The sequence below is a fragment of the Microbacterium sp. IEGM 1404 genome, assembly GCF_030056775.1.
In the GTDB taxonomy this organism is placed as follows: domain Bacteria; phylum Actinomycetota; class Actinomycetes; order Actinomycetales; family Microbacteriaceae; genus Microbacterium.
The window spans coordinates 56,462-502,941 of the sequence record NZ_JASHKP010000001.1 but is presented as its reverse complement, the minus strand read 5'-3'; the positions used below and the strand labels follow the sequence as shown (position 1 = coordinate 502,941).

General features: G+C 70.9%; 458 protein-coding genes, 7 tRNA genes, 3 pseudogenes and 2 riboswitches (1 of these 470 cut by a window edge). Of the genes and pseudogenes, 172 read left to right on the top strand and 296 right to left on the bottom strand.

The window, feature by feature from the left end:
• The 4 genes in view from QM517_RS02620 to QM517_RS02605 are tightly spaced (at most 59 nt apart) and all read left to right on the top strand, a layout consistent with a single transcriptional unit that may run on beyond the window.
• Positions 1-1,639, top strand: the 3' portion of a protein-coding gene (locus QM517_RS02620; RefSeq protein ID WP_283284992.1) for a gamma-glutamyltransferase family protein. Its footprint begins 143 nt before the window's first position; the window shows 1,639 of its 1,782 coding nt (coding positions 144-1,782); its start codon lies beyond the left edge, outside the window; the stop codon is at positions 1,637-1,639.
• Positions 1,640-1,695: 56 nt separating this feature from the next.
• Positions 1,696-2,055, top strand: a complete 360-nt coding sequence (locus QM517_RS02615; protein ID WP_283284991.1) for a hypothetical protein — start codon at positions 1,696-1,698, stop codon at positions 2,053-2,055.
• The gene (locus tag QM517_RS02610) at positions 2,052-3,776 is read left to right on the top strand and encodes a hypothetical protein (RefSeq protein WP_283284990.1); all 1,725 of its coding nucleotides are present in this window, start codon (positions 2,052-2,054) and stop codon (positions 3,774-3,776) included. Before QM517_RS02615 ends, QM517_RS02610 begins: the two co-directional genes overlap by 4 nt.
• Before the next feature lie 59 nt (positions 3,777-3,835).
• A complete protein-coding gene (locus QM517_RS02605; protein WP_283284989.1) occupies positions 3,836-4,252 on the top strand; it encodes a hypothetical protein in 417 nt (138 codons plus the stop codon).
• On the opposite strand, the gene QM517_RS02600 is transcribed toward QM517_RS02605, so the two are convergent.
• On the bottom strand, positions 4,249-4,926 hold the full coding sequence (locus tag QM517_RS02600; RefSeq protein WP_283284987.1) for an alpha/beta hydrolase family protein: 678 nt from the start codon (positions 4,924-4,926) through the stop codon (positions 4,249-4,251). The two genes, QM517_RS02605 and QM517_RS02600, sit on opposite strands and share 4 nt — an antisense overlap.
• Complete coding sequence (locus QM517_RS02595; protein WP_283284985.1) at positions 4,923-5,666, bottom strand: general stress protein; 744 nt, start codon at positions 5,664-5,666, stop codon at positions 4,923-4,925. The genes QM517_RS02600 and QM517_RS02595 overlap by 4 nt, the downstream gene beginning before the upstream one ends.
• A gap of 71 nt (positions 5,667-5,737) precedes the next feature.
• Between QM517_RS02595 and QM517_RS02590 the strand changes: the two genes are divergently transcribed.
• From QM517_RS02590 to QM517_RS02580, 3 genes are read left to right on the top strand one after another with little or no spacing between them, the layout of a single operon-like run.
• On the top strand, positions 5,738-7,057 hold the full coding sequence (locus tag QM517_RS02590) for a magnesium transporter MgtE N-terminal domain-containing protein (protein WP_077051779.1): 1,320 nt from the start codon (positions 5,738-5,740) through the stop codon (positions 7,055-7,057).
• Positions 7,057-7,590: a DUF1003 domain-containing protein gene (locus tag QM517_RS02585; protein ID WP_283284983.1), complete on the top strand. Its 534-nt coding sequence runs from the start codon at positions 7,057-7,059 to the stop codon at positions 7,588-7,590. Before QM517_RS02590 ends, QM517_RS02585 begins: the two co-directional genes overlap by 1 nt.
• Positions 7,587-8,738 (top strand): Mrp/NBP35 family ATP-binding protein, encoded by a 1,152-nt coding sequence (locus QM517_RS02580; protein WP_283284981.1) that lies wholly within the window; start codon positions 7,587-7,589, stop codon positions 8,736-8,738. Before QM517_RS02585 ends, QM517_RS02580 begins: the two co-directional genes overlap by 4 nt.
• A 3-nt stretch (positions 8,739-8,741) precedes the next feature.
• On the opposite strand, the gene QM517_RS02575 is transcribed toward QM517_RS02580, so the two are convergent.
• Positions 8,742-9,125 (bottom strand): Sec-independent protein translocase TatB, encoded by a 384-nt coding sequence (locus tag QM517_RS02575; RefSeq protein WP_160897416.1) that lies wholly within the window; start codon positions 9,123-9,125, stop codon positions 8,742-8,744.
• Positions 9,126-9,196: 71 nt separating this feature from the next.
• Between QM517_RS02575 and QM517_RS02570 the strand changes: the two genes are divergently transcribed.
• Entirely contained in the window at positions 9,197-9,835 is a 639-nt protein-coding gene (locus tag QM517_RS02570; RefSeq protein ID WP_077051783.1) for an O-methyltransferase, read from the top strand.
• A 75-nt stretch (positions 9,836-9,910) separates the two neighbouring features.
• Here QM517_RS02570 and QM517_RS02565 read toward each other — a convergent pair whose 3' ends face one another.
• The 3 genes from QM517_RS02565 to dapE form a co-directional block, all read right to left on the bottom strand.
• Positions 9,911-10,084, bottom strand: coding sequence for a DUF3117 domain-containing protein (locus QM517_RS02565; RefSeq protein WP_076490128.1), 174 nt, complete (start codon positions 10,082-10,084; stop codon positions 9,911-9,913).
• Positions 10,085-10,179: 95 nt separating this feature from the next.
• Positions 10,180-11,403 (bottom strand): hypothetical protein, encoded by a 1,224-nt coding sequence (locus QM517_RS02560; RefSeq protein WP_283284974.1) that lies wholly within the window; start codon positions 11,401-11,403, stop codon positions 10,180-10,182.
• Positions 11,400-12,476: a succinyl-diaminopimelate desuccinylase gene (gene dapE / locus QM517_RS02555; RefSeq protein ID WP_283284972.1), complete on the bottom strand. Its 1,077-nt coding sequence runs from the start codon at positions 12,474-12,476 to the stop codon at positions 11,400-11,402. Before dapE ends, QM517_RS02560 begins: the two co-directional genes overlap by 4 nt.
• A gap of 40 nt (positions 12,477-12,516) precedes the next feature.
• Here dapE and dapD point away from each other — a divergent pair, with 40 nt between their 5' ends.
• A complete protein-coding gene (dapD, locus tag QM517_RS02550) occupies positions 12,517-13,431 on the top strand; it encodes a 2,3,4,5-tetrahydropyridine-2,6-dicarboxylate N-succinyltransferase (RefSeq protein ID WP_077051786.1) in 915 nt (304 codons plus the stop codon).
• Between the two features lie 12 nt (positions 13,432-13,443).
• On the opposite strand, the gene ddaH is transcribed toward dapD, so the two are convergent.
• From ddaH to QM517_RS02515, 7 genes are all read right to left on the bottom strand, one after another.
• A complete protein-coding gene (ddaH, locus tag QM517_RS02545; protein WP_283284971.1) occupies positions 13,444-14,205 on the bottom strand; it encodes a dimethylargininase in 762 nt (253 codons plus the stop codon).
• A 197-nt stretch (positions 14,206-14,402) separates the two neighbouring features.
• Positions 14,403-15,728: a citrate synthase gene (locus QM517_RS02540; RefSeq protein ID WP_175627614.1), complete on the bottom strand. Its 1,326-nt coding sequence runs from the start codon at positions 15,726-15,728 to the stop codon at positions 14,403-14,405.
• A gap of 172 nt (positions 15,729-15,900) precedes the next feature.
• A complete protein-coding gene (gene dapC / locus QM517_RS02535) occupies positions 15,901-17,004 on the bottom strand; it encodes a succinyldiaminopimelate transaminase (protein WP_283284968.1) in 1,104 nt (367 codons plus the stop codon).
• 3 nt (positions 17,005-17,007) lie between these two features.
• Positions 17,008-17,328 (bottom strand): ferredoxin, encoded by a 321-nt coding sequence (fdxA, locus tag QM517_RS02530; RefSeq protein WP_022878250.1) that lies wholly within the window; start codon positions 17,326-17,328, stop codon positions 17,008-17,010.
• A 51-nt stretch (positions 17,329-17,379) separates the two neighbouring features.
• A complete protein-coding gene (locus tag QM517_RS02525; RefSeq protein ID WP_077051789.1) occupies positions 17,380-17,775 on the bottom strand; it encodes a histidinol dehydrogenase in 396 nt (131 codons plus the stop codon).
• 21 nt (positions 17,776-17,796) lie between these two features.
• Positions 17,797-18,111 (bottom strand): AzlD domain-containing protein, encoded by a 315-nt coding sequence (locus tag QM517_RS02520; protein ID WP_283284964.1) that lies wholly within the window; start codon positions 18,109-18,111, stop codon positions 17,797-17,799.
• Positions 18,108-18,827 (bottom strand): AzlC family ABC transporter permease, encoded by a 720-nt coding sequence (locus QM517_RS02515; RefSeq protein ID WP_283284961.1) that lies wholly within the window; start codon positions 18,825-18,827, stop codon positions 18,108-18,110. The genes QM517_RS02520 and QM517_RS02515 overlap by 4 nt, the downstream gene beginning before the upstream one ends.
• A gap of 64 nt (positions 18,828-18,891) precedes the next feature.
• On the opposite strand from QM517_RS02515, the gene QM517_RS02510 reads away from it, so the two are divergent.
• Both QM517_RS02510 and QM517_RS02505 read left to right on the top strand, forming a co-directional pair.
• On the top strand, positions 18,892-19,446 hold the full coding sequence (locus QM517_RS02510) for a helix-turn-helix domain-containing protein (protein WP_283284960.1): 555 nt from the start codon (positions 18,892-18,894) through the stop codon (positions 19,444-19,446).
• Positions 19,447-19,604: 158 nt separating this feature from the next.
• A complete protein-coding gene (locus QM517_RS02505) occupies positions 19,605-19,958 on the top strand; it encodes a DUF2200 domain-containing protein (protein WP_077051793.1) in 354 nt (117 codons plus the stop codon).
• A gap of 9 nt (positions 19,959-19,967) precedes the next feature.
• Here the strand turns inward: QM517_RS02505 and typA are convergent, their stop codons facing one another.
• Both typA and QM517_RS02495 read right to left on the bottom strand, forming a co-directional pair.
• Positions 19,968-21,881 carry a translational GTPase TypA gene (typA, locus tag QM517_RS02500; RefSeq protein WP_077051794.1) on the bottom strand — a complete coding sequence of 638 codons (1,914 nt, stop codon included), beginning with the start codon at positions 21,879-21,881 and terminating at the stop codon, positions 19,968-19,970.
• 158 nt (positions 21,882-22,039) lie between these two features.
• Positions 22,040-23,794 (bottom strand): dipeptide ABC transporter ATP-binding protein, encoded by a 1,755-nt coding sequence (locus QM517_RS02495; protein WP_283284958.1) that lies wholly within the window; start codon positions 23,792-23,794, stop codon positions 22,040-22,042.
• Between the two features lie 62 nt (positions 23,795-23,856).
• Here QM517_RS02495 and QM517_RS02490 point away from each other — a divergent pair, with 62 nt between their 5' ends.
• Positions 23,857-24,459: a PH domain-containing protein gene (locus tag QM517_RS02490; RefSeq protein ID WP_283284956.1), complete on the top strand. Its 603-nt coding sequence runs from the start codon at positions 23,857-23,859 to the stop codon at positions 24,457-24,459.
• Positions 24,460-24,479: 20 nt separating this feature from the next.
• Here the strand turns inward: QM517_RS02490 and QM517_RS02485 are convergent, their stop codons facing one another.
• The 3 genes from QM517_RS02485 to QM517_RS02475 form a co-directional block, all read right to left on the bottom strand.
• Positions 24,480-25,529, bottom strand: a complete 1,050-nt coding sequence (locus QM517_RS02485; protein ID WP_283284954.1) for an ABC transporter permease — start codon at positions 25,527-25,529, stop codon at positions 24,480-24,482.
• A gap of 31 nt (positions 25,530-25,560) precedes the next feature.
• On the bottom strand, positions 25,561-27,105 hold the full coding sequence (locus tag QM517_RS02480) for an ABC transporter permease (protein WP_077051798.1): 1,545 nt from the start codon (positions 27,103-27,105) through the stop codon (positions 25,561-25,563).
• A 154-nt stretch (positions 27,106-27,259) separates the two neighbouring features.
• Positions 27,260-29,053 (bottom strand): ABC transporter family substrate-binding protein, encoded by a 1,794-nt coding sequence (locus tag QM517_RS02475; RefSeq protein WP_283284951.1) that lies wholly within the window; start codon positions 29,051-29,053, stop codon positions 27,260-27,262.
• A 162-nt stretch (positions 29,054-29,215) separates the two neighbouring features.
• On the opposite strand from QM517_RS02475, the gene QM517_RS02470 reads away from it, so the two are divergent.
• On the top strand, positions 29,216-30,046 hold the full coding sequence (locus QM517_RS02470) for a CPBP family intramembrane glutamic endopeptidase (protein ID WP_283284949.1): 831 nt from the start codon (positions 29,216-29,218) through the stop codon (positions 30,044-30,046).
• A gap of 16 nt (positions 30,047-30,062) precedes the next feature.
• On the opposite strand, the gene QM517_RS02465 is transcribed toward QM517_RS02470, so the two are convergent.
• The gene (locus tag QM517_RS02465; RefSeq protein WP_283284947.1) at positions 30,063-31,799 is read right to left on the bottom strand and encodes an ABC transporter substrate-binding protein; all 1,737 of its coding nucleotides are present in this window, start codon (positions 31,797-31,799) and stop codon (positions 30,063-30,065) included.
• Between the two features lie 280 nt (positions 31,800-32,079).
• Here QM517_RS02465 and QM517_RS02460 point away from each other — a divergent pair, with 280 nt between their 5' ends.
• Positions 32,080-33,036, top strand: coding sequence for a hypothetical protein (locus QM517_RS02460; protein WP_283284945.1), 957 nt, complete (start codon positions 32,080-32,082; stop codon positions 33,034-33,036).
• Between the two features lie 121 nt (positions 33,037-33,157).
• Here the strand turns inward: QM517_RS02460 and gcvP are convergent, their stop codons facing one another.
• The 4 genes from gcvP to QM517_RS02440 all read right to left on the bottom strand — a co-directional run bounded on the left by gcvP (position 33,158) and on the right by QM517_RS02440 (position 39,088).
• On the bottom strand, positions 33,158-36,037 hold the full coding sequence (gene gcvP / locus QM517_RS02455) for an aminomethyl-transferring glycine dehydrogenase (protein WP_283284944.1): 2,880 nt from the start codon (positions 36,035-36,037) through the stop codon (positions 33,158-33,160).
• Positions 36,034-36,408: a glycine cleavage system protein GcvH gene (gene gcvH, locus QM517_RS02450; protein WP_077051803.1), complete on the bottom strand. Its 375-nt coding sequence runs from the start codon at positions 36,406-36,408 to the stop codon at positions 36,034-36,036. Before gcvH ends, gcvP begins: the two co-directional genes overlap by 4 nt.
• Positions 36,405-37,592: a glycine cleavage system aminomethyltransferase GcvT gene (locus tag QM517_RS02445; RefSeq protein ID WP_283284942.1), complete on the bottom strand. Its 1,188-nt coding sequence runs from the start codon at positions 37,590-37,592 to the stop codon at positions 36,405-36,407. The genes gcvH and QM517_RS02445 overlap by 4 nt, the downstream gene beginning before the upstream one ends.
• A 47-nt stretch (positions 37,593-37,639) precedes the next feature.
• Positions 37,640-37,750, bottom strand: a riboswitch (glycine riboswitch).
• Positions 37,751-37,845, bottom strand: a riboswitch (glycine riboswitch).
• A gap of 67 nt (positions 37,846-37,912) precedes the next feature.
• Positions 37,913-39,088, bottom strand: coding sequence for a MarP family serine protease (locus QM517_RS02440; protein ID WP_283284940.1), 1,176 nt, complete (start codon positions 39,086-39,088; stop codon positions 37,913-37,915).
• A gap of 106 nt (positions 39,089-39,194) precedes the next feature.
• Here QM517_RS02440 and QM517_RS02435 point away from each other — a divergent pair, with 106 nt between their 5' ends.
• The 6 genes from QM517_RS02435 to QM517_RS02410 are packed head-to-tail and all read left to right on the top strand — an operon-like array spanning position 39,195 to position 45,636.
• Complete coding sequence (locus tag QM517_RS02435; RefSeq protein WP_283284938.1) at positions 39,195-39,917, top strand: NUDIX hydrolase; 723 nt, start codon at positions 39,195-39,197, stop codon at positions 39,915-39,917.
• Positions 39,918-39,928: 11 nt separating this feature from the next.
• Entirely contained in the window at positions 39,929-41,260 is a 1,332-nt protein-coding gene (gene nadA / locus QM517_RS02430; RefSeq protein WP_283284936.1) for a quinolinate synthase NadA, read from the top strand.
• The gene (nadB, locus tag QM517_RS02425) at positions 41,257-42,765 is read left to right on the top strand and encodes an L-aspartate oxidase (RefSeq protein ID WP_283284934.1); all 1,509 of its coding nucleotides are present in this window, start codon (positions 41,257-41,259) and stop codon (positions 42,763-42,765) included. Before nadA ends, nadB begins: the two co-directional genes overlap by 4 nt.
• Positions 42,759-43,616, top strand: a complete 858-nt coding sequence (nadC, locus tag QM517_RS02420) for a carboxylating nicotinate-nucleotide diphosphorylase (RefSeq protein ID WP_283284932.1) — start codon at positions 42,759-42,761, stop codon at positions 43,614-43,616. Before nadB ends, nadC begins: the two co-directional genes overlap by 7 nt.
• Positions 43,613-44,743, top strand: coding sequence for a cysteine desulfurase family protein (locus QM517_RS02415; protein WP_283284930.1), 1,131 nt, complete (start codon positions 43,613-43,615; stop codon positions 44,741-44,743). Before nadC ends, QM517_RS02415 begins: the two co-directional genes overlap by 4 nt.
• The gene (locus QM517_RS02410; RefSeq protein WP_283284928.1) at positions 44,740-45,636 is read left to right on the top strand and encodes a glycosyltransferase family 2 protein; all 897 of its coding nucleotides are present in this window, start codon (positions 44,740-44,742) and stop codon (positions 45,634-45,636) included. The genes QM517_RS02415 and QM517_RS02410 overlap by 4 nt, the downstream gene beginning before the upstream one ends.
• A gap of 214 nt (positions 45,637-45,850) precedes the next feature.
• Here the strand turns inward: QM517_RS02410 and QM517_RS02405 are convergent, their stop codons facing one another.
• A complete protein-coding gene (locus tag QM517_RS02405) occupies positions 45,851-47,788 on the bottom strand; it encodes an ABC transporter ATP-binding protein (protein WP_303655365.1) in 1,938 nt (645 codons plus the stop codon).
• Between the two features lie 200 nt (positions 47,789-47,988).
• Here QM517_RS02405 and QM517_RS02400 point away from each other — a divergent pair, with 200 nt between their 5' ends.
• The gene (locus QM517_RS02400; RefSeq protein ID WP_283284924.1) at positions 47,989-49,479 is read left to right on the top strand and encodes an MDR family MFS transporter; all 1,491 of its coding nucleotides are present in this window, start codon (positions 47,989-47,991) and stop codon (positions 49,477-49,479) included.
• A gap of 37 nt (positions 49,480-49,516) precedes the next feature.
• Here the strand turns inward: QM517_RS02400 and QM517_RS02395 are convergent, their stop codons facing one another.
• Positions 49,517-49,648: a hypothetical protein gene (locus QM517_RS02395; RefSeq protein WP_272918309.1), complete on the bottom strand. Its 132-nt coding sequence runs from the start codon at positions 49,646-49,648 to the stop codon at positions 49,517-49,519.
• Positions 49,649-49,798: 150 nt separating this feature from the next.
• On the opposite strand from QM517_RS02395, the gene QM517_RS02390 reads away from it, so the two are divergent.
• Complete coding sequence (locus QM517_RS02390; RefSeq protein WP_283284922.1) at positions 49,799-50,347, top strand: type 1 glutamine amidotransferase domain-containing protein; 549 nt, start codon at positions 49,799-49,801, stop codon at positions 50,345-50,347.
• Between the two features lie 50 nt (positions 50,348-50,397).
• Here the strand turns inward: QM517_RS02390 and QM517_RS02385 are convergent, their stop codons facing one another.
• Together QM517_RS02385 and QM517_RS02380 are read right to left on the bottom strand one after the other, a co-directional pair.
• Positions 50,398-51,216: a DNA-formamidopyrimidine glycosylase family protein gene (locus QM517_RS02385; protein WP_283284920.1), complete on the bottom strand. Its 819-nt coding sequence runs from the start codon at positions 51,214-51,216 to the stop codon at positions 50,398-50,400.
• A gap of 12 nt (positions 51,217-51,228) precedes the next feature.
• Positions 51,229-52,635: a flotillin family protein gene (locus QM517_RS02380; RefSeq protein ID WP_283284917.1), complete on the bottom strand. Its 1,407-nt coding sequence runs from the start codon at positions 52,633-52,635 to the stop codon at positions 51,229-51,231.
• 175 nt (positions 52,636-52,810) lie between these two features.
• Between QM517_RS02380 and QM517_RS02375 the strand changes: the two genes are divergently transcribed.
• A complete protein-coding gene (locus QM517_RS02375) occupies positions 52,811-53,218 on the top strand; it encodes a hypothetical protein (RefSeq protein WP_283284915.1) in 408 nt (135 codons plus the stop codon).
• 53 nt (positions 53,219-53,271) lie between these two features.
• On the opposite strand, the gene QM517_RS02370 is transcribed toward QM517_RS02375, so the two are convergent.
• From QM517_RS02370 to QM517_RS02355, 4 genes are all read right to left on the bottom strand, one after another.
• Entirely contained in the window at positions 53,272-54,240 is a 969-nt protein-coding gene (locus QM517_RS02370; protein ID WP_283284913.1) for an aldose 1-epimerase family protein, read from the bottom strand.
• 77 nt (positions 54,241-54,317) lie between these two features.
• Positions 54,318-54,488: a CsbD family protein gene (locus tag QM517_RS02365; RefSeq protein WP_077051818.1), complete on the bottom strand. Its 171-nt coding sequence runs from the start codon at positions 54,486-54,488 to the stop codon at positions 54,318-54,320.
• A 108-nt stretch (positions 54,489-54,596) separates the two neighbouring features.
• Positions 54,597-55,310: an anti-sigma factor gene (locus QM517_RS02360; RefSeq protein WP_077051819.1), complete on the bottom strand. Its 714-nt coding sequence runs from the start codon at positions 55,308-55,310 to the stop codon at positions 54,597-54,599.
• Positions 55,294-55,857, bottom strand: coding sequence for an RNA polymerase sigma factor (locus QM517_RS02355; RefSeq protein ID WP_278102009.1), 564 nt, complete (start codon positions 55,855-55,857; stop codon positions 55,294-55,296). Before QM517_RS02355 ends, QM517_RS02360 begins: the two co-directional genes overlap by 17 nt.
• A gap of 171 nt (positions 55,858-56,028) precedes the next feature.
• Between QM517_RS02355 and QM517_RS02350 the strand changes: the two genes are divergently transcribed.
• Genes QM517_RS02350 through QM517_RS02340 form a run of 3 tightly spaced genes read left to right on the top strand, consistent with a single transcriptional unit; the run spans position 56,029 to position 58,780 of the window.
• Entirely contained in the window at positions 56,029-56,739 is a 711-nt protein-coding gene (locus QM517_RS02350) for a CHRD domain-containing protein (RefSeq protein WP_077052656.1), read from the top strand.
• Positions 56,736-57,392 (top strand): class F sortase, encoded by a 657-nt coding sequence (locus QM517_RS02345; protein ID WP_283284909.1) that lies wholly within the window; start codon positions 56,736-56,738, stop codon positions 57,390-57,392. Before QM517_RS02350 ends, QM517_RS02345 begins: the two co-directional genes overlap by 4 nt.
• A gap of 56 nt (positions 57,393-57,448) precedes the next feature.
• Positions 57,449-58,780, top strand: coding sequence for a D-alanyl-D-alanine carboxypeptidase family protein (locus QM517_RS02340; protein WP_283284906.1), 1,332 nt, complete (start codon positions 57,449-57,451; stop codon positions 58,778-58,780).
• Positions 58,781-58,804: 24 nt separating this feature from the next.
• Here the strand turns inward: QM517_RS02340 and QM517_RS02335 are convergent, their stop codons facing one another.
• Positions 58,805-60,124 carry an MFS transporter gene (locus QM517_RS02335; RefSeq protein WP_283284904.1) on the bottom strand — a complete coding sequence of 440 codons (1,320 nt, stop codon included), beginning with the start codon at positions 60,122-60,124 and terminating at the stop codon, positions 58,805-58,807.
• 83 nt (positions 60,125-60,207) lie between these two features.
• Positions 60,208-60,489 (bottom strand): hypothetical protein, encoded by a 282-nt coding sequence (locus tag QM517_RS02330; RefSeq protein WP_283284903.1) that lies wholly within the window; start codon positions 60,487-60,489, stop codon positions 60,208-60,210.
• Positions 60,490-60,595: 106 nt separating this feature from the next.
• On the opposite strand from QM517_RS02330, the gene QM517_RS02325 reads away from it, so the two are divergent.
• Positions 60,596-60,844, top strand: a complete 249-nt coding sequence (locus QM517_RS02325; protein ID WP_077051824.1) for a type II toxin-antitoxin system Phd/YefM family antitoxin — start codon at positions 60,596-60,598, stop codon at positions 60,842-60,844.
• Positions 60,841-61,107 carry a Txe/YoeB family addiction module toxin gene (locus QM517_RS02320; RefSeq protein WP_283284901.1) on the top strand — a complete coding sequence of 89 codons (267 nt, stop codon included), beginning with the start codon at positions 60,841-60,843 and terminating at the stop codon, positions 61,105-61,107. Before QM517_RS02325 ends, QM517_RS02320 begins: the two co-directional genes overlap by 4 nt.
• A gap of 30 nt (positions 61,108-61,137) precedes the next feature.
• Here QM517_RS02320 and ychF read toward each other — a convergent pair whose 3' ends face one another.
• On the bottom strand, positions 61,138-62,214 hold the full coding sequence (gene ychF / locus QM517_RS02315; RefSeq protein WP_283284899.1) for a redox-regulated ATPase YchF: 1,077 nt from the start codon (positions 62,212-62,214) through the stop codon (positions 61,138-61,140).
• A gap of 9 nt (positions 62,215-62,223) precedes the next feature.
• Positions 62,224-62,454 (bottom strand): DUF3263 domain-containing protein, encoded by a 231-nt coding sequence (locus QM517_RS02310; RefSeq protein ID WP_283284898.1) that lies wholly within the window; start codon positions 62,452-62,454, stop codon positions 62,224-62,226.
• Positions 62,455-62,534: 80 nt separating this feature from the next.
• Between QM517_RS02310 and QM517_RS02305 the strand changes: the two genes are divergently transcribed.
• A complete protein-coding gene (locus QM517_RS02305; protein WP_283284896.1) occupies positions 62,535-62,819 on the top strand; it encodes a hypothetical protein in 285 nt (94 codons plus the stop codon).
• A gap of 61 nt (positions 62,820-62,880) precedes the next feature.
• On the opposite strand, the gene QM517_RS02300 is transcribed toward QM517_RS02305, so the two are convergent.
• From QM517_RS02300 to QM517_RS02260, 9 genes are all read right to left on the bottom strand, one after another.
• A complete protein-coding gene (locus tag QM517_RS02300) occupies positions 62,881-63,033 on the bottom strand; it encodes a hypothetical protein (protein ID WP_283284894.1) in 153 nt (50 codons plus the stop codon).
• A 1-nt stretch (position 63,034) separates the two neighbouring features.
• Complete coding sequence (locus QM517_RS02295) at positions 63,035-63,730, bottom strand: hypothetical protein (protein ID WP_283284893.1); 696 nt, start codon at positions 63,728-63,730, stop codon at positions 63,035-63,037.
• A 3-nt stretch (positions 63,731-63,733) separates the two neighbouring features.
• Positions 63,734-65,308, bottom strand: coding sequence for a sialate O-acetylesterase (locus QM517_RS02290; RefSeq protein ID WP_283284892.1), 1,575 nt, complete (start codon positions 65,306-65,308; stop codon positions 63,734-63,736).
• A gap of 5 nt (positions 65,309-65,313) precedes the next feature.
• Positions 65,314-65,817, bottom strand: coding sequence for a hypothetical protein (locus QM517_RS02285; RefSeq protein ID WP_283284890.1), 504 nt, complete (start codon positions 65,815-65,817; stop codon positions 65,314-65,316).
• A 108-nt stretch (positions 65,818-65,925) separates the two neighbouring features.
• Complete coding sequence (locus QM517_RS18565; protein ID WP_283284888.1) at positions 65,926-66,459, bottom strand: holin; 534 nt, start codon at positions 66,457-66,459, stop codon at positions 65,926-65,928.
• Between the two features lie 46 nt (positions 66,460-66,505).
• Positions 66,506-66,862 carry a hypothetical protein gene (locus tag QM517_RS02275; RefSeq protein ID WP_283284886.1) on the bottom strand — a complete coding sequence of 119 codons (357 nt, stop codon included), beginning with the start codon at positions 66,860-66,862 and terminating at the stop codon, positions 66,506-66,508.
• A gap of 1 nt (position 66,863) precedes the next feature.
• The gene (locus tag QM517_RS02270) at positions 66,864-67,295 is read right to left on the bottom strand and encodes a hypothetical protein (RefSeq protein ID WP_283284883.1); all 432 of its coding nucleotides are present in this window, start codon (positions 67,293-67,295) and stop codon (positions 66,864-66,866) included.
• Complete coding sequence (locus QM517_RS02265; protein ID WP_283284881.1) at positions 67,292-67,447, bottom strand: hypothetical protein; 156 nt, start codon at positions 67,445-67,447, stop codon at positions 67,292-67,294. The genes QM517_RS02270 and QM517_RS02265 overlap by 4 nt, the downstream gene beginning before the upstream one ends.
• The gene (locus QM517_RS02260; RefSeq protein ID WP_283284880.1) at positions 67,444-69,057 is read right to left on the bottom strand and encodes a peptidoglycan recognition protein family protein; all 1,614 of its coding nucleotides are present in this window, start codon (positions 69,055-69,057) and stop codon (positions 67,444-67,446) included. The genes QM517_RS02265 and QM517_RS02260 overlap by 4 nt, the downstream gene beginning before the upstream one ends.
• Positions 69,058-69,143: 86 nt before the next feature.
• Here QM517_RS02260 and QM517_RS02255 point away from each other — a divergent pair, with 86 nt between their 5' ends.
• Both QM517_RS02255 and QM517_RS02250 read left to right on the top strand, forming a co-directional pair.
• Positions 69,144-69,302: a hypothetical protein gene (locus tag QM517_RS02255; RefSeq protein WP_283284878.1), complete on the top strand. Its 159-nt coding sequence runs from the start codon at positions 69,144-69,146 to the stop codon at positions 69,300-69,302.
• Complete coding sequence (locus QM517_RS02250; protein ID WP_283284876.1) at positions 69,299-69,715, top strand: DUF732 domain-containing protein; 417 nt, start codon at positions 69,299-69,301, stop codon at positions 69,713-69,715. Before QM517_RS02255 ends, QM517_RS02250 begins: the two co-directional genes overlap by 4 nt.
• Here QM517_RS02250 and QM517_RS02245 read toward each other — a convergent pair.
• The 22 genes from QM517_RS02245 to QM517_RS02140 form a co-directional block, all read right to left on the bottom strand.
• Positions 69,712-70,920: a M23 family metallopeptidase gene (locus QM517_RS02245; protein WP_283284875.1), complete on the bottom strand. Its 1,209-nt coding sequence runs from the start codon at positions 70,918-70,920 to the stop codon at positions 69,712-69,714. The genes QM517_RS02250 and QM517_RS02245 overlap by 4 nt on opposite strands.
• Complete coding sequence (locus QM517_RS02240; RefSeq protein WP_283284874.1) at positions 70,907-71,986, bottom strand: hypothetical protein; 1,080 nt, start codon at positions 71,984-71,986, stop codon at positions 70,907-70,909. Before QM517_RS02240 ends, QM517_RS02245 begins: the two co-directional genes overlap by 14 nt.
• Positions 71,987-71,995: 9 nt before the next feature.
• Positions 71,996-72,766 (bottom strand): phage tail domain-containing protein, encoded by a 771-nt coding sequence (locus tag QM517_RS02235; protein ID WP_283284872.1) that lies wholly within the window; start codon positions 72,764-72,766, stop codon positions 71,996-71,998.
• Positions 72,767-76,237, bottom strand: a complete 3,471-nt coding sequence (locus tag QM517_RS02230) for a tape measure protein (RefSeq protein ID WP_283284870.1) — start codon at positions 76,235-76,237, stop codon at positions 72,767-72,769.
• Positions 76,238-76,253: 16 nt separating this feature from the next.
• Entirely contained in the window at positions 76,254-76,616 is a 363-nt protein-coding gene (locus QM517_RS02225; protein ID WP_283284867.1) for a hypothetical protein, read from the bottom strand.
• The gene (locus QM517_RS02220) at positions 76,613-77,020 is read right to left on the bottom strand and encodes a hypothetical protein (RefSeq protein ID WP_283284865.1); all 408 of its coding nucleotides are present in this window, start codon (positions 77,018-77,020) and stop codon (positions 76,613-76,615) included. The genes QM517_RS02225 and QM517_RS02220 overlap by 4 nt, the downstream gene beginning before the upstream one ends.
• A gap of 84 nt (positions 77,021-77,104) precedes the next feature.
• Positions 77,105-77,683, bottom strand: coding sequence for a hypothetical protein (locus tag QM517_RS02215; protein WP_283284864.1), 579 nt, complete (start codon positions 77,681-77,683; stop codon positions 77,105-77,107).
• Complete coding sequence (locus tag QM517_RS02210; RefSeq protein ID WP_283284862.1) at positions 77,680-78,222, bottom strand: hypothetical protein; 543 nt, start codon at positions 78,220-78,222, stop codon at positions 77,680-77,682. Before QM517_RS02210 ends, QM517_RS02215 begins: the two co-directional genes overlap by 4 nt.
• Positions 78,219-78,512, bottom strand: a complete 294-nt coding sequence (locus QM517_RS02205) for a hypothetical protein (protein WP_283284860.1) — start codon at positions 78,510-78,512, stop codon at positions 78,219-78,221. The genes QM517_RS02210 and QM517_RS02205 overlap by 4 nt, the downstream gene beginning before the upstream one ends.
• Before the next feature lie 16 nt (positions 78,513-78,528).
• Positions 78,529-78,876, bottom strand: coding sequence for a head-tail adaptor protein (locus QM517_RS02200; protein ID WP_283284858.1), 348 nt, complete (start codon positions 78,874-78,876; stop codon positions 78,529-78,531).
• Complete coding sequence (locus QM517_RS02195; RefSeq protein WP_283284856.1) at positions 78,873-79,232, bottom strand: hypothetical protein; 360 nt, start codon at positions 79,230-79,232, stop codon at positions 78,873-78,875. Before QM517_RS02195 ends, QM517_RS02200 begins: the two co-directional genes overlap by 4 nt.
• Positions 79,233-79,252: 20 nt before the next feature.
• Positions 79,253-79,615 carry a hypothetical protein gene (locus tag QM517_RS02190; RefSeq protein WP_283284854.1) on the bottom strand — a complete coding sequence of 121 codons (363 nt, stop codon included), beginning with the start codon at positions 79,613-79,615 and terminating at the stop codon, positions 79,253-79,255.
• Positions 79,615-80,532 (bottom strand): phage major capsid protein, encoded by a 918-nt coding sequence (locus QM517_RS02185; RefSeq protein WP_283284852.1) that lies wholly within the window; start codon positions 80,530-80,532, stop codon positions 79,615-79,617. Before QM517_RS02185 ends, QM517_RS02190 begins: the two co-directional genes overlap by 1 nt.
• 11 nt (positions 80,533-80,543) lie before the next feature.
• The gene (locus QM517_RS02180; RefSeq protein WP_283284851.1) at positions 80,544-80,909 is read right to left on the bottom strand and encodes a DUF2190 family protein; all 366 of its coding nucleotides are present in this window, start codon (positions 80,907-80,909) and stop codon (positions 80,544-80,546) included.
• 1 nt (position 80,910) lies between these two features.
• Positions 80,911-82,161, bottom strand: coding sequence for a head maturation protease, ClpP-related (locus tag QM517_RS02175; protein WP_283284850.1), 1,251 nt, complete (start codon positions 82,159-82,161; stop codon positions 80,911-80,913).
• On the bottom strand, positions 82,158-83,450 hold the full coding sequence (locus QM517_RS02170) for a phage portal protein family protein (protein WP_283284848.1): 1,293 nt from the start codon (positions 83,448-83,450) through the stop codon (positions 82,158-82,160). The genes QM517_RS02175 and QM517_RS02170 overlap by 4 nt, the downstream gene beginning before the upstream one ends.
• A 13-nt stretch (positions 83,451-83,463) precedes the next feature.
• Positions 83,464-85,056, bottom strand: coding sequence for a hypothetical protein (locus QM517_RS02165; RefSeq protein WP_283284846.1), 1,593 nt, complete (start codon positions 85,054-85,056; stop codon positions 83,464-83,466).
• A complete protein-coding gene (locus QM517_RS02160; RefSeq protein ID WP_283284844.1) occupies positions 84,986-85,420 on the bottom strand; it encodes a hypothetical protein in 435 nt (144 codons plus the stop codon). The genes QM517_RS02165 and QM517_RS02160 overlap by 71 nt, the downstream gene beginning before the upstream one ends.
• Positions 85,421-85,550: 130 nt before the next feature.
• Positions 85,551-85,739, bottom strand: a complete 189-nt coding sequence (locus QM517_RS02155; protein ID WP_283284843.1) for a hypothetical protein — start codon at positions 85,737-85,739, stop codon at positions 85,551-85,553.
• On the bottom strand, positions 85,736-85,966 hold the full coding sequence (locus QM517_RS02150) for a hypothetical protein (RefSeq protein ID WP_283284842.1): 231 nt from the start codon (positions 85,964-85,966) through the stop codon (positions 85,736-85,738). The genes QM517_RS02155 and QM517_RS02150 overlap by 4 nt, the downstream gene beginning before the upstream one ends.
• 2 nt (positions 85,967-85,968) lie before the next feature.
• Positions 85,969-86,322, bottom strand: a complete 354-nt coding sequence (locus QM517_RS02145) for a hypothetical protein (RefSeq protein ID WP_283284840.1) — start codon at positions 86,320-86,322, stop codon at positions 85,969-85,971.
• A 19-nt stretch (positions 86,323-86,341) separates the two neighbouring features.
• Positions 86,342-86,647, bottom strand: coding sequence for a hypothetical protein (locus QM517_RS02140; protein WP_283284837.1), 306 nt, complete (start codon positions 86,645-86,647; stop codon positions 86,342-86,344).
• 58 nt (positions 86,648-86,705) lie between these two features.
• Here QM517_RS02140 and QM517_RS02135 point away from each other — a divergent pair, with 58 nt between their 5' ends.
• Entirely contained in the window at positions 86,706-86,912 is a 207-nt protein-coding gene (locus tag QM517_RS02135) for a hypothetical protein (protein ID WP_283284835.1), read from the top strand.
• Between the two features lie 391 nt (positions 86,913-87,303).
• Here QM517_RS02135 and QM517_RS02130 read toward each other — a convergent pair whose 3' ends face one another.
• The 3 genes from QM517_RS02130 to QM517_RS02120 are packed head-to-tail and all read right to left on the bottom strand — an operon-like array spanning position 87,304 to position 88,198.
• Complete coding sequence (locus QM517_RS02130) at positions 87,304-87,633, bottom strand: hypothetical protein (protein WP_283284833.1); 330 nt, start codon at positions 87,631-87,633, stop codon at positions 87,304-87,306.
• Positions 87,630-87,905: a hypothetical protein gene (locus QM517_RS02125; RefSeq protein ID WP_283284832.1), complete on the bottom strand. Its 276-nt coding sequence runs from the start codon at positions 87,903-87,905 to the stop codon at positions 87,630-87,632. Before QM517_RS02125 ends, QM517_RS02130 begins: the two co-directional genes overlap by 4 nt.
• A complete protein-coding gene (locus QM517_RS02120) occupies positions 87,902-88,198 on the bottom strand; it encodes a hypothetical protein (RefSeq protein WP_283284830.1) in 297 nt (98 codons plus the stop codon). Before QM517_RS02120 ends, QM517_RS02125 begins: the two co-directional genes overlap by 4 nt.
• 54 nt (positions 88,199-88,252) lie before the next feature.
• Here QM517_RS02120 and QM517_RS02115 point away from each other — a divergent pair, with 54 nt between their 5' ends.
• A complete protein-coding gene (locus QM517_RS02115) occupies positions 88,253-88,459 on the top strand; it encodes a hypothetical protein (protein ID WP_283284827.1) in 207 nt (68 codons plus the stop codon).
• A 73-nt stretch (positions 88,460-88,532) separates the two neighbouring features.
• Here QM517_RS02115 and QM517_RS02110 read toward each other — a convergent pair whose 3' ends face one another.
• From QM517_RS02110 to QM517_RS01985, 26 genes are all read right to left on the bottom strand, one after another.
• Positions 88,533-88,859: a DUF4031 domain-containing protein gene (locus tag QM517_RS02110; RefSeq protein ID WP_283284824.1), complete on the bottom strand. Its 327-nt coding sequence runs from the start codon at positions 88,857-88,859 to the stop codon at positions 88,533-88,535.
• On the bottom strand, positions 88,856-89,761 hold the full coding sequence (locus QM517_RS02105; protein WP_283284822.1) for a hypothetical protein: 906 nt from the start codon (positions 89,759-89,761) through the stop codon (positions 88,856-88,858). The genes QM517_RS02110 and QM517_RS02105 overlap by 4 nt, the downstream gene beginning before the upstream one ends.
• Positions 89,758-89,988, bottom strand: coding sequence for a hypothetical protein (locus QM517_RS02100; protein WP_283284820.1), 231 nt, complete (start codon positions 89,986-89,988; stop codon positions 89,758-89,760). The genes QM517_RS02105 and QM517_RS02100 overlap by 4 nt, the downstream gene beginning before the upstream one ends.
• Complete coding sequence (locus QM517_RS02095) at positions 89,966-90,454, bottom strand: single-stranded DNA-binding protein (protein ID WP_283284818.1); 489 nt, start codon at positions 90,452-90,454, stop codon at positions 89,966-89,968. Before QM517_RS02095 ends, QM517_RS02100 begins: the two co-directional genes overlap by 23 nt.
• Complete coding sequence (locus QM517_RS02090) at positions 90,454-90,753, bottom strand: hypothetical protein (RefSeq protein ID WP_283284815.1); 300 nt, start codon at positions 90,751-90,753, stop codon at positions 90,454-90,456. Before QM517_RS02090 ends, QM517_RS02095 begins: the two co-directional genes overlap by 1 nt.
• Positions 90,750-91,058: a hypothetical protein gene (locus tag QM517_RS02085; protein ID WP_283284812.1), complete on the bottom strand. Its 309-nt coding sequence runs from the start codon at positions 91,056-91,058 to the stop codon at positions 90,750-90,752. The genes QM517_RS02090 and QM517_RS02085 overlap by 4 nt, the downstream gene beginning before the upstream one ends.
• Entirely contained in the window at positions 91,042-91,656 is a 615-nt protein-coding gene (locus tag QM517_RS02080) for a hypothetical protein (RefSeq protein ID WP_283284809.1), read from the bottom strand. The genes QM517_RS02085 and QM517_RS02080 overlap by 17 nt, the downstream gene beginning before the upstream one ends.
• Positions 91,657-91,992: 336 nt before the next feature.
• Entirely contained in the window at positions 91,993-92,145 is a 153-nt protein-coding gene (locus tag QM517_RS02075) for a hypothetical protein (RefSeq protein WP_283284806.1), read from the bottom strand.
• Positions 92,142-92,624: an XF1762 family protein gene (locus QM517_RS02070; protein ID WP_283284804.1), complete on the bottom strand. Its 483-nt coding sequence runs from the start codon at positions 92,622-92,624 to the stop codon at positions 92,142-92,144. Before QM517_RS02070 ends, QM517_RS02075 begins: the two co-directional genes overlap by 4 nt.
• The gene (locus QM517_RS02065) at positions 92,621-94,093 is read right to left on the bottom strand and encodes a DNA cytosine methyltransferase (RefSeq protein ID WP_283284801.1); all 1,473 of its coding nucleotides are present in this window, start codon (positions 94,091-94,093) and stop codon (positions 92,621-92,623) included. Before QM517_RS02065 ends, QM517_RS02070 begins: the two co-directional genes overlap by 4 nt.
• A complete protein-coding gene (locus tag QM517_RS02060) occupies positions 94,090-94,407 on the bottom strand; it encodes an HNH endonuclease (RefSeq protein ID WP_283284799.1) in 318 nt (105 codons plus the stop codon). The genes QM517_RS02065 and QM517_RS02060 overlap by 4 nt, the downstream gene beginning before the upstream one ends.
• Positions 94,404-94,568, bottom strand: a complete 165-nt coding sequence (locus QM517_RS02055) for a hypothetical protein (protein WP_283284798.1) — start codon at positions 94,566-94,568, stop codon at positions 94,404-94,406. The genes QM517_RS02060 and QM517_RS02055 overlap by 4 nt, the downstream gene beginning before the upstream one ends.
• Positions 94,565-96,067 carry a DNA methyltransferase gene (locus QM517_RS02050; protein ID WP_283284796.1) on the bottom strand — a complete coding sequence of 501 codons (1,503 nt, stop codon included), beginning with the start codon at positions 96,065-96,067 and terminating at the stop codon, positions 94,565-94,567. Before QM517_RS02050 ends, QM517_RS02055 begins: the two co-directional genes overlap by 4 nt.
• Positions 96,064-96,270, bottom strand: coding sequence for a hypothetical protein (locus tag QM517_RS02045; RefSeq protein WP_283284794.1), 207 nt, complete (start codon positions 96,268-96,270; stop codon positions 96,064-96,066). The genes QM517_RS02050 and QM517_RS02045 overlap by 4 nt, the downstream gene beginning before the upstream one ends.
• Positions 96,267-96,740, bottom strand: coding sequence for a hypothetical protein (locus QM517_RS02040; RefSeq protein ID WP_283284792.1), 474 nt, complete (start codon positions 96,738-96,740; stop codon positions 96,267-96,269). Before QM517_RS02040 ends, QM517_RS02045 begins: the two co-directional genes overlap by 4 nt.
• Positions 96,737-97,435, bottom strand: a complete 699-nt coding sequence (locus QM517_RS02035; protein WP_283284790.1) for a hypothetical protein — start codon at positions 97,433-97,435, stop codon at positions 96,737-96,739. Before QM517_RS02035 ends, QM517_RS02040 begins: the two co-directional genes overlap by 4 nt.
• Positions 97,436-97,437: 2 nt before the next feature.
• Positions 97,438-98,397, bottom strand: coding sequence for a hypothetical protein (locus QM517_RS02030; protein ID WP_283284789.1), 960 nt, complete (start codon positions 98,395-98,397; stop codon positions 97,438-97,440).
• Complete coding sequence (locus tag QM517_RS02025; protein WP_283284788.1) at positions 98,394-98,612, bottom strand: hypothetical protein; 219 nt, start codon at positions 98,610-98,612, stop codon at positions 98,394-98,396. Before QM517_RS02025 ends, QM517_RS02030 begins: the two co-directional genes overlap by 4 nt.
• A gap of 86 nt (positions 98,613-98,698) precedes the next feature.
• Complete coding sequence (locus QM517_RS02020; RefSeq protein WP_283284786.1) at positions 98,699-99,559, bottom strand: DUF2303 family protein; 861 nt, start codon at positions 99,557-99,559, stop codon at positions 98,699-98,701.
• Positions 99,556-99,948, bottom strand: a complete 393-nt coding sequence (locus QM517_RS02015) for a hypothetical protein (protein WP_283284784.1) — start codon at positions 99,946-99,948, stop codon at positions 99,556-99,558. The genes QM517_RS02020 and QM517_RS02015 overlap by 4 nt, the downstream gene beginning before the upstream one ends.
• A gap of 136 nt (positions 99,949-100,084) precedes the next feature.
• Positions 100,085-100,543 (bottom strand): hypothetical protein, encoded by a 459-nt coding sequence (locus QM517_RS02010; protein ID WP_283284783.1) that lies wholly within the window; start codon positions 100,541-100,543, stop codon positions 100,085-100,087.
• Between the two features lie 36 nt (positions 100,544-100,579).
• Positions 100,580-100,912 (bottom strand): hypothetical protein, encoded by a 333-nt coding sequence (locus QM517_RS02005; protein WP_283284782.1) that lies wholly within the window; start codon positions 100,910-100,912, stop codon positions 100,580-100,582.
• Positions 100,913-100,923: 11 nt separating this feature from the next.
• Positions 100,924-101,208 carry a hypothetical protein gene (locus QM517_RS02000; RefSeq protein WP_283284781.1) on the bottom strand — a complete coding sequence of 95 codons (285 nt, stop codon included), beginning with the start codon at positions 101,206-101,208 and terminating at the stop codon, positions 100,924-100,926.
• Complete coding sequence (locus tag QM517_RS01995) at positions 101,205-101,951, bottom strand: phage antirepressor KilAC domain-containing protein (RefSeq protein WP_283284780.1); 747 nt, start codon at positions 101,949-101,951, stop codon at positions 101,205-101,207. The genes QM517_RS02000 and QM517_RS01995 overlap by 4 nt, the downstream gene beginning before the upstream one ends.
• The gene (locus QM517_RS01990; RefSeq protein WP_283284778.1) at positions 101,948-102,088 is read right to left on the bottom strand and encodes a hypothetical protein; all 141 of its coding nucleotides are present in this window, start codon (positions 102,086-102,088) and stop codon (positions 101,948-101,950) included. Before QM517_RS01990 ends, QM517_RS01995 begins: the two co-directional genes overlap by 4 nt.
• The gene (locus QM517_RS01985; RefSeq protein WP_283284776.1) at positions 102,085-102,339 is read right to left on the bottom strand and encodes a helix-turn-helix domain-containing protein; all 255 of its coding nucleotides are present in this window, start codon (positions 102,337-102,339) and stop codon (positions 102,085-102,087) included. The genes QM517_RS01990 and QM517_RS01985 overlap by 4 nt, the downstream gene beginning before the upstream one ends.
• A gap of 85 nt (positions 102,340-102,424) precedes the next feature.
• Between QM517_RS01985 and QM517_RS01980 the strand changes: the two genes are divergently transcribed.
• From QM517_RS01980 to QM517_RS01970, 3 genes are read left to right on the top strand one after another with little or no spacing between them, the layout of a single operon-like run.
• Positions 102,425-102,838 (top strand): hypothetical protein, encoded by a 414-nt coding sequence (locus QM517_RS01980; RefSeq protein WP_283284774.1) that lies wholly within the window; start codon positions 102,425-102,427, stop codon positions 102,836-102,838.
• 20 nt (positions 102,839-102,858) lie between these two features.
• Positions 102,859-103,359 carry an ImmA/IrrE family metallo-endopeptidase gene (locus QM517_RS01975; protein ID WP_283284772.1) on the top strand — a complete coding sequence of 167 codons (501 nt, stop codon included), beginning with the start codon at positions 102,859-102,861 and terminating at the stop codon, positions 103,357-103,359.
• Positions 103,360-103,409: 50 nt separating this feature from the next.
• A complete protein-coding gene (locus tag QM517_RS01970) occupies positions 103,410-104,792 on the top strand; it encodes a recombinase family protein (protein ID WP_283284770.1) in 1,383 nt (460 codons plus the stop codon).
• Positions 104,793-104,867: 75 nt separating this feature from the next.
• Here QM517_RS01970 and QM517_RS01965 read toward each other — a convergent pair whose 3' ends face one another.
• Positions 104,868-105,617 carry a class I SAM-dependent methyltransferase gene (locus QM517_RS01965; RefSeq protein ID WP_160897418.1) on the bottom strand — a complete coding sequence of 250 codons (750 nt, stop codon included), beginning with the start codon at positions 105,615-105,617 and terminating at the stop codon, positions 104,868-104,870.
• A 174-nt stretch (positions 105,618-105,791) separates the two neighbouring features.
• Here QM517_RS01965 and QM517_RS01960 point away from each other — a divergent pair, with 174 nt between their 5' ends.
• Both QM517_RS01960 and QM517_RS01955 read left to right on the top strand, forming a co-directional pair.
• The gene (locus QM517_RS01960; protein ID WP_077051828.1) at positions 105,792-106,388 is read left to right on the top strand and encodes a 3'-5' exonuclease; all 597 of its coding nucleotides are present in this window, start codon (positions 105,792-105,794) and stop codon (positions 106,386-106,388) included.
• A gap of 50 nt (positions 106,389-106,438) precedes the next feature.
• On the top strand, positions 106,439-107,761 hold the full coding sequence (locus tag QM517_RS01955; RefSeq protein ID WP_283284767.1) for a DNA recombination protein RmuC: 1,323 nt from the start codon (positions 106,439-106,441) through the stop codon (positions 107,759-107,761).
• A gap of 10 nt (positions 107,762-107,771) precedes the next feature.
• On the opposite strand, the gene QM517_RS01950 is transcribed toward QM517_RS01955, so the two are convergent.
• Both QM517_RS01950 and glpX read right to left on the bottom strand, forming a co-directional pair.
• Positions 107,772-107,981 (bottom strand): UDP-N-acetylmuramyl pentapeptide phosphotransferase, encoded by a 210-nt coding sequence (locus QM517_RS01950; protein WP_077051830.1) that lies wholly within the window; start codon positions 107,979-107,981, stop codon positions 107,772-107,774.
• A 291-nt stretch (positions 107,982-108,272) separates the two neighbouring features.
• On the bottom strand, positions 108,273-109,262 hold the full coding sequence (gene glpX, locus QM517_RS01945) for a class II fructose-bisphosphatase (RefSeq protein WP_077051831.1): 990 nt from the start codon (positions 109,260-109,262) through the stop codon (positions 108,273-108,275).
• A 180-nt stretch (positions 109,263-109,442) separates the two neighbouring features.
• Here glpX and fbaA point away from each other — a divergent pair, with 180 nt between their 5' ends.
• The gene (fbaA, locus tag QM517_RS01940; protein WP_283284765.1) at positions 109,443-110,471 is read left to right on the top strand and encodes a class II fructose-bisphosphate aldolase; all 1,029 of its coding nucleotides are present in this window, start codon (positions 109,443-109,445) and stop codon (positions 110,469-110,471) included.
• A gap of 150 nt (positions 110,472-110,621) precedes the next feature.
• On the opposite strand, the gene QM517_RS01935 is transcribed toward fbaA, so the two are convergent.
• Genes QM517_RS01935 through QM517_RS01915 form a run of 5 tightly spaced genes read right to left on the bottom strand, consistent with a single transcriptional unit; the run spans position 110,622 to position 114,018 of the window.
• Positions 110,622-111,167, bottom strand: a complete 546-nt coding sequence (locus QM517_RS01935) for an MOSC domain-containing protein (protein WP_077051833.1) — start codon at positions 111,165-111,167, stop codon at positions 110,622-110,624.
• Between the two features lie 9 nt (positions 111,168-111,176).
• Positions 111,177-111,887 (bottom strand): anti-sigma factor family protein, encoded by a 711-nt coding sequence (locus QM517_RS01930; RefSeq protein ID WP_077051834.1) that lies wholly within the window; start codon positions 111,885-111,887, stop codon positions 111,177-111,179.
• On the bottom strand, positions 111,884-112,387 hold the full coding sequence (locus tag QM517_RS01925; RefSeq protein WP_077051835.1) for a sigma-70 family RNA polymerase sigma factor: 504 nt from the start codon (positions 112,385-112,387) through the stop codon (positions 111,884-111,886). The genes QM517_RS01930 and QM517_RS01925 overlap by 4 nt, the downstream gene beginning before the upstream one ends.
• A 54-nt stretch (positions 112,388-112,441) precedes the next feature.
• The gene (locus QM517_RS01920; protein ID WP_278102028.1) at positions 112,442-112,981 is read right to left on the bottom strand and encodes a DUF6264 family protein; all 540 of its coding nucleotides are present in this window, start codon (positions 112,979-112,981) and stop codon (positions 112,442-112,444) included.
• A complete protein-coding gene (locus QM517_RS01915) occupies positions 112,978-114,018 on the bottom strand; it encodes a 4-hydroxy-3-methylbut-2-enyl diphosphate reductase (protein WP_303655357.1) in 1,041 nt (346 codons plus the stop codon). The genes QM517_RS01920 and QM517_RS01915 overlap by 4 nt, the downstream gene beginning before the upstream one ends.
• Positions 114,019-114,107: 89 nt before the next feature.
• Between QM517_RS01915 and xseA the strand changes: the two genes are divergently transcribed.
• The 7 genes from xseA to QM517_RS01880 are packed head-to-tail and all read left to right on the top strand — an operon-like array spanning position 114,108 to position 120,486.
• A complete protein-coding gene (gene xseA / locus QM517_RS01910) occupies positions 114,108-115,421 on the top strand; it encodes an exodeoxyribonuclease VII large subunit (protein ID WP_077051837.1) in 1,314 nt (437 codons plus the stop codon).
• Between the two features lies 1 nt (position 115,422).
• Positions 115,423-115,662, top strand: a complete 240-nt coding sequence (locus QM517_RS01905; protein WP_036328293.1) for an exodeoxyribonuclease VII small subunit — start codon at positions 115,423-115,425, stop codon at positions 115,660-115,662.
• On the top strand, positions 115,662-116,294 hold the full coding sequence (locus tag QM517_RS01900; RefSeq protein ID WP_283284761.1) for a DUF4245 family protein: 633 nt from the start codon (positions 115,662-115,664) through the stop codon (positions 116,292-116,294). Before QM517_RS01905 ends, QM517_RS01900 begins: the two co-directional genes overlap by 1 nt.
• 35 nt (positions 116,295-116,329) lie before the next feature.
• Positions 116,330-116,950, top strand: a complete 621-nt coding sequence (locus QM517_RS01895) for a carbonic anhydrase (protein ID WP_139340761.1) — start codon at positions 116,330-116,332, stop codon at positions 116,948-116,950.
• 32 nt (positions 116,951-116,982) lie between these two features.
• Positions 116,983-118,377, top strand: a complete 1,395-nt coding sequence (locus tag QM517_RS01890; protein ID WP_077051841.1) for a class II fumarate hydratase — start codon at positions 116,983-116,985, stop codon at positions 118,375-118,377.
• Between the two features lie 40 nt (positions 118,378-118,417).
• Entirely contained in the window at positions 118,418-119,833 is a 1,416-nt protein-coding gene (locus QM517_RS01885; protein ID WP_283284758.1) for a sensor histidine kinase, read from the top strand.
• Positions 119,830-120,486, top strand: a complete 657-nt coding sequence (locus QM517_RS01880) for a response regulator transcription factor (protein WP_283284756.1) — start codon at positions 119,830-119,832, stop codon at positions 120,484-120,486. Before QM517_RS01885 ends, QM517_RS01880 begins: the two co-directional genes overlap by 4 nt.
• Positions 120,487-120,778: 292 nt before the next feature.
• On the opposite strand, the gene QM517_RS01875 is transcribed toward QM517_RS01880, so the two are convergent.
• Positions 120,779-122,146, bottom strand: a complete 1,368-nt coding sequence (locus QM517_RS01875) for a PhoH family protein (protein WP_374114648.1) — start codon at positions 122,144-122,146, stop codon at positions 120,779-120,781.
• A gap of 185 nt (positions 122,147-122,331) precedes the next feature.
• On the bottom strand, positions 122,332-123,105 hold the full coding sequence (locus tag QM517_RS01870; RefSeq protein WP_077052659.1) for an isoprenyl transferase: 774 nt from the start codon (positions 123,103-123,105) through the stop codon (positions 122,332-122,334).
• Between the two features lie 157 nt (positions 123,106-123,262).
• Between QM517_RS01870 and trhA the strand changes: the two genes are divergently transcribed.
• Entirely contained in the window at positions 123,263-123,955 is a 693-nt protein-coding gene (gene trhA / locus QM517_RS01865; protein WP_077051845.1) for a PAQR family membrane homeostasis protein TrhA, read from the top strand.
• Positions 123,956-123,984: 29 nt separating this feature from the next.
• Here trhA and QM517_RS01860 read toward each other — a convergent pair whose 3' ends face one another.
• Complete coding sequence (locus tag QM517_RS01860; RefSeq protein ID WP_077051846.1) at positions 123,985-124,260, bottom strand: hypothetical protein; 276 nt, start codon at positions 124,258-124,260, stop codon at positions 123,985-123,987.
• Between the two features lie 63 nt (positions 124,261-124,323).
• On the opposite strand from QM517_RS01860, the gene QM517_RS01855 reads away from it, so the two are divergent.
• The gene (locus tag QM517_RS01855; protein ID WP_278102035.1) at positions 124,324-124,719 is read left to right on the top strand and encodes a DUF4307 domain-containing protein; all 396 of its coding nucleotides are present in this window, start codon (positions 124,324-124,326) and stop codon (positions 124,717-124,719) included.
• Between the two features lie 111 nt (positions 124,720-124,830).
• Positions 124,831-125,322 (top strand): transcription elongation factor GreA, encoded by a 492-nt coding sequence (gene greA / locus QM517_RS01850; RefSeq protein WP_077051848.1) that lies wholly within the window; start codon positions 124,831-124,833, stop codon positions 125,320-125,322.
• Between the two features lie 80 nt (positions 125,323-125,402).
• Here the strand turns inward: greA and ilvA are convergent, their stop codons facing one another.
• Both ilvA and QM517_RS01840 read right to left on the bottom strand, forming a co-directional pair.
• On the bottom strand, positions 125,403-126,632 hold the full coding sequence (ilvA, locus tag QM517_RS01845) for a threonine ammonia-lyase (protein WP_077051849.1): 1,230 nt from the start codon (positions 126,630-126,632) through the stop codon (positions 125,403-125,405).
• A complete protein-coding gene (locus QM517_RS01840; RefSeq protein ID WP_283284751.1) occupies positions 126,629-127,819 on the bottom strand; it encodes an AI-2E family transporter in 1,191 nt (396 codons plus the stop codon). The genes ilvA and QM517_RS01840 overlap by 4 nt, the downstream gene beginning before the upstream one ends.
• Positions 127,820-127,890: 71 nt before the next feature.
• Here QM517_RS01840 and QM517_RS01835 point away from each other — a divergent pair, with 71 nt between their 5' ends.
• Positions 127,891-129,150: a winged helix-turn-helix domain-containing protein gene (locus QM517_RS01835; RefSeq protein WP_283284749.1), complete on the top strand. Its 1,260-nt coding sequence runs from the start codon at positions 127,891-127,893 to the stop codon at positions 129,148-129,150.
• 22 nt (positions 129,151-129,172) lie between these two features.
• Here QM517_RS01835 and QM517_RS01830 read toward each other — a convergent pair whose 3' ends face one another.
• From QM517_RS01830 to QM517_RS01780, 11 genes are all read right to left on the bottom strand, one after another.
• A complete protein-coding gene (locus tag QM517_RS01830; protein ID WP_283284747.1) occupies positions 129,173-129,742 on the bottom strand; it encodes a LemA family protein in 570 nt (189 codons plus the stop codon).
• Between the two features lie 132 nt (positions 129,743-129,874).
• A tRNA-Leu gene (locus tag QM517_RS01825) sits at positions 129,875-129,948 on the bottom strand.
• Positions 129,949-130,037: 89 nt separating this feature from the next.
• On the bottom strand, positions 130,038-131,423 hold the full coding sequence (locus tag QM517_RS01820) for an NAD(P)/FAD-dependent oxidoreductase (protein ID WP_308208883.1): 1,386 nt from the start codon (positions 131,421-131,423) through the stop codon (positions 130,038-130,040).
• A gap of 8 nt (positions 131,424-131,431) precedes the next feature.
• Positions 131,432-132,742 (bottom strand): S8 family serine peptidase, encoded by a 1,311-nt coding sequence (locus QM517_RS01815; protein WP_283284743.1) that lies wholly within the window; start codon positions 132,740-132,742, stop codon positions 131,432-131,434.
• Positions 132,739-133,257 (bottom strand): DUF501 domain-containing protein, encoded by a 519-nt coding sequence (locus QM517_RS01810; protein ID WP_283284740.1) that lies wholly within the window; start codon positions 133,255-133,257, stop codon positions 132,739-132,741. The genes QM517_RS01815 and QM517_RS01810 overlap by 4 nt, the downstream gene beginning before the upstream one ends.
• A gap of 51 nt (positions 133,258-133,308) precedes the next feature.
• Positions 133,309-133,917, bottom strand: a complete 609-nt coding sequence (locus QM517_RS01805; RefSeq protein ID WP_283284739.1) for an FtsB family cell division protein — start codon at positions 133,915-133,917, stop codon at positions 133,309-133,311.
• 172 nt (positions 133,918-134,089) lie between these two features.
• A complete protein-coding gene (eno, locus tag QM517_RS01800) occupies positions 134,090-135,370 on the bottom strand; it encodes a phosphopyruvate hydratase (protein WP_077051855.1) in 1,281 nt (426 codons plus the stop codon).
• 61 nt (positions 135,371-135,431) lie between these two features.
• Positions 135,432-136,139 (bottom strand): O-methyltransferase, encoded by a 708-nt coding sequence (locus QM517_RS01795; RefSeq protein WP_283284736.1) that lies wholly within the window; start codon positions 136,137-136,139, stop codon positions 135,432-135,434.
• A gap of 31 nt (positions 136,140-136,170) precedes the next feature.
• A complete protein-coding gene (locus tag QM517_RS01790) occupies positions 136,171-136,983 on the bottom strand; it encodes a cytochrome c oxidase assembly protein (protein WP_283284734.1) in 813 nt (270 codons plus the stop codon).
• 88 nt (positions 136,984-137,071) lie between these two features.
• On the bottom strand, positions 137,072-137,881 hold the full coding sequence (locus QM517_RS01785) for an SGNH/GDSL hydrolase family protein (protein ID WP_283284732.1): 810 nt from the start codon (positions 137,879-137,881) through the stop codon (positions 137,072-137,074).
• Positions 137,882-137,933: 52 nt separating this feature from the next.
• A complete protein-coding gene (locus QM517_RS01780) occupies positions 137,934-139,376 on the bottom strand; it encodes an MFS transporter (RefSeq protein ID WP_283284730.1) in 1,443 nt (480 codons plus the stop codon).
• A gap of 124 nt (positions 139,377-139,500) precedes the next feature.
• Between QM517_RS01780 and QM517_RS01775 the strand changes: the two genes are divergently transcribed.
• A complete protein-coding gene (locus tag QM517_RS01775; protein ID WP_283284728.1) occupies positions 139,501-140,358 on the top strand; it encodes a helix-turn-helix transcriptional regulator in 858 nt (285 codons plus the stop codon).
• Positions 140,359-140,373: 15 nt separating this feature from the next.
• Here the strand turns inward: QM517_RS01775 and hisS are convergent, their stop codons facing one another.
• Both hisS and QM517_RS01765 read right to left on the bottom strand, forming a co-directional pair.
• Complete coding sequence (gene hisS, locus QM517_RS01770; RefSeq protein WP_303655353.1) at positions 140,374-141,621, bottom strand: histidine--tRNA ligase; 1,248 nt, start codon at positions 141,619-141,621, stop codon at positions 140,374-140,376.
• A 169-nt stretch (positions 141,622-141,790) separates the two neighbouring features.
• Complete coding sequence (locus QM517_RS01765; protein WP_303655352.1) at positions 141,791-142,381, bottom strand: MazG family protein; 591 nt, start codon at positions 142,379-142,381, stop codon at positions 141,791-141,793.
• 320 nt (positions 142,382-142,701) lie between these two features.
• On the opposite strand from QM517_RS01765, the gene QM517_RS01760 reads away from it, so the two are divergent.
• Positions 142,702-145,374: a phosphoenolpyruvate carboxylase gene (locus tag QM517_RS01760; protein ID WP_283284722.1), complete on the top strand. Its 2,673-nt coding sequence runs from the start codon at positions 142,702-142,704 to the stop codon at positions 145,372-145,374.
• 66 nt (positions 145,375-145,440) lie between these two features.
• Here QM517_RS01760 and QM517_RS01755 read toward each other — a convergent pair whose 3' ends face one another.
• From QM517_RS01755 to QM517_RS01745, 3 genes are all read right to left on the bottom strand, one after another.
• Positions 145,441-146,040 carry a gamma carbonic anhydrase family protein gene (locus tag QM517_RS01755; protein WP_283284721.1) on the bottom strand — a complete coding sequence of 200 codons (600 nt, stop codon included), beginning with the start codon at positions 146,038-146,040 and terminating at the stop codon, positions 145,441-145,443.
• A 61-nt stretch (positions 146,041-146,101) separates the two neighbouring features.
• Entirely contained in the window at positions 146,102-146,317 is a 216-nt protein-coding gene (locus tag QM517_RS01750) for a helix-turn-helix transcriptional regulator (RefSeq protein ID WP_077051863.1), read from the bottom strand.
• Positions 146,317-146,781 (bottom strand): hypothetical protein, encoded by a 465-nt coding sequence (locus tag QM517_RS01745; RefSeq protein ID WP_283284719.1) that lies wholly within the window; start codon positions 146,779-146,781, stop codon positions 146,317-146,319. Before QM517_RS01745 ends, QM517_RS01750 begins: the two co-directional genes overlap by 1 nt.
• A gap of 58 nt (positions 146,782-146,839) precedes the next feature.
• Here QM517_RS01745 and QM517_RS01740 point away from each other — a divergent pair, with 58 nt between their 5' ends.
• Positions 146,840-147,793 (top strand): NAD(P)-dependent alcohol dehydrogenase, encoded by a 954-nt coding sequence (locus tag QM517_RS01740; RefSeq protein ID WP_283284717.1) that lies wholly within the window; start codon positions 146,840-146,842, stop codon positions 147,791-147,793.
• A 16-nt stretch (positions 147,794-147,809) separates the two neighbouring features.
• On the opposite strand, the gene mfd is transcribed toward QM517_RS01740, so the two are convergent.
• The gene (mfd, locus tag QM517_RS01735; protein WP_283284716.1) at positions 147,810-151,397 is read right to left on the bottom strand and encodes a transcription-repair coupling factor; all 3,588 of its coding nucleotides are present in this window, start codon (positions 151,395-151,397) and stop codon (positions 147,810-147,812) included.
• 99 nt (positions 151,398-151,496) lie between these two features.
• On the opposite strand from mfd, the gene QM517_RS01730 reads away from it, so the two are divergent.
• The 3 genes from QM517_RS01730 (at position 151,497) to QM517_RS01720 (ending at position 153,188) form a co-directional block, all read left to right on the top strand.
• The gene (locus QM517_RS01730) at positions 151,497-151,967 is read left to right on the top strand and encodes a hypothetical protein (protein ID WP_283284714.1); all 471 of its coding nucleotides are present in this window, start codon (positions 151,497-151,499) and stop codon (positions 151,965-151,967) included.
• Between the two features lie 292 nt (positions 151,968-152,259).
• Complete coding sequence (locus tag QM517_RS01725) at positions 152,260-152,601, top strand: hypothetical protein (RefSeq protein ID WP_283284713.1); 342 nt, start codon at positions 152,260-152,262, stop codon at positions 152,599-152,601.
• Positions 152,602-152,861: 260 nt separating this feature from the next.
• Positions 152,862-153,188 carry a hypothetical protein gene (locus QM517_RS01720; RefSeq protein WP_283284711.1) on the top strand — a complete coding sequence of 109 codons (327 nt, stop codon included), beginning with the start codon at positions 152,862-152,864 and terminating at the stop codon, positions 153,186-153,188.
• Between the two features lie 36 nt (positions 153,189-153,224).
• Here QM517_RS01720 and pth read toward each other — a convergent pair whose 3' ends face one another.
• The gene (gene pth, locus QM517_RS01715) at positions 153,225-153,806 is read right to left on the bottom strand and encodes an aminoacyl-tRNA hydrolase (protein WP_283284710.1); all 582 of its coding nucleotides are present in this window, start codon (positions 153,804-153,806) and stop codon (positions 153,225-153,227) included.
• A 105-nt stretch (positions 153,807-153,911) separates the two neighbouring features.
• Positions 153,912-154,550, bottom strand: a complete 639-nt coding sequence (locus QM517_RS01710; protein WP_077051869.1) for a 50S ribosomal protein L25/general stress protein Ctc — start codon at positions 154,548-154,550, stop codon at positions 153,912-153,914.
• A 291-nt stretch (positions 154,551-154,841) separates the two neighbouring features.
• Here QM517_RS01710 and QM517_RS01705 point away from each other — a divergent pair, with 291 nt between their 5' ends.
• The gene (locus QM517_RS01705) at positions 154,842-154,967 is read left to right on the top strand and encodes a hypothetical protein (RefSeq protein WP_272918310.1); all 126 of its coding nucleotides are present in this window, start codon (positions 154,842-154,844) and stop codon (positions 154,965-154,967) included.
• A 63-nt stretch (positions 154,968-155,030) separates the two neighbouring features.
• On the opposite strand, the gene QM517_RS01700 is transcribed toward QM517_RS01705, so the two are convergent.
• Genes QM517_RS01700 through QM517_RS01690 form a run of 3 tightly spaced genes read right to left on the bottom strand, consistent with a single transcriptional unit; the run spans position 155,031 to position 158,214 of the window.
• Complete coding sequence (locus tag QM517_RS01700; RefSeq protein ID WP_283284706.1) at positions 155,031-156,032, bottom strand: zinc-binding dehydrogenase; 1,002 nt, start codon at positions 156,030-156,032, stop codon at positions 155,031-155,033.
• Between the two features lie 17 nt (positions 156,033-156,049).
• Positions 156,050-156,829: an SDR family oxidoreductase gene (locus tag QM517_RS01695; RefSeq protein WP_077051871.1), complete on the bottom strand. Its 780-nt coding sequence runs from the start codon at positions 156,827-156,829 to the stop codon at positions 156,050-156,052.
• Positions 156,826-158,214 carry a GntP family permease gene (locus QM517_RS01690; RefSeq protein ID WP_077051872.1) on the bottom strand — a complete coding sequence of 463 codons (1,389 nt, stop codon included), beginning with the start codon at positions 158,212-158,214 and terminating at the stop codon, positions 156,826-156,828. The genes QM517_RS01695 and QM517_RS01690 overlap by 4 nt, the downstream gene beginning before the upstream one ends.
• A 139-nt stretch (positions 158,215-158,353) precedes the next feature.
• On the opposite strand from QM517_RS01690, the gene QM517_RS01685 reads away from it, so the two are divergent.
• The 7 genes from QM517_RS01685 (at position 158,354) to QM517_RS01655 (ending at position 164,253) form a co-directional block, all read left to right on the top strand.
• Positions 158,354-159,049 (top strand): FadR/GntR family transcriptional regulator, encoded by a 696-nt coding sequence (locus QM517_RS01685; protein ID WP_283284702.1) that lies wholly within the window; start codon positions 158,354-158,356, stop codon positions 159,047-159,049.
• Positions 159,050-159,076: 27 nt separating this feature from the next.
• Positions 159,077-159,595, top strand: a complete 519-nt coding sequence (locus tag QM517_RS01680) for a gluconokinase (RefSeq protein ID WP_283284701.1) — start codon at positions 159,077-159,079, stop codon at positions 159,593-159,595.
• An 85-nt stretch (positions 159,596-159,680) separates the two neighbouring features.
• Positions 159,681-161,285, top strand: coding sequence for an NADP-dependent phosphogluconate dehydrogenase (gene gndA, locus QM517_RS01675; protein WP_077051875.1), 1,605 nt, complete (start codon positions 159,681-159,683; stop codon positions 161,283-161,285).
• A gap of 29 nt (positions 161,286-161,314) precedes the next feature.
• Positions 161,315-161,743, top strand: a complete 429-nt coding sequence (locus tag QM517_RS01670) for a VanZ family protein (RefSeq protein ID WP_283284697.1) — start codon at positions 161,315-161,317, stop codon at positions 161,741-161,743.
• Between the two features lie 22 nt (positions 161,744-161,765).
• On the top strand, positions 161,766-162,500 hold the full coding sequence (locus QM517_RS01665; protein ID WP_077051876.1) for a response regulator transcription factor: 735 nt from the start codon (positions 161,766-161,768) through the stop codon (positions 162,498-162,500).
• A gap of 44 nt (positions 162,501-162,544) precedes the next feature.
• On the top strand, positions 162,545-163,990 hold the full coding sequence (locus tag QM517_RS01660; protein ID WP_303655349.1) for a sensor histidine kinase: 1,446 nt from the start codon (positions 162,545-162,547) through the stop codon (positions 163,988-163,990).
• Positions 163,991-164,043: 53 nt separating this feature from the next.
• Positions 164,044-164,253, top strand: coding sequence for a hypothetical protein (locus QM517_RS01655; protein WP_283284692.1), 210 nt, complete (start codon positions 164,044-164,046; stop codon positions 164,251-164,253).
• 42 nt (positions 164,254-164,295) lie between these two features.
• Here QM517_RS01655 and QM517_RS01650 read toward each other — a convergent pair whose 3' ends face one another.
• The 6 genes from QM517_RS01650 to QM517_RS01625 form a co-directional block, all read right to left on the bottom strand.
• A complete protein-coding gene (locus QM517_RS01650) occupies positions 164,296-165,849 on the bottom strand; it encodes an FAD-dependent oxidoreductase (RefSeq protein ID WP_283284691.1) in 1,554 nt (517 codons plus the stop codon).
• The gene (locus QM517_RS01645) at positions 165,849-166,724 is read right to left on the bottom strand and encodes an FAD:protein FMN transferase (RefSeq protein WP_283284689.1); all 876 of its coding nucleotides are present in this window, start codon (positions 166,722-166,724) and stop codon (positions 165,849-165,851) included. The genes QM517_RS01650 and QM517_RS01645 overlap by 1 nt, the downstream gene beginning before the upstream one ends.
• 4 nt (positions 166,725-166,728) lie before the next feature.
• On the bottom strand, positions 166,729-167,232 hold the full coding sequence (locus QM517_RS01640; RefSeq protein ID WP_278102070.1) for a hypothetical protein: 504 nt from the start codon (positions 167,230-167,232) through the stop codon (positions 166,729-166,731).
• 111 nt (positions 167,233-167,343) lie between these two features.
• On the bottom strand, positions 167,344-168,378 hold the full coding sequence (locus tag QM517_RS01635) for a ribose-phosphate diphosphokinase (RefSeq protein WP_076493865.1): 1,035 nt from the start codon (positions 168,376-168,378) through the stop codon (positions 167,344-167,346).
• On the bottom strand, positions 168,368-169,816 hold the full coding sequence (gene glmU / locus QM517_RS01630) for a bifunctional UDP-N-acetylglucosamine diphosphorylase/glucosamine-1-phosphate N-acetyltransferase GlmU (RefSeq protein ID WP_283284685.1): 1,449 nt from the start codon (positions 169,814-169,816) through the stop codon (positions 168,368-168,370). Before glmU ends, QM517_RS01635 begins: the two co-directional genes overlap by 11 nt.
• Position 169,817: 1 nt before the next feature.
• Positions 169,818-169,889: transfer RNA gene (locus tag QM517_RS01625), tRNA-Gln, on the bottom strand.
• A gap of 68 nt (positions 169,890-169,957) precedes the next feature.
• Here QM517_RS01625 and QM517_RS01620 point away from each other — a divergent pair.
• Positions 169,958-170,455, top strand: a complete 498-nt coding sequence (locus tag QM517_RS01620) for a MarR family winged helix-turn-helix transcriptional regulator (protein ID WP_077051882.1) — start codon at positions 169,958-169,960, stop codon at positions 170,453-170,455.
• Positions 170,452-170,964 (top strand): hypothetical protein, encoded by a 513-nt coding sequence (locus QM517_RS01615; protein WP_278102073.1) that lies wholly within the window; start codon positions 170,452-170,454, stop codon positions 170,962-170,964. The genes QM517_RS01620 and QM517_RS01615 overlap by 4 nt, the downstream gene beginning before the upstream one ends.
• Before the next feature lie 42 nt (positions 170,965-171,006).
• Here the strand turns inward: QM517_RS01615 and QM517_RS01610 are convergent, their stop codons facing one another.
• From QM517_RS01610 to QM517_RS01580, 7 genes are all read right to left on the bottom strand, one after another.
• Positions 171,007-172,797: an ABC-F family ATP-binding cassette domain-containing protein gene (locus tag QM517_RS01610; RefSeq protein WP_283284680.1), complete on the bottom strand. Its 1,791-nt coding sequence runs from the start codon at positions 172,795-172,797 to the stop codon at positions 171,007-171,009.
• A gap of 195 nt (positions 172,798-172,992) precedes the next feature.
• A complete protein-coding gene (locus QM517_RS01605) occupies positions 172,993-173,907 on the bottom strand; it encodes an ABC transporter substrate-binding protein (RefSeq protein WP_077051885.1) in 915 nt (304 codons plus the stop codon).
• A 35-nt stretch (positions 173,908-173,942) separates the two neighbouring features.
• Positions 173,943-174,704 carry an ABC transporter permease gene (locus tag QM517_RS01600; protein WP_077051886.1) on the bottom strand — a complete coding sequence of 254 codons (762 nt, stop codon included), beginning with the start codon at positions 174,702-174,704 and terminating at the stop codon, positions 173,943-173,945.
• Entirely contained in the window at positions 174,701-175,381 is a 681-nt protein-coding gene (locus QM517_RS01595) for an ABC transporter permease (RefSeq protein WP_077051887.1), read from the bottom strand. Before QM517_RS01595 ends, QM517_RS01600 begins: the two co-directional genes overlap by 4 nt.
• On the bottom strand, positions 175,378-176,202 hold the full coding sequence (locus QM517_RS01590) for an ABC transporter ATP-binding protein (RefSeq protein ID WP_077051888.1): 825 nt from the start codon (positions 176,200-176,202) through the stop codon (positions 175,378-175,380). The genes QM517_RS01595 and QM517_RS01590 overlap by 4 nt, the downstream gene beginning before the upstream one ends.
• Before the next feature lie 13 nt (positions 176,203-176,215).
• On the bottom strand, positions 176,216-176,518 hold the full coding sequence (locus QM517_RS01585) for a DUF427 domain-containing protein (protein ID WP_077051889.1): 303 nt from the start codon (positions 176,516-176,518) through the stop codon (positions 176,216-176,218).
• A gap of 136 nt (positions 176,519-176,654) precedes the next feature.
• A complete protein-coding gene (locus QM517_RS01580; RefSeq protein ID WP_077051890.1) occupies positions 176,655-177,587 on the bottom strand; it encodes a 4-(cytidine 5'-diphospho)-2-C-methyl-D-erythritol kinase in 933 nt (310 codons plus the stop codon).
• Positions 177,588-177,830: 243 nt separating this feature from the next.
• On the opposite strand from QM517_RS01580, the gene QM517_RS01575 reads away from it, so the two are divergent.
• A complete protein-coding gene (locus QM517_RS01575) occupies positions 177,831-179,414 on the top strand; it encodes a stealth family protein (protein WP_077051891.1) in 1,584 nt (527 codons plus the stop codon).
• On the opposite strand, the gene QM517_RS01570 is transcribed toward QM517_RS01575, so the two are convergent.
• Together QM517_RS01570 and rsmA are read right to left on the bottom strand one after the other, a co-directional pair.
• Positions 179,365-180,300, bottom strand: coding sequence for a phosphodiesterase (locus QM517_RS01570; RefSeq protein ID WP_077051892.1), 936 nt, complete (start codon positions 180,298-180,300; stop codon positions 179,365-179,367). The two genes, QM517_RS01575 and QM517_RS01570, sit on opposite strands and share 50 nt — an antisense overlap.
• 214 nt (positions 180,301-180,514) lie before the next feature.
• A complete protein-coding gene (gene rsmA / locus QM517_RS01565; protein ID WP_278102080.1) occupies positions 180,515-181,354 on the bottom strand; it encodes a 16S rRNA (adenine(1518)-N(6)/adenine(1519)-N(6))-dimethyltransferase RsmA in 840 nt (279 codons plus the stop codon).
• Positions 181,355-181,421: 67 nt separating this feature from the next.
• Between rsmA and QM517_RS01560 the strand changes: the two genes are divergently transcribed.
• Complete coding sequence (locus QM517_RS01560; protein ID WP_308208868.1) at positions 181,422-182,876, top strand: sugar porter family MFS transporter; 1,455 nt, start codon at positions 181,422-181,424, stop codon at positions 182,874-182,876.
• Positions 182,877-182,933: 57 nt separating this feature from the next.
• Here the strand turns inward: QM517_RS01560 and QM517_RS01555 are convergent, their stop codons facing one another.
• Genes QM517_RS01555 through rsmI form a run of 3 tightly spaced genes read right to left on the bottom strand, consistent with a single transcriptional unit; the run spans position 182,934 to position 186,289 of the window.
• Positions 182,934-183,851, bottom strand: a complete 918-nt coding sequence (locus tag QM517_RS01555) for a TatD family hydrolase (protein ID WP_283284672.1) — start codon at positions 183,849-183,851, stop codon at positions 182,934-182,936.
• Entirely contained in the window at positions 183,848-185,422 is a 1,575-nt protein-coding gene (gene metG, locus QM517_RS01550) for a methionine--tRNA ligase (RefSeq protein WP_283284670.1), read from the bottom strand. Before metG ends, QM517_RS01555 begins: the two co-directional genes overlap by 4 nt.
• A gap of 48 nt (positions 185,423-185,470) precedes the next feature.
• The gene (gene rsmI / locus QM517_RS01545) at positions 185,471-186,289 is read right to left on the bottom strand and encodes a 16S rRNA (cytidine(1402)-2'-O)-methyltransferase (RefSeq protein ID WP_077051897.1); all 819 of its coding nucleotides are present in this window, start codon (positions 186,287-186,289) and stop codon (positions 185,471-185,473) included.
• A 23-nt stretch (positions 186,290-186,312) separates the two neighbouring features.
• Here rsmI and QM517_RS01540 point away from each other — a divergent pair, with 23 nt between their 5' ends.
• Positions 186,313-187,875 carry a phospholipid carrier-dependent glycosyltransferase gene (locus QM517_RS01540; RefSeq protein ID WP_283284667.1) on the top strand — a complete coding sequence of 521 codons (1,563 nt, stop codon included), beginning with the start codon at positions 186,313-186,315 and terminating at the stop codon, positions 187,873-187,875.
• Positions 187,876-187,877: 2 nt separating this feature from the next.
• Positions 187,878-188,639, top strand: coding sequence for an AAA family ATPase (locus QM517_RS01535; protein ID WP_283284665.1), 762 nt, complete (start codon positions 187,878-187,880; stop codon positions 188,637-188,639).
• Between the two features lie 3 nt (positions 188,640-188,642).
• Here QM517_RS01535 and QM517_RS01530 read toward each other — a convergent pair whose 3' ends face one another.
• The 4 genes from QM517_RS01530 to QM517_RS01515 are packed head-to-tail and all read right to left on the bottom strand — an operon-like array spanning position 188,643 to position 193,893.
• A complete protein-coding gene (locus QM517_RS01530; protein WP_238592383.1) occupies positions 188,643-189,734 on the bottom strand; it encodes a zinc-binding metallopeptidase family protein in 1,092 nt (363 codons plus the stop codon).
• 47 nt (positions 189,735-189,781) lie between these two features.
• Positions 189,782-191,599: a thioredoxin domain-containing protein gene (locus QM517_RS01525; protein ID WP_283285786.1), complete on the bottom strand. Its 1,818-nt coding sequence runs from the start codon at positions 191,597-191,599 to the stop codon at positions 189,782-189,784.
• Between the two features lie 12 nt (positions 191,600-191,611).
• A complete protein-coding gene (locus QM517_RS01520; protein ID WP_283284662.1) occupies positions 191,612-192,448 on the bottom strand; it encodes an aldo/keto reductase in 837 nt (278 codons plus the stop codon).
• Between the two features lie 50 nt (positions 192,449-192,498).
• Positions 192,499-193,893 carry an aminotransferase class I/II-fold pyridoxal phosphate-dependent enzyme gene (locus QM517_RS01515; protein ID WP_283284660.1) on the bottom strand — a complete coding sequence of 465 codons (1,395 nt, stop codon included), beginning with the start codon at positions 193,891-193,893 and terminating at the stop codon, positions 192,499-192,501.
• A gap of 104 nt (positions 193,894-193,997) precedes the next feature.
• Here QM517_RS01515 and QM517_RS01510 point away from each other — a divergent pair, with 104 nt between their 5' ends.
• The 8 genes from QM517_RS01510 (at position 193,998) to QM517_RS01475 (ending at position 202,436) form a co-directional block, all read left to right on the top strand.
• Positions 193,998-194,846: a nitrilase-related carbon-nitrogen hydrolase gene (locus QM517_RS01510; RefSeq protein ID WP_077051902.1), complete on the top strand. Its 849-nt coding sequence runs from the start codon at positions 193,998-194,000 to the stop codon at positions 194,844-194,846.
• Position 194,847: 1 nt separating this feature from the next.
• Positions 194,848-196,284, top strand: coding sequence for a dihydropyrimidinase (gene hydA, locus QM517_RS01505; protein ID WP_283284658.1), 1,437 nt, complete (start codon positions 194,848-194,850; stop codon positions 196,282-196,284).
• A gap of 11 nt (positions 196,285-196,295) precedes the next feature.
• Positions 196,296-197,324, top strand: coding sequence for a TIGR03842 family LLM class F420-dependent oxidoreductase (locus tag QM517_RS01500; protein ID WP_283284655.1), 1,029 nt, complete (start codon positions 196,296-196,298; stop codon positions 197,322-197,324).
• Positions 197,321-198,298 (top strand): ABC transporter permease, encoded by a 978-nt coding sequence (locus QM517_RS01495; protein ID WP_083735136.1) that lies wholly within the window; start codon positions 197,321-197,323, stop codon positions 198,296-198,298. The genes QM517_RS01500 and QM517_RS01495 overlap by 4 nt, the downstream gene beginning before the upstream one ends.
• Positions 198,295-199,086, top strand: coding sequence for an ABC transporter ATP-binding protein (locus QM517_RS01490; RefSeq protein WP_283284652.1), 792 nt, complete (start codon positions 198,295-198,297; stop codon positions 199,084-199,086). Before QM517_RS01495 ends, QM517_RS01490 begins: the two co-directional genes overlap by 4 nt.
• Complete coding sequence (locus QM517_RS01485) at positions 199,083-199,865, top strand: ABC transporter permease (RefSeq protein ID WP_077051906.1); 783 nt, start codon at positions 199,083-199,085, stop codon at positions 199,863-199,865. The genes QM517_RS01490 and QM517_RS01485 overlap by 4 nt, the downstream gene beginning before the upstream one ends.
• Positions 199,866-199,945: 80 nt before the next feature.
• Positions 199,946-201,118, top strand: a complete 1,173-nt coding sequence (locus QM517_RS01480; RefSeq protein ID WP_278102094.1) for an ABC transporter substrate-binding protein — start codon at positions 199,946-199,948, stop codon at positions 201,116-201,118.
• A 76-nt stretch (positions 201,119-201,194) separates the two neighbouring features.
• The gene (locus QM517_RS01475) at positions 201,195-202,436 is read left to right on the top strand and encodes an LCP family protein (RefSeq protein ID WP_283284649.1); all 1,242 of its coding nucleotides are present in this window, start codon (positions 201,195-201,197) and stop codon (positions 202,434-202,436) included.
• A gap of 7 nt (positions 202,437-202,443) precedes the next feature.
• Here QM517_RS01475 and QM517_RS01470 read toward each other — a convergent pair whose 3' ends face one another.
• Positions 202,444-203,190, bottom strand: coding sequence for a MerR family transcriptional regulator (locus QM517_RS01470; protein WP_283284647.1), 747 nt, complete (start codon positions 203,188-203,190; stop codon positions 202,444-202,446).
• A gap of 70 nt (positions 203,191-203,260) precedes the next feature.
• Here QM517_RS01470 and QM517_RS01465 point away from each other — a divergent pair, with 70 nt between their 5' ends.
• Together QM517_RS01465 and QM517_RS01460 are read left to right on the top strand one after the other, a co-directional pair.
• Entirely contained in the window at positions 203,261-204,433 is a 1,173-nt protein-coding gene (locus QM517_RS01465) for a glycoside hydrolase family 3 N-terminal domain-containing protein (RefSeq protein ID WP_374114644.1), read from the top strand.
• 157 nt (positions 204,434-204,590) lie between these two features.
• Positions 204,591-208,784 (top strand): DUF3418 domain-containing protein, encoded by a 4,194-nt coding sequence (locus QM517_RS01460; RefSeq protein WP_283284645.1) that lies wholly within the window; start codon positions 204,591-204,593, stop codon positions 208,782-208,784.
• 64 nt (positions 208,785-208,848) lie between these two features.
• On the opposite strand, the gene QM517_RS01455 is transcribed toward QM517_RS01460, so the two are convergent.
• Complete coding sequence (locus QM517_RS01455; RefSeq protein WP_283284643.1) at positions 208,849-209,343, bottom strand: MarR family winged helix-turn-helix transcriptional regulator; 495 nt, start codon at positions 209,341-209,343, stop codon at positions 208,849-208,851.
• A gap of 40 nt (positions 209,344-209,383) precedes the next feature.
• Here QM517_RS01455 and QM517_RS01450 point away from each other — a divergent pair, with 40 nt between their 5' ends.
• Complete coding sequence (locus tag QM517_RS01450; protein ID WP_283284642.1) at positions 209,384-210,307, top strand: DMT family transporter; 924 nt, start codon at positions 209,384-209,386, stop codon at positions 210,305-210,307.
• A gap of 5 nt (positions 210,308-210,312) precedes the next feature.
• Here QM517_RS01450 and QM517_RS01445 read toward each other — a convergent pair whose 3' ends face one another.
• From QM517_RS01445 to QM517_RS01420, 6 genes are all read right to left on the bottom strand, one after another.
• A complete protein-coding gene (locus QM517_RS01445; RefSeq protein WP_283284640.1) occupies positions 210,313-211,146 on the bottom strand; it encodes a hypothetical protein in 834 nt (277 codons plus the stop codon).
• Entirely contained in the window at positions 211,143-211,808 is a 666-nt protein-coding gene (locus QM517_RS01440) for a LuxR C-terminal-related transcriptional regulator (protein ID WP_077051915.1), read from the bottom strand. The genes QM517_RS01445 and QM517_RS01440 overlap by 4 nt, the downstream gene beginning before the upstream one ends.
• Entirely contained in the window at positions 211,796-213,103 is a 1,308-nt protein-coding gene (locus QM517_RS01435; RefSeq protein WP_283284638.1) for a sensor histidine kinase, read from the bottom strand. Before QM517_RS01435 ends, QM517_RS01440 begins: the two co-directional genes overlap by 13 nt.
• A gap of 63 nt (positions 213,104-213,166) precedes the next feature.
• Entirely contained in the window at positions 213,167-214,267 is a 1,101-nt protein-coding gene (locus tag QM517_RS01430) for a substrate-binding domain-containing protein (RefSeq protein WP_283284636.1), read from the bottom strand.
• 44 nt (positions 214,268-214,311) lie between these two features.
• Positions 214,312-215,478 (bottom strand): sensor histidine kinase, encoded by a 1,167-nt coding sequence (locus tag QM517_RS01425; RefSeq protein WP_283284634.1) that lies wholly within the window; start codon positions 215,476-215,478, stop codon positions 214,312-214,314.
• Positions 215,459-216,163, bottom strand: a complete 705-nt coding sequence (locus tag QM517_RS01420; protein ID WP_077051917.1) for a response regulator transcription factor — start codon at positions 216,161-216,163, stop codon at positions 215,459-215,461. The genes QM517_RS01425 and QM517_RS01420 overlap by 20 nt, the downstream gene beginning before the upstream one ends.
• Positions 216,164-216,312: 149 nt before the next feature.
• Between QM517_RS01420 and QM517_RS01415 the strand changes: the two genes are divergently transcribed.
• Positions 216,313-216,759: a DM13 domain-containing protein gene (locus QM517_RS01415; RefSeq protein ID WP_077051918.1), complete on the top strand. Its 447-nt coding sequence runs from the start codon at positions 216,313-216,315 to the stop codon at positions 216,757-216,759.
• Entirely contained in the window at positions 216,756-217,229 is a 474-nt protein-coding gene (locus QM517_RS01410) for a hypothetical protein (RefSeq protein WP_283284630.1), read from the top strand. The genes QM517_RS01415 and QM517_RS01410 overlap by 4 nt, the downstream gene beginning before the upstream one ends.
• 50 nt (positions 217,230-217,279) lie before the next feature.
• Here QM517_RS01410 and mmsB read toward each other — a convergent pair whose 3' ends face one another.
• From mmsB to QM517_RS01385, 5 genes are all read right to left on the bottom strand, one after another.
• Positions 217,280-218,542: a multiple monosaccharide ABC transporter permease gene (mmsB, locus tag QM517_RS01405; protein WP_237488627.1), complete on the bottom strand. Its 1,263-nt coding sequence runs from the start codon at positions 218,540-218,542 to the stop codon at positions 217,280-217,282.
• Positions 218,529-220,055 carry a multiple monosaccharide ABC transporter ATP-binding protein gene (mmsA, locus tag QM517_RS01400; RefSeq protein ID WP_283285784.1) on the bottom strand — a complete coding sequence of 509 codons (1,527 nt, stop codon included), beginning with the start codon at positions 220,053-220,055 and terminating at the stop codon, positions 218,529-218,531. Before mmsA ends, mmsB begins: the two co-directional genes overlap by 14 nt.
• A gap of 142 nt (positions 220,056-220,197) precedes the next feature.
• Positions 220,198-221,301: a multiple monosaccharide ABC transporter substrate-binding protein gene (gene chvE / locus QM517_RS01395; protein ID WP_077052674.1), complete on the bottom strand. Its 1,104-nt coding sequence runs from the start codon at positions 221,299-221,301 to the stop codon at positions 220,198-220,200.
• 312 nt (positions 221,302-221,613) lie between these two features.
• The gene (locus QM517_RS01390) at positions 221,614-222,648 is read right to left on the bottom strand and encodes a LacI family DNA-binding transcriptional regulator (protein WP_077051920.1); all 1,035 of its coding nucleotides are present in this window, start codon (positions 222,646-222,648) and stop codon (positions 221,614-221,616) included.
• A gap of 130 nt (positions 222,649-222,778) precedes the next feature.
• Complete coding sequence (locus QM517_RS01385) at positions 222,779-224,101, bottom strand: M20/M25/M40 family metallo-hydrolase (protein WP_283284624.1); 1,323 nt, start codon at positions 224,099-224,101, stop codon at positions 222,779-222,781.
• Positions 224,102-224,193: 92 nt separating this feature from the next.
• Here QM517_RS01385 and QM517_RS01380 point away from each other — a divergent pair, with 92 nt between their 5' ends.
• Entirely contained in the window at positions 224,194-225,177 is a 984-nt protein-coding gene (locus QM517_RS01380) for a Gfo/Idh/MocA family protein (protein WP_283284622.1), read from the top strand.
• 42 nt (positions 225,178-225,219) lie between these two features.
• The gene (locus QM517_RS01375) at positions 225,220-226,083 is read left to right on the top strand and encodes an NYN domain-containing protein (RefSeq protein WP_077051923.1); all 864 of its coding nucleotides are present in this window, start codon (positions 225,220-225,222) and stop codon (positions 226,081-226,083) included.
• 48 nt (positions 226,084-226,131) lie between these two features.
• Here the strand turns inward: QM517_RS01375 and QM517_RS01370 are convergent, their stop codons facing one another.
• A complete protein-coding gene (locus tag QM517_RS01370) occupies positions 226,132-226,758 on the bottom strand; it encodes a hypothetical protein (RefSeq protein WP_283284619.1) in 627 nt (208 codons plus the stop codon).
• Between the two features lie 4 nt (positions 226,759-226,762).
• A complete protein-coding gene (locus QM517_RS01365) occupies positions 226,763-228,367 on the bottom strand; it encodes an ATP-dependent DNA ligase (protein ID WP_283284617.1) in 1,605 nt (534 codons plus the stop codon).
• Positions 228,368-228,548: 181 nt separating this feature from the next.
• Between QM517_RS01365 and QM517_RS01360 the strand changes: the two genes are divergently transcribed.
• Complete coding sequence (locus tag QM517_RS01360) at positions 228,549-230,192, top strand: RecQ family ATP-dependent DNA helicase (protein ID WP_283284615.1); 1,644 nt, start codon at positions 228,549-228,551, stop codon at positions 230,190-230,192.
• 107 nt (positions 230,193-230,299) lie between these two features.
• Here the strand turns inward: QM517_RS01360 and QM517_RS01355 are convergent, their stop codons facing one another.
• The 6 genes from QM517_RS01355 to QM517_RS01330 form a co-directional block, all read right to left on the bottom strand.
• Positions 230,300-230,704 carry a DoxX family protein gene (locus QM517_RS01355; protein WP_283284613.1) on the bottom strand — a complete coding sequence of 135 codons (405 nt, stop codon included), beginning with the start codon at positions 230,702-230,704 and terminating at the stop codon, positions 230,300-230,302.
• A 42-nt stretch (positions 230,705-230,746) separates the two neighbouring features.
• Positions 230,747-231,355, bottom strand: coding sequence for a DUF1349 domain-containing protein (locus QM517_RS01350; protein ID WP_283284611.1), 609 nt, complete (start codon positions 231,353-231,355; stop codon positions 230,747-230,749).
• Positions 231,352-232,137 (bottom strand): LLM class flavin-dependent oxidoreductase, encoded by a 786-nt coding sequence (locus QM517_RS01345; protein ID WP_283284610.1) that lies wholly within the window; start codon positions 232,135-232,137, stop codon positions 231,352-231,354. The genes QM517_RS01350 and QM517_RS01345 overlap by 4 nt, the downstream gene beginning before the upstream one ends.
• Complete coding sequence (locus tag QM517_RS01340) at positions 232,134-233,015, bottom strand: LLM class flavin-dependent oxidoreductase (RefSeq protein ID WP_283284608.1); 882 nt, start codon at positions 233,013-233,015, stop codon at positions 232,134-232,136. Before QM517_RS01340 ends, QM517_RS01345 begins: the two co-directional genes overlap by 4 nt.
• A gap of 194 nt (positions 233,016-233,209) precedes the next feature.
• Positions 233,210-235,738 carry an ATP-dependent Clp protease ATP-binding subunit gene (locus tag QM517_RS01335; RefSeq protein WP_303655286.1) on the bottom strand — a complete coding sequence of 843 codons (2,529 nt, stop codon included), beginning with the start codon at positions 235,736-235,738 and terminating at the stop codon, positions 233,210-233,212.
• Positions 235,739-235,845: 107 nt separating this feature from the next.
• A complete protein-coding gene (locus QM517_RS01330; RefSeq protein WP_283284606.1) occupies positions 235,846-236,679 on the bottom strand; it encodes a hypothetical protein in 834 nt (277 codons plus the stop codon).
• 57 nt (positions 236,680-236,736) lie between these two features.
• On the opposite strand from QM517_RS01330, the gene QM517_RS01325 reads away from it, so the two are divergent.
• The 3 genes from QM517_RS01325 (at position 236,737) to QM517_RS01315 (ending at position 238,797) form a co-directional block, all read left to right on the top strand.
• Entirely contained in the window at positions 236,737-237,501 is a 765-nt protein-coding gene (locus QM517_RS01325) for an EI24 domain-containing protein (protein WP_283284605.1), read from the top strand.
• A gap of 25 nt (positions 237,502-237,526) precedes the next feature.
• Positions 237,527-237,676: a hypothetical protein gene (locus QM517_RS01320; RefSeq protein ID WP_175627619.1), complete on the top strand. Its 150-nt coding sequence runs from the start codon at positions 237,527-237,529 to the stop codon at positions 237,674-237,676.
• 74 nt (positions 237,677-237,750) lie between these two features.
• Positions 237,751-238,797, top strand: a complete 1,047-nt coding sequence (locus tag QM517_RS01315; RefSeq protein ID WP_303655343.1) for a class I SAM-dependent methyltransferase — start codon at positions 237,751-237,753, stop codon at positions 238,795-238,797.
• A gap of 249 nt (positions 238,798-239,046) precedes the next feature.
• Here QM517_RS01315 and QM517_RS01310 read toward each other — a convergent pair whose 3' ends face one another.
• Entirely contained in the window at positions 239,047-239,511 is a 465-nt protein-coding gene (locus tag QM517_RS01310; RefSeq protein ID WP_077051934.1) for a DUF3817 domain-containing protein, read from the bottom strand.
• A 283-nt stretch (positions 239,512-239,794) separates the two neighbouring features.
• Between QM517_RS01310 and QM517_RS18560 the strand changes: the two genes are divergently transcribed.
• From QM517_RS18560 to QM517_RS01290, 4 genes are all read left to right on the top strand, one after another.
• Positions 239,795-240,817, top strand: a complete 1,023-nt coding sequence (locus tag QM517_RS18560; protein ID WP_283284599.1) for an FUSC family protein — start codon at positions 239,795-239,797, stop codon at positions 240,815-240,817.
• Between the two features lie 17 nt (positions 240,818-240,834).
• Entirely contained in the window at positions 240,835-241,680 is an 846-nt protein-coding gene (locus tag QM517_RS01300; RefSeq protein ID WP_283284597.1) for a ribokinase, read from the top strand.
• Positions 241,677-242,603 (top strand): nucleoside hydrolase, encoded by a 927-nt coding sequence (locus tag QM517_RS01295; protein WP_283284596.1) that lies wholly within the window; start codon positions 241,677-241,679, stop codon positions 242,601-242,603. The genes QM517_RS01300 and QM517_RS01295 overlap by 4 nt, the downstream gene beginning before the upstream one ends.
• 73 nt (positions 242,604-242,676) lie before the next feature.
• Complete coding sequence (locus tag QM517_RS01290; RefSeq protein ID WP_077051938.1) at positions 242,677-242,853, top strand: YegP family protein; 177 nt, start codon at positions 242,677-242,679, stop codon at positions 242,851-242,853.
• 61 nt (positions 242,854-242,914) lie between these two features.
• Here QM517_RS01290 and nrdF read toward each other — a convergent pair whose 3' ends face one another.
• Genes nrdF through nrdH form a run of 4 tightly spaced genes read right to left on the bottom strand, consistent with a single transcriptional unit; the run spans position 242,915 to position 246,759 of the window.
• Positions 242,915-243,889 carry a class 1b ribonucleoside-diphosphate reductase subunit beta gene (nrdF, locus tag QM517_RS01285; protein ID WP_283284593.1) on the bottom strand — a complete coding sequence of 325 codons (975 nt, stop codon included), beginning with the start codon at positions 243,887-243,889 and terminating at the stop codon, positions 242,915-242,917.
• 32 nt (positions 243,890-243,921) lie between these two features.
• Entirely contained in the window at positions 243,922-246,054 is a 2,133-nt protein-coding gene (gene nrdE / locus QM517_RS01280) for a class 1b ribonucleoside-diphosphate reductase subunit alpha (RefSeq protein WP_374114661.1), read from the bottom strand.
• Positions 246,055-246,065: 11 nt separating this feature from the next.
• Positions 246,066-246,500, bottom strand: a complete 435-nt coding sequence (gene nrdI / locus QM517_RS01275; protein ID WP_077051941.1) for a class Ib ribonucleoside-diphosphate reductase assembly flavoprotein NrdI — start codon at positions 246,498-246,500, stop codon at positions 246,066-246,068.
• 25 nt (positions 246,501-246,525) lie between these two features.
• On the bottom strand, positions 246,526-246,759 hold the full coding sequence (nrdH, locus tag QM517_RS01270; protein ID WP_022878810.1) for a glutaredoxin-like protein NrdH: 234 nt from the start codon (positions 246,757-246,759) through the stop codon (positions 246,526-246,528).
• A gap of 385 nt (positions 246,760-247,144) precedes the next feature.
• Between nrdH and QM517_RS01265 the strand changes: the two genes are divergently transcribed.
• The gene (locus tag QM517_RS01265) at positions 247,145-248,350 is read left to right on the top strand and encodes an MFS transporter (RefSeq protein ID WP_283284587.1); all 1,206 of its coding nucleotides are present in this window, start codon (positions 247,145-247,147) and stop codon (positions 248,348-248,350) included.
• 66 nt (positions 248,351-248,416) lie between these two features.
• On the opposite strand, the gene QM517_RS01260 is transcribed toward QM517_RS01265, so the two are convergent.
• Positions 248,417-248,821 (bottom strand): pilus assembly protein CpaE, encoded by a 405-nt coding sequence (locus QM517_RS01260; protein WP_278102129.1) that lies wholly within the window; start codon positions 248,819-248,821, stop codon positions 248,417-248,419.
• Positions 248,822-248,887: 66 nt separating this feature from the next.
• Here QM517_RS01260 and QM517_RS01255 point away from each other — a divergent pair, with 66 nt between their 5' ends.
• From QM517_RS01255 to QM517_RS01235, 5 genes are all read left to right on the top strand, one after another.
• Complete coding sequence (locus QM517_RS01255; RefSeq protein ID WP_283284585.1) at positions 248,888-249,640, top strand: alpha/beta fold hydrolase; 753 nt, start codon at positions 248,888-248,890, stop codon at positions 249,638-249,640.
• Positions 249,641-249,685: 45 nt separating this feature from the next.
• Positions 249,686-250,849 carry an acyl-CoA dehydrogenase family protein gene (locus QM517_RS01250; RefSeq protein ID WP_283284583.1) on the top strand — a complete coding sequence of 388 codons (1,164 nt, stop codon included), beginning with the start codon at positions 249,686-249,688 and terminating at the stop codon, positions 250,847-250,849.
• Positions 250,849-252,123: a DUF445 domain-containing protein gene (locus QM517_RS01245; protein WP_077051946.1), complete on the top strand. Its 1,275-nt coding sequence runs from the start codon at positions 250,849-250,851 to the stop codon at positions 252,121-252,123. Before QM517_RS01250 ends, QM517_RS01245 begins: the two co-directional genes overlap by 1 nt.
• A 60-nt stretch (positions 252,124-252,183) precedes the next feature.
• Entirely contained in the window at positions 252,184-252,534 is a 351-nt protein-coding gene (locus QM517_RS01240) for a gamma-glutamylcyclotransferase family protein (protein WP_278102133.1), read from the top strand.
• A gap of 145 nt (positions 252,535-252,679) precedes the next feature.
• Positions 252,680-253,144 carry a SixA phosphatase family protein gene (locus tag QM517_RS01235; protein ID WP_283284580.1) on the top strand — a complete coding sequence of 155 codons (465 nt, stop codon included), beginning with the start codon at positions 252,680-252,682 and terminating at the stop codon, positions 253,142-253,144.
• 15 nt (positions 253,145-253,159) lie between these two features.
• On the opposite strand, the gene QM517_RS01230 is transcribed toward QM517_RS01235, so the two are convergent.
• Positions 253,160-253,726 carry a TetR family transcriptional regulator gene (locus QM517_RS01230; RefSeq protein WP_283284578.1) on the bottom strand — a complete coding sequence of 189 codons (567 nt, stop codon included), beginning with the start codon at positions 253,724-253,726 and terminating at the stop codon, positions 253,160-253,162.
• A 74-nt stretch (positions 253,727-253,800) separates the two neighbouring features.
• On the opposite strand from QM517_RS01230, the gene QM517_RS01225 reads away from it, so the two are divergent.
• Positions 253,801-254,559 carry an SDR family NAD(P)-dependent oxidoreductase gene (locus QM517_RS01225; protein WP_283284577.1) on the top strand — a complete coding sequence of 253 codons (759 nt, stop codon included), beginning with the start codon at positions 253,801-253,803 and terminating at the stop codon, positions 254,557-254,559.
• 149 nt (positions 254,560-254,708) lie between these two features.
• Here the strand turns inward: QM517_RS01225 and QM517_RS01220 are convergent, their stop codons facing one another.
• Positions 254,709-255,713, bottom strand: a complete 1,005-nt coding sequence (locus QM517_RS01220) for a LacI family DNA-binding transcriptional regulator (protein WP_283284575.1) — start codon at positions 255,711-255,713, stop codon at positions 254,709-254,711.
• Positions 255,714-255,877: 164 nt separating this feature from the next.
• Here QM517_RS01220 and QM517_RS01215 point away from each other — a divergent pair, with 164 nt between their 5' ends.
• From QM517_RS01215 to QM517_RS01200, 4 genes are all read left to right on the top strand, one after another.
• On the top strand, positions 255,878-257,113 hold the full coding sequence (locus QM517_RS01215) for a sugar ABC transporter substrate-binding protein (protein WP_283284572.1): 1,236 nt from the start codon (positions 255,878-255,880) through the stop codon (positions 257,111-257,113).
• Positions 257,114-257,125: 12 nt separating this feature from the next.
• Positions 257,126-258,235 carry a carbohydrate ABC transporter permease gene (locus tag QM517_RS01210; protein ID WP_283284570.1) on the top strand — a complete coding sequence of 370 codons (1,110 nt, stop codon included), beginning with the start codon at positions 257,126-257,128 and terminating at the stop codon, positions 258,233-258,235.
• Between the two features lie 80 nt (positions 258,236-258,315).
• Positions 258,316-259,149 (top strand): carbohydrate ABC transporter permease, encoded by an 834-nt coding sequence (locus tag QM517_RS01205; protein ID WP_237488686.1) that lies wholly within the window; start codon positions 258,316-258,318, stop codon positions 259,147-259,149.
• A complete protein-coding gene (locus tag QM517_RS01200) occupies positions 259,146-261,104 on the top strand; it encodes a glycogen debranching N-terminal domain-containing protein (protein WP_283284568.1) in 1,959 nt (652 codons plus the stop codon). Before QM517_RS01205 ends, QM517_RS01200 begins: the two co-directional genes overlap by 4 nt.
• 118 nt (positions 261,105-261,222) lie before the next feature.
• Here QM517_RS01200 and QM517_RS01195 read toward each other — a convergent pair whose 3' ends face one another.
• A complete protein-coding gene (locus tag QM517_RS01195; RefSeq protein ID WP_283284566.1) occupies positions 261,223-261,699 on the bottom strand; it encodes a YbaK/EbsC family protein in 477 nt (158 codons plus the stop codon).
• Positions 261,700-261,817: 118 nt separating this feature from the next.
• Here QM517_RS01195 and QM517_RS01190 point away from each other — a divergent pair, with 118 nt between their 5' ends.
• Positions 261,818-262,891 (top strand): Glu/Leu/Phe/Val dehydrogenase family protein, encoded by a 1,074-nt coding sequence (locus tag QM517_RS01190; RefSeq protein WP_283284564.1) that lies wholly within the window; start codon positions 261,818-261,820, stop codon positions 262,889-262,891.
• A gap of 60 nt (positions 262,892-262,951) precedes the next feature.
• On the opposite strand, the gene QM517_RS01185 is transcribed toward QM517_RS01190, so the two are convergent.
• The 3 genes from QM517_RS01185 to QM517_RS01175 form a co-directional block, all read right to left on the bottom strand.
• Positions 262,952-263,290, bottom strand: a complete 339-nt coding sequence (locus tag QM517_RS01185) for a histone-like nucleoid-structuring protein Lsr2 (protein ID WP_077051958.1) — start codon at positions 263,288-263,290, stop codon at positions 262,952-262,954.
• An 82-nt stretch (positions 263,291-263,372) separates the two neighbouring features.
• The gene (locus QM517_RS01180) at positions 263,373-264,089 is read right to left on the bottom strand and encodes an acetolactate decarboxylase (protein WP_283284561.1); all 717 of its coding nucleotides are present in this window, start codon (positions 264,087-264,089) and stop codon (positions 263,373-263,375) included.
• 52 nt (positions 264,090-264,141) lie between these two features.
• Entirely contained in the window at positions 264,142-264,489 is a 348-nt protein-coding gene (locus tag QM517_RS01175) for a histone-like nucleoid-structuring protein Lsr2 (protein ID WP_077051960.1), read from the bottom strand.
• Between the two features lie 160 nt (positions 264,490-264,649).
• On the opposite strand from QM517_RS01175, the gene QM517_RS01170 reads away from it, so the two are divergent.
• The gene (locus QM517_RS01170; protein WP_077051961.1) at positions 264,650-266,149 is read left to right on the top strand and encodes an amino acid permease; all 1,500 of its coding nucleotides are present in this window, start codon (positions 264,650-264,652) and stop codon (positions 266,147-266,149) included.
• Positions 266,150-266,201: 52 nt separating this feature from the next.
• Here the strand turns inward: QM517_RS01170 and QM517_RS01165 are convergent, their stop codons facing one another.
• A complete protein-coding gene (locus QM517_RS01165) occupies positions 266,202-267,047 on the bottom strand; it encodes an MmyB family transcriptional regulator (RefSeq protein ID WP_283284559.1) in 846 nt (281 codons plus the stop codon).
• Positions 267,048-267,148: 101 nt separating this feature from the next.
• Between QM517_RS01165 and QM517_RS01160 the strand changes: the two genes are divergently transcribed.
• The 6 genes from QM517_RS01160 to QM517_RS18555 all read left to right on the top strand — a co-directional run bounded on the left by QM517_RS01160 (position 267,149) and on the right by QM517_RS18555 (position 273,138).
• Positions 267,149-267,907, top strand: coding sequence for an SDR family oxidoreductase (locus QM517_RS01160; RefSeq protein ID WP_278102148.1), 759 nt, complete (start codon positions 267,149-267,151; stop codon positions 267,905-267,907).
• Positions 267,908-267,991: 84 nt separating this feature from the next.
• Positions 267,992-269,041 carry an efflux RND transporter periplasmic adaptor subunit gene (locus QM517_RS01155; protein WP_283284557.1) on the top strand — a complete coding sequence of 350 codons (1,050 nt, stop codon included), beginning with the start codon at positions 267,992-267,994 and terminating at the stop codon, positions 269,039-269,041.
• A complete protein-coding gene (locus QM517_RS01150; protein WP_283284555.1) occupies positions 269,038-269,826 on the top strand; it encodes an ABC transporter ATP-binding protein in 789 nt (262 codons plus the stop codon). The genes QM517_RS01155 and QM517_RS01150 overlap by 4 nt, the downstream gene beginning before the upstream one ends.
• On the top strand, positions 269,826-271,112 hold the full coding sequence (locus tag QM517_RS01145) for an ABC transporter permease (protein ID WP_283284553.1): 1,287 nt from the start codon (positions 269,826-269,828) through the stop codon (positions 271,110-271,112). The genes QM517_RS01150 and QM517_RS01145 overlap by 1 nt, the downstream gene beginning before the upstream one ends.
• Before the next feature lie 251 nt (positions 271,113-271,363).
• Positions 271,364-272,056, top strand: coding sequence for a hypothetical protein (locus QM517_RS01140; RefSeq protein WP_283284550.1), 693 nt, complete (start codon positions 271,364-271,366; stop codon positions 272,054-272,056).
• A gap of 152 nt (positions 272,057-272,208) precedes the next feature.
• Entirely contained in the window at positions 272,209-273,138 is a 930-nt protein-coding gene (locus QM517_RS18555) for a CPBP family intramembrane glutamic endopeptidase (protein ID WP_283284549.1), read from the top strand.
• A 69-nt stretch (positions 273,139-273,207) separates the two neighbouring features.
• On the opposite strand, the gene QM517_RS01130 is transcribed toward QM517_RS18555, so the two are convergent.
• Complete coding sequence (locus tag QM517_RS01130; RefSeq protein WP_283284547.1) at positions 273,208-273,864, bottom strand: FMN-dependent NADH-azoreductase; 657 nt, start codon at positions 273,862-273,864, stop codon at positions 273,208-273,210.
• Positions 273,865-273,942: 78 nt separating this feature from the next.
• Between QM517_RS01130 and QM517_RS01125 the strand changes: the two genes are divergently transcribed.
• Positions 273,943-274,284: a winged helix-turn-helix transcriptional regulator gene (locus tag QM517_RS01125; protein WP_077051968.1), complete on the top strand. Its 342-nt coding sequence runs from the start codon at positions 273,943-273,945 to the stop codon at positions 274,282-274,284.
• A gap of 59 nt (positions 274,285-274,343) precedes the next feature.
• Here QM517_RS01125 and QM517_RS01120 read toward each other — a convergent pair.
• The 4 genes from QM517_RS01120 to galU all read right to left on the bottom strand — a co-directional run bounded on the left by QM517_RS01120 (position 274,344) and on the right by galU (position 277,136).
• A tRNA-Ala gene (locus QM517_RS01120) sits at positions 274,344-274,416 on the bottom strand.
• 78 nt (positions 274,417-274,494) lie between these two features.
• The gene (locus QM517_RS01115) at positions 274,495-275,541 is read right to left on the bottom strand and encodes a hypothetical protein (RefSeq protein ID WP_283284544.1); all 1,047 of its coding nucleotides are present in this window, start codon (positions 275,539-275,541) and stop codon (positions 274,495-274,497) included.
• A gap of 66 nt (positions 275,542-275,607) precedes the next feature.
• Positions 275,608-276,231 (bottom strand): GNAT family N-acetyltransferase, encoded by a 624-nt coding sequence (locus QM517_RS01110; protein WP_077051970.1) that lies wholly within the window; start codon positions 276,229-276,231, stop codon positions 275,608-275,610.
• A 14-nt stretch (positions 276,232-276,245) separates the two neighbouring features.
• Positions 276,246-277,136, bottom strand: a complete 891-nt coding sequence (gene galU, locus QM517_RS01105) for a UTP--glucose-1-phosphate uridylyltransferase GalU (protein WP_077051971.1) — start codon at positions 277,134-277,136, stop codon at positions 276,246-276,248.
• Positions 277,137-277,202: 66 nt separating this feature from the next.
• On the opposite strand from galU, the gene QM517_RS01100 reads away from it, so the two are divergent.
• The 3 genes from QM517_RS01100 to mscL are packed head-to-tail and all read left to right on the top strand — an operon-like array spanning position 277,203 to position 278,554.
• The gene (locus QM517_RS01100) at positions 277,203-277,799 is read left to right on the top strand and encodes a 5-formyltetrahydrofolate cyclo-ligase (RefSeq protein ID WP_283284541.1); all 597 of its coding nucleotides are present in this window, start codon (positions 277,203-277,205) and stop codon (positions 277,797-277,799) included.
• 18 nt (positions 277,800-277,817) lie between these two features.
• Positions 277,818-278,096 carry an FmdB family zinc ribbon protein gene (locus tag QM517_RS01095; protein ID WP_077051973.1) on the top strand — a complete coding sequence of 93 codons (279 nt, stop codon included), beginning with the start codon at positions 277,818-277,820 and terminating at the stop codon, positions 278,094-278,096.
• 41 nt (positions 278,097-278,137) lie between these two features.
• On the top strand, positions 278,138-278,554 hold the full coding sequence (mscL, locus tag QM517_RS01090) for a large conductance mechanosensitive channel protein MscL (protein ID WP_077051974.1): 417 nt from the start codon (positions 278,138-278,140) through the stop codon (positions 278,552-278,554).
• Positions 278,555-278,697: 143 nt separating this feature from the next.
• On the opposite strand, the gene QM517_RS01085 is transcribed toward mscL, so the two are convergent.
• Positions 278,698-278,940: a hypothetical protein gene (locus tag QM517_RS01085; RefSeq protein ID WP_283284538.1), complete on the bottom strand. Its 243-nt coding sequence runs from the start codon at positions 278,938-278,940 to the stop codon at positions 278,698-278,700.
• A 5-nt stretch (positions 278,941-278,945) separates the two neighbouring features.
• Positions 278,946-282,653, bottom strand: a complete 3,708-nt coding sequence (locus QM517_RS01080; RefSeq protein WP_283284536.1) for a hypothetical protein — start codon at positions 282,651-282,653, stop codon at positions 278,946-278,948.
• Positions 282,654-282,853: 200 nt separating this feature from the next.
• Here QM517_RS01080 and QM517_RS01075 point away from each other — a divergent pair, with 200 nt between their 5' ends.
• Positions 282,854-283,381, top strand: a complete 528-nt coding sequence (locus tag QM517_RS01075) for a methylated-DNA--[protein]-cysteine S-methyltransferase (RefSeq protein WP_283284534.1) — start codon at positions 282,854-282,856, stop codon at positions 283,379-283,381.
• Between the two features lie 245 nt (positions 283,382-283,626).
• Here QM517_RS01075 and QM517_RS01070 read toward each other — a convergent pair whose 3' ends face one another.
• Positions 283,627-285,243 carry a solute symporter family protein gene (locus tag QM517_RS01070; protein WP_278102160.1) on the bottom strand — a complete coding sequence of 539 codons (1,617 nt, stop codon included), beginning with the start codon at positions 285,241-285,243 and terminating at the stop codon, positions 283,627-283,629.
• On the bottom strand, positions 285,240-285,590 hold the full coding sequence (locus QM517_RS01065; protein ID WP_283284531.1) for a DUF485 domain-containing protein: 351 nt from the start codon (positions 285,588-285,590) through the stop codon (positions 285,240-285,242). The genes QM517_RS01070 and QM517_RS01065 overlap by 4 nt, the downstream gene beginning before the upstream one ends.
• 139 nt (positions 285,591-285,729) lie before the next feature.
• Here QM517_RS01065 and QM517_RS01060 point away from each other — a divergent pair, with 139 nt between their 5' ends.
• Together QM517_RS01060 and QM517_RS01055 are read left to right on the top strand one after the other, a co-directional pair.
• A complete protein-coding gene (locus QM517_RS01060) occupies positions 285,730-286,581 on the top strand; it encodes a helix-turn-helix transcriptional regulator (protein ID WP_283284529.1) in 852 nt (283 codons plus the stop codon).
• Positions 286,582-286,704: 123 nt separating this feature from the next.
• Complete coding sequence (locus tag QM517_RS01055) at positions 286,705-286,989, top strand: Fe-S cluster assembly protein HesB (protein WP_077051979.1); 285 nt, start codon at positions 286,705-286,707, stop codon at positions 286,987-286,989.
• Positions 286,990-287,093: 104 nt separating this feature from the next.
• Here the strand turns inward: QM517_RS01055 and QM517_RS01050 are convergent.
• Positions 287,094-287,169: transfer RNA gene (locus tag QM517_RS01050), tRNA-Arg, on the bottom strand.
• Between the two features lie 16 nt (positions 287,170-287,185).
• On the bottom strand, positions 287,186-287,920 hold the full coding sequence (locus QM517_RS01045) for an NRDE family protein (protein ID WP_283284528.1): 735 nt from the start codon (positions 287,918-287,920) through the stop codon (positions 287,186-287,188).
• 94 nt (positions 287,921-288,014) lie between these two features.
• Here QM517_RS01045 and coaBC point away from each other — a divergent pair, with 94 nt between their 5' ends.
• On the top strand, positions 288,015-289,217 hold the full coding sequence (coaBC, locus tag QM517_RS01040) for a bifunctional phosphopantothenoylcysteine decarboxylase/phosphopantothenate--cysteine ligase CoaBC (protein ID WP_283284526.1): 1,203 nt from the start codon (positions 288,015-288,017) through the stop codon (positions 289,215-289,217).
• Between the two features lie 122 nt (positions 289,218-289,339).
• On the opposite strand, the gene QM517_RS01035 is transcribed toward coaBC, so the two are convergent.
• The 9 genes from QM517_RS01035 to QM517_RS00995 all read right to left on the bottom strand — a co-directional run bounded on the left by QM517_RS01035 (position 289,340) and on the right by QM517_RS00995 (position 300,390).
• On the bottom strand, positions 289,340-290,005 hold the full coding sequence (locus QM517_RS01035; protein ID WP_283284525.1) for a peroxiredoxin-like family protein: 666 nt from the start codon (positions 290,003-290,005) through the stop codon (positions 289,340-289,342).
• Positions 290,006-290,184: 179 nt separating this feature from the next.
• Complete coding sequence (locus QM517_RS01030; RefSeq protein WP_283284523.1) at positions 290,185-291,189, bottom strand: DUF2510 domain-containing protein; 1,005 nt, start codon at positions 291,187-291,189, stop codon at positions 290,185-290,187.
• 64 nt (positions 291,190-291,253) lie between these two features.
• Positions 291,254-294,688: an error-prone DNA polymerase gene (locus QM517_RS01025; protein ID WP_283284521.1), complete on the bottom strand. Its 3,435-nt coding sequence runs from the start codon at positions 294,686-294,688 to the stop codon at positions 291,254-291,256.
• Positions 294,689-294,730: 42 nt separating this feature from the next.
• Complete coding sequence (locus QM517_RS01020; protein WP_303655334.1) at positions 294,731-296,275, bottom strand: DNA polymerase Y family protein; 1,545 nt, start codon at positions 296,273-296,275, stop codon at positions 294,731-294,733.
• Positions 296,275-297,003 (bottom strand): hypothetical protein, encoded by a 729-nt coding sequence (locus tag QM517_RS01015; protein WP_238592386.1) that lies wholly within the window; start codon positions 297,001-297,003, stop codon positions 296,275-296,277. The genes QM517_RS01020 and QM517_RS01015 overlap by 1 nt, the downstream gene beginning before the upstream one ends.
• 84 nt (positions 297,004-297,087) lie before the next feature.
• Entirely contained in the window at positions 297,088-297,645 is a 558-nt protein-coding gene (locus tag QM517_RS01010) for a cysteine hydrolase family protein (RefSeq protein ID WP_283284519.1), read from the bottom strand.
• Between the two features lie 57 nt (positions 297,646-297,702).
• On the bottom strand, positions 297,703-298,200 hold the full coding sequence (locus QM517_RS01005) for an HNH endonuclease (protein ID WP_077051985.1): 498 nt from the start codon (positions 298,198-298,200) through the stop codon (positions 297,703-297,705).
• Positions 298,201-298,541: 341 nt separating this feature from the next.
• Positions 298,542-299,333, bottom strand: a complete 792-nt coding sequence (locus QM517_RS01000; RefSeq protein ID WP_283284516.1) for a M23 family metallopeptidase — start codon at positions 299,331-299,333, stop codon at positions 298,542-298,544.
• Positions 299,334-299,691: 358 nt separating this feature from the next.
• Positions 299,692-300,390, bottom strand: a complete 699-nt coding sequence (locus tag QM517_RS00995) for a metal-dependent transcriptional regulator (protein ID WP_077051987.1) — start codon at positions 300,388-300,390, stop codon at positions 299,692-299,694.
• A gap of 96 nt (positions 300,391-300,486) precedes the next feature.
• Between QM517_RS00995 and serC the strand changes: the two genes are divergently transcribed.
• A complete protein-coding gene (serC, locus tag QM517_RS00990; RefSeq protein WP_283284514.1) occupies positions 300,487-301,608 on the top strand; it encodes a phosphoserine transaminase in 1,122 nt (373 codons plus the stop codon).
• Positions 301,609-301,772: 164 nt separating this feature from the next.
• On the opposite strand, the gene QM517_RS00985 is transcribed toward serC, so the two are convergent.
• Together QM517_RS00985 and QM517_RS00980 are read right to left on the bottom strand one after the other, a co-directional pair.
• Complete coding sequence (locus tag QM517_RS00985) at positions 301,773-302,414, bottom strand: DUF3027 domain-containing protein (RefSeq protein WP_283284512.1); 642 nt, start codon at positions 302,412-302,414, stop codon at positions 301,773-301,775.
• Positions 302,398-302,781 carry a cold-shock protein gene (locus tag QM517_RS00980; protein ID WP_077051990.1) on the bottom strand — a complete coding sequence of 128 codons (384 nt, stop codon included), beginning with the start codon at positions 302,779-302,781 and terminating at the stop codon, positions 302,398-302,400. Before QM517_RS00980 ends, QM517_RS00985 begins: the two co-directional genes overlap by 17 nt.
• 107 nt (positions 302,782-302,888) lie before the next feature.
• On the opposite strand from QM517_RS00980, the gene QM517_RS00975 reads away from it, so the two are divergent.
• The 5 genes from QM517_RS00975 to QM517_RS00955 all read left to right on the top strand — a co-directional run bounded on the left by QM517_RS00975 (position 302,889) and on the right by QM517_RS00955 (position 309,141).
• Positions 302,889-303,158, top strand: a complete 270-nt coding sequence (locus tag QM517_RS00975; protein WP_077051991.1) for a multidrug ABC transporter ATPase — start codon at positions 302,889-302,891, stop codon at positions 303,156-303,158.
• Between the two features lies 1 nt (position 303,159).
• Positions 303,160-304,881 (top strand): helicase-associated domain-containing protein, encoded by a 1,722-nt coding sequence (locus QM517_RS00970; protein WP_283284509.1) that lies wholly within the window; start codon positions 303,160-303,162, stop codon positions 304,879-304,881.
• Between the two features lie 47 nt (positions 304,882-304,928).
• Positions 304,929-306,578, top strand: a complete 1,650-nt coding sequence (locus tag QM517_RS00965) for a DNA repair helicase XPB (protein WP_077051993.1) — start codon at positions 304,929-304,931, stop codon at positions 306,576-306,578.
• A gap of 69 nt (positions 306,579-306,647) precedes the next feature.
• Positions 306,648-307,340, top strand: a complete 693-nt coding sequence (locus tag QM517_RS00960) for a response regulator transcription factor (protein ID WP_077051994.1) — start codon at positions 306,648-306,650, stop codon at positions 307,338-307,340.
• A gap of 88 nt (positions 307,341-307,428) precedes the next feature.
• Positions 307,429-309,141, top strand: a complete 1,713-nt coding sequence (locus QM517_RS00955; protein WP_238592387.1) for a sensor histidine kinase — start codon at positions 307,429-307,431, stop codon at positions 309,139-309,141.
• Positions 309,142-309,398: 257 nt separating this feature from the next.
• On the opposite strand, the gene groL is transcribed toward QM517_RS00955, so the two are convergent.
• The 5 genes from groL to QM517_RS00930 form a co-directional block, all read right to left on the bottom strand.
• Positions 309,399-311,018, bottom strand: a complete 1,620-nt coding sequence (gene groL, locus QM517_RS00950) for a chaperonin GroEL (RefSeq protein ID WP_077051996.1) — start codon at positions 311,016-311,018, stop codon at positions 309,399-309,401.
• Between the two features lie 176 nt (positions 311,019-311,194).
• The gene (locus QM517_RS00945; protein WP_022877418.1) at positions 311,195-311,398 is read right to left on the bottom strand and encodes a cold-shock protein; all 204 of its coding nucleotides are present in this window, start codon (positions 311,396-311,398) and stop codon (positions 311,195-311,197) included.
• A 134-nt stretch (positions 311,399-311,532) separates the two neighbouring features.
• On the bottom strand, positions 311,533-312,114 hold the full coding sequence (locus QM517_RS00940) for a LytR C-terminal domain-containing protein (RefSeq protein WP_077051997.1): 582 nt from the start codon (positions 312,112-312,114) through the stop codon (positions 311,533-311,535).
• 35 nt (positions 312,115-312,149) lie between these two features.
• The gene (locus tag QM517_RS00935) at positions 312,150-312,404 is read right to left on the bottom strand and encodes a DUF3263 domain-containing protein (RefSeq protein WP_077051998.1); all 255 of its coding nucleotides are present in this window, start codon (positions 312,402-312,404) and stop codon (positions 312,150-312,152) included.
• 9 nt (positions 312,405-312,413) lie between these two features.
• Positions 312,414-313,406, bottom strand: a complete 993-nt coding sequence (locus tag QM517_RS00930; RefSeq protein WP_283284500.1) for a DUF2332 domain-containing protein — start codon at positions 313,404-313,406, stop codon at positions 312,414-312,416.
• A gap of 72 nt (positions 313,407-313,478) precedes the next feature.
• Between QM517_RS00930 and msrB the strand changes: the two genes are divergently transcribed.
• Together msrB and QM517_RS00920 are read left to right on the top strand one after the other, a co-directional pair.
• Positions 313,479-313,886: a peptide-methionine (R)-S-oxide reductase MsrB gene (gene msrB, locus QM517_RS00925; RefSeq protein WP_077052000.1), complete on the top strand. Its 408-nt coding sequence runs from the start codon at positions 313,479-313,481 to the stop codon at positions 313,884-313,886.
• On the top strand, positions 313,883-314,452 hold the full coding sequence (locus QM517_RS00920; RefSeq protein ID WP_077052001.1) for a nitroreductase family protein: 570 nt from the start codon (positions 313,883-313,885) through the stop codon (positions 314,450-314,452). Before msrB ends, QM517_RS00920 begins: the two co-directional genes overlap by 4 nt.
• A 21-nt stretch (positions 314,453-314,473) precedes the next feature.
• Here the strand turns inward: QM517_RS00920 and QM517_RS00915 are convergent, their stop codons facing one another.
• On the bottom strand, positions 314,474-315,418 hold the full coding sequence (locus QM517_RS00915) for a DMT family transporter (RefSeq protein WP_283284496.1): 945 nt from the start codon (positions 315,416-315,418) through the stop codon (positions 314,474-314,476).
• 85 nt (positions 315,419-315,503) lie between these two features.
• On the opposite strand from QM517_RS00915, the gene QM517_RS00910 reads away from it, so the two are divergent.
• Positions 315,504-317,411 carry an amylosucrase gene (locus tag QM517_RS00910; protein WP_374114642.1) on the top strand — a complete coding sequence of 636 codons (1,908 nt, stop codon included), beginning with the start codon at positions 315,504-315,506 and terminating at the stop codon, positions 317,409-317,411.
• A 110-nt stretch (positions 317,412-317,521) separates the two neighbouring features.
• A complete protein-coding gene (locus tag QM517_RS00905) occupies positions 317,522-319,531 on the top strand; it encodes an acyltransferase family protein (protein ID WP_283284493.1) in 2,010 nt (669 codons plus the stop codon).
• A gap of 12 nt (positions 319,532-319,543) precedes the next feature.
• Here the strand turns inward: QM517_RS00905 and QM517_RS00900 are convergent, their stop codons facing one another.
• Both QM517_RS00900 and QM517_RS00895 read right to left on the bottom strand, forming a co-directional pair.
• Complete coding sequence (locus QM517_RS00900; protein WP_283284491.1) at positions 319,544-319,675, bottom strand: hypothetical protein; 132 nt, start codon at positions 319,673-319,675, stop codon at positions 319,544-319,546.
• A 300-nt stretch (positions 319,676-319,975) separates the two neighbouring features.
• The gene (locus QM517_RS00895; RefSeq protein WP_283284489.1) at positions 319,976-320,749 is read right to left on the bottom strand and encodes a hypothetical protein; all 774 of its coding nucleotides are present in this window, start codon (positions 320,747-320,749) and stop codon (positions 319,976-319,978) included.
• Positions 320,750-321,575: 826 nt separating this feature from the next.
• Here QM517_RS00895 and QM517_RS18775 point away from each other — a divergent pair.
• Entirely contained in the window at positions 321,576-321,938 is a 363-nt protein-coding gene (locus QM517_RS18775; RefSeq protein ID WP_374114641.1) for an integrase core domain-containing protein, read from the top strand.
• A gap of 889 nt (positions 321,939-322,827) precedes the next feature.
• On the opposite strand, the gene QM517_RS00885 is transcribed toward QM517_RS18775, so the two are convergent.
• A tRNA-Thr gene (locus QM517_RS00885) sits at positions 322,828-322,900 on the bottom strand.
• A gap of 44 nt (positions 322,901-322,944) precedes the next feature.
• Positions 322,945-323,904: a DsbA family protein gene (locus tag QM517_RS00880; protein ID WP_077052057.1), complete on the bottom strand. Its 960-nt coding sequence runs from the start codon at positions 323,902-323,904 to the stop codon at positions 322,945-322,947.
• Positions 323,905-324,117: 213 nt separating this feature from the next.
• Here QM517_RS00880 and QM517_RS00875 point away from each other — a divergent pair, with 213 nt between their 5' ends.
• Positions 324,118-325,221: an ABC transporter ATP-binding protein gene (locus tag QM517_RS00875; protein WP_077052058.1), complete on the top strand. Its 1,104-nt coding sequence runs from the start codon at positions 324,118-324,120 to the stop codon at positions 325,219-325,221.
• 71 nt (positions 325,222-325,292) lie between these two features.
• A complete protein-coding gene (locus QM517_RS00870) occupies positions 325,293-326,615 on the top strand; it encodes a DUF4032 domain-containing protein (RefSeq protein ID WP_077052059.1) in 1,323 nt (440 codons plus the stop codon).
• Positions 326,616-326,669: 54 nt separating this feature from the next.
• On the opposite strand, the gene QM517_RS00865 is transcribed toward QM517_RS00870, so the two are convergent.
• The 3 genes from QM517_RS00865 to QM517_RS00855 form a co-directional block, all read right to left on the bottom strand.
• Positions 326,670-327,311: an NAD(P)-dependent oxidoreductase gene (locus tag QM517_RS00865; protein WP_283284486.1), complete on the bottom strand. Its 642-nt coding sequence runs from the start codon at positions 327,309-327,311 to the stop codon at positions 326,670-326,672.
• Between the two features lie 103 nt (positions 327,312-327,414).
• Entirely contained in the window at positions 327,415-328,737 is a 1,323-nt protein-coding gene (locus QM517_RS00860; protein ID WP_283284485.1) for a 2-oxo acid dehydrogenase subunit E2, read from the bottom strand.
• The gene (locus QM517_RS00855) at positions 328,737-330,926 is read right to left on the bottom strand and encodes an alpha-ketoacid dehydrogenase subunit alpha/beta (RefSeq protein ID WP_283284483.1); all 2,190 of its coding nucleotides are present in this window, start codon (positions 330,924-330,926) and stop codon (positions 328,737-328,739) included. The genes QM517_RS00860 and QM517_RS00855 overlap by 1 nt, the downstream gene beginning before the upstream one ends.
• A gap of 149 nt (positions 330,927-331,075) precedes the next feature.
• Between QM517_RS00855 and QM517_RS00850 the strand changes: the two genes are divergently transcribed.
• Both QM517_RS00850 and QM517_RS18550 read left to right on the top strand, forming a co-directional pair.
• Entirely contained in the window at positions 331,076-331,600 is a 525-nt protein-coding gene (locus QM517_RS00850; RefSeq protein WP_283284481.1) for a VOC family protein, read from the top strand.
• The gene (locus QM517_RS18550) at positions 331,597-332,280 is read left to right on the top strand and encodes a GntR family transcriptional regulator (RefSeq protein WP_283284480.1); all 684 of its coding nucleotides are present in this window, start codon (positions 331,597-331,599) and stop codon (positions 332,278-332,280) included. Before QM517_RS00850 ends, QM517_RS18550 begins: the two co-directional genes overlap by 4 nt.
• Here QM517_RS18550 and QM517_RS00840 read toward each other — a convergent pair.
• The 8 genes from QM517_RS00840 to QM517_RS00805 all read right to left on the bottom strand — a co-directional run bounded on the left by QM517_RS00840 (position 332,273) and on the right by QM517_RS00805 (position 343,082).
• The gene (locus tag QM517_RS00840) at positions 332,273-332,977 is read right to left on the bottom strand and encodes an SDR family oxidoreductase (RefSeq protein WP_283284479.1); all 705 of its coding nucleotides are present in this window, start codon (positions 332,975-332,977) and stop codon (positions 332,273-332,275) included. The two genes, QM517_RS18550 and QM517_RS00840, sit on opposite strands and share 8 nt — an antisense overlap.
• A complete protein-coding gene (locus QM517_RS00835; RefSeq protein ID WP_283284477.1) occupies positions 332,974-333,879 on the bottom strand; it encodes an NAD(P)-dependent oxidoreductase in 906 nt (301 codons plus the stop codon). Before QM517_RS00835 ends, QM517_RS00840 begins: the two co-directional genes overlap by 4 nt.
• On the bottom strand, positions 333,879-335,261 hold the full coding sequence (locus tag QM517_RS00830) for a M24 family metallopeptidase (RefSeq protein WP_063256363.1): 1,383 nt from the start codon (positions 335,259-335,261) through the stop codon (positions 333,879-333,881). Before QM517_RS00830 ends, QM517_RS00835 begins: the two co-directional genes overlap by 1 nt.
• A 54-nt stretch (positions 335,262-335,315) precedes the next feature.
• On the bottom strand, positions 335,316-337,826 hold the full coding sequence (locus QM517_RS00825) for an ATP-binding cassette domain-containing protein (RefSeq protein WP_283284473.1): 2,511 nt from the start codon (positions 337,824-337,826) through the stop codon (positions 335,316-335,318).
• The gene (locus QM517_RS00820; protein ID WP_283284471.1) at positions 337,826-339,007 is read right to left on the bottom strand and encodes a substrate-binding domain-containing protein; all 1,182 of its coding nucleotides are present in this window, start codon (positions 339,005-339,007) and stop codon (positions 337,826-337,828) included. Before QM517_RS00820 ends, QM517_RS00825 begins: the two co-directional genes overlap by 1 nt.
• Positions 339,008-339,112: 105 nt before the next feature.
• On the bottom strand, positions 339,113-340,138 hold the full coding sequence (locus QM517_RS00815) for an ABC transporter permease (protein ID WP_278102193.1): 1,026 nt from the start codon (positions 340,136-340,138) through the stop codon (positions 339,113-339,115).
• The gene (locus QM517_RS00810; RefSeq protein WP_283284469.1) at positions 340,135-341,514 is read right to left on the bottom strand and encodes an amidohydrolase family protein; all 1,380 of its coding nucleotides are present in this window, start codon (positions 341,512-341,514) and stop codon (positions 340,135-340,137) included. The genes QM517_RS00815 and QM517_RS00810 overlap by 4 nt, the downstream gene beginning before the upstream one ends.
• A gap of 134 nt (positions 341,515-341,648) precedes the next feature.
• Positions 341,649-343,082, bottom strand: coding sequence for an amidohydrolase family protein (locus tag QM517_RS00805; RefSeq protein ID WP_283284468.1), 1,434 nt, complete (start codon positions 343,080-343,082; stop codon positions 341,649-341,651).
• 127 nt (positions 343,083-343,209) lie between these two features.
• On the opposite strand from QM517_RS00805, the gene QM517_RS00800 reads away from it, so the two are divergent.
• Entirely contained in the window at positions 343,210-344,250 is a 1,041-nt protein-coding gene (locus tag QM517_RS00800; protein WP_077052071.1) for a ketopantoate reductase family protein, read from the top strand.
• A 119-nt stretch (positions 344,251-344,369) separates the two neighbouring features.
• Entirely contained in the window at positions 344,370-345,062 is a 693-nt protein-coding gene (locus tag QM517_RS00795; RefSeq protein WP_283284465.1) for a helix-turn-helix domain-containing protein, read from the top strand.
• Between the two features lie 22 nt (positions 345,063-345,084).
• Here QM517_RS00795 and QM517_RS00790 read toward each other — a convergent pair whose 3' ends face one another.
• Genes QM517_RS00790 through QM517_RS00780 form a run of 3 tightly spaced genes read right to left on the bottom strand, consistent with a single transcriptional unit; the run spans position 345,085 to position 347,942 of the window.
• Complete coding sequence (locus QM517_RS00790) at positions 345,085-346,149, bottom strand: zinc-dependent alcohol dehydrogenase (protein WP_283285781.1); 1,065 nt, start codon at positions 346,147-346,149, stop codon at positions 345,085-345,087.
• A 5-nt stretch (positions 346,150-346,154) separates the two neighbouring features.
• Positions 346,155-346,466, bottom strand: coding sequence for a Dabb family protein (locus QM517_RS00785; RefSeq protein ID WP_283284463.1), 312 nt, complete (start codon positions 346,464-346,466; stop codon positions 346,155-346,157).
• 9 nt (positions 346,467-346,475) lie between these two features.
• Positions 346,476-347,942: an amidohydrolase family protein gene (locus QM517_RS00780; RefSeq protein ID WP_278102198.1), complete on the bottom strand. Its 1,467-nt coding sequence runs from the start codon at positions 347,940-347,942 to the stop codon at positions 346,476-346,478.
• A 144-nt stretch (positions 347,943-348,086) separates the two neighbouring features.
• Here QM517_RS00780 and QM517_RS00775 point away from each other — a divergent pair, with 144 nt between their 5' ends.
• The gene (locus QM517_RS00775; protein WP_283284460.1) at positions 348,087-349,091 is read left to right on the top strand and encodes a ketopantoate reductase family protein; all 1,005 of its coding nucleotides are present in this window, start codon (positions 348,087-348,089) and stop codon (positions 349,089-349,091) included.
• A gap of 4 nt (positions 349,092-349,095) precedes the next feature.
• Here QM517_RS00775 and rlmB read toward each other — a convergent pair whose 3' ends face one another.
• A complete protein-coding gene (gene rlmB, locus QM517_RS00770) occupies positions 349,096-350,094 on the bottom strand; it encodes a 23S rRNA (guanosine(2251)-2'-O)-methyltransferase RlmB (protein WP_077052076.1) in 999 nt (332 codons plus the stop codon).
• On the bottom strand, positions 350,087-351,478 hold the full coding sequence (gene cysS, locus QM517_RS00765) for a cysteine--tRNA ligase (RefSeq protein WP_283284459.1): 1,392 nt from the start codon (positions 351,476-351,478) through the stop codon (positions 350,087-350,089). Before cysS ends, rlmB begins: the two co-directional genes overlap by 8 nt.
• Positions 351,479-351,546: 68 nt before the next feature.
• Between cysS and QM517_RS00760 the strand changes: the two genes are divergently transcribed.
• Positions 351,547-352,008: a GNAT family N-acetyltransferase gene (locus QM517_RS00760; RefSeq protein WP_283284457.1), complete on the top strand. Its 462-nt coding sequence runs from the start codon at positions 351,547-351,549 to the stop codon at positions 352,006-352,008.
• On the opposite strand, the gene QM517_RS18230 is transcribed toward QM517_RS00760, so the two are convergent.
• On the bottom strand, positions 352,005-353,222 hold the full coding sequence (locus QM517_RS18230; protein WP_077052079.1) for a bifunctional 2-C-methyl-D-erythritol 4-phosphate cytidylyltransferase/2-C-methyl-D-erythritol 2,4-cyclodiphosphate synthase: 1,218 nt from the start codon (positions 353,220-353,222) through the stop codon (positions 352,005-352,007). The two genes, QM517_RS00760 and QM517_RS18230, sit on opposite strands and share 4 nt — an antisense overlap.
• A 41-nt stretch (positions 353,223-353,263) precedes the next feature.
• Positions 353,264-353,746, bottom strand: coding sequence for a CarD family transcriptional regulator (locus tag QM517_RS00745; RefSeq protein ID WP_056229249.1), 483 nt, complete (start codon positions 353,744-353,746; stop codon positions 353,264-353,266).
• Between the two features lie 183 nt (positions 353,747-353,929).
• Here QM517_RS00745 and QM517_RS00740 point away from each other — a divergent pair, with 183 nt between their 5' ends.
• Positions 353,930-354,481, top strand: a complete 552-nt coding sequence (locus tag QM517_RS00740; protein ID WP_283284450.1) for a hypothetical protein — start codon at positions 353,930-353,932, stop codon at positions 354,479-354,481.
• A 58-nt stretch (positions 354,482-354,539) separates the two neighbouring features.
• Here the strand turns inward: QM517_RS00740 and QM517_RS00735 are convergent, their stop codons facing one another.
• Both QM517_RS00735 and QM517_RS00730 read right to left on the bottom strand, forming a co-directional pair.
• A complete protein-coding gene (locus QM517_RS00735) occupies positions 354,540-355,223 on the bottom strand; it encodes a response regulator transcription factor (protein ID WP_077052081.1) in 684 nt (227 codons plus the stop codon).
• On the bottom strand, positions 355,220-356,437 hold the full coding sequence (locus tag QM517_RS00730) for a sensor histidine kinase (protein WP_283284448.1): 1,218 nt from the start codon (positions 356,435-356,437) through the stop codon (positions 355,220-355,222). Before QM517_RS00730 ends, QM517_RS00735 begins: the two co-directional genes overlap by 4 nt.
• A gap of 171 nt (positions 356,438-356,608) precedes the next feature.
• Between QM517_RS00730 and phoU the strand changes: the two genes are divergently transcribed.
• Positions 356,609-357,283 (top strand): phosphate signaling complex protein PhoU, encoded by a 675-nt coding sequence (gene phoU, locus QM517_RS00725; RefSeq protein ID WP_278102203.1) that lies wholly within the window; start codon positions 356,609-356,611, stop codon positions 357,281-357,283.
• Between the two features lie 64 nt (positions 357,284-357,347).
• Here phoU and QM517_RS00720 read toward each other — a convergent pair whose 3' ends face one another.
• A complete protein-coding gene (locus tag QM517_RS00720) occupies positions 357,348-358,094 on the bottom strand; it encodes a phosphoglyceromutase (RefSeq protein WP_077052084.1) in 747 nt (248 codons plus the stop codon).
• Between the two features lie 59 nt (positions 358,095-358,153).
• On the opposite strand from QM517_RS00720, the gene QM517_RS00715 reads away from it, so the two are divergent.
• Positions 358,154-358,942 carry a class I SAM-dependent methyltransferase gene (locus tag QM517_RS00715; RefSeq protein ID WP_283284445.1) on the top strand — a complete coding sequence of 263 codons (789 nt, stop codon included), beginning with the start codon at positions 358,154-358,156 and terminating at the stop codon, positions 358,940-358,942.
• Between the two features lies 1 nt (position 358,943).
• Here the strand turns inward: QM517_RS00715 and QM517_RS00710 are convergent, their stop codons facing one another.
• The 4 genes from QM517_RS00710 to QM517_RS00695 form a co-directional block, all read right to left on the bottom strand.
• On the bottom strand, positions 358,944-360,053 hold the full coding sequence (locus tag QM517_RS00710; RefSeq protein ID WP_283284444.1) for an FUSC family protein: 1,110 nt from the start codon (positions 360,051-360,053) through the stop codon (positions 358,944-358,946).
• Entirely contained in the window at positions 360,050-361,153 is a 1,104-nt protein-coding gene (ygfZ, locus tag QM517_RS00705) for a CAF17-like 4Fe-4S cluster assembly/insertion protein YgfZ (protein ID WP_283284442.1), read from the bottom strand. The genes QM517_RS00710 and ygfZ overlap by 4 nt, the downstream gene beginning before the upstream one ends.
• Positions 361,153-361,752: an FABP family protein gene (locus tag QM517_RS00700; RefSeq protein WP_283284440.1), complete on the bottom strand. Its 600-nt coding sequence runs from the start codon at positions 361,750-361,752 to the stop codon at positions 361,153-361,155. The genes ygfZ and QM517_RS00700 overlap by 1 nt, the downstream gene beginning before the upstream one ends.
• A 134-nt stretch (positions 361,753-361,886) precedes the next feature.
• Positions 361,887-362,177 carry a hypothetical protein gene (locus QM517_RS00695; RefSeq protein ID WP_077052088.1) on the bottom strand — a complete coding sequence of 97 codons (291 nt, stop codon included), beginning with the start codon at positions 362,175-362,177 and terminating at the stop codon, positions 361,887-361,889.
• A 145-nt stretch (positions 362,178-362,322) separates the two neighbouring features.
• On the opposite strand from QM517_RS00695, the gene QM517_RS00690 reads away from it, so the two are divergent.
• The 4 genes from QM517_RS00690 to QM517_RS00675 are packed head-to-tail and all read left to right on the top strand — an operon-like array spanning position 362,323 to position 366,689.
• Positions 362,323-363,015 (top strand): response regulator transcription factor, encoded by a 693-nt coding sequence (locus QM517_RS00690; RefSeq protein ID WP_076494173.1) that lies wholly within the window; start codon positions 362,323-362,325, stop codon positions 363,013-363,015.
• Between the two features lie 55 nt (positions 363,016-363,070).
• Positions 363,071-365,239, top strand: a complete 2,169-nt coding sequence (locus QM517_RS00685) for an RNA degradosome polyphosphate kinase (protein ID WP_283284436.1) — start codon at positions 363,071-363,073, stop codon at positions 365,237-365,239.
• Positions 365,236-366,174 (top strand): NUDIX hydrolase, encoded by a 939-nt coding sequence (locus QM517_RS00680; protein ID WP_283284434.1) that lies wholly within the window; start codon positions 365,236-365,238, stop codon positions 366,172-366,174. Before QM517_RS00685 ends, QM517_RS00680 begins: the two co-directional genes overlap by 4 nt.
• Complete coding sequence (locus tag QM517_RS00675; RefSeq protein ID WP_283284432.1) at positions 366,171-366,689, top strand: hypothetical protein; 519 nt, start codon at positions 366,171-366,173, stop codon at positions 366,687-366,689. The genes QM517_RS00680 and QM517_RS00675 overlap by 4 nt, the downstream gene beginning before the upstream one ends.
• A 72-nt stretch (positions 366,690-366,761) precedes the next feature.
• Here the strand turns inward: QM517_RS00675 and QM517_RS00670 are convergent, their stop codons facing one another.
• Positions 366,762-368,060 carry a M1 family metallopeptidase gene (locus QM517_RS00670; RefSeq protein WP_283284430.1) on the bottom strand — a complete coding sequence of 433 codons (1,299 nt, stop codon included), beginning with the start codon at positions 368,058-368,060 and terminating at the stop codon, positions 366,762-366,764.
• Entirely contained in the window at positions 368,057-371,995 is a 3,939-nt protein-coding gene (locus QM517_RS00665; RefSeq protein ID WP_283284428.1) for a Pls/PosA family non-ribosomal peptide synthetase, read from the bottom strand. Before QM517_RS00665 ends, QM517_RS00670 begins: the two co-directional genes overlap by 4 nt.
• A gap of 158 nt (positions 371,996-372,153) precedes the next feature.
• Here QM517_RS00665 and QM517_RS00660 point away from each other — a divergent pair, with 158 nt between their 5' ends.
• The 4 genes from QM517_RS00660 (at position 372,154) to pstB (ending at position 376,335) form a co-directional block, all read left to right on the top strand.
• Positions 372,154-373,275: a phosphate ABC transporter substrate-binding protein PstS gene (locus tag QM517_RS00660; protein WP_077052093.1), complete on the top strand. Its 1,122-nt coding sequence runs from the start codon at positions 372,154-372,156 to the stop codon at positions 373,273-373,275.
• 162 nt (positions 373,276-373,437) lie between these two features.
• On the top strand, positions 373,438-374,439 hold the full coding sequence (pstC, locus tag QM517_RS00655) for a phosphate ABC transporter permease subunit PstC (protein WP_077052094.1): 1,002 nt from the start codon (positions 373,438-373,440) through the stop codon (positions 374,437-374,439).
• Positions 374,436-375,539 carry a phosphate ABC transporter permease PstA gene (pstA, locus tag QM517_RS00650; RefSeq protein ID WP_283284425.1) on the top strand — a complete coding sequence of 368 codons (1,104 nt, stop codon included), beginning with the start codon at positions 374,436-374,438 and terminating at the stop codon, positions 375,537-375,539. The genes pstC and pstA overlap by 4 nt, the downstream gene beginning before the upstream one ends.
• A gap of 16 nt (positions 375,540-375,555) precedes the next feature.
• Positions 375,556-376,335, top strand: coding sequence for a phosphate ABC transporter ATP-binding protein PstB (gene pstB / locus QM517_RS00645; RefSeq protein WP_077052096.1), 780 nt, complete (start codon positions 375,556-375,558; stop codon positions 376,333-376,335).
• A gap of 57 nt (positions 376,336-376,392) precedes the next feature.
• On the opposite strand, the gene QM517_RS00640 is transcribed toward pstB, so the two are convergent.
• The 4 genes from QM517_RS00640 to sigK form a co-directional block, all read right to left on the bottom strand.
• Entirely contained in the window at positions 376,393-377,277 is an 885-nt protein-coding gene (locus QM517_RS00640; protein WP_283284423.1) for an aminodeoxychorismate lyase, read from the bottom strand.
• A gap of 271 nt (positions 377,278-377,548) precedes the next feature.
• Positions 377,549-378,187, bottom strand: coding sequence for a DNA-directed RNA polymerase subunit beta (locus QM517_RS00635; RefSeq protein WP_283284421.1), 639 nt, complete (start codon positions 378,185-378,187; stop codon positions 377,549-377,551).
• A 52-nt stretch (positions 378,188-378,239) separates the two neighbouring features.
• Positions 378,240-379,046 (bottom strand): anti-sigma factor, encoded by an 807-nt coding sequence (locus QM517_RS00630; protein ID WP_283284419.1) that lies wholly within the window; start codon positions 379,044-379,046, stop codon positions 378,240-378,242.
• Positions 379,043-379,645, bottom strand: a complete 603-nt coding sequence (gene sigK, locus QM517_RS00625; protein WP_175627645.1) for an ECF RNA polymerase sigma factor SigK — start codon at positions 379,643-379,645, stop codon at positions 379,043-379,045. The genes QM517_RS00630 and sigK overlap by 4 nt, the downstream gene beginning before the upstream one ends.
• A gap of 323 nt (positions 379,646-379,968) precedes the next feature.
• On the opposite strand from sigK, the gene QM517_RS00620 reads away from it, so the two are divergent.
• The gene (locus QM517_RS00620) at positions 379,969-380,637 is read left to right on the top strand and encodes a fasciclin domain-containing protein (RefSeq protein WP_077052100.1); all 669 of its coding nucleotides are present in this window, start codon (positions 379,969-379,971) and stop codon (positions 380,635-380,637) included.
• A gap of 93 nt (positions 380,638-380,730) precedes the next feature.
• Here the strand turns inward: QM517_RS00620 and QM517_RS00615 are convergent, their stop codons facing one another.
• On the bottom strand, positions 380,731-381,780 hold the full coding sequence (locus QM517_RS00615; RefSeq protein WP_283284415.1) for an ABC transporter substrate-binding protein: 1,050 nt from the start codon (positions 381,778-381,780) through the stop codon (positions 380,731-380,733).
• A 23-nt stretch (positions 381,781-381,803) separates the two neighbouring features.
• On the opposite strand from QM517_RS00615, the gene QM517_RS00610 reads away from it, so the two are divergent.
• The 7 genes from QM517_RS00610 to panB all read left to right on the top strand — a co-directional run bounded on the left by QM517_RS00610 (position 381,804) and on the right by panB (position 387,681).
• Positions 381,804-382,853, top strand: a complete 1,050-nt coding sequence (locus tag QM517_RS00610) for a FecCD family ABC transporter permease (RefSeq protein ID WP_283284413.1) — start codon at positions 381,804-381,806, stop codon at positions 382,851-382,853.
• On the top strand, positions 382,850-383,857 hold the full coding sequence (locus QM517_RS00605; protein ID WP_283284411.1) for a FecCD family ABC transporter permease: 1,008 nt from the start codon (positions 382,850-382,852) through the stop codon (positions 383,855-383,857). Before QM517_RS00610 ends, QM517_RS00605 begins: the two co-directional genes overlap by 4 nt.
• An 85-nt stretch (positions 383,858-383,942) precedes the next feature.
• Positions 383,943-384,018: transfer RNA gene (locus QM517_RS00600), tRNA-Lys, on the top strand.
• Positions 384,019-384,072: 54 nt separating this feature from the next.
• Positions 384,073-385,083, top strand: a complete 1,011-nt coding sequence (rhuM, locus tag QM517_RS00595; RefSeq protein ID WP_283284409.1) for a RhuM family protein — start codon at positions 384,073-384,075, stop codon at positions 385,081-385,083.
• Between the two features lie 131 nt (positions 385,084-385,214).
• Complete coding sequence (locus QM517_RS00590; RefSeq protein ID WP_283284407.1) at positions 385,215-385,934, top strand: DUF2520 domain-containing protein; 720 nt, start codon at positions 385,215-385,217, stop codon at positions 385,932-385,934.
• Positions 385,931-386,821 carry a pantoate--beta-alanine ligase gene (gene panC, locus QM517_RS00585; protein WP_283284406.1) on the top strand — a complete coding sequence of 297 codons (891 nt, stop codon included), beginning with the start codon at positions 385,931-385,933 and terminating at the stop codon, positions 386,819-386,821. The genes QM517_RS00590 and panC overlap by 4 nt, the downstream gene beginning before the upstream one ends.
• Positions 386,818-387,681 (top strand): 3-methyl-2-oxobutanoate hydroxymethyltransferase, encoded by an 864-nt coding sequence (gene panB, locus QM517_RS00580; RefSeq protein WP_283284404.1) that lies wholly within the window; start codon positions 386,818-386,820, stop codon positions 387,679-387,681. The genes panC and panB overlap by 4 nt, the downstream gene beginning before the upstream one ends.
• 51 nt (positions 387,682-387,732) lie before the next feature.
• Here the strand turns inward: panB and QM517_RS18770 are convergent.
• Positions 387,733-388,098: pseudogene (locus QM517_RS18770) on the bottom strand (VOC family protein); the annotation flags it as partial.
• A gap of 186 nt (positions 388,099-388,284) precedes the next feature.
• On the opposite strand from QM517_RS18770, the gene QM517_RS00570 reads away from it, so the two are divergent.
• The 4 genes from QM517_RS00570 to QM517_RS00555 are packed head-to-tail and all read left to right on the top strand — an operon-like array spanning position 388,285 to position 390,910.
• Positions 388,285-389,271: a dioxygenase family protein gene (locus tag QM517_RS00570; RefSeq protein WP_283284402.1), complete on the top strand. Its 987-nt coding sequence runs from the start codon at positions 388,285-388,287 to the stop codon at positions 389,269-389,271.
• A 28-nt stretch (positions 389,272-389,299) separates the two neighbouring features.
• Entirely contained in the window at positions 389,300-389,539 is a 240-nt protein-coding gene (locus QM517_RS00565) for a twin-arginine translocase TatA/TatE family subunit (RefSeq protein ID WP_283284400.1), read from the top strand.
• Positions 389,536-390,303, top strand: a complete 768-nt coding sequence (gene tatC / locus QM517_RS00560) for a twin-arginine translocase subunit TatC (RefSeq protein ID WP_283284398.1) — start codon at positions 389,536-389,538, stop codon at positions 390,301-390,303. The genes QM517_RS00565 and tatC overlap by 4 nt, the downstream gene beginning before the upstream one ends.
• Before the next feature lie 4 nt (positions 390,304-390,307).
• Positions 390,308-390,910, top strand: coding sequence for a preprotein translocase (locus QM517_RS00555; RefSeq protein WP_283284395.1), 603 nt, complete (start codon positions 390,308-390,310; stop codon positions 390,908-390,910).
• Between the two features lie 150 nt (positions 390,911-391,060).
• Here QM517_RS00555 and QM517_RS00550 read toward each other — a convergent pair whose 3' ends face one another.
• The 13 genes and pseudogenes from QM517_RS00550 to QM517_RS00485 form a co-directional block, all read right to left on the bottom strand.
• Positions 391,061-392,449 carry a glycosyltransferase gene (locus QM517_RS00550; RefSeq protein ID WP_283284393.1) on the bottom strand — a complete coding sequence of 463 codons (1,389 nt, stop codon included), beginning with the start codon at positions 392,447-392,449 and terminating at the stop codon, positions 391,061-391,063.
• Between the two features lie 148 nt (positions 392,450-392,597).
• Positions 392,598-394,175 (bottom strand): carbohydrate-binding domain-containing protein, encoded by a 1,578-nt coding sequence (locus tag QM517_RS00545; protein ID WP_283284391.1) that lies wholly within the window; start codon positions 394,173-394,175, stop codon positions 392,598-392,600.
• Entirely contained in the window at positions 394,160-395,005 is an 846-nt protein-coding gene (locus tag QM517_RS00540; protein WP_283284389.1) for a polyphosphate polymerase domain-containing protein, read from the bottom strand. The genes QM517_RS00545 and QM517_RS00540 overlap by 16 nt, the downstream gene beginning before the upstream one ends.
• On the bottom strand, positions 395,002-395,655 hold the full coding sequence (locus QM517_RS00535; RefSeq protein ID WP_283284387.1) for a DUF4956 domain-containing protein: 654 nt from the start codon (positions 395,653-395,655) through the stop codon (positions 395,002-395,004). The genes QM517_RS00540 and QM517_RS00535 overlap by 4 nt, the downstream gene beginning before the upstream one ends.
• The gene (locus tag QM517_RS00530) at positions 395,652-396,782 is read right to left on the bottom strand and encodes a GtrA family protein (RefSeq protein ID WP_283284385.1); all 1,131 of its coding nucleotides are present in this window, start codon (positions 396,780-396,782) and stop codon (positions 395,652-395,654) included. The genes QM517_RS00535 and QM517_RS00530 overlap by 4 nt, the downstream gene beginning before the upstream one ends.
• A gap of 3 nt (positions 396,783-396,785) precedes the next feature.
• Positions 396,786-397,858: pseudogene (locus QM517_RS18765) on the bottom strand (phosphodiester glycosidase family protein).
• Positions 397,859-397,923: 65 nt separating this feature from the next.
• Positions 397,924-399,441, bottom strand: a complete 1,518-nt coding sequence (locus QM517_RS00515) for a sensor histidine kinase (RefSeq protein ID WP_283284379.1) — start codon at positions 399,439-399,441, stop codon at positions 397,924-397,926.
• Positions 399,438-400,172, bottom strand: coding sequence for a response regulator transcription factor (locus QM517_RS00510; RefSeq protein ID WP_283284377.1), 735 nt, complete (start codon positions 400,170-400,172; stop codon positions 399,438-399,440). The genes QM517_RS00515 and QM517_RS00510 overlap by 4 nt, the downstream gene beginning before the upstream one ends.
• A 40-nt stretch (positions 400,173-400,212) precedes the next feature.
• On the bottom strand, positions 400,213-400,419 hold the full coding sequence (locus QM517_RS00505; RefSeq protein WP_278102240.1) for a ferredoxin: 207 nt from the start codon (positions 400,417-400,419) through the stop codon (positions 400,213-400,215).
• A complete protein-coding gene (locus tag QM517_RS00500; RefSeq protein WP_283284374.1) occupies positions 400,416-401,600 on the bottom strand; it encodes an NADH-ubiquinone oxidoreductase-F iron-sulfur binding region domain-containing protein in 1,185 nt (394 codons plus the stop codon). The genes QM517_RS00505 and QM517_RS00500 overlap by 4 nt, the downstream gene beginning before the upstream one ends.
• Positions 401,597-402,187, bottom strand: coding sequence for a ferric reductase-like transmembrane domain-containing protein (locus QM517_RS00495; RefSeq protein WP_283284372.1), 591 nt, complete (start codon positions 402,185-402,187; stop codon positions 401,597-401,599). Before QM517_RS00495 ends, QM517_RS00500 begins: the two co-directional genes overlap by 4 nt.
• The gene (locus QM517_RS00490) at positions 402,180-403,151 is read right to left on the bottom strand and encodes an FAD:protein FMN transferase (protein WP_202400777.1); all 972 of its coding nucleotides are present in this window, start codon (positions 403,149-403,151) and stop codon (positions 402,180-402,182) included. Before QM517_RS00490 ends, QM517_RS00495 begins: the two co-directional genes overlap by 8 nt.
• The gene (locus QM517_RS00485) at positions 403,151-403,558 is read right to left on the bottom strand and encodes a hypothetical protein (protein WP_283284369.1); all 408 of its coding nucleotides are present in this window, start codon (positions 403,556-403,558) and stop codon (positions 403,151-403,153) included. The genes QM517_RS00490 and QM517_RS00485 overlap by 1 nt, the downstream gene beginning before the upstream one ends.
• Positions 403,559-403,787: 229 nt before the next feature.
• Between QM517_RS00485 and QM517_RS00480 the strand changes: the two genes are divergently transcribed.
• From QM517_RS00480 to QM517_RS00465, 4 genes are all read left to right on the top strand, one after another.
• The gene (locus QM517_RS00480) at positions 403,788-405,272 is read left to right on the top strand and encodes an ABC transporter permease (protein WP_283284367.1); all 1,485 of its coding nucleotides are present in this window, start codon (positions 403,788-403,790) and stop codon (positions 405,270-405,272) included.
• Positions 405,273-405,309: 37 nt separating this feature from the next.
• Positions 405,310-406,038 (top strand): ABC transporter ATP-binding protein, encoded by a 729-nt coding sequence (locus tag QM517_RS00475; RefSeq protein ID WP_083735160.1) that lies wholly within the window; start codon positions 405,310-405,312, stop codon positions 406,036-406,038.
• Positions 406,039-406,094: 56 nt separating this feature from the next.
• Positions 406,095-407,072: a MauE/DoxX family redox-associated membrane protein gene (locus QM517_RS00470; RefSeq protein ID WP_283284363.1), complete on the top strand. Its 978-nt coding sequence runs from the start codon at positions 406,095-406,097 to the stop codon at positions 407,070-407,072.
• Positions 407,073-407,176: 104 nt separating this feature from the next.
• The gene (locus tag QM517_RS00465) at positions 407,177-407,797 is read left to right on the top strand and encodes a hypothetical protein (protein ID WP_077052123.1); all 621 of its coding nucleotides are present in this window, start codon (positions 407,177-407,179) and stop codon (positions 407,795-407,797) included.
• Positions 407,798-408,221: 424 nt separating this feature from the next.
• Here QM517_RS00465 and QM517_RS00460 read toward each other — a convergent pair whose 3' ends face one another.
• Entirely contained in the window at positions 408,222-408,944 is a 723-nt protein-coding gene (locus QM517_RS00460; RefSeq protein ID WP_283284360.1) for a helix-turn-helix transcriptional regulator, read from the bottom strand.
• Here QM517_RS00460 and QM517_RS00455 point away from each other — a divergent pair.
• From QM517_RS00455 to QM517_RS00440, 4 genes are all read left to right on the top strand, one after another.
• On the top strand, positions 408,928-409,518 hold the full coding sequence (locus tag QM517_RS00455; RefSeq protein WP_160897426.1) for a helix-turn-helix transcriptional regulator: 591 nt from the start codon (positions 408,928-408,930) through the stop codon (positions 409,516-409,518). The genes QM517_RS00460 and QM517_RS00455 overlap by 17 nt on opposite strands.
• A gap of 23 nt (positions 409,519-409,541) precedes the next feature.
• Positions 409,542-410,402 (top strand): AraC family transcriptional regulator, encoded by an 861-nt coding sequence (locus tag QM517_RS00450; RefSeq protein ID WP_077052126.1) that lies wholly within the window; start codon positions 409,542-409,544, stop codon positions 410,400-410,402.
• Positions 410,403-410,485: 83 nt separating this feature from the next.
• Positions 410,486-412,072, top strand: a complete 1,587-nt coding sequence (locus QM517_RS00445; RefSeq protein ID WP_283284356.1) for a molybdopterin-dependent oxidoreductase — start codon at positions 410,486-410,488, stop codon at positions 412,070-412,072.
• A 116-nt stretch (positions 412,073-412,188) separates the two neighbouring features.
• Entirely contained in the window at positions 412,189-413,304 is a 1,116-nt protein-coding gene (locus QM517_RS00440; RefSeq protein WP_283284354.1) for a sensor histidine kinase, read from the top strand.
• Here the strand turns inward: QM517_RS00440 and QM517_RS00435 are convergent.
• From QM517_RS00435 to QM517_RS00380, 12 genes and pseudogenes are all read right to left on the bottom strand, one after another.
• Positions 413,288-413,863 (bottom strand): isochorismatase family protein, encoded by a 576-nt coding sequence (locus QM517_RS00435; RefSeq protein WP_283284353.1) that lies wholly within the window; start codon positions 413,861-413,863, stop codon positions 413,288-413,290. The genes QM517_RS00440 and QM517_RS00435 overlap by 17 nt on opposite strands.
• A 37-nt stretch (positions 413,864-413,900) precedes the next feature.
• Complete coding sequence (locus QM517_RS00430; RefSeq protein WP_283284352.1) at positions 413,901-414,296, bottom strand: hypothetical protein; 396 nt, start codon at positions 414,294-414,296, stop codon at positions 413,901-413,903.
• A 149-nt stretch (positions 414,297-414,445) separates the two neighbouring features.
• Positions 414,446-414,521, bottom strand: a tRNA-Thr gene (locus tag QM517_RS00425).
• Positions 414,522-414,592: 71 nt separating this feature from the next.
• Complete coding sequence (gene deoC, locus QM517_RS00420; protein WP_283284350.1) at positions 414,593-415,258, bottom strand: deoxyribose-phosphate aldolase; 666 nt, start codon at positions 415,256-415,258, stop codon at positions 414,593-414,595.
• A gap of 60 nt (positions 415,259-415,318) precedes the next feature.
• Positions 415,319-416,866: an alpha/beta hydrolase gene (locus QM517_RS00415; protein WP_283284348.1), complete on the bottom strand. Its 1,548-nt coding sequence runs from the start codon at positions 416,864-416,866 to the stop codon at positions 415,319-415,321.
• On the bottom strand, positions 416,863-418,038 hold the full coding sequence (locus tag QM517_RS00410; protein ID WP_283284346.1) for a DNA polymerase III subunit delta': 1,176 nt from the start codon (positions 418,036-418,038) through the stop codon (positions 416,863-416,865). Before QM517_RS00410 ends, QM517_RS00415 begins: the two co-directional genes overlap by 4 nt.
• Positions 418,039-418,199: 161 nt before the next feature.
• The gene (tmk, locus tag QM517_RS00405) at positions 418,200-418,874 is read right to left on the bottom strand and encodes a dTMP kinase (RefSeq protein WP_283284344.1); all 675 of its coding nucleotides are present in this window, start codon (positions 418,872-418,874) and stop codon (positions 418,200-418,202) included.
• Positions 418,871-421,969, bottom strand: a complete 3,099-nt coding sequence (gene topA, locus QM517_RS00400; protein WP_283284342.1) for a type I DNA topoisomerase — start codon at positions 421,967-421,969, stop codon at positions 418,871-418,873. Before topA ends, tmk begins: the two co-directional genes overlap by 4 nt.
• A complete protein-coding gene (locus QM517_RS00395) occupies positions 421,969-422,292 on the bottom strand; it encodes a TadE family type IV pilus minor pilin (protein ID WP_283284340.1) in 324 nt (107 codons plus the stop codon). Before QM517_RS00395 ends, topA begins: the two co-directional genes overlap by 1 nt.
• 5 nt (positions 422,293-422,297) lie before the next feature.
• Complete coding sequence (locus tag QM517_RS00390; protein ID WP_283284338.1) at positions 422,298-422,528, bottom strand: DUF4244 domain-containing protein; 231 nt, start codon at positions 422,526-422,528, stop codon at positions 422,298-422,300.
• Positions 422,529-422,555: 27 nt separating this feature from the next.
• The gene (locus QM517_RS00385) at positions 422,556-423,446 is read right to left on the bottom strand and encodes a type II secretion system F family protein (RefSeq protein WP_283284336.1); all 891 of its coding nucleotides are present in this window, start codon (positions 423,444-423,446) and stop codon (positions 422,556-422,558) included.
• Positions 423,443-423,940: pseudogene (locus tag QM517_RS00380) on the bottom strand (ATPase, T2SS/T4P/T4SS family); the annotation flags it as partial. The pseudogene QM517_RS00380 and the gene QM517_RS00385, both read right to left, overlap by 4 nt.
• A 296-nt stretch (positions 423,941-424,236) precedes the next feature.
• Between QM517_RS00380 and QM517_RS00375 the strand changes: the two are divergent.
• Positions 424,237-425,727: a recombinase family protein gene (locus QM517_RS00375; protein WP_206474112.1), complete on the top strand. Its 1,491-nt coding sequence runs from the start codon at positions 424,237-424,239 to the stop codon at positions 425,725-425,727.
• Between the two features lie 15 nt (positions 425,728-425,742).
• Here QM517_RS00375 and QM517_RS00370 read toward each other — a convergent pair whose 3' ends face one another.
• Positions 425,743-425,922, bottom strand: coding sequence for a hypothetical protein (locus QM517_RS00370; RefSeq protein ID WP_259976629.1), 180 nt, complete (start codon positions 425,920-425,922; stop codon positions 425,743-425,745).
• Between the two features lie 92 nt (positions 425,923-426,014).
• Between QM517_RS00370 and QM517_RS00365 the strand changes: the two genes are divergently transcribed.
• Positions 426,015-426,461 (top strand): hypothetical protein, encoded by a 447-nt coding sequence (locus QM517_RS00365; RefSeq protein ID WP_283284333.1) that lies wholly within the window; start codon positions 426,015-426,017, stop codon positions 426,459-426,461.
• 9 nt (positions 426,462-426,470) lie between these two features.
• Here the strand turns inward: QM517_RS00365 and QM517_RS00360 are convergent, their stop codons facing one another.
• The 18 genes from QM517_RS00360 to QM517_RS00275 form a co-directional block, all read right to left on the bottom strand.
• Positions 426,471-431,333 (bottom strand): helicase-related protein, encoded by a 4,863-nt coding sequence (locus tag QM517_RS00360; protein WP_259976627.1) that lies wholly within the window; start codon positions 431,331-431,333, stop codon positions 426,471-426,473.
• A 146-nt stretch (positions 431,334-431,479) separates the two neighbouring features.
• Positions 431,480-432,004, bottom strand: a complete 525-nt coding sequence (locus tag QM517_RS00355) for a hypothetical protein (RefSeq protein ID WP_259976626.1) — start codon at positions 432,002-432,004, stop codon at positions 431,480-431,482.
• 196 nt (positions 432,005-432,200) lie between these two features.
• Positions 432,201-432,761, bottom strand: coding sequence for a hypothetical protein (locus QM517_RS00350; RefSeq protein WP_259976625.1), 561 nt, complete (start codon positions 432,759-432,761; stop codon positions 432,201-432,203).
• A gap of 14 nt (positions 432,762-432,775) precedes the next feature.
• The gene (locus QM517_RS00345) at positions 432,776-433,258 is read right to left on the bottom strand and encodes a single-stranded DNA-binding protein (protein WP_259976624.1); all 483 of its coding nucleotides are present in this window, start codon (positions 433,256-433,258) and stop codon (positions 432,776-432,778) included.
• A 74-nt stretch (positions 433,259-433,332) separates the two neighbouring features.
• Positions 433,333-435,102 carry a type IV secretory system conjugative DNA transfer family protein gene (locus QM517_RS00340; protein ID WP_259976623.1) on the bottom strand — a complete coding sequence of 590 codons (1,770 nt, stop codon included), beginning with the start codon at positions 435,100-435,102 and terminating at the stop codon, positions 433,333-433,335.
• Positions 435,099-435,677 carry a hypothetical protein gene (locus QM517_RS00335; RefSeq protein WP_259976622.1) on the bottom strand — a complete coding sequence of 193 codons (579 nt, stop codon included), beginning with the start codon at positions 435,675-435,677 and terminating at the stop codon, positions 435,099-435,101. The genes QM517_RS00340 and QM517_RS00335 overlap by 4 nt, the downstream gene beginning before the upstream one ends.
• Complete coding sequence (locus QM517_RS00330) at positions 435,674-437,167, bottom strand: ATP-binding protein (RefSeq protein ID WP_259976621.1); 1,494 nt, start codon at positions 437,165-437,167, stop codon at positions 435,674-435,676. The genes QM517_RS00335 and QM517_RS00330 overlap by 4 nt, the downstream gene beginning before the upstream one ends.
• Entirely contained in the window at positions 437,164-437,961 is a 798-nt protein-coding gene (locus tag QM517_RS00325) for a hypothetical protein (protein ID WP_259976620.1), read from the bottom strand. Before QM517_RS00325 ends, QM517_RS00330 begins: the two co-directional genes overlap by 4 nt.
• Positions 437,962-438,014: 53 nt before the next feature.
• On the bottom strand, positions 438,015-439,487 hold the full coding sequence (locus QM517_RS00320) for an SCO6880 family protein (RefSeq protein ID WP_283284330.1): 1,473 nt from the start codon (positions 439,485-439,487) through the stop codon (positions 438,015-438,017).
• A gap of 3 nt (positions 439,488-439,490) precedes the next feature.
• Positions 439,491-440,897 carry a conjugal transfer protein TrbL gene (locus tag QM517_RS00315; RefSeq protein WP_283284328.1) on the bottom strand — a complete coding sequence of 469 codons (1,407 nt, stop codon included), beginning with the start codon at positions 440,895-440,897 and terminating at the stop codon, positions 439,491-439,493.
• Positions 440,898-440,931: 34 nt separating this feature from the next.
• On the bottom strand, positions 440,932-441,201 hold the full coding sequence (locus QM517_RS00310) for a DUF6112 family protein (RefSeq protein WP_045249057.1): 270 nt from the start codon (positions 441,199-441,201) through the stop codon (positions 440,932-440,934).
• 71 nt (positions 441,202-441,272) lie between these two features.
• On the bottom strand, positions 441,273-441,539 hold the full coding sequence (locus tag QM517_RS00305; protein ID WP_259977970.1) for a DUF6112 family protein: 267 nt from the start codon (positions 441,537-441,539) through the stop codon (positions 441,273-441,275).
• Positions 441,539-442,711: a M23 family metallopeptidase gene (locus QM517_RS00300; RefSeq protein WP_283284325.1), complete on the bottom strand. Its 1,173-nt coding sequence runs from the start codon at positions 442,709-442,711 to the stop codon at positions 441,539-441,541. The genes QM517_RS00305 and QM517_RS00300 overlap by 1 nt, the downstream gene beginning before the upstream one ends.
• Positions 442,712-442,715: 4 nt before the next feature.
• The gene (locus QM517_RS00295) at positions 442,716-443,408 is read right to left on the bottom strand and encodes a hypothetical protein (RefSeq protein WP_259977971.1); all 693 of its coding nucleotides are present in this window, start codon (positions 443,406-443,408) and stop codon (positions 442,716-442,718) included.
• A 34-nt stretch (positions 443,409-443,442) separates the two neighbouring features.
• Positions 443,443-444,522 carry a ParB N-terminal domain-containing protein gene (locus tag QM517_RS00290; RefSeq protein WP_259977972.1) on the bottom strand — a complete coding sequence of 360 codons (1,080 nt, stop codon included), beginning with the start codon at positions 444,520-444,522 and terminating at the stop codon, positions 443,443-443,445.
• Positions 444,519-445,355, bottom strand: coding sequence for a hypothetical protein (locus QM517_RS00285; protein ID WP_259977973.1), 837 nt, complete (start codon positions 445,353-445,355; stop codon positions 444,519-444,521). Before QM517_RS00285 ends, QM517_RS00290 begins: the two co-directional genes overlap by 4 nt.
• A 92-nt stretch (positions 445,356-445,447) precedes the next feature.
• Positions 445,448-445,855 (bottom strand): hypothetical protein, encoded by a 408-nt coding sequence (locus QM517_RS00280; RefSeq protein ID WP_283284322.1) that lies wholly within the window; start codon positions 445,853-445,855, stop codon positions 445,448-445,450.
• On the bottom strand, positions 445,852-446,472 hold the full coding sequence (locus QM517_RS00275; protein ID WP_259977975.1) for a DUF2637 domain-containing protein: 621 nt from the start codon (positions 446,470-446,472) through the stop codon (positions 445,852-445,854). Before QM517_RS00275 ends, QM517_RS00280 begins: the two co-directional genes overlap by 4 nt.
• Positions 446,473-446,480 lie beyond the last annotated feature (8 nt).

The window sequence follows — 446,480 nt, the reverse complement described above, 5'->3', positions numbered from 1 at the left end:
GGCGGCGGCCTTCGTGCTGCACGTCGTCGAGCCGCACCTCAACGGTCCCGGCGGCGACCTCGTCGCGATCGTGCGGCCCGCCGGCAGCGACGAACCGCTCGTGCTGATGGGACAGGGCCCCGCACCGGCCGGCGCGTCCGTGGAGGCGTTCCGTGCGCGCGGCCTCGACCTCGTGCCCGGCGCGGGCGGGCTCGCGGCCGCAGTGCCCGGCGCCGTCGACGCGTGGCTGCTGCTCCTGCGCGATCACGGCACGTGGGACCTCGCCGACGTGCTCGACTACGCGATCGGCTACGCGCGCGACGGGCACCCGCTCGTCGCCGGCGCCGCCCTGACGATCGGCCGGGTAGCCGACCTGTTCCGCGACCACTGGACGACCTCGGCCGACCTGTGGATGCCGACCGGCGCGGCGCCCGCGCCGAACACGATCGTCCGCAACCCGGCGTACGCCGGCGTGCTGGAAGGTCTCGTCGCGACGGGATCTCCTGCCGACGGTCGGGAGGCTCGGATCGACGCGGCCCGACGCGAGTGGATGACGACAGTGCTGCCGCGGGCCGCCGCGTTCGCGCGCCTCCCCCACCGGCACTCGGATGGCGGCGATCATCCCGGTGTGCTCGACGACGCCGATCTCGCGGGGTGGAGCGCGTCGTTCGAGCCGGCGGTCTCGGCGACGTTCCGCGGATGGCGGGTCTTCAAGGCCGGCGTGTGGACCCAGGGTCCCGCCCTTCTGCAGACGCTGCGGATGCTCGACCCGCTCGACGACGAGCTCCTCGACCCGTCGACGGCGGCCGGTGCCCACACCCTCCTCGAGGTGCAGAAGCTCGCGTACGCCGACCGCGACGCGTGGTTCGGCGATGCCGATGTCGCTGCCGACGTCGACGCCCTGCTCGCCGACGAGTATCTCGCCGAACGCGCCGCACTGATCGACGACGCCGCCAGCCCCGCCCTTCGCCCCGGTTCTCCGGACGGTCGCCCGCCCGTCCTGCCGCCGCTCCGGACGGATGCCGGAGTCACGAGCGCCGGGACCGGCGAGCCGACGGTGGATCGGAGCGGGCAGACCCGCGGCGACACCTGCCACCTCGACGTGGTCGACCGTTGGGGCAACGTCGTGTCCGCGACGCCCTCGGGCGGATGGCTGCAGTCCTCCCCGGCGGTACCCGACCTGGGATTCTGCCTCGGGACGCGCCTGCAGGCCACGTGGGTGATGACCGGGCACCCGGCATCCCTCCTCCCGGGTCGGCGGCCCCGCACCACGCTCACCCCGACGATGCTGACCCGCGGCGAGGAGGTCATCGCGATGGGGTCGCCCGGCGGCGACCAGCAGGACGCGTGGCAACTGCCCGTCCTCCTCCGCATGCTCATCGGGGGATACGAGCCGCAGCAGGCGATCGACGCCCCCTCGCTGCACACGACCGCGGTGCTCGATTCGTTCTGGCCGCGCACGTGGACGCCCTCGGGTGCTGTGGTGGAAGACCGCATCGGAGACGCCGTCGTCGAGGAGCTCGAACGCCGGGGACATGCCGTCCGTCGGGCAGGCCCCTGGGCACTCGGGCGAGTGAGCGCGGTCGGGCGGGATGCCTCGGGACTGCTGTGGGCTGCCGCGAACCCGCGCGGGATGCAGGGGTACGCCGCCGGCCGGTGACGAGGTTCTCCACAGGGTGAAAACACGCCGGTGCGCGTTTGCCTACGATCCCGCGCATGTCGTACTCGGTGGATCCCCCGCAGCTGATCGGTCTCGGCGAGCGCATGCGACGCTCGTTCGACGAGCTGGACGAGGCCGCCCGCGGGCTGCGGAGGGCCGCGGATGCCACGGCCCTCGGACTCGTACGCGCACTGCCCGCCCACGGCGCCCTCGTCGAGCTGACCGCCGGGCGCATCGATCTGGCGCACCGCATCGTCGCGCGCGGCCGAGCCGTGCTCTCGGCCCTCCAGACCGTCGTGCTCGCCTACCTCATCGCGGATGAGGAGATGGCCGCGACGGCCGAGGTCGCAGCATCCCGCGCCGCCGCCGTGACGAATCCGTTCGACCCGATCGTGTTCGGACGGAGACGTCTGTGAGCATCGCGATCGCGCTCCCCGATCCTCCGGCGGAGCCGGAACGCCTGCGCGAGAACGCGGCTCGTCTGCGCACGACGTCGGAGCGGTACGAACTCCTGGTCACGCAGGCGCTCTTCGCCTGGAGCCTCCTCCCCGAGGCCTACCGCGCCCCGGAAGCCGACCTCCTGCACGCCTCGCTCGCCACGACGCGTCCGGCAGCCGCGGAGATCAGCGACGGTCTCATCGCCGCATGTCGTGCGCTGGAGCGGTTCGCGGACGAGATCGACGACCTCGCGCGCCGTCGCACCCTGCTCGCCGACCGACGGGATGCCGGTCCCCCGGCGGATCTCTGGGACGAGAGCGTCGACGGACCGGCCGCGGTGCTGAACGATCGCCGCCGAGATGAGTGGGCGAGCGGCCTCGCTCGCGAAGCCGCGGATCTCGACGAGGCGTACGACGACGCAAGCCGACGCTGCGCGTCCGCCCTGCGGGCGATACCGGACGTCGCCTGGACATCGCTCGCGGCATGGAGTGGTCCCGCGGCGTCGGGGCCCGTGGGCTCCTTCTCCGACGCGGCGGGCCTCGCTCTGCTCGAACGGCTGTCCGCGGAACGCGATCCCGCACGAGTGCTCGCCGAGCACCCCGAATGGGCGGGCATCATCCGCGGCACCGATCCCGCCGCGGTCGCCGAGTGGTGGTCCCGCCTCGATCGACGGACCGCCGACGCTCTCGCGACGACAGCGCCCTCGCTGGTCGGCAACCTCGACGGACTGCCGATCGCCGACCGCGTCGTGGTCAACCGTGGTCGCGCGAGCGCGTATCTGCGCGAGTTGCGCACGCGACGACAGGCTCTCGAGTCGCGACGGGCCCCGCGCTCCCGACCTAACGCGCTCGAGGTCCTGGATCGCCGGGCGGAACGCGCACGCCTCGACCGCGAGATCGCTTACTTCGATGCCGTCACGAACGGGACGAAGCAGTTGTACGCGTGGGATCCGGAGCACGGCTCCTTGATCGAGATGGCGGGCGACCCGTCCACGGCGAGAGCCGCCCTCTTCGTCGTTCCCGGGACGAACTCGAAAGCGGACGCGTTCATGTCCGATCGCCCCGTCACGGATTTCGCAGACTGGCAGGTGGGGTCCGGCGGCGGCTCGGTGGTCGCCTTCACCGTCCTCACCGGACCGATGCCGCAACTCGCCGACCTCCTCACGGCCGGTCCGGAGTGGAATCGATTCGCGGAGGCGCGCGGTGAAGAGTACGCGCGCTTCATCCAGGGCGTGGATGCCGCCCACCCCGACCTGTGGACGATGAGCTACGAGCACTCCTACGGCGGCGGGGTGGGTAGCGAGGCCGAGAAGCACGGCGGGACAGTGGACGCGCGTTTCCTCGCCGCGAGCGTCGGTGCCATCGGGCCGTACGAGCCTCATCCCGGCACCCAGTACTTCGCCACCCAAGCGCTCGACGACATCAACCGGTACTACGCGGGCGTCGGGCTGGGGCCCCTCGGGTTCACCGTCGCACCGGAGACGATCCCGGGTGTGCACATCGTCGACTCCGGCCTGCCCGGACCCGACGTCGGGCTGCTCGCCCAATACGCGTACACGCAGAACCCGGGCGCGTTCGTCGGCATCGTGCAGGACAGCGTGGAGCACCACACGGCGCTGATGAGCAGCGACGTCGACACCAACGGTCCCGTGATGGACGCAGTACGTTCCATCCTCGAAGAGAAGGGAAGAGCCCAATGAAGCCGACTCGAATGCTGGCTGCTCTTGGGGCAATCGTCCTCGTCTTGGCAGGATGCAGCGTGCCTGATCTGCCGCCATACAGCCAGGTGAGAGCCGAAACGCTAGAGGTTCTTCAGCAGGTCGCCGACCTGGTTCCAGATCCCAAGGAGATATCGAAGACCGCTGAATTCAAGCCCTATCCGTGCGACGACGACCTCGCTCTTGGAAATCAGCCAGGCGAGTTCTACACCGGGCAGTGGAAGGTCTTCGTCAGCGAAGACTTCGATGTGGAGGCATTCGTCCTGGGCATGCCGTCGGTGCTAGGAGAAGGATGGACCGAGGCGGCGCTCGGCCTGCCTCTCAGTTTCGCTCAGACCCGCCTCGTTCGGGAGTCGCCGCAGGTGACCATAACGGTCGAAGAATCGCTCCCCGGTGACCGGAAGGCCGTCGAGTTGCTCGCGATCTCGCGCTGTGGCGTGCCGGAGCCGACGAACTAGCTCTCCACCACCCCCGCCACGAACTCCCCCACGACCCCGGCCAGCCCGGCGCCGATCTCCTCGGCGGGCCGACGCGCGCCCTTGACCTCGAACGAGTGGTTGGCCCCCTCGACCCACTGCACGCGCGAGTCGAGGCACGTTGCGACGACGGCGTCGAACTGCTCGCGGGGTGCGATGAAAGGATCGTTCTGCCCCTCGACGAACAACTGCGGCACGGTGATCGCGGGGAGGTGATCGGCGCGAGGCTTGTCGGGACGCCCCGGCGGGTGGAGCGGATACCCCAGGTAGACGAGCGCGCGGGGTGACAACGCGCCCTCCGCGGCGGCGACCGAGGCCATCCGTCCGCCGTACGACTTCCCCGCGGCGACGAACGATCCGATCCCCTGCCCGCCGAGCCACGCCTGCACACCCGCCCAGGTGGCGACGGCATGGGCGGCGGGGCCCGGCATCCGTCGACCGGCCTCCACGTAGGGGAACACGAAGCGCAGAACCGAGAAGCCGTCGCCGGCGAGCGCCGACGCGAGGCCCTCGAGGAACGGATGGTCCATTCCCGCACCGGCACCGTGCGCCAGCGCGACCGTCGCCCGAGCGTCGGCGACCTCCGCCCAGAGACCGGAGACCTCCGCCTCACCCGTCGGCAACGCGACGGGGATGCGGACGTCGCGCGCGCTCACCGCTCGTCGCGCGACGCGTCCGGCTCGTCCGACCGGGGCGACGACGCCGGCGCGTCAGGGTGCGTCGGCTCCGGCGTCTCGACAGGCGGGGTGGGCCGCGGGGCGACCCGCTCGCCGTACCGGGGCGGCTCGTCGTCGGCCGGACGCGACGGAACCGGCGGACGCGGGGGAACCGTCGGCGACGACGCGCCCGGGTTCTGCACGCGCTCGCCGTACAGCGGCGGAGCCGCTTCCGCCGTGTCCGGGCGGGCCACGACCGTTCGGGAGGCGCCCACGGGCCCGAGCACACCCCGCGCCTTCGCGACGCTCCCCGCCGCCACGCAGACGTCGTAGTGGTCGGCGGTCACCTGCATGACGGAGGCGAAGTCTCGACGCCTGCGCACGATCGCGTACGTGCCGAGGCTGAGGAGCATGCCGAGCGCCATACCGACCAGCAGCACACCGAGGAACGCGGAGATCTGCACCGTGGGCGTACCCAGCACGAAGATGAACGCGAACAAGAGACCGAGCATCAGACCGTTGAGCGCGCCCGAGCGGGCCGCCGTGGCGTAGCCGAGCCGACCGGTGATGCGCTCGATCGAGCGGAGTCCGCTTCCCACGATCGCGATGTCGCGCGCGGGAACCTCGCCCGCGATGAGCGAGGACACGGCCTTCTGCGCCTTCTCGTACGTCGGGAACGACGCGACTTTTTCGCCGACCTCGTCCCGACCCGCGCCCATCGGTCCCGCGAACATGCTCATTTCCCCATCTTGTCACGCGGCCCTGTGGGCGCGATGGGTGCCCCCGAGGCTTCGCGGACTACGCTGGGACGGTGAGCACGCAAAGGGTTTTCGTCGCCCGCTTGGCGGGCTGCACGGTGTTCGATCCCGCGGGCGACCGCCTCGGGAAGGTGCGTGACGTCGTGGTGATCTACCGCGCGTCGGCCGCGCCGCGCGTCGTGGGCCTCGTCGTCGAGATCCCCGGCCGTCGACATGTCTTCGTGTCGATCGGACGCGTCACCTCCATCCAATCCGGGCAGGTCATCACGACCGGCCTCATCAACGTGCGCCGGTTCCAGCAGCGCGGCGGTGAGGTGCGGGTGATGGCCGAGATGCTCGGACGCCGAGTGCACCTCGTCGACGGCTCCGGCGACGCCGTCATCGAAGACGTCGCGATCGAACGCAACCGCCTGGGCGAGTGGGACGTCGGGCAGCTGTTCCTGCGCCGTCCCCGCACGAGCGCCTCCCCGTTCGCCAAGGGTGCGACCACGTTCGCGGCCTGGAGCGAGGTCCGCGAGCAGCAGACCCCCGGGCAGGCGCAGTCGGCCGAGCAGCTGGTGGCGACGTACTCCGACCTCAAGCCCGCCGACCTCGCGAACACGCTCCTCGATCTCCCCGAGGAACGTCTCATCGAGGTCGCCGAAGAACTCAGCGACGACCGCCTCGCCGACGCCCTCGAGGAGATGCCCGAAGACGAGCAGGTCCACATCCTCGAGCAGCTGGGCGACGAGCGCGCCGCCGACATCCTGGATGCCATGGAGCCCGACGACGCGGCCGACCTCCTGGGTCAGCTTCCCGAGTCGCGTTCGGAGCAGCTCCTCGAACTCATGGAGCCGGAGGAGGCCGACGACGTCCGCGCCCTCCTGCAGTACGGTCCGGACACCGCCGGTGGTCTGATGACGCCCGAGCCCATCGTGCTGTCCGCGGACGCGACCGTGGCCGAGGCGCTCGCGCTCATCCGGCGGCACGAGCTGCACCCTGCGCTCGCGGCATCCGTGTTCATCACGCTCCCCCCGTACGAGACGCCCACGGGCCGTCTGCTCGGGACGGTGCACTTCCAGCGCATGCTGCGCTACCCGCCGCACGAGCGGCTCGGCGCGATCATCGACGACACGCTCGAGCCTGTGCCCGCGGATGCCTCGGCGGCCGAGGTCGCCCGTCTTCTCGCGAGCTACAACCTCGTGTCGCTGCCCGTGGTCGACCAGGCCCACCGCCTCGTCGGCTGCGTGAGCATCGACGACGTGCTCGACTACCTGCTTCCCGACGACTGGCGCACGCACGACAGCGACGATCCGAAACCCAAGACCACGATCAGACCGCTCGCGACCGCGAGCATCCCCCAGATCCCCACGCAGACCCCGAGGAGGCGCTGATGGCACGTGCACAACGACAGACCGCCCTCGACGCCCCACGCGGGCGCACCGGGATGCTGGCGCCGCGGACCCCGCAGCCCTCCCGCGATCGATTCGGGCGGTTCACAGAGTGGGTCGCCCGCGCGATGGGCACGCCGACCTTCCTCCTCTCGCTCACGCTCTTCTGCGTGCTGTGGATGGGCTGGAACTCGCTCGCACCGGACGACTGGCGCTTCGACTCCGCCGACATCGGCTTTACCGCTCTGACCCTCGTGCTCTCGCTGCAAGCGTCGTACGCTGCACCGCTGATCCTGCTCGCGCAGAACCGGCAGGACGACCGCGACCGCGTGCAGATCGAGCAGGACCGCCAGCGTGCCGAGCGCAACCTCGCCGACACCGAGTACCTCGCCCGCGAGATCGTCGCTCTGCGGATGGCGGTGCGGGACCTCACTGACGAGGTGATCACGAAGGAAAGTCTGCGCGCCGAGCTGAAGGCCGCGCTCGAGCGCCTCGAGGACAACGACAGCGTCGAACCGAAGACGGCCACCCCGTGAGTGCGGCGGTCGCCGACCGCGTGCGCACCGCCGTCGCCGCGGTCACCGACCCGGAGCTGCGCCGCCCGCTGGGCGAACTCGACATGGTGCGCGACATCACGGTCGTCGACGGCGTCGCGGAGGTCGGAATCGCCCTGACGATCGTCGGGTGCCCCGCCGCGGATCGGATCGAGAGAGACGTCCGCGACGCCGCGGCATCCGTGGAAGGGGTGTCCCGGGTCGACGTGGCCGTCGGCGTCATGTCGCCCGACGAACGGCGTGCTCTCACCGAGCGTCTCCGGGGCGGTCGCGCGAAGCGCGAGATGCCGTTCGGACCCGACTCGCTCACGCGGGTCATCGCCGTGACCAGCGGCAAGGGCGGCGTGGGCAAGTCGACACTCACCGCCAATCTCGCCGTCGCCCTCGCGGCGCGGGGACTCCGGGTCGGACTCGTGGATGCCGATGTCCACGGCTTCTCCATTCCGGGTCTCCTCGGCCTCGTCGACGCCGACGGGCTGCCTCCGGCGCCGACCCGGCTCGACGACCTGATCCTCCCTCCGGTGGCCTACGGCGTGAAGGTGATCTCGATCGGGATGTTCCTGCGCCGTCCGGGCGAGGAAGCCGCCGGCGCGGTCGCGTGGCGCGGTCCGATGCTCCACCGCACGGTCCAGCAGTTCCTGACGGACGTGTACTTCGGCGATCTCGACGTTCTCCTGATCGACATGCCCCCCGGCACCGGCGACGTCGCGATCTCGGTCGGGCAGCTCCTCCCGCACGCGGACGTGCTGGTCGTGACGACTCCCCAGGCAGCTGCCGCCGACGTCGCGGTGCGCTCCGGTGTCGTGGCGCGCCAGACGGGCCAGAAGCCCATCGGCGTCATCGAGAACATGGCCGCGATGGCCCTGCCCGACGGGACACTGCTCGACCTGTTCGGTTCGGGCGGCGGTGAAGCGGTCGCCCGTGCGCTCTCGAGCGAGGGCGACGACGTGCCGCTGTTGGCATCCGTGCCCCTCAGCCCCGCCCTGCGGACCGGGGGCGACGATGGACGCCCCGTCGTGGTCGGCCGGCCCGAAGACCCCGCATCGATCGCCATCGACGCCGCGGCCGCCGCTCTCGCGGTGCGGCCGCGGGGGCTGTCGGGGCGCCCACTGCCGCTGAATCTCGGCTGAGACTCAGGTGGCTTCGTCGTCGAACGGCGGAGTCTTGCCGGGGACGAAGATCGGCGGGACGGCTGGCTTGTCGGATGCCGCCTGGGTCGCCAGCGCCGCAGCCCCGGCCGCGCGCATCGTCGCCGTCGGGGTGTCCTCGAGAAGCGCCTCGCGGATGATGCGCCGGGGGTCGTACTGCCGCGGGTCGAGCTTGCGCCAGTCGACGTCGTCGAAGTCGGGGCCCATCTCGTCGCGCATGCGCGTCTTCGCACCCTGCATCGCCTCGCGCGCCCGCTTGCTCAGTCGCGCGAGAGACTCGGCGTACTTGGGCAACCGCTCGGGTCCGATGATGAGCGCGGCGATCACACCGATCAGCAGAAGCTTCTCGATGGTGAGCCCGAAGAACATGAGTTCAGATTACCCGCCGCGCCTCGGGCGTCCGCACCACTCACCCGTCTAGCCTGGGCGGGGAGGTCCACGTGAGCGGTTACGAGGCGAACGAGCGGTTCGTGCAGGAGTCGACGGTCGAACCGGAGCACATCGCACGCGCACGCGCGCATGCGCTCGAGCTCGGTGCGGCACCGATCAGCCCGGCCGTCGGCGCGCAGATCGCCGTGCTCGCCGCGGCGTCCCGTGCCCTCAACATCGTCGAGGTCGGTACCGGCGGCGGTGTGTCGGGCCTGTGGCTGCTCCACGGCTCGCCCCGGGCGACCCTCACCACCATCGACAGCGAGCCCGAACACCTGGGCGCCGCGCGCGCCGCGTTCGCCGAAGCCCGTGTTCCCGCGGCTCGGGCCCGGTTCATCACCGGTCGCGCCGCCGACGTCCTGCCGCGGATGAACGAGGCGTCCTACGACATCGTGCTCATCGACGCGGATGCCGAGGGCGTCATCGAGTACGTCGAGCATGGTCTGCGGCTGGTCCGTGCGGGGGGCACGGTGCTCGTTCCGCGCGTCCTCGCCGGGGGCGGGGTCGCCGACCCCGTGCGCCGCGATGCCGTCACGACCGCCTACCGCTCGCTGATCCAGGAGGTGCAGACCTCACCCGCCGTGTTCGGTGCGCTCTCGACCACCGGCGAGGGTCTCCTCCAGCTGACGACGGTCTCTCCCCTCACCTGACCACCGCCGCGGGCTCACCCGGGCGAGAACGACGAAGGCCGGTCCCCGCGGGGACCGGCCTTCGTTCATGATGCGTCAGGCTGCGCCGACGACTCCTCCGAGCACGTCGTACAGTTCCTTCGCCTCAGCGTCGTTGACAGACACCACCAGGCGTCCGCCGCCTTCGAGCGGGACGCGCACGATGATGAGCCGGCCCTCCTTCACGGCCTCCATCGGTCCGTCACCGGTACGCGGCTTCATGGCTGCCATCGCGGCCCCCTTTTCGTCGTTGGTCTACGGACTAGTTTAGTCGGTCCCCGGAGTACCCCGAGTTGCCGCGCCTCCCCGCGTCGCGTCACACGCGGTCACGGGATCTGCCAGTACGTGTTCCCGAGCCCGTACGTGTTGTAAATCCACCACCACTGGCCCAGGAGGGCGGCCGCCAGCACGGCTATCCGCCAGGTGCGCGAGGGGGGAACCGCCAGCGCTCCCCACAGCGGCGAGATCGGGAGGAGCAGGCGGAAGATGCTCGACTGCGGGAAGAACACGAGCAGCAGATAGATGAGGTAGCTCGCCGACCAGAGACGCAGCTCGACGCCGAGACGCTTCACCTGGGGGGCGAACAACAGCGCCGCAGCGGTTCCGAGCACCAGGAGCACGAGCGCCACGTAGCCGGTGACGGGGCCGAGCCCCCACTGCGTGAACCAGAACCCCGCGGCCTGGATCCACCCGTCGACGGGGATGAAGCTCCCGGTGCTGTCGCCGATCCAATTGCGCCGCCACGCGAGTTCGGTGGCCAGGTATGCACCGGAGTCGCCCGTCACCAGTCCCGCGATGACCTGCCACGCGAACCCGACCACCACCGCAACGGCAGCGACCCCGACGAGGTGAGCGACATCGCGCAGCGGCAGCGGCTCCACGCGCCGCCGCACGAACCGGTGCACGCCGTACAACCCGAGGAAGAGCGCCAAGGCCAGGATGCCGGGGCGTGTGAACCCCATCACGGGCACGAGGACGTACAGCCACCCCCACCGACGTCGCTGCACGCACCGGAGGGCGAGGAAGAGCAGAAGGAGGAACAGCGACTCGGCGTACCCGACCTGGAACATCGCCGCGAGCGGTCCGCAGGCGAAGAACGTCACCGCCCACATCGCGGCCGAGTCGCCGATGCGGTCGCGCAACAGCCCGTGGAGCACGACGCTCGCCCCGAAGCCCGACAGCAGCGAGATGACGACGGCGCCCGCGGCCCACGAGCCGAGGAGCGTCCCGAGCCCCGCGGCGAGATACGGGAACACCGGGAGGAAGGCCCACGCGTTCTCGGCCACTCCCCCCTGCGGGGTCAGCGGGAGCTGCGACGGATACCCGTTGACGGCCGCGTACCAGTACCACTGGGCGTCCCAGCCGAGCGCCAGTTCGCCCAGCGACGGCGACACACCGTAGCGGGACCCCGGCCCCGACAGCGCCGCGGCGACGAGGAAGAAGCCGGTCGTGACGAGGCGGGCCACGACGTAGACGACCGCGATACGCGCCACCGCGGGCCAGCCCTGCCAGGACCGTGCCCGCGGGGATGCCGCGGTCGCCGTGCTCACGACCCGGTCAGCCAGGACCGGAGCCCGCGTTCGACGGACTCGATCTGCGCGAGCGGCACGCGCTCCTGGTCGTGGTGCGCGAGGTGCGGGTCACCGGGACCGTAGTTGACGGCCGGGATGCCGAGTGCCGAGAACCGCGCGACGTCGGTCCAGCCGTACTTGGGCTGCGGGGTGGCGCCGACCGCGGCCACGAATTCGCGGGCCAGGGCCGCGTCGAGTCCCGGACGCGCCCCCACGGCGACATCGACGATCTCGACGTCGAAGCCCGTGAACACGTCGCGCACGACGCGCTCGGCGGCGGCCGCATCACGACTGGGCGCGAAACGATAGTTCACTTCGACCTCGCACGCGTCGGGGATGACGTTGCCGGCCACACCGCCCGTGATCCGAACGGCGTTCAGACCCTCGCGGTAGACGAGCCCCTCGACCTCGATCTCGCGGGCCCGATACTCGGCCAGCCGGGCGAGGACCGGCGCCGCCTTGTGGATGGCATTCTCGCCGATCCAGGAGCGGGCGCTGTGGGCACGGACGCCCGTCGTTCGAACGAGGGCCCGCAGGGTGCCGTTGCAGCCGCCCTCGACCTCGCCGTTGCTCGGCTCCCCCAGGATCGCGAAGTCGCCGACGAAGAGATCGGGGTGGTTGCGCGCGAGCCGCCCGAGCCCGTTCAGCGCGGAATCGACCTCCTCGTGGTCGTACCACATCCACGTGATGTCGACCGGAGGTTCGGTGAGCTCGACGGCGAGCTTCAGCTGAACCGCCACGCCGGCTTTCATGTCGACGGTGCCTCGTCCCCACAGGAACGCCTCGCCGTCGATCTCGACGTCGCGCGTGGGCAGGTTGTCGTTGATCGGCACGGTGTCGATGTGCCCCGCGATGACCACGCGCCGCGAGCGCCCGAGGGACGTGCGCGCGACGATCGTGTCGCCGTCGCGGATCACCTCCAGGTGGGAGTAGCCCGACACGGCCGCCTCGATGGCATCCGCCAGGGGGGTCTCGTCGTCCGAGACGCTGGGGATGTCGCAGATCGCTCGCGTGATCGCGACGGAAGATGCGGTCAGATCGAGCGTGGGCATGCGTCCGATCCTACCCAGGGCGCCCCGCTAGCCTGTCGGAGTGACGAACGAACGACTGATCACCGGTACCGGCCTCTCGACCATCTCCGCCGACGGGACGGTGCTGGACGCCTGGTTCCCCGCACCCGCGCTCGGCACCACCGATGCCGGCGCCGACCACGACCTCTCGGCGCTCGCCGGGCCCGATGACCGACGCGCCGTCCGGGTCGAGGTCGTGACGGTGACGATCGATGCGGATGCCGCTCCCGCCTCGACCGTCGACGCCTATCTCCGGCTCCAGGCGCTGTCGCACCGCCTCGTCCGTCCGAACGAGATCTCACTCGACGGCATCTTCGCGCACCTCCCCAACGTCGCGTGGACCAACGCCGGGCCCATCCACCCCGACGACGCGACGCGACTGCGTCCGACGCTGCTCCGCCACGGCATCCAGGTGCAGGGACTCGACAAGTTCCCGCGTCTTCTCGACTACGTCACGCCGGTCGGCGTCCGTATCGCGGACGCCTCGCGGGTGCGCCTCGGCGCGTACCTCTCCCCCGGCACGACCGTGATGCACGAAGGGTTCGTCAACTTCAACGCCGGCACGCTCGGCGCCTCGATGATCGAGGGGCGCGTGTCGCAGGGTGTGGTCATCGGCGACGGGACCGACATCGGCGGTGGCGCCTCGATCATGGGCACGCTGTCCGGCGGCGGCACCCACCGCGTCTCGATCGGGGCCCGCACGCTCCTCGGGGCGAACGCGGGCATCGGCATCTCGCTCGGTGACGACTGCGTCGTGGAGGCGGGCCTGTACGTGACCGCGGGGACGAAGGTGCGCGTCGGCGACGAGACGGTGAAGGCCGGCGAGCTGTCGGGGCGCGACGGCATCCTGTTCCGTCGCAATTCCCTCACCGGCGCGGTGGAAGCCTCCGCGCGCGCGGGCGTCGGCGTCACGCTGAACGCGGCGCTGCACGCCTGAGTCGGCGCGGCGTCAGTCGCGCAGGCGCACCGAGAGGCACGTGACGCACCCCTCGAGCTTCTCGAACTCGCTCACGTCTACCGTGACGACCTCGAGACCGCGCCGCCGGTGGGCGGCGGCGGTCTCGGGGGCGTCGGACGACATCAGCACCGTGGCCTCGTCGAGCACCACGACCGCGGTGCCGTGCTCTTCGGGGACGGGCGCGAAGACCGGGAAAGCCGCGGGGTCGTCGACGAGCGGCGCGTAACCGACCACCGTTCCGTCGGGGAGCGCCGTCACGCCCGACTTCAGATGCAGGACCTTGGTGACGGGCACGGCGACGACGTCCCACTCGCGGGGAGAGAGCAGCGCTCGGAGCTGGGCGATCCCCTCGGCGTTCGTCCGCGAGGAGGCTCCGACGTACACCGTCCGGCGGATCTTGAGCACGTCGCCGCCGTCGAGCGTCCCTGGCGCCACGATCTCGGCGACCTCGAGTCCGGATGCCGCGACCGCCGCAGCCACCGTGGGCGCCTCGCCGCGGCGCGATTCCGCTCCGGCACGGCAGAGCACGGCGAGGTCGCCGAATACCACGACGGCATCCTCGACGAACACGCCGTCGGGCTGCGCGTCCGCCGCCTCGATCTCGATCACGTCCCACCCGCGGCTCCGGAAGATGTCGACGTAGCCGCGCCACTGGGCGAGCGCCACGTCCGCGTCGACCGGAACCCGGTCGAGATGCGTGAGCTCACCCTCCGCGAGCAGGGGCGAGGGGCGACGGACGAGCAGACGCGGCACGCACCGAACCTAGCGCGCCGACGCCGAGTCTCGGCATCCACCCCTCCGGCCGGGCGGCCGTGAGTCAGCGATCCGCGCAGGCTCAGCCGCATCGACCCGGATCGGGCTGACACAGCGCGAATCACTGAGCGAGCGCAGTCGGCGCGCACAGCGAAACGCCCCGCCCCTCGCGAGAGGGACGGGGCGTCGGCTTCGGATCAGACGCCGGGGTAGTCGCGCTGTGCGGCGCCCGTGTACAGCTGCTGCGGGCGGCCGATCTTGGTCTGCGGGTCGGTGATCGCTTCGCGCCACTGCGCGAGCCAGCCGGGAAGGCGGCCGATCGCGAAGAGCACCGTGAACATCCGGGTCGGGAAACCCATCGCCTTGTAGATGACGCCGGTGTAGAAGTCGACGTTCGGGTAGAGGCGACGCTCCTTGAAGTAGTCGTCCTCGAGAGCGATCTGCTCGAGCTCCTTCGCGAGATCCAGCAGCGGGTCGCTCACGCCGAGTGCCTCGAGGACCTCGTCGGCGGCACCCTTCACGAGCTTCGCGCGGGGGTCGTAGTTCTTGTAGACGCGGTGCCCGAAGCCCATGAGCTTCACGCCGTCTTCCTTGTTCTTGACGCGCTCGACGAAACGCTCGACGCTCTCCCCCGAGTCGCGGATGCGTCCGAGCATCTGCAGGACGGCCTCGTTGGCGCCGCCGTGGAGCGGACCGGACAGGGCCTGGATGCCGGCCGAGATCGACGCGAACTGGTTCGCGCCGGTCGAGCCCACAAGACGCACCGTCGAGGTCGACGCGTTCTGCTCGTGGTCGGCGTGGAGCATGAGAAGCAGGTCGAGCGCCTTCGTCATGACCGGGTTGACCTCGTAGATCTCGCTCAGCACGCCGAAGTTCAGCTTGAGGAAGTTGTCGACGAAGCTCAGCGAGTTGTCGGGGTACAGGAACGCCTGGCCGATGCTCTTCTTGTGCGCGTAGGCCGCGATCACGGGGAGCTTCGCGAGCATGCGGACGGTGTTCAGCTCGACGTGCTCGGGGTTGTGCGGATCGGACTCGGACTCGTAGTACGTCGAGAGTGCCGCCGTGGCCGCCGACAGCACCGACATGGGGTGCGCGGTCGGCGGCAGCGAGGAGAAGAAGCGCTTGAGGTCTTCGTGCAGCAGCGTGTGACGACGGATGCGCTCGTCGAACGCGGCCAGCTCGGAGGCGGACGGGAGTTCGCCGTAGATCAGGAGCCAGGCGACCTCGAGGTAGGTGCTGTGCTGGGCGAGCTGCTCGATCGGGTATCCGCGGTAACGCAGGATGCCCTGGTCGCCGTCGATGAACGTGATGTCCGACTTGGTCGACGCCGTGTTGACGAAGCCGTAGTCGAGCGTGGTGTGACCGGTCTGCTTCGTCAGCGACGCGATGTCGATGCTCGGAACCCCGTCGGTGCCCCGCAGAACCGGGAATTCGGCGGTGGTGCCCCCCACCGTGAGGGTGGCCTTGTCGTGCTCGATACCCGCGTCGCTCACCGCGCCTCCTTGCGATTTCTGGTCGCCCATGTGGTCAGGACCGTGGTCCTCGGCCGGGATCCATCTGCGCGGTTCCCGACACGGCGCTCGGCGGAGGGTGACCCGCTCGGAGTGCCCCTACAGCCTATCGGGGCCGACGACGTACAGATGACACCGCCAAAGGATGCCCCCTTCCGATGGAGGGATCCCACTGTTCGGCGGCTCAGGGAGTGAGACGCTCCGCCGCTGCCGCGATCCGCTCGTCGGTCGCGGTGAGCGAGAAGCGGACGTGCTGGGGGAAATGGGTGCCGTAGAAGTGTCCCGGACCGACCAGGATGCCGAGATCGGCGAGCCGCCCGACGCTCTCCCACGCGTCGCGACCCTCCGTCGCCCAGAGGTAGAGGCCACCCTCGCTGCGGTCGACGCGGAACCCGGCGGCCTCGACCGCGGGCTTCAGGACGGCGCGCCGTCGGGCGTAGCGCTCGCGCTGCTCGGCGACGTGCGCGTCGTCGCCGAGGGCGACCGTCATCGCCCGCTGCACGGGGGCGGGGGGCATGAGACCGAGGTGCTTTCGACCGGTCAGGAGGCCCGCCACGATCTCGGGATCGCCGGCGAGGAACGCGGCGCGATATCCCGCGAGGTTCGACTGCTTGCTCAGCGAGTAGACCGACAGCACGCCGGTGAGATCGTCACCGACGACCGCCGGGTCGAGAACGCTCGGCACGCCCGCGGTGTCCCACGGCGCATCCCAGCCCAGTTCGGCGTAGCACTCGTCGGACGCGATCACCGCACCCAGCGCGCGCGCCCGGGTCACGGCATCCGTCAGCTCTTGCGTGGACAGCACGCGGCCGTCGGGATTCCCCGGCGAGTTGATCCAGACGAGGCGCGTGTTCGCGGGCCACTCGGCCGGATCGTCGGATGCCACGGCCTCCGCGCCGACGAGACGGGCGCCGACTTCGTAGGTCGGGTAGGCCGCCCGAGGGTGCACGACGGCGTCGCCGGGACCGAGGCCGAGCAGCAGCGGCAGGAGGGCGACCAGCTCTTTCGAGCCGACCGTGGGCAGCACATGCGCGGGAGTCAGGCCGGGGACGCCGCGGCGGCGGGCATACCAGTCGACGATCGCCTCGCGCAGCGCGGGCGTCCCCATCGTCTGGGGGTACGCGTGCGCGTCGGTCGCCGCGGCCAGGGCCTCGGCCACGACCGCGGGAGTCGGGTCGACGGGCGAACCGATCGACAGGTCGACGATCCCGGCGGGGTGCCGTCGGGCGCGCTCGGCGTACGGCGCGACCGCGTCCCAGGGGTAGTCGGCGAGGTCCGCGACACCCACGGGTCAGTGACTCTGCGGAGGGAGCGCCGAGATCACCGGGTGATCCTTGGCGATGACACCGACCTTGGCGGCACCGCCGGGCGAGCCGATGTCGTCGAAGAACTCGACGTTGGCCTTGTAGTAGTCGGACCACTCCTCGGGGAGGTCGTCCTCGTAGTAGATGGCCTCGACGGGGCAGACGGGCTCGCACGCACCGCAGTCGACGCATTCGTCGGGGTGGATGTAGAGCGACCGCTCACCCTCGTAGATGCAGTCGACGGGGCATTCGTCGATGCACGCGCGATCCTTGACATCGACACACGGGAGGGCGATCACGTAAGTCACCCGCTCAGTCTACGCGTGACGGCGACGGGGACCGGGCCCCGCGCCGGTGTCCTATGATCCGTCGGCGGGCTGCACGCGCAGCGTCGACACGTTCGGCCAGAAGGCCACCAGGGCGAGGAGGATCGGCCCGACGAACGTCCAGGCGATCGCGATCCACTCGGTGTCGGGGGTCGCGGCGGCCACGATCGCCGAGCCGCCGGGGCCGACCTGCGAGAACAGGTAGGTGGCGCCGATGATCCCGAGTCCCCCGGCGATCGCGTTGACGCGGTCCTGCGTCAGGGTGCGGAGAGCGATGAGGAGACCGGCGCACCCGATGGTTCCGAGGATGAGTCCCAGCGGGACGACCCCGACACGGAAGGCGTGACCGACGGTGGCCGCGGTGCCGTAGAAGGCGCCGACGAGGAAGGCGACGACCCACCCGATGACGCGAACGATCCCTGAACCCACAGGGTCAGTCTAGGCGCGGGTTCATATGGCCCAGCCGAGCGCCCGCAGGAGCGCGGCGGTCACGGCCGCGGCGGCCACGACCACGAGGAACGGCGCCCGCAGCCACAGCAGGCCGGCCGCCACCACGACCGCGGGCAAACGCGCGTCGATCACGATCGCGGAGCCTGCGCCCAGGGCCTGCACGACGACCAGCGCCGAGAGCAGGGCCACCGTCAACAGATCGGCGATGCGGGCGGGGCGCGGCGCATCGAGCCACGCCTGCGGGAGCAGATACCCGATCGCCTTCAGCCCGAGACAGAGGACGGATGCCGCGAGGACGGCGGTCCAGAGGGTCATGGCATCCCCTTCTCTTCGTCCGCGGCCGACGACGCGGGGCGCGGGTCGAACCATCCCAGCGCGACGGCGACGCCCGCCGCGGCGATGACGGGGATGCCGGGCATCACCCACGGCGTCAGCAGTGCGGCGACGACCGCCGCCCCGACCGCGACCGCGAGCGGCTGGCGTCCGCGCAGACGCGGCCACAGCAGGGCGAGGAAAGCGGCGGCGGCCGCGGCATCCAATCCCCACGCCCGCGGGTCGCCCAGGACGTCTCCGAGGAGCGCGCCGGCGAGCGTCGTCGCGTTCCACCCGAGCCAGATCGCGACGCCCGTGACCCAGAACCCGGTGCGTCGCGCCGCGAGCGTCGGTTGCGCGAGAGACACGGCCACCGACTCGTCGATCGTGAACGGCGTCGCGAGGGCACGTCGCCCGAGACCCGGGCCGATGACGGGCGACATCCGCATCGCGTAGGCGGCGTTGCGCACGCCCAGAAGCCCCGCGGACGCGATCGCCGCGGGAGCCGCGGCGAGTCCCCCGGCGGCGACGACTCCGACGAAGGCGAACTGCGAGCCGCCGGTGAACATCAGCAGGCTCAGCACGCACGTCTGCCAGACATCGAGCCCGGATGCCACGGACAGCGCCCCGAACGAGATGCCGTACGCGCTGGTCGCGAGAGCGACGGCGAGCCCCTGCCGCGTGGCGGCGGGGAGCGGTGTTCGGTCTGATGAACGCATGATCGGATTCTCGAACGAGACGCGTCGTTCGTCAAGTCGAACGAACGGAGAGCATAATGAACGCATGAGCGACCTCGGTGACCGTATCGCGGCGACCCTGCGACGCGAGCGGGAGCGGCGCGACCTGAGCGTCTCCGAGCTGGCGCGCCGTGCCGGCGTGGCCAAGGCGACCGTGTCGCAGCTCGAGAACGGCGGAGGCAACCCCAGCGTCGAGACACTGTGGGCTCTGGCCACGGCTCTCGAGGTGCCCTTCGCGGTGCTGGTCGACGAGGGCGTGCGCTCCCCCACGCTGATCCGCGCGGGGGACGCCCCGTCCGCCGCGGTCCCGGCGTCGGCTGCCGACTACCTCGCCGTGCTGCTGTCCGCCAGTCCCCCGCACGCACGACGCGACATCTACCTGCTGCGCGCCGAACCCGGGAAGCCCCGCCTGTCCGACCCGCACCAGCGCGGCACGGTCGAGCATGTCGTTCTGGTGAGTGGGAACGGACGCGTCGGCCCCCTGGATGCGCCGTACGAGCTGCACCCGGGCGACTACCTGTCGTACGCGGGAGATGCACCGCACGTCTTCGAAGCGCTGGTCCCCGGGACGAGCGCGGTACTGGTGTCCGAGTCGCGCTGACCCGCGCCGCGGTAAGGCATCGAGTGTCCAAGACACGCGGACTGCGCCCGCGAGCATCCGCGTGTCTTGGACACCGAAGCGCCGGGAGGCCGCAGCACCGGCGTGACGGATCGTCGCACCTGTCGCTCCCGGAGACGGACAGGGGTAGCGTTCCGCGCATGCACCGCATCTTCGACACACCCGTCGCGGGCGTCTACCCGCTCTACCTCGCGAAGGTCGAGCGCAAGGGGCGCACGCGCGATGAACTGGATGCCGTCATCCGGTGGCTCACCGGGTTCGACGACGCGGAGCTGTCGCGCCACATCGCGGCATCCACGTCGTTCCGGGAGTTCTTCGAGGCCGCACGACTGAACCCGCTCGCGGCGAACGTGACGGGCGTCGTGTGCGGCATCCGCGTGGAACAGATCGAAGACCCGCTGATGTACCGCATCCGCCTTCTCGACAAGCTCGTCGACGAGCTGGCGAAAGGGCGACCCCTCGCGAAAGTGCTTCGCGAGGGGTCGACCGTCTGACAAGGAGACTCAGGCGTTGGCGTCCTGACGCTTGGCGCGCGAAGCGGCACGGCCGCGCTCGGTCGCGTCGAGCACGACCTTGCGGATGCGGACCTTCTCGGGCGTGACCTCGACGCACTCGTCGTCGCGGGCGAACTCGAGCGACTCCTCCAGCGTGAGAACACGCGGGGGCGTCATCGACTCGAAGGAGTCCGACGTCGACGAACGCATGTTCGTCAGCTTCTTCTCCTTGGTGATGTTGACGTCCATGTCGTCGGCGCGCGAGTTCTCGCCGATGACCATGCCCTCGTAGACCTCTTCGGTCGGCTGCACGAAGAAGCTCATGCGCTCCTGCAGGGCGATCATGGCGAACGGGGTCACCACGCCCATGCGGTCGGCGACGATCGAGCCGTTCTGGCGGGTCGTGATCGAGCCCGCCCAGTCGTCGTAGCCGTGCGAGATGGCGTTGGCGATGCCGGTGCCGCGCGTGATCGTGAGGAACTCGCTGCGGAAGCCGATCAGGCCGCGGGAGGGGACGACGAACTCCATGCGCACCCAGCCGGTGCCGTGGTTGGTCATGTTGTCCATGCGGCCCTTGCGCGCGGCCATGAGCTGCGTGATCGCGCCGAGGTGCTCCTCGGGTGCGTCGATCGTCAGGTGCTCGTACGGCTCCTTGAGCTTGCCGTCCTCGCCGCGCTTGGTGACGACCTGGGGCTTTCCGACCGTGAGCTCGAAGCCCTCGCGACGCATGTTCTCGACGAGGATCGCCAGCGCGAGCTCGCCGCGGCCCTGGACCTCCCAGGCATCCGGGCGTCCGATGTCGACGACCTTGAGCGAGACGTTACCGATGAGCTCGCGGTCGAGGCGGTCCTTGACCATGCGGGCGGTGAGCTTGTGGCCCTTGACCTTGCCCATGAGGGGCGAGGTGTTCGTGCCGATGGTCATCGAGATGGCGGGGTCGTCGACCGTGATGGCCGGCAGCGGCCGGACGTCCTCCGGGTCGGCGATCGTCTCGCCGATCGTGATGTCGGGGAAACCCGCGATCGCGACGATGTCGCCGGGGCCGGCGTCGTCGGCGGGGTAGCGCTCGAGAGCGCGGGTCTTGAGCAGCTCGGTGATGCGGGCGTTGCTCGTCGTGCCGTCCGAGCGCACCCAGGCGACCGTCTGACCCTTCTTCAGCGTGCCGTTGAAGACGCGCAGCAGGGCGAGGCGGCCGAGGAACGGGCTCGAGTCGAGGTTGGTCACCCAGGCCTGCAGCGGCGCCTCGTCGTCGTACGAAGGAGCGGGCACGTGCTCGAGGATCGCGCCGAAGAGCGGCTCGAGATCCTCGTTGTCGGGGAGTGCGCCGTTGTCGGGACGGTTCAGGGATGCCGCGCCGGCACGACCCGAGGCGTAGACCACCGGCACGTCGAGCAGCGCGTCGACGTCGAGGTCGGGCACGTCGTCGACGAGGTCGGACGCGAGGCCCAGCAGCAGGTCGTGGGCCTCCTCCTCGACCTCGGCGATGCGCGCGTCCGGACGGTCGGTCTTGTTGACCAGCAGGATGACGGGGAGCTTCGCCTCGAGCGCCTTGCGCAGCACGAAGCGCGTCTGGGGCAGCGGACCCTCCGACGCGTCGACGAGCAGCACGACACCGTCGACCATGGACAGACCGCGCTCGACCTCGCCGCCGAAGTCGGCGTGACCCGGGGTGTCGATGACGTTGATCGTCACGGGAACCTCGGTGTGGATGCCGTTGTACGTGATCGCCGTGTTCTTGGCGAGGATCGTGATGCCCTTTTCACGCTCGAGGTCGTTGGAGTCCATCGCGCGCTCTTCGACGTGCGCGTGGTCGCCGAACGAGCCGGTCTGGCGGAGCATGGCGTCGACGAGCGTCGTCTTGCCGTGGTCGACGTGCGCGACGATCGCGACGTTACGGAGGTCAGGACGAAGGGCGTGCGCCATGGAGGGTCTCCAGGAAAATTCGGGGTGGCGCCCGGAATCGGGCCATCCCAGTCTACCGGGCGCCCGCCGGGGAACCGGCAGGCGACGCTCAGGAACCGTCCGGGGACGCGAAAGGGGCGGCATCCCCTCGGGATCGCCGCCCCTCTCCCGACCGGCGGTCAGGACGCCGGGGTGTTCTTCAGCAGCTCGTGGCGCAGTTCGCGACGGGCCGCCTGCACCTCGACGTCGGGGACGGGGATGGCCGCGATGAGACGCTGCGTGTAGGGCTCCTTCGGAGCGCGCAGGATCTGGTCACGGGTCCCCTGCTCCGCGATCTTGCCGCGGTTGAGGACCACGATGCGGTCGGCCATGGCATCCACCACCGCGAGGTCGTGGCTGATGAACAGGCACGCGAACCGGTGCTCCTGCTGGAGCTCGCTGAGAAGCTCGAGCACGCGGGCCTGCACCGAGACGTCCAGGGCGCTCGTCGGCTCGTCGGCGACGAGAAGGCGCGGCTGGAGCGACAGGGCGCGGGCGATGCCGACACGCTGCTTCTGCCCGCCCGAGAGCTCGTGCGGGTAGCGGTTGCGGTAGCTGCGCGGCAGTCGCACCTCGTCGAGGAGCTTCTCGACGCGCGCGTCGAGGGCGGCCCCCTTCGCCTCGCCGGCGAGGAACAGCGGCTCGCCGATGGACTCGCCGATCGGCAGGCGCGGGTTCAGCGACGACGACGGGTCCTGGAACACGATGCCCACGCGACGGCGCAGCGACTTGATGAGCTTGCGCGAGCCGCTGGAGATGTCGACGCCGTCGACGATGAGACGCCCGTCGGCGATCGGCTGGAGTCCGATGGCCGCGCGACCGATGGTCGACTTGCCCGAACCGGACTCGCCCACCAGGCCCACGATCTCGCCCTCGGCGATGCCGAGCGTGACATCGTCGACAGCGCGGAAGGCGGCGACCCGGCCCTTCTTGCCGTACTCGATCGACACGTTCTCGAGCGTGAGCACGGGGTGCGCGATCTCCGGCGCCTCGGCGGCCAGACGGATCGTCTCCGTGCGCGCGGGGCCGCTCGCGACGGCCGCGGCCAGCGACTCCACGACGTCGACGGTCGCCTCACCCTCGAGCGTCTCCCCCAGCCGGGGCACGGACGCCAGCAGCTCCTTGGTGTAGTCGTCCTGCGGGTCGCCGAGCACCCGAACGGCGGGCCCCTGCTCTACGACCTCGCCCGACTTCATCACGACGATCCAGTCGGCGAGATCGGCCACGACACCCATGTCGTGCGTGATCAGCAGGACCGCCGAGTCGAGGCGGTCGCGGAGGTCGCGGATGAGGTCGAGGATCTCGGCCTGCACCGTCACGTCCAGAGCCGTCGTCGGCTCGTCGGCGATGAGGAGCGCGGGCTCGAGGCTGATGGATTGCGCGATCATCGCGCGCTGACGCTGGCCGCCCGACAGCTGGTGCGGGTAGGACGCGAACGCCTTCGCGGGATCGGGGAGCCCCACCATGTCGAGGAGCTCCATCGCGCGGACCTTCGCCTCGGAGGGCGCCATGGTCGTGTGCGCGCGCAGCGCCTCGATGATCTGCGACCCGACCGTCAGCACCGGGTTCAGCGCCGTCATCGGCTCCTGGAAGATCGCGGCGACCTCGGGACCGCGCAACTGCCGCATCTGGTTCGTGCTGAGCGTCGTGACCTCGCGGCCATTGACCTTGATGCTTCCGCGCACACGACTGTTGCGCGGCAGGAGATCGAGCACCGCCATGGAGCTCACGCTCTTGCCCGAGCCGGACTCGCCGACGACGGCGACGACCTGGCCGCGGGCGATGGAGTAGGTGAGGTTCTTCGCCGCGGGGACCCAGACGTCGTCCACCGCGAAGTCGACGCTGACGTCGGTCATCTCGAGCGCGGGAACGCCCGTCTTCTCGGTCGTGCTCATGAGGCTGTCCTCTCCGTCCCGCGTAGCGGGAGTGAGTGATCGGGGAATGAAAGAATCAGGGGATGCCACGCCAGACGTTCCGTTCGACGTTCACCCGCATCCTGTGCGGCATCCTGTGGGTGCTGATCGCCGTGGTCGCGATCGGCCTGCTGGCCGTTCACGCGGCGGCCGTCTCGCCCGCGCTCGTGATCGTCGGCGCCCTCGGCTGCGCGGCGCTGGTCTACGGCATCCTGTGGTCGCCCTCGATCACCGTCGACGACGACGGTGTCCGGGTCGACAACATCGCGCTCGCGTACGACGTGCCCTGGGCCGCGCTGATCCACGTCGACACGCGCTACGCGCTCCAGCTGCACACTCCGGGCCGCCGCATCGGTGTGACCGCCGCACCCGCGCCGGGAGCCACCGGCTCCCTGCGCGCCGCGCGGGCGCACCGCCGGAGCGAGGGCACGACGGCTCCCGGAACACGTCCGGGCGAACTGCCCACGACCGACTCCGGCCGCGCCGCCGCGCTCGTCCGCGACCGCTGGTACGCCCTGCGCGACGCCGGCCGTGTCGAGGCCGGCATCGCCGAGACGGTGCCCGTAGGTGTCCGCCCGCGGGTCGACAACCTGCTTCTGCTGGCCGCGGGTGCGGTCGGCGTCGTGCTGGCGATCGTCCTGGGCTGACATCGCGAGGATGCCGCGCGTCATGACGACGGCGTCTCCGGGTGCACGCGCGCCTCGGTGCTGGCCGGCGCCGTGCTCGACGACGCGGGCTGCTCCTTGGTGCGCCGCAGCGAGAAGCGCTTCTGCCGCGGGTCGAACGCGTCGCGCAGGCCGTCGCCGACGAAGTTCACCAGTACGGCGAGCACGACGATGAACACGGCCGGCCACCAGAACAGCCACGGGCGCGTCTGGAACGCGGACTGGTTGTCGGAGATGATCAGACCGAGCGACACGTCCGGCGGTCGCACACCGAGCTGCAGGTAGCTCAGCGCGGTCTCGAGGAGGATCGCGGAGGCGGCCAGCAGCGTCGCCGCCACGATCACCACGCCGATGGCGTTGGGCAGGATGTGCTTGAAGATGATGCGGGCGTCGCTCGCGCCGGCCACGCGGGCGGCTTCCACGAACTCGCGCTCGCGCAGCGACAGGAACTCGGCGCGCACGAGGCGGGCGATCGTCGTCCACGAGACCATCGCGAGGAAGAACGCCAGCGGAATCACACCGAGGCCACCGGTCGCACGACCGACGACGGCGCCGATCACGATGATCGGGATGACGATGAAGACATCGGTGATGCGCATCAGAACCGAATCGATCCACCCGCGGTAGTAGCCCGCGAGGGCGCCGATGACGGTGCCGACGGCCGTGCCCACGACGCTGATGATGATCATCACCAGGATCGAGTTCTGGATGCCGCGCATCGTCATCGCGAAGTAGTCGATGCCGATGCGGTCCTGACCGAACGGGTGCTCGCCGAACGAGAAGGGCCACAGCGTGAGGGTCGGCGCTCCCCCGTCGTTCTGCGGGTTGAGCGAGGTGTAGTCGTGCTTCCACCACCCGGGGATGGGCCCCAGGCCGATCGCCGAGATCGAGAAGAGCGCGAGGAGGACGAACAGGATGCCGGAGACGACGGCGACCTTGTTCGACAGGAACCGACGCAGGATGAGTCGTCCCTGGCTGACGCCGACGGTGTGGCGCTCGTCGGACGGCGGCGGAGCGTCGACGTTGGCCGGCTCGGGGAGCATCTGGGTCATCGGAGGACCTCCGGGATTCGGACGGCGGCGATCATGCGACCACTCGCACGCGGGGGTCGAGCGTGGCGTAGGCGAGATCTGCCAGGAAGTTGAACACGATCGCCGTGATGGCGATGACGAGGAAGTACCCCATCACGGGGTTCACATCGACGCGCTGGATCGAGGTGACGAACAGTGCGCCCATTCCCGAAATCGCGAAGACCCTCTCGGTGATGACGGCGCCACCCAGGAGCGCGCCGACATCGGTGGCGACGAGCGTCACGATCGGGATGAGCATGTTCCGCAGGCCGTGGCGCAGGATGACCGTGCGCTCGGGCAGGCCCTTCGCGCGTGCCGTGCGGATGTAGTCCTGGTTCATCACCTCGAGCATTCCGGCGCGGGCGTACCGCGTGTAGCCGGCGAAGGAGATGAGCAGCAGCGAGATCGTCGGCAGCAGCAGATGGGTGAACGTGTCGATTCCGGTGATCCACATGTCACCGGTGAACCCGGGGGTGCCGGCACCGACCGTGGCGATCGGTCGGCCGTTGATGCGCGGGTTGCTCACGTACTGCGGCCACGACTGCATGTAGCGATCGAGCACGACGAGCGCACCCGACAGGAAGGCGACCAGCCCGCCGATGCGCGCGACCATCCCGCGGTCGGGGGCGCCGAGGACGTATCCCGAGACGAGACCGACCGCCACGGCGACGACACCGAGGATGATGATCGTCGCGAAGGTCGAGATGTCGAACAGACCCTGCAGGGCGAAGTAGCAGATGTAGGCGATCGCACCGTTGAGCGCCGCCACGAGCAGCGCTCGACGGTTTCGCAGACCGGCGATGAGGGCGGTCGTGATCACGACGATGCCCGCGATCAGCAGAAGGAGGCCCACCGGGCCGAGGCCCGGGTTCCGGAACCAGTCGGTGAGGTTGAAGTACACCAGCAGGGCGACGGTCGCGAGGCCCGCAGAGCCCGCGACGATGAGACGCCGGCGGGTGTCTCCACCGATCATGGCCTGCCACACGACGGCCGCGATCACGCCCAGGAGCACGATGAGCCAGATCGGGATGGCCGTGGCCGATTCCAGGAAGTTGTTGAAGCCCAGAGCCATGAACTCCTTCAGAAGCACCGCGACCAGGAAGGACGGCAGCGAGAAGAGGAAGAAGCTCAGCAGCGTGATGCCGAAGTCGAACCCGCTGTACTGGCGGAGGGCGGAGACGACGCCCACCACGATGCCGAGGACGATGGCCAGCACGAACGACGCTGTGACGAGCTGGAGGGTCGACCCGATGGCTGTCGGGAGGATGTCGAGGACGGCGGCGTTGGAGATCGTGAGACCGAGGTTGCACGTGCCGGCGAACGGGATGAGGCAGCCGGCGGCACCGCCGAGCCAGAGGAAGTAACGCAGGGGAACGGGGACGTTCAGGTCGAGCGCCGCGACACGCGCGGCGATGAGCTGATCGCGGTTGGCGGCGGAGCTGTCGCGCAGGTCCTGCAACGGGTCGCCGGAGTTGGCGGCCAGCACGTACATGATGAACGACGCTGCCAGGAGGACCAGGATCGAGACGGCGATGCGCCTGAGGATGAATCCGACCATCGCGGGAGGACTTCTTTCGATCGGGTGACGGACGCCTGTGGGCGCCCAGGAAAGGATAGTCGCGCATGCACCGGGGTGGGGTGCACCGCGCGCAGACGAAGTGAGGCGCCGGAGCCGAGCGACTCCGGCGCCTCACGAGGGATTCAGCGGGTCATCAACCCGCGAGCGTCCACTCCTGCGCGTTCCACACGATGCCCGTCTGGCCACCGAAGTAGTCGATGCCCTGGACGGTGCCGTTGTCGGCGAAGAGACCGGGGAGCTGGAACAGCGGCAGACCGTAGAAGTCCTTGGCCGTCTCTGCGTCGATCTTCACCTTGATGTCAGCGAGCTGCGCCGGGTCGGTCGTGACCTGGCTCTCGTCGACGAGCGTGTCGACGGTGGCGTTGCTGTAGTTGTTGTAGTTTCCGCCGCCGCCGCTCTTGAAGATCTGCGGGAGGGCTGCGTTACCGGCGCCGGGCGAGATCCATCCGAAGATGGACACGTCGTAGCTGCCGCTGCCCAGGAGCGAGCTCCAGTCGGGCGAGCCGGCGTCGACGATGTTGAAGCCCGCCTGCTGCGCCGACTGCTGGATGGCGCGGAAGCTGTCGACACGGTTGGGGTTGTTGGTGTTGTAGAGGATGCGGACCGTCGGGGTCGCACCGGCGAGCAGCGCCTTGGCACCCTCGATGTCGGGCTCGGTGAACTTGTCGTAGCCACTGGCCGCGACGGCCGTGGTGTACTGGTCGCCGTCCGTCGGCAGGAAGATCTGCGAGTTGAGCACCTCGGCGTCGGGGTTGACCGGCTTGATGATCGAGTCGAGGATCTGCTGACGCGGGATGGTCTTCAGGAAGGCCTCGCGGACGTTCGCGTCGGCGAACACGCCACCGAAGCTCAGGTCGACGTGGTCGTACGACAGCTGGCTGCCCGAGTGGACCGTGGCGTTGGCGTTCTCGAGCGCCGTCAGGGTGTCGGCGGAGGCCTGCGGCTGGATGGCCTGCACCTCGCCGTTCTGGAGGGCCGTGACCTGCGCGTTGGCGTCACCGATGAAGCGGATGATCAGCTGGTCGTACTTGGGCGACATGCTGCCCTTGTAGTTGGGGTTCTTGCCCAGCGTGATGCTCTGCTCGGGGGTGAAGTCGGTCACGATGAACGGACCGCTCGCGACGAGGAGGCTCTGGTCGGTCGGCATGGCCGTGACGTCGTAGCCGGTGTTCCAGAAGTCCGCCGCGGCCTTCAGCGTCGCGTTGGGGGCGACGGGCGCCTCGGGGTTGCCCTTGGGGGTGTCCTTGAGGAGCGTGATGAAGTCGGCCTCGGAGACGCCGGCCTTCTCGGCCAGCACGTGGGCGGGCTTGCCGATCGGGTTCACGAGCTCGAAGTCCACGAACGGCTTCGAGTAGACGAGGGTCATCGACATGTTGTCGTCGCTGATCTCGGGGAACGCGGTGGTGTCCAGACCCGCGGTGCTGCCGGCGAGCGTGAAGTACTGGGTGCCGCCGTTGGTGACCTCGCCCGAGGCGGGGTCGAGCTTGGCGTCGTCGTAGTAGCCCGAGTTGATGGCCCAGTTGACGAGCATGTCGTCGGCGTTGATGGGCTCGCCGTCGGACCAGGTGAGGCCCTCGTTGATCGTGTACTTGACCGTCAACGGGTCGTCCGAGATCTTCTCGTACGTTCCGAAGTCGGTGTTGTCGAGGACGCTGAAGTCCTTGTCGAGGCGCTGGAAGCCACCGAGGCCGAGGCCGCCGCTGACACCGGTGAGGTAGCCCACCATGCCGTTGGTGTCCAGGTTCGCCTCGGGGGTGTCGCCGTTGAACGAGGTGAACGCGTTGGTCGTGGCGATGGTGATGGTACCGCCGCTGCTCGCGCCCGCGTCGGGCGTGGCGGTGGTGGTGCAGCCGGCGAGCACGAGCGCCGCAACGGCGACACCTGCTCCCGCCGCCAGGGCGCGCGTGCGCCGAGTCTTTTCAGACACTTTGCCTCCTGTGCAAGGTTTGACGGCACCCCGGAACTGCCGGGACAGCGGGGGGCCGTAGATACGGAAACGATAGGTAAACGCTCTGCGTTGGTCAAAACTCCTGGGGAAACCGTTACATACCTTTAATTCGAAGGCCGTTCCATGTGGCAATCTGACAACATGCCGCGCACCATGGGCGTGTTCGATCCCGGAATCGAACAAGATGCCTTCCGCCGTCGAAGACTCCCGTGGGAGATCGCGCTCGTCCTTCTGGTGAGCGTCGGTCAGTCGGCGATCTACTCCGTCGTCGCCTTCGTCCGCGCCGCGACACGAGCACCGATCTCACAGCAGCAGACGCAACTGAACCCCTCCCGCAGCGATGAGCCGTTCTGGGATGCGGTTTATCAGTTTCTCGGCATCTTCTTCTCGCTCGCGCTCGTCGCCCTAGCCATCTACCTGCTGTGGGAGCCCGCGGACAACGCGCTCCGACGCATCGGTCTCGACTTCCGCCGGTTCGGGTCGGACGTGCTCCGCGGCCTCGCCCTCGTGGCCCTCATCGGGGTCCCCGGCATCGGGGTCTACGCGGTGGGTCGGCTCCTCGGCCAGAGCATCACCGTCGTGCCGGCGCCGCTGGATTCCTCCTGGTGGGTGATCGCCCTGCTCGTCCTCGCGGCGTTGCGCGCGGGGCTCACGGAGGAGGTGATCTTCCTCGGCTATCTCTTCGATCGCCTGCGGCGGATCGGATGGTCCTGGACGACGATCATCGTCGCGACGGCGCTCCTGCGCGGAAGCTACCACCTCTATCAGGGTTGGCCGTCGGCACTCGGCAACGTCGTCATGGGCCTGGTCTTCGGCTGGTGCTACCGGCGCTGGGGGCGTGTCATGCCGCTCGTGGTGGCCCACACGCTCATCGACGTGATCGCTTTCGTCGGGTACCCGCTCGCCGCAGCGTGGTGGCCCGGCGTCTTCGCTCCCCCGTCGCCCTCGCCGTCGCCCAGTCCGACGTCGTGAGCATGTCCTCGTCGGGTCAGGGTGCCGGCGGCGTCCACGTCCAGAAGGACGGCGGGACGCCGTTCGGCTCCGAGGTGTACGTCACTCCCCCGACGCCCTTGCCGACCGCCACCGCACCCGTGCGCTCGAGCAGGGGCACACCCGCGTAGGCCTCGAAGAGGGCCTGATCGATCTCCTTCGCGGCGGCGAGGACATCGACGGGGTCGGTGTCCCGCGTCATCTGGTCGAATGTCTTCTCGGCGTCGACGGTCGTGACGCCCTCGGCCAGACGGTCGCGCGCCGAGCGGTAGAGGCTCTCGTCCTCTCCGACCCAGGCGAGGGTGGCATCCGCGATGTCGGTGTCCGTCGCCGCGCGCACCGCGATGCCCGCCTCGGCTGCCATGCTCACCATCTGCGAGAACACGCTCGCGGACACCGGATCCGTCGCGTCGTACGCGACGCGGAGCACGGCCGGTCGGTCGTCCAGGGCCGATCGTGCGGCACCGACGTCGCTCCCCGTCCCGGGGGCGCCGTTACCGGACGTCAGCTGCCGATAGGTGGGCCCGGTCGCGGGCGACGACAGGAACGACTGCAGGGGGCGCGCGTCGGGACGGACCTTCCCGAGCGCCTCCTCGACGATGGCATCCCGATCCAGCGACAGGCTGATCGCCTGACGGAGCGCGTTCGGCGTCGTGTCGGTGAACCGCAGTTGGAGGGTCTGAGCCGTCGGTCCCGTCGTCACGTTCACGCCGGCGTCGGCGAGCGTCGTGAGATCGGTCGCGTCGGGCTCGCCGATGTTGGCGACGTCGACCTCGCCGGCCGCGACCGCCGCCACCTGCGACGCCTGATCGGGGAAGAACCGGATCGTCACGCCCTCGAGCGCCGGGTAGTGGCCGCCCTGATAATCGTCGCGCCGCACCAGCGATAGCGACGTGCTGGTGGCTTCGCCGATCGTCCACGGTCCGGATGCCACGGCCGATGCGGGGTCCAGCGCACCATCGGTGGCGTCGAAACCGGTGTTCCACGCCGCCGCGGCGGCGGCGAGCACGGGGTTCGGGGCGACGGGGGCGGACGGGTCCCCCTCGGCCGTGGTCAGGATCGCCGTCATCAGCTCCTTGACGGTCACGCCCGCCTTCGCGGCGACGACGTGCACCGGGCGGTCGAGCAGCCACTGCCGGTTCCAGTCGGCGAACGGCTCGTCGTAGGTGAGGGTCAGGGTGTCGGCGGCGCGGTCGAGCGTGGGACGCGACGTGCGGGCGTTGGGGTCGGGCAGGTCCGCCGTCTCGAAGTACCGCGTGCCGGACACGACGGCACCGGTTTCGTCGTACGTCGCATCGTCGAAGTAGTGCGAGGAGACGGCCCAGCCGAACATGAGGTCGTCGAGCGTGATCGGGGTGCCGTCCGACCAGACCCGGTCGGGGAAGAGCTCGTAGCTGACGGTCAGCGGGTCGCCCTCGATACGGGTGATGCGGCCGAGGCCGTCGTTGGGCACGACCTGGAGTTCGCCGTCGAGGGTGCCGAGGTGTTCGTCCAGAAGCGCGGCGATCGCGCGGTTGGCGACGGTGTCGCCGTGGATGGACTCGGAGTTGAAGCTCGTCGGAGTGCCGACCACGCCGAGCGTGAGCGTCGTCCGTGCGGGCGGCTCCTCCTGCGGGGCGGGGTCGGAGGCCGAGCAGCCCGCCAGCGCGACCGCCGCGGCCGTGCCGAGGACGGCCAGCCTGACGAGGCGGCGTCGCGAGGTCATCGTGTTCTGCTGGTACTGCCCGAGGTGCACAGGGGCACCCTACCCAATGCACCCTGTGGGTTCCCCGGGGCGACCGGGCGGGGCGGCCAGGGCCCCGCCCGGCCCGGGTCCCGACCGCCCGGTGGCCGCACCGGAGGCCGCGAGACTGCACGTCAGTGACATGCCCATTGCAGCCTGCAGTGGAGATGTCAGGCAGATGCAGTCTCGGCGACTGGCGCCGGCGCGGGGCCCCTCCTCCACACGGAGATGAGCGCGCCCGGCGGCTGTGGACAACAACGGAAACCAGACGGGGATGCCACAGCCTGAGATCGTGACATCGATACTGAGCGCGGCACCGATACCGCTGCTGCGCGCGACGGATCTGACGCACTCGACGCGGAGCATCCGCCGGGGCGAGGTCGTGCCCGTCCTGCGCGGGGTGTACGCGGCGGCGAACGACTGGCATCGGCTCCCCCGGTGGGAACGCGACCTCGCCCGCGTGCACGCGCACCTCCTTCGGCATCCCGATGCCGTTCTGTGCCTCGAGTCGGCGGCGATGATGTGGGGAATGCCGGTTGTGGGGCCGGTCGAGGCTGTTCATGTGCTCGCGGATGACGCGGCGACATCACGCCGCGTCACCGGCGTCCGCGTCCATACCAGTGCTCACGCTGACCGAGTGGTCGAGGACGTGAGTGGCGTTCTGCTCACCTCTCCGGCCGACACGTGTATCGATATCGCTCGCGTTCGCCATCCGGCCGCGGGTCTCGTGATGGCGGATGCCACGATGCGCCGGGGGGCGGTCGCCCCCGCCGTGCTGGCGGCACTCAACGAAGAACGCGCTTCCGCTCGAGGGCGCCGTCGAGCGCGCTGGGCGCTGCAACGAGCTGACGGCGCGGCGGAGTCCGCGCTGGAGTCGGTCAGCCGCGCAGCGTCCGAGTGGTGGGGGTTCCCCGCCCCCGAACTGCAGCACTGGATCGGATCTTCGGACGACGAGGGCGATCGTACGGACATGTGGTGGCCGGGGGCCCGAGTCGCCGGCGAGGCCGACGGTCACCTCAAGTACGACGGCAGGTTCGGCGATCCACGAGCGATACTGCGTGCGCGGGAGGAGCGGGACCGCCGGTTGCGCCGACATGGCGCGCGAACGGTGGCGCACTGGTCGTGGGCGGACCTTGTCGACCCGTCGGCCTTCCGCGACATCCTGCTGTCCGCCGGCCTCGCACCGGATTCCCCTCCTGATCTCTCTCAGCTGGCGGGCCTCCGGCGCCTCCTCCGCTCCGACCGCTGACCATGTGCCGGGACGCAACGACCGAGGCATCCCCGAGGTCCGCGAGACTGCACGAGCCTGACATCTCCATTGCAGCCTGCAGTGGAGATGTCAGGCAGATGCAGTCTCGCGGCCGGACGGCCTACGCGAACGCCTCCGGGGGCGGGCACGAGCAGACCAGGTTGCGGTCGCCGTAGGCCTGGTCGATCCGGCGCACCGGCGGCCAGTACTTGCCGCGGACGAGCGAACGCTGCGGGTACACCGCCGTCTCGCGCGGGTACGCGTGCGGCCACTCGTTGGCGACGGCGGCCTCCGCGGTGTGCGGAGCGTTCACGAGCGGGTTGTCGTCGGCGGGCCACTCCCCCGCGGCGACCGCGAGGGCCTCGTTCTTGATCGCGATCATGGCATCCACGAACCGGTCGAGTTCGGCGAGGTCTTCGCTCTCGGTCGGCTCGACCATCAGGGTGCCGGCCACGGGGAACGACATCGTCGGGGCGTGGAAGCCGTAGTCGATCAGGCGCTTGGCGACGTCGTCGACGGTGATCCCGGTCTGCTCCTTGAGGGGGCGCAGGTCGAGGATGCACTCGTGCGCCACGAGCCCTCCCTCGCCGGCGTACAGCACCGGGTAGTGCGCGCGCAGGCGGGCGGCGATGTAGTTCGCCGACAGCACGGCGGCCGCGGTCGCCTGTCGGAGACCCTCGGCGCCCATCATCCGCACGTAGGCCCACGAGATCGGCAGGATGCCGGCCGAGCCGTACGGGGCGGCCGACACGGGTCCGCCGTCGAACACGCCGCCGGCGTGATCCGCGCGCTGGGCGAACGGGTGGGACGGCAGGAACGGTGCGAGGTGGGCCTTCGCGGCCACCGGGCCGACGCCCGGCCCGCCCCCGCCGTGCGGGATGGCGAACGTCTTGTGCAGATTGAGGTGCGACACGTCGCCGCCGAGGTCGCCGAATCGGGCGAACCCAAGGAGCGCGTTGAGGTTCGCCCCGTCGACGTAGACCTGGCCACCGGCGTCGTGCACGGCCTGCGTGATCTCCAGCACATCGTGCTCGTACACGCCGTGGGTCGAGGGGTACGTGATCATCAGGGCGGACAGCTCGTCGGCGTGCTGCGCGATCTTGGACCGCAGGTCGTCGAGGTCGACGTTGCCGGCTTCGTCGCACGCGACGACGACGACGCGCATGCCGGCGAGGATCGCGGAGGCCGCGTTCGTTCCGTGCGCCGACGACGGGATGAGGCACACGGTGCGGGCGGTGTCGCCGTTCGCGTGGTGGTAGCCGCGGATGGCGAGGAGCCCCGCGAGCTCCCCCTGCGAGCCGGCGTTCGGCTGCAGCGAGACCGCGTCGTACCCGGTGACCTCGGCGAGCCAGCGTTCGAGCTGCTCGATCATCGCGAGGTATCCGTGCACGTCGGCCTCGGGAGCGAACGGGTGCACGCGCGAGAACTCGGGCCAGGACACCGCCGCCATCTCGGTCGCGGCGTTCAGCTTCATCGTGCACGAGCCGAGCGGGATCATGCCCCGGTCGAGGGCGTAGTCGCGGTCGGCGAGCGTCTTGAGGTAGCGCATCATCGCCGTCTCGCTCCGGTGCGCGCGGAAGACGGGGTGGGTGAGGAACTCGTCGTCACGGTGCAGCCGCTCCGGAACGCCGCGCAGAGCCTCGCCCGCGGGCAGCTCCTCCACGGGCAGACCGAAGGATGCCACGATCGCGGCGACGTCGGCATCCGTCGTCGTCTCGTCGACCGAGACGCCCACCGTGGCGTCGTCGACCCACAGCAGCTGGTAGCCGCGCTCACGGGCGCGGTCGACGACGTCCTGCGCCCGACCGGGAACATGGACACGGACCGTGTCGAAGAACGCGTCCGCGGCGAGGTGCAGGTCGTAGGCCGCGAGGGCGGATGCCAGGGCGTCGGCGGTCCGCGCCACCCGCGTCGCGATCGCGCGGAGGCCGTCGGGGCCGTGGTACACGGCGTACATCGCCGCCATCACGGCCAGGAGCACCTGCGCGGTGCAGATGTTGGACGTCGCCTTCTCGCGACGGATGTGCTGCTCGCGCGTCTGCAGCGACAGGCGGTAGGCGGGGTTGCCCGCGGCATCCACCGACACCCCCACGAGCCGACCCGGCAGCTGCCGCTCGAGGCCGGTGCGCACGGCCATGTACCCGGCGTGCGGTCCGCCGAAGCCGAGCGGCACACCGAAGCGCTGGGTCGTCCCCACGGCGACGTCGGCGCCAAGGGTCCCGGGCGACCGCAGCAGCGTCAGGGCCAGCAGGTCGGCCGCGGCGACGACGAGACCGCCGTGGCGGTGGACGGCCGACGCGACGTCGGAGAAGTCCCACACCCGGCCGGTGGCCCCGGGGTACTGCACGAACGCGCCGAAGCTCTCGGGGACCTCGCCGTCGTACGTCGTCTCGACGAGGCGGATGCCGACGGCGGCGGCGCGGTGCGCGAGGAGCGCCTTGGTCTGCGGCAGCGCATCGGCGTCGACGAGGAAGACGTCGGTCTTCGCCTTCGACGCGCGGCGGGCGACGAGCATGCCCTCGACGACCGCGGTGGACTCGTCGAGCATCGACGCGTTCGCCGTCGCGAGGCCGGTCAGGTCGGTCACCATGGTCTGGAAGTTGATGAGCGCTTCCAGTCGGCCCTGCGAGATCTCGGGCTGGTACGGCGTGTAGGCGGTGTACCACGACGGGTTCTCGAGCACGTTCCGCTGGATCACCGAGGGCGTGAAGGTGTCGTAGTAGCCGAGACCGATCAGGGGCCGGGCCGAGCGGTTCGCCGAGGCGAGTTCGCGCAGTTCCGCCAGCGCCTCGGCCTCGGTGGCGGCCGGGGGCAGGTCGCTGGTCTCGCGGGGACGGACGTGGATGGATGCCGGAACGGCGGTCTCGACGAGGTGTTCGACGCTGTCGTACCCGACGACCTCGAGCATGCGGGCGCGGTCGTGGGAGCCGATGCCGATGTGGCGATCGGTGAAGGCGGCGGGGGCCGCGGCATCCGTTCGAGGAGCGGTGGTCAGACTCATGCCGTGAGGTCCTCGTACGCGGCGCGGTCGAGCAGATCGCCGGGGAGATCGCCGTCGAGACGGATCTTGACGAGCCAGCCGTCGCCGAACGGGTCGGCGTTGACGAGCGAGGGGTCGTCGACGACCGCGTCGTTGACCTCGACGACGGTGCCGGTCAGCGGTGCATAGAGCTCGCCGACCGACTTGGTCGACTCGATCTCGCCGCACACGTCGCCCGCGGCGACGGCCGCATCGGCGGCGGGGAGGTCGACGAACACGACGTCACCGAGCTTCTCGGCCGCGAAATCGGTGATCCCGACGGTGGCGACGTCGCCGTCGACGGCGATCCATTCGTGCTCGGAGGTGTAGCGGAGTGCGGTCAGGTCGGTCATGCGTTCCTCCGGTAGAAGGGAAGGGCGGTGACGGTCGCGGGGATGCGTGTCCCTCGGACGTCGATGGTCAGGGTGGTGCCGGGTTCGGCCGCGGCCGGGGAGACGTAGGCCATGGCCACGGGGTGGCCGAGGGTGGGGCTGAGCGCTCCGCTGGTGATCTCGCCGACGGTGTCGTCGCCGTGCAGCACCGCGTAGCCGGCGCGACCGGCGCGCTTGCCCTCGGACACGAGGCCCACCAGCACGGGGGCGTCGGCGGGTCCTGCGGCGAGGCCGTCCTTGCCGACGAACGCGGGCTTGTCCACGGCGACGACGCGGCCGAGGCCGGCCTGCGCCGGAGCGACGTCGCGCGAGAGCTCGTGGCCGTAGAGGGGCATGCCGGCCTCGAGCCGCAGCGTGTCGCGGGCCGCGAGGCCGCAGGCGATCAGACCCGCCGGGGTACCGGCATCCAGGACGGCGTCCCACAGGTCCGCGGCACGCTCCACGGGCACGAGCAGTTCGTACCCGTCCTCGCCGGTGTATCCGGTGCGCGCGATGAAGAGCGAGTCGCCGTCGAAGGTGCCCTCGGTGAAGGCGTAGTAGCCGAGCTCGTCGAGCGGCGTCCCCAGGATCGTCACCGCGGCGACGGATTCGAGGATGCCGCGGGCGCGCGGCCCCTGCAGCGCGACCAGGGCGACGTGGTCGGTGACGTCCTCCACCAGGGGGGCGCCGCCTCCGGACACCACCGCGTACTCGCCGCCCGGGGGCGGCCCGTCGAGGAACGCCTGGGCCGCCGACCACGTCTCCCACGCCCGCGCGAACGCGGCGGCGACCGCGTCGCGGTTGCCCGCGTTCGCGATGACGAGGTAGTAGTGCTCGCCGGTGCGGTAGACGATCACGTCGTCGACGATTCCGCCGGACTCCGCGAGCACGAGCGAATACTTCGCCTTGCCGATCTTCATCGTCGAGACCCGGCCCGCCAGCGCGTAGTCGAGGAACTCGGCGGCGCGGCCGTCGTGGACCCAGAACTCGGCCATGTGCGAGATGTCGAAGAGCCCGGCGGCCTCGCGCACGGCACGGTGCTCGGCGAGGTCGGAGGTGTACCGCACGGGCATGTTCCACCCGCCGAAGTCGGTGAACGAGGCGCCGAGGGCCTCGTGCCGGTCGTGCAGCGGTGACGAGCGCGGTGGAGCGGGGGTGTCGGTCATGAGTTCTGCCGTTCGCAAGGACGGTCAGACGCCGGTCGACGCCTGAGAACTCCCCCTCTGTCATGAGCCTGAGAGTTTCGCCCGGGCGTCACGGGGGACGCGGGCTTTCACCGTCGGCGGACCCGGCCGGTTGCACCCGGGTCTCTTTCCAGAGTGGCCCGATCGACGCGGTACGCGTACCTGAGAGATTGGCGGGGAGGCTTGCTCCTTCGGTGCCCGGCTGCGTTCGCCGGAGCTCTCCCGCATCGATCATGGGGCCGGTGTGGACTTGTGGGCGTCAGCATATCCGAGGCGGCGCGCCTCCACAGCCCGTCGGCGCGTCAGCGGGTCGTGCAGCTGCCGGATGCCACGGGCGCGGACAGCGACCCGAGCTGCGCCAGCACGGGGTCGAGCTCGGCCGGGGTCATGGCGTAGCCGACGTCGTCGTCCGTCTCGGACCGCGCGAAGACCACCCCGGCGACCTCGCCCGCGGGCGTCAGGAGCGGTCCGCCGGAGTTGCCCGGACGCACCACGGCGCCGAGCGCGTAGATCTCGCGCGGCGCGGACTGGTCGCCGTAGATGTCGGGGACCGGCACGGTGCCCTCCGAGACGACCGTGGCGTTCCCGGAGGTGAACGGTCCGCCGTACGGATAGCCCTGCACGACCGCGGCCGACCCGACGGCGAGCGCGGGAACGATCGGGAGGGGCGTGGCATCCAAGCCGTCGACCGCGATGACGGCGAGGTCGTCGATGGGGTCGAAGTAGACGACGCGCCCCTCCTGCGCCTCTCGACCCGGGAGCTCCACGAGCGGAGCGTCGACGCCGGCGACGACGTGCGCGTTGGTGACGACGCGGTCCTCCGCGACCACGAAGCCGGATCCGCTCGCCGTGATGCCGCACGCGTACGCCGTGCCCGTGATGCGCGCGACCGACTGGGCCGCCTGCGTGAGGGCGGGGTCGTCCAGCGCGATGGCGGGCGCGCTCGGCACGGGACCGATCTGGATGAGCTGACCAAGACGCGGGATGCCGTCGGCGAACACCGTGCCGCGGAGTTCGGCGAGCGCGGCGCGCACGGGGTCGGGGGTGATCCGGTCGATCGTCCGAACCACCGTGGACGAGGCCAGGGCGGCGGAGACGACCGGAATGCCGGCGGTGGTGAGCGTGCCCGCGAAGAACGACAGCGCGAGGCCCGCGGCGGCCAGGTTCACGATGCCGCCGAGGATCCTTTCGGGGACGCGCAGCTTGATGCGGTCCACCCCGCGGCGCAGCGCGTTCCCGACCGCGGTGCCGAGGGCCGCGCCGAGCAGGAGAAGGAGCACCCCCGCGGCGACGATCGCCGCACCGCGCCAGGTCGAGTCCACGACCCACTGCCCGACGTACGGGATGAGCCAGTACGCGGCGATCCCGCCCAGGGCGAGGCCGGCGAAGAAGCCGATCGTGGCGAGGAAGCCTCGCGCGATGCCCACGATGAGCGCGAGCGCGAGGAGCACGATCAACACGATGTCGACGAGCGGCATCCGCACCTCCAGAGTCGAGCGCCAGGGTACGCGGGACCGCTGGGAGACCGCCGTTTTGCCCTTCGGGTCAGAATGACACTAAGATCGGCCCGGAGATATGGTCACCATGACACGAACCCCCGAGCCCGAGTCCCGCGACGCCGACGTGCGCGTCGCGGTGTCGACCGTCATCTTCAGTGTCCGTCGCGACGCCGACGAGCCGGTGCTCTCGCTCCCCCTGGTCCGGCGCACGCGCGACCCCTACGACGGCCGGTGGGCGCTCCCGGGCGGCTGGCTCGATCCGACCGAGAGCCTGGATGCCGCGGCATCCCGGACCCTGGAGGAGACCACGGGGCTCACGCCGAGCTACCTGGAGCAGCTCTACGCCTTCGGGGCGGTGGACCGCTCACCCACCCGCGTCGTGTCCATCGTGTACTGGGCGCTCCTGCGCTCGGACGAGGTCGACGCCCAGGTCGCCGCCCACGCCCGCGAGGGCGACGCGCCCGAGAACGTCGAGTGGTTCGACGCCGCCGCCCTGCCCGCCCTCGCCTTCGACCACAACCACATCGTGGAGTACACGCTCTGGCGCCTGCGCAACAAGGTCGGCTACAGCCGTATCGCGCACGGACTCCTGCCGGACGAGTTCACCCTCGCCGACCTGCGCGAAGTCACCGAGACCATCCTCGGGCGCCGCCTCGACCCGGCGAACTTCCGCCGGCAGGTCGACACCTCCGACACCCTCATCCCGACCGAACGCTTCCGCACGGGGAGCCATCGTCCCGCCCGCCTGTACCGCTACAACCGTGACGTGGAGCTCGCCGACCGCGGCCCGCTCACGTCCCGTCACTGATCGGACCGCCCATGAGCACGACATCCCTCACCCTGCAGCCCCGCCCCGAGATCGACCCCTCCGTCGATCACGTCATCCAGGCGATCGTCTCAGGCGCGTCCACCGACGCCACCTGCACGACCGACCTGGCCGTGGGGCCCTGGGACTTCGACACGCGACCCGGCTACGGCCCGGGTTCGTCGATGGGCGATGTCATCCCCACGGGCGCGCCGCGGCAGGGGGAACTCCCCCGCGAGTACCGCGAGGCCTCTGACGACGAGCTCGATGCGCGCATCCGTGCGGCGAAGGCGACGCTCGGCGACCGGGTCGTCGTGCTCGGGCACTTCTATCAGCGCGAAGAGGTCGTCCGGCACGCCGACTACGTCGGCGACTCGTTCCAGCTCGCCAACGCGGCGAAGGACCGCCCCGAGGCCGAGGCGATCGTGTTCTGCGGTGTCCACTTCATGGCCGAGACCGCCGACCTTCTGTCGCGACCCGAGCAGGCCGTCATCCTGCCCAATCTCGCGGCCGGCTGCTCGATGGCCGACATGGCCGACATCGACCAGGTCGAGGAATGCTGGGAGCAGCTCGAAGACGTGCTCGGCGACCTCGAGACCCCGGATGCCGACGGCCTCGTCCCCGTGATCCCGGTCACCTACATGAACTCCAGCGCGGCCATCAAGGGGTTCGTCGGGCGTCACGGCGGGATCGTGTGCACCTCGTCCAACGCGCGCACGGTGCTGGAGTGGGCCTTCGCCCGCGGCCGCCGCGTGCTGTTCTTCCCCGATCAGCACCTCGGCCGCAACACCGCGAAGGCGATGGGCGTGCCGCTCGAGCAGATGCCGATGTGGAACCCGCGCCGGCCGCTCGGCGGCTCGACCGCGGAGCAGCTCGAGGACAGCCGGGTGATCCTGTGGCACGGCTTCTGCTCAGTGCACCGCCGTTTCACCGTCGATCAGATCGACAAGGCCCGCGCGGAGCACCCCGGCGTCCGCGTGATCGTGCACCCCGAGTGCCCCATGGACGTGGTCGACGCGGCCGACGAAGCCGGGTCCACCGACATCATCCGCAAGGCCATCGCCGCGGCCGACGAGCCCACGACCTTCGCGATCGGCACCGAGATCAACCTCGTCCAGCGGCTCGCGGCCCAGTACCCGCAGCACGAGATCTTCTGCCTCGACCCCGTCGTCTGCCCGTGCTCGACGATGTACCGCATCCACCCCGGCTACCTCGCGTGGGTGCTGGAGTCGCTCGTCGCGGGCAAGGTCGTCAACCGCATTACCGTGCCCGCTGATGTCGCCGAACCCGCCACCGTCGCCCTGGAGCGCATGCTCGCGGCCAAGCCGAACGGTGCCGTGAAATGACCGACGTCATCGTGGTCGGCAGCGGCATCGCCGGTCTCACCGCGGCCCTGCACGCGGCGGAGAAGGGATGCCGGGTGACCGTCGTCACCAAGGGCGCCCTGGCCGACACCAACACGCGCTGGGCGCAGGGCGGCGTCGCCGCCGTCACCGCCATCGACGACACCGTCGACTCGCACATCGCCGACACTCTGACCGCCGGCGTGGGCCTGAACGACCCCGCCGCCGTGCGGACGCTCGTGACCGAAGGCCCCGAGCGGATCGCCGAACTCGTCCACCGCGGGGTCGCCTTCGACCGCGCGGCCGACGGCGACTTCGCGCGGGGACTCGAAGCGGCGCACGCACGCCCGCGGGTGCTGCACGCCGGAGGGGATGCCACGGGCGCGGCGATCCAGGCCGCGCTCGGAGCCGCGGTGCGGGCGGCGAGCGGCGTCGAGGTGCTCGAGCACACGATGCTGCGGGAGCTCGTGATCGAGGGCGGACGGGTCGTCGGCATCGACGTCGAGACGGGCGGTACGACGCGGCGCCTCCGCGGCGACGCGGTCATCCTGGCGACGGGCGGTGCCGGGCAGCTCTACTCCCACACGACCAACCCCGTCTCGGCGACCGGCGACGGGATCGCCGCGGCCCTGCGCGCGGGAGCCGCCGTCGCCGATCTCGAGTTCGTGCAGTTCCACCCCACGGCCCTCGCGGTCGGTGACGCGTTCCTCGTCTCCGAAGCGGTCCGTGGCGACGGCGCGACCCTGATCGACGACGCCGGACGCCGTTTCGCCTTCGACGCCCACCCCGACGGCGAACTCGCCCCGCGCGACGTGGTCGCCCGCGCGAACGCCCGCGCGATGGCCGCGCAGGGTGGACGCCCCGTGCGCCTGGATGCCACGGCCCTCGGGGCCGAGCGTCTCGCCCGGCGGTTCCCCACCATCGACGCCGCCGTCCGTGCCCGCGGCCTCGACTGGTCGCGTGAACCGATTCCGGTCACTCCCGCCGCGCATTACCTCATGGGCGGCGTCGTGACCGACCTCGACGGACGGACCACGGTGCCGGGGCTGTACGCGGTCGGTGAGACCGCCCGCACCGGCGTGCACGGCGCGAACCGGCTGGCATCCAATTCGCTGCTCGAGGGCGCCGTGTTCGGCGCGCGCGCCGGCGAGGCGGCGGCCACCGACCGCGCGTGGCCGCCGGTCGAGGCGCCGGCAGCCGTCCCGCTCCCGGTCGTCGCGGCCGCCAGCGCTCCCCCCTTCACCCGTGCCGCCCTGCAGGAGCTCATGTGGGAGCACGCCGGACTCGTCCGCGACGACGACGGCCTCCGCCGCGCCGCCGGTGTCCTCGCCGCGTGGGCAGCGGACCCCCGCCCCCGATCCGCGGAGGACGCCGGACTGCTCCTCGTGGCGCAGCACGTCGTCGCCGCCGCCCTCGCCCGCACCGGATCCATCGGCGCCCACTTCCGCGCCGACGAGGCCGGCCCGGCCGTGACGTCCCTTCCCGCACAGGAGGCCCTCGCATGCTGACCCGCGCCGCGATCGACCGCGTCGTCACCGCCGCACTCGAGGAGGACGCCCCGTGGGGCGATCTCACGAGCGAAACGCTCATCCCCGGGGACGCGACCGCCCGCGCCGAACTCATCGCCCGGGAGATCGGCGTCTTCAGCGGGGCCGCCGTGTTCCGCGCGGCGTTCACGCTGACCGACCCGACGATCGACGTCGACATCCGTGTCGCCGACGGCGCCGAGTTCGTCCCGGGCGAGGTGCTCGCGGTGGTGACGGGCCCCGCACGGGCGGTGCTGACCGCCGAGCGGATCGGGCTGAACTTCGTGCAGCGGATGTCGGGCATCGCCACCCTCACCAGCCGCTACGTCGCCGCCGTCGCCCACACCGGCGCGCGCATCGTCGACACCCGCAAGACGACGCCGGGACTCCGCGCGATCGAGCGGCAGGCGGTCCGCGACGGGGGCGGCCACAACCACCGGTTCTCCCTCTCGGATGCCGTCATGGCCAAAGACAACCACCTCGCCGTGCTCGCGGCATCCGGTCTGCCGCTCACGCAGGCGCTGGAAAGCGCTATCGCGCGACTCCCGCACACCACGCACGTCGAAGTCGAGGTCGACCGCCTCGATCAGATCGACGCCGTCCTGGCCGCGGGTGTCGACACGATCATGCTCGACAACTTCTCGCTGGACGACCTGCGGGCCGGTGTCGAGAAGGTGGCCGGGAGCGTCGTCGTGGAGGCGTCCGGCGGGGTCACGCTCGACACCGTGCGCGCGATCGCCGAGACGGGCGTCGACGTCATCTCCGTCGGGGCGCTCACCCACTCCGCTCCCTCGCTCGACCTCGGTCTCGACATCCTCATCCGCACGACGTGAGCCTGTACCTCGACAACGCCGCGACGACCCCGGTCCGCCCCGAGGTCGTCGAGGCGATGGCGCCGTACCTCACCCGGTGGTTCGGCAACCCGTCGAGTCACCACGAGGTCGGCGAGGCCGCGGCATCCGCTCTCGATGACGCCCGCGCGCGCGTCGCCGCGATCCTCGGCATGCGCACCGGTGACATCGTGTTCACCTCCGGCGGCACCGAGTCGAACAACACCGCGATCAAGGGTCTCGTCCTCGGATCGGGGCGCCGGCACCTGATCACGACCGCGATCGAGCACGAATCCGTCCTCGCCTCGGCCGATTACCTCGCCCGGTTGCACGGCGTCGACGTCACCTACGCCCCCGTCGACGAGACCGGGACGCTCTCCCCCGACGCCCTCGCCGACGCGCTCCGCGACGACACCGCGCTCGTGAGCGTCGGGTACGCCAACAACGAGGTCGGCACGGTTCAGGATGCCGCGGCCCTCGCCGCCGTCGCGAAAGCCCGGGGCGTGCCCCTGCACCTCGACGCCGTCCAGGCGGCCGGGTGGCTGCCGCTCGCGGGAATCGGGGCGGACGCGATCACCATCGCGGGGCACAAGATCGGCGCGCCGAAGGGCACCGGCATCCTCGCCGTCCGCGGGCGACTCCCCCTGGAACCGCTGCTGCACGGGGGCGGTCAGGAACGCGGGCGGCGGTCGGGGACCCCGGACGTCGCCGGCGCCGTCGCCATCGCGACCGCGCTGACGCTGGCCGAGGCCGAACGCGAGACCGAAGCCGCCGTCGCCGTGCGTCAGCGCGACGCGTTCATCGGCGGGGTGCTCGCGGGTGTCCCGGGCGCGCGACTCACCGGGCACCCCATGCACCGTCTGCCCGCCACCGCCAGCTTCGTCTTCCCCGGTGTGAACGGCGAGACGGTGCTGCTCGAACTCGAACGGCGCGGGATCGTCTCGTCCAGCGGCTCGGCGTGCGCGGCGGGCAGCGATGAGGCCTCGCACGTCCTGCTCGCCCTGGGCATCGAACCCGACGACGCCCGCACCGCCGTCCGGTTCACTTTCCCCCACCGCATGACGCAGAATCTCGACGCCGTGGCAATCGCCGTCGCCGAGGCGGTGACCGCCGTAGGATCACGCGGGTGAGTTCCCCCGCGATCACCGTGATCGTCCCCGGCCGCGACGTGGCCGAGTTCGCCGGTGAAGCCCTGCGATCGCTGCAGACGCAGACCCTCGATCGGTGGCGGGCCGTCCTCGTCGACGACGGCTCGACCGACGACACCCGGCGCCTGTTCGCCGACGCGGCTGCGGCCGATCCGCGCTTCGTGCTCGTCGAGCACGACGAGCCCCGCGGACTCGGCGCCGCCCGCAACAGCGGCCTCGACCTCGTCGACACGCCCTACACGGCGTTCCTCGACGCCGACGACCGTCTCCGGGAGAGGGCGCTCGAACGGCTCTGGACCACCCTCGAGTCTTCCCGGAGCGACTTCGTGGTGGGCGCGTATGTCCGGCTGCGGCCGGACGCCGACGGGCCGGGGTACACCGCGGGCGACGTGCAACCGTGGGTGTCGGCGGCCACCGACCCCGCCCGCACGGGGACGACGCTGACGGAGCACCCCGCGGCATCCGGGAACATCGTGGCCTGGTCCAAGCTCAGCCGGACCGACTTCTGGCACTCCCACGGGCTGCGCTTCCCCGAGGGGCGCTATTACGAGGACCAGGTCGTCGCACAGCGCATGTACACGCTCGCGACCGCGTTCGACGTCGTTCCCGACGTCGTCGTGGAGTGGCGGGAACGCCGCGACCGCAGCTCCATCACCCAGCGTCTGAGCGAGGTCGACGTGCTGCGCGACTACCTCGAGGCGCTCGGCGAGGGCATCGCCGTGCTGCGGGCGGCGGGGGCCGACGGCGCCGTCGCCGAGCGGGGGCGCCTGATCCGCACGCTCGATCTCCCACCCCTGCAACGCATCGCCGAGACGCACCCCGATCCGGTGTACCGGATCGCGCTCGAGGCGTTCCTCGAGACGCTGCCGGCGTAGCGCGCCCCGCGGCGTCGGTCGAGTGTCCGCGGCACGCCGCACCGCATCGGGTCGCGTCGCGTCGCGTCGGCCGAGTGTCCAAGACACGCCGCATCGGGTGCTGCGCTCACGGCGTGTCCTGGACACTCGACCGGGTCCGGGCTGCGGCGGCACGAGAGTGCCCGCCGGGCGTGGACCGCGGCCTCGGATGGCCGGCTCCGACCGGGCGGGGAGCCTACGCCGGTGGCTGGTCGCCGCGACGCGAGACCAGGGCGGGGCGAGCGAGATCGACGCTGTCGCGCTCTTCTTCGGTGAGCACGAACGACGCGGCGAGCTGCTCGGCGGCGAGCCCGGCGTAGAGTCCGCCCGCGGCGAGGAGCTCGGTGTGGGTGCCCGACTCGACGATGCGTCCGGCGTCGACGACGTGGATGCGGTCGGCGCCGATGACCGTGGAGAGGCGGTGGGCGATCGACAGGGTCGTGCGGCCGTGCGCCGCGGTCTCCAGTGCCTCCTGGACGATGCGCTCGGACACCGTGTCCAGGGCGCTCGTGGCCTCGTCGAGCAGGAGCACGGGCGGGTCTTTCAACAGCACGCGGGCGATCGCGATGCGCTGCTTCTCGCCGCCCGACAGCCGGTAGCCGCGTTCGCCGACGATCGTGTCGTAGCCCTCCTCGAACCCGGCGATCACGTGGTGGATGTTGGCCGCGCGACAGGCCGCCTCGATCTCGGCATCCGTCGCTTCGGGCTTGGCGTACCGCAGGTTCTCGCGGACCGAGGCGTGGAAGAGGTACGTCTCCTGCGAGACGATGCCGATGTTGTCGATGATCGACGCGCGCTCGAGGGTGCGGACGTCGGCGCCCGAGAACATCACCGCTCCGCCACTCGCCTCGTACATGCGCGGCGTCAGGTACAGGATCGTCGTCTTCCCCGCGCCGGACGGCCCGACGAAGGCGACGTGCTGCCCCGGCTCCACGACGAACGAGACGCCGCCCAGCGTGGGTCGCGCCTGCTCGGGCGCGTCGGGATACCGGAACACCACGTCGCGGAACTCGATGCGACCGACCGGGCCGGGCGCCTCCGACACCGGGATCGCGTCGGGCGCGTCCGCGATCGCGGGCTTCAGGTCGAGGTACTCGAAGATGCGCGCGAACAGGGCGGACGAGGTCTGCACGTCGAGGGCGACGCGCATCAGGCCCATGAGCGGCATCAGCAACCGCGCCTGCACCGTCGTGAAGGCGACGATCGTGCCCGCGGTGAGCGTGCCCGCGCCGCTCCCGACGAGGATGCCGGCCACGAGGTAGATGATCGCCGGAACGCTGGCCATGATGACCTGCACCACGGCGAAGAAGCGCTGCCCGCTCATCGCCTGCCGCACCTGCAGGCGCACCTGGTTGGCGTTCTCGGCGTCGTACCGGGTCGACTCGGTGCGCTGCCGGTTGAACGACTTCGACAGCAGGATGCCGGACACGCTCAGGGTCTCCTGCGTGATCGCGGACAGCTCGGAGAGCGACTCCTGCGTCTGGGCGGCGATCCGCGCCCGCACCTGCCCGACGCGGCGCTGCACGAGGACGAGCACCGGCATGATGACGACGGCGATCAGCGTCAGGCGCCAGTCGATGAGGATCATCGCCACGAGGGAGGCGACCACCGTCACCGAGTTGCCGAGGATGCTCGTCACCGTGTTGGTGAGTACGCCCGAGACGCCGCCCACGTCGTTCTGCAGACGGGACTGGATGACACCGGTCTTCGTCCGGGTGAAGAAGCCGAGCTCCATCGCCTGCAGGTGATCGAAGAGGCGGGCGCGCAGGTCGCCGGTGACGCGGTTGCCGACCGTGGCGGTGAACCACGTCTGCGCGACACCGAGGCCGCCCGACAGGAGGAAGAGTCCGATCATCGCCGCGACGAGCCCGGTGAGGAGTCGGAGGTCGACCGGCGAACCGTCGACGGGGAAGAGCGCGTCGTCGAAGATGCGCTGCACGAGCAGCGGCGGGATGACGGCGACCGCGGCGCCCAGCACGACCAGGATCACCGTGATGGCGATGCGTCGACGGTAGGGGCGGAACAGGGACGCCACGCGGCGGCCCAGGTCGGGCACGCGCGGCGCCTCGGCATTGCGCTGCCGCTGCGTCTCCGCGTAGACGCCGCGGAACATGCCTCCGCCCATGCCGCCCATGCTCATGCGGGTCAGCCTACGTCCGACCGGGGACACCGGGACGCGAGGAGCGATGTCGGGGGTCCCCCATAGACTCGGCACAGCCGCTCGACACCGGGCTCCCTCGGTCGACCGGGAATAGGGGGCCGCGTCCCGCGGTTACCCCGCACGTCCGTCGCCTTCCGTGACGCCACGACGCCCTCCCTGGATTGGATCTCGCCATGGCCGCCACCACCGGAACACCCACCGCTCCCCCGACCTCGGCGTCGGGGGTCACGGCCGAGCAGAACCGGGTCATCTGGCTGCTGCTCGTGGCCGCCTTCGTGGCGATCCTCAACGAGACCACGATGAACGTGGCGATCCCGCACCTCATCCGCGACCTGAGCATCACGGCCGTCGCGGCCCAGTGGCTGACGACCGCCTTCATGCTCACGATGGCCGTCGTCATCCCCGTCACGGGCTTCCTGCTGCAGCGCTACACCACCCGCCAGATCTTCATCACGGCGATGACCCTGTTCTCGCTCGGCACCCTCGTCGCGTTCCTCTCGCCCGGGTTCGAATTGCTCGTCACCGCGCGGGTCATCCAGGCGTCCGGGACGGCGATGATGATGCCGTTGCTCATGACGACCCTCATGACGATCGTGCCCCCGCAGCACCGCGGCCGCATGATGGGACGCGTCAGCATCGTCATGGCGCTCGCCCCCGCGATCGGCCCCACCATGTCGGGCGTGGTCCTGGACTCGCTCGGATGGCACTGGATCTTCGGGATCGTCCTCCCGATCGCCCTGGTCTCCCTGTTCGTCGGTGCCCGCTGGATCCGCAACCTCGGCGAGACGCGGGAAGCGCCCATCGACGTCCTCTCGGTCATCCTGTCGGCGTTCGGTTTCGGCGGCGTGGTCTTCGGCCTCAGTCAGATCGGCGGCGGTCACGGCGGATCGACGGATGCCGGGGATGCCGGCGCCACCGCGACGGTGACGCTCGTCGCGTCCTTCGCGGTCGGCATCGTCGCCCTGGCGCTGTTCGGGTGGCGCCAGGTGCGCCTGCAGCGCTCCGACGCCGCCCTGCTCGACCTGCGCGTGTTCCGCTCGCTGAACTTCACACTCTCGGTCGTCCAGCTCGGCGTGATGTCGCTCGCGTTCTTCGGCGCGATCACGCTGGTGCCGCTCTACCTGCAGAACGTCCTCGGACGCACCGCGCTGGAGACCGGCCTCGCGGTCCTGCCCGGCTCACTCGCGATGGGGCTCGCGGGTCCCCTGATCGGCCGCATCTACGACCGACGCGGCACGCAGATCCTGCTGATCCCCGGCGCCGTCATCACCAGCGTCGTTCTCTGGTTCTACGCGACCGTCGGCACCGACACATCTTTCGTGCTGCTCGTCGTGGCGCAGACGGTGCTGTCGATCGGGCTCGCCCTGTCGTTCACGCCGCTGTTCACGGCATCCCTCGGGTCGCTCGAGCCCCGCTTCTACTCCTACGGCTCCGCGGTCGTCGGAACCGTGCAGCAGGTCGCCGGAGCGGCAGGCATCGCGCTCCTCGTGACGGTCATGTCGGGGGTGTCCGCCGGAATGGGCGGAGGCGTCGAGGGCGACGCGGCGGGGGCGCGCACCGCATTCATGATCGCGGCGATCGTCTCGCTGCCCCTCATCGTCGGCGCGTTCCTCATCCGCAAGCCCGCCGACCAGATCGAGGGCGCGGCAGTGCCGACACACTGAACCGAGGCGCGGCCTCGGCGACGCGTCGAGGTCGCGGTCAGTTCAGCGAGCAGGAACCGCCGCCGCAGCAGCGGGAGGCAGCGGGGGCGTCGTCGTCGGCCGGGGGCGTCAGCAACGCGATCAGCGGCTTCGACGGCGTCTCGGTCTCAGGGGTGGTCTCACCGGACATCCCTCCATGCTACGCCCGCGCGCGCCCGAACGGGCCGCGGTCCCGGCGGCGCTGCTGTAGCCCGGGCGATCGGTATCCGCAACCCCCGTCCGCGGGCTCGCCACCCTTCCTAGCGTGGTGGCATCCCCGCCCCCATCGAGAGGAGTCCCCATGACGGACCTCACCGGAAAGCGCATCGCCTTCCTGCTCACCGACGGCTTCGAAGACAGCGAGCTCACGAGTCCGTGGGACGCGGTCACGTCGGCCGGTGCCGAGGCGGTGCTCGTCTCCCCCGCCGACGGTTCGGTCACGGGCGAGAAGGGCCACGAGCAGGAGATCGACCTGCCCGTCGGATCCGCCACGGCCGACGACTTCGACGCTCTGGTGCTCCCCGGCGGCGTGCAGAACGCCGACGACATCCGCATCGTGAAGGATGCCGTGCACTTCGCCCGCGCGTTCTTCGACCAGCACAAGCCGGTCGCCGTGATCTGCCACGGCGGCTGGATCCTGACCGAAGCCGACGTGCTTAAGGGCCGCACGCTGACCAGCTACCCGACGCTGCAGACGGATCTGCGCAACGCCGGCGCCACGTGGGTCGACGAGGAGGTCCACGTCGACCAGGGCCTCGTCTCCAGCCGCAATCCCGACGACCTGCCCGCGTTCAACGCGAAGCTGATCGAAGAGGTCGCCGAGGGGAAGCACTCCGGCCAGACGGCGTGAGGATCCCACCCTCGCGGGGCCCCGGGCTACGGCTCGGGGCCCCGCTCCGTTCAGGCCGGTGACGCCTGACAGGACGGGCAGTACTGGCCGCCGCCCTTCGTCCCCGGGATGTCCTCGATGACGCCGTCCCCTCGGGGGCACGGCTCTCCCGTGCGGCCGTGGACGCGCATAGCGGCGACCTTCGCTGCTTTCTGCTCCGCGATCGGAACCCCGCGGCGCGCCTCCACCGCCTCATCCAGAACGAGACGCAGCGCCTCGTACAGGCGCGTCACCTCGTCGTCGCCGAGCGACGCCGCGTGCGCGAGCGGCGAGAGCCGCGCGACGAAGAGGATCTCGTCCGAGTAGGCGTTGCCTATGCCCGCGAGCGACTCCTGCTCCTGCAGGAGGGCCTTCAGCTGCTTCCGGCGCTTACCGAGGGCGTGCACGAGGTCGTCGCGTGAGAACGCCGGACGGGCGGCATCCGGTCCGAGCTTGGCCACGGCCGGCACATCGAGCGGGTCGTCGACGACGTGGAGCTGGACGGAGAGCCAGTCGCCCGCGTCGGTGATGCCGAGCACGCCGTCGTCGAAAGTCACCGTCGCGATGAGGGCCGCGCCTTCGGGCGGAGCGGATGCCACGTCGCCGTCGCCCCACGTCGCCCAGCCGGCGCGGCCGAAGCCGATCGCGAGGTGGCTCCCACCCAGGTCGACGTCGATGTGCTTGCCATAGCGCTCCACCCCGGTCACCGAACGACCGACGAGTTCCTCGAGGGGACGGGCCCGCGTCTTCAGCGCGCGGAACTCCGCCAGCTCGACGGCGACGACGACGTGTCCGGTGAGGCGCTCACGCAGGAACCGCGTGAGCGCCTCGACCTCGGGTGCCTCGGGCACGGTCCGTTCCCGTCAGGCGCCGGGCTCGGACGCCGTCGGCGCCGACGTCGCCGCCGCGACCGTCTCCGGCTCGGCGGGGCGCCGCGACGCGTCGGCGAACGCATCGGCCACGGCGCGCCCCTGGATGATCGCCGTCAGGTCGATGCCGGTCGCCGCGCGCACGGCCTCGAACGACGACCGCAGTCCCGCCGCCGACTCCGCCGCGAGGTGACCGCTGGCGCCGTCGCCGCCGAGGACGGTGACGTTGCCGACACGGTCGTACCCCTTGGCGAACTCGGCCATCATCGGCACGAGGGCCTCGAGCGCACGCTGCGCGAGCAGGGCCTCCTGGTTGTGCGAGAGAGCCTCCGCCTCGGCGCGGATCGCCTCGGCGCGCGCCTCACCGGCCAGACGCACGGACTGGGCGTCGGCTTCGGCGCGCACGCGGACGGCGGCGGCTTCCTGCTCGGCGATCTGTGCGCGGGCCTCCGCGGCCTTGATCTGTGCGTAGGCCTCGGCGTCGGCATCCTTCTGCCGCTGGTACAGGTCGGCGTCGGCGACGCGGGCGACCTCGGACTCCAGGCGCGCCTGGGTGTTCTGCGCTTCCTGCTGCAGAACCGCCTGGCGGCGCTCCGCGCGCGTGAGCGCTTCGGCCTGCTCGGCCTCGGCGTTGGCACGGCCGACCTCGGCCTTCGCCGCGGCGCTGTTCTTGTCGAGCGCGGTCTGCTCGATGAGGTTCGCTTCGTCGGTGGCGATCTGCCGCGCGCGGATCTCGCGCACCGCGTTGATGCGCGCGACCTCCGCCTCGCGCTTGACGCGCTCGACCTCGGTGGCGCCGAGCGCCGCGATGTAGCCGTTGCTGTCGGTGACGCCCTGGATCTGGAACGAATCCAGGATCAGGCCCTGAGACGACAGGTCCGCCTTGATGCCCTCGGCGATCTGGTCCGACAGCCGCTGCCGGTCGCGCATGAGCTCCTCGACCGTCAGCGTCGCGACGACGCCGCGGAGCGCGCCCTCGAGCTGCTCCGTCGTGAACTGCTCGATGGCCTTGTCCTGGGATGCGAAGCGCTCCGCGGCACGGCGCACCGATTCGGGGTCGGATCCGATCTTCACGAGAGCCACGCCGCTGACGTTCACGGTGACGCCGTTGGACGACTGCGCCGTCGGCTCCATCTTGATCTGACGGGCGCGCAGCGAGATCATCTCGCCGCGCTGCGTGAGGGGGTTCACGATGGCGCCGCCGCCGGTGATGACGGTGATGCGCGAGGAGTTCCCGTCGGCGGCCTTCTGGCGCTTACCGACGATGACCAGGGCTTCGTCCGCCTTGGCCACGCGGTACCAGCCGCGAATGAGCCCGGCGATGATCAGGATGACGACGATGACGACGACGAGAGCGATGACGACGACGAGACCGATCGCCCCCAGAGCGGCGATTTCCATGCTTCTCCTTCGATGGGCGCCGCCCGAGGCGACGCAGGGGGGAATTCCTTCCAACCTATCGGGGGGCTCTCCGGCGCTGTCCACCCCCTGTGTACGCAACGGACGTCCCCGCGTCCCTCCGAGGGCGCGTACCGTTGAGAGGGAGGCGGCCCGAACCGCCGAAGAAGGGTCCCCCATGAAGATCGTCTCGTCCGCGGATTGGCGGGATGCCATCGCTTTCGATGTCCCCGTCGTCGTCGCCGATGTCGTGCCCGGTGAGCCCACCCGCTGCGTCGGGTGCGGAGCCGACGGTGAGCTGTTCGACCGCACCGAGCTGTGGGCGGTCAAGCACCGCCACCCGAAGCACCACGGCGGGTTCGTCCGGTTCTACTGCGACGCGCACAAGCCGGCGCCGGCGCCCGCGCCGCCCGCCCCGATCGAGCTGAAGAAGGCCCGTGCGTCGGCACCCCGTGCCGAGCGGCGCACCGCGTCCCCGAAGCCCACGCCCGTCACCGATCGCCCCACGCGGGCGATGTGCCCCGACTGCTTCGTCGAGGTCTCGGCCGGCGGTGACTGCGGCATGTGCGGCGCGCAGGTCGTCTGATCCACGCGGAACGACGCCGCCCCGGTCCGATGACCGGGGCGGCGTTCTTCGTCTCAGCGCGCGGAGATCGTCCAGCCGACTTCGTGGCTCTCACCCGGGGCGAGAGCCACGACACCGGTGGCGAAGTCGTAGGCGTCGTCGTTGAAGGCGTCGGGGGCGCACGTCATCGGCTCGACGGCCAGTCCCGCGCGGTGCGCCGGGTGGTCGGGCCCCTCGGGACGGTCGGCGGTGTGGATCTGCACCCACGCGCATCCCGCGTCCCACGTCATCGCGACACCCGTGCCCGACGACGGGTCGGTGAGCGTCACGGTCGCCTGCCCGTCGGCATCCCGGGTCAGGTCGGTGAACGCGTGGTCGATCTCGACCTCGCCGATCTCCCGCGGAGCGCGGAAGTCGAACCGCTCGGCGTCGACGGTGACGGATGCCACGCCCACCGGCGCGAGACGATCGGGGGTGACCTCGAGCACGGTGTCGGCGGGCAGCGCGAACGTCCACGCGTCGAGGGGTGCGGGACCGGCGACCAGGTACGGGTGCGGCCCGGTTCCCCACGGGGCGGGGGTCTCGGACCGGTTGGTGGCGCGGACGGTCTGCGTCAGCCCGTCCGCGCCGAGGCTGTACGTCGTGGTCACCTCGACCCACCACGGGTAGCCGTCCTGCGCGGGGACCGTTGCGGTGAGGGTCACGGAGGCGTCGTCACCGTCGACGACGTCCCAGTCCACCCACCCGAGGAGTCCGTGAAGCGCGTGGCCGCGATTCGGCTCGGTCAACGCGAGCCGGTGCTCTCCACCGCCGAAACGATGCACGCCGTCGACGACGCGGTTCGGCCACGGGGCGAGGGTCGCGCCGCGGAAGTACGGGCGCACCTCGTCGGCGTCGAACGGTACGACGAGGTCGCGCCCCTCGTGGGTCAGGGATCGGAGGGAGGCGCCCACGCTCGCGATCGAGGCTTCATAGCCGTGGGCGCGGAGGACGACGGGGGTTCCGGACACGGCGGTGGTCACGGACGCGGCGACATCGGTCATCCGGCCATTATCCCGATCCCGGAGCCCGGAAACGACGAACGCCCCGACCGGCGTGGTCGGGGCGTTCGGAGGACCGCTTACTTGAAGGCGTCCTTGACGTTCTCGCCGGCCTGCTTGAGGTCAGCCTTCGACTGGTCCGCCTGACCCTCGGCTTCGAGACGCTCGTTGCCGGTGGCCTTGCCGAAGCCTTCTTTCGCCTTGCCGGCGAGGTCCTCTGCGGTGTTCTTGATCTTGTCGTCGAGTCCCATGTCGACTCCCTCCGCTTGGTGGCCGGGTATTTCCCGAATGACGCCACGGTAGGCGCGGTTCCTCGGACGGCCGGGGGGCTTGACCTTCCGGCACGGGTGAGGAAGCGGTCAGACCCGCGGGAGGTCCGCGTGGGCGACCACCACGTCCGGGCCGTCGCGCAGTTCCATCCGCACGGTGTCACCGCGCAGCACCGCGGCATTCATTCGGCAAACGATCGGGACCTCCGAGCCGAGCACCTCTCCCGCGGTGAACGTCTCCCCGTCGGCCGCGACGAACACCAGCTCGTACGTTCGGCCCACGTTCAACCCGCGGGCTTCGAGGTAGGCCTCCGTGCCCCAGGTATGCGCCACCAGCTGTGCGTCGACGTCGACCCCGGCCGTGTCGTCGCTGACCTGGATCTGTTCGAGCGCACCGAGGGTTCCGGGCGGGCCTACCGGGATCGCGGGAGTGAACGCCCCCGCACTGTTCACGCCGACGACGATACCGATCAGGAGGCACGCCGCGGCCACGAGCGGGGTGAGCCACGCTCGCCTGCGACGAGTGCCGACACGCGCGCCGGGCGACGGCGCCGCGCCGACGGCATTCTCCCTCTGGATGGATGCCAGGATCCGGTCTTCCAGCTCCGATGTGTCCCTCGGTGCCACCCAGGTCACATCGCCGTGGCGCAGGCGCTGCGCGACCCCCTGCAAGCTCGAGTACTCCTCCCCACGCCGAGGATCGTTGCGGCGGAGTTCGTCGAACTCGACGGTCTCGGCCGCACTGAGCTCGCCGGCGAGCGCTGCGGCGACGAGTTCGGCCCACCGGTCATCGGGAGTGCGCATCGGAGTCCTCCAGTTCTTCGAGGTGCGTACGGAGCGCGCGGAGCGCGTGGAAAGTGCGGGTGCGCCATGTGGACACCGGGACGCCCGTGGCATCCGAGAGTTCCTGGTACGAGCGCCCGTGAAGGTGAACGGCGACGACGGCCGTGCGATGCGCCTCGCTCAGCACGGACAGCGCTTCCAGCATGCGCAGCCGTTCCAGGGGGTCGATGGCCTCGACGGCCCGGTGCTCGAGTTCGGCGTCATCGCCGAGCAATGGCAGGCGCGCCCGGGCACGCAGCACGTCGACGATGACATTGCGGGCGATCGAGAAGAGCCAGGTCCTCGTCGAGGCCTGACCGGGATCGAACCGGTCGCGCGCCCGCCAGGCCCGGAGGAAGGTCTCCTGCACGCAGTCCTCGGCGAGCGGCCGATCGCGGAGCGCATTCACGGCGTACCCCAGCAGCGAGCCGCCATGCTCCCGGAAGGCGCTGCGGACATCGAATGGAGTCGGATGCCGTCGCGCCATCGGCATGCGGGCTCCCTCGTCTTCCGCGGGTGTCCAGCTCATCGCCCGTCCTCTCCGAGGCTATCGGCAGCGAAGCGCCGTCCCTCGGCAAGAGATACGTCCGCGAGGCGGGAAACGTTCACCACCGACGCTGCGCGACGGATGAACGCGCGGCCGGTCGCCGACGTACACCCCGCAAGCGGCCCACGAGGGTCCCGATCGAAAGGCACGATGATGACGAAGAAGACGTACGCCCGCCCCCTCGCGATCGGTGCCCTCGCGGGTGTGGCGCTCCTCGCGTTCGGCACGCCGGCACACGCCGAGACCGAAGTCGCTGAGCCGGCGGAGTTCACGAGCGCATTCACGGTCATGGCTACCCCCGACCAGGTGATCAACAACGACGGCGTCGCGACCCCCGGCGAGGCCGGCGCGACGGGGACGTTCACGTTCCGCATCAATTCCGAACTCGACATCATCTGCTACGACATCCGGCTCGAGGGCGTGACGGGCGACTACCAGAGCCCCGCCAAGACCGCCACGCACATCCACGAGGCCGCGGTCGGTCAGGCCGGACCGCCGCGCATCGCGTTCCCCAACCCGACCCCCGCCGGCGATGGACCGCGGACCTCGTCCGGTTGCCTCCAGGGCCCCTTCACCACCGGCGTCCAGGCGAACGGTGCCGACACCGGCGACGGGTTCTCGCTCGCGCAGATCGAGGCCAACCCGAGCGGGTTCACGGGCGACTCGCACACCGTCGGCTCGCCGGCCGGTGTCGTTCGCGGTCAGCTCACCGAGATCCCCGTGGGCGGCGTCGACACCGGTGCCGGCGGATCCGTCGAGGCCGGCACGGCTCCGCTCGTCGTCTCGGCGGCTCTCGGCGGTGCGGGTCTTCTGGCAGCCGGGGCTGTCGTCCTGCACCGTCGCCGCGCGGTCTCGACGCGGTGACCTCGCCGTCGCGTGGCGCGCAGCGCGTCGTCTCGACCAGACGACCGCTGCGCGGTGCGCGCGTCCTCGCACTCGCGGCGGTGTGGATCTGCACCGGGTGCGCGGGCGCCGCACCCACCGACGCCGCACCAACCATCGTCACGCCCTCCGACGCCGCGCCGAGGCCGACCCCCGCTTCCGCCGCGGCGAGCGCGGCACCTGCGTCTGTCACGGCCGCCGCCCCGACCCGCGTCCGCATCCCCGTGCTCGGTCTCGATGAGCCGCTCATCGAGCTCGGGCTCGCCGCGGACGGTGCCATGGATGTGCCCGTCGACTACGACGACGTCGGCTGGTTCACCGGCGGCGGGCGTCCGGGCGGGACGGGCCCGACGGTGATCGCGGCGCACGTGGACTCCCCCACCGGCCCCGCGGTCTTCCAGCGACTCGACGAAGTGTCCGTGGGCGACGTCATCGAGGTGTACGACGCCGAGGGGCGCGTGCACGGCTACCGCGTCACAGAGACCGCGGACTATCCGAAGGCCGCGTTTCCCACGGCCCGCGTGTTCGGCGCGACCGCGCGCGACGAGCTCCGGGTCATCACGTGCGGAGGCATCTTCGACCGGGATGCCGGCTCCTATCTCGACAACCACGTGGTGTTCGCCGAACGCCTGTAGGACGGTGTGCTCCGATCTCGTCCCACGAACGGTTAGGGTTCGACGCGGGGGATCACATGGGGCAGACGCAGGATGGCACGGACGAGCTGAATCGGTTCTCCGATCTGATGGACGAGGCACCGGCGGCATCCGGTTCCGGCAGAGCCGGTCGCATTGCGCTCGTGGTGGTGCTGGTGACGATCCTCGCGGTGTTCGGCGGTGCCGGAGGGTACGTGTGGTGGGCGTCCAGCGCCCCGCTCCCGGCGCCGACGCTGGCGACACAATCCCCGGGCGTGACCGCCGGCGAGGCCGCCACCGTGCGCCTGCCGTCATCGGGATCGATGCGCGTGAGCGTGGTGGGCGGAGAGCAGTACCTCGGCGCCGACACCGACGGTGCGTGGGCCACCTCCGGAGGCAATGACCCGCGTCCGATCGCGAGTGTCGCCAAACTCATCACCGCGCTCGTCGTCCTGGACCGGCATCCCCTCGACGGGCCTGACGATCCGGGCCCGACCGTGGCGTTCACGGAGGCGGACACCGACCTCTACGACCAGTTCTACGTGCTCGGCGCGACGATCGCGAAGATGCCCGATCGGACGACACTGTCCCTGCATGACGCGCTGGCAACGATGCTGCTCCCCTCGGCGAGCAACTACGCGGTCGCCCTGGCGCGCTGGGGGTACGGCTCCGAGGGTGCCTACGTGGACGCGGCCCGCGCGTGGCTGGATGCGAACGGCCTCACCTCGACCCGGATCGTGGATGCCACGGGCCTCGACGACCGCAACACGTCGACGCCGAGCGACCTCATCGCCCTCGGCAAGATCGCCGAGTCCAACCCCGCCCTGGCCGCGATCGTGGCGCTCCCCTCGATCTCGCTGCCGACCGGACCGGGCTTCGTGACGAACACGAACGACCTCCTCGGCACCGCGGGGGTGCGGGGTCTCAAGACCGGCAACCTCGGCGAGGGAACGTTCAACCTGTTGTTCAGCTCGCTGCTCGACGTCGGGGTCGAAGCGCCGTTGCAGATCACCGGCGTACGGCTCGGCGGCGCCACGCACGACTCCACCGATGAAGACGTGGCGGCGTTCTTGAAGAGCGTGCAGGCCGGATTCCACGACGTCGCGGTCGCCTTGCCCGGCCAGGATCTCGGGACGATCACGACCGCGTGGGGAGCGGAGGCGCACGTCGTGCTCACGCGCACCGCGGCGATCCGGACCTGGTCGGACACGCCGATCACACCGTCCGTGCAGATCGAGCAGCCGCAGACCTGGGCCGACGGCGAGAAGGTTGGAACGGTCACGTGGACGGCCGGCCCGCACAGCGTCTCGTCGGACCTGCAGGTCGTCGGCGACCTGGAACCGCCCACGCTGTGGTGGCGGCTGATGCACCCGGGGCAGCTCGGGGGCTGATCGGATCGGGCACCGCGGGACAACTCACGCTCGTCCTCCCGATGCATCGAGCGCCGTCGCGACGCCGCCGCGCATCGCGAGCGCGGCGACGAGCGTCACCCCGAGAAGCACGGTCAGGTACACGAGGAATCCGACTCCGCCTGCCGTCGCGTGATAGATCAACGGAGCGGTGCCGCCGAAGAGCGAGTTGGCCACCGCGTAGCCGAGGCCGACCCCGAGGGCGCGGATGTGGGCGGGGAAGACCTCCGCCTTGGAGATGCCGTTGACCGACAGGTAGCAGGTCAGAACGGCGAACGAGAGAACGAGGATGCCGAACACCGCCGGGGGTGTCGTCTCCCGGGCGGCCGTCGATACGAGCAGGCCCGCACCGAGGACGCCGATCGCGCCGAAGGCGATGAGGAGGGGCTTGCGGCCGATCCGGTCGCTCAGCGCCCCGCCGAGTGGTTGCAAGAGCATGAGCACGACGAAGGCCACGAAGACGACGCCCGTGACCGCCAGTTCCGCCGGCGCACCGCCCGCGCCGAAAGCCGTCTCGCGGAAGAGGGAAGGAACCGTGACCGTGGCGGTGTAGAACGCCGCACTCCCTCCGGCGGTGAGGAGCATCACCCACACGAGCGGACGCCAGTACGAGCGGAGCAACTCCCCCATCGTCGAGGGCGCCGTCGGTGTCGCCGCGCGCGCGGTGGATCCCTGATGCCGAAGTCCCCGTGCCCACCAGAGCGATGCCAGGCCCGCGAGGCCACCGACCACGAAGGCGGCCCGCCAACCCCATTCCGACACGGCCGCACGATCACCGACGAGCAGGAGCACCAGGAGCGAGCCCTGCGCGAGCACCAGGCCACCGACGATGGTCGCCCCCTGGAAGGAAGCGAAGAATCCGCGGTGCCCCCGGGTGCCGGACTCCGACAGCAGCACGGTGGCGGCCGCGTACTCTCCCCCGGCGGCGATCCCCTGCACGATGCTCACGACCACGAGGATCACGGCCGCCCATCCCCCGATCGCGCGCTCGGTCGGCGCGACGGCAAGAGCGAGCGATCCGGCCGACATGAGGGCGACGGCGGCCACGAGTGCCGCCATCCTCCCCCGGGTGTCCGCGAGCTTGCCGAACAACCACGAGCCCACCGGTCGCACGACGAACGTCACGGCGAACAGCGCGTACACGTAGATCAGCGAGTCGGGCGACTGCGCGTCGAAGAACTCGGTCCGGAAGTACGGCGCGAAGATCGCGTAGACGTACAGGTTGAACCACTGGGCGAGGTTGGGCACGGATCCGGCGAGGATGGCTCGCGCGCGGCCGCGGCGGTCGAGGTGCGGGTCGGGTGCGACCGCGGGCGTGGAGTGCACGCGCTGACTTTAGCGAACGGCGTGCGTGCCGCGATCGGTATGTCGGCCCCGTGTTCCACCGGGCTTCAGACCACGGCCGTCCGTCAGACGACGGCGCCGCGGAGCCCGTCGATGGGTCGCTCGTCCCACGTCTCGAACGGGTCGTCGCCGACCTCCGCCATGAGCGCCGGTCGCGCGGCCACCGCGGCCTCCTCCGACGCCCATAACGCGATCCCGACCAGACGACCGCTGCCGTCGTCGATGACACCGGTCCATTCGAGACCCACCTGTTCACGGGCGACCCGGCTGTAGCGCTGCATCGAGTCGATGACGGCAGCCCGGTGCTCGGGCTTCGGGGAGTGCACGGACACAACGGCGTAGGTCATGCCCGATGGTGGCACCGGCGAAGGGGGCTGCGCCAGGGGCGAATCGACGGGCGCGGCTCCCGCGCCCACTGGTACCATATCTCGTACCACCTGGCGGGAGATCAACATGGCCATCACCACGAGCGAGGCACGACGTGACCTCTTCGGTCTCATCGAACGCGTCAATCTCGACCACACAGAGATCGAGATCACATCGAAGCGCGGGTCGGCCGTCCTCATGTCGAAGGACGAGTACGACTCCCTCGTCGAGACGAGCTACCTGCTGCGTTCGCCCGAGAACGCCCGCCGGCTGCTGAGCGCCCTCGACAGTGCACGTTCCGGAGATGTCCAAGAGCGCGACCTGATCGAGCCGTGAGCCATCTCTCACTCGCTTGGACTGCCGAGGCGTGGGAGGACTACCTGTATTGGCAGACGCAGGACCGCAAGACGCTTCGACGCATCAACTTACTCATCGCGGATATCCTCCGCGACGACCCGTTCGAGGGGATCGGCAAGCCGGAGCCGCTGAAACACGCTCTTGCCGGCGCATGGTCGCGCCGCATCGACGAGGCCAATCGTCTCGTCTACATCACTGACGACGCCCACGTGACTGTCCTGCAGGCGCGGTACCACTACTGATGCCGATCCGACTCCGGAGTCGACGAACGCTCAGTTGTTGAAGCGGAACTCCACCACGTCGCCGTCCTGCATGACGTAGTCCTTGCCCTCGAGCCGCGCCTTGCCCTTCGCGCGGGCCTCGGCGACCGAGCCGAGCTCGACGAGATCGGCGAACGAGATGACCTCGGCCTTGATGAAGCCCTTCTCGAAGTCGGTGTGGATGACGCCGGCCGCCTGCGGCGCCTTGGCGCCCTTCGGGATCGTCCACGCGCGCGCTTCCTTCGGACCCGCCGTGAGGTAGGTCTGCAGACCGAGCGTGTCGAAGCCGACGCGGGCGAGCTGGTCGAGACCCGACTCGTCCTGACCCGTGGACGCCAGCAGTTCGGCGGCATCCTCGGGGTCGAGGTCGATCAGCTCGGACTCGATCTTGGCATCCAGGAAGACCGCCTTCGCCGGTGCGACGAGCGCCGTAAGCTCGGCCTTGCGGGCCTCGTCGGTGAGGACGGCCTCGTCGACGTTGAAGACGAAGATGAACGGCTTCGCGGTGAGGAGGCCCAGCTCGCGGATCGGCGACAGATCCAGACCGGATGCCGACAGCAGCACGCCCCGCTGGAGCGCATCCTGCGCGGCCTTGGCGGCCTCGAGCACGGAGGGGTCGAGCTTTTTGCCCTTGATCTCCTTCTCGAAGCGCGGGATCGCCTTCTCGAGCGTCTGGAGGTCGGCGAGCTGCAGCTCCGCGTTGATCGTCTCCATGTCGCTCGCGGGGTTCACCTGACCGTCGACGTGGACCACGTCGTCGTCGGCGAATCCGCGGACGACCTGGGCGATGGCATCCGCTTCACGGATGTTCGCGAGGAACTGGTTGCCCAGGCCCTCGCCCTCGCTCGCGCCGCGCACGATCCCGGCGATGTCGACGAACGACACGACGGCGGGGACGAGCCGCTCGCTGCCGAACACGTCCGCGAGCTGCTGCAGGCGCGCATCGGGAAGGTTCACGACCCCGACGTTCGGCTCGATCGTCGCGAACGGATAGTTCGCCGCGAGCACGTCGTTCTTGGTCAGGGCGTTGAAGAGGGTCGACTTTCCGACGTTGGGAAGGCCGACGATGCCGATTGCTAAGTGTGACACCCCGCGAGCCTACCCGGCGCGGCGTTGCGCGGACGACGAGTCTGACGCCCAGCGGCGCCGCAGCCGGTTGACGAGCATCGGCCTCGCTTCCAGTGCCTCGCGGGTCTGGATCGCTCTCCCGAGCAGCTGGAAGTATCGTGCGGGCGGGATCTCGAAGCGAGCTCGGATGGCCTCGTCTTTGCGTCCGGACCAACGGGGCCACGCTTCCTCGAAGTCGAGTAGGTCGATCGTGGTTGGCATGGGTCCAGTCTCGTCAGGGGGTCCGACATTGTCGGCGGCTCGGCGTAGCCTGTCTCGTGGCCGGGGAAGGGGACCGGTCTATGGGTTCGACGAAGGTCAGCGACGAGATGCTCTCGCGCACGCTGGCGTCGGTGTCGCCCGTCACGCTGCCGCAGCAGGCGTACGGTCCGAGTCCGGTCGAGTGGTTCGAGCAACGGCGGCCGGTGTGGGCGTGGGTCTCGTGGCCGAACCGCGCGGCCGAGCGCCTCGAGGCGTGGGCGCTCGGCGCGAACGATCGCGTGGTGATCATCGAGATCCCGTGCAACGGCGGCCACTGGCAGCCGGTCGTCTGGCGCAACGCCGTGACGGTGCGCACGACGCGTTGACAGACGAAAGGCGCCCCCGACGCCGCGCCGGATGGCGGGCGCCGGGGGCGCGGTTCGTTGGTCAGTGCTTCGATCCGTCGAAGACGGTCTTGCCGGTGGCGTCGTTGATCACGCGGCCGCCGATGCCGATGGCGAGCATCTTCGTGCCTTCGTCGTTGGCTTCGAGATCGGCGGCGACGAGGTTGCCCTCGCTGTCCTCAATTCGGTAGGTCATTTCACACCTCCGCCCAGGTTCCGAGGCGCGACACCGCGGCATCGTCGAACAGCGTCAGCGGTGTCGCGGTCGTGCCGGTGGGCATCGTTTGGACGATGCCGACGCGGCTGGCGGTCGTGAACTCGTTGATGGTCTGCGTCGGCATCGAAATGCCGTTGACGCGAGGGGTGACGGATGCCCCCGCGCACAGCACGTCGACGACGTCGCCGTCAGACGCGTAGAACGAGTTCGTGGGCACGTAGAGCTGCACGCCGCTGCCGTCCACGCGCTTGTACAGCGCCCACTTGTTCGCGACGATCGTCATGAACAGGTAGTTGTTCATGTCGAGGAGCCGGAACGCGATGCCGACCGTGGTGTCCTTGACGCCGGAGACCAGGCGCAGCGCTAACCGGAAGTCCGAGATCCCCGCGTTGAAGTAGGTGGCGATGCGGCGCGTTCCGGGGAGCGCCTGGCCGGTGATGCCCATGCGTCCGCCGACGATTGCCCCGCCGGCGGCGTACGACGGCGAGACTCCGTCGGTGCTCAGGTTGAGCCACTGATACTTGCCGACGGGTGTCAGCCCGAGCGCCCCCGCGACCGGCGGGAACGGGGTGTCGCCTCGGTCGAACGGGTCACCCGCGTAGGGGTACTCGGGCGGCGACTTGATGGGGAGCCGGGGGTTGTTGAACAGGGCTCCCCGCTTCACCTGTGCGGGCATTCGTCACACTCCTACTGCGTAGATGGGCATGGTCGGCTCGCTGGTGAGCGAGGCGTTGACGGTCGAGATGCGGACCTGCAGCGCCGCCGCGGGGACGCCGGCGACCGTCTCCTCGCAGCGAGTCGCCGCGACCGTGCGCGGCGCCGTCGTCCAGGCGGCGCCGTCGGTGCTGTACTGCACGACGAAGTCCGTGAAGCGCGTCTCGGGCTGCGACCAGCGCACCCGCAGCTCGGTGCCGATTCGCTGGGCCGACACATCGAGCGGCTTGTGGGGCACCGAGGTGGCGGTCGACGTCGCTGCGCGGCGGAGTCCGTAGTAGACATCGCGCGCGAGTCGTTCCATCGCCGCTCGCCCGTAGTGCACGCGGTCGGTGACGGTCTGCGACCCTCCCCCGTTCGGCACGCCCTCGACGTAGGCGAGGTACTCGTTTCGGACCTGGGCGAGGGCGAGCTGGTCGCGGATGGCGCGAGCGCCCGAGGACGGCGCGACCCACTCGGGAACCATCCCGCCGACGGCGATCGGCACGGTCGGCGAGCCGAGGTGAGCACGGACGCCCGCGAAGATCGCGTCGAGCTTGGCGGCGTACGCAGCCGGGTCAGAGCCGGAGTCGGCTTCGCCCTGGTGCCAGACAATCCAGTAGCGGATCGTGGCCCCAGGGAACTGCGCCCGGATGGCCGCGATCGTCTTCGTGATGGCGGCCAGCCAGATCGAGTACAGGTGCGGGTTCGCGCCGGCGTAGTCGACTGCCCAGTTTCCCTGCGAGGGATCGGCGACCACGCCCGATCCGCCGGCGGCGCCGTTGAGCTCGACGACTCGGTGGCGATCGTCGGTGCGGCTCAGGATCTCGCGCCCGATGACGTTGAGCATCGGGAGCCCGACCATCTGCTGCTGCGATGACAGAGGCACGGTGGCTTCGGCGATCCCGTCGACGGTGGGGTTGAGCGGGAAGGTGCCGCCGCCGTTCTTGTTCCACACCGCCATCCACGCCCGGTAGTGCGGGGTGTCGTAGAGGGCGGAGACCGGCAGAGCGCGGGACTCGCCGTTGGACTGCCCGCCCTGGATGATCAGGTCGACCGTGTCGACTGCTCGCTGGATCGGTGTCGACAGCACGAGGTCGTAGATGTAGAACCGCCCCTGGGCGTCGATCTCCCAGGAGGTCGCGCCGCTCTCATCCATGTAGGCGTAGCCGCCGTCGCGCGTGGGCACGAGGCGGAAGTCCGTCATCGAGATGCGGTTGGTGAAGAGGTCGTAGACCGAGCTGACACCGCTTTCGCCGCCGATCTCTGCGGACACCGCGCCCGACTGGTCGACGAACAGGAACGGCTCGGCGATCGGCTTGATCATCCACGGCGCCTTGGCGCTCACGAGATCCTCGGCCGCGACCCGTTCGCTCACGAGTGCTGTCGCAACGGCGGTCAGGTTGGCGGCGAGGGTGGGATCCGCTTGCAGCGCGTCGGTGATCAGGAGACTCGCGATCGACTGGATCGCTGCGCGCGTCTCGCTGTCGGGGTCGAGCGCGAGCGACGCGGTGACGAGGTCGTTCGCGAATTGGATCTGCGCCTTCGGCTTCCAGGCCATTCAGGTCACTCCCATTCGAAGTAGTTGGGCTCCGCGGGGAGCGCGTTGGTCTTGTACCAACCCGTGTAGGTGGACGGTTTGAGGTGCTGCACGGGGGTGTCCCACCCCGGCGCGCCCTGCGGGATCGCTCGGGCCGGGCCCACCCAGATCTGCGCGGGGTTGGTGGGAGCCGAGACCAGGGCGGAAAACACTCCCCCGCCGGGCGGCACCTTCAGCCGCCAGCCCGGGTGATCCCAGGGCGCGTAGTCCGCGCCGGCCACTTTGCGATCGACGGTGACGTCGTACCAGACGTCCATGCCTGCGATGTTCCAGAGAGCGTCGGTGCCTTCGAGCTGCACGGTCCACGTTCCGCCGGCGCCGAATGTGTCGACCACGATGGGCCGGGAGAAGAAGATCCCGCCCGCGCCCACTGCTGCGCCGTTGGGGCGGAAGACGAGCCGCGGCGAGATGGAGAGGTCGAGGCCTCCGCCGAAGTCGCGCAGCGTGCCGGTGACCGTTTCGAGCGTCATGATGCGGCTCCTCTCAGCCCTCACCGGACGGTGATGGCGCGGGTGATGGGATTCGGTGGCGATGAACGGCGGCGGCTCGTGCGAAGCGAGCCGCCGCCTGGGAGCGCATCAGTCGCCGCGCAGGTATCGGCGCTTCTGCGCCGCGACGGCGTCGGCGACGGTCGCTTCGATCTCGCTGGGCGTGGCGAGCGTGGTGATGTTCACGACCGTGCCCGCCTTGGCCTCGCCGGCGTCCAGCGGGGTCCGCGAAGGATCGGCGGGGAGCGTGGCGAGGATGAGGCGCACGAGCGAGGTCAGCGCGGCGAGAAATGCCGCCTGCAGGACGAACGCCCAGTCGACGTCGGTGATCAGCGTCGCGCCGATGAAGCCCGCGGCGAGGGACTGCGCGAACGTCTTCACGACGCGCTCGAGGGCTGCGAGCCACCAGGGCAGGTGCACTCCCTCGACTTCGGGGAGCCCGGCGAGGCTGGTGACGATGGATGCCAGGAAGCCGAGCGCGGCGGTGAGCAGCACCGTCACCCACGGCACCTCGGTGAGCAGCGATGCGCCGAGGTAGGGCAGCGCGATCGCGAGAGCGGTGTAGGTGGCGCGCACCGCGGCGTCCTTCCACCAGAGCGAGTTGGTCAGATTCGAGAGCTTCACGGGTGTCCTTTCCGGGGGACGAAAAGACCCCGGCGAGGTGCCGGGGTCAGGGCTTGTCGCGGCTGGGCCGCGGGGGGTAGGGGTCGAGGTCGTCGGGGTCAGTGCAGGGAGCGTCGATGAAGCGCCGGCGCGCGAGCGCCAGCGCCTCCTCGAGGATTCGTCCCCACCTCTCCCACCAGGCGACGTCCGCCGTTCGCGCCGCCTTTTCGGCGGCGAGATCCAGCAGCGCCTGGTCGCGTTCCGCGCGGGCCTTCTCGCGCTCGGCGATTGCCTTGTCGACCTCGGCTCGCCGCCGTTCGAGATGCCCGGCGCGGGCGTCCCTGATCCAGTCGAGCGACTTCGTCAGGACGCCGCCGACGACCGAGGAGGTGAGCAGCAGCGTGATGACCTGTGCGGTTTCCATCTCACCTCCGGGGCTCGAAGGTGTACTTCCTGATGAGCAACCAGCGAACGAAGAACAGACCAGCGCCGAGAGCGATCCAGCCCATCTGCGTGAGCCGGGAGCCTGACTGCGCGATGTGCAGCGAGAGCACGACGACGAAGTAGATCGCCGCGCCCGTCCAGATCATGACGATCGAGATGCGTTCCGCGAACCACCAGCCGGGGAAGACGGTGAGCAGCCCTCCGAAGGCGCCCATGATGACGAACGCCGCCCACACCGCGGTGAGCGGTCCGCCCAGAGCCCCTTCGATGGACTGAGGCGGCCGCAGCAGCGTCGCGAAACCCGTCAGCAGAGCGATCCCGTAGAACACGAAGTACGTCAGCTTGAGATGACGCGGCTCGGTTACCGACTCCCACAGCAGCCGGACTCGCCGAGCGCCGCGCGACCGGATCACGTCGGACCTCCATAGATCATGACCGCGGCGATCGCGCCGAGCACGATGCCGACTGCCACCCCGGCCCGGCGGGCCACCCGGGCGACGTCGCGGTGTGCGACGTGCTGGGCGGCCCGCCGGGCGACGAGCTGCTCGAAGGTGGGCGTCTTCACGAACGCGCCCCGAGCAGACCCTTGAGCCAGTCGAACGCCTCCTGCAGCTTCGACCGCGGAACCTCGATCACCCCGTCGTCCTCGGGCGTCGGCGGTGCCGGCTTCGAAAAGCCGCGGGCGAGCTCGACGATCCGGTCGAGATTCATCGACGGTCCGGGGCAGGCGGTGGCCTGCCCGGGCACCTCGCGGTGGCCGATGACGTGCTCGCGGTCGATGGGGAATCCGTACCGGTCCGCCGCCCACGCGACGAGCTTGGCGATCGCCTCATGGCTCGCCTCCGAGATACCCCATGCCGGGTCGCCCGAGGTGTTCTGCGTCTCGACGGTGACCGCGCGAAGGTCGAACTGGCCGGTCGTCCACGGGCGGAACCCGTCGGGCGGCACGATCTCTTCCACGCGGCCGTCAGCGCCCACGAGCCACGACGGCGACACCGACCGGTCGTTCGCGTTCATGAAGCGCTCCCGCAGCGACTCCGGCGCTGCCGTGGTGGCGGCGTGGTGCACGACGAAGCGGTCGACCTTCGTCCCGTTGCGCGGCGACGAGTTCGGTGAGTGGCCCCACCAGGACGCGCCGGGGTAGGTGGCGGCCGCGGGCTGCGGGTACGTCACCGGCGCGGCGGGCGCCTGCACCTCGGTGCGCGTGAAGGGTCGACGGGCGTTCAGGTGCTCCTGCAGCGCGCGGATAGTGATGGGGCCGAGCTGGCCGTCCTGCTCGACGCCCACGAGCGCCTGCAGGTGCCGGGTAGTGTCCGGCCCGATCGCGCCGTCGACGGTCGCCCCGATCGCGGTCTGCAGCGCGCGGATGGTGATGGGGCCGAGCTGGCCGTCGTCGCCGACTCCGAGTGCACGCTGCAGCGCGAGCGTGGTCCGCGGTCCCCACTCTCCGTCGACGGTGAGCGGGAGCACCTCGGCGGGGGCGGCGGGAGCTGCGGGCGGAGCGCCCTGGAACTTCCGGCCTGCGTTGAGGAACTCCTGGAGCGCGCGGATCGTCTGCGGCCCGATGTCGCCGTCAGCGTTGACCCCGAGGGCGCGCTGGAGAGCCGACGCGGTGACCGGGCCGATCTCGCCGTCGTCGGGCACGCCCAGCGCGCGCTGGAGAGCGCCGATGGTCTGCGGGCCCATCTCGCCGTCGTCGGCTACGCCGAGGGACTGCTGCAGCGCGCGGGTCGTGCGCGCGCCCCACTGCCCGTCGGTGTCCAGCGGCAGCAGGGGGCTGTCTGCGAAGTCGATGGGCACGCCGAGGATGGTCTCGGTCCAGCCGAGGTAGGGGCGTCCGATCTGCGCCTGGCGCTCGTCGATCGTGCACGAACCGACCTGGCCCCATCCGGGGTAGTCGGTGGCTGCCACGCGGCCGCCGCCGAGGCTGATCACGACGTCGCCGGCGGACGATCCCGCGCGGGGCCCGAACCACACCGGCACACCGGCCGGGGGGTTGCGGTCTCCCTCGTGCTTGCCGGGGCTGGCGAACCATCCGGCGTAGGCGGTGGGCCACGAGCCGTTCACGCGGGCTCCGTGCGCCTTGTACGCCTGCCAGACGTAGTGCAGGCACATGCCCGCATCGATGTTGCGGAACGAGAGCAGCGTCTGAGCAGCTGCGCGACCGTTCACCATGATGGCCTTCCTTTCGCGAGGACGATCCCCGCTTGTCGGGTGTTACTCGGTTGCGGCGTATTACGTTTCGTATTACGCTCGGGGGCATGGGAAGAGAACCGCGACCAGTTCGGTCGATCCGTGTCGGTGCGGTGTGGGATGCTGCAAAGGCCGTCGCCGAGGAGAAGGGCGACAACTTCGCCGAGGACGTCGTGACTCCGGCGCTCGAGCGCTACGTAGCGCGGAACAGGAAGACCCAGAAATGAAGCGCACAGCCCTCGCCGTCGCCGCGGCCGCCGCCCTGCTCCTGCTCGCTGGTTGCACCAGCGGAACGCAGGAGACCGTCGACGTCGCCAGCGTCGCCCCCGTCGAGGAGACCGCCACAGAAGAAGCCGCGCCCGCGGCGCCCGTCGAGGTGTCATCCCTCCCGACGGATTCGGCTGCGGCTGCGACTGCGGACGAAGCTGGTCAGTTCCTCATCAAGCTCCAGCTCGCTATGGCTAGTGACGGCGTCTCGATGACGACGGATCAGGTCCGGTCAGCTGCCGACTACGCGTGCGACCAGATCGCCGCCGGTGCCGACGCCGAGTCGATCGTTGCTCTCACCGGCGACGTGAATCCGCAGACCAACGTCGACTTCGTCTCGCTCGCGGATCAGGGATACTGCCCCATCCGCTAGCTGTAATCGGCCATGAAGATGACCGGATCGACGGGGTTTCCGTCGACGTGAATCTCCCAGTGCAGGTGAACGCCCTGACTGCGACCCGTCTCTCCAACGGGCCCGAGCGGCTGGCGCTTCTGCACGGTATCCCCGGCCGAGATGACGGGCGGCGTCGCCATGTGCGCGTAGAGCGTTTCCACGACGCGACCGTTGATCGTGCCGTGGTTGATGATGACGTGATAGCCGTAGCCATTGGTGGGAGTGTCCTCCGCTACTCCACCGGCGAAGGTCACGACACCCGCTGCGGCAGCGGGGATCATCTCGCCGTCGACGCCCGGACCGGCCTGGTCGATTCCGTTGTGGGTGGGGCGCTCGGGGGGTCGGAACCCGGAGGTGATGGTGGTCTCGGGGAACGGGTATTCAAACTGCCCGCCGCCCGGTCCTCCGAACGCGGGGTTGATTCTCCGTAGACGCCCTGTCGTGACGTCGAGCGCAAGCCAATGCGCACCCTCGATGGATTCCGAGGTGGGCACCGCGCCCGGCGACATGCGGATTCCTTCGCCGTCGATCTCGATGACGTCACCGCCGTGCTGGATCTTCGCGTAGTCGTCGCTGATCTGCACGACACTGTTGCCCTTGAACACCTGGATGGTGTCGGCATCGGTGAAGACCTCGGCGCCGTTCTCGAAGGTGACCGCGCCCCCAGACTTCTGCGGGTCCACGGTCAGCTTGCCTGCGATGATCTTCCCTGTCGCCCCGTCGATGGTGACTTTCGCGGCGCCGGTTCCGACCGTCACGATGCCGGTCGCGCCGTCGACGACGACTTGCGCTGTGCCCGTCCCGGCGGTGATCTTGCCGCCTTCGATCTTGACGTTGCCGTTCGTGAACGATCCGGTGCCGCCGTCGAGAATGATCCCATTGGGGCCGGCGCCGATCATGATGCGGCCGCCGCCGACGGGGCTGATGAGCACTCCCCCGACCTTGATGACGCCGCCGTCGAGCACCTCCCAGTTGCCCGCAATCGAGCCGGGTCCGGTCCAGTCGAAGGTGCCGACGCCTTCGAGGCGGGCGCCGGAGTCGAGGCGCAGTAGGCCGCGGATGAAGCGGAACCGGCCGTCGGTGACGGACGCGTTTTCGAGCATCGCGCCGCCTTCGAGGCGGTCGAGCCGGAAGATGATCCGCCCGATCCAGGCGGCGGCATCGGTGAGGTCACGCAGCAGCACTCTGCACCTCCGTCTGGATCTGTCGGCCGTTGGTTCCCGATGCCTTGATGACCCTGATCGGGTGCACGCCGTCGGGGATGACGGGATCCCCGACGGAGTTGACCTGCCAGAGGCGTCCGGGGGCGGCGAGCTCGGGCGGGTATCCGTCGCCGATCGTGTAGGAACCGATCGACCATTGGGTGACGGGGTCGACGTTACGCAGGTAGTACTGCTCGGTGGCCTGGCCGAGGGCGTCTCCGGTCAGGTCGGGGAAGGACTCTTTGATGTCGCGGATCGGGATGCGGATGATCCCGCCTCGCCACGCCGTCTCCTGGTCTTCGCCTGATCCGTTTCCGACGCCGAGCAGGCCGGTGATCTGCTTCTTGCCGTCGACTCGGTATCGGACGCCCGCAATCGGGGTCTCGTCGGCGTCGAGGTGGAGCAGCGTCGAGCCAATGGTGATGGGGCCGCCAACGCGGGTCTGGAAGCGGATGCCGCCGTCGGCGGTGGCGTAGGGCCGGAGATAGGTTTCGACCCCGGCGCGGTCCTCGATCTGCTTGATGATGTCGGAGATGCGGTGCTTCTTCCAGAAGGGCCAGCTGCCGTCGATCTCACCCGGCGCGTCGGCGGGAAGGTCGATCGGGTATTGCCATTCCCAGCCCCACTGCATCATTCGGGCGAGGGCCGCGGCGATCGCCCCGGAGGGCGTGCGGCGGGTGACGGTGAGGGTGGAGTACTTGTCGGCGCCGACGCCGTCGACCATCCGCCAGTCGGCCTCGCCGAGCAGGTCGGCGGCTTCGACGGTGACGGTCCCGGCGTCCTTGTCGTAGTCCCAGTCCTCGATCAGGTGGGCGTAGAGGGGCGAGCCGCCCCACCACCGCGCGATGATCCGCGCCTTGGGGCGGAAGAGGTTTGCGACGTCGCCGTGGGGCCAGGGGTTCTCGGCATCGTTCACGACGATGGTCTCGGTGCTCACGCCGTCGCCGGCGAGGCTCGTCGACCACTTCGAGTCGACCGACGTGACGCTGCGCACGGGGGCGCCGGTGTAGGCATCGTGTACCTTCAGCGACCATTCGTCCTCGGCCATGATCACTCCTCAGACGTAGGTGTTCTGGATGAGCACGCGTCCCGGTGCAGAGAGGGTGTGCGGCCACCGCTTCTCGTCGGGCACCGCCCACGTCTGGCCTCGGCCGACCGATTCCATCCAGACGCCGTCACGCGTGACGCGTCCGTTGCGGAGGTCGATGCGGTGCAGGCCGCCCGGGGTCGCACCGTTCACCGAGAAGGTTCCGCCCGGCGAGCTGATCGCGTAGGAGCTCGGCGCGTCCGGGATCTCGATGACCGGATGGGCAGGGAAGTTCCCGTCGTGCTCGACCTCGATCGCCGTGGCGAGTCCCGCTCGAGGCAGGGTGTTGACCGTCTCGCCGTACCACCGCGGGTCAGCGGCGAGGAACTGCACCTGGAACGCTGCCCGCAGGAATCGGTGCCACCGCACGCCGGTGTCGGGCGCTTCGGCCGAGATCCGACGCACGGTCGCGGTGAGCATGAGGCGCTGGTGGTCGAACAGCAGCGGGAACCGTTCGCCGGTCGCGCCCCACCCACGAACCCGCATGGCGAACTTTCGCAGCTCGTCGAGGTCGTGGGCGATGATCCATCCGTCGACGGTCATCGTGCGAGCGGGCAGACGCACAGGCACGTCGTGCTCGCCGTGTGAGAGAGCCCGGGCGAGGGACTCCCGGCGTCCGGCCGGGAGCCCCTCGAACCCTTGCAGCCCATCCCGCTTGACGAACAGTCCCACAGGGGACGACGGCGTCGGCGTTCCGCGTACGGTTCGGCCGAGACCGATGATCGTCAGCGTGTTCCGCATTCAGCCACCTACCCTCCCTGCGACCGCCGCGAGGCGTTGCCCTGCCGCTTCGATCGCGTCTTCGGGGTCCATCTCCGCGAAGTGGTTGTTCTGGGTGATCGGCGCGACCGCCGCCCCCTCCGAACCGCCTGCGCGTCTGCCCGAGCCGTCGACCGTGAGGGTCGACGACACCTGACCGACCGCCGCCTGGACGCGAGCCGCCTCGGTCTGCGCCGCCGCGGCCATCGCCGCCGAGGCGCGCTCGATCTCATCTCGCCCGTCACCGATGCCTCGCGCCATCTGCCCGGAGATTGCGCCGCCGCCGGTGCGGAGCGCGTACCAACCGCGACCCGAGAGGGGTCCGCGCTTGGCCGGGGAGTGCGGGAAGAAGTCGCCGACGAAGTCCATGAGACCGCCGATGGCGTCGCCGACGAGCGGGATCGCATCGGAGATGCCCTGGATGAAGGCACCGATGATGGCTCCGCCCGCGTCGATCAGCGAGGGTATGAGCGCCAGCAGCGCGTCGACCATCTCCGGGCCCATCGAGGTGAGCGTGTCCTTCAGCTGCGGCAGGATCTCGGGGATCGCGGTGACCAACGACTTGAACAGCTCGATGCCCGCCGTCAGGAGCGTCGGGATCAGGCTGATCAGGGTCGTGATGATCTGCGGGAGCATCCCGACGATCGCGACGAGCAGCTGCGGGATGACCGTCAGCAGGCCGATCACGAGCTGCAGGAACAGGTCGATGACCGTTCCCAGCAGCGTCGGGATCATCCCGATGATGGTCGTCAGCAGTGTCGGCAGCAGCCCGACCAGGGTGGTGAGCAGCTGCGGGATGACCTGCACAAGGCCGAGCACCAGCTGCAGGAACAGGGTGATCGCGCCTTGCAGCAGCGCCGGGAGCATCGTCAGCAGGGCCGAGAGGATCGCCGGGAGCGCGCCGATGATCGCCGCGAGCAGCTTGGGCAGGATGGTGACGACGGCCTGCACAAGGCCGAGGAACAGCTGCACGGCGCCCTCGATGAGCGTCGGCAGCATCCCCACCAGCGCGAGCACCAGCTGCGTGACGAGCGTCACGATTCCGAGCACGACCAGCGGCAGCGCCTGGGAGAGGCCCTGCACGAGCGCGCCCACGAGCTGCAGCGCCGCGTCGACGATCATCGGCAGGTTGGTGACGATCGCGCCGATGAGTCCCTGCACCAGCGCGATCGCGCCGTTGACGACGACCGGCAGCGCGGTGATGATCCCCGCCACGAGGGCCTGGACGATCTGCACGGCAGCGCCGAGCAGCGCAGGCACCTGACCGAGGATCGAGCTGACCAGCTGCGGGACGAACGTCGCGACCTGCTCGACGAGACCCGGCAGCGCCGCGACGACCGAATCGACGACCTGGGTGATCGAACCGACCAGGCCGGACATGTCGGCACCGCTGAGCGCGAACCCGGCGAACGCGGCGGCCGCGATGCCGAGCGGCCCACCGAGCAGCCCCAGCGCCCCAGTGAGTCCGGGGATGAGCGCGGTCAGCAGCGGAATGCGCGCGAGCAGTGTCCCGAGTCCCCCGGCCCCGAGCGCCGCAAATACGCCGACGAGCGGTCCGACGATGCCCTGCAGGCCCTCGAGCGCGCCCGAGAAGATCGACGCGCCCTCGCCGATGCGGTTGAGGTACTCGGTGACCTTGTCGAAGGCGGGTCCGAGGAACTTCAGCAGCACGCCGCCGAGATCCTTGGCCCGTTGCTCGATGGGGCCGAGCGCGGACGTCGCCGCCTGGATGAGCGGCCCGATCTTGCCGTAGATCGGTTCGAGAGCGTTCGCGCCGATGCGGCCGAGAGAGGCGAGGAAGTTCTTCGCCGCCCCGGGGACGGTCTTGCCCATCTCGTCGGCGACGGTTCCGGCCGCGGCGGTGGCCGCCTTCGAGAACGTCTCGAAGTCGACCTTCCCCTCGGAGGCCATCTTGAACACTTCGCCGGCGGTCACGCCCATCTGGTCGGCGAGTGCCTGATAGATGGGGATGCCGCGGTCGGCGAGCTGGGCGATGACGTCGTTCTGCACGCCGTTGGCCTGGGTGGCGGCCTTGTTGAAGATCGACCCCATCTCCTCCATGGAGATGCCCGCCGCGCTGGCGTTGTTCGCGATCGACTTCAGGTGACCCTGCAGCGCCTCGCCCGGCTTGATGCCCGCGGCGACCGCGGACGCGGCGACGGTGGCCGCCTCGCCGAGACCGAACGCCGTTCCCCTCACCGAGGCGAGGGCGTCGCCCATGATCGTCTGCACGGTGCCGGCGTCGTTTCCGAGGCCGGTGAGCTTCGCCCGGGCGGTGTCGATCGCGTTCAGTCGGGCGAAGCCCTTGCCGAACGCGACGCCGATGCCTGCGGCGGCGACGGTGACCGCTCCGGTCGCGGCCGACTGGATGCCGGAGGAAAGCGCGGATCCGGCCACGCGCGCGGCGTTGGACGCCGCCGAGACGATGGGTGCGAATGCGGACGACGCCGCCGACCCGAGACCGGACAGGCCCGAGCGGAACCGGCTGACCAGCTCCGCCGCGGCGGGCCCGGCGACCGCGGCCGCCTTCGACAGCGCCGCACGCACCTGGGTGGTGACGGGGCTGAGGTAGGACGCGACCTGCGAGCCGAGACGCACGAACGGCGATGCGAGACGGGTGGCGACGGCGGCGGCGTACTGCGTGTACGGGGCGATCGCGCCGCGCACGGTCGCGCCTACGCTGGACGCCCACGCGCGGGTCGCGGAGGCCGCGCGCGCGAGGTGCCCGCCGATCATCGTCGCGAGCGACGCGAACGCGGCGGCAGCCTGCTGCGCCCCGGCGCGCGCCAGCCGCCCGAGGTAGGTGAACCCCGTGACGTCCAGCAGCGCGCGGGTGAGCCCGCCGAGGGATCCGGCGAGACCGGTGAAGGCGGACTGCGCTGCGCGCGCGTCGGTGAAGCCGGATCGGAAGTTGTTGAGCAGCTGGCGGACGCCGCCGGAGCCCGCGATTGCGGAGGCGGCGACCGATGTCTGCGCCGACCGCAGCGCTTCCTGCGCGGCGGCGAGGCGGGCGCTCGCGTCTGTGACACCTTCGATGGCGCCGCGCTGCGTACGTCGTGCGCTGGCGAGGCGCTCCTCGGCGGCGATGGCCTGCGAGGATGCCGCGCCGCTCTTGGCGATCGCCTCTTGCAGGCGCGCCTCGGCGACGCGCACACGGCCGGCGTCGTCCTGCTGGCGCAGACGCGCCTTGGCGAGAGCCGACGACGCCGAGGCGACCTCGCCGGTGAGCTTGCCGAGCTCGGCTGCCCCGAGGTCACCCGCGGCCTGCGAGAGGGAGGCCTTCAGATCGCGTCCCACGGTGCGCCCGGCGGTGGTGCCTGCGCCCTTGAATCCTCGATCGAAGGTCTTCGCGCCGGCGGCGCCAGCCTCCTGCGTGCCGCGGGTGACGCGGGACTTGAACCCGGTCATGACCGGGAAGATGCTGACGTGACCGGAGCCGACCTCGGACGACATGGCACCTCCCCCGGTCTCAGCTGAAGACGATGTCGTCCTCGAGTTCGGCCTGCGCTTCTGCGATCTCGGCAGCCGAAGCGTTAGAGACCGCTCCGCGCGGGTTCTTCATGACCCACGGCATGACCTTCTGCGACGCCTTGCGGTCGCCGATGGTCGCGATCATGGTGATCAGCTCGCGGAGGTTCGCCGGGTACGCCCAGCCCGCCAGCTCGGCGCCCAGGGCGGTGCCGGTGTCGGACGCGGCCTCGACGAGCAGCGTGTGAGCTTCTCCCCAGGTGAGGCCGCCGCCCAGGTCCGAGATGCCGACTCCGAACGTCTCGCGCAGCGTGCGCGCGACCGGTCCGCGGTGGTCTCGGATGAGCCGGGCGACGGCGATCATTCCGGGCGGGTGGCTCCCTGAATGCGCTGGACGACGTTGAAGTACTTCATCGCCATCTGCGAGACGTCCGCGATGTCCTGGCGGCTGAGCGCCTTGACGTTCTCGGCGCCACCGACGACCTCGATGAGCGAGCGGAACTGGTCGATCTCGTTGTCGTACTCGGCCTGCAGCGCGTCGACGTCGTCGAGACTGAGGGCGAGGGTGGCCTTGACGATCGTGCCGTCGAAGAACTTCCCGACGAAGGACCGCTCGACGATGATGTACTTCACCTCCGGCGCGATCGCTTCGATCGCCGCGGTCTCGGCATCCTCGGTCCAGCTGTCGAAGTCGTAGACGGCTTCCTCAGCGTCCTCGGGCGCGGCCGCGGGGGCGGGCTTGGGCTTGGGGGTGGTGCGTGCGGCCATGGTGGCCCTCCTTCATCGGGGTTCTCGGGTTCGGGTTTGGGACCGGCCGGGGTGACCCGATAGCACCCCGGCCGGTCGTCTGTGTCAGGGCGTGACGGCGCCCGGAACGTCGGGGCCCCACTGCCAGTAGGGGGCGCCGTTGAACAGCTCGTCCTCTTCCCAGGTGAAGGTGACGTTGGCGCCCTCGACCGAGCCGCGCTCGGACTGGTCGAGCTCGACGGCGGTGACGGATGCCGCGCCCTCCTGGCGCTTCTCCTTCTTGTTGCGGTACTTCGTGACCACGAAGAGGATGAAGCGGTTGTCGGGCAGCGACGACGACACCTCGATGACGCCGTTCTCGTCGGGCTCCTTGCCCTCGATGAGCGCGCGCACGGCGGGGTTGTCCTCGGCGAGGCCGATGGTCACCGATCGGGTGCCCTCGCCGGCGAGCGAGTAGCCCTTCTGGTAGAACTCGACGCGGTCGCCGGTCTCCCACGACGGCGACGGGCCGCCGTCCTGCTTGTACAGACCGAGGCGACGGAACGCCTCGGGCAGCACGATGGGCTTGGCGCCGAGTTCGGCCTTCTCGATGATGTTGGCCGCGAGCAGCGGCGCGAACGCGGCGAGACCGGTGGTGGGGACGCCGACGGCGTCGAGGTCGTTGCCCTGCTGGTCAGCAGTCATGAGCGGGTTACTCCTTCTCCCGCTGCGCGGGCTTCGTAGGGGTGGGCGTCGGGGGCGGCGGTCTCGCCGTCCTCGGAGACCGCGGCCGCGGTGGCCGCGGGGTCTGTGGGCGCGGGGCTCGGCCAGGAGCCGGTCGCGACGTACTGCGCCGTGAGGTACATGCGGGTCACGTCGAGCACCTCGGCGGCGTTGGTGGGGCCGTTGCATCCGTCGAACTCGACCGACGCAATCGGGCTGCCCTCGACCTCCGGCAGCTCGTCGTCGTGGAGGACGCTCGCCAGCCACGACGCGAGCTCGATCGCGGGGGCGTCGTGGCGCTTGGACCCGGCGAGTACCGACGCGCCGATCGACCGATCGAACGTCGTCCAGTCCAGCCGCGGACCGCCGTCGTCGCGAAGAACGATCAGCGGCCGCCGCAGGGGCAGCTCGAGGTCGGCCGGCTCCTTATTCGTCACGTCGACGTCGATCTGCTCGGCCGCGGCGAGGCGGCGCACATGGCCGGTGAGGAAGAGCACGACGTTGGGCGGGATGACCCTCACTGCTTCGCAGCTTTCAGCGCGCGCGCGAGGTTGCCGGTCTTAGCTTCGACGAGGAGGGTCTTGTCGTCGGAGCCGACGACTCGGACGGTGCGGCGGTAGCGGGACTGCCGGTGCTCGATGTGCAGCCCGTCGCGGTACTGCTCGGTCTCGCCGACTGGCGCGTTCGCGCGGGCGTTCGCGAGGGCGCGATCGCCGGCGGCGTCGGTGAGGCGTTCCACGCCCGGCTGGCGGAGCGCGGTCGCGAAGAATTCGGGGTTGAAGGTGACGTCGGTCTGTCCTCGGCGGGGCATCGCGTCTCCTCTCGGATCAGCCGACCGAGCGGGTCAGCGGGATCTCGCGTGTCGGCGTCCAGCCGGTGAACGGGTTGGTGTCGGCGGCGGGGATACCGTCGATGGTGTAGACCGTGTCGCCGTCGCGGATGCGATCACCAGCGCGCACATCGAAGTCCGGGGGGCAGAACAGCGACTTCGCTTCGAGCGCCTGGACGCGGTTCGCGGTCGAGGTCAGCGACGTCGAGGACTGGGCGACGAACGCGCGCGGGATCTCGACCTCATCGGGATCAGACCAGTCAGCGGCGATGTCCTTGTCGGCGTACTCGTCGCGGACGGTCTTCGCGCGCTGTCGGTAGACCTTTCGGCCGTGGGGGAATCTCATGCGTAGTGCTCCGGCCAGAGGCGCTGCAGCGGTCGATCCGTAGGGAAGCTGCCGCGAGGGGCAGCGTTCGCCTTGCGGGCCGCGCAGATGGCGCGCAGAGCGCGCGTGGGCTGCCCCTCGAAGGCGGAAGCGATGTCGGCGTAGTCGACGCTGGCGGAGCCGATGCGCTGACCCTTCACCAGGCGAGAGCCTCGATCGAGGGTGTCTCGATAAACGCGCCGGATGATCGCGAGCGCGTTCTTCTGTTGCTCGCTGTCAGTCGCCAGCGAGGACAGGCAGGGGGCGATGTCGTGCGCGACGACGAGCACCTCGCGGGCGAGGTCTTCGTCGTCTCCGAGCTGGTCGTGCGTGATCACGTCACCGCCCCCTTCCTGGGTTACTTCTTGGGCTTGCCGACCAGGCCGACGGACTGGGCGTGCTTGATGCCCTCGGCGGTGAACTCCTCGCCCACCGGGGTGCCGCGGTACACGTACCGCTCGCCGCCTGCCTTGAGCGGCAGGACCGCCACCGGGCCGATGACCTGCAGCGTGTTCGCTGCCTCCTCGGCCGCCGCGAGGCGCAGGGCCTCGGCGGCCTCGGCCTCGCGCGCTGCTTCGGCGGTGGCGGCTTCGCGCGCGGCCTGCTCGGCCGCGGCCTTCTCGGCGGCAGCCTTCTGCTCGGCCGCGGCCTTCTCGGCGGCAGCCTTCTGCTCGGCCGCGGCCTTCTGCTCCGCGCTCTGCGCGGTCTGCTGGCCGGCCATCAGAGACCCGTGTCCGTCAGCTGCACGCCGGCGAGGGGCTCGGTGACGACGGGGACCGTGACGCGGCGGCCGCGGAGCTTGTAGCCCTCGGCGTCGTCGTCGCGGATCGTCTTCACCTCGACGCCGAAGTCGCCGGCCGAGGCGTAGCCGGGGCCGCCGAGCTTCTCGTCGGCCATGCCGCCGAGGTTGTCGCGGTCCACCAGCAGCGGGTTCGCGCCCTGGAAGTGCGGCGTGGTGGCCCAGGTGAGGCCGAGAGCGTCGACGGGCAGGCTGCCCTGGATCGCCGTGGCGCCGGACTCACGCGGGAGCGCCTTGTCGTCGATCAGCATGGCGATGACCTTGGCGTACTGCGCGGGGCGCAGCACGACCGTGTCGAGCTCGAAGCCGAGGCCCAGCTCGGCTCGCTCAGCCTGGATGGTCAGGATCGCCTCGACGGCAGATCCGGCGGTCGTCCAGGCGGCCTCCGAGGCGAAGGTGCTCGACACCCGGGACGCGATGACGGCCATGGTGACCGAGTCGACGAACCGGACGATCGTGTTGGAGACGCGCTGGATGCCGCGATCGACGGGAACGCGGCCCTGGCGGGCAATCTTCTCGTCGGCGACGATCGTGTCGAGGCCCCACTTGTCGGTCTTGGCCGAGGCGACCGTGCCGTCTTCGAGCACGACGAGGGGGTACTCGCCGAGGGGCTCGATCGCTTCCGGCTCGCCGTTGGCGAAGACCGGCTCGCCGGTCTCGTAGAAGATGCCACCGCCGGTCGCGTCGAAGCGCGCCGGGAGCAGGTAGTCCGCGATGAACTTCATCTTCGTGATGTCCGCGACGCGGCGGGCGATCAGGCGGGGGTTGGAGAGCAGCAGGTGCAGCTGCTCGGTGGTGAGCGCCCCCGTGGGGTGCTTCACCGGGTAGGTGTAGGACACGTCATCTCCTCTCAGATGAACAGGACGTCGATGACGTCGTTGTCGGCGGCCGCGGCCTCGAGGGCGAGGCCGATGGGGTTGGTGGTGGCGCCGATGGTCTGCACCTTCCCCGCGGCGGCCGCGGAGACCTTGACGCCCGCGACGATGGCGCCGCTGGCGGTGAGCTGCTGCACGCCGCCCGCGCGGGTGAAGACGGTGACCCGCTCCCCCGCCTTGGCGTCGCGGCTTGCGACGCCGACGACGGCAGCGGAATCCGCCCCGGCCGGGCCGACGGTGCGGTTGCCGGTGATCGCCACGAGGCGACCGCCGGTCACGTCGGCGGAGGCGGTGAACGTGACCGCCTGGCCGGGCTTGAACTTGGGCAGGTAGTCGACCACGTCAGTCCTCCTTCTCGTCGCCGACGAACGCGGCGTACAGGGCGTCGTCGGCGCTGGTGAGCGAGTCGGAGTGGCCGATCTCGTTCACAGCGACGGCGCCGTTCTCGGGGAGCGAGGCGAGCACGCTGGCGTACTCCTTCTCGTCCTTGTCCAGGCGCGCGCGCCAGTCGGCCTTCGACTTGGCCGTGATGCGCCCCGTGCGCAGCGCGTCCGCGACGATGCCATCGCGACGGGTGCTGTCCTGCTCGGCGCGGGCCTCGGCGCCGCGGCGCGCGTTGGCCTGGGTCTCCTCCCAGACGGTCGCGTCGACGGTCACGGTGCCCTCAGCGGCCGTGCTGGTGCTGGTGTTCTCGGCCTGCTCTTCGAGCGCCTCGTCGAGAGCTGCGAGCAGCTCGTCGTCGGTGGCGTCGGCATCGGTCACACCGAGCCGCTCGCGAAGACCAGCCGTCAGATCGCTGTAAGCCACAGCGTTCTCCTTTCGGTTGGGGTCACCCGGCTCGGTCGAGCTCGGGAGTGTGGGGGCCGCGGCGCGCGCCTGCGCTGCCGGGCGGGGAGGGATGAAGGGGGCGGATGCGGCCTCGCGGCCGGGGTGACGCCATCCGAATGCCCGCGCCGCGTCGGCGATGGGAATGACGTTGAGCGCTGCGCTTTCGTCGTCGTCCTCGGCTCCCGCGTGGATGGTCGCGACGCGGTCAGCGAGGCCCGCCTCGACGGCTTCCTCGGCCGTGTACCACGTCTCCTCGACCATCGCCGCGCGCCAGCTGTCGGCGTCTCCGCCGGCGCGCTGCGCGTACAGACCGGCGAGTGTCTGCGACAGCTTGTCGAGCCGCTCCGCGGTCTTCTGGATCGTCGATGCCTGTCCCCAGGTGATCGACCAGGCGTCGTGAATCATCAGGCGCGAGCCTGCGCCCATGACGATCTCGTCTGCTCCGAGGATGACGATGGATGCCGCGGAGGCGGCCAGTCCGTCGACGTACGCGGTGACCTTCGCGCTGTTGCGAGCGAGGGCGTTCATGATCGCCACGCCGTCGTCGGCGATGCCGCCGGGCGAGTTCACGTACATGGTGATCTCGTCGACGTCGATGCCGTCGAGTTCGCGCACGAGGCTGGGCGAAGAGACGTCGTCCCACCATTCGGAGCTGCCGATCGAACCGTAGACGTGCAGGACGGCGGATCGCGCGCCTTCCTCCTGCTGCAGCCGGAACCAGTCGCGGCCGGCGAGCAGATCGCCGATGTTCGGTGTCGTGGTCATGCGGCTGCCTCCTCGGCTTCGGTTTCTGCGGCGTCGACGGTTTCTCCGGCGAGCAGCGCCTCGACGGGCAGTCCCCATCGGTCGCGCACGTAGGCGCGAAGTGGCTCGTCGACGATGAGCGCGCGGCACTCGATGAGCGCCTTCAGCACCTCGGCGGTGATCTGCTGCCGTTCCCCGATCGGCGCGGGCACGAGTCGGGGCGCGGGCTCTTCGGGGCCCCAGTTGAGATCGACGATGTCTTCGATGACGTGCTGATCGATGACGTCGGCGACGTCCTCGGCGATCGTGTTCAGCGAGTCGGTGAAGAACGATCCGAGAACGTCACTCAGGGCGTAGGAACCCTTCGAGTTGTTGCCGCCGAGGTTGAGGAAGTTGGCCAGCACCGCGCGCGCGATCTGCTCGTCGTAGTAGCGAATCGCCTGATCGGTGTCGGGCAGCTTCCCGGTGACGCCGACGAACTTGAGGTCGGCGCCGTACGGCAAGCTGACCCCGGCGGCGTCGCCCGCGCGCGCCTGCTTGGCGATGTCCTCGCCGTTCTTGATCTGCTCGTCGAGCCACTCCACGGCCTTGTCGAAGTCGTCGCTCTCCGGCGGTTCAGCGGAGATGACGACGGGCAGGCCGAGGCCGTTGCGCTCGGCCGTCAGAGCCTGGATGCGGAGCACGCGGTCCTTGAGCACGAACATCTTGTAGGCCGCTCGCAGCAGCGACTCGCCGACCCAGTTGGCGCCTTCCCGCTCGTGAACGAATGCCACGAGACGGTCGACCGGGATGCGCACGTCGGGCGCGCCGGCGGTGCCGTGCTGCTTGACCGCGATCAGGCCGCCATCCTTCGCCACCTCGAAGTCGGCGATCGTGCGCGGCGGACGCCAGGCGAGCTTGTGGACGTGAGCGAGGCCGGAGGCGTCGATCGTGTAGACCTGCTCGAAGATGCTGTGTCCGTAGACCAGTTGGAGCAGGGCCAGGCGCAGGAACTGCTTGAACGAGAACCGGCCCTTGCGGCGCCGCGGCGCAACGTACGGCTTGCCTTTGATGCCGACGCCGAGATCCCGCGCGATGTGCTCGGTGACCTCGTCGCGGCATCCGCTTCCGTCCAGAACCCATTCCGTGCGGAGAATGGGCAGGGTGACTGCTCGCAGCACCGACTTGACCTGCGGGTCTTCGCGGCGCATCCGATCGAACACGTCGATCGAGTTCGGCCACTGCATGTCGGGGTTCTTCTCCCCGACCCAGGCCAGCAGCGTTCCCCAGGTGACGACGCCGGGGTCCGCCTGATATCCGATCTCGGGCAAGGCGGCCCCCCTTTCAGAATTGGAACGTGGCGAGGTTGACCTCGTCGCGGCCGACGGCCTCGCGTCGGATGACCCGTGCCGCAGGCGGCGGCGGGGTTCGCTTCTTCGGTGAGGCTTCGGACTTGAGCACGCCCCACAGCGCCCAGGTCACGGCCTGGGCGATGGTGACGGGCTTCGTCGGGTCGGACTGCTCCCAGGTCATGCCGGAGCGGCCGATGTTGCGTGTCGTCGCGAACTCGAGCGACTTGGTCACCTCGGCCTGGTCGCGATGGGGCACCATTCCGGCGTTCACCCACTCGATGAACAGCGCGTGCGCGGCGGCGATCTCGTCGAGATTCATGACGAGGTACTTGACCTTCGCGGCATCCAGCGCCGAGATGACGGGGGCGGCGTTCTTCGCGTCGAGCACCAGCGTGGGGTTCCCGAGCTCGGCCTTCAGCTGCTTGATCATCGGGGCGATCCACATGGTGCCGGCGGCCGAATGGTGGTGCTCGACGGCGATGCTGTCGGTGTCGACGCGCACGGCCTTGCCGATCGTGGCGGCACCTCCGCCGCGGGTGAGCGCGAGAGCGAGGACGATGCCGTCGCCGGTCACACCGGCGTCGGCGCGCGCGTGCCGCTTCCACACGGCAAGGTCGAGATCCGACAGGGCCTCGACGACCTCGGCGCGACGGGAGGGCCAGATGGAGAGCCGCTGGCGGGCGAACGCTTCGGGGCTGGTCTGGCCCATGCGATCCCAGTCGTCCTGCACGGTCTTCCACGCGAGGCGGATGCCGAGACCGGGGTTCGCCTCGCGCCACACCTGCGGGCTGCTGAGGTCGATCTTCGCGGCGGTGTCGGGGTCGTCGGAACCGACGGGGGTGTGCTCGATCCAGCCGGTGCGCTCGAACCCTCCCGCGCGGCCGCGATCGCGCAGCCCCTCGAAGTACTCGCCGTCCTGGTCTTCTTTCGGCACGGTGCCGGTGAACAGCACCTGCTTGTTCGGGCTGGCGTCGGTGGTCGGCAGTAGCGCCTCGAGGATGGTCAGCGGGGAGTGCTGGGCCTCGTCGACGATCAGGACGTCGAAGGACAGGCCGACGCCGGCGGAGCCGGTGCGGGTGAAGAAGACGAGGCGGTTCCCGTTTTTCAGCTCGATCGACCAGTTGCCGTTGCCGGTGCTGATCCCGGTGACTCCCTGGGCGGTCTGCTTGCCGCCGCCGACCAGCTCGGCGCGCAGGGCGGGCGAGGCGAGGATGGCGCGGCGTGCGCGGCGGAATGCCTCGCGGGCGGTGACGCCTTCATGTGCGGTGTGCCCGATGAGCTTCGGGGCGCCGTCGGCGCGCGGCCAGAGGTAGAGGTGGGCAAGTTCGTAGGGCAGCAGGATGCCGCCCTTGCCCTGCTGGCGGGAGACGAGTTCGCCGAACTCAGTTGCCGCCCACTGCCCGTCTTCGTCGATCGAGGTGATCGCGTCGAGGCTGCCCTCTTGCCACGGGTCCGGGACGATGCCGGCCAGGTCGCAGATGTCGAAGACGTCGTCGACGAGGCTGCCGACGCGGCTAAGCGGGAGCGTCCTTACGCGCGGCTCTTGCAGCCCGAGCTGATCGAGCTGCTTCGAGTTGGTCGGCAAGGCTCAGCTCCTTCGGCGGCTCCGCGGGGCCGCGCACGGCCTCGACAGCGGCGCGGAACTCGCGAGCGATCGGAGCGAGCTTGGTGGGGTCGTCCTTCGCGATCTTCTTGAACGCGCTGCGCAGTCCGCTGACGATCAGGGCGAGATCGTCGAGGTCGTCTTGCTCGGGCTCTTCGCTCTCGTCGGTGGGGGTTTCGGGTGCGGTCGCGACGAACGTCGGCCGCGGTGTGTCAGCTGGTGAGCGTCGATCGCCTCGGCGGGCCGCGGCGTGCGCGTCACGGCAGGCGTCGTCGACCGTTTCGCCGTTGCGCAGGTGCCGCCGGTAGGCCGCATCCGTGCCGCAGGGGGCCTTGGGCTTACCCACATCGCACCACCTCTCCCGAATCCCCCACATTCGTCGAATCACACACGGAGAGAAGCGCCAGGACCGCGCGGGAAGTGGGCAGCTGAGGGGCGACCCTGGATTTTCCGGGGGCCGCCCCCTGGGGGGGCTGTCAGCGGTCGCGGCGGGTTAGGTCGACCCACAGGGCCAGCAGAGCGTCCCAGGCTGCGACGCGGGCTTCTGCGCGTCGTGCGCGGGTCTCCTGCTTCGGGTCGTACCGGTGCACGGGCACACGGGCGACGGCCTGCCACCAGGCGTCACCTGCGGCGTCACGTCGGCGCACCAGGAAGCGAGTGATCATCGGTCGTCCTCGGCGTCGTCATCGCGCGCGGTCCAGGCCATCCATGCGACGCGCAGGAAGGCGAGGGCGAGACGACGGCGGAAGCGGCGCGAGTTGCCCTGCACGACGGTCTTGCCGTCACGGGTGCTCGCGGTCAGCTCGAAGTCGATGCGTGCGACCTCGCTCGGTTCGGCGTCACCGATGCCGACCATGATGCGCGTGGGCACGTTTCCGAAGTGCACGGCCATGGTCACTCCCCCTCTTCGGCCGGAGCCTGGGTCGTGGCGAGCACCGGGAGGACGTGCGGCTCGAGCTCGGCGCGCTCCTCGGTGGTCAGGTCGTCGGCCCACACGATGTCGTCGGCCGTGATGCCGTAGGCGGCCTGCGGGCTGCGAGGCGTGACGATGGCGACCGGTTCGATCTTGCGAGCCTCGGCCAGCTCAGCGCCGAGCACCTTCGTGCGCGCGACGACGACGATGCGGCGGCGAGAATCCGGGGCGACCTCGACGGTCTCGACGGCGTTGCCGAGGAACCCGGCGACATCTTCGTACCCCTCGATGTGATCGCCCGCCATGACGACGTCGACGCGGCTGCTGATGGTCATGGGGTGACCTCCTCGGGTCTCAGGTGGCGGCCCACACCTCGGGGGTCGCGTTGTCGCCCTTGCGGGCATTGCAGTCGCGGTGCATGGGCACGAGCACCTGGCCGACGAGGCGGCCGCCGTTCGCGAGCGCCTGATCGTGGTCGGCCGTGAAGCTGCGCTTGTGCTCCTTCGGGAGCAGCGTGTCGATCTGCTCGCCGCATCCCCACCCCGACGGCGAGCCGTGCCCGCATGGGAGGTGCTGCACGCGAGTGCGGCGCTTCAGCGCGGCCTGCGCGCGACGGTAGGCCCGATGGCCCTTCCCGTCTCGGATGCTGCGGCTACTCACGGCGACGATCCTCCGGCGGCTCTAGGCGTCCCGCGCGGGGGCATGTAGCGTTCGGCTCATGGCCGAGGACTTCACGAAGAAGATCATGCGCGAGATCAGCGATGCGATGCACGAGCAGATGGCGCAGGCCGTCGCGGATGCTGTGCGCGAGGAGGGTCTGGCCTCAGCTGATCAGGTCGAGATCAGCACCGAGACGGACGACCCGAGCATGCCGGTCGACGTTGCGCGCGTGCGCCGACGCGCTAACCAGCTGCTCGGCCTGTAGTTCGTGGCGGCAGGGTGCTCGACGCGGCGTCGCAGCCGAGCCCCCCGCCCTTTCACGTCTGCGCCTCACTGCTGCCCGCGATCGCTCCCGTGTGCAAGATGATCAGCGCTCCTCGACTCCACCGCGTCAGGGTGGCCGGGCGCCGTCGTGCTGGAAGTGCGAGCGTCGTGGACGGTGAGGCGAGATCCCGGCCGGGCACTGGCCGGAAGTCTCAGGTGGGGGGCCGCGCTCTCTGAACTCTGCGAGCGTGCAACGGCGCGGCCCCCGGGAATGACGAAAGCCCCGCCGGTATCGGCAGGGCTTCGGTCACAGTTCAGGTGCAGGCACAGCCTATAGGCTCGCGCGGCCACACGGTCAGCTCATCTCGCGCGACACGCCGTGCGGGCGGTTCTCACCGGCCGAGGTAGGCCACTTGCGCGCGGCGGAAGCGGTCGATCGCCTCACGGTAGTTGCGCGCCCGCAGCTGGTCGGCCTGGGTGCTTCGGTCGGCGGGCTCGTCGGGATCGGAGCGGATCTGCTCGACCGTGTCGACGTGATGAGCGAGCGCAAGGCCCGCCCGCTCGTACTCCCGCCGCGCCGCGTCGCGGTCGACCACGATTTCGGGAACCGGTGCGGGGTTCTCGCCGGGAGTGGCGATCGAGCGAGGGCCAGTGAGCCTGACCACCTCGCCGTCGCGCGCTGCCTGTTCGAGACGTTCGCGCCGCCATTCCGTGATGCTCATTCGTCCTCCACTCGCTTGCAGGCGGCCAGGAACGCGTCGACGATGCGCGGCAGGTGGCGGCGCATATCGCCGGCCCAGCGGGTCTCCGCCTCGTGGACGCCGAAAGGGGTGAACTCGTGCATCGCAACGGTCGTGTCGTCCACGACAAGCGACACTCGGGCGACGTGCGCGCGACGCGCGACCAGTCGCGGGCTGCCCGAGCTCGCAACCTCGGCCTTGAGCCACGCCGCGACCGCGTCACGGTCGACCGCGGCGATCTCGACGACGGTCATCGCTTCACCGGCACGTACGCGGGCGACTCGGCCGTGACCTGCTCGGCCAGGCGCTTCGCCTCGGTCAGCGAGTATCCCGCGGCGGGGAGCGCCGAGAAGAACTCGCCGGGCTCTGTCATGTTCGGCATGGCCGCTGCCGCGCCGTTCGGGAGGTTGATCTCCCAGAACTGCTGAATGCGGGGGTGCTTGCGGATCGTGACGCCGTCGGCGCGCATGTACTCGGATCGGCCGACCTTGATCCAGGTGAGGTCGCTGCGGTGGGCTTCGTTCTGGGCTGCCGTCGTGTTGAACATGTAACTATTGTTACAGGTTTGCTCGGGCATTGCAACCTGAGTTACAGTCTCGCTATGGCCTCCGACGACACCCTCGACACCCTCACCGCCTTCCAGCAGCGCATGGACGCCATGCCCGCTCGACGCGCTGAGCTGATCGCGGCCGCCCGCGCCGCCGGGCACTCCTGGCCGAAGATCGGTGCCGCTCTCGGAATGAGCCACGTCGGCGCCATGAAGGCCGCCAAAGCCAGCCCGGCACCCGGCGGCGCGGTGGCCGAGTAGCGCCCACAGCCCCGCCGGGTGGCCGTGCACGGTACCCTCGGCCTCGAACTCCTCCCCGCACGCGCAGACGTGCTCAGCCACGTTCAGACTCCGGTTCGCTCGACCTGCCCGCACGTTCCGCGGCGCGCCACTTCGCCCTCATCCGCGCGAGGTCGAGCATTCCCACCTCGACCGCGCCCGCGGCGACCGCGGCCGCGCGACGAGGCCGGGTCACGTCGTAATGCCGTTTCACGTCGTCATCGGGGTATTGAATCCAGGAGCGGCGCAGACCAATCTGGTCGGCCATCGCGTCCAGTTCCTCGCGGGTATCGGCCTGCATATGGCACCACTCGCCTGTCGCGGATCGCGCACCATTCGGCACCGTGGCCTTCCTGAACATGTCGTCGACGTAAACGGTCACGCGGTGCTCCCGTTCGTCTGGCCGGGGTCTTCGTCGTCGCGATACTGGGCGAGCCTGGCGCGCTGCCGCTCCCCCATACGCTCGCCCGTCGCGATGACCTCGGACCGGCGGTAGAGCTTCGTCAGGATGCCCGCAATGACGATGCGCCCGGCCGGGGCAATCTCGCCCGCCTTCTCCCAACGGCGCAAGGTGCGAGACGACCCGGCGAGGGTCTCGGCGTCGTCGCGGCCGAGCAGCGGATCCCCCCACTCCGGCATCCCCTCGGCGTGCAGCTCCTCGGTGACGTCATCCACCCACTCTTCGCGCGTGGTGCGATCGTGTCGCTCGGGCCCGAACTTCGCCATCGCGTCCGCGATCGTCCAGAAGCCGCGCACGCCGTCCTCATCGGGGGCGTTGCGGTCGAGCACCCCGGCCGAGAGGTGGTCGACGAGTTCTCGATCGTTCACGACCCGATCGAGCTCGGCGAGCACAGCGAGGCTCGCGCGATGCGCGTCCTCGAACGCCGCGACGGCATCCGTCTTCGCCCTGCCTGTCGGCTCGCCGAAGTACGCCGCCCACGCCGCCAGGGTGCCCTGCACGTCGCGAGCTGCGTCGAGCAGCTCCGCCGGCACGGGCGCCGCGCCCGCCTCGCCTGACGACGTCGACACCCGGATCCGGTCGTAGACCGCAGCCTTCATCGGGTCAGCGAGCGATCGCAGTCGGCCGACGAGATCCGGCGCGTTCACGAACAGGCTGCGGGAGCGGCTGTAGCACCGCTCGCAGACGTACGCGCGGAGACGCGCGGCCGCCGGTGCGCAGCCCTGACACTCCCCCGGCGGGACGATGTCTTTGCCGAAGCTGGGGCATTCCGAGAAGTGCACACCTCGCACCTTGCAGCCCCTCACGCATTCGCGTTCGGTCATACGAAGTCCTCCGGGTAGTTGCAGTTGAGGTGAACCTCGAGGGTCCAGCCGACAGGCACGGTGTCGGCGCAGCTGGGGCAGGTGCGCGAGGTCTCGCATCCGCACTGGCAGTCGGTTTCGTCGTCGAGCTCGTCGAAGCCGAAGTGCGCGCATCCGGTGTGCTTTCCGGCCAGGCACTCGGGGCAAATGACGGGCGCGGGCGCGTCAGAACGGGGTGTCGTCGCCATAGCCGCCACCTCCCGTCGACCACGGCTCGGACTCGCCAGGCTGCGTCGAGGCCCACTGCTGCTCGGTCTGCTGCGCCGCGGGCTGCTGGCGGCCTCCGGCGGATGCCGCGCGCGTCACCACGGCGGTCGCGTAGCGCAGCGAGGGGCCGATCTCGTCCACTTCCAGCTCGATCGACGTGCGCCGCTCGCCCTCGCGGTCCTGGTAGCTGCGCTGCTTGAGTCGTCCGGTTGCGATGACGCGGGCGCCCTTCGTCAGCGATCCGGCGACGTGCTCGGCGAACTCACGCCAGACGCTCGCGCGCAGGAACAGGGCCTCGCCGTCCTTCCACTCCCCGGTCTGCCGGTCGAGTGTGCGGGGCGTGCTGGCGATCGTGAAGTTCGCGACGGGGATGCCGTTCTGGGTGTAGCGCAGCTCGGGGTCGGCGGTCAGGTTGCCGACGACGGTGATGACGGTTTCGCCGGCCATCAGGCGTCGCCTCCGTTCGCGTCGTGTGCCTCGACGGCGACCGGGTGAGGCGTCGTCATGCTCTCGGGCACGATGACCACCGCTTCGGGCCGTAGGGGCACGAATGCGGCCTTCGGGATCTCGACGGTCAGCTTCACCTCGACCGTTCCCGCACGCGGGCTCGAGGACCGGTTCTGCGTCGAAGCGACGACCTTGGCGCCCTCGATGGCCTCAACCGACGCGCGATCGCGCACCCATCGGCTGTACTCCGGTGCCACCTGGAGATACACCTCGGCGCGCACCGTGTCACTGTTCGTCATGCTGTCCTCGTTCCTTCGTTCGTGTGCTGTTGCTTCCAGGTCTTCGCCCACACCCGCAGGCGCTCCTGCTGGCGCTTGCGGGCCGCCGCGATGAAGGCGTCGGCGTCGGCGTTCTGCTCGATGCGGGAGCGGGTGACGCGCTCGATTGCTGCTCGGTTCTGCGCGTGCCAGAAGACCTGTCGTGTGCGGTCGGCCTCGCATCCGGGGCGTTCGTTCCTGACCTGTTGGAGGCTCGGGAATCGCTCGCGGAGCGCGGCCTCGCGGTCGATGGCTGCCCACCGGACCGGGTCACCAGGGTTCGTCATCGTCGCTCACCGCCTTGCGCATGTTGTGTCGTCGCTGATCCAGGAACCGCTTGTTGCGCAGCCGGGCGTTCTGACAGGCGATGCAGGGATCCAGGGTGGCGTCCGGGTGATCGGGGCAGAACGGGTCCGGCGGCAGCTCTTCGCGGGAGAGGCGGAGGCTGTGAGCCTCCCGCCCGCTCGCTCTCGCGCTCTCGCTCTCGCGCTCCCCCGCGCCCTCCCTCTCCCCCGCCGCGAACGTCTCGCGAGGCTCTCGCGACGGTCTCGCGAACGGCGGTGGCTCCGGCACCGATGAGTCCCCGGGGCGGTCGACCCGGCCCCATGAGGTGAACGCGTAGCACTCGCGGCCCGCGGCATCCTCGAACAGGATGATCAGCCCGGCCTCGGCCATCGTGAGTAGGTGGTCGACCAGTACCGACTCGGTCACCTCGGACGTCTCCGGCCACACGTCGGCGAGGATCTGCCGCAGCTCGGCGCGGCCGCGGCCGTGGTCGTCGGCGTGCATCCGCAGCCCCTCGGCGGTCACGCGGACCATCGGCGGGAGCGTGCGCGCCGTCACGTACGCCTCGAGCGGGATCGTTCTGGGCCTGGTCAATGTCATGTAGGACGGTCCCTCTCAGGATCGCGTCGACGGCGGCGGGCAGCTCGTCGACCGGAACCCGGTAGCACTCGGTGAAGCCGCGGCCGCGGCGGAGGATGGTTTCGGAGGCGTCTGCTCCCGCCTTGCCGTCGGCGAAGGCGCGGGGCCAGCTCTTCGCGAGCTCGCGGAGGGCGTAGCGCTCCCACGCGGCGGGGCTGTCACGCATCAGCGCGAGCACCTCGGCGCCGGTCGCGATCAGGTCGCGGATGCGGGAGTCTCGCCACATGATGCCGACCTTCAGCACGCCCTCGCGGGGCCAGTAGACGGCGTAGACGGTGCCGGTTGCGGGGCGTGCGCTCATGAGTCGTCACCGCCCCGGCGGACGAGGCTCTGCAGGCCGCTGCCCATGAGGAGCATCCCGACGAGCAGCACCCAGTACTCCACGGACCAGATAGCCGGAGCGAGGCCGACCGCGACGAGGATGAGCCAGAAGCCTGCGGCGATTCTCATGCGGAGACCTCCCAAAGGGTGCGGGCGACGCCCGAGGTGCGGATTGGCTCGCCGCAGGACTCGCAGAGACGCGGGCTGCGGGGGCGCGATGGCATGTCCCAGCCGCCCCGGGCGGGACGCTGGGCGAGGATGCGGAAGCCGGCGGCGCGGAGCGACGCGCCGGACTCCCCTGCCTGCGTGTAAGTGATCAGTCGCTCGTAGCCGAGCGCGCGGGCGAGGTGCCAGCCGTTCCGCGACAGCATGGAGTTCGCGTTGCGGGTTCCGTCGGTTGCGGTGCGGAGCAGCTCAACAGTCGATCGCTCGCCCGACGCGAGCGCGCGTGCGACGGGAAGACCGATGATGCCGACCCCGACGAGCACGTTGTCGACGGCGGCCCCGAACTGAGCTATCCATGCGGTCGGGTCGAAGTGGTGGCGGTGGTGATCGAGCACGAACGCGCGAGCGTCGGCGCGCGACACGGGGACGATGCGGAGCGTCATGCGGTCACCTCCGCAAAGACCTGATCCCAGTCGGCGACGGGCGCTGTGACGGCCCGCTCGCGCGCGGGTGCGGGAGCTTCGGGGCGGCGCAGCAGCTCACCGATGATGGCGAGCGCGAGCAGCGGCGGTACGGCGTTGCCGATCTGCAGGAACTGCTTGCCCCGGGAGCCTTGAAACGGGAACGAGCTCGGGTAGGTCTGCAGCGTCGAGGCTTCCGATACCGACGCTCGATAAGCGCCGGTGCCCTTCCTGTCGCCGTACTTCGCGCGCGCGGCGTCGCCGAGGCGTCGCACGTCGTCGGCATTGACCTTGTGTCCTGGCGGCCAGATGCGCGGATCCCCCGCCACCGTCGTAGCCGGGCGCTCGAACGCCCAGGCGGGGTAGGACTGCAGGGTCGCGAGTTCGTCGGGCTCGGCTGTTCGGCGCTCGCCCGTCTTGTACTCCCAGGAGAAGGTTGCCGACGACGTCACGGTGGCGGCGGGCTCTTCGATCGGCCGCGGCCGCGTTCGGGCGGTCTTGACTGCGGCGAATCCGGCGCCGTGCCCCCACGCGGGGTAGGACTGAAGGGCGGCGGCCTCAGCTGCGGTGACCCGTGCGGGCTCGGCGCCCTCTGCAAACCGGCTCCAGCTGCGTGCCTTCTCCGTGACGACCTGCGCGGGTCTGTCGGCCGGTCGGAGGTCGCGATCGCGGTAGGCGACGCCGTCGATCTCGATGGTCTGTTGCCCGTCCGCAAGGCGGGGGAACCCGACGCGGTCTGTTGGCAGCCACCCGAGCGCCTCCGCCATCGAGACCCATTTCGCGACGCCGGCGTCGAGCCGCTCCGGCGTGCGTGAGTAGTAGCGGGAGTGGGTGGGCTCGGGTGCCCGGGCGGTGATGCCGTCCAGGCGTGCCATGAGGATCGCGCGTTTGCGGGTCTGGGGGACGCCGTACTGCTCGGCCTGCATGTTGCCCACCCACACCGAGTAGCCGAGGCGCCGAAGCACCTCGCCAACGGCTTCCCAGACGGGCAGAACGGTAGGAACCTGTTCGAGCGCGACGAGTTCCGGTCGGTGCGCCCAGATGTGCGCGAGGGGAGTGAGCACGAGGACGGTCCGGTCGTCGCCGAGGCTCTCGCCCGCCGCCAGGAGCTTCGCGGCGTCCTTCCAGACCTCGGACGCGATGAGCGCGAGCACCTGGTCGAGCGCCTTGCGACCCGCCCCGCGTCCCGCGATCGAGAACGTCTGACACGGAGGCGACGCGATGTAGAGGCGGTGCGGCGGCACGAGCCCGGGAGCGAGCAGGCCGGACCACACGTCACGGTAGATCGTGCGGAATCCGGCGCGCGTCCGTGTGCGGATCGCCTCGTGCATCTTCTCGACGCCGTATTCCAGGACGCCGAGCCAATGACACGCGACGCTCCAGCCGGACCCCGCGAAGTGGTCTAGCGCCACCGTCTCGGCAGGTTCGAGCATGAGGAGGGAGGGGGTCACGCTGCCAGCCCCCATCCGCCGGCGTCGTCGAGGAGGACGCGGCCATAGAGGCCGTGCTGCACGGGGACGGTGCGCGGGTCGACGCGCCCGGAGACGATGAACCCCGCGGCGGTGGCTTCGTCGCGGTGCTCGTGCACCCGGTTGTGGCATTCGCGGCAGAGGTCGACGAGGTTGGCGGGCTTGTGGTCGCCGTGGCGGCGGAGCTGGCGGTGGTGCACGTCCGTGGCGCGGCGGGCGCAGCAGCGCTCGCACATGCCGCCGGAGCGCTTGTGCACGATGGGCCGGGCCTCGGCCATCGGGTCGCGGGGGCTCACCACGTCACCGACGCGGCGATCGCGAGGAGGAAGGCCAGGCCGACGAGCACGCCGAGGCCGAGGGGCGCGGCGTACCAGCGCGCGCCCTGACCGAGCGCGGTCCCGAAGAGGACCGCGGCGGTCATGGTGACGATCAGGACGATGAGTGCGAGAGCGATCATGAGGCTTCCTCCCAGTCGCCGAACAGGCCCGGCTGCAGCGGCTTGCGCACGCGGGCGAGGATGAGGGGCAGGTGGTCGGCTTCCATCTCGATCAGGTCGACCTCCATGCCCTCGAGGAGCGCGGCTTCGCCGGTGGTGCCGGAGCCTGCGTAGATGTCGAGGACGCGGCCGCCGCGGCGGGTGACGAGGCGGGCCATCCACTGCATGAGTCCGCGGGGCTTGACCGTGGCGTGCTCGACGCCGTCGACCTCGGGTCGCTCGGCGCTGCCTGCCTTCGGCTCGTAGCGGAACGTCGGGAAGAAGCGCGAGGCGCCCGCGGTCTGCGCTTCGAGCGTCGCGACGGTGCACCCGGGCACGCACCCGTCCGCGCAGGCGTCGCCGATGACGCGCCCGGCGCCGTCGTAAGCCGGTGCGTGGGAGAGCACGACGTTGGTCGGGAACCGACCCTTCGAGCTGTCGTAGTCCTTCGCTTCGGTCTGCGAGTAGTCGCCATAGACCTTGTTGCCGCCCGGCGTCGTGCCGAACTTCGCGTGCTGGTTCTTCTCGGTCGACTCGCGACGGTCAGCCTCGGAGGCGAACTCGACGCGGCAGGCGTCGACGTTGATCGCGCCGGTCCCGTGCAGCACGACGTTGGCGGCGACGGTGCCCTTGTGCGGCTTGCGCGCGACGATGATGGGCTCGAACCCGGGCTTCAGGGCGGTGCCCCAGCCCTCCCATTTCTGGGCTGCCTCGGTGAACGCGCGATCGCGCTTCTCTCGGGCGGGCTTGATCGCGCCGCCGACCACACCGGCGCGCCAAACCTGCGCGGCCGCGGGCTTTTCGTGCTGTCCGGTGATCTCGCGCGCTGCCCAGTTCTTCGACTCGATGGTGCGGTCGGCGACGAGCTGCTCGATCTCGGCGGGCACGGCAGGCAGGTAGGGGCGCAACTGATCGAACAGGTCGGCGGTGGCGATCGAGGGTTGCTCCTTGTCGGTGACGTAGTGCGAGCCCATGGCGGTGCCGGTGATCTCGTTGATGCGCTGCGCGGTGAGGTGCTCGCGCATCCACGAGGTGAAGGTGAGCGCGCGGGTGCGACGCTCGGCGGCGGCGTCGAGCTTGTCGATCTGGGTGGCGACGTCCATCGACTTCGGGAAGCCCTGGGAGTAGAGCCACGCGATGTTGTCGCGGATCTCGAACCCGGCATCTTCGATCGCGACGGCGATGCGGTGATAGGTGCGTGATCCGCCGAAGGACAGCAGGTAGCCGCCGGGCTTGAGAACGCGGAGTACTTCGGCCCAGACCTCGACGCTGTATGCGATGCCGGACGAGTCCCACGCCTTGCCCATGAAGCCCAGCTCGTAGGGCGGGTCGGTGATGACCGAGTCGTAGGTGGCGTCGGGGATGAGGCGGTCGGGGTGATAGCCGAGCTCGTGGGGGTAGCCGAGCGCGTCGGCGCGCAGGATGTCGAGGTTGGGGCCGTGCCAGAGGCGCAGCCCGCCGTCCTCGTAGTGCAGGGTCACGGTTTCCCTCCGGCGTGGTCGGGGCAGAAGTCCTGCCGGTCGCCGGCGCGCGCGGGGCGCCAGCCGTTGGCGGCGGCGAGGGTGCGGGTGGTGGCGGCGTTGAACGACAGGGCGTTGAATCGGCGATCGCACGGGTCGGCGTTGCAGGTGAGCACGACGGTGCCTTCGGCGGCGTCGCGGGCGGCGGAGACGTGGGCGCTCATGACTCGGGCCGCAGGTTCTTGTTCAGGGAGCGGAGCACCTCGATGTCCTCGCCGATCATCCGGGCGAAGTCCTTCGCGTACTCGAACAGCAGCCACGCGTCGTCGCGGCGGTCGACGGCCGTGCGCACGCGGTCCTCGCCGTACGCGAGATCCCGCAGCTCGGTGAGCGTGGCGCGGGGAAAGTCCTCGCGCAGCGTCTTCACGGCGATGCCGAGCTGCACCTTCAGGTCGGTCTCGGCACGTTTCAGCGAGCCGCGGTAGCGGGCGATCACGGAGGGCGCCTTGGCGTTCTTCCCGCGCGCGATGATGAGCGCGGCGTGCAGCTGTCCGGGAGTGGGGAGCAGCTGCGCGAGGGCGTCCTCGTCGAGGGCGGCGAGGTTGAGGGGCACGAGTTCCATGTCGTCGGGAGACTCGATGACCTCTCCGGTGACGGGGTCGACCTCGGCGCCCGCGATCGTGATGTCGGTCACCGGCGGCGTCCCTTCTTGCGGCTGGTGGCGCGACGCGCGGCACGGTTGGCGCCGGCGGGCGGGAGGTGGTCGCTGGGTGCCGCGACCGCGCGGGGCGGGGTGGGGGCCGACCAGGCGTCCTCAGCTCCGGCCTTGAGGAGCTGCTTGCGGTGCGCCTTCCACGCGCGGTCGAGGTCGGTTCCTTCCTGCGTGGGCGAGAACACCTTGGCCGCGCGCGCCTCTCGCACGACGGCGTCGAGGGCTTCGACGTCGGTCGCGCCGAGCAGCTCGGCGCGCCAGTCGCGCGGTGTCGGTTGCGCGGGCGTCTCCCACGGTGCGGGCCCGTCGACGTAGGCGGTCGGGGTCGCGGTGAGCAGCGGGGCGAGCACGTCGGCGAAGACGACGCGGTAGGCGTGACGCTCAACCTCGGATCCGAAGATGGTCATGGGCTTGGCCGCGCGCAGGGCGTTCCAGTCGGGGTCGGGCTGCTCCTGCGCCTCGTACTCGGCCCATCGGATGACGACCTCGCGAGGTGCCTGGTCGCGGCGTGTGATGACGACGCGGGCGGCGAGCGGCGGGGCCTCGGCGAAGTGCAGGCGACTCCACTCGGCGTCCTCGGATGCCAGGAAGTAGGGGCCGTCGAGGCCGACGAGCTGGCCGGATTCGAGGACGGCCGCTCGGGCCTGCTCGACGGTGATGGTGCGGGGTTCGGACATGGTCACGCCTCCTGGTAGCGCAGGGTGGTCTTGCGCGTGGTCTTCGGGTAGGTGCGGGCGGCGGCCGCCTCGGCGAACGCGAGGTCGATGCGGAGCTGCTCGATTCGGGCGTGCTCTTCGGGGGCGGTTGTCTTCCAGGCGGTTTCGTCGATCGAGCGGGTCTCGCTGACGGTGAGCTGGTATCCGCCGTCCTCGCCGATGCCGACGTGGCCGAAGCGGCGGGCGTAGGGCTGACCGTCGATCGCCTTCTTGAGCGCGGCGTTCGCGGTCTTCTCTGCGGCGGCGGCGGCGTCCGCGGCGCGTTTCAGGGGCACCCACGCGGCCCGGGCGGTCTCGACGTCGTCGGGCAGCGGCATGACGGCGGGGCATCCGGCCTCGCGCCAGGCCAGGAACGCGTCGGCCCGCTCGGTGAGCCAGGCGATCATCTCCTCGTCGCGCGCAACCCAGATCCAGGTGGCGCCGTCCAGAGGTGGCTGGTCGTCTTCGTCGCGGACCTCGAAGCCGTAGAGGCCGACGCGGGCGCCGCGTACCTTCATCTGCCATTGCAGCTGTGCGAGGTGGTCGGAGGGGATGCCGTCGTGCTCCCAGCCGAACTCATGCGACTTCACCTCGACGACGGTCACCTCGTTGTCGGCGTCGACGCCGATCGCGTCGGGGGTGGCGCGGTGCAGATCGTTGTCGGCGGCTGCCCAGAGTGCGGCGTTCGGCTCGCAGCTGACGAGCAGCTCGGCGGCCTCGTCGAGCAGCGCGGCCTCGCGCGCAGTCCCGGCGCGGGTGGCTCCGGTGCCGCGGAACGTCGAGCCGTTCATCTTCTGGGTGAGGATGCGCCGCCACGTCTTGATGCCACCGCGGGCGATCTCCCACACCTCGGATGCCGTGACGCCTTCACCGCGCTGGCCCATCCAGATCTCGCGGGGTGCGCCGGCGGGGACGACGATGCGTCCAGAAATGAGCGGGGTCATGCTGCCTTCTCCGGGAGGTTGTTGAGGTGGGTGTTCCACCAGATGTCGGCGGCTACGCGGTTCGTGCAGGAGAGGACGACCTGGCCGGTCTTGCGGTTCAATGCGCGGATCTTCCAGCGGCCGCCGTTGTCGGTGGGCACGATGTCGCCGACCTGCCAGTCGTCGGGTTTGGGGCCGGTGGGGATGGTCGCGGGGGCGGCGTCGAGGAGCGTCATGCGGGTGCTTTCGGGGTCGGCGAATAGGGCGCGGCGCGCGCGGGTGGGGGCGGGGGCGCGCGCCGCGCCCGGTCTCGGGGGTCGGGTTACGGCTTGCCGTAGAAGATCGGGACGTCGCCGATGCCGGGGTGGCCGGGGCTCTTGTCCTTCTCGTTGGGCTCGGCGCCGTCGCGGATCTCGGTGACGATGTCGGCGAACGCGGCCTCGAGGATCGCCTCGGGGCGCTGCAACGCGATGCCGAGCACGAGGCCCTCGGCGCGGATGCGGTAACGCAGCGCGGCGACGACCCAGTAGATCGGGCCGCCGATGTACGGGCGCAGCCCCAGCTTCAGCTCCTTGGGCAGGTCGATCGCGCCCTTGTTGCCCTTGCGGGGTCCGACCGTCTCGGAGTACTCGAACTTCACCTCGCCGTTGTCCAGGCGAACGGCGGATCCGAACTCGACTTTCGTCGTCGCCTCGAACTTCGTGGCGAGCTCGATCAGGCGGGCGTGGTCGGGCTCGACGACGTCGAGGGCACGCTCCTCGATGAACTCGGCGAACTGCTGCTGGTCGAGCCACGCCTTCGGGTTCTGCCCGAGGTCGAGCGCGGTCCACGCGAGCCACGCCTTCGTGTGTTCCAGCCCGAGGGTGAGACGGTGCTTCTGCCAGCCGTTCGCCTGGTCGGTTCCCTCGTGCGAGTCGATGACGGCGACCACCGCCGACGACGGCGTGTGCGCGAAGACTTCGGTGCCGGGGCGGCGGTGCCGATTGACGTAGGTGACGAACGATCGAGCGTCGGTCACGATGCGGGTCGCGCTCGCGTGCCGGGGGGTCTCGGCGTACGCGTCGGTGTCGACGATGCGGACGCCGTCACCCGATGCGATGGCGTACACCTCGCCGGGGTCGACGCGCTCGGGTGCGATCGCCTGCTGGGCGAGGTCTGCAACGGTGGCTGCTTCGGTGCTCATGCGTTCGGTGCGTCCTTGATCTCGCCGGTCTGCAGGTCGACGTTCGCGGGGCCGGCGTCGCGAATGTCTTCGTTGTCCCAGAGGGGCATGGAGTTGGGGTCGGTGCGGGTGAGGTGGTTCCCGTCGCCGATGTAGGCGATCGACGTCGCCCGGTCCTTCTCGGGCCGCTTGGCCGCGATCTTGTCGCCGATGACGACGGCGGAGCCGGAGCCGTCGGCGAGCTTGACGCTGATCGAGTAGGTGAGGGTTCCGGCCTTGCCGGTGTCCTTCACCGCGTCGATGAGCTTCGACATCTCCTCGCCGAGCTCGACGTCCGCGCCGGGGCGGATGCTCGCGAGGATCTCGGAGAGGCCCTGCGGGCGCACTCTGTCTTCCTTGTTGTCTGCCACCGTGTGTCCTTTCGTGTTGGTGGTCATGCCTGCGCCACGCGGCGGCGACGCTGACGGCGGTCGAGCACCAGCAGGGCGGCCAGCGCGGTGCTCGTGAGAGCGAGGGCGACCGCGAGGGCCAGCAGCGCCGCGACGATCACGAGCCGCTCCGGGTCACGCGCATCGGCGAGATGAGCAGCTCGAGCTGGCCGATCGAGCCGTCGGCGTGCTGGTGGGCGACGGTGACGATGAGGAGGTCGTCGCTCGGCATCCAGACGATGCGATCGGCGCCGTCGTGCAGCTCGGTGTCGCGGTCGCCCCACGTCTCGCGGGCGAGTCGCATGGTCGTCGTCTCGTCGAGGAACGGGGCCACCTGGGCGAAGACCCCAGCGACGAGGTGCGGCGGGGTCTCGTGGTGGCGGCCGCCGTCGCCGCGGAACTCGGCCCACACGGCGTAGGCGAAGTCGTGCGCGTCGGCCGTGGTGACGCGTCGCGAGTGGTGGTGCAGCTGCGCGAGCAGCATCCGTGAGACCCCGGCGCGGGCTCGTGCTTCGGTGAGTCGGAGGGAGGCGAGCGCGATGATGCGGTCGCCCTCGTCGGTGGTGTGATCCGTCATGATGTGCCCTTCGGTCGGGATCGGGAGGGATGCTGGTCAGCGGGTCTCGGTGACCCGCGCGATGTTGGGGAAGCTCGACAGGAAGCCGTTGCGGAAGCCGTAGGTCTCGAAGTCGTAGGTCTTGCCGACCTCGATCTGCGCGTACCGGTCGGCGGAGTTCCAGTCGCCCTGCGACAGCTCGTCCTCGACCTTGAAGACCCCGCACGACGTCGACACGCGCTTCTCGCTGGACTTGTCCGCGACGGCCACGTACTTATCGGTGACGGTGCATCCGGTGGTGTCGCCGTCGTACGGGATGCCGCAACCGGCGAGGGCGAAGACGACGGCGAGGAGGGCTGCGGCCGCGCTGACGCGGGAGGTGTTCTGCATGGTGGTCTTTCTCATCTCGGGTGTTCGGTCGCGGGCCGCGGGGCGCGGTCTGCGTCGGCATGGGTGATGCGTTCGGTATCGAGCGACCCGAGCGCGTCAGGGTGCGTCTCGTCGACGTCGGCGAACCACGGCTCGCGGGGCAGGCGACGCCGGGGGGCGAGGCAGACACCGACGAACAGGAGCGGCGAGGCGGCGACGATGAAGTCGGCGGAGTTGAGCGCGGGATCCGCCGCGGCAATGGGCGCCGTCAGCGCGGCGACTCCGATCACGGCGAGAGCTGCGATGACACGAGTCATGACGCCTCCACCGCCCGGAGGACGCCGAAGCGGACCCGGAGCCTCTCGACCCCGCGAAGGGTGACGCGCACCTGCGGGGCATCGAGGACGCGCTCGCGCGTACGCGGGTGCTCGTGCGACTGCGGCCGCTCGGTGAGATAGCCGTCGGACACCGCGGACGCGTACGCGCGCCACTTACGATCGCTCCCTCGGAAGATCCAGCCGATCGCATGAAGCTGCTCGAACAGTCGCTGGGGGCCGGTCTCGACGCCGGCGCGGGCGAGCATCTTGGCCGAGTCGGCGACCGAGAAATCACCTTCCGCGGACGCCAGCTCGTCCCATGCCTCCGCCCGGGGCGCGAGCGTGGCGATCTGCGCGTCCTTGCGTTCGATGACGCCCTGTGCCGTCACGAGCGCCCGGGCCAGGAGCTGCTCGGGCGTCTCCTGTGCGACGTAGGCGCCGGTGCGGCGGATGCTGGGGAGCACCTCGTGGGTGACCCACCGCTTGAACGCCCGGGCCTCCGGCTTACGGCTGCCGAGGATGAGACCGAACAGACCGGCTTCGCTCACGAAGTTGGTCTGCGGGCGCCCCTCAGTTGAAATGAGGGTGACCTCGTCTTCGTCGAGTCGCGCGGCGGCCATCGACGGGTTGCCGATGTCGAGGATGCGGCAGACGTCGGCGACCTTGAACCACGGCTCGCCGTCGACGAGAACCGCGAAGAGCTCGAATCCGTCGAAGCGGAATACCTGCACGTCGGTGCTCATGACGCCACCGCCAGGGCCGCGCCCCGCGCCTCGTACTCAGCGCGGTCGGTGTCGATCTTCTCGACGGCGTCCCGCATGATGATTGCGGCCGCACGCAAGCGCTCGGCGGGCGACATCTGCTGGATAGGCCCGATCACGACGCCACCGCCCGGGCCCGCTCCTCCGCGCGTTCCATGAGCACGTCCACGCGGATGCCGAGCCACCGGGCCACCTCGCCCAGCTCGACGACGTTGAAAGGAACCGCGCCGCTGAGGCGACGCCCGGCGGTGTGGGCCGTGATGCCGACGACCTCGGCCATCTCTTTGGCGGTGCGACGCTGGCGCGCCATCTCGGCCCGGACTTCAGCCGCGAGCCGCTCGGCGGTCTCGGTTGCTGCCTGTACTTCCATGCAGGAAGTCTCGCATGGAATTCCAGGCAGTGTCTATCAATCCATGCAATTGACGGGAATTCATGCGTGTGCCAGTCTGAGAGACATGACGCGCCCCTACGGTGAACTCTTCTCCGACGCCCTCATCTCTGAGATCAAGGCCGAGATGGGTCGCCGCGACCTCTCCTCCCGCGCTCTTGGCCGCCTCATCGGAAAGTCCTCGCAGTACATGTCCGACCGATTTGACGGCGGCAGCTCGAAGACGGGTCGCCGAGTCGTACTATCCGTCTGGGATCTGGCCGCGATCTCCGAAGCCCTCGGGCTGCGAGCAAGCGACCTCACGCTCCGAGCCCACCAGGCCGCGCTCGAGGTCGATACAGACGGCGCAGCGATCACCCCGATTCGACGCAATGTCGGAGGGGCACCGCAGACTGACCTGGAAACGGTCGAGCTTGATACCACACAGCTCGCAGCAAGCACGGACAACACGCCGGTCGACCCCACCCGCGGGGAGGCGTAGGCAGGGGAATGGGGACCACGATGACGAGCGCTTACGACAACTACTGGGATGACATCGAGATCACCGAGGCCCTCGAAGCGCACCACGGTCTGCGCCTGATGTTCGGCGTCGATGGCGGCGGCGACAGCGCGTGCGTCGCTGACTACGACCCGTGGGCACACGCCGAGATTCTGGATCTGCCGATCGTGTTCCGAGACGACCTGCCGGAGGATGCGGTCGCCGCGTTCTCCGCGGCCCACCAGGCGATCTTCGTTCGCCCGAACCTGCACGCCGCTGTCGAGCGTTGCGCGCTCGCTCACGAGATCGTCCACTTCGAGCACAACGACATCGGAACCGACGACCTGCAAGAGGAGCGCGCTGACCGCATCGCCGCTCGGCGCCTCATCCGCCCCTCGCGGCTGGAAGAGCTCGCGAGCGTAACGGACGACCCGGCCGTAGTCGCCCTCGAGATGAACGTGACCGAGAAGATCATGCGCGTCTGGATGCGCCTGCACCGCGCCGGTCTCATCCGGGGCTTCTGATGCCAGCGCAGCACCTCCGGGCGGTGCCGTCGCGGCGCCGCGGAGTCGCTATGGTCCGCGTCTCGAAGGAGCGCGACGGGATGATCAGCCCCGAGAACCAGCGCTATGCGATCGAGCAGTACGCTGCCCGCGAGAACATCGACGTCATCGCTTGGATCGAAGGCATTGACGAGTCGGGATCGCGGAAAAAATCGGCATGGTGGGCGCGTTTGGATAGCGGCATCGAACACATTGAGTCGAAGCGCGCCGACGTCCTGCTCGTCTGGCGAATCGACCGCACAGCACGCAACCGGCTCCGATGGGCGATCGCTACGGATCGCATCGAGACAGCTGGCGGCTACATCGAGTCGGCAACAGAACCGAATGACCGGTCCCCCGCGGGTCGGTTCGGTCGAGGCATGATGGCCGAGCACGCCGCATTCATGGCCGAGTCGATCGGGGCGACCTGGAAAGAGACCCAGGAGCGCCGAGTGCGGCACGGTCTCACGCCGAACGGCCAGCACCATTACGGCTACACCTACTCGCGCGAGAACGGTTACGAGATCGACCCGATCGAAGGCCCCATCCTTGCCGACATGTACCGCTCGTACGCCGCTGGCGAGTCCGCGCAGAGCATCGCGGCACGCCTCACCGACCCCGACGCGAAGCCAGACGAGAACGGCGTCTACTCCCGCTACGCCCGATGGAACACGCCCGCCGTCCTCAGAGTGCTCGACTCCGGCTTCGGCGCGGGCCTCGTACTCTTCCGATCCGAGCTGCACGCCGGGGCGCACCCTCCTGTGATCACGGAGGACGACTGGGCGCGATTCAAGAGCGCGCGCGCCGACCGCCGGCGGCGGCCGCGGGCCGAACGATCGCCCTACACCTACTCCGGTCTGATGGAGTGCCACTGCGGCGCGAAGATGCACGGGCGGACCGACCACGGCGACCGCCGTTACGCCTGCTTGAAGTCGAAGCATTACGGCGTCCATCCCGACGCTTCGCTATCGGAGAAGGTCGTCGAAGCTGCGGTCATGCAATGGCTAGGGAAGCTGCGCGACGAGATCGACGCCGAGGCGAAAGCCGCTCCGCGCGCTCCTCGGATTGTTGACGACCCAGCGGGTGCCATTGCGCGCCGCATCGCCGCAGTGAACGAGCGCCTCGACTCAGCCACCGCGAAGTTCGTCGACGGCCTCATCCCGCGCGACGCCTACGACCGTCTGCGGGCGAAGTGCGAGCAGGAGCGACGCGACCTCGAAGCCGAGTTGACCCGGGTCTCGGCGCAGGCGACCGTCCGCCCGATCGCGTTTGCAGGCGACCTCGTGGGGCGTTGGCCGGAGATACCGGTAGAGCAGCGCCGTCAGGCCGTGCGCATGTTGGTCGACCGCATCCGTGTCCAGCCGCGGGACGCCCCGAAAAGAGTCGTCATCGACTCGCCGTTCTCTCGTACTTAGAACACGTCATCGGACGATTCCGATGGTAAGAGCCACGGGAGTCCAGGTTACCCGGCCCGCGCCGACCCCACGGCGTCAGGGGCGTCGCGCGCGGTAGGCGTGGGTGACGTAGGGCAGGTCGACCGCTCCCCCGTCGGCGAGTCCCGGGACGGATGCCACGACCCCGTCGACCTCGGCGTCGATGCGGGCGCGCTCCTCAGGGCTGGCCGTGATGACGTCGCTGCGGGAGAAGACGAGATCGCGCAGTTGCGGGAGGGTGATGGGGCGGCTCCACGTCCACGACCGGTGCTGGAGATCGATCAGGGGCTCCGCGATCCGCGGACCGCCCGCGGCGATGAGCCGTTCGCCGTGCGACGCGCCCATCGCGTCGGTCAGGCGCCGCACCCACTCGACGCGTTCGTCCCGGATGTTCCAGACCAGCCCGAGCACTCCCCCCGACCTCACGACGCGTCCGACCTCGCGCGATCCCGCGTCCGGGTCCACCCAGTGCCAGGCCTGCCCCATGACCAGCGCATCGAGACCGGAGTCCGGCAGCGGCAGATCCTCCGCCGTGCCGGCGAACGTCGGGATGCCGCGCACGTTCTCCTGGAGCGACGCCAGCATCGTGGCATCCGGGTCGATCGCGACGACATCGGCGCCGAGTTCAACGACGGCGCGCGTGAGCTTTCCGGTCCCCGCTCCCACGTCGGCGACGCGGAGGGCCCGGCCCGGCTCGCGGACCGGCGCGAGCATCCACTCCACCGCCGCGGCGGGATACTCCGGCCGCCCCGACTCGTAGGCTGCGGCGGCCTGCCCGAACGACGTCGACTTCCGGCTCTCCGTCATGCCCTCGACCCTACGCCGGGTGTTCGAGGCGAGTCGTGCCGCGGAGTCCGGGCCCGCCATGACGACCCCGGATGCCACAACACGGCGTGTCATCGACGGACTCCGCCGGACGGCCCCGGGTGAATCGCGGCGCGCCTCCGCGGCACCGCGCGGAGCGCGACGCAGGGTGGAGGCGTGGCACTGGATTTCACCGCGATCGACTTCGAGACGGCGAATTCCAGTGGTGCGTCCGCATGCGCGGTGGGGCTGGCCCGCGTCCGGGGTGGTCGCGTCGTCGCCACCGCCGCGTGGCTCATCAAGCCCCCGTCCGGCCACGACACCTTCGCACCGATCAACGTCGGCATTCACGGCATCCGCCCCGCGGACGTCGTGGACGCACCGGACTGGTCCACGCAGCTGGCACGTCTGACGGCGTTCGCGGGGGCCGACGTGCTCGTCGCGCACAACGCGGGCTTCGACATGTCGGTCCTGCGCCGCGCGTGCGGCGTGACCGGCGACGAGTGCCCGCCCTACCGCTACCTCTGCAGCGTGCAGATGTCGCGGAAGACCTACACGCTCGACTCGTACCGCCTGCCCCTCGTCGCCGCCGAGGCCGGCTGTTCGCCTTTCGCACACCACGACGCCCTCGCGGACGCCGTCGCGTGCGCCGAGATCACGATCGACTGCGCGCGTCGCGCCGGCGTCGACGACGTGCACGCCCTGGCCGCCCACTTGGGCGTCCGCGTGTCGCAGATCGCCGCCGAGCCGCGGCTCGAACGCGCCGTCGCCTGAGTCCCGCCGCGCTGCCGGGCGATGTCGGACCCCTCCGGCACACTGAGCACATGGATGCCATCGCCCTGATCCTCGCGGTCCTCGCCCTCGCCATGGGAGCCGCCGCCGGGTGGTTCCTGGGCACCGCCCGGGCCACCTCCCGCGCCGCCGCCGAGCGCGTCGATCTGGCCGCGCGCGTCGCGGCCGCCGACGCCGCCCGTGCGGGGGTCCAGGCCCAGCTCGACCACCAGAGCACGCTCTACCGCGACTTGGTCGCGCAGACGCGCGCAGACCAGGCTGCGCGCGAGGAGCGCGACCGGCGCGAGCAGACCGTTCTGCGCGCCCTCGACCCGGTGCGCGAAACGCTCGACGCGATGCAGCGCAAGGTCGACGGCCTCGAGCGCGATCGCGTCGAGCAGTACTCGGCGCTCGGCGAACAGCTGCGGCTCTCGCGCGAAGCCGACGAAGCGTTGCGATCGACGACCGAGGCTCTGGCCTCCGCGATGCGCTCCGGCAGCACGCGCGGCGTGTGGGGAGAGACGCAGCTTCGCCGCGTGGTCGAGGCCGCAGGCCTCACGCGCTACGTCGACTTCGACCTGCAGTCCTCGATCTCCTCCGACACGGGCGCGGGGCGGCCCGACATGGTCGTCCGCCTCCCCGGCGGAAAGGCGCTGGCGGTGGATGCCAAAGTCCCTCTCGACGCGTTCCTGCAGGCCAGCGCGATCCCGGTGACCGCCACGGGCGACGACGGCGCTCGGCGTTCCGCCCTCATGACCAAGCACACCAGAGCCGTGCGTGCCCACGTCGACGCGCTCGCCCGCAAGACGTATTGGGCGGGGCTTCCCAGCAGCCCCGAGTTCGTCATCTGCTTCCTGCCCAGCGAGTCGTTGCTGTCGGCGGCCCTGGACGACGACCCCACCCTGCTGGAGTACGCCTTCACCCGACGAGTGGCCCTCGCCTCGCCGGTGAACCTGTGGGCGGTGCTCAAGACGGTCGCTTTCACCTGGACCCAACAGGACGTGTCTGACGAGGCTCGCACGCTCTTCGCCCTCGGCACCGAGCTGTACGACCGGATCGGCGTCCTCGCCGGGCACGCGGGCGACCTGCGACGCGCGCTGGAGCGCACGGTCGACAGCTACAACAAGTTCGCCGGCTCGCTCGAGTCACGGGTGCTCGTCTCGGCGCGGAAGTTCCCCGGCATCGACGAGACGAAGCTCGATGCCGTCACGGCTCCCGCCGCGCTCGAGACCGCACCGCGGCGCTGGACCGCCCCCGAACTCCTCGAGATCGAGGACGAGGGCACACCCGCGAGCGACGATGCCACCGCCGACGGAATCGCGTACGCCGATCTCGGCGAGGTGCGCACACGCGCCGGGCTCGCTCAGGACGACTGAGCGGGAACGATCAAGACCCGCCGGGCACCCAGCTGAGCAGACTGACCACGGCGGCGGAGACGGCGACGAAGGCCCCCACCATCCACCAGGCACTGATCTCGTGACCCTCGGCGCGGCGCTTGCGCAGCAGAACGTCGGGACGACGCGCGGGGTCGACGGCGCTGGCGATCACCGCCTGCGCACCTGTCTGAGGCGCGGTCGAGTTCGTCGTAGCTGCCATGAAACGATCCCCCTTCGGGTCTCGGAAGAACACAGCGTCGCCGTTGACACTGCTGACGATTCTGCCAGAGGGCCCTGTGAGAACGAGTCACGCTTGCGCAACGACACGCCCGGCTGTACCTGCATGCGCGGGACAGCTCCGGCGCGCCTCCGCTCCGGCGCACCGCCGCGCACCGCTGCCGCACCGCACCCCTACCGCGAAACAGCAACGGACTGACATCCCCACTGCACCCTGCAGTGGAGTTGTCAGTCAGATGCAGTCTCGCGGCCCCGGCCGCCCGACGTCAGCGCGTCAGAGCCACTTCGACGTCAGGTGCTCCGACGAGATCCGGCGCAGCGTGCCCGACGCACCGCGGAGCACGACGCTCTCGGTGTAGATGAAGTCGCCGTCGCGGCGCACGCCCTGCACGAGCTGACCATCGGTGACGCCCGTGGCGACGAAGATCGTGTTCTTCCCCGTCACGAGACCGTCGGCCTCGTAGACCTCGCCGTCGACCTTGAGGCCCGCGTCGCGGCCCTTCTCCTTCTCATCGTCATCGCGCGGCGCGAGCACACCCTGGATGTGCCCGCCCAGCGCCTTGATCGCGCAGGCGGTGACGATGCCTTCCGGGCTCCCACCGATGCCGACGCACATGTCGGTGCGGGCGTTGTGACGCGCGGCGTTGATGCCGCCGGCGACGTCGCCGTCGCTCATCAGGCGGGTTCCGGCACCGGCTTCGCGGATGTCGGCGATCAGCTGCTCGTGACGCGGGCGGTTCAGCACCGAGACCACGATCTCGTCCACGGGCTTGCCCAGCGCCTTCGCCAGCAGCCGGATGTTCTCGCCGATCGGGAGGCGGATGTCGACGACGCCCACGCCCGCGGGACCGGTGACGAGCTTGTCCATGTAGAACACGCTCGACGCTTCCAGCATCGTCCCGTGGTCCGAGACCGCGATGACCGACAGGGCGTTCTGGCGCCCCGCCGCGGTCAGGGAGGTTCCGTCGATCGGGTCGACCGCGACGTCGCACCGGGGCCCCTTGCCGTTCCCGACCCGCTCGCCGTTGTAGAGCATCGGGGCGTTGTCCTTCTCGCCCTCGCCGATGACGATCGTGCCGTCGAAGTTGACCGTGCTGAAGAACGCGCGCATCGCGTCGACAGCCGCGCCGTCGGCGGCCTCCTTTGCTCCGCGACCGATGAACGGAACGGCTCGGATGGCCGCCGCCTCGGTGGCCCTCACCAGCTCGAGAGCCAGGTTCCGATCGGGATGCAGAGGACTCATGTCGGACGTCAGGCTCACCATGTGGCCCACTGTAGCCAGCCTTGTCGTGACAATCGGTGGTTTTCACCGTCTCGCGGATGAAGGAATCGCGATTCTTAACAGCAGAGGAGAACGGGCAGGTTCCTCGCCCGCCGACCCCGTCACGATCGACCGCCTTCGCTAGAGTGACGGTTGTCCCCGTCACGACCAAGGAGTCTCTCCATGCCCGTCGCCACCCCTGAGCAGTACGCCGAGATGCTGGACCGCGCCAAGGCCGGCAGCTTCGCGTACCCCGCGATCAACGTCTCGAGCTCGCAGACCATCAACTCCGTGCTCCAGGGCCTGACCGAGGCCGGCTCGGACGGCATCCTGCAGGTCACCACCGGCGGCGCCGACTACTTCGCCGGCCACACCGTCAAGGCCCGCGCGACCGGCGCGCTCGCGTTCGCGAAGTACGTGACCGAGGTCGCCAAGAACTATCCCGTAACGGTCGCGCTGCACACCGACCACTGCCCGAAGGACGCGCTGCCCGGCTTCGTGATCCCCCTCCTCGAGGCATCCGAGGAAGAGGTCAAGGCCGGCCGCAACCCGATCTTCCAGTCGCACATGTGGGACGGTTCGGCCGTGCCCCTCGACGAGAACATCGACATCGCCGCCGAGCTCCTCCCCCGCCTGAAGAACATCAACGCGATCCTCGAGATCGAGGTCGGCGTGGTCGGCGGCGAAGAGGACGGCGTCGCGCACGAGGGCTCCAACGAGGCGCTGTACACCACCGTCGCGGACGTGACGAAGGCCGTCGAGCGTCTGGGCCTCGGCGAGAACGGCCGCTACATCTCGGCCCTCACCTTCGGCAACGTGCACGGCGTGTACAAGCCCGGTGGCGTGAAGCTGCGCCCCGAGCTGCTCGGTGAGATCCAGGAGGGCATCGCCGCGAAGTTCGGCACCGGCCCCAAGCCCCTCGACCTCGTCTTCCACGGCGGCAGCGGCTCCACCGACGAGGAGATCGTCCTGGCCGTCTCCAACGGCGTCGTCAAGATGAACATCGACACCGACACGCAGTACGCCTTCACCCGGTCGATCGCGGGCTACATGTTCTCGAACTACGAGGGCGTGCTGAAGATCGACGGCGAGGTAGGCAACAAGAAGCAGTACGACCCGCGCGCGTGGGGCAAGGTCGCGGAGTCGGCCATGGCCGTGCGCGTCGTCGAGGCGACGAAGCAGCTCGGCTCGTTCGGCAAGTCGCAGGGCTGACCCGAAGGCTCCCCCACGAACGCCCCGGCTCCGGCCGGGGCGTTCGTGCGTTCCCACCCTTCGCTGACTTCGGGGAGATGTCCGGGGAGCGAGGCGCGGGGCGAACGTTCGCCCGAAGTCAGCGATGACGACGCCGCGAGGACGGCTGACCTACGAGCGGTACAGCTCCAGCACGGTGGGGGCGTCCGACGGCGACGACACGATCTCGACGGGGTCGCCGGCGCGGACGTCGCCCGCACGTCGGACGCGGAGGTAGGCACCGAGCCGCCCCTCATCCGAGAAGCGCTTGACCCACCCGCGGCCCGCCGAGCCGCCGACCCAGCGGGCGAAGGTCGCGCACGGGGTCCGCGGCATCGTCACCTCGAGCTGGACGGTGTCACCGATCCGCCAGACCTCGCCGATCCGCGCGCCGTTGACGTCGACGCCGTCGAGCCGCAGGTTCTCACCGAACCAGCCGGGGGCGAGCTCGCGTCCGAGCTGCTGCTCCCAGAACTCGGCGTCGTCCTGCGCGTACGCGTAGACGGCCTTGTCGGGGCCGCCGTGGTGCTTGCGGCTCGCCTGCACGTCGGCGCGGACACCCAGCGGACCGATGCGCACGGCCCCGTCGAGCGCGCGCTTGTCGATGGCGGTGACGCCGACCGAGCCGGAGTCGGGGCGGAGGGCGTGGACGGCGCAGACGGCGACGAGGCTCGGCATCCCTCGATGCTACGGGCTGTCGAACACCCGTCGCATGACCACGCGATCCCCGTCCACCGTCCTGATCTCGATGGAGTCGATCCGGGATGCCGCCACGTCGGTGCCCGCGCTCAGCTCGGTGGTCGAGCCGGGGCCGGCGCGCCACGTGGAGAGCAACGTCGTGGCTCCCGAGTCGTCCGTGACGGCGAGGGCGTAGGGCCAGCCGCCGGGCGGAGCGTCGAGGACCTGGCCGGTGTACTGGCAGACGAGATCGATCCGGGTGCCCCACTCGACGGGCGTGAGTTTCACCGAGGCCTCCAGCGGCGCGCCCGCCACATCGTCTAAGGCGTAGACGGTGCCGCCACCGTCGGTCGGGGTGCTCGTGAGAGCCAGGACGCTCGGCACCGCGATGACCAGCAGGGCCGCGGCGGCTGCACCCGCCCACAGGGCGACCGCGCGGCGGCGCCGATTCCGCGCGGTGCGCACGACCCGTCCCCGAAGATCGGGATCAGGGGCGGTGGGCGCCGCCCGGAGCTGCGGATCGTCTCCGTCGATCGCGCGAGCACGCTCGGGCGACAGCCGCGAGAGGAGCCCGGCCGTGGGTGCGAGCTCGGCGACGGCGGCCCGGCAGAGCGCGCACTCGTCGAGGTGGCGCTCGTACTCGCCGCGGTCGGCGGCCGACAGCGCACCCAGCACGTACGCGCCGTCCCATTCGGCGAATCTCTCGTGGTCGGCGGTCATCGCGTCACCCCCCTCTCCTGCAGGGCGAGCCGGAGCGCGCGCACGGCGTAGTGCAGACGCGACTTCACGGTGCCCGCCGGGATGCCCAGTTCTTCCGCCGCTTGCGCGACGCTCCGACCCCCGTAGTAGGCCGACACGATGACCGCGCGGTGATCGGCCGTCAGGGTGGCCAGGGCCTCCTCGACGAGCAGCGCGTCGAACATGGCATCCGTGTGATCCCCGCCCGCGGTCTCGGGCAGTTCGTCGACCGGCTGCTCATGGCGCCGCCGCGCACTGCGCGCCTCGTCGATGACGATGTTGCGGGCGACGGTGAACATCCAGGACCGCAACGTCGAGGGGTCGTCCGCCATGACGCGCGGCGTCCGCCACGCGCGCAGCAGGGTCTCCTGGACGACGTCGTCGGCTCCCGCGTGGTCGCCCGTGAGGCTCACGACGTAGCGCCAGACGGGTGCGGCGTGCGCGTCGTACAGCGCGGTCAGCTGCGCGTGGTCGTCTCGCATCGCGGCATCCCTCCTGTCCTCCTCACGGGAACACGGGATGCCGGGCCCCGCGGTTCAGTTCGCGAACGAGCCGGTGAGGGCCGACAGGAACGCCGGGTCCGCGGTGAGCGCGATGGTGATGCACACACCGGCGACGAGGGTCGTCGCCACGAAGCCGACGAGCGGCACCCAGAACGCGATCCGCCCGCGACGCAGTCGCCGCCAGGTGAGCCAGGCCGTGAGCAGATAGCCGACCGCGTACACGACGGATGCCACGGCGCCCCACACGTACCCGGTCGACAGCGCCGTGTACGTGGCATCCACGCCCAGGATCTGCGCGGCGCGCTCGGCGTAGCCGGGGAAATCGAGCAGCTGCACGATCGTGGAGATCACCGAGATGAGGCCGTAGACGAGGAGGACGAACGTCGCGACCCGGTCAGCGAGCGGGCCGCGGGCGCGCGCGGCGGCCGGAGTCTCGTCGACGGCGGGCTCGGGCGCCGGAGCGACTCCCGCCTCGAGAGCCTCGGTCACCTCGGGGCGCTGGATGCGCGCGCGCTGCTCCTCGGGCGAGGCGTACTCGCCGTACTGCGGGCGCGGACGGGCATCGTCGCTCATGGGCGACCCCGGCCGCCGAGGGCGCGCTGGTCGCGCTTGCCCGACGAGTCCTGACGCAGCTCCTTGGGGAGCGAGAACATCAGGTCCTCCTCCGCGGTGCGCACCTCTTCGACATCGCGGTAGCCGGCACCGGCGAGCTCCTCGAGCACCTCCGTGACGAGCACCTCGGGCACCGACGCGCCGCTGGTCACACCGACGGTCTCGACGCCCTCGAGCCACTCCTGACGCACCTCGTCGACGTAGTCGACGCGGTAGGCGGCCTTGGCGCCGTGCTCCAGCGCGACCTCCACGAGGCGCACGCTGTTCGACGAGTTCGCCGAGCCGACGACGATCACGAGGTCGGCGCCGCGCGCGACCTTCTTGATCGCGACCTGACGGTTCTGAGTGGCGTAGCAGATGTCGTCGGACGGCGGATCCTGCAGCTCGGGGAACCGCAGGCGCAGGCGCCGGACGGTCTCCATCGTCTCGTCGACGGACAGCGTGGTCTGCGAGAGCCACACGACCTTCGACGGGTCGCGCACCTCGACGGTGTCGGCGTGCTCCGGGGAGTTGACCACGGTGACGTGCTCGGGCGCCTCGCCCGCCGTGCCCTCGACCTCTTCGTGTCCCTCGTGGCCGATGAGCAGGATCTCGAAGTCGTCGCGCGCGAAGCGCACGGCCTCGCGGTGCACCTTGGTCACGAGCGGGCAAGTCGCGTCGATCGCCTGCAGGTGCCGATCGGATGCCGCCGACACCACGGCCGGCGAGACCCCGTGCGCGCTGAAGACGACGTGCGAGCCCTCCGGCACCTCGTCGACCTCCTCGACGAAGATCGCGCCCTTCTTCTCCAGCTCGGTCACGACGTGGATGTTGTGCACGATCTGCTTGCGCACGTAGACCGGCGCGCCGTAGCGCTCGAGGGCCTTCTCGACCGCGATGACGGCACGGTCGACACCGGCGCAGTAGCCGCGCGGTGCGGCCAGCAGCACCTTCTTCTGTCCGTGGACGGGGATATCCTGGAGCCGCCCGCGTCGACCCGGGATCCGGGGAACGGGCAGGTGGACGGCAGGTGTGCTCACCCCTCGATTCTACGGGGGCGCCCCTGGACGACGGCCGAACCGCCCACCACCGACCCCCACGAGAGAGCATGACCTCCTTCCGACCCGAAGCCGTCGAGGGCCAGGCGCCCCCGGCCGACTCCGTGCACCCGCGCGATTCCCGCACCGACACCCCGACGTCGGTGTCGCGCCTGAACGACACGATCCGCGGCTTCATCGAGCGCTGGGGGTCGGTCTGGGTCGAGGGCGAGATCACCTCGTTCAACCGGCGGGGCGGCAACGTCTTCGGGCGCCTGAAGGATCTCGGAACCGACTCGACCGTCGCTTTCCGCATCTGGTCGAGCACGCTCGCGCGGTTGCCGAAGGATCTGCAGGTCGGCGACCACGTCGTCGCGTGCGTCAAGGCCGACTACTTCCCCCGGACCGGCGACTTCTCGTTCTCGGTGTCGGCGATGCGCCATGTGGGCCTCGGCGAGCAGCTCGAGCGTCTGGAGCGGCTGCGCGTGCAGTTGCGGTCCGAGGGACTGTTCGACCCCGCGCGCAAGAAGAAGCTGCCCTTCCTCCCCCACTGCATCGGACTGATCACGGGCGAGAACTCGGATGCCGAGAAGGACGTGCACCGCAATGCCGAGCTGCGCTGGCCGCAGGTGCGGTTCCGCACGCGGTACGCCGCGGTGCAGGGCGACCGCTGCGTCCCCGAGACGCTGGCGGCACTGAAGGCGCTGGATGCCGACCCCGACGTCGACGTCATCGTGATCGCCCGCGGCGGCGGGGATCCGCAGACGCTCCTCGGCTTCAGCGATGAGCGACTCGTGCGCGCGGTGGCCGCGGCATCCACCCCGATCGTCAGCGCCATCGGCCACGAGAACGACCGTCCGCTGCTGGACGACGTCGCCGACGTGCGCGCCTCCACCCCGACCGACGCCGCCAAGCGCGTGGTGCCCGACGTCAGCGAGCAGCGTGCGCTCGTCGCGCAGCTGCGGGCGCGCCTGACGAGCCGACTCACGCAGCGCGTGCTCCACGACATCGCGCAGCTCGAGCAGCTGCGTTCGCGTCCGGTGTTGCGGACGCCCCACTCGATGCTCACCTCCCGCGCGCAGGACATCTGGATGCTCGCGACTCGCGGGCGCGACGTCGTCGACCGCCGACTGCAGGGCGAGGAGCGGCGAACGCGGGAACTCCGGGCTTCGCTGCGCGCTCTCTCACCGGAAGCCACCCTGGCGCGCGGATACGCGATCGCGCAGGTCGAGGGCGGTGGGATCGTGCGCGACGCGACGCAGGCACCCGCGGGCTCTCGCGTCGTGGTGACCGTCGCCGAGGGCGCGTTCGGCGCCTCCTCCACCGGCCCGGTCGACGGCGCCGAGTCCCCGGCGGACGGCGGCACCTCCGCCGGTCGCGCCTAAGATGGATGCCATGACCGCGACGCCTTCCGGCCCCTCCGCCGACGTGGCGTCTCTGTCGTTCGAGCAGGCTCGGGACGAGCTCGTCCGTGTGGTCGCCGAGCTCGAGCAGGGTGCGCCCACGCTGGAGGAGTCGCTGGCCCTCTGGGAACGCGGCGAGCAGCTCTCGGCCCGCTGTGAAGAATGGCTGCTCGGCGCCAAGCGACGGCTCGACGCCGCGCGCGGCGAGGGTGAGGAGTCCTGATGGCCCGCATCGTCGCCGAGCTCGGTCGCCCCGAGACGCCCGAGGAGACAACGGCCCGTAAGGCCGAGTCGTCGCGCCGTTACCGCTCCAGCAAGACCTTCCGCAACCTCGTCGCCGCGCTCCTCGTCACCGTGGCCGTCGTCCTCGTCGTGGTCGCGGCGGTTCCGCGCGGCGAGCCCGCCCCCCGTCCGGAGCCCGACGTCGTGGCCCTCGCCGCCGACCTGTCCCGCGAGATCGGTCGCCCCGCCCTGTCGCCGTCGCTCCCCGACGGCTGGCGCGTGAACCAGGCGACGACCGAGGGTCAGGGCGGCACCGAGGCGTGGACGATGGTCTACGTCCGCTCCGGCGACTCCGGGTTCGTGCGCGTCGCGCAGGGCCTGGACACCGGTGAGGAGTGGGTCGCCCAGATCCTGGGCGGAGCGCGCAGCACCGAGACCGTGGCGATCGACGGGATCGACTGGAACGTCTACCGCCCCAGCGACCCCGAACGTGCCGGCAACATCACCTACGCGCTGTCGACCCCCGCCGGGCCCGATCAGGTGCTGATCTACGGCGACGCCAGCCCCGAGACGACCGCGATCGCCGCGGCATCCGTCACCGCCCAGGTTCGAGAACTGAGAGAGACCCCGTGAGCGAGCGCATCACCCCCCGTGCCGTGTGGACCCAGATGCTCGAGGGCAACCGCCGCTTCGTGTCGGGCGAACCCGCGCACCCGCGCCAGGACGTCGAACGTCGCGCGGAACTCGCGAGCTCGCAGCACCCCACGGCCGCTCTCTTCGGCTGCTCCGACTCGCGCCTCGCGGCCGAGATCATCTTCGACCAGGGCCTGGGCGACCTGTTCGTCGTCCGCAACGCCGGCCAGGTCATCTCCGACTCGGTGATCGGCAGCCTCGAGTACGCCGTCGGCGTGCTGGAGGTCCCGCTCATCGTGGTGCTCGCGCACGACGCGTGCGGTGCCGTGGGGGCCGCGATCGACAGCACCGGCATTGACGCCCCGACCCTCCCTCCCTACATCTGGCGCCAGATCGCCCCGATCGTCCCGGCCGTGCGTCGGGTGCAGCGCGAAGAGGCCGCCGCCGGCCGCGCGGCCGACCGCATCGACGCCGAGCTGGTGGGTCGAGAGCACCTGCGCCACACCGTCGCCGATCTGCTGCGCGCCTCCGAGCTCATCGCCGAGGCCGTCGCCGAAGGTCGGGTCGCGGTCGTGGGCGCCAACTACCGACTCGACGACGGGGAAGCCGTCCCCGTCGTGAGCGTGGGCGACGTGGACGACTCCCGCGCCGCCTGACACCGCACGAAACGATCTGGAGGAACGACGACGTGACCGACATCGAGTACCGCATCGAACACGACACCATGGGTGAGGTGCGGGTGCCCAAGGACGCCCTCTACGCCGCGCAGACGCAGCGCGCGGTCGAGAACTTCCCCATCTCGGGTTCGGGGCTGGAGTCGACGCAGATCGCCGCGCTCGCCCGCATCAAGAAGGCGGCGGCGCTGGCGAACAAAGAGCTCGGCACGCTCGACCCGCGCGTCGCGGACGCCATCGCCCAGGCCGCCGACGAGGTCATCACCGGCGCGTACGACGCGCACTTCCCGGTCGACACGTACCAGACCGGGAGCGGCACCTCGTCGAACATGAACATGAACGAGGTCCTGGCGACCCTCGCCACCCGGATCCTCGGCGACACCGTCCACCCCAACGACCACGTCAACGCCTCGCAGTCCTCGAACGACGTCTTCCCCACCTCGGTGCACATCGCGGTCACGCAGGCCCTCATCGACGACCTCATCCCGGCGCTCGACCACCTGTCCGTCGCGCTCGAGGCCAAGGCCGAGGCGTGGAAGGGCATCGTCAAGTCCGGTCGCACCCACCTCATGGATGCCACCCCGGTCACGCTCGGCCAGGAGTTCGGCGGCTACGCCCGCCAGATGCGCCTCGGCATCGAGCGCGTGCAGGCCGTCCTCCCCCGCGTCGGCGAGGTGCCCCTCGGCGGAACGGCCGTCGGCACCGGGATCAACACGCCGCTGGGCTTCCCGCAGAAGGTCATCGAGCTGCTCGCCGCCGAGACCGAGCTCCCCATCACCGAGGCCAAGGACCACTTCGAGGCGCAGGCGAACCGTGACGGTCTCGTCGAGGCATCCGGTGCCCTGCGCACGATCGCGGTGTCGCTGACCAAGATCAACAACGACATCCGCTGGATGGGGTCGGGGCCGAACACGGGCCTCGGAGAGCTGCACATCCCCGACCTGCAGCCCGGTTCCTCGATCATGCCCGGCAAGGTCAACCCGGTCGTCCCCGAGGCCACGCTGATGGTGTGCGCACGGGTCATCGGCAACGACGCCACCGTCGCCTGGGCGGGCGCGTCGGGTTCGTTCGAGCTCAACGTCGCGATCCCCGTGATGGGCACGGCGCTGCTGGAGTCCATCCGCCTGCTGTCCAACGCCATGCGCGTGCTCGCCGACAAGACGATCGACGGCCTCGAGGCCAACGTCGCCCGCGCCGAGGCGTTCGCCGGGATGTCCCCGTCGATCGTCACGCCCCTGAACAAGGTCATCGGGTACGAGGCCGCGGCGAAGATCGCGAAGCACTCGGTGGCCAAGGGCATCACGGTCCGCGAAGCCGTCATCGACCTCGGCTACGTGGAGCGCGGCGAGATCACCGAAGAGGTGCTCGACGCCAAGCTCGACCTGCTGTCGATGACCCACCCGGGCTGAGCCGGATCGCGACGACGCCGGGGAACGCCATAATCAGAGGATGATCCGCCGCACGAGACCCTTCTCGGCACGCGCGCGGCTCCTCGCGGCGATCCTCGGCGTCGTGCTGCTCGGCCTCATCATCGCCGGCGGCATCACGTTCTTCGTGCAGAGCGAGCGCGTGCTCGCCAACGCCCAGCGACAGCTCGACGGCTTCGTCTCGACCGTGTCCGCCGGCGGACAGGACGCCGCCGACCTGGTCGCGGCCGCCGTGCCCGGCCGCACGGACGGTACGCTGGCCCTGCGCGGAACCGCGGTCCTCGCCTCGACCCCGGCCCCGCCGGGCCTCCCGCTCGCCGACGACGTGGACTTCCTCGCCGAGCTGCGTGCCGCGCTGGATCGCGGCGAGATGCGCGGGCGCCTGGACACGGGCGTCGGCCCGGTCCTCTACGCCGCGGTGGCCGACGAGGATGCCGCGATCGTGCAGGCCATCTCGATCGACCAGCGCATGGAGCTGGTGACCCTGTCGACCCTCACGTACGCGATCGCGGGGGCGGGCGTGCTCCTCGCCGTCGGAGTGGCCGGTTGGTTCGTCACGGGCCGCCTGTTCTCGCCGCTGCGGAAGCTCCGCGACACGACCGACGCGATCACGATCGCCGATCTCGGGGTGCGCGTCTCGAGTGAAGGCAACGACGAGATCGCCGACCTGACGGCCTCCGTGAACTCGATGCTCGATCGCCTGGCGATGTCGGTCGCCGCCCAGCGGCAGCTCCTCGACGACGTGCGGCACGAGCTGAAGACGCCGATCACGATCGTCCGCGGCCACCTCGAGACGATGAACCCCGCCGATCCCGAGGACGTCGTCGAGACCCGCGACCTCGGAATCTCCGAGCTCGACCGGCTCTCGCGCCTCGTCGACGACATCGACGCCCTCGCCGACGTCGAAGCCGGTTCGCTGTCGGCGGGAGTCGTCGACGTGAGCGCGCTCACCGACCGCGTCGGCGAACTCGTCGCGGCCATCCCCGAACACACCTGGACGATCGAAGCACGCGGCCGCGGCCGGATCGTCGGCGACCACGACCGTCTCGTCCAAGCGTGGTTGCAGCTCGCCGACAACGCCGCGAAGTACACCCCGGCCGGAAGCCCCATCGAGATCGGCAGCTCCGACGACGGTGTGGTCGCGAAACTGTGGGTCCGCGACCACGGCCCCGGCATCCCTCCCGCCGCCCGTCATCGTGTGTTCCGCCGCTTCGACCGCGTCTCGACCCGACGCGGCGTCGACGGATCCGGGCTCGGCCTGTCGATCGTGGATGCCATCGTGAAGGCGCACGACGGACACTGCACCATCGCCGACACCCCCGGCGGCGGCGCGACCCTGACGATCCACGTGCCCCGGGGCGGAGCGCACACACCGACCCACCTTCCGACGCCCGTCCGTGCCGGCGACGTCGTCCAGCAGAGAGAGGCCACCGGATGACCCGCATCCTCATCGCCGAAGACGAGGAGCGCATCTCTGCGTTCGTGGCCAAGGGTCTGGAGGCCGCCGGCTACCAGACCCTCATCGTCGAAGACGGAGCCGAGGCTCTCGACCGCGCGCTCACCGGCGAGGTGGACCTCGTCCTGCTGGACGTTGGGTTGCCGACGATGGACGGCTTCGAGGTGCTGCGGAGCCTGCGCGGGCAAGGGTCGTCGATCCCGGTCATCATGCTCACGGCCCGCACCAGCACCCGCGACACCGTCGACGGACTCGACGCCGGCGCGAACGACTACGTCGCCAAGCCGTTCAAGTTCGACGAGCTGCTCGCCCGCGTCCGTTCGCGCCTGCGCGAGCCGGTGTCGCTCGGGTCGATCACGATCGCGCACGGCGACGTGTCACTCGACGTCCTCACCCGCCGCGCCGCGATCGGCGCGCGGGAGATCGATCTCAGCGCGCGCGAGTTCGCCCTCGCCGAGGAGTTCCTCCGTCACGCCGGGCAGGTGTTGAGTCGAGAACAGTTGCTCAGCCGGGTCTGGGGGCTGGACTTCGATCCCGGCTCCAATGTGGTGGACGTCTACGTCCGATATCTGCGCGCCAAGTTCGGCGCGGCGCGCATCGCCACCGTGCGCGGTGCCGGGTATCGATGGCAATAGACCCCCGAAAACCCAAAAGCCCCCGGTTGGGGGGAAACCGGGGGTATGGGGATGCGGTCCACGGCGGTCTTCCGACGTACCCGAAACGTCGGTGACCTGCACGGCGAACCGTTCTCTTTTCATTTATGGGGGGAACCGCCGAGGCGGTGACGAGGTCTCCCTCGCCGTTGACACAACTCTGTCGGTTCCCCGTGAGAATGCGAGGAGGTGCAGATGAGAAAGCTCTCATCATCCCGGCCCCACAGAGGAGGGGCCGGGATGCGTGGCATCCCGGCCCCTCCGTACGCGATCTCTAGGAGAGCTCTCCGGCCTCCAGCAGCTCGGTGACGAGCGCGGCGATGGCGGACCGCTCCGACCGGGTCAGCGTGACGTGGCCGAAGAGCGCGTGGCCCTTGAGCGTCTCGATGACCGAGGCGACACCGTCGTGGCGGCCGACCCGCAGGTTGTCGCGCTGCCCGACGTCGTGGGTGAGCACGACGCGCGAGTTCTGGCCGATGCGGCTCAGCACCGTCAGCAGGACGTTGCGTTCGAGCGACTGCGCCTCGTCGACGATCACGAACGCGTCATGCAGCGAACGACCGCGGATGTGGGTGAGGGGCAGAACCTCGAGCATGCCGCGCGCCAGCACCTCTTCGAGCACGTTCCCCGACACCACCGAGCCCAGCGTGTCGAACACCGCCTGCCCCCACGGGCCCATCTTCTCGGCCTGGTCGCCGGGGAGGTAGCCCAGCTCCTGCCCGCCCACGGCGAACAGCGGACGGAAGACGATGATCTTCTTCTGCTGCTGACGCTCCAGCACCGCCTCGAGGGCCGCGCACAGCGCGAGTGCGGACTTGCCGGTGCCGGCACGTCCGCCGAGCGAGACGATCCCCACCTCCGGGTCGAGCAGCAGGTCGATCGCGATCCGCTGCTCGGCCGAGCGTCCGTGCAGACCGAACGCGTCACGGTCGCCGCGGACGAGCCGGAACTCGCCGTCGCCGGTGACACGACCCAACGCCGAGCCCCGCTCCGAGTGGATGATGAGGCCGGTGTTGACCGGGAGGCCGCGGACGTCGTTGCTGGCGGCGACCTCGGATTCGTACAGGTCGCTGAGGTCGTCTCCCGAGACGTCGATCGAGGCGATCCCGGACCAGCCCGAGTCCATCGCCTGCTCGGCGAGGTACTCCTCGGCGGAGAGGCCCAGCGACGACGCCTTGACGCGCATCGGCAGGTCCTTCGACACCACCGTGACCTCGGCGCCGTCGCGCGCGATGTTCATCGCGACCGCGAGGATGCGGCTGTCGTTGTCGCCCAGGCGCATACCCGACGGGAGCACCGAGGGATCGGTGTTGTTCAGCTCGACGCGGAGCGTGCCGTCGGTGCCCACCGGTACGGGGAAGTCGAGGCGGCCGTGCTCGATGCGCAACTCGTCGAGGTGGCGCAGCGCCTGCCGCGCGAAGTAGCCGATCTCGGGGTCGTGGCGCTTGCCCTCGAGCTCGGTGATCACCACGACCGGGATCACGACCGAATGCTCGGCGAAGCGGAAGAACGCCCGCGGGTCGCTCAACAGGACGGAGGTGTCCAGAACGTAGGTGCGCAGAGCCTGATCGGCTGAGGCATCCGGTTCCGAAACACTGCTGTCGACGACGTTCCGCTGGTCGTACGGTGCTCGTGCAGTCACAACCCACTCCCGACCCGGGTGTCTCACCCGGCTGTCACGAGTCGACCTGTGGGTCACGAGTCGCGATCCGAAGGCCGACTCGACCGGGCTCCGTGCCCGATGACCTCACCGTAAAGCCTTCCGCGGGCACGTGGGGTCGCGAACACGCCCGGAAAAATGACGAGTGCGTTAACGCTGACGCACGGCTACTGGCCGAATCGGCGGTCGCGCGCGGAGAAGTCGCGGATCGCGCGAAGGAAGTCCACTTCGCGCAGGTCGGGACCGAGCGCCTCGACGAAATAGAACTCCGAGTGCGCCGACTGCCAGAGGAGAAAGTCGCTCAGACGCTGCTCCCCCGAGGTGCGGATGACGAGGTCGGGGTCGGCCTGGCCGCCGGTGTACAGGTGCTCGCCGATCTGCTCGGGAGTGAGGCTCGCCGCCAGTTCCTCGAGCGACCCGCCCCGCTGATCGTGTTTGGCGATGATGCTGCGCACCGCGTCGACGATCTCGCTGCGGCCGCCGTAGCCGACGGCGAGGTTGACGTGCAGACCGGTGTGCGAGCGGGTCCGGTCGGTGACCTCCCGCAGCACCTCGGCGAGGGCGGGGGGCAGGTCGTCGGCCCGCCCCACGTGCTGCACACGCCAGTCGGGTTCGTGCGACAGTTCGCGGGCGAGCTCGGCGATGATCTCGATGAGGTCCTCCAGCTCGCGGGAGTCGCGCTTGCGGAGGTTGTCGTTGGACAACAGGTACAGCGAGACGACCTTGATGCCGAGGTCGTCGCACCACCGGAGGAACTCGTGCATCTTGGCCGCGCCGGCGCGGTGGCCGTGTGCGGCGCTGTCGAAGCCGAGCTGCCGCGCCCAGCGGCGATTGCCGTCGATCATCATCGCCACGTGATGCGGCACGGTCGCGGGCATCTGCCGGCGCAGGCGCTGGATGTACAGCCGGTAGAGGGGACCCCGCCCCTCGTTCCTCCACACGCGCGCCACCCGGCTACGCTACCGCGTCGACCTCCGCGCGGCACGGTTCGCCCGTCTCCGCGGCGAGCCGCCGTGGGCCGACCATGTGCCCGCGCGGGTATGCGGGCCGACGTAGGCTCGACGCGTGACGCCTTCCCCCACCGGTGACGGACCGGAGATGCCTCAGCTCCCCCTCCTCGAGGCGGGGGCCGTCGGTGCGCAGGCCGATCTGAAGCCCACCTGGCGGGGCTGGATCCACGCCGGCACGTTCCCGGTGGCCATCGCCGCCGGCATCGTCCTGATCAGCCTCGCGCAGGGTGCTCCGGCGAAATGGGCCTCCGCGGTCTTCATGGCGACGTCGATGCTGCTGTTCGGCAACTCGGCGCTGTACCACCGGTTCAATTGGAAGCCGAAGACGAGGGCGGTGCTCAAGCGCATCGACCACGCCAACATCCTGCTGCTCATCGCAGGGACGTACACGCCGTTGGCCGTCCTGGCGCTGGACACCCCGCAGACGATCCTGCTGCTGTCGATCGTCTGGGGCGGGGCGATCCTCGGGATCTTCTTCCGCGTGTTCTGGATCAACGCCCCGCGCTGGCTCTACGTGGCGCTCTATCTCGCCCTCGGCTGGGCGGCGGTGATGTACATCGTCGACCTGTTGAACGCGAATGTCGCGATGATGGTGCTCGTCGTCATCGGGGGACTGCTCTACACGGCGGGGGCCATCGTGTACGCCCTCAAGCGCCCGAACCCGTGGCCCGGCCACTTCGGCTTCCACGAGATCTTCCACGTGTGCACGGTCCTGGCGTTCCTGTGCCACTGGACGGCGTGCCTGCTGATCGCGATGCACCCCGCCTTCCACGGCGGATAGCGACGGATGCCAATCCCCCGCGGCGCGGATCAGCTGCGGGGAGCGTCGCGGTCGATGTCTTCGTCGTCGGTCTCGCTGGCGGCTTCGGCCGCGCGGGCCTGCTCCTCGGCATCCAGTTCCGCGTTGACCTCTTCGCGATAGCGCCCGCGCCGGATGCGGCGCAGCATGTCCCACACGAGGAGGAAGACCGCGACGCCGATGAAGGCGACCGCCGCGAAGCCGAGCGGTCCCGGGGTCACGATCGACTCGTCGGGGGTCGTGGCGGGAGTGGGCGTGGCCGCGAGGGCCGCGAGCGCGGTGAGCATGGAGTCCTTCGGTCCGGGCGGGAGCGCGTAGCCTGGAAGTCCAGCCTAAAGCCCGGGGAGACCATGACGACGCAAGCCCAGCTCGACGACCGCTACGGCCGCACCCGGTCGCCGCGTCGGCGGATCGTGCTGTGGAGCGTCGTGGGCGTGGTCGCGGTGGCTCTCACCGTCGCGCTCGGATGGACGACCGTGGCGAACAACCTGGCGTCCGTGACCTCCACCGACACCGGATTCGCGGTGACGGATGCCGAGCGCGTCACCATCTCGTTCCAGATCACCGCACCCGTGGGGCAGCCGGTCGCCTGCGCGATCGAGGCGCAGGACGAAGAGCACGGAACCGTCGGGTGGCGGGTCGTGGAGTACCCGGCATCCGAGGATCACACCCGAGCCTTCTCGGAGGAGATCCCGACCCTGGCGCTGGCGACGACGGGTTTTGTCAACTCCTGCTGGGTGCCGTAGTCTCGATCACCAAGACGCGCCCCGGCCCGAAGCCGGGGCGTTCGACATATCCCCCGGCGGTCGGCGGTTTCTCCCTGCCCGACTCCGGCCCGATCGACGAAGGAGACCACCGTGTCCACTGACGCTCAGGTGACGTTCCTCACCCAGGATGCCTACGACCGTCTCGCCAACGAGCTCGAGCACCTCTCGACCACGGGCCGCGAAGAGATCGCCAAGCGCATCGAGATCGCCCGGGAAGAGGGCGACCTGAAGGAGAACGGCGGCTACCACGCCGCCAAGGACGAGCAGGGCAAGCAGGAGGCCCGCATCCGCACCCTCCAGGCGCTGCTGAAGAATGCCAAGGTCGGCGAGGCGCCCGAGAGCACGGGCGTCGTCGAGTCCGGCACGGTCGTCACCGCGATCATCGCCGGGGGCGAGGAGAAGTTCCTCCTCGGCAACCGTGAGATCGCCGCCGACTCCGAACTCGACGTGTACAGCGAGGCGTCGCCGCTGGGCGCCGCGATCCTCGGCCTCAAGGAGGGCGACAGCGGCTCGTACACCACGCCCAACGGCAAGCAGATCTCGGTCGAGATCGTGAAGGTCGAGACCTACTCGGGTCAGTGACCCGCACGTGCGAAGAGCCGCTCCCCCGTTCGGGGTGAGCGGCTCTTCGCGTCTCGACCGGCGTCGCCGGGGCGGGGGCGTCAGTCCGGGACCACGGTGGCGAAGAAGCCGGCTTCCTCCAGCGTGCGGATGACGAGCGCCCGGTGTTCCGCGCCCCGTGTCTCCACGCTCAGCTGCAGGATGACCTCGCTGATCTGCAGGCCCTGTCCGTGCCGCGTGTGCAGCACCTCGATGACGTTGGCGCCGACCTGGGCGAGCAGCTCCGACACGCGGGCGAGCTGCCCGGGGCGGTCCGGGAGCGGGATGCGCAGCGACATGTAGCGACCGGATGCCGACAGCCCGTGGGCCACGACCCTCTGGAGGAGCAGGGGGTCGATGTTCCCGCCGGAGAGGATCGTCACGGTGGTCCCCGTCGCCTGGATCTTCCCGGCGAGGATCGCGGCCACCCCGACCGCGCCCGCGGGTTCCACGACCTGCTTCGCGCGCTCGAGCAGGACGAGCAGCGCCCGCGCGATGTCGTCCTCGGTGACGGTGACGACCTCGTCGACGAACTGCCGGATGAGCTCGAACGGCAGATCACCCGGACGCGCGACGGCGATTCCGTCGGCGATCGTCGGGGTCGTCGGCACCTGGATCGGATACCCCGCCGCGAGGGAGGTGGGATAGGCGGCGGAGTTCTCCGCCTGGACGCCGATGATCCGCACGCGGCGCCCCTCGGCGGCCGCCCGCGCCTTGACCGCGGCGGCCACGCCGGCGGCGAGACCGCCGCCGCCGATCCCGACGATGACGGTGTCCAGATCCGGCAGGTCTTCGACGAGCTCCAGGCCGAGCGTCCCCTGACCCACGACGATGTCGCGGTGATCGAACGGATGGATCAGCACCGCGCCCGTGCGTTCGGCGAACTCGGCCGCGAGGCGGAGAGGCGTCTCGACGGTCGCCCCCTCCAGGATCACCTCGGCGCCGTACCCGCGGGTCGCGAGGAGCTTGGGCACCGGCACGCCGAGCGGCATGAAGATCGTGGCCGTGATGCCGAGCTGCTGCGCCGCGAGGGCGACGCCCTGCGCGTGGTTGCCCGCGGATGCCGCGACGACGCCGCGAGCCCGTTCCTCGGCGGTGAGGCGCGACAGGCGGTACGTCGCTCCGCGGATCTTGAACGATCCGGTCCTCTGCAGATTCTCGAGCTTGAGGTGCACGGGCACGCCGAGCAGCTCGGTCAGGTGCAGCGACTCGTCGAGCGGGGTCCGCGTGATGATGCCGCGCAGGGTCTGCGCGGCATCCTCGAACTCGGCCAGGGTGGGCGTGTCGTTCATGATCTCCTTCCGCGTTCGCGGGGCACGGTCTGCCAGATGAGGTCGGCGGAGTCGACGGCGGAACCGCCGTCCCGCCACGCATGGCTGCTGAGGTACACCGAGACGACGTTGACGAACGCGGCGAGCGGCACCGCGAACAGCGCACCGGGGATGCCGCCGATCATCGCCCCGCCGGCGACGACGAGGACCACCGCCAGCGGGTGAACCTTCACGGCGGATCCCATGAGGATCGGCTGCAGCACGTGACTCTCGATCTGCTGAACGCCCAGCACGACGATGAGCATGAACAGCGCGATCAGCGGCCCGTTGTAGACCAGCGCGATGAAGACCGCGAGGGCCCCGGTCACCACGGCGCCGACGAACTGGATGAACGCGCCCAGGAACACCAGGACGCCGATCGGGATCGCGAGCGGCACACCGAGCAGGAACGCGCCCAGGCCGATGCCGATCGCGTCGATCGTGGCCACGAGCAGCTGCGTGCGGGCGTAGGTGATGACGGTGCGCCACCCGGCGCGCCCGGCGCCGTCGACCGCGGGGCGCGCGACGCGCGGGAACAGCCGCGTCGTCCAGCGCCAGATGCCGCCGCCGTCGGCCAGAAGGCAGAGCAGGATGAACAGCGTCAGCAGCAGCCCCGTGCCGACGTGGCCGATCGTCGTCCCGATCGCCAGCGCCCCCGTCCACAGCACCTCGGCCTGCTGCTGCAGGAACGTCCCCGCCTGGCGGAGCCCGTCGTCGATCTGCTGCGCCGACAGGTGCAGGGGCCCGTCGATGAGGTACTGGCGGAACTGGCCGATCGCTTCCACCGTGCGGTCGCGCACCGAGCCGAATTCTCGCGTGATCTGCCAGACCGCGAGCCACAGCAGCCCCGAGATCACGGCGATCGTCCCGAGCACCGTGACGACGATGGCGAGCCAGCGCGGCCACCGGTGCCGCAGGAGGAACGAGAACGCGGGCCACACGAGCGCGGTGATGAGGATCGCGACCAGCAACGGGATGACCAGGAGCTTCAGCTGGATGACCAGCCACACCACCACGCCGATGGCGGCCGCGATGACCAGCAGTCGCCACGAGTAAGCGGTGGCCTGGCGCAGCGCCGCGGGGACCGCCGGCGAGAGGTCGCTCGAGACGGTGCGCCGACGCAGGGCGTCGAAGAACGATCCGCGGTCCTCGGGATCGGTTCCGGTCATCCCGTCAGCCTACCGCCGCCCCCGCTCCGGGAACGCCGGGAATGTCGGCGGCCATGCCTACGCTGGAATGTATGACGACGACCCTTCGCCGCGCCGAGGCACGCCGCATCGCGCTCGCCGCCCAGGGCCTCGGACGCCCGCGTCCCACGGTGGTCGGTACCCGCCAGATCACCTCGACGCTCCGGCGCATGCGGATCCTGCAGATCGACTCCGTCAACGTCTTCTCCCGCAGCCACTACATGCCGCTGTTCGCCCGCCTCGGGGCCTACGACACGGCTCTGCTCGATCGCCTGGCGTTCGCGCGCCGCCCGCGGTGGGTGGAGTCCTGGGCGCATGTGGCATCCCTCGTCGATGTCGCCGACTGGCCGCTGTTGCAGTTCCGCCGCGACGCGGCGCGCGAGAAGTACGGCACCGACGACTGGGCGGAGGCCAACGCCGCACTGCTGGGCTGGCTGCGCGACGAGCTCGCGGCGCGGGGACCGCTCCGCCCCGCCGACATCGAACACGATGCACGCGCGGGGTCGCGCGGATCGTGGTGGGGATGGGACGACGTCAAGAACGGCCTCGAGCGATTGTGGCTCATGGGTGACGTCGCGATCGCGGGCCGTCGCGGGTTCGAGCGACGATACGCGCTGGCCTCCGACGTGCTGCCGCCCGAGGCCCTCCACTCCCCCGTCCCCCGGGCCGAGGCCATCCACGAGCTCGTCCGACGCGCCGCCGCCGCGTACGGCGTCGCGACCGCCGCCGACCTCGCGGACTACTGGCGCATCCGCGACCGCCCCGCCGTTCTCGGCGCCGTGCGCGACCTCGTCGACGCCGGCGAGCTCGAGCCCGTCGTCGTCGAGGGGTGGCAGGTCGCCGGTCGGCCCGCCAAGGCCTGGCTGCACCGGGATGCCGCCCGCCCCCGCCGCGTCGATGCGACGGCCGTCCTGACCCCGTTCGACCCCGTCGTGTGGTTCCGCGACCGCGCCGAGCGGCTGTTCGACTTCGACTACCGCATCGAGATCTACACCCCGGCCGAGAAGCGGCGCTTCGGCTACTACTCGCTGCCCGTGGTCGTCGGCGACGATGTGGTCGGACGCGTCGATCTCAAGGCCGACCGGGGCGCCTCCGCACTGCGGGTGCAGTCGGCGTGGTGGGAGCACGGCGCCCCCGCGGATGCCGCCGAGCGGCTTGCCGCGGAACTGCGGACCGCCGCGGAATGGCAGGGGCTCGAGCGCGTGACGGTGTCCCGGTGGGGCGACGCCGCCGACGCCCTCGCGGGAGCCCTGCGCGCCGAACGGCACGAGCACCCCCGGCACGACGCCGCCCCCTCACCCGTGACGGGCTGAGGGGGCGGCGGAGTCGGTGCCGTCAGAACTGGACGCGCGGCGGCTCGGAGATCGCGGCGCCGTCGACGACTTCGAAGAACTCCCGCGCCTGGAAGCCCAACTGGCGGGCGAAGAGGTTGTTGGGGAACACCTTGGTCTTGGTGTTGAGCTCGCGCACACCGCCGTTGTAGAACCGGCGCGATGCCTGGATCTTGTCCTCGGTGTCGACGATCGACTGCTGCAGCTGCAGGAAGTTCTGGCTCGCCTGAAGCTGCGGATACGCCTCGGCGACGGCGAACAGCGACCGCAGCGCCTGCTGCATGTGGCCCTCGGCGACGCCCGCCTCCGCGGGGCTCTGCGCCGAGATCGTCTCGGCGCGGGCGCGCGTCACGTTCTCGAACACGGCCTTCTCGTGAGCCGCGTACCCCTTTACCGTCTCGATGAGGTTGGGGAGGAGATCGGCGCGACGCTTGAGCTGGACGGTGATGTCGCTCCACGCCTCGTCGACCCGGACGTTGAGGGAGACCAGGGCGTTGTACGTCGCCCACAGATAGATCCCCGCGATCGCCAGGATTGCGACGATCACGATGACGGGGACGAGCCACTCCCACATGTTCCGGTTCTCCGTTCGACGACTGCCGCACAATCCTAACGGCGGGGGCGGTGCGCACCAGGGGCCTGGGAACGACTCCCAGTCGATACGCATGCAACGCGTTGAGCGATGCGCGCGCGGCGCCCCGACACGTACCCCCGGTGGGACTCGAACCCACACCTGGAGCGATTTTAAGTCGCCTGCCTCTGCCATTGGGCTACGGGGGCGGATGCCACGCTCCACCGTAGCGCGGAGGGCGACGGCATCCGGAAACGACGAGACCCCCGCACGCGATGTGCGGGGGTCTCGAGCGCGATCACTTGGCGGCGACGGCCTCGGGCTTCTTGTCGGCCGAGGCCGGCTCGGCCGCGGGCTGCGCCGGACGCGGGCGGGCGGCGAACTCCTCGAACGTGGCACGCGGGTTCTGGACGGCCTCCAGCGACACCGTCTCGCGGCCGTGGAAGAAGTTCTGCACCCAGTCGCCGACGACGCGGAACTTGCGCTCCCAGGTCGGCATGGCTAGGCCGTGGTAGCCACGGTGGGCGAACCAGGCGAGGAGACCCGTGAGCGCGATCTTCCCGGACTGGAACGCACCGTTGTACAGACCGAGTCCGGCGACCGCGCCGAGGTTCTTGTGGAAGTACTGCTTGGGCTCCTCGCCGCGGAGGACCGCAACGATGTTCTTCGCCATGAGCTTGCCCTGACGCACCGCGTGCTGCGCGTTCGGGACGCAGAAGCCGCCCACGCCGCCACCCGAGAGGTCGGGGACGGCCGACACGTCGCCGGCGGCCCAGGCACCCTCGACGAACTCCTCGTCGGTGCCCACGCGCAGGTCGGGACGGGTGCGGATGCGACCGCGCTCCTCGACCGGCAGGTCGCTGCCGCGCACGACGGTCGGGTTGGCCATGACCCCGGCGGTCCAGATGATGAGGTCGGTGGGCAGCTGCTCACCGGTGGAGAGCTCGACGACGCCGTCGACGGCGCCCTTGACCTGCGTGTCGAGGTGCACGAACGCACCCTTCTTCGCCAGGTCGGCCAGCACCCACTCGCTCGTCTTCTGCGACACCTCGGGCATGATGCGGCCCATCGCCTCGATGAGGTGGAAGTGCGTGTCGTCGAAGGTCAGCGTCGGGTACTGCTTGAGCAGCGACGACGCGTACGCGCGCAGCTCGGCGAACACCTCGATGCCGGCGAAGCCACCGCCGACGACCACGACGGTCAGCAGACGGTCGCGCTCGGGACCGGCGGGAAGCACCGACGCCTTGTCGAAGTTCGAGGTCAGACGGTCGCGGATCGCGACGGCCTCTTCGATCGTCTTCAGACCGATCGCGTTCTCGGCGATGCCCGGGATCGGGAACGTGCGCGAGACGGCGCCGGCGGTCACGACGATCTGGTCGTACTCCTGCGTCCAGGTGTCGTCGCCCGCGATCGGCGTGATCGTGGCGGTCTTGGTGGCGTGCGAGATGCCGGTGACCTTGCCCGCGATGACGGTCGTGCGCTTCAGGTGGCGACGGAGACCGACGACAACGTGGCGGGCCTCGATCTCACCGGCCGCGACCTCGGGGAGGAAGGGCTGGTACGTCATGTACGGCAGCGGGTCGACGAGAGTGACCTCGGCCTCGTTGCGGCCGAGGAGCTTCTCGAGCTTCCACGCAGTGTAGAAACCCGCGTAGCCTCCGCCGACGATGAGGATCTTGGGCACGGTGCTGGTCACGATGGAAGAGACTCCTGGTTTGTGGTGCGGCTCGGCTCGCGAGAAATGCGCGCCTTACGGATACGCCGGGCAGCAGCACTGACGCCGAGCGTGATCATTATAGCGGCGAGGGTCGCGCCCGCGAGCGGCAGCGTCCCGTAGAGCAGGCTGTCGCGGGTCGGCAGCAGCGGCGACGACGCGCGGGGCGCGGACTCCACCGGCGGGAGCGCCGGGATCTCCACCGGTGCGGACGTCGCTGCACCGGTGGGCGCGGGGGCGTTCGCCCGTCGGTAGAGCCGCACCCACTCGGCCAGGTCACCGAGCGGATTCGACGACACCGACGGCGCCGAGACCGACGACACGGCGGCCGCGGCGTCGACGAGTCCGTATCCGTAGAGCGGGTCCTGACCCGACCCCGCGCCGGGGGCGGACTTGGCGGTGCGGATCAGCCGATTCAGCACGTTGTCGGCATTCAGGTCCGGATGTGCGGCGCGGACCAGCGCCGCAATGCCGGAGACGATGGGCGCAGCGCCGCTCGTCCCGTTCCACTGCACCAGCGAGCCGTCGGCGGACACGCCGAGCAGACGCTCGCTCGGCGCGGAGAGACCGATGGTGATGCCCTGGGTGGAGGCGTCGTTGCTGGCCGTGCCCGACGGGTCGACGCCGCCGACGGCGAGGACCCCGGGGATGGTGGCCGGCGCACCGACGCGCGAGGTGCCGCTCCCCCGGTTGCCGGCGGCCACGACCACGACCACGTCGTGGTCGAACGCGTACTGGAACGCCTCGTCCCAGCTCGGGTCCCAGTCCAGGGTGTTCGTGGTCAGCGACATGTTGATGACGGTCGCCCCCTGGTCGACGGCCCAGTGCATCGCGTCGACGATCTGTTCGGTGAACGACTTGGAGGTGACGGAGCCGAAGCCGACCGAGATCGAGAGGAGCTCGGCATCCGGGGCGACTCCGATCATGCCCTTGCCGTCGCCCGTGCCCCGCGACGCGGCGAGCGAGGCCACCCAGCTGCCGTGGTTGGAATCGACCGCGCCGACCGGGGTGCGCCCGTCGGCGGCTCCGACTCCCGAGACGTCGGTGCCGCCGACGACGGCACCGGAGAATTCGACCGGGCCGCGGGCGATACCGGTGTCGATGATCGCGATCTTCTGCCCCGCGCCGCGGGTGGTCTTCCACGCCTCCGTGATGCCGTACTGATCGAGCCAGTACTCCGACGCGCGGACGGGGTCGACGGAATCCTGGGGAGTCGGGGTGGTCGCCGCGCCCGTCAGCACCACGACGCCCACGACGACGGATGCCACGGCCGCGACGACGCGTCTCATCCGCCCGCCCCGGGAGTCTCGCACTCGCAGCGCTCCGGCGACCAGGTGCCGCGGGACAGGGCCAGGTCGCCGATGGGGTTCACGCCGGGACCCGCCGCCAGGGCGTGCCCCGCCAGGGCATGGAGGCACTTCACGCGCGTGGGCATCCCCCCGGCCGAGATCCCCGCGATCTCCTCGGGCTCGCCGTACACCGCGCGGTCGCGCAGGTACGCCTCGTGCGCCGCCCCGTAGGCGGCGCGCAGCTCGTCGTCGGCGGCGAGCTCGTCGGAGAACTCCTTCATCACGTGACCCGCCTCGAGCACCGACATCGCCGCCGTGGCCGCGGGGTGCGTGAGGTAGTAGAACGTCGGGAAGGGGCTGCCGTCGTCGAGCCGCGGAGACGTGGCGACGACGGTCGGGTTGCCGCAGACGCACCGCGCCGCGATGCCGACGACTCCGCGCGGGACACGACCGAGCTGCGACTGCAGCACGTCGAGGTCGGCGTCGGATGCGGGGGGCAGGGGCGGGGTGCTCATCGTATCCAGGGTACCCGGCGGTGTCCGCGGCACCGATCGGGCGGTCCTCGCTCAGGGAGCCGGTGTCGACGCGGCGGGGTCGGGCACGCCGATGCCCGGAACCGCGACCTGCGCGGCGCCGGCCGAGGTCACCGACCGCACGAGCTGCGACATCCAGTCGGTCCGGGTCTGGCCGACCTCCTGCACGACGTCCTGCTGCTCCTGCGGGGCCGCCGATGCGGGCAGGTCGTCGTCGATCAGGTACACGACCTCGCCGGGCATCGTGTAGTACAGCCGTTCGCGCGCCTGAGTGGTGATGTACGCGGGATCCGACCATCGCTCGCGCTGCGACTGCAGGTCGGCGACCTCGCTCTCGCTGAGCGCGACGGCGCTGCGCAGGGCCTGGATCTGCTGGCGCTGGTCCATATACGTGCCCACCGTCGGGACGAGCACGAAGGTGCCGAGCACCACGAGACCCAGCATGATGACGACGAACCCCGAGATGCGCAGGCCGCCGAGCCACTCACGGACGTCGACGCGGCGCGCGGCCGGACGGGTCCGCGTCGGACCGGCGGGACGCGGGGTCGACTCCCGCGCGGCACGCGTACGCCGGCGCTTCGCCACGGCAGGTGCCGGCGCCTCGCTCCGTCCGCGGGGGGACGGGAGCGTCGGTCGATCCACGACGTCTCCTTCCTCGCACCCGCGGCGCTGCCCGCGACGGCCGGTATCCCACTCTACGTCGCGGGACACCGTCGCCCGGATGACGCGCCGGGCTCACGGCATCCCCTCGGCCGGGCCCCGCGAACGACGAAGGGGGGAGCCGATCGGCTCCCCCCTTCTGGCGCGGGTGCGTTCAGCCCTTGAAGCGGGGGAACGCCGAGCGGCCGGCGAAGACGGCGGCGTCGCCGAGGTCCTCCTCGATGCGCAGCAGCTGGTTGTACTTCGCGACGCGCTCGCTGCGCGCGGGCGCACCGGTCTTGATCTGGCCGGCGTTCACGGCGACGGCGAGGTCGGCGATCGTGGTGTCCTCGGTCTCACCCGAACGGTGCGACAGCATCGAGGTGTAGCCCGAGCGGGTCGCGAGGGCGATGGCATCCAGGGTCTCGGACAGCGTGCCGATCTGGTTGACCTTCACCAGGAGCGAGTTGGCGACACCGAGGTCGATGCCCTGCTTCAGGCGCTTGGGGTTGGTGACGAACAGGTCGTCGCCGACGAGCTGGACCTTCGAGCCGATGGCGTCGGTGAGCTTCTTCCAGCCGTCCCAGTCGTCCTCGGCGAGGGCGTCCTCGATGGTGACGATCGGGAAGTTCGCGACGAGGTCGGCGAAGTAGTCGACCAGGGTGTCGACGCTCCACTCCTTGCCCTCGACGGTGTAGACGCCGTCCTTGTAGAACTCGGTGGCGGCGACGTCGAGGCCGACGGCGATGTCCTGGCCGGGGGTGAAGCCGGCCTTCTCGATCGCGCGGATGAGGAAGTCGAGACCCTCGCGGTTGCTGGGCAGGTCGGGGGCGAAGCCGCCCTCGTCGCCGAGACCGGTGTTGTAGCCCGCGGACTTCAGCTCGCCCTTGAGGACGTGGTAGACCTCGGTGCCCCACCGGAGCGACTCGCCATAGGTCTCGGCGCCGATGGGCGCGAGGAAGAACTCCTGGAAGTCGATGCCGTTGTCGGCGTGCTCGCCACCGTTGATCACGTTGAACAGCGGCACGGGAAGCAGGTGCGCGTTCGGGCCGCCCAGGTAGCGGAACAGGGGCAGGTCGGCGCTGTCGGCGGCGGCCTTGGCGACGGCGAGCGAGACGCCGAGGATCGCGTTCGCGCCGGTGCGCGACTTGTTCTCGGTGCCGTCGGTCTCGATGAGGATCTCGTCGATGATGCGCTGCTCGCTGGCCTCGACGCCCTCGATCGCGGGGCCGAGCTCGTCGACGACCGCGGCGACGGCCTTCAGGACGCCCTTGCCGCTGTAGCGGCTCTTGTCGCCGTCGCGAAGCTCGTAGGCCTCGAACGCGCCGGTGGACGCGCCGGAGGGGACGGCCGCGCGCTGGACGATGCCGTCGTCGAGGAGCACCTCCACCTCGACGGTCGGGTTACCGCGCGAATCCAGGATCTCGCGCGCGTTGACAGCCTCGATAAGTGCCACGAAGGACTCCTCGTTGGTTCTGGGTGGAAGAGAGCGGAGCGTCGTCGGTCCGTGGTCGAGTCTAGTGATCGCGGTCGGAGCGTGTGGGGCGAGGATCGGGCCCGGATGCCACGGCGTCGGTCAGGAGGGCCAGGGCGAGCCCGTCCCACCCCTTGCAATCGAGCGTCTGCAGGGCGGTCGCGTCGAAACGGGGGTCCTCCCCCAGCATCACGACGCCCGCCCTCGCGCCCGCGACCTTCGTGTCGCCGGGGGGCGGGTCGGCGACGGCGCCGGCGCGGACGACGTTGTCGAGCACGACCACCGTCCCGGGGCGCCCGAGGCGCGCCGCCCAGTCGAGGTACCCGGGGTTCGATTCCTTGTCGGCGTCGATGAAGACGAGGTCGAACGGCTCCTCGCCGACGAGGGTCGGGAGCACGTCGAGACCCCGGCCGACCCGGATCTCGACCCGGTCGGCCACCCCGGCACGCGCCAGGTTGTCGTGGGCGAGGCGGGCGTTCCGCTCCTCCGCCTCGATCGTCACGACCCGACCGCCCTCGGGCAGGGCGCGGGCGAGCCAGATCGTCGAGTATCCGCCGAGCGTGCCGATCTCCAGCACGCGCCGCGCCCCGCTGATCCGCACGAGCAGGTGGAGCAGCTTCGCGCTGACCGGGGACACCTCGATCGCGGGGAGCCCCGCTTCCTGCTGCGCGGCGAGCGCGGCATCCAGGGCGGGATCGCGCCCGATCAGGGTGTCGGTGAGGAACGCGTCGACGTCGTCGTGTGTGGGCACTCCCCCAGCCTGACGAGGCGCGGCCCGCGGGTCAACGGGGTCGGTGGAGGTGGGCGCGGGTCATCTCGTCGTACTCCTCGTCGGTGAGGTCGTCGAAGGTCTTCGCCTCGGCCCGGTCGGTCCGCATCCACCGGATCATGAGGATCACGAGGATCGGGACGTCGGCGAACTCGGCGATGAACCAGATGAGGTCGCCGGCGAGATGCTGGTCGTGCAGCGTCGAGGGCCACCACGACACCGCCCGCGCGGCATCCGGGATCAGGTCGAGCACCGTGTCGTTGAGGCGCAGGAGCAGGCCCGGGACGGAATCGATGAGGAGCTCGACGAACGCGAGCAGGAACTCGATGGCGATGAAGGTCCCCGTGTGGACGGCGCCGAGCGCCATCATCGGCAGCACCATCGCCAGGCCCACCAGCGGCACGACGACGCCGAGCGACGCCTCGATGACCGGGTTCACGCGCAGGATACCGGCCACGGGCGTGAGGAACAGGCAGAACACGGCGGCGATGACGACGGTGGCGACCATCGCGTTGCCGGTGATCCGCACGATCCGGGTCGCGAGCCGTCGCTCGAGGCGCGCGCGGCCGCGATCGCCGGTCGCGCGGGAGTACAGCTCGAGCGGACGCCCCGCCGCGACACCCGCGGGGACCGCGAAGATCAGCAGCGCGATGCGGGTCGAGAACGCCCAGCGCAGCTCCGACGAGTACGTCCCGAGGAAGCCCAGTTCGATCACCGCGTACGGTGCGAGCCCGAGCCCGAAGAAGCCGATCGTGCGCAGCACCGGCCATGCTTCTCCGCGGCGCCGCACGCGGACCACCCCGACGATGTAGGCGATGGATGCCACGAGCAGCACGCCGAGCGGGACGGGCGCGGCGTGCCAAGTGGCGAAGAGGACATGCAGAGGAGGCGTGGCAGCACGGTAGGCCCGGCGGCTATGCGTTTGCCGGGACGCGGTGCTTCTCCAGCGCGGCGAGGACCGCCGGCAGCAGGGCGTCGGCGGTACGGCGGTATCCGAGCGCGCTCGGGTGGAAGCGGTCGACGCTGAACATCTCGTCGGGGCGCTCGGCGAACACCGGTCCGACCGCACGCGCGAGGGCGACGACACGTCCGCCCGCACGGTGCACCGCGGCGGCCTGCGCCGCGGCGAGCTGCCGCGACGACCGTGCGGCGAGCGCACGCAGGGGCTGCGGGATCGCGCGGAGCGTTCCCAGGTCGGGGCACGTCCCGACCACCACGGGGATGCCGCGATCCCGGAGGTCGCGCACGACCTGTTCGAGCTGCCCCGCGGCGCGGGACGCGGGGATCCGGTGCGTGACGTCGTTGCCGCCCACCACGATCACCGCGACGTCGGCGCGGTACGGCTCGGGGACGGCCGCCAGCTGCCGTGCGAGCGCCGAGGTCTCCGAGCCGACGACGGCGGCCGTCCGCAGCCGCACCGGACGCCCCTCGACGCGTGCGATCCCTTTCGCGAGCCGCGCGCCCAGGGTGTCGCGGCGGTGACCGGCTCCGAGGCCCGCCGCGATGGAATCGCCGAGGAGGAGCAGCTCCACCGGCGCGCCCGCGTGCTTCTTACGCCGCCACACCCGGTCGGCATCCAGCGCCTGCTCCCCGAGCGGCTTGCCGATACGGCGACGGGCGATCGCCGCCTGGCGGGCGATCAGGGTCCGCACCCCCACCGCGGCGGTACCGAGCACCGCGACCGACGATGCCACGGTGACGGTGATCGGCCGACGCCTGCGCATGCCGACATCCCACCTCGCCGCGGTGAACGGCGGGTGACGCGAAGACCCCGGCTCAGTCGGCGAGGTGCCGACGCCCGCGGGCCCGCAGCACCAGGGCGAGGACGAGCACCGCCGCCGCGAGCAGCACGTCGAGGGCGAGCCCCGCCAGCAGCTCGTCACGGCCGACGACACCCGTGAACGACACCACCCCGCCGATCACGATCACCCCGAACGACAGCGCCAGCTGCTGAGCGGTGCTGAACATGCCGCCCGAGAGGCCGGCGGCCCGGACGGGGACCTCGCGCACGACGAGCTGCGTGAGCGGCGAGAAGATCAGCGCCTGCCCGGCGCCGAGGAGCACCAGTGCGGGCTGCAGCCACAGACCGATGTCCGGCCCCCAGGCCAGCACGACGGTTCCGGTCATCGCGAGCAGGGCGACCAGCTGCACCCCGACGCCCCACGCCAGCGTCGCGTCGCCGAGCCGCGCCTGCACCCGGGCGACGGTGAGCGACACCACCGCGAACACCACCGCGAACGGCAGGAGCGCCAAACCCGCCTGGAGGGACGTCATCCCGCCGTGCTCCACGGCCCGCGGGAACACGTACAGCAGAGCCGAGTAGCCGGCGAAGAACAGCGCCGCCGACAGCAGACCGAGCTGCAACGGGCGCAGGCGCAGCACGCTCGGCGGCAGGAGCGGTACGCGTCCGCTCCGCTCCACGGCATCCTGGTGCCGCCACATCGCCACCAGCGCGACGGCGGAGACGACCAGGGCCCCGAGCACGGGCCACGACCAGTTCCACGCCGGCCCGAAGGTGAGGGCGACGGAGGCGGCGAGGATGCCGACACCGAGCGCGGCCGTGCCCACCAGGTCGATCGCGACGTGCTCGTGCGATCGGCTCCGCGGGGCGAGCGGCGCGAGGGCGATGGCGGCGGCGGCGACCAGCGCCACGACGACGAACACCGCCCGCCAGCCGTCGACGACGCCGAAGCTCGTCGCAGCGAGCGCACCGCCCGCGACCTGCCCGACCGCCGATCCGATCCCGCCGCTCGCGCCGAACGCGGCGATCGCCCGCGTGCGGGCCGCGCCGCGCGAGGTCGCCTGAATGGTCGCGAGCACCTGCGGGGTGCACAGTGCCGCCCCCAGCCCCTGGACGACGCGCGCGGCCACGAGGGTCTGCACCGACGGCGCCAGCGCGCACGCGACCGCCGAGACGAGGAACAGCCCCATGCCGACCGTGTAGAGACGGTGTCTACCGAAGCGGTCACCCAAGCGACCACCGAGGATCAGGAACACCGCGAACGGGATGCCGTACCCGGCGATGACGAGCTCGAGCGAGACGTCGTCCGCCCCGAACCGTTCGCGCAGCGTCGGCAGGATGACGGTGACCGCGTTGAACGCGAACGTGCCGACTCCGGGCCCGAGGAGGAACCCGATGTAGCGCCAGGTCGGGACCGCGGGCGCGGTGTCTCCCGGCACGGGGGTCGCGCCGGTGCCGGGTCGAGCGGAGGTCGTCATGATGCCAGCATGAGGGGTGCGGCATCCTGGTACCAGGAGCCTGCTCATCCTGGTACTGGAAGCACCTCTCTCCGGCCGTCTCCCCCCGGCGACCGCGCCTATGCTCACGACGGAAGGAGACGCCATGACCCGATCCGACGACGCCCGCGCGGAGTTCGCCGCCTTCCTGCGCAGCCGCCGCGCGCGGTTGCAGCCGTCCGACGTCGGCCTGCCCGACGGCACGCGCCGCCGCGTCGCCGGACTCCGGCGCGAAGAGGTGGCGCAGCTCGCCGGCGTGGGGCTGACCTGGTACACGTGGCTCGAGCAGGGGCGCCCGATCGCGGCATCCGCCCAGGTCGTCTCCGCCATCTCCCGTGCCCTCCGTCTCACCGACGACGAGCGCGACCACCTCTTCGCGCTCGCCGACCTGCCCCGCCCCGAGCGCGTGGCGCGGGCGTGCGTCGACACCCCGCACCTGGATCTGCTCGAGAAGCTGCTGCCCTACCCCGCGGCGCTGCAGACGTCGCGCTTCGAGATCCGCGCCTACAACCGCGCGTACCGCTACCTCTTCGACGACCTCGACGAGATGCCCGTCGAACGGCGCAACTGCGCGGTGCTGCTGTTCACCGACGACACGTGGCAGCGCGCGCACGTCGACCTCGACCACGCACAGCGGCGCATGGCGGCGCGCCTCCGGTCCGCCTACGGTCGCCACCACGACGAGCCGACGTGGCAGCGCTTCCTCACCGAGCTCGAACAGACCTCGCCCCGCTTCGCCGAGCTGTGGAGCCGGGGGGACGTCGGCGGCGAGCGCAACGCGGTCAAGCATCTCGTGAACGCCCGCGTCGGAGAGCTGCACCTCGAGATGTCGAGCCTGTGGGTCGACGAGAGCCTGGGCTCGCGCGTGGTGTGGTTCGCCCCGCGGGATGCCGCGACCGCGGCGCGTCTGGAGCGTCTCGCCGCCGAGCACCCCGACCAGGCGCTCATCAGCGCGGTCGCGTGACGCGCGACGCGCGGGTCAGTCGAGGGGCTTGATCTCCAGCGACTCGACCGTGGTGTCGGCCCGCACCGCAGCGAACGTCGTGTAGCCGTCGGCGCTGGAACGCTCGAGCAGTGCCTTGAGGTTCTTCGGCCGCTGCTCCAGACGCACCCGGGCACCCTCCGCCACCAGTGCGGCCTTGAGGCGCAGCAGGGTCGACAACGGGACGTCGCGGTCGTGGACGAGGACGAGGGATCGCTCGCCCGAGTCCGCGGCATCCTGGAGCAGATCCACGATCCGCTCGAAGCCGATCGAGAAGCCGACGGCCGGGACGTCCTGCCCGAGGAAGCGCCCGATCATGCCGTCGTAACGACCTCCGCCGCCGAGGGAGTAGTCGACGCTCGGGTGGGCGAGCTCGAAGATCGTGCCCGTGTAGTACCCCATGCCACGGACCAGGAACGGGTCGAACCGCAGCGGGGCCTCGACGCCGCGCGCGGCGGCGACGGTGTCGCCGAGGGCGACGAGGTGATCGACGATGTCGTCCGGGATGCCGTCGGGCAACGCCGACCGGATGCCCGCGTCGTCGAAGGTCGGGGTCCCCGCGGGCCGACCGAGGTAGGCCTCGAAGGCGTCGACGGCCGCGGCGGCGGCTCCGCGTTCCCGCAGTTCGGCGACGACGCCTGAGGGACCGACCTTGTCGAGCTTATCGATCGTGATGAGCACGCCCGGGCGCTCGTCGGCGGCGAACCCGAACACGTCCAGCATCGCGTCGAGGACCCGACGGTCGTTCACCCGGATCACGCCGCCCTCGAGCCCGAGCGCGTCGAGCACATCGAGGCTCGCGGTCATGAGCTCGGCCTCGGCGCGCGACGAGGCGTCGCCGATGATGTCGATGTCGCACTGCACGAACTGGCGGTAGCGTCCCTTCTGGGGCCGCTCGGCACGCCACACGGGCGCCATCTGGATCGCGCGGAACACCGTCGGCAGCTGCGCACGGTTGGTCGCGTAGAACCGGGCGAGGGGCACCGTCAGGTCGTAGCGCAGCCCGAGGTCGGCCAGCGCCGCCGGATCCTCGGCTGCGGCGCGGATCGCCTCGGCATCCATCCCCCGCTTCAGGATGCTGAACGAGAGCTTCTCGTTGTCGCCGCCCATGCCCGCGTGCAGACGCGAGTACTCCTCCATGACCGGCGTCTCGATCTCGTCGAAGCCGTGCGCGCGGTAGCGCTCGCGGATGACGGCGAGCACGCGCTCACGACGGGCCTTGTCAGCGGGGAGGAAGTCGCGCATGCCGCGCGGCGGGTTCACGGATGCCACGGTCCCATTGTTCCAGGCTCCCGCGCGGCGCCCGCGCGGTGCGGACGCGAGCCGGCGCCGAAAGCACACGATCCGCCCGAACGCACACGGTGCGGACGGCACGGATGTGTGCGTTCGACCCGAACGTATGGATTCGACGCGACTACTCCGCCGCCCGCACCTCGGCGGACAGGGCGCGGAGGCGGGACCGGAGGGCGCGGTCGGCGTCCCAGCCGTGTTCGCGGGCCAGCTGCACGAGGGCGAGGAGCGCGTCGCCGAGCTCGGACTCGTCAGCGGGGGCGAGCGGCGGGCGGCCGGCGACGACGCCGACCTGCGCGGCCTTGCCGAGCACCTTCTGCGCCAGAGCGAGCGAGGGCATGTGGGCCGAGACCCCGTCCAGCACGCTCGTGCGGTCGCGCTTCTCGGCCGCCTTCGCCGCGTTCCAGTGCACGAGCACCTCCTCGGGGGTGGATGCCACGGCGTCGCCGAACACGTGCGGGTGGCGGCGCACCATCTTCTCGGTCAGCCCGCGAGCCACGTCGTCGATGTCGAACGGATCCTCGGGGTCGCCGGCGGCGATCTCGGCGTGGAACAGCACCTGCCACAGCAGGTCGCCGAGTTCCTCCCGCAGGTCGGCGCGGGTGCCGGACTCCACGGCGTCGATGACCTCGGCGCTCTCCTCGACCAGGTAGGGCACGAGGTCGCGATGGTCGATCGTCTGCGTCCAGGCGCAGCGTTCGCGCACGGCACGCATCGTCTCGGCGGCCTCGCGCAGCGCGTCGTCGCTCACGGTCCCTCCTCCTGCGGCACCGGCGCGCCACTGCCCCGAGTATCCCCCGGTGCGGGGTCGCGCACGCCGACGCCGGGCACGATCCGGCGGATCCAGCGCGCCGACGACGTACCGGGCCCGGGGCGACACAACGAAGGAGATTCCGGATGCCGCCACCCGAGGCCACGCGAAATCCTGCGGCATCCGCCCCTCCCGCCCGGAGGATCTCCTGCGTCGTGCTCCCACGACGGGGCGAAATGTACCGTGTGACATGGCCGCAACGTGACGCAACTACTCTGGGGCGTGTGCGTGAACTGACCCCGACCGAGGCCATCGACCTCGTGGGCCGCTTCGAAGCCGGCCAAGAGCTTCCCGAACAGATGCGCGCCGACGTGCGCCTCCTCGGCTCCCTGCTGGGCCGGGTGCTCCGCGAGAGCGGCTCCCCCGGTCTGTACGACGACGTGGAGAAGCTGCGGACGGCGACGATCCAGGCGTACACCGACGAGACGCCCGAGGCGTTCGAGCGCGCGGCGGCCATCGCCGACGGTTTCTCGATCGCCCGCGCCGACGAGGTCGCCCGCGCGTTCACCGCGTACTTCCACCTCGTCAACCTCGTCGAGGAGCACCAGCGCGTCCGCGTCCTCCGCGAGCGCGGCGACCGCCCCTCGCGTGGCGGCACGCCCGACACGATCGCGGCCGCGTTCGAACGGCTCGCCGGCGAGGTCGGCGAGGAGACCGCCCTCTCCCGCCTCCAGTCGCTGCGGTTCCACCCCGTCTTCACCGCCCACCCGACCGAGGCCCGCCGTCGTGCGATCTCGACGAGCATCCGCCGCCTGTCCGAGCTGCTCGGCGAGCACGATGCGGCCGCCGAGAACGAGGGCGAGGTCCGCCGCACCGAGCGGCGCATGCTGGAAGAGATCGACACGCTGTGGCGCACCGCGCCGCTGCGTCGCGAGAAGCCCTCGCCGGTCGACGAGGTGCGCTCGGTGATGGCGGTGTTCGACGAGACGCTCTACACGGCGGTTCCGCGCGTCTACCGCCGGATCGACGACATCCTCCAGGGCGAGGACGCCGGGGCGAAGGCCCCCATCGTCAAGCCGTTCGTTCGCGTCGGCTCATGGGTCGGCGGCGACCGCGACGGCAACCCGTTCGTCACGGCATCCGTCACCCGCAAGGCCGCCGCGATCGCGAGCGAGCACGTCCTGCTGGGCCTCGAGCGCACGGCCCAGCGGGTCGGACGCGGCCTGACGCTGGATGCCGAGACCACCCCGCCCAGCGACGCCCTGCTCGCGCTCTGGAACCGGCTGCGCGCCGCCGACGAGGACGCCGCGGCCGAGATCGCCGAGCGCTCCCCCGCCGAGCCGCACCGACGGATCCTGCTGCTGCTCGCCCGCAAGATCGCCGCGACGCGCACGCGCAACGCCGACCTCGCCTACCGCGACCCCGAGCACCTCCTCGCCGACCTCCGCACCGTGCAGGACTCGCTGGTCTCCGCCGGCGCGGCCCGCCAGGCGTACGGCTCGCTGCAGCGCCTGATCTGGCAGGTCGAGACGTACGGCTTCCACCTCACCGAGCTCGAGGTGCGCCAGCACTCCGCCGTGCACCGCAAGGTGCTCGCCGAGCTGCGCTCGGGCGGGGCGCGCAGCGAGCTGACCGACGAGGTGCTCGACGTGTTCCGCTCCGTCGCCTACGTGCAGGAGCGCTTCGGGCCGCGTGCGGCCGGCCGCTACATCGTGTCGTTCACGCAATCCGCGGAAGACCTCGCGAACGTCCACGAGCTCGCGTCCTACGCCATGGGTCCGGGCGAGGCGCTCCCGGTGCTCGACGTCATCCCGCTGTTCGAGACTTTCGCCGATCTGCAGGCGGCCCCCGGCATCCTGGCCGAGATCGTGGAGCACCCCGCGTTCGTCCGTCGCCTGGATGCCACCGGCCGCCGCCTCGAGGTCATGCTCGGCTACTCCGACTCGTCGAAGGACGTCGGACCGGTCGCCGCGAACCTCGCCCTGTACGAGGCGCAGGCGAAGATCTCCACGTGGGCCGAGGCCGAGGGCATCGAGCTGACGCTCTTCCACGGCCGCGGCGGCGCGCTCGGTCGCGGCGGCGGCCCCGCCAACTCCGCGATCCTCGCGCAGCCCCCGCACTCTGTCGACGGCCGCTTCAAGCTCACCGAGCAGGGCGAGGTCATCTTCGCCCGCTACGGCGACCCCGACATCGCGATGCGGCACATCGACCAGGTCGCGGCGGCCGTGCTCACGGCATCCTCGCCCTCGATCGAACGCCGCAACCGCGGAGCGGCCGAGGCGTTCGCCGAGGTGGCGGCGACGATGGACGTCGCCTCGCGCGAGCGGTTCTTCGCGCTGGTGAAGGCACCCGGCTTCGCGCCGTGGTTCGCGACCGTGACGCCCATGGAGGAGCTCGGTCACCTCGCACTCGGTTCGCGGCCCGCCCGCCGCGGGCTGTCGGTCGAGTCGCTCGAAGACCTCCGCGCCATCCCGTGGGTGTTCTCGTGGACGCAGGCGCGCATCAACCTCGCCGGATGGTTCGGCCTCGGCACCGCCCTCGACGCCGTCGGCGACGAGCAGCGCCTCCGCGACGCGTACGAGCAGTGGCCGCTGTTCCGCACGATGATCGACAACGTCGCGATGAGCCTCGCCAAGGCCGACGAACGCATCGCCCGCCGCTACCTGGCCCTCGGCGACCGGGACGACCTCGCCCAGCTCGTCATGGACGAGATGCTCCTCACCCGCACGTGGGTCGAGCGCATCACCGGCGGCGAACTGCTCGGCAACAAGCCGGTGCTGCAGCGTGCGGTGAAGATGCGCAGCCCGTACGTCGACGCGCTGTCGCTCCTGCAGCTGCGCGCCCTGCGCGCGCTGCGCGACACCCACGCGGAAGACCCGACCCCGGATGCCGAGCACCAGCGCCTGCTGCTGCTGTCGGTGAGCGGTGTCGCCGCGGGTCTGCAGAACACGGGCTGATCCGGTCCCACTTGCAAGCGCCGGCGTCCTCCGGGACGTCGGCGCTTCCGCGTCTCCGGGGCCCGCTCAGTCGAGGGGCCGGTCGTGCGCGTGCCGGGCGAGGCTGCGGCCGTAGCGTTCGGTCAGCTGCACCATGAGGTCGGGCGTCTCGCGGTCGAGGCCGAAGACGTATCCGGGGAAGTCGAGCTCCTTCTGCGCGGCCCAGATCTCGTCGTGCCGGTCGGGCGAGAGCAGCTGCACGGGGTCGCCGACGGCCACCCAACCGATCGGGACGACGGTCTCGGCGGGCAGGACGGTGCGCAGGTGCACGATCGCGTTGATGCGCACTTCGCTGCGGTCGCCGATCTCGGCTCCGTTGAAGACGCGGGTGCCCGTGGCCAGGAACACCTCTTCGCCGATGTCGGCTCCCGCGACGCTCGCCATCGGGCCGATGAGCGTGTGCGCGCCCACGTGCACCGCGTGGGTGGAACTCGCCCGCAGCAGCGCGTTCTCCATCACGATGGTGTTCTCCCCCAGCACGATCCGGCTGCCTTCGGCCGTGAGGACCGCGCCGTGGAGGACCTGGCATCCGGGGCCGATCGTCACATCACCGCTGATGACCGCGGTGGGGGCGACGACGGCGTCGGGGTGGATGCGGGGCTCGGCCCCGAGGTGAGCGAAGCGCATGGCGGCGTCCTTCCCGTCGGTGCCCGTCAGCGTAGTCCCGCGGGCCGGGGCGAGGACACGCTCACTCGCGGTCGTAGGCGAAGACGGCGTCGAGACCGACCCCGAACTCGCCGGCGATCTGGAACGCCAGCTCCAGGCTCGGCGAATACCGCCCCTGCTCGATCGCGATGACCGTCTGTCGTGTGACGCCCAGTCGACGGGCGAGTTCGGCCTGGGTGGTCCCCGCGCGTTCGCGATGCTCGCGAATGGTGTTCGTGACGCGCGTGGGCTTGGCCATCACGGCATCCCCCGGTAGTACAGGCCGAGCCGCGCGAGGCTCCCGATGATCGCGGACAGGGCGAAGCCGGCGTACACGGCATTCGCGATCCAGAACAGGGGCGCCTGGACGGCGCACAGCACCAGCGCCGCCAATCCCCCGAACACGAGGAAGGCCTGGCCGACGCGGTCGCCCTGCGTGGCGATCTCGCGATCACGCACGTCGGAGCGGTGGTCGGTATCGGGATCGCGGCGTGACTGCACGATCCCCCACACGATGCTCACGGCGATCGCGACGATGATGCTGGCGACGATGGTCGAGACCATCGGCCACACCCAGTCGATGCGGTCGACGGGGGTGTCCCGGGCGATCACGAACATCCACACCGTGTAGACGATCACCCCGGGGACACTGGCGACCAGCCCCGCCCAGGTGTTGCGCTCCTCGAACGACATCGGGGCCTCCATGTAAAGAAAACTTGACATAGCGACCGTAGAACGGGCACGATCCGGTGTCAACAATCTTTGACACTCAGGAGTCATCATGGACATGAACGCGGCCGTCGTCGACACCTACGGATCGCCCGAGGTCGTCCGCATCCAGCGCCGCCCCCGCCCGCGCGCCGCCCGGGGCGACGTCGTCGTCGACGTCTCAGCGGCATCGGTCAACAGCGGCGACGCCCGGATCCGCGGCGCGCGCTTCCCGCGGGGCTTCGGCGTCCCCGCCCGGATCGCGCTGGGCGTGCGGCGGCCCCGTCGACCGGTGCTCGGCGTGGCCCTGTCGGGACGCGTGGTCGAGACGGGCCCGAGGACGACCGATCTGCGACCTGGCGATCGCGTGTGCGGAATGACCGACATGCGCATGGGCGCGCACGCCGAGTACGTCAGCGTCCCCGAGGGGCGCCTGGTGCGGATCCCCGACGGGGTGAGCGACGACCACGCCGCCGCCGTGCTGTTCGGAGGAACCACCGCCCTGTGGTTCCTCCGGGACCGCGCGCGGGTGCGTCCCGGCGAGCACGTCCTCGTGATCGGCGGTGCGGGTGCCGTCGGCACCCACGCCGTGCAGCTGGCCCGGTCTCTCGGGGCAGAGGTCACGGCCACGGCGAGCGCCGGGAACCTGACGCTGCTCTCGCGCCTCGGGGCCCATCACGCGGTGGACCGCACGGCGGTTCCGCTGTCCGACCTCCCGGGTCCGTACGACGTCGTCTTCGACACCGTCGGCGCCCTCCACCCGGCCACCGCCGCACCCCTGCTCACGGCCGAGGGGCGGGCGATCCTCGCGGCGGCAACCCTCGCCGAAACCCTCGTGCGGAGGTCGCGTGTGATCACCGGAACCGCCGGCGCGGGCCGGGAACTCGTGAGCGACCTGCTCGACCGGGTCGCCGCGGGCACCCTCACGCCCGTGATCGAGACGACGCTCCCCCTGGACCGGATCACTGAGGCGCACGCCCGCGTGGACTCCGGACACAAGGTGGGCAGCATCCTGGTGCGCCCGTGAGCGGGTGGCCGCCCGATCAGGCGGAAGCGCCCTCCGATTCCTTCGCGGCCGGCAGCGGCCAGAGCGCGTCGAGGAGCTGGCGGACCCAGGCGATGAGGTTCGCGTCGTCGGCGTCCTGCGGGAGCGGGACGACCATGGCATCCCCGTTCGCGACCAGTTTCGCCTTGGGGTAGAGACGCTGGAGACGCACGCGCATCGAGTCGGGCAGGTGTGCCGGGGCGATCCGCAGGTTCGACCCCATCGCCACGACGTCGGCGAGCCCCGCCTGTGCGGCGCGCCGCCGCAGACGCGCGACGGCGATGAGTCCCTCGACCTCTGTCGGCGGCTCGCCGTAGCGGTCGCGAAGTTCCTCGACCACGAGGTCGATCGCGTCGTCCTTGGCGGTGGCGGATGCCGCGGCCGACAGCTTCTGGTAGGCCTCGAGGCGCAGGCGCTCGCTGTCGATGTAGGTCTCGGGCAGGCGCGCATCGACGGGGAGTTCGAGGCGCAGCTCGGTGGGTCCGTCGGTGTCCTCGCCGCGGAAGGTGGCGACGGCTTCTCCGATCATGCGGAGGTACAGGTCGAAGCCGACGCCCGCGATGTGACCGGCCTGCTCGGCGCCCAGGAGGTTTCCGGCGCCGCGCAGCTCCAGGTCTTTCAGCGCGACCTGCATGCCGCTGCCGAGGTCGTTGTTGACCGCGATCGTCTCGAGGCGGTCGGCGGCGGTCTCGGACAGCGGCTTCATCTCGTCGTACAGGAAGTACGCGTAGGCGCGGTCGCGCCCGCGACCCACGCGACCGCGGAGCTGGTGCAGCTGCGACAGGCCGTACTTGTCGGCGCGGTCGATGATGATCGTGTTCGCGTTCGAGATGTCGAGGCCGGTCTCGATGATGGTGGTCGACACGAGCACATCGGCGCGGCGCTCCCAGAAGTCGTCGACGACCTGTTCGAGCGCGTGCTCCCCCATCTGGCCGTGGGCGACCACGATGCGCGCCTCGGGCACGAGCTCGGCGAGGTGCGCGGCGACCCGCTGGATCGAGGAGACGCGGTTGTGCACGTAGAACACCTGTCCCTCGCGCAGCAGCTCGCGGCGGATCGCCGCGGCGATCTGCTTGTCGTTGCGCGGACCCACGTACGACAGGATCGGATGCCGGTCCTCGGGCGGCGTGGCGAGCGTCGACATCTCGCGGATGCCGGTGACCGCCATCTCGAGCGTGCGCGGGATGGGTGTGGCGCTCATCGCGAGGATGTCGACGTTGGTCTTGAGCTTCTTGAGCGAGTCCTTGTGCTCGACGCCGAAGCGCTGCTCCTCGTCGATGATCATGAGGCCGAGGTCTTTGAAGATCACCTTCTCGGTGAGGATGCGGTGCGTCCCGATGACCATGTCGACGGTTCCGTCGGTCAGGCCCGCGAGCGTCGCCTTCGCCTCCTTCTCGCTCTGGAAGCGCGAGAGCGGACGGACCGTCACGGGGAACCCGGCGAAGCGCTCGGCGAAGGTCTCGAGGTGCTGCTTCACCAGGAGGGTGGTGGGGACGAGCATCGCGACCTGCTTGCCGTCCTGGATGGCCTTGAACGCGGCGCGCACCGCCACCTCGGTCTTGCCGAAGCCGACGTCGCCCGAGAGCAGGCGATCCATGGGGATGGGCTTTTCCATGTCGGCCTTGATCTCGTCGATCGTCTGCAGCTGGTCCTGCGTCTCGGCGAACGGGAACGCCTCTTCGAGCTCGCGTTGCCACGGTGTGTCGGGACCGAAGGCGTAGCCCTTGGATGCCATCCGCGCCGAGTACAGCTTGACCAGCTCGACCGCGATGTCGCGGACGGCCTTGCGCGCGCGACCCTTCGCCGCCGCCCAGTCGCTGCCGCCCATCTTCGACAGCACGGGCGCCTCGCCGCCGACGTACTTCGAGAGCAGATCGAGCTGGTCGGTGGGGACGAAGAGCTTGTCGCCGGGGTAGCCGCGCTTCGCGGGCGCGTACTCCAGGACGAGGTACTCCTTCGTGGTCTTCACGGCGTTGCGACCGCCGCTGGAGACCTCTCGCTGGGTGAGCTCGAGGAACTTGCCGATGCCGTGGGTGGCGTGCACGACCACGTCGCCCGGCTTGAGCTGCAGCGGATCGACGACGTTGCGCCGACGCGACGCGAGCTTCTTGGCCCCGCGGTTGTCGCCGCCGACCGACCGCCCGTAGAACTCGGTCTCGGTGATGACCGCGAACTTGATCTCCGTCAGCTCGAACCCGCGCTCCAGCGGCGCGCACACGACGTGTGCGACGCCCGGCTCGGGCGGGGTGTGCACGTCGTCGACCTTGCGGGCGGCGATCCCCCGCTCGGCCAGGACGTCACGCGCACGGTCGACGAGCCCCGGACCGGATGCCGTGACCACGACGGTCCAGCCTTCTGCGAGGAGTGCCCCGACGTGGGCCGTCGCCCCGTCGACGTTGCCCTGGAACGACGGAACGGGGTCGGCCTTCACCCGCTGGGCCGAGTCGTCGGCGACGACGAGGCCCTCGGCCTCGGCATCCACCGCCCCCGAGTCGAACGCGCTCAGCCGCCACCACACGCCGCCGCGACCGCTCGCGATCTCGTGCAGATCGTCGAGCGTCACGAAATCACCGGCACCCAGGTCGACCGGGGTGTCGGCCCCCGCCGTCGCGGCCGACCACGCGGCCTCGAGGAACTCGCGGTTGGTGTCGCCCAGCGTCGTGGCGCGCGCGAGGGACCGCTCGGGGTCGACGAGCGCGACGGCGCTTCCGCCCGGGAGATAGTCCGCGATCGTGACGAGGTCGTCGACGAGCACGGGGATGAGGGACTCCATGCCCTCGGCCGGAATGCCCTCGGCCATCTTCTCGAGAAGCTGGCGGAGCCCCGGGTAGCCGTCCCGCAGCTCGGCGGCGCGCTCGCGCACCTCCGCGGTGAGCAGCAGCTCGCGGCTCGGGACGAGCGAGACCTCGGACACCTCGCCGGGCAGCGAACGCTGGTCGGCGACGGAGAACGCGCGGATCTGGTCGACCTCGTCCCCGAAGAACTCGACACGGTAGGGGTGGTCGGCGACCGGCGGGAACACGTCCAGGATGCCGCCGCGCACGGCGAACTCGCCGCGACGCGAGACCATGTCGACCCGGTGATACGCCAGCTCCACCAATCGGATGGTGACCGCCTCGAGCTCCCGCCCGCGCCCTCCCACGCGCAGGTGCACCGGCTCGACGTCGCCGAGACCGGGCGCCAGCGGCTGCAGCGCGCTGCGGACCGAGGCGGTGACCACGAGCGGAACCGATCCGTCCCAGGCCGCGACGCGGCGCAGCACGTCCAGGCGACGACCGACCGTCTCGGGGCTCGGGCTGAGGCGCTCGTGCGGCAGCGTCTCCCACGCCGGGAAATGCAGCACCTGCGCACCGGGGAGCACGGCCTCGAGGGCGGGCCCGAGCGACTCCGCGCGGCGTCCGGTCGGCGCGATCACGAGGACCGCGCCCGGCGCACCCGCGCTTCGTCGATGCTCGAGAAGACCGGCGATGACGGGCGCATCGAGCCCGTCGACGAGGGAGAGAGACAGATCGGAGGATGCCGCGGCAGCGGCCTCCCGGTACGACTCAGCCTGCTCGAGGGCGCGCACGATCCCGGGAACTGTCACTCGACACATCCTACGCGGGGGCACCGACATGCGGCTCGTGTCGCGGCTCCCGGGGAGCAACCCGCGGGAGCGACGGAGGCGGGGTCGTACAGTGGGCTCATGACCTCGCCTGGCGTGCCCGGATTCGCCTCCCCGCACCCCGCCCCGCCGGTCGGGACGCTTCTCGCGCCTCCCCCGCCCACGCCGAGGCGACGACCGCTGGGCGCGACCGCCCTGGTCCTGTCGATCCTCGCCGGGGTCGTGGCATCCGGCATCGCGGGCTTCGCTTCCTTCCGGGTCGCCCAGGGCGCGGGGGCCGAGTTCGTCGCCCGCGGCGGCCAGTCCGTGGACTGGCGGCTGCTCTCGCCCGTGCGCGACTTCGTGCTCGTGGCCGAGGTCGCCTTCTGGTCCGGAACGGCGCTCGGTATCGCGGCGCTCGTCATGGGGATCGTGGCGACCGCCCGGAACCTGGGCCGCGGTCCCGGCATCGCCGCGATCGTCGTCTCCGCCCTCGGACCGTTCGTGTTCGCCGCTCTCGTGCTCATCGCCCTCGCCGCGGGAGCGGGCGGGCTCGCCGGCACCGTCGTCTGACGCGCCTTAGCGGGTCGGGCCTGGGCTCGTCCACCCCGAACAGCGCATCCCCGGCCGGTCCATAGCCTTGTCCGGACGAGGGTGCCGCATGCCCTCGACGATCACAGGAGGACACAGTGACCAGCACACCGCCGCCCCCCGAGCCGCACAACCCCCCGCCGGCCACCCGTGCCGAAGCCGCGCAGAACGGATACGCCGCTCCGCCCGCCGCGTACGCCGCGCCGGCATCCCCCACCCGCTCCCAGGGATCGAACCGCCTCGGCTCATCGCGTTCGTCGCATCTCTGCTGGCCGTGGTCATCGGGTCGATCCTCGCCTTCTTCGGCGGTATCCAGAGCGGGAGCCTGGCGCAGTTCGCCGGTGCCATCGACAGCAACGGCAACGTCGAGAGCGGGGCGCTGCCCGCGTCCGCGAACCAGATCGCCCTGGCCGCCGGGGCGCTCTCCGTCGCGGCGTTCCTGGTGTGGGGTGCGTTCGCCCTGTGGGGCCTGATCCAGGGCATCATCGCCGGAGTGAAGAACCGGGGACGCGGCTGGGGCATCGCCGCGATCGTGCTGTCCGTCGTCGGAGGCGGAATCGTGTTCGTGTTCTTCGTCGTCGGAGCCGGGATCGGCGCGGCGCCGTACGCGTCCTGACCGCAGCGGGTTCCGTCGCGTCGGCGCGGGATCCCCGCACTTCGAGAAAGAGCCTCGGCCGGACGGCCGGGGCTCTTTCGTCGTCCCGGCGGGCGGTCTCCGCGCGTCGGGACCGGCATCGCGTCAGGGCACCCCTCCTCCACAGGCGGCGATCCGAAGGACTTGTCCACAGATTTGCGCTCCTGCTGAGCGAGCGCTCCCCGCCGCCTCCTAGCCTCGCGGGAGCCGGACGGTCCGGCCGGACCACCCGAGGAAACCCCATGCCCGAGCTCCCCCGCGCGGATCCCCCCGCCCGCCCCGCACCCCGGCCCGCGTCCGCCCACACCGCCGCGCTCGTGCCGCCGCACGACCCCGACGCCACGGGCGCCGTCCCGCACACGAGACCGTCGAGACTCGTCCCCTTCCTGGCGTTCGGAACGATCAGCCTGATGCTGTTCGCCGTCGCCGGGATCCTGCGCCGCGATCCTGACCCCCTTCTGGTCGCGGTGGGCGACTACAGCTGCCTCGGGGCGTGCCTGAGCGGCGTCGCCGCCGCGATCTTCGGATGCGTCACGCTGACCCGCGCAGCGGGAAGGCGCCGACGATGACGCCGCGCCTCAGGGTCAGTGCGCCGCGCCACGGGGTCAGCGCGGCGCGTGGAATCGCTGCTGGGCCGTGACGAGCCCGTCCTCGACGAGCAGCTCCACGGCATCCGCAGCGTCCGACACCAGGATGGGCAGCGTCTCGCGCTCCTTCGCGCCGAAGGGATCGAGCACCCAGTCCGCCGGGTCCTGCCGGCCCACGGGGCGACCGATACCGACGCGCACGCGCGGGAATTCGGGCGTCGCGAGCGCCTTCGCCACATCACGGACGCCGTTGTGCCCCCCGTGCCCGCCGCCGACCTTGAGCTTGATCGTGTCGAACGGGATGTCGAGCTCGTCGTGCACGACGACGACGCGCTCGGGATCGACGGCGTAGAAGCGCGCCAGGCCCGAGACCGGCCCGCCCGACACGTTCATGAAACTGTTCGGCTTGGCCAGCACGAGCTTCGCGCCCCCCGGACGCAGCCACGTCTCGACGACGCGCGCGCCTGCCTTATGCGCGCGAAACGACTCGCGCCGTCGGGCGGCGAGTTCGTCGATCACCATCTGCCCGACGTTGTGCCGCGTCGCCTCGTATCGCGGCCCGGGATTCCCGAGCCCGACGATGAGCCACGTGTCCGCCATGGCATCCATCCTTCCGGATCCGCCCACGGACCCTGACATGAAAAAACGAGGGGGCGTGAGACACGCCCCCTCGTCGATCGCGGACCGAACGACGGCCCGCTGAGATCAGTTCTCGTCGCCCTCGGAAGCCGCCTCGGACTCCTCGGACTGCTCCTCGGCGACCTCGGCGTCGGCCTCGGCGATCTCCTCGTCGGCGGCGAGGGTGTCCAGCGGGACCGAGACGCCGATGATGAGCGTCTCGGGCTCGGTGACGAGCGTCGCACCGGCGGGCAGGACCAGGTCGGCCGCGGTGATCTGCGTGCCGTCCTCGAGGCCCTCGACCGAGACCTCGATGTTCTGCGGGATGTGGGTGGCCTCGACCTCGAGCGACACGGTGGTGTTGTCGAGGTTGGCGATCGTGCCGGGGAAGGGCTCGCCGGTGACGAGGATGGGGACGTCGACCGAGACCTTCTCGCCCTTCTTCACGACGATGAGGTCGATGTGCTCGATGATCTGGCGCACCGGGTCCTTCTGGACGTCCTTGACGAGGGTGAGCTGGCTCTTCCCGTTGATGTCGAGGTCGAGCAGCGCGTTGGCGCGACGGATGAGCAGCGACACCTGGTGGCCGGGCAGCGCGACGTGCTGGGGCTCGGTGCCGTGACCGTAGATGACCGCGGGGATCTGGCCGGCGGCGCGCAGACGGCGGGCGTAGCCCTTGCCGAAGTTCTCGCGCACCTCGGCGACGACCTTGTTGTCTTCCGACATGTTCTTCTCCTCGCGGGCACGGGTCCCGCAGCTTGGGAGCGGACGGTGTGTCCGCGCGTATGTGGTCTGGATTCGACTCGAACGCGAGCGCGTGAGGAAAGCCGGAAGCCTTGCATCACCGCGTCGATCACGGATGCGTGAGCGCCCGCCGGGCGCACGAGGACGCATCCCTCGCCGAAGTTCCCGGGAAGTCTACCAGCGACCCGCCCCGCATTTCGACCCGGACACCGGGGCTCCCCCGACCGCCCCGGTAGGATCACAAGAGACTTTCACCCCGACCGGAGGAACATCATGGACAGCGGCTTCTTCTCTCACGTCGTGCTCTGGACGATCGGAGCGGTGACCGCGATCGGTGGCGTCGCCGCGATCGGCGCGCTCTTCTCCATGGGGCGCAACGCCAACTACAAGAAGCACTGACCCGCCGCACCAGAACGCCCCGGCCACCGCTTTATCGAGCGGTCACCGGGGCGTCGTGGTGCGTCAGAGGGCGAACACGACCTTGCCCGAGCGCTGCGAGTCGCGTGCCGTCGCGAAGGCCTCGTCGGCATCCGTCACCGCGAACTCGTGCGTGAGCGCCGCCTCGATCCCGGGAGTGCGCGCGAGCAGCTCCACGGCGCGGTCGATCTCGTCGAGGAAGCGGAACGCCCCGAGGTAGCGCACCTCCTTCGAGATGAAGGGGGCGAGGTTCACCGGCCGCGGGTCGTCCGGCAGCATGCCGACCTGGACGACGGTGCCGCCGGGGCGGACCGACTTCAGCGCGGTCGAGATCGACACGGGCACACCCGAGCACTCCAGGACCACCGCGAAAGAGTTCGGCTCGACAGCTTCGGCGGAGACGTCGATCGTCGCCGACGCCCCCAGCGCCGTGGCGCGTTCGAGCGGGCCGGAGAGCACGTCGGTCGCGGTGACCCGTGCGCCCGCCGCCACGGCCGCGGCCACGGCCATGAGTCCGATCGGACCCGAGCCGGTGACGAGCACGTCGAGTCCGGCCACGTCGCCCGCCTTGCCGAGGGCGTGGAGGGCGACCGCCAGGGGCTCCGCCAGCACCGCGCGGCGCACCGGGAGGTCGTCGGGGAGCACCCGCACCATGTCGGCCTCGACGATCAGGTACTCGGATGCCGCGCCCTGGGTGTGCGGCCAGGTCGAGGCACTGCCGAGATACGATCCCCCGGGCCACAGGTGCGGCGCGTGCTCGATGCCCTCGCGCGGCGTGCCGAAGCGTGCCGGGTGCACGGTCACGGCCGTGCCCGCGGCGAGGACGCCGGAGGGGTCGAGGTCGACCCAGCCCGACAGCTCATGGCCCGGCACGAGCGGTTCGCGCACGACGAAAGCACCGTTGGCGCCCTCGTAGTAGTAGTGCAGGTCGGATCCGCAGATGCCGACGTACTCCACGCGCAGGCGGACCTGGCCCTCCCCGGGTTCGGGCACGGCGACATCGCGCACCGCGGCGGACAGGGCCTTCTCGATCAGCAGAGTTCTCATGGTCTTCCTCTCCGCGGTCAGACGACGGCGGTCATGCCGCCGTCGACGAAGATGTTCTGCCCCGAGACGAAGCTCGACGCGTCGGAGGCGAGGAACAGCAGCGCCCCGTCGAGTTCGGCGAAGTCGCCCCACCGGCGGGCCGGGGTGCGCTGAGTGAGCCACGCGGTGAACTCCGGGTCGTCGACCAGGTCGCGGTTCATCTCGGTCGCGAAGTACCCCGGAGACAGCGCGTTCACCTGGATGCCGAAGCGTGCGAGGTCGGCGGCCATACCGGCGGTCAGCTGAGCGACGCCGCCCTTCGTCGCGGAGTAGGGCGCGATGGTCTGTCGCGCGAGCCGCGACTGCACCGAGGCGACGTTGACGACCTTGCCGGAACCGCGGGCGACCATCGCCGGGGTGACGAATCGCGAGACGTAGAACACTCCGGAGAGGTTGGCCGCGACGATGTCGTCCCAGTCGGCGACCGCGAACTCGTGGATCGGCGCCCGGCGCTGCACGCCCGCGTTGTTGACGAGGATGTCGGGCACGCCGACGTCTCGCAGCAGAGCGGCGATCGCACCCTCGACCGCCACGGCGTCGGTCACGTCGAACGTCACCGCGTGCGCGGGACGACCGGACAGCTCCTCGGCTTCGGCGCGGGTCTGCTCGACCGCGGCCGCGTCGCGACCGTGCACGACGACACGCGCCCCGCGGCGGGCCAGGGTCAGGGCCAGCGCACGGCCGAGGCCCCGCGACGACCCCGTGACGAGGGCGAGACGGTCGGAGACGTCGAACAGGTCGGCGGGCGAACCGGTCACAGGAGCGCTCCGATGCCGAACACGGCGAGCGCCGCGAGGAAGCCGAGCACCGACTCGATGGCCTGCTGCACGGTCCACGTCTTCAGCGTGGTCTTGACGTCCATGCCCATGAGGCGGCCCACCAGCCAGAAGCCGGAGTCGTTGACGTGACCGGCGAACACCGATCCCGCCGCGGTGGCGAGGGTGATCGCGACGACCTGCAGGGGCGAGAAGTTCCCCGCCAGGACGGCGGGCGCGGCGAGACCTGCCGCGGTGACGAGGGCGACGGTGGCGGAGCCCTGCGCGAGACGGAGGATCACGGCGATGATGTACGCCGCGACGATGACCGGCAGTCCCAGGTCGCTGAGGCTGTCGGAGAGCGCGTCACCGATGCCCGAGGCGCGCAGGACGGCACCGAACATTCCACCGGCGCCGGTGATGAGGATGACGGATGCCACGGGTCCGAGCGCCGAGTCCACGACCTTCTCGAGCGCGGTGCCGTTCTCGCCGCGACGGAAGCCGAACACGACGGTGGCCACGAGCACGGTGATGAGCAGGGCGACGGGCGAGTTGCCGAGCAGGACGAGCACCTGCACGAGGGTGTTGTTCTTGTCGACCACGCCGGCGGCGGAGAGCGTCGTCAGCCCGGTGTTCAGGAAGATGAGGAGCATCGGCAGGAGCAGGACCGCGATGACCGTGGCGGGCTTCGGCGGGTTCGCCGGCTGGTCGGCATCCACGTCTCCGAAGAGCGCGGGGACGGGCAGGACGATGCGGCGTGCGATGAACTTCCCCCACAGGTAACCCGAGAGGTACCAGATCGGGAAGGCGATGATGAGGCCGACGATGAGGACAAGTCCGAGGTTGGCGCCGTAGAGGCCGCTCGCGGTGACCGGACCCGGGTGCGGCGGCAGGAAGACGTGCATGACCGAGAAGGCGGCGGCGGCGGGCAGACCGAACAGCAGCACGTTGTTGCCCGAGACGCGACGCGCGATGGCGAAGATGATCGGCAGCATCATGACGAGCCCGGCGTCGAAGAACATCGGGAACCCGAGGATGAGCGAGACGATGCCGAGCGCGAAGGGCGCCCGCTTCTCGCCGAAGATGCGGACGAACGTCTCGGCGAGCGACTGCGCCCCGCCGGAGTGTTCGATCAGACGTCCGAGCATCGCTCCGAGCGCCACGAGCAGCGCGACCGTCCCGAGCGTGCCCCCGAATCCCCCGGTCAAGGTGGTGACGATGGCCGAGACGGGGATGCCGGCGGCGAACGCGGTGGCCAGCGACACGATGATGAGGGCCAGGAAGGCGTGCACCTTCAGCCAGATGATGAGCACGAGGATGAGCGCGATCGCGCCCGCGGCGATGGCGAGTAGTGGCGCCGTGCCGAGTGTCTGGGTCCAGTCGTCCAAGAGATCTCCGTTGATTCAGGGTGGCGCGGCATCGGGCAAGCTGTGATTCGTCCCGCACCTACGGGTGAGTGAGGGCATCTTCACACAAAGATCGTATCTTTGACAGGATAAGGTCGTACCAAAGACCTAAGGAGGGGTCATGGCCCGCGCGTCGCACGGATCACTGGTCGATGCCCTCGGCATGCGCATCGTCGACGGGGAGCTCCCCCCGGGCCACGTCCTCACCCTCGCCGCCCTCGAGGCCGAGTACGGCGTCTCCCGCACCGTCGTGCGCGAGGCCGTGCGCGTGCTGGAGGCGATGGGCATGCTCGAGCAGCGACGCCGGGTCGGCATCACCGTGCGTCCCGCCGCGGACTGGAGCGCCCTGGACACGCGGCTCATCGGCTGGCAGCTCGCGGGCAAGCGCCGCGACCAGCTCATCGCGAACACCACCGAACTCCGCGCCGCGATCGAACCGGTGGCCGCACGACTGAGCGCTCGCCGCGCGACCGACCTGCAGCGCGGGGAGATCCTCCGCCTCGCCGAGGAGCTCGAGCGCCTCGGCGCCGCCGGCCTCGGCAACTCGCCCGAGTACCTCGCGGCCGACATCGCCTTCCACGACCTCATCCTCGTGTCCAGCGGCAACCTCATGCTCGCCGCCGCACGCGCCCCCATCGCCGCCGCGATCGAGGGACGCGCGATGCACGGGCTGACCCCCGGCATCCCGAATCCCGACGCGCTCGACAACCACGTCGCCACCGCCGCCGCGATCAGCCGGGCCGACGCCGACGCCGCCGAGGAGCACACGCGGCTCTACGTCGCCGCCGTGCTCACCGAAGTCCGTCGCTCCATCTGACCCCTTCCCCCGACGAAGAGAGAAGCCATGACCGCCACCGCCCCGATCCTCGTCTTCATGGGCCCTGCCGGCACCGGCAAGTCCACCGTCGCCGGGATGCTCGCCGGCCGCCTCGGGTGGGACTTCCAGGAGGGCGACGACCTGCACCCCGCGGTCAACGTCGCGAAGATGGCAGCCGGGCACGCGCTGAACGACGACGACCGCTGGCCGTGGCTCGACCGCGTCGCCGCGTGGATCGACGGCGAGGTCGCCGCGGGGCGCCCCGGCGTCATCACGTGCTCGGCTCTCAAGCGCAGCTACCGGGACGTGCTGCGCCGCGACGGCGTGACCTTCGTGCTGCTCATGGGCGACCCGAAGCTCGTGCTCGACCGTCTCCTGCGCCGCCAGGGCCACTTCATGCCGCCCGCCCTGCTCACCTCGCAGTTCGAGACCCTGGAGATCCCGGATGCCGACGAGCAGGCGATCCAGATCGACCTCGACCTGACGCCGGGCGAGCAGGTGCAGGAGGTCATCGACCGCCTCCGGCTCACGCACAGCCCGTCCTGAAACACCCGCGGGCCGAGCCGATAAAGTGGCGGAGGCGGCCCGTGTGAGCCCGCCCACCCCCTCGCACCTGAATACGGAGCAACGCATGACGTCGACCACTCCCCCGACCGGACCTTCGACCGACCAGGATCAGGCCCCTCATCAGGCCGCCCAGGTGCACGAGGGTGCGCCCGGCATCGAAGAGGTGGAGCGTCCCACCGCCGAGGCCGACTCCCGCCCGCAGGGCGACGGCGACGGCCGCGCCAACATCGGCGTCGTGGGCCTCGCGGTCATGGGCTCGAACCTGGCGCGCAACCTCGCCAGCCGCGAGGGCAACACCGTCGCGATCTTCAACCGCAGCCACGACAAGACCGAGCACGTGCTCGCCCAGCACCCCGAGGCGAACTTCGTCGCCTCCTTCTCGTACGAGGACTTCGCCGCGTCGCTGTCGAAGCCCCGCACCGCGATCATCATGGTCAAGGCCGGCCGCCCCACCGACTTCGTCATCGACGAGCTGGTGAAGGTCTTCGAGCCGGGCGACATCATCGTCGACGGCGGCAACGCCCTGTTCACCGACACCATCCGCCGCGAGAAGGCCGTCCGCGAGACGGGAATCAACTTCGTCGGCATGGGCGTCTCGGGCGGCGAAGAGGGCGCACTGCGCGGTCCCTCGATCATGCCCGGCGGCTCCGACGAGGCCTGGGCCACGCTCGGCCCGATCCTGAAGTCCATCGCCGCGATCGCCGAGGGCGAGCCCTGCGTCACGCACGTCGGCCACGACGGCGCCGGCCACTTCGTCAAGATGGTGCACAACGGCATCGAGTACGCCGACATGCAGCTCATCGCCGAGGCGTACGACCTCATCCGTCGCGCCACGGGCAAGACCCCCGCCGAGATCGCCGACGTCTTCGCCGAGTGGAACCGCGGCGAGCTGGAGTCGTACCTCATCGAGATCACCGCCGAGGTGCTGCGTCAGACCGACGCCGACACGGGCAAGCCCCTCGTCGACGTCATCCTCGACCAGGCCGGCGCCAAGGGCACCGGCGCCTGGACCGTGCAGACCGCCCTCGACCTGGGCGTGCCCGTCTCGGGCATCGCGGAGGCCACGTTCGCGCGGTCGCTGTCGAGCCACCCCGAGCAGCGCGAGGTCTCGGGCGACCTCCCGGGCCCCGACATCTCGGAGGGCGTCGTCTTCCTCGAGGGCGAGGATGCCGACACCTTCATCGAGCAGGTGCGCCTGGCGCTGTACGCCTCGAAGATCGTCGCCTACAGCCAGGGCTTCGACGAGATCCGCGCCGGCGCAGCCCAGTACGACTGGAACATCGACCTCGGCGCGGTGTCGAAGATCTGGCGCGGCGGCTGCATCATCCGCGCGCAGTTCCTCAACCGCATCGCCGAGGCCTACGACGCCGAGCCCGGACTGCCCGTGCTGCTCACGGCGCCGTACTTCGTCGAGGCCCTCGGCCGCGCTCAGACGCCGTGGCGCAACATCGTGTCGCTGGCGGCGGCCGCCGGCATCCCGGCTCCCGCGTTCAGCTCGTCGCTGGCCTACTACGACGGCCTGCGCGCCGAGCGTCTGCCCGCCGCCCTCATCCAGGGTCAGCGCGACTTCTTCGGTGCGCACACCTACCGCCGCATCGACAAGGAGGGCACGTTCCACACCCTCTGGTCCGGCGACCGCACCGAGATCGAGGCAGAGGACACGCACTGACGACAGCGCTCACGAGGCGGCGGCGGGCGTTGCTCGTCGCCGCCTCGGCGCTGTACGCCTTCGGGCTCTGGTGGATGACGCTGCGCCCCACGCCGTACGACGACGGCACCGCGGGAGTGCTCCGCGCGTTCCTCGGACTCCTCGCCTCCTCGCCGGCGACGGCGTGGGTCACCTTCGGCGTCGTCGAGTTCGCCGCCAACGTCGTGATGTTCGTCCCGTTCGGGGTGCTCGCGATCCTCTGGGGCGGGGCCTGGTGGGTCGGCATCCTGAGCGGTCTGGCCACGAGCGCGGTGATCGAGACGAGCCAGGCGCTGTTCCTGCCGACGCGCGTCGCCGACGCGCGCGACCTTCTGGCGAACACCCTCGGCACGGCCCTCGGAGTCGCCGTGGGACTGCTCGTGGCGCGCGCTGTCCGTCTTCACAGCGAGCGCATAGCCGACGCCATAGAAAGCTCATAGATACCGGCGCACAATGAGAGCCATGACCGCAACGGCCCCTGCTCCCGCCTTCACCCGCCCGGACGGCAGCGCCCTCCGCGTCCTCGTCGTCGACGACGAGCAGATGCTCACTGACCTGCTGTCGATGGCCCTCCGCATGGAGGGCTGGGAGGTCCGCACCGCGGGCTCCGGCTTCGACGCCCTGCAGTCCGCCCGCGATTTCGAACCGGATGCCATGGTGCTCGACATCATGATGCCCGATCTCGACGGGATGGCCGTGCTGCAGCGGCTGCGCCACTCGGGCAACGACGTTCCGGTGCTCTTCCTCACCGCGAAGGACGCCGTCGCCGACCGGGTCGCGGGGCTCACGGCGGGGGGCGACGACTACGTCACGAAGCCCTTCAGCCTCGAGGAGGTCGTGGCGCGGCTGCGCGGCCTCATGCGCCGTGCCGGCACCGCGTCCACGCGCGACTCCGAGCCGATCCTGCGGGTGGGCGACCTGTCGCTGAACGAGGACAGCCACGAAGTGGTCCGCGCGGGCACCGAGATCGAGCTGACCGCCACCGAGTTCGAGCTGCTGCGCTTCCTCATGCGCAACCAGCGCCGCGTCGTGTCGAAGGCGCAGATCCTGGACCGCGTCTGGAACTACGACTTCGGCGGGCGCTCGAGCGTCGTCGAGCTGTACATCTCGTACCTCCGCAAGAAGATCGACGCGGGCCACGAACCGCTCATCCACACGGTCCGGGGCGTCGGCTACATGATCAAAGCGCCTCAGTGACCCGACAGAAGGCGCGCCACCGCTGGACGCTGCAGTCGCGCCTGATGGTCGCGGTGATCGGCATGGTGGCGTTCATCCTGGTGATGATCGCGGTGTCCACGAGCGCGATCATCACGGGCGTCCTGCAGACGAACCTCACGGCGCAGGTCGCGGCCGCCGGCAACAACGTCGCGGTCGGACCGACGAGCACCGCGAGCGACGTCCTCGCCGCGGGCCCGTTCCCCGACGGCACCGTGCTCGTGCTGCGCAGCGCCAGCACGGGCGACACCGGCGCCTACGTCGACGGACGGTCGGTGAAGGCGCTCGACGACGAGCAGGTGAGTGAGATCCGCGACGCCGTCGCGAATGCCGTCACGACCGGGGCCTCCTCCTCCGACACCGTCGATCTGCCGGGACTCGGGGACTACCGCATCGGCGTGCGAGGAAACCAGTTCGGGACCGTCGCGGTGCTCGGACTCCCCCTCAGCCAGATCACCGCGACGATCGGCACCATCCTCACCACCGTCGCCCTGGTGACGGCGGGCGGTCTGCTGCTGCTCTCCGCGATCATCGCGGTCGTCATCCGCGTGGGCCTCCGGCCGTTGCGCTCCGTCGCCGAGACGGCGACCCGGGTGGCCTCCATCCGGATGGACCAGGGCGACGTCTCGATCGACGAACGCGTGCCCGAGGAGCAGGTGGACGAGCACAGCGAGATCGGACAGGTCGGTCTGGCGCTGAACTCGCTGCTGGACCGGGTCGATGCCTCGCTCGCCGCCCGCCAGCGGAACGAGGAACTCATGCGTCGATTCGTCGCGGATGCCAGCCACGAGCTGCGGACGCCCCTGGCATCCATCCGGGGGTTCTCCGAGCTGTCGCTGCGCGCCATCCGCCAGTCGCAGGACGACGAGAGCCGCCAGCGCATCGCGATGGCCGTGGAAACGACCGAGCAGTCGCTCGAGCGCATCCAGGCGCAGTCGCTGCGGATGACCACGCTCGTCGAGGACCTGTTGCTTCTGGCACGCCTGGACGAGGGACAGGAACTCGTCTACGGCACCGTCGACCTCACGCGTCTCGCGGTCGAGGCGGTCGGCGACGCCCGCCCCGCCGGCCCAGATCACGCGTGGTCGCTCGAGGTCGACGACGAGCCGGTGGAACTCGCCGGTGACGCGGCGCGCCTGAACCAGGTCGTGGCCAATCTGCTCGCCAACGCCCGCACGCACACGCCCGCCGGGACGGAGGTCACGGTCTCGGTGACCCGTGAGGGCGAGGACGCCGTGCTCCGCGTGCACGACGACGGTCCCGGAATCGATCCGTCCGTGGCCCCGCAGCTGTTCGCGCGGTTCTCCCGCGCCGACCGGTCGCGCGATCGCAAGACCGGCGGCACGGGCCTCGGGCTCTCGATCGCGAAGGCGATCGTGGAGGCCCACGACGGCACGCTCACGGTGCAGAGCACACCGGGCGACACGACGTTCGAGATGCGACTCCCGGCCAAGCCCGCCGACCCGGTGTGACGCGGGCGCAGAGAGCGCCCGCATCCGCCCTGCCCGGTCTGATCGTCGGGATCATGGTCCTCGTCGCCGGAGTGGCGATCGTGGGGTATCGCCGACCGGTGTACGCAGCCGCGACGAGAACGGAGGCGCGGTGGTTCACGAGGGGTTCCGCCGACCGCGCTCCGCGACTCCGGGGCCCCTTCCCGGTCGCCCTCATCGGCGCGTTCGGTGCGCTGGCGGGTGTCGTCATGATCGGCTACGCGCTGTGGGGGCTCTCGGGCTGATCGCCCGGACGGCGATTCGCGGGAACCGGACGCCGGCCTTCGTCAGTAGCCCGCGAAGGCGTCCGTGATGAGCGAGGTCGCGCGCGACAGCGCGGGGGCGAGCGACGCGATCAGCCGCGGCGGTCCGGACACGTACGCCGTGCGCTGCGCGATGTCGGGCACCGCGCGCAGGAGCGCGTCGGCATCCACCCGGTCGGGACCGGCCCACACCCACCCGGCGGGGAGATCGCGCGGCTCGTCGCGGGAGAACACGACCACGGGGATGCCGGCGGTCGCGATGTCGTCGCGGAACGCGAGCTCGCTCGCTTCGGAGACGACGTACACGAGCACGACGTCGCGGGTCTGACCGGTCGCCGTGAGGTGACGCAGCTGCGAGACGAACGGCGTCACGCCGATGCCGGCCGCGACCAGGAGCACCGGGGACGTCGGACGCGACGGAAGCACGAAGTCGCCCCACACGCCCGTCACGGCGAGCGTGCCGCCGACGGGCACGTCGGCGAGGGCTCGCTTGTACGACGACTGCGAGCCGTCCTTGAAGGCGATGCGCACGGTCGGCAGGTCCTCGGGGGCCGAGGCGATCGAGAACTCCCTCCGCGTGCCGCGGGCGTCGGGACGGCGGTGCGGCACGTCGAGCTCGAGATACTGCCCGGGCGAGAAGGTGAACGACCGCGCGGCCCGGAACGTCAGCTCGCGCACGGTCGGGGTGAGGTCGCGTCGCGCCTCGAGCCGGAGTCGCACGGCGGCGCGCAGGCAGAACAGGAACGCCACGAGATTGCCCATGAGCAGGGCGCGCTCCTGGCCGAGGGTGATCCCTCCGAGCGCGATCGGCCAGCCCGCGAGCACGCCGACGACGACGGCGACGACGAACTGCTGCCGGCGACGGGGAGGCAGGGTCAGCGGCTCGGACAGCATGAACGCGCCGAGGAACAGGAACGGCGACGAGAACGCGACCTGCACGAGCACCGCGGGAACGTCGAGGGGGAAGCCCGCCGCCTGGAACTGCACGGTCGTGCGGACGAAGGCCACCACGGCCGCCACCAGCCAGAACACCGCCACGATCGCGAAGCGCTCGGTGCGCGCCAGGAGCAGGATCCCCAGCACCAGCACGGGACCTGCGAGCCAGGGCGACCCCACCCACCACGCCGACGCGCCGAGGTCGGGCGCCCAGATGCCCACGATCGTGAGCACGGTCGCGCCCGTCGCCGCCGGGTTGAAGATGTGCCGCCCGCGCCACGCGAGCACGTACTTCGACAGGGATGCCGCGACCCCGGCGAGCACGAGCCCGGCGAGGCCCAGCGGCTCCACGGTCGGGCGTACGACGAACAGCAGGATCGCGGCCGTGATGAGCGAGGATTCCAGGCGCCGTGGCATCCGGAGCACGCTCTGCGCGACGAGGTCGGTGAGGCCGCACGCGAGGGCGAGCACCACGGCGCTCACGAGAATCTCGAGCGGGTCGGGGACCACGAGTCCCGCGAACGCCAGGGCGAGGGCGATGAGCGTCAGGAGGCCCAGCGACGCCAGCACGAGCCGGTACATCGAGACGCGGCCGAGGACGCCGAGGACCCGGGTCGAACCGGCGGTCAGGGTCGCACTCATCAGAAGATCTCTCCCTCGAATCCGGGCGACCACTCGACGCGGCCGTCGGTGCGCATCCGCACCCAGGGTGCGTTCCAGGCGGCCGCGAGCTCGGGACCGCCGTCGAAGAACAGGGCCGTCGCCAGGGCGTCCGCGCGCATCGCGGTGTCGGCGACCGCCCAGGTGGCCGCATACGCCTGGACGGGCGCTCCCGTGCGGGCGTCGAGGACGTGGTGGAGCCCGTCGCCCCACGCGCGGCGCGTGATGGCCGAGGCGCAGAGCGCCGCATCGCGGACCTCCACGATGCCGATCGCGCGGGTGGGGTCGTACGGGTGCTCGAGTCCGATGCGGACGGGCGCTCCGCTCACGGCGAGGTCTCCCGAACCGTCGACGATCACGTCGCCGTCGACATCGGTGCGGACGACCTCGAGCACGCGGTCCACCAGTCGCCCCTTGCCGAGCGCGCCCACGTCCAGCGTGGCGGGGCGGGACAGCGAGAGGAGGCCGCTCCCCCACGCCACGACCGCGCGCCAGACCGGCGCGGGCTCCGGCGTCCCCCACGGCGCGAGCGTCAGGCGCGCGTCGTACCCGAGCCGGGCCAGGGCGTCGCCGACGAGCGGGTTCACCGCCCCGCGCGTCGCGACGTCGAGTTCGTCGTAGAGCGCCAGCATGGCATCCGTGTCGCGAGGCGCGTCGATGGATGCCACGCGTCCCTCCGCGAGCGAGGACACCAGCGAGTCGCCGCGGAAACGCGACCACTCGCGGTCGAACCCGTCGACGACGTCGGCGACCGCGGCGCGCGTGGCCTCGGGCAACGGCTCCGCCGTCTCGATCGCCCAGGCGGTGCCGATCGCGTCGAACGTCCACACCGCACCGGTCGCGGTCGCCGAGGTCACGAGATCAGGCCTTCGCCTCGGACTTGATCGTCTCGAGGGCCGTCATGAAGCCGCCGCTGGTGAGCGAGGACCCCGCGACCTTGCTGACGGAGATCTCGTCGACGTTCTTGCCGACCACCTCGTCCTTGATGCCCCCGATGAACTCGCTCTGGTAGCGGCGGGATTCCGCCGCCTGCGGGTCACCGGTCACCGTGACATCGGTCACCGTGTCGCCCGCGATCGTGAGGGTCACGTCGACCGTCTCGACGCTCTCGGGGGTGGCGTACTGGCCCGTGGCCTCGTACGTGCCGTCGGTGTAGACGGTGCTGGACGCCGCCGCGCTGGAGGACGCGTCGGCCGTGGCGCTCGCGCTCGGCGTCGAGGACGCCGCGGGAGCGGACGACGATTCCGCGGGCGCGGCCGCGTCGGCGTTGCCGCCGGAGCATCCGGCGAGGGTGACCACTCCGGCCACGCCCAGGAGGGCGGTGCCGATGCGGACGGGGCGGGGGACGGCGGTCGTTCGGATCATGAGGGTCCTCTTTCGGTCGTGCCTCGCGGAGCGGTCGTGCTCACGATGAACACACGATCTCGAAACGGACCTGGTTCAGACCTCACCGAACCTATGAGTGCGCCATGAATGTCAGGCGTCGCCGCCGAACATGCTGGTGACGGAACCGTCCTCGAAGACCTCGTGGATCGCGCGCGCGAGCAGCGGCGCGATCGGCAGGACCGTGAGGCGGTCGAACCGACGCTCGGGGGGCAGCGGGACGGTGTCGGTCACGACGACCTCGTCGATCGCGGGGTCCTGCAGACGCTCGGTCGCGGGATCGCTGAAGATCGCGTGGGTCGCGGCGACGATGACCTTGCGCGCACCGCTCGCCTTGAGCGCCTGCGCGGCCTTCTGGATCGTGCCGCCGGTGTCGATCATGTCGTCGACGAGGAGGCACGTGCGGCCCTTCACGTCACCGACGATCTCGTGCACCGAGACCTGGTTGGCGACCTTCGGGTCACGACGCTTGTGGATGATGGCGAGGGGGGCGCCCAGGCTGTCGGACCACGTGTCGGCGACGCGCACCCGACCCATGTCGGGTGAGACGACCGTGAGGGTCTCGCGGTCCTCGCCCGTGAGGCCCTGTTCGAAGTGCTCGAGCAGGACGGGCTTGGCGAAGAGGTGGTCGACGGGGCCGTCGAAGAAGCCCTGGATCTGCGCGGCGTGCAGATCGACGCTCATGATGCGGTCGGCGCCGGCGGTCTTCAGCAGGTCGGCGATGAGGCGGGCGCTGATCGGCTCGCGGCCTCGGCCCTTCTTGTCCTGACGCGAGTACGGGTAGTACGGCGCCACGACCGTGATGCGCTTCGCCGAGGCGCGCTTGAGGGCGTCCAGCATGATCAGCAGCTCCATGAGCCACTCGTTGACCGGCGGGCCGAACGACTGCACGACGAACACGTCGCAGCCGCGGATCGAGACCTCGAAGCGCGTGTAGATCTCGCCCGAGGCGAAGGTCCGGTGCTCGGTCGGCGCGAGCTCGGTGCCGAGGTGACGGGCGACCTCGTGCGCGAGCTCGGGGTGCGAGCGACCCGAGGCGACGACGAGCCGCTTCTTGGTCTTGGCGACGAGCCCGGGGGCGATGCCGTTGTCGCGGTCGAGATCTACACGGTTCTTCTTACGAGCCATCGCGCGCTTCCTGTTCACCCCGGGCCCGCACGGCCACGTCGGCCGCTCCGGTGCCCGGTCGATTCTTCTCGACCCACCCCTCGATGTTCCGCTGGGGGGCAACGCTGAGTGCCAGGGCACCGGCGGGGACGTCCTTGCGGATCACTGCACCGGCACCGGTCTTGGCGCCATCCCCAATCGTAACGGGCGCGACGAAGACGTTGTGCGAGCCGCTGTGCACCTCGTCGCCGATGACGGTGCGGTGCTTGGCGATGTCGTCGTAGTTGGCGGTGATCGCTCCGGCGCCGAGATTGACGTTGCGCCCGATCTCGGTGTCGCCGATGTACGACAGGTGCGGCACCTTGCTGCCCTCGCCGATGGAGGAGTTCTTCACCTCGACGAACGTGCCGACCTTGCCGTTCACGCCGACGCGGGCGTTGGGTCGGAGGTACGCGAACGGGCCGACCGTCGCGCCGGCTTCGACGACGGCGAGGGTCGCGTCGGTCCGCGTGATCGTGACGTCCTCGCCGACCTCGCAGTCCACCAGGCTCGTGTCCGGCCCGATCGTCGCGCCCGCGGCGATCACCGTGGCCCCGCGGACGTGCGTGTTCGGAAGGAGCGTCACATCCGGCGCGAGCACCGCGGTGACGTCGATCCACGTGGTGGCGGGGTCGACGACCGTGACGCCCTCGCGCTGCCAGTGCCGGACGGTACGAGCGTTGAGCGTGCGCCCCGCCTCCGACAGCTGGATGCGGTCGTTCACCCCGAGAGCGGCGGACGCGTCGGGAGTGATGGATGCCGCGACGCCCAGTTCCGCATCGCGCAGCAGGGCGATCACGTCGGTGAGGTACTTCTCGCCCTGGGCGTTCGCCGTCCCGACCCGCGCGAGCTGGTCGCGCAGCGGAGCCGCGCGGAAGACGTAGACGCCGACGTTGATCTCCGTGACCGCGGCCTCGTCGGCCGTGGCATCCTTCTGCTCCACGATCCGGCGCACGCCGCGGGCGTCGTCGCGGATGACCCGGCCGTACCCCTGCGGGTCGTCCACGTGAGCGGTGAGGAGGGTGACCGCCGATCCTCCGGAGCGGTGCGTCTCGACGAGGTCGGCGAGCGTGTGCGTCTGGAGCAGCGGGACGTCGCCGCTGAGGACCAGCACGTCACCGGCGAAGTCCTCGAGCGCGCCGAGGGCGGCCTCGACGGCACGACCGGTGCCGGGGATCTCGTCCTGGTCGACGATGACCACGCCCGGCGCCAGCTCGGCGACGGTCTCCGCGACGCGGTCGCGTTCGTGCCGGACGACCACCACGATGCGGGCGGGATCCAGGGATGCCGCGGTGTCGAGCACGTGACCGACGAGCGGGCGACCACCGACGGCGTGAAGGATCTTCGGGGTGCGCGATCGCATGCGGGTGCCTTGGCCCGCGGCGAGGACGACGACGGCGAGCTCGGTCGATGAGGTCATGCTCCGCCGCCAGGATTCGAACCTGGACCTAACAGCTCCAAAGGCTGTCGTGCTGCCGTTACACCACGGCGGACCGTGCCCGCAGGCACCGGTCAAGTCTGCCAGACGGCGACCGCGGGGCGTTCTCGACATAATGAACGGGTGAGCCGGGACAGCGACGAAGTCGATCGCATCGTCGAAGCGTGGGTGCGGCAGCGACCCGACCTCGACTTCTCGCCGCTCGAGGTGCTCTCGCGCGTCGCCCGTCTCTCGCGGCACCTCGACATCGCGCGCAAAGAGGCGTTCCGTCGCAGCGACATCGAGTCGTGGGAGTGGGACGTGCTCTCGGCCCTCCGCCGTGCGGGCGAGCCCTACCAGCTCAGCCCCAAGCAGCTGCTGCAGCAGACGCTCGTCTCCAGCGGCACGATGACCAACCGCATCGACCGGCTCGTCGCCCGCCGGTTCGTCCGACGCGAAGCCGACCCCGGCGACGGACGGAGCATCCTGGTGACCCTCACCGACGACGGTCGCGTGCGCGTGGATGCCGCGATCACCCGCCTCGTCGACGCCGAGGCACTACTGCTCGAGGGGCTCTCCCGCGGAGACCGCGACCGGCTCGCGACGCTCCTACGCAAACTCAGTCTGGGGTTCGACGCGTGAGCGCCACCGTGGCCGGGCCGACGCCGTGGCAGCGGGTGAAGGCGTGGCTGGACGTGCGGTTCCGCTCCCCCTCGGCGATCTACGGGCTGATCGTGTTCACGACGTTCGTGACCCTCGCCGACGACGAGGCGCACGACGTGGCCGAGGTGCTGCTGAACTCGACCTCGACCCTGATCGTCTTCTTCATCGCCCACGTGTTCGCCCACACGTTGACCGACCACGGCGACCACGGCTTCCGCGCGTCGACGCGCAACGCCGTCCGCCATGCCGCGGGGATGCTCTACGCCTCGGTGCCGTCGATCCTCGCCCTGGCGTTCGGCATCGCCACGGGTCAGACCGTCTTGGACGCCGTCGACAACTGCATCACGGCGATGTTCGTGGTCCTCGCGATCCTCGGGTACCACGCGTTCCGGCGCCGCGGCTACCGCGTGTTCGGGCGCATCATGGGCGCGCTCGCGACGTCGTTCCTCGGCATCGTGATCGTGATCCTGGAGGTCGCGGTCCACTGACGCGGCGCACGCCGCGAACGCCGAGGCGATCGGGGCGCCGATTCAGCCGATGGCCTCGGTGAGTTCGAACCAGCGCAGTTCCAGTTCGTCGCGCTCGGACTCCCACTGCGAGATGCGCTCCATCTCTCTGCCGAGCCCCACGTAGTCGGCCTGATCGTGGTCCGCGAGGGCCGCCTTGGCCCGGTCGATCTGCTGCTGCAGCTTCTCGATCTTGCGCTCGGCGGCCGAGACCTCCTTCTGCGCGGCACGGAGGTCGGCCCCCTGGAGACCCGCGGATGCCGCGGCCGCGGTCGCCGTGGACCGTTGCGGCTCGGCATCCTGGATCGCCCGCAGGCGCAGATATTCGTCGACCCCGCCCGGGAGGTGGCGCAGGCGCGCATCGAGGATCGCGTACTGCTGATCGGTGACGCGCTCGAGGAAGTAGCGGTCGTGCGAGACGACGATGAGGGTGCCCGACCACGAGTCCAGCAGGTCTTCCATCGCCGCCAGCATGTCGGTGTCGAGGTCGTTCGTGGGCTCGTCGAGGATCAGGACGTTCGGCTGATCGAGCAGGATGAGCAGCAGCTGAAGGCGCCGCTTCTGCCCGCCGGAGAGGTCCTTCACCGGCGTGGAGAGCTGGGCACTGGAGAACCCGAGACGCTCGAGCAGCTGGCCGGGGGTCAGCTCTTGCGCCTTGGAGCCCGCGCCGAAGCTGTACGTCGTGCGGAGCCCCGCGATCACCACCCGCACGGGGTCGTTCAGGTGCTGCTCGAGCTCGTCGAGACGCTGGGTGAGGGTCGCGACCTTGACGGTCTTGCCGCGCTTCACGCGGCCCGCGGTGGGCTCGAGGGTGCCGGTGACCAGACTCAGCAGGGTGGACTTGCCGGCCCCGTTCACGCCCAGGATGCCGGTGCGCTCACCGGGCGCGATGCGCCACTCGATGTCTTTCAGCACCGTCTTGTCGCCGTAGGACACCCCCGCGTCCAGCAGATCGACCACGTCCTTGCCCAGGCGCGCGACCGCGAGCGACTGCAGGGCGACCTTGTCGCGGATCTCGGGCACATCGGCGATGAGCTCGTTCGCCGCGTCGATGCGGAACTTCGGCTTCGAGGTGCGCGCCGGCGCCCCGCGGCGAAGCCACGCCAGCTCCTTGCGCGCGAGGTTCTGACGACGCTGTTCGATGGATGCCGCCTGGCGATCGCGCTCGACCCGCTGCAGGATGTACGCCGCGTACCCGCCCTCGAAGGGCTCGACGATGCGGTCGTGCACCTCCCACGTCGCGGTGCAGATCTCGTCGAGGAACCACCGGTCGTGGGTCACGACGAGCAGGCCCCCCGCGCTGGGCGCCCAGCGCTTCTTGAGGTGACCGGCGAGCCAGGTGATGGCCTCGACGTCGAGGTGGTTGGTCGGCTCATCGAGGAACAGCACGTCCCAGTCGCCCGACAGCAGCTTCGCCAACGCCACGCGACGACGCTGACCACCGGAGAGGTCGCCGAGGCGCGCGTCCCACGGGAGGTCGCCGAGGAGTCCCGCGATGACGTCGCGCGTCCGCGCATCGCCGGCCCACTCGTGCTCGGCGCGGTCGCCGACCACGGCGTGCCCGATCGTGTCGTCGTCGTCGAGGGTGTCCTGCTGGTCGAGGACGCCGACCGTCACTCCCCCGCGCACGGTCACGCGTCCGCCGTCGGGCTCGCGGATGCCGGCGAGCATGCCGAGCAGGCTCGACTTGCCGTCGCCGTTACGGCCGACGATGCCGATGCGGTCTCCCTCGTTCACGCCGAGCGAGACGGAGTCGAACACGACCTTGGTCGGGTATTCCAGGTGCAGGGCTTCGCCCCCGAGCAGATGTGCCATATCCGTCTTAGGCTACGCGGCTTGGGGCGCGGCGAACCGCGAGACTGCATCCGGCCGACGAAACCCGCGCAGCCTGCAGTCGGTTCGTCAGGCACGTGCGGTCTCGCGGGGACGGGCGTGCGCGAGCGCCCGACCACCGGAACGGACAGCGGGGCCGCCCGGAATCCCGGACGGCCCCGCTGGTGTGGCGTCGGCTCAGAGGTTGTTGTCGGCGAGCCAGGCCTTCGCGATGTCGGCCGAGGACTGCTGGTCGACGGTCGACTTCACGTTCAGTTCCACGAGACCCTCGGGGGTGAGGGCGGCGGAGACCTTGTTCAGGATGTCGGACACCTGCGAGGCGACCTTCGAGTTCACGACCGGGACGACGTTCGAGGCCAGGAACAGGCCCTTCGGGTCTTCCAGGGTGACGAGGTTGTCGGTCTGGATGCGCGGGTCGGCGGTGTAGACGTTCGCGACCTGGATCGTGCCGGCGACGAGGTCGTCGACGGTGGTCTCACCGGTGGGCGAGAACTGCACGTCGACACCGTAGGTCGACTTCAGGCCCTGCGGGCCGTACGGGCGCTCGGCGAGCTCGGCGTTGCCGCCGAGGGTGAGGCCGGTCGTGACCTTGGACAGGTCGGCGATCGAGGTCAGGCCGTTGGCATCCGCGAACGCCTTCGTGACCGTGTACGAGTCCTGGTCGGTGGCCGTCGACTGGTCGAGGACCTCGAGGCCTTCGGGCAGCGCCGACGGCAGGGCCGCGTAGACCTCGTCGGCGGTCCGGGCGGTGGTCGCGTCGTCGAAGAACTGCAGCAGGTTGCCGCTGTACTCCGGGAACACGGTGACGGTGCCGTCCTCGAGCAGCGGGATGTACGCGTCGCGCTGACCGATCTGGAACTGACGCTTGACCGTCAGACCCGAGTTCTCGAGAGCCTGCGCGTAGATCTCGGCGATGATCTCGTTGGAGAAGTAGGCCTGCGATCCGACGACGATCTCGGCGGACGAGGCGCTGGCGTCGCCGCCGTTGTTGCTCAGGGGATCGCTCGAGGCGCCGCAACCGGCGAGGGCGAGCGAGGCGACCGCGAGTCCGGCGAAGACGCCGAGACCCTTGCGAGTTCGTGCTGTGAACATGGGTTCCTCTTTCTGGTGGTGGGGAGTCGGGTGAGTCAGGGGGTGCTCGGCGGCGCGGCCGGGGCTCCGACCGCGATCGCCTCGGCGCGACGCTCGCGCGCCGATCGCGTCCGCGGAGAGGCGGCGCCCGCTGCCCGGATGCCGCGCGGGACGACGAGGTGCTGCAGGAGGGCGAACAGACCGTCGATCACGAGCGCGAGCACCGCGACGAGGATCGCGCCGCCGATCAGGATGTCGAACCGGCGGAGCGGGATCGCGGCGATGATGTACTGCCCGAGACCGCCCAGACCGATGTACGCCGCGATCGTCACCGTCGCGAGGACCTGGAGGGTGGCGGCGCGGATGCCGCCGACGAGGAGAGGCAGGCCGAGCGGCACCTCGATCCGCCAGAGGATCTGCGCCTCGGTCATGCCCATCGAGCGTCCGGCGTCGATCACGCGGCGGTCGATCGCCTCGAAGCCGGTGTAGGCCCCGGCGAGGAGCGACGGGATGGCGAGGACGACGAAGGAGATCACCGCAGCCTCGGGCTTGTGCAGCACGCCGAGAAGCAGGGTCAGCAGGATGAGGAGCCCGAAGGACGGGATCGCGCGCGCCGCGCCCGCGATCGCGACCGCGGTCTCGCGCCCCCGGCCCGTGTGACCGATGTACCACCCGAGCGGGATGGCGATGGCGCCGGCCACGACGATCGAGACGAGCGTGTAGAGCAGCTGCACGCCGATCGCGGCGGGGATGGAGTCGAAACCGGTCCCGGGGTTGCCGGAGAAGATCCAGGCGATCGCTTCGCTGATGAGGTTCATGCCTTCACCAACGTCCGGTTCGCCTGGCGCGAGACGGTCTTGGTGCCGCGGGTCCAGGGCATGAGCAGGCGACCCGCGATGATCAGGAGCAGGTCGATCACCAGGGCGATCACGACCACCGCGAGCACGCCCGTGAAGACCTCGGGGATGATCCGTCTCTGCAGACCGTTGGTGAACAGGTACCCGATGTTCTGGATGCCGACGAGGATGCCGACCGTCGCCAGGGCGATCGTGCTCGCCGACGCGACGCGGAGCCCCGCCAGGATCACGGGACCTGCGAGGGGGAATTCCACCGCCCAGAAGCGGCGGAACGAGCCGTATCCCAGGGCGGTGGACGCCTGCCGGACACCGGCGTCGACCGAGTCGAGGCCGTCGGCGACGGCGCGCACCAGGATGGCGACGGCGTAGATCGCGAGCGCCACGATGAGGTTGGTCTCACTGACGATCGAGTACCACCCGGTGATCACGGGCATGAGGATCAGGAGGGCGAGCGAGGGGATCGTGTACAGGAGTCCGGTGATGGTGATGACGCTGCTGCGCACGAGCCGGTAGCGCCACGCGACCCACCCGAGCGGCACGCTCAGGACAAACCCCACCACGAGCGCGATCAGGCTCTGGCGGAGGTGTGCCACCGTCAGCTCCCCGATCAGGCCGAGGTTGTTGAGGACCCAGGTCACGCGCGCGGCTCCTCCACGAGCGCACCCTGCGTGCGTCCCTCGGCATCCACGACGACCGTGCCGCGCTCGGTCGTCTTCAGTCTCAGGGCGCGCTTGCCCTTGACCGCGCCGATGAAGCTCGCGACGAAGTCGCTCGCGGGGTTCTCGATGATCTCGCTCGGCGCGCCCACCTGGGCCACGCGCGCGCCCTTCTCGAGCAGGACCACCTGGTCGCCGAGCAGGAAGGCCTCGTCGATGTCGTGCGTCACGAACACGATCGTCTTGCCGATATCGTTCTGCAGCCGGATGAGCTCCTGCTGGAGTTCGTCGCGCACGATGGGGTCGACCGCGCCGAACGGCTCGTCCATGAGCAGGATGTTCGGGTCGGCGGCGAGGCCGCGGGCGACGCCCACGCGCTGCTGCTGACCGCCGGACAGCTGACTCGGGTAGCGGTCGGCCATCGCCGTGTCGAGCCCGACGGTCTCCATGAGCTCGAGGGCGCGCGTGCGGGCCTTCTTGCGGTTCTCGCCCTGGAGCACGGGCACCGTGGCGATGTTGTCGGCCACCGTGAAGTGCGGGAGGAGGCCGGAGTTCTGCATGACGTAGCCGATGCTGCGCCGGAGCTGCACCGGCGGCCGCGACGCGATGTCGTCGCCGTCGATCGTGATCGTGCCCGCAGAGGGCTCCACCATCCGGTTGATCATGCGGAGCAGCGTCGTCTTGCCGCACCCCGACGATCCGACGAAGACGGTCGTCTTGCGGGACGGGATGACGAGACTGAAGTCGTCGACGGCGCGGGTGCCGTCGGGGAAGACCTTCGAAACGCTCGAGAACTCGATCATGCGCGTGCCCGACTCAGTCGGAGACCACGACCTTCCGGTCGAAGGCGACGTATCCCGCGAAGTCGGTGCCGACGCGGTCGACCGCACCCGGACGCAGGTCGGGGTAGGACCACGCGCCGTCGCGGAGCTCGGCACCGTCGAGGGCGACGTTCCAGTACTGGGCCGCACCCTTCCACGGGCAGGTGTAGGGGGTGGGGCTCTGCGACAGCGCACCCTCACGGACCGCGCTCGGCGGGAAGTACCAGTTGCCCTCAATCGAGACGAGATCGTCACGGTCGGCTTCGGCGATGACCACGCCGTCGAGTTCTGCCTTCATGGGAGTTCCCCTTTCGTGGCCGCTCGCGGGCACAGCACCCGCCGGTGCGGGAGCACCTCGACCGAGGCTACTGAGGACCACCGACACGAAACGCAAGATTGCCCCGTGTGACGACCTGGGCTATGGTGCGGCGCGGTCAGACCACGCGCGCGCCGGAAACGGGCCCGTGAACGTGGAGGGCGTGGAACCCGGCCGCGCTCAGGGTGACCTGCAGGTCGATCGCCGCGGTCTCATCCGCGGCCAGGAACGCCAGGGTCGGACCCGAGCCCGACACCAGCCCCGCGAGAGCTCCGGAGCGCTCTCCCCGCTCCAGGACGCGCGCCAGATCGGGCCGCAGGTGCAGCGCCGGAGCCTGGAGGTCGTTGCGCACGGTGGCGGCGAGCATCCGGGCATCGCCCTGGCGGATCGCGTGCAGCACGTCGGGATCGACCGCCGGAACGCGGGGCGCCGGTCCGATGTCGACCGCGTGCCGCTCGCGATGGGCGTCGAGTTCGCCGTAGACCACCGGCGTGGACAGCCCGTGATCGTTGGGGACGAGCACCCAATCGAAGCGCCCGGACGCCAGCGCGGGGCTCAGTTCATCACCCCGGCCGGTTCCGACGGCGGTACCGCCGAGCAGCGCGAACGGCACGTCGGCGCCCAGCTGCGCCGCCAGACGCGCGAGGTCGGCGGTCGGCATCCCGATGCCCCACAGCGCGTCGCACGCGACGAGTGCCGCCGCGGCGTCCGCGGACCCGCCGCCCATGCCTCCGGCGACCGGGACCGCTTTGCGCACCGACAGGTGGACGCCCGCCTCGATCCCACTGACACGGGCCAGCAGCCGAGCGGCGCGCACCGCGAGGTTGCGCTCGTCGGTGGGCACGCCCTCGACGTCGACCGCGGACGTGCCGGCGATCTCGATCGTGACGTCGTCGGACGCGGTGGCGGTGATCTCCTCGTAGAGCGAGACCGCCTGATAGGCGGTGGCGACCTCGTGGTACCCGTCGTCGGCGACATCGCCGACCTCGAGGAAGACGTTGATCTTCCCGGGCGCGCGCACGCGCACCGGAGCCGGGGTGTGAGCGCTCATCGCCGACCCCGCATGGCCGTGAGTCCGCACGCTCCACCGTGTGCGAAACTGGAACGTCGGACCGACATCCCCCGACCCGCTGACGACGGGTCGACGGCGGCCGGTCCGGAACGGGCGATCTCACTCACTCTTCGACAGTAGCGCCCCCCTCACCGCCCTTCGGCGCCGTCGCCGAAACGCGGACGTAACGCCGGCTCCCTACGGTGTACGAACCCGTCCCCACATCCCCCGAGGAGGCACAGTATGCGATCGATGGTCCCCCTTTCTGTCGAGACCGACCCGTGGCGCGCCCTCCTGTCGAGGGATGACATCCGCATGGTCGACGGCATCCTGCACGTCGTCGACGACACCCGCACCCCCGCCGACGCCGAACGCGACGACCTGCTCACGGTCGCTGCGGCGATCGAGGCGGCGGGCGTCGCGGTCATGCTGGTCCGGGATGCCAATCGCCGCCCCAAGATCGTGGTCGACACCGCGCACGCCGAGGTCGCCCTGGCCGCACTCCGCGATCCAGACCTCGGCCCCGTCTACCTGAAGGCCCGCGGCGAAGACCCGGTGCCCGCGCACAGCGTGGTCCCGAGCCGCAACGCCGTGGAGGCGTACGCGGTCTTCCGCCCGCGCACCTCGATCGAGGGCTCGTACCGCTACGGTGCCGCGCTCGCGCCGCGTCTGGAACTGTGGCGGTTCGGTGCCGAGACCATCGAGGCGCCGCGCCCGAGCGCGCTGACGCGCCGGAAGTTCGCGACCGCCGACCTGGACGTCGTCGAGGTCGAGCGCTACGGGCGCCGCTGGCGCACCGTCGCCGGCATGTTCGATCCGCACCCCAACGAGTTCACCGAAGACGTCGACATGGTCTTCTCCTGGGTGGACGGCTCCTCCAGCGAGTTCCAGCGCCAGCGCGCGGCCCGCATGAAGGGATACGTCGTCGGCGACGGCGACGACAACGCCGCGCGCTACCGCCAGGTCGACGAGCTGCGCTACGCCCTGCGCAGCGTCCACATGTACGCGCCGTGGGTGCGTCGCATCTTCATCGCGACCGACTCGCCGACGCCCGAGTGGCTCGCCGATCACCCCAAGGTCACCATCGTGCGCAGCGAGGAGTTCTTCGCCGATCCCTCGGTGCTGCCTACGCACAACTCGCACGCCGTCGAGGCGCAGCTGCACCGCATCCCCGGTCTCGCCGAGCACTTCCTGTACAGCAACGACGACATGTTCTTCGGCCGCCCGGTCACCCCCGAGCTGTTCTTCAGCGGGGCGGGGATCAGCCGCTTCGTCGAGAGCGGCATCCGCATCGGCAGCGGCGCCCCGCACGTCGGCCGTTCCGGGCACGACAACGGGCTGCGCGTGAACCGCGCGCTGCTCGAGGAGCGGTTCGGGCGCGTCATCACCCTCGACCTCGAGCACTGCGCGACGCCGCTGCGGCGCTCCGTGGCGTACGAGCTCGAACGCGAGTTCGCGGACGACTACGCCCGCACGGCGGCGAGCCGCTTCCGCTCGGCGACCGACATCTCCGTCACCAACAGCCTCTACCACTACTACGCGCTGGCCACCGGCCGGGCCGTCATCACGACCGAACCGCGTACCCGGTACGTCCAGACGACGCAGCTGGACTCGCTCCGCCGGATGGAACGCCTCGTCACCGGACGCGACACCGACATGTTCTGCCTCAACGACGGCAGCGTGCCCGAGATCCCCGAGGAGGTCCGGGTGCCCGCGCTCCGCGCGTGCCTCGAGCGCTACTTCCCCGTGACGGCGCCGTGGGAGAAGTCCGAGGCGGTCAGCGCAGGATCGGCAGCGGCGTCGTCGGCGGCGACACCCGGCCGCTGAGCTCGCCCGCGGTCGGAACGGCGATCCCGGCCGACCGCAGGCGTTCCTGCGACTCGGCGGCGTCGACGTACTGCAGGACCTCGGCTGTGCCGACCGGCACGACCGAGTGCACGATCGTCTCGTCGTACACGTGGACGAGGTTGAATCCCTGCGCGCCGTCCTGCGGGCGCGTGCCGCCGACCGGCACCATCAGGTCCTGCGTGTAGCAGGTGGCCGAGGCCACCGACACGGGGATGCCGGCGAAGGTGGCGAACGTCGAGTAGTGCAGGTGGCCGGCGAGGATGGTCCGGACGTCGCTTCCCCGCAGCACGTCGGCCAACGAGCGCTGATCGCGCAGCTCGACGGTCGCGGCGAGGTCGAGGACGCTCGGCACCGGCGGGTGGTGCATGGCGAGGATCGTGCCCAGCGGTGCGGGGACCGACAGCACGTCGGCGAGCCACGCGCGCTGCGCCGCGGTGACCTCGCCGTGGTGCTGCCCGGGCACCGAGGTGTCGAGCGTGATGATGCGGAGGCCGTTGAGCTCGTCGACGCGGTCGACCGGCGCCTGCGGATCGGCGGAATCGCCCGGGAGCAGGTGGGAGCGGAACGTCGCGCGGTCGTCGTGGTTGCCCATCACCCAGATGACCGGTGCGCCGATCCGGGCGGCGGCCGGTTCGACGATCGCCCGCACCCGGGCGTAGGCGTCACCCTCACCGAAGTCGGCGAGGTCGCCGGTGAAGACGAGACCGTCGGGACGGATGCCGGATGCCTCGATCGCGGCGATCGCCTGGGCGAGGTGCGCCTCGGAGTCGACGCGGTCGTACAGCGGGGCACCGCCGGCGCGCAGGTGGGTGTCGCTCAGGTGCAACAGCACACGTTCAGCACGCGGATATTCGGCGTAGCGCATCTCGTTCCCTTCGGGTCGTCGGGTGCGACCTCTGACCGGCGTGATGCTCCCGGTTGGGCTGAAATGTTACCGGCATGTTTCAGGAACATGTGATGAACACGGCAAGAAGTTACGCCGTCGCGATCCGCGTGAGTCGCCAAGATTTGTCGCCTCCGCCGGCGGAGAAGCGACAAATCTTGGCGACTCACGCGACGACATCGCGGAGCAGGGACGATCAGCCGCGGGCGATCCGCACGAAGTCGTCGATCGACAGCTGCTCGCCGCGCAGCGTGGGGTCGATCCCCGCCGCCTCCAGAGCCTCCGACGCCGCGGCGGCCGACCCGCCGAGCACGGTCGACAGCGCCTGCCGCAGCATCTTGCGGCGCTGCTGGAAAGCGGCGTCCACGATGGCGAACGTGCGGCGCCGCAGCTCCTCGTCGCCGCGGGACTCGGCATCCCGTTCGAATCCGACCAGCACGCTGTCGACGTTCGGAACCGGCCAGAAGACCTGGCGGGAGACCGTTCCGGCCAGGCGCCACGGACCGTACCAGGCGGCCTTGACGCTGGGCGCGCCGTACACCTTCGACCCGGGCGGGGCGGCGAGCCGCTCCCCCACCTCGGCCTGCACCATCACGACCCCGCGCTGCAGGAACGGGAAGGTCTCGAGGAAGTGGAGCAGCACCGGCACGGAGACGTTGTAGGGCAGGTTGGCCACCAGCACCTCGGGCTCACCGGGCAGGTCGCGCACCTGCAGGGCGTCGGCATCGATCACGGTCAGGCGGTCGGCGGGGACGCCGTGGGCGGCGGTCGTCTCGGGCAGCCGCGCGGCGAGGCGGTGGTCGATCTCCACCGCGACGACCGACGCCCCCGTCTCGAGGATCGCCAACGTCAGCGATCCGAGGCCCGGCCCGATCTCGACCACACGATCGGATGCCTCCACCTTCGCCGCCTGCACGATCTTGCGGACGGTGTTGGCGTCGACGACGAAGTTCTGGCCCAGCTTCTTCGTCGGCGTGACGTCGAGGTCGGCGGCGAGCCGGCGGATCTCGGAGGCGCCGAGGAGAGAAACGGGCATTGTTCCACTGTAACCAGGGCGACCGCCAGTCACCGCCTCGGCGCCCGAGCGGCAGTAACGTGGGTGGGTGAGCCAGACGCAGTCGATCCCCGCCAATGCCTTCACCCTCCGCGGTCCGTACGGGCGACGAGCGGTCGGCCTTTCCCTCGCCGCCGCCGTCGGCGGCTTCCTCTTCGGCTTCGACTCCTCCGTCATCAACGGAGCGGTGGATGCCGTCCAGGGCAACTTCGAGCTCAGCCAGGTGCTGACCGGCTTCGTCGTCGCCGTCGCCCTGCTCGGCTGCGCGGTGGGTGCCGTCGTCGCCGGCGCGCTGTCCGACCGCTGGGGCCGCCTGAAGGTGATGCTGCTCGGCGCCGTGCTGTTCTTCGTCTCGTCGATCGGCGCGGCGCTCACGTTCAGCGTCCCCGACCTCATCCTGTGGCGCGTGATGAGCGGCCTCGGAATCGGTATCGCCTCGGTCGTCGCCCCCGCGTACATCGCGGAGGTGGCCCCGCGCCAGATCCGCGGATCGCTCGCCTCGCTGCAGCAGCTCGCGATCACGCTCGGCATCTTCGGCGCTCTGCTCTCCGACGCCCTCCTCGCCACCTCCGCGGGCGGCGCCGCCAACGAGCTGTGGCTGGGCATGGAGGCCTGGCGCTGGATGTTCCTGGTGGGTGTCGTGCCCGCCGCCGTCTACGGCATCCTGTCGTTCACCGTGCCCGAGTCCCCGCGGTACCTGCTCGCGAAGGGACGCAAGGACGAGGCGCGCGCGATCTTCTCCCGCCTGGTCCCGCCGGCCGACCTCGACAAGACCATGAACGAGCTCACGAGCGCCATCGAGACCGACCGCAAGAACAAGAACGTCTCCCTGCGGGGCCCCGTGCTCGGACTCCAGGGCATCGTCTGGACCGGCATCCTGCTGTCGATGTTCCAGCAGTTCGTCGGAATCAACGTGATCTTCTACTACTCCACGACGCTGTGGAAGGCGGTCGGATTCGACGAGAGCAACTCGCTGCTGATCTCCGTCATCACGTCGGTGACCAACGTGGTCGTGACCTTCGTCGCGATCTTCCTCGTCGACCGCGTCGGCCGGAAGCCGATCCTGCTGACCGGTTCCGTCCTGATGACGGTGTCGCTGGCCGCGATGGCGCTGGCGTTCACGTTCGCCCAGGGCAGCGGCGACGACGTGTCGCTCCCCGCTCCGTGGGGCGGGATCGCCCTGGTCGCGGCGAACCTGTTCGTGATCGGCTTCGGCGCCTCGTGGGGTCCGCTGGTGTGGGTGCTGCTCGGCGAGATCTTCCCGAGTCGCATCCGCGGCAAGGCCCTCGGCGTCGCGGCCGGCGCGCAGTGGATCGCGAACTTCGCGATCACGGTGTCGTTCCCCGCGATGGCGAGCTGGTCGCTGCCGCTCACGTACGGCATGTACGCGCTGTTCGCCGCCCTGTCGCTCGTGTACGTCGCGCTGCGCATCCCGGAGACCAAGGGCATGGAACTCGAGCAGACCGAGACGCTCTTCGTCCGGAAGGACAAGAGCAAGGCCTGACGATGGAGGAAGGCCGGCGCCCCGAGGGGTGCCGGCCTTCGTCGTGTTCGACGCGGGTCAGAATTCCCCGTACACCTCGAGCGTGTTCGCGGCGACCTGGGCGGCGAGCTTGTCGGCATCCGTTCCGAGTTCGGATGCCAGGAAGCGCAGCGTGACCGGGATAAGGTACGGCGCGTTCGGACGACCGCGGTAGGGCACGGGCGTCAGGAACGGCGCGTCGGTCTCGACGAGGATCCGCTCGCGCGGGGTCACGGCGAGGGCGTCGCGCAGGTTCTGGGCGTTCTTGAACGTGACGTTGCCCGCGAACGAGAGGTAGTACCCGCGGTCGGCGGCGATGCGGGCCATGTCGGCGTCGCCCGAGAAGCAGTGGAACACCGTTTTCTCGGGGGCGCCGACGCGCTCGAGCGTCTCGAGGACGGCGTCGTGCGCGTCGCGGTCGTGGATCTGCATGGCGATGCCGTGCTTCTTCGCGAGGGCGATGTGCGCCTCGAACGAGCTGATCTGAGCCGGGATGCCGTCGGCCTCGGTCCGGAAGAAGTCCAGACCCGTCTCGCCGATCGCCCGCACGCGCGGCTCGGCCGCGAGTTCGTCGATGACCGCGATCGCGGCATCCAGCTCGCCCGCGGCCGCGTACGCGGGAGCCTCGTTCGGATGGATCGCGACCGCGGCGAGGACGCGTGGATGGGTTGCCGCGGCCCACGCCGACCAGCGCGACGAGTCGACGTCGCCGCCGGCCTGGACGACCCCGTGCACGCCGACCGCCAGCGCCCGCTCGAGCTGCTCGTCGAGCGAGAGGCCGGTCTCGCCGTCCTCGATCTCGAGGTGCGTGTGGTTGTCGTACACCGGCACGCCGAGAGGTTCGGGCGCGGGCGGGTAGCTCACGTCGCGGCGGCCGTCGACCGAACGCTCGCGCACGTATTGGCTCGGGTCGCCGCCCTCGATCGTGCCGCGGGGACGCTCGACCGGCGTGCTCATGCCTGCTCGACGCGCGGGAACAGCGGCGACAGGCCGTTCACCGATGTGCCCGGCCGCAGCACGCCCCAGGCTCCGGCCTCGCGGAGGGGCTGGTCCGGCAGGCGTCCGATGCTCTCGGCGGCGCCCAGCGCGATCCACAGCTTCTCGGTCGAGACCGGCATGAACGGCGACAGAAGCACCGCCAGGGCGCGCAGGCCCTCGGCCGCGGTGTACAGCACCGTGCCCAGGCGCTCGCGCTGCGCGTCGTCCTTCGCCAGCGCCCACGGCTCGTTCTCGGTGATGTACAGGTTCAGCGCGTCGACGATCGTCCAGATCGCGTCGATCGCCTCGTCGATGCGGAACCGTTCGATCGCCGCGTCCGCGGCGCTCACGGCATCCGCCACCGTCTTCTGGATCGCGAGGTCGGCGTCGGTGTACTCCCCCGCCGGCGGCACGATCCCCTCGAAGTAGCGCTCGATCATCGCGATCGACCGGGATGCCAGGTTGCCGAAGCCGTTGGCCAGTTCGGCCTGGTAGCGGGCCGACAGGTCTTCCCACGAGAACGACCCGTCCTGACCGAACGCGATCGCGGAGAGGAAGTAGAAGCGGTACGCGTCGGAGCCGAAGACATCGGTGATCTCGGTCGGCGCGATACCGGTGAGCTTGGACTTCGACATCTTCTCGCCGCCGACCAGCAGCCAGCCGTGCGCGAAGACGCCGCGGGGCACCTCGAGCCCCGCCGCCATCAGCATCGCGGGCCAGATCACGGCGTGGAAGCGCAGGATGTCCTTGCCTACGACGTGGTACGCGGGCCAGCGGCGCGCGAACTCCTCGGGGTCGCTGCCGTAGCCGACGGCCGTCGCGTAGTTCAGCAGCGCGTCGACCCAGACGTAGATGACGTGCGAGTCGTCCCACGGCACCTGGATGCCCCAGTCGAACGTCGAGCGCGAGATCGACAGGTCTTTCAGGCCGTTCTTCACGAACGAGACGACCTCGTTGCGCGCCGAGTCGGGCCGCACGAAGTCGGGCACCGAGCGGTAGAGCTCGAGCAGCGGCTCCTGGAACTCGCTGAGCTTGAAGAAGTAGTTCTTCTCCTGCAGCAGCTCGAGGGGCTTGGAGTGGATCGCGCAGACCTTGAGGCCCTCGAACGGGCCCTCGCCGTCGACGATCTCGGCCTCGGTCTTGAACTCCTCGCAGCCGACGCAGTACAGCGCCTCGAACTCGCCCGCGTAGATGTAGCCGCGGTCGTAGAGCGCCTGCACGAACTTCTCGACGCGCTCCTCGTGGCGCGGCTGGCTCGTGCGGATGAAGTCGTCGTTGGCGACGTCGAGGGTCTTCAGCAGCGGGAACCACGACTCGCTGACGAGCTTGTCGACCCACTCCTGGGGCGTGTGGTTGTTCGCGGCGGCGGCACGCATCATCTTCTGGCCGTGCTCGTCGGTGCCGGTGAGCATCCAGGTGTCGTCACCGGACTGCCGGTGCCACCGCGCGAGCGCGTCCACCGCCACCGTCGTGTAGCCGTGCCCGATGTGGGGCACGTCGCTGGGGTAGTAGATCGGCGTGGTGATGTAGAACGAACGGCCGGAAGTCACCCCAGGATTCTACGGGGGACGGCCGACCCGTCCGGTCGTGTGTCGGCGTCAGCGCTTCACGGCGAGCGCCGCCTGGTACAGCTCGCGCGAGGAGTGCCCCGTGAGGGACGCCACTTCGCCGGCCGCCTCCTTGAGCCGCGCGCCGTCGCGCACCAGCTCGAGCACCTGGGTCACGGCATCCGGGAACGCCACATCCCGTGCCGACGCGCCGCCCACGACGATCGCGATCTCGCCGCGCACGCCCTCGGCCGCCCAGGCGGCGAGTTCGGCGAGGGTGCCGCGACGCACCTCCTCGTGCAGCTTCGTCAGCTCTCGGCACACCGCGGCGGGACGGTCGGCCCCGAACTCCGCCGCGAGGTCGTCGAGAGTGGATGCCAGTCGCGACGGCGACTCGAAGAACACCAGGGTCCGCGTCTCGGCGGCGAGGTCGGCGAAAGCCCGACGCCGCTCCCCGGGCTTCCGGCGGGGGAATCCCTCGAACGCGAACCGGTCGGTGGGGAGCCCGGCGACGGCGAGGGCCGTGACGACGGCGCTCGGGCCCGGGATCGCGGTGACCGTGACGCCCGCGGCGGCGGCCGCCGCGACGAGCCCGTAGCCGGGATCGCTGACCGTGGGCATGCCGGCGTCGCTCAGCACGAGCAGGTCGTCCTCGCGGGCGAGCTCGACGAGCTCGGCGGCGCGCTCCTTCTCGTTGTGGTCGTGGAGCGCGAGCAGCCGCGGGCGGTTGGCGACGCCGAGACCGGCGAGCAGGCGCTGGGTGGTGCGGGTGTCCTCGGCCGCGACGACCGTGGCGTTCTCGAGCGCTTCCACCAGCCGCCGCGACGCGTCGCCCAGGTTGCCGATGGGGGTCGCCGCGAGGATGATCACCGCCCCACCTTATGCTGGGGGCCGTGACCGCCGTCCCCTCGCTGATCCCCTCGGACGAACGGACGCGCCTCGACCGCTGGCGCGACACCCTCCTGGCGGACCCTCGGCGGACTCGGCTGTGGCGCTGGCTCGCCCCGACGCTGATCACCGTATTCGCGTTCGTGCTGCGCGTGGTGAACGTCGGCGACCCGCACCAACTGATCTTCGACGAGACGTATTACGTCAAGGACTCGTGGAGCCAGTGGCTCCTCGGCTTCCCGTCGGAGTGGCCCGGGGGCGCCGACGAGCGCTTCGTCGCGGGCGACACGGACTTCTTCACCGGCGTGGGCAGCTACGTCGTGCACCCGCCGCTCGGACGCTTCTTCATCGGCGCGGGGATGGCGCTGTTCGGCTCCGACTCCTCGACCGCGTGGCGGATCGCCGCGGTCGCGTTCGGCACGGCCACGGTGCTCCTGGTGTACCTGTTCGCGAAGACGCTGACAGGGTCGTTCGTCTTCGCCTCGGTGGCATCCGGTCTGATGGCGATCGACGGCCTCGGGATCGTGCTCAGCCGTGTCGCGCTGCTGGACGTCTTCCTGACGTTCTTCATCGTGCTGGCGCTGTGGTTCGTGGCCCTCGACCGCCGGGCGGCTCTCGCCCGCTGGGCCGCGCGCGCACCGGGCGAGTCGACGTGGGGTCCGGTGTTCTGGAACCGGCCGTGGCTCCTCGCCGCCGGCATCGCTGCGGGAGCGGCCACGGCGGTGAAGTGGTCGGGGCTGTACGTCATCGCCGGGATCGGGATCTACGTCGTGATCACCGACGCCCTCGCGCGCCGTCGGGCGGGCATCGCGCAGTGGCCGGTGGACGCGGTGCGGCAGGGCCTGGTCTCGTTCGTCCTCATCGTCCCCGTCGCCGTGGTCGTGTACCTCGCGAGCTGGGCCGGCTGGCTCTTCACCGACGGCGGCTACAGCCGCCACGCGCTCGACGCGAGCCCCGCGACGGGGTTCTGGGCGTGGGTGCCGCTGCCGCTGCAGAACCTGTGGGCGTACCACCAGTCGATGTACGCCTTCCACGTGGGCCTGTCGACGCCGCACTCGTACGCGAGTCCTGCGTGGCAGTGGCCGCTGATGATCCGCCCCACCTCGATGTACTGGCACCAGGACGATTTCGGGGTGAACGGATGCCAGCTCCCCAGCGGCTGCACCGAGGCCATCTCGAGCATCGACAACCCGCTGCTGTGGTGGGCGGGCATCGCCGCGTCGGTCTACCTGCTGGTGCGATTCGTCCTGGTTCGCGACGGACGCTACGCCCTCGTGCTCACGGGGCTGGCCGCGACCTACGTGCCCTGGCTGCTGTACCCCGAGCGGACGATCTTCCAGTTCTACACGGTCGCGATGGTGCCGTTCCTCGTGCTCGCGCTCACCTTCGCGCTCCGCGACCTCGCGCGCGGGCCGGGATCGATGACGCGCGCGAGCGGGCAGGTCTGGGTGGTGGTGTTCCTCGCCGTCTGTGTGCTGCTCTCGGCGTTCTGGTACCCGGTCTGGACGGGCCTGCCGGTGCCGTACGAGTTCTGGCGCCTGCACAACTGGCTGCCCACCTGGATCTGACCGTGGCCCGCGGCGACGAGTGGCTGCACGACCCGCGCCCCGTGCAGCGGGCGAAGCTCTTCGCCGACGCCGCCATCGATCGGGCCGCGTGGCCGGCGAACATCCCCGCCGTCGCGCAGTTCCTGGACGTGGCCGGACGGGACGGGTGGGAGTTCGGCCCGGGCGTCACCTTCCTCGTCGGGGAGAACGGATCGGGCAAATCCACGCTCATCGAGGGCCTCGCCGAGGCCTACGGGCTGCCCGCCGAGGGCGGGTCGTCGAACGGCGGAGGGCAGACCCGCCGCACCGAGAGCCCGCTCGGCGAGTGGCTCCGGCTGGAACGGAGTCCCCGGGCACCGCGGTTCGGCTTCTTCCTGCGCGCCGAGACGATGCACGGCTACTACTCGTGGCGCGACGACCTGCCCGACGCTCCGCCGAGCCTGCACCCGATGAGCCACGGCGAGTCGTTCAACGCTCTGCTCGATGAGGCGCTCGACCATCCCCGGTACGTCGCCGGGCTGGCGTGCCTCGACGAGCCCGAAGCGGCGCTGTCGTTCTCGTCCACCCTGCGGTGGCTGGCCTCCCTGGATCGCATGCGTTCGCGGGGCACGCAGGTGATCTGCGCGACGCACTCCCCCGTGCTCGCGGCGCTCCCCGGCGCGACGATCCTCGAGCTCGGCGAATGGGGCATCCGCGAGACGACGTGGGACGACCTGGAGGTCGTGCGCCTGCACCGCGGTTTCATGGACTCACCGGGGCGGTATCTGCGACACCTGCTGGACTGAGCGTCAGTCGTCGACCTCGACGGCCGTGAGGGCGACGATCTCCTGCTCCTGCGGGGGCTGCGGGGAGCGCGTGACGATGTCGTGGATGAAGGCGAGCTTGCGGACGACTCCGGGCACGATCTCGAACGGGTAGAGGTCGCCCATGCCCATCGACCGGTTCACGCGGTTGAAGGCGTGCGACATCCACCGCCAGTCGCCGACGAGCCGGTGCACGGGCTGGTCGGCGTAGTTCGCCAGCGGCTCGACGTCGGAGTCGCGGTTGGCGTACGCGTCGCCGTCGAGGGTCATGCCGATGGCCGCCGCGGTCTGGAGGGTGCCGGTGATGTGCAGGTAGTGCGCGAACGTCTCGGCGAAGTCCTCCCACGGGTGCATCGTGGCGTACTCCGAGATGTGGGTCTCGGCCCACCCGTCCGGCGCGCCCTCGCGGTAGTGGCGGGAGATGGCATCCCGGTAGCTGGTCCGCTCGTCGCCGAAGAGGGCGCGGCACTGCGCCCAGGTCTGCTCGTCGGTGATGAGGACGTTCTGGTAGTAGTGGCCGATCTCGTGGCGGAGGTGGCCGAGCATCGTGCGGTAGGGCTCGCCAAGCTTGATCCGCAGCGCCTCGCGGCGGTCGTCGAGGCTCTCGGCGAGATCGAGCGAGATGATCCCGTTGGCGTGCCCGATCGTCACGCGCCGTCCCTCCGAGAGGCTCGAGAGCAGGTCGAAACCGAGTCCCCCGGGGCCGTCGTGCCAGGAGCGGATCGGCAGCCCCAGGTCGCCCAGCTGCAGCACGAGGCGGCGCTTGGCCTCCTCGGTCTTCGCGAGCTTCTCGAGGGCGACGGTGTCGCTGGACTCGGGGGTCGTGCGGGTCAGCCGGCACGAGAAGCAGCGGCCGCTCGGCGCGTCGTCGCGCACCAGCCAGTTGCACTGCCAGCCGCGGTTGGAACACGCGTACCAGGTCTCGTCACCGACGACGGCCTTGCCCTTGAGGAGTCCGACGAACTGGCGCAGCCGCGGGTGATACCCCAGCTCACCGCCGCACTCGGGGCACACGAGCTTGTCGAGCGAGAGGAAATGGCGGCAGTGCGGACACCGCGGCGTGGGAATGGCGGCCACGGGCTCACTGTAGTGGGAGCGGCGTCTGGAACCCCGCACGACGGCAGTCAGATGAGGGCGGCGGGGTCCGTCGTCGGCAGTGCGCACGTGAACGCCCGGCAGTCGTAGGCGGTCGCGGCACCCCCGCGGGAGACCTTCCCCTCGAACAGCTCGAAACCGGCGCGGGCGAAGTCCTGCGCCTGCGCGGGCGTGACGACCGCGACGACGTCGGCGGCGACCCGGCGCGCGGCATCGGCGAGAGCGGCATCCGTCTCGCCCACCACGACCACCTGCCGCGGGGGCGTCGCGAGGCCCAGTGCGACGTCGAGGATCGCGCCGTATGCGAGCGGTGCCGCGAGGGCGGCCGGCGCGGCCGCGCGGACGAGCGTCTCGGCCGCCTCTCGGTAGCGCTCCCCCGCACCCATGCGCCACAGGTCGAGGGCCGCGGCGGCGAACGCCGACGGCCCCGAGGGCGCCGCGCCGTCGCTCGGCACTCCCTGCGGCTGCATCCCCTGCACCGCCAGCACCGGGTCGCCTCCCCCGGGCGGACGGATGCCGTCGTCGCCGAGGCACGCATCGACCAGGGCCCGCGCGCGCTCGGCGTACGCGACCTCGCCGGTGACGCGTCCGAGGGTCAGGAGGCCGCGGGCGAGGCCGCCGTAGTCCTCCAGCGTCGCCGGGGCGGACGAGCGGATCTCGTCGAGCGAGGCGCGGCGGAGCGTCCCGTCGTCGGCGAGGTTGTTCTCGAGCACCGTGTCGGCCGCCCAGCGCGCGGCCTCGACGAACCGCGGATCGGTGCGAGACCCGGCCGCGGCGAGCGCCGCGATCGCGTGCCCGTTCCAGCCGGTGACGACCTTGGCATCCAGGGCGGGCGGCGCGAGGCCGGCGCGCTCTGCGGTGCGGTAGTACCCGCCCTCGGAGCGCTGCCCGTCGATGATCGACTCGGAGTCCTGCGCGGCGGCGATCCCGCCGGACGGGAGCTGCAGCACGTCGACGAGGAACCCCGCCGTCTCGGCGGCGGTCGCGTCGTCGCCCGCGGCGAGGGCGACCTCGATGAGGCCGGCGTTGTCGGTGAGCATGCGCTCGTAGTGCGGGACGGTCCAGTCGCGGCGGGTGGCGTAACGGAAGAACCCGCCCTCGACGGGATCGCGCAGTTCCGACGACGTCATGGCCGACAGAGCGCGGGATGCCACGCCGGCGGCGTCCGGCACGAGGGCGGCGAGCGCGGGGTGCTGCACCAGCCGCAGGACCGGGGTGTTCGGGAACTTCGGGGACTCGAGCGAGGCGCCGGCCGCGAACCCGCCGAGTTCGCGGTCCTCGCGGGACACGACGTCGGCGACGGCGGCCGCGAGCGCGTCGGCGTCGGGGATCGCGTCGGCGGCGGCGGGGGCCGCGGATGCGAGCGCCTCACGCAGCGAGGCGCCCGTGGCATCCACTTCTCCGCGCCTGTCGGTCCAGGCCTCGCGGACCGCGGCGAGCACCTGCCGGAAGGACGGGAGCTGCCCGCGGGGCTGCGGCGGGAAGTAGGTGCCGGCGTAGAACACGCGGCCCTCGGGGGTCGCGAACGCCGTGAGCGGCCAGCCGAGGTGGGGCGTGAACGCGGACGCGGCGTCGAGGTAGGCCGCGTCGACGTCGGGATGCTCCTCGCGGTCGACCTTGATCGCCACGAACCCGTCGTTCACGAGGGCCGCGGTCTCGGCGTCCTGGAACGACTCCCGCGCCATCACGTGGCACCAGTGGCAGGTGCTGTAGCCGATGGAGACGAGAACGGGGACGTCGCGCTCGGCCGCGACGGCGAACGCCTCGGGCCCCCACGGGAACCACGCGACGGGGTTGTCGGCGTGGGCCCGCAGGTAGGGGCTCGAGGCGTTCGCGAGGCGGTTCAGTTCACTGACCCGTCACTCGACGTCGTCGGGGTGCGAACCGACGCGGCCCGAGCCGTCGCCCGGGTCGATCTGGTCGATCGCGGCCATCTCGTCGGCGGTGAGCTCGAAGTCGAACAGGTCGAAGTTCTCTTCCAGGCGCTCGCGGCGCACCGACTTGGGGAACACGATGAGACCGTGCTGGATGTGCCAGCGCAGCACCGCCTGAGCGGGAGACTTGCCGTGGGCCTCGGCGGCGTCCTTCACCGCGGGGATCTCGAACAGGTCGTACTTGCCCTGACCGAGCGGACCCCACGACTCGATGTGCATGTCGTGCTCGGCGCCCCACGCGCGGATCTCGCGCTGGCTGAGCGCCGGGTGCAGCTCGATCTGGTTGACGACGGGGGTCACGCCCGTCTCGGCGACGATGCGGTCGAGGTGCGGCACGAGGAAGTTCGAGACGCCGATCGAGCGGGTCTTGCCGGCCTCACGGATCTCGATGAGCTTCTGCCAGGCGTTGAGGTAATTGTCGGCCTTCGGGGTCGGCCAGTGGACGAGGTAGAGGTCGACGCTGTCGAGGCTGAGCTTCTCGAGGCTCTCGTCGATCGCGGCGTGCGGGTCGTCGCCGTCGTGGCGCGAGTTCCAGAGCTTCGTGGTCACGAAGAGCTCGTCGCGCGGGATGCCGCTGGACGCGATGGCGCGGCCGACGCCCTCTTCGTTCTTGTAGATCGCGGCGGTGTCGATGTGGCGGTAGCCGACCTCGAGCGCCTCGGATACGGCGCGCTCGGCGTCGTCGGCAGGCACGAGGAACACGCCGTAGCCGAGCTGGGGGATGGAGTTTCCGTCATTGAGCTGGACAGAGGGAACGGTCATGGCATCCAGCCTAGAAGTCCCCGCCGACATCGGCTCCGGGGTTGACGCCTCTAGTCGAGCGGCGCGGCCGTCGCTGCGCGCGCGAGCGCCTCGGCGACGAGGCGGACGTTCTCGACGACCGACCCGGCCGTCACCCGCACGCGGCCCGCGCCCGTTTCCGGGGGCTCCGGATCGATCACGAACGGCGATCCGGCGGCGATGCCGATGCCCTCCGCGGCGGCGTGCACCAGGGCGGCGCGTTCGTCGCGCACCGGCATCCAGAGGTTGATGCCGTCGGGGTCGCCGACGTCGATCCCCGACCGGCGGAGCGACGCGGCGAGGCGGTCGAGGCGATCGCGGTAGATCAGCCGCGCGGTGCGCACCGGGGCGGTGGACCGCGGGTCGGTGAGGAGCTCGTACAGCACCGACTGCAGCAGGCGCGAGGTCCAGCCGGGGCCGAGCATGCGACGGCGGACGATCCGGTCGACGATCGCCGAGGGGCCGCCGAGCGCGGCGATGCGCAGGTCGGGACCGTGCGACTTCGAGAAGCCGCGCACGTGCACGACCTGCGCGGGGAGCCACAGCGCGAGCGTCACCGGCGGCGCGCTGGCGATGAGCGCCGAATGGTCGTCCTCGATCACGGTGACCCGGGTGCCGCCCGGCACGCTCAGCAGCACGTTCGCGAGCCGCCGCGCACGCTCGACAGACATCGACACCCCCGTGGGGTTCTGGGCGCGCGGCTGCAGCAGCACCGCCGAGGGCCCGAGCGCGAGGGCGCGCGCGAGGGAGGCCGGCACGACGCCGTCCGCGTCGGTCTCGAGCGTCACGGGAACGGCACCCGCGGCCTCGATGAGGTCGAAGAAGTACGGGAACCCCGGCGACTCCACCGCGACGCGATCGCCGAAGCGCACGACCTGGTCGAGTGTGCGGGAGATACCGTCGAGCGCTCCGTCCACCACCGTGAGGGCCTCCACCCCGCGCACGGGCCACTGGTCGCGCAGCACGTCGTAGAGGTCGGGAAGGACGGGGAGGTCGTGGTACCGGCCGGTGTCGGCGCGCGGCCGTGCGAGGGTCAGCGCCCGCTCGATGGAGGGAAGCATCGCGGGGTCGGGCGTGCCCAGCGACAGATCGAGGCGGAGCGCCCGCACGTCCCGTCCGGTGCCGAGACCGCGCGGTGCGCCGGGGATCCGGTCGGCCGACATGCCCTGCACGCGCGGACTCAACCACTCCCGCTTCTCGGCGCGGACGAAGGTGCCGGCGCGACCCCGTGACAGGACGACCCCGGCGTCGGCGAGCGCGCGCCACGCGGTGGCGACCGTGCCGGTGGAGACCTCGAGCGCCGCGGCGACCTGGCGGACCGTCGGTAGCCGTTCGCCCGGCGGGAGCGTACCGTCACTGACCAAACGCGCGATCTCAGCGGCGAGTCCCGCAGCGGTGCGTTCGACGAGGGCGTCGGGCGCCAGCATCCGGACCTCCAATTTACGGGGGCGTCACTCGTGGAAATCGTCGAGAAATGTTCAGGCGCGACAGTAACAGAACCGGCGCAGAGCCGGAGGAACGAGGGATCCCGATGACGACGGTGCGCGCAGCGATCACGCAGACCACCTGGACCGGCGACAAGGAGTCGATGCTCGACAAGCACGAGCAGTTCGCCCGGGATGCCGCGGCGCAGGGCGCCGAGGTCCTGTGCTTCCAGGAGCTCTTCTACGGCCCCTACTTCGGCATCACGCAGGACCAGAAGTACTACCGCTACGCCGAGCCGGTCGACGGCCCGATCGTGCAGCGCTTCGCCGCCCTGGCCAAGGAGCTCGGGATCGTGACCGTCCTCCCCATCTACGAGGAGGCGCAGACCGGCGTCTACTACAACACCTCGGTGCTCGTCGACGCCGACGGGACCGTCCTCGGCAGCTACCGCAAGAACCACATCCCGCACCTCGACAAGTTCTGGGAGAAGTTCTACTTCCGCCCCGGCAACCTCGGATACCCCGTGTTCGACACCGCCGTCGGCAAGGTCGGGATGTACATCTGCTACGACCGGCACTTCCCCGAGGGCTGGCGCGAACTGGGGCTCAACGGCGCCCACATGGTCTTCAACCCCAACGCCACCAAGCCCGGGCTGTCGAATCGGCTGTGGGAGGTCGAGGGGCCCTGCGCCGCCGTCGCGAACGGCTACTTCGTCCTGCAGCCCAACCGCGTGGGCCGCGAGGACAACGAGTACGGCGAGGATGCCGTCACCTTCTACGGCACGAGCCAGGTCATCGACCCGCGGGGCAACCACGTCGGCGCCGTGGGCTCCTCCGAGCACGAGGAGATCCTGATCCGCGACCTCGACATGGACCTCGTGCAGCAGATGCGCGACGACTGGCAGTTCTACCGCGACCGCCGGCCCGACACGTACGGCGAGATCGTGGAGGCGTGAGATGACCACGACTCTCCTCACCGGCGGCACGGTCGTCTCGGCGACCGGACGCTCCGCCGCCGACGTCCTCATCGACGGCGAGAAGATCGTCGCCGTCCTCGCACCCGGGTCCACCCTGCTCGGCAACGACCTCGCGGCATCCGTCGACACCGTCATCGACGCGACCGGGAAGTACGTCATCCCCGGCGGGATCGACGCGCACACGCACATGCAGCTCCCCTTCGGCGGGACGAGCGCCTCCGACACGTTCGAGACCGGCACCCGCGCGGCCGCGTGGGGCGGCACGACGACCATCGTCGACTTCGCCGTGCAGCGCGCCGGCGAGCGCATCCAGGACGGCCTCGCGCACTGGCACGAGCTCGCGGCGGGCAACTGCGCGATCGACTACGGCTTCCACCAGATCGTCGGAGGGGTGGATGCCGACTCCCTCGCGGCCCTGCCCGGCCTCATCGACGAGGGCATCTCAAGCTTCAAGATGTTCATGGCGTACCCGGGCGTGTTCTACGCCGACGACGCGCAGATCCTCCGCGCGATGCAGGTGGCCGCGGACACGGGGCTGCTGACGATGATGCACGCCGAGAACGGGCCCGTCATCGACGTTCTCGCCGAGCAGCTCGTCGCCCACGGCAAGACCGACCCCTACTTCCACGGCGTCGCCCGCGCGTGGCAGATGGAGGAGGAGGCGACGCACCGAGCGATCATGCTGTCGAACCTCACCGGAGCCCCGCTCTACGTCGTGCACGTGAGCGCGAAACAGGCCGTGGAGCAGCTCGCCTGGGCCCGCGACAACGGACAGAACGTGTTCGGCGAGACGTGCCCGCAGTACCTCTACCTTTCGCTGGAGGACCAGCTGGGGGCCTCGAGCGAGGAGTGGGGCGCGTTCGAGGGCGCGAAGTGGGTGTGCTCGACGCCGCTGCGCTCGAAGCACGAGGGCCACCAGCACCACATGTGGCAGGCGCTGCGCACGAACGACATCCAGATGGTCTCCACCGACCACTGCCCGTTCTGCATGAAGGACCAGAAGACGCTCGGTCAGGGCGACTTCCGCGCGATCCCCAACGGGATCGGTTCGGTCGAGCACCGCATGGACCTGATGTACCAGGGCGTCGTGACCGGACAGATCACGCTCGAGCGCTGGGTGGAACTCACCAGCACGACCCCCGCGCGCATGTTCGGCATGTACGGCAAGAAGGGCGTCATCGCCCCCGGCGCCGACGCCGACATCGTCGTGTACGACCCCGCCGGGCACACGTCCATCGGCGTGGGCAAGACCCACCACATGAACATGGACCACTCCGCGTGGGAGGGCTACGAGATCGACGGACACGTCGACACCGTCATCTCCCGCGGAAAGGTCGTCGTCGACGACGGCGCGTACCTGGGCGCCAAGGGCGACGGACGCTTCGTCAAGCGCGGCCTGAGCCAGTACCTGGTCTGAGAGGAGAACCCATGGATTTCGGCGTCGTCCTGCAGACCAACCCTCCCGCCGCCCGCACGGTGCAGCTGTCCCAGCTCGCCGAGGCGCACGGCTTCAGCCACGTGTGGACCTTCGACTCGCACCTGCTGTGGCAGGAGCCGTACGTCGTGCACTCGGCGATCCTCGCGGCCACCCGCCGAGTGACCGTCGGCCCGTTCGTGACGAACCCGGCGACCCGCGACTGGACGGTCACGGCATCCACGTTCGCGACCCTCAACGAGATGTACGGCAACCGCACGATCTGCGGGATCGGCCGCGGCGATTCCGCGGTGCGCGTCACCAACGGACGCCCCACCACGCTGAAGGCGTTGCGGGAATCCATCCACGTCATCCGCGAGCTCGGCAACTCCCGCGCCGTGGAGTACAACGGCGCGACGCTGCAGTTCCCGTGGAGCCGCGGGTCGAAGCTCGACGTGTGGGTAGCCGCCTACGGTCCGCTCGCGCTGAAGCTCACGGGTGAGGTCGGCGACGGCTTCATCCTGCAGCTCGCCGACCTCGACATCGCCGAGTGGATGATCACAACCGTCCGTCAGGCCGCGGAGAACGTCGGCCGCGACCCCGACGAGATCGCGTTCTGCGTCGCCGCCCCCATGTACATCGGCGACGACACCTCGGAGAGCCGGGCCCACATGATCGAGCAGTGCCGCTGGTTCGGAGGCATGGTCGGCAACCACGTCGCCGACATCGTCGCGAAGTACGGCGAGGGCTCCGACGTCCCGGCGGCGCTCACCGACTACATCGCGGGCCGCACCGGCTACGACTACAACTCGCACGGCAAGAGCAACAACGACCACGTCGACTTCGTCCCCGACGAGATCGTCGAGCGGTTCTGCGTGCTCGGCACCGCCGAGGAGCACATCGCCAAGCTCGAGAAGCTGCGGGCGCTGGGCGTCACGCAGTTCGCCGGTTACCTCCAGCACGACAACAAGGAGGAGACGATGCGGGTCTACGGCGAGACCGTGATCCCCGCCCTCACTCCCCCGGTGACGGCGAAGCGGTGACGGATCAGGCGGTCGTTCCGGGGTCGGTGACCTCGATCGTCGAGGGCGCCGGCGACGGGATGCCACGCCCCCGGGGTCGTCGCGGAAGCCGCCTGGGTCCGGTGGGCTGGGGTGTCGCGGGGGTCGCGGCCGTCATCGCGATCTGGGAGCTGTACAAGCTCCTCGGCCCCGCGGACGGCGTGACCGTCGGCGGCGACGGATCGGCGGGGTCGGGGGTCATCCTCCTCCCCCGCACGCACGACCGCGCCATGCCGCACGTGTGGGACATGGTCGCGCGCATGTTCGCGCCGACGAGCGGCGGCGACACCCCGCCGCTGATCGTCTCGGTGCTCGGGGCGGCCGGGACGACGCTGGGCCTCGCGGCGCTGGGATGGCTCATCGGCGTGGTGGTCGGCGGCATCCTGGGGATCGCGATGCAGCGCTGGCGTCTCGTCGAGTGGGGCCTACTGCCCTGGATCGTCGTGAGCCAGATCGTGCCGCTCATCGCCTTCGCCCCCGTCGTCAACGCGCTCGGCAACCAGATCGACCGGGCGGGGGTCTTCCCCTGGCCGCAATGGTTCTCGGTCGCGCTGATCGCGTCGTACCTGGCGTTCTTCCCCGTCGCCGTCGGCATGCTGCGGGGCCTCGAGGCCCCGGATGCGCTGCACCTCGACCTGTTCCACGCGGGAGCCGCCGGCTGGTGGGCGACGCTGATCCACCTGCGGCTCCCCGCCGCCGTGCCGCACCTGCTGCCCGCCCTCCGACTCGCGGCCGCGTCCGCCGTCGTCGGCGCCGTGGTCGCCGAGGTGTCGATCGGGCTGCGCGGCGGCATCGGGCGCATGCTCATCCAGCTCGCAGGGCAGGCCTCGTCCGACCCCGCCGCCCCGTGGGCGCCGACGTTCGGCACCGTCGCCATCGGGCTCGTCGCCGCCGCGGGCGTCGCGCTCGTCGGTGCGACCCTGCACCGTTTCCGTCGCGGAGAGGAGATCCGATGACCGCACCCGCCGTCCACGCCACGGGCGTAGGCAAGGTGTTCCCCTCGACCGGAGGCGAGGTGACCGCCCTCACCGGGGTCGACCTCGACGTCGCCGCGGGAGAGTTCGTCTCGCTCATCGGCCCCTCGGGGTGCGGGAAGTCGACTCTGCTGCGCCTCATCGCCGACCTCGACACGGCCAGCGCGGGCGACCTCGCCATCTTCGGCAAGCCCGCCCGTCAGGCGCGCATCGACCAGGACTACGGCATCGCGTTCCAGCAGGCCGGACTCCTCCCCTGGCGCACGGTCGCCGCGAACATCGCGCTGCCGCTCGAACTGCATCGCTGGAGCCGTGCCCGCCGCGACGCCCGCGTCACCGAGCTCGCCGACCTCGTCGGGCTGTCGGAGTTCGTCGACCGCTACCCCGACCAGCTGTCCGGCGGCATGCAGCAGCGCGTCGCGATCGCCCGGTCGCTCGCCGCCTCCCCGCAACTCCTCCTCATGGACGAGCCCTTCGGCGCGCTCGACGAGATGACCCGCGAGCGACTCCAGACCGAGCTCGCCCGCATCGCCGCCGAGACCGGCGCTGCGGTGGTCTTCGTCACCCACTCGATCCCCGAGGCGGTGTTCCTCTCCGACCGAGTGGTCGTCATGAGCCCGCGCCCCGGACGCATCACCGACGTGATCGACACCCGCCCCGGGCGGGCCCGCGACGAGGCGCTGCGCGAATCGCCCGAGTACTTCACGCGCGTGACCGCGGTGCGCGAAGCGCTCCACGGCACCCCCCTGCAGCGGGCGAACGAGCGATGACCGCCACCCGCCTCCCGTCCTGGCTGCGGTTCGCCGCGCCCGTCGCCGTCGGGCTCCTCGGGCTCGGCGTGTGGTTCGCGTACGTCGCCTCGGGCAGCGCACCGCGCATGCTGCCCGACCCCGCCGCGATCCTCGGAGAGTTCGTCGGCAGGCTCCCCCTCATCGTCGACGCCGCAGCGATCACCGGCACCAACGCCCTGATCGGTCTCGTCGCCGGCAGCGTCGTGGCCGTGGCACTGGCGGCCCTCGCCGCGACCTGGCGCCCCGTCGACGGCATGACCGCGCCGCTCGTCGCCATGCTCGCAGTGGTGCCGATCGTGGCGATCACCCCCATCCTCAACACGATGTTCGGCGCCTCCAGCCAGTTCGGCCGGCAGGCGGTCGCGGCGATCGCCGCGTTCGTCCCCGTCTTCGTCAACACGCTGCGAGGGCTCCGGCAGACCCGGCCCGTGCAGCGCGACCTGTTCCGGGCGACGGCCGCGAGCGGCGGCCAGACGTTCCGTTTCCTCACCCTCCCCACCGCCCTGCCGTACCTGCTCACCGGCATCCGCGTCGCCGCGTCCCTCGCGGTGATCTCCGCCCTCGTCGCCGAGTACTTCGGCGGCCCCTCCGACGGCATCGGCACCGCGATCGCCACGTACGCCAAGTCGGGGCGCGCCGCCCTCGCCTGGGCGTTCGTGGGCGGCGGCATCCTGATCGGTCTCGTCTTCTTCCTCGTCACCTCGCTGCTCGAACGCGTCGTCGCACGGCGCCTCGGGGCGGGGCGTCCGCCGGCCTGACCGGCATCCTTCCCGTCCGCCCTCGACAGAACAGGTCCACCCGCACCACACCTGCACCACCCGCACCCGAAAGGACTCCCATGACACACAGCACACGTCGCGCCCTCGGCGCGGCCGCGGGGATCGCCGTGGCATCCCTCGCCCTCTCCGCCTGCGCCGGCGGTTCCGCACCCGCCGCCTCGGGCGACGCCGACTTCACCCCGCTGACCTCGGTCAAGCTGCAGTTGCAGTGGCTGCCGCAGGCGCAGTTCGCCGGGTACTACGTCGCCCTCGACAAGGGCTACTTCCAGGAGGAGGGCTTCGACGAGGTCGACGTCGTCCCGTCCGGCGGCGACATCGTGCCGCAGGACGCCCTGGTCGCCGGTGACGTCGACTTCGCCGTCGCGTGGGTGCCGAAGGTCCTCGGCACCATGGAGAACCAGGGCGTCGAACTCACCGACATCGCCCAGGTGTTCCAGAAGTCCGGCACCACGCAGGTCTCGTGGAAGGACTCCGGCATCACCTCGGTCGACGACTTCGAGGGCAAGCGCATCGGCTCGTGGGGCTTCGGCAACGAGTGGGAGATCTTCGCCGCGATGGCCGACAAGGGCCTGGATGCCTCGACGGTCAAGATCACCACGCAGGACTTCTCGATGAACGCGCTCCTGGACAAGGACGTGGATGCCGCCCAGGCGATGACCTACAACGAGCTCGCGCAGCTGCTCGAGACGGTCAATCCCGCCACCGGGAAGCTCTACACGATGGACGACATCAACGTCATCTCGTACGAGGACACCGCGGGCGCGATGCTGCAGGACGCGATCTGGGCCGACACGAAGCGCCTCGCCGACGACCCCGCGTACGCCGACGCCGCGACGCGATTCCTCAAGGCCGTCATCAAGGGCTGGGTGTTCGCACGCGACAACCCCACCGAAGCCGCTGACATCACCTACACGGCCGCGACCGCTCCCGGCGTCAGCGCCTTCCCCGTCGGCCCGACGCACCAGCTGTGGCAGATGAACGAGGTCAACAAGCTCATTTGGACCGGCGGCGACTTCGGTCTCGTCGACTCCGCGGCGTGGGACAAGACCGTCAAGGGCGCCCTGGCGGCGAAGAACCAGGACGGGCTCAACCTCATCACCACCGAGCCCGCGGCCTCGGCGTACTCGAACGACTACATCGAGGCGGCGCTGAAAGCCCTGAAGGACGAGGGCGTCACCGTGGACGGCGAGTACACGCCGATCGACGTCACCCTCACCGAGGGCGGCCAGTAATCCCCCGCGGGGCGGTCGGACTCCCGGCCGCCCCGCGTCCCACCGATTTCCCGGAACGGCATGGTTGACTACCCGGATGACGCAGCCTCCCGCGCAACACGCGCGCCGTAAGCCCGAGTCGGGCTGGCGCCGCGGAGCCAAGGTCCTCGCGATCGCGCTGACCGTCGCGGTCGTGGCAGCTGTCGCCGTCGGCGGTTTCTACGCCTGGTCGCTGACGCAGCGTCTGGCGGAGGCGGCCGTTCCGCTGAAGGACGCCCCGGCGCAGCCGCCCGCGCTGAGCGCGTACGACGAGGCGTTCTCGGTCCTCGTCGTCGGCACCGACGAGTGCGACGACCAGGTGAAGGCGGCCTTCGGCGCACGCTGCACCGACCCCGAGAACGACGGTGCGCGCAACGACGTGAACATGCTCGTCCACGTCTCGGTCAACCCGCGGCGCGTCACGGTGGTGTCGTTCCCGCGCGACCTGCAGATCCCCATCCCCGAGTGCGTCGGCGCCGACGGCACCACCTTCGGCGGTGCGTACAAGGCCCCCATCAACAGCGCGTACGAGGACGGCGGACTCACCTGCGTCGCCGACACCGTCTCGGAACTGAGCGGCCAGAGCATCCCGTTCGCCGCGAAGGTCAGCTTCGGCAACGTCGTGAACATCACCGACGCGATCGGGGGCGTCGAGGTCTGCATCGGCGGCGAGGGCATCAACGACCCGGATGCCGGTATCAACTGGGAGCCCGGAGCCCGCGTGGTCACCGGCTACGACGCCCTCGCGTTCCTGCGCACCCGCAAGGGGATCGGCGACGGCAGCGACCTCGCCCGCATCGGGAACCAGCAGCAGTACCTCTCGCGCCTGGTCAACAAGCTCCGCAGCGACGAGGTGCTGTCCAACCCCGGCACGCTCATCGGCCTCGCCAACACGGCCGTGAACAACATCACGCCCAGCGAGAGCCTCGCCGACCCGATCCGGATCGCGCAGCTGGCCTACACGCTGAAGGACGTCCCGTTCGACGACATCACGTTCGTCCAGTACCCGGTGGTCGACGACCCCGACGACGCGAACCGCGTCGTGCCCGACGAGGCATCCGCCGCCATCCTGTGGGACGCGCTCGAACGCAACGCCCCGCTGGCGCTCACGGGCGAGGCCGGCGCGAACGGCGGCGTGATCGCCGACCCGTCCGCGCCGACGCCGTCCGCCGCTCCCGTCGAGACGACCCCGACCCCGGATGCCTCGGGAGCCAGCGCCGCGCCCGACGTCGTCGAACTGCCGAGCAACGTCAGCGGTTCCAAGGCCACCCAGGCGACGTGCTCCGCCGGAAACGGCTGAGCGCGGTTCAGTCGAGGTGCGCGGCGGCGTAGACCGCCATCGCGTCGCGCACGACCCGGGCGTGCGCGACCCCGCCGAAGTTCACGGCGAATCGGGGATCGTCCACGTACAGGTCACCGAGCCCGCGGTAGGCCTCCGGAGAGGGCACCCGGCCCCACTGCTCGGCGATCCACGCGTGATGGATGCCGATGAGGTGCTGGAACTCCGCGGCATCCGGGCTCAGTCCGCGCTCCGCGGCCGCTCTCAGCGCCGCGATGACGTCGCGGCCGTGCGCGTCGTCGGCCCGGCGCTCTCCGGGGGTCATAGCTGCGCGGCGGGCGGCGCTGCGCTCCCACGCGCCGTCTCCCCAGCGTTCGCGCACCTCGCCCTCCCAGCGCGCGTCGTCGACACCCGCGAGCACGTCGTCGATGTCCATGGTCTTTCCTTCCTCCAGGGCGGCGAGGGCGTTCCTCACCGCGGCGATGCGGCGCTCCATCGCGGAGCGCGCCTCTTCGAGCGCGGCGACATGCGCGCGCATGGTTTCCGTGAGCGACCGCTCGTCCGCCAGAGCCCGCGCGATGTCGGGCAACGGCAGATCGAGGGAGCGCAACGCGAGGATGCGGTACAGGCGCGCGATCTCGGTCTCGCCGTAGAACCGGTAGCCGTTCGCAGCGACGCGCGACGGGCGGAGCAGTCCGACGCTCTCGTAGTGGCGGAGCGTGCGACTGGTCACCCCGGCCGCGCGGGCGACCTCGGCGATGGGCCATTCGTTCATGGCATCCACTGTGTCGGTTGACGTCGCGGCAGAGTCAAGCCCGCGACGGAGACTCCCGACCGGCCCCTCGATGCGACACCATCGAGGGGTGAGGAACATCGCGCGGTCGACGATCCTGGTCCTGCTCTCCGCCGTGCTGCTGGCCGGCTGCGTTCCGGAACCTGCTCCGACGCCGACGGCGACCCCCGCGACGCAGACACCCACGCCCACGCCCACCCCGACACCGACGCCGGATCCGCTCGCCGGCCTCAGCCTCGAGGACAGGGTCGGGCAGATGTTCATGGTCGGCACGTCGGTGAACGGCGCCGATGCGACGACCGTCGCCGCGGTGCGAGACGATCACGTGGGCGGAATCTTCCTGCACGGACGGTCCGACGCCGGGGTGCAGGCCACGGCCGAGCTCGTGGGCGGGTTCACCTCTCTGGTCGCGGCCGGCGCCCCCGAGCTGTGGGTGTCGACCGACCAGGAGGGCGGTGACGTGCAGGTGCTCTCGGGCCCCGGGTTCGACGGCATACCCTCGGCCCTCGAGCAGGGGCGGCAGGACGACTTGCGCACCAGCGCCGCGACGTGGGCCGCACAACTCGCGCAGGCAGGGGTCAACATGAACCTCGCGCCCGTCGCCGACATCGTCACGAGCCCCGACACGGCGCGCGGCAATCCGCCGATCGGCCAGCTCGACCGCGAGTACGGCTACGACGACGCACGGGTCGCCTCCCAGGCCGGGGCGTTCGCCGCGGGCATGCGCGACGGCGGCATCCTGCCGACCTTCAAGCACTTCCCGGGGCTCGGACACGTGGGCGAGAACACCGACACGACCGCGGGAGTCACCGACGACTTCGTCACGGCCGACGGCCCCGATGTCGGTGTGTACTCCACGGTGCTGCCGCAGGGTCCGGCGGTGGTGATGCTGTCGACCGCCGTCTACGCCAAGATCGACCCGAACGCGCCCGCGGCGTTCTCGCCGACGGTGGTCGGGGTACTGCGCAACACGGTCGGGTTCGACGGCGTCGTCACCACCGACGATCTCTCCGCCGCCCGTCAGGTGCAGGCGTGGTCGCCCGCCGACCGCGCGACGCTCGCCGTGGACGCGGGCATCGACCTGCTGCTCGTCTCGGCCGACCCCTCGGTGTATCCCGAGATGCGGCAAGCGGTGCTGGCGCGCGCGCAGAGCGATCCCACGTTCGCCGCGAAGGTGGATGCCGCGGCCCGACGGGTGCTCGCGGCCAAGGCCGCGATGACGTGACGGCTGCCCGCGCCGCCTCCCCCGCTCTCGCGACGCTTGGCCTGCACGTTGACTTCGGCCGCATGTACGCCGCGCGAGCGCGAAGGCGCGCATGTCGCCCGGCTCAACGGGAGAGACGCGGGGCGCGGAGGCGGCGACCGCGATAGGCTGGAAGGCTGTGTCCGTCGAACCCGTCATCGTCTACCCGCCCGAGCTGCCCGTCAGCGCCGCGCGGGACGAGATCGCGCGCGCCATCCGCGACCACCAGGTCGTGATCGTCGCCGGCGCCACCGGATCGGGCAAGACGACGCAGCTGCCGAAGATCTGCCTCGAGCTCGGTCGCACGTCGATCGCCCACACGCAGCCGCGCCGCATCGCCGCGCGGACCATCGCCGAGCGCATCGCCGAGGAGCTCCAGGTCCCGCTCGGTTCCACCGTCGGCTACAAGGTGCGCTTCACCGACAAGGTGTCGGCCGACACCCGGGTGGCACTGGTCACCGATGGCATCCTGCTCAACGAGATCCACCGCGACCGGCTGCTCCGCCGCTACGACACGATCATCGTCGACGAGGCGCACGAGCGTTCGCTCAACATCGACTTCCTGCTGGGGTACCTGCGGCGGATCCTTCCCCAACGCCCCGACCTCAAGGTGATCGTCACGTCGGCGACGATCGACCCCGAGAGCTTCGCGCGCCACTTCGCCGCTCCGTCCGCCGAACCCGGCGGCGAGCCGGTGCCCGCGCCGGTCATCGAGGTGTCCGGCCGCACGTACCCGGTCGAGATCCGGTATCGGCCGCTCGATGGGGCGGACGATGCGGGCGAAACTCCTGAGATTCCGGATGCCACCGACCCCGACGACCCGACTTCCCGCGGCCCAGCTGCCCGGGCGCCGCAGAAAGTCAGGAGTTCGGCCCGGCCCGCCGGCAAGACCGCGCGTGACAGCGACGACGCCGACGAGGTCGGTGCCGTCGTCGCGGCGCTCCGCGAGCTCGACCGCGAGCCCGCGGGCGACGTGCTCGTCTTCTTCCCCGGCGAGGCCGAGATCCGCGACGCGGCGGATGCCATCCGCGGCGCGTATCAGAAGGATGCCGCCCCGACCGAGGTCCTGCCCCTGTACGGGCGTCTCTCCGCCGCCGAGCAGCACCGCGTGTTCGAGCGCTCCACCGTCGCGGGCGTCCGCCGCCGCGTCATCCTCGCCACCAACGTCGCCGAGACGAGCCTCACCGTCCCCGGCATCCGGTACGTGGTCGACACCGGAACCGCGCGCATCTCGCGGTACAGCAACCGTTCGAAGATCCAGCGGCTGCCGATCGAGGCGGTGTCGCAGGCGTCGGCGCAGCAGCGCTCGGGCCGCGCCGGCCGCACGTCGCCGGGCATCGCGATCCGGCTGTACTCCGAGGACGACTTCACCCGCCGCCCGGAGTACACCGAGCCCGAGATCCTGCGGACGTCGCTGGCATCCGTCATCCTGCAGATGCTGTCGCTCGGGTTCGGCGACATCCAGGCGTTCCCGTTCCTGACCCCGCCCGATTCCCGAGGCGTGAAGGCCGCGTTCGACCTGCTCGTCGAGCTCGGCGCCGTGAAGCTCCCGGCGCCCGGGTCCCGCGCCGCCGACACCGATCGCGACGTCCGCGACGACGGCGACCCCTCGCGGCAGCGGCGCGGACGCGGCGACGAGCGCGGCCCGCGGCTCACCGCCATCGGCCGCGAGATCGCCCGGCTGCCGATCGACCCGCGCTTCGCGCGCATGCTGCTCGAGGCCCGCGACGCGGACGTGCTGCCCGAGGTCATGGCGATCGTCGCCGGGATGTCGATCCAGGACGTACGCGAACGCCCCGAGGACCGCCGCGACGAAGCCGACCGCTTCCACGCGCGCTTCACCGATCCGACCAGCGACTTCCTGTCGCTGCTGAACCTGTGGGAGTACCTGCAGGAGAAGCAGGCCGAGCTCGGGTCGAGCGCGTTCCGGCGCCTGTGCCGCAGCGAGCACCTCAACTACGTCCGCGTACGCGAGTGGGTCGACGTCCATCGGCAGCTCTCGTCGCTGCTCGGCGCCGGTCGTGAGGGCCGCGGAGCGCGGAACCGTGTCCCAGATGTCGCTGGTTCGGGCCGCTCGAAACCGCACCGTTCGGGACATACCCCGTCAGAAGTGGGACGAGGGGACGCGCCCGAAGGGCACGCGCAGGGGGATGCCATCCACCGCGCGATCCTGTCGGGGCTCCTGTCGCACATCGGCATCCTCGATCCCCGCACGATCGCCCAGGCCAAGGACCGCAAGGCGCCCGGCGACGCGCGCCCGACGAAGGGCGAGTACATCGGCGCGCGCGGCGCGCGGTTCGCGATCTTCCCCGGCTCGGGGCTGAAGAAGCGGCGGCCCTCCGCGGTCATGGCGGCCGAGCTCGTCGAGACCTCGCGCCTGTTCGCCCGGACCGTCGCGGCGGTCGATCCGGCGTGGGCGGAGGACCTCGCCCCCGACCTCGTCAAGCGGTCGCTGAGCGAGCCGCACTGGTCGAAGGATGCCGGCTCCGCCGCCGCGTACGAGAAGGTCACGCTGTTCGGCGTCGAGCTGGTCGGACGTCGCCGCGTGCAGCTCGCGCGCTTCGATCGCCCGCTCGCGCGCGAGATGTTCGTGCGCCACGCGCTCGTCGAGGGCGAATGGGACCCGTCGGTGCTCGACAAGCGCCTCACCGCGTTCCTCCGCCGCAACCAGGAGCAGCGCCGCCTGCTCGAGAAGATCGAGGAGCGCGAACGCCGGCGCGACATCCTGGTCGGCGACGAAGCGGTGTTCGCGTTCTACAACGCGCGGATCCCCGCCGACGTCACGGACGTCCGCTCGTTCGAGACCTGGTGGAAGGATGCCTCGAACCGCACGCCGCACCTCCTCGATCTGCGCGAGTCCGACCTCACCGGCGATCGCGCGCAGGGCGACGACCGGGCCTTCCCGGCGCGCTGGCGCCAGGGCGACCAGACGCTGAACCTCGCCTACCGCTTCGAGCCGGGCGCCCCCGATGACGGCGTGACGGTGGTCGTTCCGCTGCCGCTCCTCGCGCAGCTGCGGCCGGACGGCTTCGACTGGCAGGTGCCGGGCATGCGCGACGAGCTGGTCACGGCCCTGCTGCGCGCGTTGCCGAAGACGATCCGCCGCAACGTCGTTCCCGCGGCCGACTGGGCCGAGAAGTTCAGCGCCGAGCTGGCGGAGAAGGGTCCGGAACACACGAACGGCCTGCCGAAGACCACGCTCGTCGACGCGCTCGCCGCGCTCGTCCAGCGCGTCGCGAACCAGCGCGTGAGCGCCGCGGACTTCGAGCTCGACCGCGTCCCGGGTCACCTCATGCCGTCGTTCCGCGCGGTCGACCCCCGCGGACGGGCCGTGGGCTCGGACCGCGACCTCGGAGCACTGCAGCGCCGCCTCGCCGACCGGGCGCGCTCGAGCGTGGAGTCGACGATCGCGCGCCCCGCAGCCCGGACGGCCGCCAAGGTCGCCGAGGCCTCCCCCGCGTTCGCGTCGCGCACGAAGCTCACGACCTGGGATGTGGACGAGCTCGCCGAGGTCGTCGACACCCCCGTCGCCGGCGGTGTCGTCCGCGGCTACCCCGCCCTCGTCGACGAGGGTGACAGCGTCGCCCTGCGCGTGGAGGCGACGCCCGAGGATGCCGCGCGGCACACCCGCGCCGGCATCCGGCGACTGCTTCTCCTCGCCGTCCCCTCCCCCGCGTCGTACGTGCTCGACCACCTCACCGCGAACGAGAAGCTCGCGCTCGCGGCATCCCCGTATCAGAACGCGAAGGCGCTGATCGAGGATGCGCGCGTGGCCCTGGCCGATGACGTCCTCGGGCGGGAGAGCCCGACCGGTGTCGTGCGCACGAAGGCGGAGTTCGAGCGCGTGCGCGATGCGTTCTCGGCCGCCTCGGTCGAGCAGACCTTCCGCGCGGTGTCGCTCGTCGCGAAGATCCTGCTGGCGCAGCGCGAGGTCGAGCGGGCGATGAAGGATGCCGCGTCGATCACGCTCCTCGGCGCCCTCAACGACGTGCGCGGACAGCTGAAGGGCCTGATCTTCCCCGGGTTCATCTCCCGGACGGGGCTCGCGCGCCTCGCGCACCTGCCGCGGTATCTGGCGGGCGCGCTCGAGCGGGTGAAGACGCTGTCCGACAACCCCGGCCGCGACCGCCAGCGCATGACCGAGTACGAGCGCGGGGCCGCCGGTTTCGTCGAGGCCGGAGGCACGATGCCGCTTCCCGCGGAGGCACCCGCGAACCTCGTGCAGACCCGGTGGCTGCTGGAGGAGTTCCGCGTGAGCCTGTTCGCCCAGCGTCTCGGCACCGCCGAGCCGGTCTCCCCCCAGCGCCTCGCGAAGGCGCTGAAGGGCGCGTGAGTCGCCAGGATTTGTCGCCCGGACGCGACCGGAAGCGACAAATTCTGGCGACTCACGCGGGGGGCTAGACCCCCAGGGCGCCGCCCCAGATGCGCAGCAGCGCCTCGAGGTCGGCGCGCTGCGCGGGGGTCAGACCCTCGAGCAGGCGCTGCTCGTTGCGGACGTGGGCGGCGAACGCCTCGTCGATGACGCGCACCCCGGCGGGCGTGAGGGCGACGATGCGTCCGCGTCCGTCGTCCTCGCTCCCCTGACGGACGACGAGACCGGATGCCACGAGCCGGTCGACGCGTTTGGTCACGGCACCGGTGGTCACCATCGTGGTGCGCGCGAGCTCTCCCGCCGCGCACGCGTAGGGCTCGCCGCGGCGCCGCAGGGCGGCGAGGATGTCGAACTCGCCCTCGCCGAGCCCGTGCTCGCGGTAGACGCGCAGGAGTTCCTCGCGGAGTCGGTCGGCGACCCGGTGGAGGCGGCCGATCACCTGGAGGGGCGAGACGTCGAGGTCGGGCCGCTCGTCGCGCCACTGCTCGACGATCCGGTCCACGCGGTCGATGTCGTTCACCGTCCCTACTTTACCTTCCCCGGAAGCTATTGTGTCTTCCATGGAAACTACCTGGCGTGCCGTCGCGATCACCGCGGTCGCCCCGATCGCGTGGGGCGCGACGTACGTCGTCACGCGACACCTCCTCCCCGCCGACGCACCGCTGTGGGGCGCCGCGCTGCGCGCACTGCCGGCGGGACTCCTGCTCTTGCTCCTCGCCCGACGGATGCCGCGCGGCGCCTGGTGGTGGAAGGCACCGGTGCTGGGCGCGCTCAACTTCGGCGGCTTCTTCGTGCTCGTCTACGTCGCCGCGCAGCTCCTGCCCTCCTCGGTCGCGGCGTCCATCATGGCGCTCGCGCCGCTGGCGCTCGCCGGGCTCGCGTGGCCGCTCCTGCGGCAGCGTCCGACGACCCGGTGGGCGCTCGGATCCGTCCTCGGCATCGCCGGAGTGGTGCTCATCGTCGGGCTCGGCGCCGAGGGTGTCGCACCCGCCGGGGTGGTGGCATCCGCGATCGCCCTGCTGTCGTCGTCGCTCGGCGCGATCCTCACGACCCGGTGGCGTGACGACACCCCGCTCCTCGCGACGACATCGTGGCAGCTCACCGCGGGCGGGATCGCGCTCGTCGTGGTCGCCGCGGTGGTCGAGGGCGCACCGCCGAGAGTGGATGCCACGGGCGTCGTCGCCTACACCGGGATCGCGGTCGTGGCCACGGCGCTCGCCTTCGTGTGCTGGTTCACGGGTCTGCGCCTGCTGCCCGCGGGGACCGTCGGACTGATCGGCCTGCTCAACCCCGTGACCGGCGTCGTGCTCGGCGTGCTCGTCGGCGGCGAGTCGCTCGGCATCGGCCAGATCATCGGCATCCTCGCGGTGCTCGCCGCCATCGCCGTCGCGCGCCCGCCCCGCCGCATGACGCGTGAGTCGCCAGATCTTGTCGCCTCCCGCTCCCCCGGGGCGACAAATCCTGGCGACTCACGCACCGGATGAACGGCTCAGGACGTGCGCAGCGTCACCGAACCCAGGGTCGCCTGCACGTCGATGCGGGGCGTCGCGGTGGGCGAGGTGCGCAGGGCGCTGTCGACCGACCCGGGTCCGTCGCTGGACACGCGGTAGGTGTCGTCGGGCAGCCCGATGTCGGCGGAGCCCGCCGTCACCTCGATGCTCGTGCGCGCCGGCGCCGCACCGGTGAGGTCGGCGACGAGGTCACCGCCGGTGACCTCGAAGGTCGCGGCATCCACGCCTTCGACGTCGGCCGTCGCCGATCCGCCCGACACCGAGATGCTCAGTGCGCTCGCGCTCCCGGTCACCGTCGCCCCGCCGCCGGCCACCTGCACGTCGACGTCGCCGTAGTCCCCGGCGAGATCGAGGCTGCCCCCGGCGACCTCGACCCGGAGATCGAGGTTCGTGCGCTCGAGGTCCTGCGGGAGCGTCAGGGTCGCCTGCGCCCCGTTGCCCCAGTCGCCGAAGGACCGGCGCGGCGTCGCGACCTTGAGGGTGTCGCCGTCCTGCTCGAGGGTCCACCCGCCGATGCCGCTCCCGTCCAGCTGAGCCTCCGAGACGTCGGCGAACACGACGGTCAGCGCGCCGCCGCTGACCTCGATGTCGAGGTCGCGCACGCCGTCGACGGCGGTCTGCTGCAGCGGGGCGGTCGCGTCGCTGCTGCGCAGCTCTCGGGCGGCCGTGAAGCCGGTGCTGAGCAGGGTGCCGACGATGACGAATCCGCCGATGACGATCGTGCCGATCGCGACCGCCAGGGAGCCCGGGGAGCGTCGCGGCGGGGTGGGCACCGGGGCCGGCGCCGGCTCGAGCGGGGTCTGGAGGGTCATGAGGATGCTCCGGTGGTGTCGTGGCCCAGGTGGACCAGGGCGGCGATGACGCGACGGTTGCCCGTCTCGTCCTGCTCGAGGCCGAGCTTGGTGAAGATCGCGGTGATGTGCTTCTCGACGCTCGCGGGCGACACGAACAGCGCCTGGGCGATCGCCTGGTTCGACCGTCCCTCGGCGATCAGGGCGAGCACGGCGCGCTCGCGTTCGGTGAGCGCCTGGAGTCGGTCGTCGCGTCGACGACGGGCCAGCAGCTGACCGACGACCTCGGGGTCGAGGACCGTGGCCCCGCCGGCGATGCGGGCGACGGCGTCGAGGAAGTCGCGGACGTCGGCGACCCGATCCTTCAGGAGGTAGCCGAGCGACCCCTGGCCGTCGGCGATCAGGTCGCTCGCGTACTGCTCCTCGACGTACTGGGACAGGACGAGGACGGCGAGCCCGGGATGCCGCGACCGCAGACCGATGGCGGCGCGGATGCCTTCGTCGGTCCAGGTCGGCGGAAGCCGGACGTCCAGCACGCACAGGTCGGGCGTCGTGTCGGTGACGGCGGCCTCGAGACCCGACGCGTCGGGGAGGGCGGCGACGACCTCGTGGCCGTCGTCGGCGAGGAGGCGCACGAGCCCCTCGCGCAGCAGGACGGAGTCCTCGCAGATCAGGATGCGCACGGAACCGTCACCTCCACCGACGTCGGACCGCCCTGCGGGCTGTCGATGCGGGCCGTTCCCCCGGCCGCGGTGACGCGGTTGACGATGCCGTCGAGTCCGCCGCCGGGCACGACGCGCGCCCCGCCGAGACCGTCGTCCTCGACGCGGGCCCACAGCGAACCGTCGTCGCGCACCCGCACGTCGACCCGGCAGTTCCCGGCCCGGGAGTGCTTCGCGGCGTTGGTGAGCGCCTCCGCGATCGAGAAGTACACGGCGGCCTCCGCGGGGCGACTGCACCGACGCGGCAGGCGCACGTCCAGGGTCACGGGGATGTGGGATCGGGACGCGAGCGCCGAGAGGGCGGCATCCAGTCCTCGATCCTCCAGGACGGACGCGTGGATGCCACGGGCCAACTGCCGGAGTTCGGTGATCGCCGACTTCGTCGAGGCGTGCGCCTCGGCGACGAGCGCCTTGGCGGCTTCGGGGTCGTCGTCGATCTTGGTCTGGGCGAGCCCCAACGTCATCCCGATCGAGACGAGCCGCGGCTGGACGCCGTCGTGGAGGTCGCGCTCGATCCGCGTGCGCTCGACCTCGGCGGCGCGGACCGCGCCCGCACGGCGGGTGTCGGAGGTGCGCGCCTGCTCCTCCAGCAGCGCCTCGCGGGACGGCACGAGGATCGCCCGCGCGAGCACACCGTGCAGCAGGCCCAGCCCGATCACCGCGCCCGTGGCGACGAGCACGGTGAGGGCGCCGATGAGCGGGGCACCCGCACCCTCGAGGGGCAACAGACCGAAGAGAGCCGGGTGCGCCCACCCGAAGATCGGACTGAACACGAGCGCGAGCCCCCACGCGGCCGCCCCGACGAGGAAGAGCGCGACGAGTCCGAGCAGGGTCGACACCGTGAAGGACGCGATCGCCCGCCACTGGCGCAGGTCGATCGCCTGCAGCCAGATCGTGTGCAGCACGCCGACGAACCCGGTCTTCGGGCTGCGCCTCGGGCGGAGAGCCGGCAGGTCGAAGCCGTAGAGCCCGTCGAGGCGGGCCTGCTCGAACCATGCCACGCCGAACAGCGCGTACACGAGACCGGCGAGCAGGACGACGCCGATGAGGAGGGCGAACAGGAGTCCGACGCCCGCGCCCAGGAGGCCGAAGAGTCCGCCGAAGACGACGGGGCCGATGGCGCCGAGCGCGGCCAGCTGGGCGATCGCGCCGGCGACCTGGCCGGGCGACGAGATGCGCACCGACCTCCGCGGCAGCGCACCCGGGGGTGCGGGCAACGTCGGCGGCGAGGGAGGGAGGACGGATGCCGTGGTCATGGGTTCCACGGTAGGACGCCGCTGCTCCGGGGTCAGCAGGGGCAGCCCGCCTCCTCGTTCGGGTTATCCCGAAAGGTCTTCGGCGCCCAGCCAACCGCTCTCGAGGAACACCGACTCCACGGCATCCCGTTCGACGGTCGTCGGGGGCGGGCCGGCACTCGGCGTCGGTTCTTCTCCGTCGAGCGCGGCGACGACGGCGTCGGCGACCGGACCGGCCCCCGCGCGGGTGTCGACGAAGACCGTCGCCGCGACGACCCCGTTCCGCAGCGCCCGGACGGTGAGCGCATCGCCACCGGAGGTGACGACCACGGGCGGCGGGGGCGGTACCGCCTCCGGATCCGCGGATGCCGTGGGGCTCGGCGACGCGGTGGCGTCGGGGTCGGGTGTGGTGAGGGCGGTCACGACGCCCCGGCCGACGGCGTCGCCGAGCGCGAGGATCGCGTCGGGCGTCTCACTGCCGGGGGTTCCGTACAGGGCGCGGACCCGTTCCTCGCCCGCGATCTCGACGTCACGGGGCAGGTCGGCCACCGCGGCGGACTCGAGGTCGGCGCCCGCGATGATCCGCACGGGTCCTGCGGCGAGGACCTCCGTCGCGGCGGCGTGGGCCGCGGCCGCCTCGGGATCCTCGGCGACGCCGGCGACGCCGGCGACGATCGCGACGGTCGCGGGGTCGTCTCGTGCCGCGTCGTCGTCGCGCGCGAGCGCCTCCAGGAGCGCCGTCGCCTGCGCGCGCCCGGTCGCCGCGGGATCGAACGCCTCGACGGCCCCACCCTCGTCGAGCGCGCGACCCGCCGTGACCAACGGGGCACCGGCGCCGTCCGCGGCCGCTCGCGCCCCGTCGAGAGCGTCGGCCGACAGCGGCACGAGGACGACCGCCTCCTCCCCCTTCGTCACCATGTTCTGCACCTGGGAGATCTGGGTGCGGGCGTCGCCGGCGGCGTACTGCAGATCGACGCGGTACCCCCGCGCCCGCAGCTCGTCGCGAAGCGCCTCGCCGAGGCGCTCGACGGCGAGGTCGTCGGCCGTGGGCAGCGCGACGCCCACCACGCCCGCGCCGTCGTTCGTCGCCGTCTCGGTCCGCGTGCTCGAGGTGCAGCCGGCCAGGGCCAGCGCCACCGCGGCGAACACCAGGAGAGCGCGGCTCAGCGGTCGGCGGGAGGTCACCCGTTCCATCCTGCCCCAGGAACGACGGACGGGAAGCGGGCGGATCAGCCGGCCGTCGCCCGGTCCACGGCGGTCGCCGGAAGCACGAGATCGAGTCGGAACCCGTCGCGTTCCCGAGCCGCTCGGACGGACCCGCCGTGCGCCTCGGCGATTCCGCGCACGATCGCGAGCCCCAGCCCCGCGCCAGGCGTCGCGCCGCGGGCGGGGTCGCTCGAACGCGCGGCATCCGCGCGCCAGCCGGTCTCGAAGAGACGGCCCAGGTCTTCCTCCGCCACCCCCTCGCCGGCATCCCGCACGCTCAGAACGAGGTGGCCGTCGTCGGCCACGGTCGCCGACACCGTCACGACGCTCCCCTCCGGTGCGTGACGGACACCGTTGCTGAGCACGTTGGAGATCGCACGGGTGAGTTCTCGCGGATCGGCCCGGAGCTGGCATCCCTCGATGCCGTCATGGGTGATGCGCACCCCGCGTGCGGCCGCGTCCGCGCTGACGTCGATGACCGCGTCGGACACGAGGTCCAACAGTGACACCGTCTGCGGATGAAGGGCGAGAGTCCCCCCGTCGATCTTGGACAGTTCGAACAGGTCGTCCACCATGCGGTCGACCGTGTCGACCTTGGTCCGGATGAGCGTGACGTACTCGCCCGGATCCGGCGCCATCCCGTCCTCGAGCGCCTCGGCCAGCGCCCGGATGCCGGACAACGGCGTTCGCAGATCGTGCGAGATCCACGCGAAGAACTGTCGCCGCGCCGACTCCAGCCGCTCCACCTCCGCCCGCGCCGCGGACAGCTTCTCGGCGGTGTCGGCGAGTTCGATCGCGACCCGGTCGAACTCCTGCCAGCCCGAGGCGAGCGGTGCCACGACACCCCCCACCGCGATCTGCCGGGCCGACGACACCAGTCCGGCCGTCGCCTGGCGCACCGTGCGATGCAGCACGAACCAGGCGGAGGCCGTGCTCACCACGGCCGAGACCCCGACGATCCAGATCACCACGATCAGCTCGTGCGAGCCGAGGAACATCTCTCCGGCGGCGGCGACGGTGGAGACGACGACGGCGGCGACCGCGGCGACGAGCACGATGGTGAGCTTCACGAGGATCGGTGCCCCGCGCGTCACGCGCAGCAGCCCGACACCACCGCCGATCACGACGAGCGTGCACACGAGGGTCGTCGTCACGATGAGCACCAGGTCGTCAGTCGACAGCACGGACATCTCCCTCGGGAACGAAACGGTAGCCCGCGCCCCACACGGTGCGCAGGTATCGGGGGAAGCGGGGATCGGGCTCGATCTTCTCGCGAAGGCGTCGCACGTGGACCGTCACCGTCGCCGCGTCGCCGAACGTCCACCCCCACACCTCGCGCAGGAGGTCGTCGCGGGTGACCGCCTCCCCGGCCCTGCGGGCGAAGTGGACCAGCAGGTCGTACTCGCGTGCGGTGAGCACGACTTCGCGGCCGTCGCTCCACACGCGCCGTCGGACCGGGTCGACCCGGAACGGACCCGTCGTGAAGACGGCACTGGAGTCCGACGGAAGCCGCCGTCGCAGCAGCGCCCGCACCCGCAACTGCAGCTCGCGCATCGCGAACGGCTTGGTGAGGTAGTCGTCGGCGCCCGTCTCGAGCCCCTCGATGCGCTCCTCGACCGACCCCCGCGCGGTGAGCATGAGGACGGGGATGTCCGACCGCGCCCGGACGAGCGCGCACAGCTCGTCGCCGGAGACCCCGGGAAGCATGCGATCCACGACGAGGACGTCGGGCAGCCCCGTGCGCAAGGCCTCGGCCGCCGCGGCGCCGTCGGTGTGGACGACGACGTCGTAGTCGTCGGCGCGCAGATATTGCGCGACGACCGCGGCGACGGTGGTGTCGTCTTCGACGAGGACGACGCGGGGCCTACCGGACATGGGATCACCGTACGCGCCGCATTCCCCCCGTCCGGACCGTGCGCGGCATTCCTTACGGAAGCGAAAGAACCGCTCTGCGGCGACGGACGACGTGATTGCGTCGTGGCACCCCGGGCGATCCCCGCCCGCTCGACCGAAGGACACCCCTCATGCGCCGCACCCCCACCCTCCTCGCCGTCCCCGTACTCGCTCTCGGCCTCGCCCTCGCCGGCTGCTCCTCCGCGGGGAGCGCGACGCCCGCCGACACGACGACGTCGAGCTCCGCGGTGACGTCCGATGCCATGGCATCCACGGTGCTCCAGGGCACCTTCGCCGGGGAGGGTGGGAAGGCGGTGTCGGGCACCGTCACCATCACCGGCGACACCGTCACCCTCGCGGGCTTCGCCACCGAGGAAGGCCCCGATCTGCACTTCTATCTCGCCAACGGCACCGACGAGCAGGCCGTGAGCGCCGGGGTGCGCATCGCGGCCGTGTCCACCGAAGCCGCGCAGACGTTCACACTGCCCGCCGGCGTCTCGGCCGACGACTACACCGACCTCGTCGTGCACTGCGACAAGGCGAAGGCCGTCTTCGGTGCGGCCGCGCTGACGCGATGACCCGCCGCGCGCCGCGGAGCGTCGGGGCGGTGGTCGCCACGGTGGCACGCGTGGTGCTCGGCGCGCTGTGGCTGTGGGAGGGCACGACGAAAGTCCGTGCCGGATTCGGAGCGGCGGACATCGGCCTCGTCGCGGCCGCCGCGGGGCCGAACTCCCGCGTCCCCGGCTACTTCGCCCTGTTCGCCGGCGACGTCCTGGGACCTCTCGCCGGTCTGTTCGGTGTGGTCATCCCCCTGCTGGAGTTGGCGCTCGGCGCCGCTCTGGTGGCGGGGGTGCTCACCCTGCCGGCTGGGGCGGCGTCCCTGGCGACCCTCCTGCTGTACTGGTCGTCCGATCAGCTCATCACGGAGTACCCCGTGATGGCCGCGCTGTCGGCGATCGTGCTCATCTGGCCCGGGGCCGCGCGCCGCTTCGGACTCACCGCGCTGCTGCGCCGAGGGCGGATGAGCGCGACATCGCGCTGGATATGACGAACGGGCCCCCTCGCCGATGGTGAGGGGGCCCGTTCGTCAGACGTGGATCAACCGCGGGTGCGGTTCTTGTTCCACACGTCGAAGGCGACGGCCAGAAGCAGCACGAGGCCCTTGATGAACTGCTGGACGTCGGTCGAGATGCCCATGAGCGACATGCCGTTGTTGAGCACACCCATGACCAGACCACCGGCGATGGCACCGACCACGCGGCCGACGCCACCCTGGACGGCGGCGCCACCGATGAAGGAGGCGGCGATGGCATCCAGTTCGAACAGGTTTCCGGCGCCCGGACCCGCCGAGTTGAGTCGACCGGTGAACACGATGCCGGCGAGGGCCGCGAGCACGCCCATGTTCACGAACAGCAGGAAGTCGACGCGGCGGGTGTTGATGCCCGACAGCTTCGCGGCCGTGCGGTTGCCGCCGATCGCGTAGATGTGGCGGCCGAAGACGCTGCGGCTCATGACCGTCGAGTACCCGATGATGAGGATCGCCAGCACGACGAGCACGATCGGCGTGCCGCGCGAACCCGGGGCTACACCCAGGAGGTAGGTCAGGTAGGCGATGAGCGCGCCGCCGCCGATGACCTTCACCAGGAACGCCGCCATCGGCTCGTTCTGCAGTTCCAGGGCCGCGCGCTTGGCCCGCTGCCGCACCTGCGAGAAGACGAAGAGGACGAGGGTCAGCGCGCCGAGGGCGACGGTGATCCACTCCGCGGGCGAGGTGGCCGCGGGGAACAGGTCCGGGAAGAGGTAGCCACCGCCGAGCTGACGGTACTCGGTGGGGAACGGCGTGATCTGGGTGTTGCCGAGCGTCATCTGCGTGAGGCCGCGGAACAGCAGCATGCCGGCCAGGGTCACGATGAACGCCGGGATGCCGACGTACGCCACCCAGAAGCCCTGCCACATCCCGACCACCGCGCCGAGTACGAGCGAGAGCAGGATGCCGAGCCACCAGGGCAGACCCCACTGGACGATGAGGACGCCCGATACGGCACCCACGAAGGCGGCGACCGAACCGACCGACAGATCGATGTGGCCGGCGATGATGATCATCACCATGCCGATCGCGAGGATCAGGATGTAGCTGTTCTGGACGATGATGTTCGACACGTTGCCCGCGGTGAGCAGACGCCCGCCGGTGAGGGCCTGGAACAGCAGCACGATCACGATCAGCGCGATGAAGATGCCGATCTCGCGCAGACGCGAGGTGAAGAACTGCACGAGGCCGGCGGCTCCCCCGGCACCACCGCCGACGGGGCCCTTCGGCGTCGCCGGACCGGTCTCGGTCGCGGTGTTGTTAAGCGCTGACATGGTCGGCTTCCTTCTCCTTCGTCATGAGCACCATCAGGGCCTCGGGTGTGGCCTCCTCGATGGGCAGCTGGCCGGTGATGTGGCCTTCGCTGAGGGTGTAGATGCGGTCGCAGATGCCGAGCAGCTCGGGAAGCTCCGACGAGATCACGAGCACCCCCTTGCCCTGGGCCGCGAGGGAATTGATGATCGTGTAGATCTCGTACTTGGCGCCCACGTCGATGCCGCGGGTCGGCTCGTCGAGGATCAGCACCTCCGGGTCGGAGTACAGCCACTGCGACAGGACGACCTTCTGCTGGTTGCCGCCCGAGAGCTTCCCGACCACGACGTCGACCGTCGGGGCCTTGATGTTCATCGACTTGCGGTACCGGTTGGCCACGAGGTACTCCTCGTCGCCGTCGACCCAGCCGTTCTTGGCGAGCTTGCGCATGCCGGCGAGGGAGATGTTCCGCTTGATCGTGTCGATCAGGTTGAGCCCGGCGCCCTTGCGGTCCTCGGTGACGTACGCGAGGCCGCTGCGGATCGCGGCGGGCACCGTGGAGGTGTCGGCCTTCTGGCCGCGGATGAAGACCTCGCCCGAGATGCGCGAGCCGAAGCTCTTGCCGAAGACGCTCATCGCCAGCTCGGTGCGCCCGGCGCCCATGAGCCCGGCGATGCCGACGACCTCGCCGGCGCGCACGGTCAGGTTCGCCTCGTGGATGACGACGCGGCTGGCATCCGTGGGGTGATGCACGGTCCAGTCGGCGATGCGCAGGACCTCGTCGCCGATCTCGACGTCGCGGTCGGGGTAACGGTTCTCGAGCTCGCGACCGACCATCCCGCGGATGATGCGGTCCTCGCTCGTCCCGCCCGTGGCGACGTCCAGCGTCTCGATCGTGCGACCGTCGCGGATGATCGTGACCTCGTCGGCGATCGCGCGGATCTCGTTGAGCTTGTGGCTGATGATGATCGACGTGATCCCCTGACCCTTCAGGTGCCGGATCAGGTCGAGCAGGTGCTCGGAGTCGTCGTCGTTCAGGGCGGCGGTGGGTTCGTCGAGGATCAGGAGCTTGACGTCCTTCGAGAGCGCCTTGGCGATCTCGACCAGCTGCTGCTTGCCGACGCCGATCTCGTTCACGGGCACGTCGGGGCTGTCGCCCAGGCCCACCCGCGCGAGGAGCTTGGCGGCTTCCTTGTTCGTGGCATCCCAGTCGATGAGTCCGCGATGGGTGATCTCGTTGCCGAGGAAGATGTTCTCCGCGATCGAGAGGTAGGGGCTGAGGGCCAGCTCCTGGTGGATGATGACGATCCCGGCCGCTTCGCTGTCGCGGATGTCCTTGAATTCCACGGTCTTGCCGTCGAAGACGATCTCGCCGCGATAGTCGCCCGCGGGGTAGACACCGCTGAGCACCTTCATGAGGGTGGACTTCCCCGCGCCGTTCTCGCCGCAGATGGCGTGCACGGTTCCGCGCTCGACGGTCAGTGACACGTCCGCCAGGGCGATGACGCCGGGGAATTCCTTGGTGATCGAGCGCATCTCGAGGATGGTGCTCACGAGGTCCTCCTTGCAGGACCGGCTCGCAGGCCGGTGGGGATGTGGGAACAGGGGCCTCCGCCGCGACCCGGTGAGGGGGTCGCGGCGGAGGCGGGGCGGGAGGGCCGAGGCCCTCCCGCGGGGATCACTTCAGGTCGTCGGCGGTGTAGTAGCCGCTGTCGACGAGGACCTTCTCGTAGTTGTCCTTCGTGACGATCGTCGACTCGAGCAGGTACGAGGGAACGACCTTCTCGCCGTTGTCGTACGTCTCGGTGTCGTTGACCTGGGGCTCGGTGCCCTTGCGGATGTCGTCGACCATGGTCACGGCCTGCTTGGCGAGCTCGCGCGTGTCCTTGAAGATCGTCGAGTACTGCTCACCCGCGATGATCGACTTGATCGAGCCGACCTCGGCGTCCTGACCGGTGATGACCGGCAGGGCGTCGGCGGAGTAGCCGCCCGAGGTGAGGGCCGAGATGATGCCGATCGACAGACCGTCGTAGGGCGAGAGCACACCCTGGAGCTTCGTGCCGCCGATGACGGTGAGGATGTTCTCCATGCGCTTCTGCGCCGTCTCGGGCAGCCAGCGCAGGATCGCGGCCTGGCCGAACTCGGTCTGGCCGGACGGGACGACGAGCGTGCCCTTGTCCAGGTACGGCTGGAGGGTGTCGATGGCGCCCTTCCAGAAGAACGTCGCGTTGTTGTCGTCGGGGCTTCCGGCGAACAGCTCGACGTTGAACGGACCGGCAGCGCCCGTGTCCTTGCCCGAGGCGTCGAGGACGCCGAGGCCCGTGAGGAGCGACGTGGCCTGCTGGACGCCGACCTTGTAGTTGTCGAACGTCGTGTAGTAGTCGACGTTCTTGGTGCCGTTGATGAGGCGGTCGTACGCGATGACCGGGATCTTCGCGTCGGCGGCCTGCTGCAGCACGTCGGTGAGGGTGGTGCCGTCGATGGAGGCGATGATCAGGGCCTTGGCGCCCGAGGTGATCATGTTCTCGATCTGCGAGACCTGGGTGGGGATGTCGTCGTTGGCGTACTGCAGGTCGACCTGGTAGCCGAGCTCCTCGAGCTGCGACTTGACGTTGTTGCCGTCGGCGATCCACCGCTCCGACTGCTGGGTGGGCATCGCGACACCGATGATGCCGCCCGCCTCCTGGGCGTCGCCGCCGCCGCTGCCGGTGCGGTCGCCCGCGCAGCCCGCGAGGCCGATGCCGAGCGCGAGGACGCCCGCTCCCGCGACCGCCTTGAGCATGCTGTGCTTCTTCACTCTGGTTCCCTTCGTTGGGTTGGATGTCACGGTCTCTCCGCACGGAGCCCACCGCTTCAGCGCGGACGGCACGCCGACACGCGTCCGACGGGGCGAAACGAGGCCGGTCGGCGGCGCGCGGCTACGCGTCGTTCGAAACGTCTTCGTCTCGACGGAGTCGCTCCGCAGCGAGTCCCGTCGGCGTGGTGTGGCGGTCATGTGACCGTTCACATTGTGTGTGTGATGCTACCCCGCGCATCTCGCCCGCTGTCAAGTCCCCCTGCGTTCGGCGACCAGCCGTTGCCAAACCGTGACGTGTCAGCGGCTGGGCGGTGCGGTCGACGAGCGCACGATGAGCCGCAGGTGATCGGGCTCCGGCATCGCCTGGTCGTCATGAGAGACGCCCAGGTCAGTGAGCAGATCCCAGACGGCGCGCTGCCCGATGCCGGCGAAGTCCTGGCGTACGGTCGTCAGCGGCGGCCACAGGTGCGCCGCCTCCGGGACGTCGTCGAATCCGACCACCGACACGTCCTCGGGGACGGATCTGCCGATCGCGCGGACGGCGTGCATGAACCCCAGCGCCATGTGGTCGTTGCCGGCGAAGACCGCCGTGGCATCCTCGGTGCGCAGGAGCTCGAGCCCGGCCTCGTATCCGAACTGGGCGGTCCAGTCCCCCAGCACCGGCGGTCGCGGCGCGAGGTCCTGCGCGTCCATCTCGGCGAGGTATCCGCGCATGCGGTGGTCGGCCTCGATCCAGTCGCGGGGCCCGGCGATGTGCAGGATGCGGGTGTGCCCGAGGTCGACGAGATGGCGCACGGCCGCGCGGGCCCCGGCGATCTGATCGTTGAAGGTCGCGGTCGGGGTGGACGGCCCCGTGGACGAGACGATCCGCACCGGGACGGGGAGCTGCATCTCGTCCAGGATGGGAACCACGCGCGTCTGGGGCGCGACGGCGATGAGACCCTCGATCGACTGCTGCATGAGGTGATCGATCGAGGCGCGGACGTCGTCGGGCGCGCTCGTGCCGAGGTTCGTGACCGTCAGACGGTACCCGGCCCGCCGTGCCGCCGACTCCACGGCCAGCACCATCGCCGACGTGCCGTGCGTCGTGGCGCGCGGCCCCAGAACCCCGATGAGGCGCGTCCGGCTGGTCGCGAGCGCCCGCGCGGCCTGGTTGGGAACGAACTTCAGCTCGGCGATCGCCTCGCGGACGCGGGCCGCCGTCTCGGGACGCAGCTGCGGACTGTTGTTGATCACGCGCGAGACGGTCTGGTACGACACTCCGGCGAGCCGGGCCACGTCGCGGATGCTCGGCGCCCTGGCCGCGGCATCCGGGATGTCGGTCTCGCTCATCGATCTCGCTTCTTTGCGTCGCCGATCGTGTCGTGACCGGTCACACGAGGATAACCGACGCGCGCCCGGGGTCGCGGTCGCGGGGTCGACCCGCGCCGGGACCTGAGCGCGCGGTGCCGGAAACGCCGACTCAGGATGCCAGGAGGGCGCGGTAGAAGCCGATGCCCCGCAGCCACACCTCGACGCGGATCCGCTCGTCGGGGGCGTGCAGCGCGTCGCGCTCCGCGCGCGTGAGGTGGAACGGGGTGAACCGGTAGACGTGGTCGGTGAGCCCGGTGTAGAACCGGCTGTCGCTCGCGCCGAGCTGCAGATAGGGCAGGGGGATCACGTCGTCGCCGAGGGTCTCCGCCACGGCCACTGCCAGGCGCCGCCACGCCGTCCCCTGCCACGGCGACACGGGAGACGGATCGCTGCCGTGCCGCAGCTCGATGTCGATGAGCGGATCGTCAATGGCGCGGCGCAGATGGATCGCGGCATCCGAGATCGTCTCGCCCGTGAGCAGTCGGACGTTCACCGTCGCGCGCGCCGTCGTCGCCAGGACGTTGTCGCCCGCCGAGCCCTCGAGCCGCGTGACCACGGCGGTCGTGCGAACGAGGGCGTTCGTCTCGGGGCCGAGCAGGGCGAACGCCGCGGTCAGCACCGGTGCGGTCACCGCCGTGCGACGGAACACGGTGCGCACCGGTTCCGGCGCGTGGGCCGCGGCGCTGGCGAGCATCGCGCGCACCGGCGGGACGAGCCGGCGCGGGAACGGGCGCCGACGGACCCGGTCGATGGCGCGCGCCAGTCGGGCCGTGGCGGGGAACGACGGCGGCGTCGAGGCGTGGCCGCCCGCCTCGCGCGCGATGAGCTCGAAGGTCGCACTGCCGCGCTCGGCGACGCCGATCATCGCGGTCGGCGCGCCGACGCCCGGCAGCGCCCCCTCCACCACGGCTCCGCCTTCGTCGAGCACCAGCGCCGGCCGGACGCCGCGCTCGGCGAGCAGCGCCGCGATCGCCCGGGCACCCTCGCCGAGGGTCTCCTCGTCGTGCCCGAACGCCAGCCAGACATCGGCGTGCGGCACCACCCCCTCGGTCAGGGCCTGCTCGACCGCCTCCAGGATCGCCACCAGGGCGCCCTTGTCGTCGATCGCGCCGCGGGCGTAGAGCGTGGCATCCTCCCCCTCCCCCTCGACGACGGCACCGAAGGGGTCGCGCGTCCAGGGCTGGCCGGCCGTATCGACGACGTCCTGGTGCGCCAGGAGCAGCAGCGGGTCGAGGCTCGACGCGCCCCGCCACCGGTAGAGCAGCGCGTGGCCCGCCACGATCTCCCGCTCCAGGTGCGCGTGGACGAGCGGATACAGACGCTCGAGCGCGGCGTGGAACTCGTCGAACCGCGCGGTGTCCGTGCGCGTCGGGTCGACGTACGACACGGTCGGGATGGCCAACAGCTCGCGGAAGCGCTCGACGGGCGTCATGACGCGAGCCTACGCGGACGGCATCCGTCCCTCACGGTTCGCGCGGCGTCCGTCGTCGACCGGCACCCCTCGGGCGCCGATACGGTGGTCCCATGACCGGACTGCACTGGGGCATCCTCGCTACGGGCGGCATCGCGCACGCCTTCACCTCCGACCTCCGCACCGCGGGTCTCGACGTCGCCGCCGTCGGTTCCCGATCGATCGACAGCGCGCGGGCGTTCGCCGCGCAGTACGGCATCCCGCACGCGCACGGCTCGTACGAGGAACTCGTCGCCGATCCCGAGGTCGACATCGTCTACATCGCCACCCCGCACCCCGCCCACGTCGAGAATGCGCTGCTCGCCCTCGATCACGGCAAGCACGTCCTGGTCGAGAAGCCGTTCACGCTCAACGAGGCGGAGGCCGGCCGCATCCGCGATCGCGCCGCCGAGAAGGGCCTCCTCGCGATGGAGGCGATGTGGACGCGGTACCTGCCCCACATGGTCCGCATCCGCGAGATCCTCGCCGCCGGAACGCTGGGCGAGGTCCGCGTGGTCTCGGCCGACCACACCCAGAAGATCTCCACCGACCCGCAGCACCGACTCAACGCCCTCGAGCTCGGGGGCGGCGCCCTCCTCGATCTCGGCATCTACCCGGTCTCGTTCGCGGTGGACGTGCTGGGCCTCCCCGAGCGCATCACCGCCTTCGCCCGGATCTCGGATGCCGGCAGCGACGCCGAGGTCGCCACGGTGTTCGTGCATCCCGGCGGCGCGATCTCCACCACGGTGTCGTCGTCGCGCGGCGCGGGCGCGAACGTGGCGCAGATCGTCGGCACCGAGGCCCGGATCGAGATCGACCGCGTCTGGTACACGCCCACGACGTTCCGCGTCGTCGGCCCCGACGGCACGGTCATCGAGGAGTTCGACGGCGGCGTCGACGGTCGCGGCATGCAGTTCCAGGCGCTGGCCGCCGAGCGTCTCGTCGCCGAGGGCGCGACCTCGAGCGATGTCCAGCCGATCGACGAGACGGTCGCGATCATGGGTGTGCTCGACGAGGTCCGCCGACAGATCGGTGTGGTCTACCCCGGCGGACGCTGAGCGGGCTACCCGTCGCCCCGCCTCGCGGGAGAGACTGGACGCATGCCGGATCCTCAGAACGCCCGTGTCGCCGTCTACCTCGATTTCGACAACATCGTCATGTCCTGGTACGACCGCGTCCACGGACGCAACGCGTACTCGCGCGATCGGCAGAAGATCGCCGAGAACCCGATCGAGCCCGAGATCGCCGAGCGACTGACGAAGGCGACGATCGACGTCGGAGCGATCATCGATTACGCCGCCTCCTTCGGCACACTCGTGCTGACCCGCGCGTACGCCGACTGGTCGGCCCCGGTGAACGCCGAATACCGCTCGCAGCTGGTCGCCCGCGCGGTCGACCTCGTGCAGTTGTTTCCCGCAGCGGCATACGCCAAGAACGGCGCCGACATCCGACTCGCGGTGGATGCCGTCGAAGACATGTTCCGCCTCCCCGACCTGTCGCACGTGGTCATCGTCGCCGGCGACAGCGATTACGTCCCCCTCGCGCAGCGGTGCAAGCGTCTCGGGCGTTACGTCGTCGGCGTGGGGGTCGCGGGCTCGACGGCGAAGTCGCTCGCCTCCGCGTGCGACCGGTTCGACAACTACGACGGGCTGCCCGGCATCCCGAAGCTGGCAGACACCAAGAAGGATGCCGCCCCCTCGCGGCCCCGCGCCCGCAAGCGGTCGCAGGACCCGGCGGTCAACCTGCTCGAGCGCGCGATGCAGCTCGAGGGCGAACGCGCGGACGGCGAGTGGCTGCACGCCTCGGCGGTCAAGGACCTCATGAAGCGCCTCGACCCGTCGTTCAGCGAGAAGGCCCTGGGATTCCGCAGCTTCTCGGACTTCCTGAAGGCTCAGACCGACCAGGTCGAAGTCGACGAGGATTCCAACATCGTGCAGGTGCGCGCGGTCACCCGCGCGGCCTGACGGCGTACGCGGCGAGCGCCCGGTGCGTTCGGCCGGCCGTGGCGACGGTCAGCGGCGCTCCGCCCCCGGTGCCACGTGCGCGAGGACGCTCGCCCACACCGCCGACAGGGTGATGTGGCCGTTGATGGTGTCGAGCTCGTCGGCGTCGATCACCTCGACCCGCGCCGACGGGATGCGCCGCGAGTACCACTCGGCGTCGTGCACGCCCGCCGGACCGTCCCCGCCGACCACCACGAGCGTGTCGGCGACGACGTCGTCGAGCAGAGGCGTGTGCAGGTCACGGCTCAGAGGATCGGTCGGGCTCTCCACGCCGACGATCGCGAGCCGGTCGACGACGGCACCCATCACCGCGGCGAGGTGCAGCGCGATCGGACCGGCCGACCGTTCGCCGACGAGCCCGACCGCCGTCCCGGGGATCTCGCGCTCGAGCAGCCCCCGCAGGGCGTCGAGCGTGAGCCCGGCCGGCGTCTGACCGCCGAACGCGGGCGGATCCTCCAGTTCGGGGGCGTCCAGACCCACGGCGACGATCCGCACATCGAAACCCGATGTCACGCGCACATCGGGGTCGATGGTCGACACGTCACCGGTGCGCAGCACCACGACCGCCCGGGGTGCTCCGGGGGTTCCGAAGCTGCGGTACTCGAGCTCTCCGTCCAACCACGGCACACGGCTCATCGGGTCATCCTTCCGCGGGTTCGCCGTCGGTCTCGGCTCCGAGTCCGGACGGGGTGTCTTCCGGGTCTGACGCGGGCGAGCCGGTCGCGCCCGGAAGGAGCGATCGGAGCGTATCGATCGTGTCGGCCTCCGCCACCGGCTTGTCGGGGCGGTAGCCCTTCACGCGGGCGAAGCGCAGGGCGACCCCGCCGGGATATCGAGTCGACCGCTGCACGCCGTCGATCGCGATCTCGACCACCGTGTCGGGAGTCACCCGGATGCCACCGGGCACCACACCGATCTCGCGCTCGGCGAAATGCGCGGTCTGCCAGCCCAGCAGTTCGTCGGTGAGTCCCTTGAAGGTCTTGCCGACCATCACGAAGCCGCCGGGCTCGCCGAACACTCCGCGGGGGTCGAGCGCTCCGAGGTGCAGGTTCGAGAGCCAGCCCGAGCGGCGCCCCGACCCACGCTCGACGCCGAGCACGACGAGGTCGAAGGTGTGCACGGGCTTGACCTTCAGCCAGCTCTTGCCCCGGCGCCCCGCCGTATACGGCGCGTCGACGCCCTTGACCATGACGCCCTCGTGACCCTCCCGCAGCGCCGCCCGGGAGAAGGCGTCGGCGGCATCCGGATCCTCGGTGACGATCGAGGGGATCCGCAGGTCGGGGGCGATCCGTTCGAGCTCGGCCCGTCGCTCCGACAGCGGCTCGTCGATCAGATCGCGACCGTCGAGGTGGAGGAGGTCGAAGAACCACGGCCGGAGCGCGATCTCGCGGGCGGTCTCTGCCCCGAATCTCGCCATCGTGTCTTGGAACGGCCGCGGCGCGCCGTCGTCGTCGAGCGACAGCGTCTCGCCGTCGAGAATGACGTCGGTCACGGGGAGAGCCCGCACGACCTCGACGATCTCGGGCACCCGGTGCGTGACGTCGGCCAGAGTCCGCGTGAACACGCGCACGTCGTCCCCGTGACGATGCACCTGCACCCGCGCCCCGTCGAGCTTGTACTCGACCGAGGCGAGACCGGCGACCGCCAGCGCCTCCTGCACCGACGTCGCCGTGGAGGCGAGCATCGGCTGAACGCCGCGACCCACGACGAGTCCCACGGATGCCAGCTCATCCGCCGATCCGGTGAGCGCCACCTCCGCCGTCGCGCCGAGGTCGCCCGACAGCATCGCCGCGCGGCGGACGACCGCGCCGTCGCGGTCGGCCGCCCGGGCCACCGCGTCGAGGAGCACGCCCTCGAGCGCGCCCGTCCGCAGCTCGCCGGTCATGACGCGCACCAGGAGATCCCACTCGTCGGGGGTCGCCCCGCGCGACAGGTCGTCGAGGACCGCGATGCGCGCCGCCGCGGAACCGCTGCCGGAGATCGCGGCCAGCCGCGAGAACGCCGCGTCGACGTCGGCGACGGTGAGCTCGGAGGTCTCCGCGTGGTCGCCGTCCCGCGCGACCAGCGTGCGCCAGCCGATGCCGAGGCGGCCCTGTCGTGGTGCTGCGGTCAGCAATCCGATCGCGGGCAGGATCTCGTCCGGCGCCAGCCCGCGGAGCAGGTGGGCGAGGGCGTCGACCTTGACGAGCCGCGAACGGGTGGCGGCCACGGTCGCCAGCGCGGCCTGCAGTTCACCGAGGAGCATGGGGGCATCCTGGCATCCCCCTCCGACATTCCCGGTCGGCTTGCGCGCAACGCGTCCGGCTGCCACCGAGGCGATCACGGCGACCCCTCCCCGCGGATCACACCCCGCGTCGCTCCGCAACCCCCACGAAGGCGACGGAGCCGTGGCGTGTGCTGGTCTCCTCCCCCAGGAACGAGGTCCCGTGAACGCTCCCGCCACCGCCGAACAGTCCGCCCGCACAGCCCGCGAGGCCTTCGGGTGGGACGCGCTGCTGCCGGGACAGGCCGAGGCGATCGACGCCGTCGTCGGCGGTCGCGACACCCTCGTCGTCTTCCCCACCGGCGCGGGGAAATCCGCGGTCTACCAGATCGCGGGATGCGAACTCGGCGGCGTCACGGTCGTCATCTCGCCGTTGCTCGCCCTCCAACGCGACCAGATCGCGTCGATCGACGCGGCGCCCGACGCCCCCGCCGCCGTCGCGCTGAACTCGCGTACGGGAGCGCGCGGACGGGGAGCGGCCTGGGCCGCGATCGAGAGCGGCGAGCCCGTATACGCGTTCCTCGCGCCGGAGCAGCTCGCCAACCCGGACGTCTTCGACCGTCTGAAGCGCTGCGACGTGCGCCTGATCGTCGTCGACGAAGCGCACTGCGTGTCGGCCTGGGGGTTCGACTTCCGCCCCGAGTACGCCCGTATCGGAGACGCCGTCGAGGCCCTCGGCCACCCTCCCGTCCTGGCGCTGACGGCGACGGCATCCGGTCCGGTCCGTGACGACATCGTCGCGAGCCTGGGCATGCGCGAGCCGCATCTCGAGGTGCGCGGCATGGATCGCCCGGAGATCCACCTGTCGGTTCGCCGACACGAGCACGACGCCGACAAGCGTCGTGCGGTCCTCGACGAGGTCATGGATGCCGAGGGCCCCACGCTCCTCTACGTCGCGACCCGCAAGGAGACCGACGCGTACGCCGACGAACTCGTTTCCCGCGGGCGTCGCGCCGCGCCGTACCACGGGGGGATGGCGCAGAAGCGGCGCGACGAGGTGCACGCGGCGTGGAGCGCGGGCGAGCTGGACGTCGTCGTGGCGACCTCCGCGTTCGGGATGGGCGTCGACAAGGCCGACGTCCGGTGCGTCGTGCACGCCGATGTCACCGAGTCGCTCGACTCCTACGCCCAGGAGATCGGTCGCGCCGCTCGGGACGGACAGCCGGCGCGCGCCGTGCTGCACTACCGCGCCGAAGACTTCTCGCTGCGGTCGTTCTTCGCGGGGGGACACAGCCGCCGCTCCGACATCGCCGGGGTGTGGGACGTGCTCCGTCGAAGCGCGATCCCCCTGCGGGCGAAGGACGTCGCCGAGCAGAGCGGTCGCTCGACCCGTGCGATCGGCCGCGTCCTCACGCAGCTCGTCGCGAGCGGACTGGCGGAGTCCGGTCCCGACGGGATCTCCCCGACCTCCACCGCCTCCGCGGGGGACGCCGTGGCCGCCGTGCGGGAACGCGACGCGTCCGAGGAACGCATCCGCGCCTCGCGCATTGAGATCATGCGCGGGTACGCGGAGACCGTCCGCTGCCGCCGGCGTGCCCTGCTGGAGTACTTCGGCGTCGAGGCGGCCGAGCACTGCCGCACATGCGATCGGTGCGACGTCGTCGACGCGGCGCCCGTCCCGGCCGCGGACGCCGAGCCGGACGAGCTCCGGGTCGACTCCACCGTCGACCACCACGAGTGGGGATCGGGCACGGTGATGGCTGTCGAGGCCGACCGACTCACGGTGTTCTTCCCCGACCACGGCTACAAGGTGCTCGCCCGCGCCGCCTTCGACCGCGGCATCCTGGAGCTCGGCGACGCCGCGTAGCGGGTCGCCGCTCGGTCAGCGACCGTTTGGGGCGCACTTCGCGCTTTGGGGCGCGGTATACCCCGCCCCAAAGCGCGGATCACGCCCCAAACCCGCGACGCCCGGGGTCACTCGCGCGTCGACCACCACGCCCAGGCGATGAGCGGCACCTGCAGGAACAGTCGCACGAAGCGCGCCCGGTCGGTGCTCAGGCCCGGCGCCGAACGACCGGTGCGCCACTGGTGCACGTTGCCGGGGAACACGGCGACGAAAAACGCCGCGACCGCGGCACCGATGCGCCGACGTTCCCGGGGCAGGGCGACCAGTCCGACGCCGAGCAGCACCTCGGCCGCCCCGGATGCCACCACGATCGCGTCCTTGTCGGTGTGCAGCACCCGCGTCGCCCAGTCCGGGACGACGATGCGATATCCGCGACGCCCCCAGGTCACGTGGCTGACTCCCGCGGCGATGAGCAGGGCGGCCAGCGCACCGCGCGCGACGGAACGGACGGGGACACCTCGACGTCGTGGCATCCGGTCAGTCTGCCACCGGCGCGGTTCGGCGTGCGGTCGGGCTCACGTGAGATCGCGAAGGTCGGTCAGCGATCGACGCGCGAAGTCGATGCCGTCGAATACCGCCGTCGCATCGTCGCCCATCGGCGCCTGGGCGAGAAATCCCAGCGAGATGCTCGACGGGTCGGCGTCCAGGCGGAACAGTCGAACGAAGAGCCAGGCTGCTCCGTCGACCGAGAAGTGGAACGCGTAGGCGGCGCCCACGCGAGCGATCCGGAGGAACACGGCATCCCCGGGGATGAGGGGGCCGTTCGCATCGTCGGAGAAGCCGTTGGTCACGACACTGACGACCATCGGCTCCCCCTGCGGGGAGTTCTCGTTGCAGAGCTTCGCCCAACGATCGGCACCAGACCACAGCGCGAGCGCTCCCGCATCGAACGTCGAGCGCGCGCCGAGGACGCGCACCCGCGCGGAGAGGACGAAGTCCCCCTCCGGAGCGGGGAAGGCGAGCGCCGTCGCGGCGTGCTGCCACGGACCTCCGGTGGAGTCATTGGTCCAGTCGACGCCGCGAGCCGCCCGCAGCGTGAGAGCGCCGGACGCGGCGTCGACGGACGCCTCACCGTCGGCACCCGTCCAGTGCAGCGACGGGAGACCGGGCAGCGAGGGGATCATGTGCTCACGCTCGCACTCGCCTGCGTCGGCCCCGTCCGCCGCGCGAAATCGACGTACGCCGCCACGGTGTCGTCGGGGACGATGGCCCGCAGCACCACCTCGTCGACCGCGGCGGTGTACGCCTCGAGCGCCCCCGCAAGCTCGGTGACATCGCGGATCGTCGTGTTGGCGGCATCCACCCCCATCCGGGCGAAGTTCGCGGCGTAGTTCGGGAACGACGCGTACCGCGCGGTCTCGGCGTCGAGCCTGACTCGGGCGGCGTCGACGATCGCCGTGCGCACGTACACCGCGACGTAGGCTCCGGGCCCGAGCGACTCGGCCTGGGCTGCGGCTTCGGCGGGCGGCACCCAGTTCAGCAGCACGCCCTCGGCCTCGTCGGCACCGAGACGGCGCATCTTCGGTCCGAGTGCGCCGACGAGAACCCGCGGGATCCCCGCCCCGTGCAGCACCTCGATCGCCGCGCGCACGCGGGCGAGGGCACCCTGCTTCGCCATGCCCGAGCCGATGCCGAGGGTGAGCCGGTCCAGCGGGAGGGCGAGGGATGCCACCTCTTCGGCGATCTCGGTGGCGGGGCGACGGTCCACGGGCACGACGCCCGTGGCCAGGCGGAGCGTCGACGTGACGCGGGCGGCCGCGGCGAGCGCCGCGAGCGCATCGCCGTCGGGGGTGTCGTTGATCCAGAGGGTGTGGAATCCCGCGGCCTCGACGGCGGGCGCGATCCCGGCGACGGCGTCGGGCCCGAGCGAGCCGGCGAGACCGATCGAGACCACACCGCGGCTCACGAGACGCCCCCGGCGGCGGGCACCTCGACGGCGACCTGTCCGACGGCCGAGAAGAACACGTGCAGATCGACGTCGTCGGTCGGCAGCAGGACGACGTCGTCGACACCAGCGGCCTGGAAGCGCGCGACGCCCTCGGCGACGTCGCCGACGGATCCCGCGAGTGCCCGGTCGGCGGCATCCGGTCGGTCTTTCAGCACGGCGCCGACGCGCTCGGCCGCACCCGGCCCGAACGCGGTGAGGACGTAGGCCACGATGTCGGGACTGCCGTCGCGCCCCGCCTCGGCCCATCCGGCGCGGACGGTGCGGACGGCCTCGGCGATCTCATCGACCGTGTGCCGGCTGTCGAGGATGACGCCGTCGGCCACCGCCCCGGCGAGGTGCAGCGTCTTGGGCCCCTCGGCCGCGGCGTACACCCGGGGCGCGACCACCGGCGGCCAGTCGAGCGCCACGTCGCGCAGCCGCACGTACCGGCCTTCGGCGCTGACGGTGTCGCCGGCCAGGAGCCCACGGAGGGCCGGCAGCTGCTCCTGCATGAGGGTCAGCGGCGAGGCGGCCTTCGCCCCGACCTGCCGCATCCAGTCCTGCACGCCGTGGCCGAAGCCGGGCAGCAGCCGTCCGGGGAACATGCGCTCGATCGTGGCGACCTCCATCGCGGAGGCGGCCACGTTGCGCAGCGGGAACGGCGCGATGCCCACGCCCACGCGCAGGTGGTCGGTGACGGCGAGCGCGGCGGTCGCGGCGGCCCACGCCGACGACCGGAAGCAGTCCTCCCACAGCCACAGCTCGGGCACCCCCTCGCCCTCGGCGACCCGCGCGGCCTCGCGCAGTTCCTCGGGCGGGTGCGGGTAGGGGCTGAAGATCGTGCCGATACGACTCATGCCCCTACTCTGCCGTGCCCCACCGACATGCGGGAGGGACGCCACGGCATCCGCGACACCTCCTGCACACCGGCGTCAGGCCGGACGAAACGGCGCCGGCGGGAGCGGCGCGCCGGAGTCGTGCACCTCCCACGCCGCTCCAAAACGAGGAAGGGCCCCCGGAACCCGAGGGTTCCGAGGGCCTGACACCAGCCTCACGCCGCGAGCGCCTCCACGGCGGCCCGCACGACGAAGCCGGATGCCGTGGCATCCACGGTCACCGCTCCCCCGTCGGCCAAGTCGCCGGCGACGAACAGGTCGGCGATGCGGTCGTCGATCTCGCGCTGGATGACCCGGCGCAGCGGCCGCGCGCCGTACTCGGGCTCGTACCCGACCTCGGCGAGGCGGTCGACGGCGGCATCCGTCACCTCGATGGTGACTTCGCGCGACGCGAGCCGCTTCGACGTGCGCTCCAGCAGCAGCCGGACGATGTCGCGCAGCTGCGCCTTCTCGAGCTTGCGGAACATCACGATGTCGTCGATGCGGTTGAGGAACTCGGGCCGCATCGCCTCGCGGAGCTTGCCCATGACCCGGTCGCGCAGGTCGTCGTCGGCGAAGTCGCGTCCGGCCGTGGTGAACCCGATGGCTCCCGAACGGGATGCCAGGTACTCGCTGCCGAGGTTCGACGTCATCACGATGACGGTGTTGCGGAAGTCGACCGTGCGCCCCTGGCCGTCGGTCAGGCGTCCGTCGTCGAGCACCTGCAGCAGCAGTGTGAAGACGTCGGGGTGGGCCTTCTCGATCTCGTCGAACAGCACGACGGAGTACGGGTTCCGGCGCACGCGCTCGGTGAGCTGTCCGGCCTCGTCGTAGCCGACGTATCCCGGAGGGGCACCGATGAGGCGCGACACGGTGTGGCGCTCGCCGAACTCGCTCATGTCGAAACGGATGACCGCTGCGTCGTCGTCGAACAGCGAGCCGGCCAGGGCCTTCGCCAGTTCGGTCTTGCCGACACCGGTGGGTCCGAGGAACAGGAACGACCCGACCGGTCGGTTCTCGTCGCCCATCCCGGTGCGGTTGCGGCGCACGGCCTTGGCGACCGCGGTGACCGCGGCATCCTGTCCGATCACTCGGGCGTGCAGCTCGGTCTCGAGCTCGGCGAGACGTCCGCGCTCACCGGCGGTCAGACGCGAAACCGGGATGCCGGTCGACCGGCTGATCACCGCGGCGATATCGGGCTCGTCGACCACCGCGTCGGGGCGCGGGGCGGACGTCGCGGACGCCAACCGCTCCTGCACGGCGGCGATCTCGTCGCGGATGCGCGAGGCCTCCTCGTAGTGCTCGGCCGAGACGGCGGCGTTCTTGTCGGCCTCGAGGGTCGCCAGACGCTCCACCAGTGCGGTGGTGTCGACGGTGACGCCGAGGCGCAGGCGCAGCCGGGCACCGGCCTGGTCGATGAGATCGATGGCCTTGTCGGGCAGCACGCGGTCGGGCAGGTAGCGGTCGCCGAGCTCGACCGCGGCGCGGAGGGCCGCGTCCGTGTACGTCACGGCGTGGTGCTCCTCGTACGCGGAGCGCAGACCCCGCAGGATCTCGACGGCATCCGTGATCGACGGCTCGCCGACGCGCACGGGCTGGAGGCGCCGTTCGAGGGCGGGGTCCTTCTCGATCGTGCGGTACTCCTTCAGGGTCGTGGCACCGATGAGGTGGAGCTCGCCGCGCGCCAGGCGCGGCTTCAGGATGTTCCCGGCATCCATCGCGCCCTCTCCCCCGGCTCCGGCGCCCACGATCGTGTGGACCTCGTCGATGAAGACGACGAGAGCGCCGGACTGCGCAGCGATCTCGTCCATCGTCTGCGTCAGACGCTCTTCGAAGTCGCCGCGGTAGCGGGCACCGGCGAGCATCGCGGCCAGGTCGATCGAGACCACGCGCGTCTCGCGGAGCTGCTCAGGCACCTCTCCGGCGACGATGGCACGGGCGAGCCCCTCGACGACGGCGGTCTTGCCGACGCCGGCCTCACCGATCAGCACGGGGTTGTTCTTCGTGCGGCGGCTGAGGATCTCGATGGTCTGCTCGATCTCGTCGGCGCGTCCGATGACCGGGTCGAGGCGCCCCGACGCGGCGAGCGCGGTGAGGTCGGTGCCGAAGCGGTCGAGGTTGGGGGTCGTGGATGCCGTCTCCTCCGGCGCCGCGGTCTGCTCGCCGCCGACGACGGTCTCGCGCACGCCCTGGGTCAGGGCTTCGGCGGTGACGCCGGCCTGCGCCAGGATCTGCCCGGCGGGGGCGTCCTGCGCGAGGACGAGCGCGAAGAAGAGGTGGTCGGGGTCGACGTACGTGGATCCCGCGGCCCGGGCCACCTGGAAGGCGTGGAACAGCGCGCGCTGGACCGATCCCGCCACGACGGCGCCGTCGACGTCGGCGGCGGGACCGGCGGCCGGCAGACGGCTCTCGGCGGCGCGGGCGATCGCGGCGGGGTCGGCACCGAGTCGAGCGACGGCTTCGCGCGCGGGCGACTGCCCGACGAGCACGTGCAGGACGTGCAGAGCGTCGAGCTCGTGCTGACCGCGGGCGAGCGCGTAGCGACCGGCGTCCTGGAGCGCCTCTTGCGTGCGGGCGCTCAGGAACCGACTGAGGTCGATCGAACGCTCGGCGCGCGCCCGCTCACCGGCGAGGTAGCGCGCGAGGAACTCGTCGAACGACTGGGCGCCGTTGTCCCCGGCGCCGGGGGTGACATCTTCGGGCAATTCCGTCTCCTGTGATACGTGAGTGGAGTCGACTCAAGTTTCTTACTTGAGTGGCTGCGTATCAAGTTCAACGGAGGGGCTCCGAGGATATTCCCGGCTCGCGCTCCCTAGGCGCGAAGCCGCGGATCCGGCTCGTTCCACAGCTCCACGGTCTGAAGCAACCAGAAGACCGCGAACAGCACGAGCGCCAGCGACTCCCCCAGGAACACCCAGGGCACGGGACGCGTGACATCCCCTCCCCCGATCGCCCGCACGAGCGTCGCCGCGAGCCCGACGAGTGCGATCAGGATGCCGAGCGCCACCGCCGCGTACGCGGGGCGGAAGCGCTCCGGCGCGCGTTGCGGCCGCCACGCCGCGATCGCGGCCACCGCGCCGATGAGCAGGAAGAAGCCCACCGCGGCGGTGTTGTGCGCGAAGAGGAGGAACGCTCCGGGTGCGACGAACGCCCACGTCCCGAGCCCCAGGACCACGACCCCCACCGCCGCCGCGGTGAGGGCGACCCCGCGCGAGATCGTCCCCTGCACGATCGACAGCACCACACCCGCGGCCACCCCGACCAGAACCACGGATGCCACGCTCACGCCGTTGTTGAGCACGGCGGGGAGGACCGCGGGCGGGACGCACCGCACGGCCTCCCCACACGCCTCGGCCGCCACGGTCGTGGGGACGACCGCGATCACGAGCGCCAGGACCGCGGCGACGTCCAGCAGCCCCTGTTCGACACTGTGCCCTGAGAGCGCGACGAACGCCGCCGCCACCACGAAGAGCCCCGCCACGAACATCGGTCCCGCCGGGGTGTAGTACGCCGCGCTGAGCGACGGCAACGACCCGCCCGTGATCTCCTCCACCGTGATCGCGACGGCCAACAGCAGCGTCGCCGCGAGGATCGTCAGGCGCACGTACCGGTAGGTGCGCTGCGTCGAAGTGGTGCGGATGCGCATGCGCACATCTTGGCAGCGGCCTCCGACGTTCCCCGGGACCTCTGCGAGAATGCCCGGATGCGCGAGTTCCTCCAGGGCGCCCGGATGCTCCTCCGCGGCCTCGGCCAGTGGCGCCGCTCCCCCGGCGCGATGGCGCTCGGCCTGATCCCGGGCTTCCTCGTCGGGCTCCTCTTCGCCGCGGCGCTCGTCGGCTGGGGCGTCCTCCTCGGCGACGTCGTCGACGACTGGACCCCGTTCGCGAATACCTGGGACCCGCTGTGGGCCACGGTCCTGCGCACCGCGATCGTGGTCGCCTCGTTCGGGGCGGCCGCCTTCCTCGCGATCGTGTCGTTCACCGCCGTCACCCTCGCGGTCGGCGAGCCGTTCTACGACCGCATCTGGCGCGCCACCGAGCTCACCGCCACCGGACGGATCCCGGATGCCGACTACGGATTCTGGCGCGCCGCCGGAGACGCGGTGCGCCTCATCGTCCGCGGCGCGTTCGCGGCGCTCGCCGCGTGGCTCCTCGGCCTCATCCCCTTCGTCGGCGGGGTCCTCGGGTTCGTCGTCGGCGTGCTGCTCACCGGCTGGCTCCTCGCCGACGAGCTGACTTCCCGCGCCCTCTCCGCCCGGGGGTTGGATCGCCGGGCACGCCGGGCGGTGCTGCGCGAGAACCGCGCGCGGGCCCTCGGCTTCGGCGTGGCGACGCAGCTGTGCTTCCTCGTGCCGCTCGGCGCCGTCGCCGTGATGCCGGCCGCTGTCGCCGGCAGCACGCTCTGGACGCATGCGGCGCTCCGCGAGACGCCGGCCGCGGCGCACCGGACGCCCGACGCGGCACGATAGCCTGGAGCGACCGAAGGGATCCCCTATGTTCATCGTCTCGCTCATCCTGTTCATCGGCGGCATGCTGCTGTTCGGTCTGTCGTTCTCGACCGCCGTCCCCGCACTGGTCTTCGCCCTCGGCATCCTGCTGGTCGCCGCGTCGCTGGCGCTGCCCTTCCACTTCGGCACCCGGTAATCGCCGCCCACGACGCCTCGGCGCCCTTCTCTCTCGACGACCTGCGCCGCTGGCCCGACCTCGAGGGTCCGGATCTGGTGGCGGTGGATGCCGCCGACCGCCTGATCCTCGACGAATCCGCCGCCGCGCGGGCGGACGTCCCCGACGGCGGACTCGTCGTCATCGACGACGCGTACGGCGCCCTCACCCTCGGCGCAGCCGCGGCCGGGGCGCGTGGCATCCGGGTCCATCAGGACGCCCTGACCGGTGAGCAGGCCCTCTCCGCCAACGCCGACCGCGCCGGGCTCGACGGAACCTTCACGCACCACGACCTGGATGCCGAGCTCGTCCGCGACGCGCGCGTCGTCCTGCTCCGTCTCCCCCGCGCCCTGCGCGCGCTCCACGACATCGCCGGGCTCATCGCCGCGCACGCGCACCCCGACGTCGTGGTGTTCGCCGGCGGGCGGCTGAAGTACATGACGCCCACGATGAACGACGTGCTGCGCGAGCACTTCACGCGCGTCGACGTCACGCACGCGCGGCAGAAGTCGCGCGTGCTGGTCGCCCGCGGTCCGCACGACGGCGCCGACCCGCAGCCGGAGGCCGCGACCGTCGACGGCATCGAGGTGCGCGCCTTCGGCGGCGTCTTCGCGGGAGCGTCGATCGACATCGGCACGCGTCTCCTCCTGGCACACCTCCCCGACCCCGTCGACGGCGCGATCGACTTCGCCTGCGGCACCGGAGTCGTGGCCGCGGCGTGGGCGTCGCGGCATCCGTCGGTCCGGGTCATCGCCACGGATCAGTCCGCGGTCGCGGTGGCGTCCGCCCGCGCGACGGCCGCGGCCAACGGGGTCGCCGACCGGGTCGACGTCGTGCGCGACGACCTGCTCGCTTCGCGGCCCGACGAGAGCGCGTCGCTCATCGCGCTGAACCCGCCGTTCCACACCGGAGGTGCGATCACCGAGGGCGTCGCGCCGCGGATGTTCGCCGACGCGGCGCGCGTGCTCGCGCCGGGCGGAGAGCTGTGGGTCGTGTGGAACTCCGCGCTGCAATACCGTCCGGCGCTCGAGCGCCTGGTCGGCCCGACGCGTCAGGTCACGCGCGACCGCAAGTTCACGGTCACCGCCTCGACGCGGCGCTGACCCTCAGGCCTCTCGTCCCACTTCCGACGGCGCGCGTCCCACAAATCGTCGGTCTCCGCAGCCCGGAACCACCGAAACTGGGACACGGTCCCACCGCCGCAGCACCTCAGCGGCGCCCGCGACACCCCTCGTCCCACTTCCGACGGCGCGCGTTCCACTAACCGTCGGTCTCCGCAGCCCAGAACCGCCGAAACTGGGACACGGTCCGGCAGCAGCCGGCAGCATCAGCCACTGCCGCCGCGACAATCCTCAGCCCTTGCCACCCGGCGGGCCGACGACCAGCAGCACGACGAAGATCAGCGCGACGACGACCGCGATCAGGATGCCGAGCACCCACGGCCGCCGCAGGAAGAACCGCAGCAACCGGTCGAGAGGCCGCTGGTCGCGCGGGTCGTCGCCCGCGTCGAGCCGCCACGCTCCGCGAAGCCGTCCCGTGCGGTGCAGCCACAGCTCGGTCGGCACGGTGGCGTACGGGATCACGGCGCTGACGATCGCGACAGCCGCCGGTCCGACACCCCAACGCTGATTCAGCGCGACAAGCACCGCGGTCGCCCCGTAGGCGAGGAAGACGAACCCGTGGATGCCACCCCCGATCGTCACCGCGATCGACAGGTCGGCGGTGGCGCGGAGGATGAGCCCCGCGATCAGCAGAGTCCACGAGATGGCCTCGGCGATCGCGAGTGTGCGAAACAGGGTCAGGGGCGTGCGGAACACGTCTCTCCTCGTTCGGGTGCGGGGCTTCCCACCCTACGGAAACGCCCCGGCTCCCACCCGCCGCACTGTTCGACGTCGAGGCAGCCCGCGCTCACTCGATCGGTTCGTCGTCGTGGTCCAGCGTCGGGTCCGACTTCTCGCCCTGGGCCGCGGTGGACGTGTCGGGCTCGGGGCCGGGATCGATAGGTGGCATGTCGCGGTCGGCATCCATGGCTCCACCCCACCACAGCGGCGGACGGATGCCAGGGCCTTGACCTCCGCCCCCGCCGCGTAGGCTGGTCGGGTGGCGGAATCCCGGGGACGCGTGTGGACCGGGGTCATCCGCATCGGCCCGCATCGTGGGGATCATCGCGTCGCCGCCCGTGCCGCCCTGAGCGTCGGCGTCCCCCTGCTGGTGCTGCTGCTCATCGGCCGGCTGGACCTCAGCGTCTACGCCTCGTTCGGGGCCTTCGCGGCGCTGTACGGGCGCCTCGACCCGCCGCGGACGCGCGTGCGGATGCAGGCCACCGCGGGCGGCGTCCTCGTGCTCTCGATGCTGCTCGGCACGCTGCTGTCGGCCGTGTCGGCTCCTCCGCTCGCGAGCGTGGTCGTCGTCGCCGTGCTCGCCGCGGCGGTGACGCTGTTCGCGTACCGGGCGCAGTGGCATCCGCCCGGTGCGCTCTTCACGGTGTTCGCCGCGGGAGCGTGCGCGAGCTTCCCGGCGACGGTCGCGACGTTCGGCCTGGTGCTGCTGGTCGGCGTGAGCAGCGTGCTCTGGAGCCTGCTCGTGACGACGGCGTTCGTGCTCGCGCGACGCGGGTCGTGGCGGCGCCCGAAGCGCACCTCCCCGCCGATCGGCGCCGTCGCGTGGGAGATGACCGCGACGGTCGGTGTCGCTGCGCTCCTCGCCGGGATCGCGGGTGTGCTGCTCATCGGGACGCACTGGTACTGGGCGATGGTCGGCGCGGTGGCCGCGGTCGGCGGCGCCCACGTGACCGCGCGGCTCATCCGCGGAACGCAGCGCCTCGTCGGCACCCTCGTCGGCGTCCTGATCGCCGCCGGTCTGCTCGCCCTGCAGCTGCCCCCGTGGGCGATCCTCGTCGTGGCCGTGGCGATGCAGGTCGGCGCCGAACTGTTCGTGGGCCGCAACTACGGCATCGCGATGGTGTTCATCACCCCGCTCGCGCTCCTGATGATCTCGCTCGCCTCCCCCGCCACGCCCGACATGTTGCTGCGCGACCGCGTGCTCGAGACCGTGATCGGCGTGGCGGTCGGCACGATCGTCGCGATCGTCTCCGCGGCGCTGCGGCGTCGCTCGACCGCCTGACCCCGAAGGAGACCCGGATGCCGGGACCCACCCCCGTCGCCCTGACCGTCGTCGGCGCGATCAACGTCGACCTCACCGCCCGCGTTCAGCGCGCACCCGGCCCCGGCGAGACCGTCGCCGACGGGGTCCTCCAGCGCGGACCCGGCGGCAAGGGCGCGAACCAAGCCGTCGCGGCCGCGCGCCTCGGAGCCGAGGTGCGCCTGGTGGGCGCCGTGGGCGACGACCTCGACGGACGCGGTGTCCGCGAGCAGCTGGCATCCATCGGCGTCGACGCGTCGACCGTGCAGACGTCCGACGCCGCCACGGGCACCGCGCTGATCGTCGTGGATGCCACCGGCGAGAACTCCATCGTCGTGTGCGCCGGCGCGAACGCCGCGATCGACGCCGACGCCCTCGAGATCGAGCCCGGTTCCGCCGTGCTCGCGCAGTTGGAAGTGTCGGATGCCGTGATCTCCACCGCCGCGGAAGCCGCCGGGTTCTTCGCCCTCAACGCCGCTCCCGCGCGTCCGCTCCCCGAGGGCGTGCTCGAGCAAGCCGACCTGGTGATCGTGAACGAGACGGAGTACGCCCAGCTCCCCGAGGTGCACGATGCTCCCCTGCTGTGCGTGACGCTCGGAGCCGAGGGCGCGCGGCTGTACCGGCACGGCGACCTCGTGGCATCCGCACCGGGGGTGTCGACGACCGTCCGCAACACTGTCGGCGCCGGCGACGCTTTCTGCGCGGCGCTGGTCGTGGGCCTGCTGCGCGGCGACGCGGAGGACGTCGCGCTCGCGCGCGCCTGCGCGGTCGGGGCCGCGGCCGTGGCGGACGACGCGTCGCAACCCGCACTCGAGCGCCTCGACGCGTACGGGGTGTCCGCGTGAGCCGCCGCCCGATCCTCGTCGACTGCGACACCGGCATCGACGACGCCCTCGCCCTCGCGTACCTGTTGGCCGAGCCCGCGGTCGAGATCGTAGGCGTCACGACCGTCTCCGGGAACACGGATGCCGCCCGCGGCGCCGCCAACACTCTGACGCTGTTCGATCTCGCCGGGGTCCACGACATCCCCGTCGCCGTCGGGGCGCACCACTTCCGCGGGCGCGACTACGCCGGCGGAGCGCCGCACGTGCACGGCGAGGACGGCGTCGGCGGGATCGCGTGGGCCGCGGCCGACCGCTCCCCCGACACCCGCGAGGCCGTCGAGCTCATCGACCACCTCGCCGCGCGGCATCCGAACCTCACCGTCCTGGCCCTCGGTCCGCTCACGAACCTCGCCGCGTACGCCGAGACGCCCGGCGTCGCCGCGTTCGATCGGCTCGTCGTCATGGGCGGCGCGTTCGGCCACTCGGGCAACGTGACGGCGTGGGCGGAGGCGAACATCCACAACGACCCCGAGTCCGCCGCGGTCGTCTTCGCCCAGGACTGGGACACCACCCTCGTCCCCCTCGACGTCACGATGACCCAGACTCTGGATGCCACCGACCTCGTGCGCCTCGAAGCGATCCCGGGCGCCGTCCCCCGAGCGCTGGCCATGATGCTGCCGGCCTACCTCGACTTCTACGAGGGCCGCGTCTTCCCCGACCGCCGCTGCGCGCTGCACGATCCGCTGGCGGCGATGGTCGCGGCGGGCGTGCTGCGCGGTGTGAGTGTCGCCGCGGGGCAGGTGGAGGTGCGGCTCGCAGGCGGCGAGCGGGGACGCACCGTGTCATCGCGCGCGTCCACGACGCAGCGGTGGGTGCGCGGCATGGAGGGGTCGGCCGTTGAGGTGCTGCTTGGGCGGCTCGAAGGGCGGGAGTGGCCGGGCTGAAAAGCTCGTTGCGCCAGGCGTCCGTCAGCGCCATGATGTCCTCGTTCGCAGGAACTCCAACGGGGGAGGAACCATGGCAGGCAAGTACGAGCTGTACACCGACAAGGCGGGCAAGTACCGCTTCCGGCTGAAGGCCTCGAACGGACAGGTCATCGCGTCGAGCGAGGCCTACGAGTCGAAGGCATCTGCGCAGAACGGCATCGCCTCGGTGAAGGCGAATGCCGATTCGGAGACGGTCGATCTGACCTGAGCGTCGATACGACGAAGGGCCCCGTGCGATCGCTCGCGCGGGGCCCTCGGTCATGACGGGATCAGAAGTCCCAGTCGTCGTCTTCCGTCGCCTCGGCCTTGCCGATGACGTACGACGAACCCGACCCCGAGAAGAAGTCGTGGTTCTCGTCGGCGTTGGGCGACAGGGCCGACAGGATCGCCGGGTTCACGTTCGTCACCGACGCCGGGAACATCGCCTCGTAGCCGAGGTTCATCAGCGCCTTGTTGGCGTTGTAGTGGAGGAACTTCTTCACGTCCTCGCTGAGGCCCACCGAGTCGTACAGGCTCTGCGTGTAGTGCACCTCGTTGTCGTACAGCTCGTACAGCAGCGAGAACGTGTAGTCCTTGATCTCGTCGCGACGGGCCTGGTCGACCTGCTCCAGACCGCGCTGGAACTTGTAGCCGATGTAGTAGCCGTGCACGGCCTCGTCGCGGATGATGAGGCGGATCAGGTCGGCGGTGTTGGTGAGCTTCGCGCGGCTCGACCAGTGCATCGGCAGGTAGAAGCCCGAGTAGAACAGGAACGACTCCAGGAGCGTGGAGGCGACCTTGCGCTTGAGCGGGTCGTCGCCACGGTAGTAGTCCATGACGATGTGCGCCTTCTTCTGAAGGAACTCGTTCTCGGTCGACCAGCGGAACGCCTCGTCGATCTCCTTCGTCGAGCACAGCGTCGAGAAGATCGACGAGTAGCTCTTGGCGTGCACCGACTCCATGAACGCGATGTTGGTGTACACCGCCTCCTCGTGGGGCGTGATCGCGTCGGGGATGAGCGAGACCGCGCCCACCGTGCCCTGGATCGTGTCGAGCAACGTCAGGCCGGTGAAGACCCGCATCGTCAGCGTCTGCTCGTCGGGCGTCAGCGTGTTCCACGACTGGATGTCGTTGGACAGCGGCACCTTCTCGGGCAGCCAGAAGTTGTTGACGAGACGGTTCCAGACCTCGAGGTCCTTCTCGTCCTGGATGCGGTTCCAGTTGATGGCCTGAACGTGGTTCAGCAGCTGCAGCTTCTCAGCCATGGTGTCCTCAATAAGAAATCGTGATCAGCGGATCAGAGCATGCACGAGACGCACTCGGTCATGTCGGTGCCCTCGAGCGCCAGCTGACGGAGGCGGATGTAGTAGATCGTCTTGATGCCCTTCTTCCACGCGTAGATCTGGGCCTTGTTGATGTCGCGGGTGGTGACGGTGTCCTTGAAGAACAGCGTCAGCGACAGACCCTGGTCCACGTGCTGCGTGGCGGCGGCGTATGTGTCGATGACCTTCTCGTAGCCGATCTCGTAGGCATCCTGGTAGTACTCCAGGTTGTCGTTCGTCATGAACGGCGCCGGGTAGTAGACGCGACCGAGCTTGCCTTCCTTGCGGATCTCGATCTTCGACGCGATCGGGTGGATCGAGCTCGTCGAGTTGTTGATGTACGAGATCGAACCGGTCGGCGGCACGGCCTGAAGGTTCTGGTTGTAGATGCCGTGCTGCTGGACGGATGCCTTCAGCTCGCGCCAGTCGTCCTGCGTGGGGATCTGCACGCCGGCGAAGAGTTCCTTCGTCTTGACCGTCTGCGGCTCCCACACCTGGTCGGTGTACTTGTCGAAGAACTCCCCCGACGCGTAGGTCGAGTTCTCGAAGCCGTCGAAGGCCGTGCCGCGCTCGATCGCGAGGCGGTTCGAGGCCCGCAGCGCGTGGAAAAGCACGGTGTAGAAGTAGATGTTCGTGAAGTCGATGCCCTCTTCGGAGCCGTAGTGGACGTGCTCGCGAGCGAGGTAGCCGTGCAGGTTCATCTGACCGAGACCGATGGCGTGCGACCGGTCGTTGCCGTCTTCGATCGAGCGCACCGAGGCGATGTGGCTCTGGACGCTGACGGCGGTGAGGGCGCGGATCGCCGTCTCGACCGTGAGGCCCAGGTCGCCGCCGTCCATCGCCAGGGCGATGTTCATCGAGCCGAGGTTGCAGCTGATGTCCTTGCCGATGGTGTCGTACGAGAGGTCTTCGTTGTACGTGGTCGGGGTGTTGACCTGCAGGATCTCCGAGCACAGGTTCGACATGTTGATGCGACCGGCGATGGGGTTCGCCTTGTTCACCGTGTCCTCGAACATGATGTACGGGTAGCCCGACTCGAACTGGATCTCGGCGAGGGTCTGGAAGAACTCGCGCGCGTTGATCTTCGTCTTCTTGATGCGCGGGTCGTCGACCATCTCGCGGTACTTCTCGGTGACCGAGATGTCACCGAACGGCTTGCCGTAGACCTTCTCGACGTCGTACGGCGAGAAGAGGTACATGTCCTCGCCGTTCTTGGCGAGCTCGAACGTGACGTCGGGGATGACGACACCGAGCGAGAGCGTCTTGATGCGGATCTTCTCGTCGGCGTTCTCACGCTTGGTGTCGAGGAAGCGCAGGATGTCGGGGTGGTGCGCGTTGAGGTACACCGCACCGGCGCCCTGGCGCGCACCGAGCTGGTTGGCGTAGCTGAAGCTGTCTTCGAGGAGCTTCATCACGGGGATGATGCCGGAGGACTGGTTCTCGATCTGCTTGATCGGCGCACCCGCCTCGCGGATGTTCGACAGCAGCAGCGCGACGCCACCGCCGCGCTTGGACAGCTGGAGGGCGGAGTTGATGCCGCGGGCGATCGACTCCATGTTGTCTTCGATGCGCAGCAGGAAGCACGACACGAGCTCGCCGCGCTGGGCCTTGCCGGCGTTGAGGAACGTCGGGGTCGCGGGCTGGAAACGACCCGAGATGATCTCGTCGACGAGCTGGACCGCGAGGCGCTGGTCACCGTCGGCGAGGGCGAGGGCGGTCATGACGACGCGGTCCTCGAAGCGCTCGAGGTAACGCTTGCCGTCGAAGGTCTTCAGCGTGTAGCTCGTGTAGTACTTGAACGCGCCGAGGAAGGTCTCGAAGCGGAACTTCGCCCCGTAGGCACGGTCGTTGAGCTCCTGGATGAAGTCCATCGAGTACTTCGCGAGCACGGTGGGCTCGTAGTACTCCTTCTCGACGAGGTAGTCGAGACGCTCCTTCAGGGAGTGGAAGAAGACGGTGTTCTGGTTGACGTGCTGCAGGAAGTACTCCCGCGCAGCACGCTTGTCGGCGTCGAACTGGATCTTCCCGTCGGCGTCGTACAGGTTCAGCATCGCGTTCAGGGCGTGGTAATCCAGCCCCTCGAAACGCACCTCGGTCTTGAAGTCCACGTCGCTCAGCCCTACTTCCACCACTGTTCCAATCCTTCGGTGACGTGCTCGACGTCTTCTGGTGTGCCGAATACTTCGATGCGATACAAGTGCGGCACGGAGCACTTGCGGCTGATGACGTCTCCGGCGAGGCAGAACGCGTCGCCGAAATTGGTGTTGCCCGCGGAGATGACCCCGCGGATGTGACGTCGGTTGCGCTCCTCATTGAGGAAGCGGATGACTTGCTTGGGAACGGCGCCCTTCTCGACACCGCGGCCCACGCCCCCTCCGTAGGTGGGGGTGACCAGCACGAAGGGTTCGTCGACGTGGAGCGGCGGGTCGGTCGGTCGCAGGGGGATGCGGAGTGCCCGCTTGCCGAGCTTCTCGATGAAACGTGCGGTGTTGCCCGACACGCTCGAGAAGTAGACGAGCAGCGGAGCCTCGGTCTCCGACAGGACAGCGCTCATGAGAACCCTCTGAGCCCGTCGGGGATCAGGCCAGGCGCGAAGCCAGCTCGTCGATCTTGTCGGGACGGAAGCCCGACCAGTGGTCCTCGTCGGTGATGACGACGGGGGCCTGCAGGTAGCCCAGCGACTTGACCTGCTCGAGGGCCGCGGGGTCTTCGGTGACGTCGAGCACGTTGTACTCGATGCCCTTCGAGTCGAGTGCGCGGTACGTCGCGTTGCACTGGACGCAGGAAGGCTTGGTGTAGACCGTGATCGCCATTTTGTTCTCTCTCTCCCCTGGAAAATCTTCGTCCGGTCGCTCGGGGCGGGCCGGGAGCTCAATACTACATATGGGGACGGACATCGGGGGGAACCACAAGGGGTAGTAGTTACACGGATGTGATTTTCCACCGCTCTCCCCATGTACAACACAGGTTGTCCACCATTTCATCCACAGGGAACGCACCCATTTCGGCCTCGTCGAAGCCCGCCGTTCCGCGGATCTCGCGCCTCCTTCCGGCATCCATCCACAGCTCGGACGCTAGACGGGGGTTCCGACATCGCACAGGGGGTGGATATCTCGCTTCGGCGTGTCGCGGCGTGTCGCTCGCAGGTGGATCGCATCGCCCGCTCGCCGTGTCGGAGGCACCCGGTACCGTGGTGCAGTGGCCGGCTACCGCGTACTCCTCAGAACCCCGGGCGTGGGGCGCATCATCGCCGCTCAGCTGACGGCTCGCTTCCCCAACGGCATGATCAGCCTCGCCGTGCTCCTGCACATCGAGCACGTCACCGGCTCCTACGGCGCCGCGGGCCTCGTGCTCGCCGCGACGAGCGTCGGCCAGGCGGTCGCCGGGCCGGTCACGAGCCGGTGGATGGGCCGCTGGGGCATGCGCCGCGTCCTCACGGTCACGCTCGTCTTCTGCGCGGCCGCGATCGCCGCGATGGCACTGCTCGTCGTGCCGCTCCCGGTGTACATGGCCCTCGGCCTGATCGGCGGACTCTCCACTCCCCCGGTGCAGTCGGCCGTCCGCACCATCTACCCCAAGATGGTCCCGTCGTCGCAGCTGACCCCGCTCTACTCGCTCGACGCGTCGCTGCAGGAGATCATCTGGGTGCTCGCGCCCGTGATCATCACGCTCGTCGGCACCCAGGTGGGCACCGTCCCGGCGCTGCTGCTGATCGTCGTGATCCTCCTCGGCGGCGGTGCATGGTTCATCCTCAGTCCCGAGGTGGGCCGCGTCCGCATCCCGCGGAGCCGCCGTGCCCTCGGCACGGTGCTCCGCAAACCGCCGGTGATCCTCGCCACGGCGACCGGTTTCCTGTTGGTCGGCGCGTGCGCGGCGGTCGAGGCGGGCGTCGTCGCGACCTTCAACCACGGCGGTCTCGAGGCGGGCCTCATCCTCGCGGTCTTCGCCGTCGGCAGTCTCGCGGGTGGCCTCTCCTTCGGGCACATCCCCATCGGCCGCTGGGCCATGGCGCGGCGCTTCGCGATCGTCACGGTCGGCCTCACCCTCACGATCGTGTCGCTCAACGCGTGGTGGCTGGGGGCGACGCTCCTCGTCGCCGGCGCCGGCATCGCCCCTGCCCTGGCCGTGATGTTCGCCATGACCTCGGCCAGCGTGCGCTTCAGCGAGACCGCCGAGGCCTACGGCTGGATCGGCACGGGGCAGCTGATCGGCGCGGCGGCCGGTTCCGCCGTCGCGGGATTCCTGGTCGACGGCGTCGGGCCGCAGGGCGCGTACATCGCCGCCGCCGGATTCGCCGCCGTGGGCCTCGTGGTGTCGGTGCTGTTCGTCCGCGGCTTCCCCGACCTGCGCCACCGCGACGCGAGCCCGATCCCCGACACCGAACCGGTGCACACGATCACCTGACGCACGCCCCGCACTCGGCGCGCCGGGCAGGGCGCGTCAGGCCGCGCGCTGCGCCGGGCAGACACGTCAGTGCAACCGGCGCAGCAGTTCCAGCACGGCGAGCGCGTAGGCGTCGGCGGGCTCGGGGTGATCGAAGACGAGCGTCGACCCGCCGACCGAGATCTCGACCTCGTGCGTGTCGGACAAGCGTCGCAGCGACCGGAACGATGACCTCAGCATCTCGCGCAGCTGCGCCTCCGACGGCAGCCACAGCGCATCCTCGGTCGCCACGGAGTCCAGCGCCCACTCGGTCGTTCCGTTGAACGCGAGGATCCGCCCCGTCGGGTACTCCCGCGGCTCCACCGTCATCTCGCTCACGGTGAAGATGTCCGCCTCGAACTCCGGCTCGTTCAACTGGAACCGGTCACCCGAGCGCGGATGCCACACCAACCCGGCCTCGCGCAGAGCCATGGCCATCTCGGTGGAGATCATGGCATCCATTCTGGGGGCGCGCGGGGCGCGCAGGGGCACGGCGACGCAGCCGACAGAATGGATGCCATGCCTGCTCCCGTGACCCTCCCCCGCCTCTCGTGGGGCGATGTCGACCGCCCCGCCGTGCTCCTGGCCCACGGACTCGGGTCCGACGGCGCGCTCATGTGGCGCTTCGGGACGGCGCTCGCCGACGCGGGCCGGCACGCCGTCGCCGTCGACCTCCGCGGTCACGGCGACGCTCCGCGGGCCCTGGACTACACGCTCGCGGCGTACGGCGCAGACCTGGCAGCGACGCGCCCCGACCACGGCGGCGCGTGGGACGCGGTCATCGGCCACTCGCTCGGCGGCGCCGCGGCGACCCTGGCCGCAGCCGCCGACCCGGACTGGACGCGGCGACTGGTGCTCATCGATCCGGCGATCCTGCTCGCCGACCGCGACCGCGACATCGTGCGGGCGAGCCAGGAGCAGGCGTTCGCCGACCCGACCGTCACCGCCGTGCGGGCGCAGCACCCCGACTGGCATCCCACCGACATCGAACTCAAGGCGCGGGCGACCCAGCGGGCCAGCCGCTGGGCGATCGAGCAGACGAGCCTGCAGAACACGACCTGGGACGCCCGTCCGGCCGCGGCGGCCCTCACCGTCCCCACCCACGTGATCGGTGCCGACCCCGCCGTCCACTCGATCTTCACCGGCGCCCTCGCCGACGAGGTGCTGCAGAACCCCGTCGTGACCATGTCGGTCGTGACGGGCGCCGGGCACTCGCCGCACCGCGATCGGCCCGCCGAGACCGTCGCGGCTCTCCTCGCTGCTCTCGGCTGACGTCCCGCGGCCGCGATGTCGGGCCGGAGGACCAGAATGGATGCCATGGCCTCCGCGTTCGATCCCGTTCGGTTCCTCCCCGACGACCTGCTCGCCCGGTTGCGCGAACGCGCCGCGGTGCACGACCGCGACAACACGTTCCCGCACGACGACCTCGACGATCTGCGCGCCGCCGGGTACCTCGGCATCCTGGCCCCCGAAGAGCTCGGCGGAGCGGGCCTGTCGCTCGCCGAGGCCGCGGTGCTGCAGCAGCGGCTCGCCGGGGCCGCCCCCGCCACCGCGCTCGCGGTGAACATGCACCTGGTGTGGACCGGTGTCGCGAAGGTTCTGCGCGACCGGGGCCTGGACGACCTCGAGTTCGTGCTGCGCGGGGCCGCCGAGGGCGAGGTGTTCGCCTTCGGCATCAGCGAGGCCGGCAACGACCTCGTGCTGTTCGGCAGCGACACCGAGGCCGCACCCGACGGCGACGGCGGGTACCGGTTCACGGGCACCAAGATCTTCACGTCGCTCTCGCCGGTGTGGGATCACCTCGGTGTGCACGGGCTCGACACGACCTCCCCCGACGCGCCGAAGATGGTGTTCGCGTTCCTCGACCGCGACGAGAGCATCGTCTCCCGCGACGACTGGAACACGATGGGCATGCGCGGCACGCAGAGCCGCACCACCGAACTGCACAGTGCCCACGCCCGGCCCGACCGCGTCGTGCGCCGCCTCGACCCAGGGCCCCAGCCCGACCCGCTCGTCTTCGGCATCTTCGCGGTGTTCGAGATCCTCCTGGCCTCGGTGTATACGGGCATCGCGCGACGGGCGCTCGACCTGGCGGTCGACACGGCGCGGGCGCGCCGATCCAAAAAGACGGGGGCGAGCTACGCGGCCGACCCCGACATCCGCTGGCGCATCGCCGACATGGCTCTCGCGTACGACGCCCTGCCCCCGCAGATCGCGGCGCTGAGCGACGACGTCGACGCGCGCGTCGACCACGGCGCCCGGTGGTTCTCGCTGCTCGCCGGACTCAAGCACCGCGCGGTCACCGCAGCGAAGACCGTGGTCGACGACGCCATGCTGGTGGGCGGCGGGTCGTCGTACTTCGCGACCACGGAACTCAGCCGCCTGTACCGCGACGTGCTGGCCGGACAGTTCCACCCGTCCGACCCCGAATCCGCCCACTCCGCGCTCGCCACCGCCTGGCTCGGGCCGGTCGACGCGTGATGGCCCGCACCCCGACGGCGCTGCTGAGCCCCGCCGATCAGGAACGCCGGCGGGCGCTGCGCCGCATGAAGGGCGTGGCGCTCGGGGCGCTCCTGGCCATGGCGGTCGTGTTCGCCGTGGCGTTCGCGTTCCAGCGCGACGTCGAGTGGCTGCAGTACGTCCGCGCGGCCGCGGAGGGCGGCATGGTCGGCGCGCTCGCGGACTGGTTCGCCGTGACCGCCCTGTTCCGGCGGCCGCTCGGGCTGCCGATCCCGCACACGGCGATCATCCCGCGACGCAAGGACGAGATCGGACAGCAGCTCGGGGAGTTCGTCGAGACCAACTTCCTCGAGGGCCACGTCGTCCGCACGAAGCTCGAGGCCACCCCGCTCGCCGCCCGCGCCGGTGCGTGGCTCGCCGACCCCGCGCACGCCGAACGGCTCGCCGCCGAGGGCGCCGCCCTCGCGACGAGCGTGCTGCGCGCGCTCAGCGACGACGACGTGCAGGGCCTCATCGAGGACCTCGCCCGCGAGCACCTGCTCGAGCCCGACTGGGGGCCGTCGGTGGGCGGCTGGCTCGAGCGCGTCGTCGCCGCCGATGCGCACCACGGCGCGGTCGACCTGGCGCTGGACAACATCGCGGTGTGGCTCGGCAACAACCGGGAGACGTTCCAGGGGCTCGTCTCGCGACGCCTCCCCTCGTGGGTGCCGAGCCTCGCCCACCGCCTCGTCGACGACACCGTCTACCGCGAAGCCGTCGGGTTCGTGGATGCCGTCCGCGCAGACCCGCGCCACCAGGCGCGCATCGCGATCGACCAGTACCTGGCGCGACTCGCCGACAACCTCCAGCACGACCCGGCGACGAGGACGCGCCTGGAGGAGGCGAAGGCCTCGGTGTTCGACAGCCCCCGCGTCCGCGGCCTCGCCGCCGACGCGTGGAACACCGCGAAGACCGGTCTCCTGCGCTCGCTTGCCGATCCCGAGAGCGCCCTGCGCCGACGCGCGGCGGCCGCCCTCGCCGACGTCGGTGTGCGGCTGCAGAACGAGGAGTCGCTGCAACGCCGGGTGGACGGCTGGGTCACCGACGCCGCGGTCTTCCTCGTCGAGCGCTATCGACACGACATCGCCTCGATCATCACCGACACGGTCGAGCGGTGGGATGCCGCCGAGACGACCGAGAAGATCGAGCTCATGGTCGGCCGCGACCTGCAGTACATCCGGCTCAACGGCACGGTCGTGGGCGCTCTCGCGGGTCTCGCCATCTTCACGATCGCGCACCTCGCCTGGGGGTCCTGACGCGCAGACGCGGAACGAAACATGCTGCCCTGGCCACGCGCCGGTCGGTACCCTGAGCGCGTGAGCTTCGGTTCGGGGGCGGAGTCCCTCTTCGTGTACGGCACGCTCCAGCTGCCCGAGGTGCAGCTGGACACCTTCGGCCGCCTCCTCTCCGGAGAGGACGACGTGCTGCCCGGGTACCGGCTGGAGTGGGTGGAGATCGACGACGACCGCGTCGCCCAGCTCTCGGGGTTGGACTCCCATCCGATCCTCCGCCGGACCGACGACCCCCGCGACCGCGTGTTCGGTCGGGTGCTCGCCCTCACCCCCGAAGAGCTGGATGCCGCGGACGAGTACGAGGTGTCGCTGTACCGCCGCGTGTCGGTGCAGCTGGCCAGCGGCATCCGGGCGTGGGTGTACGTCGGCCACTGACGACACCCCTCACGCGGGACACGCCGTCGGGATCAGCCCTCACCTCGCGGGCTCCACCTGGATATCCTCATCTCGGATGCCGTCACCACCCCGCGCCGCGCGCGCTCCGCGTCCGACTCCTCCCTGGCAGCGAAGCGGAGAAACGATGATCCAACTGATCCTGGCCCGACACGCCAAATCGGACTGGGCCGATGAGGGGCTCGACGACCACGACCGCCCGCTCAACGATCGCGGCCGCCGGGACGCGCCGGCCATGGCGCGGTCGGTCCTGCGCCGCGGCGTGCGCCCGGAGGTGCTCCTCTCGAGCACCGCGGTGCGCGCCCGCAGCACCGCGGACGCGTTCGCCGAGGAGTTCGAGGTCGAGGTGACCGAGCGGCCCGAGCTCTACCTCGCCGAACCCGACGCCCTTCTGGATGCCGCCCGCGCCAGCGAGGCGCACGAGGTCATGGTCGTGGCGCACGACCCCGGCATGAGCGAACTGGTGTCGCGACTCGCCGATCGCGACGTGCGGATGGTCACGTCGGCCGTGGCGATCTTCACGTGGCACGAGGGCGACTGGAGCGACGTCGGGTCGACCGCGCCCGACGAGTTCGAACTGCTCACCCCCTGAGACGAGCTCGGGCCGTCAGACCGCGCCCGAGACCCCGAAGGCCCGCGCCAGGACGTCCTCCGGTCGGCCGTCGTCGTGTTCCGCCCACCAGGTGAGAGCCGCGCTCACGACGGCGGCGAGCGCGTGGGCGCGCACGACGGCCGCGAGCTCGTCGGCTTCGGGATCGCGGCTGACGAGGAATCGGCGGGTCTCGTCGGTCACCGCCGTCAATCGAGGATCCGCGCGCAGATCGAGCGCCGGGGTGGCGCGGATGACCCGCAGGCGACGGCGGGTGACCTCGATCTGTTCGTCGGGGAACGCCGAGGCGACGACGTAGGCGGACTGGAGGGCCCGCACGGCATCCCCGCCGTCGTCGGTCTCGAGCGCCGCCCGGAAGCGCGCGACGAACTCGTCGAGACCGCCCCAGACCAGCGCCGGCTTGCTCGGGAAGAGCCGGAACAGGGAGCGCCGGCTGACGTCCGCCTCGCGCGCGACGTCATCCATCGACACCGCGTCGAAGCCCTTCTCGTCGAACAGTCGCAGGGCGACCAGCGAGACGGCATCCGGGGAGATCGTGCGCGGTCGACCGAGGGAAGAGGGCATGGCATCCTTTCGGCACTCAGTGCTATAACGGTGCTGACGCGCCTCGCGCCATCCGATCTCGAGGAGGAGTTCTCATGTCACCGTCATCCACCGGACGTTTCGCCGGCAAGACCATCATCGTCACCGGAGCGGGATCGGGCATCGGGCGCGCCACGGCTCATCGGATCGCGCACGAGGGCGGGCGAGTCGTCGCCACCGACGTCGTCGAAGAGCGCCTCGACGCCCTCTCCACGGAACTCGCGGGCCTGGACGTCGCCACGGTCGCGGGCGACGTCTCCTCCGCCGAAACGATCGACGCCCTCCTGGATGCCGCGGGCGACCGCATCGACGGGCTCGCCAACATCGCCGGGATCATGGACGGGTTCCTGCCGCCCAGCGAAGTCGACGACGCGACGTGGGACCGGGTGTTCGCGGTCAACCTCACCGCTCCGATGCGCCTGACCCGCGCCGTCCTCCCCCGCATGATCGAGGCGGGGGAGGGCGCCATCGTCACCGTGTCGTCCGAGGCGGGGCTGCGCGGCTCGGCGGCGGGCACCGCCTACACCTCGTCCAAGCACGCCGTGATCGGCTTCACCAAGAGCGTCGCGTTCTTCCACGGACCGCAGGGGATCCGCGCGAACGCCGTGGCACCCGGCGCGGTCGCGACGAACATCGAGGCGCCGATGCGCAGCGCCTACGCCGGATCCCGGATCGGGCCGATCCTGCAGACGATCGTGCCGCCCGTGGCGCAGGCCGAGCAGCTCGCCGCCGCGATCACCTGGCTGCTGAGCGACGACTCCGCGAACGTCAACGGCGCGATCCTCCCGAGCGACGGCGGCTGGTCCGCGATCTGACACCGGCGGCCCACCCGGGTCGAGTGTCCAAGACACGCCGATAGCCGCGCCGCGCATCGGCGTGTCTTGGACACTGAGGCATCGCGGCCGGCGCACGCCGGCCGCCGCATGCGCCTGCCCACCCCGGCCCACGCGCCTCAGCGCGTCGCTCAGCGCACGACGAGGCGCGGCTCCACGAGCACATGAGCCGCACCCGCCGTCGCGGGGCGCGGAGCCACGACCGTGCCCTCCTCGCCCATCAGCAGGTCGAGGGCCCCGGATGCCACGCGCTCGGGCAGCTGCTCGACACTCGACAACCCGAGCGCCTCGGCGGCAGGGGTGTTGTCGAAGCCGATGACGGGGATGTCCGCTCGTCCGGCGACCGTCGTGGCCAGGTGCGCGCCGATGGCGAGCGAGTCGCTCGCGCAGACGATCCCGTCCACGTCGGGGTCGCGCGCCAGCCCCTCGGCGACGACATCGCGCGCGAGGGCGACGTTGTCCTCCACGATCCACCGCGGACCCGCGGCCGCCCCGACGCTCTCGCGCCAGCCGCGCTCCCGCTCGTCTCCCGTGCCGGAGCCGCGCGGCCACCCCAGGAACGCCACGCGCCGAGCACCCCCGGCGCGCAGGTGCTCCGTGGCCGCGCGCGTTCCGGCGGCGCCGTCGACGTCGACCCAGAGGTGCGCGGGGGCGGCGACGTCGTCCTCGCCCCACGGGCGCCCGAACGACACGAAGGGCAGTCCCCGCTCGTTGAGCCAGCCGGTGCGAGGATCCCCGTGGAAAGTGCCGGTGACGACGACGGCATCCACTTCTCCGCCCTCGAGCAGGTCGCCGAGGCGGTCGATCTCCTCTTCCGCGGTGCGCGCGGCATAGAGGAGGACGCGCATGTCGCGCTCGCTCGCGCGCTCGGTGAGGGCGTGGACGAAGCGGTCGAGCACGACGCCCGCGATGCCGCCGGCGTACGGATCCAGGTGGATGCCGATGGTCGAGCTCCGACGCGTGCGCAGGCGCCTCGCGGCCGCGTGCGGGCGGTAACCCAGTTCGGCGATGGCCGCCTCCACGCGGATCCGCGTGGCTTCGCGCACGATCGCCGGCGTGTTCACGACGTTCGACACCGTCTGCCGCGAGACCCCCGCGACCCGCGCGACGTCTTCGACGGTGGGGGCTTTCGTCATCCCGTCCTCCCGGTGTCTCGACGGTCATCGTAGGTCCGGCGCGACGGCTTGACAGCGCGGCCCGCCGCTCCGTACTTTAGTCGGACCGGAGTTTGAACGTTCAAACTACCGGCCCTCCGATCACATGCGGAGGGGTCGCATGCCTCATCGAAGGAGAGAGACACATGACACGGCACATCGCCCGCACCTGGCTCGGAGCCGGTGCACTCCTGGCCACCGGAGCCCTGACCCTGACCGCGTGCGGTTCCGGCTTCACCGATTCCGGCAGCGCCGAGCAGACCTCCGGCGGCTCGCTGTCGATCCTCATCGGCTCGTCGGGCGACGCCGAGACCCAGGCCGTCGAGGACGCCGTCGCCGCCTGGTCGAAGGAGTCCGGCGTCGATGCCCAGGTGCAGGTCGCGAACGACCTCCCCCAGCAGCTCTCGCAGGGGTTCGCGGCCGGGTCGCCGCCGGACCTCTTCTACCTCGCCCCCGACGCCCTGGCCGGCTACGCCGCCAACGGGTCGATCGCGCCCTACGGCGACGACCTCGCGAACAAGGGCGACTTCTACCCCTCGCTCGTCGACAACTTCACCGTCGACGGCCAGTTCTACTGCGCGCCGAAGGACTTCTCGACACTCGCCCTCGTCATCAACACCGACCTGTGGTCGGCGGCGGGGCTGACGGATGCCGACATCCCGACGACGTGGGACCAGCTGGCATCCGTCGCCCAGAAGCTCACGGCGGACGGACGCGTCGGTCTCGCGTTCGGCGCCGAGTACCAGCGCCTCGGCGCCTTCATGGCGCAGGCCGGGGGCGGGCTGCTGAGCGACGGCAAGGCCATCGCCGACAGCGCGGCCAACGTCGAGGCACTGCAGTACGTCAAGACCCACCTCAACGACGGCAGCTTCGCCTTCGCGTCCGACGTGGGCGCCGGATGGGGCGGCGAGGCGTTCGGCACCCAGAAGTCCGCAATGACCATCGAGGGCAACTGGATCACGGGCGCCCTCACCGCCGACTACCCCGACGTCAAGTACACCGTCGCCGAACTCCCCGCCGGCCCCGGCGGCAAGGGCACGCTGCAGTTCACCAACTGCTGGGGCATGGCCGCCGACAGCAAGAACCAGGACAACGCCCGCGCCCTCGCCGAGTACCTCACCGGCACCGACCAGCAGCTCGCCTTCTCGAAGGCGTTCGGCCCGATGCCGTCGATCCAGTCGGCCGCCGACGCGTGGTCGAGCGCGAACCCGAACCTGACGGCGTTCCTCGCCGGGGCCGAGTACGCCCAGTTCCCGCCGAACATCGCGGGCGCGGCCGACGTCATCACCGACTTCAACGCCCAGCTGGAGTCGCTGAAGACCGGTGACCCGCAGTCGATCCTCACCACGGTGCAGGGCAACCTCGAGGCGATCGCCAAGTAGGCGCGACCGCCCATGACCGCTCTCACCACCGCGCCCCGCCGCGCCGGGTCCTCCTCCACGGGGATCCGGCGCGGCGAGGCCGCCGCCGGCTGGCTCTTCACCGCCCCGGTGCTGATCATCCTCGGCGTGTTCCTCCTCGTCCCGGTGCTGATGGCGCTGTGGGTGAGCTTCTCCGACTGGACCGGCCGCGGTAGCCCCTTCTCGTCGAACGTGAACTTCGTCGGCCTCGACAACTACGCTGCGGTCACCACCGGCGGTGGACTCGCCGAGCGCGACTTCGGCACGGCCCTCCGCAACAACGCCTGGTACGTCCTCCTCGTCGTGCCGCTGCAGACCGCGCTCTCGCTCTTCCTCGCCGTGCTCGTCAACCGCGCGGTGCTGCGCGGCCGCGGATTCTTCCGCACGGCGTTCTACTTCCCCTCCGTCACCAGCTCCGTCGCCATCACGGTGCTGTGGCTGTTCCTCTTCTCCACCTCGGGCGCCGTCAACGAGGCGCTGTCGTGGCTGGGGATCAACGGTCCCAACTGGTTCAGCGACCCGTCCGGCATCGTGCACAACGCCCTCGCGTCGATCGGCGTCGCGAACGGCCCCGCCGCCCTGACCGGGAACACGTTCCTCGGCGTCTCGTGGTGGGACTGGCTGGGCGGCCCGTCCGTGGCGATGTCGGCGTTCATCCTCATGGCGGTCTTCACGACGTCGGGGACCTTCATGCTCCTGTTCATCGCGGGCCTCCAGAACATCGGCGGCGACGTGCAGGAGGCCGCGATGATGGACGGCGCGAACGGGTGGCAGCGCTTCTGGCGCGTCACGCTCCCCCAGCTCCGACCCGTCCTCTTCACGGTGCTGACCCTGGGACTCATCGGCACCTGGCAGGTGTTCGACCAGATCTACACCGGCACCCAGGGCGGCCCGGGCAAGACGACCCTCACCCCCGCGTACCTCAGCTACTCGTCGGCCTTCCTGTCGCAGCAGTGGGGCCAGGGTGCGGCGATCGCGTTCGTGCTGTTCGTGATCATCGTCGTCCTGACGATCCTGCAGCGATGGGTACTGCGAGAGCGTCCCGTCTCGCGTCGCCGCGCGCGACAGTACGAAGTGCGCACCCCGAAGGGAGGCACGCGATGACCGCCACGGCATCCCCCGAGGTCACCGTCGCCGCCGAGCAGGTCGTCGGCGGCCCGCGGAGCAAGCCCGCGAAGCACCGGATGTCGGGCAAGGCACTGCGCTGGCAGATCGCGCTCTACGCCCTGCTGTGCGTGCTCGCGCTGATCTACATCTACCCGTTCCTCGTCCAGGTGGCGACGTCGTTCAAGCCGGATGCCGTCGCCGCCGCCGATCCGATCTCGCTCGTGCCGCAGCCCTTCACGTGGGCCGCGTACGAACGCCTGTTCCTGCGGTCGGACTTCCCGGTGTGGTTCGCCAACTCGGCGGTCGTGACGGTGTTCGTGACCCTGGGCCGGGTGTTCTTCAACTCGCTCGCCGGTTACGCCCTCGCCCGTCTGCAGTTCCGAGGGCGCGGACTGGTGTTCGCCGCCCTCGTCGCGGTCATGGCGGTCCCGGCGGTGGTGCTGCTCATCCCGAAGTTCCTGGTGATCAACCAGCTCGGCATCTACGACTCCTACGCGGGCATGATCCTGCCGCTGTTGGTGGATGCCGCGGGGGTGTTCATCATGAAGAACTTCTTCGAGTCGATCCCCCCGTCCGTCGAGGAGCAGGCGCGCATCGACGGGGCGAGCACGTTCCGCATCTTCTGGTCGGTCGTCCTGCCCATGGCCCGTCCGGCCCTGATCACGATCGTCATCCTGTCGTTCCAGGGATCGTGGAACGAACTGAGCCACTTCGTCATCTCCACCCAGTCCCCCGAACTCACCACCCTGACCAAGGGCGTCGCCTCGCTCGCGAGCGGGCAGCTCAGCCAGGGCAGCCAGTACCCCCTCAAACTCGCGGCCGCGGCCATCATGACGATTCCGGTCGCCGTGGTGTTCTTCGTGTTCCAGCGCCGCATCATGAACGCCAGTGAAGGAGCCGTCAAAGAATGACCACCGCACCCGCCGCCTCGACGGACGCGACGCCCACCCTCACCCCCGCCGACCCCGCGCCGCTGCAGCCGCTGCTCAGCGACGCCGTGATCGTGTTGCGGGCCCCGACGCAGGTGTGGTCCGACCGCGACGGTGCGGTGGGTACGGCCGCCGTGCACGGGATCTACCACGGGGACGTCCGACACGTCCGGTCGATGTCCGTCTCGTGCAACGACTCCGCCCTCGAGTGGATCTCGACCGCCCCCGACGGCCCCTCGCGGATCGTGTTCGGCGGGGTCCTGCGCGGCGTCGACGATACGACCCCCGACCCGAAGGTGCGACTGATGCGTGAGCGCGTCGTGGCCGACGGGCGAGTGACGGAGACGTGGACGCTCCGCTCCCGCGTGGACGCACCGATCCGCACCACGCTGCGCCTGCGCCTCCAGCCGGAGTTCGCTCTGCTGCACGAGGTGAAGTCCGGGCACGCGCGGCCTCAGCCGACCGATGTCGCGATCGACGCGGGCTCGGCGCGCGTGTCCGCCGGTTCGCGGGGGCTCGAGTTCACCGCGGCCGGCGCTGACGTGGCATCCGATTCGGAGTTCGTCGAGGCGACCTGGGAGGTCGAGGTCCCCGCCTTCGGCGAGACCGCCGTGAGATGGGAGCTCGCGCTGCGCGACGACACGCTCGTCGTCGGCGGGGCCGCCGCTCCGGCACGCTGGGATGCCGCGGCCGTCGCAGCCCAGGCCCGCGAACCCCGCCTCGCCCGGTGGCTCACGACCGCGCTCGGCGACCTGGACGCCCTGCGCCTCGTCCTTCCCGACGACCCGGAGGACGAGTTCTTCGCCGCCGGCGCACCGTGGTTCTTCACGCTCTTCGGCCGGGATTCCCTGTGGGCGGCGCGCCTCGCGCTTCCGCTGGACCGCGACATCGCGGCATCCACTCTCCGCGTGCTCGCGCGACTGCAGGGCACGACCGACGACCCGCAGACCGCGCAGGAGCCGGGCAAGATCCTGCACGAGCTGCGCTCGTCGTCGCTGGAGATCCCCAGCGAAGGCATCTCGCTGCCGCCGCGGTACTACGGCAGCGTCGACTCCACTCCCCTGTGGATCTGCCTCCTCGCCGACGCGTGGCGCGCCGGGCTCCCCGCCGACGAGGTCCGGGCGCTGCTGCCGGCGCTCCGCGGTGCTCTCGGGTGGATCCGCGACAGCGGCGACAGCGACGGCGACGGCTTCCTCGACTACATCGACCGTCTCGGAACGGGCCTGGCGAACCAGGGCTGGAAGGACTCGGGCGACTCGATCCAGTGGCGGGACGGCACGCTCGCCGACGGTCCGATCGCCCTGTGCGAGGTGCAGGCCTACGCGTACGAGGCCGCTCTCGCCGGTGCGGAACTGCTCGAGGAGTTCGGCGACGACGGCGACACGGCCGACGTCGCGTTCTGGCGCGAGTGGGCAGCCGACCTGAGGACGCGCTTCGCCGCCGCCTACTGGATCGAGACCCCCGAGGGTCGTTATCCCGCCGTCGCCCTCGACCGCGAGAAGCGACCGGTCGACACCCTCACGAGCAATATCGGTCACCTCATCGGCACGGGAATCCTGGATGCCGACGACGAGGCGCACATCGCGGAGCTGCTGCGGGGCCCCTCGATGTCGAGCGGATACGGCATCCGGACGATGTCGACGCAGGCCGCGGGCTACTGGCCGCTGTCGTACCACGGGGGCAGCGTGTGGGTGCACGACACCGCGATCGCCGTCCACGGCATGCGGCGCGCGGGACTGCTCGACCCGGCCCGCGCGGTCGTCGAGGAACTGCTGGACGCTGCCGAGGGCTTCGCGTACCGCGTGCCCGAGCTGCACTCCGGCGACCCGCGCTCCGAGACGTCGGTTCCGACGCCGTATCCCGCCGCCTGCCGCCCGCAGGCCTGGTCGGCGGCGGCCGCGGTGGTGTGCCTCACGGTGCTCGGCGCCGCGGACTGACGCGTTCGGTGTCCAGGACACGCGGATGCCGCTCCGGCGCGTCGGCGTGTCTTGGACACCGAGTTTTCCCGCGCGGGATCGGGCGCGGCGCGGAAGCGCCCGGCCGCAGCGCGGCGTGTCAAGCGACGGGCGCGACCGTGCCGCCGGTCAGCCGCACCAGCTCGTCGAAGGTCAGCGGGAACACCGTCTGCGGGGTCCCTCCGGCAGCCCAGATCCGCGGGTAGGCCGCGAGGTCTTCGTCGACGATCGTCGTCAGAGGCGCGGGATGCCCGGTCGGGGCGACCCCGCCGATCGGCTGACCGGTCGCGGCGAGGACCTGCTCGGGCGTCGCCCGACGGATGCCACCGCGCCCGAGCCGTGTCGCGAGTGCCGCCGTGTCGACGCGGTGCGCGCCGCTGGTCATCACGAGCAGCGGTTCACCGTCGCTCCAGAACACGAGGCTGTTCGCGATCGCGCCGACCTCGACGCCGAGCGCCTCGGCGGCGAGGACCGCGGTATGCGCGGCGGCGGGGAGGACGACGATCTCCCCCGTGATCCCGGCGCGCTCCAGCGCGGCGGCGACGAGGCGGCTGCGGGCGGAAAGCGACTCGCTCATCGCGCCAGCTTAGGGTGCTCGCCCCTGCCGCCTCGGCGCGTCAGAATGGACGTGGATTCCGCAACGCCGCCGCATACCCGACACAGCCGCCCACAAGGCGCCCCAACAAAGGATCGCGATGACCAACGCCCTTCCCCTGCCCGATTTCGCCCACGAGCGCGTGGAGGCGGTGACGGGACGCCGGAGCGGCCTGTTCATCGCCGTCGCGCTGCACTCCTCGGTGCTCGGCTCCGCTCTCGGCGGCGCCCGCCTCTGGACGTACCCGCACTGGAACGACGCGCTCGGCGACGCCCTGCGCCTGTCGGCCGCGATGACGTTGAAGAACGCCGCGGCCGGTCTCGACGCGGGCGGCGGGAAATCGGTCATCGGTCTCCCCGAGGGGACCGTGCTCGACGCCGATCGCCGTCGCGCCGCATTCCTCGACCTCGGCGACGCGGTCGAGAGCCTCGGGGGCCTGTACCGGACCGCGGAGGACGTGGGTTCCACCACGGAGGACATGCTCGTCGTCAGCGAGCGCACCGCGCACGTGGTCGGACTCCCCGACGCGGTCGGTGGATCGGGAGAGCCGGCGGGACCCACGAGCCTCGGCGTGTACGCGTCGCTCGTGGCGACTCTCGAGCGTGCCACCGGATCGGGCGACGTCAGCGGTCGGCGCATCACCGTCGCCGGTCTCGGTCAGGTGGGGGGCCGTCTGGCCGCGCGCCTCGCCACCGAGGGGGCGGTGCTCACCGTCACCGACGTCAACCCCGCCAAGCGCGCTCTGGCCGCCGAGCTCGGCGCCGCGTGGGTCGAGCCGGGCGAGGTGCACCTCGTGCCCGCCGATGTGTTCGTGCCGGCCAGCATCGGCGGCGTCCTGACCGACGACGTCATCGACGCGCTCGACGCGCGCGCGGTGTGCGGTCCCGCCAACAACCCGCTCGCCGACCGTGCCGGAGCCGACCGACTCGCCGCCCGCGGCGTGCTCTACGCCCCCGACTTCGTGGTGAACGCCGGGGGTGTCATCTACCTCGACCTCGTGGCCAAGCGTCTCGGCTCGCGCGACGAGATCATGGGCCGCGTCGCGGGGATCGGCGACACGCTGCGCCGCGTGTTCGACGCGGCGGAGGCCCGCGGCGTGACGCCGCTCGCGGCAGCCGAGGGCCTCGCCGCCGAACGCCTGCGCGTGGGCGCCGCATCCGACGCCCTGGTCTGATCCGCACCGGAAACACGGAAGGACCCCGGATGCCACGGCATCCGGGGTCCTTCTCTGCTCTCAGTGGGCTGCGTCGTACGCCTCGAGAACCGTCGCGGAGATGCGCCCCCGCGCATTGATGGAATAGCCGTTCTCTTCGGCCCACGCACGCACGTCGCCGAGGTCGCGCGCGGATTCCGAACGAGTCTTCGTCGCCCGTCGAGCGGGGGCGGGGACGGAACCGAGTCCACGGCCGGCGGAGACGAAGGGCTCGAACGCGGCGCGGAGCTTCGCCGCATTCTCCGGAGAGAGATCGATTTCGTACGCACGCCCCTCGACCGAGAAATGAATCGTGGTCCCGTCGTCGATGACCGATCCGTCGAGATCGTCGATGAGTTGCGTGATCTGCTTTTTCGCCATGGTTCGCATTCTATGACCCGAGCATGACCATATTCAGTGAAGGATGCGTGACTTCACCCGGGTGATAACCCCACCGAACTGGTCAGTCATTCGGGGAAGAACGCGGTTCTCCACCCTCGATCGCCGTGATCCGATGGTCTTCGCCATGCGACAGTTCGTGCGACAGAAAGTCCGCGTCGAGCGGAAGGCGAAGCGCGAACTGCGCGAATGCGGAAACCCGCAGAAGTGCGTCGTCGACGGTCACGTCCAGGACATGACCACCCATCTGGCGGTCGTCGCTGAGGAAATGCAGATGCAGCGCCGCGACCGTGATGCCCTGGTAGATACGGGGCATCCAGAACCCGACGACGACACCGGCGATGCCGGAGACCTCCGTCTCGATCTGCTCCGCCGCGACCTCCGCCAGCGGCCGGAGCGGCGGCTCCTGTCGCGCGGTGACGCGGGTGCGAACCCGCGCCATCACTCCGTCGATCCGGACGGCGTGGAACAGGTTCCGGCTGCGGAGTCGCGCCTCGACCGCGGCCGTCAGGCCGGCGAGGTCCACGCCCCGCAGAGCCTCGCCGGGGCTGTCGCCGAGCGTGCACACGTCCACGAACGGCAGGATTTCGTCCGCTCGCATGCGCCGGGGAGGCACCCCCGCCGTGCACTCGAACGCCTCGCCGTCGATGACGAGGACTTCTCCGCCGAGCCCCTCGCAGCAGCCGATTCCGGTATCGCCCCACCCGAGCATCTCGGAGACGGAGACGCCGGAGGAGTACACACCGCCCAGGAGGGCGTCGAGCACCGCGAATTGCGTCACCGCTCCCGGACGCAGCGGAGTTCCGCCTGCGCCCCGGAGCGGGTCGGCATTCTCAGGAATTGGCGGCGCCGTAGGCCTCGAGGACCGATGCAGGAATACGACCGCGGTCGCTCACGGTGTGTCCGTTCGCACGAGCCCATTCGCGGACGGCAGCGAGATCGATATCGCTGGAACGGCGCGCGGAGCGCGCGCGGCGCGGCGCCGAGGTGGTCCGGCCGGCCGGGCGGGCGGCGTCGACGAACGGCGCGACGGCCGCGTAGAACTTGTCGGCATTCCGGTCGGACAGGTCGATTTCGTACGACCGGCCTTCGACCGAGAAAGTGATCTGCTTTCCGTCGCCCTCTTCGAGGACAGTTCCGTCGAGATCGTCAACCAGATGCGTGATGTGCTTAATTGCCATGGTGAGAGAACCATACACCTTTTCCCTATTCACCCCCGGGCGTTTACGGGTGTGCTAGCGCAGTGCCGCGCGAAGAGCCAGCGATAGGCGCGCGCCCGCGAAGGCACTATCCTCCCGAGGTGGCGTTCGCTCCTGGAGCGCCGGACGGAGGAAGTGTCGCGTGAGTCTTTTCCGCACCAAGTCGGTGGAGCAATCCATCGCCGATACCGATGAGCCGGAGTTCCGGCTGAAGAAGTCCCTGAGCGCTCTCGACCTCACGGTCTTCGGCGTCGGCGTCGTCATCGGCGCCGGTATCTTCACGCTCACCGGACGCGCCGCGCACGAAGTCGCCGGCCCCGCGATCGTCCTCAGTTTCGTCGTGGCCGCCATCGCCTGCGGACTCGCGGCGATGTGTTACGCCGAGTTCGCGTCGACCGTGCCCGTGTCGGGGTCGGCCTACACCTTCTCCTACGCGTCCCTCGGCGAGCTGTTCGCCTGGATCATCGGATGGGACCTGATCCTGGAGATGTTCCTCGGGGCGAGCGTCGTCGCGCAGGGATGGAGCGCGTACCTCGGCGCCTTCCTCGGACAGCTCGGGATCGTCCTGCCCCCGGAGGTCTCCTACGGCGGGGTGATCGACCTTCCCGCGGTGCTGCTCGTCCTGGTGCTCGGCGGTCTCATGACCGTCGGCATCAAGGAGTCGCTGCGCGTCAACCTGGTGCTCGTGGCCGTGAAGCTCTTCATCGTCCTGTTCGTGATCATCGCCGGTCTGATGTTCATCAACCCCGCGAACTACCAGCCGTTCGTCCCCGCGAGCGAGCCGACCGAGGCCGCTTCGGGCCTCACGCAGCCCCTGCTGCAGTTCCTCTCGGGGCTCGAGCCGGCGACCTTCGGCGTGGGAGGGATCCTGGCGGGGGCCGCACTGGTGTTCTTCGCGTACATCGGCTTCGACGTCGTCGCGACCACCGCCGAGGAGACGAAGAAGCCGCAGCGCGACATGCCGATCGGCATCATCGCGTCGCTCGTGATCTGCACGATCCTCTACTGCGCCGTCGCCCTCGTCGTGACGGGCATGGTGTCGTACCGCGACCTCGATCCCGCGGCCGCTCTCGCGAACGCCTTCGTCTACCACGGGCAGGGATGGATGGCGACGGTGATCTCCGCCGGTGCGGTCGCCGGTCTCACCACGGTCGTGCTGACCCTTCTCATCGGCGCAACCCGCATCATCTTCGCCATGTCGCGCGACGGTCTGCTCCCCCAGCGTCTCGCGAAGGTGCACCCCCGCTTCCGCACCCCGTGGGTGATCTCGATCGTCGTGACGCTCATCGTGGCGGTCGTCGCCGGCGTCACGCCGGTGGGGGTGCTCGAGGAGATGGTCAACATCGGGACGCTGTCGGCCTTCGTCCTCGTCTCGGTGGGCGTGATCGTCCTCCGGCGCACGCGCCCCGACCTGAAGCGCGGATTCCGCGTGCCCCTGAACCCGGTGCTTCCGATCCTGTCGGCCCTGATCTGCACGTACCTGATGCTCAACCTGTCGGTCGAGACCTGGCTGCGGTTCCTGATCTGGCTCGCGCTGGGCTTCGTGGTCTACTTCGCGTACTCGCGCCGTCACGCGCGCGTCGGCACGGGAGACCTGCTCGACCCGTCGGTGCCGCGGGTGGTCGGTCCGCCGAAGCAGTAACCCTCGGACACCGGATGCCGCGCCCCCACGCCGGGGCGCGGCATCCGTCGTCTCAGCCCGCCGGGAAACGCTGGACGCCGAGGACTCCGAGCAGGCGGATCTTCTCCTCCGCCTCGCTGCGCGGCTCCGGGGTCAGCACCAGCAGCGCCTGAGCGCGGTCCTCGGTGAACAGCACCTGGCAGTCGACCTCGATGTCGCCGAGTTCGGGATGCACGAGCACCTTGTGATCGGCGAAGCGCTGGGCGACCTCCTGGCGCTCCCACAGCGCGCGGAACTCTTCACTGCGGGGCAGCAACTCGGCGACGAGCTCGCCCGCGGTCGAGGATGGGCCGAGCAGACCGTAGGCGGCACGGAGACCCGCCACGATGGCCCTGCTCTGGCGTTCACGGTCGTGAGCGGGGTAGATCTCGCGGTCCCCGCACGGCGGCACGAACCACCTCCACGCCTCGAACCGCGCCCATCCGCGCGCGCCGACGTGGTCGCCCAGCAGCGCGATGCCGAGTGCGTTCTGCGCCAGCGTCTCACCGAGGTGGGAGATGATCAGGGCCGGAGTGTCCGACAGGCGCGCGAAGACGCGCTGCAGCGCCGGCGAGACATGATCGGCGCGCCCGAGCCGATCGGGCACGGCATGACCGGCGAGACGGAAGAGGTAGTCGCGTTCGTCGCGACTCAGGCGCAGTGCCCGCGCGAGCGCGGCGAGCACGGTCGTGCTCGGCTGCGGACCCCGCTGCTGCTCGAGGCGCGTGTAGTAGTCGACCGACATCGCGGCCGCGGCGGCCACCTCTTCGCGCCGCAGACCCGCCGTCCGACGCCGCGCGCCCTCCGCCATGCCGATGTCGCCGGGTCGCAGCGCCTCCCGCCGCGCGCGGAGGAAGTCGGCCATGCCACTTCGGTCCATGCCTCCATCCTGCGCGCACAGTGGCTCGGCATCCAGGGATCGACGGTCCCCCGATCGAGGGAACCTGGATGCCACTCGGCCCCCGAGCCGAGACTGACGACATGAACATCACCGGAAACACCGTCTTCATCCCCGGGGCCACGAGCGGGATCGGCCTCGCCCTCGCGGAGCGGCTGGTCGCCGCCGGCAACACCGTCATCGTCGGCGGACGCCGGCAGGAGCGGCTCGATGAGATCGCCCGCACCCACCCGGGCATCGACACCGTCCGCATCGACACGGCCGACGCGGCATCCATCTCGGAGGTGACGCGCGAGGTGATCTCGCGGCATCCGGGGCTGAACACGCTGATCGCGATGGCGGGGGTCATGCGCGTGGAGGACTGGCGGGAAGGATCCGCCGTCCTGGCGACCGCCGAGGAGACCGTGACGACGAACGTGCTCGGCCCGCTCCGTCTCATCGCCGCCCTCCTCCCCCACCTGCAGCGGCAGCCGGAGGCCACGATCATGACGGTGTCCTCCGGGCTGGCGTTCGTCCCGCTGCGGGCGACCCCGACCTACAACGCGACGAAGGCCGCCATCCACATGTTCAGCGAGTCCCTGCGGCTGCAACTCGAGGGCACGTCCGTGGCGGTGGTCGAGCTGGAGCCGCCGTCCGTCGCGACCGACCTCCTCCCCGGTCAGCGGGAGAGCTCGTTCGCCATGCCGCTAGAGGAGTTCGCCGACGAGGTCATGGCGATCCTTCGCGAGCAGCCGGACGCCACCGAGATCCAGGTCGAACGGGTCGGGTTCCTCCGGCACGCCGAGGCGCGCGGCGACTACGCCGAGACGGTCCGGGCGCTCAACGCCGCCGACCCCCACTGACCTCGCGGCATCCCCCGGGCCGGGGACCGTCACGCCCATCCCCTAGGGTGAAGGGAAAACGACGATCATGGTCCGGGGGGCTTCATGGGGATCGCACGCACATGGGTCTTCCCGATCCTGCGCATGCTTCTGGTGGCGGTCATCGCCGTCGCGCTGATCAAACTGGCCTTCTTCCCGGATGGCCCGGCCGAGGCCGACCCGGCCCAACCGACGGGGACGATCGTCGAGCCGCGCGTTCCCGTGACATCGGGCACGATCACCAACGACGTCGTGATCACGGCGACGGTGTCGGCCGATCCCGCGGTGCCCCTGAGATCGACCGCCGGCGGGACCGTCAACAAGATCTTCGTCTCCCAGGGAGCCACCGTCTCGGCGGGCGACGTGATCTTCAACGTCAAGGTCCCGATCGAACGCGACCCGGCCGACAGCGTGGATGCCGAGGGCAACCCGAAGCCGGCGATCTTCCGCTACGAGGATGTCGTGGCGCCCATCGCGGGGACCCTGAGTTCCCTGTCCGTCATCGCGGGGCAGGAGCTCACCGTCGGAGCGGCCGCCGGGAACGTCGCTCCGCCGTCGTTCTCCGTCTCGGGCAACCTCGAGCCGGCGCAGCAGTACCGCCTCCTCAACCGCCCCGGCGACGCATCGGTCACGATCACCGGGGGTCCGGCGGCTTTCACCTGCACGAACCTGCGCATCACCACACCCCTCGCCGGCAGCTCGACGGACGAGTCCGCATCGTCGGCGGGCGGCGGCGGCGCGGGATCCGGCTCGACGACGGGTTCCGGCACGACGGCGACGTGCGCGGTGCCGGGTGACGTCACCGTCTTCGCAGGCCTCGCGGCGGAGATGACGATCTCGGGCGGCAGCGCCGAGAACGTGCTCGTGGTCCCCACCACCGCCGTCCGCGGTGCGGCGCAGAGCGGCACCGTCTGGGTGTCGACCCCGGACGGCGCAGCCGAGGAGCGCGCGGTGGCCCTCGGCCTCACCGACGGGACTCAGGTACAGATCACCGACGGGCTCACCGAGGGCGAAGAGGTCCTCGAGTTCGCCCCGGGCGCGATGGCGACGACTCCGGACGGGTGCACCGCGTACCCCGACGGGTCGATGTTCTGCGAATCGGCTCTGCAGCCGTGAGCCTGCTGGAACTGCGCGAGGTCACTCGCACGGTCCTCCCGCCGGACCAGCCGGCGCTGACGATCCTGTCGGGCGTCGACCTCACCATCGAACCGCGCGATCACGTGTCGATCGTCGGCCGTTCGGGCTCGGGGAAGTCCACGCTCCTGAACCTCCTCGGGCTTCTCGACCTGCCCACCAGCGGCGAGATCACGTTCGATGACGCACCCGTCCGTCGCCTGTCGACGGCGCGTCGCGACCGGCTGCGGGGTGCGGCGATCGGGTTCGTCTTCCAGCAGTTCAACCTGCTGCAGGGGCGCACCGCCCTCGAGAACGTCACCATGCCGTTGCTGTACTCCAGCGGCCGGACGTTCTGGCGGCGCACGAAGATCGCCGCCGACATGCTCGACCTCGTCGGTCTCGGACACCGCCTCCACAGCATGCCCGACCGTCTGTCCGGCGGCGAGCAGCAGCGCGTCGCGATTGCGCGGTCCCTCGTGCGCGGGCCCCGGCTGATCCTCGCCGACGAACCCACCGGCGCCCTCGACCTCGACACGGGTCAGAGCGTGATGGAACTCATCGACGAGGTCGCCGAGCGCACGGGAGCCGCCCAGGTCGTCATCACGCACGACCCGATGATCGCGCGCCGCGCCCGCCGGCATTTCCGCCTCGATCGCGGCATCCTCACCCCTGTCGACGACCCGACGCTCGAACCCCGCACGCGCCGCGAGGTCCGGGAGATGGCACCCGCCGAGGCCACCGATGTCGAGACCGATGTCGACGCCGTCGTCGGGGAGGGCGGCTGATGCGCGCGGTGTCGAGCCTCGTCGGCTCGCTGCTCGAGGCGTGGCAGGAGGTGCGGGTCCACCGCACCCGCGTGCTGCTGTCGCTCATCGGGGTGGCCGTCGCGGTGTGCTCGCTCACGACCGTCGTCGCCCTCGGCGCGATCGTCCAGCAGGCCAACCAGGAGATGAGCGAACGGCAGAGCGGCCGCCCGGCGAGCCTGAACGTCTCGGCATTCCGAAACGGCGGCGAGATCGATCCGACGCGAATGGATGCCGCGTGGAACGACGTCGTGCAGCGCTACGGGATCTCGTTCGCGACACGCGCGCAGCAGACGTCGCAGATGGTCCCGTTCGTCAGCGGGGTCGCCCAGGTCGCGACACAGGCGGTCGATCAGCCGTACGGCGAAATGCACCGCGTGCGGATGCTCGAGGGCGAGTGGTTCACCCCGACGGATGCCGAGCAGCTGGCGCCGCGACTCATCGTCAACGAGGTGTTCTGGGACCGGATGGGCCGCCCCGATCTGTCCACCCACCCCGTCGTGGCGCTCGGCGGTCAGGCGGTGCCCGGCGCGGCATCCGGGATCCCACCGGGAGGGGCGACCGCGGTCGTCGTGGGGGTCACGCCCTCGTCGACCTGGGACACCGAACCCTCGATGTTCATGCTCGCGGACCAGGCGGAGGCGGTCCAGGCGGCCGCGATCGGGCGCAGCGGGGCCGACGCGGCTGCGAGCTCACCGTACGGCGGTGCACCGCAGTCGCAGTACGAGATGTGGGTGCCGCCCGAGCTGGCCGACCAGCTCACGGCGCTCGTCACGCGTGACCTCACGGCGGCCCTCGGCGACGGCACTCAGGTGAATGTGAGCCGTCAGGACTGGGCCACCTACGGCGACGACCCGTTCCTGGTGACCAAGATGGTCGTGATCGGCATCGCCGTGCTCGTCCTGCTCCTCGGCGCCCTCGGGCTGGTGAACATCGCGCTCGTGACGGTCAAGCAGCGCGTGCGCGAGATCGGTATCCGACGCAGTTTCGGCGCCACCGCGGGGCGGGTGTTCTTCGCGGTGATGATGGAGAGCGTCGTCGCCACGGTCGTGGCCGGAGCCGCGGGGGTGATGGCATCCATCCTCATCGTGCAATCGCCGTGGCTGCGCGACCTCATCGGTCAGGGCATGGTGAGCGACTTCCCGCCCTTCCCCGTGGATGCCGCGATCACCGGATTGGCGGCGGCCACCGCCGTCGGAGCGCTCGCGGGTCTGCTGCCCGCGCTCGTCGCGGTGCGGGTGAAGGTCATCGACGCGATCCGGTACTGACCTCGCACCGGGTGGCACGACGCTCGTTGCGCCTGGGCGACCCCCAAAAATCATCCGCCCAGGCACAACGGGCCTGAGCACACGGTACTGGGACGCGAGTTTGATGTCCAGTTTTGGAATGCCAAGTTCCAAGTATCGAGATTGTGATGTTGAATATCAGAATGAGCTCTCCAGGGTGGGGCGCCCCAGGGCGCAGCAGCAGACAGTCGGCGGACGAGACGCGACAAGCGGCTCTGACGACCGCGCTGTCCATGCTGACGCAGTCGGGACTGACGGTCAGCCTGGAGCACCTGAGCATCGAGGACCTCATCCGGACGGCGGGTCTCCCCCGCAGCACCTTCTACCGGCTCTGGCCCGCCAAGGAACGGTTCTTCGCCGACCTGCTGGTCGAGTTGGCGACATCGTCGGAGTCGCACGACGCGATGTTCTATCCCGGGACGCAGGTGGCCGCCAACGACGTCATCACTGCCAACCAGCATCTGCTCGTGTCCCACGAGGGGCGCGTGGCGGTCCTGCGCGAGGCCGTCCGGGTCGCCGGTCGCATGAACTTCGAGCACTTCAGCGAGTCGGTGGGCTGGCGCACGCACGTGACGCTCGTCACATCGGCGAGCAGCCTGGCCGACGAGGACACGCGCTCGCGTCTCGTCCAAGCCTTGCAGCAGACCGAGAACATGTTCATCGCGCGCACCGCGGAGTTCTACGGCGCGGCCTTGAGCGGACTCGGATTCTCCTTCCTCCCCGGCGCTTCCGCGGAGCTGCTCGCCGGGCTCGGTGCCGCCGTCGTGGAAGGCCTCGCCCAGCGGCGTCTCGTGAACCCCGATCTGGCCGACACCATCATCACGAAGCCGGGACTCGACGGCGAACTCGTCGAGTGGCACCCCGCCGCGCTCGGTTTCTGGGGCATCCTCGAGGGCCTCGTCGACCTCGAGCCGCACGAGAACTGAGGCGATCGGCGACCGCCCCCACCGCCGGGTGCGCGCGTCACTCCGGACCCTGAGGCGACGGTCGAGGGGCTCGCGAGGTGAACACCGGGGTGAGCGCGCGGGGCCGCGAGCAGCGAGCCCCTAGGTTCGGGCTGTCCACCCGAAGGAGTCCCGTGTCGATCTCGCCCTCCCCCGCAGCCGCGGTCGCACCCGCGTTCCAGAGCAGTCGTCGCCCCGAACGACGCCGCGTGCTGCAGCTCATCCTCGGCGTCGTCGTCTACGCGGTCTCGCAGGTGGCGATGACGGTCGGCGCCGTGCTGATGTTCGGGCTGATGAGCTCGGGCGAGGCGAGTGCCACGGTCGGCGAGATCCTCGCCGCCGCCGGTCCCGCGGCACCCACGGGGTTCCTCGTGGGTGCCGCGGTCAGCGCGCTCGGGTTCTTCCTCGTCGTGCGGTTCGTCTCGCGCCGTCGTGTCGCGGAGTTCTCCCTTCCGGGGGCAGGCCGCGAGTTCGGCTGGGGGCTGCTCATCGGTGTCGGCATCGTGGCTGCGGCCGTCGGCATCCTGGCCCTGCTGACGGTGTACCGCGTCGTGAGCGTCCAGGTGGGACTGGGCATCGTGACGGGCCTGATGTTCGGTATCGGTCCGGCCGTGATGGAGGAGATCTTCTTCCGCGGATTCCTGCTGCGGATCCTGGACGACTGGGTGGGCTCGTGGGGCGCGCTGATCGTGGTGAGCGTCCTGTTCGCCCTCGTGCATGCGCTCAGCTCCCCCGCCGGCCCGATCGCGGCTCTGTTCGTCCTCATCTCGGCGAGCCTCGCGCTCAACATGGCGTGGTTCCTCACGCGGCGCCTGTGGATGCCGATCGCCCTCCACCTCGGCCTCAACGCCGCGCAGGGTGCACTGTTCGGTCTGCACGTCTCCGGCAACGCCACCGGACAGGGCCTGTTCACCGCCGACCTCGTCGGACCCGATCTGCTCACCGGAGGCGCGGTGGGCGGCGAGGGTTCGCTGCCGTTCCTCGTGGTGGCCCTCGGCGTGGGGATCGTGCTGACGGTGGTCGCGGTGCGGCGCGGCGTGATGCTCCCCCGCGTGCGGCGCTGATCGAGAGACTGCTCCAGACGCCCGGGGCCCCCGATGCCGTGGCATCCGGGGTCCTGCGGGGACCAGGCCTCAGTCGGTCGACGCGCTCTTCGACGCCGCGAGCTCGCGACCGTACGTCACCGCGTCCCCCTCGGCCTTGAGCTTGAGCTCCAGAGCGGTGTCGGCGAACGCGTCGAGCGCCGGGTTGACCCCGACGAGCGTGAACGGACGCTCGACGACACGGAGGTCGAGCCCCCAGACGTCCTCGAGCACGCGGCGGAGCCAGCCGGTCGAGTGGTCCCAGCCCTCTTTGGGCGTCCCGGGTGCGTAGTTGCCGCCGAGCACCGTCACCAGCGTCGCCGGCTTGCCCTGCAGCGCCGTGCCCTGCGGGTCGATTCGGGGGTCGGTGTACGCGAGGTCGAACCAGGTCTTGAAGTGCTGCGAGACGCCGTAGTTGTACAGCGGGACGGCGAACAGCAGCGCCTCGGCGCCGATGAGCTCGTCGGCGAACGTCGTCGCCAGGGCCTGCGCCTCACGCTGCCCCGCGGTCCGCTCCTCATCCGCGACGAACTTCGCCGTGACGGCGTCGGCCCACGCGGTCGCCGGAACCGGTGCGGTGGCGAGATCGCGCCGCGTGACGCCCGAGTCGGGGTGCGCGTCGACCCATTCCTGCTCGACGAGATCGGCGAGCGACCGGCTCGCGCTCGAGGCGGGGAGGATGCTGGCATCCAGGCGGAACAGGGACATGGGTCTCCAATCAGAAAGTGAGAGCTACTCTGTAAAACAGAGCGACTAGCCAGACTGTAGCACGGGTAGGCTGGAGGGGTGACGGAAAGTCCGGATGCCGAGATCAGCGCCTGCGATGCCGCGGTGACGCTCGCCTTCTCGGTGCTCGGCAAGCGCTGGAACGGCATGATCCTGTCGTCGCTCGGCGCGGGCGCGACGACCTTCGTCGGTCTCCGCCGCGCCGTCTCCGGGATCAGCGACGCCGTGCTCTCGGACCGCCTCGCGGAGCTCGCAGCGACCGGCCTCACCGTCCGCACGGTCGACGCCGGCCCGCCCGTCTCGGTGTCCTACGACCTGACCGACGCGGGGCGTCGCGTGCTGCCCGTGCTGGATCAGCTCGGCGCCTGGGCGCGGGAGAACCTGGCGCCGGCAGAGCGCTGACCCTCCCCGGGAACGAGAACGGCGCCCCTCCCGGAGGAGAGGCGCCGCACGTTGTTCGGTGGACCTGAGGGGATTCGAACCCCTGACCTCCTCGATGCGAACGAGGCGCGCTACCAACTGCGCCACAGGCCCGGACAACTCCACAACACTATCACGCACCCCTCGCCCCGACCGACCGGGGCGACCTCCCGGGCGTGCCGCGCCGAGTGCTTACTGACCCGACGCGCGACGCTGCAGCAGCTGGCGCACGTGGTCTTCGATCTCGGAGTCATCGACGTAGCCCATCGCCGCGTACGGCGATGCGGCGGCGGGGCGGGCGACCTCGATCGGCGTCGGCGCCTGCGCCTCGGCGATCTCGCGGGCGACCTGCTCGCGTGCGGCGGCGCGCAGAGCCTCGCGGGCGAGCTGCTCCTCGACGACCGCCGCAGCGCGCGAGCCGGACGATGCGACGAGGGGACGCGGGAGCTCCCGCGGCGTCCATGTGGGGCGGGGCGCCGGGGCGACCGCACCGAAGTCCTGCACCTCGACCGCTGCGCGCTCCACCGCGATCGCGGCCGGTCGGGCGGACGCCCGAGCCGCGACGCGCGACAACCGCTGCAGCACGACGAGGGCGAGCACGACTGTCACTCCCCCGGCGATGAGCAGCACCGGGGCCGCCCCGAGGAAGACCTGGATGCCACCGACCACCGCGGCCGCGAGGCCCAGGCCCGCGAGGGTCGTCGTGGCGAGACGGAAACGACGACGTGCACGGGCGCGGCGGAGTTCGGGACGGGCGACGGCGGCCGCACGTTCGGCGTGTGCGCGTTCCACGGCGGCGGCCTGCTCGGCACGCGTCTTCTCGAGGGCCGCGGCGCGCTCGGCCTTCGCGACCTCGATAGCGGCTGCGCGCTCGGCGCGGGCCAGCTCGAGAGCGGCCGCGCGCTGCTCCTTCACGAGATCGCGGTCACGGGCCGCTTCCAGGCGGGCGACCTCCAGCCGGGCCTTCGCCTCGGCGAGATCCGTCTGCGCCTTGTGCGCCTGCACCTGCCGTGCGATCTTCTGCTGCTGGTGGGCCGTGCGAGCGGTGAGCTCGAGGTGGACCTCACGCGGCGTCTCCGCGGTTTCCGCGAGAACACGCAGCGCCTGGTTCAGACGCACCGCGTTGCGCTCCGCCGACGTGAAACGGTGACGGCTCTGCCACGACGGGAGCAGATACACCAACCACAGCGCGACCGCGACGAAGACGATCACCCCGCCGCCGAGAACCTGTCCACCCATGGCACAACGGTAGGTCACGACGAGGTCACACCTCGGCATCCGTCCGCGTGTCGCGCCCGCGGATCGCTACAGCCGGTCGCCCGGCGGTACCTGGGCCGCACCCGGCGGCACCTGACCCCGCTCCCAGCGGTCGAGGACGCCGTGCGGCACCTCCTCGCGCACGAGGGCGAACGCGTAGTGGTCGCGCCAATCGCCGTCGATGTGGATGTATCGGCGGCGGAGACCTTCGTAGCGGAAACCGAGCTTCTCGACCACGCGCAGGCTCGCGTGGTTCTCGGGCCGGATGCAGATCTCGACGCGGTGGAGGTTCAGCTCGGTGAAGCACACGTCGGTCGCCAGCGCGACGCTGACCGTCGTGATGTTGCGACCGGCGAACTCCTCCGCCACCCAGTACCCGATCGTCGCCGACGCCAGCGATCCGCGGGAGACGCCCCACACGTTGAGCTGGCCGGCGACCTCGTCGTCCCACTCCATGACGAAGGGGACGCCGAGGCCGTCGCGGTACTGCTGGAGAAGGCGCCGGATACCCAGACGCATGTCGAACGAGACGGGCCCGTCGGGGCTCGTCGCCTCCCACGGCCGCAGCCACGAGCGGTTGTCGATCAGCTGCTGCTGGAGGACGCGCGCGTCACGGTTGCGAATAAGACGGATCGACACCTCGCCGTGCCGTCGTGGGACGGAGAGATCCATGGCATCCCGTCGGGTCAGAGACCCGCCGCGAACTCCTTGAACCACGGACGCAGGGCCGGCCCCAGGTCTTCGCGGTCGGAAGCGAGCTGGACGATGGCCTTGATGTAGTCGACGCGGTCGCCCGTGTCGTAACGACGCCCACGGAAGACGACGCCGTACACGCCGCCGCCGTCGCCGCCGCCGTTCGCGAGCTCTTCGAGCGCGTCGGTCAGCTGGATCTCGCCACCCTTGCCGGGCTGGGTGTGCTCGAGGATGCCAAAGACGTCGGGTCCGAGGACGTAACGACCGATGATGGCGAGGTTCGAGGGGGCGTCCTCGGCCTTGGGCTTCTCGACGAGCTGCGTCACCTTGACGACACCGTCGTCTTCGGTGGGCTCGACCGCAGCGACACCGTAGAGGTGGATGTGCTCGGGGTCGACCTCCATGAGGGCGATCACCGTGGCGTTGCGCTTGGTGTACTCGGCGAGCATCTGCTCGAGCAGCGGGTCGCGCTCGTCGATGAGGTCGTCGCCGAGGAGGACGGCGAAGGGGTGGTCGCCGACGTGGCTGCGGGCACGGAGAACGGCGTGACCGAGACCCTTCGGCTCGCCCTGGCGGACCATGTGGACGTCGGCGAGGTCGGACGAGTGCTCGACCTTGGCGAGCTTGTCGTGGTCGCCCTTCTCGCGCAGCTTCGACTCGAGCTCCGGCATCGAGTCGAAGTGATTGGCGATGTTGTTCTTGTTGCGGCCGATGATGATGAGGACGTCATCGATGCCGGCCGCGGTGGCCTCCTCGACCACGTACTGGATGGCGGGCTTGTCGACGACCGGAAGCATCTCCTTCGGCATGGCCTTGGTGGCCGGAAGGAAGCGAGTACCGAGTCCAGCGGCCGGGATCACGGCCTTGAAGGGCTTGTTAGGCATGCGCATACCCTACTGGTGACATGCGACAGCGCTGTTACCGATTGCGCACGCACGTACACTTACTGCATGCCCGACAGCATCGAGCAGGCCAAGCGCGCTCTGCGTGCGGATCTGCGCGAACGACGCCAGACCGTCTCCGCCCACGGGCGCGAGGTCGCCGAGGCCGGCGTCAAAGTGCAACTCGACGCCCTCGTCGAGCACCTGGGCGCGCGCAGCATCTCGTGCTTCCTGTCGACGACGACCGAACCCGGCACGCACGCCTTCGTGGCCGGCGCGGTGGCCCGTGGCATCCGGGTGCTGCTCCCCATCACGCGCGAAGACGGCCTGCTCGACTGGGCGGTGGCCACCCCCGACGCCCAGATCGCCGAGGGGCTGTTCGGACTCCCCGAGCCCGTCGGCGACGTCCTCGGCCCGATCGCCGTCAACGACGTCGACCTCCTCGTCATCCCGGCGGCCGCCGTCGACCGTCGCGGGATGCGTCTCGGCTGGGGCCGCGGTTACTTCGACAAGACCATCGGGTCGATGGAGAAGTGCCCGCCCGTGTACGCCGTGATCTTCGATTCCGAGTTCGTCGACGACGTCCCGCGCGATGTGCACGACCAGCCCGTCTCGGGCATCGTGACCCCCACGCGCACGGTCGCGATCGACCGCTCCGCAGCCTGAACACCCGAAGGAACGCCAATGCCCACCTACGCCTATGCCTGCAAGCAGTGCGGTCACCGCTTCGACGCGGTCCAGTCCTTCTCGGACGCGGCCCTCACCGAATGCCCCGAATGCGGCGGTGAGCTGCGCAAGCAGTACGGCTCGATCGGCGTGACGTTCAACGGCTCGGGCTTCTACCGCACCGACTCCCGCGGGTCGAATGCGTCGTCCTCCGGCGCGGCATCCGGCACCTCGGGGGGATCTTCGACATCATCGACCTCTGAGTCGACGAAGACCGCGTCCACCCCGGCATCCTGACTTCGCCGAATCCTGCGACGCGGCGGAAAGGGAGCCACGTCGTGATCCAGGGATTCAAGGAGTTCATCCTCCGCGGAAACGTCATCGACCTCGCGGTCGCGGTCGTCATCGGAGCCGCGTTCACCGCGGTCGTCAACGCCATCGTCAGTGCGATCATCAACCCGCTGGTCGAGATCTTCTACGTGCCCGACGAGAACGGTCAGCTCGGACCGAGCATCACCGGGCTCTACGGTCAGACCGTCACCTTCCCGCTCGGCACCCTGATCACGGCCGTGATCAGCTTCTTCGCCGTCGCGCTGGTGGTGTACTTCGTCTTCGTCTTCCCGATGAACCGCTGGAAGGCGCGCGCGGCGGCCCGCGTCGGCGTGGTCGAGAACGCCGACGAGCCGAAGCTCCCCACCGAGCAGGAACTGCTCGTGCAGATCCGCGACCTGCTGGAGCGTCAGCCCCGCGCCTGAGTCGGCGCACCCTCACCGAGAAACGCTTCTCGCGGTGGGAAACGGCACGTCACGCCGTTTCCCATCGTGGGGAGCGTTTCTCGCATGCGGGCGGCGGGCGCGGGCGGCGCCGGCCGTAGGCGAGGTCCCCGCTGGTGCCGGGGTCAGTAGTGCGGCGGGACGTCGCGCAGCAGCTGCGCGTCGTTGGGACCGGATGCCGCGGGCGCGGCGGGGCGCTCCCGGGTGGTGTCGTCCCCGGGCACCGGTTCCGGGCTCGTGCCGGGTGCGGGGAGCAGACGCGCGCGCCGCGCACCCCGCACGCGGACGATCGGCTGCCGGATCTCGGCCGAAGTGGGCGCAGCCGTGTCCGGCACGTCGGGATCGGTGGCATCCGGGGTCGGGGCCACCGCACTCACCCGTTCAGGTCGAGGGGTTCGGTGGTCGTGCCGGGAGCGGCGGAGTCGTCCGGGGCGGCGCCGAGGAGCTCTGCGATCCGGGATGCCACACCCGCGGGGTCGCTGTACAGGTCGAACGCGTGCACGCGCACGTAGTGCCAGCCGAGGCGACGCAGGATCTGCGGGCGCAGACGCAGGGTCTCGCGCAGCGACTCCCCGATCGTCTCGGGGTCGCTCTCCGCCACCACGGCCTTGCCGCGATAGCGGGCGACCAAGGGCAGCAGGCCGCGGTAGTCGAGGTCGACCTCGATGCCGAGACGTCGCAGCTCGCGCGCGAGCGCACGGGTGAGCGGATCCGCCAGATCCTCCAGACGCGCGTCGCGACCGCGCCCGGCCAGATTGCCGAGGATCCCCATGAGGGTCGCGGCGCCGTGCTCGAGGCGGCCGTCGTCGAACGACGACGGACGGATCGACGAGACGATCACCATGGACCGACGGGCACGCGTCATCCCGACGGTGAGCAGCCGCTCGCCGTCCGGGGTCGAGAGGTCGCCGAAGTCGCTCAGCACGCGACCATGGCGCGTGAGCCCGAAGCCGAGCGAGAACACGACGCGGTCGCGGCTCTCGGCCACGGACTCCTCGAGCGTCAGCACGGCGAAAGGCTCGGCGGCATCCCGCGAGACGAACGCGGCGACATCGGAACGCCCGGCGAGTGCCGCCTCCACCGCCGCGCGGACACGCTCGGCGTGCCTGCGGCTGGCGGTGACGACCATGAGCGACTCGGAGGCGCGGTTCACCGCGTGCTCGACCACCAGGGTCACCACGCGGGCGACCTCGGCATCCGGGCTCTCCACGGCGCCGCTGACCGGGTCGGGCGCGCCGACGCCGTTCTCGACGTAGTCGACGCTCAGGCTGCCGCGACCCAGGAACGAGCCGGCCCACGGCAGCGACACGATCTCGCCGCCATAGAACGCGTCGTTGACGAGCTGCGCGAGGTCTTCGCCGCCCGCGCGGTAGCTGCGGGTCAGCGTCTCGACGGGCAGCAGCTCGGCGATCCGCTCGAACACCGACACCCCGTCGAACGGAACGTCGTCGGCCTCGTCGTCCACGGCCGGGGCGAGCGACGCGCTGACCCGGAACGGCGTGGGCTTCTGCACGACGGGATCGCCGAACAGCACGACCTGGCGGGCCCGGAGGAGCGCCGGCGCCGCCTCCGCCAGACACAGGGCCGCGGCATCCGCGATGATCACCGCGTCGAAAGCGAGATCGATCGGGACGTCGGGAACCTCGTACGGGGATGCCAACCACACCGGCGCGAGCGTGCGGAGCAGCGTGGGCGCGGCATCCGAGATCTCCTGCGCGGTGTGCAGGCCGTCCTTGAGCGAGCTCTTCAGTGCTGCCGCTTCGTCGGGATGATCGACGATGCCGATGCGCCACTGCTTCGCGAGTTCGGCCGCGAGGACCGGACCGGCCGCCGCCGCGTGCGCCTCGTCGACGAGTCGGAAGTCGCGCTCGAGGCGATCGACCACGGTGGTGTTGGCGCCCAGGAGCGCGCGGTCCGTGCGCAGGAGGTGTTCGAGCGCCGACTGCCACCACGCGAACTCGAGCTCGTCGCCGACCCGGTCCTCCGGAACGTGGCGCACCGACAGCTCCACGAGGAGCTGCTCGAGTCCGAGCCGCGCGAGTTCACCGCGCAGCTGCGCGCGCTCGACGAGGTTGTCGAAGAACGTCGACTCGGCTGCGAGACCGGCGAGCGTCCGCACGAGGACCTGGACCGGAAGCGTCGCGAGCCGGTCGGAGCCCTGGCGGCCGAGGATCTGGTCGAGCTCGCCCAGCATCGCATCCACCCGCTGCCAGCCGACGTGGACGTCAGCGAGTCCGAGCGGCACCTCGGGCGTGACGCCCGCGTCGACGACGCGCTGCCACTCGGTGCGCTGCTGCTGGATGCGCACGAGCGCCTCGTACATGTCGGGTACGTGGACGCCGGGCCGCACGTACTCCTTCGACAGTCGCTTGAGGCGACGACGGTTGGGGCCACTCATCGCCGAGGAGTCGCGGCGCGGCGAGTGCGCGTCGATGAGCTCCGCGAGCGGACGCTCGAACACGGTCGGGCTGAAGCGATCGAGCGACTCGCGGATCCCCTGCAGCAGCTTGAGGTAGGCGCCGAGCTCGGAGACGGTCTGGAACGGACGCATGCGCGTCTGCGCGATGAGCTCGTACCCGCGCTCGAGGAGGCGCGGGACGTCCTGCGCGTGCAGCTTTCCGGCCAGATCGTGCGCGGCACGGGCGTCTTCGGTCCGCGTGAAGCTCACGCCGTACCAGGGCGAGTCGTCGGGGCCGAAGCGGAACTCGCCCAGCCGCGCCGCGGTGGCCAGGGCCTTCGCGGCGGCGTCGCGCCGACCGGCGAGCCGCTCCAGGGTGGCGAAATCGAATCGCGCCGACGTGGAGGGAGCAGGGGAAAGGGATGCCAGCGCAGTCAGGGCCCGCAGCACGTCGAGTGTCGACACGCCCAGCGCCAGGTGCGGCTCGGTGACAGCGGAACGGTAGTCGCGCAGCACCGCGCGCAGGCGCACCAGCGCGTCGTCGATCTCGGAGACCTTGGGCTGCTCGGCCTTCTCGTTGCGACCGATCGCACGGATGAGGTCACGGCGCACGTGGGTCGGAGACACCGCAAGGCCGGTCAGGCCGACACCGGCGAGGCGGTGACGGATGCCGTCGAGCGTGGAGCGGCGCGCGCTGACCACGAGCACGCGCTTGCCGGCGTGCACGCACTGGCCGATCGCGTTGATGACCGTCTGGGTGCCGCCCGTACCGGGAAGCGTGTGGACCGCGAGCGAGTGACCGGCGGCGATCCGGGCGAGGACGCGTTCCTGCTCGGCATCCGCGTCGAGAAGAAGGGTGTCGGCCGCGGGGGTGCGCTCGTCGGGGCTCGCGACCACCGGATCGGCGCGACGGACCGTGATCCGGGCACGATCGTCGGGGTGCCCGGCGAGGGCGTTGAGCAGCGGATCGTCGAGGTGCTCCGCGGCGCGCGCCATGCCGGAGCCGACGTCGGCGAACGACGAGATGACCAGGCGCGGGTGCACGACGAACGTCGGGACGTGCGTCGTCAGCCGGCGAAGGTGGTCGATGACCGGCTGCGGCTTGAAGACGCCCTGGTCGTACGCGAGGCCCGCGAGGGCCGTGCTGTCGACCGAGATGCCGAGATGCGTGCGGAAGGCGCGCGCCAGTTCGGGGTTCATCACGAAGGCGCCGTGCAGCTTGAGCTCGAAGTCGCCGTTGTGGCGGCGGATGGCGAGCGGCCGCAGGAGCACGGGAGCGGACCACTCCACTCCCCCGATCTTCCACGCGGCGAGCCCCACGGCCAGGTGCACCGGCTCGAGACCGCGCGCGGTGCGCAGTTCGACGTTCTTCGCCGTGATGCGCTCGGCGGCGATCCGCGCGGTACGCAACGCCACCTCGTCGCGGAAGAGGTTGGACAGCAGAGTGGCGCGACCGGTGATGAACTGCGGCAGGGAGCCGGGGTGCGCCTTGGTGATGTCGATGCCCGCGTCGACCGCGTCGTCGAACCGCAGGAGCGTGGAACGACCGCCGAGGGCGGCCGCTTCCGTGCGGATGCGGTCGCGTTCGGGGTCGGCGACGTGACGAACCACGATGCCGGGCTCCGACAGTCGCAGCTCGCCCGGATCGATCGACGTCGGAACGTCGCCTTCGGCGCCCGTCACGACGCCGTCCTCAGCTCGCCACACACCTGCCAGACTAAGCCGGGCACCCGCAGAAGGCGCGCAGCGGGCCCGAGTTTCGCGGGATTGCGCGACACGCCGCGCGGATCGGCGGTTCCTCCCCCGACGGAGAAATCGACGGACCGTCCACCGATCTGACTCGGAGCCCGGCGCAGCCTCGGGCGCGTGATGAGGATGAGGGAATGAGCACAGCCACCAGCACCGTCTACGACGGCCCGTTCGCCCCGATCCTGCTGACCTTCGTCGACGACGCGCTCGTCCATCTCGACGTCGCGCACGACGGCGTCGACATCGCCCGCGCCGAGATCGCGCACCGTCTCGGTGGCGTCCCCGACCCCGATCCCGCTCCCGCCCACGACGCGCTCGCACAGTTGGACGAGTACTTTGACGGGCGACGCCGGGCCTTCGAGATCCCGCTCGACTGGCGTCTGGTCGGCGGGTTCACGCGCGCGGCGCTGCAGGCGACACGGCGTATCCCCTACGGCGAGGTCGCCTCGTACGGCGAGGTCGCGATCATGGCGGGCTCGCCGGGCGCGGCGCGCGCGGTGGGCACGGCGTGCGCGAACACGCCGTTCTCGATCGTCGTGCCCGTCCACCGCGTCGTGCGCGCGGACGGCTCCATCGGCGAGTACGGCGGTCATCCCGAGGTGAAGCATTTCCTGCTCGACCTCGAGAACGGCGTCGCCGACCGATTGCGCGCCCCGGCTTAGGGAGCGCGAGGGCGCAGGCGGGCGGGGATTCGCGCCCCGGCGCCGACGTTCGCGCCCCGGCGTAGGGAGCGCGAGGGCGCGGGCGGGCGGGACTCGCGCCTCGGCGCCCACGGTCGCGCCCCGGACCGGTGTCGCTTGGGCGTCGCCGGCGGTTGCGGCACGGATCGGGTCTCGCTTCGCGGCGCCGACGCGTCCCCGCCGCCCCGACCCGACACGTGGCCGGACCCGGGCGGCGGAGAACACCCTCAGTGGCTCGACGCCTTCTCGGCACCGAAGCCCGTGAGAGAACGCACGTCCATCTCGGCCGCCTTCCGCGGGTCCTCCTTGCGGGTCGAGGTGATCGAGCCGAGCCATCCGAGCAGGAACCCGAGCGGGATCGACACGATGCCCGGATTGTTCAGCGGCCAGATCGCGACTCCCGCGTTCGCGAAGACACTCGTCGGCGTGCCCCAGAACACCGGCGACAGGAAGATCAGCACCAGCGCCGAGCCCAGTCCCCCGTACATGCTCCACACGGCACCGCGGGTGCTGAACCGCCGCCAGAAGAGCGAGTACAGGATCGTGGGCAGGTTCGCCGAGGCGGCGACGGCGAAGGCGAGCGCCACGAGGAACGCGACGTTCTGACCCTGCACACCGATGCCACCCACGATGGCGAGGATGCCGATGACGACCACGGTCCGACGCGCGACCTTGACCTCGCCGTCCGGGGGGACGTTTCCCTTCTTCACGACGTTCGCGTAGATGTCGTGCGCGAACGACGCGGCCGCGGTGATCGTGAGGCCCGCCACCACCGCCAGGATCGTCGCGAACGCCACCGCCGAGATGAACCCGAGCAGGATCGGACCGCCCAGTGCGAGCGCGAGCAGCGGCGCCGCCGCATTCACTCCGCCGGGAGCCGCCAGGATCGCCTCCGGACCGACCAGGGCACCGGCGCCATAGCCGAGCACCAGAGTCAGGAGGTAGAACAGGCCGATCAACCAGATCGCCCACACGACGGATCGGCGCGCCTCCTTGGCGGTCGGCACCGTGTAGAACCGCATGAGCACGTGCGGGAGACCCGCCGTTCCGAGCACGAGCGCGAGGGCGAGCGAGATGAAGTCCCACGGGTTCGCGCCGTACTGCAGGCCGGGTCCGAGGATCGCCTCTCCCTTCGGCGATGCCGCGACCGCGCTCTCGAGCAGCGTGTTCAGGTTGAACCCGTTGATCGCGAGCACCCAGATCGTCATGACGACGGCGCCGCCGATCAGGAGGAACGCCTTGACGATCTGCACCCAGGTGGTGCCCTTCATGCCGCCGATCAGCACGTAGACGATCATCAGGATGCCGACGACCGCGACGACGATCGACTGCCCCACGCGCTCGGTGATGCCGAGCAGCAGCGAGACGAGGCCGCCCGCCCCCGCCATCTGCGCGAGCAGATAGAAGAAGCACACCGCCAGCGTCGTGATGGCCGCGGCCATCCGGACGGGACGTTCCTTCAGGCGGAACGACAGCACGTCGGCCATCGTGAACTTGCCCGTGTTGCGCATGAGCTCGGCGACGAGCAGAAGCGCGACCAGCCACGCCACCAGGAAGCCCACCGAGTACAGGAACCCGTCGTACCCGTTGATCGCGATGGCCCCGCAGATTCCGAGGAACGACGCCGCCGAGAGGTAGTCGCCGGCGATGGCGAACCCGTTCTGCGGCCCGGTGAACGACCGCCCCGCTGCGTAGTAGTCCGCGGCGGTCTTGCTGTTGCGACTGGCGCGGATGACGATGAAAAGCGTCACCGCCACGAACGCCCCGAAGATCGAGATGTTGAGGACCGGGTTGTTCTCGACCGTCTGCACGGCGGCGTGCACAGTACCGAAGACCTCGTTCACGATTCACCCCGCTCGGCGCGCTCGAGTTCTTCCCGCAACTGCTCGGCCCCCGGGTCGAGGCGGCGGTTCGCGTAGGCGACGTAACCCATGGTGATCGCGAACGTCGTCACGAACTGTCCGAGCCCGAACACCAGACCCACCGTGACGGCGCCGAACACCGGCTGCGCCATGAAGTCCGGCGCGAACGACGACAGCAGCACGTACACGAAGTACCAGACGAGGAACGCCGCGGCCATGGGGAAGACGAAGCTGCGCTGACGCCTCTTCAGTTCCCGGAACGGGGCGGACTCCTCGATCGCGATGTAGTCGACGCCGCGCGGGGCGCCGTCGATCCTTCTATCCGTCATGTGGCCTCCTTGCCTCATGAGACCGGTGCCATGCGGCACCGGACGGGGGGAAAACACCGGGTCGGAGAACCTTCCCGATGGTAGGGTCGACGCTACGAAAGGCGGCGACGCAGCCGTCACCCCCGGAAGTAGGTAGTTCGTGGGAGCACCGGCCGCACTCCGTGACGACGCGACGCTCGTGTCGCACGCGGTGACCGAGCTCGCCCGACGCACGCACTTCCCCGTCGCCTTCGGCGGTCTCGAGCACGACGGCGCCGTCCACGTCTCCACGATCGTCGGGGCGCGCACGCGCAGCATCGAGGGGCTCGTCGTCCACGCCGAGCGCGGCCTCGGTGGTCGGGCGCTCGTCGAACGGCGCCCGCGACTGGCCCTGGACTACCGCAACGCCCGCACCATCACCCATGACTACGACCGCGCGATCCTCGGCGAGGGCATCGCGACGCTGTTCGCCGTACCCGTGCTGGTCCGCGGCAGCGCCCGTGGCGTCCTGTACTGCGGCTCATGGGCGCAGGCCCCGCTCGGTGAGCGCGAGGCGCGGCCGGCGTTCGACGTCGCCGGCGAGCTCGGCACCGAACTGCGCGTGCGCGACGAGGTCGACCGTCGCCTCGCCGCCGCGACGCCCGGCGACGACGGCCTGAGCGCCGGCGCGCGGGAGGAGATCCGGCAGAGCTACGCCCAGCTCCGCAGCATCGCCGCGACGGTCCACGACGACGGCGTGCGCCGACGGCTGGAGGAACTCGAGGCACGCCTCGCCGCGCTCTCCGGCGATGTGTCGATGGACCCGGAGGGGGCCGGCATCCACCTCTCCCGCCGCGAGCTCGATGTGCTCTCCTGCGCTGCGGTGGGTGCCACCAACGGTGAGATCGCGGCATCTCTCGCCCTCCGCGAAACCACCGTGAAGTCGTATCTCGCATCGGCGATGTCCAAGCTGGATGCCTCGACCCGGCATGCCGCCGTCGCCCGGGCGCGCCGGGTCGGTCTGCTGCCGTGACGCGCTGAGGAAGCCCCTGGACGGTCCGTGGGTATCCCCTGGGAATGGCGCTGAGAGCTTGAGACGGGCTCGCATTCTCGGCATCGTGGCTGGCCCCTGACGTCGACACAGAAGGAGAGCCACATGCTGACGCTCACCGAAGAGGCCACCACCGCCGTCAAGACCATCGCCGCCCAGTTGCCCGACGCCGCCCAGGGCGGCGTGCGCATCGAGGGTGCCGGGTCGCCTGATTCGCAGTTCCGCTTGTCGGTCGTCGACGGTCCCGAGCCCGAAGATGCCGTCGTGGAGAACTCCGGCGCGCGCGTCTTCCTCGACGCCGACGCCGCCCAGGTGCTGGATGACCGCGTGCTCGACGCGCAGGTCGACGGCCAGGGCTCCGTGCAGTTCGCGGTGACCGCCCAGGCCTGACGCCGTTCGACGATGCCCCGGCTGCGCGCCGGGGCATCGTCGTGTCCGGGGGCGGGTGCGTCCCCGTCACGAGGCCCGGTGCGTCCGAGGGGCCAGGAGTGATCTGGTGCCCCCGACAGGATTCGAACCTGCGACGCCCGCGTTAGGAGTGCGGCGCTCTATCCCCTGAGCTACGGAGGCGGGATTGCCTTCCAGCCTACTGCGGGCCGGCCGGAGCTCCGGCGCGCAGGTGCTCGGCGAGAGCCTCGTCCCACTCCCCCGGCTCCGACAGCACGGCCTCGCGCACGTCCACGCCGTCCGGGCCCACGGAGGCGACGCAGGCGAGAAGCGACTCGAGCACGACGTCGTCGTGCGCGTCCCGCCGCAGCACCGAGGCGGACGGATCGGCCGTGGAGGCGGCGACCACGTCGAGCCACGGTCCCCACCATTCGTCGCCGGTCGCGATTCCCGCCCGGCGGAAGTCGTCGAGCCAGCGGCCGATGCGCGGCGTACCCCGATCGTCGGGCGCGTGATGGGCGATCATGTGCGTGCCGGGGGCGAGCCGGGTGCGCCGGGCCGCGAGACCGTCCCATTCCACGACGGTGGCGCCGTCGGCATCCACCTCCACCAGGTTGAACCCGCGTGTGGGCGGATCCTGCGGGAGCGTCCCCGCCACGGACTGCAGCGGGATGCCGCCCCGACTGACCACCTCCACGTCGGAGCGTTGCGACAGGTCTTCGCGGTTCAGCAGCACCGCCAGGCGCCGGGCGGCCGGATCGATCGCGAGCCACGCCCCGCCGGCGCGGTCGTCGCGGACGCCGCGCACCCCGGGCTGTTCGGGCCACCAGGGTCCGAGACCCCGCCACGGACGATGCCGGTCCTCGTCACGGACGGCCAGGATCCGGACGGGCCGGCCGCTCTCGCGCGGGACGTCGACGACCACGGTGCACATTGCGTCCACGCTACCCGCGCGGGAACGCGTGCCGGGCGGTGCGGCGACCGTCACGGGGCGCCGCGGATCGGCATCCACCTGGAAGACTGGGCCCATGTTCGTCGTCGTGGGAGTGACCGGGGGCATCGCCGCCTACAAGACCGTCGGGCTCGTCCGACTGCTGGTGAAGGCGGGGCACGACGTGCACGTCGTCCCCACCGACGACGCCCTGCGTTTCGTCGGCCTGCCGACGTGGGAGGCGATCAGCCGCAACCCGGTGACGACGTCGGTGCACGACGACGTCGCCCGGGTCCGCCACGTCGCGCTCGGCCAGGCGGCCGAACTCGTGATCGTCGCGCCGGCCACGGCGAACACGCTCGCGTCGATGACCGCGGGGCTCGCGTCCGACCTCCTCGGGACCACGCTCCTCGCGACGACCGCACCGGTCGTGGTCGCCCCGGCGATGCACACCGAGATGTGGCGCCACCCCGCGACCGCGCACAACATGGACGTCCTCCGTGCCCGCGGCGTGCACGTCGTCGGACCGGCGGACGGCGCGCTCACCGGCGGTGACAGCGGCCCCGGACGCATGTCGGAGCCCGAGGAGATCGTCGCCACCGCGCTCGCCCTCGTGGAACGCCCGCGCGACCTCGCCGGCCTCTCGGTGCTCGTCAGCGCCGGAGGCACCCGCGAACCGATCGACCCGGTCCGGTTCCTCGGCAACCGGTCGAGCGGGCGCCAGGGTGTCGCGATCGCGCGCGCCGCCGCGGCTCGCGGTGCGACCGTGACGCTCGTCGCCGCGCACCTCGACGGCGACGTCCGCCCAGATCCGCGCGTCGAGGTGATCTCCGTGGGCACCGCCGACGAGCTCGGACGGGCGATGGATGCCACGGCCCCCGACGCCGACGTCATCGTCATGGCCGCGGCGGTCGCCGACTACTCCGTCGCCGCGGTGTCGGAGCACAAGCTCCGCAAGCAGGAGTCCCCCGGCACACTCACGCTCGACCTGGTCGAGAACCGCGACGTCGTGGCGGGGCTCGTGGCCGCACGCCGACCCGGCCAGACGATCGTGGCGTTCGCCGCCGAGACCGTCGACAGCGAGCAGGAGCTCCTCGAGCGCGCCCGCGCCAAAGCCGCACGCAAGGGCGTCGACCTCCTCGCCGCGAACGCCGTGGGGTGGACGCAGGGCTTCGAGTCCGCCGACAACGCCCTCACGATCGTGGGGCGCGACGGCGACGTCGTGTCGGCGGCATCCGGGACGAAGGACGACACCGCTCACGCACTTCTCGACGCCGTTCTGACGGCGCGGACGCGCTGACGGGTCTCCCGTCCGAAGTCCTGCCGCCGTTCCGGCGGCGCGTTGAGGGATCGCCGGAACGGCGGCATGCGTCCGGGCACGGACCCGACCCGACCGCCGCGGGTCGTGGTCCGCGCCGCGGATCAGACGGCGGTCGGAGCGGAGAGCGCGGCGACGATCTCGCTCGGCTCGGTGCGCGTGGTGTAGTCCACGTGGATGTCGGCGAACCGGATGACCCCGTCGGCGTCGAGGACGAAGACGGACGGGAACGGGATGCGCGCCGTGCCGTCGGCGTTGCTGTCGGCCACGTCGAACCCGAGGTCGGTATGCGCCGACCGGGCGGCGCTGCTCGGCTCGGTCACGATCCCGAACTGCTCCGCCAGGACGTTGGACGGGTCGGAGAGCACCGTGAATTCGAGCGACCCGTTCGTGACGCTCTGCGCCGACCCGTCGGGAGTCTGCGGGGAGATCGCGATGAGGTGCGCGCCCCGTTCCCGCAGGACGGGCAGGAGCTCCTCCTGGTACGTGCGGAGCGTGACGTTGCAGTACGGGCACCATGCGCCGCGGTAGAACACGACGACCGCCGCCCCCTCGCCGCGGGCGGCCGACAGCGACGTCGTCGCCCCCTCCGGCGTGAGGAGGTCCGCATCCGGAGCGGAGTCGCCGACGGAGCGCACACCGGCGGGGACGCCGGCGTCCCGCAGATCGCTCTGCTCCCCGGCGAAGACCGCAGCCAGACGGTCGCCGATCTGCTCCTCGAAACCGACGTTGAACTCGTTCACCTGCTGGGCGATGGACGATGTGGACATGTGCGTTCTCCCGGGTGGATATCGACGTCGAGCGCCGGTTCGAGGAGCGTAAAACGCTCCCGAACCGCGAGGACCGTCGCTGTCATCCGGTGAGACAGAGGGTCAAAGGCCGACACGTTGGGCCTGAACGACCCCGGCCCCGGAAAGAGATGCTAGGCGGCGTTCGTCCCGCCGCCGGGTCAGTATCCGGTGGAGTACTGCAGCTGCTCGAGGATCGGGACGATCGAGCTGAACAGCGCCACGACCCAGATGGATACGGCGATGATCGTCACCAGCGTCACCGCGATCCACCCCCAGACCGGAGCGAGACCCTTACCGGTCTGGCGCCGCAGGATGACCGCGCGTCCGATGACGTACACACCGACGCTGGAGATGACGAGGACGGTGAAACTCCACGCCCAGTGGAAGGGCTTCTGGATGCCGCGGGCGCGCAGCTGACGCCAGTCCAGGAACGCGAACAGCACCGTCAGGGCGACGATGATGAGGCTGAAGATGGACGTGCCGGCCGTCACCGCCAGGGACGACGACGCCAGGTAGGGGGCCTGCTCGGGGTAGGCCGAGGCGTAGACGGACTCCTGGACGTAGGTCTGCCAGTCGAAGAGGAACAGCGTCGACACGGACAGCAGCGGAAGCGCGACGGCGAGCCAGATCCAGACCGTGTTCGTCGAGACGTCGGCGCGAGCGGGCGCGGCGGCCGCGGGAGCCGCGGGAGCCGTCGGGTAGCCGGGAGCCGTCGGGTAGCCGGGAGCGACCGGGGCGCCGGGCCCCGTCGGTGTTGCCGCGCCGGGCTGAGCCGGGGCGCCGGGGTAGGCCGGGGCACCGGGATAGGCGGGGGCACCGGGGTAGGCGGGCACTGCGGCGCCGGCGGAGACGGGGGGCGTCGGCGGGACGGGCGGGGCCACCGGCGGGACGGGCGGGGTGTCCGCGGCCCGCGCCTCGGGCGCGGCCTCCGGCGCGACGGGGGCGGCGGGCGCGGGCGCAGTCTCGGGGGCATCGACCGCGGGCGCAGTCTCGGGGGCTGCGGCCGGCGCGGCGGGCGCGGACTCCGGTGCGTCCGGAGCCGCGGGAGCCTCGGCGGAGGGCCGCACGTCGTCGGTCCACGCCGTGCCGTTCCACCGGCGCAGTCCGCCGCTTCCCGCGGGGTCGGGGTACCAGCCGTCGGGCGGAGTGGGCGTGTCGGTCATGTCGTTCCCCCTGTGATGCGTCGGCATGGCGTGAATCCCCCGAGTCTAGTGAAGGCCTTCGCCGTCACCGGAAGTCCCGGGAGACGTGCGACACACCCACGCGGAGATCCGTGAATCCGTCGGCGACCACGTTCGTGACCCCCTCGACCGATCTCTCGAGCATGCCCCGCACGATGAGCGCGGGCGATTCCCGCACGATCCGTCGATACCGGTTCCACACCCCCACCGAGCACACGATGTTCATGAGGCCGTGCTCGTCCTCGAGGTTGAGGAACGTGATCCCGGATGCCGTCGCCGGCCGTTGCCGATGCGTGACGAGTCCCGCCACCTCGACCCGGCGGTCGGTCTCGGCCGACCGCAGTTCGCGCGAGGTGAGCACACCGCGGGCGTCGAGGGCGGAACGGAAATGCGTGAGCGGATGGTCGTCGGTGGAGAGCCCCGTGGCCCACAGGTCGGCGGCGAGCACCTCGTAGCTCGACGGATCGGTGAACAACGGCGGCTGCACGAACGCCACCGAGTCCGGCAGGAACTCGGGCCGGTCCTGCGCCGCCGACCCCGACAGCCAGATCGCCTCGCGTCGCGAGTGCCCGAGGCATTCGAACGCCCCGGCGGTGGCGAGTGCCTCGAGCTGGGCGGTGACGAGGCCCGTCCGGCGCACCAGATCGCGCAGGTCGCGGTACGCACCGCCGCTCTCGCGTTCGGCGACGATGCGTTCGGCGACCTTCACCCCGATGCCGGTGACACCGGCGAGCCCCATCCGCACCGCGAACGCCCCGTCCCGCCGGTGCGCCTCGGTCTCGTCGGGGGCCGAACGGTCGAAATCCCCCGTCGGAAGCTGGTCGGCGCACGCGCACGCGTCGAGTCCGGTCGCGGGGCGGCGGCGATCGGCATCCGGCCCTCCGGTCTCGTCGTCGAGCGGCTCGAGGCCGGCTTCGACCCCCGACCGCAGCAGGTCGGGGCGACGCACCCGCACCCCGTGGCGGCGGGCGTCGGCGGTCAGCGTCGCGGGCGAGTAGAACCCCATCGGCTGCGCGCGCAGCAGCCCCGCGAGGAACGCCGCCGGATAGTGCAGCTTGATCCACGAGCTGGCGTAGACCAGCAGGGCGAACGAGAGCGAGTGCGACTCTGCGAACCCGAAGTTCGCGAACGCCTGGATCTTCGCGTACAGCTCGTCGGCGACCGCGCCGACGAGGTTGTTCTCGGCCATGCCGGCGTAGAGCTTCTCGCGCAGCGAATCGATGCGCTCGAGCCCGCGTTTCGACCCCATCGCACGCCGCAGCAGGTCGGCATCCTCGGCGGAGCAGTTGCCCACCGCGACGGCCATCTGCATGAGCTGTTCCTGGAACACCGGGACGCCCATCGTCCGTTCGAGCACCGGACGCAGCCTCTCGTGCACGTAGGTGATCGGCTCCTGCCCGAGCTTGCGGCGCACGAAGGGGTGCACGGCACCGCCCTGGATGGGCCCCGGGCGGATCAGGGCGATCTGCACCACGAGGTCGTAGAAGCGCCGGGGCTGCAGACGCGGCAACAGCCCCATCTGAGCGCGGGACTCCACCTGGAACACCCCGATCGAGTCGGCGCGGCACAGCATGTCGTAGACCGCTTTCTCCTCCTTCGGCAGCGTCGACAGCTCCCAGTGCTCGCCCGTGGCATCCCGGATCAGGTCGAAGCAGTACTGCAGCGCCGCGAGCATGCCGAGCCCCAGCAGGTCGAACTTCACCAGCCCCATCCAGGCGGCGTCGTCCTTGTCCCACTGGATCACGGTGCGGTTGTCCATGCGGGCGTGCTCGATCGGCACGACCTCGCCGACGGGCCGGTCGGTGAGCACCATGCCGCCGGAATGGATGCCGAGATGCCGCGGCGCCTTCAGCAGCTCGGCCGCGAACTCGATGACCTCGTCGGGGATGTCGTGATCGGCGCCGGTCTCGAGCGTCGCCCCCCACCGTTCGACCTGTTTCGACCAGGCGTCCTGCTGGCCCGGGGAATGCCCCAGGGCGCGGGCCATGTCGCGCACGGCGTTCTTGGGTCGGTATTGGATGACGTTGGCGACCTGCGCCGCGCGGTCGCGGCCGTAGGTCTCGTACACCCACTGGATGATCTCTTCGCGACGATCGGAGTCGAAGTCGACATCGATGTCGGGCTCTTCGTCGCGCAGGCTCGACAGGAAGCGTTCGAACGGCAGGCGGTAGAAGATCGAGTCGACCGCGGTGATGTCGAGCAGGTAGCAGACGGCGCTGTTGGCCGCCGATCCCCGCCCCTGGCACAGGATGCCGCGCCGCCGTGCCTCGGCCACGATCCCGTAGACGATGAGGAAATACCCGGGGAAGTCCTTCATCTCGATGACGGCGAGTTCGCGCTCGATGCGATCGCGATCGTCGGCGGAGAGGCGGGGATACTTCCGCGGTACGGCCTCCCACACCAGGTGCCGCAGCCACGACATCGGCGTGTGCCCCTCGGGGACGGTCTGCTTCGGAAGCGCGGGCTTGGCTCGCCGCAGCGGGAAGGCGAGCTCGTCGGCGAGCGAGACGGTCCGCGCCACCGCTCCCGGGTAGCGCGCGAACCGCGCGGCCATCTCGGCCCCCGAGCGCAGGTGCGCCCCGGCGTGCGCGGGCAGCCACCCGTCGAGTTCGTCGAGACTGCGGTTGGCGCGTACGGCGGCGACCGCCGCGGCCAGCAGCTCCTTCTTCGGTGCGGCGTAGTGGACGTTGTTCGTGGCGAGCACGGGGAGCCCGCGTTCGGCGGCGAGCGCGGCGAGCAGGTCGTTGTGGGCCGAATCCAGCGGAGAGCCGTGGTTCATGAGCTCGACGTGTACGGCGGCGGGTCCGAACAGATCGACCAGACGATCGAGCGCGCGAGCGGCTCCGGCCGGACCCTCGGATGCCAGGGCCCGACGCACCGCCCCCTTCCGGCATCCGGTGAGGATCGCCCACTGCGGATCCGCGGGGCCGCCGGCGCGTTCGGCCAGATCGGCGAGGTCGTAGACCGGTCGCCCCTTCTCGCCGCCGGCGAGCTGGGCGTGCGTGATCGCCGCGGCGAGCCGGTGGTACCCCTCTTCGCCGCGGGCGAGCACGAGCAGATGCGAACCGGTGGGATCGGGTTGACCGTTCTGCGGCCCCGGGAGCCCGAGCGAGAGCTCGGCGCCGAAGACGGTGCGGACGGTGCGCGCCTCGGCTGCCTCGGCGAACCGGACGATGCCGTAGAAACCGTCGTGATCGGTGAGCGCGAGCGCGTGGAGACCGAGCTTCTCGGCCTCTTCGACGAGCTCTTCGGGCGAGGACGCCCCGTCGAGGAAGGAGTACGACGAGTGCGCGTGCAGTTCGGCGTACGGGACGGCGTCGACGGGACGCTCGATGGCGGGGGGAACGTAGGGCCCGCGCTTGTGCGACCACGCGGGGCTGTCGCCGCCGTCGCCGTTCGCCGGTGTCGAGGCCGGTCGCCTCGTGTCACTCAGCGCCCGTTCGAGTTCCGACCACTTCACCGGCGGATTGTGGAAGCCCATCAGCCCTCCCCCGTCCGCCGGGTGCGCGCGACCCGGGGTCGGTCAGTCATAACGCCCCTCCGCCCGCCATTCGCCCTCTTCGACGACGAGCAGCCACGCACCGCCGTCAGCGTCGACCACCTGGAAGCGGTGGGCGTGGCGCCGGCGCAGCGGATCCCACCCGCGTTCGCTGATCGGCCAGGGCCCCGCCCACTCGCGGATCCGCACCCGGCGCCCGCCGGCGTCGAGGACCGCCGGCGGGGCGCTCAGCGCGTCCCGCTCCCCCACGGTGACCGACGCCCCCGCGATGTCGGTGACCTCGACCAGTCGCGGCTCGGGATACACGGTGGCCGGCAGCGGGTCGGGGAGACTTCCCGGCCAGGGCCGGGCACGGTCTTTCGCCGTGACCGCGCGGTCCCCCCAGGGCACCAGCACCTGCCTCTCGGCCAGCCAGCGGCCCCCGCCGATGACGGGGGTGACGACGGCGCGGTGCCCGAGCATGGCCTGCACGCGGGAGAGGGCGTGGTGCACCCGTTCGTCGGGTCCCGCGCCGAAGAGGCCCTTGGCGTGGTGCGCCGCGTCATCGACCGCCTCGGGTTCGATGGACACCCCGGCCACACCGCTGCCGAAGATGCCCCGGCCGTCCTCGGCGAGCTGCCAGCGGACGCGATCGACCACGGCACCGGCGTCGAACGACCCGGGGTGCAGCCAGACGCGTTCGCTGCGCTCCCCGCGTTCGCCCGAGAGCACCACGCGCAGTTCGGTGCACACCAGGTTCTGCTCCCCCAGGCGCGCGATGAACTCCTCCGCGGCGATGCGCATGCCGAAGGCGATCTGGTCGGCGAGTTCGAGCGGCGGCTCGAAGGCGACCTCGCGGTGCAGCTCGGGCGGAGGCGTGCGGGGCTGCACCGGTTGGGAGTCGCGCCCGGAGGCGAGGGCGTGGAGTCGCGCCCCGCGCTCGGCGAAGCGCTCGCGAACACGCTCGACGGGCATCGCGGCGAACTCGCCCAGGGTGTGCACCCCGAGGCGCGCCAGCAGGCTCGCAAGATCGACGTCGTCGAGAGAGGTCACCGGGAGCGGGGCGAGGAACGCAGCCGCCTGCCCGCCGGGCACCACTCGCACCGGCTCGTCGGCACGGGTGACGCGGGCGGCGTGTTCGGCGGTGAAGACCCCGTCGGCCACACTCGCCCGGGCATCCGCGAACCCCTCGTCCGCCAGGAGCCGGACGAGCATGCGCGCCGCTTCTTCTTCGCCGCCGTAATACCGCGCCGGACCGCGCGCACGAAGGGCGCAGAGTCCGGGACGCACGATCTGCACCCCCGGGGCGTGTTCCTCCACCAACGCCACCACGGGGGCGAACACGCGCGCGTCGCGCACGGGATCGGCCGCGACGACGATGACGGACGGACACAATGCCTGAGCGTCACGGCGCCGCTGGCCCCTGCGCACGCCCTGGGCACGCGCCGCGGCGGAGCAGGCCACGACGGTGTTGTTCTCGAACACCGCGAGGGGTGCGTCGGCCCGCGGAGGTCGAACGGCTTCGCGACGATAGGCCAGGACCGGCCAGTCGGGCAACCACAGGACGAGGCTGCGGGTGGGCTCCTGCATCATCCCGCCACCCGCTGCCGGTACTCCGTCCGCTCCCGCGGGAGGAGTCTCTCGGTGGGAGCACCGAGCAGTTCGATCGATCCGTCGGCGGCGGGGAGCAGCATGCGCGCCCGACGTGCCGTGGGGGTGCGCTTGCTGCTGACCGACACCGTCAGCTCGCGGCCAGCGAGATACCCGTGCCCCTGGCCGAGACCCGCCCACCGCGGATCGGCGACGTCGATCACGGCCTCCGCCTGCGGCCACGCCCCCTGCACCAGCAGGACGGTGCCGCGATCGCGGAGCCGCGCCGCGAGTCGGGTGGCCTCGGCCCCTCCGCGGGCGGTGTTCGCTCCGGCCGGGGGGCGTACCGCCACCACCGGCAGGACCTCGGCGATCGTGGCCGTGACCGCCAGCCACCGCGGCCCCGGATCGGGGATGAAGACGAGCCGGTCGAGGTCGAGCCCGTACTTCTCGGCGGCCTCGGCGCCCAGCTCGGGCATGCCGACGACCCCGCACCACGCGCCGTCCTGAGAGGGGCGGGCCATGAGCGCCAGCAGCAGCGACATCGAGCGGGCGATCGCGTACGCCGACCCCGATCGCAGGCCACCGCCGGGAAGCAGCGACGTGAAGGCGGGGTGCGTCGGCAGCACCGGCGCGTCCAGGCGCCGCCCCTGCATCCGCTCGAGACGATCCCGGAGCGCGTGGATGTCGGGAACGGCCTCCGCCTGGTCTCGCACGATCGCCCTCACTCCCACAGGTTAGAACATGTGTTCTACACTCTCAATCCCTGTGGTTCGAAGATACGATCCCCCTCCGACATCGCGGCGGGCGGCTCAGATCAGGTCGGCGGTCCGCGCGATCCGGGCAAATCCGCCCTGCTGCAGCACCAGCCCGGTCGCGGCCATCAGCTCGGCCGCGGAGCGCGTCACGACCCCGAGCCCCGCGACCTCGGCCGACAGATCGAAGGTGCGGGTGGCATCCAGCGCGACGGTCACGTCGTATCCGAGATTGCCCGCCATCCGCGCCGTCGTCTCCACGCACATGTTCGTCTGGATACCGCAGATGACGATCTCCCGGATGCCGCGCTCCCCCAGCCACGCGTGCAGATCGGGGTCGCCGTAGAACGCGGAGTTGACGATCTTCGTGAGGAACAGAGCCGGCTCGACAGCCGCGACGACGTCGACCAGGGCGTTCCCCGGCGACGCCGGATGCAGCGGAGATCCCTCCGACCGCGAGTCGTGGCGCACGACGACGACGGGCTCCCCGTCGGCCACCCAGCGCTCCACGAGGGCACCGACGTTGGCCTCGCAGTCCGGATTGGCGGTCGGCCCCCAGAAATCGAGGTCGTCGAAGCCACGCTGCATGTCGATCACGAGGAGAGCACGAGTCATGCCTCCATCACACCACCGACCGGGATGCCGCGCACCGCCTCGGGGCAGAGGTGACGCCTATGCCGCCAGCGCCAGGTACGGCTCCCATCGGGGGTCGGACTTGTCGACTCCGCGCACCGTCCAGGACGACCCGTGAGGGGGCCCCGGAATCAGACGCAGCTCCCACATCATCTCCTGGGGCGTGCGGTCGCCCTTGATGTTGTTGCACCGCAGGCAGCAGGCCACGAGGTTCTCCCACGTGTCCTTCCCCCCGCGCGAGCGGGGAAGCACGTGGTCGATGGTCGACGCGGCCTTCCCGCAGTAGCCGCAGCGGTGCGCATCGCGACGCAGCACCCCCCGCCGGGTCACCGGAACGCGACGGGCGCCCGGAACGCGCACGTAGCGCGTGAGGATGATCACCGCGGGGCGATCGTACGTCCCCGCCGCCGCCCATACGGGATCACCGTCCACGCGTTCGACGACGGTGGCCTTCTCGTTCATCACGAGCACGAGGGCCCGCTTGAACGACACGACGGCGAGCGGCTCGTAGCCCGCGTTCAGCACCAGTGTGCGCATTCCGTTTCCTCTCGAATGGCCGAGACGGCTTCTCGGATGTTCGACTCTCGACGGTGGAAGAGGCGCAGGGGCATGAAAAAAGGCGCTGTCTATGCAGACAGCGCCTCGGAAGCCGCGGTGAGGCCGCGGCATCCGCTCACACGATGCCGAAGGACGAGCAGCCCGAGCGCATCCATGGTGCGGATGCGAGGCATGGTGTCCATCAGCGTTCCCTTCGGTTCTCCCGACGTCGCGAATAGGCTAACCCACCGCGACACGCCCGGGGTCCGCTCCACGGGGAAACGACAGACGGCGTGTCGGAGAACGATCGTCTCCAGCACGCCGTCTGAGGACTTCGGTGTTCAGCCCGCGTTCTGCTGCAGCCAGGCGTACGGGTCGACCACGGAGCCGTTGATGTGCACCTCGAAGTGGAGGTGGTTGGCCGTCGAGCTGCCCGTCGAGCCGACGAGGCCGATGAGCTGGCCCGCGGCGACGGTCTGGCCCGCCTGGACCTGGCGGCTGCCGTACGTCATGTGCCCGTAGGTCGTCGAGACCTTCTGGCCGTTGATGACGTGCTCGATCACGATGCCGACGCCGTACCCGCCGTAGCTCTCGGACGAGACGCTCACGACACCGGCGGCGGCGGCGAAGATCGGCTGCCCCTGGGGAGCGAGCAGGTCGACGCCCTGGTGGTATCCGGAGTCCCACAGCCCGCGACCGAGGATGTAGTTGGTGATCGGCCACCGGACCTCGCCCGAACCGGGCGCGGTCATGTTGAGGTTGACCGAGGAGACGGCGACGTTCGCACTCGCGGCCAGCTGCCGGGCACGTTCGGCGGCAGCCGCTGCGGCGGCCTCCTGATCCTTCTTCTTCTGGATCTCTTCGGCCGTGGTGGCGGAGTAGCTGCTGCGGTCCAGCGTCTCGGCGTTCGCGTTCGACGCGACGACGAGCGACTGGTTGTCGGGAGCCGACATCTCCTGCAGCGTCACGGTCTCGGCCGCGGGGTGCGACGCGGCGTACGCGGGGATCGCGACGGTCGCGACGAGGCCGGCGACCATCGAGAGGATCACCGCGCTGCGCAGCGGCTTCGCGCCGCGTCGGAACGACGAGGATCGGGGGGCGGGAGCGGGACGGGCGACGGCCGAAGAGGCCACGGCGGGTGTCCGCTGGGGGCGGCGAGCGGGTCGGGCGACCGCGGCGCGCGCGCTCTTTCGAGTCTGACCCGTCGCCGGGACCTCGGGCAGGTCCGCAACGGGATCGGTGTGTTCAGCCAAATTTCCTCCGGCGCCTCTGCGTGGTACACGCTGGCTCGTCAGCACTCGATTGGGGGCACGATGTGCGGGCTTCACCCTCTGCGGACGACGAGCCGTGGAGGCAAACCGCGAGGGGTCCGACGGCGGGCTTCTCGCCTGTGGACCCTCAGAGGCTACCCGAAGATAACGAAACTGTCACGCCTAGCGACGGGGTGTACAGGCGATGTCCGGGATACGACGATCTCCCGCGTCGACGCGATCAGGCTTCGTCGACGAGGAAGATGTGCGAGGCGACCTCGACGGGGAGCTCGAGCCCCTCGTCGACGCCGTCCATCTCGACGAGCACGTACCCCTCGTTGAAGCGGTAGTGGCCACGCGCCCCGGGGAGGACTCCCGCGGCCTTGAGCTGCTGGAGCAGTTCGGGATCGACCTGCGCCGGCTCGGCCAGACGCCGGACCGTGCCGGAGATGGGCTCCCCGGCATCCGTCAGCTTCCGCACGAGGCCCACGACGCCTTCTTCGAAGGTCGCCCCGGCCACGTCGCCCAGCTGGTCGAGGCCCGGGATGGGGTTGCCGTACGGGGACTCGGTGGGGTGACCGAGCAGCTCGACGAGCCGACGCTCGACCTGCTCGCTCATGACGTGCTCCCAGCGGCAGGCCTCGTCGTGCACGTAGGCCCAGTCCAGGCCGATGACATCGCTCAGGAGGCGCTCGGCGAGACGGTGCTTGCGCATGACGTCGACGGCCTTCTGCCGCCCGTCGCCCGTGAGCTCGAGCCGGCGGTCTTCGGAAACGACGACCAGGCCGTCGCGCTCCATGCGCCCCACGGTCTGCGAAACCGTCGGACCGGAGTGGCCGAGCCGCTCGGAGATGCGCGCGCGCAGCGGAACGATGTTCTCTTCCTCGAGCTCGAGGATCGTGCGCAGGTACATCTCGGTGGTGTCGATGAGATCGGTCATTCAGGAGTCCTCGGGCCTCGTAGCGGTCCTCCCAGCCTACCGACCCCCTCCGACACACGCGCCGGACGCGACGGACCCCCGCCCTAGAATCGACGCATGCCGCACGTGGACCTTCCCACCGACCTCCTGCCCGCCGACGGCCGCTTCGGATGCGGCCCCTCGAAGGTGCGCGGTGCGCAGCTCGAGGCGCTCGTCACCCGCGGGGCGACGATCCTCGGGACCTCGCACCGCCAGGCACCCGTCAAGAACCTCGTCGGCAGCACGCGCGAACGACTCGCCGAGCTGTTCCGCCTGCCCGAGGGGTACGAGATCATCCTGGGCAACGGCGGGTCGACCGCATTCTGGGATGCCGCCGCCTTCGGACTCATCGAGAACCGCAGCCAGAACCTCGTCTCGGGCGAGTTCGGCGGCAAGTTCGCCGCCGCCGCTGCCGCTCCGTGGCTGCAGGCGCCCGACGTGCGTCGCGCCGAGCCCGGCACCCGGGCCGGCGCGGAAGCCGTCGAGGGCGTCGACGTCTACGCCTGGCCGCACAACGAGACCTCCACCGGCGTCGCCGCTCCCGTGACGCGTGTGCACGGGGATGCCGGAGCCCTGACGGTCATCGACGCGACCAGTGCCGCGGGCGGCATCGACTTCGACGTGACGCAGGCCGACGTCTACTACTTCGCCCCGCAGAAGAACCTCGGTTCGGACGGCGGTCTCTGGTACGCCGCGGTCTCACCGGCGGCGATCGAGCGCATCGAGCGTATCGCGGCATCCGATCGCTACATCCCGGAGTTCCTGAGCCTGAAGAACGCGGTCGACAACTCGCGACTGCAGCAGACGCTCAACACGCCGGCGCTTGCGACCCTCCTGCTCCTCGACGAGCAGCTCGGCTGGATCCTCGACAACGGCGGCCTGTCGTGGGCCGGCGCCCGTACGCAGGAGTCCTCGTCCGCGCTGTACGCGTGGGCCGAGGCGAGCGAGGTCGCGACCCCGTTCGTCGCCGACCCCGCCGACCGCTCCCCCGTCGTCGTGACCATCGACTTCGACGAGTCGATCGATGCCGCCGCGATCGCGAAGAGCCTGCGCGCCAACGGAATCGTCGACACCGAGCCGTACCGCAAGCTCGGCCGCAACCAGCTGCGCATCGCCACGTTCGTCTCGATCGAGCCCGACGACGTGCGCCGCCTCATCGGCGCGATCGACTACACGATCGAGCACCTGCCCTCGGCCTGAGCCCCTCTCGACCGGAAGCCGTCCCGACCTGCGCGGGGCGGCTTCCGCCGTTCCCGGGAGCAACGCAGCTCGGTCAGAGGCGCGCGCGACAGCACCGAGGCACCCTCGTCGGAGCCCCCGCCATCCGAGGAACCCGTGTGGGACTCCCCGGACGGCCGGTCGACTCAGTAGCTGCGCTCGCGCTCGTCGTCGTCCCCGTCGGGATCGTCGTCATCCTCGGCGTCGTCGTCCTCGGCGTCGTCGTCCTCGGCGTCGTCGTCCTCGGCGTCTTCGTCGGCGTCGTCTTCGTCGTCGTCCGAAGCGCTGGCCGACTCGTCCAGCTCGTCGATGTCGACGCCGTCGAGGTCTCCCGCGTGCAGGCGCGCCTTCGGCTCGTCGTCATCGTCGTCGGTCTCGTCATCGGCGTCGTCATCGTCGTCGTCGTCGTCGAGGTCGTCGGCCAGCTCGTCGTCGGACTCGTCACCGGCGGCGGCCGCCGCGGCCTGGGCGGCCTGGTATTCAGCCAGGCGCTGGGCCCACGGCACCCAGTCGGGAGCCAGCAGCGCGCCGTCCCCGGGCAGCAGTTCGGCCTCGAGCACGGTCGGCTCCGAGTCCTCGACCAGCGCGACGGTCACCGTCCAGTACCACCCCGGATACCCGGCGAGACGCGTGTGGAATCGCAGCGAGACGACGTCGTCGGCCTCCACGACGTGACCGGCGGCCGGTCCGACGGTCTCGGCCGGAGTGATCTCGTGGAGCGCGGCCAGCGCCAGGTCGTGCGCGTGGAGGAGCCGTTCGTCGGCGACGGGCTCAGGCTTCGAAGTCATCGGCGACCTTGCGCAGGACCGCGGCGATCTTCTTGGCGTGCGCCCCGCTGGGGTAGCGCCCGCGACGGAGGTCGCCCCCGATGCCGTCGAGGAGCTTCACGAGGTCTTCGACGATGATCGCCATGTCGTCAGCGGGCTTGCGCGACCGCTTCGCCATGCTGACGGGAGCCTCGACCACGCGCACGGAGAGGGCCTGGAGGCCGCGCTTGCCGTCGGCGACGCCGAACTCCAGTCGCGTGCCGGCCTTCGGCCCGGGGGTCCCGGCGGGCAGGGCGGTGGCGTGCAGGAACACGTCCTGGCCGTCATCGGTGGTGATGAAGCCGAAGCCCTTCTCGTCGTCGTAGAACCTGACCTTGCCGGTGGGCATGGACACCTCGCTGGATATGTGCGCGAAGAGCGCGGCGGAACACGGGACCCGATCGGATCCCGGCCCCCCAGCCTACGGCACGGCCGCCAGGCAGTAGGCTGACGACGATGAGCACGCGCACCCCCGACGGCGACGTCCCGATCCGTCGTATCGACCGGATCCTGGCCTTCATGTCCCTCGGTCTCGGGATCCTGTCGATCGTGTGCTTCTTCACCGTCATCCTCGCGCGACCCGCCGGCGTGACGAACTTCGGCGAGGGCATCTGGCCCACCGTCGTGGTCCTGCCCCTGATCGCCCTCCCGATCGCCTTTCTCATGATGATGGCCGTGCTCATCATGAGCTTCGTGCGAAGGGCACGCGCCAACAAGGGACGCTGACGTGGCCGAGACCTCCGACCAACGTGCGCTGGCGGTCTCGCTGAGCGCGTTCGACGACGAGGTCCTCGCCCGCCTCCTCTCCGATCGCCACGTGTCGGCCTCCGCGACGTGGCGCGACATGTTCGACGCCGCCGACGCGCTGCTCGACCCCGCCTCGATCGCACGCGCGCTGCCGTTGCTCGCGCGCGTGGAAGCCGAAGCGCTCGTCGCCGCGGTGGACGACGGCATCCCGGCAATCGGCCCCGTCGGTCGTGCGCTCCACGATCGCGCCCTCGTCGACGACGACGGCCGCGCCTACGCCGCGGTCGCGACCGCCGTGAAGGACGCGGCTCCCGACGGGTTGCCCGCGGCATCCTCGGATGCCGTCGCCGAGGCCTCGGACGACGCAGCCGCCGCCGAGTCGGCCTTCACCAACGCCGCGGCGCTGGCCGATGTCCTTCTGCTCACGCTGGAGTCCCCCCTCGGACGGATCGGGTCGGGGTCGCTCGGCGCGAGCGAACGCCGGCGACTCGTCGATGCCGGAGCCGCCCCGTCGGGGGAGGAAGCCGATCTGCTGGTGGGCCTGGCCGCCCGCACGGGCTTGCTGGGCACGAACGGCCGCGCCTGGCTCGTGACCTCGGCAGGGCGCGCGTGGCTGCGTCTGCCCACGCTCGAGCGGTGGGCATCGACCGCCCGCACGTTGCGCGACACGCTGCCCCGGGCCTACCGCGCACCCTCGGGCGGGTGGATGCCGCAGCCCACCTGGGCCGGAGCCACCCCTTTCGACCCCGCCGGACCCGAGCGCGCCGCGCGATGGACGCACCGCCTGCGGGCATGGGGCCTCCTCGACGCCCGCGGCGCGGTTCCCCCCTGGGGTCGGGGTCTGGCCGAGGGCGCCGACGTCGACACCTCGGTCCTGCGCGACCTGCTCCCGCCGGAGGTCGACAAGGTCTACCTGCAGAACGACCTGACCGCGATCGCGCCGGGGCCGCTCGCCCCGCACCTCGATGTCCGGCTGCGCGGGATGGCGGCGCGCGAGTCGCGCGCGCAGGCGTCGAGCTACCGATTCAGCGCGGCGACGATCGGCGCGGCCATCACCGCCGGCGAGACGGCCGACAGCCTCCGCGACTTCCTCACCGGGATCTCGCTCACCGGGCTGCCGCAGCCGCTCGCCTACGTCATCGAACGCACCTCCGCGGAGCACGGGAGGGTCCGCGTGAGTGCGGACACGGCATCCGGTCTCACCACTGTCCGCACGGACGACGAGACCCTGTTGCGCGCGATGGAGGTCGACACGTCGCTGCGTTCGGTGGCGCTCAGTCGCTCGGACGACGAGCTCATCACGCACGTCGCGGCCGACGTCGTGTTCTGGGCCCTGAGCGACGCCCGGTATCCGACGGTCGCCGTCGACGCGGACGGGCGCCCACGGGCGGTCGAGCGGGCGAAGCTGGCCGCGGCCGCGACACCCGACGAGCCCTCCGAGCTCTACGGTCCGCTCATCGCGCGCCTGCGGGCCGGCGGCGAAGACTCGGATGCCGCGTGGCTCGAGCGCGAACTCGATCAGGCGGTGCGCGCTCGCGCCGTGATCGACGTCACTGTGCGGCTGCCGGACGGATCCGCGCGCGTGTTCCGACTCGAGGCCACGGGACTCGGCGGCGGGCGCCTGCGCGGGCGGGATCGCGCCGCAGACGTCGAACGCACTCTGCCGCTGTCGCACATCGACTCGATCAGCCCGGCCTCCTGAGCGTCGACCGGCGACCCGCTCCCGACGCACCGGTAGAATCGAACGCTATGGCTGACGGTCCCCTCATCGTCCAGAGCGACCGCACGGTGCTCCTGGAGGTCGCGCACCCCGATGCGGAGACCGCGCGGCACGAGCTCGCGGTCTTCGCAGAACTCGAGCGCGCTCCGGAGCACATCCACACGTACCGCATCACGCGGCTCGGGCTGTGGAACGCGCGCGCGGCCGGACACGACGCCGATGCGATGCTGCAGACGCTGGACCGGTGGTCGCGGTTCCCGGTCCCGGCGTCCGTGAGCACCGACATCCGCGAGACGGTGGGCCGGTACGGACGTCTGGTGATCGAGCGCGACGAGGACGGGGCGCTCGTGCTGCGTTCCACCGACCCCGCGGTGCTCAGCGAGGTCTCGCGCAACAAGCGGATCTCTCCGCTGCTCATCGGCCACCCGACTCCCGACAGCTACACGGTCGACGCGTGGGCGCGCGGCCACATCAAGCAGGAGCTGCTGAAGATCGGCTGGCCGGCCGAAGACCTCGCGGGGTACACGCCCGGGACGCCCCACCCGATCGATTTGGCCGAGGACGGCTGGAAGCTGCGTCCGTACCAGCGGCAGGCGGTGGAGTCGTTCTCGGAGGGCGGCTCCGGAGTCGTGGTGCTTCCCTGCGGCGCGGGGAAGACCCTCGTCGGCGCGGGCGCGATGGCCGAGACGCGGACGACGACCCTCATCCTCGTGACCAACACGGTCAGCGCGCGCCAGTGGCGCGACGAGCTCCTCCGGCGCACGAGCCTGACCCCCGAGGAGATCGGCGAGTACTCCGGCCAGTCCAAGGAGATCAAGCCGGTCACGATCGCGACGTACCAGATCCTGACGGCGAAGCGCGGCGGGAAGTACGCCCACCTGGCCCTCCTCGACGCGCTCGACTGGGGGCTCGTCCTCTACGACGAGGTGCATCTCCTTCCCGCGCCGGTGTTCAAGCTCACCGCCGATCTGCAGGCCCGCCGCCGTCTCGGACTCACCGCAACCCTCGTGCGCGAGGACGGACGCGAGGGCGACGTCTTCAGCCTCATCGGCCCCAAGCGGTTCGACGCGCCGTGGAAGGAGATCGAGGCCCAGGGCTTCATCTCCCCCGCGGCCTGCTACGAGGTGCGCATCGACCTGCCCGCCGACGAGCGGCTCGAGTACGCCGCCGCCGCCGACGAGGATCGGTACCGCCTCGCGGCGACCGCACCGGCCAAGATCGACGTCGTGCGGCGCCTCGTCGATCGGCATCCGGGCGAACGCGTCCTCGTGATCGGACAGTACCTCGACCAGATCGACGAGCTCTCGGAAGCGCTCGATGCGCCGAAGATCACGGGCGCCACGCCGGTCTCCGAACGCGAGGAGCTGTTCCAGGCCTTCCGCGAGGGCGAGATCTCGCTGCTCGTGGTGTCGAAGGTCGCGAACTTCTCGGTCGACCTCCCCGAGGCCTCCGTCGCCGTGCAGGTGTCGGGCTCGTTCGGGTCGCGCCAGGAGGAGGCGCAGCGCCTCGGCCGTCTGCTCCGGCCGAAGCAGTCGGGCCACACCGCGAGCTTCTACACGCTCATCGCCCGCGACACCGTCGACCAGGACTTCGCGCAGAACCGTCAGCGTTTCCTCGCCGAGCAGGGCTACGCCTACACGATCCTGGATGCCGAGGGGATCGTCGCCGAGGCCGCCTGAGCACTACCAGGACTCGGCGTTTCTCGCGATATCCAGCGGTTCCTTGGGTGGAGTCACGATAATGGGCGCATGACAGCACCGCGCATCCTCGTCGTCGACGACGAACCCAACATCCGCGACCTGCTCATCACGAGCCTGCGTTTCGCCGGATTCCAGGTCCGCGCCGTCGCCAACGGCGCGCAGACCATCTCCGCGGTCCTCGAGGAGGAACCCGACCTCATCGTGCTCGACGTGATGCTGCCCGACATGAACGGGTTCAGCGTCACCAAGCGCCTGCGGGGGGCCGGTTACACCGCCCCCATCCTCTTCCTGACGGCCAAGGACGAGACCGAGGACAAGATCACCGGCCTGAACGCCGGCGGCGACGACTACGTCACCAAGCCGTTCAGCCTGGATGAGATCGTGGCCCGCATCCAGGCGATCCTCCGCCGCACGATGCAGGCGGACGAGGAGTCGGTGATCCGCACGGGTGAGCTGACCATGGATCAGGACACGCACGACGTCAACGTCGGCGACGTCTCGATCGACCTCAGCCCCACCGAGTTCAAGCTCCTCCGCTACCTGATGCTGAACCCGAATCGCGTGCTCTCCAAGGCGCAGATCCTCGACCACGTCTGGGAGTACGACTTCAACGGCGACGCGGGCATCGTCGAGAGCTACATCTCCTACCTGCGCCGCAAGATCGACCCGCACTCCTCCGAGCCGCTCATTCAGACCAAGCGCGGATTCGGCTACATGCTGAAGTCCGGCAAGACCGCCTGAGCGGAGCGCGATCCTGGAGAACTCCGACGATGCACTGACGCACTGGTGGCGCCGGCTGAGCCTTCGCACGAAGGTCACCGGCGTCACGGTGACGCTGCTGGCCGTCGGGCTCGTCGCCGCCGGCATCGGCACGCTCGTGTTCCTGCGTACGACGCTCATCAACAACCTCGACGAACAGCTGGGCCAGCAGGCGGCGGGCAACATCGCCAACAGCATCTTCGTCACCGATGACGTCGAAGGCCAGCTCACCTTCACGCAGGTCGACAACGCCCCGCAGATCGGCTCGATGGTCGTCGTCTACGGTCCCGACGGGCAGCGCGTGGCGTTCTACAACGGCACGGCGATGAAGACCGTGCCGCAGTTGCCCGAGACCTTCTCGGTCGAGCAGACCTACAGCCAGGTCGACCGTCGCATCGACCTCGACGACCCGGTCTCCGGGCAGCACTTCATCGCGCGGGTGGGTCTGCTGCAGGTACCGGGCAACAACAGCTTTTACACCCAGATGGTCATCCAGCCGCTGGCGCCGACCGACCGGATCGTGGCGGCGTACGTCGGCATCTACGGTTTCGTGGCGCTGCTGATCCTGATCGCGAGCGCACTGTTGACGCGTGCCCTGGTGACGCTGACCTTCCGCAGCCTCGGCCAGGTCGAGACGACGGCCATGGACATCGCCGCGGGCGACTTCAGTCAGCGTCTGACGGACATCGTCCCCGACACCGAGGTGGGCCGGCTCAAGGCGGCGATCAACGCGATGCTCGGGCGCATCGACGGCGCCCTGAATCAGCGGGATGCCACGGTCCGGCAGATGCGCCGGTTCATCGGCGACGCGAGCCACGAACTGCGCACTCCGCTCGTGACGATGCGCGGGTACGCCGAGCTGTACCGGATGGGGGCGATCCGATCCGATGAGGACGTGGCCCAGGCCATGGAGCGCATCGAGAAGGAAGCCATCCGCATGGGTGCCCTCGTCGAAGACCTCCTCGCGCTCGCGCGCCTGGACGAGCGACGCGATGTGGCGATCACGACCCTCGATCTGCGTCCCATCGCCCGCGATGCCGCGCTCGACCTGCGCGTGACCTCCCCGCAGCGCGAGGTCACCGTCGACGACACGACCAGCCGCGCCGCCATCGTCCTGCCCGTCATGACGCTCGATCCCGAACTCCCCGCCGAGGACGGCGCGGCGACGCCCGGCCGACGCCGGACGGCGCCCACCACCTCGGCGATGGCGATCGCCGGTGCGACGCTCTCCCGACTCCGGCGTCGACGCGACGCCGGCGACACCGCGGAGACCGAGGCGGCACCGAAGGGCCCGGTCGACGCGACCACGCCGCCGCGGCGGGTGGCGAGCCTGGCGCCGATCGTCCTCGGCGACGAGAACCGCGTCCGCCAGGTCGTTGCCAACCTCCTCGGCAATGCCCGCCGGTTCACTCCGGACGACTCCCCCATCGGCTTGCGCGTGGGGGTGGATGCCGAGACCGACATGGGGTGGATCGAGGTCATCGACCACGGCGAAGGTGTGCCCGAGCAGATCCGCGAGCAGATCTTCCAGCGCTTCTGGCGCGCCGACACCTCACGCACCCGCGAAACCGGCGGCTCCGGACTCGGCCTGTCGATCGTGGCATCCATCGTCGACCTGCTGCACGGGAAGGTCGAGGTGGCCGACACCCCCGGCGGTGGCGCGACCTTCCGGGTGTCGCTCCCGCTCGCAGAGCGTCGGGATGCCAGCGAGCACGCTCTCATCACGACGCAGCCGCTCGAGCGGCTCCCCGAGGCCCTCCGGCCCGAGATCGCCGACGAGTAGCCCCGCCGCGCGCTCCGCCGGGCGGTGACGGCTGCGCGGTGCTGCGCCGCGCTGCGCCGTGCCGGCCCGCGCCGCGCTGCGCTGACTTCGGGCGAACGCCCGCGCCGACCCTACCCACGCGTACGTTCGCGCCAAGTCAACATCGACCGAAACCGCCCGCGGCAGAGCCAAGGAGGCGAGGCCTCGTGGCCTCGCGCCCCGACGAAAGAACGCCCCCTCCCGAAGGAGGGGGCGTTCTTTCAGCGCTCAGGCGTGGATCAGAAGTCCATGCCGCCGGTCGGGTCGCCCGCGGGAGCGGCGACCTTCTCGGGCTTGTCGGCGACGACGGCCTCGGTGGTGAGGAAGAGACCGGCGATCGACGCGGCGTTCTGCAGCGCGGAGCGCGTCACCTTGGCGGGGTCGATGATGCCCTGCGCGAACAGGTCACCGTATTCACCGGTCGCGGCGTTGAGGCCGTGGCCCACGGGGAGCTCGGAGACCTTGTTGGCCACGACGCCGGGCTCGAGGCCGGCGTTGAGGGCGATCTGCTTGAGCGGAGCCTCGATGGCGACGCGGACGATGTTCGCACCCGTGGCCTCGTCACCGACGAGCTCGAGGTTCGCCAGAGCCGTCTTGCCGGCCTGGATGAGCGCGACGCCACCACCGGCGACGACACCCTCTTCCACGGCGGCCTTGGCGTTGCGCACGGCGTCCTCGATGCGGTGCTTGCGCTCCTTGAGCTCGACCTCGGTCGCGGCACCGGCCTTGATGACGGCGACGCCACCGGCGAGCTTGGCGAGGCGCTCCTGGAGCTTCTCGCGGTCGTAGTCGCTGTCGGTGTTCTCGATCTCGCGGCGGATCTGGGTCACACGACCCTCGATCAGCGCGGAGTCACCGGCACCCTCGACGATGGTCGTCTCGTCCTTGGTGATGATGACCTTGCGCGCGCGGCCGAGCAGGTCGACGGTCGCGTTCTCGAGCTTGAGGCCCACCTCTTCGGTGATGACCTGGCCGCCGGTGAGGATCGCGATGTCCTGCAGCTGCGCCTTGCGACGGTCGCCGAAGCCGGGCGCCTTGACGGCCACCGACTTGAAGATGCCGCGGATCTTGTTGAGCACGAGCGTCGCAAGAGCCTCGCCCTCGACGTCCTCGGCGATGATGAGGAGCTCCTTGCCCTCCTGGATCACCTTGTCGACGATGGGCAGAAGGTCCTTGATGTTCGAGATCTTCTGGTTCGCGATCAGGATGTAAGGGTCTTCGAAGACCGCTTCCTGACGCTCGGGGTCGGTGACGAAGTAGGGGTTGATGTACCCCTTGTCGAAGCGCATGCCCTCGGTGAGCTCGAGCTCGGTGCCGAAGGTGTTGGACTCCTCGACGGTGACCACACCCTCCTTGCCGACCTTGTCGATCGCCTCGGCGATGAGCTCCCCGATCGCGGGGTCAGCGGCCGAGATGGAGGCGGTCGCGGCGATCTGCTCCTTCGACTCGACCTCCTTGGCCGAAGCGAGGAGCTCGTCGGTCACGGCCTTGACGGCCTTCTCGATGCCCTTCTTGAGCGAGATGGGGTCGGCGCCGGCCGCGACGTTGCGCAGACCCTCGCGCACGAGCGCCTGAGCGAGGACGGTCGCGGTGGTGGTTCCGTCACCGGCGACGTCGTCGGTCTTCTTGGCGACCTCCTTGACCAGCTCGGCGCCGATCTTCTCGTACGGGTCGTCGAGCTCGATCTCCTTGGCGATCGAGACACCGTCGTTCGTGATCGTGGGGGCGCCCCACTTCTTCTCGAGCACGACGTTGCGACCGCGGGGGCCCAGGGTCACCTTGACGGCGTCGGCCAGGGTGTTGAGGCCGCGCTCGAGACCGCGACGGGCCTCTTCGTCGAAAGCGATGATCTTTGCCATAAGTTTGTCGTCCCTCCCGGACGGGTGACTTCCAGTTTTTGGCACTCGACGAAAGCGAGTGCTAATTCATTCTGGCACTCGCCCCTGGTGAGTGCAAGCCACACGACACCCCCGGACACGACGACGCCGCGGCCCCCGTGAACGGGGACCGCGGCGGGCGGGAAAGCGAGAGGCGGTCAGGCGATGAGGCGGACCGACTCGGCCTGCGGGCCCTTCTGACCGGACCCGACGGTGAACTCGACGGCCTGTCCTTCCTCGAGGACTCGGAAGCCGGACATCTCGATGTTCGAGTAGTGGACGAAGACGTCCTGGCCGTCCGTCACGGTGATGAAACCGTAACCCTTCTCGGCGTTGAACCATTTGACGGTGCCCTGGGCCATGCGAACTCTCCTGTTGCTGAACGACGTGGTCATCGTAAGCACGGGGAGCCGCGTGATTCCGGCCCGGGAGGCCATTGTTGACACGGCGGCATCCAACTTTTTACGCCGCGGAAACACCGGACGGCCGCGAGGACTCAGGGGGTGGGCTGGGTCGCCCTGTCGAGACCGATCACCACGACCAGACGCTTCTCGGCGCTTTCGTCGTCGGCGGTGTTCGGGTCGTCGGTGGGTTGGAGGAAGTCGCTCTGCGCGACCTCCGCGCCTCCGATCGCCGCGGCGAGGCCGAGCGCGGCCTGCTCGTCCGCCGGACTCTTGTAGTACACGGTCGTCGTGGCGAAGTCGGTCGTGTCGGAGTCGCCCGTCTGGACGGCGTCGCCCGACCACCCGAGGGCCACGATCTGATCCCGGAGGTTGCCCGCGAGGCCCTCGTCGGCGGTGCCGTTGAGGACGACCACCGAGTAGGAGGTGTCGATGGCCGGCGGAGTGGTCTCGGCCACGGTCGGCGTCGGCTCGGGATCGGAGGACAACGAGATCCGCCCGGATGCCACGAGCACCCCGAAGATCCCGACGACGATGAGGACGATCGTCGCCAGCGCGGCCCAGAGGAAGACAAGCCACCCGCGCGAGCGGGGGCGCTCCGCCCGGTGGGCGCCGACGCGGCCGTCACCGTCCGGAAGGTCGTCGAAGCGATCCCGCGGGAAGGTCGATCTGGGCATTGGACGATGTTACCGGTCGGTTCCCCAGCGTCCGATCAGCGTGACGCCGTGCGCCCGAGGCGCGTCCGGTGCTGCTCGGCGGCCTCGTCCCGGCGGCGGCGGAGGCGCCGCACCAGCATCGGGTCGTGCGCCAGCGCCTCGGGGTCGTCGAGCAGACGCCCGAGCAGCTGGTAGTACCGGGCGGGCGCGAGGTCGAACTCCGCGCGGATCGCCTCCTCCTTCGCGCCGCCGTGGCGACGCCACTCACCTTCGAACGCGAGGAACGCGCGGTCACGGTCGGAGAGAGGCACGACTTCACGCTACTGCGCACGGAAGGCGGATCCCGGATGCCACGCCACCCAAGCCCCGAGCGGGTCGACGCTGGCGAGGACCTCCCCGTCCAGCGCGAGCGCGAAGCCCCCCGGACGGAGGTGGGGCGTCTCGTTCCACGCATCGTGGAGGCCCCCGGCATCCAGGGTGACCCACCGCCCCGCGGCACGCGCGGCCGCGATGACGTCTCCGCGGTGACGCCGCGGCACGTGCGCGAGGACACCGGGCGTCGTGACGACCAGGGTCGCATCGCGCGGGGCGAGCGCCGCGAGCGCCGGGAGCGCTGCGGCCCCGTCCCCCTCGACGAGGAGGGGCGGATCGCCTGCGGCGATGTCGAGGGCCGCGGTGATCCGTTCGCGGCGGCCGTCCTCCCCCGGCCACACCAGCCCGGTGAGCCAGGCGCGATCGCGCGCGTCCCGCGCGTCGAGCGGCTCGAGGTCGATCCCTGCCCGCCACACGACCTCGGGGAGGCGCAGCGGAGGGTCGCCCTCGATCTCGGACTCCAGCACCACCGGGCTCGGTCCGTCCGACGGGTCGAGGCTCTGGACGGCGCCGTCCGCGGCGCGGAACCGGTACGAGTACCGGTCGAGGTAGAGGCACAGTCCCGCGCTGGCGCCGATCTCGATCAGCGCGATCGGCCTCTCGATGAGCGACAGCGCCGGCAGCAGCGCGGCGCATCGCAGCGGTTCGTTCGTCTGGAGGGTCCGCCGAGTGCACTCGTCGACGATCGCGTCGGCGTGCGCGACGACCCACGCGGCCCATCGATCCCCCGTCTCCATCGGCGCGCCGAGCAGACGCATGACCGCGAAGACGAGGGGCGGCTGGCGATGCGTGTCCGGAATCCGCGCCAGCACCTCCGCGACATCCGGATCGATCTCCACCCGTCGCGCCCAGTCCTGGTACACGCGGGAGCGGCCGCGCGCTTCGTCGCGGGCGAACCGCCCGTAGCGGTCGACGACGGCGGTCACGGCATCCTGGTCCACCCCGCGATTATCCCGCCACGGGCATCACCGGTCCGGGACACGAGACAATGGAGGGGACGAAGGAGACCACCCATGACCTACGCCGTCGAAAAGTCCGACGACCAGTGGCGGGCCGAGCTGACGCCCGAACAGTACGCGGTCCTGCGCCAGGCCGGCACCGAACGCGCCTGGACGGGCGAGCTGCTCGATGAGAGCCGCGCCGGCCTCTACGCGTGCGCCGCGTGCGGCGCCGAGCTGTTCCAGAGCGGCACGAAGTTCGACTCGCACTGCGGGTGGCCGAGCTTCTACGAGTCGGTGCGCCCCGAGGCCGTCGAGCTGATCGAGGACAACAGCCACGGCATGCAGCGCACCGAGGTGCGCTGCGCGAACTGCGGCTCGCACCTGGGCCACGTCTTCCCCGACGGGTTCGGGACGCCCACCGGCGACCGCTACTGCATGAACTCGCTGTCGCTGAACTTCACCCCCGTCGACGAGGCATGAGCGCGCTCGAGGCGATGCGCGACCGCCGGTCGTGGTCGAAGGTCACCGATCTCGCTCCCACCGGACCCGAGCTCGAGGCGTTCGTTGCGGCGGCCGGTCGCGTGGCCGACCACAAGTCGCTGCGGCCGTGGCGGCTCATCGAGATCCGCGGAGCCGACCGCGACGTGCTCGCGCGCGCCCTGAATCGAGCGGACGGCAAGAAGGGCCTGTCCTCGAAGCCGCGTCGCGCACCGCTCATCATCGCCGTGGTGGCCGATCTCAGCTCGAAGAAGATCCCCGCGTGGGAGCAGGAGGCCGTCGCCTCCGGCGTCGCCCACATGCTGAGTCTCGCTCTCGACGAGGCCGGGTTCGGCGTGTTCTGGCGCACCGACGACAACACCCGCAGCAAGGTGCTCGCCAAGGCCCACGGCCTGGCGAAGGGCGAAGTCCTGCTCGGCTGGCTGTACGTCGGTGGCAAGCCGGTGCGTTCCCGGCCGACCCGGCGCAAGACCGTGGATGCCGCGATGCACCTGTCGCGGATGCCGGGAGGCAAGAAGCGTCGAAAGGTCGACGAGGCGCGCCTCTGACCCGTCGTCGTGGCGGCGGCCTCAGCGGGGGCGCCGACGGCGCCACGGCAGCGCCGCCACGACGACACCGACGATCGCCACGGACGCGGCGAGCACGGCGATCGGCGTCGCCGGTGCCGCCGGCGCGGGCCAGACGGCATCCAGGACGACCGAGGTCGTGAGCAGGCCGACGACGGATCCGAGTCCGAGCAACAGGACACCCGTGCGCTGCACGATCACCGACGACAAGAAGATGTAGACCACCCCGACCGTTCCCCCCAGGTACAGCCACGGATCGGCGGGAAGGGCGCGGGGCGCCCCGACGATCGCGATGTGGACGAGCCCCGCGACGATGAGCACCGCCGTTCCGCCGGCGAAGTTCACGACCGTCGCCGCGAGGGGGCTCTGCACGCGCAGGCGCAGACGACCGTTCGTCCCCTGCTGCCACCCGACGCCGGCGCCGGCGACCACCGGAACGATCAGCATCCAGACCGGGATGCCGCCCACCCCGTCGCCCGTCAGCGAGACGCCGACTCCGGCGAGCGCCAACACGGCCCCGACGATCCGGCGGACGGTCACCGGAACCACTCCCGCCGGGCCGTGTCCGATGCGGTCGAGCAGGAGCCCGCCGGTGGTCTGGCCGGCGACGAATCCCACGGTGAACAGGGCGACGCCGATGGTCGCGACCGCGAGGCCCTGGCACGCGACGGTGAACGCCCCCGCCGCCCCGCCCCACAGCATCCAGGTGGGGACCGAGCGTTCGCGGACGCCCGCGACCAGACGCGCCAGCCCGGCGCGCCCCGCGGGGAGTGCCGCAGCGATCAGGAGCACCACGACCAGTCCCGATCCGAACGAGATCCCGCCCGCCAGCACGCCGTCGCCGATCTCGGCGCCGAGCGATCCGTTGACGCGGGCCTGCACGGCCGTAAGAGCGCCGATCAGGACGGCTCCGATGACGGCGATCCCCGGTGATCGTCGTGCCGACATGCATCCTCTTCCCTGGGCACCGCTCGCGTCGCGGGCCGTCGTCGATCGTACGTGCCCGCGCGCCGGTGTGGACCGGACGGCCCGGATGCGCGAGGCTTTCCGCGTGCCTCACCTCACCGCCGGCCCCGATGACGTCGCCGCAATCCTGTCCCAGCTGACCGCTGCGCGCACGGACCGCGAGTTCCTCGCGAATGTCGAGCTGCACCTCCCCCGGCTGCACGACCTGTTCCGACGCCTATACGGCGACCGCCCCGACGGTCTCGAGCGTCTCGCCTCGGTCATCGACCTCGCCCGCAGGTCGTGGACCGAGCGCCCCGCGGGACTCAGAGACGTCGATCGCGAGCGGGCGAGCGCCCCGGACTGGTTCGAGAGCGAGCGGATGCTCGGCGGGGTCTGCTACGTCGACCGGTACGCCGGTGGGCTCCGCGGCATCCGTGAGTCCATCCCGTACTTCCGCGAGCTGGGGCTCACCTACCTGCACCTCATGCCGCTGTTCGAAAGCCCCGAGGGCAACAGCGACGGGGGCTACGCGGTGTCGAGCTACCGCCGGGTGAACCCGGCCCTCGGCACGATGGAGGAGCTTGCCGAGCTCGCCGCGGAGCTGCGCCACGCCGGTATCTCCCTCGTCGTGGACTTCATCTTCAACCACACCAGCGACGAGCACGAGTGGGCGCGGAAGGCCGTGTCCGGGGAGGCGGGCTACGAGGACTTCTACCTCATCTACCCCGACCGCGAGATGCCCGACGCCTATGAACAGACGACGCGCGAGATCTTCCCCGACGACCACGCCGGCTCTTTCGTGCAACTGCCGGACGGCCGATGGATCTGGGCGACGTTCTACCACTTCCAGTGGGACCTCAACTACGCCAATCCCGCGGTGTTCGAGGCGATGGCCGGCGAGATGCTGTTCCTCGCGAATCAGGGCGTGGAGATCCTGCGGATGGATGCCGTGGCCTTCATCTGGAAACGGCTGGGCACGACGTGCGAGTCGCTGCCCGAGGCGCACCTCCTGCTGCAGGCGTTCAACGCGGTGCTGCGGATGGCCGCACCGAGCCTGCTGTTCAAGTCGGAGGCGATCGTCCACCCCGACGAAGTCGTCTCGTACATCTCCCCCGACGAGTGCCAGCTGTCGTACAACCCGCTGCAGATGGCGCTGACCTGGGAGGCTCTCGCCACCCGCGACGGACGCCTCCTGCAGCAGGCCCTCGAACGCCGACACGCCCTGCCCGAGGGCACCGCGTGGGTGAACTACGTGCGCAGCCACGACGACATCGGTTGGACGTTCGCCGACGAGGATGCGGAAGAGCTCGGCATCCAGGGGTATCCGCACCGGCGCTTCCTCAACGACTTCTACGTGGGACGCGTGGAGGGGTCGTTCTCGCGCGGCGTTCCGTTCCAGGAGAACCCGCGCACCGGCGACGCGCGCATCACCGGAACCACGGCGTCCCTCGCGGGGATCGAGGCCGGAGATGCGGGTGGCGAGGACCGGGTGATCCTCGCGCACGCGCTGGCGCTGTCCACCGGGGGCGTTCCGCTGCTCTACCTCGGCGACGAGGTCGCGCAGCTCAACGACTACTCCTACCGCCGCAATCGCGCCGAGGCCGGAGACAGCCGGTGGGTGCACCGCCCGCACCGCCCCGAGCAGAACTACGCCGACCGGACGGATGCCACGACCCCCGCCGGCCGCGTGTTCTCCCGGCTAACGCGGCTCATCGACGTGCGCCGGTCGACGCCCGAACTCGCCGGCAACGAGCTCATCGCGTTCGACGCGCACGTCGACTCGGTCGTGGCGTTCCTTCGCCCCGGTGATGCCGGCACCGCCGTGCTCGTGCTCGCGAACGTCGCCGACCACGCCGTCGAGATCGACGCGCTGACCCTCTCGGGCCTGGAACCGGATGCCATCGACCTCCTCGCCGACCGGCCCATCCCGCTCGCCGGCGGGCTGACCGTGCCGGCCCACGGGGTGCTGTGGTTGCGGGTGGGGCTGCGCTGACGAGCGATTCCGCGACAGTGGAGCTCGAATTCGCGCCGGAATCTCTCCTAGCCGCGTGATGGAAACCTTCGCGTCATAGACGCTCCCTACACTCCCCTCCCGGGGGATTCATGGAGAAAGCAGCACACCGGTTCCGCGGTGACATTCAAGGCCTGCGCGCGCTCGCGGTGGGCCTCGTCGTGTTGTACCACGGAGGACTGCCGTTCCTTCCCGGCGGATACGTCGGCGTCGACGTCTTCTTCGTGATCTCGGGCTTCCTCATCACGACGCATCTCCTCCAACGGCTCGAGAGGACGGGGCACGTCGGCTTCGCCGACTTCTACGCCCGCCGTGCACGCCGCATCCTCCCGGCATCCCTCCTGGTTGTCGTCCTGACGGTCATCGCCGCCCTCATCTGGATGCCGCCGCTGCTGATGAAGGAGGTGTTCTTCGGCGCCGTGGCGACGGCGCTCTACGTGCCCAACATCCTGTTCGGTCTGCAGGGCACGAACTACCTCGCGGAATCCACGCCGTCGGTGTTCCAGCACTACTGGTCGCTCGGCATCGAGGAGCAGTTCTACCTCCTCTGGCCGCTGCTGCTTCTCCTCGTGGTGCGTTTCCTTCCCGGACGCCGGCGACTCACGATCGTCCTCACCCTGCTGACCGCGGCGTCCTTCGCCGCGGGGCTGTGGTTGACGTTCGAGAACCAGCCGTGGGCGTTCTTCGGTCTGCCCACGCGCGCGTGGGAGCTGGCCGTCGGCGGCATCGTGGCCGTCGTCGCGCTGAACCGCGAGTCGGTCCTCCCCCCGCGGGTGAGCGCGGTCGTCGGCTGGGTGGGAGTGGTCGGCGTTGTGGTCGCGGCCCTCGTGTACAGCGAAACGACGCAGTTCCCCGGTGTCGCCGCCGCCCTTCCCGTGGTCGCGACGGCTGCCGTCATCCTCGCCGGGAGCGGCCCCGCCCCCTACGGCCCGGCGGCGATGCTCTCGCTCCGCCCGCTGCTGTTCATCGGCACGATCTCCTACTCGCTGTACCTCGTCCACTGGCCGCTGCTGGTCATCCCGCAGGCCGCCGTCGGGTTCGAACACCCGCTGCCGCTGTGGATCACGCTCGCGCTGAGTCTGGCCGCGGTGCCGCTCGCCTGGATCCTGTACCGCTGGGTGGAGACCCCCGCGCGCGACGCGCGCTGGCTCACCGCGTTCCGCCCGCGGCGCACGCTCTTCGCCGCTGCCGCCGCCTCCGTGCTCGTTGTGGGGCTGACAACGGGAAGCTACACCCTGTCCGCGGCCAAGCCCCTCCACGAAGCCGCGACCGTCGCGGCATCCGAGCCCTCCGATCCGCCCGCGCTGACGTCGTTCGTCCCGGCGAACCTGGAGCCGAGCCTGCGGGCCGCGTCCGACGATCAACCCCGGATCTACGACGATGGATGCCACCTCGGCTTCGACGCGACGACCCCCAAGGACTGCGTCTACGGCGACCCGGCAGCACCGCGCATCGCCCTGTTCGGCGACTCGCATGCGTCGCAGTGGTTCCCCGCACTGTGGAGCTACGCGGAGGCGAACGGCATGTCGCTCGAGGTGCACTCCAAGAGCTCGTGCCCGTCGGCCGACGCCGAGCTCTTGCGAAACGCCGTGCCCTACACGGCATGCAGCCAATGGCGCGAAGCCGTCCTCGAGCGGCTGGCGGCGACTCCCCCGGCGCTGGTCGTCCTGGCCAACTACGAGAAGGTGTCGTACGCGAGCCCGAGCGGTGACGACGTGGCGGATTGGAAGGCGGCCCTCGACCGGACGCTGTCCCGCATCGACGCCCCGACCGTCGTGATGGCCGACACTCCCGACCTCGGCACGACGCCGTCGGTGTGCCTCTCCGCGCATCTGAACGCCGCCCTCGACTGCGGCCGCGACCGCTCCACCGCCGTCGCGCAGGTGTACCGCGACGCGGAGCGCGCGGCGGCCGACGCCCACGGCGCGGCGTTCATCGACCTCACGGACTACCTCTGCACGACGGACGAATGCGGGCCCATCGTGGGCGACACCCTCGCCTACCGCGACGCCCACCACCTGACGGCGACGTTCAGCGCCCAACTGGCGGGACCGCTGACGAGACAGCTGGCGGATGCCGGCTTCCCCGGCGCCGAGGGCTGAGTCCGGCGCGCGTCAGTGATGCGTGAGGAGCACCTGGTGCGCCTCGCCGCGGCAGAAGCACACCTCGGCTCCGGCGAGCCCGCTCACGGGCTCCTCCATGTAGCCGCACTCGACGACCGTGCGCCGACGGAACAGCGTGCGCACGATCCTCGCGGTCGCGTTTCCGTGGCCGCAAGAACGGCACGTCGCGCGACGCAGCGACGCGTCCTGATCCGTCTTGTGCGCATCTGACATGACCATGTCGACGGCCCCTCTCTCAGCCCTGCTCCTTTGCGAAGGCTGTCCCCCGATTGGAGGACAGTAACACCGTTTAGGGGTACGGTGGGCGGCCTTGCGCGAATCGTGTGGGAGCGCCTTTACGCGGCCTTCCGGTGCCGCATGCGACTCCATAGTGCCGGTAGGAGGGCTGGCGCGATCAAATAGCGGCGAGGACTCAGCGAGGGGTTAGTTCAGCCGTAGCCTGTCGCGAAGTTTCGCGGCCGTGTTGTGTTCGTCCACGACGGCGTCAATCAGCTCCTGCTGACTAGCCGTAAGCGACCACGAATCCGTCCCCGGTGGACTCCCGCCGCCGATGTAGACCACGTCGTCACCGGGAGGGTTGACATGTATTGCGCTACCTCCGTTGCCCGCGATCCATCCGCCCATCAGCACATGCCCATGCATGTCGATGCGATCGGGGTGGATCTTCACAACCCCGTCGGCAGTTTCGTCTACGAGCTCGAGAACCGTGAGGGGGTACGTAAGGCGCTCAAGCTCTCGTAGGTGATGCCCCTGCCGAGGGAACTTGACGACGACAGCCGACGCGTCGTTGAAGGAGTGGAACTCGACACGAAGGTGGTCCCCGTTGGTACGTGTCACGTCGAGCGCTCGTGCCCCGGGAGGGCATACGACCTCGAGCAGGTCGTTTTGCTCGACCGTCCACATATTGTCCTCAATAACGAGGCGGTCCGAGCGCCGACTGCGGTAGTTCAGCATCCGCTCGCCGTGCTCGTTGATCGTAAACCAGATCAACGGAGTGTCGTTCTCGGCGACCAGGACGTCATGATCGAGAAAGAAGCTTGTGCCGGCGTACATGACGATGCGATGGCGCATCCATTCGAACCGCCCCCGCACTGACTCGAAATTCGTAGCGGCGTTGGCCTTGAACCGACGAAGCTGAGCATCGGTATAGGAACCGTTGTCGGCCTTGTCGGCGTGCTCACGACAGAGTGCGATCATGCCCTCAACGCGATGGTGTCTCTCCGTTCGCCAAGGCGGGTCGAAGTGATGCCATGTCAAGTACGGACTTCCGCAGATGCCATCGGCCGTCTCGACGGGGCAGTGGAAGCGCACCTCTTGTCGTAATGCTGTGAGAACAGCTTTAGGTGGCTTTCGCCCCGGCACCCTGGAAGCCCCCATGGCCCACAATGTACCGATTCCACCCCTTACTGACCATGCTGCCTCGATGTCTCGCGGTTATCGGCGCACGCTGTTACCTCCTGGCATCACACCGCACGCCGCAGCAGCCTTCGCGAAGTTGACATCAAACACCGCCACCCGACTCCAACTCGTTTCTGGTCCTCGCTCGATGCCCCGGCGTGTTTCTTTTAGTCGCCGGTCGCGCAAAAGCTCGCTGGGGCCCCCAATGCGGGTCTTATCGACCGTTCCGGCGCCGCCAGGGCACATCCCGCCAGGACGGGGTCGTGCGTGGAGACCCACATTCGAATCCTGCGGGCGCTAACCAGACACGGGCCGGTGCTCATCGCCGCGAAGCTCGGTATGCAGGCCTCGACGGTCAGGCGCATGCTGGGCCGCCATCGCGTCTCGGTAACGAGACCTGGATCCCGTCACCGGGACAGTGATCCGCGCGAGCAGACGCACCGCGAACCGCTACGAGCGTGACTATCCCGCGTCTTTGATCCATATCGACGTGTAGAAACTTGCCCGTATCCCCGACAGAGGCGGATGGTGGGCCGACCTGACCCGGACCTCGGCCGTTCATCGAACCTCGCACCGGAAGGCGGGCTACGACTACGTCCATACCGTCATCGACGACCACTCCCGAGTGGCCTACGCGGAGATCCATGACGACGAGAAGGGAACCACCGCCGCTGGCGTACTCCATCGCGCCATCGCTTTCTACGTCGGCCTCAGCGTGAAGGTTGAATGCGTCATCAGCGACAACGCATTCGCCTACCGGCACCCTGCCGCTTTCCGCGCCGTGATCGACACGCACGGCATCACTCAGAAATTCATCCGCCCGCACGGCCCCTGGACCAACGGCAAAGTCGAACGACCGAACCGCACCCTCGCAACCGAATGGGCCTACGCCCAGCCCTGCGAATTCCTCGACAGAGTTGTGCCGCGGACTCCTCAACCCAGGAGATCCTTCAGCTGGATTCGACCGTTCGCGACCACTCGGTCTTAGATCCAGAGAAGAGGCGGGCAATTTGTTCGTTGGTAGTGTCACCATTCGCAACGACAAGATCTAAGTCTCACCGACGACGGTCCCGACCCGCAGTCCGAGAGGCGGGAGGCGGGGCAGGGTCCAGACATGGCTTACTGCGTCACGGGTGGAAGGTCGCGATGCTGGCCCGTGCTCGATCAAGCGCGTCCGCTCATCCATCGCACGGCCCGCCCAGCCGCGATAGTCAGGCTGGCCGGCGTGAGAGTAGGCGCCGATCACGTCAGGCGCCTTTGCGGCGTAGCGCGTCGACTCGGACGATAAGTCGCCCGACCGAACCCATGCCCCGGAGCGGCGCTGCGGCTCAAGGCAGCCGAGCCGCATCCACCCGAGACTCTGCTCGGCCGAGTGCGCGCGTGCAGCGGTGTGACGCGGGAGATGACGACAAGTGCTCGGTAGTTCATGCGCCGGGAAGCCTCCGCTTCGTCGTTTCAAGTCGTCGTTCACGCGAGTAGCGAGATCCGATTCTCTGCATGAAGCGCTTCGTCGCCGCCGCCAGCGGGATGCCCTGCGTCCCGAGGTGCAGGACACGTAGTCGCTCTGGTTCCACCACCGCGGTCCGCTGATCGACGGCGGCTACGGTCACTACGACGGGAATGACGCCGCCCCGCCTGGTGAATAACCGCGGGCGATTTCGTCGACGGTCGACCTCTGCACCACGCGGGCCATCCGACGTCGGTCTGGCCGCGAACCGTGCGCGCGACGACCCGGTGCGCCGTAGCTAGGCTGATGGTGGTGTGCTGGCTGATCCGGCGCGGCTACGCCATCGCAGGAAAGCCATGACGGCCGCACCGGTCGAAAGCGCTAGGCGAATCACAACCCGCTGCGTCGGCAGCCGTATCAAGTGCTTCCGTGCCGGCTACAGGACTTGAACCTGCAACCCCCGTATTACAAGTACGGTGCGCTACCAATTGCGCCAAGCCGGCGAGACGGTCAGTCTATCGGCGCGCGAGGCCGTGGCCGGAGCGCGTCAGCCCGCGGGAGTCGCGCTCGGCGTCGGCGTGGGCGTCGCGGTCGAGTAGTAGGCGTTGCTGTCGACCGTGAGCACGAACTGGGCGAACTCCTTCGGGTCGTCCATGCGGCCGACGTAGGGCGTGCCGTTCACGAGCACGGTGGGCGTCGCGGTCAGCGCCTGGCCCTTGGTGTCGGGCAGCCCCTTGATGGCGCGGTCCGTGGCGGCCTTCGCCCACGAGGTGAAGGTCTCGTCCTCGATGCACGCGCGCACGGTGTCGGGGTCGCTCACGCCGGCGCCCTGCGCCATGTCGGCGAGCTTCTCGTCGCTGTAGCCGTCGGAGTCCACCGCGGGCTGGTTCACGAGCAGCTCGTGGTTGAACGCGAAGAACTTGTCGGACGCGTGGGTCGCGACACAGGCCGCTGCCCCGGCGGCGCGGAGGCTGTACTTCGTGCCGTTCGACTTCGAGGTGAGCATCGCCACCGGGTAGTACGTCAGGGACGCGGCATCCTGGGACACCCACTTCGAGAGCTGCTCGGCGTTGGCGAGCTGGAACTCCCGGGCCTCGGTGGAGAGGTAGTCCACGTACACGCGGATGTCGACCGGGGCGGCCGTGGTCGACGGCGTCGGGGTGGGTGTGGGGGTCTCGGTGGGCGTGGCCTCAGCGGCCAGCGCGGAGGCATTGCCGTCGACGGTCTGGTCGGCGCGGGGGTCGGCGATGCCGGTCGCGGCCGTCACGACGAAGCCGTCGTCGGAAGCGGCATCCGGGAGCGCCTGCGAACGACCGTCCCGCGACGACAGCGCGTACGTGACACCGGCGGCACCGATCGCGACCACCGCGACAGCGCCGATCGTCACGAGCGAGCGACGGACGATCCGCGCCCGCGTCTGCCGCGCCTTGACCTGCTGCGCCTTCTCACGGACCGCCTCCCGGCGGGCGTTCTCGGCGGGCAGATTCGGCGTCTGGTCGTTGGACATGGGACCTCTCGGGCGCGGTCGGTGACCGCTGACGATGTTGGGAACGCACGGGTAGGCGAACGAGCACCGATGGTAGTAAGCCTGGCTGAGAAATGCCCAGACGCATGCCATACTGACCCTGCGCCCACTGTCGTGCGCGCTCGGGGTAGCCCCCGTTCATTCCATTCACTACGGATCGTCCGGCACGTACCTGCCGGTGAAGGAGAAGAAGAAATGGCGTCCGTCACCTTTGACAACGCAACCCGCCTGTACCCCGGGGGCACTCGTGCCGCGGTCGACAAGCTCAACCTCGAGGTCGCCGACGGCGAGTTCCTGGTTCTGGTCGGCCCCTCCGGCTGCGGCAAGTCCACGTCGCTGCGTATGCTCGCCGGCCTCGAAGAGGTCAACTCCGGCCGCATCCTGATCGGTGACCGCGACGTCACCGACGTGCCGCCGAAGGACCGCGACATCGCGATGGTCTTCCAGAACTACGCGCTCTACCCGCACATGACCGTCGCCGAGAACATGGGCTTCGCCCTGAAGATCGCCGGCGTCGGCAAGGAGGAGCGCGCCGCTCGCGTCCTCGAGGCCGCCAAGCTCCTCGACCTCGAGGAGTACCTGACCCGCAAGCCCAAGGCCCTCTCCGGTGGTCAGCGTCAGCGCGTCGCCATGGGCCGCGCGATCGTGCGTCAGCCCCAGGTGTTCCTCATGGACGAGCCGCTGTCGAACCTCGACGCCAAGCTCCGCGTGCAGACGCGCACCCAGATCGCGTCGCTGCAGCGCCGCCTCGGCGTCACCACGGTCTACGTCACCCACGACCAGACCGAGGCCCTCACCATGGGCGACCGCATCGCGGTGCTCAAGGACGGTCTGCTCCAGCAGGTCGGCACCCCGCGCGACCTGTACGAGAAGCCGAAGAACGTCTTCGTCGCCGGCTTCATCGGATCGCCCGCGATGAACCTGTTCCCGGTCGACCTGGCCGAGGGCGGCGTCCGCTTCGGCGACCTGGTCGTCCCCGTCGAGGCCGACGTCATCGGCAAGGCGCACGGCAGCGAGGTCACCATCGGTGTCCGCCCCGAGGACATCCAGGTCGCTCCCGCCGACGGCCGCGGCCTCTCGGTCGTCGTCGACCTCGTCGAGGAGCTCGGCGCCGACGGCTACCTCTACGGCCACACCGACATCAACGGCAAGCGCACCGACATCGTCGCGCGCGTCGACGGCCGCCGTCACCCCAACGCGGGCGAGACGGTCGTGCTGGCGCCGGTCCCCGGTCACGTGCACGTCTTCGACCTCGAGTCGGGCGACCGTCTGACCGACAAGGCCATCGCCTCCGCCTGATCTCACGCACCGTCGCGGCGCGGGGAGTCTTCCACGACTCCCCGCGCCGCACCCTTTTCCCCGGAGGAACCGTGGCCGAATCCCTCAGCATCACCGCCAGCGCGGTCGATCCCGGACTCTTGCAGCTGCCGTGGTCGACCGGCCTCGCCGACTGGCCGAGCTCGCACATCGTGGCCCTCCCCAAAGGCATCTCCCGGCACCTCGTGCGGTTCGCGAACCTCTCCGGCCGCGTCGTCGCGATCAAGGAGACGACGGAGGAGATGGCCCGGCGCGAGTACGACATGCTCGGCAACCTCGACCGTCTCGCCGCTCCCTGCGTCGACCGGGTCGCGGTGATCGCGGGGCGCACCGACGCCTCCGGCCGCCCACTCCCGGCCGCGCTGGTCACCGCGCACCTGAAGTTCTCGCTCCCGTACCGTGCGCTGTTCACTCAGGTGCTCCGGCCCCACACGGCCACGCGCCTGGTCGACGCCCTGGCCGTGCTGCTCGTGCGCCTGCACAACGTGGGCTTCTACTGGGGCGACGTGTCGCTGTCGAACACCCTGTTCCGTCGTGACGCGGGCGAGTTCGCCGCCTACCTCGTCGACGCCGAGACGGGCGAACTGCACGGCAACCGTCTCACCCCCGGCCAACGCGCGCACGATCTCGACATCGCCCGCACCAACATCGCGGGCGAGATCATGGACCTCGAAGCCGGCGGACGACTCGAGGGCGGCGTGGATGCCATCGCCATCGCCGACGGCCTGGTGTCGTCGTACCACTCGCTGTGGGGCGCCCTCACCGACAAGGAGACGTTCGCCGTCGATGAGTCGTGGCGCATCACCGAACGCGTGCACCGGCTCAACGCCCTCGGTTTCGACATCGGCGAGATGTCGATCAAGACCGCGAGCGACGGTACGCAGGTCTCGATCCAGCCGAAGGTCGTGGATGCCGGGCACCACCAGCGTCGTCTGCTGCGGCTGACCGGACTCGACGTCGAAGAGAACCAGGCGCGGCGCCTGCTCAACGATCTGGACGAGTTCCGCGCGCGCGTGTCACGGCTCGGCGCCGACGAAGAGATGGTCGCGCACGAGTGGCTGACCCGCGTCTTCGAGCCGATCGTCATGGCGATCCCGTTCGACCTGCGGGCGAAGCTCGAACCCGCCGAGGTCTTCCACCAGGTGCTCGAGCACCGTTGGTACATGTCGCAGGCGCGCGGTCGGTCGGTCCCGCTGGCCGAGGTCGTCACGTCGTACATCGACGACGTGCTGCGTCACCGGCGCGACGAGGCGACCGTCATGGGCCCGCCCACCGACACGATGTCGCTCGCCACGATCGCGGATGCCGCCGCTCCCGCGACGGGCGAGGTGCCGACCACCGACACCGACGTCATCGACTGGCGCGACCTGGTCTGACGACGCGACGACGGCGCCGCCCCCGAGGGAGCGGCGCCGTCGTGGTTCGCCGGGTCAGTACCCGACGGCGAAGTTGTCGCGCGAGTGCTTCGGGTTCTCGATCTCGTCGAGCACGGCGACGGCGAAGTCGGCACCCGAGATGAACGAGTCGCCCTTCTCGTCGACGACCAGCACGTGGCCGCCGTCACGGTATGTGCCCGTGCGCTCGCCCGGCGCCCATACGCCGAACCCGCCGGCGGGGTGCACGTAGAACCAGTCGCGGTCCGAGGAGCCAGCCTGAAGGTCTTCCAGGACGCCGATGGCCTCGGCGGCCTCGGGCTTGTACTCGTCGGTGAACCCCTCGGCGTCGATGAGGCGCGGGCCGCCTTCGGCGACCAGCGATCCCCCGGCGCCGCCGACGACGCCGAGGCGCACGTTCTCCGGCAGCACCGAGTTCAGCTGCGCGATGGCCGGGCGGAGCTTGCCCAGCATGTCGCCACGGGGAGCGACGGCCGAGACCACGACGTCGACTCCTTCGATGCCGGCGAGGAGGCCGGGAACGTCGAGGACGGTGCCCTCGATGTAGGTCGCGCCCTCCACGCGCTCGGCCGGCACCGATCGGGCGACCGAGACGACGGTGTGGCCGCGGCGGACGGCCTCGGCGACGATGTGGCTACCGGCGTAGCCGGTTCCTCCGATGACGGCGATGCGGGTCACGGGTGTTCCTTTCCTCCGGTCCGCGATCCCCCGCGGACGTCTCCCCCCAGCGTGCCGGTTCCGGGCCCCATCGCGAAGCGCGGACGCCCGAAACCGACACGATTCACAGCAGGATCTGCAGAGGATTCTCGATGCGCGCCACGAACGCCGCCAGCCACTGGGCCGCGAGCGCACCGTCGAGTACTCGATGGTCGGCCGAGAGCGTCACCGACATGACCGTCGCCACCGCGAGCGACCCGTCCTCCTCGACCACCGGTCGCCGCGTCGCGGCTCCGACGGCGAGGATGCCGGCGTGCGGAGGGTTGATGATCGCCGAGAACGACGTCGTGCCGTACATGCCGAGGTTCGACACCGCGAACGACCCTCCCTCGAGTTCGTTCTGCTTCAGCCGCCCCTCTCGCGCCCGTCCCGCCAGGTCACGGACCGTGGTGGCGAGCTCGCCGATCGACAACCGGTCGACCTCCCGGACGACCGGGGTGAGCAGCCCGCCCGGCACCGACACGGCCACGGCGATGTCCGCCGCGGAGAAGCGACGCGTGGCATCCGGGGTCCAGATCGCGTTCGCGTCGGGGACGTCGCGCAGCGCGCCGGCGACCGCCTTCACGACGAGGTCGTTCACCGAGATGCGCTGCTCGCGTCCCTCGTTGATCTGCGTCCGCAGGGCCAGCAGCGCGTCGACGCGGCAGTCCGCCTGAAGATAGAAGTGCGGGACGGTGGCCTTCGACTCCGTGAGCCGCCGCGCGATGGCACGACGCATGCCGGTGTGCGGCACGTCCTCGTACGCGCTCCCCGCCGCTGCCGGAGCGGGCGGTTCGGGGGCCTCGGGGGCAGGTTCCGGATACCGCTCCGCCGACGCCGGGGTCCAGGCATCCAGGTCGCGGCGGACGATGCGTCCGCGCGGGCCCGATCCGGGGACCTCGGCGAGGTCGATGCCGCGCTCGACCGCGAGGCGGCGCACGAGCGGCGAGGCGAACAGGCGACGCTCCTCGCCCACTGGCGGGTCGGCGGGAGCCGGAGCGGGTGCCGCGGGCGCGGGGGCTGCGGCCACGACCGGCGCCGCCGAGGCCGGTGCCGCCGGAGCCTCGGCCGCTTCTTCGGGCGCGGCGGCGACGTCGGTGTCGGACGGCGTCGCGGTCGCGGGGGCGGGCGCTCCCCCGGCGGCGGCGAGCGCGGCATCCACGCTCTCCCCCTCCTCGGCGAGAACGGCGATCGGGACGCCCACGGCGGCGGCGTCACCGGCGGGGAGCAGGATCCCGGCGAGGATGCCGGCGCGCTCGGCTTCGTACTCGACGACCGCTTTCTCGGTTTCGATCTCGACGATGGCCTGGCCGGCGCGCACGGGGCTGCCGACCTCGACGAGCCAGCTCTGGATGGCCGCTTCGGCGGCACCCGTGGCGATCTCGGGCATGCGGACGACGACGGCCATCAGCGGATCCCTCCCGCCGCGCGCACGCGCTCGAGGCCTGCGACGACCTCTTCCGTGCGGGCGATGGCGGCCCGCTCGAGCACCTTGGAGATGCTCGGGCTCGCCTCGCCGCCGGTGACGCGTTCGACGGGCTGGTCGAGCCAGTCGAAGAACCGGCGCTGTATCTCGTCCGCGAGCCAGGCCCCGTAGGACGGTCCGCGGGAGCCCTGCTCCACGATGAGGACGGCATTGGTCTTGCGGATGCTCTCGCCGACGGTGTCCCAGTCGAGCGAAGCGCGGTCGAGCCAGCGGAGGTCGATGACCTCGGCATCCGTCCCGGTCTGCTCGACCGCTTCGAGCGCGTGTCCGACCATCGACAGGTAGGTGAGCACCGTCACGTCGTTCCCCTCCCGGCGCACGGCGGCGGATCCCGGCGGGATGACGTAGTCGAGGTCGGCGTCGGGGACGCGGTCGGGTGTGCCGTAGAGATCGACGTGCTCGATGACGAGCACCGGATCTTCGAGGGCGAGCGCCGCATTCATCAGGCCGACGTAGTCCGCGGCGGTGGAGGCGGCGACGATGCGCCACCCGGCCTGCGTCGCGAAGATCCCGGCCGGATCCATGAGGTGCTGCGAGCCGTAGCCGGACCCCATCGCGACCTTGGTGCGCAGCACGAGCGGGACGGTGTTGTTGTCGCCGAACATGTGCCGGGCTTTACCGACCTGGTTGAACACCTGGTCCGCAGCCACCCACATGAAGTCGGGGTACATGAACTCCACGACGGGGCGAAACCGGCCGTCCATCGCGATGCCGCCGGCGGCGCCGAAGAAGCCGTTCTCGCTGATCGGGGTGCCGATGACGCGGTCGGGGCCGTACTTCTCGGCGAGGCCCTTCGTCGCGCCGTTGGTACCGCCGCCGAGGCGGTGCACGTCCTCGCCGAGCACGATGATGCGCGGGTCGGTCTCCATCCGGCGGTCCATGGTCTGGGCGACGGCGTCGACGAACTTCACCTCGCGCCAGCCGCCGGTCCACCGCGCGGGTTCGGATGCCGTGAGGGCGGCGAGTTCGGAGGCATCCCCCCGGATGCCGGTGTCCACCACCGCGGGGTCGGGCCACAGCTCCGGGCGGATGCGGCGTCGGCCGGGACGCTCGGGGTCAGCCTCGACCACGGCGGCGACCGACCGCGCGACGGCGGCGACCGCCTGCTCGCGGACCGTCTGCGCCTCGAAGTCGTCGAGGAGGCCGAGGCGGCGCATCTCGGACGCCATGCGCTCCAGCGGATCGCGGGCCCGCCACTGCCCCTCCTCGTCCTTCGTGCGGTATCCGAAGGCGCTGCCCGGGTAGGGGCCGTTCTGGTGGAAGAAGCGGTAGACCTCGGCCTCGACGATCGCGGGGCCCTCGCCCGCGCGCATGCGGTCGAGCGCTTCGCCCGTGGCGAGGTGCACGGCGAGGGGGTCCATGCCGTCCACCCGCCACGCGGGGATCGAGAAGCCCTGGCCGCGCACCGAGAAGCGGGTGTCGGCGCTCGCCTCTTCGGCGCGCGTCGACACCGCGTAGAGGTTGTTCTCGATGAAGAACGCGACGGGGAGCTTCCACGTCGAGGCGAGGTTCATGGACTCCAGCACCGAGCCGATCTGGCTCGACCCGTCGCCGAAGTAGTTGATCGACACGTCCGACGTGCCGGCGTGCTTCTGCGCCCACGCGTGGCCGGTGGCCAGCGGCGCGCCGCCGCCGACGATCGCGTTGGTGCCCAGCGCTCCGGCCTCGAGCCACTGCAGGTGCATCGAGCCGCCGCGGCCACCCGAGAAACCGGAGGCGAGCCCGAGGATCTCGGCGAGCGTGCGGTCGAGCAGCGTCTGCACGTCCGGCGTCACAAGGGCGGCCGGGTCGAGCGCACCGCCGGAGACGTACGCGAGCGTCTTGGCGAGGAACTGGTGGTGCCCGCGGTGCGAGCCGTTCACGGCATCCGCGGGTCGGAGGGAGACGATCGAACCGACCGCGCCGCCCTCCTGACCGATGCTGGAGTGCGCGGGGCCGTGCACGAGGCCTGCGCCCGCCAGGTCGAGCACCGCCTCCTCGAAGGCCCGGATGAGATGCAGCTGACCGAGCATCGTCCCGAGCAGTTCCGGGTCGGCGGCCTTCCAGTCCGCGGCGGTCGTCTCCAGCTGCACCCACTCGACACCGGTGTTCAGCCGTTTCCGCTTGGCCATGTCGCTCCTCACGCGTCGTTGCGTCTACCTATACAGGTCGTTCGCTCACACTGTACGATCGGATTGTCTCCAATACAAGGCGCAACCGCCACGAGATACTGTCGAAAGACGCCATCGTCGGCGTCAATGGATCCAATGGAGGATGCGACATGGGACTTCCAGGGCTGCACGGCAGCGACCACATCGGCTTCACCGTGCCCGATCTCGACGAAGCTGAGACGTTCCTCGTCGACGTCCTCGGCGCGGTGCCGGTGTACACCCTCCCGGGCCGCAGCGGCGAGGGCGACTGGATGACACGGCAGCTCGGCGTCCACCCGCGGACGGCAATCCGCGAGATTCGCTTCTACCGCCTCGGCAACGGCACGAACCTCGAGGTCTTCGCGTACGACGCCGCCGACGGGCAGGCGCCTCCCCCGCGCAACAGCGACATCGGCGGGCACCACCTCGCGCTCTACGTCGACGACCTGGATGCCGCGGTCGCCCACCTGCACGCCCATGACGTCGACGTCATGGGCGAACCGGTCGTCAGCGGCGCCGCCTCGGCGGGGCAGCGCTGGATCTACTTCCGCGCCCCGTGGGGAATGCAGTTCGAGCTCGTGAGCTTCCCCGACGGCAAGGCCTATGAGCAGGATGCCGACACGTTGCTGTGGCACCCCGCGAGGCCCGCCGAGTGAGCGGCCCGCTCACCGTCGCCCGCGATCACGGGCGCGCCGGCTCGGGGATCGCCGACACGCTCCGCGACGAGATCCTCCGTGGCATCCATCCGCCCGGGACCCGGATCCGGCAGGAGGACCTCGCGGCCCGGCACACGACGAGCCGCATCCCGGTGCGCGAGGCGCTGCGGATCCTCGAGGCCGAGGGCCTCGTGACGCTGGTCGCCAACTCGGGCGCGTGGGTGTCGCGCCTGACCCTCGCCGAGTGCGAGGAGCTGTACCTCGTGCGCGAGCGCATCGAGCCGGTGCTCCTCGGGATGAGCGCGCCGCTCCTCTCCCCCGCCGACCTGGACGCCCTCGACGACCTGGCCACCCGCATGGAGCACGCGGATGCCGAGGACTTCCTGCGCCACGACCGGGAGTTCCACTTCGCCACCTACGCGCCGGCGCGCACCGTCATGCTCGGCGACACCGTCGTGGGCCTGTGGAACCGGACGCACCACTACCGCCGCGCCTTCGTCACCGCGGCGCACGCCCGCCACGACGGCACCGCGCACCTCGACCACCGGCTCCTCGTCGCGGCCCTCCGCCGCGGCGACGCCGAGGAGGCCGCCCACGTGCTCGAGCGGCACATCCGGCGCACGCGCATCGAGCTGGAGCGGCATCCCGAGATCTTCGGCGAGGAGCAGGGCGTCAGGTGATGCGCCAGCCCCGGTCGACGTAGAGGTTGGTCGCCGAGACGCCCTCGTTGTGGAGGAGGAACCGGGTGGCATCCACGACGTCGTTCATCGTCGCGAGCTCACCGCCGGGCGTGCGGGACGAGTAGCCCTCAAGGACGCCCGCGGGCTTCCCGGCCCAGAACGGGCTGTCGCCGATGATGCCCGGGTGCAGCGCGTTGACGCGGAGCGGGGCGAGCTCGAGAGCGAGGGCCGTGGTGAGCCCCTCGACGCCGCCGTTGATGGTCGAGACCGTGACCGACCCGGGATACGGAGCGTCCTTCGCGCGGCCGCCGAACAGCACGATGCCGGTCGAGCGCTGCGGCACGAGCCGGTCCAGCAGCGTGTGTACGGTCTCGGTGTACCCCACGAGCTTGAGGGTCACCAGGCGCCGGGCGCGGGCGATGTCGTAGTCGCGCACGGTGTTCGCGTCGCGCTCGATCGCGGCGAGCACCAGGCCGTCCAGTTCGCCGACGTCGGCGAGCGCGGGCGCGATGTCCTCCGGCTCGGAGATGTCGACCGCGATACCGCGGACGTTCGGGCCGATCTCCCGGGCGATCGCCTCGGCTGCTGCCGCGTCGCGACCCGTGAGCGTCACCTCGTGCCCGTCGGCGGCGAGCGACGCGACGATCTCGCGTCCGATCCCGGATGTCCCGCCGACCACCAGATACCTGCGGCTCATGCCGCACCTCCCTCTCTCTCGTCATCGGATGCCGGCAGGAGGCCCCGCCGGGTGACCTCCGCAGCGGCACCCCAGTCGAGGCGCGCGAGGTCGGGTTCGGCCAAGGCTCGCTCGAACACCGCCGTCAAAGCGGCGAGCGTCGGCAGGTGCGTCCCCGTCTCGCCCGCGATCTCGGCGCTCAGCCGGAGATCCTTGTAGCCGAGGGCCACGTCGAACCCCGGCGGGTCGTACGCCTGCCGCGCGATCATCCCGCCGTAGCCGCTGTACACGACCCCGGCGAACAACGTCGACGTGAGGATCTCGACGAACAGTCCGGGATCCACGCCGCGCGCTTCGACGAGGGCGACCGACTCCCCGATGGCCTGGATCGCGTGGATGATGTCGTAGTTCACCGCGATCTTCACGGCGTTCGCGGTCGATGGCTCCGCGCCGAGCGGCCACAGGCGCGCGGCGAACAACTGCAGGAACGGCTCGACCTCGGCGACGTCGTCGGGCGCGCCCGCGACGAGCACGTTGAGCTTGCCCTCCGCCGCGACGGTGGGGCGACCGAGCACCGGAGCGGCGACATAGCGCGCGCCCGCCGCCGCGAACCGGCGCTGCAGCTCCCCCGCCCCGGCGGGGCTGATCGACGCCATGTTCACGTGCACCCCGCCCGACGCGGATGCCACGGACGCGGCATCCAGGACGGACAGAGCCGCGCTGTCGTCGGCGAGCATCGAGAACGACACCGGGTGCGCGAGCGCCTCCGCGGGCGTCGCACACGCCACGGCCCCCGCGGCGACGAGCTCGCCCGCCGCGCCGGGCGAACGGTTCCAGACATGGACACGGTGCCCGGCGTCGACGAGGCGGCGAGCGAGCGCCGCCCCCATCGAACCGAGGCCGAGGAAGCCGACCGACGCCATCACGCCTCCCCGCGGCCCCACGTCGTGTTCAGGTGCGACTGCGAGTCGCGCTGGTTGTTCAGCGGACCACCGACCGCGATGTACCGGGGACCGGCGATCAACAGCTCCTCGGCGGGGAACTTCGTGATGACCTCGCACCCGTCGGCGGTCACCACCACCTCCTCCTCGATGCGCGCGGCACCCCAGCCGTCCGCCGAGGGCCAGTACGTCTCGAGGGCGAAGACCATGCCCTCCTTCAGCTCTTCCGGGTGGTCGAACGACACCAGCCGCGAGAAGATCGGCTTCTCCCAGATCGACAGGCCGACCCCGTGGCCGTACTGCAGGGCGAACGCCGCTTCCTCATCCGCGAAGCCGAACTCCTGCGCGGTCGGCCACACCGACACGATGTCGGCGGTCGTGGCACCGGGACGCACGAGGGCGATCGCGCGGTCCATGTACTCGCGTGCCCGGGTGTAGGCATCCTTCTGCTTCGTGCTCGCCGACCCCACCGCGAAGGTGCGGTAGTAGCACGTGCGGTAGCCGTTCCAGCTGTGCAGGATGTCGAAGAACGCGGGGTCGCCCGGCCGGATCAGCCGGTCGGAGAACACGTGCGGGTGCGGGGAGCAGCGCTCACCCGAGATCGCGTTGACGCCCTCGACGTACTCGGACCCGAGGTCGTACAGCGTCTTGGCGACGAGCCCCACGGCCTCGTTCTCACGGACGCCGGGACGCAGGAACCGGTACAGGTCCTCGTACGCCGCGTCCACCATCGACGCCGCCTGCGTGAGCAGCCGGATCTCGTCGTTCGTCTTGATGCGCCGGGCCTCCATGAAGATCTGCTGACCGTCGACCACCCGGATGCCGACCTGCTGCAGCGCGAACAGGATGGGCAGCTCGATGACGTCGACGCCGAGCGGCTGGTCGGCGACCCCGAACTTCTCCAGCTCGCGCTTGATCTTGCGGGCCACCTCCTCGGCGATGCCGGCATCCGGCGGGAAGGCTCCGCGGAGGGTCGAGATCCCCGCGCGCGCCCCGGACTCGAGCCGCGGACGCTTGGTGCCCTCGTGTGGCGCGTGGGGATCGGCATCCATCTCGGACGAGGTGACGTCCAGCCACGGGTTGTACAGCGCGTGGTGCTTCGCCGCCGACCCGAAATCCCACGAGATCGGGTCGGTGTTGCGGGTGAGGAGGCTGAAGCGGATCAGCTTGTCCATGGCCCACGTGCCGATGTGCGTCGCGGTCATGTAGCGGATGTTGGAGAAGTCGAACGCGAGCACCGCGCCCAGGTCCGACCGCTCCAACTCCGCCTTGACGCGCGCGAGGCGCTCGTCGCGGAGGCGGTCGAAGTCGACGCGCGCCTCCCAGTCGACGCCGTTGGTGCCCGTGGTTCCGGTGTTCTTCATGATGGCCTTCCTGAGGTCAGAGGGGTTCCGATGGGGATGCGGACGCGCGGCGGATCAGCCGCCCCGCACCCCCGGTGAGCGACCGCGGCGCACGAGCACCATGACGAGCGGGACGACCGCGGCGAAGAGCACGAACGCCCCCTGGATCCAGTACTGCCACGACAGGCCGAGCGAGAGGAACGCCAGGGAGCTCGTCACCGTCTGCAGGAGCAGCCCCGCCGCGGCGACGGCCAGGGCCGAACCGGAACCGCCGAAGATGCTCGCGCCGGCGATGACGACCGCCGTCACCGAGGTGAGGGTCAGCGCCTGCGCCGCGTTGGCGTCGCCGATGCCCGACCGCGAATACACCGCGAGCCCGGCGAGCGCGGCGAGGACGCCCGCGGTGATGGAGGCGAGCAGCCGCGTCCGCGGGACCCGCACGCCCATGCGATTGGCTTTGACGGGGTCGGAGCCGGCGGCCCGCAGGGCGCGTCCGCCGCGGGTGCGCTGGATGACGATCCACATCACCACGGCGATCGCGACGGCCAGCGCCAGGATCAGGGGCACGCCGGCGACGGCCAGACCGAGGGTCGTCAGCACGTCGGCGCGGGCCGATCCGCCGGGGCTCGGCCGCAGCACCTGCGCGAGACCGAGCACCGCGATGGAGCTCACGAGCGTCGCGATGACAGGCGGGAGGGAGAGGCGCGTGACGAGGAGGCCGTTCACCCACCCGACCGCGGCCCCCGCCGCGAGCGCGAGCGCGACCCCGATGAGGAAGTACCCGATCCCCTGCTGCGCGAAGAACGACAGGATGACCGCTGAGAGAGCCGTCACCGATCCGATGCTCAGGTCGATGCCCCCGGTCATCACGACGACGAGTTGCGCCAACCCCACGAAGATCAGGACGCTGGTGGCCGCCAGCAGCTGACTGATGCTCAGGGGGCTCAGGAACGCGGACGACACGAACGAGGTGACGATCGAGAGCGCCACCGCCAACCCGAGGAGCACGACGGCCTGCGTCTCGCCCGCCAGGATGCCGCGCGACCGACGCCGTGCCGTCACCGCGACCTCGACGGACGCCGTCTCATGCGACAGCACCGCAGCCCCCGTGATGGCGCGCTCATCGACGTCGTCGCCGACCAGCGTCGCCTGGACGCGACCGCGGGAGAACACCACGACCCGGTCGCACAGCCCCTCGAGCTCCACGGCATCCGTCGACAGGACGACGACGGCGACGCCCGAGGCGGCGAGCTCCCGGAGGAACGCGTAGATGTCCACGCGGGCACCCGCGTCGACACCCTGCGTCGGGTCCTCGACGAGCAGGACCTTCGGGTCGCCGAGGCGCCCGCGCGCGAGCAGGACCTTCTGCTGGTTGCCGCCCGAGAGCGCCGAGACCGCCACCTCGAAGTGCGGGGTCTTCACCGCGAGACCGGCCACCCCCTCGCGCGTCAACGCGTACTCGCGGCTGCGGCGGACGAATCCGCCGGGCATCGCGGCGCGAAGCGCCCCCGCGACGGCGTTCTCGCGGATCGACATCTTGCCGAACATCGCCTCGCCGATGCGGTCGCCGGGCAGGAACACGACCCCCGCGGCCGACGCCGACCGGCGGGAGCGCGTCGAGACCTCCTGGCCGTTCACCAGGATGCGGCCTCCCGTCGCGCCGCCGCCGGCGATGCCTCGGAGCACGCGGCGCTGACCGTTGCCCTCGACCCCGGCGAGACCGACGATCTGCCCCGGGTACACCGAGAACGAGACGTTGTCGTAGCCGGGACCGCTGAGCTCGAGCACCTCGAGGGCGGGGGTCGCGTCGGGGGCGGGAACGAGAGGCTTGTCGGGGAACGTGGTCTCCAGCGACCGCCCGACGATGAGCTCGACGACCTGGTCGGCGGTGAAGTCCGCCACGAGGCCGCGACCGACGACGCGCCCGTCGCGCAGCACCGTGAGGTCGGTGCCGATCTCCATCACCTCGGGGATCCGGTGGGTGATGTAGACGATCGCCACACCCTTCTCCAGCAGCCCGCGGACCTGGCCGAACAGCCACGCCGTCTCCTCCGGCCCGAGGGCCTCGGTCGGCTCGTCCAGCACCAGCACACGGGGATCGGATGCCAGGGCGGCGGCGATCTCGACGAGGTGCGCCTCGCGCAGCGACAGCGACGACACGAGCGCGTGCGGGTCGATCTTGAGCGACAGGCGCTCGAAGTGCGCCGTGACCCAAGCGGCCGCCGTGCGGCGCGAAGGGCGCTTGCTCGCGGGAAGCAGCAGCAGGACGGCATCCACCACGCTCAACGAGGGGGCGAGCGCGGGGATCTGGTACACGATGGCGAGCCCGGACTCCCGCGCCTCGGCGGGGCGGATGCGGTCGAACTCGCGCCCGGCGAGGCCGATGGTGCCGGAATCCGGCACCACCGACCCCGCCGCGATCCCCACGAGGGTGGACTTCCCGGCGCCGTTCTCGCCCAGCACGGCGTGCACGCGACCGGCGGCGATGTCGACCGAGACCGCGTCGAGCGCGGTGACACCGGGGTAGGTCTTGGTGATGCCCGAGAGGGTGAGCGCGGATGCCACGGTCGTGGGGGTCTCGTTCATCAGCCGAAGAGCTTCGTGATCTCGTCGGCGGTCAGCAGCGTCGACGGCGTCGCGTCGGACGGCGCCGACGACAGGCACGCCTTGTCGGGCGTGACCGCCCCGGCCGTCTTGCCGGTGGAGTCCTCGAAGAGCGCGAGCTCGTACAGCGAAGGCTCGGTGTCCGAGGTGCCGGAGACGGCGGCGAGCGCCTTGCGGAGCGCGACGCGGCCGATCCAGGTGCGCGAGGAGACGGTGGCCAGCTCGTACCCCGGGTTCTTCGCCTTCAGGTCGGCGTACCCGCAGCTGAGGGAGTTGTCGTCGGTCGAGGTGAGGATCGGGAGCTGCTGACCGGCCGCCTCGTAGGCGCGGATGATGCCCGAGGCGGATGCGCCGTAGTCGGCGATGATCGCGTTGATCGGCGTGCCCTGCGACAGGACGCCGGCCATCGCCTGCTGCGCCTGCGCCGGGTCCCAGTTGGTCCAGATGGGCTCGGTGTTCACGAGCGTGATCTGCGGGTTGGCGTCGAAGACCTCCTTGGCCCCGGCGAACTCCTGCGTCGAGACCAGGGCGCCCGACGGGCCACCGAAGAACACGACGTTGCCGCCGGTGCTGCCCAGCTGGTCGACGATCCACTGCGCCTTGGACTTCCCGACGAACTCCGGGATCTGGTCGGTGTAGTCGAGGTAGTCGGTGCCGGCGGTGCCCTGCGGGTCGGAAGCGAACGCGACGACCGTGGAACCCGCCTGGGTGGCCTGCCGGATCGCGGGGAGGTGCGCCTCGCCGGGACCGGCGTCGGGGATGACGAGGATGATGTTCGTGCCCTTGGCGGCGAGGCTCGTGATGCCCGAGGTCGTCGCCTCGAGGTCGCCGCGGCCGGCGATGAACTCGACGCCCGAGATGGCGGAGCACTTGGCGGCCTCGCTCTCGATCTCCGCGAGAACGGTCTTGGACCACGTGTTGGTGCCGTAGCCGTCGACGACGCCGACCGAGACCTTCGTGCCGTCGGTGGGGCAGACGGCCGAGATGTCGGTGAACTGATCGACGGTGCCCTTGCTGCCGGCGGCGATGTCGGCGGTGAGGTTGCTGGCGCCCTCGGAGCTGCCGCCGCCGGCGCTGTTCGTGGAGGAACAGCCGGCGAGGACGAGCGCGCCGAGCGCGATGACGGCGAGACCTGCTCGCCGTGCGGGTGCTGTGGTGATCATGGAGGTACTCCTCTTCGAGTGGGTGATCGGGTGTGCAGGGTCGGATGAGGGCGCGACGGACCGCCCGTCGACCCGATGGGGGTCGCGGTGGCGGATGAGCCGGTGTCAGGCTCCCGGACGCCGTCGCATGAGGTTCCGGATACGGGAGGTGGAGCCGCCCAGCTGCAGCTGGGCGACGATGCCGACGCCGATGATCAGCGCCTGGACGATGTTCTGCACGGCGGTGGCCTGCGTGAACGTCTGGACCAGCTGGGTCAGCTGCGCCAGGAAGAGGGCGCCGAGCGCGGTGCCCACGACGCTGCCCCGCCCGCCGGTGAGGGCGGTGCCGCCGAGCACCACCGCCGCGATCGAGGGCAGGAGATAGTCGTCGCCGGCGGTGAGGGTCGGGGTGCGGAGCAGTCCCGCCAGCAGCACACCGCCGACGGCGGCGAGCCCGGCCGAGAGGACGTACGCCACGATCGTGTATCCGCGCGTCCCGATGCCGAGGTTGGCGGCGCTGCGGGGGTTCTCCCCAACGAGCTCGAACCGCCGACCGAGACGCGTCAGCTTCAGGACGACGTGGACGGCGAGGGTCAGAGCGAGGGCGAAGAACACCAGCACCGGGATGCCACCCCACCGGCTGAGCGCGAACTGGTTGAGCGCGTCGGGGCTCTGCGTCGCGAATCCCCCGGACAGGGCCTGGACCGTACCGATCATCAGGGCGTTCACCGCGATCGTGACGACGAGGGGCGGGAGGCCGAACAGGGTGATGACGAGCCCGCTCGCCAGACCGAACGCGGCGGTGGCGAGGATCGCCGCGCCGATCGCCGCGGGAAGCCCCAGGGCGTCGTCGCCGCCGAAACGGGCCACGATCAGTGCGCCGAGCGTGACCGCGCCCGGAATCGACAGGTCGAGGCCGCCCTGCTGGATGACGAGGGTCTGGCCGATCGCCACGATCGCGATGAGCGCCGCGAACGGCAGCATCGAGACGATGGCGGTGGGTCCGACGCTGCCGGGGGCGATGAGCGGACTGATGAGGAACAGCGCGGCGACCGCGATGAGCGCCCGGGTGCCCGGCCACGCCAGCACCATCCGCGCCGTCGGACCGTGGTCCTTCGGCGCGATGCGCGCGGGAACGGCGAGGTCGGTCATGCCGTCACCAGCGTGGGGTGCCACGTGCCGTCGAGGCGCGCCTCGGGCATCTCACCGAGCAGGTAGCTGCGGGAGGCCTCGGCATCCGCCTTCAGCCGGGCGATGTCCACGCCCACGAGTTCGCCGTCCTTCTTCACCCGGCGGCCCTGTACGAAGACGTCGCGGACGAGACCCGGGTGAGCCGAGTAGACGAGGCTCCCGATCGGGTTGTTGAGCGGCGTGAGGGCCAACGACCGGTCGTCGAGCACGACGATGTCGGCGGCCTTGCCCACCGCGATCGAGCCCGTGGTGTCCGCGAGACCCGCGGCGTGCGCACCGTCGATCGTGGCGAACTGCACGACGTCGGCACACGTGAGGCTGATGCGCTCGAGCACCTCGCCGGTGTCGACGGACGGGGCGTTGTCGAGGGCGCGCTGCATGCCGATGGCGGTGCGCATGGTGGCGAACATGTCGCCGCCGTTCGAGCTGCACACGTCGATCGAGAAGGTCGGGCGGATGCCGGCGCGCAGCAGCCGGCCGGTGGCGGGGAAGCCGTGGCCCATCTGCATCTCGACGTCGGGGGCGACCGAGGCGGTGCCGCCGCTGTCGGCGATGAGCTTCAGCTCGTCGTCGCCGAGGGTGCAGCAGTGCACGTAGGTGATGCGGTCGGACAGCAGGCCGTCGGCGTGCATCTTGCGGATCGGGCCCGACTTGCCCCAGTACCCGTCACCGGCGTGCATCGTGACGCGGAGGTCCAGGTCGGCGGCGAGGCGGAAGTCGGCGACGTTGACCTCGGGGGTGACGAACTGCGGTCCGCGCAGGGCGAGCGCCATCGTCACGAGGCCCCCGTCGGAGGAGAAGTGCTCGTCGCGGACGCGCCGCGCGTCGGCGGGGTGCACGTTGGCCGACGGCAGGCTCCCCCACTGCTCGGCGCCGCCGCCGTGCGCGAAGACCGCACGCATCCCGGTGTCCTTGAGGGCGGCGACCGCCGCGTCCGCGTGCGCGGGGGTGGCGAGGTTGTGCGACCAGTCGACGAGCGTCGTGATGCCGGAGTCGAGGGCTTCGAGCGCACCGAGGTAGTTGCCGGTGTAGGTGTCCTCGGGGCGGAAGTGCTTGCTGAGACCGGTGTGGAGGCCCGCGAGGTACTCGGTGAGCGACCAGTCCGACGCGAGGTTGCGGACGACCGACTGCCACGTGTGGCGGTGCGTGTCGACGAAGCCCGGGTGCACGATGCGGCCGCGGACGTCCACGACCTCGGCGTCGCCGGCATCCAGCGCCTGTCCGATGGCCTCGATCGTTCCGTCGGCGCCGATCAGGATGTCGGTGTCGGTGAGGACCTCGCCGGGGCGGACCGCGGTGATGACGGTTCCTCCCCGCAGCAGCGTGCGCGTGCTCATGTGGTGGTGACTCCCTCGTCGAACCGGAGCGTCGTCGCGCCGGTGGTGTTCGTTGATTGGATGCTAGAAAGCAGGACTGAACGTGTCAAGTATTAGTTATCACTCTGTGCAGTTCGTCCAGCACGACTGAAAGCTCACGCGCGCTCGCGGTACAACGGGATGTCGATCGGAGGCTGCGGGATGAAGTCCCCCGCACCGCCCATCCGGTCGTACAGGTACTCGTGGGAGCGCTCGAGCGTCGCCCTCGCGGCATCCACCTCGACGTGGGTGAGCACGCCACGCTGCTTGACGACGCGCCCGTCGACGAGCACCGTGTCGATGCAGCCGGCGTGCGCCTGCGTCACCACCGCGCCCGTCGGATCCGCGCGGTTCCAGCCGACCTGGCTGATCCCCGACATGTCCACGAGCACGATGTCGGCGCGCTTGCCCACGGTGAGCGACCCGACGAGATGGTCCACGCCGGCCGCTCGGGCACCGTTCAGCGTCGCCCACCGCAGCGCGTCCTTCGTCGTCCACGACATGGTCTGCGGCGCCCGCATCGCGGCGTACTCGGGTTCGTCGGCGCGGTAGCGCGAGGCCTGCAGCACGAGCCTGCTGTGCGAGACCATGTCGCCGCCGTTGCCCGACACGCAGTCGATGCCGAGACTCGGACCCGGCGTGTGGGCGGTCGCCTCGGCGATGGCGGGGTACCCCATCCCCATCTGCATCTCCGTCTCGGCGCACACCGACACCGTCACCCCGCTGTCGTCCAGCAGGTCCCACTCGTGCGGGGTGTTGAAGGTGCAGTGCACGAGCAGCAGGTCGTCGGCCAGCAGCCCGTGGGCGTACAGCACCTCGACGTCCTGGAAGAGCTGGCGCACCATGACCTGATTGGCGTGGAACGTGATGCGCGCCCCGAGATCGCGGGCGAGTCGGAACTCCGCCGCCACGTCGGCCACGGGGGCGATCGCGAGCTCCTGCGGGGCGATGCCGAAGCGCAGCAGCTGGTCGTCGCTGGAGAAGTACTGCTCGCGGATGTGACGGGCGAGCACGGCCCGCGTGGCCAGGGCCGCGGGGTCGGCTCCCCTCGCCGACCCGCCGCGGGACTGACTCCACGTGTTCGTGGTGATGGGGGTCAGGCCGTGGGCGTAGAGGGCCCGGATGCCGGCATCCCGCAGCCCCGTCACTGCGGCGTGCGCGCCGTCGGGGTCGAGGATGTTGTGGCAGTAGTCGACGATCGTGGTGATGCCGGAGTTGAGGGCGTCCAGCGCTCCGACGTAGTTGCCGGCGTACATGTCCTCGGCGCGGTACAGCGGAGCCATGTGCAGCCGGATGCCGCGGAGATAGTCGGGGATGTTCCCGTCGGCGAGGATGCCGCGCAGCGCCGTCTGCCAGGTGTGGCGGTGGGTGTCGACCATGCCGGGGATGGCGATCTTGTCGCGCCCGTCGACGATCTCGGCGTCATCGACGGCGATGTCCGGACGGATCTCGCGGATGACGCCGTCCTCGATGAGGATGTCGGTGCGGGCCAGGTCGCCGAGTTCCGGGTCGACGGTGGCCGCTGCCACGTTGCGGATGAGTGTGCGCATGGTCGCTCCCTCGCGATCCGATCGGGTCTGCATCGACCCGACGTTGTGCTGAACTACACACGAATGTACAGTCGCACCCAGATTTGTAAAGCCTGAGCGAACGTTCAGCCGGTGTCGAGGAGGACCCATGTCACGAACGAGCCCCCGGATCGCCGTGCTCGGCACCGGTGCCCAGGGAGCCAGCATCGGCGCGGACCTGCTGCGCGCCGGTCTCGACGTCACCTACATCGAGCAGTGGCCCGCCCACGTCGAGGCCATGCGCGCCCGCGGCATCGAGGTGCGCCTCCCCGACGAGACGCACGTGACCCCCGTCCACCCCCTCCACCTGTGCGAGGTCGCGACGCTGCGCGAGCCGTTCGACATCGTCTTCATCGTCGTGAAGGCCTACGACACGCGCTGGGTCGCGGAGCTCATCGCCCCGCACGTCGCCGAGGACGGCCTGGTCGTGGGCGTGCAGAACGGGATGACCCAGGATGCCATCGCCGCCGCCGTGGGCGCACACCGCACGATGGGCGCGGTGATCGAGGTGGCATCCAACATGTTCGAGCCGGGCATCGTGAACCGCCAGACGCCGGTCTCCGGCTCGTGGTTCGCGGTCGGTGCGTACGACGATGCGGCGCGGGGGCGCGAGCACGAGGTGCAGGCGGTGCTCTCGCACACGGGACGCGTGGACGTCTCCCCCGACATCCGCTCGTCGAAGTGGATGAAGCTCGTCGCCAACGCGGGCGAGCTCGTCCCGTCCGCGATCCTCGATCTCCCCCTGGCCTCCGCCGTCGCCCTCCCCGGCGTCCACGACTTCATGATCGAGTGCGGCAAGGAGGCCGCGCGCGCGGCCCTCGCCGACGGGAGCCGCCTCGTCCCGATCTTCGGTCTCTCCGACGACGCCGTGACCGACCCCGACCGCTACGCCGCAGACCTGCTGGGCGCGGTGCTCGACAGCTTCTCGCTGCCCGATACGAACACCACGGTGCTGCAGGACTGGATGAAGGGCCGCCACGCCGAGTACGACGAGGTCAATGGTCTCGTCGTGTCGGTGCTCGCCGCGGCGGGGCAGGAAGCGCCCTACAACGCGCACACCGTCCGGCTCGCGAAAGAGATCGAAGCCGGACGGATGCCGCGTTCCGCCGCCAACCTCGACGTCCTGTTGGACGTCCCCGGACGCGGGTGAGGCTCGCCCGTGTTCAGGCGCGGCGCACAGGATGTGCGCGAATCGGCCGGTAGCGTGTTCTCGCGAAGGGCGGGGTCCCGGTGATCGGGTTCACCTCCGTCGGACGAGGAGGCGCGGACATGACCGACGACATCGGCAGCAGGCTGCGCGACGCGCGGCTGCAGCGCGGCATGAGCCTGCGCAGCGTCGCCAGCTCGCTGGGCGTCTCGGCGAGCCTGATCTCGCAGGTCGAGACGGGCAAGACGCAGCCCTCGGTCTCGACCCTCTACGCGATGGTGACCCACCTCGGCATCTCGATCGATGAGCTGCTCGGCGTCTCGGCCACGCCGCCGCCCGGTACCGCCGTTCCCGCGCCCGAGCCCCTTCCCGCGGATCTCACGGTGCAGCGCGCCGCCGACAACGCCGTCCTCGACATGGAGAACGGCGTGCGGTGGGAGCGCCTGGCGGCGGGTGTCGGCCCGGCCGACTCGCTGCTGGTCACGTATCAGCCGGGGGCGTCGAGCTCCGTCGAGGGCAAGATGATGCGCCACGCGGGGGTCGAGTACGCCTACCTCCTCGAGGGAGAACTGACACTCCGCCTCGAGTTCGACACCTTCACGCTCCGCGCGGGCGACAGTCTGCACTTCGACTCCGTGCGTCCGCACCTCTACGTCAACCAGAGCAACGCGATCGCACGCGGCATCTGGTTCGTGGTCGGGCGCCGCGAGCAGAACCAGGCCATGCCGTCGGCGGGGCAGCAGTTCGGCGCCCCGCGCGAGACGATCGGGTCCGCGGTCGACGTCCTCCGGGCGATGGACGACCTCGACCGCTGACCGATCTGTTCGAGGGTCGGCGTCACGCCCTCGCGGGCGCGACACCGTGCCGCGCCACTCGACGCCGCGAGGCCGTCGGGTCGATCACCGTCTTGATCTGACGGGAGCCGCCCCGGGTGAGCGGCTCCAGCGCCCCGTCGGCGACCTCGTCCAGGGGCAGCACCTCGTCGGCGACGTCGGTCCAGTCGGGACGGTCGGCCAGCAGTTCCACCGCACGGGGCAGGTCGACGCCGATCGCGTGGGCGACGGTCCCGACGATCGTGTACTCGCGCAGCGTCCAGGATCCCAGGGGGATGGGGACGTCCTCGCGCTGGATGCCGACGGGCACGAGCACCGCGCCCGGCAGCGCCGCGGCGACGACCTCGTCCCACCCCGCGCGCGATCCGCTCACCTCGAACAGCACGTCGGCCTCACGGCCGGCGGCGGTGAGCTCGGCCGCGACGGACTGCTCCCCCGCGAGCAGCGTGCGCTCGGCGCCGAGATCGCGGGCCAGGGCGAGACGCGCCTCCGACCGGTCGACGGCGAGCACGCGTGCGCCGACGGCCGCGGCGGCGTACGTGAGGAACGCGCCGATCCCGCCGATCCCGAGGACGACGGCATCCTGCCCCGCCGACAGACCGCTGCGGGATACCGCATGCACGGCGATGGCCATGGGCTGCGCGAGGGCGAGAGTGTCGGATGCCAGGCCCCACGCCGTGACGTCGAGCAGGGTGGCGGCGGGCACGCGGACGAACTCCGCGAGCCCGCCGTCGATCTGCAGCCCCGCCGTCCGGTAGCGGCGGCACAGGTTCGTGCGCCCGGTGCGGCACGGCTTGCACTCCCCGCACGAGATGCCCGCCCCGGAGACGACCTGAGCGCCCAGCGGCAGGTCGACGCCTGCGCCCACCGCCTCGACCGTGCCGGTGAACTCGTGGCCGAGCACGACCGGCAGATGCGTGAGGACCGGGCCGCGGGAGTACTCCGTGGCATCCGATCCGCAGACGCCGCACCCCGTCACCCGCACGAGCGCCTCGCCGGGGCCGGGCACCGGAACGGGGCGATCCTCGATCCGCAGGTCGCCGGCGCTGTAGAGGACGGCGGCGCGCATGCGCGTCACAGGGCGGTCCCGTCCGGCACCTCGAGCTGCACGGCCTGGCGCGACTCGATCATCCGCGCGAGGTGCGCCTCGTACACCGCGGCGTGCGCGGGCGAGTCGAGGTACGCCGCGAGCGCGTCCGCGTCGGCGACCAGCGCGACCACGGCGTAGTCCGCCGGGCTCGGGCGCATTCGCAGGTTCACGCCGCAGCGGTATCCGCTGAGCATGGGCAGCGCCGCGGCCATCTCTTCGAGTGCCCCGGTCAGGGCCTCCGCCTCCTCGGGACCGACCTCGGGTCTCCAGGTGAACAGTGCGGCGTGCAGGATCATGCGGTCCTCTCAGTCGTTGGCGCGGGCGACGACGTGCGCGTCCCCGTCGGTGTAGCGGTACGGGTTCTCGATCTCCTCGTCGACGGGGATCTCGGGGTGCATGCCCTCCGCCCACGCCTGCTCCCCCAGCTTCGACCGCACGTACTCGACCGACGCCGCCACCTTGTCGCGGACGGGCGCGAGCGGCAGGCCGATGCGCTTCCCCTGGTATTTCACGACCTTGCCGTCGACGACGACGGTGTGCACGTCGGCCGTCCCGGCCTGGTAGACCACATGGGCATAGGGGTGCAGGATCGGGGTCATCGCCGGGGACTCATCGTTCTTGATGAGCACGATGTCGGCGCGCTTTCCCGGGGTCAGCGATCCGATGCGGTCCTCCAGACCGATCGAGCGGGCGCCACCGACGGTGGCCATGCGCAGCACGTCCTCCGCGCGCAGGCGGTTCGCCACGATCGTCTCGCCGCGCGCGTGCGCCTCGAGGTGGTCGCGTGAACGGTCGGCGCTGAGGGTCGCGCGCATGGCCGAGAAGAAGTCGGCGCTCCACCAGACGCTGGTGTCCATCGACAGGGATGCCGGGATGCCGTGCTTTCGGATCGCCCACGTCGAGGGATACCCCTGGCCGGCGCTCTGCTCCGACTCGGTGGCGACCGACACGGTACCGCCGGTGGCCGCGATCTTCTGGTAGCTCTGCTCATTGAGCGACGCGGAGTGGACGTAGCAGATCTCGGGCGTCATGAACCCGGCGTCGTACATCTGGGTGATGGCGGTGTCGGTCGTGGCGCCCCAGACTCCCGCGTGCGTCGTGACGCGCAGACCCAGCTCGCGCGCCGCCTCGAACGCGCCCCGCTCGGGGAAGTCGGAGGCACCCGGCACGTCGAACGCCAGCTGCAGCGTCAGCATGTCGTCGTGCGAGGAGAAGTTCTTCGACACGAAGTCGCGGAACTCCGGGGCGTTGGCCCACTCCCACGGGGCTCCGAGGTAGTTGCCGTACCCGAGCACGAAGCGGCCCGGGATCTCGCGCAGCGCCTGCAGCGCCGCCTCCCCGTACTCGGGGGTCCGGAGACCGTGCGACCAGTCCAACGTCGTCGTGACGCCCGTGTCGACGGACTCGAGCGCGCTGAGGAGGTTGCCGGCGTACACGTCCTCGGGGCGGAACACCTCGCCCCAGTTCAGGTAGTAGAAGACGAAGTACTGGCTGAGCGCCCAGTCGCCGCCGTACCCTCGCAGCGCCGACTGCCACATGTGGCGGTGGGTGTCGATGAAGCCGGGGGTCACGATGCCCCCGGATGCGTCGATCTCGAGCGTGCCCTCCGGCACCTCGAGACGGTGCCCGACCGCGGCGATGTCGCGGCCGATCACGAGGACGTCGGCGTCGTCCAGAACGCCCTGCTCATCCATGGTGATGACGGTGGCGTTGCGGAAGACGAACGGGCGGTCAGCCGAGAACTGCTCGGCGGCGGGTGTGCTTTCGGTCATGGCCTTCTCCCCATCGAGAATGTTCGTTCCTGGTTTACACTCTCCTCAGGGTCGAGGCAAGAGTGCGATTTTCGTTCAGCCCGTATACATGAACACGCGATCTCGCCTCCATCGCGTTCGCTGACACTCCAACGAAGGAGCGACATGTCCACTCCGTCCATCGCTGTGCTGGGCGCCGGCGCCAACGGGGCCTCGATCGGTGCCGACCTCATCGACGCGGGCCTCGACCCTGTACTGATCGAGCAGTGGCCCGCCCACGTCGAAGCCATGCGGCGCGACGGTCTGCGCATCGAGATGCCGTCGAGGACCCGCCACGTGCATCCGCGCACGCTCCACCTTTGCGAGGTCGCGACCCTGCGCGAACCGTTCGATCTGGTCCTGCTGGTGACGAAGGCCTACGACGCCCGCTGGGCGGCCGCGCTCATCGAGCCCCACCTCGCCGCCGACGGCGCGATCGCCGCGGTCCAGAACGGCATGACGACCGGTGCCGTGGCCGACGTCGTCGGCGCGCACCGGACGGTAGGCACCGTGATCGAGATCTCCTCCACCATGACCGACCCCGGCGTCGTCCACCGCCATGTCGACCCCGAGCGGTCCTGGTTCGCGGTGGATGCCACGGCGCCGCGCGGGCACGACGTGGCCGACGTCCTGTCGCACTCGGGAGAGGTCGCCCGCGTGGACGACATCGCCTCCGCCAAGTGGATGAAGCTCGTCAGCAACGCCTCGGTGCTCGTGCCCACGGCGGCACTGGGCCTTCCCATGGTCGACGCGATCGGGGTGCCCGGAATGCGCGACCTCATGCTCGAGGCCGGACGCGAAGCGCTCCGCGTCGCCGGCGACCACCGGGTCCTGCCGATCTTCGGGCTGACCCCTGAGTCGATCGCGAGGTCGCCCGACGTCGTCGAGACCATGCTCGACGCGCTCTACACGCGCTTCACCGTGCCGGGCGCGACGACCACCGTGCTCCAGGACTGGCGGAAGGGCCGCCACAGCGAGGTCGACGACATCAACGGTGCCGTCGCCGCCGCCGGCCGGAGACTCGGCATCCCCACCCCCGTCAACGACGCGATCGTCGAGGTGGGCCACGCCATCGAGCGCGGAGAGATCGAGCCCGCCCTCACCGCGCTGCAGCTCCTGCAGCGCGGTTGAGGGGTCAGTCGGCGTGACGCAGCGTCGACACCTGGTACAGGGCGACGGATGCCGCGATGCCCGCGTTGAGCGACTCGGTCGACGCCGAGATCGGGATCGACACCACCTGGTCGCACGTCTCGGTCACCAGGCGCGACAGGCCCTTGCCCTCGGATCCGACGACGATCACGACGGGGCGGTCAGCGAGCTGGAGCTCGGGCAGGGCGACGTCGCCGTCGCCGGCGAGACCGAGGATGAAGACGCCCTGCTTCTTGAATTCCTTCAGCGTCGCGGTGAGGTTCGCCGCGAGGGCGACCGGCACCCGGGCGGCCGCACCGGCGCTCGTCTTCCACGCCGCGGAGTTCACGCTCGCCGATCGGCGCTGCGGCAGGACGAGGCCCTGACCGCCGAACGCGGCGGTCGAGCGGATGATGGCACCGAGGTTGCGCGGGTCGGTCACGCCGTCGAGGGCGACCAGCAGCGGGAGCTCGCCGCGGTCGATGATCTTCTCGAGCAGGTCCTGCGGGTGGGCGTACTCGTACGGCGGCACCTTCAGCGCCACGCCCTGGTGCACGCCGTCGAAACCGGCCATGCGGTCGAGCTCGGGGCGGGTCACCTCGAGCACCGGGATGCCGCGGTTCGTCGCGATCGACAGCATCTCCTTCACGCGGTCGTCCATCTCGACGCGCTGCGCGATGTAGAACGCGGTCGCGGGGATCTTCGCGCGCAGCGCCTCGAGCACCGAGTTGCGGCCCGTGACCGTTTCGGTGTCGTCGCTCTGCTTGGCGCGGGGGCGACCCTGCGACGAGCCCACCGGGCGCACGCCGGGCTTGCCCTTGCCGCCGGCGGCGGCGTAGCGCTCCTGGGCGGCCTTGCGCTTCCCGGCGACGTGCCAGGCGCGGTCCTCGGCCTTGGGCGTGGGGCCCTTGCCCTCGAGCGCCTTGCGCGAGTGTCCGCCGGTGCCCTTGAGCGGGCCCTTCTTCTTGCCGGGGTTACGGGCTCCCGGACGTCCAGGCTTAGGCATCGATACTCCAATTGGTTCCGGCCGGAGTGTCCTCCAGCGTGATTCCGGCGGCGGCGATGGCATCACGGATGCGATCGGCAGCGGCCCAGTCCTTGTCGGCGCGCGCGCGGGCGCGCTGCGCGATCATCTCGCGCACGAGTGCGTCGAGCGCGGTGTCGGTTCCGCCCGCGGGGACGGGCTCTGTGGCATCCAGCCCCAGCACCGACAGCATGGCGGACACCGCGCGGCCGGCCCGGGCCGCCGCGTCAAGGTCTCCCCCGTCGACGGCGATGTTGCCGGCGCGCACGGTCTCGTGCACGACCGCGAGTGCCTGCGGGACGCCGAGGTCGTCGTCCATCGCCGCGGCGAACGCGTCCGGCAGATCCGCGGGCCCCTTCGCGACGGCCGAGTCCCCCGCGGTGCGCTGCACCCGCTGCAGGAACGTCGCGATGCGGTCGAGCGCGGCACGCGCCTCGTCGAATCCACGGTCCGACACGTCGAGACTCGAGCGGTAGTGCGCCCCGGCGAGCGCGTACCGCACGACGAGGGGGTCGCGCTCGGCGAGCACATCGGCGGCGAGTGTGAAGTTGCCGAGCGACTTCGACATCTTCTGTCCGTCGACGGTGACCAGGCCGTTGTGCACCCAGTAGCGCGCGAACGCGTCGCCCGCGGCGGTGGACTGCGCGATCTCGTTCTCATGGTGCGGGAAGCGGAGGTCGAGTCCGCCGCCGTGGATGTCGAACTCGGGGCCGAGGTAGCGCCGCGACATCGCGGAGCACTCGATGTGCCAGCCGGGGCGACCGGCACCCCACGGCGACGTCCAGGTCGCGGACGCCGGCTCCCCCTCCTTCGCGCCCTTCCACAGGGCGAAGTCGCGGGGGTCGCGCTTGCCGCGCGGGTCGGCATCGGTCGCCGACTCCATCGCATCCACGCTCTGGCGGGTGAGCTCGCCGTAGGCGGGCCACGACCGGACGTCGAAGTAGACGTCGCCGGCGGCGGCATACGCGTGGCCGCGCTCGATGAGCTCGGCGATCAGCTCTTGCATCTGCGTGACCGACGCGGTCGCGCGCGGCTCGTACGTCGGGGCCAGGATGCCGACGGCGGCGTAGGCCCGCGAGAACTCCAGCTCCATGCGGTACGCCAGCGCCCACCACGGCTCGGTGTCGGTGGCGTTCGCGAGGATCTTGTCGTCGATGTCGGTGACATTGCGCACGAACGTCACACGGCCGAAGCGGTGCGCAAGCCACCGGCGCAGCAGGTCGAATGCGAGGGCGGCGCGGACGTGCCCGATGTGCGGACCCGACTGCACGGTGGGACCGCACACGTACATCGTGACGTTCGCGGGGTCGACGGGGACGAAGTCGCGCAGAGCCTGCGCTTTCGTGTCATACAGCCGAACGGTCACCGCACAAGCCTACCGGCCGCCCCTGGAGGCGACCCGTGCCCGAAACACGGCCACGCTAGGGTCTCTGCATGCCGCTGGAGATCCGCCTCGATGACGTGTCCGTCGCCGACACCCGCGCGCTCGTGACCGCGCACGTGTCGGGCATGCTCGAGAACACCCCGCCGGAGAGCTGCCACGCCCTCGACGCCGACGCGCTCGTCGACAAGGGCGCCCTGCTGTGGTCCGCCCGGGTGGACGGGGAACTCGCGGGTATCGGTGCGCTGTCGCCGTTCGGCGCGGACGCCGGGGAGCTTAAGTCGATGCGCGTCACGGACCGTTTCCTCGGCAAGGGGATCGGCCGTGCGATCCTGCGGCACATCGTCGCCGAGGCGCGGGAGCGCGGCATCCGCAGCCTCTGGCTCGAGACGGGGAGCGGCGACGATTTCGCGGCGGCCCGGGGCCTTTACGCGAGCGAAGGATTCGTGGAGTGCGCGCCGTTCGGGTCGTACCGGCCCGACCCGCTCTCGACGTTCATGACGCGCGAGGTCTAGACCGGGAGCACGAGCGCCGTCGCGAACGCGGCGACGCCCTCGGTGCGGCCCGTGAACCCGAGACCGTCGGTCGTCGTCGCGCTGACTGAGACGGGGGCGCCCCCGAGCGCGGCGGACAACGCGCGCTCCGCCTCGGCGCGGCGCCCCGCGAAGCGCGGACGGTTGGCCTGCACCTGGACCGACACGTTGCCGATGCGCCAGCCCGCCTCGCCCAGGAGATTCCGCGTGTGCGCGAGGAAAGCCTCGGCGTGCGCTCCGGCGAACTCCGGACGATCGACGCCGAAGTGCGTGCCGATGTCGCCGAGGCCCGCGGCGGCCAGCAGAGCATCGACGATCGCGTGCGCCACGGCGTCGCCGTCGGAGTGGCCCGAGAGGGCCTGCTCCCCCGGCCATTCCAGACCCGCGAGCCACAGCGTGCCGTCACCGCCGAAGCCGTGCACGTCGGTGCCGATCCCGACGCGCGGCGCACCCGCCGCGGGAGCGGTCGGGGCGGGAGCGGACGGAGCGACGGCCGGCGCGGCGTCGGCGAGCAAGGCCCGCGCGCGGTCGAGGTCGGGGCCGGTCGTGATCTTGAACGACGCCGCGTCTCCGGCCACCGTGATCACGGGGTGACCCGCGGCGGCGACCAGCGCCGCGTCGTCGGTGTGGTCGGCGTCGGCGGAGCGGAGCGCCTCCTCCAGGATGCCGCGGCGGAAGCCCTGCGGCGTCTGCGCGGCGGCGAGCTCCGACCGATCCACGGCCGCGACGATCGCGCCCTCGGCATCCACACGCTTGATGGTGTCGACGACGGGCACCGCGGGGATCACGGCATCCGCCCCGGCGTCGAGTGCCGCGACGACCCGCTCGAACACCGCCGGTGGGGTGAGGGCGCGCGCCGCGTCGTGCACGAGCACGGTGTCGACGTCGGCCCGGAGCGCGGCGAGCCCGGCCGCGACCGACGACTGACGCGTCGCTCCGCCGGAGACGACCGACACGAGATCCCGGCGATCACCCGCGACCGCGTGCACGTCGGTCATCGCGGCGCCCTCGAATCCCGAGGGGACCACGACGACCACCTGCGCGCGCGGAGCGGAGAAGACGCCGCTCAGGGAGTGACGAAGGATCGAGTGCTCGTCGAGGCCGACGAACGCCTTCGGGGCGCCCCCGTTCAAACGGGTGCCGGAGCCGGCGGCGACGACGATGACGGCCAGACGCGGAACGGGTGCGGGGATCACCCGACCACGCTAGCGCGGACGCGCGGCGAAGCCGTGCGGCGTCAGGACGCGAGGACCTCGTCGAGGACGACGCTCGCGCGGTCCTCATCGGTCTTCTCGGCCAGAGCGAGCTCGGACACCAGGATCTGGCGGGCCTTGGCCAGCATGCGCTTCTCACCGGCGGACAGGCCGCGGTCCTGGTCGCGGCGCCACAGGTCGCGGACGACCTCGCTCACCTTGATGACGTCACCCGAGGCGAGCTTCTCGAGGTTCGCCTTGTAGCGGCGCGACCAGTTGGTCGGCTCCTCGGTGAAGGGTGCGCGCAGCACCTCGAAGACGCGGTCGAGACCCTCTTTGCCGATCACGTCGCGCACGCCGACCAGGTCGACGTTGTCGGCGGGGACCTCGATGACGAGGTCGCCCTGTGTGACGTTGAGCTTCAGGTATTTCTTCGTCTCGCCCTTGATGACGCGTTCCTTGACCTCGATGATCGTGGCCGCGCCATGGTGCGGGTAAACGACGGTCTCGCCAACCTCAAAAAGCATGGAGTTATGTCCTTTCGGCAACATCCAGGATACCACAGGCCCCGATGCGCTAAGGTTCCGCCCCACCTCGCGACGACCCCTCTCCCGCGCGTGAGCCCCCGCGAGTGAGCGCCCACGGGAGCGGGCCGCGGTCCCCGACCCCGTAGGATGATCAGGATGCCGTCTGTCGTTCCGGGAGGATCCGTGAAAACGCGCCTGTTCGCGTCCCTGGCCGTGGGGGCCGCCGTCGTTCTGGGAACGACGGGATGCAATCTCATCGCCCCCCAGGCGACCACCATCGACTACTCCGCCTCCGACGGGGTCAACGTCCCCGAGTCCGGTCCGCTGCAGGTGCGCAACGCCCTCATCGTCACCGACGAAGAGGGGTCCGGCGGCAACCTCGTCGCGGCCATCGTCAACAGCACGACCGAGGCCCAGACCCTGCGGGTCGAGGTCGGCGAGGGCGGCAGCACCGTCCGCGCGTCGGTCCAGGTCCCGGCGAGCAGCACCGTGAGCCTCGGCGATCTCGCCAACGACGTCGCACCCCTCGCCCTCGACGGTTTCGAGGGTGCGGCCGGGTCGACCGTCCCCGTCTACTTCCAGTCGGGCGACGGCCAGGGCGCGCTCATCGACGTGCCCGTCCTCGACGGCGCCCTGGAGTACCTCCGGACCCTCGCGCCGACCCCCACGCCGACGAGCATCCTCGTCCCGGCCACGACGCCCTCGGCCACCCCGTCGCCGACGCCGTCGTCATGATCGCAACGACGAAGGCGCCGACGGTCATCCGTCGGCGCCTTCCTCGTTCCCGCGGCTGTCAGGCCTCGAAGCGGTAGCCGAGTCCACGGACCGTCACGAGCATCGACGGCTCGCTGGGGCTCTGCTCGATGCGGGAGCGGATGCGCTTGATGTGCACGTCGAGCGTCTTGGTGTCGCCGAAGTAGTCGGTGCCCCAGACCCGGTCGATGAGCTGGCCGCGGGTCAGCACGCGGCCGGCGTTGCGCATGAGCACCTCGAGGAGTTCGAACTCCTTCAACGGCATGCTGATCTCGGCCCCGTCGACCGAGACGGTGTGCCGGTCGATGTCGAGCGTCACGCGCCCGCCGCTGAGGATGCGTTCGTCGAGGTCCGACTCCTCCGGGTTGCGGCGGCGCAGGACGGCCCGCATGCGCGCGAGGAGCTCGCGCGTGGAGTAGGGCTTGGTGACGTAGTCGTCGGCGCCGAGCTCGAGCCCCACCACGATGTCGACCTCGGAGTCCTTGGCCGTCAACATGATGATCGGCACGTGCGAGGTCAGTCGCAGCTGGCGGCACACCTCGGTCCCCGGCATCCCGGGGAGCATGAGGTCCAGCAGCAGGATGTCGGCGCCCCGCTCGCGGAAGGCGGCGAGGGCGAGCGCGCCGTCCTCGGCGATCTCGACCTCGTACCCCTCCCGTCGCAGCAGGTAGGCGAGCGGGTCGGCGAGATCGGGCTCGTCCTCGACGATCAGAACACGGGTCATGCGGTGTCTCCCTTCACGGGTGCGGGGCGGGCGGCGGAGCCGGACTTGCGGCCCTTGCGGCGCGCCTTCGGACGAACCAGATCGAGGTCGGGCGCCTCGGTCCGGGGCAGGCGGATGGTGAACGTCGAGCCGCGCTCGGGTCGCGACCAGAGTCGGACCTCGCCGCCGTGCCGCTGCACGGCGTGCTTGACGATCGACAGGCCGAGACCCGTGCCGCCGGTGCGACGGGAGCGGGCCTGGTCGGCGCGGTAGAAGCGCTCGAAGACGCGGTGCTGGTCGCTCTCGGGGATGCCGATCCCCCGGTCGGTCACGGCGATCTCGACGACGTCCTCGTCGAGCTTGACCCCCACCCCGACCTTCGAGCCCTGGGGAGAGTAGGCGATCGCGTTGGCGATGAGATTGCCGACGGCCTCGGTGAGGATCTGCGGTTCGCCCCGCACCCACAGCCCCTTGACGCCGCCGCGCACGACGGTCACCTGGGCCGAGTCGGCCTGGATCGTGTGCGACTCGATGGCCGCGGTCACGACCTCGTCGATCGACACGTCGCGCACGTCGCGGAGCTCGTCGGAGGCCTGCAGACGGGAGAGGCTCAGGATGCGGTTGGTCAGGGCGGAGAGGCGCTGGATCTCGGCCTGCATGCGGCCGGAGAAGTACCGTACCTGCGCGGGGTCATCGGCGGCGAATTCGATCGCCTCGGCCAGGAGGCTCACCGCACCGACCGGCGTCTTCAGCTCGTGGCTGGTGTTGGCCACGAAGTCGCGCCGCATCTCTTCCACGCGCTCGCGCTCGGTGATGTCGCGCAGCACCAGCAGGACCAGGCGCGGCGAGACGGGGGCCGCCCGCACGGCCACGAGGCGCGGCTCGGCGGGAGCGGCACCGCGACGCAGGCGCAGCTTCTCGCTGACCGGGGCGCCGTTCTCGCGTGCGGTGCGGGCGACGCGTCGCAGATCGTCGTCGGCGATGGCGCTGCCGGCATCCAGTCCGAACACCTCGGCGGCGGGAGAGAGAGCCAGCACGGTGGCGGACGTGTCGCACACCACGGCGGGGTCGTCCAGGGCGCCGAGCATGGACTCCACGCCCTCGGGGAGTTCCGACGACCCCTGGGCGAGTGCCCGGTCCCGGGCGCGCTGCGCGACGACGATGAGGCTCACGACGGAGCTCCCGACGATGATTCCCACGAGGAGCGCGAGCAGCGAGAGCTGCGTCTGATCCATGACTCCAGCGTAGAGCCGCCCATCGGACGTCACCGGACGTTCAGACAGGGGCGACCGTGCCGAGCAGTTACTATTCACTGTCACAGCACCACTCGTTAACCTTCGATCGGAAGAATCCCGGAGGGTCGCGGGACGTATGTGTGCCGTGCCGCCGACGAGGAAGGTATCGCGATGCGCGAAGTGTTCCACCAGTCCCTCGAGGACGTCCAGGGCCGACTGGTCGAGATCGCCGAACTGGTCGCCGTCGCCATCGACCGCGCGACCCGCGCGTTCGGGTCGAGCGATGTCTCCCTCGCCGAAGAGGTCATCGAGGCCGACGCCATCATCGATGAGAAGGCCGTCGCCCTCGACGAGCTCGCGATCGAGATCCTCGCCCGCCAGCAGCCGGTCGCGCGCGACCTGCGCATCGTCGTCACGGCGCTGCGCGTGAGCGCGTCGCTCGAGCGCATGGGCGACATGGCCGAGCACATCGCGCAGCTCGCGCGCTCGCGCTTCCCCGAGCGCGCCATCCCCAAGGGGCTCAAGAGCACCTTCACCCGGATGGGCGAGCTCGACGTCCAGGTCGCTCGGAGCCTCGCCGAGCTGCTCCGCACGCAGGACCTCCGGATCGCCGAGGAGATCCGCGACGTCGACGACGACATCGACGAGCTGCACGTCAGCGTCTTCGAGAAGGTCCTCGGTGACTCGTGGAAGGGCGAGGCCACGGCCACCGTCGACGCGACCCTCGCCAGCCGCTACCACGAGCGCTTCGCCGACCACGCGGTCTCGGTGGCCAAGAAGGTCGTCTACCTCGCCACCGGCGACTGGGCCGGCGCCGACGAGGTCACCCCGACCCCGGTCGTCTGACCCTGCGAACGTCGAAGGGGGGTGGATGCCACTGGCATCCACCCCCTTCTCGTTGCGGAGCGCGTTACTTCTTGTTGCCCTGCGCGGCGACGGCGGCGGCACCGGCCGCGGCAGCCTCGGGGTCGAGGTACTCGCCCGGACCGAGCGGCTTCAGGTCGTCGTCGAGCTGGTAGACGAGCGGGATGCCGGTGGGGATGTTCAGCTCGGCGATGTCGGCGTCGCTGATGCCCTCGAGGTGCTTGACGAGGCCGCGCAGCGAGTTGCCGTGCGCGGTGACGAGGACCGTCTTGCCCGCCTGCAGGTCGGGGACGATGTCGCTGTGCCAGTACGGCAGCATGCGGTCGATGACGATCTTCAGCGACTCGGTGTCGGGCACCTCGCCGTCGATGCCGACGTAGCGGGGGTCGCCGACCTGGCTGTACTGGTCGTCCGCGGGGAGGGGCGGCGGCGGAACGTCGAAGGAGCGGCGCCAGAGCATGAACTGCTCGTTGCCGAACTCCTCGAGCGTCTGCGCCTTGTCCTTGCCCTGCAGGGCACCGTAGTGGCGCTCGTTGAGGCGCCAGGAGCGCTTGACGGGGATCCACAGGCGGTCGGCCGCGTCGAGGGCGATGTTGGCCGTCTGGATCGCGCGGCTGAGCACCGAGGTGTGCAGGACGTCGGGCAGCACGCCCGACTCCTTCAGGAGCTCGCCGCCGCGCTGGGCCTCGGCCTTCCCCTGATCGGTCAGCCGGACGTCGACCCAGCCGGTGAACTGGTTGGTCTTGTTCCACTCGCTCTGCCCGTGGCGGAGGAGGATCAGCGTGTGAGGCATGTCTCCATGCTAGCGACGCCGACGGCTCTCCTCCGGGTCGCGCCTGGCATCATGTCGGAGTGACTCCCTCCCCCGTCGGCCGCCCCACGCGCGGGACGACCGGGGTCAACCGCCTCCGACGGGTCGACCGGTGGATCGCGCGGCATCCGGTGCTCCGGCGCGCGGACGACCCCTTCGTCATCGACCTCGGATTCGGGGCGAGCGCGGCGACCCCCCTCGAGCTGCACGCGCGGGTGACGCGCGTGCGGCCGGATGCCACGGTCCTCGGTCTCGAGATCGATCCGGAACGCGTCGCCCGGGCCCGGGCGCAGGCCGAAGGGATCGACGGGGTGAACTTCGCCCTCGGCGGCTTCGAGGTGCCGACGCCGGGCGGGCGGCGGCCGGCGATCATCCGGGCGATGAACGTGCTGCGGCAGTACGACGAGGCGGACGTCGCCGACGCGTGGGCGCGGATGTGCGCGCGGCTCGCACCGGACGGCATCCTCGTCGAGGGGACGTGCGACGAGATCGGCCGAGTCGTGACCTGGGTGGAGGTCGGCGCGGATGCCGTGCCCCGGTCGCTCACCGTCTCGCTGCGGCTCGCAGAGCTCGACGACCCGGCCATCCTCGCCGAGCGACTGCCGAAGGCGCTGATCCACCGGAACGTCCCGGGTGAGCGCGTGCACGACTACGTCGCCGCGCTGCAGCGCGAGTGGAGCCGCGCCGCAGCCGTCGCGCCGTTCGGGCCCGTGCACCGGTGGCGGACCGCGATCGAGGCGCTGGCCGCAGACGGGTGGCCGGTGCGCGGACGGTCGCGCTGGCGGCTCGGCGAGGTCGGCGTCGACTGGAGTGCCGTCGAGCCGGCCTGAGTCAGACGCGCGGGAGCAGGGCTTGCGCCTCGGCGAACGGCATCCCGGTCGCCACGAGCAGATCGACCGTCAGCGGGCGCATGGCCGCGACGAGGTTGAGCTCGCCGATGTTCCCGTCGGGGAGTATCTGCGCCGGGTCGAGCCGCACGGCGAGAGCGGCGAGGGTCGCGCGGGCCGCGGGTTCGGCCGCGACGTCGTCGAGGGCGTCGCGCACGAGACCCGCCCCCCGTTCGATCTCCGCCAGCAGATCGGCCGGGACGGCCCGCGGCTGCCCGTCGGCGCAGAGGTAGGCGGCACGCCGGGCGACCACCCGGAGATTGCGGGTGGCGAGGTCCATCGCGGCGCGGACGCGCGCGTGGCGCTCCAACTCGGTGCGCTGACGGCGCAGGAACGGGGAGATGCGCGCGACCTCCTGACCCGATTCGAGGGAGCCGCTCCAGGCGTCGACGTAGGTCTGCAGCGCCCGCGCGCGTTCGAGTCCCCGCTCGGCCCGGGCGCGGTCGCCCCGGCGCAGCGCGCGCACGATCGTCGCGGTCGCGACGTCGAAGGCGTCGAAGAGCTCGTCGGCATCCCGGAGCTCGGTGCGCCGGAGCGTTCGCGGGATGAGCGCTGTGACCAGCAGTGCGGCGGCTCCCCCGATCGCGCCGTCGAGGAGCCGGACAAAGGGCGCGCCGGTCACCAGGACGAGGGCGATGAGCGACTGCACGACCGCGGCCAGCGCGAACCCCGGCTGCGGCGAGAGGAAGCGAGCCACGACGAGCGTGACGAACATCGCGAGTGCGATCTGCCACCATCCCGCTCCCGCGACCAGCAGGACGACTTCGGCCAGAAGGATGCCGACGAGCATGCCCGCGACCGTCTCGGCTACCCGCCACGGGCGGGCGTCCCGGACCAGCCCCAGGCTCGACACCGTCACGGTCGCGGCGAGCAGCGGCACGGGGTGGCCGAGGACGAAGTGCGCGAACGCGAAGGCCGCGGTCGCGGCCACGACGATCTGCACGATCGCCGGCAGCGACTCGCGCACGCGCGCCCACCGGCGCCGCAGCGTCGTGCGCACGCGCGAGCGCGGAACGACGACGCCGAGCGTCGTCGAGGACTCTTCGCCGGTCATTCCGCGGCGCGGCGGCGCCCCAGGCGCGGCAGCCGGGGAACCCCCGCGGTCGCACCCGCATCGGAGGGGACGACCGTCTCGACCGCCGCGGCGATCGGACCGTCCGCCGTGTCGACGACGTAGGCGACGTCGGCCGGGGCCGTGCGCTTGACGAGGGCGAGGGCGATGGGCCCCTCCTCGAAGTGCACCGCGACCGAGGTCACGGCGCCGATGGCGTCGTCACCGACGCGCACGACATCGCCGCGCGCGGGCAGCACGCTATCGCTCCCGTCGAGCTGGAGCGCGACCACGCGACGGGGCGGGTGGCCGAGGTTGTGCACCTTCGCCACCGTCTCCTGCCCGCGGTAGCACCCCTTCGACAGGTGCACGGCGGTGCGGAGCCAATCCATCTCGTGCGGCAGCAGCCGCTCGTCGGCGTCGACGGAGACGCGCGGACGCCACGCGGCGACGCGCAGCGCCTCCACGGCCTCGCGCCCCGCCAGGGCCACCTCGCCGGCCACGGCCGCGGTGACGATGCGGTCGAACTCCGCGGCATCCACCACCGCCTCGGCCCAGTCGCGGTCGGCGCCGGGGTGGTCGTCGACGCGCGCGTACGCCCAGCCGCCGGGAGAGACCTCGGGCCACGGGTCGACCCACACGACCGGGACGCCGGCGGGAGCGACCGCGCCGAGCGCGGCGACCGCGGCGCGGGTGCCCCCGACGACCGACAGCTCGTCGGAACGGTCCGTCACCTCGACGCGCAGGCGGAACCGCATGCGGGAGAGCCAGGTCGCGAGCGGTTCAGCGTCGACGGCATCCACGAGGAGCCAGGCGGTCTCGCCGTCGTCGATCACCGCGGCGGCGTGCTCGACGCGCCCGTTCGGATCGAGGATGAGCATCTCGGTCGACACCCCCGCGGGCAGGTGGGTGAGCGCCTGGGACGAGAGCGAATCGAGCCAGCTCAGTCGGTCGGGGCCGGATACCGAGAGCACGCGGCGGTCGCCCAGCGGAGCCAGGGCGGCACCGGAGGCGAGACGGCGCTGCTCCGCGAGGGGCGAGCCGACGTGGCGGAGACCGCCGTCGTCGACGACGGCACCGGGGACCTCGGACAGCGCGGCCATCACTCGGCCCGCGCCAGACGGGCCGACGCGTGCGAGGCGAGCTCGCGCCCGAAGGCCGAGACGTCCCACGCCCAGAGCAGGTGGTCGTCGACGAGTCCGTACAGACGCGTGGCGGAGGTGTACGTCTTGGCTCCGGCGGTGCGGACGACCGCATCGCTGGCCAGATCGATGCGCGGACCCCGAACCTGACCGAGATAGAGCTCGAGGATGCCGTCGGAGTGCGCGAGGCTCACCTCGAGCGGGAAGCCGCCCTCGGAGGTGCGCAGTGTCTCGACGTCGTCGGCCGTCCGGCGCGGGGCGGTGTCGGTCGGCGGCAGGAGCGCGGGACCCGCGTCGGCGTCGGTCGCGGGGCGCGCAACGCGCCAGTAGCCGGTCTCGGCCACCAGCGGACGACGGTGCTCACCGTCGAGAAGCCAGGCGTGCCCGGTGTAGTTCAGGAAGTCGCCGCCGTCATGGCTGAAGCTCACGCGGTGCGCGAATTCGCCCGAGAACGTGCGGCCGTCGGCCTCGTAGTCGATGACGCCGGTGCCCTCCCAGACGCCGATCAGCCACGAGAGCGGGACGAGGTCGGCGGGGAGGTCGGTCGGAATCTCGATCACGACGGCGCTCGTCAGCGCTGGCCGCGGTAGAGGTTCCAGATGACCGTGCCGGAGACGAAGGCGATCGCGAGCGAGGCGAGGCCGAGAAGTCCCACGAAGAAGAGTTCGAGCGCGAGGAGGTCCATGGCCCAACTCTACCGGGGAACGATGGATGCCAGTCCGAACCCGGCCGTGACGAGACCGAGCACGATTAGTGCGCCGAGGACGCTCGCGGCGACCCGCTGGATGAACGCCTGCGACCGGCCGTACCAGAGCTGCACGGCGAAGGCCGCGATGACGCAGCCTCCGAGCGCGACGGTGATCCACTGCGCACGCCACTCCGCGGGGACGAAGACGCCGATCGCCACGCCCGCCACGAGAGCCAGCACCCAGACCGCGATGACGCCGCCCAGGGTGCGGCGCGGCGCGAGGTCGGGAGTCGACATGCCCCCATCATGTCGCACACCGCCCCGTTCGCGCGCGCAGGCGGCTCGCGACGCGTCGCGGGGCGCCCGGCGAGGGGGTGACGGCAGGACTGCGCGCCTCACCCTAAGATGGGCGGGTGCGGCAGGCCCGCACGGGGAGGTCCGTTTGGCTCAGCTGCTCGTTCTCAGCTCCGCCCCCGGCGGTGGCGCGGTTCTGCCTGCGCTCGAACTCCTGAGCCACCGCGTCCGGCAGATTCCCGCCGAACCCGCTCAGCTGGTCAATGCGCCCAGTGCCGACGTCGTCTTCGTCGACGCCCGCATCGATCTGGTCGGCGCCAAGTCGCTGTGCAAGATCCTGACCACGACCGGCATGGAAGCGCCGCTCGTGCTCGTGGTCACCGAGGGCGGCCTCACCGCCGTCTCGACGGACTGGGGAGTCGACGACGTCGTCCTCGTCGGCGCCGGGCCGGCCGAGATCGACGCCCGCATCCGCCTCGCGATGGGGCGTCGCAGCGCCGAGCAGGTCTCGTCGCGCATCTCGACCTCGGGGATCACGATCGACGAGTCGTCCTACTCGGCGAAGGTCCACGGCAAGCCCCTCGACCTGACGTACAAGGAGTTCCAGCTCCTGCACTTCTTCGCCACGCACCCCTCCCGCGTCTTCACGCGGGAACAGCTGCTCAGCGAGGTGTGGGGCTACGACTACTTCGGCGGCACGCGAACGGTCGACGTGCACGTGCGACGGCTCCGCGCGAAGCTCGGCGACCTCGAGCAGCTCATCGGCACGGTGCGCAACGTCGGCTACCGCTTCAACGTATACGAGGACGACCAGCCGCCCGTCCCGGCGCCGTCCGCCTGAGCCCGCCGGCGCAACCGTTCACGCGCACGTCATCCACCCCTGCAATGATGTGGGAATGATCGAACACGACGTACTCGACGCGGGCTTGGGCGATGCGGACGACGACGACTTCGACGAGGCGATCGAGGCTGCCGACGAGCAGCTGCCCGACAGCCGGTACCTCGACCGCGAGATCAGCTGGCTGGCGTTCAACCAGCGCGTGCTCGAGCTCGCCGAGGACCCGTCGGTCCCCGTCCTCGAACGCGCCAACTTCCTCGCGATCTTCGCCAGCAACCTCGACGAGTTCTTCATGGTGCGCGTCGCCGGCCTGAAGCGGCGCATCGTCACGGGTCTCGCCGTGCCGACCAACGTCGGCCGCGCCCCGCTGGACGTGCTCGCCGACATCTCGGCCGAGGCCCACCGCCTGCAGCTCCGGCACGCCGCCGCATGGACGGATCACGTGCGCCCCGCACTGGCCGACGCCGGCATCGAGGTCGTGTCGTGGAACTCGCTCGACGAGGACTCCGCGACGCGGCTCACCGAGTACTTCCAGCGCAACGTCTTCCCGGTCCTGATGCCCCTGGCCGTCGACCCGGCGCACCCCTTCCCGTACATCTCCGGGCTCTCGCTGAACCTCGCGATCCGCATCCGCAACGCGCGGACGGGTCGACAGGAGTTCGCACGCCTCAAGGTGCCGCCGATGCTCCCCCGCTTCGTCGAGGTGCCGGGCGACGGCCCCGGCGTGCGCTACCTCCCCCTCGAAGAGCTCATCTCCAACCACCTCGGTGACCTGTTCCCGGGCATGGAGGTGCTCGACCACCACGCGTTCCGCCTCACCCGCAACGAGGACATGACGATCGAGGAGGACGAGACCGAGAACCTGATCCAGGCGCTCGAGGCCGAGCTCCTGCGCCGCCGGTTCGGGCCGCCCATCCGCCTCGAGATCACCGAGGACATGGACGACCTGACGCGCGACCTGCTCCTCAGCGAGCTCGACATCACCGAGCAGGAGGTGTACCGGCTGCCGGGCGCCCTCGACCTGCGCGGGCTGTTCGACCTCTCGCGCATCGACCGCCCCGACCTGCACTACCCTCCGCACGTGCCGAAGACGGCCCTGGCCTTCCAGCCGGCGGAGCAGAACGGCCGGGCCGACCTGTTCGGGGCGATCCGCAAGGGCGACGTGCTCGTGCACCACCCGTACGAGTCGTTCGCGACGAGTGTGCAGGCCTTCCTCGAGCAGGCCGCGCGCGACCCCCACGTCCTCGCCATCAAGCAGACGCTGTACCGCACCTCGGGTGACAGCCCGATCGTGCAGGCGTTGATCGACGCCGCCGAGGCGGGCAAGCAGGTGCTCGCCCTGGTCGAGGTCAAGGCCCGCTTCGACGAGGCCAACAACATCGTGTGGGCACGCAAGCTCGAGAAGGCCGGCGTCCATGTGGTCTACGGCCTCGTGGGCCTCAAGACCCACTGCAAGCTCGCCCTCGTCATCCGTGAGGAAGAAGGGCGTCTGCGCCACTACAGCCACGTCGGCACGGGCAACTACAACCCCAAGACGAGCCGCATCTACGAAGACTTCGGCCTGTTCACGGTGGACGACCAGGTCGGTCGCGACCTCACCCGCCTGTTCAACGAGCTCAGCGGCTACGCGATCGAGAAGAAATTCAAGCGCCTTCTCGTGGCACCGCTGCACCTGCGCAAGGGTCTGCTCCGTCACATCGAACGCGAGCGCGCCAACGCCCTCGAGGGGAAGCCCTCCGGCGTCCGCATCAAGGTCAACTCGATGGTCGACGAACAGATCATCGACGCCCTGTACCGGGCGAGCCAGGCCGGTGTGCCGGTCGAGGTGTGGGTGCGCGGCATCTGCTCGATCAAGCCCGGCGTCGAGGGCATGAGCGAGAACATCCGCGTGCGGTCGATCCTCGGCCGCTACCTCGAGCACTCGCGCATCTTCACGTTCGTGAACGACGGCGACCCGCAGGTGTTCATCGGCAGTGCCGACATGATGCACCGCAACCTCGACCGCCGCGTGGAGGCGCTGGTCCGCGTCGTCGACCCCAAGCAGGTGCAAGAGCTGTCCGACCTGTTCGACCTCGCGATGGACGACGGCACGAGCTCGTGGCACCTCGGCCCCGAGGGCGAGTGGACGCGCCACAGCGTGGATGCCGACGGCGCGGCGCTGATCGACCTGCAGGAGCACACGATGGCGCGCGTCCAGCGCAAGCGCCGGTCGCGGGCGGTCCGGTGACCGAAACCGCCGTCTACGCCGCGGGCGGTGTGGTCTGGCGCATGGTCGAGGGCAAGTACCGCGTCCTCCTCATCCATCGCACCAAGTACCGCGACGTGACGCTCCCCAAGGGCAAGGTCGACCCCGGCGAGACGCTGGCCGAAACCGCCGTGCGCGAGATCCGGGAAGAGACCGGCATCCGGGTCTCGCTCGGCGTGCCCGTGGGCGTCTCGCGGTACCGGATGCCGAGTTCACGGACGAAGATCGTCCACTACTGGGCGGCGGAGGCAACCGACGCGGCGGTGCGCACCTCGACGTTCGTGCCGAACAAGGAGATCGCCGCGATCGAGTGGGTGGGGCTGAAGAAGGCGCGCAAGCACCTCAGCTACCCGGTCGACATCGAGATCCTCGACGAATTCGTGCGCCTGGTGGACGAGCAGGCCCTCCCGACGTTCCCGATCATCGCGTTGCGCCACGCCAAGGCCCGCACCCGCGAGGAGTGGGACCAGGAGGATGCCGCGCGCCCGCTGAGCCCGCGCGGTCGGCGTCAGGCGAACGCGATCGTCGGTCCGCTCCTCGCGTTCGGCGTGCGGCGGATCGTCTCGAGCCCGGCCGAGCGGTGCGTCCGCACCGTCGTGCCGTTGTCCGCCGCTCTCGCGCAGCGCGTGCAGATGTCGGAGGCGATCAGCCAGGACGCGTGGGAGGAGGGCCGCAGCGACGCCCGCAGCCTCGTCGGGGAACGCGTCCGCGCCCGCAAGCCCGTGGTCCTCGCCAGCCACGGCCCGGTGCTGCCCGACATCATGCACGAGCTCGCCCTCGCGACCGGCACGATGCGCGGTTCCTACCTCGGCAGCTCGTCGGCCCTCGAGCCGGCCGCCTTCTCGGTGGCGCACATCCCGGTCGCCCACCCCGGGTCGGGCATCGTCGCGATCGAGACGCACGAGCCGCAGGTGTGACGATCCCCGCCGAGATGTCCGTCGCGTGGCGCCGTGTTCCCGCGGGCGTCGAGCGCCGCACGGTCTCGCGCGCGCTGCTCGGGGAGCTCGTCCCCGGCGCGACGTTCGCGTCGCGGTGTCCGCGTTGCGGCGGCGACCACGGTCGCGTGCACGTCGGGGGGACGGATGCCACCGTGTCGGTCTCGTACGCGGAGGGGTGGGCGGTCGTGGTCACGGCGCCCGGATGGCGGCGCGTCGGGCTGGATGCCGTCCCCGCCTCCGCGTGGGGATTCGACCGCGTCCTGCCGGGCGGAGACGCCCGGTCGTGGGCGCGAGTGGAGGCCGTCCTCAAGGCCGACGGCCGCGGGCTGGCCGTCGATCCGCTCCGCGTGCGGTTCGCCGACTCGGTCGCGCCCGGTGTGGAATGGACCGCGTCGATCGACGACGGCGCCACCATGGTCGGCTGGGACGTCGCCGGTCCGTCCGGCGTCATCCTGGCCGTGGCTGCCGATCCCGGCGCCGCGCATCCTCGGTGATCCGCACGATCTCCGCGCCCCGGCATCCCGCCCGACGCACCGAACGCGAATCGTTGAGGATGCGCCGCGGCGTCAGCGGAACGGGGGCAGCTCGACGCGATCGATCCAGCGCGACAGCAGGTCGACGGCCTCCGCTCCCCCCGCCGCGAGCACGGCGGCGCGGAAGTCGTCGGTGCCGACGAGGGCGTGGCGGTGGGCGGCCGTCCACGCGCGGACGAGGTCGAAGAACCGGCCGTCGCCCAGACTCCGCCGCAGGGCGTGGAGGGCGAGCGCGCCGCGCTTGTACACACGGTCGTCGAACATGTCGTCGGGGCCGGGGTCGGTCAGCAGCAGATCCTGCGGCTTCGCGGCCAGACGGGCGTAGTGACCGCGCGCGCAATCGTCGGCCGAACGGCCACCGGATGCCTCGGACCACAGCCACTCGGAGTAACAGGCGAAGCCCTCGTTGAGCCAGATGTCGCTCCAGCGGGCGATCCCGACGCTGTTCCCGAACCACTGGTGCGCGAGCTCGTGCGCGATGAGGCGCTGCGCCGCGGGCACGAGGTGGTTCATGCCGAACACGGCGAGTCCCTGCGCCTCGAGGGGGATCTCCAGCTCATCGGCCGTGACGACGAGCGCGCAGGCCTCCTGCGGATAGGGCCCGAACAGTCGGTCGAAGACCCGCAGCATCTCGGGCACGGGAGCGAAGGCGCGGTCCGCGGCGGCCGTGAGCGCCGGCGGCGCGGTGACGGTCACCGCGGGGACGCCCGCAACACCGGACCCCGCGAGGACGCCGCTGCGGTAGCGGCCCACGTGGACGGCCGCGAGGTAGGTGGCGGTCGGCACATCGGACGTGAACGTCGTCGTCACCCGTCCCGCGCGGCGGCTCGCCGCGCCCGGCACTCCGGTGGCGGCGACCGCGTAGCCGTCGTCGACGGTGATCCGCATCGTCATTCGAGCCCGGTCATCGGGGCGATCGTTGCACGGGAACCAGGTGGGGGCGCCGATCGGCTGGCCTGCCACGAGGGCCCCGTCGGTGAGCTCCTCCCAGCCGACAGCCCCCCAGCGCGAGCGCCGAGGGCCGGGAGCACCCGCGTAGGCCACCTCGACCTCGAAGGTCTCCCCCGCCGCGATGGGCCGGGGCGCCGCCACCCGCAGCTTGCCCGCCGCGGCCGAGAACCGCGCGGGCGCGCCACCGACGCGGACGCGCGCCGCGCGGAGCCCGACGAGATCGAGGACCACGGTCGTCAGGTCATCGGCGGCGACGGCCGCGATCACAGCCGTCCCCTGGAGGCGGTTCGTGCGGACGCGGTAGTCGAGGGTGAGGTCGTACGAAGCCACGTCGTAGCCGGCGTCGCCGCTCTGCGGGGCGTACGGGTCGACGCCGCTCACGTGGTCGACTGGTACGCGCGCACCTTCACCGCGCGCCAGGGGCCGATGGGGTTGCCGCTCCACCGCGAGCCGACCGGGACGGTCTCGCCCCGCATCACGAGCGAGGCGGGGCCGACGGTCGCGTGCGCCCCGAGCGTCGATGCGGGCAGCACCACGCTGTGCGGCCCGAGGGTCGCACCGGGTTCGAGCTCGACGGTGTCCATACTCATGATTCGATCATGGAAAAGGTGGGTCTGGACGACGCACCCGCGGTTGACGGTCGATGCGTCGCCGAGAGTGACCAGATCGGGCTCGGGCAGCCAGTAGCTCTCGCACCACACACCGCGTCCGATGCGGGCGCCCAGGCTCCGCAACCAGATCGCGAGCGCCGGGGTGCCGGCGGCGGCGCGGGCGAACCACGGCGCCGCGACCATCTCGGTGAACGTGTCCGACACCTCGGTGCGCCAGACGAAGCTCGACCACAGCGGCTGCTCCCCCGCCCGGATGACGCCGACGATCGCCCACTTCGCCGCGGTGGACACCGCCGCGGCGACCGCGCCGGCGAGCAGCAGCACGAGCCCGGAGAGCAGCAGCGTCCACACGGGCCCCGTCGTCTCCCACAGCCCGGCGAGAGCGAACAGCACGCCGAGCCCGATCGCGCAGGTCACGACCACGGGGACGAAACGGCCCAGCTCCCAGAGCGTGCGCGCCAGACGCAGCCCCGGGCCGGGGTTGTACGTGCGGGACTCGTCACCGGTGGCCGAGAGACGCCGCAGCCGCACGGCGGGCGAGCCGAGCCACGACGAGCCGGGCTTGGCCTTCAGCGGTGCCGCCGACAGCACGGCGACGAGACCGTCGCGCGGCACGCGGTGACCGGGCGCCGCCATGCCGGAGTTGCCGAGGAACGCCCGCTTGCCGATGCGCACCGACCCCACGCGCAGCCAGCCGGCGCGGAGTTCGTACGACGCCACCATCGTGTCGTCGGCGAGGAACGCGCCGTCCTCGATGCGCGCCATCGTCGGCAGGAGAAGGACCGTGGATGCCTCCACGTCCCGGCCCACGCGGGCGCCCAGCATCCGCAGCCAGACGGGGGTGAAGAGGCTCGAGTAGAGGGGGAAGAGGATCGTGCGCGCCGAGTCCAGCAGCCGCTCGATCGTCCACGCCTGCCACGCGACGCGGCTGCGCACGGGGAACGTGCCCTCGACGAGACCGATCGAGAACAGCCGGACGAGCAGGACGACGGATGCCGCGAACACCAGGCCGGTGACGGCGACACCGGGCACCAGCCACGCGAAGGCGGCCCCTGCCGCGGCGGCGAGGGATTCGGCATCCCGCATGCCCTGTGCGACGACGAGTCCCCCGACCGCGAACGACAGCAGCGGGAGAAGCGCGAGGAGCAGGGCGGAGGACGCATACGCCCACAGCCAGCGCGTGGGAGCGGGCGGCCGCTCGGTGGGCCAGCCCTTCGCGGTGCCCCCGACGCGGACGGCCGGAGAGCCGGCCCAGGACTGGTCGGCCTTCACACGCCCGAACACCGCGGATCCCGGCGCGATCTCCGCCCGTCGCCCGATGCGGGTGCCCGGGGCCAGGGTGGAGCGCGCACCGACCGTGGCCTCGCTCCCGATCCGCACCTCGCCGATGCGCACGAGGTCTCCGTCGATCCAGTAGCCGGTGAGGTCGACCTCGGGTTCGATCGAGGCGCCGTCGCCGACCACGAGCATGCCGGTCACCGGGGGCAGCGCGTGGAGGTCGACGTTGCGACCGATCCGGGCCCCCAGGGCACGGGCGTAGTACGACACCCACGGTGCGCCGGCGAGCCCGACGGCATCCACCTGGGCGGCGATCTGCTCGGCCAGCCACAGCCGCACGTGCACGCCGCCGCCGCGGGGGTAGTCGCCGGGGCGGACCCCGGCCAGGAGCAGCCGGGCCGAGGCGACGGCGATCGCCATGCGGCCGAACGGCGTGGCGAACACGACGAGCCCGACCAGGAGCACGGGCCAGGGCACGGACGGCATCACCTCGAAGCCCGGGACGAGCTGGAGGATCGCCGACGCGGTGAGGAGGTACAGCAGCCACCGCACCCCCGAGAGGATGAAGAGCGGCGCGCCGAGGAGCGTCTGCACCCACTGCGTCGCACGGGGCGTCGGCGTCGGCCGGTGGAACGCCACCGGAGCGTCGTCCGTGAGCTGCGGACCGAGGGCCTTGGCCATCGCCCCGAGGCGGGGCACGTCATAGATGTCGGCGACCGAGAACTCCGGCACGCGCGTGCGGATGCGCGAGACCAGCTGCGCCGCCGACAGGGAGCCCCCGCCGAGGTCGAAGAAGTCGGCTTTGCGCTCGGTGACGGGCAGTCCGAGCACCGCCTGCCACTGCTCGGCGAGCCAGATCTCGTCGGTCGAGAAGTCGGTCGCGGCGGGGGCGTCGACGCCCGGGAGCGGCCACGGCAGTGCCGCCCGGTCGACCTTGCCGGACGTGCGGACGGGCAACTCGTCGACGACCCCGAGCAACGGGATCGTCGCGGCGGGCAGACGTTCGGCGAGCGCGGCACGCGCGGCGGCGCGGTCCAGCTCCGCACCCTCCTCCATCACGAGGTAGCCGACGAGGATCGGCACCCCGGCCTCGGTCGTGCGCACCGCGACGGTCGCGGCGTGCACCTGCGGCAGGTCCTGCAGCGCCGATTCCACCTCGCCCAGCTCGATACGGCGCCCGCCGACCTTCACCTGATCGTCGGCGCGGCCCTGGAAGACGAGCCCCGCGCTCTCGAAGCGGACGAGGTCGCCCGAGCGGTAGGCCCGCTCCCACCCGAGGGTCGGCATCGGCGCGTACTTCTCGGCATCCTTCGCCGGATCCAGGTAGCGCGCGAGGCCCACGCCCCCGATGATCAGTTCGCCGACCTCTCCCTCGGCGACGGGCTGCCCCTCGGCGTCGACGACGGCGAGCGCCCACCCGTCGAGCGGGAGGCCGATGCGCACCGGCAGGGTTCCGTCCAGCGGCGCGGCGCACGCGACGACCGTGGCCTCGGTGGGACCGTACGTGTTCCAGACCTCACGGCCCTCGGCGACGAGGCGGGCCGAGAGCTCGGGCGGGCAGGCTTCGCCGCCGAAGATCAGCAGGCGCACGTTCTCGATCGAGTCCGCCGGCCACATCGCCGCGAGGGTGGGCACGGTGGAGACGACGGAGATGCCCTGACGCAGCAGCCAGGGTGCGAGGTCCTCGCCCGAGCGCACGAGCGAGCGCGGCGCGGGGACGAGGCAGGCGCCGTGCCCCCACGCCAGCCACATCTCCTCGCAGGACGCGTCGAAGGCGACCGAGAGACCGGCGAGCACGCGGTCGCCCGGGCCGAGGGGGTCGCCCTGCAGGAACAGGCGCGCCTCGGCCTCGACGAACGCCGCGGCCGAACGATGCGTGACGGCCACGCCCTTGGGCACCCCGGTCGAGCCCGACGTGAAGATGATCCACGCGTCGTCGTCGACCGTCGGCGGCGCGACGATCGGGACGGCGTTGGTGCTGGGGTGCGGTGCATCCCCGTCGTACAGACGCACGAGCGCGTCGCCGGCTGCGACGAATTCGCCGTCGGCGGCGATGATGCCTCTCACCCCTGCCTCGCCGAACACGAGACGGGCGCGCTCATCGGGGTCGTCGGCATCCACCGGCACGTAGGCGGCGCCCGCCGCCATCACGGCGAGGATCGAGACGTACAGCTCCTTCGAGCCCGACGGCATCCGGACGCCGACCCGGTCGCCCCGGCGCACACCGGCCTCGTGCAGCGACGCCGCGGTACGCCAGACGCGCGCGAGCAGCTCGCGGTAGCTGAGGGCACCCGAGCCGTCGTCGATGGCGGAGGCCTCTGGATGCCGTGCGGCCACCTCTGCCAGGATGTCGATCAGCGTGCGCGGCGATGCGGCGGCACTCGTACGGTCGAGCAGCTCTTGGCCGGAAAACGCGGGGGTCGTCACGGGGATGAAGCGTACACACGCCAGGAAAACACCCCGGAACGGCCGCACCGGTTCACCTTCCGTTCACCCGTGCAACGCACTTTGGTAAGAGTCGGTGTTTAGCGTGCGGGAGAACCCTGCACCGGGTTCGTGTCCCCGACATGCGAAGGATTCACATAGTGAAGCTCTCCCGACTCGCCCAGCTGGGCACCGTGGCCGCCGTGGCCTCTCTCGCCCTCGCCGGTTGCTCCTCCAGCACCGGCGGCACCACGGAGTCCTCCCCCTCCGCCACCTCCTCCGACGTGGCGTTCACGATCGACCCCAACCTCGCCGGCACCATCACCGCCGGTGGATCCAGCGCCCAGGCCAACGCCCAGGCCGCGTGGACCAGCGCCTACAACGCCACCGCCAAGGGTGTGACGATCAACTACGACAAGTCGCAGGGCTCCGGTGGCGGTGTCACCAACTTCCTCAGCGGCGCGTACGACTTCGCGGGCTCCGACTCGCCCCTCAACGCCGACCAGACCACGCAGTCGCAGGCCCTCTGCACCGACGGTGGCGTGAACATCCCGATCTACCTCGACGGTGTCGCGATCATCTTCAACATCCCCGGCGTGACCGAGCTCAAGCTCAGCGGCGAGACCATCGCGAAGATCTTCGCGCTGCAGATCACCGACTGGTCCGACCCGGCCATCACCGCCGACAACGGCACGGCCCTCGCCGCCGGTCCCATCACGACCGTCGCGCGTTCGGACGGCTCGGGCACGACCCAGAACTTCACCAACTACCTCGCCGCGACGCAGTCGTCGGTCTGGACCTCGCCCGCGGGCAAGGACTGGCCGATCGAGGGCAACGTGTCGAAGCAGAAGGGTGGCTCGGGTGTCGTCGAGGCCGTCAAGGCGGGCTCCGGCACCATCGGCTACGCCGACCACTCAGCCGTGGGCGACCTGAAGTCGGTTGCGATCGTCGTCGACGGCACCGCGATCCCCTTCAGCCCCGAGGCCGTCACGGCGACCTTCGAGGCCGCGGCCGTCGACGCCGACAACGGCGTGGCCGGTGACCTGTCGAAGAAGTTCGACTACACCAAGCTGACCGCCGAGACCTACCCGATCCCGCTGGTCTCGTACGCCATCACCTGCACCGAGTTCAAGGACACCAAGCAGGCCGAACTCGTGAAGTCGTACCTCGGCTTCATCACCAGCTCGCTCGGCCAGCAGGTCGCCGCGAAGAACGCCGGTTCGGCACCGCTCCCCGAGTCGGTCCTCGCGGACGCCGCGAAGACGCTCGAGGCGATCAAGTAAACATCTCTCGGATCCGAACCGGTCCGCACCTCGGTGCGGGCCGGTTCGGGCTGATCAGAAGCGTCGACGTGCGCGTCGACGCTTCCGCTGAGCCCGATCATCCTCAGAGAGAATCCCGACCCGAGGAGCACACCATGACCATTGCCGAGAACGAGGTCAGCCGTGGCTGACACCGTCTCTGCTCCCCCGGCCGGGGACCGTTCCACGATCGTCGGCAAGCGCCGCGCGGGAGACACCGTCTTCCTCGGCCTGTCGATGACGGCCTCGATCTCGATCATGATCATCCTCGCGGGTGTCGCGATCTTCCTGATCATCAAGGGCCTTCCCGCGATCACCGGAGACTGGTCGCAGGGCGACCTCGCCGGCTACCAGAACGGCTCCTGGACGAACTTCTGGGAGTACGTCGGCCCGCTGCTGTGGGGAAGCATCTGGGCGGCGCTCATCGCCATGGTGCTCGGCACCCCGGTGGCGATCGGCATCGCGCTGTTCATCTCGCACTACGCCCCGCGGCGGATCGCCGGAGCGCTCGGCTACATCGTCGACCTGCTCGCTGCCGTCCCCTCGATCGTCTTCGGCCTGTGGGGCATCATCGTGATGCGCCCGCTGCTCATCCCGCTGGGCGAGTTCCTGAACACCTACTTCGGGTGGATCCCGCTGTTCGCCGGCTCGCCGTCGAGCACCGGGTCGACGCTCCTCACCGGTTCCGTGGTGCTCGCGGTGATGATCCTCCCGATCGTCACCTCGATCACGCGCGAGATCTTCCTGCAGACCCCGCGCCTCCACGAGGAGGCGGCCCTGGCCCTCGGCGCCACCCGCTGGGAGATGATCCGCCTGTCGGTCTTCCCCTACGCGCGCAGCGGCATGGTCTCGGCCACGCTCCTCGGCCTCGGCCGCGCCCTCGGCGAGACGATGGCCATCGCGCTCATCATCTCGCCCAGCCTGATCTACTCGGTGCTGATCCTCACCGACGGGTACAACTCGCAGACGATCGCCGCCAACATCGCGCTGAACTTCCCGATCGCGACCGACCTGCAGCGCTCGGCGCTCATCGGCACCGGTCTGATGCTGTTCGTCGTGTCGCTCGCGGTGAACATCCTGGCCCGCTACATCATCAGCGCGACCGGCCCGGGGGCGAAGGGTCGCAAGAAGGGGAAGCGCTCGTGACCACCACCAAGGCCCCGTCCGCCGCCTCGCCGGCGTCGACGCCCCTCTCGCTCACCAGCGGACAGCTCCCCCGCTACGTCGAGCCGGCGATGCTCGTCGGCGTCGCGGTGCTGGTCGCCGGCGTGCAGTTCCTCATCGGCGGCTTCCACCTGCCGAGCTGGCTGATCCTCACCGCGCTGCTGTACCTGGTCGCGATCGCCATCGGTTCCTCGATCGTCGAGAGCCGCCGCAAGGCCGTCGACCGCGTCGTCCGCGGCCTCGTCACGGCCGCCTTCCTCCTCGCCGTGGCGCCGCTCATCTCGACGCTGTGGACCGTGGTGTCCAAGGGCCTCGCGGTCGTGAACTGGAACTTCATCACCCAGACCGGCGGCAGCGCCTTCGACCCCGACACGCTCGCGGTCGTCGCAACTCCCGGCGCCCTCCAGGCGATCGTCGGAACGCTCATCATCACCGGCATCGCGGCACTGATCTCGGTGCCGATCGGTGTGCTCGCGGCCGTCTACCTCGTCGAGTACGCCCTGCCGACCAACCCGCTGCGCCGCACCATCACGTTCCTCGTCGACGTCATGACCGGCATCCCCTCGATCGTCGCCGGTCTGTTCGCGTTCTCGTTCTTCGCGCTGATCGTCGGACCGAAGGCCTTCTCCGGGTTCTCGGCATCCATCGCCCTGTGCGTGCTGATGATCCCGATCGTCATCCGCTCCACCGAGGAGATGCTGCGCCTGGTCCCCGCCGACCTCCGCGAAGCCTCGCTCGCCCTGGGCGTGCCGCGCTCGGCGACGATCATCAAGGTGGTCCTCCGGACTGCGGCGAGCGGCATCATCACCGGTGTCGTGCTGGCCGTGGCCCGCGTCGTCGGCGAGACCGCGCCGATCTTCATCGCCGCCAGCTTCACCGACAACTTCAACTCCAACCCGTTCGACGGTCCGATGCAGACCCTCCCCGTCATGGCGTACACCGCGTACAGCTTCCCGGGGCAGGACATCGACGCCTCCCAGGCCCAGGCCTGGGGAGCGGCGTTCCTGCTCGTCGTCCTCGTCGTCATCTTCAACCTGATCGCCCGCATCGTGGCTTCGGTGTTCGCACCGAAGTCGCGTTGACCCCAGGAAGGTATCCGTGTCCAAGCGCATCGAGGTCGAAGACCTCAACGTCTACTACAGCGACTTCCTCGCGGTCGAAGGCGTCTCCATCGACATCCAGCCCCGCACCGTCACGGCCTTCATCGGCCCGTCCGGCTGCGGCAAGTCCACCTTCCTCCGCACGCTGAACCGCATGCACGAGGTCATCCCCGGGGGTCACGTCAAGGGCCGCGTGCTGGTGGACGGCGACGACCTCTACGGTCCCGGCGTCGACCCCGTGCTCGTGCGTCGTCACGTCGGCATGGTGTTCCAGCGCCCCAACCCGTTCCCGACGATGTCGATCCGCGAGAACGTCCTGGCCGGCGCGAAGCTCAACAACAAGCGCCTCTCCAAGAGCGACGGCGACGCGCTCGTCGAGAAGTCGCTGCAGGGCGCGAACCTGTGGAACGAGGTCAAGGACCGTCTCGACAAGCCGGGCGGTGGCCTCTCCGGCGGTCAGCAGCAGCGTCTGTGCATCGCCCGCGCGATCGCCGTCTCGCCCGACGTCCTGCTGATGGACGAGCCGTGCTCCGCGCTCGACCCGATCTCGACCTTCGCGATCGAGGAGCTCATCTCCGAGCTGAAGAACCAGTACACGATCGTCATCGTGACGCACAACATGCAGCAGGCGTCCCGCGTGAGCGACAAGACGGCGTTCTTCAACATCGCCGGCACCGGTAAGCCGGGCAAGCTCATCGAGTACAACGACACCTCGGCGATCTTCACCGCCCCCACGGTCCAGGCGACCGAGGACTACGTGTCGGGACGCTTCGGGTAAGCACCCGCTCCCCCGCGCGATGGCCCCGCTCCGGCGGGGCCATCGTCGTCTCCGCGCTCAGTCGCGCGGCGAGAGCAGGTAGGCGTTGAGCTCGTCGGTGACGGCGTGGTCGACGGCTCTCGCTTCACCGTCGACCGCGGAGATCGGCGCGGCGAGCCGGACGCTGGACAGCAGCCACGCGGCATCCGCTCGCCCGAGATCCGACACCGGCACCGTCTCGTACGCGGTCTCGAAGCCGCGCTGCTCGAGGTGGGCGAAGAGGCTCAGCTGCGTCGTTCCGTGCAGAATGCCGGCGTTCGGTGCGGGGGTGACGAACCGGTCGCCGAAGCGGAGGACGATGGATGCCGTGGGCGCCTCCAGCACGAACCCGTCGCTGGTGACGAACACCGCGTCATCCGCTCCGCGCCTCTTCGCCTCGCGGATGGCGGCCATGTTCACCGCGTACGACAGCGTCTTGGCGCCCAGGAGCAGCCACGGCGCCCGGGCGGGGACGTCGAGCGCATAGCCGCGGTCGAGCGTCGCGATCCGCACGCCCTCCGTGCGCGAGCGCGCGTTGTCGGGCGCGTCGGCGAGGGTGAGCCACGCGGTGGGTGCGGGGCCGTGCTCGACGCCCCGGCTGAGGATCAGCTTGATCACGCTCTCGCCCGCGGGCGCCTCGGCGGCCGCCCGGTCGATGGCGGCGCGCCACTGGTCGAGGTTCGGCTCCGGAAGGTCGCAGAGCCCCGCCGAGTGCGCCAGTCGCGCGAGGTGGGGACCGACTTCCTGCGGGTGGCCGTCGACCACGCCGAGGGACTCGAAGACCCCGTCGCCGCGCTGCGCGCTGAGGTCGCCGACGCGCAGGGCGGGGCCGTCCGGATCGATCACCGCGAGCGTGTCGGAGAAGTCGTCTCGCCGGATGTCGGATGCCACGGGGTCGATCACGAGAGCGAAACGCCAAGCCATGGATCGACCCTATGCCCTCGTATCGACACGCCCGGGTCGCGTCAACCGCCCGGTCGGAGGGAATGCTCCGGGCGCGCTCTTGTTACACTTCCATAGCCGGGCCGCAGTAACCCCGGGCTCCATCTTCTGCCGCTATGAGCGGCCTTGCGCCGAGAGGCGTTCTGCGGCCCGGCACTTTCTTTTCCCGGGCGTCGCCCGAGATCGCCGAGTGTCCAGGACATGCCGGAGAGGTCTCCCCCGCGGCGGCGTGTCCCGGACACTCGGCGGCGCGTCAGGTCAGCGCGTCACGGCGCCACAGAGCGGCGGCGGCCGCAAGATCGTCGGCGTAGGTCGACAGACGCAACGCCCGCGTGGTCAGCGCCGTCGCCCGCTCGGACTCGGTGTTCTCGTAGTCGTCGGCGAGGTGGGTGGCGCCCGTCGCCTGCACTCGGCAGAAGGCCGCTGCCCGCTCGAGAGCGACGGCGAAGTCGCCCTCGAAGAGCCCGCGCAGGATCGTGTCGATGAGCTGCACCAGCTCCTCGGGCCCGGCGGGGGCGGGCGCGCCGACGACGACCGGGTCGACCGTCGCCATCTCCACGCGGCCGCGCTCGAAGAGCAGCGCGGCGGTGGCGGCGTCGTCGTGGATCATGAGCTGCAGCAGGTACAGCCGCCACAACGCGCCGGGGAGTGACCGGGCGGGCGAGCGCGACCACAGCTCGGCGATGTCGTCGATGCCGTGGTCGTCGGTGAACGCCACAAGACGCTCGACGACATCGACCGTCGGGTCGGCGCGCACGCGCGACAGCAGGGCCTGGGCGGTGCTGTGCGCGACGCGGGAGACCTCGGCCGGGTCGTCGGCCGCGAACAGCCGGTCGAACAGCTCAGCCGGGCGCCGGACGGGTTTGTGGAATTCGCGAGGGGAATCGCTCATCGTTCCAGGCTAGAGCGTGAGCGCCGAGCCCCGGGCCGGAGCGATCGTCCGTTCAGGCCGTGGCCACCGCGACGACGGGTGCCGAACTCGGCGTTCCGTCGGGCGATCCGCCGGCAGGTTCCACGGTGACGGCGATGACATCGCCCGAGTGGAACTCGCCCTGCAGGACCGCGGTCGCCTTGCCGTCGGCATCCGTCGAGAAGATCCCGGCGGCGATGGCCGTGTCATCTCGCACGAACCACAGTTCGTACGTCTTGTCGCTCGGCAGAGCCGACATCTTGTCGGTCACGAGGACGCTCTGCCCCGTGGATGCCGACCAGTGCGCCGTCACGACGGCACCGTCGGGCATCGTCGCCGTCGCGGACTGCGCGTCGGGGGCCGTGGTGACCTGCTCGAGCGCCACCAGCGGTGCCGGTCGAGTGAGCTGCTGGCCGATCGTGACGGCTCCGAAGCCGAGCACGAGGACGGCGACGATCGACGCGGCGAGCGTGAACCAGCGACGCAGCCCCCAGCCGGATCCGCCCGAGGATCCGACGGCCACGGCTTCGAGCTCCGGCTCGACCGGGGCGGGACCCGCGGCGGCGTAGTCCTCGAGGTCGGCTGAGTTGCGCTCCGGCTCGGACGCGCCGACCTGCGGGAGGTCGGTGATCCGCGCCAGCAGTGAGGCGCGGACGGATGCCGGCGGTTCGACCGGCGCGACGGTGTCGGCGATCGCGGCGACCGCGTCGGCGGCATCCCGAACGTGGGAGGACCAGTGCGGGTTGCCCGCGAGAGCCTCCTGGTACGCGCGTTCATCTGCTTCGGAGAGCGCGTTCAGCGCGTGACCGGCAGCGAGGTCGGCGAAATCCCTCTCGTTCACTTGTCCACCCCCATCTCGATTCTCAAGCGCGACAGTCCGTCGCGCATCCTGGTCTTGACCGTGCCGAGCGGCGCCCCGACGAGGGTAGCGATCTCACTTTGGCTGTACCCACCGAAATAGGCCAGCGTGAGCGCTTCTCTCTGGGCTTCGGGAAGCGTCGCGAGTGCATCGACGACGCGCCGCCCTTCGATCTTGAGTTCTACTTTCTCAGAGACATCGTCGTATGCGACGTCCAGATCCCGGAAGCCCGCGCGCACATCCCGATCGACACTCGACTGCGACGACCGCACGCGGTCGACAGCCCGTCGATGAGCGATCGTGAGAACCCACGAACGTCCTTGACCTTTGTTCGGAGTGAAGCGCGCGGCGGATTGCCAGATTTCCAGAAACACCTCCTGGAGCACTTCTTCGCTCTGCGACCGGTCGACGAGCACCCGCAGGATGAGACCGAACGCGCGAGCCGACAGGGTGTCGTACAGCTCGGCGAACGCGGTGCGGTCGCCCGTGGCGACCTTCTGCAGCAATTCTCCGACGTGGTCGACGTGGTCCGCCCCATCCTCGGGGAGAGAGAAACCGTCGATCACCATGCACTCCAGCATGCCGCACGCGCCGAGGACTTCCCTTCCTCGCGCGCGCGTGGCGCGCATGAGGTACGCAACCGTGACCCTTCCCTGCCCCACCAGTGCTCCCACGACCGGCAGGCGGCATCCCAGAAAATATTCCGGATAATATTTATAGGCGTTTGACCTGGGCTTTATTGCCATTTTGCGGGCCGATTCGACCCCGGCTCGCAACAATCCGCAATCCGATCGGAAGGGGGTCCCGAAGACCCTGTGTACGCCGCAACACGGCGAACCGCCCCCCGCACCGGGGTGTCCTAAACGGGTCGCAGCCGCGGTCCGAACGATTTCGGAGGAATGTCATGCTGAAGAACAAGAAGCCTGTCGTCGCCGGTCTCGCCCTCGTCCTGGGTTCGGCCTTCGCTCTCACCGCATGTTCGGGTGGCTCCACCACCGCCGGCGGAACCACCGAGGAGTCCACCGCTCCTTCCATGGCCGCGTCGCCCTCGGCGTCGTCGAGCATGATGGACCCGGCCGCCAACCTCGTGGGCCCCGGTTGCGCCGACTACGCCGCCGCCGTTCCCTCGGGCGCCGGTTCGGTCGAGGGCATGGCCGCTGACCCGGTCGCCGTCGCCGCCTCGAACAACCCGCTCCTGAAGACCCTCACCGCTTCGGTCAGCGGCCAGCTCAACCCCAACGTGAACCTGGTCGACACCCTCAACGGTGGCGAGTTCACGGTCTTCGCTCCGGTCGACGACGCGTTCGCGAAGATCGACTCCGCGACCATCGACACCCTGAAGACCGACTCCGACCTCCTGACCAAGATCCTCACGTACCACGTGGTCCCCGGCCAGATCGCTCCGGACGCGATCGACGGCACGCACACCACGGTCGAGGGCCAGGACGTCACCGTCTCGGGCTCGGGCGACTCGATCAAGGTCAACGACGCCAACGTCATCTGCGGTGGCGTGCAGACGGCCAACGCCACCGTGTACCTCATCGACTCGGTGCTGATGCCCCCGGCCATGTGATCTCACATGTCCGGACCGATCACTGACTGATCGGACCTGACGGCGAGCGCCGGACCCCAGGCGAGGGGGTCCGGCGCTCGCTCTTTTTCGCGTTCAGTCGCCGATCACGCGCACGATCTCGTCCTGGACGAGCCGGGCGGCGGTGGGACCGGCGTTCATGAACCACGGGTCGAAGTCGACCGTCGTCGTGCGGCCGTCGGCGACCGCGCTCAGCGTCGACCACAGCGGGGCGGACTCGATGAACGCCACCCCCTGACCGGTTCCCGCATAGAAGACGTGGTCGGCGTCGGCGAGGTCGAGCTGCTCGGCACTGACGTCCTGCGAGGTTTCGTCGAACCGCTGGGATTCCGGTCGAGCGAGGCCGAGGTCCTCCGCGAGACCGCCCGCGAAGGACGGGACGCCCATGATGCGCGTGCGGTCGCCGGTGGACTGGAGGAACGACACCGTCGGCGCCTCCGCCGGAAGCGTCTGAGCGAAGGCGGCGCTGTCGGACTGCAGGGCGTCGAGATCGGCGCGAGCGTCGCCCTCCTGGCCGAGTGCGTCGGCGATGAGGAGGAAGTCGCTCTTCCAGTTCACACCGTTGCCCTTCGTGACCACCGTCGGCGCGATGGCCGACAGAGCATCGAAGATCTCGGTACCCCGCGTGGAGTTGACGAGGATGAGGTCGGGGGCGGCCTGGGCGATCGCCTCGAGGTCGGGTTCGGTCCGCTCCCCGATGTCGGCCATCGCGTCGAGCTGCGCCGCATCGGCGGCGAAGGCATCGCGCAGGTACTGCGGCACCAGTCCACTGTTCTCCGCACGCGTCGCGGCCACGGGGACCTCGCCGAGGGTGAGGACGGCATCCAGTTGCCCGGTCGAGACGACGGCGATCCGCGTGGGGGCGGCGGGGATCTCGGTCGTTCCTGCGAAGTGCGTCACCGTGCGGGGGAAGACACCGTCGGCCTCGCTCGACCCCATGCCCGGCTCGAGGTCGCGCGCCACGACCCACTCGCCGGTGGACCCGGCCTCCGCGTCGGGGAGGGTGGGGGCGGGAGCGGCGGAGGCGCAGCCGGCGAGCGCGATGAGCACGCCGACGGTTGCGGCGGCCGAGGCCAGCCGACCTCGGGAACGTGAGCGGGGAGACGGGAAACGAAGGGATGCCATGCAGTTAGGTTAGCCTTAGCTATATGCCACTGAATGACGTGGGAGCTCCTCCCGCGGCGACGCTCGTCGCTGCCCGGCGGCAGCGACGGCACGTGCGCACGGTGGTCGCGACGCTGGCGATCCTGGTGCTGCTCGCGGTGGTGGTGATCGCCAGCCTGGCCGTCGGCTCCCGCCCGCTCGCGTTCCCCGACGTCATCGCCGCCCTCTTCTCGGAGCGACGGGATGCCACGGGCGTCATCGTCCACGACCTCCGACTCCCCCGCACCCTCACGGCGCTGCTCGTCGGCTCTGCGCTCGGCGTCGCCGGTGTGCTGATCCAGGCGGCGACGCGGAACCCGCTGGCCGATCCGGGCCTCCTCGGGGTGAACGCGGGCGCCGCCGTCGGCGTCGTCGTGGCGATCGCCTTCTTCGGCGTCGGCACCGCGAGCGGGTACGTGTGGTTCGCCTTCGTCGGCGCGGGCGCCGCGGCCACGGCGGTGTACCTCGCGGCACGCCCGAGCGGGCGCTCCGGCACGGTGGGGCTGGTCCTGGCCGGGATCGCGCTGAGCGCGTGTCTCAGCGCCGTCGTGCGCATCATCACGCTCGCCGACGACGACACGTTCGACTCGTTCCGCTTCTGGGCCGTGGGGTCGTTCGAGCGCCGCGATCCCGGCGTCGCGCTGCAGCTCCTCCCCCTCGCGGTCGTCGGCCTCGTGCTGGCGGTCGCCGTCGCGCGCGGTCTCGACCAGCTGCGTCTGGGCGCCGACGTGGCACGTTCACTGGGGGTCTCGCCCGCGCTGGTGCTGGTGGCATCCGGTGCCGCGATCACGCTGCTGTGCGCCGTCGCAACCTCGGCCGCCGGCCCGCTCGCCTTCATCGGTCTGCTCGTGGCGCACGTCGTCCGCCGGGTGGGGCCGGCCGACCTGCGGGCCCAGCTCCCCCTCGCCGCCCTGGCCGGCGCGACGCTCACCCTCGCGAGCGACGTGATCGGACGCGTGATCGCGATCCCCGCCGAGGTCGAGGCCGGAATCGTCGCCGCGTTCCTCGGCGCGCCCCTCCTGCTGTGGCTCGTGCTGCGGAAGAAGACGTCGTGACCTCCGCCGTGCACCGCGGAGGGTACCGCCGTCGCGTCCGTTACGGGGTCGCGGTCGCGCTCACGCTCGTTGTGGGTGTGGCCGCTGCGGTCGTCGGCATGCTGACCGGCTCGTTCCAGGCGTCGCCGGCCGAGGTGGCATCCGCTCTGCAGGGAAACGGAGATGCGCGCACGACGCTGGTCGTCCTGGGCATGCGGATGCCGCGCATCGCGGCCGCGCTGCTGATCGGGGCGGCGCTGGGGCTGGCGGGGGCGGTGTTCCAGACGCTCGCGCGGAACCCGCTCGCGAGCCCCGACATCGTGGGATTCAGCGCCGGGTCGGCCACGGGCGCGCTGATCGGCCTGACCCTCATCGCGCCGACCGCCTCGCCCGCGCCCGGCGCGTGGATCGGCGGACTGCTGACCGTCGCGGTCGTGATGCTCATCGCGCGGAGCGCGGGGGTGTCGAAGGAACGCACGATCCTGGCGGGCATCGCCCTCGCGATCCTCCTGTCCGCGGTGAACGACTACCTCCTCACCCGCGCGCCGCTCGAAATCGCCCGCAACGCGAGCCAGTGGCTCTACGGAAGTCTCGCCGCCACCTCCGGGGCCGATGTCGTCACGCTCGCCGTCTCGGTCGGCGTGCTCGCTGTCGGCATCGCGGTGGTGCACCGCGATTTCCGCGCGATCGAGCTCGGCGACGACACCGCGCGGGCGCTGGGTGTGCGGCTCGGGCGCGTCCGCCTGTTCCTCATCGTCGTCGCCGCGCTCCTCACGGGCACCGCGACCGCCGTCGCCGGCCCGATCGGGTTCGTGGCCCTCGCCGCCCCACAGCTCGCGCGTCGGGTGACCGGGTCGAGCGGCATCCCGCTTCTCGCATCGGCCGTGACCGGTGCGACCGTGCTGCTCGTCGCCGACGTGATCGCGCAGCGCGCGCTGGCCCCGCTGCAGATCCCGGTGGGGCTCCTCACCGGCGTGGTGGGCGGGGCGTACCTGTTCTGGGTCGTGGCGCGCGGGCGGCGGTGACCGGGGTTCCCTGCGCGAGGCGCATCCCGGTTGGTGCTGCGCGCGGACGCGGGCACCCCGCGACCGCCGGTAGGGTGGATGCCACGGGCCTCTAGCTCAGTCGGTAGAGCATCGGACTTTTAATCCGCGGGTCGTGGGTTCGAGCCCCACGGGGCCCACCACGTCAGCGTTCCCCCGGTCTTCACCCTGACGACGCCGAGGCGAACCGTCCGGACATGTCGCGCGATGCCGGGCAGGATGAAGCCATGCAGGAGCAGGGAGCACCCAGCGTCATCCAGCCTCAGCCATCGGGAGAGGTCCTTCTCTACCAGCGTGGCGACGGTGCGCCAGCCCTCGATGTCCGGCTGGACACCGACACGGTCTGGCTGAGCCAGCAGCAGATCGCGGAGCTTTTCCACACCACCCGCGAGAACATCACCATGCACTTGCGGCATGTCTACGACCAGGGCGAACTCGACCGCGAAGCAACCAGTAAGGATTTCTTACAGGTTCGCGTCGAAGGCGCACGATCGGTCCGTCGGAGCGTCACGCACTACAACCTCGACGCGATCCTCTCGGTCGGATATCGCGTCAAGAGCGCCACGGCTACCCAGTTCCGCATCTGGGCCACCGGACAGCTCCGCGACTACCTGGTGCGCGGTTACGTCGTCAACACGGAGCGCCTCGAACAACTCGGCACGATCGTGCAGATCCTCGGCCGGTCCACGGACGAACTCGTGTCCGGAGTCGCCGATGTGCTCCGCGGTTATCTGCCCGGGCTGACGCTCCTTCGTGACTACGACGAAGGACGCATCCACTCACAACCCTCGGTCGTGCCGGGGTGGGAACTCACCCACGGAGAAGCACGCAGCGTGATCGATCAGCTTCGACGGGAGTTCCCCGAAGACACTCTGTTCGGAAGAGAACGGGGCGACGGACTCGCGGCGATCGTGTCGGCGCTGTACCAGACGTTCGCGGGCCAGGAGCTATATCCCACGGTCGAGGAGAAGGCTGCCCACCTGCTCTATCTCCTCGTGAAGGACCATCCGCTCTCCGACGGCAACAAGCGCACCGCAGCCGCCCTGTTCGTCACCTTCCTTGCCCGGAACGGCATCCTCGACAACGTCGATGGCACCCTGCGCGTGTCCAACAACGCGCTGGCCGCCACCACGCTGCTCGTAGCCATGAGTGACCCGAAGGAGAAGGACATCATGATCTCGCTGCTGGTCAAGATGGTCGCGGGCTGAGCCCTCCGGCGCCTCGCCGCCGCCTCCCCACCCCCGCCGCGATACCCTGGAATCCGGCGCAGCCGCCCGTGCGGGCACCGCCCCACATTATGAAGACCTCCTCGCTCTCCGTCCTCCGGCATGATGCCCCGGTGCTCGTCGTCGGCGACGGCCGCATGGGCCGCGCACTCGCGACCGCGCTCTCGGACGCGGGCGTGCCTGTGGTCGGCCCCGCGGGCCGCGGCGAGAACGGCGCGGATGCCGGTGTCGTGCTCCTCGCGGTCCCGGATGCCGCGATCGCCGAGGCGGCGCGAGCCCTCGCGCCCGGCCGGTTGGTCGGGCACCTGTCGGGCGCGCTCGACCTGTCGGTGCTCGCGCCGCACGAGGCGTTCGGCATCCATCCGCTCATGACCGTCACGGGCGCCGGGGCGTCCTTCGCGGGGGTGACCGCCGCCCTCGCGGGAACGACCCCGCGTGCGCACGCGATCGCCGCAGCGCTTGCGGGCGTGCTCGGGATGACCGGTGTCACGGTCCGCGACGAGGATCGCGCGGCGTATCACGCGGCCGCGTCGATCGCGGCGAACTTCCTCGTCACGCTCGAGGGCATGGCGGAAGACCTCGCCGCCACCGCCGGCGTCGATCGTGAGGCCCTCGTACCGCTCGTGCGCGCGGCCGTCGAGAACTGGGCCGAGCGGGGAGCGGCATCCGCCCTCACCGGGCCCGTCTCGCGCGGCGACGCCGCCACGGTCGACCGGCAGCGGGCCGCGATCGCCGAGCGACTCCCCGATCGCCTCGCGCTCTTCGACGCGCTCGTCGAGGCCACGCAAGACCTGGCCGCGACACAGCGCGCCGGAATCACGGCGACCCCGTGAGCCCCCGGATCGTTCGCACGGTCGCCGAACTGCGCGCCGTGCTCGCCCCGCGCCGCGCCGACGGTGTCGGCTTCGTTCCCACCATGGGGGCCCTGCACGAGGGGCACCTGTCTCTGCTGCGCGCCGCGCGCGACACCAACGGCACCGTGGTCCTCTCGATCTTCGTCAACCCGACGCAGTTCGGCGAAGCCGCCGACCTGAACGCCTACCCGCGCACCGAGGCGGCGGACGTCGCCCTCGCCGCGGAGGCGGGCGTCGACGTGGTCTTCGCACCGTCCGTCGCCGAGATGTATCCGAGCGGTTTCGCCACGACGGTCTCAGTCGGCGGCGCCATCACCGGCACGCTCGAGGGCGCGGAACGGGGGCGCTCGCACTTCGACGGCGTCGCCACCGTCGTCGCCAAGCTCCTCCTCGCCGTCCAGCCCGACCGCGCCTACTTCGGGGCGAAGGACGCCCAGCAGGTCGTCGTCGTCCGCCGGATGGTGGCGGACCTCGGCATCCCGGTCGAGATCGTCACGCGGCCCACCTCCCGCGATGCGGACGGGCTCGCGCGCTCCAGCCGCAACACGCGTCTCTCGCCCGACGACCGCGCGATCGCGGCGGCGATCCCGCGGGCGCTCCGGGCGGCGCAGGATGCCTTCGCCGACGGCATCCGGGATCCTCATGTCCTCACCTCGACCGTGCGCGCCGAACTCGACGGTCTCGACGCCGAGTACGTCGAGATCGTGGATGCCGACAGCCTCGACCCGATCGATGAGATCGAGCGCCCCGCGCTTCTCGCGCTGGCGGTGCGCGTGGGCCAGGTGCGGCTCATCGACAACGTGGTGCTCGCACCGGGCGTCGACGATCGCATCGCCCTCAGCACCGCCGAAAGGAGTCACGCATGACGGGTCCGAAGGTCACGCTGCGACGGCTCCGCGAGCTCGCCGACGCGGGAACGCCGATCGTCATGGTCACCGCCTACGACTTCGTGTCGGGGCGCGTCGCCGAACGCGCGGGCGTCGACATGGTGCTCGTCGGCGACTCCGGCGCCCAGGTCGTGCTCGGTCTCCCCGACACGACATCGGTGACGCTCGACGAGATGCTGATGCTCGCCAAGGCCGTCCGCCGGGGCGTGCAGACCCCGCTCATCGTGTGCGACCTCCCCTTCGGCAGCACCGAGCTGAGCGATGAGCAGGCGGTCGCGACGTCGGTGCGCTTCGTGCAGGAGGCCGGCGCCGACGCGGTCAAGCTCGAGGGCGCGAACCCCGCCCGGCTCTCGCGGCTCCGGGCGATCGTGGATGCCGGCATCCCCGTGGTCGGCCACGTCGGCCTCACGCCCCAGACGGCCACGGCCCTCGGCGGTCTCCGCGCCCAGGGTCGCACCGCCGACGACGCCATCCGCGTGGCGCGCGATGCGTTCGCCGTTCAGGATGCCGGAGCGTTCGCGGTCGTCATCGAAGCCGTGCCCGCCGACGTCGTGGACGAGATCCGCCGGGCGCTGCGCATCCCGGTCATCGGCATCGGGGCGGGCTCCGCCGACGGACAGGTGCTCGTGCAGCACGACCTCCTCGGGATCACCGAGGGGCGCGCGCCGGTGTTCGTGAAGCGGTATGCCGCCGTCGGCGACGCGATGGTCGAGGCCGTCGAGGCGTACGCCCGCGAAGTGCGCGAGGGCGCCTTCCCCGCCGCCGAGCATGTGTACCCGGCATCCGCCGTGGTCGCGGAGGCGGTGCGCGCGTTCGTGGACGGCTCGGGCCGCGGCTAGCTGCCGGTCTTCGCCCACCCGTCGGGCGCCGCGATGTTGAACACCCCAGGGGTCGACGAGCTCACCGTAGAAGTCGCCCCAGACCTGCTTCTCCAACGGTTGGACGACCTCGGAACCGCGCTCGACGAACCGCTCGTAGAAACCGGCCACGCGGTCGGTCTCGTCGCTCATGAACGCCGCCTGAGCTCGTCCCTTCCCCCAGCCTTCGGCCGGTTCGGCGAAGGCATCCGCTCCCATCACCGTGAACCCCTCGGCGCGGAGCTCGGAGTGCATCACCCCTTCGGCGGGGGCGTCGGTCATGCCGAAGTCGGCGAACGTCGCGATCGTCAGCTCGCCCCCGAAGACCGACTGGTAGAAGGTCATCGCCTCTCGGGCGTGACCGTCGAACGAGAGGTAGACGACGAGCGACGTGGGCATGGCGGCATCCTTCGGGAGAGAGCGACGGTGAGGCCCACGGTAGACCGGGCGTCCCGCGCGCGGAAGGGCGCCCGTCGACGCGGCGACCGAACGCACATAGGAAGCGCATAGGCGCGATGAGGATGCCATGAGTGTCCGCCCCCGATGCTGAGGTCGTCCCCGAAACGACCGGCATCAGGAGCAACCATGACCCGCATCCCCGAACCCGACCAGACCCCCCTCGGCCCCGCCTACGAGGGCCGACTTCTCGACCGACCCGACGACGAGGTCGTCGACCAGGGCGCGTCCTTCGACATGCGCACCCTCGTCAGCCGCCGGAACGTCCTCGGCATCGTCGGACTCGGCGCCGGCGCGGTCGCGCTGGCCGCGTGCGCGCCGCAGACCGCGGCATCCACCGCGACGGCCACGGCCACCGCCACCCCGTCCGCCACGGCGACGCCCACCGCCTCGGCGACTCCGACGGCGACCGCGGCCGCCGCGGCGTACGCGTCCGAGGAGATCCCGCAGGAGACGAACGGCCCCTACCCCGCCGACGGCACCAACGGCGTCGACGTGCTGAACCAGTCCGGCATCGTCCGCAGCGACATCCGCTCGAGCCTCGACGGCGGAGCGACCGCCGAGGGCGTGCCCCTGACGTTCACCTTCACGCTCAGCGACCTGGCGAACGGCAACGCCGCGTACGCGGGCGCCGCGGTGTACGTGTGGCACTGCGACGCGGACGGCCTGTACTCGATGTACTCCGACGCGGTCATCGACGAGACCTACCTCCGTGGCATCCAGGTGGCCGACGCGCAGGGCCAGGTGACCTTCACCACCATCGTCCCCGGGTGCTACTCCGGGCGGTGGACGCACATCCACTTCGAGGTGTACCCGGATGCCGCCTCGGCGACGAACGTGTCGAACCAGATCGCGACCTCGCAGGTGGCGTTCCCGCAGGACATGCTCGACGCGGTCTACGCCCTCGACACCTACCCCGGCTCGGCGCGCAACCTCGCCCAGATCGGCAGCCTCTCCAACGACAACGTCTTCTCCGACGGGTGGGACCTCGAGATGGGCACCTTTACCGGCGACCCCGCGACCGGTTACGTCGGCACCCTCGCGGTCGCGGTCGATGCGACGACCGAGGCCAGCGTGTCCTCGCCCGGCGGCGGCGGCGGCGGATCCCGTCCCTGATACCTCCCCACCCAGAAAAGAGAACCCCATGTTGCAGAACCTCACGGGCTGGCACGCCCTCCTCATCCTCGCCGTCGTCGTGCTGATCTTCGGCGCTGCGAAGCTCCCCGCCCTCGCCCGTAGCGTCGGCCAGTCGATGCGCATCCTCAAGCAGGAATCCGAGGCCGACCGCTCGCCCGCGGCGGAGACGACCGCCGTCACGACGGTCGCCGACGCCGCACCGCGCACGGCCGAGGCCGACGCCGTTCCGCAGAGGTCCGGCGCATGAGCGCCGCCACCGTCGCCGCACGGGCGGTGATGCCGCTCGCCGGACACGCGCGCGAGGCCCGCGTCCGCTCGATGCGCGCGGCGGTGGCACTCGTGGTCGGCATCATCGCCGGCTACGCCCTGTCGGGCGGCATCCTGGAGATCCTGCGCGACCCCATCGAGCAGATCGCGCTGGCCCGGAACGCGAGCCTCAACTACGACAGCGTCTCCGCCGCGTTCGACCTCAAGGTGAAGATCGCCGTCGTCGCGGGCATCATCCTGTCGAGTCCGGTCTGGCTGTACGAGCTGTTCGCCTTCGTCTCCCCCGGCCTCACGCCCCGCGAGAGGCGGATGACGGCCGGCTACACGACCGCCGCGATCGTCCTGTTCGCCGGCGGGTGCGCTCTGGGATTCACGATCTTCCCGCACGTCGTGGAAGTGCTGACGAGCTTCTCCTCCGACCAGGACAGTTCGATCCTGAACGCGAGCACCTACGTCGACTTCGTGGTGAAGCTCGTCGCGGCGACGGGCGTGGCCTTCGTCCTGCCCGTCTTCGTCGTGCTGCTCAACGCCGTGGGTCTGGTCTCGTCCTCGACCATCCGACGCCATTGGCGTGTCGTCGTCGTCGCCATCGTCCTGTTCAGCGCGCTGGTGACGCCCGCGGCCGACGTCCTGTCCATGTTCCTGGTGGCCGCGCCCATGTCGGCGCTGTTCGCCGCCGCCCTCGTGATCACGCACCTCGCCGACCGTCGACGTGCGCGTCGCGACGCCCTCGACCGGAGATGACCCCATGTTCGGAATGAGCCTCGAGAAGCTCGTCCTTGTGATGCTGATCGCCGCCGTGCTGATCGGCCCGACCCGTCTGCCCGACTACGCGCGTCGCCTCTCGGCGTTCACCCGCTCGGCCCGCGGACGCTGGGATGCCGCGACCACGCAGTTCGAGCAGGAGACCGGCCTCACGCGCGACCAGTGGAACCCCGACGAGTGGCGCCGCTACGACCCGCGCGAGATCGTGCGCAGCGCGCTGCGAGACGCCCCCGCCGAGATCGATCCCCCGACACCGGTTGCCGAGACCCCGCGTCCCGCGGCCGCAGCCGACGAGAGCGTGAGCGCGGCGGCATCCGACGCCCCCACGCCCGCCGATCCGTGGGCCGAGGTGCTCTCGGCACCCGAGACGCTCGCGCGGATCCGCCCCGGACAGCGGTTCATCGTGGTCGGCAGCTCCGCCCACCCCACGCGGATCGCGCTCGACGCCCTCCCCGAGCTGCACCCCGCACGGCTGGCCGCCGCGGTGGTCGACCCGGAGGAGCCGGAGCTTCCGGCGGCCCCCGCCGCCGACGCGGAGCGGAACGACACCGCGGAGAAGACAGCTTCCGTCGGCGTCGCCGCCTGAGCCGATCGGCGCCGGACCGCTATGCGGATCGGCGCCGATCGGCTTCGGCCTGGGCGGGGTCGTCGAGGCCCGTCCGCCGCCGACGTCATCGGGCAGCAGCGCGGCGAGCGACGCTGCCCGAGCGGCGTCGACCCGAGAGTCGGCCGCCGGTCAGGAGTCGGCGAGAGCGCAGAGCCGTGTCGCCGGCTCCGCGAGGGTCGCCTCGAGCTCTCGGCGCAGCTGTGCCCCCACCGTCTCGGGGATGAACCGCGCGGCGGACCGACGCGCCCGCTCCGACGTCCGCGTCCAGCGGGCATCGTCGTCGAGGAGCGACACCACGGCCGCGGCGATCCCGGCGACGTCTCCAGCCGGGACGAGGATCCCGCCGTCGCCGATCACCTCGGCCGGCCCGTAGCGCACGTCGGTCGACACGACCGGCACACCCGCGGACAGCGCCTCGACGATCGCGAGCCCCTGTCCTTCGAACGCGCTGGTCGACAGGAACACGCGCGCCTTCGCCATCGCCGCGCGCACATCGTCGTCGTGACCGCGCAGACGGATCGCCTCGTCCAACCCGCGTTCGCGGATCATCGCGCGGAGGTGTTCGCGCAACGGGCCGTCGCCGTACACCTCCAGACGGGCGCCCGGTCGCGATCGCACGACCTCCTCCCAGGCGCGGACGGCGAGGTCGACGCGCTTCTGTTCCACCAGCCGGCACGCCATGACCACCACGTCGTCATGCCGCCGCGACGGGACCCGGCGCGTACGGCGCGGCAGGATCGCCGAGGGCACCGTGGCGAAGTGCACCCGGTGCGGGAATCGCCCGTCGACCTCGCGCGCCTGGGCTCGGGTGGGCCAGAGCACCAGGTCGAAACCGTCGAGCGCGTCCAGCCATCGTCGCCATCCCTCGTCGCGTACGGGCGCCGCGGCGTCGAACGGGTGGGCGAGGTGGGAGTTGTGGACGGTGTGGACGATGCGCACCCGAGGGTCGCGCCACCGATCCAGCGTCTCTCCGACCTGCCGGGACTCGCAGATCACGACCAGGCGACGCTCGGCGTCGCCCGCCGCGCTGCGCAGGCCGTCGGCCACGTGCGAGAGCCATGCGACGTACAACGCCGCGAAGCCGGGGAGGACCCGGTCGCCCGCTCCCCCGTGCACCACCACGTTCGCCTCGGACAGGTGCCAGGCCGCGTCGGCGATGACCGGCAGCGACACGATGAGCGCACCGCGGTCGTCGCGGACCTCGCGGTAGGCCACGCCCGGCGTCCGTCCACCGGGGAGGGCCCGGGCGCGCAGCCAGCTCGGATCCCGAACCGCCTCGTCGAAGAGATTGCGCATCGTGAAGGATCCCGCCGGCACCCCGTGCGCGTGCGCGTACGCGACGGCGCGCTCGCGGTCGCCCGACGAACCGACGTCCAGGGTGAGGAGCAGGGGATGCCGCGCGCCCGCGCTGCGCAGGGTGAGCAGCCGCGAGAGCACCGCCACCGCGTAGCCCCCGTCGCGCTCGGGCGCGAATCGGCTGGTGAGTACCACTGCGTCGGCGTCGAGCTGTCCGGTCATGGCGGTCTCCTGGGGGTCGGGGGAACGGACTCCGACGGTACGGATCGGGCACTCTCCCCCGGCTAAGCGATCCTATGAACGGGCTGGGAACGTCGAAGGGGCCGTGGGACGGGGGCAGCTGCCCCGTTCCACGGCCCCGCGCGGTCGTTCAGGGGCGGCCGCCGCCCATCCCTCCTCCCATCCCGCCGGACACGGCCTGACCGGCCGCCACCGTCGTCGACGTGCCGTCCACCGTCACGGTGTACGACTGACCGGAGCTGATCGCGGCGGACGAGAACACCACCGTCTGGAAGTCCTTCACACCGGTGTAGGACGCGCTCACCGCGCCCGTGGCATCCGTGATCTGGATCGACGAGCCGTCGGAGCCGTCGACCGCGGCGGCGAGCCAGCCCTGCGCCGACGACGTCTCCGGGGATTCGGCCATGCCGCTGCTGCCGATCGCCACGAGCGTGCCGCCGGAGACCGTGATGCCGCCGTTGGAGTCGAGCGCGCCGTTGCCGTTCGAGGTCGGGCCGTAGACCGTGACCTCGCCCCCGGTCATCGAGATCGTGCCGTTGGAGTCCAGCCCGTCGCCGTCGGCGTCGATCCGCAGGGTTCCCCCCGAGATGGTGAGCGTCTCACCGGAGTCCTGCATGCCTCCACCTCCACCTCCGCCCCCGCCGCCGCCCGACGTCGAGTTCCCCGACGCGTTCACACCGTCGTCCGACGAGGTCACGCTCGTCGCTCCGCCGGCGATGCGGATGTCGGCCGACTCGATTCCCTCGTACGAGCGGGTGATGTCGACCTGTCCGCCGGCGATGGCCAGGGCCGTTTCGGAATGGATGCCGTCGTCGTCGGTCGCGAGAGTGAGCGCGCCGCCGGTGACGACGGCGTCGGTCTGCGCGTCGATGCCGTCGTCACCCGCGGTCGCGTCGATGGTGCCCCCGGCGATCCAGACGTATCCCTGCGTGGCGTCGTCGGTCTGATCGCTCTTGAGCGCATCGCCGCCCGCGGTGATCGAGACGGTTCCGTCCTTCACCACCAGCGAGTCCTTGCCGCGGAGACCGTCGTCGGCGGCATCCACGGTGATCGTGCCGCCGATGATCGCGAGGTCGTCGGTGGCGGAGATCCCGTCGTTGCCCGAGTCGGTGACCGCGAGCGACCCCGAGCCCGAGATCGTCAGGTCGGTGTCGGCGTAGATCGCCGCGCTCGCGTCGGCGTCGGCCGAGCTCGCCCCCGTGATCGTGTTCGTCGAACCCGCCGCGAGATTCACGGCCACGTCGTCGGCGGAGACCACGTGGATGGCCGAGCCGTCGGCGTTCGTCACGGTCGCGCCGTCGAGCACGAGGACGACGAGCGCGTCCTCGGGAGCGTCCACGACCACCTGTCCGTCGAGGGTGCCGCTCAGGCGGTAGACGCCGGCGGCGGAGATCGTCACGGTCGACCCATCGACGGCGACCGCCGACGAATCGCTCGTCGCGGTGGTCCCGGAGAGGGTGACGTCGACGGCATCCGCGATGCTCCATTCGTCGTCTTTCACGACCGTTCCGTCGGCGTTCGACGCGAGCAGGTCGGCGGCCGCCGCGGGGATGGTCGAGTCCACCTCGGCGATGGTCTCGGTACTGGTCTGCGACGTCGAGGTCGAGGTGTCGGTCGAGGACCCCGGCTGGGCCGTGACGGCGCACCCGGCGAGGACGAGGCCGGCCACGGCCAGCGGGAGGGCGAAGGGGATCAGGCGGCGGCGCATGGCACGTCCTTTCGGTCGGGGTCGGGGGTGGGGACGGCGGAGGCGAGGGGACCCGCGAGCACCCTCGCCCAGCGATTGCGGGGCAGATCCTGATGCAGGGCGGCGAGGCCCGTGGCGTACTTGCTGATGCGCGACGGCCGGTGACCCGCGCGCCACAGCGCACGGTCGAGGCGTCCGGCGCGCCCCGGCGACTTCGTCTCCACGATCGCGAAGCGCGGCAGGGTGAACCCGCCGCCGACCGCATCGATCCACTCGAGGTCGAGGTCGACGGTCGCCCGGGAGGACGGCGCTCCCCCGTCACCGGGCAGGAGCAGGGTCGCTCGCCGGTACCGGGTCTGGAGCCGGGAGTCGAGGTCGTCGGCGCGCGTGGCGGGGATGCCGATGGCATCCAGGGCGAGAGCGACCTCGTCGCGCGCCGCCGCCGTGAGACGGTCGGGCACGGCCGCCGGGTAGGCGTCGCGATCCTTCTGCGTCGCGCCCCGCGCTCCCCGCGTCTTCATCTCGAGGAACGTCGACCCGGTGTCCAGGTACGAGCGCGTGCGCAGCTTGAACCGCCGCCGGCGCCCGTGCGCCGCGAGCCGGAAACTGAGCAGGTCGGGGGTGTCGAAGTACACCGACCGGTACGCCATCTCGCGCCGGGCGTCGATCTCGAGCACCCGCGGCGCGTCCGCTCTCCGGCCGAGCTCCTCCAGCAGCTCCCCCGCGGCGGCCAGGGGCACGAGGTACTTGCGATCCACGCGCGTGAGCAGAGCGGCATCCTCGGTGAGTTCTTCGAGCGACACCGGCGGCAGGACCTCCAGCGCGGCGCCGACGCGCTCGCGGGCGCTCATCGGCCACCGCCGAGGAGGTCGGCGAAGCCGGTGTCGGCGGGCGCCGCCGCCCGCACCTCGGAGCCCAGTGCGGGATCGACCCGCGACGCGACGGGAGCCCCGGCGGGGCGCACCCGGTACCGCACGTCCACGAGCGTGGTGTCATCCACGAGATCCAGCTGCTGCACCGTCAGCGCGGTCACCTCGCCGCCGAGCAGACGACCGAGCTCCGCCCGCAGCTCCGCCTCATCGGCGATCGCCCGGTCCAGGTGCACCGTCTGGTGCCGCGCGCGCGACAGCAGACGCGGGTGGTCGGCGATCGCCAGGACGGCGACGATCAGTCCTACCAGCAGCAACGGGGTCGCCGGGTCGGTGTGAGGCAGTCCGCAGATGAGGCCGATGGCCAGAGCCGCGAAATAGTAGGCGACCTCGCGCTGGCTGATCTCGCTCGAGCGCAACCGGATGATCGACAGCACCCCGAACAGCCCCAGTCCGAGACCCAGCGCGACCTCGGCCGTGCCGAGCACGGACGCGACGGCGAGCACGCCCACGTTCACCCCGAGGAACGCGACCACGAGGTCGCGACGGCGGTGGCGGTGGAAGTACACGGCGCTGAGGACGACGGCGGCGACGAGATCGGTCGCCGCCAGCAGAAGGGCGGTGGTGGTCATCGGATTCTCCCTGTGGTGGGTGTGGTGGTCATGGCATCCGGATCCGCGGTCACGAGGGGGGCCGTGTCGACGCGGACGGTGCGGGCGGGCGGCGCGGCATCCGCGCGAGGGAAGACGAGCGCGCGTTGCACGCCGTAGCTCAAGACGAAGAGGACGCCCTCGGTGACGACCTTCGCCGGAAGCAGGGCGAGCCCGTTCTCGGTGAGGAAGGACATCCACGCGATGTTCGAGGCCAGGAGCGCCAGCGCCAGCACGCCGTAGCGCACGGCCTGTCCCGTCACCGCCTGGTCACGGGCGCGGAAGACCACGCGGCGGTTGACGACGAAGTTCACGGTCGCCGAGAGGATGCGGGCGGCGATGATCGAGGGCACCAGCCACCCCGTCACGAGGTCGAGGACGAAGAGGGCGATCGTGTCGACGACGAACGCCGCGAGCGACGACGAGGCGAACAGCAGCACCGGCATCAGCACCCGCAGCGAATCCCGCACGGGACGGAAGTGGCTGGAGGCGTTGCGCGCGAGATACACCGTCGCGATCGGCACCTCCCGCACCGCCACCCCGTCGGGCGCCAGACGCAGGAGCACGCGTTGCTCGTACTCGAACCCTTCCCCCGGGATGCCGAGGGCCCAGGGGATCCGGTCGGCGGGGATGCCGCGCAGGCCCGTCTGCGTGTCGGTCACGCGGCGCCCCGTGGCGACGCGGAACAGGCTCCGCGCGACCGCGTTGCCGACCCTGCTGCGCAGCGGCACGTCGCCACCGAAATCCCGGACCCCGAGAACGAGAGCGCTCCGACCGCGCCCGGCGTCCTCACGGAGCGCGTCGGCCACGCGGAGCACGTCGGACGGCGTGTGCTGGCCGTCGGCGTCGGCCGTGACGACATCGGCATCCGGGAAGTGGACGGCGATGTCGGCCAGCCCGGTCTTCAGGGCCGCGCCCTTGCCGCGGTTGGCCTCGTGCGTCACGACCCGGGCGCCCGCCTCCCGCGCGGCCGCGAACACCTCGGCGAACCCCGGGCCGCTCCCGTCGTCGACGACGAGGACATCGAGATCGGGATCGGTGCGCCGCAGATCGGCGACCAGGCCGGGGAGCGCGGGACCGGGCTCGAAGGCGGGGATCAGGACGAACACCGGTCAGCCCGCCACGTACAGGATGTCGCTCGTGCCGCGCTCGCCGCCGTTGGACGGGGAGTTGACGACCCTGCCGTTGAAGTACATCGTCGAGCTGCCGCCGCCGTCGAGGTTGTAGGCCGTCGTGGCGCCCAGCGAGATCAGGATGTCGGCGAGCTCCGGGAGCGTGACGCCGTCGCTGTAGCCGGACTGACGGCCGTCCACGACGACGAACACGAGGTCGTTGTCGCCCCGCACACCGATGGCCGTGCGCGGCTGATCCCCCTGGATCGAGTGGTTGCCGACGTTCGTATCGATCTCCACGGCGTCGATCCCCGCAACCGCCGTGCCGTTCTCGACGATCGCCGGTCCGAAGCTGAGGGTGTTCCATACCCCGGCGGCGACGAGGGCGTCGGCGGAGGTCTGCGTCTCGTCGTAGACCTCGACGTGCCCGTCGAGGAAGAACGCGAGCCCCTGACGTGCGGGCTCGTCGCGGTAGACCACGCCGTTGCGGATCTCGATCCCCGTCGAGCGGAACCCGTAGTAGTCGCCGTTGATGGCGAACACGGCGCCGTGCGCCTCCGCGATCTCGCTCGTGGTCTGGATGATGTTCTCGCCGAACTGGTCGTCGGCGAAGGCCGAGCGCAGAGCCGTGGCATCCCCCAGGGTCACCTCGGCCACGTAGTAGGTGAGGGCCGACGAACCCGACCCGGTCGAGACGGTGGAGAGGGCGATGGATGTCGCGCCGTCGCTGAACGAGGTGTCGGTCAGCGTGGTCTCGGCCGAGGCCGTCGCGGTCGCGCGGCGTCGGCGGCGGCGCTCGCCGCGGAGCTGACGTGCTCCGCCTCGTAGGACGAGACGTCGGCGACCTGGACGTGCGGGATGAGGAACCGGTCGGCCGCCCACCACGCTCCGCCGCCGACGGCGACGAGCGCCGCCGCACCGCCCAGGAGGACGGTGCGCCGGGTGACGACCCGGCCGCCGGCCCGCTGCCGGCCGGCGGCGGCGTCGGGGGCCGGCGTCGACGGGTCGGGCGAGGCGCCCGCAGCGGGCTCTCGATCGCCCGGGGATCCGGGGAGGCGGGGTGCGTTGTCCATGCCCCCTGTCTACGGACGGGGCACTAACCGGTCCCTCCCCGCTCCTCGGCGTGGGCTGTGGAACGCTATGCGTCCGCTGTGACGGGGGAAGACCGGAACGCGGGCAGCCGCACGGTGAAGGTCGTCTCCCCCGGTCGGCTCCGCACCGCGAGCGAACCGCCGTGCGCGAGCACGATCGCCTGCGCGATCGAGAGCCCGAGTCCCGTGCTCCCCGCGTCGCGATTGCGCGCCCGATCCCCCCGCGCGAAGCGCTCGAACAGGGTGTCGGCCACGACCGGGTCGATCCCGGGGCCGGTGTCGGTCACGCTCAGGACGGCCTCGTCGCCCTCGCGGCGGATCGAGGTCGTCACGACGGTCCCGGGCGGCGTGTGGGTGTGGGCGTTGCGCAGCAGATTCGCGACCACCTGGCGCAGCCGATCCTCGTCACCCGGAACGGTCAGCGGGTCGTCCGACGCGACGTCCAGCCGCCACTCCCGCTCCCGGTCGACGGCCTGCGCGTCGCTGACGGCGTCGATCGCCAGCAGCGGCAGCTCGACGTCGTCCACCCGCAGCCGCTGGCCCGCGTCGAGCCGGGCGAGGAGCAGGAGGTCCTCGACGAGGGTCCCCATGCGCCGCGACTCCGACTCGATGCGCTCGAGCGAGCGCTGCTGCGTCGACGACATCGGTTCCGGCCCCGAGAGCGTCAGCTGCGCGTAGCCGCGGACGCTGGCCAGGGGCGTGCGCAGTTCGTGGCTGGCATCCGCGATGAATCGCCGCAGCTCGTTCTCGCTGTGCGCCCGCGCGGCGAGCGCGGCCTGCACGTGCCCGAGCAGGTCGTTCAACGACGCGCCCACCCGTCCGACCTCGGTCCGGGTGTCGGTGTCGGACTGGGCGACCCGGTCGGGGATGTCGACGTCGCCGCGGCCGAGGGAGAGTCCCGACACGCGCTGCGCGACCGCGGCCACGCGGTCCAGGGGACGCAGGGCCCGGCGGACGAGGACGGACAGCCCCGCGATCGCCGCGAGCAAGGTCACCGCGCCCACCGCGACGAGGATGGTCGTCAACGCCGTCGTCGTCGCGGCCGAATCGGCGAGCGAGATCCCCGAGAACACGGTCGATCCGTCCGAGTCCCGCGCCGCGACGCGGAACGCCCCGAGGTCGCCGCCGAGGTCCGCCGTGACGGGCACCCCGTCGGTCGGGACGTCGGCCCGGAGGATCGCGACCTGGTCGGTCGAGAGGGTGACGACCGTTCCGTCCGATTGCGTGTAGCTGGAGGACTGGACGCTTCCGTCCGCGGCGACGACGAGCTGCAGCGAACCGACGCGCGGCGACGGCCCCCGTCCTCCCGACCCGCTCGTGCTGGAGGGGCTGGGACCCGGTGCCGGAGACGCGCCGGCATCGGTGCCGGAGAACTGTCCGTGCCCGCCGTCGCGCTGTCCCCCCACCATCATCAGACCGCCCTGGACCTGCTCGTCGAGGCGGTCGTAGACGAACGCGCGGAGCGCCGTGAGGGTGGCAACGCCCATGATCAGGAGGGCGACGGCGACGAGGGCACTCGCGCCGATCACGAGGGCCCTCTGCAGCGTCAGCGGCCGGCGGGTCATGAGGACTTGATGGTGTACCCGACACCGCGCACGGTGTGGATCAACGGTTCTCCGAGCGCGTCGATCTTCCGCCGCAGATACGAGATGTAGATCTCCACCACCCCGCTGCTGCCGCCGAAGTCGTACCCCCACACGGTGTCGAGGATCTGCGTCTTGCTCACGACCCGGCGCGCGTTCTGCATGAGGTAGCGGAGCAGTTCGAACTCCTTCGCGGTGAGTTTGATGGCGACCCCGGCCCGCTGGACCTCGTAGGCGTCCTCGTCGAGGGACAGGTCGCCCACCCGCAGGAGGCTGTCGGCTTCGGCCGCGGCGGCCACGTGACGGCGGGCCATGCCGCGCAGGCGCAGCACGACCTCCTCGAGGTTGAAGGGCTTGGTGACGTAGTCGTCGCCGCCGGCCGCGATCCCGGCGATGCGGTCCTCCACGGCATCCTTCGCGGTGAGGAAGAGCACGGGCACGTCGTTGCCGCCGGCGCGGACGCGGGTGAGCAGCTCGACGCCGTCGATACCGGGCATCATGACGTCGAGCACGAGCAGGTCGGGGTCGAACTCGCGGATGACGTCGAGGGCCTCCCGGCCGTTCGTGACCGCCCGCGCCTCCCAGCCCTCGTTCGCCATCGCCATGCGCAGCAGTTCGCCGAGGTTGACCTCGTCGTCGACCACGAGGGCACGGATCGGTGATCCGTCGGGGCGGGTGAGCGGATGCCGTGCGATGACCATGGGGATCAGCATGCCCTCTCCACGGGGGTGGGGCGAGCCGACCGCGCCGACATCAGCCTCTCCAGGTCAGGGCCAGGCGCGGGCACAGGGCGACGGCATCCCGGGCGTCGCGTTCGCGGCCCGCGGGGACGACGATGTCGGTTCCGCCTTCGGCGAGCGGGTACCCCCAGTCGTCGGTGCGCACCACGCCCGCCAGCAGCTCCGCGCAGACCCCGCGCCCCGTGCAGGCGGTCCAGTCCACGTGCAGGTTCTTCGTCATGACCTCACCCTTCTTCCGGCGCGGCAGCGCCCCTCCGTGTGGGCCTGCGCATCGTCCGCGAACACCGTCAGCGCGCTCCGCAGCAGTCGGACGGTCCCGTCGGGGTGCGCGCAGGCGCCCCGACCGTCGACGAGGCCGGCGATGCGCCGCAGTTCGTCCCGGGTGTCCCGCCCCGCGGCGAGCGCCCGCATCGACGCGGCGATCGCGGGCAGGCCGTTCAGGCACGGCCCGCACTGCCGGGCGGACGCCGCGGCGAGGAAGGCGAGCATGTCGGCCGTCCCACGGATGCCGCAGTCGCCGTGGGAGACGACGTGGAGCACGCCGGCGCCGGGCGACGCCCCCCATTCGTCGAGGCCGCGGGGCGAGAGGGGCGCGTCGAGCGCCTCGGGTGGGAGCCACGTGCCGTGGAATCCTCCGACCAGGACGGCCGCCGGCTCGTGCAGGACCCCGGCCGCGGCCAGGATCTCGGTGATCGGCGTTCCGCCCTCGACCTCGAACACGATCGGCGCCGCTCCGGGCGCGCTGACGCTCACCAGCCGGGTGCCGGCGTCGCCGGCGCGGCCGAGACGCCGGTGCGCCTCGGCGCCGCCGCGCACGATCACCGCCACCTGGGCGAGCGACTCGACGTTCTGCACGAGCGTCGGCCGGCGGCGCAGGCCCCGCTCGGCGAGACGGACGACCCGGTCGGAGGGCACACCGGGGCGCCCGGACACACCGGCGACGAGCGCCGAGGCCTCGCCCCCGACGAAACCGTGATCGGCCACGTGCACCCGGACGATCGCGGCATCCCGCCGTTCGACCAGGGCCTTCTCGACCGCGGGTCGCGCATCGGCATGCACCACGAGGTGGGCCTCGTCGGCGCCCAACGCCTCGGCGCAGATCAGCAGTCCATCGATGACCAGGTGCGGGGCGCGTTGCAGCAGCACCCGGTCCTTCGCGCTGAGCGGCTCGCCCTCGCTGCCGTTGCCGACGACGATCGGGGCCCCGCCGAGCACCGCGGCCCGAGCGACGGCGGCGAGTTTGCGGTGGACGGGGAATCCGGCCCCGCCGCGCCCCTCCAGCCCCGCGCTCTCGAGCTCGCCGAGGAGGCGGTCGAGGGACGGCGACGGACGGGCACCGAACGCCGCGACGTGGGCGGCGAGGTCGGGACCGGTGGCCGACAGGAGGCGCGACGCGGTCACGAGGCCACCCCCACCCGTGCACGCGGACGTTCGACCGGGGCGACGGGATCGGCGGCGCGGCGCTCGCGGGCCCGGAGGACCAGACGCCACGACACCGCCGCCGCGACCGCCACAGCGCACGCCGCGACCGTCACGAGGAACCAGGGCTCGGCGGCATCCGTTCCCGCGCCGATCGCGTGGGCGAGGGCCAGCGGCCACAGCAGGTAGGTGCCGCGGTGGACGAAACGGAACACGCGGGCACCGATCCGGTGCCGCAGCAACGCGGTCACCACCACCGCCAGCACGAGGTCGATCGCGAGCGTGCCGAGTCCGAGCCACACGGGCCGGTACGCCGCGAGGAAGGGCACGAAGAAGTCGACGACGTCCAACTGGGCGTAGCTGTCGAAGAGCAGCGAGACCAGGTGGATGCCGATGAACACCGTCGCGAGGAGCGCGATGTCGCGGTGCAGGCGTGCCGCACCGAATCGCCCGAGGCCCGGCAGCGGGGCGCCGGAGCGGACGACGATCCCGCCGACGACGGCGAGGCTCAACAGCACGAGTCCGACGACCCCGGTGCCGCGCCCGAGGGCCCACAGCGCCTCATCCACGGCTCATCGCCTCCCTCGCGGCGTGCGCGGGTGCGTCCTCCGCCGGCCAGCCGCCGACGGTGTGCACCCGACCCTGGTGGTCCACCAGTCGTGCGGGCGCGCGGTCGGCCAGCCATTCGCGGGCCGAGGCGCCGCGGACGATCGCGGCGGTGGCGTACGCGTTGGCGAGGACGCAGCGCGATGCCGCGACCGTCACGGTGCGCCAGATCGGATCCGCGGGCAGCCCCGTGCGGGGATCGACGATGTGGTGCATCGTCTCGCCGCCGCGGAGCCACCGCCGCCGCAGCGTGCTCGACGTGGCCACGGCGTGGCCCGCTGTCACCCGCACGGTCGTCGCCGGCTCGTCGGGGAGGTCCTGGACGCGCACGTGCCATCCGTCGCGCGGCTCGGGGCCGGCCGTGGACACGTCTCCGCCGAGCGACAGCAGCACCGAGCAGTCGAGACGCGCGGCGATGGTCGCCGCCACCCGGTCCGCGGCGAGCGCTTTGGCCGTGGCGCCGAGGTCGAGCGTTCGGTCCGCCGGCACGCGGAGGCGTCGACCCCGCAGCTCCACCCGCTGCCATCCGGCGACGTCCGTCGCGATGGCGCGCACCGGCCGGTCGTCGTCGAGGACGAGCTCGATGTCGCGGTCGTAGCCGAGCGCGCTCAGGTGGCGGCCGAGGGTCGGATCGACGGCTCCCTCGGTGAGGCGGGCGGCGTCGAGGGCCGCGCCGACGTACTCGGTGAGTAGCGCGCTGATCGGGGCTCCGGTCGGCAGGTCGGCGGCGATGCGGTTCAGCTCGCTATCGCCGCGGAAGCGGTTGAGGGCCGCATCGACGAGGGCGAGCTCGCGGTCGGCGATCTCGCGGGCGGCGTCGCGCAGCTCGTCGATGTCGCGGATGCCGCGCGGCAGCCGTTCCGTGTCGCCGTCGACGACGAGGACGGCATCGGTGGACCAGAGGCTCCACAGGGAGGAGGCGCGCATCATGACCCGCTCGAGGTGGCGTCGGACTGCGTGGACTGCGACGACGAGACCGATCCGGAGGACGAACCGGTCGAGCTGTCCGAGGTGGACGCCCCCGAGCTCGACTCGGCCGCGGTGCCGCCGGTGGTGTCGGTCGTCGTGGCATCCGTCGTCGCGGAGGTGTCGGTCGTCGCGGAGGTGTCGGTCGTCGCGGCGTCCGACGTTTCAGCGGTCGCGGATGCCGACGGCGTCGGCGTCGCGGTCGACACGGCGGTGTCGGACGTGGTGGTGGACGACGTCGCCGCCTCGGTCGCCGAGGAGCCGTCGACCACCCCGGTGGCGATGACCGCCACGGCACCCGCGCTGAGGGCCGCGACCATGGCTGTGGCGACCCGGGTGCGGAGCCACATTCTCTGCAGAGCACTCATCGGTGCCTCCTTTCGATGACCCCATGCTCACGAGGCCCGACAAGAGCAGCACTCACCGATCCGATGCGCCGTCTTTGCGATGTCTATGCGCCTGCTGTGCGAGGCGGTGACCGCGGATCGACCGCCGGGAGGACGGACATACCGCTCGCATAGGAAGCGTGAGGGATCGATGAGGGCGCCGTCCCTACTTTCGGGGCCACGGCCGCACTCCGCGCCGGGAAGGAGAACCATGTACTGGACGTACCTGCGGCGCGAACTCGCGGGCCGCACCAAACAGACCGTGATCGTGGCCGTCGGACTGGCCGTCGCGATCGCGCTGGTGATCGTCGTCAACGCCCTCTCCGCGGGGGTGCGCGACGCGCAAGCCCAGGCGCTCTCGTCGGTGTACGGCGTGGGCACCGACCTCACCGTCACCGGGGCGCAGACCCAGCCCGGCGAAGGCGACAGCGGCCCGCGATTCGATTTCGGCGCCGACGACGGATCCACCTCCGACGGCACGACGTCGCTCAGCCAGTCGCGGCTCATGACGGACATGATGCGCGGAACGCTGGATGCCTCGACCGTGACGACCGTGGCCGGACTCGACGGCGTGGCCTCCGCCACGGGTGCCCTCGCACTCACCAACACCACGTTCTCGGGGGAGATCCCCGACCGCAGCGCCGACTCGGGCACGAGCACCGACGGCGCGCAGGGCGGCGGCATGGGCGAACCCCCGTCCGGCGGACCGGGCGGTGACGGTGGCAGCGCGTTCGACATCAACTCCTTCAGCGTGCTCGGCGTGGATCCCTCCGCGACCGTGGGTCCGCTGACCTCCGTCACGGTCTCGGACGGCCGAGCTCTCGCCGCCTCCGACGCCGGGACCGACGTCGCCCTGGTCGACGCGACCTACGCCACCACCAACAGCCTCACCGTCGGCGGGACGATCGACGTCGGCGGCACCACGATGGAGATCGTCGGCATCGTCGCCTCCGCCTCGGCTGAGGCCGACACCGCCGCGAACGTGTACCTCCCCCTCGATGTCGCGCAGTCGCTCGCCGGCGTGGGCGCGGTCGTCTCCACCGTCTACGTGCAGGCGGACTCCGCGGATGCCATCGACACGGTGCAGGCCGAGGTCACGGCCGCTCTGCCGGACGCGACGGTGAGCTCGCAGTCGGAGCTCGCGTCGACGGTCTCGGGCTCGCTGTCCAGCGCGTCCTCGCTGATCTCGAACCTCGGCACCTGGCTGTCGATCGTCGTGCTGGCCGTCGCCGTGGCGCTGGCGGTGCTCTTCACCCTCTCCGGCGTCTCCCGCCGCACCCGGGAGTTCGGCACGCTCAAGGCGATCGGCTGGTCCAACGGCCGCGTCGTGCGTCAGGTCGCGGGCGAATCGCTCGTGCAGGGGCTGATCGGCGGTGCCGCGGGACTGATCCTGGGGCTCGGCGGCATCCTGCTCGTCAACGTCATCTCCCCCACCATCTCGGTCGCCGCTTCCTCGACCGGTGCCACGGGCCCCGGCGGTCAGGGCGGCCAGGGCGGACCGGGGATGGGCGGCGGCGGCGGCTTCGGCCAGGCCGCGTCGCAGGCCACCGACATCGTGCTCAACGCCCCCATCACCCCCACCGTCGTCGTCGCGGCGGTCGGGATCGCCGTCCTCGGCGGCGTCTTCGCCTGCGCCATCGGCGGCTGGCGCGCCGCACGGCTCAGCCCCGCCGCCGCCCTCCGCTCGGTCGCGTGACCGGCATCCGTTCCCACCTCATCCGCAGGGAGACATCATGACCATGACCGGTATTCCGCCCCTTTCCCCCGACCCCGTCGTGCCGACACCGGCCTACCGCCTGGAGGGCGTCACGCGCACCTACCGGCAGCGCGAGCGCATCGTGAAGGCGCTGGACGGGATCGACCTCGAGATCACGGCAGGCGATTTCGTCACGATCCAGGGCCCGACGGGCGGGGGCAAGTCGACGCTGTTGCAGATGCTCGGGGCGCTCGACCGTCCGACCGACGGCAGTGTGCGCCTCGGCGACCTGGACATCGCCCGGGCCTCCCACACCGAGCTGGGCCGTGTGCGCGCGGCCGAGATCGGATTCGTGTTCCAGGGCTTCAACCTCATCCCCACCCTCACGGCGGCCGAGAACGTCGACATGGGGCTCGAGCCGCTCGGCCTCGATCGCGACGAGCGTCGTCGGCGCGTCACGGAGGCGCTCGAGCGCGTGGGCCTCGCCGACCGGGGCGACCATCGCCCGACCGAGCTCTCGGGCGGACAGCAGCAGCGCGTCGCGATCGCGCGGGCCGTGGCCAAGCGGCCCCGCGTGCTGCTGGCCGACGAGCCCACGGGCAACCTCGACGAGCACATGCGCGATGAGATCCTCACGGTCCTCGAAGCGCTGAACGCCGAGGGGCTCACGCTCATCATGGTCACGCACGACTCGGCGGTCGCGCGGCGTGCGCGTCGACGGCTGCGTCTCGCGAAGGGCCGCATCACCGACATCACGCGCGGGTGATCCCGGCGGGGGTGAGCCGCGGTCCGCGGCCGCCCCCGCCGCCTATGCTTCCAGGAATGACAGCCTGGGCCATTCTCCACCTCGTCGCGACGATCGTGGTCGGCGCAGCTTTCCTCGTGAGCGGCGCCACCAAGATCCGCGGCATCGCGACCACGCGGGAGACGATCACCGCCCTCGGGCTGCCCTCGATCCTGCGCAACGACGCCGTCGCGCGGCTGTATCCGATCGCCGAGATCGTCCTGGGAATCGCCCTGCTGGTGCTGCCGGCGCCCGCGTGGTGGATCGCCGCGGCGGGCGGTGCGGCGCTCATGGCCGTCTTGACCGCACTGGTCGTCCGGGTCGTCCGGTCGGGGCAGGCGGTCTCCTGCAACTGCTTCGGCGCGACCCAGGTGCTCAGCGGACGCTCGGTCGCACGCAACGCGGTGCTCCTGGCGCTGTCGCTGGCGACGGTGGCATCCGATCCGTTGACGACGGCCCCCGTCACGCAGGCCCTGCAGACAGCTCCCGACGAGCTGCTCGCGATCGTGACGGCCGTCCTCACCACGGCCGTCGTCACGGCGCTCATCACCCTCGGCCCCGCCCTCCCGAAGGACGCCGAGACCTTCGAGGATCGCGTGCTGGAGGTGCCCGAGGCGACGGTGCGCGACAGCGTCGGCCGTGAGGTCGATCTGCGCGGAGTCGTCGCGGGGGGTCCGGTGCTCCTGATCAACGTGAAGACCGGATGCAGCCCGTGTGCCACCGTCATCGAGACCCTGCGCGACGGCGACCTCATCGCCGACCGCGTGCGTGTACGCCTCCTCGAACGCACGCCCGCCGACGGAACACTCGACCGCCCGCGCCTCTGGGACGATGCCGGCGCCGTGGCGCGGCTGCTCGGGCTTCAGAACACCCCGTCGGCGCTCCTGATCGCCGCCGACGGCACCATCCCCGCCGACCCGGTGCGCGGTTCCGAGCAGATCTTCGCGCTGGTCCGGGGCATCGAGGAGGCCGTCGCGGCGCAGCAGCCGCAGCCTCTCGACGGTGTCGACCTGTGAACTAATCATCGTGTAGACATCCCCTCCCCTCTTTTCCGCACCCCCCTAGCGTCGCGGTACCGGTCGGCCATCGACCGTCACACCGCACTCTCTGGGGGATCACCATGTCCGAGGCATCGACCGGGCTCGACCGTCGTACCGTTCTGAAGGGCGCCGCGTGGTCGGCCCCGATCGTCGCGATGGCCGTCGCCACGCCGCTGGCTTCCGCTTCGACGGGCCCGACCTGTCCGCCCTGCCTCACCGCGGGCGTGCTCGGCGCCGTCACGACGCAGGCCGTCGTCGTCGGCAATACGGGCGCCCTGGCCTTCGTGGGCGCGCTGGGGCTCGACTCCCGCGGCTGCGACCTGACGCTCTTCCAGCCGCTCTACACGATCATCCCCACGAGCGCGACGCTCACGATGAGCGACGGCACGACGCACAGCGGCACGGGCCTCACCGCCGGCACCGGCACGTTCGGCCAGATCGGCGCTCTGCCCGGGACCCTCCTGTTCAGCAACCTCAGCTTCCCCAGCGGCACCTACGTGCTCAACAGCAACCCGCGCCGCCCCACGAAGATCGTCGTCGAGGCGAACGTGATCCTGGTCGGTCTTCCGTCGCTGATCGAGATCACGTGCCCCGTCACGCTGACGTACACCCTCGACGTCTGGGGGGTCGGCGTCGTGACCCCCTCCTTCCTCGGCGGCACCGGCACCATCAACTTCACCGGCACCGCCACCCCGGCGTGAGCGCACAGGGCCCCCGTCCGTTCCGTTCGCCGACGGGACGGACGGGGGCTCCGTCGTTGCGCGGACGGTCGGATCCACCGATTCCGCACCAGTACGCGCCAGATTCGATGCACACCACGCCACCGGTCCGGGCCGGCTCCCGACGCGGAAAGATCACGAAAGGTGCGGTTGGACTCGTCCCCTTCCCCCGTGGAAGGAGCCACGTCTTCCCGCCCACGGGGAACGGGGGGACGGATGCGACGATCGACGGGGAACCGCGAGGTCGGAGACCGGCGCGAACCGCGCCGGGTGGTCGTCGTGACCGGCGCGTGGGCGTACCCGTGCGTCGCGATCAGAGCGGTCGGCGCGGGGTGCCCCGAGATGTCCGGCATCCCCTCCGGCGGCCGCGAGGCGGTGGGGAAGGGATGAGCATCCGCGCGCGCCCTCACGGCGCGTCCATCCAGCCCTCCTCGATGAGCCGCGCACGCAGCTCCTCGCGATTCGCCGCTCCCAACGCCCGTCGGGCCCGCTGCAGGTGCGTGCGCACCGACGACACGGGCAGCCCCAGCCAGCGGGCCAGCCACTCCGCGGAGGGCGCTCCCCGCCCGGCGAACAGACAGGCCAGCTGCAACTGCCGATCGGATAGCCGCGCCTGGCTGAGCAGGGGCCGGATCGCCCGCTCCGCCGCGACGGCAGGCTCCGACCCGTCGAGGCAGTCGAGCAGGTCGGAGAGGTCGTGGTCGCGCGTGAGGACGGCGGCAGCCCCGACGTCGAGGAGGCGCGCGCGGTGCCGCGGAGACGGACGGTTCCCCACGACGACGGGACGCGCGCCCGCCGAACGCAGCGCACGGACCTTCAGCGCCGTCGGCACGTGGTCCATCAGCTCGGCGCGGACGATGACGCATCGGGCAACGCTCTCGATGGAGGTGACGTACTGGGCCCACGAGGAGGTCACCGCGCCCACCTCGACCGACGTGTGTCCCAGCGTGATCGCGGCCCGCACCGCCGGACCGATCGACAACAGATCGTCGACGACGTCGACGGTCGATCCCCGGACCTGCTCCCCGTGCCCCACATCGGGAGCGTAACAAGCCATGTCCACCGCGCGAACCACGAATGAATCGGCCGTCTGGGCCGCGAGCTCCCACAGGATGGCCGCGACCCTCATGGCCGAGTACTTGCGCGCCGCCCTGCGGCGCCCCGTCGTGGCGGGTCCGCCGGTCGAACCCCATCCGGCGCGGGTCACCCTCCTGATGGCCGAGCACGAGGACTCGCGCACCCTCCCCCGCACGCTGCGCGCGCTGAGTTCGGGGTCGAGCCGCGTGATCCTGCGGTACGACGGGGCGGAGCGATCGGCCGACATCCTCGAAACGGCGGACCGCTTCGGAGTGTGGGCCACCGTCGACGCGCGGGACGACGTGCGGGGCCTCGTCGACCTGGTCCGACGCGGATTGACCCGGTCATCGGCGTCGAGCGGTTTCCACACGACGGCTCTGGCCGGATGGCATCACGCCACCGACCCCGAAGCCTCGGCGCTCACCGAACGCGAGAAGGCCGTCGTCCGTCTCCTGTGCGGCGACACCCCCCTCGACACGGCGGCGGCGGCGCGACGACTGGGCATCAGCGTGAACACCGTCAACGTGCACCTGCGCAACATCCGCCGCAAGCTCCGTGACCGATACACGGGGAATCGCCAAGCATTACGGGATGCCCTCGCCGACGCCGGTTGGTTGGAATGCTAGAGGGTCGGAAGAGTGGAGAGAGAATGTTGGATCGCGCACAGAATGTCCGTTATACGGAGAACCTCGCGATCCGCGTGCCCGAGGGAGGGAAGGTCTCCCTCGGCCATCTGGTCATCCGCCGCACCGACATCTACCGTCTCCGCAACGTGACACGAGTGACCCTCACCCTGCTCGAGCCGCAGCGCGACGAGGTGTTCCTCTTCTCCACGCTGTCGCTTCCCATCGACGTGACCGTCGGGTCGGAGACGTCCGGGGCGCAGGTCCACGAGGTGGTCATCGTCAACGAGCCGAGAGTAGAGATCTCGACGCCGATTCCCACCGACGTCATCGTCGCGGTGTCCCAAGCCTGCGTCATCGAGGAGATGGGACTGCGCGCGGACGAACCGACGCCGTCGATCCGTCGTCTCGCCGTCAACAGGCTCGTCGGGCTCCCCCTCATCGCCGGGCTGACCCAGGCCTTCGACCTCGTGGAGGCGGGCACCGTCAGCCTCGACCCCCGGGTTCTGGACTTCCTGCACGTGCTGGGGCGCAGCGCCGTTCACCTCCCGCACGACGTCGAAACCGACGACGCCGACCCCGTCCCCCTGCTCGCGCGCGTGCGCGCCCTGATCGCCGCCCTGCACACCGATCCCGAGCTGACCCCCGCGGGCGTCGCCGACGCTCTGGGCATCCCCCTGCGGACCGTCCAGAGGACCCTGTCGGCCGAGGGCACGTCGATCGCGAACGAACTGCGGGTCGCGCGCGCCCGGACGGCGCGATCGCTGAGGGAATCCGACGCCGGCCGGGCGAGCGGGATCGCGCGTGTCGCGCGCGACGCCGGGTTCGGCAGCGTCTCCAGCATGCGGCGGGCGCTGCGCGAACTCGACGCCCGCGAGATCGGCTGAGGCCGCGGCATCCGTTCCGCCTCCCGCTCCGAATCACCCATATGGCGGTGCTCTGTGCGTCGTCGACGAGGAAGAGGGATGCCATGACCACCGACACCGCGGCCCGCACCGACGAGCCGACCACCGTCCGGCGTCCGCGAGGCTGGTTCTGGGCCTCTCTGGCGGGACTCGTGTCGGCGGCCGCGCTGCTGGCCGTCGCCGAGCTGTTCGCCGTGCTCGTGGCTCGATCGGCCAGCCCGGTGCTCGCCGTCGGGTCGTTCATCGTCGACATCGTGCCGCGCCCGTTGAAAGAGCTCGCGATCACCGTCTTCGGCGAGTCCGACAAGATCGCCCTGCTCGCCGGCGTCGGCCTCGGAGCCGCCGTCGCCGCGGCGGTCGCCGGAGTGCTGGAGTACCGCTTCCGCCCGGTCGGCGCGATCCTGCTCGGTGTCGGGGGCGCCCTGGCCACCGCCGCGATCGTCACGCGCGCCGGAGCCACCGCGCTCGCGTGGCTGCCGCCGGTGCTCGGCACCGTCGTCGGCGTCGCCCTTCTCGTCATCCTGAGCCGTCGCCTGCGGCGCTGGTCCTCCGCGGCCGCCGAGGGCGACGCCACCGCGGCCGGGGTCGACCGCCGCGGCTTCTTCCTGCTGTCCGGCATCGCCGCCGCGACCGCCGTCGTCGTCGGCGTGGGCGCGCGCGTGGTCAACGCGGCCACGGCGTCGGTCGCCGCAGCCCGCGACGCGCTGCGCCTCCCGGCCACGCGCAGCACCGTCACCGTCCCCGAGGGCGCGTCGCTCGACGTCCCGGGCCTGTCGCCGATCATCACGCCCAACGCCGATTTCTACCGCGTCGACACCGCCCTCACCGTGCCGAACGTCGACCCGTCGACGTGGCGCCTGACCATCGACGGCATGGTCGACAAGCCGATCGAGCTGTCCTTCGACGACCTCGTCAACATGGGCCTCGACGAGTACGGCGTGACCCTCACGTGCGTGTCGAACGAGGTCGGCGGCGGGCTCGTCGGCAACGCGATCTGGCAGGGCGTGCCGATCCGCGACGTGCTGCGCATGGCGTCCCCGCAGGGCGACGCCGACATGGTGCTCTCCGAGAGCGTCGACGGGTTCACGGCATCCACTCCCCTGAGCTCCCTCACCGACGACGGCCTGGATGCCATCTTCGCGGTGGCCATGAACGGCGAGCCGCTGCCGTTCGAGCACGGCTTCCCCGTGCGCATGGTGGTGCCCGGTCTGTACGGGTACGTGTCGGCGACGAAGTGGGTGAGCAAGCTCACCGTCACGCGATTCGACCAGATGGAGGCGTACTGGACCCCGCGCGGCTACTCCGCGGAGGCGCCCATCAAGATGTCGTCCCGCGTGGACACGCCGAAGATCGGCACTCCGGTCTCGGCCGGCAAGGTGCCCATCGCGGGAATGGCGTGGGCGCAGCCGATCGGCGTGAAGATCGTCGAGGTGAGCATCGACGACGGCGACTGGCAGCAGGCGACGCTGTCGACGCCCATCAACGACCAGTCGTGGGTGCAGTGGGTCCTCGAGTGGGACGCGCAGCCCGGCTCGCACTACATCACCGTCCGCGCCACCGACAAGCAGGGCAACGTGCAGATCCAGGAGCAGGCGGCGATCGCCCCGAACGGTTCCAGCGGCTGGCAGCGCACGCTGGTCACGGTGAGCTGACATTGCGCGAAACGTCCGGCGAACGAGCCGTGTCAAGCGCTGGTCTTCGCCCGCACGGCGGGGCATGATCGGGGCATGCCCTCAGCAAGCATCCCGCCGTTCATCGGCCGCCCCGCATGAGCGTGGCCGAGGACGACGCCATCCCTTACCTTCCCGCCGTACCCGCATCCGATGAGGTGAGACCCATCGCCAGTCTCCGACGCGCCCTCCCGCCGGACTGGGACGGTCAGGTCGACCAGTTTGCGATCGTCAAGCTCGACGGCGGCGGCATCGTGCGCGGGTGGAACGTGGGGGCCGAGCTCATCAAGGGCTACGCGGAGCACGAGATCGTCGGCGAGCACTTCTCGCGGTTCTATCGCGACGAAGACCGCCGCCGCGGTCTGCCGGACAAGCTCCTCGCCGCCGCGCAGCGCGAAGGGCATGTGGAGGACGTCGGCTGGCGCGTGCGCAAGGACGGCAGCGAGTTCTGGGCGAGTGTGACGATCTCGGCGATCCGCAGCGAATCGGGTCAGGTGCTCGGATTCGTGAAGATCGTGCGCGACCTCACGAGCGAGAAGCAGTCGACCGACGAGCAGGCGGCTCTTCAGCGGACCTTCGCGCACGATCTGCTGTCGCCGGTCACTGCGCTTCGCGGCTACCTCGAGCTGGTCGCCGAGGAACTGCCCGCCGACCATCGGCTCATTCGACTCGCGGCCGAGGCGAGCGACCACCTCGTCGCGATGGCCCAGGCGCTCATGGCCGACGCGAACTTGCGCCCCGAGCGGGGTCGTCGCCGCGCCACTCTCGATCTCGTGGCGCGCGGCGCGGTCGCCCTCGTGCTCCCGGGCGACGCCCCGGACCGGGTCGCCTACGGACAGATGGATGCCGTCCCGGTCGTGGGCGATGTCCTCGGTCTCCGCCGCGCGGTGGCCAACGTCCTCGAGAACGCCGCGAAGTACTCGGACGACGTCATCGAGGTGGAGGTCTACGAGACCGACGAGGGCGCCACCGTGTCGGTGCGGGACCGGGGCCGCGGCATCCATCCCGACGACCTGCGGACCGTGCTCGAGGAGGGCGAGCGCGGCCGGATGGCGGATGCGCGCGACGGCGGCAGCGGGATCGGTCTGGCCAGCGTCCGGCACATCGTGCAGGAGCACAGCGGCACCGTGCGGATCACCAGCGAACTGGGCTCGGGGACGACCGTGACCCTCACGATCCCCCGCGCCGACGACGAGGTCACTCGGAGCGAGTGAGGCGGGCTCCGGCCGTTTCGATCTCGGCGAGGGCCGCGGCGCTGGAATCGGGGTGCACGCCCGCGACGAGGTCGGTCAGCACGCGCACCGCGCGTCCGGCCTCGAGAGCGTCGAGAGCGGAGGCGCGGACGCAGTAGTCGGTGGCGATGCCGACGACGTCGATGTCGCGGATCCCGTGCTCGTCGAGGATGTCGGCGGCGGTGCGACCGTCGTCGGTCACGCCCTCGAACAGCGAGTACGCGGGCTTCCCCTGCCCCTTCTTCAGGTGATGGGTGACCCGGCGGGTGTCGAACACCTCGTCGTAGTCGGCGCCGTAGGTGCCCCCGACGCAGTGCACCGGCCAGGTGTCGACGAAGTCGGGCTCGGACGAGAAGTGGCCGCCGTTGTCGTCGTCGCCGTGGTGCCAGTCGCGCGAGGCGACGACGACCGCGTAGTCGTCGGCGTGCGTGTCGAGGTACCGCGAGATGCGTTCCGCGACGGCGTCGCCGCCGACGACGCCGAGGGCGCCGCGTTCGGTGAAATCGTTCTGGACGTCGACGATGAACAGTGCCCGGCTCATGCCCCGAGCCTACGCGCGGCCGCGACCGCCGTGCTCGTCAGCCGCGCAGGAACAGCAGAACGATCGAGAGGGCGGACGCCACCGCACCGAGCCCGAGGACCCCCGCGGCGAGCAGGGCGACGAAGCGGACGAGGGGCGACGAGCGCGTCAGCCGCATGCGGTGCACCGACCCGCGGCGGGCGAAGACATCGGCCATGTCGGCGTCGCCGATCCGGGCGTCGTCGTGCGGGGAGAGCGGGGCTTCGTTGACTCCCCCGTGCTCGTCGAACCAGCGGACGACGCGGTGGTCGTCGACGTCCTCGACGACGGCGCGCACCGGCAGCCAGGTGCCGTCGGCGACGTACAGGATCAGCGCCGCCACCGCGAGGAGAATTCCGGCTCCGAGACCCACCCAGGTGAAGAGCTCGATGACGACATCGACGACGTTCGACACGGGGGCTCCTGCGGGCGGGGCGATGATCTCCGCGCCGAGGCGCGACGGTGGAGCTTCAGCCTATCGGGCCGTCGGCGCCCGCCCCGCGGCGCGGTTCGGGGCGGGAACGCGAAAGGCCCGGGTGGGAAACCCGGGCCTTTCGGTTGTGCTGGAGCCGCCTAAGGGAATCGAACCCTTGACCTATTCATTACGAGTGAATCGCTCTGCCGTCTGAGCTAAGGCGGCGCGCGCCGCTGACGCGTGCACGATCATCGATCTTACATGCTCAGCGGCTCGCCCGACGAATCGGGGCCGGCTCAATAGTCGGCGGTAGCCGAGCGGTCGGCGAGGATGTCACGGCTCGACGACAGACCCAGGCGGGTCGCGCCGGCGGCGATCATGTCTTCGGCTGCCGCGCGGGTGCGGATGCCTCCGGATGCCTTCACCTCGGCGCGGTCGCCCACGGTCCGCTTCATGAGCGCGACGGCGTGGACGCTCGCGCCGCCGGCGGGGTGGAAGCCGGTGGAGGTCTTGACGAAGTCGGCGCCCGCGGCCACCGCGGCCTCGCAGACGGCGACGATCGCGTCGTCGGACAGCGCGGCCGACTCGATGATGACCTTGAGGACGGTCGGGGCGGGGACGGCGGCGCGGACCGCGCGGATCTCGGCCTCGACGATCTCGTAGCTCCCCTCGATGGCGGCGCCGATGTCGATGACCATGTCGATCTCGTCGGCGCCCTGGGCGACCGACAGCGCCGCCTCGGCGGCCTTGACCTCGGCGTGGTGCTTGCCGCTGGGGAACCCGCAGACGACGGCGACCTTCAGCCCCGCGGGCACCTCGACGGGGAGGAACGACGGCGAGAGGCACACGCTGTAGGTGCCGAGTTCGGCGGCGTCGGCGATGGTGCGCTCGACGTCGGCGCGGGTCGCTTCGGGCTTGAGCAGCGTGTGGTCGATGTAGGTGGCCAGGTCGGGCGTGGTCATGGTGCTCCTTCGGGCGGGGACGACGACAAGCCTACGTTCCGCCGGGGGCCGATCGCCGTCTCAGCCGCAGCGGAGACCGTTCTCGGGCACCGTGCCGTCGACGAGGTACGCGTCGACCGCGTCGGTGACGCACGCATTGCCCTTGTTGTAGCCGAGGTGCCCCTCGCCGACGTTGGTGATGAGGACGCCCTGCGCTAGTTGCGACGCGAGGCTCTGCGCCCCGTCGTACGGGGTGGCGGGGTCGCCCGTCGTCCCCACGACGACGATGGGCGGGGAGCCGGGTGCGGTGATCGGTTCGCGGACGCCGGTGGGCGGTGCGGGCCACGTGGCGCACGGGTCGCCGCCGCCGCCGGCCCAGTACGGGGCGACGACGGGAGCCTGGGCGTCGAGCTGCTCCTGCAGTGCCGCGAGGGCGGCATCCGTGCCCTCGTCGGGGTAGTCCATGCAGTTGTAGGCGACGAACGCCTCCATCGTGTTGCCGTCGTACTGGTCGCCCACGCGGCCGTTGTAGAAGTCGGCGAGCTGGAAGGCGACGTCGGCGCGCCCGTTGCTCACGTCGGTCAGCGCCGAGCGCAGGTACGGCCAGCTCTCTTCGCTGTAGAGCGCCGCGGTGATGGCCGTCATGAGCGAGTCGCCGCCGAGCTTGCGCCCGTCGGCCGCGGTGAGGGGGCGCGCATCGACGCGGGCGAGGAGCGTGGAGAGGTCGGACATCGCGTCGTCGACGCTGCCGGCGAAGGGGCATTCGCTCGTCGTGAGGCAGTCGGCCATGAAGGTGCGGAGCGACTGCTCGAAGCCGACGGCCTGCCGCAGCGACGTGTCGGAACCCGAGACGCTGGGGTCGATGCCGCCGTCGAGCACCATGCGTCCGACGCGCTCGGGGAAGAGCCCCGCGTAGGTCGCGCCGAGGAAGGTGCCGTAGGAGTAGCCGAGGTAGTTGAGCTTCGAGTCGCCGAGCACCGCGCGGAGCACGTCCATGTCGCGCGCGGAGTTGTCGGTGGTGATGTACGGCAGGATGCCGTCGCTGCGGTCCTGGCAGGCCTTCGCGAAGTCGGCGGCGCGCTGGTCGAGGGCGGCCCGCCGTTCGTCGCTGCCGCGGGCTCCGGGCGGGATGTCGTAGAGGTAGGCGTCGAGCTGCGGCGGGTCGTAGCAGGTGACCGCGGTGGACTCCCCGACTCCGCGCGGGTCGAAGCCGATGACGTCGTAGGCCTCGGTGAGCTTGTCGTCGACGAGGATCGACAGGGCCTGCTTCATCAACGAGACTCCGGCCGCCCCGGGGCCGCCCGGGTTGGTCAGGAGCGACCCGATGGGGGCGCCGGACGTCGCGCGGTGGCGGACGACGGCGAGCTGCAGGTCGCCCACGCTCGGGTCGCTGTAGTCGCGGGGCACCGTCACCGTCGTGCAGTCCAGCCCGGTGCCGCATTCCTGCCAGTCGAGGGTCTGGCCGTAGTACGGGAGCAGTTCCGCGGACACCCCGTCGGTCTGCGGCGCGAGCGAGGCGCCGCCGCCGGGCGGGAGCGGGGGGATCTGGGCGTAGAGGCATCCAGAGAGCGCCACGGCGAGGGCCGCGACGCCGGCGACGGCCGTGACGAGACGGCGGCGGAGGCTCACGGGGCGGACCCGTTCGCGACGGTGATGAGCAGGCTCTCGAGCGCGAGGAGCGGGGCGGCGTTCTGCTCGAGGTTGCGGCGGGTGTCGGTGATGCGGTCGAGGACGCCCAGGGTGCGCGCGGGGGTCCATTCGGCGGCGAGGGAGCGCAGGTCGTCGATCCTTTCGGCGTTGACGAGATCGGCGTCGCGCCCGTACTGCAGCATGACGACGTCGCGGAAGAGCGACTGGAGATCGGTGAGGACGCGGTCGATGCCGTCGCGCAGGCTCCGGGTGGCCCGACGCTTCTGGTCGTCTTCGAGCGCGTTGAGCTGCCCGCGGACGCTCGGCGGGACCGCGGCGCCCTCGGCGACGCCGAGAGTGCGGAGCAGGCTGCGACGCTCTTCGTCGTCGCGGGTGGCGGTGAGGGCCTTGGCGTCGTCCGTCGCGAGCCGCACGATCTGCCCCGCGACCTCGACCGCGTCGCTGATGCCGCGGACGGCGAGCACCGCCGACAACGTCTCGGCGCGGCGGGCGCGGGCGTCGTCGTCGGTGGCGAGGCGCTGGGCCATGCCGATGTGACGCTGGGCGTGACGGGCGGATTCTTCCGCGACGTCGGCGGGGACCCCGGTGCGTTCGACGATGAGCGAGGCCACGTCGGCGACCGACGGTTCGCGCAGACGCAGCACGCGCACGCGCGAGCGGATCGTGGGCAGGAGGTCGGCGTCGCTCGGGGCGCACAGCACCCACACGGTCTGCTCGGGCGGCTCTTCGAGGGCTTTCAGCAGGACGTTCGAGGTGCGTTCGGCCATGCGGTCGGCGTCTTCGACGACGATGACGCGGTGGCGTCCGAGCGAGGGGGCGAACGACGCGCGCTCGACGAGGCGGCGCGCTTCGTCGATGCGGATGACGACCTGCTCGGTGCGCAACGCCGTGAGGTCGGGGTGGGTGCGGGCGAGCACCTGCCGTTGGGCGGCCTCGTCGCCGGGGTCGGCGATGAGCGCGGCGGCGAAGGCGTAGGCGAGGGTGGAGCGCCCGGAGCCGGGAGGGCCGGTGATCAGCCACGCGTGGGCCAGCGCCGCGGGATCGGCGGCGGCGGAGCGGAGCGTCTCGACCGCGTCGTCCTGACCCCAGACCGCGTCCCACGGGAAGGGCGCGACGGCGGTCTGCGAGGGGGACTCCACGGCGGCCGGCATGGGTTCCACCCTAACCGCGGCCGCCGACATCGCCGCCGTCGATCGGCTGGGGGTCGGCAGGGTGATTCCGCCGCCGAGGCCGTCCGCTCCCCCGCGAATCCCGCGCGGCGGGCGGAGGGGACGCGGCGCCGCGGCGGCGCGCCGGACGGCCCTGGGTGCGGTCAGGAGAGTCGGGATGCCACGGCTTCGCGCACGCGGTCGGCGAGGACGGCGGCGGGTTCGGTGGCGTCCAGGACGAGGAAGCGTTCGGGTTCGGCGGCGGCGAGGGTGAGGAAGGCGGCGCGCACGCGTTCGTGGAACTCGGCCTTCTCGGCTTCGAGGCGGTCGAACGGTTTGTCGTCGGCGTCGAGGCGCGCCCGTGCGGAGGCCGGGTCGAGGTCGAGCAGGACCGTGAGGTCGGGCAGGAGTCCGCCGGTGGCCCACAGCGACAGTTCGCGGACGTCGTCGGCATCGAGGACGCGGCCGGCGCCCTGGTAGGCGACGGAGGAGTCGAGGTAGCGGTCCTGGATGACGACGTCGCCGCGGGCGATCGCGGGCTGCACGACGGTTTCGATGTGGTGGGCGCGGTCGGCGGCGTAGAGCAGGGCTTCGGCGCGCGGCGCGATGTGACCGCGGTGGTGCAGGACGATGTCGCGGATGCGGACGCCGACGTCGGTGCCGCCGGGTTCGCGTGTGCGCACGACCTCGCGGCCCTGGGCGCGGAGCCATTCTTCGAGCAGCGCGGCCTGGGTGGTCTTGCCGGCGCCGTCGCCTCCCTCGAGGGTGAGGAAGAGGCCGGGGCCCCCGGCCGTCGTCGCGCGGGGGGCGTGCGGCGGCCGAGGGGCGTCGGCGGTCACGACTTCTTCGCCGGGGCCTTGCGCGTGGTCGTCGTCTTCTTCGCCGCGGCGCGCTTGGGGGCGGGGCCCTTCGCGCGCTTGTCGGCGATGAGTTCGACGGCACGCTCGAAGGTGATGGCCATGGCGTCTTCGCCGCGCGGCACCGTGGCGTTGGTCTCGCCGTCGGTGACGTACGGACCGAAGCGACCGTCCTTGAGCTTGATCGGCTTGCCGCTGACGGGGTCGGCGTCGAACTCCTTGAGCGCGCTCGATGCGCGCCGGGCGCCGTACTTCGGCTCGGCGTACTTGGCGAGGGCGTCTTCGAGGGTGATGTCGAAGATCTGGGTCTCGGAGTCGAGCGACCGCGAGTCGGCGCCCTTCTTCAGGTACGGACCGAAGCGGCCGTTCTGCGCGGTGATCTCCTCACCGGTCGCGGGGTCGGCTCCGACGACGCGGGGCAGCGACAGCAACTGCAGCGCGGTGTCGAGGTCGATGGTGTCGACCGACATCGAGCGGAAGAGCGATGCCGTGCGGGGCTTGGGCGCGGCCTCCTTCTTGGCGCCGCGCTTCTTCGGCGCTTCGACGACCTCGCCCGTGGCCTGGTCGACCTCTTCGGGCTCCTCGGCCTCGACCTCTTGCACGTAGGGACCGAAGCGGCCGTCCTTGACGACGATGAGCTTGCCGTTCTCGGGGTTCTCGCCCAGGACGCGGTCGCCGGCGATCGGCGCATCGATGAGCTCCTGGGCCTTCTCGGGCGTGAGCTCGTCGGGCGCGAGGTCTTCGGGGATGTTGACGATGCGCGGCTTGGCGTCCTCGGGAGCACCGGGCTCGACGACCTCGAGGTAGGGGCCGTACTTGCCGAAGCGGAGGGTGGCCGTGTCGGTGATGCGCGTGGAGTTGAGCTCGCGCGCGTCGATCTCGCCGAGGTTCTCGACGATGTGGCGGAGGCCCACCTGCTTGTCGGAGCCGAAGTAGAAGGCCTTGAGCCATTCGGTGCGGCGCTGTTCGCCACGGGCGATCGCATCCAGGTCGTCTTCGAGAGCGGCGGTGAAGTCGTAGTCGACGAGGTCGGCGAAGTGCTGTTCGAGCAGGCGCACGACGCTGAAGGCGAGCCAGCTGGGCACGAGGGCCTGGCCGCGCTTGGTGACGTAGCCGCGATCGAGGATCACGCCGATGATGCTGGCGAAGGTCGAGGGGCGACCGATGCCCTTCTCTTCGAGCGCCTTGACGAGGCTGGCTTCGGTGTAGCGCGGCTTCGGCGAGGTGCTGTGGCCCTTGGGCTCGACGTCGCTGATCGCGAGCTCGTCGCCGACGGCGACGGCGGGGAGCGACTGGTCGGCGTCCTCGTCGTTGCGCTTCTCGTCGTTGCCCTCTTCGTACGCCTCGAGGAAGCCCTTGAAGGTGTACACGGTGCCCGAGGCGGTGAACTCGGCCTGCTTCTCCCCCGCCTGGACGGCGAGGGTCACCGTGGTCGTTTCGTACTTGGCATCCGACATCTGGCTGGCGACGGTGCGCTTCCAGATCAGGTCGTAGAGCTTCTGCTCGTCGCGGTCGAGCGACGAGGCGAGCGACGCGGGCGTGCGGAAGTGCTCGCCCGATGGACGGATGGCCTCGTGCGCCTCCTGCGCGTTCTTGGACTTGCTCTTGTAGACGCGCGGGTTGGCCGGCACGGCCTTGTCGCCGTACAGCGCCACCGCCTGCTCGCGCGCGGCCGTGACGGCCTGCGTCGAGAGCGCGGTGGAGTCGGTACGCATATAGGTGATGAAGCCCTTCTCGTAGAGACGCTGTGCGACGCCCATGGCGTGCTTGGCGCTCATCGAGAGCTTGCGTCCGGCCTCCTGCTGGAGCGTGGAGGTGGTGAAGGGTGCGCGGGGGCTGCGGGTTCCGGGCTTGGCCTCGACCTTGGCAACGGTGGCCTTGGCCGCGGCGATGATGTCGGCGGCGAGCGCGCGGGCCTGCGCCTCGTCGAGGACGACGACGGCCTTCTTCAGCTTTCCGTTGTCGTCGTAGTCGCCACCGCGGGCGAGCGGCGCGCCGTCGAGGCGGTTCAGGCGCGTCGTGAACGACGAGCCCGACTTGGATGCCAGCGCCTCGACGTCCCAGTAGGTGGCCGAGACGAAGGCCATGCGTTCGCGTTCGCGCTCGACGACCATGCGAGTGGCGGCGGACTGCACGCGGCCGGCGCTGAGCGCGGTGCCTTCGCGGCCGGAGCCGACCTTGCGCCACAGGACGGGCGAGACGTCCCAGCCGTAGAGGCGGTCGAGGACGCGGCGGGTCTCCTGCGCGTCGACGAGCGACTCGTCGAGGTCGCGGGTGTGGTGGACGGCGTCCTGGATGGCGTCCTTGGTGATCTCGTGGAACACCATGCGGCGGACCGGGACCTTGGGCTTCAGGACCTCGCGGAGGTGCCACGCGATGGCTTCGCCTTCGCGGTCACCATCGGTTGCGAGGAGGACTTCGTCGGCGGACTTCAGGGCGCGCTTGAGCTCGGCGACCGTCTTGGTCTTGCGGTCGTTGACGACGTAGTAGGGGTCGAAGTCGTTCTCGACGTCGATGGAGTACTTGCCGTACGCCGCCTTCTTATCGGCCGGGATCTCCTTCTTGGAGGCGAGGTCGCGGATGTGCCCGACCGAGCTGAGCACTTCGTATCCGTCGCCGAGGTATCCCTGGATCGACTTCATCTTCGTCGGGGACTCGACGATGACGAGCTTCTTGCCGTTTGCCACTGGGGTCCTTTCTTCGTTGCACACCATACACACGCCTCCCTGTCCGGGTTCCGGGAGGTCGTGCGCCGTCGAGACATCGGGTGGTCCCGCGCGGGAGCGTGCAGCGAACGGAATCCCACCGTACGCGCTGCCGACGGTGACCGTGGCGACGAGGCCGTCGACATCGCATTCGCTCAGGTTCGCGCCGCCCGCGTCCGCGACCGCCGTGGCCGCCTCGCACGGCACCCCGGCGACCGCGCCGCTGACGGTGTCGGCGGCGGCGAGGGCCGCGGCATCCGCGATTCCGGCGAGGCGTTCCGACTGCACGACGGCACCCGCCACGACGGCCAGGCCGAGCGCCGCGATCGCGACGGCCGCGACGACGCCGACCGTCGACACGCTGCCGGCCATCACCCGCCCCCGTCGAGTGCACACGACCGCGCCGAGAGGGGGCCGACGGGCAAGGGCACCGGGGCGGGCGCAGCCACGTCGACGCACACCAGCGCATCCGCGCGACGGACGTCGACGGTCGCGCCCACGCCCGCGACGACGGCGCGGGCACCGGCGTCGTCTCCGCGCCCGAACAACCGCGCCGACTCGGCGGCGGCGTGCTGCAGGCGTACCGCCGCCGCGCCCGCGGACAGGGCGCCGAGGCCGAGCGCCAACACGAGCACGACGGCGGGGAGCGCGACGGCGAACTCCGCCGTCACGGCTCCGCGGTCGTCGAGGCCCACGGATCTCATTGCACCGTCAGGGCACGCCGGACGAGGTCGGTGAGGATGCCGCGCACCTCGTCGGACCTCATGATGATCACGAGCAGCCCCGCGAAGGCGACCGCCGCCATCGTGGCGATCGCGTACTCGGCCGTGGCGGCGCCGCGATCGTCGAGGAAGAGCCGTCCGGCTCGCCGCGACGTGAGCGGCGGCAGGACGGGAAAGCAGGGTGCGGGGCGAGACGTTCGAACGGACATGGGACTCCCTTTTCATGGGTGGACGGTTCAGAGGGGCAGGACGGTGGAGCGGACGACGCCGAGGACGGCCGGGACGACGCCGAGCAGGAGGAACGCCGGCAGCGTGCAGATGCCGAGTGGGAGGAGGAGTCGCGTCGACAGCCGTGCCGCGGTCTCCCTCCCCTGCGCGCGGGCACGCTGGCGCGCGAGCCACGCCTCGCCGCGGAGCAGTTCGACCGCGGGCGCCCCGGTTCGGACGGAGAGGTCGAGGGCCTCGGTGATGCCCACCGGAACGTCGGCCGAGGGGGTCGCTCCGCGTTCGGCCGCGACCAGCGCCTGAGCCCGGTCGACGGACGCCCCCGACGAGAGTGCCACGGCGACGAGCTCAGCCTCCCACCCTGCGAGATCGGTACCGGGTTCCGCGCGGCGGGCGAGGCGCCGTGTCCAGACATGAGACACCCCGATGAGCAGAAGGCCCGCGATCACGGCGCCGGTGCCGAGCGGCTCTGTGACCACCCGCAGCGGGTCGAGTCCGAGGGCGATGCCGAGCGGGAGGCCGAGAAGCGGGAGCCAGGTCAGGAGCCGCGCGGTGGCCACGGGTTCGGAGAGCGCGACGACGACGTCGTCGTGGACCTCGTGTGCGTCGCGGAGCGCGGCGACGGCGGAACGCAGGGTGTCCGCGAGGGGTGCGCCGACAGCGACCGCCACGGCCCAGGCCCTCGCGATGTCGTTCCACGCCCCACCGCCGAGACGGAGCGCCGCGGCGACGTCTCCCCCGCTCTCGGCGGCCCGTGCCGCTTCGACGAGCACCGCGTCTCCGTCGCGAGCGAGATGTCGCCAGGCGGCCGGTACCGTCACCCCCGCCGACAGAAGAACGCTGAGTCTCATCGCCATCTCGATCACCGACGTGTCGGCGCCGCCCCGCGTCGATGGCTTCATGTGCAGCGAACCTCTCGGACGCTCAAACAATCACCGTTCAGCGTTGGGCGACCGATTCCGACGACCTGCCGCCGCCCGCCCCGACGCTCGACGTGCACGATCGCGTGCAGTGCGCTGACCGCCTGACGCGCGAGAGAAGCGGCATCCATCCCCGCAAGCGCGCCCAGAGCTTCGAGCCGGGCCGGGACTTCGGCGATCCCCCGGGCGTGCAGTGTTCCCGCCCCGCCGTCGTGCCCGGTGTTGAGCGCGAGGAGGAGCTCCCGGATCTCGGCACCGCGGCACTCCCCCAGCACGAGACGATCCGGTCGCATCCGCAGTGCTTCGCGCACCAGGCGTTCCAGCGCGATGCCGCCCGCGCCCTCGAGATTCGACTGACGCGCTTCGAGGGCGACGTGATGGGGGTGCCGAGGTCGGAGCTCGGAGACCTCCTCGATCGTGAGGATGCGCTCCGCGGCGGGGACGCGCGAGAGCAGCGCCGACAGCAGCGTCGTCTTCTCCACTTGGTGCATCTGACGCACCTAGTCAGTGGAGGTGATCGGCATGGATGTCGAACGCAAGAAGAACGTCGTGGCGTACGTGCGGGTGGCCCGCGCGCGGGCCGTTGGCGGGGATGCAACAGCACAGCGACGAGCCATCGAGCGGTACTGCCGCGAGAACAACCTAGTCGTCGCAGCCGCGCTGCAGGCAACCCGCCTGGCAGTCGATCGGTCCTCGAAGGAGGTGCTTCGCGCACTGGCGCGATGCCCCTTCGATGTGTCCTTGAGGCAGGGCTCCGATCGGGGCGGTCGTCATGCTCTCTAGGGCAACGACGAGCAGCACCGGGACGATCACGGAGCAGGTGCTGGTCTATCTGAGGATCAGCGAGGACCGCACCGGGGAGGAGGCCGGGGTCGAGCGACAGCGAGACGACTGCCTCTCGCTGTGCGCCCGGCTGGGCCTGGACGTTGCCGAACCCGACGTTTTCATGGACAACGACACGTCCGCCTACCTCGACAAGAAGCGACCGGACTTCGCGCGAATGCTCGCCCGGATCAAGCTCGGTCCTTCGCGGGTCGTCGTGTGGCACGTCGATCGCCTCTACCGGCGACCCCGTGAGCTCGAGGACTTGATCGACCTCGTGGAGACGCATCCGATCCGCATTGAGGCGGTCATGGGCGGTGCGTTCGACTTGAACACCCACGAGGGTCGGCTGATGGCCCGACAGCTCGTCGCGATGGCGGCCTACGAGTCCGGACACAAGGCTGACCGCATTCGCCGCGCGAACCGGCAGAAGGCCGAACGTGGCGACTGGCACGGCGCAGCAAAGTTCGGATACGGCACCGGCGGCGTCCTCATCCCCGAGCAGGCCGCCGTCGTCCGTGAGATGGCGGACAGGTTCCTCGCCGGCCAGTCCCTGCGCTCGATCACCGCGTGGCTGAACGATGAGTCCGGGTTCCCCGCACCGCAGGCGAAGACCGGGAAGACGCTCGGCGTCTGGCACGCGACCACCGTGAAGTCCATCTTGGTCTCCGCCCGGATCAGCGGGCAGCGAGCGTACGAGCCGACGCGACGGCGCGGTGATGGCCCGAACGGGCGAGAGATCCTCGGACCGGGAAACTGGCCGGCGATCATCACGCCGGAAGAGACAACCCGCATCAGGGCCATGCTTTCCAACCCCGACCGCCGGGTTGGAGCATCTTCGATCAATCTGCTGTCGGCGATCGCGACGTGCGGCAAGTGCGGCTCCGGGCTCGTCGCGGGCAAGGCCAAGCACGGGCCATCCGATGCGAAGCGGAACTACTACCGCTGCATGCCAGTACCAGGACATCCCGAGAGAGGCGGTCTGTCGGTCAGTGCATCCGGCCTCGAGGCTGTTGTCAGAGAAGCCGTGATCGCACGCCTGGCCGTGACCACCCTTCCGGCCGACACTCCCGAGACAGGCGGGGCAGTCGCGGAAGCGATGGGACGGATCATGGCCGCGCGCGAGCGGATGGAAGATCTCGCCCGCGACTACGGGGCGGGCATGCTGACTCGCAGCGAGTACCACGCCGGTCGCGTCGCCGCCCAGAGCGCCGTTCACGACGCGGAACTGGCCCTCGGCAGGGTAAACCGCGGGTCGGCCCTCAAAGGGCTCCCTATCGGCGATGAGGCGGCTCTGCGGCACGCTTGGGAGCACGAGTGGACTGTGCCGCAGAAGCGCGCGATCCTGACCGCGCTGATCGACAGCCTCGTCGTGCAGCCCTACGCGAACGGTGGTTCGCGCTTCCGGCCCGAGCGGGTGCAGCTCACCTTCAAGGCATGACGGGAGGATGCTGGGTCAGGCCGGATGCTCCATGAGCGCGCGAAGCCGGCCCAGCGCCACCGGGTCTTCGACGGCGAACGGCACCCCTGACGCCTCGCATGCCTCTCGCGTCCAGGCCAACACATCGAAGTTGGGCGGGAGCGCGTCCTTCGCGAGATCGCCGCGGGTGGCGTGCTCTGCGCTTGTGCTGCCCATGATGCACAGGTACGCGCATCGCCCCGACCCCACGGCGGCGCGCACCTTCGTGGTGCGGGCGCCTGCCCGCGGCGAAGAAGCGGAGCAGCATCATGGCGACCCCTCGATATCGGCCGGAGCAGTTCGTCGACTCGGGCTGGGACTCGGGCACGCCGGAGCGCAAGGCGCGGTTCGTGAACTCCCTGCTGCGCTTCATCGCCGACGACTTCCCCCGTGAACGGTTCACGCGCCCGCTGTGTCTGGGGCTCTCCACGCACGGCTACTTCGGGTTCATCGCGCACTACGACATTCACGGCTTCTACGACGAGCAGATGTCGACGCCTGCCCGCCGTGAGCGGTTCCTGAGCGACCTGGCCAGCGACTGCCAGAAGGACGCGCACCTGGACCGCCCGGACCTGTGGAGCGACGTCAAGGCCATCCTGGCGATCCGCCTCATGCCCCAGGCCGAGCAGGCGCCCGCGGCGCGGCGGCTGGCGCCGTCGTCTTCGTTCGGGACACGTCCCCCCGCCGCTGGCCCTGACGCGCCGACCCTGTTCTGAGACTCGACCTCAGAGGCCGAACTGCGGTCCTTCGCGCAGCGGCGCCGTCGAACGCTCGGCGACGGCGAGGTCGGCCACAGTGCGGTCGGGGTCGGCTCGCACACCGAGCGCGGGACGGTGCGCTCGGACGGACTCCACAGTGATCCGGGCCTCCTCGACGGCAGGCGGCAGGTCGCCGCCGTCCTGCATCGCGGCGAGCTGCGCCTCGACACGGGCCAGGTCCGCCTCCGACTCGGCCAGGGCGCGCACGTACCGGAACGGTTGACCAATGCGTTCCTCGGTCTCGGCGATGGTCTGCTCGGCGACGGCGAGGTCATCGCGGGCGTGCCCGAGCAGGGTGGGGATGCCCGAGACGCGGTTCTCGATGCGCTGAATCACGCCGACACCACCCTCGAGGAAGATGTCGCGGGAGATCGTGAAGCCGCTGCGGGGCACGCCGTCGAGCGTGACCTCCATGAGCAGATCGCCGAGCATCGGCAGCGTGCTCAGGTGGACGTCGAATCCGCTGATGCGCCCGATGACGCCGTAGTCGCGGGTCGCGTACTTCGGCGCCCACTTCAGGTCCGAGTCGTGCGCCCACCGGGCGAGCGCGTGCGCGGCATCGACCCGCGAGTCGTAGTGCGTGCCGCGCAGCTCGATACGGAAGTTCTCGCCGGAGGTCTCTCGGATGCGGGGCAGCGCCGCCTCCAGATGCTCGATATCGTTCCCGGCGCGGCGTGCGTCGCCGCGGGCGCGGTCACGGCTGTGGATCAGCATCGACTCGTTACGGTGATAGGCACGTTCCAGCCGACGGAGCCTAGTAACCTCGTTCTGGATCGTGGAGTGCTCCAGCAGCAGGGGGTTGCCGGAGCTGATCGCCTTCGCTTCCGCGGCGGACAGAGCCGAGGAGTCGATCTCCTCGATCTCGCGGGTGTCGAGCCGGCCACGCATGAGCTGGGCGATGAACGTCGCCTTCCGCTCGACGCCCTGCCACATGTAGGAGTCGAAGGAGCGCTCCGTCACGAACCGGACGATGGCGACCTCCGCGTTCTGGTTGCCCTGCCGCATGATCCGGCCCTCGCGCTGGGCGATGTCCGAGGGACGCCACGGGCAGTCCAGGTGGTAAAGCGCGACGGCGCGGGCCTGGACGTTGGTGCCGACGCCCATCTTCTCCGTGGAGCCGAGCAGCACGGCGATGTGCCCGGCGCGCGCGGCGGCAAACAGCCGCGCCTTGTCCGTGTCGGTCTTGGCCTCGTGCATGAACCGGATCGCCTCGCCCGGCATCCCGCGCATCACGAGCTGGGCGTGCAACTCGTCGTAGGCGTTCCAGCGATCGGGGTTCGGCGTCCCGATGTCGGAGAACACCAGCTGCAACGCCCCGCGTACCGGCGAGGGCTGCCCGGTGATGACGTCGAGGTACTCGTTGTCGCGCGTGCGCTCCCATACCCGGTGGATCGCGTCCGCGGCCGCGTCGATCTTCGTCGGGCCGGAGGGCCGGTTCGGGACGATCATGCGAATGTCCAGCGCGGCCTTCCGCCCATCGGTGGACACGTTGAGCATGTTGTCCTCGGTGGGCGGAACCGCCTTCGCGGCGATCTTCTCCGCCCGCGCCCCCAGGTGCTCGATGAACCGTTCGAGCTCCACGGTCGGCTGTACCGGCACGGTCGCCGGCACCCGCTGCCCGTCGTCGCGGGCAACGAGGTCCGGGGTCGGCAGTTGCAGGTCTTCGGCGGTCTTCACGTCGGCGAAGATCGACCACATCTTGAGCATCTCCGGCACGTTCGAAAACTTCGCGAAGCGGGTCTTCATGCGGAACGTGTTGTTTCCGGTCGGGGCCATCTCCATCTGCGTGACGGTCTGCCCGAACGTCGCCGCCCAAGCGTCAAACGCACCGATTCCGGCCGCGTCGAGTAGGTCTGGGCGCAGGTAACGCTGCATGACGTATGCCTCGGTGATCGAGTTGGAGATCGGGGTCGCGGTCGCGCCGGTGACGACTCGCTCCCGGCCCTGTGAGCGCAGGTACTCAAGCTTCATGTGCAGGTCGGTCGCCCGGTCGGAGCCCTCGATCGAGGCGTCGCGGATGTTGGACTCTGTGGCGAGGTTCTTGTACATGTGCATCTCGTCGACGATCACGTAGTCGATGCCGGTGTCCTCGAAGCAGACGCCGACGTCGCGGGAGGTGTCGGTGCGTTCTTTGAGCTTGTTCTCCAGGGCCAGGAGCTTGCGCTGGATGCGCTTAACGCTCATCCGGTCCTCGCCCTCGGCCTGGTCGAGCACTTCCTTGACGTCATCGACCTGCGAGCGGATGTATGCCTGCTGGGTCTCGGTGCGCAGCGGGATCTTCGCGAACGCGCCCTGCGTCAAGATCACGGCATCCCACTCGTTCGCTGCGGCGCGGGCGACGAAGGTGCGGCGCTTGTCCGCAGTCAGGTCACCGCTGGAGACGGCGAGGATGCGGGCCTGCGGGTAGATCTGCAACCACTCCCGGCCGACCTGCTCAAGCATGTGATTCGGCACGACGACGACGGGCTTGGCGATCAGGCCCATGCGGCGCATCTCCATCGCGCCCATCACCATCTCGGCCGTCTTGCCGGCACCGACCTCATGGAACAGACCGGCCGAGGGCTCGGCGATCATGCGGGCGACCGCGGCCCGCTGGTGCGGGCGCGGCTCGAAGCTTGCCGCCATGCCGGGCAGCGAGAGGTAGTCGCCCGCATCGCTGTAGTCACGGAGGACGATGGAGTTGAAGCGCCGGTTGTACTCTTCGACCAGCGCCGCGGCGCGGGCCGGGTCTTCCCATACCCACTCGCCGAACCGCTCTTGGATCAGGTCGGCCTTCTCCTGCGCGGCCGTCGTCTCGATCGGGTTCAGGACGCGGCGGATCTTCCCGCCGACGTCTTCCACCTCGTCATAGACGAGCAAGGTCTTCTGTTCCATGACGGCTTGGGCGATGTCGGGCGCGGGGCGCCGCTCGGTGCCCCACTCGCTCGTGGACAGCACGCCCACCCGCCCGCCGCGGACCTCCCACATGCCCGGCAGCGCGTTCTCCACCCGCACGTCGGAGGTCTTCAGGATCGCGTTGAGGAAGTCCTCGTGGATGCGTTCGCTGATCCACACCGCGCCCAGGCGGGCGGTGATGTCCTCGACGCCGAGCGCGGGCGGCAGCACGGCGGCCAGCGCGTCGACGTTCGCCTGGAACGCGGGCTCATCGGCGGCGCGCGCCTTGGCGGACTCCAGCTTTCCCCGCACGTCGCCGGACAGATAGGCGGGGGCGTGGACGAGTTCGCCGCCAACGGGATCGGTGAACACCATCCCGGCCAGCGCCGAGCGTGCCTCGTGCTCGGGCATGCCCAGCAGGTCGGCGATGAGGGTCAGGTCGATGCCGCCGGTGCGGTCCAGGCTCACCGCGATCGCGTCGGCGGGCGTCTCCACGCCCTGCACCTCCGGGCGCGGGGCGACGACACGGCGGGTCATGATCGCCGCCGGCGTGGCCGTCTGCTCGGTGTCGTCGAACTGCTCCAGGGCGATCACCAGTGGCCCGAACGGGTCGGAACGCAGCAGCCGGATCGGGGTCGGCACGATCCGCGCGTAGGTGTCCTCACCGGCGGGGTTCTGCCGCCCGGTCGGCCGCAGTGTGTAGCGGTTGAGGGGGCCGTACTTGCCCAGGTACTTCTGGTAGTCGCGCCGCAGCGCCGCCCGCGCCTCGATGACCTCGATTGTGTCGTCCACCGTCGCCGACTCCAGGGTCAGCAGGGTCGTGGCCCGGTCGCGCAGCCCGAGCAGAGCGCGCAGTTCGGTCGCCGCCGATTTGGGTACGGCGAGTGGTTCCAGCGCCCCGGAGGCGACGGTCGCGAACTCGCCGCCGTCGACGGGCACGATGCTGCCGTCCCATACGGTCGGCGCGGACGGGGTGAACGCGGCACGGCGGGACTGCTGCGCCGCGGTGCGTTCGCTCATCATCAGCCCGAGCCGGCGCCCGGCGAACACGATCTCGTCCACGGCGAGCGCCAGTGTGCTCTCCAGCTCGGCGAGGTTCCCGGTGACGGTGAGCGTATCCGCGCCGTACATGCCCTGCTGCACGCCGACGGCGCCGAGCATCCGCTCGGGCCGATGGTCGAAGTAGGCGTTGATCTTCACCAACCGCCCGTCGATGCTGACCGGCGTGACAGTCTCCCACAGGTCGTCGGCCGGTGGCCGACCGTCCTCGCGGCGGCGGAAGATGAGCAGATCGGTGAGCACCTCAGTGCCAGCCGCGCGGCGGTGCGCGCCGGTGGGCAGGCGGATCGCCCCGACGAGATCCGCCAGGGCGTTCATCTCCCGGCGTGCGCCGGGATTCTGTGCGTCCATCGTGTAATGCGAGGTCAGCACCGCGACGAGCCCGCCGGGCCGGGTCAGCCGCAGCGACTTCAGGATGAAGTGGTTGTGCATCGTCTGCTTGGTGCCGTTGTGGACCGGATCGTGCAGGACGACGCCGGCGAACGGCACGTTGCCGATCGCAGCGTCGAAGTGCCCTTCGGGCAGGCGGGTGTCGGCGAACGACTCGGCGCGGATCGTCGCGTGCGGGTAGAGGCCCTGGCTGATCGCCGCCGTCACCGGGTCCAGCTCGACGCCGGTCATCTGCGCCGAGCCCGGCGCGAGCCCGATGAACGTCCCCGCTCCCGAACCCGGCTCCAGCACGCTTCCGCCCGTGAAGCCGAGCGCGCTCATGGCGCGCCACATCTGCCGGACGATCAGCGGGTCGGTGTAGTGGGCGTTGATCGTCGTGCGGGCCGCGGCGTCCCAGTCGGTCTCGTCGAGCAGGCCGCGCAGCTCGGCGCGCTCGGCATCCCAGCCGTCCTTCGTAGCGTCGAACACGTCGGGGATCGCACCCCAGCTCGACCAGCGGGCGAGCACCTGCTGCTCCTCGCCCGTCGCGGGTCGTTCCTCGGCGGCGAGGGTGCGGGCGAGCCGGATCGCCGCGGTGTTCGCCTGGAAACGGGCCTTCGGCCCCGAAGGGGCCAGGTCGTCCTGCGATGCTGGGACGAACCGAGATGGGGCGGCTAGCTCAGTTCGCGTAGGAAACGGATCGTCGCCGCCTCCTGCAGCACGGCCTGGTTCTCCCGTAGGTAGTCCAGCGGCGGCTCGGTCGCTACCAGGCCCTCGAGGAAGGCCACCGGCACCGCCCAGTCGTTCGCCATCTGCTCCAGCTCCACCGTCGAGGGCATCAAGTCCGGGGAGTCCTGCATCCGTTCGGCCCAGGTCACGAGGTTCTCGTCCGAGGGCCGGGTCTGCTCCCACTCCTCGCGGGCCTGCTCCAGCGGCAGCTCCGGGTCGCCGATCCACACCAGTTGTGCCATCACGACCTCCTCCGCGATCCGCCGGGCCGTCACTAGCCGGGCGATCTCCTGCAAGTAATTCTGCTCCGAAGATCGCGTCCCAGCCAGTATTGCTGTCAGGTCCGACACTTGCGCCTGCACTTCCAGGCCCAGGTTCGTGAAGAACTCCTCCGGGTTCTCCAGCGCCTTCAGCCGGCTCGGGGCCGTCCTCTCCCAATGTGCTCTGGCCGCTGCCGCGTACTTGTTCATCGGCCTGTTCCTCCCCGGCGGTGTCCTCTGGCGTATCGGATGCGAGCGCACCGGCCAGGGACTCGTCGGCGGTCTGCTCGTCCAGTCCCCACAGGTCGAACGCGAGCTGACCGGGATGCGGGTCGCGGTTCCGGCGCGCAGCCATCAAGCCACCTCCGTGTCGCGCATGGGCTATCTCGTGGTCGGTCGCGCAGGGTCAGGGGCGGATCTCGCCCGTGTCCGGGTCGAGGTTGCGGTAGAACTCGTCCTCGGCCTCGCGGCGGCGGGCGACGTCATCGAGGACGTGCTGCACGAAGTCCGCGTCCCGGTCGGTGATCGGGATCTCCTCGACGGGCTCGGCGGGTTCCTCGCCGGGCCACACCGTCTGCCTGGTCGGTCGGTCGCGGTCCAGGCGGGTGCCGGACGCGGCGACCCAATCGCGCAGCCGGTGCCGGGCGTCGGCGAAGTCGCGGTGCCAGCCCAGCGGTGCCGACCCGTTCTGCTCCGGGTCGTAGGCGCCCAACCAGTGCAGGTGCAGCGCCGACAGTTCCCAGACGAGCTCGGAGTGGCGGTGCCACAGCGGCGGGACCACCGCGGCCGGCAGACCGTAGGTGCGGCGCAGCCAGTTCACCCAGGCGTTGAGCTCCAGCCACTCGGTCTCGGCCTCGTCGGCGGTCAGGATGTTCCAGTTCACCGGGTGCGGCGGCTCCGGCAGCAGCTCCGGCTCGCCTCCACCACCCGCGGCGGGCTCGCGCGGGGTGTCGTCCTGGTTGCTCATGGGAAGGCCGCTGTTCAGAGAGCGACCGCGGTGGACTGGGCGGACGGCCGCTGCGGCGCATCCGCGATCGGCGCCGGCCTGCGGCGCGGGCGCGGCGTCGGGCGCTCGGCCGCGTCTGCCTCCGGGGCGGGCTGGTTGCGGTGGCTGCGGTCGACGCTGTAGCGGGTGCGCAGGCTGTCGTGGCCGATGGCGGTCGCAATGAACTCCTCGTCGCGGATCGTCTTCCCGTCGCGCTCGTAGGTGAACGGGTGGACGCGCCCGCTGGCGACGAAGCTGTCGTCCTTCGCCAGGAGGGCGTGGGCGCGCTTGGCGGCGGCGCGGAACAGGACGAGGTGGTGGAACGTCGGCTCGAGGTCCGTGGTGGTGCCGTCGGGCTCGCCGCGCTGATGCCGCACGCCGACCCTGGCGTAGAACCGGGCCTGCCCCTTCGAGGTCTCGGTCAGCTGCGGCTCGGTGGCGATGAACCCGGTCAACGACTGCTGGGTCTGGATGCTCACGTCGTGCTCCTTGCCTGTCGTGACAGCCGCCAGATGCGGCCGTTCCCGTCAGGCAGGTGCGCGCCCGCTGCCAGTCAGGCGGGGCGGCCTAGCAGCGCCTCGACCTCGGTACGGTCGGCCTTCAGCGTCGCCGCGTCTTCGCGGGTCGTCCATGCCCGCAGATCGGTCACGATCGGCGGGGCCGAGCGCAGCAGCGTGATCCCCGTGCCGAAGGGCAGGGTGCGGATCGTCTCGGGCGGCATCACCGCCACGCGGCGCACGGAGCGTTGCGAGGAGCGTGAGCCGCGGTCGCCGATCGTGTCCGAGTGGGTGGTCTCGTCCCGCTCCCCGATGAGGGTCGACAGGTCTTGCAGGTCGCGTGAGCCGGACGCGCCGCCGAGGACGATCTTGACGATGGAGGCGTCCCAGATCGCGGCGGCGGCGTTCTCGCCCCACTTCTCCCGCGCCTGGGCGAGGGATTGGAGCACGGGCATGGTCGTGATCCCGGTGCCGCCGCCCTCAGCCATCAGCGTGGGCAGGCTCGGCAGGGGCGCGAGGTTCCCGATCTCGTCCAGCGCGAGCAGCAGCGGCGGGTCCAGGCGTGCGCCCGGTGAGGTCGCGGCCAGGTGCCTGGCGGTCTCCACAAGGTCTTCCACGAACGCGGAGACCAGCGCCGAGGAACTGCCGGCCCCCGCAGAGGTCGCCAGCAGGTACAGCGTCCCGCGCTGGGTGAGGAACGCGGCGGGATCGAAGTCCTCGCCGGGGCGCGGGGTGACCGCCTCCAGCACGCGGGGGTCGGCCAGGCAGCTCAGAGCCAGCGACACGCCCTGCCAGATCGAGTCGCGGGTCCGGGGGTCGGCGTGGATCATCGCCTCCAGCGACTCGGCCCACCCGGTCGCCGCCTGCGGGTGTGCGGTCAGGATCGCGACGGCCTCCGCAGCGGCGGTCGGGTCCAGGGTCCACCGGAACAGCTCGGCGGCCCCGCGCCCGTCGAGCGCCGCCGCGTGCAGGAGCGCCTGGAGCGCGGTGCGGGTCTTGCCCTCCCAGAACCCGCCGCCCTCGACCCCACCCGAGGACAACCCGGTTCCCGCTGCCAGGCCCGTCGCGCGGATCATCGCAGTCAGCGGAGTTTCGCAGCCACGCACCGGCGACCAGCGCAGCCCGGCCGGCACGCCTTCGGCCAAGTGCTGCGGGTCGAACACCGCCACGGGACCGCACCGCAGCCGCGCGCGCAGTGTGGCCGTGAGGTTGTCGGGCCGGGTCGAAGTCGTCACGACCGCGCCGGGGGCGTCCAAGATGGCGTTGATCGCGACGAACATGCCCTTGCCCGCGCGAGGCGGACCGATGAGCAGGATGCTGTCCTCCACCGACGCCCACACCTGGCGCCCGTGCGATCGGCCCAGCAGGTAGCCGACGTCAGCCGGCTTCGGGTCAGAGGTCGACGGCCGCAGCGTGGAGGCGCGGCGCAGCAACGCCCGGCTGGAGGCTGCCTGGGCGACCTCCGCGCCGGTCGCGGTGCCCTGGATGCGGTGCGGGTCGCGGCGCGTCGCCGTCGAGTGCCGGCGCAGCAGCGACCAGCCCCACCAGCCGGCGACGCCGATCACGGCGAGCAGCACCGCCGTCGCGATCCAGTAGACGACCGGGTTCAGCCCCGGCACTCCCAGCGGGTCGCCGGGGTCGCCGGGACGCAGCAGCACACCGAGGCCGGCCTCGATGCCGCCGGCCGGCTGCGGCGCGCCGGTCAGGAACGCGGCGATCGTCCCGGCGACCCGCAGCACGCCGGCTAGACCCGCAGCGCCGATCAGCAAGCCGATGCCGAGGCTCGCGAGCAGGTCTTCCGGGCCGCGGCCCGTCGTCGTGCTCACCGGCCGGCTCGCTCGGGATGCTGCACCGAGAAGGTTCCGGAGATCCGGCCCAGCAGCAGCACCTCGCGAGTCGGCGCCAGCTCGAGCAGATGGTGTTGCAGCAGCGCGCGACCGTGCCCGGTCGGGCCGGCGTCGGAATGGGCGACGATGACCGCCAGGGCGACGTCCTCGCCGGGCACGAACCCGTCCGCGCTCACCTCGAACAACACAGCAGGGACCGCAGCCGCCGGAGCCGAAGCCTGCTGGGGAAAGGCAGGCTCGGGAGGGGCGAAGCGGCTCCGGCGGCGCGGTGGCGTGAGGATGTCGGTGAAGGTCGAGCCGTCCGCCTCATGCACTTCGACGCGGATCGGGCTGTCCAAGGCAGCGGTGAGATGATCGGCGAGCGCCCCGAAGGTGTCGCGCCGCAGCGGACGCAGCGCCTCCGGCGCGGTGAACGGCGCGCCATCGACCGTGACGGACAACGCGCCGTCGGGCGCGACCGCGACCCGGACGTGCGGGACGTGAATGATCGGCTGCGCCGGTGCCGGGACGTCCGGCTGGTCGGCGTCACCGCCGCGCCGGTAGCGGGGCTTCACGCCACGCCCCCGGTCATGCGGGTAGCCGTGTTAAACAGTTCGAGCTCGGCCGGATGCAGCTGATGCTGCGTGACGTAGGAGTGATCCTTGACCCGCCACAGCCCTTGCCCGGTGCCCAGCGTCGGCAGGAGTTTCTGCTCGGTCCCGGTCAGCCCAAGGATCTCGCCGGTGATGCCGAGCTGGTCGCTTTCCTGGCGGTAGATGATCCGCGTCTCCGCGTTGGCGAGCAGCGAGGATGCCAGGGCGCGCATCGCCGAGCCGCTGTCGCCCACGTTGTCGAGGTCGGTGAGCTTGTGGAACACGAGCGCGTTCGCGATGCCGTAGTGCCGAGCGAGGCGCCATTGGGCGTCCATGCGGCGCAGCAGCGGCGCATGGGACATGAGCCGCCATGCCTCGTCGTAGATCACCCACCGCTGCCCGCCGTTGGGGTCCAGCAGCGCCGCTTCCATCCACGCGGACGAGCAGGTCATCAGGACGCTGATGAGGGTGCTGTTCTCCGCGACGCGGGACAGATCAAGGCTGACCATCGGCAGGGACGGGTCGAACGTCACCGTGGAGGGGCCGTCGAACAACCCAGCGAGGTCGCCGGCGACCAGCCGGCGCAGAGCGTGCCCGGCGAGCCGTCCGTCCTCGGCGAGGCGCCCGTCCGAGTCGTCGGCGGCGGCGGGGTTGAGGATGCGGTCGACGACCATCGGCAGGATCGGGATCTCGGCCGAGCGCACCGCATCGGCCAGGGCGAGGTCGATCGCGGTGTGCTCCAGGGGCGTCAGCCGCCGATCCAGCACGGTTTCCGTCAGCGCGCCGATCAGATCGCGGCGGCGTGCAGCGACCTGGGTCGCCCATTCGCTGTCGGACACGTCCGAGGGCCGGTGCCCCTCATCCAGCGGATTCAGCCGATTGCGCAGCCCGTGCCCGAGCACGATCGCTTTCCCGCCGACGGCCTCGGCGACCGCCGTGTGCTCTCCCTTGGGGTCGCCGGGCACGTAGACCCTGCGCCCGAACGCGATCGACCTCGTGTACAGGGACTTCACCAGGGAGGACTTGCCGGAGCCGACGATGCCGGCCACGACGATGTTCGGAGCGGTGATGACCCCGCGCGCGTACAAGACCCACGGGTCGTAGACGAAGCTGCCGCCGGAGTAGAGATCCTGGCCGACGAACACGCCTGCGGACCCGAGGCCGCCTTCGGCGAGGAAGGGATACGCCCCGGCGAGCGTCGCCGAGGTGTCCTGATGGCGCGGCAGCCGCAGCCGGCCGGGGGTGCGTAGCGCAGCCGGGCCGGCCTCCCCGGCGGGTGGCAGGTAGGTGGTGCGGCGGCGTTCGTCGCGCTCGGTTTCCCAGCGTTGCTGCGCTTGCAGCTTGCGGGTGCGTTGCTGCTCGGCGATCAACTCCGCGGCGGCACGCTGGCGCGCCTTGCGGTGCTTGCGGCGCTCGTTCTGCGGGGAGACGAGCACGCTGGTGTGCAGGCGGTCGTCGTCCTGGCCGCTCACAGCGCGAGGCCCTGACCCAGCCGTGCGGCTTGCGGAGCGGCACCGAACCACTCCGGGTCGGCGGGCCGCCCCCTGCCGGCCTGCGTGAGGGGCGCGGGCTCGGCGAGCGCCGGGTCGGGCGCGACGTCGTGCGCGCGCAGCAGGCCGACGTGACCGAGGGTCGGGTTGTACGTCAGCGCGTATCCCTCGACGGTGACCGTGCGGTCCAGCGCACCGACGGGCGGGGCGTCGTAGACGTAGCCGTTGACCAGCGCCGCGTCGGTCGTCTCCTGGCCGTAGTCCCACCGCGCCAGGTGCGCAACGGCCGCGTCGGGACCCTCACGGTCGATGAGGGTCAGCACCTCATCGGCCTCCTCGCCTTGCAGGAACACGACGCTCACCCACCGGGAGGTCGCCTCCTCCGGTGCATGGGTCGGGGCGTCGCCGGCGAGACCGGCCGGGTCAAGGCTGGCAGGCTGCCAGGCGATGCGGGAGGCGTGCTGCGAGGCCAGGTCGAGCCGCACCTGCACCTCGTCGAGCGCGTTTGCGGCGAGGTTGAGTGCGTCCGCGGCGGCGAGCGCGTAGACCCGGCCGAGGAACGGGTCACCGTCGTCGGTGCGGGCGAGCTCGTGCGCGTCGACGAGGCTGCGGGTGAGCTGATCGAGCACCTGCCGCAGCGACCGGGTGCCGGCGATCAGCTCGCCAAGCACCGGGTAAGTGCTGGTCGGGGGCATGTCCCGCGTGGCGTGCGCGAGACCGCGCAGCGCGGCGGCGCTCTCCGCGGCATCCGCGAGCGGGTCGGTCAGAGTCGGCATGGCGTTGTCCTCACGATGGGTTGGCGTGTCGGAGGACAGGTGCGCACGGCCGGTCAGACGGTGCGGCACAGCGGCAGCGCGGCAGCGGCGAACGCCGCGGCCTGCTGCCCGACCAGGCGGCGCGTCTCGCACGACGCCTGGATCGCGGCCTGCTCGAGGGCGGAAACGGCCGCCTCCAGCTCATCGAGCGTCGGCGCGGATACGGCAATCAGGCCCGTGTAGCGCAGGATGCCGTGGCCGCTGGTCAGGTCCGCTTCCTGCTGGAGGACGTCCTCGAACTCAGCGGACTGCTGCGCATCCTCGATCTGACCGATCCGCTGGCGCTGGTGCGCGTCGCTGATGTACTCGGTCTTCTTTTTGCGGATGTCGCGGGCGGCCTGGTCGGAGCGGATCGGGGTCGCGATCAGCGAGAACGCGCGCCGCACGCCCGAGGACAGCAGGATCGGGGCGAGGAACCCCGGATACACCAGCGACCTGGGCCATTCGGTGATCCACAGCACGGCGTGGAAGGCGGAGTCCGAGCGCAGGTGCTGCCAGCTCTCGGTGATCGCGACGGGGCCGGCTGTGGCGAGGTCACGGCCGAGGTCGCGGTGTCGTTCCAGGGTCGCCGCGACGGCGGGGTCATACGCCGAGCGCAGTATCACGGCGATCTCGCCGGGAGCGGCCCACTCGGAGGGGGTCAGGTCGGCGGCGCGCAGCGCCGCCGTCAGCGTGGTCATCTCCTGTCGCAGCACCGCGGCGGCGCCCTTCATCCCGCCGCCGGCGGTGCGGATCGCGCGGGCCGAGGTGCGCAGGTCGAGCGCGACCGAGAGGGTCGTGGCGTGCCGTTCCCCGGCGGGGCCGGCCCGGTCGATGAGCTCGGCGTAGGTGTTCGAGGTCCATGAGCCGTCGACGCGGCCGTGCTCGGCCCACCACTCGGCCAGACCGCTGCCGGAGTCCGGCAGCGTCCGCTCCAGCACCTGCACGCGGGCGAGCCGTCCCGAGCGGCAGCAGGTCGCGAGCACCCGGCCCCATCCGGTGACGCGGCGCTCCTGCTCGCTGGGGTCCAGCAGCACGAACGCCGGATGCGTGACGGTCAGCACCGCCGTCAGCGTCTGGGCATGCGGGTCGTGGATCATCGCCGCGTCGGTGGCCGGGTCGAGGTACTCGCGCAGCGCCGCGGCGTCGCCGGGAAGCGCGAGGGTGCCCGCCGGGCGTGGCTTGACGATCCGGGCGCGGAACATGAGCTGCCCGCCGGTGGTGCGCCAGATCCAGCGCAGCGCGATCGGCACCCACTCGATGAGCTTCCGGCCGCCGGCCGGCACCCAGGCCAGCACGGCGCAGAGCAGGCAGATCGGGGCGGCGTAGGCCAGCAGCATGCCGCCGCCCATGTAGAGGGCGACGACGATCGACAGGGCCGCGACGGCGAGCACGAGCAGTTGCGACAGCGACAGGCCCAGCAGCACGCCGCGGCGGGTGAGTCGGGAGAACTTGACCGGGTGCAGTTCGGGCTCGTCGCGATGGCCGGCGCGGGTTCGGGATGCCATGACCTACTCCTTCTTCGCCGGGGGCTGCGGGCGCGCCGGCGGGTCGGGCTGGCGCGGCGGCGGCGATGCGGGCGCGGCCGGCCGTGACGGCGCGGCCGGGGCGGGTGGGGTGCTCGGCGGGGTCGTGGCCGGCTCGGCGGCGTCCGCGTGTCCTCCGGCTGCGGCGGCGACGGCGTTGCCGGCCTTGGGGCCTGCGGTCGCTGCGGCGCCGGCGACCTTGGCACCGACGACGACGGCCGCACCGACCGGCCCTGCGGCGGCGGCGCCGCCGGCTGCGGCTCCACCTCCCGCCGTGGCACCGGCCCCGGCGCCTGAGCTTGCGGCGGCACCGCCGCCCGCGGCGGGCGCCGCGCCTCCGGCCGCCGCTCCGGCTCCGCCTCCGGTCGACGGCTGCCCGGTGGGCGCAGGGGGCCGGCCGCCGCCGGAGGGGCCGTCGCCGCCGTCGAGGATCTTCTTCGGGGACGCCCCGTTACCACCTCCGGTCGGCACGGGCACGGGCCTGTTCATGGCCGATTTCGCCTCCTGCTCGGCCGACATCGCGTGGTACATGTCGAACCCGACGAAGGAGATGAACTTGTACGTCATGTACGGCGCGAACGCGGCCACCAGCATGAGGACGACGCCGGCGATCGGGTCGCTGATGGAGGCGAGGTCGAGGTCGATCGGCTGGGAGACCTGGGCGATGGCGACGAGGAACACGACGACCAGGACGAGCTTGGACAGGATCAGGGCGAGCACAAAGGTCGCCCACTTGCCGAACCAGCCACGGGTCGCATCCCACGATGCTCCGGCGAGGGCGACCGGGGCGAACACGATCGCGACCAGCAGGAGGGCTTTGCGCACGAGCAGGGAGAACCACACGATGGCGGCGGCGGAGATCGCCAGGCCCGCCAAGAAGATGGTGATGATCGCCCCGACACCGGGCGCGGCGATGTTGATGCCGGCGAGCGCGCCACCCAGAAGGGCGATCTTGTCGCCCATGTCCTGCATGGAGTTGCCGGTTGCCTGGACGATGCCGATGCACAGCTGATCGGTGATCTCCAGCAGCGTCCCGGTCAGGGTGAGGGCGACGAAGGAGCCGAGCACGGATTTCGCCAGCCCGAGGGCAGCGCGCGGGAGGGCGCCGGGGTCGCGGCGGATCAGGCCGGTGATGAGCTGGAGGCAGAAGAAGACGAGCATCACGAAGATCGCGACGCCGAACAGGAGGTTGTAGACGCCGACGTACTCGGCGCCGGTGACGTCGACGAGGGTGGTGGTGTCGAACACGCCCCACACGGCTTGGAATAGCCACCCGGCGGCGGCGCCCATCGCCTGGGCGAGCCAGTCGAATGGGGCCGCGACCAGGGAGGCGACGCCCTCGCCGACGGCATCGCAGACGCTGGAGATGACGGGGATGTCGCACACGCTCATGAGCGCCGCTCCCGGTGCGCGCTCGCGCGGCTCCTCATACGCTCTGGCCCACGTTCCAGAAGAAGTTGATGAGGGTGACGCTCGCGCCGCAGATGATCGCGGCACCGCAGCTGACCAGGACGCCGACCTTGCCGCGCGAGGCCAGGTGGGGGTTGCTGCTGTTCGCGCCGAAGCCCCAGATGATCGCGGAGACGATCAGGGCCAGGACGCTCAGGATGAGACCTACCGTCATGATCGCGCCGACGATGGTGCGCAGCTGCTCGATACCGGGCAGGCCGGTGCCGTTGGGGTCGATGTCGATCACGGTGGGACTCCTTGACGTTCGCGAGGGATGTGTTCTCGCGAGTCAGGTGCGCGGCACATCCCGCCGGGGCTTCAGAGCCCGGAGCCGAGGGTGATGAGCCAGTTCAGCCAGGCGACGCCGGCTCCGGCGAGCACGGCGGTGCCGATCGCGACGAGCAGCCCGGTTCGGGCGCGTGTGGCGGTTTGGTAGTTACCGTGCGAGGCGGCGAGCGCCCAGGTGATCGCGCAGACGACGAGCATCAGCACGGCGATGACGAGCACGAACATCAGCAGGGCGCCGATGACTTGGGGCAGGTCCGCCGCGCTGGCGGTGGCGCCGAAGTCGGGGAACACGTCCATCAGGCAGCCTCCGGGCTCGGCCTGCATGCGGAGGTGCTGGCGGCGTCCAGGTCGAGCGCGCCGCGCTCGGCCAGCCACGGCTCCGAGTCGACGGCGGTGCCGCCCCCGCCGCCTTCGCGGATCTCGAAGTGCAGGTGCGGGCCGGTGGACTGTCCGGAGGAGCCGACGTCGCCGATGTGCTGCCCGGCGCTGACCGTCTGCCCGTTGGCGACATAGATGCCGTTCTCCCACATGTGCGCATAGGCTGAGGCGACCCGCTGCCCGCCCACGGTGTGCTCGATGACGATGAGCCCGCCGTAACCACCGGAGTAGCCGGCGTGGGTGACAATGCCGTCGGCGATCGCGAATATCGGGGTGCCGTCGGCGGCGGCGAAGTCGGTGCCGGTGTGCATCGACCGCTCGCCGGTGATCGGGTGAACACGCATCCCGAATGGGTCGGTGCGCACCCATGTCCCGGTCGGAAGCGGGAACACGACCCTCGTGGTCTCGGGCACGATCGGCGTGGCCGAACCGCCTCCGCCTCCGCGCGGCAGCGCGGTCAGCACACGCAGGATCGTCTCGGCGACGGGTCGGTAGTTCTGATAGCGATCCGGGTAGGCGCTGACCTCGACTGCCTGCGCCGCCTCGCCGGGGTCCATCTGCTGCCAGCCGGGGATGTCGAGCAGACCCCTCGGGCTCGGGTAGTTGGGGCCGTCCGGCCCGCCGTAGAACGCGCGCGCCTGGTAGTCGGGGTCCATCAGCTCGGCGACGGTTCCCCACCCGGAGGCGGGCCGCATCTGGAACAGGCCGAGGCTGTCGTGGTCGGCCCCGTTGCCGTCGTTCGGGTAGTCGCCGGACTCGGGGTAGGCGCCGGTGTTGGCGAGCATCCGCAGCCGGGACTCGGTGAGCGCCGCCATCAGGGCGATGACGACGCCGGGCGCGCCCACGCCGCTGGTGCGCCCGCCGACCGTGATGATCGTGGCCGCATGGGTCAGTTGCGTGCGCGTCAGCGTGATCGAGGTGCCGTCGGCTGCGGTGGCAGTCAGCTCGTCGGGGATGGCCCCGACCGTCAGGGAGCCGGGCAGGCACGCTGCAGCCTGGGCGGCGGGGGTCATCAGCAGTCCGACCGCCAGCAGCGCCGGGGAGGGGCCGACGAAGATCAGCAGCGCGAGGGTGATGGCAAGCTTCTTCATGCCGTCACCGCAGCGGGTTGTCGAGCTGGGACAGGCGCAGCAGTCGGCACGGCCCGGTGGAGAACTCCGGCGCGGGCGGCGAACACACGATGAACGCGGTGAACGCGACCGGATGCTCGGAGGTGATCTGCTGCCCGTTCCAGATGCCGGTGCGGTGCCGGGTCGCGTCGATCGTGAACGCCGTGGTGCCCGGCAGCAGTTGGCCGGGGCGGGCCTGCGCGAGCGCGTCAGCCCAGCCGTCCGGGACGCCGATGCTGTCGATGGTGAGGCTCTGCCTCGTGGCGTAGCCGCGCAGCTGCGCCCACGCCGAAGTCGTCGGCAAGTAGCCGGCGATGTCGGAGGCGAGGCCGTTCTGCTCCCCGGTGGTCGTCTCGGCGGCCTCCAGCAGCACGTCGGCGATGTCCAGCGGTCCGTAGCTGGCGCCGGCGTCCCAGGTGAACAGGGTCGCCGCGACCGAGCGGGCGAACCGCTCGGGGTCGTGCGTGAGCCGCAGCGCGGCGGGCTCGTCCGCGGCGGGGAATGTCTCGACCGGGGCAGCCGTGGATGAGGTGCTCGGCGGCGGGTCGACTGGGGCGTCGCGGCGGGGACCGGCCAGCAGCCCGTACACGCCGACGCCGGCCAGGATCAGCAGCAGGCCGGCGGCGACCAGCGCAAGGATGACGCGTAGCCGGCGTCCGGGTCGAGGGGTCAGCTCCATGCTGTCCAGGTGCGCGGGGCGTCCCCGCGCACGGTCACAGCGCGATCAGGCGACGCGTGCGCGCCGAGCGCATCTGCTCGGCCAGCTCGTTCAGCGCGTCGAGGACGGCCTCGAACTCGGCCCACTGTTCGTCGTCGAGCGTGGCGGCGAGTTCAGCCGGATCGAAGTGCGACGTGAAGCCGGCCAAGTCATCGACCGTGGCGACGAACACCCGCACTGGATAACGCGCCGGCTCGTCCTGCCCCTGCCCTGGGACCGGGTGCGGCCGGCCCGGTCGGCGCTTGGTGGCGGCACGGACACGGGCCAGGGTGTCGGCAGCGACCCGCTCCAGCTCCGCTGCGCGCACGGTGGATTGCTGGCCGCGCAGCCGCGCCAGCGCACGGGCCGCCGCGTCACGCACGCCGCCGGGCTCGGTGTCGTCCTCGGCCAGGCGCTCCAGCTCGGCGAGGGACTGCTCGGCCTGCGCGCGCCGGTAGGCCGGGCTGACGGGTCCGCCCTGGCCGATCGCGTCCAAGCCGGCCTGGGCGCGCTCGCGCACGGACGCCGGCTGGGCGTCGTCGGCGGCCAGCTCCTCCAAGCGTCCGATCTGCTCCAGCTTCGTGTACCCCTTCTTGCCGGTGACCATCAGCGCCGCCCGCTCACGGACGTCCCCCGCCTCCCCGTGCGGTGCCGTCGATTCGACGGCACCGTCTGACCTGGGGTTTCTTCCTTCGGAGGTGAACCGGGTGGCCTCCTGGCGGCGTGCGGCGTCCGCGGCGAGCTCGGCGCGCAGCTCCCGGTACAGCGACGCTTTCTCCAGGTCGGTGTAGTCCAGGCGCAGCTGGTTCTCGTCCTGCTCGGCCAGCAGCAGAGAGAGCTTGTCGGAGATCCCGGTGCGCACCCACACGTTCACGGTCTTCAGCCCGAGGTACTGCGCTGCCAGGTAGCGGCGCCCGCCGCAAATCAGTAACCCGTCGGGGGTGATCGTCAGCGGGTGCAGGAACCCTTGCCGGCGGATCGACTCGGCCAGGCCGGGGATGTCGCCCTGCTCTTGCCGGTGCCGGTAGCCCATGCGGATCGCGTCGAGCGACCATTCCAGTTCGATGTGTCCCGCGGTCGGGTCGCTCGCGCTCATGTCAGCTCGCCACCGCGCACGGTGATCGGGTTGGCGAGGATGATCGTCAGCGCCAGGTCGTCGTCGGCGGCGATCTCGGCGACCGGATACCCGCGGGTCAGACGCAGCAGCACCCCGCGGCCGGTGTTCGTGGCCACCAGAGTCGGGTCAGGGCTACCAAGCACGACGCGTAGCAGCGTCGTCCACGACACCCGCGGCATATCCAGCAGCGCGCGGGCGTGCTTGTCCCGACGCAACGACTCGTAGGCAGCCCGCCGCGATCCGGTCTCGATGAGCCGTCCGCTGATGTACTCGATCGCCGCGCGGGTGACGTCCTCGGGCCAGTCCAACGCGACGAACAAGGCGATGGTCTCCTCGAGGGCGCGGCGGGCCTGCTCGGAGCGGTCGTCGCTCTCGTCGTCCGTGTCCTCGGGCGCCTCGACGCGGAACGCCGGGTGGTACTCGGTGATCGAGGTCTCCCGGTCGGAGAACCGCTCGGCCTCATGGAAGCCGGAGTATTCTGCGCGTCGCGCCTGATGGGTGGAGCACAGCATCCCGGCGGCCTGCTCGTCGGCCTTCAGGGTGATGTCCACGGCGCGGGTGACAACCGCCCAGGGGTCGTCGGCGCCGCGCACCGAGGACGTGCGCATCGCATCGAACGCGGCCGGGGCTGCGTCCTCGGGCTCCTGGCGGTGCTTGCGGGCCAGGCCCGCGTACTTGCGGATCGTGTACTGCATCAGCGCCGCCGCCTCCGGGTCGGTGCGCCAGGCGCCGGGGCCGGCGTCGTGCAGGCGGACGAGCAGGACGCGAAGTCCCTCGCTCGTGGCGAACGCGGGCTGAGTGGTTTGCAGCATGATCGGGCACCTCCTGTACGTCAGGCAGGTACACGGACGCTCCCCAGCGGCCGGCCGGACGCTGGGGAAGCGGTGCATGCTGGGGCTCCGGCCTACTTCAGCTCGAGGGGTTCGAGCGAGGTCTGTGCGGCCGGGGTGTTCACACCGAACGCGGTCACCGGGGCGAGCCGGTGCGAACGCCGCGCGATCCCGCGACGGGACACCGCGACTGCGTTCGACGGCAGCCGGCGTGCCAACTCCGCCTGGAAGTCGATGCCCCGGCCCGAGGCGCGCCCGCTCAGGCTGACGAACAGATCGGTCGGCCGCACCCACGCGACCGTGCTGCGCCCCGTCGCCGCATCCGGAGCCGGTCCCGGAACGGCCTGACGGGATGGGTCGCCATGCACCGCGAACTCGGAGACGTCCGGCTCTGGCCGCTCGATGGGGGCGCGGGTCGGCTGCGAGCCGGCCTCACGCGATTTGTCGTGAGGCGGCTGCGCGTCTCGGATCGCGTCGCTCATGGTTGCGTTCCTTCCGTGTCGGCGGTCGCGGTGATGGCTATCGGAGAGGTACGCGCTCCGAGCCATCGTCCGACAGTCGAGGGATGCACGCCGATGTGCCGGGCGATCCGCTTGTTCGACCAGCCCTCATCCCGCAGCACCACCGCGAGCTCCCGCCCGGACGTCGGCGGGTCCGTCTCCGCGACCGGCTCGACCTCGACGGCGAGCGCGGGCTCGGCGACGCTCTGCTCGGACGGGCCGGCCGGGCGCGCGCGGGTGAGGACGACGGTGAGATGGGTGATCGCCAGCAGCACCAGCGGCGGCACGGCGGCCACGGAGGCGGCGAGCACCGCCGGCACGTCGGCATCGGCGGCGACAATCGCGTGGATCGCGTTCGCGGTGACCGACACGAGCGCCCCGGCCATCAGCAACAACCACGGATACCAGGCCGTTCGCTGCCCGGCCAGGGCGACGACCGCGACCGTGGCGACGACGATGATGCCGTCCACGATGAGCGGCCACGCCCACGCCTGCGCGTCGTCGATCCCGGAGCGGCGCGCCAGATCCGCCAGCGCCGTGAAGGACAGCCAGAACGCGCCGATCGCGATGAACACCGTGCCTGCGATGGCGGTGCCCACAACGAATC

What these genes read in the sequence shown, in the direction of transcription:
- QM517_RS02085 (WP_283284812.1), bottom strand. Translation starts at nt 91,058, where the DNA reads ATGACGAACCCTGGTGACCCGGTCCGGTGGGCAGCCATCGACCGCGAG.
- QM517_RS02485 (WP_283284954.1), bottom strand. Translation starts at nt 25,529, where the DNA reads ATGACCCAGATGCTCCCCGAGCCGGCCAACGTCGACGCTCCGCCGCCG.
- QM517_RS01515 (WP_283284660.1), bottom strand. Translation starts at nt 193,893, where the DNA reads ATGCTGGCGCCCGACGCCCTCGTCGAACGCACCGCTGCGGGACTCGCC.
- QM517_RS00290 (WP_259977972.1), bottom strand. Translation starts at nt 444,522, where the DNA reads ATGAGCGCGAGCGACCCGACCGCGGGACACATCGAACTGGAATGGTCG.
- QM517_RS00850 (WP_283284481.1), top strand. Translation starts at nt 331,076, where the DNA reads ATGGGACTTCCAGGGCTGCACGGCAGCGACCACATCGGCTTCACCGTG.
- QM517_RS01320 (WP_175627619.1), top strand. Translation starts at nt 237,527, where the DNA reads ATGTTCATCGTCTCGCTCATCCTGTTCATCGGCGGCATGCTGCTGTTC.
- QM517_RS02405 (WP_303655365.1), bottom strand. Translation starts at nt 47,788, where the DNA reads ATGGGCGGCATGGGCGGAGGCATGTTCCGCGGCGTCTACGCGGAGACG.
- phoU (WP_278102203.1), top strand. Translation starts at nt 356,609, where the DNA reads ATGCGCGAAGTGTTCCACCAGTCCCTCGAGGACGTCCAGGGCCGACTG.
- QM517_RS00465 (WP_077052123.1), top strand. Translation starts at nt 407,177, where the DNA reads ATGTCCGAGGCATCGACCGGGCTCGACCGTCGTACCGTTCTGAAGGGC.
- serC (WP_283284514.1), top strand. Translation starts at nt 300,487, where the DNA reads ATGCCGCACGTGGACCTTCCCACCGACCTCCTGCCCGCCGACGGCCGC.
- nadB (WP_283284934.1), top strand. Translation starts at nt 41,257, where the DNA reads ATGACCGACGTCATCGTGGTCGGCAGCGGCATCGCCGGTCTCACCGCG.
- QM517_RS01450 (WP_283284642.1), top strand. Translation starts at nt 209,384, where the DNA reads ATGGAAACTACCTGGCGTGCCGTCGCGATCACCGCGGTCGCCCCGATC.
- QM517_RS00975 (WP_077051991.1), top strand. Translation starts at nt 302,889, where the DNA reads ATGAGCACGCGCACCCCCGACGGCGACGTCCCGATCCGTCGTATCGAC.
- QM517_RS02400 (WP_283284924.1), top strand. Translation starts at nt 47,989, where the DNA reads ATGGCCGCCACCACCGGAACACCCACCGCTCCCCCGACCTCGGCGTCG.
- QM517_RS00735 (WP_077052081.1), bottom strand. Translation starts at nt 355,223, where the DNA reads ATGACCCGTGTTCTGATCGTCGAGGACGAGCCCGATCTCGCCGACCCG.
- QM517_RS02275 (WP_283284886.1), bottom strand. Translation starts at nt 66,862, where the DNA reads ATGGAAACCGCACAGGTCATCACGCTGCTGCTCACCTCCTCGGTCGTC.
- QM517_RS00455 (WP_160897426.1), top strand. Translation starts at nt 408,928, where the DNA reads ATGGCCGCGACCCTCATGGCCGAGTACTTGCGCGCCGCCCTGCGGCGC.
- QM517_RS00985 (WP_283284512.1), bottom strand. Translation starts at nt 302,414, where the DNA reads ATGACTTCGAAGCCTGAGCCCGTCGCCGACGAACGGCTCCTCCACGCG.
- QM517_RS01860 (WP_077051846.1), bottom strand. Translation starts at nt 124,260, where the DNA reads ATGCTCACCGCGCTCGCGGCCCTCGCGGCCACGCCCACTCCCGCCACG.
- QM517_RS01030 (WP_283284523.1), bottom strand. Translation starts at nt 291,189, where the DNA reads ATGACCGACACGCCCACTCCGCCCGACGGCTGGTACCCCGACCCCGCG.
- QM517_RS02515 (WP_283284961.1), bottom strand. Translation starts at nt 18,827, where the DNA reads ATGCGTTCATCAGACCGAACACCGCTCCCCGCCGCCACGCGGCAGGGG.
- QM517_RS01905 (WP_036328293.1), top strand. Translation starts at nt 115,423, where the DNA reads ATGGATGCCATGACCGCGACGCCTTCCGGCCCCTCCGCCGACGTGGCG.
- QM517_RS02390 (WP_283284922.1), top strand. Translation starts at nt 49,799, where the DNA reads ATGACGGACCTCACCGGAAAGCGCATCGCCTTCCTGCTCACCGACGGC.
- QM517_RS00445 (WP_283284356.1), top strand. Translation starts at nt 410,486, where the DNA reads ATGACCACCGACACCGCGGCCCGCACCGACGAGCCGACCACCGTCCGG.
- QM517_RS01055 (WP_077051979.1), top strand. Translation starts at nt 286,705, where the DNA reads ATGCTGACGCTCACCGAAGAGGCCACCACCGCCGTCAAGACCATCGCC.
- QM517_RS00565 (WP_283284400.1), top strand. Translation starts at nt 389,300, where the DNA reads ATGTTGCAGAACCTCACGGGCTGGCACGCCCTCCTCATCCTCGCCGTC.
- QM517_RS02080 (WP_283284809.1), bottom strand. Translation starts at nt 91,656, where the DNA reads ATGACATTGACCAGGCCCAGAACGATCCCGCTCGAGGCGTACGTGACG.
- QM517_RS02235 (WP_283284872.1), bottom strand. Translation starts at nt 72,766, where the DNA reads ATGCGGAACACGCTGACGATCATCGGTCTCGGCCGAACCGTACGCGGA.
- QM517_RS01830 (WP_283284747.1), bottom strand. Translation starts at nt 129,742, where the DNA reads ATGTGGGAGTGGCTCGTCCCCGTCATCGTGATCGTCGCAATCCTGGCG.
- groL (WP_077051996.1), bottom strand. Translation starts at nt 311,018, where the DNA reads ATGGCAAAGATCATCGCTTTCGACGAAGAGGCCCGTCGCGGTCTCGAG.
- QM517_RS01680 (WP_283284701.1), top strand. Translation starts at nt 159,077, where the DNA reads ATGACCGCCACCGCCCCGATCCTCGTCTTCATGGGCCCTGCCGGCACC.
- QM517_RS01160 (WP_278102148.1), top strand. Translation starts at nt 267,149, where the DNA reads ATGAACATCACCGGAAACACCGTCTTCATCCCCGGGGCCACGAGCGGG.
- QM517_RS02035 (WP_283284790.1), bottom strand. Translation starts at nt 97,435, where the DNA reads ATGTCCGAACCCCGCACCATCACCGTCGAGCAGGCCCGAGCGGCCGTC.
- QM517_RS02470 (WP_283284949.1), top strand. Translation starts at nt 29,216, where the DNA reads ATGCCGCGCACCATGGGCGTGTTCGATCCCGGAATCGAACAAGATGCC.
- QM517_RS01475 (WP_283284649.1), top strand. Translation starts at nt 201,195, where the DNA reads ATGACGCAGCCTCCCGCGCAACACGCGCGCCGTAAGCCCGAGTCGGGC.
- QM517_RS01025 (WP_283284521.1), bottom strand. Translation starts at nt 294,688, where the DNA reads ATGGGCTTCCACAATCCGCCGGTGAAGTGGTCGGAACTCGAACGGGCG.
- QM517_RS01995 (WP_283284780.1), bottom strand. Translation starts at nt 101,951, where the DNA reads ATGAGCACCGACGTGCAGGTATTCCGCTTCGACGGATTCGAGCTCTTC.
- QM517_RS00390 (WP_283284338.1), bottom strand. Translation starts at nt 422,528, where the DNA reads ATGTCCGTTCGAACGTCTCGCCCCGCACCCTGCTTTCCCGTCCTGCCG.
- QM517_RS00535 (WP_283284387.1), bottom strand. Translation starts at nt 395,655, where the DNA reads ATGACCACCACCGCCCTTCTGCTGGCGGCGACCGATCTCGTCGCCGCC.
- QM517_RS01750 (WP_077051863.1), bottom strand. Translation starts at nt 146,317, where the DNA reads ATGGCCAAGCCCACGCGCGTCACGAACACCATTCGCGAGCATCGCGAA.
- fbaA (WP_283284765.1), top strand. Translation starts at nt 109,443, where the DNA reads ATGCCCGTCGCCACCCCTGAGCAGTACGCCGAGATGCTGGACCGCGCC.
- QM517_RS00920 (WP_077052001.1), top strand. Translation starts at nt 313,883, where the DNA reads ATGAGCGCGCTCGAGGCGATGCGCGACCGCCGGTCGTGGTCGAAGGTC.
- QM517_RS00485 (WP_283284369.1), bottom strand. Translation starts at nt 403,558, where the DNA reads ATGAGTGCTCTGCAGAGAATGTGGCTCCGCACCCGGGTCGCCACAGCC.
- QM517_RS01785 (WP_283284732.1), bottom strand. Translation starts at nt 137,881, where the DNA reads ATGCGCAGGCGTCGGCCGATCACCGTCACCGTGGCATCGTCGGTCGCG.
- QM517_RS02135 (WP_283284835.1), top strand. Translation starts at nt 86,706, where the DNA reads ATGGCCGAGGACTTCACGAAGAAGATCATGCGCGAGATCAGCGATGCG.
- QM517_RS01020 (WP_303655334.1), bottom strand. Translation starts at nt 296,275, where the DNA reads ATGCAGGAGCCCACCCGCAGCCTCGTCCTGTGGTTGCCCGACTGGCCG.
- QM517_RS00710 (WP_283284444.1), bottom strand. Translation starts at nt 360,053, where the DNA reads ATGACCGGCGAAGAGTCCTCGACGACGCTCGGCGTCGTCGTTCCGCGC.
- QM517_RS01065 (WP_283284531.1), bottom strand. Translation starts at nt 285,590, where the DNA reads ATGACGGATAGAAGGATCGACGGCGCCCCGCGCGGCGTCGACTACATC.
- QM517_RS01350 (WP_283284611.1), bottom strand. Translation starts at nt 231,355, where the DNA reads ATGATCCCCTCGCTGCCCGGTCTCCCGTCGCTGCACTGGACGGGTGCC.
- QM517_RS01635 (WP_076493865.1), bottom strand. Translation starts at nt 168,378, where the DNA reads ATGGCTCGTAAGAAGAACCGTGTAGATCTCGACCGCGACAACGGCATC.
- QM517_RS00480 (WP_283284367.1), top strand. Translation starts at nt 403,788, where the DNA reads ATGTACTGGACGTACCTGCGGCGCGAACTCGCGGGCCGCACCAAACAG.
- QM517_RS00470 (WP_283284363.1), top strand. Translation starts at nt 406,095, where the DNA reads ATGACAGCCTGGGCCATTCTCCACCTCGTCGCGACGATCGTGGTCGGC.
- QM517_RS00635 (WP_283284421.1), bottom strand. Translation starts at nt 378,187, where the DNA reads ATGAGCGATTCCCCTCGCGAATTCCACAAACCCGTCCGGCGCCCGGCT.
- QM517_RS00830 (WP_063256363.1), bottom strand. Translation starts at nt 335,261, where the DNA reads ATGAAGAACACCGGAACCACGGGCACCAACGGCGTCGACTGGGAGGCG.
- QM517_RS01370 (WP_283284619.1), bottom strand. Translation starts at nt 226,758, where the DNA reads ATGAGCCGTGTGCCGTGGTTGGACGGAGAGCTCGAGTACCGCAGCTTC.
- QM517_RS00895 (WP_283284489.1), bottom strand. Translation starts at nt 320,749, where the DNA reads ATGATCGCACTCTGTCGTGAGCACGCCGACAAGGCCGACAACGGTTCC.
- QM517_RS01205 (WP_237488686.1), top strand. Translation starts at nt 258,316, where the DNA reads ATGTCGGGCAAGGCACTGCGCTGGCAGATCGCGCTCTACGCCCTGCTG.
- ygfZ (WP_283284442.1), bottom strand. Translation starts at nt 361,153, where the DNA reads ATGGCCGCGCTGTCCGAGGTCCCCGGTGCCGTCGTCGACGACGGCGGT.
- QM517_RS01605 (WP_077051885.1), bottom strand. Translation starts at nt 173,907, where the DNA reads ATGTTCACAGCACGAACTCGCAAGGGTCTCGGCGTCTTCGCCGGACTC.
- QM517_RS02505 (WP_077051793.1), top strand. Translation starts at nt 19,605, where the DNA reads ATGCACCGCATCTTCGACACACCCGTCGCGGGCGTCTACCCGCTCTAC.
- QM517_RS00965 (WP_077051993.1), top strand. Translation starts at nt 304,929, where the DNA reads ATGGCTGACGGTCCCCTCATCGTCCAGAGCGACCGCACGGTGCTCCTG.
- QM517_RS02155 (WP_283284843.1), bottom strand. Translation starts at nt 85,739, where the DNA reads ATGATCACTCGCTTCCTGGTGCGCCGACGTGACGCCGCAGGTGACGCC.
- QM517_RS01100 (WP_283284541.1), top strand. Translation starts at nt 277,203, where the DNA reads ATGCCCGACAGCATCGAGCAGGCCAAGCGCGCTCTGCGTGCGGATCTG.
- QM517_RS00570 (WP_283284402.1), top strand. Translation starts at nt 388,285, where the DNA reads ATGACCCGCATCCCCGAACCCGACCAGACCCCCCTCGGCCCCGCCTAC.
- QM517_RS02025 (WP_283284788.1), bottom strand. Translation starts at nt 98,612, where the DNA reads ATGACGCTCCTCGACGCCGCCCCCGCGACCATCCCCACCGGCCCCAAA.
- QM517_RS01840 (WP_283284751.1), bottom strand. Translation starts at nt 127,819, where the DNA reads ATGACCGGAACCGATCCCGAGGACCGCGGATCGTTCTTCGACGCCCTG.
- gndA (WP_077051875.1), top strand. Translation starts at nt 159,681, where the DNA reads ATGACGTCGACCACTCCCCCGACCGGACCTTCGACCGACCAGGATCAG.
- QM517_RS01210 (WP_283284570.1), top strand. Translation starts at nt 257,126, where the DNA reads ATGACCGCTCTCACCACCGCGCCCCGCCGCGCCGGGTCCTCCTCCACG.
- galU (WP_077051971.1), bottom strand. Translation starts at nt 277,136, where the DNA reads ATGCCTAACAAGCCCTTCAAGGCCGTGATCCCGGCCGCTGGACTCGGT.
- gcvH (WP_077051803.1), bottom strand. Translation starts at nt 36,408, where the DNA reads ATGACCGACCTGACCGCACTCCGCTACACCTCCGAGCACGAATGGATC.
- QM517_RS01570 (WP_077051892.1), bottom strand. Translation starts at nt 180,300, where the DNA reads ATGCGCTACGCCGAATATCCGCGTGCTGAACGTGTGCTGTTGCACCTG.
- hisS (WP_303655353.1), bottom strand. Translation starts at nt 141,621, where the DNA reads ATGCGCGACTTCCTCCCCGCTGACAAGGCCCGTCGTGAGCGCGTGCTC.
- QM517_RS01885 (WP_283284758.1), top strand. Translation starts at nt 118,418, where the DNA reads ATGATCCGCCGCACGAGACCCTTCTCGGCACGCGCGCGGCTCCTCGCG.
- ilvA (WP_077051849.1), bottom strand. Translation starts at nt 126,632, where the DNA reads ATGAACGACACGCCCACCCTGGCCGAGTTCGAGGATGCCGCGCAGACC.
- QM517_RS00780 (WP_278102198.1), bottom strand. Translation starts at nt 347,942, where the DNA reads ATGACCGAAAGCACACCCGCCGCCGAGCAGTTCTCGGCTGACCGCCCG.
- QM517_RS01980 (WP_283284774.1), top strand. Translation starts at nt 102,425, where the DNA reads ATGACGCGCCCCTACGGTGAACTCTTCTCCGACGCCCTCATCTCTGAG.
- gcvP (WP_283284944.1), bottom strand. Translation starts at nt 36,037, where the DNA reads ATGAGTCTGACCACCGCTCCTCGAACGGATGCCGCGGCCCCCGCCGCC.
- QM517_RS02595 (WP_283284985.1), bottom strand. Translation starts at nt 5,666, where the DNA reads ATGAGCATGTTCGCGGGACCGATGGGCGCGGGTCGGGACGAGGTCGGC.
- QM517_RS01555 (WP_283284672.1), bottom strand. Translation starts at nt 183,851, where the DNA reads ATGAGCACGCCGGTCGAGCGTCCCCGCGGCACGATCGAGGGCGGCGAC.
- QM517_RS01425 (WP_283284634.1), bottom strand. Translation starts at nt 215,478, where the DNA reads ATGTCCGTGCTGTCGACTGACGACCTGGTGCTCATCGTGACGACGACC.
- QM517_RS00280 (WP_283284322.1), bottom strand. Translation starts at nt 445,855, where the DNA reads ATGAGCGACGCGATCCGAGACGCGCAGCCGCCTCACGACAAATCGCGT.
- QM517_RS00550 (WP_283284393.1), bottom strand. Translation starts at nt 392,449, where the DNA reads ATGACCGGACAGCTCGACGCCGACGCAGTGGTACTCACCAGCCGATTC.
- QM517_RS01190 (WP_283284564.1), top strand. Translation starts at nt 261,818, where the DNA reads ATGACCAACGCCCTTCCCCTGCCCGATTTCGCCCACGAGCGCGTGGAG.
- QM517_RS00475 (WP_083735160.1), top strand. Translation starts at nt 405,310, where the DNA reads ATGACCATGACCGGTATTCCGCCCCTTTCCCCCGACCCCGTCGTGCCG.
- QM517_RS02000 (WP_283284781.1), bottom strand. Translation starts at nt 101,208, where the DNA reads ATGACTCGTGTCATCGCAGCTCTCGCCGTGATCGGAGTCGCCGCGCTG.
- QM517_RS01375 (WP_077051923.1), top strand. Translation starts at nt 225,220, where the DNA reads ATGCCGGATCCTCAGAACGCCCGTGTCGCCGTCTACCTCGATTTCGAC.
- QM517_RS02030 (WP_283284789.1), bottom strand. Translation starts at nt 98,397, where the DNA reads ATGACCCCGCTCATTTCTGGACGCATCGTCGTCCCCGCCGGCGCACCC.
- QM517_RS00785 (WP_283284463.1), bottom strand. Translation starts at nt 346,466, where the DNA reads ATGATCCTGCACGCCGCACTGTTCACCTGGAGACCCGAGGTCGGTCCC.
- QM517_RS02350 (WP_077052656.1), top strand. Translation starts at nt 56,029, where the DNA reads ATGACGAAGAAGACGTACGCCCGCCCCCTCGCGATCGGTGCCCTCGCG.
- rsmA (WP_278102080.1), bottom strand. Translation starts at nt 181,354, where the DNA reads ATGCCCGTTTCTCTCCTCGGCGCCTCCGAGATCCGCCGGCTCGCCGCC.
- QM517_RS01590 (WP_077051888.1), bottom strand. Translation starts at nt 176,202, where the DNA reads ATGATCGAGTTCTCGAGCGTTTCGAAGGTCTTCCCCGACGGCACCCGC.
- QM517_RS02190 (WP_283284854.1), bottom strand. Translation starts at nt 79,615, where the DNA reads ATGGCCGGCCAGCAGACCGCGCAGAGCGCGGAGCAGAAGGCCGCGGCC.
- QM517_RS01410 (WP_283284630.1), top strand. Translation starts at nt 216,756, where the DNA reads ATGACCCGCCGCGCGCCGCGGAGCGTCGGGGCGGTGGTCGCCACGGTG.
- QM517_RS01880 (WP_283284756.1), top strand. Translation starts at nt 119,830, where the DNA reads ATGACCCGCATCCTCATCGCCGAAGACGAGGAGCGCATCTCTGCGTTC.
- QM517_RS01685 (WP_283284702.1), top strand. Translation starts at nt 158,354, where the DNA reads ATGGCCCGCGCGTCGCACGGATCACTGGTCGATGCCCTCGGCATGCGC.
- QM517_RS00610 (WP_283284413.1), top strand. Translation starts at nt 381,804, where the DNA reads ATGCCACTGAATGACGTGGGAGCTCCTCCCGCGGCGACGCTCGTCGCT.
- QM517_RS01600 (WP_077051886.1), bottom strand. Translation starts at nt 174,704, where the DNA reads ATGAACCTCATCAGCGAAGCGATCGCCTGGATCTTCTCCGGCAACCCC.
- QM517_RS00615 (WP_283284415.1), bottom strand. Translation starts at nt 381,780, where the DNA reads ATGGCATCCCTTCGTTTCCCGTCTCCCCGCTCACGTTCCCGAGGTCGG.
- glmU (WP_283284685.1), bottom strand. Translation starts at nt 169,816, where the DNA reads ATGACCTCATCGACCGAGCTCGCCGTCGTCGTCCTCGCCGCGGGCCAA.
- QM517_RS01115 (WP_283284544.1), bottom strand. Translation starts at nt 275,541, where the DNA reads ATGGGTGGACAGGTTCTCGGCGGCGGGGTGATCGTCTTCGTCGCGGTC.
- trhA (WP_077051845.1), top strand. Translation starts at nt 123,263, where the DNA reads ATGCCTCAGCTCCCCCTCCTCGAGGCGGGGGCCGTCGGTGCGCAGGCC.
- nadA (WP_283284936.1), top strand. Translation starts at nt 39,929, where the DNA reads ATGAGCACGACATCCCTCACCCTGCAGCCCCGCCCCGAGATCGACCCC.
- QM517_RS02370 (WP_283284913.1), bottom strand. Translation starts at nt 54,240, where the DNA reads ATGACCGATGTCGCCGCGTCCGTGACCACCGCCGTGTCCGGAACCCCC.
- QM517_RS02090 (WP_283284815.1), bottom strand. Translation starts at nt 90,753, where the DNA reads ATGACGAACAGTGACACGGTGCGCGCCGAGGTGTATCTCCAGGTGGCA.
- QM517_RS00620 (WP_077052100.1), top strand. Translation starts at nt 379,969, where the DNA reads ATGCTGAAGAACAAGAAGCCTGTCGTCGCCGGTCTCGCCCTCGTCCTG.
- QM517_RS01075 (WP_283284534.1), top strand. Translation starts at nt 282,854, where the DNA reads ATGAGCACAGCCACCAGCACCGTCTACGACGGCCCGTTCGCCCCGATC.
- QM517_RS00810 (WP_283284469.1), bottom strand. Translation starts at nt 341,514, where the DNA reads ATGAGCACGCGCACGCTGCTGCGGGGAGGAACCGTCATCACCGCGGTC.
- QM517_RS01195 (WP_283284566.1), bottom strand. Translation starts at nt 261,699, where the DNA reads ATGAGCGAGTCGCTTTCCGCCCGCAGCCGCCTCGTCGCCGCCGCGCTG.
- QM517_RS01445 (WP_283284640.1), bottom strand. Translation starts at nt 211,146, where the DNA reads ATGACCCTCCAGACCCCGCTCGAGCCGGCGCCGGCCCCGGTGCCCACC.
- nadC (WP_283284932.1), top strand. Translation starts at nt 42,759, where the DNA reads ATGCTGACCCGCGCCGCGATCGACCGCGTCGTCACCGCCGCACTCGAG.
- QM517_RS01835 (WP_283284749.1), top strand. Translation starts at nt 127,891, where the DNA reads ATGACGACGACCCTTCGCCGCGCCGAGGCACGCCGCATCGCGCTCGCC.
- QM517_RS00910 (WP_374114642.1), top strand. Translation starts at nt 315,504, where the DNA reads ATGCGCGAGGCTTTCCGCGTGCCTCACCTCACCGCCGGCCCCGATGAC.
- QM517_RS00905 (WP_283284493.1), top strand. Translation starts at nt 317,522, where the DNA reads ATGGAGAAAGCAGCACACCGGTTCCGCGGTGACATTCAAGGCCTGCGC.
- QM517_RS01700 (WP_283284706.1), bottom strand. Translation starts at nt 156,032, where the DNA reads ATGAGAACTCTGCTGATCGAGAAGGCCCTGTCCGCCGCGGTGCGCGAT.
- QM517_RS02495 (WP_283284958.1), bottom strand. Translation starts at nt 23,794, where the DNA reads ATGAGCACGACCGAGAAGACGGGCGTTCCCGCGCTCGAGATGACCGAC.
- QM517_RS02285 (WP_283284890.1), bottom strand. Translation starts at nt 65,817, where the DNA reads ATGACGCTCGAAACGGTCACCGGCACGCTGCGCGACTTCGGCGGAGGC.
- QM517_RS01145 (WP_283284553.1), top strand. Translation starts at nt 269,826, where the DNA reads ATGCGCGCGGTGTCGAGCCTCGTCGGCTCGCTGCTCGAGGCGTGGCAG.
- QM517_RS01585 (WP_077051889.1), bottom strand. Translation starts at nt 176,518, where the DNA reads ATGAAGGCAGAACTCGACGGCGTGGTCATCGCCGAAGCCGACCGTGAC.
- QM517_RS01640 (WP_278102070.1), bottom strand. Translation starts at nt 167,232, where the DNA reads ATGATCCGAACGACCGCCGTCCCCCGCCCCGTCCGCATCGGCACCGCC.
- QM517_RS02375 (WP_283284915.1), top strand. Translation starts at nt 52,811, where the DNA reads ATGAAGATCGTCTCGTCCGCGGATTGGCGGGATGCCATCGCTTTCGAT.
- QM517_RS00825 (WP_283284473.1), bottom strand. Translation starts at nt 337,826, where the DNA reads ATGAACGAGACCCCCACGACCGTGGCATCCGCGCTCACCCTCTCGGGC.
- QM517_RS02540 (WP_175627614.1), bottom strand. Translation starts at nt 15,728, where the DNA reads ATGGGCGACCAGAAATCGCAAGGAGGCGCGGTGAGCGACGCGGGTATC.
- QM517_RS01245 (WP_077051946.1), top strand. Translation starts at nt 250,849, where the DNA reads ATGGCCCGCACCCCGACGGCGCTGCTGAGCCCCGCCGATCAGGAACGC.
- QM517_RS00945 (WP_022877418.1), bottom strand. Translation starts at nt 311,398, where the DNA reads ATGGCCCAGGGCACCGTCAAATGGTTCAACGCCGAGAAGGGTTACGGT.
- QM517_RS02300 (WP_283284894.1), bottom strand. Translation starts at nt 63,033, where the DNA reads ATGACCTACCGAATTGAGGACAGCGAGGGCAACCTCGTCGCCGCCGAT.
- QM517_RS01155 (WP_283284557.1), top strand. Translation starts at nt 267,992, where the DNA reads ATGGGGATCGCACGCACATGGGTCTTCCCGATCCTGCGCATGCTTCTG.
- QM517_RS01745 (WP_283284719.1), bottom strand. Translation starts at nt 146,781, where the DNA reads ATGTCAAGTTTTCTTTACATGGAGGCCCCGATGTCGTTCGAGGAGCGC.
- QM517_RS02200 (WP_283284858.1), bottom strand. Translation starts at nt 78,876, where the DNA reads ATGAGATTCCCCCACGGCCGAAAGGTCTACCGACAGCGCGCGAAGACC.
- QM517_RS01470 (WP_283284647.1), bottom strand. Translation starts at nt 203,190, where the DNA reads ATGAACGAATGGCCCATCGCCGAGGTCGCCCGCGCGGCCGGGGTGACC.
- QM517_RS01740 (WP_283284717.1), top strand. Translation starts at nt 146,840, where the DNA reads ATGGACATGAACGCGGCCGTCGTCGACACCTACGGATCGCCCGAGGTC.
- QM517_RS01660 (WP_303655349.1), top strand. Translation starts at nt 162,545, where the DNA reads ATGGTCGCGGTGATCGGCATGGTGGCGTTCATCCTGGTGATGATCGCG.
- QM517_RS02305 (WP_283284896.1), top strand. Translation starts at nt 62,535, where the DNA reads ATGGGTTCGACGAAGGTCAGCGACGAGATGCTCTCGCGCACGCTGGCG.
- QM517_RS01340 (WP_283284608.1), bottom strand. Translation starts at nt 233,015, where the DNA reads ATGAGTCGTATCGGCACGATCTTCAGCCCCTACCCGCACCCGCCCGAG.
- QM517_RS01255 (WP_283284585.1), top strand. Translation starts at nt 248,888, where the DNA reads ATGCCTGCTCCCGTGACCCTCCCCCGCCTCTCGTGGGGCGATGTCGAC.
- QM517_RS01365 (WP_283284617.1), bottom strand. Translation starts at nt 228,367, where the DNA reads ATGCTCCTCGGTGAACTGCAGGCCGCGCTGGCGACCGTGGCCGCCACC.
- QM517_RS00730 (WP_283284448.1), bottom strand. Translation starts at nt 356,437, where the DNA reads ATGGATCAGACGCAGCTCTCGCTGCTCGCGCTCCTCGTGGGAATCATC.
- QM517_RS01095 (WP_077051973.1), top strand. Translation starts at nt 277,818, where the DNA reads ATGCCCACCTACGCCTATGCCTGCAAGCAGTGCGGTCACCGCTTCGAC.
- QM517_RS00805 (WP_283284468.1), bottom strand. Translation starts at nt 343,082, where the DNA reads ATGCGCACACTCATCCGCAACGTGGCAGCGGCCACCGTCGACCCGGAA.
- QM517_RS02355 (WP_278102009.1), bottom strand. Translation starts at nt 55,857, where the DNA reads ATGAGCTGGACACCCGCGGAAGACGAGGGAGCCCGCATGCCGATGGCG.
- QM517_RS01140 (WP_283284550.1), top strand. Translation starts at nt 271,364, where the DNA reads ATGCTGACGCAGTCGGGACTGACGGTCAGCCTGGAGCACCTGAGCATC.
- QM517_RS00940 (WP_077051997.1), bottom strand. Translation starts at nt 312,114, where the DNA reads ATGCCCAGATCGACCTTCCCGCGGGATCGCTTCGACGACCTTCCGGAC.
- rlmB (WP_077052076.1), bottom strand. Translation starts at nt 350,094, where the DNA reads ATGCCTAAGCCTGGACGTCCGGGAGCCCGTAACCCCGGCAAGAAGAAG.
- QM517_RS01895 (WP_139340761.1), top strand. Translation starts at nt 116,330, where the DNA reads ATGCTCGAGGGCAACCGCCGCTTCGTGTCGGGCGAACCCGCGCACCCG.
- QM517_RS01575 (WP_077051891.1), top strand. Translation starts at nt 177,831, where the DNA reads ATGCGATCGATGGTCCCCCTTTCTGTCGAGACCGACCCGTGGCGCGCC.
- QM517_RS02020 (WP_283284786.1), bottom strand. Translation starts at nt 99,559, where the DNA reads ATGAGCACCGAAGCAGCCACCGTTGCAGACCTCGCCCAGCAGGCGATC.
- QM517_RS01250 (WP_283284583.1), top strand. Translation starts at nt 249,686, where the DNA reads ATGGCCTCCGCGTTCGATCCCGTTCGGTTCCTCCCCGACGACCTGCTC.
- QM517_RS00995 (WP_077051987.1), bottom strand. Translation starts at nt 300,390, where the DNA reads ATGACCGATCTCATCGACACCACCGAGATGTACCTGCGCACGATCCTC.
- QM517_RS02150 (WP_283284842.1), bottom strand. Translation starts at nt 85,966, where the DNA reads ATGGCCGTGCACTTCGGAAACGTGCCCACGCGCATCATGGTCGGCATC.
- hydA (WP_283284658.1), top strand. Translation starts at nt 194,848, where the DNA reads ATGACCACGACTCTCCTCACCGGCGGCACGGTCGTCTCGGCGACCGGA.
- QM517_RS01720 (WP_283284711.1), top strand. Translation starts at nt 152,862, where the DNA reads ATGCCCGAGCTCCCCCGCGCGGATCCCCCCGCCCGCCCCGCACCCCGG.
- chvE (WP_077052674.1), bottom strand. Translation starts at nt 221,301, where the DNA reads ATGCTCAAGGCGGTCGCGGGAGCGGGCGTCCTCGCGCTCGGCATCGGC.
- QM517_RS00685 (WP_283284436.1), top strand. Translation starts at nt 363,071, where the DNA reads ATGATCGAACACGACGTACTCGACGCGGGCTTGGGCGATGCGGACGAC.
- dapE (WP_283284972.1), bottom strand. Translation starts at nt 12,476, where the DNA reads ATGCCCACGCTCGATCTGACCGCATCTTCCGTCGCGATCACGCGAGCG.
- QM517_RS00515 (WP_283284379.1), bottom strand. Translation starts at nt 399,441, where the DNA reads ATGACCCGCCGGCCGCTGACGCTGCAGAGGGCCCTCGTGATCGGCGCG.
- QM517_RS01900 (WP_283284761.1), top strand. Translation starts at nt 115,662, where the DNA reads ATGGCCCGCATCGTCGCCGAGCTCGGTCGCCCCGAGACGCCCGAGGAG.
- nrdF (WP_283284593.1), bottom strand. Translation starts at nt 243,889, where the DNA reads ATGGCTGAGAAGCTGCAGCTGCTGAACCACGTTCAGGCCATCAACTGG.
- QM517_RS01755 (WP_283284721.1), bottom strand. Translation starts at nt 146,040, where the DNA reads ATGCGCTTCGCTCACCTCGGGGCCGAGCCCCGCATCCACCCCGACGCC.
- QM517_RS01730 (WP_283284714.1), top strand. Translation starts at nt 151,497, where the DNA reads ATGACCTCGCCTGGCGTGCCCGGATTCGCCTCCCCGCACCCCGCCCCG.
- QM517_RS01260 (WP_278102129.1), bottom strand. Translation starts at nt 248,821, where the DNA reads ATGATCTCCACCGAGATGGCCATGGCTCTGCGCGAGGCCGGGTTGGTG.
- QM517_RS00355 (WP_259976626.1), bottom strand. Translation starts at nt 432,004, where the DNA reads ATGAACAAGTACGCGGCAGCGGCCAGAGCACATTGGGAGAGGACGGCC.
- QM517_RS01705 (WP_272918310.1), top strand. Translation starts at nt 154,842, where the DNA reads ATGGACAGCGGCTTCTTCTCTCACGTCGTGCTCTGGACGATCGGAGCG.
- QM517_RS01035 (WP_283284525.1), bottom strand. Translation starts at nt 290,005, where the DNA reads ATGTCCACATCGTCCATCGCCCAGCAGGTGAACGAGTTCAACGTCGGT.
- QM517_RS01435 (WP_283284638.1), bottom strand. Translation starts at nt 213,103, where the DNA reads ATGACCACGGCATCCGTCCTCCCTCCCTCGCCGCCGACGTTGCCCGCA.
- QM517_RS00285 (WP_259977973.1), bottom strand. Translation starts at nt 445,355, where the DNA reads ATGCTGCAAACCACTCAGCCCGCGTTCGCCACGAGCGAGGGACTTCGC.
- QM517_RS00435 (WP_283284353.1), bottom strand. Translation starts at nt 413,863, where the DNA reads ATGAGCCGGGCACTGTTCATCGTCGACGTCCAGAACGATTTCACCGAA.
- QM517_RS00835 (WP_283284477.1), bottom strand. Translation starts at nt 333,879, where the DNA reads ATGGCGTCGGTCGGCTTCCTCGGCCTCGGTTCGATGGGGGCGGCGCTC.
- QM517_RS01955 (WP_283284767.1), top strand. Translation starts at nt 106,439, where the DNA reads ATGGATGCCATCGCCCTGATCCTCGCGGTCCTCGCCCTCGCCATGGGA.
- QM517_RS00350 (WP_259976625.1), bottom strand. Translation starts at nt 432,761, where the DNA reads ATGAGCAACCAGGACGACACCCCGCGCGAGCCCGCCGCGGGTGGTGGA.
- QM517_RS02075 (WP_283284806.1), bottom strand. Translation starts at nt 92,145, where the DNA reads ATGAGAATCGCCGCAGGCTTCTGGCTCATCCTCGTCGCGGTCGGCCTC.
- QM517_RS02260 (WP_283284880.1), bottom strand. Translation starts at nt 69,057, where the DNA reads ATGGTGAACGGTCGCGCAGCTGCTCAGACGCTGCTCTCGTTCCGCAAC.
- QM517_RS01775 (WP_283284728.1), top strand. Translation starts at nt 139,501, where the DNA reads ATGACCCGATCCGACGACGCCCGCGCGGAGTTCGCCGCCTTCCTGCGC.
- QM517_RS00385 (WP_283284336.1), bottom strand. Translation starts at nt 423,446, where the DNA reads ATGAAGCCATCGACGCGGGGCGGCGCCGACACGTCGGTGATCGAGATG.
- QM517_RS02510 (WP_283284960.1), top strand. Translation starts at nt 18,892, where the DNA reads ATGAGCGACCTCGGTGACCGTATCGCGGCGACCCTGCGACGCGAGCGG.
- QM517_RS02445 (WP_283284942.1), bottom strand. Translation starts at nt 37,592, where the DNA reads ATGACCGACACCCCCGCTCCACCGCGCTCGTCACCGCTGCACGACCGG.
- QM517_RS02125 (WP_283284832.1), bottom strand. Translation starts at nt 87,905, where the DNA reads ATGACCGTCGTCGAGATCGCCGCGGTCGACCGTGACGCGGTCGCGGCG.
- QM517_RS02100 (WP_283284820.1), bottom strand. Translation starts at nt 89,988, where the DNA reads ATGGCGACGACACCCCGTTCTGACGCGCCCGCGCCCGTCATTTGCCCC.
- QM517_RS02340 (WP_283284906.1), top strand. Translation starts at nt 57,449, where the DNA reads ATGGGGCAGACGCAGGATGGCACGGACGAGCTGAATCGGTTCTCCGAT.
- QM517_RS00295 (WP_259977971.1), bottom strand. Translation starts at nt 443,408, where the DNA reads ATGGAGCTGACCCCTCGACCCGGACGCCGGCTACGCGTCATCCTTGCG.
- QM517_RS01855 (WP_278102035.1), top strand. Translation starts at nt 124,324, where the DNA reads ATGACGACGCAAGCCCAGCTCGACGACCGCTACGGCCGCACCCGGTCG.
- QM517_RS01480 (WP_278102094.1), top strand. Translation starts at nt 199,946, where the DNA reads ATGACACACAGCACACGTCGCGCCCTCGGCGCGGCCGCGGGGATCGCC.
- QM517_RS01185 (WP_077051958.1), bottom strand. Translation starts at nt 263,290, where the DNA reads ATGGCGAAAAAGCAGATCACGCAACTCATCGACGATCTCGACGGATCG.
- QM517_RS01580 (WP_077051890.1), bottom strand. Translation starts at nt 177,587, where the DNA reads ATGAGCGCTCACACCCCGGCTCCGGTGCGCGTGCGCGCGCCCGGGAAG.
- QM517_RS00720 (WP_077052084.1), bottom strand. Translation starts at nt 358,094, where the DNA reads ATGCCTCACACGCTGATCCTCCTCCGCCACGGGCAGAGCGAGTGGAAC.
- QM517_RS01765 (WP_303655352.1), bottom strand. Translation starts at nt 142,381, where the DNA reads ATGCGTGCCGTGCGCGAACGCTGCGCCTGGACGCAGACGATCGACCAT.
- rhuM (WP_283284409.1), top strand. Translation starts at nt 384,073, where the DNA reads ATGTCGCGCGATGCCGGGCAGGATGAAGCCATGCAGGAGCAGGGAGCA.
- QM517_RS01165 (WP_283284559.1), bottom strand. Translation starts at nt 267,047, where the DNA reads ATGGACCGAAGTGGCATGGCCGACTTCCTCCGCGCGCGGCGGGAGGCG.
- QM517_RS02480 (WP_077051798.1), bottom strand. Translation starts at nt 27,105, where the DNA reads ATGGTCGGATTCATCCTCAGGCGCATCGCCGTCTCGATCCTGGTCCTC.
- QM517_RS00855 (WP_283284483.1), bottom strand. Translation starts at nt 330,926, where the DNA reads ATGGCCAAGCGGAAACGGCTGAACACCGGTGTCGAGTGGGTGCAGCTG.
- QM517_RS00365 (WP_283284333.1), top strand. Translation starts at nt 426,015, where the DNA reads ATGGCGACCCCTCGATATCGGCCGGAGCAGTTCGTCGACTCGGGCTGG.
- QM517_RS00300 (WP_283284325.1), bottom strand. Translation starts at nt 442,711, where the DNA reads ATGAAGAAGCTTGCCATCACCCTCGCGCTGCTGATCTTCGTCGGCCCC.
- QM517_RS02240 (WP_283284874.1), bottom strand. Translation starts at nt 71,986, where the DNA reads ATGGCCGAGGACGAATGGTCGCTGAAGGTACACGATGCCTACACCGGC.
- QM517_RS00320 (WP_283284330.1), bottom strand. Translation starts at nt 439,487, where the DNA reads ATGGCATCCCGAACCCGCGCCGGCCATCGCGACGAGCCCGAACTGCAC.
- QM517_RS01390 (WP_077051920.1), bottom strand. Translation starts at nt 222,648, where the DNA reads ATGAGCGAGACCGACATCCCGGATGCCGCGGCCAGGGCGCCGAGCATC.
- QM517_RS01230 (WP_283284578.1), bottom strand. Translation starts at nt 253,726, where the DNA reads ATGCCCTCTTCCCTCGGTCGACCGCGCACGATCTCCCCGGATGCCGTC.
- tatC (WP_283284398.1), top strand. Translation starts at nt 389,536, where the DNA reads ATGAGCGCCGCCACCGTCGCCGCACGGGCGGTGATGCCGCTCGCCGGA.
- QM517_RS02250 (WP_283284876.1), top strand. Translation starts at nt 69,299, where the DNA reads ATGAAGCGCACAGCCCTCGCCGTCGCCGCGGCCGCCGCCCTGCTCCTG.
- topA (WP_283284342.1), bottom strand. Translation starts at nt 421,969, where the DNA reads ATGGCCGGCAGCGTGTCGACGGTCGGCGTCGTCGCGGCCGTCGCGATC.
- QM517_RS02045 (WP_283284794.1), bottom strand. Translation starts at nt 96,270, where the DNA reads ATGAGCGCCCACGTCTCCGCCGCCCGCGACGCCGCCGAAGGCACCGTC.
- QM517_RS01215 (WP_283284572.1), top strand. Translation starts at nt 255,878, where the DNA reads ATGACACGGCACATCGCCCGCACCTGGCTCGGAGCCGGTGCACTCCTG.
- QM517_RS02055 (WP_283284798.1), bottom strand. Translation starts at nt 94,568, where the DNA reads ATGATCGCTCTCGCACTCATCGTCCTGATCGTCACCATGACCGCCGCG.
- QM517_RS00325 (WP_259976620.1), bottom strand. Translation starts at nt 437,961, where the DNA reads ATGCCGACTCTGACCGACCCGCTCGCGGATGCCGCGGAGAGCGCCGCC.
- QM517_RS01965 (WP_160897418.1), bottom strand. Translation starts at nt 105,617, where the DNA reads ATGACGGAGAGCCGGAAGTCGACGTCGTTCGGGCAGGCCGCCGCAGCC.
- QM517_RS01490 (WP_283284652.1), top strand. Translation starts at nt 198,295, where the DNA reads ATGACCGCACCCGCCGTCCACGCCACGGGCGTAGGCAAGGTGTTCCCC.
- deoC (WP_283284350.1), bottom strand. Translation starts at nt 415,258, where the DNA reads ATGACCACGCCCGACCTGGCCACCTACATCGACCACACGCTGCTCAAG.
- QM517_RS00815 (WP_278102193.1), bottom strand. Translation starts at nt 340,138, where the DNA reads ATGACCGACCTCGCCGTTCCCGCGCGCATCGCGCCGAAGGACCACGGT.
- QM517_RS00760 (WP_283284457.1), top strand. Translation starts at nt 351,547, where the DNA reads ATGCCGCTGGAGATCCGCCTCGATGACGTGTCCGTCGCCGACACCCGC.
- QM517_RS02145 (WP_283284840.1), bottom strand. Translation starts at nt 86,322, where the DNA reads ATGACCATCAGCAGCCGCGTCGACGTCGTCATGGCGGGCGATCACATC.
- panB (WP_283284404.1), top strand. Translation starts at nt 386,818, where the DNA reads ATGACGGGTCCGAAGGTCACGCTGCGACGGCTCCGCGAGCTCGCCGAC.
- QM517_RS02490 (WP_283284956.1), top strand. Translation starts at nt 23,857, where the DNA reads ATGCCACGCCAGACGTTCCGTTCGACGTTCACCCGCATCCTGTGCGGC.
- QM517_RS00860 (WP_283284485.1), bottom strand. Translation starts at nt 328,737, where the DNA reads ATGGCCGTCGTCGTCCGCATGCCCGAGATCGCCACGGGTGCCGCCGAA.
- QM517_RS01225 (WP_283284577.1), top strand. Translation starts at nt 253,801, where the DNA reads ATGTCACCGTCATCCACCGGACGTTTCGCCGGCAAGACCATCATCGTC.
- QM517_RS01815 (WP_283284743.1), bottom strand. Translation starts at nt 132,742, where the DNA reads ATGAGACGCGTCGTCGCGGCCGTGGCATCCGTCGTCGTGGGCGTCGTG.
- QM517_RS02295 (WP_283284893.1), bottom strand. Translation starts at nt 63,730, where the DNA reads ATGCCCGCACAGGTGAAGCGGGGAGCCCTGTTCAACAACCCCCGGCTC.
- QM517_RS01235 (WP_283284580.1), top strand. Translation starts at nt 252,680, where the DNA reads ATGATCCAACTGATCCTGGCCCGACACGCCAAATCGGACTGGGCCGAT.
- QM517_RS02230 (WP_283284870.1), bottom strand. Translation starts at nt 76,237, where the DNA reads ATGTCGTCCGAGGTCGGCTCCGGTCACGTCAGCATCTTCCCGGTCATG.
- QM517_RS00840 (WP_283284479.1), bottom strand. Translation starts at nt 332,977, where the DNA reads ATGAGCCGCAGGTATCTGGTGGTCGGCGGGACATCCGGGATCGGACGC.
- QM517_RS00375 (WP_206474112.1), top strand. Translation starts at nt 424,237, where the DNA reads ATGCTCTCTAGGGCAACGACGAGCAGCACCGGGACGATCACGGAGCAG.
- QM517_RS02005 (WP_283284782.1), bottom strand. Translation starts at nt 100,912, where the DNA reads ATGCAGAACACCTCCCGCGTCAGCGCGGCCGCAGCCCTCCTCGCCGTC.
- QM517_RS01710 (WP_077051869.1), bottom strand. Translation starts at nt 154,550, where the DNA reads ATGTCGGAAGACAACAAGGTCGTCGCCGAGGTGCGCGAGAACTTCGGC.
- QM517_RS00490 (WP_202400777.1), bottom strand. Translation starts at nt 403,151, where the DNA reads ATGCGCGCCTCCTCCCTGTGGAGCCTCTGGTCCACCGATGCCGTCCTC.
- QM517_RS02130 (WP_283284833.1), bottom strand. Translation starts at nt 87,633, where the DNA reads ATGAGCATCACGGAATGGCGGCGCGAACGTCTCGAACAGGCAGCGCGC.
- QM517_RS02095 (WP_283284818.1), bottom strand. Translation starts at nt 90,454, where the DNA reads ATGGCCGGCGAAACCGTCATCACCGTCGTCGGCAACCTGACCGCCGAC.
- QM517_RS02205 (WP_283284860.1), bottom strand. Translation starts at nt 78,512, where the DNA reads ATGCCCCGCCGAGGACAGACCGACGTCACCTTCAACCCCGAATTCTTC.
- QM517_RS01520 (WP_283284662.1), bottom strand. Translation starts at nt 192,448, where the DNA reads ATGACCGTTCCCTCTGTCCAGCTCAATGACGGAAACTCCATCCCCCAG.
- msrB (WP_077052000.1), top strand. Translation starts at nt 313,479, where the DNA reads ATGACCTACGCCGTCGAAAAGTCCGACGACCAGTGGCGGGCCGAGCTG.
- QM517_RS02360 (WP_077051819.1), bottom strand. Translation starts at nt 55,310, where the DNA reads ATGCGCACTCCCGATGACCGGTGGGCCGAACTCGTCGCCGCAGCGCTC.
- QM517_RS00745 (WP_056229249.1), bottom strand. Translation starts at nt 353,746, where the DNA reads ATGCTTTTTGAGGTTGGCGAGACCGTCGTTTACCCGCACCATGGCGCG.
- QM517_RS02225 (WP_283284867.1), bottom strand. Translation starts at nt 76,616, where the DNA reads ATGATCGCCGTCGCCCGGCTCATCCGAGACCACCGCGGACCGGTCGCG.
- QM517_RS01935 (WP_077051833.1), bottom strand. Translation starts at nt 111,167, where the DNA reads ATGCCGAGCCTCGTCGCCGTCTGCGCCGTCCACGCCCTCCGCCCCGAC.
- QM517_RS02365 (WP_077051818.1), bottom strand. Translation starts at nt 54,488, where the DNA reads ATGGGACTCGACGACAAGATCAAGAACACCGCAGAGGACCTCGCCGGC.
- QM517_RS01220 (WP_283284575.1), bottom strand. Translation starts at nt 255,713, where the DNA reads ATGACGAAAGCCCCCACCGTCGAAGACGTCGCGCGGGTCGCGGGGGTC.
- QM517_RS01950 (WP_077051830.1), bottom strand. Translation starts at nt 107,981, where the DNA reads ATGGCAGCTACGACGAACTCGACCGCGCCTCAGACAGGTGCGCAGGCG.
- QM517_RS01355 (WP_283284613.1), bottom strand. Translation starts at nt 230,704, where the DNA reads ATGCCACGACGTCGAGGTGTCCCCGTCCGTTCCGTCGCGCGCGGTGCG.
- QM517_RS01975 (WP_283284772.1), top strand. Translation starts at nt 102,859, where the DNA reads ATGACGAGCGCTTACGACAACTACTGGGATGACATCGAGATCACCGAG.
- QM517_RS00915 (WP_283284496.1), bottom strand. Translation starts at nt 315,418, where the DNA reads ATGTCGGCACGACGATCACCGGGGATCGCCGTCATCGGAGCCGTCCTG.
- QM517_RS00800 (WP_077052071.1), top strand. Translation starts at nt 343,210, where the DNA reads ATGTCACGAACGAGCCCCCGGATCGCCGTGCTCGGCACCGGTGCCCAG.
- glpX (WP_077051831.1), bottom strand. Translation starts at nt 109,262, where the DNA reads ATGGTGAGCCTGACGTCCGACATGAGTCCTCTGCATCCCGATCGGAAC.
- QM517_RS01655 (WP_283284692.1), top strand. Translation starts at nt 164,044, where the DNA reads ATGGTCCTCGTCGCCGGAGTGGCGATCGTGGGGTATCGCCGACCGGTG.
- QM517_RS02520 (WP_283284964.1), bottom strand. Translation starts at nt 18,111, where the DNA reads ATGACCCTCTGGACCGCCGTCCTCGCGGCATCCGTCCTCTGTCTCGGG.
- QM517_RS01510 (WP_077051902.1), top strand. Translation starts at nt 193,998, where the DNA reads ATGACGACGGTGCGCGCAGCGATCACGCAGACCACCTGGACCGGCGAC.
- QM517_RS02440 (WP_283284940.1), bottom strand. Translation starts at nt 39,088, where the DNA reads ATGCCGCTCGTCGACATCGTGTTGATCGTGCTCCTCGCGCTCGCGCTC.
- QM517_RS02310 (WP_283284898.1), bottom strand. Translation starts at nt 62,454, where the DNA reads ATGCCAACCACGATCGACCTACTCGACTTCGAGGAAGCGTGGCCCCGT.
- QM517_RS00875 (WP_077052058.1), top strand. Translation starts at nt 324,118, where the DNA reads ATGGCGTCCGTCACCTTTGACAACGCAACCCGCCTGTACCCCGGGGGC.
- QM517_RS01330 (WP_283284606.1), bottom strand. Translation starts at nt 236,679, where the DNA reads ATGCGCATCCGCACCACTTCGACGCAGCGCACCTACCGGTACGTGCGC.
- QM517_RS01300 (WP_283284597.1), top strand. Translation starts at nt 240,835, where the DNA reads ATGCCGGGACCCACCCCCGTCGCCCTGACCGTCGTCGGCGCGATCAAC.
- nrdH (WP_022878810.1), bottom strand. Translation starts at nt 246,759, where the DNA reads ATGGCGATCACGGTCTACACCAAGCCTTCCTGCGTCCAGTGCAACGCG.
- QM517_RS02120 (WP_283284830.1), bottom strand. Translation starts at nt 88,198, where the DNA reads ATGTTCAACACGACGGCAGCCCAGAACGAAGCCCACCGCAGCGACCTC.
- QM517_RS02325 (WP_077051824.1), top strand. Translation starts at nt 60,596, where the DNA reads ATGGCCATCACCACGAGCGAGGCACGACGTGACCTCTTCGGTCTCATC.
- QM517_RS01925 (WP_077051835.1), bottom strand. Translation starts at nt 112,387, where the DNA reads ATGCGAGACGACCACGCGCAGCTGACCGCGCTGTACGACGCGCACGCC.
- QM517_RS01485 (WP_077051906.1), top strand. Translation starts at nt 199,083, where the DNA reads ATGACCGCCACCCGCCTCCCGTCCTGGCTGCGGTTCGCCGCGCCCGTC.
- mmsA (WP_283285784.1), bottom strand. Translation starts at nt 220,055, where the DNA reads ATGCGCTCGATCACCAAGGAATTCCCCGGCGTCATCGCCCTGGCGGAC.
- QM517_RS00640 (WP_283284423.1), bottom strand. Translation starts at nt 377,277, where the DNA reads ATGGCTTGGCGTTTCGCTCTCGTGATCGACCCCGTGGCATCCGACATC.
- QM517_RS02255 (WP_283284878.1), top strand. Translation starts at nt 69,144, where the DNA reads ATGGGAAGAGAACCGCGACCAGTTCGGTCGATCCGTGTCGGTGCGGTG.
- QM517_RS00960 (WP_077051994.1), top strand. Translation starts at nt 306,648, where the DNA reads ATGACAGCACCGCGCATCCTCGTCGTCGACGACGAACCCAACATCCGC.
- QM517_RS02585 (WP_283284983.1), top strand. Translation starts at nt 7,057, where the DNA reads ATGGCACGTGCACAACGACAGACCGCCCTCGACGCCCCACGCGGGCGC.
- QM517_RS02010 (WP_283284783.1), bottom strand. Translation starts at nt 100,543, where the DNA reads ATGACGGATCACACCACCGACGAGGGCGACCGCATCATCGCGCTCGCC.
- QM517_RS01380 (WP_283284622.1), top strand. Translation starts at nt 224,194, where the DNA reads ATGACCGGACTGCACTGGGGCATCCTCGCTACGGGCGGCATCGCGCAC.
- QM517_RS01175 (WP_077051960.1), bottom strand. Translation starts at nt 264,489, where the DNA reads ATGGCAATTAAGCACATCACGCATCTGGTTGACGATCTCGACGGAACT.
- QM517_RS00820 (WP_283284471.1), bottom strand. Translation starts at nt 339,007, where the DNA reads ATGATCACCACAGCACCCGCACGGCGAGCAGGTCTCGCCGTCATCGCG.
- pth (WP_283284710.1), bottom strand. Translation starts at nt 153,806, where the DNA reads ATGGCGGACACGTGGCTCATCGTCGGGCTCGGGAATCCCGGGCCGCGA.
- QM517_RS00775 (WP_283284460.1), top strand. Translation starts at nt 348,087, where the DNA reads ATGTCCACTCCGTCCATCGCTGTGCTGGGCGCCGGCGCCAACGGGGCC.
- QM517_RS02175 (WP_283284850.1), bottom strand. Translation starts at nt 82,161, where the DNA reads ATGACCACGACACCGAACATCGGCGATCTGCTCGCCGGCCGCGACTGG.
- sigK (WP_175627645.1), bottom strand. Translation starts at nt 379,645, where the DNA reads ATGCTGGAGTGCATGGTGATCGACGGTTTCTCTCTCCCCGAGGATGGG.
- QM517_RS01325 (WP_283284605.1), top strand. Translation starts at nt 236,737, where the DNA reads ATGCGCGAGTTCCTCCAGGGCGCCCGGATGCTCCTCCGCGGCCTCGGC.
- QM517_RS00505 (WP_278102240.1), bottom strand. Translation starts at nt 400,419, where the DNA reads ATGACGAAGAACCTGCACGTGGACTGGACCGCCTGCACGGGGCGCGGG.
- QM517_RS01290 (WP_077051938.1), top strand. Translation starts at nt 242,677, where the DNA reads ATGGCAGGCAAGTACGAGCTGTACACCGACAAGGCGGGCAAGTACCGC.
- QM517_RS00410 (WP_283284346.1), bottom strand. Translation starts at nt 418,038, where the DNA reads ATGCCGGCCGCCGTGGAGTCCCCCTCGCAGACCGCCGTCGCGCCCTTC.
- QM517_RS01415 (WP_077051918.1), top strand. Translation starts at nt 216,313, where the DNA reads ATGCGCCGCACCCCCACCCTCCTCGCCGTCCCCGTACTCGCTCTCGGC.
- QM517_RS01920 (WP_278102028.1), bottom strand. Translation starts at nt 112,981, where the DNA reads ATGAGCGACGATGCCCGTCCGCGCCCGCAGTACGGCGAGTACGCCTCG.
- nrdI (WP_077051941.1), bottom strand. Translation starts at nt 246,500, where the DNA reads ATGAGCGCTGTCCTGTCGGAGACCGAGGCTCCGCTGCTCGTCTACTTC.
- QM517_RS00555 (WP_283284395.1), top strand. Translation starts at nt 390,308, where the DNA reads ATGTTCGGAATGAGCCTCGAGAAGCTCGTCCTTGTGATGCTGATCGCC.
- QM517_RS00305 (WP_259977970.1), bottom strand. Translation starts at nt 441,539, where the DNA reads ATGGACGTGTTCCCCGACTTCGGCGCCACCGCCAGCGCGGCGGACCTG.
- QM517_RS01665 (WP_077051876.1), top strand. Translation starts at nt 161,766, where the DNA reads ATGACCGCAACGGCCCCTGCTCCCGCCTTCACCCGCCCGGACGGCAGC.
- QM517_RS01420 (WP_077051917.1), bottom strand. Translation starts at nt 216,163, where the DNA reads ATGTCCGGTAGGCCCCGCGTCGTCCTCGTCGAAGACGACACCACCGTC.
- QM517_RS00880 (WP_077052057.1), bottom strand. Translation starts at nt 323,904, where the DNA reads ATGTCCAACGACCAGACGCCGAATCTGCCCGCCGAGAACGCCCGCCGG.
- QM517_RS01385 (WP_283284624.1), bottom strand. Translation starts at nt 224,101, where the DNA reads ATGACGCCCGTCGAGCGCTTCCGCGAGCTGTTGGCCATCCCGACCGTG.
- xseA (WP_077051837.1), top strand. Translation starts at nt 114,108, where the DNA reads ATGACCTCCTTCCGACCCGAAGCCGTCGAGGGCCAGGCGCCCCCGGCC.
- QM517_RS00795 (WP_283284465.1), top strand. Translation starts at nt 344,370, where the DNA reads ATGACCGACGACATCGGCAGCAGGCTGCGCGACGCGCGGCTGCAGCGC.
- QM517_RS01010 (WP_283284519.1), bottom strand. Translation starts at nt 297,645, where the DNA reads ATGACTCGTGCTCTCCTCGTGATCGACATGCAGCGTGGCTTCGACGAC.
- QM517_RS00460 (WP_283284360.1), bottom strand. Translation starts at nt 408,944, where the DNA reads ATGAGGGTCGCGGCCATCCTGTGGGAGCTCGCGGCCCAGACGGCCGAT.
- QM517_RS00450 (WP_077052126.1), top strand. Translation starts at nt 409,542, where the DNA reads ATGTTGGATCGCGCACAGAATGTCCGTTATACGGAGAACCTCGCGATC.
- QM517_RS01810 (WP_283284740.1), bottom strand. Translation starts at nt 133,257, where the DNA reads ATGAGCACCCCGCCCCTGCCCCCCGCATCCGACGCCGACCTCGACGTG.
- QM517_RS00440 (WP_283284354.1), top strand. Translation starts at nt 412,189, where the DNA reads ATGAGCGTGGCCGAGGACGACGCCATCCCTTACCTTCCCGCCGTACCC.
- QM517_RS02435 (WP_283284938.1), top strand. Translation starts at nt 39,195, where the DNA reads ATGACACGAACCCCCGAGCCCGAGTCCCGCGACGCCGACGTGCGCGTC.
- QM517_RS00370 (WP_259976629.1), bottom strand. Translation starts at nt 425,922, where the DNA reads ATGGGCAGCACAAGCGCAGAGCACGCCACCCGCGGCGATCTCGCGAAG.
- QM517_RS02380 (WP_283284917.1), bottom strand. Translation starts at nt 52,635, where the DNA reads ATGGAAATCGCCGCTCTGGGGGCGATCGGTCTCGTCGTCGTCATCGCT.
- QM517_RS01650 (WP_283284691.1), bottom strand. Translation starts at nt 165,849, where the DNA reads ATGAGTGCGACCCTGACCGCCGGTTCGACCCGGGTCCTCGGCGTCCTC.
- typA (WP_077051794.1), bottom strand. Translation starts at nt 21,881, where the DNA reads ATGGCGCACGCCCTTCGTCCTGACCTCCGTAACGTCGCGATCGTCGCG.
- QM517_RS00540 (WP_283284389.1), bottom strand. Translation starts at nt 395,005, where the DNA reads ATGAGCGCCCGCGAGCGCGTCGGCGCCGCGCTGGAGGTCCTGCCGCCG.
- QM517_RS00545 (WP_283284391.1), bottom strand. Translation starts at nt 394,175, where the DNA reads ATGCGCCGCCGCCTGATCCCCTTCGCCCTCCCGCTGGCCGTGGCCGGC.
- QM517_RS01200 (WP_283284568.1), top strand. Translation starts at nt 259,146, where the DNA reads ATGACCACCGCACCCGCCGCCTCGACGGACGCGACGCCCACCCTCACC.
- QM517_RS01610 (WP_283284680.1), bottom strand. Translation starts at nt 172,797, where the DNA reads ATGGCACATCTGCTCGGGGGCGAAGCCCTGCACCTGGAATACCCGACC.
- QM517_RS01780 (WP_283284730.1), bottom strand. Translation starts at nt 139,376, where the DNA reads ATGACGACCTCCGCTCGACCCGGCACCGGCGCGACCCCCGTGCCGGGA.
- QM517_RS02290 (WP_283284892.1), bottom strand. Translation starts at nt 65,308, where the DNA reads ATGGCCTGGAAGCCGAAGGCGCAGATCCAATTCGCGAACGACCTCGTC.
- QM517_RS02105 (WP_283284822.1), bottom strand. Translation starts at nt 89,761, where the DNA reads ATGACCGAACGCGAATGCGTGAGGGGCTGCAAGGTGCGAGGTGTGCAC.
- QM517_RS01130 (WP_283284547.1), bottom strand. Translation starts at nt 273,864, where the DNA reads ATGTCCCTGTTCCGCCTGGATGCCAGCATCCTCCCCGCCTCGAGCGCG.
- QM517_RS01985 (WP_283284776.1), bottom strand. Translation starts at nt 102,339, where the DNA reads ATGGAAGTACAGGCAGCAACCGAGACCGCCGAGCGGCTCGCGGCTGAA.
- QM517_RS02070 (WP_283284804.1), bottom strand. Translation starts at nt 92,624, where the DNA reads ATGACGCTCCGCATCGTCCCCGTGTCGCGCGCCGACGCTCGCGCGTTC.
- QM517_RS01500 (WP_283284655.1), top strand. Translation starts at nt 196,296, where the DNA reads ATGGATTTCGGCGTCGTCCTGCAGACCAACCCTCCCGCCGCCCGCACG.
- QM517_RS02575 (WP_160897416.1), bottom strand. Translation starts at nt 9,125, where the DNA reads ATGTTCTTCGGGCTCACCATCGAGAAGCTTCTGCTGATCGGTGTGATC.
- QM517_RS01110 (WP_077051970.1), bottom strand. Translation starts at nt 276,231, where the DNA reads ATGGATCTCTCCGTCCCACGACGGCACGGCGAGGTGTCGATCCGTCTT.
- mmsB (WP_237488627.1), bottom strand. Translation starts at nt 218,542, where the DNA reads ATGTCAGCGCTTAACAACACCGCGACCGAGACCGGTCCGGCGACGCCG.
- QM517_RS00315 (WP_283284328.1), bottom strand. Translation starts at nt 440,897, where the DNA reads ATGAGCGTGTGCGACATCCCCGTCATCTCCAGCGTCTGCGATGCCGTC.
- QM517_RS00790 (WP_283285781.1), bottom strand. Translation starts at nt 346,149, where the DNA reads ATGCGCGCCGCCGTCCTCTACAGCGCCGGCGACCTGCGGATCGAGGAT.
- coaBC (WP_283284526.1), top strand. Translation starts at nt 288,015, where the DNA reads ATGTTCGTCGTCGTGGGAGTGACCGGGGGCATCGCCGCCTACAAGACC.
- QM517_RS02115 (WP_283284827.1), top strand. Translation starts at nt 88,253, where the DNA reads ATGGCCTCCGACGACACCCTCGACACCCTCACCGCCTTCCAGCAGCGC.
- QM517_RS02330 (WP_283284903.1), bottom strand. Translation starts at nt 60,489, where the DNA reads ATGACCTACGCCGTTGTGTCCGTGCACTCCCCGAAGCCCGAGCACCGG.
- QM517_RS00510 (WP_283284377.1), bottom strand. Translation starts at nt 400,172, where the DNA reads ATGCTGATCCCCATGGTCATCGCACGGCATCCGCTCACCCGCCCCGAC.
- QM517_RS01045 (WP_283284528.1), bottom strand. Translation starts at nt 287,920, where the DNA reads ATGTGCACCGTGGTCGTCGACGTCCCGCGCGAGAGCGGCCGGCCCGTC.
- QM517_RS00980 (WP_077051990.1), bottom strand. Translation starts at nt 302,781, where the DNA reads ATGCCCACCGGCAAGGTCAGGTTCTACGACGACGAGAAGGGCTTCGGC.
- QM517_RS01465 (WP_374114644.1), top strand. Translation starts at nt 203,261, where the DNA reads ATGCGACACCATCGAGGGGTGAGGAACATCGCGCGGTCGACGATCCTG.
- QM517_RS02615 (WP_283284991.1), top strand. Translation starts at nt 1,696, where the DNA reads ATGTCGTACTCGGTGGATCCCCCGCAGCTGATCGGTCTCGGCGAGCGC.
- QM517_RS02220 (WP_283284865.1), bottom strand. Translation starts at nt 77,020, where the DNA reads ATGGCCGCACGCACCACCCCCAAGCCCAAGCCCGCCCCCGCGGCCGCG.
- QM517_RS02215 (WP_283284864.1), bottom strand. Translation starts at nt 77,683, where the DNA reads ATGACTGCTGACCAGCAGGGCAACGACCTCGACGCCGTCGGCGTCCCC.
- QM517_RS02395 (WP_272918309.1), bottom strand. Translation starts at nt 49,648, where the DNA reads ATGTCCGGTGAGACCACCCCTGAGACCGAGACGCCGTCGAAGCCGCTG.
- QM517_RS01970 (WP_283284770.1), top strand. Translation starts at nt 103,410, where the DNA reads ATGGTCCGCGTCTCGAAGGAGCGCGACGGGATGATCAGCCCCGAGAAC.
- QM517_RS01930 (WP_077051834.1), bottom strand. Translation starts at nt 111,887, where the DNA reads ATGACCGCCGACCACGAGAGATTCGCCGAATGGGACGGCGCGTACGTG.
- QM517_RS01005 (WP_077051985.1), bottom strand. Translation starts at nt 298,200, where the DNA reads ATGCGCACACTGGTGCTGAACGCGGGCTACGAGCCGCTCGCCGTCGTG.
- QM517_RS00695 (WP_077052088.1), bottom strand. Translation starts at nt 362,177, where the DNA reads ATGTCGACTCCCGACCTCGCGCCGCGCCGCACCCTGGGCGGCGTCATC.
- QM517_RS02565 (WP_076490128.1), bottom strand. Translation starts at nt 10,084, where the DNA reads ATGGCAGCCATGAAGCCGCGTACCGGTGACGGACCGATGGAGGCCGTG.